Origin of the sequence: Brevibacillus fortis, assembly GCF_046196545.1 — a bacterium.
GTDB classification, from domain to species: domain Bacteria; phylum Bacillota; class Bacilli; order Brevibacillales; family Brevibacillaceae; genus Brevibacillus; species Brevibacillus fortis_A.
In genome coordinates this window covers 2,265,001-2,725,389 of sequence record NZ_CP176370.1, presented here as the reverse complement: position 1 = coordinate 2,725,389, position 460,389 = coordinate 2,265,001, and the positions used below count along the sequence as shown (strand labels likewise).

Here is a 460,389-nt window from a genome sequence, read left to right as displayed (position 1 = left end):
ACTGAACCGATTAGCATCAAAATCGCAAGTAAAATCGTTTTGACTCGATGTTTAATCGCAATCTGCAAGAGACCGCTGAACGCACGGATGATAAAGTGTTCTTTCCCTTCTCCTTCTAGCGAAACGTGCTTATCCTTTTGCAAGAAGCGATTGGAGAATACGGGAACAAAAAAGAATGCGGCGATTGTTGAAGCGATAATGGCAGCAGATACCGTAAACGCGATCGTTGCCAAAATCGGTTTGAGCCAGTCTTCAAAATCTGCAAGGATGAGCGGCAAGAAAACGATAATAATCGTAAGCTGCGATGTAAACACAGGCGTCAATACTTCTCTCGTTCCTTTTATGATCGCCTGTTTGAGCTCCTCGCCCTTTTCTCGATAGTGATAAATACTCTCCAGCACTACAATCGCGGCGTCAACAATCAGCCCGACTGATAAGCTCAAGGACAACAAGCTGATCATGTCAATGTTGTACCCGCCGATTTTCATCGCGATAAATGTCATAAAAGCAGAGAGTGGCAGTGTCGTTGCAATGACCAAAGTAACCCTCCAGTTACGGAGGAAAACGAACAGGATGATGATCGCAAGCGCACCACCGATCATCACATCACGACTGAGGTTGGAAACCGCATGCTTAATGAAGGAAGCTCCTTCAAACATGACTTTGATGGTATATTTGCCATTCGCTTCTGCGTTTATTTCGCGAACGACTTCTTCTACCTTCGCTTGCGTGGTGATCAAATCATAACCATCAGCTCGTGTAACACTCAAATGAACAAAAACGGAGCTATTTGTCAGGGCAACTGAATCTTTCACTTTTCCACGCAAGTCTTCAATGTCTGCGAGCTGATCTAGGGAAACCGCTCCCTTCGGCGTATCGATCGACAGTGCTCTCATTTCCTCCGCATTTTGGTACGAATTGTCGATCATGACTACCGTGTCAAAACCTCTGTTCTCCAGCGTCCCAATCCCTTGTTTCCAGTTCGTATCCTGCAGTTGCGAGATGACTGCCGAAGGATTGGTTTGATACGCATTCAATCGCTCAGGCAACAGGGAAATGGCAATTTTATTTTCGAAGCTTCGGTCAGAAACGGATACTTCCTTGACACCCTCGATTTCCTCAATGCGGTCCTTGATCGATGTTTTAGCCAGACTCAGCATCGTCTTCGGATCAGCGCCTACGAGGGCGTAGTCAATCATCTGTTCGCCACCAAAGCTGCTCTGGTTGACTTCTACGGAATCAATAGCTTTCGGGAATCCGTTGCGAAGGCGGTTGACGGCATTTTGTACATCTTGCTTGACTTGCTCGCCTTTTCCTTCATTCGCAGAAATATTGATGCTAACGTAGCCAGCACTCGTTGAAGAAGAATATTTTTTAATATCATTAATCGTTTTTAGCTCTTGTTCTACTTTTTTCGTTATTTTCTCTTCCATCTCTTCAGGAGGGAGTGACCCACCCGAAATCCGAACGAAAATGTCCGGGAAGTTCGTCTTCGGTACCAATTCAATATTAAAGCTGAACAAGGACCCCAGTCCGGCAATGACGAGCAAAAAAGTAAACAAATAGACAATCAGTTGTCTCTTGAGCAAAAAGAGAATCATCTTGTTCATGCACCTATTCTCCCTTCGCCTCTACTTTTTGCCCTTCGACGTAGAATGTAATTCCACTGCGCAGGAGCTGGTCGCCTTCTTTCACTCCAGAAACGATTTCGATGGAGTCTCCGACCATTTGACCGGTCTTCACTGGTTTTCTTACAGTCAGTCCATTCTCTACTGCCATCACGTAATGGTCGGTTTGACTCACGCCGACACTTTCCAGCGGCACGAGGAAGCCATTCACTTGGCGCGGTACCTCAATCGTCGCGGCCATTCCTCCACGCCAGTAACCATCTGCATTCGGTATCGTGATCTCAACGCGGTACTTCCCTGTATCCTTGTTCACAACTGGAGATATAAATGCAATGGTTCCTTCACTTTTCTTACCATCGTCCGACAAAGCCTGCACCTTCGTTTTCTCACGGAATTGACCGATCAAATCATTGGAAACATCCAACGTTACCTTCATTTCGGACAGGTCAACGAGGCGAATGATTTCCTGACCGGGAGACACCTGCTCACCGATTTGTAAGTTCACACCCACGACTGTTCCTGCAAATGGCGCCTGAATTTTCGCATCATCCAAGCTCTTCTTTGCACGGTCTACACCGCCGGCAGCAGCTTTAATCGATGCGTTGGCGACCATGACATCTTCTGGTTCCGCTCCTTTTTGCAGTTCATTCAGAGACAGCTGAGCGTCACGCAGTGTAATCTCTGCTTGCGTAACGGCCCGTTTGCTCGCATTTATTTCGTTTTGCGAAATGGCTCCGCCAGCAAATAGCTTTTCGCTTGTTGCGAGATCCTGCTTTGCTTTATCCAGACTGTCTTGCGCGCTTTTTACCTGCAGGCGCTTCTGCTCAATTGCTTCTGCTGTCGCGCCCTTTAACGTCTTGATTTTCCGTGCTGCTGCTTCCTCCACCTGCCCCTGTGCCGCTGCAATTTCTTTTTGATGGTAACGGGTATCCAATGTGGCCAATAACTGACCTTGCGCGATTTTTGCACCTTTGGTCGCGGAGATCGCTGAGATCGTTCCGCCTGTACCAAAAGACAACACCGCGTCCCGCTTGGCTTCCACCATCCCTGTGATTGCGAGCATCACTGGCTTTGTTGCTTTTTGAACCTTCACTACCTCTACTACCTTCGCCTTTGCCTCTGTCTGCTGCGGTGCCTCTGGTGCTGGCGCTGAACAACCAGCTGCGACCAACATTACCGAAGCCAGAATAATCGATGCCCGTTTTTTCACAAGAATTCCTCCAAATTTTCACAATCATTCCTCATGGCGTAATTGTGCCAGTTTTTACCTCTGCTGCAAAACAGTCAGCGGGTGGAAATTCATATCCGCCCCGAGACGGAGAACAGCACCTTACAGCGCATAAATAGATACGCAAGAAAACTGGGAAAGTTACCTTTTATTGGACGATCCTGAAGAAAAATTTACAAAAAAAGCAGCCAAGTCATAGACTTGAACTGCCTTTTGGATTTGATCCATGTTATTGTTCGATCAATTGTTCCAGTTCTTCGAGCAATTCCTTGAAGACACTCAATGCTTCTGCTATCGGTGTTGGCGACGTCATGTCTACGCCTGCGCCCTTAAGCAGATTGAGCGGATAATCTGAGCTGCCGCCCTTGAGGAACTGCAAATAACGATCCACGGCTGGCTGGCCTTCCTCCAATATCTGCTTGGAAAGAGACGTAGCGGCCGAGAAGCCTGTCGCGTACTTATACACATAGAAGCCGCGATAGAAATGAGGAATCCGCGCCCATTCCAAATCTACCTCGCTGTCTACGACCATGTCCGGGCCGTGATAGGCAACATTGAGCTCACGGTAAATGGTACTGAGAGATTCGGCTGTCAGCGGCTCTCCCTGCTCTTCTTTTGCGTGCACTATTTTCTCAAACTCAGCAAACATGGTTTGACGGAATACCGTTCCACGGAACTGCTCCAGGTAATGATTAATCAAGTACATGCGCTGTTTCTTGTCAGTCGTCGTCTCGAGCAAATGATTCATCAGAAGTGCTTCGTTCAATGTGGAAGCTACTTCTGCTACGAAAATCTTGTAATCGGCATACGTGTACGGCTGTGCGTGATTGGAATAGTAGCTATGCAAGGCATGCCCCATCTCATGCGCCAATGTAAACATGTTGTTGACATTGTCCTGATAGTTCATGAGTACAAATGGATGTGACGTATAGGCGCCCCACGAATAGGCTCCGCTTGTCTTCCCTTCGTTTTCATGCACATCGATCCACCCGTTGGAAAAGCCTTCTTCCAGGATGCGACCGTACTCCTCACCCAGAGGATGAAGTGCTTCTTTGATCGTTGAAACAGCCTGATCATACGGGATTTTCATATCCGTCTCAGGTACGATCGGCACGTACAAATCGTACATGTGCAGCTCATCTACGCCCAATAATTTTTTGCGCAAGGCAATGTATCGGTGCATGAGCGGAAGATGCTCATGAATCGTTGCAATCAGGTTATCGTAAACAGGGAGCTCCACATTATCGGCAAACAAGGCTGCATACAGGGCAGACGGATATTTTCTCGTCCGTGCGTAGAAAACATCCCCTTTGATGGCAGATGTCAGCGAGGCTGCGATCGTATTGCGGAACTTGCCATACGTACTGTACAACGCCTCGAATGCTTCTTTGCGCACGCGTCGGTCTTTGCTTTCCATGAACTGCGTATAGCGTCCCTTGGTCAGCTCGACTTCTTCGCCGTTTTCATCCGTGATCATCGGAAATTTCATGTCAGCGTTGTTGAGCATCCCAAAAATTTTGGAAGGAGAAGACGCAAGCTCACTCATATTTGCCAGCAATGCTTCTTCCTCCGCGGATAGCGTATGTGGCTTGAAGCGAGTTATCTCTTCCAATAAAATGCGGTAGTGCTCAAGACCTTCTACTTCTTTGATCCACGTTTGCAAGTCTCCCGTGGGAATCGCCAAAATCTCTGGCTGTATGTACGAAATGGAACCGTATACTTGCGTGCTGAGGCTGGTCGCCCTGTCAGTCAGCCCTTGATACTTGCTGTTCGCATTGTCTTCGTCTCGACGCATACGTGCATAGACGTACACTTGATCAAGCGTCTTCAATAATTCGTCTTGCAGAGTCAACACGGCCAGCAACTGTTTACCGGAAGTAGCCAGAGAGCCTTTCATTGCTGCGATTTTTTCTGTGAGCTGTTTTACTTTTTGTACGTCCGCTTCCCAATCATTATCAGTGGGATACATGTCCTCAAGACGCCATTTGTATTCAGCGGGGACGTCACTGCGTTTCGGCAGTGTTTTGCTTTTATTCACCGTGATCACTCCCTCGTTTTTTATGTCAGATGAAATGGTCAAATCATCCATATGTGTATCCTATCGTATTATGCCTACAGGTTCAAATTAATCAGGCGCTTTCCCATTATCCACAGAAAAAAAGCCGAGCTTTCCCGAAATGGAAAAGTCAGCTTCTTCCTACTCCAATATAGTGAAAGCCTGCTTCCTTTACCTCCTGGTTCGGCCAGGCATTTCTTCCGTCTACCAAGAGCGGTTGCGCCATACTTTGATGAACCTGTTTCCAATCCAGTTGGACACACGGTTCCCATTCTGTGACCAATAATGCGGCGTGTGCTCCCTCGCATGCTTCTGCCGCGGATTGCGTGTACGTGATCTGTGGAAACAGCTTGCTGACACCAGGTGCTCCAATCGGATCGAAAGCCTTTACAGAAGCACCTTTTTGCAGGAGTGCTTCTATCAATTTGAGTGATGGCGCTTCGCGGATGTCATCCGTATCCGGTTTAAACGTCAACCCCAATACGGCAATTTGTTTGCCTTTCAGACAAGGGAGCTGCAAGCACAGCTGCTCCAAAAACCAGCCAGGCTGTGTAGCATTCACCTCTCGTACTTTATCCAAAATGCTTAAGTGAACATTGTGCTCTGCTGCGAGCTGCAATAACGCAATCGTATCCTTCGGAAAACAGGAGCCGCCATAGCCTACTCCTGCCCGTAAAAATTGCGGACCGATTCGGCTGTCCAGTCCCATCCCTCGTGCGATCGTCACGATATCCGTCCCGAGTGCGGTACTTAACCGTGCTAGCTCATTCATGAAGGAGATTCGGGTTGCCAAAAATGCATTCGAAGCGTATTTGATCAGCTCGGCGTTTGCTCTGGTGGTGATTACTCTCGGTGCCTTTACACCGTTGTACAGCTCCTCCATGCGAGCCGCTGCCTGAGGATTATCTACGCCAATGACGATTCGCGAAGGCTCCAGTGCGTCCAATAATGCACTCCCTTCCCGTAAAAACTCCGGGTTGGATGCAACAGATACTCCTTGGCAGCCAGCCAGCATCCCGGATACTTTTTCGCCAGTTCCGACTGGAACGGTACTCTTGATTACCACGATGCGTTCTTGCGGCGCGAGCGAATGGACCTTTTCAATATCAGAAACAGCCCCGAGTAAATACGTTAAATCGGCTGTGCCGTCTGCTGCTTCAGGTGTCCCCACACAAAGGAAAAAAATCTCTGCGTCCTTCGCCTCTGTCAGATCCGTAAAAAAAGCAAGCGCGCCATCATCTAATACTTTTTTCAATGCCTCTTCTAAGCCCGGCTCGTAAATCGGAGAGATCCCTTGGCGCAATTTTTCTACTTTGGACGCAACGAGGTCAATACCGATCACCTGATGACCGTTCATGGCAAGGGAGACAGCAGTCGTCAAGCCTACGTAGCCGGTCCCAATAACGGCAACTTTCATTCCTTCACCTCATCATTTTTTCGACACACGCAAATAGAGCTCTTCTAGCCTCATCCGTTGCTTATGAATATCGTGGTTTTTTTCTACTTTCAGTCGAGCCTCCGTCGTGATCTGTCCCCACTCGTGATTATCTGTTAATACACGGTTTATCATTTTCCCGAGCGCAGTCGGTGATTTCTCCGGGACCAGATATCCGGTCACTTTGTTTTCGACCAGCTCTGGAATCCCCGCGTGATAGGTGGAAATGACAGGGCGTCCACTAGCCATCGCTTCCATGATGACATTGGGAATCCCCTCTTGGTTGCCATTTCTCGCAGTCTTGCATGCGATGATGAACAAATGGCATTTGGCCAGTTCACGCTGGACTTCACGATGTGGCAGAGCTCCTTTGAGCACGACTTGTGTGCCTAACCTGTTTTTCTTGATCAGTCGTTTGAGCTTCTTTTTTTCTTCTCCATCGCCGACGATGATTAGCTTCGCCTTGGGATGTTTTTTATGCACGTGGGTAAACGCCTTGATTAACGTATCCATACCCTTTTTTTCAGTCAGTCTCCCTACGCTTAGCAATCGGTACTCCCCGTTTTCCACGGGCTGTGGCGGCAGCATGGGAAATTTGCGCAAATCAATTCCTGAGCGGATAAGGGTAATTTTGGATGGGGGACAGCCCAGACGAATCAATCGCTTTCTCATGTGATTGCTCACGACTGTAAACGCATGGCCCTTTCGAAAGAGACGGGTAAGGGACCGTCTGTACAATGGATTTTCTTTGACGCGCTTGGTCGCATCAAAACCGTGAAAGGAAGTGATTAGGGGGAGCTTGCTTTTTTGTGCATAAGGGAGCAATTCTAATCCAGCAGGACCAAAACGGGCATGCAGGCATTTAATTTTTTTTCGTCGCAGCCAAGTGGAGAGGCCGGCCATATGCTTGCGCACATAGACCGGCGAGTAAGGAAATTGTTTTCGGTTAAAGGCTCGCTGTCGGGTCAACACCACGGGTTTGACCACTTGATGTCCAAGCAATTGCTCGTAAATGAATGTTTCACTCTTGGGAAGAAACTTTCTACGATAAACGAGGACCCGATGCATGCAACTGGCCTCCTTGATGACGGGTGTTACCCCTTCGATTGCGAACGAATCTCTGCTAATTGATGGCGAAGGCCCTCTTCTAGCGTCACTTTTGGTTTGTATCCCAAGCGTTGTTGGGCAAATTGGATATCCGCACAGGTTCGTAAGGAGTCACCTGCCGGCCCATTTTGATACACAATGCGAGGGGTCAGATTCATTAACGTGCCCATGATGGATAGCACATCGATGAGCTTGATTTCCCGATCCCCACCCACATTAAAAATGTCACCGGGAACAGCATGCTGTGCAGCGAGTAGATTTGCCTCTACCGCGTCTGTCACATACGTAAAGTCTCGTGATTGCTGGCCATCACCATAGATGATGACCTGCTCGCCTTTCATCATTTGACGAAAGAACCGATGAAAAGCCATATCGGGACGCTGTCTGGGACCGTATACCGTAAAGTAGCGCAGCATGGTAACCGGGAGTCCATAAGCTTTTACATAAACCGAGCAGATTTGCTCCATCGCTTCCTTGGTCACACCATAAGGGGAAACTGGGCGAAGAGGCGCATTTTCATTGGTAACTGTCCCTTGCATCGTCCCGTAAACCGAGGAAGAGGACGAGACCACGATGACAGGTGGCTTCGGTCTTTGCAAGCAAGCCTCCAGCAATTCTTGTGTAGCCAAAATATTATGGCTAACATAATCAGCAAAGGACTTTCCCCAGCTGTTTCTCACTCCCGGCAAGGCAGCGAGATGGAAAACAACATCGACGTTCTCGAGCCAAATGTCCCAACGCCCAGTCTGAAGCGTTGTAGAGTGGAAGGTGAAGGCAGGATGTTTTCCTATTTCGGCCAGATTACGCAGTTTCGCAGCAACATCGTAGTTATCGATGAACCCGTCTATCCCGATGACTGTCACGCCATCGTTCAACAAGCGCTGCGTCAAATGAGACCCTATAAAACCTGCACAGCCGGTGACAAGAGCTTTCTTCATCGCCTCCGACGCCTCACTTTCTTCAGCCGTCTAATGACCAAATAACCGTTCTTGTAACCATAGATGGCCTTGTACTTCTTGCCCCACCTTTTCAGATAATATTTGAATGTTTTTTTTCGCAAATAATTACGGCGGAACTTCATCTTGCTGTCCGTGAGCTGACCTTTGTGCTTCGTCCGATTGTAAAGGATTTTGTTGATGTATCTCACCCGATACTTTTCAATTAATCGCAAAATGATTCGCCGATCCTCCATGATCCTTCCCTCGTATCGATCCGAGGTATCCCAACCACCCACTTGATGCAGGGCTTCTACGCGATAGCAACGTGGAGAAACCATCCATCGATTGTACTTCAGAAACTGGTACTTGTTATGAAACGTCTTGTGCTTCACCTTAATCGTCTTGGTATACTTTCCGCGCCTAACTTTCCAGATGTTCATGTTGCCATAGAACAGAGCTGTGCTTTTCTTGCTTTTGTGGATGTACTTTTTGAGCACGGCCAGCGTCCGTTTCGGTAACCAGTCATCGGAGTCGAGTTGTATGAGATAGGGGGTATCCACCATGGACAATGCCTGATTCATGACTTTGCCGATTCCAGAATTTTGTTCCATTCGATGATACATAATGTTTGGGTGGTACATATATTTTTCAATTTTACTTCTGGTTCGATCGGTGGATGCATCGTCAATGATCAACAGCTTCCAATCTTTTGAGGTTTGATTCAAGACGCTTTTGATGGCTTTGCGAATAAACTTGGCGCGATTGTATGTCGGAATGACTACAGTAAAGGTCGGATTCATACGTCCTCCCTCTTGACAGCCGGAATGCAAATGGACGATTTGTCGCTAACAATGAAGACTCCCGTACTGTTAGAAGATTGACCCGTCATCATCGATGAGCGGCCGAAAACGCTGTTAGTTATTTTCCAAGCAATGTCTTGCAGCGAGCTGTTTTCCAGCAAGATACTGTTTTCGATATACGAGCAATTTCTCAAGCTTACGCCATTTTGAATCGAGACGTACGGTCCTATTTCGCAATTTTCAATTACACAATCATCACCGATTAGTACAGGACCTGTAATCTTCGCATTTTTTACAATCGTTCCTTTGCCAATTTGATGTTGATTGCCTAGCTCCCTCGTAAGCATCCACTGGTTGGCCTCCAGCCAGCGATCGATGGTTCCCACATCCGAATACTTTCCGTTGGTGACGGAGTGAGACAATTTGAATCCGCGATTAATCATTGATTGAATCGCATCCGTTATTTCTAGTTCGCCTCGGGGAGATGGCTGCAGGGTGGCAATCGACTCAAAAATAGGTGGCGTAAACAGGTATGCGCCAATAACCGCCAGATTGCTCTTTGGCTGACGTGGCTTCTCCTCTACAGAGATCAGTCGTCCTTTTTGTACTTCTGCGATCCCATAATCCTGTGGTCTCTCCACTTTACTTAGCATCACGACACCGTCAGATTTTCTCTTCGTAAACGCTTTTGTAAGCCCGTGAAGCGAATCCATCAATAAATTATCACCTAGTAGCAAGATAAACGGTTCGTCTTGCAAAAACGGTTGCGCTAGCTGGACAGCATGGGCAATTCCCAATGGTACCTCCTGCCTGATAAACGTAATGGTAGCCCCGAATTGACTACCATCGCCCACCATGGGAGGAATCTGTACTTGAGAAGGATGTATCACGATGCCTATTTCCTGAATGCCCACTTCACGCAGTTTGCGAATGCAATAGTGTAAGACCGGGTGATTGGCCACAGGGAGGAGGGTTTTCGGTTGCGAATAGGAAAAGGGGTGCAGTCGCGTCCCACGTCCAGCACACAAGATTAACCCTTTCACAAGTATCACTCCCCAGTTTTGCTCTGCGATACTTATAAGGTATGCGTATCTGGATAAGCTGGACAGGGCAGACGTCCACATTGACGCAAGAAAAGGCAACCACCTACATCCTTTACGTTCGAATTAACCTGTTTTTAAAAGCGGTTGTTTCTCTTCACTTCGCGTTGGAACGACTGTTTCAAACACGTTCAGATAGCCTTGCGCTGTCGCGTACCAAGAAAAAAACTTAGCTCGTTGCAGGGCCTGTTTGCCCATTTCATTCCGGACGGCAGGTGAACTCCACAACAGTTCCCAGACAGCAGGCAATCCTTTTTCCCAATCTTTTGGCGGAATGATAAAGCCACTTTTCTCATGGGCAACCACTTCACGAATACCGCCTCGTGGAGTGGAAATGACAGGCTTTCCGGAAGCCATTGCCTCTAAATTGACACGGCAAAACGCTTCTTTCCAAACAGATGGTGTCGCCACGACATCCCCAATTTGATAGTAAAGCGGCATTTTTGCGGATGGTACGAAATTGACGAAACGCACCTTTTCACCCAAAGGCTTCGCAAGTCGCTTGAGCTCTCGAACATACGAATTCAGGCGATTACTGCCGTATCCCGTACCGCCTACAATGACGAGCTTGGCTTTCGGGTCTTGTTTGCTCACCTGGCGAAAGGCTTTAATCAGCAGATGCACCCCTTTTCCGCGCATGAGTCTGCCGGCATAAAACAAGACGCGATCATCTGGCTTCAATCCGAGTTCTTGACGCATTTTTTTGACTGCTATCTTTGCAACCTGATAAGGAGTGACATCGACTCCGAGGTGAACCGCATGAATTTTATTTGCAGGAATCTTGCACGTCCGAATAAAGTGCTGACGTAAAAATTCACTGTTCGTAATAAAACCTGTTGCCAGTCGAACGGCACGCCGCATATTTTCCTTGGTAATGATCGGCTGTGACCCATACACGTGAGAGTGCATATTCACAAAGACCGGGATCTTGGGAAAATGGCGTTTTAAAGTGAGAACATAGATCGGTCTGTTTTCCACGAGGATGACATCTGGCTTGTTCTTCTTGATATGGTTAATAATCCGGCGCAAATAAGGCTTTGGCCCATGATACGGGACGCGAATGAACTGCCGGTTTTCTTCCACGGATGAGGTCGGATAGGTCGCACATTGACGAGTGTAGATCGTCACGTTATGCATGGGCTCGATCATCTTTGTGACCTCGTCAATATCGTGTTCAACCGAGCTTCCTTTGACAGGTGGTACAGAAAAGGGACCCGGACTAATAATTGCGATGTTCATTTCGCTCGATCTCCCACTCCTTTTTCAGTGAAAGAACTACTTGATACAAGTACTGCAATTGTTTTGTATGGTGCTCTTCAAGCTTCTCCCATCTTTCTTCCCACGAAGCCAGCGCCTCTTTCAGTTCCAACACTTCTTGTTCAAGCTTGTGAACCTGTTCCACGACTGCCACATCGGTCTCTCTCATAATAATTTCGAAGGTAGGCTCCAAGACCAGTTCCTTTGGCTGCTCTACTGTTGTATTTACGACCAACTCCTGGACGTTTTCCGTTACTTCCTCTTCCGGTTTTTCATTGGCTTTTACGATTGAAATACGTTGAACTGCCTCATCTACGACATAATTTCCTGAAAAAACACCTGGTGTTACCCAATGAGACAGATCCCATTTTTTCCGTTTTTCCACAAGTCATCGCCTCCTGAAGCTTGCATCTACGTAATATGTTATGACAGACAAGGAAAATGGGTACGTGTACGGTGACATAGAAAAAACCGCTTGATTTGGATGAAATCAAAGCGGTTGCCCGTGGTCTCTCATATTTGCTTGTCTACGGAAGTTCAAGCTGTAAAGACGCGCTTGTTCTACCGTTGTAATCTGCTGCTTTTGCCATTCGAGCAAGATCCTGTCGATATAGCGGATGTGGAGTTTGCCCACGGTTGCAGCCTCACGCAAAGCGGTCAAAATCAATTCTTCCTGATAGCCGTCCTGTTCGGTCCACATGTGGATGTTCTCCAATTCAAATGGCGCTAACGGGCGACCAAATGCCTGCTCAAAACGAGCGTAAATGGCAACAGGTTCGGCATCCAGAGAAACGGCCACCTCCATAAAGGGCTCCATGCTTCTCGGGTCTGCTTGCTGCTCCCGCCAGGTCTGGTACAGCTTTTTGTACAAGGGGGTCAAATTGTATTGCTCATGACGCATGCCAGTCTGTGGATCGATAAACTCATCTATCGTAATCCAATCTTCTTTTAATAGCTTTTGTAGAGATTGAATTAATCTCCTGCTCGTCATGGACATGCGTTCCTCCAGCTCTGTTAAGGTCGGGAATCGATTCCCTTCCTGCTGAAAGGACAGCAGATGAATCAGTAGCATCATCTCGTCATCAGTCAATGACATACGCTTATACATTTTCAAAAGAAGGTTGGAGACGGATGTTGCTCCTTCTTGCAACAATTGCAATATATGGGAGTCCATAACGCATATTCACCTCTGGGTTGGAATAACAAGGGAGTGCGTAAAACGCGCTGTCAAACAATAGGAACACCCTGCTGCCCTCGCGCAACAGGGTGTAGATCGTTCATTGATAAAGGAACTTTCTATGGGTAGAGACGATTCAGCATGCGTGGGAATGGAATGGTTTCACGCACATGATCCAGACCACAAATCCATGCAATCGTACGCTCCAGACCCAAACCGAAGCCGGAGTGAGGAACTGTACCGTATTTGCGCAGATCCAAATACCAGCGATATGCCTCTTCCGAAAGCTCATGCTCAGCAAAACGTTTCTCCAAGAGTTCTGGATCATCAATCCGCTGGCTACCCCCGATGATTTCACCGTAGCCTTCAGGTGCGATCATGTCCGCGCACAGAACCACTTCCGGACGTTCAGGGTGTGGCTTCATGTAGAAAGCCTTGATTTCAGTAGGATAATGGGTGATGAAAACAGGCTTGTCGAAGTGGTCCGCAATCATCGTCTCATCCGGTGCCCCGAAGTCGTCTCCCCATTTGATCTCGCTACCTTTTTCCTGCAACAGTTTAATCGCATCATCATAAGAGATGCGTGGGAACGACCCCGTTACATTTTGCAGTTTTGTTGTATCGCGCTCCAACGTTTTCAGTTCGCGCTCACAGTTTTTCAATACGGATTGTACCACATGAGAAACAAACGCTTCCTGAATACGCAGATTTTCTTCGTGATCCACGAAAGTCATCTCCGGCTCGATCATCCAGAACTCGATCAAGTGACGACGTGTCTTGGATTTCTCGGCACGGAAAGTTGGACCGAAAGAGTAAACGCGACCTAACGCCATAGCGGCTGCTTCCATATAAAGCTGGCCGGACTGCGAAAGATACGCATCCTCCTCAAAATATTTGGTATGGAACAGATTGGTGGTACCTTCCGCAGAGGTCGGTGTCAAGATCGGTGGATCTACTTTTACGAAACCGTTCTCGTGGAAGAACTCATACATGGCGCGAATCACCTCGGAACGCACAGCCATGACTGCACGCTGACGTGGAGAACGCAGCCACAGGTGGCGATGGTCCATGAGGAAGTCAACACCGTGTTCCTTCAAGGAAATCGGATATTCCTGGGCGATCTGAATAATTTCCACACCTGTTACTGTCAGTTCGTAACCGCTTGGTGCGCGGTCATCCGCACGAACTACACCGGTTATGTAAAGTGAGCTTTCTTGTGTGAGCTGCGATGCATTCTCCCACACTTCTTCCCCTACTTCCGCTTTTACTACTACACCTTGGATGAAGCCGGAGCCGTCGCGAAGCTGCAAAAATTGAATCTTGCCGCTGCTGCGTTTGTTGTATAACCAGCATCCTAGGCGTACTTCTTGTCCAACATGCTGCCCGATTCGGGCAATCGTCGTCAACATTGAATGATTCCCTCCATTTACCATGCCACGCAAATACAGACTAAGTATACCTAACAATTATACTATTGGGGGCCTGCAAATTCAATGAAAGTCTCCCTGCATAATGTTAACCATAAAATAATTATGTAAACAAATGTACATTTGGGAGACCTGATCTCAACATCGGCCTCCCTGCTTCTGAATCATCCACTCGCCCCATTGTTGTTTCCTACCGAATTATTTATCGTTTTCGATATCGCTATCGTATTCTTCACTACTTTCATAATCTTGCTCGAGATAACTGTCATCCGTGTCTTCTTCATCTTCATCCATGTCCTGATCCTCCATGTCATCCTCGTCCGTGTACTCGTCTTCCATGTCTTCATCATCCGCATATTCGTCTTCCATGTCCTCATCTTCCCTGTCTTCATCATCCGTATCTTCGTCTTCCATGTCCTCATCTTCCCCGTCTTCATCATCCGTATCTTCGTCTTCCACGTCCTCATCTTCCACATCTTCATCATCCATGTCTTCCTCTTCAAAGTCGTGATCTTCCTCACTCTGATCTTCCTCGACTTCTTCTGCCTCCAGTTGTTCTACCTCTGTTGACCACTCCAGCAATTCGTGTGGGACATCTACCCCTTTTACTCCAATCCCGATCCAGTGAATCACACCTGTCGCTTCCTGCCCCTCTTGATTGCGAAAGACGGTGATGATCGCTGAAGTTCTTTTCGTGTATTTGAGCGACGTATATATTCCCGCTTGATTGGTCATCGCCACCATACAATAATGTGTATCCGCATAAGGCTGTGGCAATCGAACGGTTACATCTGTAGACTTGCTCGTGGCAGAAAGTCTGAAGGGGACGAAACCGAATTGTTGCAAGGTTACGCCAATGTGATTATGCGTCTCAACTACCGGAAAGCTCAGCTTCTCCGCGCTAATTGACTGATCCGCAATGTGATGCGTAGTGACAGCTCTAGACGTAATTTTAGAACCGGTCACGGAGTCCTCTGCCAGTTTTTCTTGCGTAATGATCCGGTTTTGCAGATGCTGTTCTGTTATGCTCCTGCTAACAAGATGACTTCCTTTAAGCGTCCCTTCCTTAATATGAGTTCCATCCAAGCTGCCTTTTATGACATGAGCGCCATGAACGGAATGGCTATCTAGCTTGCTCGTATCAATGCTCTGATCGGCAATTTTCTCTCGGGTGACACTGCCGTCCTGTATTTTTTCCTTGGAAATGGAGTTACCCTGAAGATGGTCCGCTTGAATGATGTGACTGTTGAGATGCGTAGACGATATTGCTTTTTCCGCAATCTTTTCCGCCGTGACGGCTGATCTGCCCAGATGGCGTGTCTTGATCGCATCTTTGGCTATTTTGGGAGCTGTGATGATGGCATCTCCAAGTTTGCTTGTCGTAATGCTTAGATCTGAAATTTTGTCTGTGGAAACAGATTCCGGCGCCAATTTTGACGTGGTCACCAAGTGGTCATGCAGATGCTGTGTCTGGATGATGTACTCCCGTAGATGATTGCCCCCAATGAGTCTGTCAGCCAAATGTTGTTCTTCTACCGATCTTCTTGCCAGCTTTTCTGCGCGAATCGACCCGTCAATCAGATGTCGTGAACTCACGCTCTCATCGAGCAAGTGTTGCTCTCCTACACTCTTGTTCGCCAATTTGTCGGTAGTGACAGCCTTGTCAGCTATCTTGGCAGTGGTAATCTGCTGATCCCCGATTTTTTTGGACGTCAGCATCCCATCTTGCAAGTGGCTTGATAGGACACTTCCAGCTTGTAAATGTGTGCTGCTGATTGATTCCTTGGCGAGCTTTTCTGTCGTGACACTGTTGTTGTCCAAATGCTCAGTCAAAATCGCATATGGCCCTATTTTATCGCTCGTCACCGCTTCAGGATATAGATGCTGGGTATAAATGGCCTGAAATGCTATGTGATGATCCGTGATGCTGCCAGCGGTAATGTTACTGCCATCTATTATCTCTTCTGTGAGATGATGATGGTGGATGGAGCCTTCACGAATATGCTGAGACTCAACTGCATCCTCGTCTATCTTCGTTGAAGTCACTGCTCCATCACGTATTTTATCCCCTGTGACAGCTCCATCCTCAATCTTTACTGTATTGATCACATAATTGGCGAGGTTACTTGTTTGAATGGACCCCATCTTTATTTTTTCCGAGGTAATCGATTGATCCTGGATCAACTCATTCGTGATTGCTTGGTCCTGAATATGCTTGCTCTGGATCGAGTGATCGGCAAATTTCATCGAGTCGATGGTTTTATCAGCTAACTTCTCCGACGTAATACTATGGTTGATTAATTTTTGTGCAGAAATCGAATAATCCTGCAAATGCTCACCGCTTACGATTCCCTGCCCAAGATGGTCCCTCTGTACTGCATGCGGTGCGAGTTTGGTGGAAGTTACGCTCTTGTCCGCGAGCTTACTGCTGTCCACGGCATAATCCTTCAAAATCGAATTATCCACGGCGCCTTGCTTAATCTTGGACGCGTCAATGGCACGATTCGCAATTTTTTCTGTAGTCACAGATTGATCTGTCAAGTCGTCTGTATAGACAAACGATTGGACACGATCATCATTTCGGTCTTTGAGGACCTTCGAGTAAAAGTTCTGATTGGCGGATGAGCTTTGTTTGGAGGATACGTTCTGTTTGGAAGATGAATCCTGTTTGGAAGACGAGTCCTTTTTGGAAGACAAGTCCTGTTTGAAAGACGAGTCCTGTTTGAAAGACGTGTCCTGCTTGAAAGATGGGTCCTGTTTGAAAGCCGAGTCCTGCTTGGAGGATAGGTCCTGCTTGGGTACTTTGGGAATCGGTTTTTGTTGCTCTTTCGGTGTGGCAGCAGAGATGGGAGGTATTCTCTGACTGCTCTCCAAATTACTTTCAAGCAGATTTAATTCGAGGTCTTCCATCCACTCCCGATCCGGTGATGATGTATAAGAGAGCGGTAACTCGTTCATGGTCTGCCTAAAGGTTTTGCTCAGACTTTTGTTTGCTTTTCGCCGGTTCACATTGGCCATAGGGTCTCCTTGCCTCCTGATTTCATTCCCGTATCACTTTTGTAGGATATTCATCCATTTCCCTATTTGGCACCGTGTCTACAAAATTGTTTCATTCTTATCGGCCTAAGTTGCCAGCAAACGCAAAGAAACCTGCTTCGCCAACTCTTCCATTGGCTAGCAGGTTCTTTTTCTTCATTTATACGGCAACTTCTTCTTTCGTTTGTGACAAAAGCGTCCTGAACTCATCACCTTGCAGAACTTCCGCTTCCATTAATGTGTACAAGCCTGTTTGGAATACGGAGTCATATTGTCTCAAAAGATTGCGAGTTTCTACGAGCAATCCTTCCAGCAGACGCTCAACCTCGTCATGAATACGACTCTTATCCACATATTGCAAATGTACAATCCCCAGCTCTGACATACCGCTTTGTACAATTTCCTGTGCCATTCCCAGCGCTTGCTCGAAGTCATTCTTCGATCCAGTACTGCGGCCACCGTAGTAGATTTCCTCCGCTACGGCTCCTCCAAGGCTAACCATGATTTGCTTTTCCATCGCATCCTTGGTATACAGATAGCGGTCTTCCATTGGATTTTGTCGGACGTATCCAAGTGCTTTGCCCCGTGGACTCAGCGTGACCTGCGAGACAGAGCCTGGTCGCACCATCTCACTGACAATGGCATGTCCCAATTCATGGAGAGCAACACGCTTCTTCTCTTCCTCTGATGCTTGACGGTCTACTTTCTCTCCGAGCATGACCTTGTCCACTGCATAACCAAAATGCTTCGCACTGATCTTTTCCTGACGGTCACGCATGGCGTAAATAGCCGCTTCATTCGCTACACTTTCCAGCTGTGCGCCAGAAAAACCGAATGTCTCCTGTGCCACTTTTTCCAATGTGACGTCCTCGCCTAGCGGTTTATTAGCCGTATGAATGGTCAAAATCTGCTCGCGTGCTGGCTTGTCTGGAAGATCAACGCTAATATGACGGTCAAAACGACCAGGACGCAACAGCGCTGCATCGAGCATGTCTTTCCGGTTCGTAGCTGCCATGACTAAAACCCTCGGCTTGTCAGTCGTAGCTACACCATCCATCTCCGTCAACAGTTGATTCAAGGTTTGGTCGTATTCACGTTGCTGTTGACCGTCCCTTTTTCCACCGACGACATCGATCTCATCGATAAAAATAATCGCGCTGTCTTGCCCATTTTTCTCCGCTAATGCCTTCGCTTCTTGAAACAATTCACGGACGCGTTGTGCACCGACACCGACGTACATCTCTACAAACTGCGAACCTGATGCTGCCACAAAAGCAGAATTTGTATAGTTCGCTGCCGCTTTCGCCATCAGTGTCTTCCCCGTACCAGGAGGACCTGTCAAAAGAACACCTTTGATCGGGCGGATCCCGTACTGCTCAATTTTGTCCTTATACACGAGAAAATCAAGCGATTCCTTCAGTTCTTTTTTAGCGCGTTCCTGTCCACCGATATCGGCAAACTGCACGTCCGATTTCGGCAGCTCATGCTTGTTTACTTTTCTTTTCCCACCGAGGGCGACATTCCCGCCTTGTCCATTTTGCTGACGGATGACCAGAAAATAAATCGCCCCCAGTACGGCTCCGAACACCAGGAATGGCGTAATATTTACCCCTAGAAAAACAAGAAAAATCAACAGTGCAGGTACGACGCCGATCAGTACTTCCTTACGCACGTGCCGTCACCTCTTTTTCAATGGAACGGGGTATGATGGTGTAGAAATCCTCCGTTCCTTTTTTCAAGTACACATAAATGTTCTCGTCATCCATCAATGCAGATGCTTCGTCCAGCTGATTCCCCTTTTTCCATTGTTCCACGAGGGCTGGAATGCGGCTATATTCATGCAGCTCCACTGCTTCTGTAAACACAAATTGACCGCTCTGCCAAATATCGTTCATCGCTGTCGACTGATTGTCTATGTCAATGACCACTTCTTTTTCCCCTGCGATCTTTTGTGTTTCCGTTAGCAGATTGCGATATTCTGCTGGAAATGCGTCTGGTTTTGTAACAGTTACATCTATTTGAATTTTATCTTTGCTGATCTCCAAATGGCCCAATGTTGCGGACTGCATTTGTCCGATTTCTGCACGGATTGGCTCCTCAATCTCCATCTTTTGATACAAGAACCATCCTCCGAACAGGAGTGCCAATGTTGCCACCAAAGATAATCCAATTGCGCTCTTTTTCAACTGCACGGCTACTCCCCCCATAAATATCGTTCTCTTTTTCTCTCTCTGCAACATCCCCAGTATATCATATGAGTATATCAATTCCTTATACAGATGTTGGATGGAATGCCAAACAGGCCTTCTCCCATAAGGAAAAGGCCTGTCATCAAGCAAGCGTATTAGGTTGGCGCGAGGACGTACGAGGTTAACAAAGCACCTGTGAATAGATCATAGTGAATATAGTGAAAACGACCGTCTTTGTCTTTGACAGTAACTTCCCAAAATTTCTTATCGTTTTCGAGACCAGGAACCAAATGGGTGATCTCCGATTGCGGGAATGACTTGTAAACCGCCTCTTCTACATTCTTTTTTGGAACAGCTAGATCCATTCGATCGAAGCTAACTTTCTGTTCTGTGATCCATGCTACGACGTGTGTACCCGCCTTATTTTTTCCAATGACGACAGCGTAGCTCTCCTTGCCTCGATATTCATCGATGGATTCAATCTCAGTGATTGTCGTGCGATCCTGAACCCACTGACGAACGGTTTCCTCAAATTGATTGCGCTCTCCTGCTACAGAAGCCGTCAGGTGATAGGCGAACCCAGCTCCCGTAAGTAATATGACGGCTACGATTGATAGGATAATTCGTACTAACACAGCAAAGTAACTCCTTTACGTGGCTGACATTACAATCGGAATCGAAGCTGGTCTCTCTTCACTCCAACTGCCGTTTGTATTTGCAAATCCAGCTCCAGTTGGCGAAGCTGCCCCGTATTTGACTCGTACCATAGTTGGTAATTTACTTTCATTCCGTTCGTTACGTTTGAAGTCAAATCCTGAATAGGGAAGGATGGACCTAACCACATCGATAATAACGAAGAGACTTTCTCAGGTGGTACCGCTATCCGATATCCACTCCATCCTTGCCCTGCAGTATCTTCAAGGCGTTCAGGACTAACCGATTGCAAAACTCCTTTGAGCAAAACTGCGTGCTCATGTGGGGTGAACATCGCATACGGCAGTGCGGCATGATCCTGTATCTGGCCATCCATTCGCACCGATACTGGTTGCCCATCTTTTCTGGCTATTTCAAGCTGGTGGCCACCGATTTCTCCTGTGAGCTGAAATTGCTCATTTTGATATCGCCCATGCAAGGTCTGATCCTGCATGTATACCAGAAATGAGCGTTCCTCGTCCTTCGTGATCTGCTCCAAAAGCTCCGCTACCGTCGTCGCTGTCTGCTCCGCTCCTGCCGTTTTTCTGACCGCAGACGTAGTATCAGTGCTGTCTGTATTGGCTGATCGACTTACTGTCCCCAATACAATCCCGAGGAGAAATAGACCGAGTAGGATAGGAATAAGCCACCACAGCATTTTGGGCCGGATGTACATGTCGTCCCCCCTGTCCCATTTTTGTCTTTAGCCTATGCTATACGGGAAGGTTTTAGAACGACACGGAAAAGTTGCTAATCATAGCTTAAGGTCGGGCGGTCATACTACATATACACCCCGAGGAGGTGAGCGCGTGACATCTTCGCAACAAACCACATCTCCTGACATACTTGGGTTTCTGTTACAGGAATATCGCGTCTCCTGGGCAGGATTGTCGTCTCCCTTGCGTCAATGGTCGCACACACCCACTCTTCATTTTCGCCATCATCTCCTGACAAAAGCTGTGGCAAAAATGAACAACGGAACGTCGTAGTATCCAATTCCCCTACCTACACCTACACTGCCTTACTCCTGTCCCCCACCTGACAGGAGCCTTTTACCGTTTTAACGTTTGGAATACGCGGTTTGCTTCATAAATCGCGCGCTCCTCATCGATGGTCAACAGCTTATGATTACGCATCAAGAATTTACCCGCTACAATTGTATCTTTCACATCGCGTCCATTTGCTGCGTACACCACGTGTGAAATCGGTTGGTGTGCTGGGTGGAAATGGGCTTGGTGACTATCCAGCACGATCAAGTCAGCTTGCTTGCCTACTTCAATGCTTCCGAGTGTTTCCTCTTGGAATACCCCTTCTGCGCCATAACGAGTAGCCATGCGAAGTGCTTCCTCTGCTGGAACCGCTACTGGATCGTTGTTCACACCTTTGTGCAGGATCGCAGCGAGCTTCAATTCCTCAAACAAATTCAAATTGTTGTTGCTTGCCGAGCTGTCGGTACCCAGTGACACGCTTACACCTTTTGCCAACATTTTCGGAACAGGCGCAACACCACTTGCCAGCTTCAGGTTGCTCACTACGTTATGAGAAACTCTCACATTGTATTTTGCCAAAATGTCGATTTCTTCATCCGTTAGGTGAACAGCGTGCGCGACGAGTGTTGGGCGATTGAACATTCCCAGCTTTTCCAAATGAGCAACTGGACGAAGCCCGTAGTCCTTCTCGTTTTGCCCGACTTCCCAAGCAGTTTCAGACATATGGATATGAAGCGGCAAGGACAACTCATCGGCTTTTTCGATAATTTGGGTAATAAATTCTGGCGAGCAGGTGTACGGCGCATGCGGTGCCATCATGACCGTAATACGCCCGTCTGCCTGATTATGCCATTCTTTTGCAAAAAGAGTCGCGTCTTTCAGCTTTGTTTGACGTTCTTCTTCGGAGCACAGGCCAATCATACCTCGGCAAAGGCGAGCACGCATTCCAGCTGCATCGACTTCCTTCGCCACGACATCCATATGATCATACATATCCACAAACGTGGTGGTTCCGGTACGAATCATCTCGATAAGCGACAATTGGGTACCCCATTTTACTGTGTCTCCCGTGAATTGCGCCTCCAATGGCCACATTTTGTCTTCCAGCCATTGTTGCAGCGGCAAATCATCTGCATAACCGCGTAGGAGAGACATACCAGCATGTCCATGCGTGTTAATTAATCCAGGCAGTATGTAATCACCTTTTTGATCGATGACTTCATCGTAGCCCGCTTCCGACAAGTCCTCAGGAGTTGGGCCCACATACGTAATCTTGTTGCCTTCGAATGCTACGGCACCATCGTAAATGACTTCATTCGTATCGTTAACGGTAATGACTGTTGCGTGAATGAGGATCGTTTTTTTCATAGTATACACTCCATTCTTACGTCAAATAGTAGGCCAAACTTTGCAGGTTGGACGTCACATCCGCATAGTGAACGCGAACATCTTTTCCTGCGCGAATCGTCGTAGGGGCAAAATTCAAGATCCCCCTGATACCCGCTTGAGTCAACTGATCACATACGGATTGCGCTGCAGGTGCCGGTACCGTAATAATCGCCAGCTTGATTTGCTTGTTGACGACCGTTTCCTCCAGCTCTGATAAAGGCTGAATCGGTATACCTGCGACTTTTTTTCCCTGCTTCTCTGGATTATTGTCAAAGATGGCCGCAATCCGCATGTTATCTTTCAAATAAGCGTTGTAGTTACTAATGGCATGGCCCAAATGCCCTGCTCCGACCAAAGCGACACGGATTTCATCCGTGAGCTTCAGAATTTCACGTATTTTTTCCACCAGATAATCGACATCATAGCCGATTCCCTTTTTTCCAAAATCACCAAAAGCTGCAAGATCTTTTCTGATTTGGGCAGGATTCACATCAAGATTCTTGCCCATCTGTTGGGAGGAAACGGTGGTCACCTCAACCTGCTGCAAATAACTGAGGTAACGCAGATAAATCGGCAAACGACGGACGACCGCTTCTGAAATCTTTTCGTGTTTTGCCACGTTCGGTCTTCCCCCTAATCCTTTTGCTTCAAAATCCGATATTCTTTTCCATTCGATAAAATGGTAATGGAACCGTCGTGGCTGGTAACGTATGTCTCGGCCCATGACTCACCCAAGCGCTCCATGACTTCCGTCTGACCGTCTTTCATTTGATCCCGCGATCGACCAGTCTGAATAATAGCGACCTGAGGATCGACTTGTGTCAGAAACGGTTGCGAAGAGCCTTGATTGCTCCCCTGACCCGCTACCTTTAAGACTTCCGCCTTCAGTCTGTCATTTTGCCTCTCCAACAGTCGCTCTTCTGCTTTTTCATTTACGGCGCTCATAAATAAAAATCGCAATTGACCGTGCGTCAATCGAAACACGAGAGAATTGTTCTGGGGAGATAAAAATAACGGTTCATCCGGGAGCAAAACTTCCATGGAAATTTCTTGGTCAAGATTGAGTACTTGTCCTTGCTCTGCTTCCATCTGCTTTTGGTTGGAGCGAAGCAGCACGACATGGCGAAGCGATGATGCGATCAGCTTGGGTAAAATGACGGCATCTACAAGCACCTGCTGGCTTAATGAAGCGTAGCCTCCCATATGCTCAGGCTGGTCGTTCGTCAACACTACATAGTCGAGCCGTGTGATCTTGAGCTCTGCCAAGCGCGCCGAGAGAACGGGCCAATCTTCTGTCGTACCCGTATCAATCAGCATCGTTTTGCCGCCTGGCATTCTCAAAAGTGTACTCTCACCATGTGGAAGTGCCAAGTAGGTGATAATGAGACCCGAAAATTCCTGTTCTGTCTCTGTTTCAAACGGGTCATCTATCTTTACTGCTGCTTCTTGCAAATACAAATGGCTATCAATCGAGCATGCGCAAAGGAAAATCGCACTAAGAACTACAATCCACCAACGCCACTCTTTTTTCCATAACATTTATTTTATCACCTTAATCCCTATGAGACTATTGCTTCATTTTATGAATCTGACAGGGATTGCATACTAAGGAATGGCTCTATGCGCTCTCGCAGCGTTGGCCATGGACCGCTTTCGATCTGAAATGGCGGCAAGGATTGAAGGAATGAACGTCCATATCTCGCTTCAACCACACGCGTGTCAAAAACGATCACGACCCCGCGATCCAAGTGGTGGCGAATTAATCGACCCACCCCTTGTTTAAATTGCAGAACGGCTTGTGGAAGAGACAAAGACATAAAGGCGTTTTTTCCTTCTGCCTTCAAAAGCTCTGCCCTTCCTTGATAGACAGGATGATTCGGCGGAGCAAATGGGAGGCGAACAATCACCAGACTGCTCAGCCATTCCCCCTGGATATCGACACCTTCCCAGAAGCTGCTCGTCCCAAGCAGGACACTTCTCTCCATGCTTCGGAACAGACGCACCAGCTTGCTCCGATTGTTGCTATCAATCCCGTGACCGAATAACGTATACGGTTCTGGGGCCTCCGCAAGGCGTTCTTTCATTGCTTGGTAAACAAGTCGAAGCATCGAGTGGGAGGTGAATAGAATCAGCGTCCTTCCTTTCGAAGCCAGTACGACGTCAACACACCCTTGAATGACAGCCTCCAAATAGGTGTGGTCACTCTCTTTGCCTGGTGTGGGGAAATCAGATGGAATCAACAGTAATCCCTGCTCTTCATAATGAAACGGCGATGGCAGTGACAAGGTCCGCACTCGTTCCTCGGGCAGTTGGTCGAGACCAAACTGGCTTTTGATGTAGGAGAAGCTGTTTTTGACCGTCAGAGTGGCTGATGTCAAGATCAGACTCCGTTTTTGCGCGAAAAGCGGTTCTGCCAATGAGTCGGCAACCTTCAAGAGTGCTGCGGACAAATGAACCTGCTTACGAGCTGTACGGGACTCTACCTCCATCCAATATACATACTCGGCATCCTGTTCAAGCAAAAAGAAGTGAAGCAGCTCCACGACGTTCTGCCAATCTTTGATGAGACCGAATAAATCTGTGAGTAAACTGCGTACGGCAAAAGGAGGCTTTTCGTCTTGCGGAGTCGTTCGCAAAAGCTGCTCGATGCCCGCTGCGTATGCGGTCATTCCTTCAATCAGCTTTTTGGTTACTTTGCGTATCTTCTCGTGTTTGCCTACAAACGATTCGATCCGATAACGTACCGTCTCACGACCAGCGTCCGCCGTCTCCTCCGCACGATCTGATGCCCATGCATACAAGAGCTGTGTCCATTGCTGCGCTTTCTCACGTAAAGCAGCAGACTGTTTTCTCAGCTCCAGAAGCTTTGTGGCGACATCTTCTTGTACCGAAGGCATCCAGCTTTGCAGCTCTTCTGCGAAGCGGCCAATTGCCCCACTCTCTTCAACCGAGGCACGATCTAACAAGAAAAGAAGCTGCGTGGTTGAAAACTGCTTGCCTAAATGCTGTGTCGCGGCATCCTCCAAATGATGGGCCTCATCGACGATGGCAACTTCGTACGAAGGGAGGATTCTGTTCTCCGCTTGCAAGTCGCTGATGAAAAGGGCGTGATTGACGATGAGTACATCGACATCGCGAGCCCGTTCCTTCGCCTGAAAATAGTAGCAGCGACTAAACCACGGACAAGCCCGATTCAAACAAGAGCTCGTATCACTTTTTACCTGTTGCCACAGCAGTTGACCACTTGGAGGCATGCTTAGCTCTTCCACATCACCGGTAACGGTTTGCGTGAGCCATGTCAGCATCTGTCCCTTGACCAAGCGCATTTCTTGGCTGCTTCCTTCTACAGGCTCGTCCACGGCTTGTTCAAATTTACGCAAGCATAAGTAGTTTCCTCTGCCTTTTAGCGTCGAAGCTGTAAAGGAAAACGGCAGAGACTCCTGCAAGGTAGCGATTTCCTTATGGAATAGCTGTTCCTGCAATTGAATGGTATTGGTACTGACCACCAGCTGCTGCTGATTGTGATGAGCCCAAATGATCCCCGGCAAGAGATACGCTAATGATTTTCCCGTACCTGTCCCTGCCTCTACCAATAAATGGGCTCCATCCTCCATTGACTCATAGACAGCATGCATCATCGCTTCCTGAGCATCCCGACGTTGATACCCCGACATTTTCGCCTGCATGTGCCCGTTTTCGCCCAAAACATCCTCAAGCTGGTCGGCAAACGCTTTGGTCATTGTCGCATCGATATGAGGACGCTTCAGAGACACTGTTGCTTTTTCTTCTCGCTTCCGAAGGGCCAGCTGGCGATAAACATCCCACATGTCTGAGGAATCCGTTTCGGTTGGTGTTCCATGCAGCTCTGGCAGCTCTATAAGCTTTTCCATCTCGATCGTGCGTAGAAGAACCTCGATATCAGAGCGAAACGAAGAGACGAGCATCTGCAGGCGCTGGATCGTCACGAGCGGCAGTCTCTTTAAAATATCCAGCAAGTGGAGAAACAGCTGCGCCGTTGCGAGTGCATCGCTGTCTGCTTGATGGGGATTATCATGCTCGATTTCCAGCTCAGACGCCAGTTCTCCGAGTCTATAGCTATTTTGCATCGGTAAAAGAACGCGAGATAGCTCCACAGTATCAAGTACGTAGCCGTCAAACGCATAATAGCCCTGGCTCAGCAGGGCTTCTTGTAAAAATTGGAGATCAAAGCTCGCATTATGTGCAACAAAAGCTCGTCCGTCCAATAAACGCAAGAAATCTGGAAACACTTCTTCCAAGGAAGGAGCATCTGCAACCATCTCATTGGTAATTCCTGTTAATTGGGTAATAAACGGCGGAATATCCTGGCCCGGATGAATCAGGGTGGAAAAACTCTCGGTAATCTGCCCGTCATCGATTGCGACAGCACCAATCTGAATGATGCTGTCACCTTGGCGTGGATGGCTTCCCGTCGTCTCAAAATCTACAACTAGTAATCGATTCAAACGTTGTCACCTCGTAACCTGGGCGGAAACATTCAATCCGCACCCATTCACATTCGGCAACGATGGGAAATATTCCTGCTCTCCTGTACATTTAAGGCTGTACGAGCTCGGTTTGCATTTCTGATTGACCGAGCTTGCTTGCGCATAATTGCAGATAGATGGGGATTTCCCATAACTGTTCTGCGAATGGCAATGCCCGTTGAAAATATTGTTCAGCTAGGCGCCAATTTTCTTCCACAACCGCGATTCTTCCCAGATGAAAATACCCTAACGAACGTACATATGGCTCAGCGTCTTCCAGGAAATACTTTGCCAACCGTTTTGCTTCTTGTGTATCCCCCAGCTTCTCGTATGCGGAAATCATCCCGGATTGTCCGAGGCGATTGTCTCGGTTTTTCTCCAGCATGATCCGAAACGCTTTGATTGCTTCCTCTACCCTTCCGTCAAACAACAGCATCCATCCATAACTAAATAGAAAGTCGTCATTTTCAGGTGCAAGACTGATGGCTTTTTTGACGAGCGTCAATGCCCGCTTCGTACCTGCAATGAGCCACGTATTCCAGGCCAATCCATGCCACGTCCACCCATCTTTTGGGGAACGCTCCGTCAAAAAGTGATAGCAAATTTGTGCCCGGTGATAATTGCCCACTGTTTCGTATAAAGAGGCCATTTCCTGAAGAGTATCGCTGTCCAAATCTCGTGTCGGCAATTGCAAGCCTTTCGGCGGGTTCCATTCCACCGTCTGGTCCATCGTATGCAGTAATTTTGCAGCTCGCAGCCATAGCATCTGCGCTTCCCAATCGTGCTCGTTTTCTTCTAGATACGGTTCCAATTCGTCCAAAGCTTCCTGTGCATCGCCATCTCTTAAATAGCAGAGCGCGAGGTTGTATTTGGCTTCTTCCTGTTCTGGCTTGATCTCGAGAGACGTCTTAAAAGCTTGCGCCGCCTCTAGCCATTGCTCCTCTTCTGCCAGTATGCAACCAATGGCATTAAAGCTGATGGCCACAATGGTAGGTGAGCTTGCTGTCCTGCCTAGAAGACGGAATTCCCGAAAGGCTAATTCTTGCTCCTCACATAAAAGGAGACTGTAGGCGTAGTACAAGCGTCCACTTTCCCAGTCTGGCGATTTTTGGACTAATTCTGCAAAACACTTTTTCGCGTCTTGAAACATGCGCAAATGATAAAAGCCTTCCCCACGACGAAAAATCGGCTCGTATTGGTTCATTTCAACGGCCTTTGGTGATTCTGCATTCACCTTCGACTGATCCGTCTTTTTCTCTTCTGCCGGAAGCTGTCCTTCCATTTCCTTGATGCTACGAATCGCATTCGATAATTTTTCTTCGAATTGCAGCCACAGGTCAACGACTGTATCACTTACTTGGCGCAATTGAAACAATTGTTCCGCGAGCTGAAGACGTTCTTGTTCAGAAGCCCCCTGCCACTTCTCTTCAATCGTCTGCGCTTTGTTCCGAAGCGTATGAAACCAATCCTCGATTTTCACAAGAAAAGCCACCCCCTATGAGGCATGAGTACTTTCATTGTCTCACAAGGCAGGTGGCTCTATGCAGGAGTCGACAGATCGCTTACAGAATCGTCGCGTGTACTTCTTCAGCAATCAATTCTTTGATCTGATTTTTTTCATCCATGATGGCGACACGTGGCTTGTAGGTTCTCGCCTCTTCATCCGTCATCATCGCATAGGCAATAATAATGACGATATCGCCCTCTTGTACGAGACGTGCAGCTGCTCCGTTCAAGCAAATGACGCCACTGCCTGGAGCACCTTCGATGACGTATGTTTCCAGACGCGCTCCGTTGTTGTTATTGACGATTTGTACTTTTTCATTTGGCAAAATATCCAGTGCATCCAACAAATTTTTGTCGATGGTAATACTGCCAACATAGTTCAAGTTTGCTTCAGTTACCGTTGCGCGATGGATTTTTGCTTTCATCATGGTGCGGAACACTAAGAATTCCTCCCTTATCTCTACTTGATGGATGTAATCGTATTGTCGATCAAACGTGTTTTGCCAAAACGAACAGCTAGCGCAATGATGATCGTCTGACCTGCCGTTTCCTGTTCAATAGGTGTAAGCGCTGGATAGCTCAAAATTTCCACATAATCAATACCTGCCAGCGGCTTCTCGGAAATCATTTGCGTTATACGTTCCTTGATTGCAGAAAGAGCCACGCCCTCACCCAGCCATTCCTCTGCTTGCTTCAGACTCTGTGATAGCACGAGTGCTTGTGCTCGCTCATCCGCTGACAAGTAGACATTCCGAGAGCTCATGGCAAGACCATCCGCTTCGCGGACAATCGGGCATGGAACGATTTGTACTGGCATCGACAAGTCTTGAACCATTTGCGTCACAACAGCTACTTGCTGGGCATCCTTTTGTCCAAAAAAGGCGTAATCGGGCTGGACAATTTGAAACAATTTATTGACGACAGTCGATACGCCATCAAAATGACCCGGACGAGAAGCTCCACACAATGGAGTCGTCACATTTGCCACTGAAATGTTGGTCAGCATCGGTTTCGGATACATCTCGCTGACTTCCGGGGTAAACAGGAGGTCAACTCCCGCTTCTTCCGCCATTTTGCTATCCCGTTCGATATCGCGCGGATAACGTTCAAAGTCTTCATTCGGTCCGAATTGCAGCGGGTTAACGAAAATGCTCATCACGACCAAATCGCATACTTCACGGGCAGCTTTTACCAAGCTAAGATGTCCTTCATGCAGAAAACCCATGGTCGGTACCATCCCGATCGTTTTGCCTTGCCGACGTGCTTCTTTTATATGAATGCGCATCTCTGCGATTGTGGAGACTTGCTGCATCATTGTTTGCATCATGACTGCTTCACTCCTTCCCCGTACAACTCCTTGATGGTTTCTTCAGAAGCATGGAAGACATGCTCTGGCCCTGGGAAGCTTCTTGCTTCGACTTCTTTGTTATAGGTCTCAACGGCTTCACGGATCGTTTCACCAATGTTTGCGTAGCGCTTCACGAATTTCGGTGTGATATCCGATGCGTAGCCGACCATATCATGGAACACCAGCACTTGCCCATCGCAAGTCGCACCCGCTCCGATTCCGATCACAGCGATGTCCAGCTTGTCTGCAATCATGCCTGCGACCTCTTCCGGAACACATTCCAGCACAATGGCGAATGCACCCGCTTCTTGAATGGCAAGGGCCTCATCCAACAATTTTTTGGCTGCCTCCAAATCTCTTCCTTGTACTTTGTAACCACCTAATTGATGTACCGATTGCGGAGTAAGCCCAATATGTCCAACGACAGGGATGCCTGCTTGTACACAGCGTGTAATGATTGGGGCAAGTTCACGGCCCCCTTCCATTTTGACCGCCTTGGCCAGCCCTTCTTGCATTAGTCTGCCCGCGTTTTTCACCGCTTCCTCAACTGTTCCGTGATAGCTGAGAAAAGGCAGGTCCGCCACGACAAATGCACGCTTGGCCCCTCTCGTTACTGCTTTCGTATGGTGTAGCATATCCTCCATCGTAACAGGGATGGTGGAGTCATAACCGAGTACGACCATTCCCAATGAATCACCGACCAGAATCATATCAGCGCCAGCTTCGTCCACTAATTTGGCTGACGGATAGTCATAGGCGGTCACCATGGTAATCGGGGTTCGCGTTTCTTTTTTCTTGCGGATACTCGAAGTCGTAACGGTTTTGTCGTTTGTTGCCATTGTTCATTTCTCCTCTTTTGCATCAAGCCCGTGGATCGTGTGAGGAATAAAAAAACCTTCTCGCGTCAATCGGGAGAAGGTTGTCCATGTCAAAAAGACATCTTGCGTCCAACGGATTCCTTCTGTCTCGGTCCACACAGGCTCTGAGCAGATTTTTGTCCTTACACGTATTGCTTTAAGATTACACGATAGATACAAAAATACTCCGGGAGTACCGTTCACGAAGTGATACAGCCTCCAAATTGGAGTATAGCAAATGATTTAATCATTTGCACGATAATTGACATCAGCCGAATATACTTTGTGAATCTGTCCCGCCTGATCCTCGACCTTTAGTACGCCTTCCTCATCGAGGCCGACTGCACGGCCTTCCAGCTGTTGTGAAATCGTCTGGAGGGTCACCCATTTACCAATGGTGTACGAATGATCCTCCCACTCTTGTTTTACACGCTCGAAGCCAGCCTGCAAATAGTGGTCGTATTCTTCTTCAAAATTTCTACAAAGCCGTTGGATAAACGAAACTCGCTTGAGTGGCTCGCCAGATTCAATTCGTAGCGAAGTCGCAATTTGTGCCAGTTCGGATGGAAAATCAGACGCGACACTGTTGGCATTGAGCCCTATTCCGATTACTAAATAATTGACCCGATCAGATTCTGCATTTAACTCAGTCAAAATCCCGCATACTTTTTTGTCACCGATAAAAATATCGTTCGGCCATTTGATTTTGACAAGCAATCCAGTCTCTTCCCGGATCGTTTTCGCTACCGCAACTGCCGTTAGCAACGTCATCTGAGGTGTCTTCGGTAACGGAATCGCAGGTCGGATGATCAAGCTCATCCAGATCCCCGTTCCTTTGGGAGAATGCCATGGTCGGCCTAGTCTGCCTTTCCCACCTGTTTGCAGCTCTGCCAGCACAATCGTACCTTCTACTGCCCCTTTTGCCGCAGCCTCGTGTGCGAGGGGCTGCGTAGATAACACCTCATCGTAAGCGATGACATTTTGACCGATCCGATTCGTTTCCAGTCCTGCCATGATTTCTGCTGCTGACAAGCGATCAGGGGCAACCAGCAGGCGATACCCCGATTTGCGTACCGCCTCTACCTCGTAACCATCCCGGCGCAGTTCTTCGATATGTTTCCAAACCGCCGTCCTAGAGCAACCACATGTTTGGCTTAATTCTTCACCAGAGATGAAACTACCTGGCTGGTCACGGAATGCTTGAAGGATGACTTGCTTAATGTTCATCTTGTGCAACCTCTTTCTTTGCAACTTCGACGAGTGCTTCTGGTGTATTTGGTAAACCGTGCAGAGCCGTTTGTTTAAGCAATGATTCCAAGATGCGGACAATCCACTCGCCTGGCTTTTTCTGAATGGCTACTTGCAGGTCAAGCCCCGTGATTGCCAAATCCTTGATGGTTTTGACAGGCATGTTTTCGTATCGATCGAGGAGTGCTTGCATCGAAAACGATTGCCTCTCCTTCCACCAACACGCTTGCAATAAAAGGAAGAACTCGTTGCACGTGTCCCAACCGACTTCAAGCAGCAGTAGCCCCCATTCAATCGCTTGAGGGACATCCCATTGCGGCTGTAATCGCGTCAGAAGTTCAACCAAGCAACAAATTGCTTCTGTTTCGCGTTTGGACATTTTGAGGAATTGGCATACTTCACGCGATTGCACAGGTGAATAATTCGCCGCAAACAGTAGCAACGACCATTTTTGCGTCACGGTTTGCAAATGATGCAGCCGCCAGACATGCTCATTTGAGAGGACGAACAGTTTTTCTACCTCAGGGGCATAAGCCATGAGCCTCGTTTCATTCAACAACTGACAACCAACCTCTGGGGCTTTACTGTCGAGCGTTTTATTCAGCTCTTCCCTAATGCGCTCCACAGCAATATGAGCTAACAAAGGTGCAGTCTGTTTCATAGCCAGCATGGTCTGGTCTTCTATAGCAAAACCTAACTGGGAAGCAAAGCGCACTCCTCGTAAAAGCCGAAGGGCATCCTCCTGAAATCTCTCTAGCGGAATGCCTACTGCCCGAACCAGCCGATGCTCCATATCCTCACGTCCACCGAACGGGTCGTGCAATACTTGATTACGATCCATCGCCATTGCGTTCATCGTAAAATCTCGTCGCTCCAGGTCGAGCCGAAGTTCTGAAACGAACTGAACTTCAGCGGGTCGACGATAATCCTCATATTTTCCTTCCGTCCGAAACGTGGTTACTTCGAACATCTGCCCCTCGACTTTTACAGACACAGTGCCGTGTTTCAGACCAGTCGGGACATGATCGGGAAACAATCGGATGACGTCGCCGGGATGGGCATTCGTACATATATCTATATCATGAACAGGTCGTTGTAAAAGCCAATCGCGGACGCAACCACCCACATAGTAAGCTTCGAAGCCGTGTTCCTCCAATCTGTCGAGAACACGTTTTGCCAATTCTATCGCCAATCCAATCCCCCCTTTCTGGTTTGCTCCGCCTGATCTACACAAGGAGGCGTTTTTCATGAGAGTTTTGTATGGATTGTTCATTTTAATATCCAAGGTGCATCAGCTAGCTAAAAGCTCGTTCTTACGTTCAAAAGCTTAGGTTTTCTTCGGATTTGCTTGCCAGCAAGTTGGCGTAAAGTGCTTCATACTGAGAGGCAATCGTTTCGTGACAAAACGTTTTGCAGGATCGCTCAATGCTATTCGCGGAGAATTCGCGGTATAGCTCTTCGTTTTGCAAGAGACGTATCGTTTCTTTCGCCATGCCTTCTACGTCCCCAATTGGACGCAAGAAGCCATTCACACCATCCAGGACGACTTCGGGCAATCCTCCTGCCACTGTAGCAACGACAGGCACACCGCAAGCCATTGCTTCCAATGCGACGAGACCAAAGCTTTCCTTTTCTGATGGAAGCAGCATGATGTCTGCCATCGACAATACCTCGGCGACGTCTTCCTGCTTGCCGAGGAAGCAAACATCGTCGTTCAGACCGAGCTCTGCGATCATCTTGCGAACCAGGCCCATTTCGGGACCTTCACCAATGAGGATCAGTCTGGAAGGCATTTCTTCACGTACGCGCGAAAATATTTCAATCACATCCGGCACTCGTTTGACTGGACGGAAATTAGATATGTGCATAAGAATTTTTTCACCATTCGGTGCAAATACTTTTTTCAGCTTTGTAACCTCTTTCGGGTAGTAACGCCGCTTGTCTACGAAGTTGTACACAGGGACAATTTCTTTTTCAGTATGCAGCAGTTCTTTCGTCTGCCTGATCAAATCATTGGACACGGCTGTTACCAAATCACTTCGTTCAATGCCAAAGCGGATCATATCACTCAAATTCGAGTCATAACCGAGAACCGTAATATCCGTCCCGTGCAAGGTGGTCACAATTTTCAAATGATCCCCTACCATTTGCTTGGCGAGGAACGCACACAACGCATGTGGCACAGCATAATGCACATGTAATAAGTCCAAGTTTTCATTTTTCGCCACTTGCGCCATTCGGTTCGCCAAGGTCAAATCATAAGGTGGATATTTAAAAACATCATAGTTGTTCACTTCTACTTCATGATAAAAAATATTCGGGTGAAACGCGCCTAAGCGAAATGGCATTCCACCTGTAATGAAATGGACTTGATGTCCTCGCTCGGCCAATAGCTTGCCCAGCTCTGTGGCTACTACCCCTGATCCGCCCAATGACGGATAGCAAGTAATCCCGATCTTCATAACAGTGTCACTCCTTCTCACAAGCTCTTTAATACATACGGAGCTGCACTGACAAATCCTTCTGCGTAGGCTACACCAGCCTGCTGACCAAACAGTCGCTCTCGATACTCGACAGACTCCAGATAGCCATTGGTAAGCGGTGTTTGAACGCTGCCTTCTTCTAGTTCAAACTGACTGCGGTAACAACGCAGCGCCTCCATTTTTTGCGGATAAACAGCGGTGATATCCACAACAACCTGTGGCGTGACAGTGGAATTAATAAAATAGTAAAGAAATTGCGAAGGTCGATAGGCAGGCAAAGAAGGCTCCGGCAAATACTTGCGGATGCCCGCATTAAACACCGCCTCGCGAACAATTCTACTTACGCTTTCGTGATCTGGATGGCGATCTGCGAAATAAGGCGCAAGCACAATGGCTGGACGAGTTTCGCGAATGAGCTTGACGACACGTTCAATCGCACTTTCCCTGACTGCTTCCAACCCGCGATCAGGCAGGCCAAAATTATAGCGAGCAGCCACTCCCATCACGTGGTCAGCTGCCGCCGCTTCTTGCTGCCTTCTTTCCACCGTTCCATTCGAAGACAATTCGGCAAAGGTCAAGTCGAGAATCCCCACGCGCTTTCCCTCTTTGGCTGCCAAAATCAGACTGCCTGCCGCACCGATCTCGACATCGTCAGGATGAGCGCCGATTGCCAAAATATCGAGTGAACTCATGCATCATTCTCCTCATGCACCACTTCGCGCCAATCCAGCTGTCCCAGCTCCAAAGCCTTCAGCATGATTTCTGCCGAACCAAGATTGGTGGCAAACGGTATTTTGTGCACATCACACAGTCGAAGCAGTGCAATAATATCAGGCTCATGTGGTTGAGAGGTAAGCGGATCACGCAAAAAGATAATTAAATCCATCTCATTGCGGGCGATCATCGCACCGATTTGTTGATCGCCTCCTAATGGTCCTGACAAAAACCGAGTTAGGGACAGCGACGTAGCTTCCATGATTCGCGACCCAGTTGTTCCTGTGGCATACAGGTCATGTTTTGCCAAAATGGATTCATAGGCCATCGCTAGTTGCACAATCTGTTCTTTCATTCGATCATGGGCAATCAATGCAATTTTCAAGAAAACCTCTCCCTTTATGGCTGGGTATCGTGTGTATGTTAATCAAACGTTTAATCAATCAGATGTTCCAATCCGTAAATCAATCCGTTCATATTCATTACGGCTTTAATGGCCATATTCACGCCTGGCATGAATGATTCGCGGTTAATCGAATCGTGACGAATGGACAGTGTTTGTCCTGTTGCGCCAAACAAGACTTCCTGATGAGCAACCATACCTGGCAGACGGACACTGTGAATCCGGAAGCCTTCGTAATCTGCTCCGCGAGCGCCTGGAATCGTTTCTACCTCTTCAGGATGCCCTTGCTTGAGATCTTCCCGAACGGCTGCAATCATCTCCGCGGTCTTCAAAGCGGTTCCGCTTGGCGCATCCAGCTTGCGGTCATGATGCAGTTCGATAATTTCCACATGCGGCATATATTTTGCTGCCATTGCGGAAAACTTCATACATAGAATCGCGCCAATCGCAAAATTCGGGGCAATGATGGCACCCAGTCCCGCTTCTTTGTAGCGCGCAGTCATCTCTTGCAGCTGCTCTGTTGTCAGGCCCGTTGTTCCGACGACTGGTCTCACACCTCGAGCCAAACAGAGCTCCATATGACGGTACACCGTATGCGGTGTCGTAAAGTCTACCAGAACATCCGGCTTCATTTCGTCCAGTTGTTGATTGATTTCCTCTTCACTCACACGCGTATCCAGATTGCCTGTAAAAACGAGCGCGGTATCTTGCGCCAGCATTTTCACTACCTCTTGCCCCATTCGACCATTTGCGCCTGCAACTGCTACACGAATTTGTTTAGTCATGCTGCTCGTTCTCCTCTATTCTCGTCCAGCGATCTTTATCGCGAGTATTAAACTTGTGCATAATACGATCAAACGCTTCCTGCAAATCGATTCCGAGCGAGTTTGCGAAACAAATCACGATGAAGAGTACGTCACCCAGCTCTTCCTCTACTGTTTTTTCGCCTTCGTCCTTTTTCTTCGGTTTTTCACCATAAAAATGGTTAATCTCTCTGGCTAATTCACCTACTTCTTCTGTCATTCTAGCCAGCATGGAAAGCGGAGAAAAATATCCTTCTTTAAATTGCGATATGTATTGATCAACTTCTTGCTGCATCTCTTGCATAGTCTTTTGCCGTTCCATCCGCCCACTCCTTTTTTCACAGTCTTCTCTCTTTCACCTATCGTACTAAAAAAGGCTTCGTTTGCCAAATCACAATACTTCGTCTTTCCAGCATATGGACAATCAAACGAGCGTTCATTTATAATGGCTTTCGGATAGCCCTCAGGTAACACAAGTATTACCTGCACATCATGTCCGGGGGGAAGCCATTCCTGATCCGGCGAACAGGAGGACATATGAAAATTCGTCTTGATAGTATCTTTGCCATTATCATCGGTTCTGCCATTATGGGATTTGGTATTAATGCGTTCAACATTCCCAACCATTTAGCTGAGGGCGGTATCACTGGTATCAGTATTTTGATCAAGCTGTTAGTTCCTGCTGTGGACCAGGGAGTCGTCTTCTTTGTCCTAAACGTACCGTTATTCTTCTTGGGCTGGAAAATTCTTGGACGAACTTCTTTTTTCTACACGATTTTGGGAACGGTTTCACTCTCCGTCTTCTTATCCTTGTTTGATGGAGTTCTTCCGCTTCAAATGAAAGATCGCTTGCTCGCCTCCCTCTATGCTGGGGTAGCTGTCGGAGTCGGTTTAGGGATTATTTTCCGTTACGGCGGGACCACTGGCGGAGTGGACATCATTGCCAGACTGCTTCAGAAATACATGGGTGTCAGCATGGGGAGAACGTTGTTTTTTGGAGATATCTTGGTCATCGGGGCATCCCTCGTCTATTTGAATCTAGAAAGCGCCATGTACACACTTGTCGTCGTCTTTATCGCCGCACGTGTCATCGACTTTTTCCAAGATGGGGCGTATGCCGGCAAAGCACTGACGATCATTTCCAACGAAGCGGACAAGATTGCCAATCAAATCCTTGAATTTGGTCGTGGTGTTACCCTTTTAGCAGGAAAAGGCGCCTACTCTGGCGATGAAAAGAAAGTAATCTACGTGGTTATCAGCCGCAACGAAGTGATGCGTTTTAAAAATATCGTGCAAGAAATTGACCCGCATGCCTTTGTCATCGTCAACGATGTTCATGAGGTACTCGGAGAAGGCTTTACTCTCGACGAAAACAAGAAACCTCTTCACGACTAGCACGACGCATCACAGCAAAAAACCCTTGCCTTTTCGTATAGGCAAGGGTTTTTTGTATCTATTAAGTCGAACGGATTTCTCCATCATATTTCTTCCACGCCACATAAGACAAGGCCATGATCAAAGCAATCGAAATCGATGCGAGAATAACAATAGGTGAATCTGGCCGCATCATTAAACGAGCAAACGTACTCTTCTCTTCTCCCACAAAGGCCACTTGAAAAGAGCTGTTCAATTCTCGCAACGCCTCTCGTACCAGCTGCCAATCTACCTGGCTGTTTCGCATCTCTTTGGATATGATATCGTACGCAACTGTAATCGAGGACATTTGCCCCTCTGGAAGCTGAATACTCATCCCCGGCTTAATGGCCAAAAATAATCGGTAGTTCTCATCGAACTGTTCGCGAAACTGACTGAAATTCCGCTCAACAGCCGATAGTTGCAGGTTTTGGACCTGTGTTACGAGAGAAGGATAGTAGCTACGCCACATCGGCTGGTGATCATGCGTCAGTGCGTCTATGGCGATACGGACCCGCGTGGCATGCCACAGCAATTGCTGTTCACTTGCGTTTGCAGAAGCAAAGCTTTGCTTGGCTGCCAGTATGGACTGTGTCACTGCATTCAAACTCTCAATTCGTATCGGATTGGGTAAATGCTGATTAGGGAATCGTTCTGCCAGCTGTACGATGCGCTGCTCTGCCCCTTCAAGATCTCCCTTTTTTGCATACGTCAGTAACTCATGCGCAATTTGATCCAATGCTGCCAACTGCTTTTCTTCTATCGGTTGATTCAGCTTCGAGTACAAATTATGAATGGGCCACGACAAGAACAACCCGATCATGAGAAAGAATAATAAAAACCGGATGTTTTTCTTCAACGCAAATAACCTCCTTCCCTAGTACAGCCTATGGAAAGGAGGACAAGATTAGACCTTATTTGTCGTATACTTCATATTCACCCACCAGATCACCGAGATCGAGATCAGACTGAGAAGAACCGTAAACAAACCAACGAAGCCCTCATAAGGATCCAATACACTCGGCAGCCACGGATGGATGTCCATGACGTAATCGAGAAAATCATTATTCAGTGTCCACAGCGCAGCGATTCCCACCGGCAGAAGACTTAGCTTGTAAAAACGCGCATACAAAACAGATTCCACAGCCATGCCGGTGTGGGAAATAATCAGCATCACGTCTGTCCAACGCACTTCATTGCCCATCAACCAACCAGCCACGATAATGCAGACGGCCCAGACACCATACTTAAAATTGGTGATGCCAGCCAAAGCTTCCAGTACAGGAATGTGGCGACCCAACAAATAGGTAAGGAGTACAAGCGAAAAAAGTCCGCTACCTGTCGGGCTGTCCGGGACAAAAGGAATCAAATATGCTGGTGTCTCAGCCAATTGGTTACCGTACCAAATAAATCCATATATGGTTCCCAAAAAGTTGACGACGAACAGCGTCCAAAGAAACCACCTTTTGCCCAAAGATTGCCGAAACCACTCCCATATCCAGATCATCTATAATCGTCTCCCGCTGTGTACGCCGCTAACGAAAAAGCTGACCGCATTACCAGCCAGCTTTTCCCCTATTAGCTTATTTCAAGCCAGCCATGTATTCAGCTAGCTTTGCGATTTCTGCATCATCTTTGATCATACCGCCTGGCATTGCGCCTTTACCGTTCTTGATGACATCAGTAATCTTGGCTGCATCCAAAGTTGCACCGATTTTTTGGAGGTTTGGACCCATGCCACCCTCCATGTTTTTACCATGGCATCCCATACAGCTTGTTTGCGCTTTCCAAAGCGCATCTGCTTTAAAGCTGGTGTCCGCTGGAGCCGGTGCAGTTGCACTCGATCCTTCTTTGCCACCAGTACCTTTACCTTTATCTGGGTGAGCCAGATGATATTCATGGTTTGCTGCCCAAGTCAAGTAGAAAATACCTACGAGTGCAGTCAGCATCAAGCCAGTAGCAACTGGACGCTTGCTCGGACGACGCTCTTTGCTGGTATCCAGCCAAGGCGCCAACATCAGTGCACCAAATGCGATACCTGGAACAACGACGGTACCGAGTACGACCCAATCCCCTGCAGCCCAAGGATATTTCAGCATTTGATACAGGAACAAGAAGTACCAGTCTGGCAACGGAATGAATGAAGTATCATTCGGGTTTGCTTTGTCAGTCAACGGCGACGGATGTGAAACCGTCAACACGAGAAAACCAACCAAGCAAACAGCTGCCACCATCCACTCTTTCAACAGGAAGTTTGGCCAAAACGGCTCGTTTTTACCTGGAAAGTCGGAGTAGGATGGAGAAATGTTTGGGATACGCTTCGCCGATACTCGGGAATCTCCGACGAAGGTAGCATCTTTATCTTGTTTTGCCATGCTATTTCCTCCTTTTTTCGAAGACCGATTATAGTGGACCCGAGATACCTTGCGAACGGATCATAACAAAGTGAGCTCCCAACAGACCAAGCAGTGCGCCTGGGAGGAAGAACACGTGAATCGCGAAGAAGCGAGTAAGCGTTTGCGCCCCTAAAATGTCTCCGCCTGTGAGCAATGTTTTCACATATGGACCGATGAAAGGTACAGAGTCAGCGATCTGCACACCTACTTTGGTCGCAAAGTATGCGGTGTTATCCCATGGCAAGAGGTAACCTGTGAAACCGAGACCCAGCATAACGAAGAAAATCAGTACGCCGACTACCCAGTTCAATTCACGAGGCTTTTTGTATGCACCTGTAAAGAATACACGCAGAGTATGTAGGAACATCATCACGATTACCAAGCTGGCACCCCAGTGATGCATACCGCGTACGATTACCCCGAACGCTACTTCGTTCTGCAGGTACTTAACGGATTCGTAAGCATTGATAACGTCTGGTACATAGTACATCGTCAAGAACATACCAGACAAGATTTGAATAACGGTAATAAAGAACGTAAGTCCACCAAAGCAGTAAACAAAAGCTGAAAAATGATGTGCCGGGTTCACGTGCTCAGGTACTTCGTGGTCAGCCAAGTCACGCCACATCGGAGTGATGTTTAAGCGTTCGTCGACCCAATCATACATTTTTTGCATCATTTTAGCCGTTCACCCCCGGACGAGGATTTGCTTTTACTTTACCTAAATACAATTTTCCGTCTTTGACTTCTGTCTCATACTCATCAAGAGAGGCCGTCGGTGGCGTTCCCAAAATGTGCTCGCCATTGATCGAATAACGACCCATGTGGCAAGGACAGAAATACTCATTTGGTTGTCCTGGGCCAGTTCCCCAGTCAACCGTACACCCTAAGTGCTTACAGATCGGGGACAGAGCAAGAATCTCACCCTTGTCGTTCTTGGTAACCCATGCAGTAAGTGTAGATTCTGATTCATACCAACCGTCCTTGGTATGGACCTTGAATTCTACGCGTTTTGGCACGGCACTAAACTCATCCGGACTGCCGACAGCTACTTTATCTCCACCTGCATGTCCTTGCAGAAGGGGGTCTACCGCAAAGCGAATCATTGGGGTGATCATTCCCGCAGCAAGGAATCCGCCAGTTCCCATCAGGGCGTAGTTCAAAAATGTACGCCTGGAAATTTCGCGTTTGTCTCCCATATCTTTTTTCCCTCCTTATCCTGTAAAATAGCGCTACGATGGCATTTTCATACATATACACTAGGTCAATCCCAATCATAGCTAACGCCTATAAAGATGTCAAGAATGTCCAGTGGACATGTCTTTACCCAAACGATGTGTGGCAGGATATTGTTGCCAGATTGTCAAATTTAAGACCTTGCCCCACCTATTTTTCTGTAGTATTACCAGAAAACGCTTTCTCTATTGCGCCTCTTTTTTAAGTCAAAACGATTATCCCCGCCCGGTTTGCCACAACTTGATGACCTCTTTGTACAGCACATCTACGGTCACTTCGAAACGTAAAGAAGATTCTAGGTCTTCATCCCCTACCAACAAAATCAACACGCCTTCTTCTGTTCGTTCCTTTAATGCAATCTGTTCTCCGCGAAAATGTAGCAGTACTTTATAGGGAAATTCCGTCGGTGTTCGTTGTTCCAACTGCTCTTCTCCTATTTGATAGCTTAACGGAAATAGAAGTACGCGTCCCTTCAGTCGCTGCTCAATCCCGGCCGCTACATTCAATAAGTAGTTCATACGTACCACATGCTCTTCTACTTTTCTGTCCGAGTTGTACAAATAAAGAGGGAGCAGCGCGGTATCCACAAAGGACCGCAACTCCTCCCAGTTTTCAAAATCATTCAAGTTCCACTGCATAGAGCCGTCTCCTCATTTCCTTGTTCATTTCTGGAAACAAGCGTACCATGAATGGTTGGAGACTCGCAATAACGCATACGATTATGTATTTAGGCTTGCTCGTAAGCCATGATTTCTTTCAATTCGTCTGTTAAGCGCAAAAACAGCTCTTTGTTTTTCGATACAAGTGCCTCATCAATCTCCTGGATTAGCGTGCGCTTGCGATATTGACGCATTTGCTCGTCTATCACCATTTCAGATAGCAAACCGGAAACCATTTGATTGTTCGTTCCGTACGCGTTGGAATAGAAATTCGGCCACTCCATACCCATCCCTCACTTCAATAAAATAGTCGTTTCGGTAAAACCATTGTATTTTCGAAGCCAAGTCTGGCTCGCATACGTTGCGGTGTATAACCACTGCCCCTGTTCGTCTTGGCCGACGCGCAACAATCCCAGATGCACCATCATCTTGCATACCCGATTCACCAAGATATCTGTAGGCGAATCGTAGTAAAACTCTTTCAGCCAATGGAGCAGCGCGTCCATCAGCGATTGCTGACTTACCCAACCACCCGACGCGATCAGCGGAATGAGTTGAACCAGCATCGGTAAGTTCGGGACAGCCCGCTTGTACAGCCTCATCCAGAAGCGAATGACATCATGGTACAATTGATCGTTATACGGTTGCTCCAGTCGCTCCCTCCCTGCATCCGTTACTGCTACCTTGCCGTCTACTTCTACAATCCATCGGTGATAGTAGCAGAAATCGTAGAGCAAGGAAAAACGGTCAGGGTATAAATCAAAATGTAGCCCGTAGCCAAAACGCCATTTTTGCGGCAATAAAGGCTCTTCTTTTACGTACAAAAATTGAAAAAGCTGCTGCTGATGACGCTTGTACATGCCACCTTCTGCGGTTAGCGGTACTGGCTCCTGCTGGAGAAATTGTAAAAATTGCATGATGTCATCGCATACTGCTGTTCCCTCATCCCTATAAGCTTGCGGACCAGGATCAACTAATGCGTTTGACTCACGCCACTTTGTCAGCCACGCTTGCAAGTACGGCTCACGAATGTCCAGCGGAATTTGATACTGTCCTACAGTTTTACTTTTCGCCGGAAAAATCCATCCTCGCTTCATTGCTGCAGCGACAAACTTCCGTCCTTCCTCCTGCTTTTTTTCCTTTTCACACTCCAGTGCCACCCCGGCTTTCGCCAACAAATCCTCAAGCGACATGACCGTACGCTTGTCCAGGAACAATTGGAGCAAAAAATGGGTTTCTGCACTGCTCAGCTGCTCAACTTCTTGGGAGATTGTCAACCTGTGCCTCAAGCTAGACAACAGTGACGTAATCAATTCGTTTTTGGAATGAGGGTTGCATTCGCATCCGTAATGGTTGGCAATCTGATGGAGCTGCCGGATATCGGTGTACACCAAGATCTCAGCCAAGTTCATCTGTGCATCCCTTCTTTACGATGGCTTACTTGTCACTCATTCTTGCCAAAATGCGGAAAAATAAACAGGAAGCCACCGAAGTGACTTCCTGTTTGTCGATTTTTTATTGCTCCTCTTCGGATTCATGATCCCACAGGTCGTGAAGCTGTTGGTATTCTTTTGCTTCCTCATAGCGCCCGGCTTGCGTCAAAAGAGCGATCAGCCTGCGGATTTGATCCAAATCGAAACCTGACAACGATACATATTGCTTTAGCGCCTCAATAGCTGCTTCTGTTTTCCCCATCGAAAGATTCACATCTGCAGCTAATGGGTAAGCAGCCACATACTCCTCGTCAACCGCTTGCAAGCTGCTTACCAATTCTGCTGCTTCATCCAGTCGTCCTACGTGGAATGCCATCATTGCACATCCGTAGAGTACTTCTGGGGAACGATCCATAACCAGCGCCTGACGGAATACTTGGTAAGCCTGTTCGAATTGACCGCTTTGTGCGTACGACCGCCCCTTCGTCAAAAGCATGGACAGACTTTCATCCCCGGCTTGTTCCAGGAGCTTCATTGCTTTCTCGTCTTCTCCAATGCGGAAATACAGGTTACCCAGCGCTGCCATAATATCTTGGTTGTCTGGCTCCTTCAGTCTTGCTTGCTCCAAATACTTGACCGCTACTTCATCTAAATCTTGGAGTGAATACAGATCCGCTAGCAACAAGTCAAGCTGGATGCTTTCGAAGCCAGATTCTTTACATTCATAGAGTAGATGTTGCGCCGTCTCAAAATCACTGGAATCCAAAGCAATCTCCGCTAGCAGCAGCTGGCATTCTCTACGCAAAGAGGAATCCATTTGCGGATTTTTGGCCATGACATCTGTCAGCAATTGACTCGCCTCTTCCAAATGACCGAATCGATACCAAACCTCTGCCAAATACATCATGACATCCGGCAAATCTTTTCCATGCTCCTGAACCTTTTGCAAAGCGGTCAAACCCAACTCCACTTCATCGTTTTCGATCCGCTTGATCGCTTCGTCTATGACATACAGCCACTTTTTCGGCATTTCTTTCACCTCATATGTATTTTGCGTGGCCTTGTTGCTCTACGCGCTTGTTGAACAACCACTCTAATAAAATAGCCACAAAAGACCGTCCGAAGACGGTCTTTTCTTTTACTCTTGATCATATACCATTATGCTCGCGTTAGCCAGCTCATTGTAAGAACAGTAATAAGGATTCCAAAAATACTAAGTACAATGCTGTAATTCGGCTTGGCTAAATCAGTAGAAGTCGGCTTTCCATCGAGCGGTACGATCGAAGCAGTAGCATGTTCCAGCGAGTCTCCTTGCGACGTATATGGTTGTGCTTCTACCACGTATGTACCGTCGTCTGTTTGCATAGAAGAAGAAATGACTTGCGCCTTTGGTGAGTTAATCTCCATGACTTCTCCGTTAATAACGAACGAATTCGCATGCTCCGTGGTACTTGTATTCACATATAAAGTGAACGAAAAGACCATGAGCAACAAAACAGCTACACTCGCAGCCATGCGTCGCATTCTCGCAGTTACGCTGAAAATTTTTCTGCCAATCGGGATCGCCCACTGCTCTTCCGATAAAATGCGGGCCATCACCGCGTCTACAATGGAACGTGATGGAGTTACAGAATGATATTCTTCTTTATCCATTTCCATCCACTCACCACTGTCCGACCAAATCTCATAGTCGGAACGACAGGCATAGCATGCCGCCATATGGTGATCAACCCGGCGTTGGGTCACCTCAGGCAACAGATTTTCGGCGTATTCAGGCAGAATTTCCTGAACTTCTTCACATCTCATCATCGATTCATCCCTTCAGCTTCATCCAAATGAGGGTCCAGGATGTAGTTTTCCAACTGTCCACGAATACTTTGCCGCGCTCGAAACAGTAGAGACTTCACAGAGCTCACTGTTAAATCCAGAATCGTAGCGATTTCTGTGTAATCCATTTGTTCGTACTCGCGTAATATCAGTGCTGAGCGTTGCTTCTCTGGCAGACTGTTGATTGCCAGTCTTACCATGCTCTCCCGTTCATTCCGGAGCAAAACTTGCTCAGGCAGTGTCTTGGGAGATGCCATAGGCGTTTGCAACGTATCATCCAGATACACGTCAGAATTGCGACTCTTGCGCAATTCACTGAGTACGGAGTTGCGTGCAATCGTATAGAGCCAGGTGGAGAATGTAGCTTCTACATCTCGGAAAGAATGAATGCTCTTATACGCCTTGTAAAACGTCTCCTGACATATATCCTCCGCTATATGCTCTAAATGTGCCTGACGCAAAAGATGAGTGACAAATGAGAGGATCTTTTTTTCATATCGACGAATCAGTTCAGCATAGCATTCCAGATTACCTTCTTTAATCTCTCGGATAAGCTGGGAATCGGTCATGATCAGGATTACCTCCTTGCGATTCCGATCCCTCAGCGGCCTTTTGCATAATTAGACTGCTGGGGATGTAAAAAGTTGCGCGACCTTACGATTCTTTTTCTCGTCTGTCTGCTAAAAACCATTCACGAAAAAACCCCCAAACTGGGGTTATATGACATAAGCGTAGGGCTTTGTGTCGAATAAACACTTACCCATACCAATCAAAGGGATAAATCGCATATCTCGATATATCCATTTACCGTTCGACATAACAGATGTTGGAAGATGCATTTCACTAAAATTGAGAATAGTGGAAAGATCATTCTTTGTCAACCAGTTTTCCTTTTTCAGGAAAACGATATCAGCGTCTGCGCCAGTTGTCAAGCTTCCTTTTCGCGGATACAGTCCAATTGCTTTTGCAACATTTGTCGAAGTGAGCCTGACTAGCAAGCAAAGTAATTCTTCCGGCGTACACCAGCTCTTTCGTGTATCAATACGTACATCGTGAATCGGAGACGCTACTTGCCAGCTCCTAAACCATTGACGATGTAATTGACGAAGACCTTGATCTGTCACTTCAGCGGGCAAACGAAAGATATGCAGGTACGGGTCATTTTCTTCAAAATGAAAGGCCGCTTGAGAATCTGTAATGACAGTACGCAACCGCCAATAACGAGTAGCCTCCATCCAAATCTGTCGAATGAGTTCCCGTTGTTCTTTTTTCAAAAACGGATCATTTTGTACCTGCATGTGCAGGATCGTATGTTTAGACGTATGAAGTTGCAAAAGCGTTTCCCATTTTATTGTGGAAATTTCTTCTGGATTTCGAATCGTGATATGAAACGAAGAATAGCCAAGGTTCATCCACTCCGCTAATCGGTCACCGTGAAGATCAGCGACATCGATTTCCACGTGCCAGACATAGTCTAATAAACTGTTGAAGTGCTGGGTTTGTTGATAGTGAATTTGCGGTCTGCTCATCCAACGCTCTGGCCGGAAGACGTCCACCAGGCTTGTACATCCCAAGCTGATGAGATTTCGCATGGCTTCTATATAAACATCTACATCTTTGATTTTATACAACGAATGTGTCGGGAGTGCGACGAAACCGGGCAAAAGATACATATCGGTAGCATCTATTTCTTCATATAAATCGTTGAAGGGGTTTTTGTTCAAGGTATCTTTAGCCATTCGTACAATTTTCCCATGACGGATCCAAATATCTGCTTCTTTCATTCCTAGTGCTGTGACAACCGTTCCCCCACGTATGACCATCCCTCGCTCCAGCATAGCTCGTCCCCCTCCCGCTTCTCATGCACACACTACCCTTGTACGAGCATATGCACAAAAAGGGGAAAAAGTACCAATAGGGAAACAAATCGCTTTTTAAACAAAAAAAAGACCGCCGTTGATGTAAGCGCATTCAAACGACGGTAGCACACACGTGCTTTCTTATATTGGATAGGAGTGGAGAGAAACCATACTGTAGTTTTATAATAAACGGAATGTAAGCGCTTGTCAAATCATTTTTGCTAAAATTCGGAACGCTTTGTCTTCGCACAAAAAAAGAAGCCTGCTCCCCTATAAAGGCACAGGCTTCTCTTTCATTCTTTATGATTGGCTGATTTTCACAAGCAAGTCATGAAAGCCAGGGAACGATACATCAATCGCATCATCATTTTCGATTGTCGTCTCACCCTCGGCAACAAGACCCGCAATCGCCATCGCCATGCCAATTCGGTGATCTCCCATGCTATCGATGACAGCCCCTGTCAATCCTGTCTTTCCTTCGATGATCATTCCGTCATCTGTAGGTGTCACACTAGCACCGAATTTGGACAGTTGACTAACCACCGTGGCAATACGGTCTGTCTCTTTTACTTTCAGCTCTTCGGCATCACGGATAACCGTTTTACCTTTCGCCTGCGTTGCCATCACCGCAATCACCGGAATTTCGTCAATCAGGCGTGGAATGATATCTCCAGCAATTTCAATACCGTGCAGCTCCGAATGTGTCACGAGAAGGTCTGCAACCGGCTCCTCATTTACGATTCGCTCATTCAAAAGCTCCAGACTTCCCCCCATCGCCTTGACAACATCAATGATGCCCGTACGGCTTGGGTTGATTCCGACATTTTCAATTAGAAGAGAGCTGCCTGGTACGACCATTACAGCTGCAATCAAAAAGGCAGCGGAAGAAATATCACCAGGAACAGAAATGGCACGGCCCTTCAGCTTTTGTCCGCCTTCTACCGAAACGGTCAATCCATCGCGCACGACTTGTACACCAAATGCTTGCAGCATACGCTCCGTATGATCGCGGGATAAATGCGGCTCTGTTACACTGGTCACGCCTTTTGCCTGCAACCCTGCCAGCATAATCGCTGACTTCACTTGTGCACTTGCAACTGGGGATTGATACGCCATCCCTTGAAGCTCCCCACCTCGAATGGATAACGGTGTGTATTCGCCATCTCTTCTTCCATCGATTTTGGCGCCCATTTGACGGAGCGGTCCGATTACACGGCGCATTGGTCTTTTGGCAATGGACTCATCGCCTTCCATCACCACATGGAAAGGCTGTGTCGCCATGATCCCTGCCATCAAGCGAATGGTCGTACCGGAGTTCCCTACATCCAAATGTTGAGATGGTTCCTGCAAGCCATACCAGCCTTTTCCTTGTACGGTTACGGCATCCCCTTGTTGTTCAATCTCAATCCCCATCCGACGAAAGCAGCTAATCGTGCTCAAGCAATCGGCACCCGGCAAAAAGCCTTCAATGGTTGTCGTTCCTTCTGCTAGAGATCCAAACATAACTGCACGATGGGAAATGGACTTATCTCCTGGCACGCGAACGGTACCTTTTATTTGTTTGGCTTGTTGTACGCGAAGCATTTCTTCCACTCCTTTTCTCTCTCACGCTCTCCCAGATCACCAGTCGCACTGTGAAGCGTCTTCGTTGTAAAGTGTGTTTGCATAAAAAAACTTATGTGCGCTTGTATACATTGTAATCGAAAAAGCGAAGAACTTCCTCTCCCTTTTCCAACTCTTGTTGCGAATGGAACGTAACGCGTAGCACCCCATAAATGTCTTCTCGTGTCTCTCTGATTTGGAGATTCGTGATGTTGATATCTCTTGCTCCCAATAGTGTCGTAATTCGTCCGATTTCGCCCGGGTTGTCCGGGATATCGATATACAAATCGTTCAAAGGCGGCAATGCACCCGTTTTGCGCTCAGGCAAGCCATCTCGGAATTCTCGCGCCGCTTTGAAGAAATGCTCGATTCCTTCTGGATCTCCCTGTTCTACAAGGTGAACGACATCTTCCAATGCGTTTGCCCAGTCTTTTGCGATTTTCAGGATCGGATCACGGTTTTGCAGCAAAATGTCACGCCACATCTGAGGGTTGCTCGATGCAATGCGCGTAATATCTCGGAAGCCACCAGCAGCAAGCGTTGCATGCCAAGCATTTTCCTCGTCGTACCCTGCCACTAGATTGACCAGAGCAGAAGCGAGAATATGCGGGAAATGGCTAACTGCACCCACGACCTGATCATGCGAAGCCGCGTCCATTTGCACGATTTTTGCGCGCGTCAGTGTAAGTAGTTCAGACAATTGCTTTACTTTTTCTTCAGATGTTCCCGGCGCTGGTGTCAAAACATAATAGGCGTTCTCCATAAGACGGTCAGAAGCAGCTTCCACTCCGGATTTATGCGAGCCAGCCATTGGATGTCCACCAATAAACGTAACATGATCGGGAATGACATCCACCGCTTGTCTCACAATACCTGCTTTTGTACTGCCAACATCCGTAATGATCACACCAGGCTGCAGCTCCATTTCCACTAACGAGTGAATGGTTGCAACGATTTGCTCTACAGGTGATGCGAGGAAAATGACATTTGCTTCTCGAACTGCTGTCTGCAAATCAGTTGTACCAGCATGGATGACTCCAAGAGTCAGTGCTTTATCCAAACAGTCCTGACGTAAATCGTAGCCGACTACCCGAATATTTGGATCACGTCGCATTGACAGCGCGATAGAGCCGCCGATCAACCCTACGCCAATTACAGTAATGGTGGTTTTTTTCATCTCCACTCTCTATCCTTCCTTCATCTCTCTTAGACAAAGATGCCGAGGCATGCCCGGCATCTTCGTCCTTTATTTCAATGCTCCAGTCACGATTTCTTTTAATACAGAAAGAATCTTTTCATTTTGCTCTTTGGTCCCGATGGTAATACGTTGAAAACCTGGGAAGCCTAGCGCATTACCAGAGCGAACGATGATACCTTGAGAGAGCAGCTTCTTGAATACTTCATCGGAATCCCTTTTCAAATCAACCAAGATAAAGTTGGTCTGAGATTGATAGTAGGAGAGTCCCCACTCGTCAAAAGAATCGGTATACTGCTTCATGCCTTCACGGTTACGATCGCGGCATGTTTTCACAAATTCCTGGTCTTTTAACGCCGCACGTGCTGCGACTTGACCAAGTGTGCCTGTATTGAACGGCTCACGCACATGTTCCAAAGAGGAAATGAGCTCTTCTGTCGCAATACCGTAGCCGATACGAAGTGCAGCCAGACCGTAGATTTTGGAGAACGTACGCAAAATAATCAGGTTCGGATACTCAGCGAGCATCGGTACTGTTTGTGGATATTCTGGATCCACCACATACTCGTAGTAAGCCTCATCCAAAACGACCAGCACATTTTTGGGAACCTTTTTCAGAAAAGCTTCCAACTCGGATGTTGTTACAATCGTGCCAGACGGATTGTTCGGGTTACATACCCATACCACCTTCGTTTGTTCGTTGATGGCAGCCGCCATCGCTTCGAGATCGTGAACGCCATCTTTCAACGGCACCTCAATTAAGTCTGCACCTTCAATAATCCCATTTGAGCGATATTGCGAGAACGTTTGCGTCGCCATGACTGCATTTGTTCCTTCGCCTAGAAAAGCACGAGAGATCATCAACAGAATTTCATCAGACCCGTTGCCGAAAAACAATTGACCTGGTTTGACCCCGAGGAAGTCAGCAAGATCCCAACGTAGATTAAGGCTTGCACCGTCTGGATAAAGGGCCAAATTGTCCAACTGTTCCGCAATAGCGGCTTTGGCCTTCGGTGAGGAACCAAAAGGATTTTCGTTGGACGCCAGCTTGATGACTTCGGTCAAACCATATTCACGTTTAACGTCATCAATTGGCTTGCCAGGTTGATATACCGGGGCATTGAGTATGCGTTGTTTCGGTTGCATCCACGTTCACTCCAGTCACATTTTTCCCACTATTGTAGCGCACTGGCTAACTGATGTACAAAGGTTTTTATTTTTTCTACAGCTTCTGGCATTTGTTTTGGATCTTTCAGCTGCTCAGCATGTTCCTCAATTTGCTGTACAATGGCACTTCCCACAATGACACCATTCGTATGGGGGGCTACTGCTCGCACCTGATCCGGCGTGGATATTCCGAATCCTACCGCAGTAGGAACCGATGTACTCGCCTTTACTCGTTCCAGAAAATCTGCCAAATCCTCTCGCAGGTCCGTGCGAGCACCCGTCACACCGAGCGACGATACACAATAAAGAAATCCGGTTGCTTGCGCGCCAATCGTATTGATTCTGGAACTGGAAGTTGGTGCCACCAGCGAAATGACATGAATGCCATGCTCTCTCGCAGCGGTTACGGCTGGACCGTTTTCCTCAATCGGCAAATCAGGAATGACAACACCGTCAGCCCCATAGGCAGCGAGATCGGCAAAAAAGCGCTCGATACCATATTGTAAAACCGGATTGAAGTAGGTGAACAGGACGATGGAAGCCTCCATACCTGATTCGCGAAGCCTTTTGACCAATTGCAAAGCATCCCCGATCGTCACGCCATTTTTCAGCGCGCGCTCTGAAGCCCGTTGTATCGTTGGACCGTCTGCCAAAGGATCGGAGTAAGGGACGCCGAGCTCGATGAGATCTGCGCCTGCATCTACCATCGCTTTTACGAGATGAAAGGTTGCTTCTATGGAAGGATCGCCTACCGTTAGAAATGGGATGAATCGTTTGCGATCACGATCCGCGAATAATTGATCGATTCTGTTAAGAGCTGTCGTCATGATTACTCTCCCCCTTCTGCTGTCAGCGCTTCTTGAATAGTCAGTACGTCTTTGTCTCCTCGACCAGACAAGCAGATCACGAGTATTTTGTCTGAAGACATTTCTTTCGCACGTTTTATCGCTTCAGCTATCGCATGTGCGCTCTCCAACGCTGGAATGATACCCTCCGTTTGGCAAAGCACTCGTACTGCCTCGAGCGCTTCCGCATCCGTTACCGATGTATAGGTCACTCGTCCGCTGTCTTTTAGATAAGCGTGCTCGGGTCCTACCCCTGGATAATCCAAGCCAGCCGAAATCGAATGCGCTTCTTGTACCTGACCGCTTTCATCTTGCAACAAGTAAGTCAAGGAACCGTGGATGACTCCCGGGCGTCCAAGTGTTAGTGTTGCCGCATGCTTTTCCGTATCGATTCCTTTTCCTGCGGCTTCTACCCCTCTGAGCGCAACAGACTCATCCTGTATGAACGGATAAAACATACCAATCGCATTACTGCCGCCACCAACGCAAGCAACGACCTCGTCTGGAAGCCTTCTGAGCATTTGCAGGACTTGACTGCGCGTCTCTTCACCGATAATTTTTTGGAATTCGCGTACGATGTATGGGTACGGATGTGGGCCAACGACAGATCCGATGACATAAAACGTTTCATCTACGTGAGAAACCCAATGGCGAATCGCTTCGTTTGTCGCATCCTTAAGTGTACGAGAGCCGGATACCGCAGGGATGACTTCGGCACCAAGCAGCTTCATCCGAAAAACATTCAACGACTGGCGACGAATATCTTCTTCCCCCATGAACACCTTGCAAGAGAGTCCGAGCTTTGCCGCAACGGTTGCACTTGCTACTCCGTGCTGACCAGCGCCCGTTTCGGCAATAATTGATTTTTTGCCCATGCGCTTGGCTAGCAATGCTTGGCCCAAAGCATTGTTCAATTTATGTGCACCCGTATGGTTAAGATCTTCTCGTTTCAAATAAATTTGGGCACCGCCGACCGCTTTCGTCAAACGCTCTGCATAGGTGAGCGGGGTTGGGCGTCCAGCATACTCGCTAAGCAGTCCATTCAATTCTTGAACAAATGCCGGGTCACGACGTGCTTCTTCAAAAGCGATCTCGAGCTCTGTCACCGCATTCATCAAGGTTTCCGGAATAAACTTGCCTCCGAAGGAACCAAATCGTCCGTTTTCGTCAGGCACGACTCGCGTAGTTGTTTGAATGTTGTTCATGCGCCTTCACCCTCTCCACCAATGTTTTTATTTTTTCGGCGTCTTTTTCGACATCCGTCTCTACTCCACTGGACACATCGACTATCCCTGCTTGATACTGTCCTAGTAATTCTCCGACATTCTCCGCATGAATCCCTCCAGCAATGATGCAGTCTGCTTCCTCGCATGCTGCTTGCAAAGTAGGGATTTGCTCCCACGAAAACTTTTTCCCTGTGCCACCTGCTTGACTAGGGTCATACGTATCAAATAAAAAGGCACTGACAATGCCTCGATAGGATTGAATTGCTTGAGCAGCATCCGCCTCTCCACCCACTGCCAACGCCTTCCACACCGGAATAGCGAACCGCTCCAGAACTTGCTGGCAAAATTGTGGCGTCTCCTGTCCATGCAACTGGATCACGGATAACGGCGCCTCTCTTAGCACTTCCTCCAGCTCTTCCATCGTCGGATTGACGAACACACCAACAGCAGGAGGGTGGCCTGGAACGGCTGCTAGCAATTTTCTAGCAGTCTGGGCATCTACTTGTCGCTTACTTGGGGCAAAAACAAGGCCTACGTAATCGACTTCCAGCTCTTTTAACAGCGCTAGTGTTTCCGCTCGCTTAATCCCACATATTTTTAAACGAGTCATACACTCACCCCCGGTGCTGCTTCTCCCACGAGATCAATGACTGCGCGCTCTACGTCTTTTTGGCGCATGAAATGCTCTCCAACCAGCACAGCCCGGGCACCTGCACTACGTACATTCTCAATATCCGCTGGGGTCGAAATCCCACTTTCGCTCACAATCGTCAATGACGCAGGCAGTTCTGCGATCAGCTCATGCGTAACGGCTAGGTCAGTTTGAAACGTATTTAAGTTTCGATTGTTGATCCCGAGCAATTTCGGTTCCATTGCTTGAAAAACAAGCTCGCATTCGCGTTTGTCATGGACCTCAACCAGTACATCCATGCCCAGCTCCTCGGCAGTTTGGTTCAGGTGGCGAAGCGTTTCCCGATCGAGAATGGCAGCAATGAGCAACACACAATCAGCTCCTGCAGCTCTTGCTTCCACGACTTGAATTTCATCCAGAAGAAAGTCTTTTCTGAGTAACGGCCGATCAATTGCCTCGTGAATTTGTCGGAGATAGCTCAAGCTCCCTTGGAAAAAGGACTCGTCTGTCAAAACAGACAAACATTCTGCGCGAGCGGCCTGATAAGCCTTCGCGATGGTCACTGCCTGGAAATCAGGTCGGATTAACCCTTTGGACGGGGATGCTTTTTTCACTTCGGCAATCACGCTTACAGGCCGTACACTCGTCTCCAATGCGTGACGAAACCCGCGTGGGTGTTGTACTTCTTTCGTTGCTGCGAGCAATGCTGAAACCGTTGTATCTGTATAAAGACGTGCGATCTCTTCGCGTTTCTTTTCTACGATTTTACGAAGCATGAATCATACCTCCTGCGATGTGACGAACGTGCTCGAGCTTGCGCATTACCAGTCCACCGTCGATCAGTTCCGCTGCACGTATAACCCCTGTTTCAATCGAGCTAACTCGATCTGCGAGGTAGAGGATCGCGCCCGCATTGAGCAAAACGATGTCGCGTGCTGCCCCACGTGCACCGGAAAACACATCGTGAATGATCTTGGCATTCTCATTGGCATCACCACCGCGCAAAGCATCCTTCTCATGTCTGCGCAGACCGAACTGCTCAGGCTCGATTTCATATGTCAAAATACGCCCATCCCGCAACTCGGCAATATGGCTCGTTCCCGTGACGGTTAATTCATCCAGTCCATCCGAGCCTGCGACAACGAGAGCTCTATTCACATCCAGCTCGTGTAAGACTGCGGCTACATTTGGAAGCAGTTTGACATCATAAACGCCCATCAGCTGATGGGTGGCACCTGCTGGATTCGTCAATGGTCCCAGTATATTAAACACCGTGCGAATCGCCAATTCTTTTCGCGGGCCAGCCGCATGCTTCATCGCTTGGTGGTACAGAGGAGCGAACAGGAAGCAGAGATTGGTTGCACGCAGGCAGTCTGCGGTATCCTTTGGAGATAAATTGACGGGCACTCCCAACGCTTCCAACACATCAGCGCTGCCGCTTTTGCTGGAAACCGCACGATTCCCGTGCTTGGCGATACGTACTCCGTCAGCTGCTGCAACAATCGCACTCGCCGTTGAAATGTTAAAGGTATGACTTCCGTCCCCGCCTGTTCCGCAAGTGTCTACCAGACCTGGCAGATCGATCGGAAAACTCATCGCCCGCGCTCTCATGGCTTTGGCAAAACCGATAATCTCCTCCACTTTCTCGCCCTTCAAGCGAAGACTCGCTAAAAATGCCCCAATCTGAGCCGGAGTTGCCTTTCCATCCATAATCTCGCCCATGGCCTCTTCTGCAACCGCCCGTGTTAAGTGCTTCCCAAGCAGAATTTGTTCCAGTGCGTATGTTAGCATGACAACTCCACCTTTCTGACAAACATCTGTTCCGCTTTTTCTAACGCAGAGAGCATCGCTGCTGCTTTGTTCACCGTCTCTTGATATTCACTCGCAGGGACCGAGTCTGCTACGATGCCTGCTCCTGCCTGTACATGTGCGTAACCATCCTGAAAGAACAACGTTCGAATCGTGATACAGCTATCGAGTGAACCATCAAACGAAATGTAGCCGATTGCTCCCGCATACAGATGGCGTGCGTCAGGCTCGAGCTCTGCAATAATTTCCATCGCCCGAAGCTTGGGAGAACCAGATACTGTCCCAGCTGGAAAAGCACTCAGCAATGCATCGAAAGCGTGCAGTCCCTCACGAAGCTTGCCAGTCACATGCGAAACCATATGCATGACATGGGAGTAGTTTTCAATAACCAATGCTTCTTCCACTTTCACGCTTCCATAAGCAGAGACCTTTCCTACATCGTTGCGTCCCAGATCCAGCAGCATGTAGTGCTCGGCTCTCTCCTTTTTATCTGCCAAAAGATCAGCCGCCAACGCCGCATCTTCTTGTGGGGTTGCCCCTCTTTTCCGCGTTCCTGCAATCGGCCGCATCTCTACTTTTTCATCTTCTACACGCACGAGCAGTTCTGGTGATGTCCCGACGACTGTCTCGCCCTCGTATTCGAGATAGTACATATACGGGGAAGGATTCAACGTGCGCAGCAATCGATACACCGCAAAAGGATCGACATCTGTCTTTACGGAAAAACGTTGCGACAACACGACTTGAAAAATGTCGCCGGCTGCGATGTATTCTTTCGCCTGTACGACTAGTTGCTCGTATTGCTCACGCGTCATATTTGGCTGTACTGTTAATGGCGTTGGTGTATCTGCCGCTACTTGAATGCGTTGATCCATTTCAAGCGGAGTCATGACTTTTGCAGCCAGCTCCTCGATTCGTTCGCAGACTTGCTTGTATTTTTCGTCAATAGTGTCTTCGGTGTCGCCTGGCTCCACATGGAGGTTCACAATCAATTGAATTTCCTGCTTCAAATGATCAAAGGCGATCATCTCATCAACGAACAGGAAGCGCATATCCGGCACTCGTACAGCTTCCTTGCGATGTGCTGGCAAATTTTCGAAATAGCGCAGCGTATTGTAGCCGAAAAAGCCTACCGCACCACCACTGAGACGAGGTAGTCCGGGTAGCTTCGGGCTTTTGTAGCGATCGGTTTCTTCACGCAAAAAGGAGACGGGATTTCCTGTCTGGACAAGCCGTTCACCAGTGCGATAGGAAACGGTGATTTCTTCGCCTTTTGCTTCTACGATTTGAAAAGGATTCATGCCAATGAACGAAAAACGAGCCCAACGTGCACCACCTTCTACGCTCTCCAGCAAAAAGGAGTCACTCGTGCGAATCTTCTGATACAAGCGAATTGGTGTCTCCTGATCCGCCAACAGTTTCATGCTTACAGGGATAAGGGAATACGACGCCGAAAGGGTCTTAACCTCGGCAAGGGAAGGGAAATACATGGACTCTCATCTCCTCAATTAGTGGGAGAGAAAAGGGAATGAGACATCCACCTTTTCTACACCCGCTTCCTAGAGCGAGAGGTAGGGGGAGAAATTTTTTGTATACAAAAAAATCCAGACAAAGAGACCTGGATTGGGTGTCAATATGTACCCAGCCTTCTCTTCTCTCCTCGACCTAACTCATCTCAACTCTGCTCAACTCATTCTCTGCTCTCAGCCGGCTTTTGCTTATTACCGGAAAAAACGAGGCGCTCTCGTTTCACTTATGGTAAAAGAGAGCGCCCTAATTGTCAACCGCGATTTGTCAAATCCGGGCGCAGCTTGACTGCTTCACGCAAAAAGACGTGATGAATGTCTTTTGCTGTCTTGTCCGTATTCACATGCATCATGACACGAATACAAAGTGGCAAGCCACCCGGCACCGGGATTTCTCTTGCGCACATGAGCGGTACATATTGCCAAGCCTCTCCTTCAAGCAGGCGGGCCGCTTGAGCAGGGAAGGTCGCACAGAGGTCCTCTGTCGTCGTGATAATAATGCTGCCAATGTCTTCGGGGTTTACTTCATTGCGGCTTACCATTTCCTCCAACAACCATTTTGTAGAGGAGACAATCTCTTCGCGCGTATCGGCTTCCACCGTGACTGCGCCTCTGATTCCTCTCATTCCCATCCTTATCCCTCCACTTCTTCTCTCATGACGGCCAGTATGAGTTCTTCTTCTATATTTTTGACGACTTCAACCTGCCCGATTGCCCGAGGCAACACCAAGGCCAGCTTTCCGCCTACCGTCTTTTTGTCTCGTTTCATGGCTTCCAGCACAGCCTCTGGCGAGAGATTACCCGGCCACGCCGTTGGCAGGTGGAACAATTCCAGCATCCGTTTCGTACGATTGTATACACCTGTCTCGGCAAAACCAATGCGTTCCGCTACCTTGGCTGCCAAACACATCCCAATTGAGATGGCTTCCCCATGATTCAGGCTGGAGTAAGCAGACAGCGCTTCAAATGCATGACCAAACGTATGACCCAAATTAAGCAATGCACGCTGCCCTTGCTCTGTCTCGTCTTGCGAAACAATAGCCGCTTTGACTGCGCAACCTTTTTCAATGGCTTTCCCTAATAATTCTGAATCGAGTTGCCATAGCTTATCCGCGTTGTCTTCCAGCCAATCGACAAAAGCAGCGTCGGCGATAAGTCCATGCTTAACAACCTCTGCAAAACCTGCTGCGACTTCACGCTTCGGTAAACTATGCAATGCTTTCGTGTCGTAAATGACAACTTTTGGCTGATGAAAAGCACCGATGAGATTTTTGCCGAGTGGATGATTGATCGCTACTTTTCCACCAACCGAGCTATCATGTGCGAGCAAGGTAGTCGGCATCTGAACGAAATCAATGCCGCGCATGTACGTAGCAGCCACAAATCCAGCCAAGTCTCCGACGACTCCACCACCGAGAGCCAATACAGCAGATTTCCTGTCCAGCCCTGCTTCAATAGCCTCTGTCATCAATCGCTCGTAGACAGCCAGGCTCTTCGATTGTTCTCCAGCAGCGATGACAGCTGAATGGGCCTGATACCCATGCTGCCGCAGAACATCGAGCAAAGGCTCCAAGTAATGAACGGCTACATTCTCATCTGTGACAATCATCAGCTTGCTAGTAGAAGCAATTCCTGCCTCTACTAGCAACGCTGCTGCATCGTGCAAAAGACCGTCGCCTATCACAATCTCGTAGGAACGCTCACCCAGCTCAACAGTCAGCTTCTCTACACTCATTAGAATTTCTCCGTGTACGCACGGTATTGACGTACATTTTCTGCCATGTCGTCAAGAGAATCGGAAGGGAATTTTTCGCACATTGCACTCGCGATCTCCCATGCTACAACTGCCTCCGCGACCACACTTGCCGCTGGAACAGCACAACTGTCGGAACGCTCAATGCTCGCTGAGAATGGCTCTCTCGAGTCAATATCCACACTCATCAATGGTTTGTACAAAGTAGGGATCGGTTTCATGACACCGCGAACAACTACAGGCATTCCTGTCGTCATTCCGCCTTCGAGTCCACCTGCACGATTTGTTTTACGGCTGTAGCCGGTTTCTTCGTTCCAAATAATCTCGTCATGAACTTGCGAGCCTTTCAGACCGGCTGCCTCGAATCCGATACCGATTTCGACACCTTTGAAAGCCTGAATGCTCATAATCGCTTGTGCAAGACGTCCATCCAGCTTGCGGTCCCATTGCACATGGCTACCCAAACCAATCGGCACGCCTTCAACGATCACTGCTACGGTACCACCGAGGGAATCCCCATCTTCTTTTGCTTTGTCAATCGCTGCCATCATCAGTGGCTCTGCTTCTTTATCCAAGCAGCGTACTGGCGATTCTTCGGTACGTGCAATCAGCTCGTCCAGACTTACTTCTTGTCGCTTCGCCACGATCTCATTGATCTGGAGTACCTGTCCGCCAATACGGATACCAAATTGAGCTAGCAATTGGCGAGCAACTGCACCAACAGCTACGCGGACTGTGGTCTCACGAGCGCTAGAACGTTCCAGAATATTGCGCATATCACGTTGATGATACTTAATAGCCCCGTTTAAATCAGCATGTCCAGGGCGTGGACGGGAAACGCGACGCTTTTCCTCAGTGCCTTCCTCTACAGGTTCAGCACTCATGATTCCTTGCCAATGCGTCCAATCATTATTTTCAACGACCAGTGTGATAGGAGCTCCGGTTGTATACCCATGACGGACACCAGAAAGAATTTTCACCTGATCCTTTTCAATCTGCATTCTTCTGCCGCGACCATGGCCTTTCTGACGACGTGCCAACTGCTCATTAATTTCCTCAATGGAAATCGGCAAGTTGCTCGGTACGCCCTCGATGATAGCTGTTAATTGCGGCCCGTGGGATTCCCCTGCTGTCAAGTAACGCATCTCTATCCTTCCTCCATCCTCCAGGCAGCCTGTATCCCCTAAAGGTACTCTTTTCGGGGTGCTGTCCTTTATCACTTTTAAGCGCTATAATATCATACCTAGTACGCCGTGGAAATACAAAAGTGGCAAACGTGTGCGAAAAACCTTTTCTTCTTACAGGAAAACGCCCCTCCGTATAAGGAGAAGCGCTCTCTTTACGCTATCGCGAATAAATCAGGATTGACATACCTACACATTGAAAAAAGGATTGGGGCTCAGCGGTTTGCGAGTGTGATCTACGCGTATCAAATCATCTAGTTGTGTCCTCTCCGCCCCTAATATCTGACCACATTCCTGCAGCGTGATCAGCCCTCGACGGTATGCTTCGATGACCTTGTGTTTATCCATCTGCTGCCTCCTCTTGCAAAGTAGGTATTCCTAGTCTTGGAAAAAAACAGCAGAGATATACCAAGGCCAACATGAATCAACCCATTTTTCGATAGAAGAACGTATCCTCTGTCTCTAGTTGGTATTGTTGCGGCTGAAAAATTTGTTCCGTGCTGCCTACAAAGAGTACCCCGCCAGGTTTCAGGGCCCGGCTAAACTTATGATACAGCTCATGCTTTGCTTCTTCGGTAAAGTAAATCATCACGTTCCGGCAAATAATCAAATCAAATTGAGAATCAAATGAGTCCGCCAATAAATTATGTTTTTTGAACGTCACTTTTCTCTTCACTTCGTCCGTTATGCGATAGCTGAGTGTATCTTTTTCAAAATACTTCGTTACGAGGTCTTTCGGACAATCTTGCAGAGAGCGGTCCGTGTATACCCCTTGTTTTGCTTTAGCCAGTGCTCCCTCATCAATATCGGAAGCGAGCACGGTCGCATCCATCTTCTTGCGTAACAAAATCAGTGAGAGTGTGTACGGCTCCTCCCCTGTCGAGCATGCCGCACTCCAGCATTTCACCCGCGGCGATTGCTTCGCCAAGCGTGGCAAAATTTTATTCTCGAGAACTTCCCACCGGCCTGGATTACGGAAAAATTCCGATACGTTGATGGTCATCCTATCGAGGAACTCATAGAAAAGCTCCTTGTCTTTAGCGATGGCATCGAAATACTGGGCAAATGTGTTGTACCCCCGCTTTTGTCTCAACGAGGTTAGACGGCGCTTCATCTGTGCTTCCTTGTAGAGGGCAAGATCAATTCCAGTCATTTTCTTCACACTAGCAATAAATTGGAGAAAGTCCTTATCTTCCATGCTGAATCGTACCCCCTTTGAAAACTCACTAATTCCATTCGCTATATTTCGTCATTATCCTATCTGTTTTGACAAAGATTTTGACAAAAAAAAGAAAACCCCAATAAATGGGGTCTTCTCGATCAGTCTTAGATCCAGCGTTGGATTGTTTTCTCGAAGGAGAGAACTTCTTCAGCGGAGAACCACAGGCCGATTTCACGCTCAGCGCTCTCAGGAGAGTCAGAACCGTGGATGATGTTCATGCCAACGGAAGTAGCGAAATCGCCACGGATCGTACCGGAAGCAGCGTCTACTGGGTTAGTTTTGCCCATCATAGCGCGAGCAGTTGTGATTACGTTGTTACCTTGCCATACCATAGCGAATACTGGTCCGGAAGTGATGAAGTCTACCAGTTCACCGAAGAATGGGCGCTCTTTGTGCTCTGCATAGTGTTCTTCAGCCAGTTCGCGGCTTACTGTCATCAGCTTTGCACCTACGAGTTGGTAGCCTTTTTTCTCAAAACGGGATACGATTTCCCCGATCAAGTTGCGTTGTACGCCATCTGGTTTTACCATAAGGAATGTTTTTTCCATTGTAAGTATGCCTCCATTAGAGCTATGTATTGGTGCATAGGACACCAACGAAAATTTTATCAAAACTAGAGTGGTCAAGCAACAGTAAGACCGTCAAAATATCATTAAAATTTGCGATCGATAATATAATTGGCGATACCTGTCAAGGATGTCTTAGCTTGGTTGTTAGGCAAATCTGCGAGAATGGCATGCGCACGGGCGATATAGCGTTCAGCGAGGCGCTGCGAAAAAGCAATGCCCTCATCTTCTCGCACCATGCGAACCGCTTCATCCGTATGATCCCAAAACGTATTTTGCGCGATCCATTCCTGGAATTGCGCACGGGCTTTTCCATGATGAGCAGAATAAAGCGCAGGCAACGTAATGTTTCCATGCACCAAGTCGCTTCCAGCAGGCTTCCCTAACTGCTTTTCAGTCCCTGTAAAGTCCAAAATGTCGTCGGTAATTTGAAAAGCCATCCCCACATTGTAGCCGTACCAATACATTTTGCGAATCATGTCATCTGACGCTCCGCTTGCCACTGCTCCTAATTGACAGCTAATCGCAATTAAAAGCGCAGTTTTTCGTTTGATTCTGCGTAAATACGTACGGAAGTTTTGGTCCCAATTATTCAAATCCTTTACTTGCTCGATCTCTCCCTTACAAACCTCGACGATTGCATTCGAGAGAATTTGGTGCAATTGCGGAATCGGGAGCTGGGAGGCAATGGCCAATGCCCGCGCAAAAATATAGTCGCCGGCGTACATAGCTACTTTGTTATCCCACTTCATCCGAACAGTATCTTTTCCGCGACGCTTATCCGCATCATCAATCACATCATCATGCACCAGGGAAGCCATGTGGATCAGTTCAAGAGGAACGGCCACATGCTTTAGCTTTTTGACATCGTAATTGCCCCACTTACCTCCAAGCAAAACAAAAACGGGACGGATCCGCTTTCCTCCTGCCTTGAGCAAGTGAGTCGAAGATAGATACAGCTCTCGAACCGGCGTATCAATTGCTTTTTCCAGTTCATCTTCTATGTATTGGACATCTTTTTTCATCTTGAAGTAAATATCGACTAGATTCATCCGTTCCACCTATCTCGTCAACGTAGTATTGGTCTGTCGGCCGCCAGCTTGCCACAGATCGACGGTTGCAGGTGCCGATAAAAGTCCCAGCTCCGCTGCGCATCGGTAATAGTACTCCAGTCCAATCCGCTGAACGTCACCGAAATCGTGCTGTAATCCTTGGAAATAGTGGAGCCATCGCTCTTTCTCTCCACCGAAATGTGTGTGAACGTAGTCAATCAATGGGGCTGTATTCGCTCTTGTCTTCCTTTTGCTCTCTAAAAAAGAGGCATGGACGTCCGCGATCAAATCATGATGATCGGCAATTACCGCTCGACGAAGAGCCCAAATGGCAAAGGTCATGGAATAGCCCGTAAATTGATGCCACAGCTCTCCTAAGTCATAGACATGTAGGTCTTTGGCCGTTCGCTCAGCCGAAATGGCGTCGTCTCCGATCAAGAGCGCTGCGTCAGCATCCTCCAGCATTTCATGCAAAATAGGTTCCTGTGTAACGTAGGAAATCTCATAATCGTAAAACTTATGGAGAATGATTTTTAACAGGTTCACTGTGGTAGCCGATGTGTTGGTCAAGGCTATTTTGGCACCGTTTAATTGTTCAATCGGCTTTGTGCTGAACAAGAAAAGGGAGCCTACTCTCCCCTTGGCACTGACAGACAGATCTGCCAATGCCACGTATTCGGAGGCATGCTCTGCATAGCTAAACGAAGAAATCGGTCCCAAGTCAATCTCGCCATTCGCCATTGCAGTGTTTAACTGGGCAGGAACTTGGCGGATGAATTCGACTCGGTCTTCGAATTTCGCCTGATCAAAATAGAAGTAAACCGGCAATACATTGGTATACAAAATTTGTCCAACACGCAAAGACTTTTGCATGCGTTATTCCCCCCAACGCCGGAACAGCGAATGTGGTACATCAATTGCATCCAAAGTTTTCCCTACCACAAAATTGATCAGATCATCCATGGTTTGCGGTTTCTGATAGTAGCCTGGCATAGCAGGCAAAATCTTGACTCCCAGACGGCTTAATTTGAGCATGTTCTCGAGCTGAATCGCATTGAGCGGTGTCTCTCTCGGAACGATGACCAAGCGCCGACCTTCCTTGATCATGACATCAGCAACGCGCTCCAGTAAATTACCTGAAGCACCATGCGCGATGCCAGAAACAGTCCCCATCGAGCACGGTACTACGATCATACCGTCACAGCGATAGGAACCACTGGCTGCGGGACAATTGAAATCTCGCAGTCCCCAATAATGTAGCTCACCCGAAAAGTCTTGTTGCAGCTTCTCCTGCAATAGACCTTCTCTGTCATCCGTGTGCCAATCCAGTTCATCACGAAATACTTGCCAGCCTGCTTCTGTAATCATCAAGTGAACGATATGTCCAGCACGTAAAAGCTCCTGGACGACTCGAACACCATAGATAGCACCACTTGCACCCGTTATCCCGACAGCCCACTTTTGTTTGTTCATGCAATCACCAAGTCAATCATCGTAAAGGTAAACATCACGACACTCAAGATGCCGTTCATATTGAAGAATGCCATATCCAGCTTGGACAGGTCTGTTGGCTTCACCAGCGTGTGTTCATAGATCAAAATCGCACCAGAAATGAGCACACCTACCAGGAACCAAATAGACAAGTCTGCGACTACATACAACGACATCAGACCAACGAAAGTAAGAACGTGGCATACGCGGGCAATCAGAAGTGCATTGGCAATTCCGAAGCGGCTCGGCATGGAATAAAGCCCTTCTTTACGGTCAAAATCGGCGTCCTGACACGCATAAATGATATCAAATCCTGCTGTCCAGAACATAACGGATGCAAACAATAGAAGGCCGATGCCATCTACTTGACCCGTTGTCGCTACCCAGCCACCTAACGGACCAAACCCGATGGCAACCCCTAAAACAAAGTGGCAAAGCCAAGTAAAGCGTTTCGTATAGGAATAAAGCACAAGAACAAACACAGCGAGCGGCAACAATTTCACAGCCAAATCATTTAACTGGTATGCAGCAACGAACAACACCGTAAAGGACACCACGATAAACAAAATGACTTCCACAATCGAAATGAGGCCAGCAGGAATCGCGCGTGTGACCGTACGAGGATTTTTCGCATCGATTACCCGGTCGATGACACGGTTTAAGGACATCGCTGCACTGCGAGCGCCCACCATCGCTACCGTCACCCAGAAAATTTCCGACCAGGTAGGCCAGGCATTCTCTACTACAATGCTACCCAAAACAGCTCCCATAAAAGCAAAAGGCAAGGCAAAAAGGGAGTGCTCGAATTTAATCATTTCCAAGATGATTTTTAATTTACGTAGACCCATCTATGACACTTCCTATCTAGTGAAGAAATACCGGTTTACTCCCCATATTATGGCTTTGTGCCAATATGCAAGGCTGATACGCCGCCCATAAACAATTTGACCTGAACCGGGTCCAAGCCTGCTTTCTGAAACATGCTTGCCAGCTCGCGACTGTCCGGGAAATTGGTGAGGGATTGTGGCAGCCATGCATACTCTTCGTACTTGTTGACTGTCAGCTTCGCAATAAATGGCAAGATTTTGTAGAAATATAAGTAAAATAGCTTCCGGTACGGAATGAACGGGGGCTTGGACACTTCCAGAGAAACGACTTTACCGCCCGGCTTCACAACACGCGCCATTTCATTCAAGACCTGCTGAACATCCGGTACATTGCGCAAGGCAAACCCGATTGTCACGAAGTCGAATGTATGATCCTCGTAAGGCAGATTCATTGCATCTGCGTTCACTAGCTTTACATTGTTGCCAACACCTGCGTTCGCCACTTTATATGCCCCTACATCCAGCATATTTTGGCTGAAATCAAGGCCAACAACACTGCCTTCTTTACCAACTGCCTTGGCCAATGCAATGGTCCAGTCTGCTGTACCACAAGCAACATCCAACGCCGTATGCCCTGGCTGGATATTCATCTGCTTCATCGTGTAATTACGCCAAGCAATATGACTGCCAAAGCTGATTACATTATTCATTTTGTCGTAATCGTTTGCAATGCTCTCGAAAACGGAGTGAACGTACTCTGCTTTCTCATTCATCTGTGTCTGGTTCACTTGGCTACATCTCCTCAATTACCTTCTTCAAGCGACTGATCCGATGGGAGTAACGTGCCGTAATGGATGCAAGCATGTTCCGCGTCTCTGCAGGATGCAGCGTACGCACCATTTGCTCACATAAACCGATCAATTCAATGGCTTTCCCCTCAACGCCAGACAAAACTTGCGCGAGTGTAGCACCGGGTTTTTGCAGCAAAAAACGGGCAAAACCAAAAGGGACTTGTTCTTGCCATTTGAGCTGCTCCCACTCTCCGATCACACTCTCTACCTTGGCTGTTTGCTTCATCAGATCGCTCCAGAAGCGACGGCTATCAGCTGAATCGGCATACTCCTCTACAACAGCCACGTATAAGCCCGTATCAATCGTATTTCGCAGTTCCCAGTACTCTTCATCTGATAAAATCTTGCTATCTCGCCCAGCGATGTAGAGTCTCATTTTCGCTTCGTTCACTCGCTGAATGGCTGCCGACAACACTTGAATGGCTTGGATTTCACCCGCTGAAGCCAGAAGGTGATAATAGCGACTGCTGTAATAATCACCCGCTAGTACGGTCAGCTGTCGGTTTCGCTCCGCGCTCTGTGAGGAGTCGTACTCATTTTTTACGAGCTCATGCGTATCCAGTCCCAATTGGACAAGTCCTGTTGCTGTACATAAAACCGAAGCCTTTTCCTTCGGCATACCTTGTTCCAGCAAAAAAAGGTACAACAGCTCTAGACGATTTTCCGCCATGGAAGGAACGTCAACATAATGTTCTACATAGGAATGGGTGATTCTCTTGTAGATTTGTTCGATAATGGACCGAACCTCTTCTACATTTTGGGAAAGTTCTTTGCTCATGCGTCCTCCTCCACAAGCTGCACAACCTATAGATGTCTGCCTGTTCCGTACTGTTCCTTACTCTTCGGTCTTCCTCTGCCGTCCGGTCAAAAGGCCGTCTCTACTATCATACCATACTTCTTCCATCAGGGACTAATTCGCTCATAAAAATACGGCTCGATTCGAATAGGAAATGTACTGCTTACAAAGGTCTGGATATCCGAAGGATCGGTCAAAGGTTTGTCATGTCCTGCGAGATTTCCAGTTGTCGATTGTATGGCAATCAATAATCTCGATTCTTTTGGTGGATCCGTCTCCTCCAACAAGCGATAGTACACGGGCCCGACATTGTCTGCATAGGTACGCAAGTCGTATGTCAAACGGTAAAAATCTTGATAGACGGTGTTTAACTCTACTTTTTCGGCAGGTTTCACCACAAAATCGACATAGATCGATGGGTTTTCCCATTTTATACGCTTAATATTATAATGTGTCGACATCCTTGTAAACAAATCAAGGGCATTTTGCTCGCTTAAGTGAATGGCACGTGCCGACTGAAATGTCGGTATATCCGCTTGCATCCACTGATTTGTGGGAACGAGCGACAGCATCAGAGCCAAGAAAGTGGAAACAGCAATTGCCATCAACAATTGGCGCGGCATAGACATCCCTCCTCTCCTCCATTGTACAAACAAAAAAAGCAGGCTATGCCTGCTTCTTAGCAAAACGACTTGCTCTTTATTCGGTCGTATCCACGACGCCATGCTGCGAGTAAATCACCGCTTTTCCTCGCACCTTAATCGCAGAGGTGTGCTCAGTAAATTGAAAAATCATGACTTCGCCTTTATCGAGCTTCTCTGTATGATGAAAACGCGTATCAGTGCCTCTTGTTAATCCGATCACATGAACGCCATTTTCCTTCGCTTTAACTACGAAATAATCCTGATTAAATCCTAATGGTTGTGCCAATTTGTTTCCTCCTGACCAATACGGTATGCGCGTACGTCTAGTATGATGCCCCTTCTGACTCCAGTCGGCTCATGATCTTGTCTACATAGCGCTGTGTCTCTTGCGGCAATTGGTCAAACTTCGCTTCTAGCTCGTCATCACTGCTGATTCCCAGACGCCTCATCCGACCTGGACCAGCATTGTAAGCAGCAAGTGCTACTTTCACATCTCCATCATAACGATCCAAAAGCGACTTCAAATATTTTGTTCCACCTTCAAGGTTTTCATCAGGGTCGTATACATTGCGGACTTGCATGGCTTTTGCCGTATTGTCCATCAGCTGCATCAAGCCCTTTGCCCCTGCGTGAGATTCTACATTCGGATTAAAGTTGGATTCGGCTCTGACGACCTCTCTCACCAGATCAGCGTCCACTCCGATCGCTTTCGCTGTCTGATCAATCTTGTCCAAGATTTCCGGGGCAGGAACAGATGGCCCTTTTGCAAAGGACAGGGACTGTTCATTTTGAAGATGGGTAGGAATCTTCCAGTTCCTAGAACCATCTAGCTTGGCCAAAATCTCCTGCGAACTGATAACCCGCTGGCCGGTTGTTGCTAACTGGGACTGCAGGATGTCCGAGAAGAGCCCCTCGTCTCCATACGAAAGCGGAGAGGCGTCATAGGTTTGCGGCAATGTTTGCAAATATGGTTGAAGTGATACAGGCACCTTCATAGCATTGAACAACCCTTCCCTAGCTTGTCTACCTATCATTATAAAAAAGAAAGATCAGGAAGCCAAGAGCAAAATGGCACTACTTGGTAGAGTAGTAATTTTACATAAAAAAGAAGCCTTTGCTCAAGGCTTCTGAACGTTATATGCAGATGGTCGGAATGCAGGGATTCGAACCCTGGACCTCACCCACCCCAAGGGTGCGCGCTACCGGGCTGCGCCACATCCCGACTGTACATCCGTACTATACAATATTTTACCTATAGAGTCAATATAATTTCCTTATTTTTGCATTCTTATTAACGAATCAAGCTCATTACTTCTGCACGGGCAGCAGCATCTTTCTCAAACATTCCGCGAACAGCAGAGGTGATCGTTTTCGAGCCTGGTTTTTTCACACCACGCATCGTCATGCACATATGCTCTGCTTCTACAACCACAACCACGCCATGTGGATCGAGCTTGCGCATAATTGCGTCTGCTACAGTTGCTGTAATTCGTTCCTGTAACTGTGGACGTTTTGCCACGGTATCAACCGCACGCGCCAGCTTGCTCAGTCCTACTACTCGGCCTCCACGCGGCACGTAAGCGACATGCGCTTTTCCGAAGAAGGGAACCAAGTGATGCTCACACATGGAGTAAAACGGAATGTCCTTCACCAATACCATTTCCTCATGATCTTCGCTAAAGACAGTCTCGAAATACTGCTCTTCGTCTATATGCATGCCCTCGAATACTTCGGCGTACATTTTCGCAACTCGCTTAGGGGTATCCAGCACTCCTTCACGATCAGGATCATCCCCCACTGCCTCTAGGATCATGCGAACAGCTTGCTGTATTTTATCTAAGTCGACGTTCATCATTGTACCTCCTACGTAACGGCATACGCCTTGTTTCTCATCACTAAGGTCTGCCTGCTCCAAATCAGTGACAGACTTAGTGCCTGCTCGCGATCAAAGCCAATCTTACCATATCGTTTAAAAAAAGACAAAAAGATATACCAAAATTTTCATAGGCAAACTGTATGTACACAGAAAAAAACCCACATTTTATCAATGTGGATTTTTTTATGTAAGTGCTTCGTTCTCAAAAGAAACAACTACTTGATGGAGTCTTTGAGTTGTTTACCTGGTTTAAACGCAGGTACTTTGCTGGAAGCGATTTCGATCTCTTCACCAGTTTGTGGGTTACGACCTTTACGAGCCGCACGTTCACGAACTTCGAAGTTACCAAAGCCGATCAGTTGGACTTTATCACCAGTTTTCAATGCATCTGCAATTGCGTCAAGAACTGCATCAACTGCTTTTGTTGCATCTTTCTTGGTGAGTTCTGTGGTTTCAGCCACTTTTGCAATCAGTTCTGTTTTGTTCATTTTATTCACCTCCCCTCAAAGAACACCAAGTCCTAGCTATTATTTTTCTTAACCGAAACGAAGCGTTTTATACACGATTGGTTGTTTTTACCGATCTGACAAGCTTATAGTAATACACCGATTTCTTAAATTCAACCCCCTCCTGTCGAAATTGAACGAAATACAAGAAAAAAAGGCATCTCGTCATGTCAGATGCCTTCCCTATATTTGTTGTTTATAGGACTTTAGAACTATTTATTAGAGTATGATCGCAATCAGGCCACCCGATCCCTCGTTGATGATTCGACCTAAAGTCTCCTGTAATTTGTACCTTGCGTTGTCTGGCATCATGGTAATTTTTGCCTGAATACCCTCTCTTACGATAGAGTGGAGCGAGCGTCCAAAAATATCGGAGTTCCAGATGGAAAGCGGGTCTTTGTCAAAATCTTGCATCAGATAGCGGACAAGCTCCTCACTCTGCTTCTCTGTTCCGATAATCGGAGCGAATTCAGACTCGACATCCACCCGAATCATGTGAATAGACGGAGCTGTTGCTTTGAGTCTGACTCCAAAGCGTGGTCCCTGGCGGATTAGTTCAGGTTCGTCCAAGGTCATTTCATGCAACGACGGGGCTGCTATACCGTAGCCCGTACTTCGGACCATGTGCAATGCTTCCGCTACCTGATCAAACTCGCGCTTGGCATGTGCGAATTCCTGCATGATTTTCAGCAAGTGATCCTTGCCATTTATCTCAACCCCGACAATTTCCATTAAGATGCGGTCATACAGTTCATCTGGCGCGTAGAGGTCAATCTCTGCGATCCCTTGCCCCATGTGCATACCAGCAAGGGAGGCTTTCTCTACGAAGTCATAGTCATTGAAGAAGCCGACGACACGGTCCACATCGCGTAACCGGCGGATGTCCTGCACGGTCTCACGTACAGCTTCTTCGTAATTCTGACGCAGCCAGTGCCCGTTTTCCAGCACCATTACCCAGCTCGGTAGATTGACATTTACTTCATGAACTGGGAATTCAAACAGGACTTCTCTCATGAGGAGCAAGATTTCCTGCTCTGTCATATGATCAACCGACAAGGCCACGACTGGTACATCGTATTTTTCCTGGAGCTGTACACGAAGGTTTTGTGCTTCGTCGGAGCGCGGACGCGTCGAGTTTACAACGATCACGAACGGTTTCCCGACTTCTTTCAGCTCGTTTACAACCCGCTCCTCTGCATCGATGTATCCTACACGCGGGATTTCCGCGATGCTGCCATCCGTTGTCACAACAATCCCAATGGTTGAGTGTTCCTGGATAACCTTGCGTGTCCCGACTTCGGCCGCTTCCTCAAATGGTACAGGCTCTTCATACCAAGGTGTATTTACCATTCTTGGGCCATTGTCGTCTTCAAAGCCCTTTGCCCCTTGCACCGTATAGCCAACGCAGTCAACGAGGCGGACATTGATGCTGAGTCCTTCTGTCACATGTACGTTAACGGCCTGATTCGGAACAAATTTGGGTTCGGTTGTCATGATTGTTCGTCCTGAAGCGCTCTGGGGCAACTCGTCTGTCGCTCGTATCCGCTCCGCTTCAGAGTTGATATTCGGGATTACAACTTGCTCCATAAACCGCTTGATAAAGGTCGACTTTCCCGTACGAACAGGGCCTACCACTCCGAGGTAGATGTCTCCGCCCGTCCGTTCGGCAATGTCTTTAAAGATGTCGACTCGTTCCACCATCGATGACCTCCTTCTATTTGTCTATTTTTACACTATGACCGATTTTCCGAATTATCCCTGACCGCCAGTATTTTCGTAGGGAATCTCGTACTAGTTTTGTGGACAGTACAAATATATGTATTTTTGCGTTAACTAGAACAAAAAAAACGACCCTGATCAGAGTCGTTTTTCGTAAAGTTAATTTAGTTTGAGAAGCCTTGGGTCACCATCGACCATTTCATATGGAAATGATTTCGCTGGCACGAACATGGAATTGCGTGCCAGCACGTATCTCGGATCTGTTTTTTCCGGCACGGTTACTTTTGTATCCCGAAGCAATTGCGCGATATCCGAAGCATAATCAATCCCGACTTGACCTTCAGCGTTCATGACCAGTGGCAATAAGTAAGTCCCCATCGTGGACGGCACCTGCCACGCTTTTAACCCGAGCCGCTCATGATCGATGGAATAGTATCCATTCCCCAGGTCAGCGAGTACAGGCAGCTTTTCGAAATGTCCCTTATAACGGTCTACTTCGCTCTGTACATCCGCTACTGTACTGACAGCGGTCAAATGAATGAGCTTCACTGTCGGCTTTGTATCCACATCAATCAGTACGTACTTGTATACGCCACCTTTTTCAAATGCGTTCCCAGGTACATCCGGCATGTATTTAGGGATCATCTTACGGAAATCAATCTCGTATTTTTCAAAAATAGGAGTATCGAGGGATTTCGTTACGATTGGCAACACTGCTGTGTCTTTTTGGAATTGCTCAATCGCTTTTTGTGTTGCTTCTACAAAAAAGGTACTAGGAATTTGATTCTCTGCTCTGCGCTCATCCGGATACAAGCATCCGGATAAAAGGGAAGACAGAATCGTCAAACTGATTACAAGCTTGAACGATTTTCGCCACGATTGCCACATCTTATGTACACACCTCTTACATTCCATCTTCATTTTCTTTGCGTTGTCGCTCGAGTGCAGCTGCTACCACTGATTTCAGCTTGCTTTCTGGAATCCTGACCGTACAATCCTTTTCCGTCGTTTTTGCCTGACAGGCCAAACGAATCCCATTCGCGAGATCCTTTTCAGGCAGCTTGCGCTTTTCCAGCGCGGTTGGGGGGCACAGCAGGCCATTCTCAACGACCACGCGGCACATCAGACAAGATGCGTGTCCACCGCATCTCTGAGGGATTACGACGCGAGCTGACGAAGCTACACCGACCAAGGTTTGCCCTGTCCGTGCCTTCACACTCTTCTTGCTCGGGAGAAAGGTTACTTTCCCCATTTTGTCACTTCCTTTGCTAGTACGGCCGATGAGCTACCTTGACTGTTCCTGCTGAAACAATCTTCGTCTGGCAGCCTAATCTGTAGCCTTCTGCGCGCTCAGCCTTGCGCAAACGCAGTTTTTCTTCTGGTGTCACTTCGTTTAAGTGCTCTGCCCCTTCTAAAACAATTGTACGGCATTGTGCACATACCCCTCTTTGGCAGGCATGGCCCCACACGACGTTGTTCTTTTTCGCAAGAGCAACAATGGATTGATTCAATTCGATCGAGACCTCATGACTGCCTGCACGAGTAAGTAGTGTGATCGTTGACATCGATAATCCTCCCTAGACAAAAATCACAATCAAAATCATGACAAGCACGACGAGTAATAGTAAGAATGCGAAGGTCTTCACAAGGAACCGCAAAAACCCATTGGTTATTTTTCTGGCAAAGATCATAACTAAATTGCAGACGAACATGAGCCCAATGGCGATTAAGGAAATGTTCATCTTTGTCATAGGATCAATATACATCGGGACTGCAGCATCCTTTGCATTTTTTGCTTTATTATACCATACTTCCCCCTCTTCGTCTGACGCTTGCGAACCTAATACTAGACATTCGCATAGACTATCGTGATGAATTCGCCCATTGGAGGGATGAAACGTTGAGTAATAAAGTAAATAATCGAAAATGGCGGAATCCATATGCGCCTATACCCAGCAAAAAATTAAGCGACCAAGTCGAAAATGTCTCCCTTTCCATTTCACCGAAAAGAATCCTGCCCACGGTTGATTTGCGCACCTCTGTTTCGAAAATGCGCCATAACATCAAAGGGATTGGCAGCACGATCCGGCAGGTAGAAGACACGATGGATTCATTGTACGGGGCGATGGAGATGATGGAGAACCTCGGAAAACGCACGCCTGAGCCAGAGGTCGTTGCCGAAAAGCCTGCTGGCAAACGCAAAGCAGCTCCAGAGCCACAAAAGGCAGCAGAAACACCCCCGCAGGAATCAGGCTTAGGCAACCTTTTGGCCAATATAGATATCGGGCAATTACTGGGTCTCCTGCAATCGCCTTTGGTCCAGAACCTGATCACACAGGTAAGCAGCAACTCTAAGGAACGAAAAAAAGAGGGATAAGATCCCTCTTTTTTTCTTGCAATCTGTAGGTCAGCCATGTCCCTGTAGAGCCATGATTGTTCCTAGTCTTACTGTATGACGGTTTTTGTTGCAGGTAACGGGCATAATCGCCCATTTCTCTTATTTGAGCAGCTTGGTCAAGGTGGACATGTCACCCAGATTGATTTCCTGATTGCGAAACATTTCAATGACCTTATCTTCTTTTTCAGGAGTTAATTGCTTGCCGCTAAGGGTAGCGAGTGTGCGAATGATTTGACGCAGCTTGGTCTCGTCTTCAAAATCACTGCGCTTGACCTGACCAGCTAGTGAGCGAAGCTTCTCTTCATCGACATTTTCCGTTGCTTTCCCTTGCAAGCGCTCAAAAAGTCGTTTCGACATATTATTCATGTGAAATCTCCTCCTGCACATGGGCTTTCACCCTATCGTATGTGCAGAAGCCTAAATCGGTGATACTTCATTCATGACTTATTCCGCATCGGGATTGAGGTACGCCATTTCAAAAGTTTTTCCGCGCCCCATCAGTTCTTCCACGCCTTGACGAGCTTCTTTTCCTTCAAACAGCATGCCATACAGAACAGAAGTGATTGGCATTTCCACTTGCTCGCGTTGCGATAAGGAAAAGGCTGCATTTGTTGTGCGAACGCCTTCGACGACCATACCCATCTGCGCCAGTACGTCATCGAGTTTTTTTCCTTGACCGAGCATATAGCCTGCACGCCAGTTTCGGCTGTGTTTACTCGTACATGTGGCAATCAAATCGCCAACACCAGCCAGGCCTGCAAACGTAAGCGGCTTAGCTCCGAGCTTAATGCCAAGGCGACTAATTTCAGCCAAGCCACGGGTCAACAAGGCGGCTTTAGCGTTGTCCCCATACCCTAAACCATCAGACATGCCCGCACCAAGTGCAATGATGTTCTTCAACGCTCCAGCGATCTCAGCGCCAATCAAATCCGGGTTGGTATACACACGAAAATTCGTATTCATCAGCAAATCCTGAGAACGCAGCATGCTTTCTTCCGATTCGGACGCCATCACAATTGTCGTTGGTTGCCGTTTGACTACTTCCTCTGCATGGCTTGGTCCGGACAACACAGCCAATCTGGACGCAATCTCCTGCGGCACCTCTTCCGCAATGACTTCTGACATTCGCTTCAGACTTTCCAGTTCAAAGCCTTTTGTCGCATGAATCAAAAGTACATCCGGTTCTAAGTACGGAGCCACTTGCTGACAGATTTGGCGCATGACATGGGAAGGAACAACGAGAAGAACAATTCGCTTGCCTATTACAGCCTCTTGAATGTTGGTCGTCGCCACAATATTGGCAGAAAGCTTTTCTCCCGGCAGGTACTTTTCATTCACATGCTTGCTGTTAATCTCTTCTGCCAGCTTGGCATCCCGTACCCACAGCGTAACCTGATGCCCGTTGTCCGCCAAGACTGTAGCAAGTGCCGTTCCCCAGCTTCCGGCCCCAATCACCGTAACATTTTGAATCAATACGTCCCCCTCCACTTTTCTCATGTCCGTTCGTACATCATCCCAGCTTCCGGTTGGACTTATCTCCTAATTTCCGTTCGTTTCCTGAAAGAAGATTGCGGATATTATTATAATGACGAATGTAAGCAAAGATTGCGATCGCCAAGCTCGCCCAGACAAAGGAAACAGGTTTGTCCAACAAGTAAAGGGTAAATGGAATAACCGTTACGATAACCAATGATCCTAATGAAACAAAGCGAGTGATCGCAATGACTATGACAGCCAACACGGCAGCGATCAAAAATGCCAAGGGAGAAAGCCCTAACACGACACCTAGCGTGGTCGCAATGCCTTTCCCTCCGCGGAATCCAAAAAAGATCGGCCAATTGTGACCGGCGATAACAAACAAGCCTGCCACTGCATATGCTGCCGGGTCCCCTGTCATCAGGTGAGTCAGTCCCATCGCAGCTATTCCTTTTAGTGCATCAAGAAGGAGAACGGCAATGCCGGGGCCTTTTCCTAACACCCTTAGGGTATTGGTTGCACCGGCATTTCCGCTGCCATGAGAACGTATGTCAATTCCTGCGACTTTTTTGGCGATAAGATAGCTAAAGCTAATAGAACCAATTAAATAGCTTAGCACCCAGGATAGTAACACCATGGCTTTTTTCTCTCCCTACGTTTTTTTCCGTGTCCAGATTCTAACTGGTGTGCCTTCAAATACAAAAGCTTCACGGATCTTGTTCTCTATGTAACGTTCATAGGAGAAGTGCATAAGTTCTGGATCGTTCACAAACAGAATGAACGTCGGTGGTTTCACTGTTGCTTGTGTCGCATAGTTGATCTTCAAGCGTTTGCCGCGATCAGATGGTGGAGGTGTACGGATCGTCGCATCTGTTACCAAATCATTGAGAACGCCGGTAGGAATGCGCATCGTATGTGCTTGTGCTACTTCATTGACCTTCGGCAGAATCGTATGGACACGTTGCTTCGATTTTGCAGACACATACATGATCGGAGCGTAATGCAGATATTTAAATTCTTCGCGGATCAATTCTGTGAAGCGTTGCATCGTTTTGTCGTCTTTTTCGATAGCATCCCATTTGTTCACGATAATAATGACACCACGGCCAGCCTCATGTGCATAACCCGCGATCTTCTTGTCCTGCTCGATAATGCCCTCTTCCCCGTTAATGACAACAAGTACGACATCGGAATCTTCAATGGAACGCATCGCACGCATCACACTGTATTTTTCCGTTGTTTCATACACTTTCCCGCGCTTGCGCATACCTGCCGTATCTACGAGAATGTAGCTTTGGCCATCACGCTCAAATGGCGTATCGATCGCATCACGGGTCGTTCCGGCAACATCACTGACAATGACTCGCTCTTCACCGAGAATCGCATTCGTCAAGGAAGACTTCCCGACGTTCGGACGACCGATGATGGATACACGAATCACATCGTCTCTTTTCTCTTCGTCATCCTCTGCTGGGAAATGCCGAACCACGTCTTCCAGCATATCGCCCAAGCCAAGACCGTGGCTACCTGAGACAGGGAATGGCTCGCCCAAGCCCAAGGAATAAAAGTCGTAAATATCCGCACGCATTTCCGGATTATCGGCTTTGTTCACTGCGAGTACGACCGGTTTGCCTGTCCGATTCAGCATCCGTGACAGTTCAACGTCCGCATCTGTCACACCAGTGCGGCTATCTGCAATCATAATGATGACATCTGCTTCGTCAATCGCAAGCTCTGCCTGGTAACGCATCTGTGTAAGAATCTCGTCGGTCTCGCCAAACTCAATTCCACCAGTATCAATCACATGGAAAGTATGAGTTAACCATTCACCCTTCCCGTACAGGCGGTCACGGGTTACTCCCGGCATATCCTCCACGATCGCGACTCTTTGGCCAATTAATCTGTTAAAAATCGTGGACTTCCCCACGTTGGGTCTCCCCACAATGGCTACCACTGGTAATCCCATAATCAACAACACTCTCTCTCATTTTACGTTTTGACTAGCTAATCATACCATACACTACTTATGCCGAACAATGATAAGGGTATCGTCGCTCACTTCATGCACCATCGCGTCCAGTATCTTTTCCAACGTGAAAGCTGTTTGCTGCATCTTCTCTGTAGTAGACTCGATAAAGATCGGGACACCACCCGCAATCCTGTCTTTGTTTGTCGTAATCACCGCCAAGATTAATCCTGTCATGGCCTACAGCTCCTTTTTCACGATTCTAGTCTTCGTTGGCATTCGGAAGACGCTTTCGAGAATCGGGACTGCACGAATGACGGACGTTGCCCGTTCCAAGTCTTTTTCTTGCGGCAATAAAAAGACACCCAGTCTCCCTGACTGTATATCACGTTTTACCAATGGTGTTAGCGATGGCTCTCCCGTATCTGTATATACCCCGAGCTGCGTCGCGACATCGTGCAAAATCGCTTGCCGCTGTCCTGGGTGGGCAATTGTGACCTTGGCATTGGCATCCCTCGGTGTCAGAATAAACCCCACACCTTGCTCACGTATGGTCTCTTGGGCATCTGCCAACCCGACGTTCATGATGTAAATGTCGTTCACATACAAGTCTTTTCCTTCCATTCTCACTTCCCCCGGCTCGATCTCCGCAATCAGCGACAGTGTTTTTCCAGAGCGCAGCTTGCGAGAGATTATCAAGGCGATGACACCTGCAATGACACCCCCCCACCAATGAAAAAGAATGGTTGCCGTCGTTGTCACCAATGAGGTAAACATGACCATGTAATTGCGTCCTTCAAACACCATTGCGATTCCTTCGATGTAGGGACCACCACGGGGCACCAGTTCCTGCTTATCGATCTCCGTGAGCGTAGTGCGTTCCATGTTCCTGACATCGCGGAATTGTTGAGCTGCCACCGTCAAAAATGTGACTGCTGTGTAATTCTCTTTGAGCAGGGCTGGAATCGCTAACGCTCCGAGCGCGGATGCGATCACCCCAAGTGAAACGTGAATAATTTTTCCGTGGGGATAGGTTGGATATTGTCGATAATCTGTTCGCAAAAGATGAATCCGACACATAATGCCGAATAGGAAACCCAGAACCAAAGGAAAAACGTATTCATAAGCGAGCAATTCCTTCAACACCCTAGCGTCACCTGCCCGTATCGGAATGGGAAGACTCTGTTTCTGTTCTACCAAGGATACGACGAATCGCAGACCAGACGATGCTGACGAGAGCCCATAGTGATAGGCCACTCCACAGCAGATCTTGCGCATACTCCGATCCCCAATGACAGGAACCCGACAATTTCCAAAAATATAGCGAGTGTATCGCGTCTGCGAGCGGCATGGAGAGCGTGAGCTGAAACAGCTGTCCTAGATTTGTTCTGCTCATCAAAAAAATCGTCATGACTCCAACAGCAGGTACGATGATCCTCTCATCCCAAAACAGCAGGATCGGATCGGTAAAAAACAGCCAGCGCAGCCAAAATAGCAAAAGGGCCGTTGCCAGCGCACTCAGCAAGTACAATCTGCGTATTTTGGACATGAGCTTGGTGTAAAGGACAATGCTTGCGATCAGTGGCAATACCGTTCCACTTAGACTAACCTGGATGGGGGCAAAATAGATTTCCCAGTTCACAAACGTACAAATTAAAAACGCGCTGATCACGGCGAGCACTCGTCTGCGTTCCATCTTCATGTTTCGCAGTTGCAAGTTAAAACTTCCCATCCAGACAAGACACAGTAAAGACCACTGGATGAGGATCGCAACGGTTCCCTCGTTCATGTTCATCTCCTCAAAATGATGGTTGTCTCCCCCCAAAAGTATGCCTCAACCAAGGAAATTTCATGAATCGAATGCTTGTCCACTAACTAACGTTGCGCCAGTCTCTCCAACTGCATGTGACGAAGCCTAGCTCTCTCTGCAGTTTTTCCCGTGATCATAATAGGAGTACAAGCCGCATCAGCCAGACCTTTCATTCCTAGTGCCGTCATCGCCACACGAATTTGATGATGCCATCTATCGACGGTAGACAAGCATTCTTCCAGAGAATCGCGTTGAACCAGACGCAACATTGCTCCTGCTATTCCGACAGCGGACGCACCTAAAGAAGCGGCTTTAATTACATCTAGCCCATGACGAACACCGCCTGTTGCTATGTAGGACATTCCTGAATGACCGACAGCATTCGCTTCCAGCAAGCTCTCTACCGTCGTGAATCCCCAATCCTCGAACATGGCGTGAGGATGATCACTACGCATATTTTCGACTTGCGCAAAATTTGTTCCGCCTCTTCCACCCACATCGATTGTTCTGATCCCGATTTCCATTAGCTTCTCAATTGATTCCTTCGCCATGCCAAAACCGACTTCTTTGACTATAACTGGCACATCCAGATTCTCCTTGATTGCTAGAATCCGCTCGAGATAGCCGCGAAAATCCCGATCCCCCTCAGGCATCAACAGTTCTTGCATGACATTCAGATGGATTTGCAGTCCGTTCGCTTCTATCATCTCCACCGCTGCTGTTGCCTGCTCCACTGTAGCTTCTGCCCCAACATTTGCAAACAAGATCCCCTGTGGATGTTCCCTTCTAACAATCCGATAGCTATCCGTAACATCTGGATCACGCAGAGCCGCCATTTGTGAGCCAACCGCCATAGCCAGATTGCGTTCCCTCGCTATGATCGCCAGCTTTTGATTGATTTGCGTAGTCCCACTAGCTCCACCCGTCATCGCATTTATCATAATCGGTGAGGACAGTCGCAAGGATGCGATCTCGGTGTCCAGTGATGTTTCAGCAAACGCTGCATTCGGCAAGCTGTTCGGAACAAAGCTAACATCATCAAAGCTATTCGCACCATCTCCCCCGGTGACAAGAGCATTTCGAATATGGTCCAGTTTTCTAATCGAACGACGATCCATTGTACCCCTCCTAGACTTTCACTCCCAGAAAAAAGGGATACGCCAGAGCGTATCCCCATGAATCCTACTTTTTATCTTACTTGAACTTGTCTTTCAGATCACCGAACAACTCGCCCAATGTCACGCCCATTGGTTGGTTGTTTTCTTGCGTGAATTGTTGCTGCTCACGCTTGCTCGCACGTTCTGCTTGCTCCACACGGTCTTCTTCTACTGCACGGATGCTGAGGCTAATGCGCTGTTCTTGTGGAACAACATCCAAAACTTTCACCTGTACTTCTTGACCCTCTTTCAACACCTCACTCGGTGTATTCACCCGGCGATTTGCAATTTGCGAGATGTGTACGAGGCCTTCAATTCCAGGAGCCAGCTCAATAAATGCACCGAAGGACACCAAACGTTTTACAGTTCCATTTAAAATAGAGCCCGCTTTGAAATCTTCTGCAACGTTCGCCCATGGACCTGCTTGCGTTTCCTTGATGCTAAGGCCAATGCGCTCGTTTTCGCGGTCAATTTTGAGGACCTTCACTTGTACCCTGTCGCCTTCCTTCACGACATCAGACGGCTTATCTACACGGTTCCAAGCAAGTTCAGATACGTGAACCAATCCATCTACACCACCGATATCCACGAATACGCCGAAATCGGTCATGCGCTGAACGGTTCCTTCCAATACTTGACCCACTTGGATCTTATCCATAATGGATTGCTTTTGCACTTTTGCTTCGTCTTCCAAAACCGCTTTGTGGGACAGGATGACTTTATTCTTTTCCTTATCCATTTCTACTACTTTCAAAGCCAACGTTTTGCCTTTGTAATCGGAGAAATCTTCAACGAAATGACGCTCTACCATGGAAGCCGGAATAAAGCCGCGAACGCCTACATCAACAACCAGTCCGCCCTTCACTACTTCTTTCACGGTCGCTTCGATGATTTCACCCGCTTGCATTTTTTGCTCAAGATCAGACCAAGAGGATTCCATCGCTACGGCTTTCTTGGAAACAACGAGCTCTTCTTTCTCGTCGTTTAGCTTGATGACTTTCACTTCGAAAGTATCACCAACCGCTACTACATCAGATACCTTTTCAACATGCAGTGGAGACAGTTCGCTGATAGGAATCAGACCATCGTACTTGTAGCCTAGATCTACAAGCGCTTGTTTGTCCTCAACTTTTGTTACGGTTGCTTTTACGACATCTCCTAAAGAAATGGTTGTTGCATCCGTCAAGCTTACGTTCGTTTCTTCCATCATTCAAAAGACCTCCTTAATACCATCCAGTCCCAAACGTCTATGTACAGGTTGTGTACAACCTCACTACATGAAGCGGGAGCATGTATATTTTTAACTGTCGCCTGATGGCTGGCAGTTAGTACTGATGAAGCCAGTAAGTTCCAGCAGATTTAGTATTCGTCCCTTTAGCAATTCTATACCGTTTGCTAAGAGAGATGCTGGTTCCGTAATTGCTTGATGTGCTCCATAATCAGATCGCTCGTTTCCTTCAACGTATCAGCACTCGATTTGGCCTCGCGCAGTTGAGTCAGATCGATCGGTTTACCGTAAACGATCTTAATGGAACGAAACGGTCGATATGGCCCGATAATCGCTACCGGAATGACCGCAGCTTCTGACTTGAGAGCGAACATCGCCACGCCCGGCATCGCTTCCCCTGGTTCCCCTGTTTTGCTGCGGGTTCCCTCAGGAAAGATTCCAAAGATTTTTCCATCTTCCAGCAATTTGAGAGTCGTGCGAATGGCCGCACGATCTCCTGCACCCCGTTTGACCGGAAATGCACCGAATTTGGTAATGAGAAAGGATAAGACCGGAATTTTGAAAAGCTCTTCTTTGGCCATAAAATGAACCTGACGCTCGATACCACCCCCCAGAAGAGGTGGGTCCCACAAAGAAATATGGTTGGCACAAAGGATCACTGGGCCTTCCTTAGGTATATGTTCACGCCCGATCACTTGCCAACGAAAGACAAGCGAAAAAATTATGCGGAAAAAACCTCTGAATAAACGATAGTAACTCAATGGGTTGACTCTCCCGTTCGCTCGCAGATTTGCAAGATGCGATCGACCACCTGATCAATGGTCATTCCTGTTGTGTCTACCAAAACGGCATCTTCGGCCTGGCGCAACGGTGCGACTTCTCTCTGCATGTCCCGTCGATCTCGCTCTTCGATTTCTTTTTCCAGCTCAGCCAAGTCTGTCTGGGTACCTTTTGCGAGTAGTTCCTTCCAGCGGCGTTCTGCACGCTCTTGGATGGAGGCCGTCAGAAATATTTTCACATCTGCATCAGGCAAAACATGAGTACCGATATCTCTGCCGTCCATGACGACATTGCCTTGAGTCGCCAATCGTCGCTGGAGCACAAGCATTTGTTCACGTACGGAACCGTAGCTCGCAACAATGGAGGCGTACTGGCTCACTTCTGTGGAACGTATCCAGCTTGTGACATCGATTTCATTCCAGTATACATGTTGCTGTCCGTTTTCCCGAACCAGTTGAATCTTGTTTTTTTGCAAAAGTTCGGAAACTGCAGACTCATCGTTGATAGGGAGCTGATGATGGTGGACTGCCCAAGCTAGGGCACGATACATGGCACCCGTGTCAATGTACACGTATTCCAGTTGTCCCGCTACTTTTTGGGCGACAGTGCTTTTGCCTGCTCCCGCTGGTCCATCAATGGCAATGTTCATTACTTCTCACCTGCTATGTACGTTAGTTCGGATGGGAATAAAACAAGAAAAGCTTCTGTCGAAGCCCTTTCCCATTCTTTGTGTGATGAAAAACGATATTGCGTTTTTCGGATTTGGCTGTGACCACTAGCGGTCTACAAAAAACGATCCAAGACCGTTTTCTATGTTATCTATAATAGTACCATAGTATGGAAGCATGCGCAAACCTTTAGGGCTCTCTGGACACGCCTTCCAAGCGCTCTGTTTCGATTAATACTAGTCTTGCGGGTACGTACTGAATGAGGACTTCGCCTATGGTCAGTACAATCGCACATACGACAATTCCAATCATGATGCCTTTTTCTACCCGTTTGGAAAAGCTGCGAAAACGATCGTTGTACTGAGTGGTCAAAAGGGTCACTTCCTCTGATGAAGCGTCAATCCATAACGCCTTTTTTGCGAAGCTCTAGCTGTCTCTCGTAACACGCTCTAACCACTTTTGCCCGATCTTGCTCACTGATTTGGGTGAACTTACCCGAAATCCATTGGTGCAAACCTTTTTCTTCCGCCGGTTTTTGTCTGACGATTTCCATCTCAACAAAAGCATGTTGAACCTGTCCATTTTTGCTTGGAAGAGAAATCCAGACGTGCAAGTTGTCTTTTTCCTTCAAATGATAGCTTTCCTCACAGCTAAAAGACAGCCCACCACCGCTGATATCCAGCGTTCGTGCCAAAAAATGATAGCGTCGAATCGGATCATCCAGTTTGACTGCGATGTCTACCGTGGTGTCAATTCTCAAGTAGTTTCGTCGCTGTGTCCGAACTATCTCCTCTTTGGCCGGCAGTTGCAGAAGCAGTACAGGAATGTGATTGTTTTGCCTGCCGACAATCGCAGAGCGGAATTCATAGCGTGAGCCATCCTCGCCAACATACCAAACCGAGCATTCTGTCCCTGGTTGAAATATCCCAGTCCGTCCAGTGTTTTCGCTGGTTGGCAACTCGATAGAAGCTACATCATCCTTCAAATCAACCACACGGCTTTTGAAAGTTTGCAGTTCCATTTCTTCTGAGGAACTCGTGAAGTTTAGTCTGATTGTTTGTCCTATTCGTGGAAGCATCATAAAGTAAATGTTCCTCCCCTTCCCTATCACCCTTTCCATTATATACCCTTTTGTTTCGAATCAGCAAATAGGGAAAGCCGCTAAAAAACTAGCTTTCCCCATGATTTTTTAAACACTATTGTCCTTCGTTCTGTCCTGATCCCGTTTCCATTTTCACAACTTCTTCTTCTTCTCCATTCATGGCGTTGATGTAGACCATGTACGAATTCCCATCAAAGCTGCCTGACATTTCCCAAGTCAGCACTTCTTTTCCATCGTTTTTTCCTTCGATGAGAGCAAGGCGCTGATCCGTCACTTTTACGCTCGGATTGACTTTTTTCCTTGCTTCTTCTTTCGAGAGACGTGGCTTGGAGAGAATTCTCTTTTTGTGATTAAACAGATACTCTGTCGAGTTATAGGCAGTAACCTCTCCATTATCCAACGCAATCTCGACGACCACCCCGTCTGGATAAATTCTAACGCCATCCTGAACAGGCACAAACGTAAAAAGTGCGTTGCGGTCGTAGCTGTCAATCTCGGAGACCTGCATATTGTCAAATCCATGGTTGCGCAAGAACACTCGACCTTTTTCTTCAGCCTGCTTCATGTCCAGCTTTTCCTCGCCAACCCCACGCTCGTTCATCATCCAAACCACTTTTCCGCCGCGTTTGGTGACATCGAGGTTAATGCCTGTCTTGTGTCCATTTGGCGTGACACGTACGCTATACGCCGAGTATTCCTGCCCCTTGCCGTTCTCATTCACTTCTACTTTCGCATCCCCTGGCTTCAACCCGAGAAACGCCAGTGCACTCTTCTCTGCTTCCTCTTTAGTAGCTGGTTTGCCATCGATCCCTTTGATTCGCTGCTGCTTTTTCTTATCGAGACTCTGTATCCCGACGCCCCAGTCTAAATCAGGGTATTCTTGCACTTTTTTCTCAATGGTTTGGAAGCCATCGATGATGGAATTGTCCTCTTTGTTTTTATTGGAGGCCAATGCCGTCTCGACATCCATCCACCTCAATTGTTTGTCCATCGCGAGGGTTTGTACCTTGCGCAGCTCATCCTGGATATCCTTTGCCTGGGTGTGCAGACTCTTCAATGTCTTGTATTCACTCTGACTCAATGGCTGTTTGTCCAGGTCACGCACAGCGACACGATAGGAAAAATCTGCGACCCTCGACAGCATTTCTTCGGTTTTGCTAAACGCCATCAAGGTCAGCGGGAGTTGTCCGACATCCGCTTGTGCCGCATAGGAAAGCCGCCAAACATTCGTCAAAATTGGCGTCATTTGTCTGCGCGAGTTGACCACCAGCGATTTGCCAAGCTCATCGTGCAGCTTGTCCACATGATAAGTGAGATCGTGAAAAGCTCGTTGGTATGAGTTTTCCGCTTTGATCAGGACCGAATTCTTCTCATTGTGCTCCTGATATCCCCACACGCCAGCTCCTATCAAGGCGACCAGAGCAATGGGAAATAACACGCGTGCTGTTGCTCCATATACCATCCCTTGCCACTCCTCCTTTTGTTACGCATCCATCATCTGCAGAAGATGTGTTTCCCGATCTTTTTGACCTGCGGCCTTGTCCAAATCCAACCGGATGTTGCTGTATCCGGATTAAAATAGTACGTGCAGCCTCCTGACGGATCCCAGCCGTTTAGTGCATTCTTCACTGCTTTCGTCGCACTTTCATTCGGTGTAAGCCATATTTGACCATCAGCAACTGCTGTAAAAGCGCGTGGTTCGAATATCACAGCCGAGGGCGTATCAGGAAACGAAGGGCTCTTGACGCGGTTCAAAATAACGGCTGCGACAGCTACTTGCCCTTCAAACGGCTCTCCTCTTGCCTCCCCGTAAACAGCATTCGCCATGATTTTCAAATCATTGTCAGAAACCCGTGAAGGATGAAAGCTGGCTTTGGTTTTGCCCGTTTGTTTCTTTGCTGCAGGTGCAGCCATCTGCTCTACTTGTACGGCAGCTACATTTTTTTCTTTCCAGACATGCTTGTATCCACTCAAGCCCGCTGCTACCAACATCACCAACACACCTGCGATCCAGATTGTACGCACGGCTGAATCCTCCTTGGCATGTATTGAAATCTTTGCATAGTGTTGGTGGAGGAAGAATGGATTATGCATGTAAATCTGGATATAGAAAAAGACCGATGCTATTTGCATCGGCCCGCATAGTTTTGTCTCGCTTTTTCAGTTGGGAAAGGAAAAGATCAGGACTCGTCAATCCGAAAATGCTTATCGTTGTCACACAGGCATTGCTTGAAGCCTGTTTCTATTTGTCCTCCAGGTTCTCGATGACCACGCAGTGTAAATTTTTCTCCACATACATTGCATTGAATTGTCACTTTTGCTCGTTCGGTTTTTAGCACATACGTCTCCTCCTTACCGTCTATTGTGGACGTGAAGAGAGATTTTTAGAACCGAAATCGTGTGCTCTTTGTACCTTTTTTAAGCCTTGCCACCACAAAACGAGCATGAATGGCACAATCACTACCAACCAGTTTTGCACGGCCAAAAAAATCACGTTGTACAAGGCATGCAAGCCGATCGGCAAGGTAATCGACATCCATAAAAAAAGCCGCTCATGTTTGGCGTCCTTGGAAAATTTGGCCCGTCCGAGATAATAGCCCATCCACACCGCAAACAACGCATGGCTGGATACCGGCAAAAATGCACGCCAGATGGCGATATTCGTTCCATTGATAATGAGGTAGAGCAAATTCTCCAGCGTAGCAAAACCAAGTGACACCGCAACCGCATAAACAATTCCATCGTATGGCTCATCAAATTCCAAATGTTTGTAAACCGTAAAATAGATGACCATCCATTTAAAAAATTCTTCCACGACAGCGGATTGGAAAACTTCCGCGACAATGCCATCCCGCCAGTTCCATTCATTCTGCATGATGTACTGGAGCACCATAATTGGTACAACCAGCAGCATCCCAAAGATAAACGACCGGATCACCATCGAAATCGGTTCCGGTTCGAGACTGTCACGCAGGTAAAAGTAACTTAAGATGGCGATACCGGGGGCAACTGCCGCGCCGATCAAAGCAATCATCTTTTATTACTCCTTTACACAAGACTATTGTTCATCGTACCATGAATACTGGTTGATGAAAACCCGCTACAGGAGAGAGATCATGTCAAAAAAAATTTTAGTAGTGAACACAGGCGGCACGATTGCCATGTCTGTCGATGACTCAGAAGGCGTTAAGCCATTGGATGATCAAGCAGTCAACAAAATCCTTCCTTTTTTAGAAAAACACGCGGATGTCACCATGAAAAATGTACTCAACCTACCTAGCCCTCATGTGACTCCTGCGATCATGAATCAGCTGCGACTCGATATTGAGGAAGCCTTTCAACATGATCACTATGATGGCATTGTCATTACCCATGGGACTGATACGTTGGAAGAGACCGCATACTTCCTGGATCTGACATTGTCAGTCAACGTCCCGATTGTCGTAACTGGAGCCATGCGCAGCAGCAATGAGCTCGGAGCTGACGGTCCTGTTAATCTCATTTCTTCCGTTCGTGCAGCCGCTGACCCCGCCAGCCTGAACAAAGGTGTTATCGTTGTTTTTAATGACGAAATTCACGCGGCACGTCACGTAACCAAAACACACACGAGCAATGTCGCTACATTCCAATCGCCACAATACGGACCGATTGGAACCATTGCGAAAAAAAGTGTTCAATACCACCATTCTCCATTGGATCGAGAGCATTATGCCATTACCCATGCTGATGCAAATGTTCCGCTGATCAAAGCAGTTGCTGGCATGGAGCCCGCTTGGCTACAGTTTTTATTAGAGCAGCATATTGATGGACTGGTCGTAGAGGCTTTCGGATTAGGAAATCTTCCACCCGCCATCATCCCTACCCTGCAGCAATTACTCGACAAAGGCGTACCGATCGTGCTCGTCTCCCGCTGCTACAATGGTCAGGTGCAGGATATTTATGACTATGAAGGTGGAGGCCGCAAGCTAAAAGAGATGGGTATCATCTTCTCCAATGGTTTGAATGGGCAAAAAGCTCGTCTCAAGTTAATTGTAACGCTGCAAAAAACACGGACTTTCAAAGAGCTACAACAGTTGTTCGACCACTAAATAATATGACGAAAACCTCCTGCTCATCAGGAGGTTTTTTCGTCTTGAAAACATGTTGTAAGATGCTGTTGTGGTGGGGAGGAAACAGGAGAAAACGCTCAGCTTCTAGGGCCAACATGCCCTCGCTACGTAGCGGCTACCACTTTTGCGTTTCCCCGCGAATCCCTTCGGAGCGGGCAGTTTTAACCCTCAGCAGGACGGAGCCTGGAGCCTAGACTGGAAATATTCTTCTCTCCACTACAGCCACATAACACGCCGCCAATAAAAAAGGCCCCGCCAAAACGGCGGAGCCATGTTTCTCAATATATGGAGGGTTGTTTGAAAGATTATACCCAACCGCGGAAGCGAGAAGCTTCTGCCATTTTGCGGGCACCAACCATGTAAGCAGACAGACGCATATCAATACGACGAGTTTGCGACATGCTGTATACATTTTCAAACGAACGAACCATTACTTTTTCCAACTTCTCTTCTACTTCTTCTTCAGACCAGTAGTAGCCTTGGTTGTTTTGTACCCACTCGAAGTAGGAAACAGTCACACCACCGGCACTAGCCAGTACGTCTGGAACCAGAAGAATTCCACGCTCAGTCAAAATCTTGGTCGCTTCCAGTGTAGTTGGGCCATTTGCCGCTTCTACTACGATTGACGCCTTGATGTTGTGAGCGTTTGCAGCTGTGATTTGGTTTTCGATCGCTGCCGGAACCAAAATGTCGCATTCCAGTTCAAGAAGCTCTTTGTTGGTGATCGTGTTGTTGAACAGTTTTGTAACTGTACCAAAGGAATCACGACGATCCAACAAGTAGTCGATATCCAAACCGTTTGGATCATGCAGCGCACCGTATGCATCAGAGATACCTACAACTTTAGCGCCTGCATCATGCATGAATTTTGCCAAGTAGCTACCAGCGTTACCAAAGCCTTGTACAACTACGCGAGCACCTTTTACGTCGATGTTGCGACGCTTCGCTGCTTCACGGATGCAAATGGTTACACCTTTTGCAGTAGCTGTTTCGCGGCCATGGGAACCACCCAGCGCAATTGGTTTACCCGTAATGAAACCAGGCGAGTCAAATTCACGGATACGGCTATATTCGTCCATCATCCACGCCATGATCTGTGAGTTCGTAAAGACGTCCGGAGCTGGAATATCTTTAGTAGGGCCCACAAGCTGGCTGATTGCGCGAACGTAACCGCGGCTCAGTCTTTCCAGTTCGCGGAAGGACATTTCACGCGGGTCGCAAATGATACCGCCTTTACCACCGCCATATGGCAGATCGACGATACCTGCTTTGAGGCTCATCCAGATAGAAAGTGCTTTAACTTCATCCTCAGTAACTTCCGGGTGGAAACGAATGCCCCCCTTGGTCGGACCTACTGCATCGTTGTGCTGTGCACGATAGCCCGTAAATACCTTTACTTCGCCGTTATCCATGCGAACCGGAATACGTACAGTCAAAACGCGTAGCGGTTCCTTCAAGAGTTCAAACATCGATTCTTGGTAACCTAGTTTCTCCAGTGCTTCCTTGATCACCGTTTGAGTTGAATGGAGCAAGTTCAATGATTCTTGCTTTTCTTTCCCTTCGGTGCTTTCGGTTACCACGTCTTGATTACCCATTACTTACCACCTCAAAAATGTTTTCGGTCAATGCCGCCTTTAGTATACACGCTTGTATCATTTATGAGAAGCTTAAAAATGTTTTTTTTCCATTTCGAAAACGTTTTCGTGCCTTGTTTTGCATAATCATTCAATTATTTACCATCCATTTTGAAATCGCTTTTACAGACTGCGTTTTGTCCAAACAGCTTCAAATGCACGTCAGTCATGCTTGTATTGTCCCCAAACTTGTTTCTTTCATTACAGGAATAGTGAATTTATGCCATAATGGAAACAGTAATGGTGGAAGTTTATTCATGGAGGTGTTTTTATGAAAAAAAAATCTATCTTGTTTGTTTTTGCCCATCCCGATGACGAAACGTTTGCTTGTGGGATTTCCATTTCCAAATATAGTGAAACCAAAATGGCCAGCACTCATCTATTGTGTGCAACAAAAGGGCAAGCAGGAAAAGCTGGTGAACCACCGTTATGCACACCGGAAGAACTCCCCCGCTTTCGCGAGCAAGAGCTTCGCGACGCTTGTGCCATACTCGGATTCGATCAGGTAGACGTCTGGGAATATCAGGATAAGTTCCTAAACACAGTGCCCGTAGATGAGCTCGTTACTCGTATCCATCAGGCTATTCACCAGATCCAACCGGAAATCGTCGTCACGTTTGCACCGCATGGCATCTCCGGACATCCTGACCATTTGGCGATTAGTCATGCTACCACCCAGGCTGTCCTTTCTTTAGGCCCAGATACGAGTGTGCGAAAGCTATATTATGCGACTCGCTCATCCGACGAAGGATTTGGTACTATTAAGCCTCCTTTTACGGATCCAATCGAGAGCATTACGACGATCATTCACGCCCCTGAATACATGCCAAAAGTAGCAGATGCCTTGCGGGCGCACAGAACACAGCACCTATCAGTAGAGCGAGTTTTCCCAGGTGTAACAAAAGGCGAGCACCATTCTGTCCCGCCAAACAATCATTACATCTTGGCTTGGCACAGCCTTCCGAACTATACCATTCAAGGTAAAGAGGCTGATTTTTTGGACGGCCTAGTATAATCTGTACAGACAGCAACAGCACCTAGTTGGTTGACTAGGTGCTGTTTTATATTCCCAGACATTTCTTTTTCGATTACGTGAAATGCCTGCATATTTCTTTTACAGCATCGTCGGCAACGATCACTTTCCCGTATTCTTCCAACACATAAATCGTTATCGGCGTCGCTTCTCCGTACTCAGAGAGGATCGCAATTAGCTTGTGATAACGCTCCTGATCCAAGTCGACTTCCTCCAGCACCAGATGATATTTCCCCTGGTAGAAGTAGGCAGCTCCGCCATTGGTCAAAAGGGCGTTAATGCGATGGGCGGCTTCAACCATATGCTCAAAGTCCCGGAAGGCATACATGATCAAATCGCTTTCTTCCAATGTAACCTCTAGCTCGTATACATCCTCGTCTTCGAATTCTTCCTCTTTACCGTCCTTTGAGCCCGTCTTGCCACGCGTTACAATTACGACCATTCCCTGAGCTGGCAAGGCGAACACTTCAACTGCAACAGGCCCTGATACCTCAAATCCTAATTCGTGATAAGCCTGTTCCATCATGTCGTTGAACAGTTCATGAACTTTAGGAATGTCACGCCACATGTCTTCTTTTTCTATCCCGCGCTCTGAGAGGTCGTCAAAAGTTAAAAAGATTCGTATTTTATCTTGACCAAGGCGTTCAACACGCATGACTGTCCCTCCTCGCCATCCAGTCGTACTACAAAATATGATGGTAAGCCTGTAAGAGTTCTCCACATTCTCCGGTGAATACCTGTTGGCATTCATCCATTTTTTGATGGACTGGAAAATACGGGGTAGTCCTATCATATCACATTTAGTTACTGGAACAAAGCTACCATGACACCTACGCAGCATTCGCCTATCGATGTCGAATCCACTCACGAAAAAAGAAACTTTGTTGTTGCCTGTCATTTCCTGCGCTTTCCCAGGAAAAGTTCCCCCTCATGGTTCTGCTTATGTATTTATATTTAGCTCTGCTAGTTCGGGTTCCTTCTCATTCATAAAGGTTTGTACATGAAAAAACGCCCAGAATCAGGCGTTTTTCAACGTCTCAAATTCACGAAGCCGCTTTTGAATCCAAATGGCCGCCTGAGTTCCATCCCCCATGGCAATCGACACTTGTTGAGAATGCTCATTGATATCGCCAACCGCCCATATGTTGGGATGATTGGTTTCTTTTGTTCGCGGATTCGTATGAATGTGGCCCTTTTCATGAATTTGCACGGAAAAACCACGCAAAAGCTCTGTCAAAGCATGAGCACCCGGAAAGGCAAGAAATGCTCTTTCTGCGGACAAGCGTTCACCTGAAGATAGCTCGATTTCTTGCAATTGCCCCGCCGTATGATGAAGGGCACATACTTTTTCATCGCGATACATAATCCCTCGCTGGCTAAGTCCAGAGACAGCCTGCGTATCCACCCGCACTTGTGCATGGTTAATGACTGTTAACCTGTTTGTGTAATAAATAAGTTCGTCGGCCATCGAAACGGCGTGTGGGCCTGCACCAATGATTGCCGTGTCTTTCCCAACTGTTTCATAGCCGTCACAGTCGGGACACAAGAAAATCGATATCCCTACACAATCGGAGAAGCCAGGGATCGTTGGAAACGGATCGCGAATGCCCGTTGCCAATACCAGCGTTCGCGAAGTAAGCGTATGTATACTAGTTTTCGTACCTATCGTAAATAAGCCGCTTGAGTCAGCAGCAAGCTTTGTTACCTCATCTGTTATCAAGATTGCGCCGTATTTTTGTGCTTGCTCCCTGCCCGTTTGACGCAAAAAATCGCCACTAACCCCCTCCGAAAATCCCAGAATGTTTCGGTAGGCTTTGGCGACTGTTGATCGACCACCTGGCATGTCAATGACTGCAACGCGTCGAAGGCATCTTGCTAGTTGGATTGCGGTTTGAAGCCCTGCAATCCCGCCGCCGACAATGACCGTATCATACTCCACTTGCATCCACCTGCTTATCCTTTTCCCGATAGCATTGCCAGTGGAGCACGATCTCATTACTGAACGAGGGGAACGAGTACAATTTTTCCTTCAACGAGCCCTGCTTCTGAATGCAGTCCGTTATATCTTGCAATTCGTCCTACGTTCGAATTATTTCCATAGTACTTTCGTGACAGCATAAACAACGTTTCACCCTTCTTCACCACATGCTTGACGACCTTCGATTTTGTTGCAACCGGTGTTGAAGCTTGTTTTCCCGGTGTAGCTACTTTGCTAGGAGAAGTACTCGCGACCTGAGTTGCCTTGTTTACAGGTGTACCAGTCGAAGTTTGGGCTGGGGCTGTGCTCACAGCAGGTGTCTGTACGCTTGTGGTCGCCTTCACTGCAGGGTCAACTGGTTTTGATTCGGTCGTTTTCACTTTGGCAGGTGAGTTGGCTACGCTTGCATTCGGATCAGGCGTATCAACAAGAACGACGGATACAGGCTCCTTTTCTCCTACCTCGCTTCCTTGCGAAGTGGTATTCGCTTTGCTAACATCTTTCACGTCAACACTACCAGAAGCTGCTGACTCGTGTGGGACATTGGCCCTGTATAACTCAAGACCAATCAACCCGAAAAAGACGAATCCAAACAAGTATAATCCCGGTTGAATCCACTTTTTAAACGAGAACGACGCTTTAGGGCGAGTATGACGGGAGCGTCGGGGTGGTAATGGATTATGCTCGAGATTCACTCTTCCTCCCCCTTTTTCTTGATCGTATTTTGTAAATAAAATGCTAACATGACGTCAATAAGGATATGAGCCACAATCGAGGGCCAAAGGGACTGATAGTGGGAAAACAAGAGTCCCAAGATCCAGCTTGTACCAAATACACTTATGATCATGAGCGGTTTTTTCAAATAACGTACGTGGATCAGGGTAAAAATAAGACTGCTCCAAAAATTCCCGGTAAGCGATTGAATGACTCCCCGGAATAGCCATTCCTCTCCCACCCCTACTACCATACAGACGAAAATCGTAGTGGATGGTAACATGGCGCCAAAAACTTTTTCATTGATACTGCCATCATCCTGCCATCGCTTAGGCAAGTACAGATCCATTACAATACTCGCACTGATTATACCTGCAGCTACAAGCACGGCCCACAGTACGGCATTCCAGCCTGGCAAATAAAACAAGGACAGAGTAGCATCCCAGCCCAGCACCAATAAGCTACCGGCAGCAGCCACTCCCAAAACGATACCTTGTGTCAACCATAGATTCAGCCGAAGCGTGGCTTCATCCACTTCTAGCCGATCTTCCCTCACTCGATGTTTCTCTCCTTTATTTGTTCGGCAAAAGAGTGTCTAACGCCTGCCGCAAATTCCATTTGATTTGTTCATTCTTTGCGATTGCATTGTCATTCGTTTGGACATACGCATCCGTAGTTAGGCCGCATTTCTTACAGCAATACAGATCAAATTGATGATCATTTTCTTTGAAATACGTATTGATGCTGGCACGCAAACAGTTTTCTCCTCTTACGTATGACACCATTTCTGCCAGCTTTTTTTGTTTAAAGCTTTTTCTTTTTTCCGTTTCCTGCCAAATGATTTGAGCCTTCGGATACGATTCACCCGCAGCGGCAGCTTCGTTTGAGGCCAGCACTTTTTCTGTATAAAAGCCAAGAAGTGCGCCCATTTCTTCGGATATGTCCATCATCGCCAATGCCTCGTTCGTCAAGGGTACTCCGGTATTGCACAACTGCTCGTATTTTTGAACTTGCGCCTGTGTGGGGTACTCCTTCTCCAGCATGTGTTGATGAATCTGCCAATCGTCCCACGAAAATAAAAGCAGCGCATACCCAGGCTTGCCGTCACGGCCGATCCGCCCGATTTCTTGTGCGTATGCCTCCAAACTCGCTGGCATTTGGTAATGAATGACGTAGCGAATATCTGGCTTGTCGATTCCCATACCAAACGCATTGGTTGCAATAATAACATCCAGCTCACCCGCGAGAAATTGGGATTGGATCAGCATTCTCTCCATGCTGTTCATTCCCCCGTGGTAACCGTGAACGCGTTTTTTTCCATCGAGTTGATAAGAGGCTGCCAACACATCTACCGCTTGTCGCGTGCTGCAGTAAACGATTCCAGGACCCTGCAAACGATCTATCTGATCAAATACAAACGAACGTCTGTCACTTTCCTCCGTAACTTCAACCAAATCATAGGCGATATTCGCCCGATTAAGGGATTGCAACACGACGTCTTCTTTTTCAATGGAAAACAAGCTGCAAATTTCTTCACGAACAGTCGCCGTAGCGGTTGCCGTCACAGCCAGAACAGGAGGTGCTCCCAATTGTTTCACGACTTGTGGCAATCGCAAGTAATCTGTGCGAAAGTCATGTCCCCATTGCGAGATGCAATGCGCTTCATCAATAGCGATCAGAGACACCCTCGCCCGCTTTAACACTTGTTGGACATAGGGCTGCTGAAGCTTTTCTGGAGAAATATACAACAGCTTGTACGCGCCTTCTGAGAGCCCTTTTAAGATTTCGCGGGACTCTGTCGGATCCTGCATGCTGTTCAAATAAGTAGCCGGAATTTTTTTTCGTGCTCGAAGCTGTTGCACCTGATCGACCATCAAGGAGATTAACGGGGAAACCACGACGGTCAGACCCGGCAAAAGCATTGCTGGCAGCTGATACGTCACTGATTTCCCGCCACCTGTTGCTAATAACCCGAGAACACTTCGTCCATGTAATATACGTTCAATAATGGACTCCTGACCAGGGCGGAATGAGTCGTAACCAAAATGCAGCTTTAATCTGTCGTACATGAGCTGTTTATTCATTTTGCCCCCCTTGTCGCTCGTGCCAGTGCCAATCGGATTTGCAAATACGTTACTGTTGCTTCCAATTGATCCTTGATGAGCCGGAGTCTGCTTGTATCGAGGCGCTCACTCGTCTCCACGATCTCTTTTGCCAGCTCATTTGGCAAATACGTTGTCATATCCCATTCCGGACAGCGCAGGGCAATCTCTACCAAATGATCTTCTATCGTACTTTCTTTCATTTGTCGTTTCTTTGCTATTTCTTTTTTGTCACAGCCACTCTGAAGAAGGGCGTACGTTCGAGCAGCACTTTCAGTTAGACGTGGATCAAGCTTGTGCGATTCTGTGACCAGTTTTGATAAAAGAGGATATTGATTGCTCTCTGCAAGTAGCGTCTGAATCGACGCGGCAAGCCCGTATCGAAATTGCAGCGTGAGATAGCTACGATTCGTTTGGCGAATCTCTGCTACTTGCCCCATGGTCTTGCCGACTTGTCCTGCTCCTGACAGTTGACAAAACAAAAGCTCCTGCACACCTTCATCCAAAGGCTCCCACAGTCGATATAGCTCGTCAGACAATTGCTGTTTCCAGGCATTTCGCATTGCCCCATCAGCCAATTGGTTTTTTACCCAACGCTGTGCCGTCTTGTCCGAAACGACCGGAATGAAACCGAGATCACCATGATGCATTTGCGAGATCGTCTGCACCATAAGATGAAGCCTGCTCCAAAATGGTTCGATTCGCTCCGCCAAGTCAGATTGGGTAAAAGGGGCGAACCATCTATCAAAATGATATTTTTGGTACGTATGCTTGGCATGCTCCAATCCTGTATCAGAAAAGGTAAACGTCGGCTTCGAGTTCGTTCCTCCTGCATCAACAGGTAAAATCCAACCCGCCTGAAATAAAGTTGAAACTATTTTGTCCCAATCCTCTCTTGGAAAACGAGAAAACATCCGATAATACGGATAAAGGGTATACAAATGCACATCTTGCAGTGTCTGATTGGCTTTTCTGCCACGCAGTATGTAGTAGGCTGATTGCAGCGTTCGTTCATTGGCCAGAGGTAACATGGCATTCAAGGCGACCGCACATAAAAGGTCCTGCTCCTCTGCCGCACTGTTCCGACTGTTCATTGGTACTCCTTACATCATTCTATATTTTTCAAAGCTCGAAAGTAAGCGAAGTAAACTGCATCATGGATTTGGAGGATAGTATGACAAAACGATTGAAAAGAACTGAATTTATGATGGCGTACATGATCATCATAACACTTGCATGCACAGTTGGTGGATTTTTTTTCGGGGCCCATTATATGAAGACACAATTGGAATCGGAACAAGCCGCCGTACTCGAAGCAGAGAAAAAGGAAGCCGAAAAAGAAAAACTGCTGCGTGAGCAGAAGCTGTACAACGAACAGGACTTTATCCGATTTTACTATGCCGTTTATGCACCGCTGCTTGATCTAAAGCAAGCACATTTTGATACGATGGATAAATGGAATCAAATGAACGAAAGTGAACGGACGGATGGCTTGAAGCAGCTCAGCAATTTAGCTGACCAGACAAGGAAAGAGCTGGAGAAAAACGTTCCCTTGCCTACGTCACCCATGCTGAGACAAGCTCACGCCACTTTTACGAACAGTGTACGGGCGTATTTGGATAGTATGGAGCAGATTCGTTCCGATCAAAATAATGCTACGCCTGCTTCTATAGGAGCTAGCCTAACGCTTTTCCAAAATAATTGGCTAACCGCGCAGGAAATGGTCTATCACTCCATCGCGTCTTGGGAATCGGCTTATGTGGTGAAACAAGCCATGCCGAAGCAAGCACCTGGAGCCGTTAACACCGCGCAGTGGAAGCAGTATCCGTTCCACTACCGCACCTATCTCGCAGCTGTGGCCATGTCAGCAAGCAATCAATGGAGCAGCTATAATCCTGAAGACTTGACTGCAAGACTTGATTTGCTCATCGCATCTAATGAAGTTCAAGCGCTAGGAATCAAGGATTTAGCCGCTGCCGTGAAGATTTTGAACGCGACAGATGCAGTATCTGCGGGAGATTTTAAACGATTGAATACACAGCTCTACTCCGTGCTGAGGGCACCTGAAATCCCTCTTTATAAGTAGTCGTACATTTTTAGACTGATTCAATCTTGAAATCTTGTCACCAAGAGCATACAATGGTCTATGATAGTGGACGTACCACTTCGGTATGGGAGGTGAAACCACGATGACTACATGGGTAGATAAAGATACTTGTATTGCTTGCGGTGCTTGTGGCGCCACGGCTCCTGACGTCTTTGATTACGACGATGAGGGCCTTGCGTTCAACAAGTTGGATGACAATGCTAACACCGTTGAAATCCCGGATATCCTGCATGACGATGTTCGTGATGCTGCTGAAGGATGCCCGACCGACTCTATTAAAGTGGAATAGTATTCGATCTACTAATGGAAGAGACCTCTTACGTACTTCGGTATGTAAGAGGTTTTTCATTATGCCCTCCTCTCCTCTCACCGAACGAATAATCGACAACTTCCTGTTCTTTCTTTTATGATTTTTCGGTAAGATAAAAGCAACAGCAAAAACCGAACATTAAAATGCGTTTTTTCCATTTTTTGTGATGTCAATATCTTAATGTTCGTGTTTTGGTCATTTTCATTGTCTTCCTAGCATAAAATTGACTATTATTCACGAACGATATCCGTTTTAAAATAAATAATGTTCATTTTTTCTCGTTTTTCTTCTTGACGGTGTTATTTTGACGTGATATCGTAAGTACAAATCTTACGAAACACCTTATAAAACAACGGCGTTGACGAAGAAACGCTGTGATCGAGAAATCCCCAGAGAGCCGATGGTTGCTGCGAATCGGCGGTTTCTCCCACGGTTAAGCACTTCTGAGCTGCTGCGTTGAAAAGAGGGTTCACCATCCCAGTAGACGCAAACGGTAGATCCGTTATCTCTTTTAGGTCATGTACCTACCAAGGCTCTTTTTTGAGAAAAAAAGAGCGAATGAGGGTGGCACCGCGAAGCAAAGCCTCTCGTCCCTCACTGTTCTGTAATAGGAGCAGTGTGAGAACGGGAGGTTTTTTTGATATGCACATATTTAGGAGGAGAGAACCATGTTTGCAGACAAAATGATCTTGAGAATCCCTGGCCCTACCCCCATTCCACCACGTGTTCAAACAGCGATGAGCCAACCGATGATTGGACACCGCAGCGGCAAATTTTCCGCTCTTTTCGCCCGTACTGCTGAAAAACTGAAGCCTTACTTTGGTACCAAGCAGGACGTATACATCTTGGCAGGTAGCGGAACGAGCGCGCTGGAGATGGGTGTCGTAAACACTCTCCAACCAGGCGATGAAGCTGCCATCCTCATCAGCGGTGCATTTGGTGAGCGCTTTGCAAAAATTTGCGAGCGTTACGGTATAATCGCCCATCGGTTAGAAGTGCCTTGGGGAAACGCCGTAACACCTGAGCTGGTTGAAACATTCCTACAAAAAAAGCCGCAAGTAAAAGCCGTATTCGCCACCTACTGTGAAACATCCACTGGGGTAGAAAATCCGATTGCTGACTTGGCGAAAGCAATCCGTGCTCATTCGGACGCCCTCTTCATTGTGGATGCGGTAAGCAACCTTGGTGCGGTTCCATGCGAGATGGACGCTTGGGGTGTCGATATCGTGGTAACCGGCTCGCAAAAGGCTTTCATGCTGCCAACAGGCCTTGCCTTCCTCGCTGCGAGTGAACGCGCATGGCAAGTGATTGAGCAAAACAAATCGCTCGCCTTCTATTTGGACCTGAAAGCATACCGCAAGAGCTTGGCAGAGCAAACAACACCGTATACGCCTGCTGTATCCCTCATTTTCGGTCTCGCCGAGGTATTGGATATGATGGAGGAAGAAGGCTTGCCAGCTATCGTAAAGCGTCATGAACTGATGAGAGACATGACTCGCGCAGCGATGAAAGCATTAAACATAAAACTCATGGCGGATGATCAGTACGCATCGACGACCGTAACTTCTTGCGATCCTGAAGGTGTCTTTCATGCAGAAGCTCTCCGCAAAATGTTAACGCAGCAATTCAACATCACGATTGCTGGCGGCCAGCAGCACCTGAAAGGCAAGATCTTCCGCATCGGGCACATGGGCTATTGCGAGCCATTGGATGTCCTGCAAGTCATTTCTGCCATCGAATTGTCGCTTCACCAAATCGGTGCCCCAGTTGAGCTGGGTGCTGGTGTAAAAGCTGCTCAGGAGGTGCTCATTGCACATGTATAAAGTACTCATTACCGACCCACTTAGCGAATTTGGAATTCAACAACTCTTGGACGCTTCTGATGTAGAAGTAGTTCGTCAAACAAACCTCTCCCCTGCCGAACTAATCGATGTGATTGGCGACTACGATGCACTGCTCGTACGCAGCCAAACCCAAGTAACAGCAGAAGTACTCACTGCCGGCAAAAAGCTGAAGGCGGTCGGTCGCGCGGGTGTTGGGGTGGATAACATTGATATCAACGCTGCCACCCAAGCAGGTATTCCAGTCATCAACGCTCCAGACGGCAACACCATCTCTACTGCAGAGCATTCGTTTGCGATGCTGATGGCTGTCGCTCGTAACATCCCTCAAGCTCACAAGAAGCTGGTAGACGGTACATGGGATCGCAAAAGCTTTCAAGGGGTTGAGTTGAACAACAAAGTACTGGGAGTCATCGGCATGGGCCGTATCGGTTCAGAGGTTGCGAAGCGTGCGAAGGCATTTGGCATGACCGTCATGGGCTTCGATCCTTTCATGACCGAGGAACGTGCACAAAAGATGGGTGTAACCAACGCAACTGTCGATGAAATTTGCCGCAAAGCTGATTTCATTACCGTCCATACTCCGCTGACAAAAGAAACCCGCCATATTATCAGCACGCGTGAATTTGCGAAAATGAAAGATGGCGTTCGCTTGATCAACTGCGCTCGCGGGGGAATCATTGACGAGAAGGCTCTCTACGAGGCGATTACCGCAGGAAAAGTCGCGGGGGCAGCTCTGGACGTTTTCGAAGAAGAACCACCTGTAGACAACCCTCTGGTTGGTCTGCCACAAGTAGTAACGACTCCACATCTGGGAGCTTCGACCATTGAAGCACAGGAAAACGTAGCTGTAGACGTATCGGAAGAAATCCTGAAGGTTCTTCGTAACGAGCCATTCAAAAACGCAGTGAATTTGCCTCCGATCCCTGCGCACGTGATGGAAAAAGTCCAACCGTACTTTACGTTGGGTGAAAAGCTGGGCCATTTCCTTGCCCAAGTGACAGTAGGTTCTATTTCGGAGATTTCAATTAAATATAGCGGTGAGTTGACGGATGTAGACACCTCCCCTCTGACTCGCACAGTCCTCAAAGGTGTGCTGTCCTTCCGTTTGGGAGAGGAAGTCAACTATGTGAACGCCCCGATTCTGGCAAAAGTGCGTGACATCACCGTAACGGAGCAAAAGGCAGCACAAAACAAGGGCTTTACAAACTTACTGACCGTTAGCTTAAAAACGACACAAGAGACACGCACAGTGGCTGGAACGCGACTCAATGGTTACGGTGCTCGTATTGTGAAAATTGACGACTTTGCGATTGACGTAGCGCCTGAGGGCTACCTCCTCTACATTCACCATAATGACCGTCCTGGTGTGATTGGTCGTGTCGGCTCCATCTTGGGTGAAAACAGCGTGAACATCGCAACGATGCAGGTAGGACGCCGTGATATTGGTGGAGACGCGATCATGATGCTCTCTGTCGACAAACCATTGACGCCAGAGCTTCTCGATACGATGGGCGAGCTGGCAGAAGTGAAAAGCGTTACACAAATCGAGCTGTAGGTTCTCCTTTCCATACGAAAAAGGCCTGGCCATTTGCCGGGTCTTTTTCTTTACCCTTATTTTGGTTAGAGCTATAATGGGACAAGATAATTCTACACACCTAGGAAGGAGCTTCTTATGACGAACCAGGCATTATTCGCTATCGGTATCTTTTTAGTTACCTATGCATTTATTATTAGCGAAAAGTTAAATCGAACCATCGTCGCCATGTCTGGCGGAATTCTCATGGTCTTGTTCGGGATCGTTACACAGGAACAAGCGATTCACCATATCGACTTTAATACGCTTGGCCTACTCATTGGGATGATGATCTTGGTTGCCGTTACGGCGCAGACCGGCGTATTCAAGTATGTGGCCATCCGTGCGGCAAAGGTCGCAAAGGGCAAACCGATTCGCATCCTCGTCTACCTGAGCTTGATCACGGCCGTTGCTTCCGCCTTTTTGGACAACGTTACCACTGTACTTCTCATCGTACCTGTAACGTTTAGCATCGCCCGCCAGCTCGAGCTTAATCCGATTCCTTTTTTAATCAGTGAAATTATCGCTTCTAATGCCGGAGGAACAGCTACGTTGATCGGTGACCCACCGAATATCATGATTGGCAGTTCTGTACCGGAGCTTGATTTTATGAAGTTTCTCGTGAATTTGAGCCCGATTATTATCGTGATTCTAGCTGTAACCGTTGTTTGCTTGGTCTTGATTTACCGCAAGCAGTTAGTAACGTCACCTGAGTTGAGTGCCAAAATCATGCAGTTAAATGAGCGCGATGAAATTACCGACAGCCGTTTATTGAAAAAGTCTTTGACGGTAATGGGGTTGACCATTATTGGTTTCATGCTCCATGGGGCTCTTCATTTGGAGTCGGCAACTATCGCTTTAACTGGAGCTTTTCTTTTGCTCCTCCTTACTGGAGAGCATTATTTAGAAGACGCGATCAGCAAAGTCGAGTGGAATACGATTTTCTTTTTCATCGGTCTGTTTGTTCTCGTCTCTGGGTTAGTGGAAACAGGCGTGATCAAAAAGCTCGCAACTGAAGCGATGAATCTGACGGGTGGAGATTCAATGAAGACCTCTCTGTTGATCCTTTGGTTGAGCGCAGTCGCCTCTGCCTTTGTTGACAATATCCCGTTCGTTGCCACCATGATTCCGATGATCAAGGAAATGGGAGCCCTCGGGATTACCAACCTGGAGCCTCTTTGGTGGAGCCTTGCACTCGGAGCGTGTTTAGGAGGAAACGGTACCTTGATTGGAGCGAGTGCCAATGTGATTGTTGCTGGATTGGCTGCAAAGGAAGGCTATCATATCGGCTTTTTCAGCTTTATGAAAGTCGCCTTCCCGTTGATGATCCTTTCTATCATGATTGCTCATGTCTACGTTTACCTGCGCTATTTTATTTGGTGAGGAGGAATCGCTCTTGTTCCATTACACCTATAATCAAGAGGAAATTGAGATCAAGGAACATATTACACAGCAAGATGCTACCTACCACATTGTCGTAAGATCTGAATCCATGCGAGCACGTGTCAAAGAGGTTCGTCGTTATTTTGAAGGGAACAAAGACTATACAGATGTCCTGTTTTTTTCACGAGAGGATGGTTCTTTCGAAGTAATCGTCCGTCACAACATGATTGAATCCTTTTTGATTCACGCCTTTCGCTTCAAATGCTTGCAATCGATTTGTTGGGAATAAAAAAACTCCGCCGTTTCTACATACGGCGGAGTTTTTTTATCTACAGAATAGAAAGGATATCGCGAACATCATCGAGAATAAAATCTGCTTTTTCCTCTTCAAACTTGCTGCGCGCGTCTTGACCAGACAGCCCAGTCAATGTCGCTGCAAACTTACAACCGATTGAGCGTGCCGCTAAAAAATCTGCGAGTGAATCGCCGACGATCAGCACCTCTTCTCCATTTTCGATTGGCAATGAAAAATGGACCGCATCGCTAATCGGTGCATCGAGTCCGAGCAGCCCTTTTATATAGGAATAAGGGTGTGGCTTGGACATCGGCGCAAAGCTAGGAAACGCTTCTTCCGCATCGAGTACGTGAGAGGCAGTTACGACACGGTTCGGGTCGAACCATTCCAGTATGTTCATCTCACTAAGGGGAACATGCGTCTCGATGGTAGGGCGCCCTGTTCCAATCCCCAGTGTGTATCCTTTTTCTTTTAACGTGCGGAACAACTCGACCATTTCTTGTGGCGGTACAATCGGAATCTCGTCTGACAAAAAGCCTTTCTTGCCTGGCTGCATGGTTTCACGGCCAATCGATGCCGCCACGCGCTCATCACCGAGATACCATTCTTGAAATGTCTTTTGAATTAACTGCCATAGATCACTATTGCGAGAGAACATTTCTGTTGAAACACCGCAACGCTCTTTTGCAATTTGATTCAAGTAGAGCAGCATTTCTGCTTTTTGTGCGGAACCTTTGGCAAAATCAGCGGTGAACGCTGCATAATCTACTTGGAAATCAGGAGCATAAGTGGCTGCCCACTCTTTCACTTTTGCCAGTTGCGGTCGATCAATTTGTTCGACAAGAAGACTCGTTGCTTCTGGAACTTGCGTTTTAACCGCTTCAATCAAACGAATCAACTGATAGGAAAACGCGAGGAAAACCATGTCCCAGTTGGAGTTGATTCCACGTGACTTGATGAAATTAAGCACTTCATCATGAGCGAAAACATGCTCGCGCACTCGTCTGATTTGCGCTTCTTCTGGAGCTGGTGTGAATTCCTCGCCTGCAAGCCCCACATACTGCGGGCTGTACAAAAATTCCCACACTGTCAATGCAGAAGCATCAAAGTAACGCTCTTCACTCAACATAACCCCGTCAACATCAAATAAGATCGTTTTGATCATTTCTCTCTACACTCCTATTTGTTTTTATGCAGCATCATGGCGATTGTAAAAGTCGTACCCTCACCTAGTTTACTTTGCACACTAATGGTGCCCCCGTGTGCCTCGACAAGGTTTTTCGCGATGGCTAGTCCAAGACCAGTTCCACCTAGTCGTCCACGTGTACGAGCCTTGTCTGCTTTATAGAACCGCTCAAAAACAAACGGCAAATCTTCTTGCGGAATGCCACTGCCTGTATCGCTTATCTCAACCAGCAACGTTTTATCCCCGCGAGCACGAATGGTGACACTTCCCCCACTTGGCGTATGCCGCAGTGCGTTATCGATCAAGTTCGTTAGCACTTGCTCCATGCGATCAGGATCAATGAGCACATGCGTGTGCATCGTCGATATTTCGAGGAAGAGATGGATTTCGCGTTCTCTCGCCAAATTGGTGAATTTACGTTGAATGCGCTCCAAATATGGACGCAGTTCCATCGTCTCCTGGAACAATTCAACATGCCCCGCTTCCATTCGTGCCAAGCTGAGTAATTCATTCACTAGCTTGGTCATACGTGCTGACTCGTCATAGATGATTTGCGCCAATTCTTTATGCTCTTCCGGTGTAGCCACGATATCATCCACAATCGCTTCACTGTACCCTTGCAACATGGATAGAGGTGTTCGCAGCTCATGGGATACGTTAGCTACAAAATCATTACGCATCTTATCCAGCTTACGCTCCTGCGTGATGTCCCGAAGAACCGCAACAGCTCCACGGATTTGGTCCCGATCATTCAAAGGCACCATGACAACGGACCATATCCGCCCTTGAACAGGGATATCCTCTGTCACTTCCTGTCCGGTTTGCAAAACCTGCTGATAGAACGAGAACAGCGGTACAGGCTCATCCGAATGCTCGAAATCCCAATCTCGCAAGAATCGTTCTGCAGGAGGATTCGTTACGGCCAGTTTGCCGCTCACATCTATCATCACAACACCATCTACCATGCTTCTAAGGACGCTCGCCAGCTGCTCCTTCTCTTTGGACAGTGCATCGACTAACTGATTGAGCTTGCTTGCCATCGTGTTAAACGAAGCCGCCAGTTCACCTGTCTCGTCTTGGGTCCTAATCGGGATTTCAGCATGAAAGTCCCCTTCCGCTATGCGATGCGCCGTTTCTTTCATTTGGCGTAATGGAATCGTAATACGCGATGAGAGGAAAAAGGCGAATACAGTGGTAGAGACGAATCCGATGACGCCAACCACAAAGATTAAAAATCTCACTTCACTAACCGTATCATCAAAATCTTCAATCGCCTGATACATGACCACTGCGCCCGTTTTTCCTGCTGCCATTTCTAAAGGCACAGCGACCGCAAGCAGTTCATGCTTGTTGTTCGTGTGATCAGTGGAATTCTCCACATCAATATAAATCGTTTTCGGTGCAGGATGCTTACCTGCCAACGCATCAGGCAAACGCAATGCAGGATTTTGGAGCAATTGCTCTACTGGAATACGAGGGAGCCCAGCCCCCTCGCTCATACCGACTTGCTTGCCTGTTTCATCTAGAATGACCATGCCCGTATGATGGACCAAGCCAAACCTAGAAGCCATCTCCATTGCATCTGTCATATCCGGACTCTGCGCCAAACCGATTGCGATGCCATCTGCCAGATCGTGCAAATTCTTGGACTGCCGATTGCTATAAAAGCTGTCAAAGGATTGAACGAGCAACAAACTGAAGATCGTCAAGACGAGAGCAAATAAAGCAATAATGGTCATCCATAGCTTTCCGACTACACTGCGAAAAATAACGTCCACTTTACTTAGGCACCTCTAGCTTGTATCCGACGCCCCAAACCGTGGCGATCATATTGGCAGCTTGCGGAGAAACACGGTTCAATTTTTCGCGGAGACGCTTGATATGCGTGTCCACCGTGCGCAAATCGCCAAAGAACTCGTAGTGCCACACATCTTTTAACAATTCTTCACGCGTAAACACTTTATCCGGCGACAATGCCAGGTAGTGCAACAGCTCATACTCTTTTGGAGTCAGGCTCACCTCTTGGCCACTTGCGATGACCTTGTGTGCATCGTGATCAATGGTCAATTCCGGGAAAACAAGGACAGAATGACTGTTGAATGTTTCTGTCTTCAAATAAGCTGTCGCGGAAGAGCGACGCAGAATCGCTTTTACCCGGTACATGACCTCACGCGGGCTGAACGGTTTCACGACATAATCGTCTACTCCTGCCTCAAACCCGTGAACGCGGTTCGTTTCTTCCCCTTTTGCCGTCAGCATAATAATTGGGGTTGCCTTGAATTCACGAACACGCTGGCATACCTCGATCCCGTCCATTCCTGGCAGCATCAGGTCGAGCAAAATGATATCATAGTCACTTCCCACAGCCATTTCGACTGCTTGCTCTCCATTATCTGCTTCATCAATCAGAAAGTTTTCTCTTTCCAAGTACATTTTCAGAAGTCTGCGAATGCGCTCTTCATCATCCACTACGAGAATACGTGCCATTTTTTCCATCTGGAACACCTCTTGCTCTCATAATATCGTAAAACCGTTAGAAGATAGTCCAAAAAGCTGGTGATAAAACCAGCTTTTCGAGGAATTTCTACACCCCAGCGTAAGAGTGCAAACCAGCAATGACCAAATTGACCACGACCAGAGTAATCAAAATAATGACAAACCCGATGACGGACATCCATGCTGATTTTGCACCGATCCATCCTCTGGATAGACGCAAGTGCAAGTAGGCACTGTAGAAAAGCCAGACAATTAATGCCCATACTTCTTTCGGGTCCCAGCCCCAGAATCGTCCCCATGCCTCTTCTGCCCAAATCATCGCAAAGATAAGAGCTCCGAGGGTAAAAACCGGATATCCGATACTGATTGCTCGATAACTGATCTCGTCCAGAAGCTCAGGATCGACACTCTCAACGGAAGGCTTGATAGCAGCCCCTAATCGTTTTCGGAAAATCAAGCGCAATCCACCATACAGAATGACCCCTGTTAGGACTGACCACAGCATCGTGTTCAATTTGCGTGCGGCGTCTTTTCCTTCCATCCAAGTAGGTGCCTCAAAGAGTGGCGACATTGGACCTTCCTTGATGATGGTTGAATTAGCAGGTGCAACAAATGCAGGCAGGATGTACTCCACTTTCGGTTTTACCATCTGTCCTGCTGCATTCATTTCTTCTTTCTTCATCTCAAATACCGTCTTTTGGTCCATCCGAGCAAACGTAGAATCCATCAAAATGAATCCAACGAGCATCAGGACCACAGCCAACACGATCTCCAGCCATTTCGTGCTTTTTGTGGAAATATGCTGCGGAACGGTACGGATCAAATACATCAGACCCGCTGCAAAGCCTACCGCCAAAATCCCTTCACCCAGTGCAGCCGTTGTCACGTGAATGTGCAGCCAGTAGCTCTGCAAAGACGGAATCAAAGGAGTGATTTCCTTCGGGAACACGTACGAATACGCGAGCATGATAACCCCAAGCGGAAGGACGAACGCCCCAATCGAGGTCAGCTTGTAGATCCGGTAAATAATTAAGTAGGCCAGGATAATACAGTAATCCAGGAATGCCATAAACTCAAACATGTTACTCGTCGGGCTATGGCCGCCGGCAATCCAGCGAGCAACCACATACCCTGTTTGCGCCACAAAACCGATAACGGCTAACCAATACGCAATCCGTCCATAGCGCTCTTCATGTTGTTTGGGATCACGCCCTGCCCAGTTTTTACCCGTCACGGCTACAGCGAAAACGATAGACGAGATGACGTAGAGCAGAAACGCGATATCCAGTAACCAGTCACTCAGTTGAATGAGCTGCACGTTGTTTGTACCCCCTTTGAAGCTTTAGGCCTTGGCCTTCGTTTTATCTTCTATCGTGACAGGGAGCTCCGCTTGTTTAACCAGCCCATCTACTTCTCTACGAAGACCGAACCAGTTTTTATTCGTGTGAGCTGCTACCAAGATATTTCCCTCTTGCGTCTGTACCCAAACCCGACGATGTTGCCAGAACATACCGATCACAACGCCCGCAAGGAAAATGAATGAACCTAAATAAATCAGTGGCAATGCTTTGTCCACCCGTACATTCAGCCCTGCAATATCGATTAAATCAGGCATTTTGATCTCGAGTCCGTAACGCGGATCATTTTTCTGTGTAAGAATGGTTCCTTCTAGATAAACCAGTTTTTCGTTATAATTGCCATTCTCTCCAATGAGTTCCAATGCCACCATCGGATTTTTAGGCAAATTGGTTTTCGTCGCCGGCTTCCCGTCTTTTCCCATTATAAAATCGGGGAAGTAATCCAAAATCCGTACCGTGAACCCATCCGCAATGGTTTGCTCTGGCTGTGGATTGTACAGATCAATTTTGATAAGACCGATCTCTTTTTTATTGTTTTTCAAATCGACCACTGTAAAATTAAGCGCTCCAAGCTGCATCTCTTGCACGCCACTCTGATAAATGTAGAGGCTATCCTGCTGCATCGGATGATTCACGACGATCGGACCCTTCTGTACTTCTACCAAATCCGGCTTTTTCCCTGGAACGTCAGCGCTTTTATTTTCATACAAAATGGCCTCTGTCTGGTAGCTCTTCACAATGGCTCCGCCCTTAAGCTCCAGTTGCTCCGGCATTTCTTCTTCTAACCAATACTCTGTCGTGTAGTTCTCGTTTTTTATGTAGTAAGGGGTATTCGGAATCGCCATTGTTTGTCCCTCACGCACCCAGACGTACTCGTCCAAGTAAAAGCCAGGCAGGCTTCGCATCAGGGTACCGACCAAAAACAAGATCAGTCCAATGTGATTAATGTAAGGACCCCAACGGCTAAAACGGCCTTTTTCAGCCATAATCGCTCGTTCCGTGCGGAAAATGCGGTATCCTTTTTCTTTCAATGCCACAGCGGAGGCGTCCAGTATCGCTTCCTGATTGGCTTCTGGAGCAAGCTCACCCTCTGCAAACAGCTTTTGCCCTTTCAAAAAGGACTTGTGCTGGTTCAATCTTGGCTTTTTTAACGCTTTATACAGCGGTACTACGCGGTCCAGACTACAGATAACCAAAGACGTACCGAGCATAACCAGAAGCGTCACAAACCACCAGGACGAGTACATATTGTGAAATCCAAGGCCGTAGAAAATCGTTCCCGGCGTTCCATATGTTTCCGTATAAAAACGGGCAACATCTGCTTCAGTAGGTACGGGAACCGGTATGTACATTTGTTGCGGAAAGATGGTTCCGACTGCGGACGCCACCAAAATGACAATAATGATACCGATTGCAATTTTGACCGAAGAAAAAAAGTTCCAGACTCGATCGATTACCTTCGTCTTATTCGTTTGAGAACGTCTTGCCATTCCTTCATAACGCATGTCAGGAAACGATGTCTGCTCGTGGACTTCCACATTCAAAGGCTTCCCGCAAGACTCACAGAGCAGCGTCCCAACCGGGTTGGTATGACCGCATTCGCATTTTCTCTGATCCATCATTGCTCCTCACTTACGGCAAGATTTTTGTTATTTTCGACTCAATCATCGCTTCATCTAACTGCCCGATGAAAATTTCTTGCACTTCTCCATCTGGGTCGATGAAAAAGGTCGTCGGAATCGGACCGATTCGATACAGCTTGGTAATTTGCGATTGGCGATCGAGCAAAATAGGGAAGTCAATCCCGAACTGCTTCACGAATGGTTCTACGGCAACTGGCGATTCTCCGATATTGACGCCGACTACAACCAATCCCTTGTCTTTAAACTTCGTGTATTGCTGTTGCAATGCCGGCATTTCTTCTTTACAGGGTTCACACCACGTGCCCCAGAAATTGAGGATAACGCCCTTTCCTTTCAAACTTTCCAGAGTCAGCTCTGGTCCATTCAGTTGCTCCAAGCTAAAATTCGGAGCATCGCTTCCTACTTTCACAGCACCGGGGTCCTTCACAAAGCTGGAATAGAGTGCAAAGACCAGCGCTACAAGCAAAACACCCAATACCGCGATCCTGACATATGTACGATTGCTTTTGTTCATGACGCCATACTCCCATCTACTGCTAATAAATTGCATCCTTTTCCCATTCTATTATAGCGTTCCTAGTTTTTCCGACAGCGCACAACTTATGAACAGATTTTGAACGAATCAATGTTTTGACCGCGGGCTGCGTTTCTTTTGAACCAATCCCCGCTTCAAGCTCTCCACTTCCTCTTGCGTGAGCTTGCGAAATTCGCCTGGCTTTAACCCATCTAATGTGAGAAACCCTAAACGGATTCGCTCCAATGTCAACACCGGATGACCGATCGCCTCACACATTCTGCGCACTTGGCGGTTTCGTCCTTCATGTATGGTCAGTTCTACCAATGCCTTTTGGCTGCTAGACTCTGTCTTCAACAATTTGGACTGACCGGGAGAAGTCATGCCGTCTTCCAAACGAATGCCAGTTGCTAGCTTGCGCACTTTGTCCTGACTAGGGATTCCCTTTACCCATGCCCGATACACTTTATCAATTTCATAGCTTGGATGTGCCAGTCTGTTTGCGAGCTCCCCGTCGTTCGTCAAGAGCAGCAAGCCGGAAGTATCGTAATCCAAGCGACCTACTGGATAAACCCGTTCTTTAATTCCTTTCAACAGATCGATCACTACCCGTCTGCCGCGCGGGTCTGTGACGCTCGTAATGACACCAGTAGGCTTGTACAGCAAGAGATAGACATGTTGCTCGAGCTTAACCTGCTGTCCATTCACCACAATTTTATCTTTGAGCGGATCGACTTTTATTCCCTGCTCTCGTACGACTTGGCCATTTACCTGCACCTTGCCTTGCGCAATCAATTCTTCACAATGGCGACGAGAGGCGACTCCAGCATGCGCCAATACTTTCTGTAAACGTTCCATCGTTGGTTCACCTCTACAACATCATACCCATTCTTACTAGTGTGGACAAGAAAAAGGGAAAAACTTCCCCACATCCATGAGGAAGTTTTCACTGTCTACCCTATTTGAACTCTTTTAAGCGAAAATGTAGGAGACAATGAGCAGCGAGAATATGACCCCAGCCAGGTCCGACCACAAGCCTACCTTTAGAGCATAAGCAGAATTGCGAATGCCAACTGCGCCAAAATAAACGGTTAGGACATACAGTGTCGTATCTGTGCTCCCTTGCATGGTAGCTGCCAGTCTGCCTAAAAAAGAATCGGGACCGTACTGCGCGATCAGATCTGTTGCAATCGCAAGTGAGCCTGTTCCCGTCAACGGACGAAGCAACGCTAACGGGACCAGTTCTTCTGGAAAATGCAACAGGTCAAGAAGTGGTTTGAGCGCGCGAAGTAGTAGATCCAATGCTCCTGACTCCCGGAACATACTTACCGCGACCATCATGGCAATCAGGTGTGGGAGTATACGAATCGTAGTGGTTAAACCGCCTTTTGCTCCATCTACAAACGTCTCGTAGACGGGGACTTGTTTCCGCCACCCATACAACAAGACAAAGGCAATCGTAACGGGAATGGCCCAAAGAGAGAGCAGGGATACCCATTGGTACATAAGGACTCCCCCTATCTGTGTCTTCGTATATGCCGATAACGATACATCCGATCAATCAACAGGGCGACAATGGTGGCAGCAAACGAAGATAACAGCGTAGTACCTACGATTTCTACGGGATTCACGGAGCCATACTGCATGCGGATCGCGATCATCGTCGTAGGAATAATCGTAATGCTTGCCGTATTGATCGCCAGCAGCGTACACATGGCAGGCGAAGCGTTTTGCTTGTCTGGATTTAGCTTTTGGAGCTCTTCCATGGCTTTCAGCCCCATTGGAGTTGCTGCATTACCAAGCCCGAGCAGGTTTGCGCTCATATTTGAAAGGATGTATCCCATAGCAGGGTGCCCTTTTGGTACATCAGGAAAAAGGACTTGAATGATCGGTGACAATACCCGCGCCAATAGCTCAAGGAGTCCTGACTTTTCTGCAATCTGCATCATTCCCATCCAAAAGGCGAGAACACTGAGAAGTCCGAGACTAACCGTTACTCCTGTCTTGGCTCCCTCAAACGCTGCTGCGTTGATCGCTTCCATCCGCCCCGTCATGGCGGCGACGACAATGCTAATGACAATGAGCCCGAGCCAAATGACATTAAGCACTCCACAGCCCCCCTGACACTATGTCCCAAAATGGCTGCCACATTGAGCGTGAAGCCTGCGGAGCTACTGAAGTCGGCGCATCCACACTAACTAGCAAAGGAACCTGCCCAATCATCTTTTCTTTTAAATAGAGTTGAAGAAACCCCGCCAGTTGACCATTCATTTTCGAAGTAACCGATGATTCTCCCATAACAACACGCTTTTGAATCGCCTCTGCCTCTGCCGTTTGCAGCGGATATTGAAATGCGTTTGTTGTGACAAGATGAGTTCCTGCTTCAAGTGAGACTGGGGTGTCAGGCTTTACCTCCTGCCCTTTTTTGACCAGCTCTAGTAGCGGATAATTCGCAAAGCCCCAATCCATCAGCTTGGCGGAGTCGTTCCAATCATCAGAAGCATTCAGAGTAATCGTAGCCAGCTGTCTTCCATCCCTTGTGGCGGAGGAAGCCAGGCAGCGCTTCGCGAGTTTTGTGTATCCCGTTTTCACACCATCAGCACCGTTGTAAAGGTGAAGCATCTTGTTTTTGTTGAGTAGACGCCGGTCCCACTGTTCGCCTTCCCATGAAATATCCTTAACTTTCGTTGAGACGATTTGACGAAATACGGGATTATGTAAGGCGTAGGCGGACAGCTTTGCCATATCTTCCGCGGTGGAGTAATGCTGGTTACTGTCATCTAAACCATGCGGATTGGTGAAACTCGTATGCTCCATTCCAATCATCGCAGCTTTTTCATTCATCAAGTAAGTGAATCCAGGCACTGACCCTCCGATGTGTGTTGCGATGGTGACGGCTGCGTCATTGCCAGATCGCAGCATCAAACCGTACAGCAGTTCTTCAAGCGTGAGCTTCTCCCCATTTTTTAAGTAGATCGACGAACCTTCAACCCCTACCGCTTGTGGGGGTACTGTTACCTGTGCATCCAGTTTGCCCATTTCAATCGCTACGATTGCTGTCATTGTTTTGGTCAGACTCGCAATTCTCATTTTTTTCGTACCGTTTTTGGAATAAAGAATCCGCCCACTCTCTACATCGATTAGCGCTGCACCTTCAGCTGACAAGCTAGGTGGGGCTGCAGCAGCCTTTACCATCGCTGCCGGCGTAAGAGTCATCTGTATAAAAAGAAAAACGACGAGTACGCCGGACAGATATTTTCGTATGTTCATAAACGTCCTCCCCATTTGAAAACTTGGGCTCACTCATGCCTATTAGACAAGAGAAAAGCCGTCGTTATACCACGATACACAGGTTTGTACCATAGTATATGGGGACGAGTCGTATGATAGTACGAAAAACTGTCCGGGCTGTAACTAGTCGTTTGTCGGTTCTTCTGCTTTTCCGAATAGCGCTGATGCTTCCAGTCGCGCTTCTTCGATATCAAGATTGACAGGCGGTTCTGGCAAATCCCCCAGTTCCCGTAAACCAAAATGCTCCAAAAATTCTTTGGTGGTCGCGTACAAAATGGGGCGTCCGATCCCCTCTGCTCTCCCCGCTTCGCGAATGAGATGTTTGGATAAAAGGGTGTTCAGTGCTTTTTCGCATTTAACGCCACGGATTTCTTCAATCTCCGAACGGGTCAGGGGCTGCTTGTACGCAACAATGGCGAGAGTCTCCAATGCTGCTTGGGATAGCGTTGACTGACCTGGCGATGTTGCTAGCCGTTCAAAATAGGGCACATGCTCGGGCAGAGTGGTCAACTGATACGCTTTTGCCACTTCCACGATTTGAACACCGCGTCCTGCCCGGCGGAAGTCAGCTTTCATGTCTTCGATCAAGTCGATGACCTCTTCTTCCGACACCTCAGTGATTTCACTGATTTCTTTGGCATCGATTCCTTCATCACCCGAGATGAACAGCAAGCCCTCGATTACGCCTTTCAGCTTGTCATAGTCCATCGGTATGGGCTCCTTCCGTTCCGTTTTCACATATGATGATGTCTTGAAACAATTGATTTTGTACACACGTAATGTGCTTCGCCTTCATGAGCTCAAGCAAGGCGAGAAAGGTCGTTACAATCTCTGTACGCGTCGCACCTTGGGAAAACAACTCAGAAAAGCGAACCATCCCACCGCTGCGTACCGCTTGGCGTATCTCCGTCATCCGATCCTTGATGGAGATTTCGTCGCGCGACACCTTGGTCATTGGTTCTTTTTCTTTCGTTTTCTTCACCAGCTTTTCCAGCGCGTTGATCAAATCGTAGAGGGTCACATTCGTTACGGTATGATCCTCTTCACGCGCATAAGGAGACAAATTTTCTGCAGGACGCGTAAAAACTTGATTACGACCGATCTCCATTTCTCGCAAGTTCTCGGCAAGCATTTTATAGCGCTTGTACTCCAACAGACGCGCTACCAGCTCTTCACGCGGGTCTATCTCGTCTACATCCATATCGAGGAACTGCTGAAAGACATGCTCCTCCTTTTTGGGTAACAGCATCTTGCTTTTAATAGAGAGGAGCGTAGCCGCCATGACTACGAACTCACTGGCCACATCCAGTTGGAGCTCTTGCATCTTGTCAATCGTCGCGAGGTATTGCTCCGTAATTTCCGCTATCGGTATGTCGTAGATGTCCACCTCTGCCTTGTCGATCAGATGGAGCAACAGATCGAGTGGTCCCTCAAAAGAATCAAGTTTGATGCTGTAAGCCAAAAGACGTCCCTCGTTTCCGTTAGATGAACACGCTTAAGATACTACTTCCAATTCGTTGAACCAATTCTAGAGCAATTCCATGGGGAATACCAAATACAATTGTGCTGACCCCCGGGATAAAGATTAATAATAGGAGAATCCACGGCCCGTAGACTTCATAATTGTAAAACTTTCCATCCCAACTCCGCGGAGACAAAAATCGCAGTATTTTGTAACCGTCCAACGGAGGAATCGGCAACAGGTTGAAAATGAATAGAGCTGTATTGATCAAAACAGAAAATCGCAGTGTCATATCAATTGCGTAAGCCACTTTTTCATGCATTCCTACTAGTACTCCGGAATTAATTACTACGAAATACACCATGTAAAACAATACCGCGAGTATCAGGTTAATTAATGGACCTGCAAATGAAACGTAAACAATCCCTAATCGTTTGTTCCCACGAAAATGCAGAGGGTTGATCGGTACCGGTCTCGCCCAACCAAATGGACCAAACAGAATGAGAATCAAACCAAACGGATCAATATGCGGGATTGGATTTAATGTTAAGCGGCCCTCCGATTTCGCCGTATTGTCACCCAGCTTCCAGGCGACAAAGGCATGTGCCCATTCATGCAAAGTGAAAGCGATAACGAACGCAATCAAGCGAAACGGTACCGTTTTCCAATCAAAATGAAAAAGATCCATTGCTTCCTCCAATCATGCGAGTTCAAAAAGTCATCTTTTTGAACAACCCCAGATAAAAATCGTCTATCTTCTAGCATACCAGCAGATAGATAGGCTTACAACCCCATTCCAGCTTGATCCAGCATGCATCCTGACGAAAAAACACCGACAAGGATTCCCTCATCGGTGTTCATAAACTTCTATTATCCTACGTTTACTGTACCCATTTTATCGCCTTGTTTGATTGCATCAACGTGTTCCATACCGGAAGTGACGCGACCAAATACTGTATGTACGCCATCGAGGTGAGGGAAAGCATCATACAAGATGAAGAATTGGCTTCCGCCTGTGTCTTTTCCTGCGTGCGCCATGGACAGGTAACCGCGCAGATGCTTGTGTGGGTTTCCTTTTGTTTCACATTTGATTGTGTAACCAGGACCGCCTGTACCTGTTCCGTAAGGGCAACCGCCTTGTGCTACGAAGCCAGGGATAACACGGTGGAAGGACAGACCGTTGTAGAAGCCTTCGCTAGCCAATTTCTCAAAGTTTGCTACTGTGCCCGGAGCTTCTTGATCGAACAGCTCCAGCTCGATTTGGTTACCATTTTCCATGGTGATGAGCGCTTTTTTCATATGTTGAGCCTCCATACCTTGTAAAGTTAACGTACCCATTCTACCATGGAGAACGATTGACGTCCAATTTATCCCTCGATGCGGATCTGCTCTTCGCCAGGCAACTCACAGTCGGTAATAAAAACAGTTCCCGCCTTCGCCTTTGCCACCATTTTCACGTATGCTGCCTTCTCTGCAACTTGTTCCGCACTGCTGTACTTCCCAGCATATAAGACGACACCTGCCATCGACATCGAGAGCTCCTGACCGTCCCCCATTCTGCGCTTTTCATAAATGTCCGAAAAGTACGGCGTAAAAGCATCCATGATAAACAAGACTACATCATTCGCACATTGTGCTGTCGTAATCAGGATAAAATCATCTCCGCCAATATGCCCAATGAAGTCAGATCCGCTTCCGTACCATTTCGAGGCTTCCCGCAACAAGTTCGCGGTTCGAACGATAATCTGGTCCCCCACTTCAAACCCGTAGCGGTCGTTAAACCATTTGAAACGGTCGAGATCACAGTAGATGACCACCTGATGATCATTCCGTTTCAGCCGTTGATTCAATTCCCTTTCAATCTGCACATTCCCCGGCAATCCTGTCAGAGGATTGGCAGAGCTCGCCATCTCTAGTTTGATGGAAGCCATTTTGTCCAACAGCTTCTGCACGGTAACGATACCGATGTACTCGCCATTCTCATCAATAATAATGACCACATCATACAAATGATAAGCATCTCTGGCCATCGCCCGCTTGGCTACCTCATCCAACTTGTCGTCTTTGGTAGCTTTGAGCGGGTTGGTATTCATGATTTGAGAAACGGGCCTTTCATAATACAGCGCGATTCCGTATTGACCACCGAGAATTTGATACAGGGAAAACCGCATGACAAGTCCAACCGGTATGCCGTTCTCCAGCACAACTACGCTTTCAATCCGCTGATTTTGTTCGAAAATCTCATGGATGCGTCTTACTTTCACGTGCTTTTCAACGCTAATTGTCTTCGCCAAGATTTCCGTCATAGCTGGAGTGGGCAGCATTGGTTCTGCTTCTTGCTCAATCCGCTTTTCCATCGTAAACCGCAGAAAGTTCATAGCCGTTCCACATAGCTGCGCCATCCCTTTGTCCGGCTTGCCTAAATAGTAACCCTGTCCATAGATAACACCGACGTCCATAAGCGTTTCCAGCTCACGCTCCGTCTCGATCCCTTCTGCTATGATTTTGCAGTTCACCTTGTCAGCAAAGGATACAAACGTCTCCAACAACGCCTGCTTAATCGGATCGACATCGATATTGCGGATCAATGACATATCGAGCTTAATAAAGTCTGGGTAGATTTCTGTAATCGATTCCAAGCTGGAATACCCTGCACCCGCATCATCTACGGCAATCATATAGCCCTGCTTGCGGTACTCCTCGATGATTTTTCGAAAGGCAGCATAATTCGTAATCGCGTGGCGCTCTGTAATTTCAAAGACAATGTTTTGTGGCGTCAGCTCATACTCTGCCAAAAGCATCTGCACTTTTCCACGCAATAGAAACGGATCGTCAATCGCCCGTGGGTCCAAATTGATGAATAGTTTTTCATGCGGTTTCAGGTAGCGTATATGCTCCAATGCCCGCTTGCGACATATATGCTCCAAACGAAACACGGTATCCGTCTCTTGCGCATAATTGAACAAGGCAGCGGGAGTTGCAAAGAGGCTGTTCACCGGCCCTCGCGCCAGTGCCTCCCAGCCCAAAGCTTCGCCATTTGGCAAATGAATGATCGGCATGAAATGCATCTGAACGTTTTCTTCTGCAAGCAGCTTGTGAAATTGTCTGATGTGCGTATATTTTTCGGAGGTAATCCCATACTTGGCCATATGTACAGCATGTTTGACAGAGGTATACATCTCTTTCACGATATCTTCTCCGATGATTTCCGCATAGCCGATATGGACACGAAGCTCCTCACGATTGACGAAGCTCACTTGTCGATTTAACTGTCGTTCAGCCAACTCCAGAAAATGAATCGAGAGCATTTGACAGTCTTCCTCACTCATCATTTTCGAAAAGGAAGTGTAGATCGCAAAATCATCGCCCCACAGCTTTTGAATCGCGATGATTCTCCCTTTGATTTCAAATGCTTGACGAGCTACAGCTGGCAAAATGCTTTCAAATATATGAAGAACTCTCTTGGCACTCGTATCGCCATAGCGATGCTCTACCTCTGTCAGCTTGACGATATCTATATAAAACATGACGACTTTCTTCTCTCTCTCCACCTCTTGCCGAATCATCGCCTTCATCCATTGGCGTTTATCCAATGAAATATAGGGTATTCGTCGAAACCGCTTCATAAGAGTCGACAACATGATGAATCGCTCCCCCTCACCCTTTCATTATGCCGAGTAAACATTAAGCAATCATGAATGGGAGATGAAGGAAATAAAAAACCTTCCCAAACGATCGGGAAGGTTTGTGCATTTTTTATGAAGTTTAGCGCATAAGCTGGGCGCGTTTTGGCAAAACATCGTGACCGACTACTTCTGCGTACGTTTCGCGTCGTACAACCACTTCTGCTTCCCCGTCCTTGACAAAGACAACAGCAGGACGAGCGATCCGGTTGTAGTTGTTCGCCATCGAATAACCATATGCACCTGTGCTAGGGACTGCGAGAATATCGCCCGCCTGTGCTTCTGGCAGCTTTACATCCCAGATGAGCATATCACCTGACTCACAGCACTTCCCTGCAATGGATACCACCTCTGTGGCAGGTGCATTCATTTTGTTCGCAATCGATGCTTCATATTCTGCATCGTACAAAGCTGGGCGCAGATTGTCTGTCATGCCTCCATCGACCGCAATATACTTCCGGACATTTGGAATGTTCTTTTGCGATCCAATACGGTACAAAGTTGTCCCTGCATCCCCTACAATACTCCGACCTGGCTCAATCCAAATCTCAGGTAGAGGAATCTCCAGCGCTGTGAGCTCTTGGCGAACAATATCTGTAATGGCTTTGATATACGTGTCCGCTGGCTGTGGTGTATCGCCTTCCACATACCGAATACCGAAGCCGCCTCCTACATTCAATACTTCCGGCAGGAATCCAAGCTTTCCTTTTGCTTCGCCCAATAGTTCTGTCAATCGTTTGACTGCGACGAGGAAGCCTTCTGTTTCAAATATTTGTGAACCAATATGGCTATGAACTCCTAATAAATGGAGATGATTGCTTTCGTGAGAGAATTGAATCGCCTCAAGAGCCTGGCCGTTTTGCACGTCAAAGCCAAACTTGGAGTCGATCTGCCCTGTAGAAATGTATTCATGCGTATGAGCTTCTACACCCGGTGTGACACGCAAGAGAACGGAGACTTTTTCGTTCCGCTCTTCGGCCAATTGCGCCAAGATGTGCAACTCATAAAAGTTGTCCACTACGAAACAGCCAATTTTGGCGTCTAGCGCCATGATTAACTCATCATGAGATTTGTTGTTGCCATGAAAATGGATGCGTTCTACGGGGAACTCAGCTTGCAGAGCCGTATACAATTCACCGCCAGATACTACATCGAGTGACAAGCCTTCCTCTTCAATCAACTTGCACATCGCCATCGTGCAAAAAGCTTTGCTCGCGTAAGCAACCTGGAAGGAAAAACCCGTATTGTGAAACGCATTGACAAATTCCCGGCATTTGGTGCGAATTTGTTGTTCGTCATACACATATAAAGGTGTTCCGTAAGTAGTAGCTAGCTGTGTCGTATCACAGCCTCCGATTTCCAAGTTTCCTTGTTCATTCACTCGACTTGTCCCGTGTAAGTACATGTTTCGTTTCCTCCCCAATTGATTCGCACCGATGATGTATATAGTCAACCTTTTATAGAGAAAGGCAACCGACCAGGTGTGTCAGTTGCCATACAGAAACTTTTGTTCGTAAGGCTTCCCTACAATTTACTACAAGGCTGTGCGTTTGACAATGGGTGAAGCCATCCGTTTTCAGAATATTATTGCCGAGAGGAATTTTGCGCGCGAACGATACTCGGCCTGTTGTTTTTGCTTGGCACAGCCAGCCGTACCACAATATCCTTCATCCCTTTGTAGTTGAATGGAATGAACGGCCATAAGTAAGGCGTATTGAGCGAACGGGTGGAAGCCAAGAAAATCAGGATGAGCGTAAGTCCGATCATCAGTCCCGGTGTAGAGAAAAAGCCCACCATGAGAATCAGAAACAAGCGCATAAGCCGATTGGCCAAGCTCAACTCATAACTGGGAGTCGCATACATCCCGATTGCCGCTACTGCCAGATACAAGATAACCTCCGGTGCAAGGAGTCCTACCTTGATCGCCACATCCCCTACCAGAATCGCCGCCAATAAACCTACGGCAATCGAGAGCGGCGCAGGAGTATGGATGGCGGCCATCCGCATCAAATCCAAACCGACCTCAGCCATTACGAATTGTGCCAAAATAGGAATGCTGCCCATCTTTTTGATTCCTAGGAAGTGAAGCGGCTCCGGTATCATGGAAGGGTGCATGACCAACAGTAGCCAAATCGGCAAAACAAAAACGGAAGCAAAGATTCCCAAAAAGCGAACCCAGCGCAGATAAGCACCAATTACCGGGGTTTGTCGATACTCCTCCGCGTGCTGTACATGATGAAAATAAGTGGCGGGTGTGATCATGACACTTGGGGATGTGTCTACATAGATCAATACATGCCCTTCCAACAGATGAACTGCTGCCACGTCAGGACGCTCGGTATAGCGTACGAGCGGGAACGGATTCATCGTCTTCCCAATGATAAATTCTTCGACCGTTTTTTCCGCCATCGGTATTCCGTCTATCTGGATATTTTGCAGACGCTCCTTCAATGTGCAGACCAGCTCTTCATTCGCCACATCCTGCAAATAGGCGACGGCGACATCCGTTTTGGTGCGTTCTCCAATTTGCATGATTTCGAAACGGAGCCGCTCGTCCCTAATCCTTCGTCGCGTAAGAGTCGTATTGGTTATCAGGACTTCCGTAAAGCCGTCATGAGCTCCCCGAACGATTCGCTCCGTATCTGGCTCCTGTGGTGAACGATTTGGCAGGATTTTGGCATCGAGAATGATCGCGTGGCGAGATCGGTCAATGATTAGTCCTACTTGACCGACGAGCAATTTGTCCATGAATTCGTCTGTCGTTTCCACCTTGCTGAGCTGAAAGAAAGGGATGAATTTGTGGAACAGCTGGTCGAAAGCGTCGTCCACCAGCTCCCGGTCACGTACATCATTCAACTCACGCATGATCTGCGAAATGAGCAAGCTTTCCGCGAAGCCGTTTATGTAATACAACAACATTCGTGTATGACCCACATAAAAATCATGGACCCCAATATCAAAGCTCTTACCAACACCAAGCCTGTCGTTCAAATACTCCTGATTCTCTTCAAGATAAGTCGAGATGGGATGCCGTTTTTCCGTGACCTGTGCCATGAGCGCCGCTCCTTTCCATTATCCATTGCACCGCTCTCGTTGTGATGGGACAACCGTTTTGCAAACTATCCCTGCCTTCCATTTTGCCTATATCTCCAATGCCGATGACATTTGGTATATGCAGGGAATTTAAGATGTCTACGGTATCTCCATAAATATGATGCTGAAGTTGCTCGTCTGCGTACCCATCCTTGTCCACCGCTTCGTCTACAATTTGTCCTTGGTTGTTTACGGAATAAGCGACCGTCGCACCCTTGACCCAGTGTGTATTCGAGGCTACTGCAATCGCACCGATTACTTCGATATCAGGATGCTTCACCACGTATTCGAGTGCTCGTTCCCCTCTACCCTTCCCGTAATCTCCGTTGTCATCAAACATGACGATGACAGGATCATATGGTGTCATTTTAATTAGTTCGACGATCTGATTCCCTCGTAGTGGAGTGGGATTCCCGGCAGACAGCGATATACATCGACCACCAAATTGCTTGGCAACATTCTCGATAACTTTTTGGGCAATATGATCTCCGTCTGTCACCAATATGACTTTCCGGCGTACTGCGTCCATGCTGGGTCACCGCCTTTTACTGCCTGGACTTACCCTTTAGGTTTAAAGATGAGTGAGGCAAAAAATCCGAATGCAATCGCAGCCGATATACCCGCACTCGTGACTTCAAAAATCCCCGTTACCACACCGATCAATCCATGTTGTTCAGCCTCGCTCATAGCTCCATGGTACAAAGAATGACCGAAGCTCGTGATCGGTACAGTTGCTCCTGCGCCTGCGAAATCAATAAACTTGTCATACACGCCGATAAAATCGAGAAATACTCCTGCCACGACCAGCGTACTCATGACATGGGCAGGCGTTAGCTTGCCAACATCCAGAAGGAGCTGACCCACTACACAAACCAATCCCCCTACGACAAAAGCAATCAGGTACTCCATCATTCTCCTCCTTCAAGTGCAACTGCATGGGCAATGCACGGTATCGAATTGCCCTGCTGATAGCTTACCGGGCTTAAAAGGGCTCCCGTGGCACAGACCAACACGTTTTTCAGTAACCCACGGTTGAGCTGATCCATTATGTAGCTATAAGTGACCACTGCACTGCTGGCACAACCGCTCCCGCCTGCAAATACATCCTGATCGGGTGAGTAAATCATCAATCCGCAATCATTGTAGACTTGATCCATGTCGTATCCGTCTGTCAACATGAGCTCCTTTAGAATCGGAAACCCGACAGCTGCCAGGTCACCAGTCACGATCAAATCATAGGATTGTGGGGAGCGCCCCGTATCTTGAAAATGCGTCTGGATCGTCGAAGCAGCTGCTGGCGCCATAGCCGTCCCCATGTCAAACGGGTCTTTAATCCCCATGTCCACTACTTTTCCCATCGTCGCATACGTAATGCGCGGACCATTTCCCCCTATCCCGACCAATCCCGCGCCGGCTCCTGTCACTGTCCACTGAGCACTTGGCGGCTTTTGGCCTCCGTATTCCGTGGGATAACGATACTGCCTTTCCGCTGTGGCATTGTGACTACTGCAAGCAGCAATCGCCCTGCTCGCATAACCTGCGTTTACCAAAGCCGCCGCATTTGCCAATGTCAGCATCGAGGTAGAACAAGCTCCGTACATACCCAAAAGCGGAATCGCCACCTTTTCAGCTGCAAAGTTGGTGGTGATATTCTGATTCAACAGGTCACCCGCGAGAATGATATCCACATCCTTGCCCGTGATCCCCGCCTTTTGCAGCAAGCTGTTGACTGCATCCTCCATCAACTGACGTTCGGCGTCTTCCCAAGTCTGTTGGCCAGCATACATATCGTCGTGGATCTTATCAAACAAGTGCGCCAGCGGCCCTTCTCCTTCTTTTGGTCCCACAGCAACTGCTGAGCTTTGCAAGCGAACATTCTGATCGAAGTGCCAGGTTTGCCGACTGACTCGTTTCACTGGTTGATTGTTTGACACCGACAGCCCTCCCTTAGAAAAACATGTTGATCAGGCTCTTTAATATTCCCGCAATGAAAGCAGCAACAACCCCAAATACAATGACCGAACCAGCCAGCTTAAACATATTTCCCCCAACACCGAGTACATACCCTTCGCTCCGATGTTCGATGGCAGCAGAAGCTATCGAGTTGGCAAAGCCTGTAACAGGTACGGCTGATCCAGCTCCGGCATACTGCCCGATATTGTCATACACACCTAAACCTGTCAGTAAAACGGATAGAAAGATAAGCGTCGCAACGGTGGGATTGCTTGCCGTTTTCTCCGTAAATCCGAAGAAGGTAATATACATATTTTGAATGGCCTGACCCAACAAACATATGGTCCCTCCTACCCAGAAAGCACGAAACGAGTTAAGTAGAACATTTCGTTTGGGCTGGAACTTGGAAGCCTGCTGTTGATACAGCTGTTTGGTCATCTGCATCGATTCGGGTTTTTTGGATTTTGTTTTGGTTGCCATGCCCTTTCACTCCCTTTGTAAGCTTTCTTCCTGTATCCTTCCTTTTTCTAAAGATGCCTATGAATAGTGGTATTTACCATTTCACAGATGGAGCAGCCATTGCAATAAGGAACCTGTCACTTTCCCCAGCACCACTGCCATCAACAGAAAAAGAAGACTGCCGTCCATGTGGATTCGCTTTGCTAATATCGGAAAGACGTTCAGTACCTCCGTTAAGCCTGCGGCGAGTGTCCCTACAAATATCCCTGCAAAGATCCCGTAAATCGAAGAAACGATAACGGGCAAATGAGCACCCCAATGAAAAAAATCAATGAACGTAAAAAAAAGCGCTCCTGCCACCAAGGCCCATTCCAGCGAGCGGATATATCGATGAGCATTCGTTAATTGTGTCAACCTTGGAATAATGTCCAGAACGGTAATAAACGCGACCAGCCCGCTCCCTACTGCAAGACCTCCACCCAGCCCGATCAAAATAAGTAACAAGCATTTGATGACGCTCATTTCTTCGTCCGTTGGTTTTCCTTGTTTTCATTTTGTATGTAGTATTGATCCAGGCTTTGCTGATACATAAACAATTCCACTTCTAGCGGACTAGGTTCCTCGTTGATTTTTTTCTGGAAGATATGATTAAAAAACAGAATCATCCCCAAGCCGATCCCAATGGAGTAAGGGATTTGCATCCACAAAGGCTGATGGCTTTTTTCACCTGTAATCAAATAGTAAATTCGTTCGTGAACCTGCATCATGCTGACATCGGTATGGAAATTCATGATCGCCAGTCCTGAGCCAATGAACAACAAAAGCCATACCATCGCCACCAAAATCGGGTTCGATTTCTTACGTGGATTGAGTACTTCCACAATGATTTGGGGAGCACCCTGGACGTCCAGTTCCACTTCGGGATAGACAGAACGCAGCCTTTTAATCACCTGCATAATATCGATTATGATCAAATTGCCATCCGTTGGCTTTGTCTGGTAAATGGGCATCCGCTTTAACGCTTCCTCGCGCTCTCCATCCCAGTAAAGCTGGCAAATGTCCCCAAGCGTAATCATAGCTTGTGGCTTTACGGCCAATCGCTTTCTCAGGCGCAGAAACAACGCGTCTTTCATGGTACCTTCCCCTTCCATCACATACCTGATTATTCGCTAGTATGTGCCGAGCCACAAAACCCATGCAAATAAACGGAAATGATCGTTTATTTGCCGACCGCACACGGTCACATTTTGTTTACTGAAAAACATCGAGAGGTTTTACACAAAACAAAACACCCCAGCCACATAGTGACCGGAGTGTTTGCATCTGTTAATGCTCAATTTGGTCTTTGATCGTTTGCAAAATGCGCTTCTCAAGGCGCGATACCTGTACTTGCGAGATTCCCAGCCTCTCCGCTACTTCCGACTGCGTCTGATCCTTGTAGTAGCGTAGGTAGACAATGAGTTGTTCCCGCTCGGTCAATCGACTGATCGCATCCTTGAGTGCAATTTTTTCAAACCATTTGTTGACCCCTTCATCCGCAATCTGATCGATCAAAGTAATGGGGTCCCCGTCATTTTCAAAAACCGTTTCATGGATGGAAGAAGGTGCCCGATTCGCTTCTTGCGCAAACACGACTTCTTCTGGCGTAATCCCCACCGCGTCCGCAACCTCAGCAATCGTGGGTGCGCGACCGAATTGCTTGTACAGCTCATCCTTTGTTCGTCGTACCTTATTGGCTGTTTCTTTGAGTGATCGACTTACCTTGACTGTACCGTCATCGCGTAAGAAGCGTTGAATTTCTCCAATAATCATCGGTACAGCATAGGTTGAGAATCGAACATCATAGGAGAGATCAAACTTGTCTATGGCTTTCAAAAGGCCAATACAACCGATCTGAAACAAATCATCCGCTTCGTATCCACGGTTGATAAAGCGCTGGACGACGGACCAGACCAGTCGAATATTGCTGTTGACTAAAAGCTCTCGTGCCTCAGTGTCTCCAGCTTGGCTTTTGGCGATTAGCTCTTTCACTTGGTCATTGGTCAGAAATGGTTGACTCGCGTTTTTGATATCGGCACCCATAGGCACTACCCCTAATTTTGCAAGGCTTTGGCAAACGCTAGGCGTTTGGTGAGGCGCACAGTTGTTCCTTTACCCACAACTGTTGCCACTTCCAAAGAATCCATGAAATTCTCCATAATCGTAAAGCCCATTCCAGAGCGCTCAAGCTCCGGTTTCGTCGTATAGAGTGGCTGCATGGCCTGCTCCACATCCTCAATTCCTCGTCCATTGTCTTCCACAATCAAATCAATGCTGTCCTCTTGAATTCGCACAGAGATCTGTACCACACCCTCTGGGTTTTCGTCATAACCATGAATAATGGCATTCGTAACAGCCTCGGATATAACGGTTTTGATTTCTTCCAGCTCGTCCATCGTAATATCGAGTTGGGAAATGAAGGCTGCAACTGCTACACGTGCGAATGCTTCATTTTGGCTCAATGCTGCAAACGACACTGACATAAAGTTACGCTGTACCATCATTACGCCACCCCCAGAACATGCAAAGCATCTGCTTCGTTTTCGCGAAACTTGATCACCTTGAATAACCCGGACATCTCAAATATTCGATAGATCGTAGGATTGATCGAGCAGACGTACATTTCTCCAGATCGGGCAGAAATCTGCTTGTATCTTCCCAGAATAACCCCGATACCAGAGCTGTCCATAAACGTCAAATCAGCCAGACTCAGGACAATATGGCGTATAGTAGAGGTACGCAAAAGATCATCTGCCTTTTTGCGCAGCTCCTCTGCCGTATGATGATCCAGCTCCCCCTGCAAACGGATCACTAGCACGTCCTGCCGTGTCTCCATCGCAACTCGTAAACTCATAGCTGACACACTCCTTCTCCCTTGATAGAAACTCTCTTTCTTCCTCGACGAAACCAATTCCTGCCAGCCGACAAAAGAACAAAAAAATCGAGCAGCCGCGCCATTCCATTCGGGGCAACTCGATTCTTTTCGCGCTCATGCTGTCTGTCAGTAGCTAATCAAAACGCTCTTGGTGGTTCGCTTGAGAATCTCCCACATGTTGGCTTTATCTACCTGATCTTCGGGAAACAGATCGATTCGGTTTACTTCCTTGCCATCTTTCGTGCGGATGAAAATGTGCCCGATTACTTGGTCCTTTGCTATCGGTGCGTGAACCGCCTCATTGATGACAATTTCCTTCTGGAAGGTATCGGCCGTTTCTCCTTTTTTCATCAACAAACTAACTGCATGTGGTGTCACCGCATTGATTTGCGATTTCTGACCTTTATCCACAACGAGTGTGCGAACTGCTTCTCCCTTTTTGTACATCGGCATCACCTGAAAGTGCGTGAATGCGTAATTGAACATGGTCGATACTTCGTTGTTGCGCGTTTTCACATCAGGCTCACCCATGACGACTGCAATGACACGCATGTTGTTGCGTTTGGCAGTCGCTGTTAAACAGTATTTCGCTTCGCCTGTGTACCCTGTTTTCAAACCGTCCACCCCTTCATAAAAACGGACCAGCTTGTTCGTATTCACAAGCCAGAAGGGGCTCTCGGTATCTTTCCGCAAATAGTCTTGGTACGTACCGGTGAACTTCGTGATACCTTCGTGTTTTAAGAGCTCACGTGACATGATCGCAATATCTGCTGCCGAAGAGTAGTGATTCGCGGCAGGAAGTCCATTGGAGTTGACAAAATGCGTATTTTTCATGCCGAGCTGCTGTGCGCGTTCATTCATTCGCTCGACAAAACTCTCTTCTGTCCCAGCCAAGTGCTCAGCCATCGCTACAGAGGCATCATTCCCAGAAGCAATCGCAATCCCTTTCACCATGTCCTCTACTGTCATTTCTTCACCGGGTTGTAGAAAAATTTGCGACCCGCCCATCGATGCTGCTCTTTCACTTGTTCGTACCTTATCGGTAAACTTAAGCTCTCCCCGCTCCACCGCTTCCATGATCAAAAGCATGGTCATTACTTTGGTGATACTGGCGGGTGGCATTTTTTCATTGGCGTTCTTTTCATACAAGACTGTTCCCGTATCCGCTTCAATCATCACTGCGGATGAAGCTTGTGGGGCAAAATGATTGTCACCCTTTTGCTGTCCAGCCTTTTCTTTGGCAATAGCCATCGGAGAAAAGATGGTAAAGCACATAACGAAGCATAGAGCGAGGTATCCATTCCGTTTCATAGCAGTCTCTTCCCTCCATTCATGGTTTTATTCTCACCATCATGAAAGGAAAATATTCACACAAAACGGCAAGATTATCTTCTCGAAAGCACGTCCGGTTTCACGAAAAAATCCCTTCCGCTACTAGCAGAAGGGACCCTTTCTTAAATGACGAATCGGCTCACATTTTGAGTTAGCTCATCCGCCATTTTTTTCAATTGCTCTACGTTTTCATTAATGCGTGCAATCGAATTCAATTGTTCATCCACTGTCTCTACCACACCTGAGATGGATTCACTAATTTCATCCGACATGGTGGCGAGACGCTGCATGGAGTTCGTCACAACCTGATTACCCGCCGCCATCTCTTCCGATGTCGCTGTCATCGATTCGCTCTGCTCTGCTGCCGATTGAATCTCTGCCACGATATTTTGGAAAGCAGTACCCACAGACTCTACAGACTGCAAGCCTCCACTCACCATGGTAACAATCTCGTCCATATGCTCGCTCATATCCATTGCTTCATCATTGATCGAATGGGCAATGGCAGCGATACGTTCAGAGAAGGAGCTGCTTTCCTCTGCGAGCTTACGAACCTCGCTGGCTACAACCGAGAAGCCTCGTCCAGCATCTCCAGCACGGGCAGCCTCAATAGCTGCATTCAGCGCCAACAAATTCGTTTGCGATGCAATACTCGTAATCATTTCGACGATGCTCGTAATTTCACGAGCCCGCTCACGAAGACTGTGCATTTGCCCAGCAGTACGTTCTACCTCGCCAGTGGCACGTCTTACTGTATTGATTACGTTTTCCACTAACTCCATTCCGCCTTGCGCTCTCTCAAACGTACGGGTCGTGGCAACCGATGTAGATTCCGCAGCCACAGCCACCTGTTCAACGCCTTCCGATATTTCCGAGACGGTATTGGCCGTTGCTTGCACTTCATTCGTCTGGGTAGAAACGCGTTGGGCAATCGTTGAAATATTATCCGTAATGACGTTGATGGCTCCTTTGTTTTCTTGCGCAAAGAGAGTCAGCTCATCTGTCGCTACGTTCAATTGTGTAGCTTGTCCCTGTACAAGGGCAATCAGCTTGCGCAGTTCAGCCGCCATGTCATTCATTTTGCTGCCAACCATAGCCAGCTCGTCATTGCCGTTTACTTTAACGTTGATATTAAAATGTCCGGCGCCGATTTGATCCATATCCCTTGCTATCGCGTACAGAGACAGGCGAATCCGCTTCGCAAACCACCAGATCGCCCAAACCGAGAGTCCGATGATTGGCAGGCTGAAGAGCACGAAGTACAGCCACATTCCGTCTACTTCACCATACACCTCGTCGGTTCCAGTGGACAAAACCACATTCCATTTCAACATCGGGATTGGTGCAAAAGCTGCAAATGAATCAATTCCATGATCCGAGTACAATAAGCTGTTGCTTGTCTCATGCTTCATCAGGGCAAGCATCTCTTCGTAATCTTTGTCACCAGCCAGCACGAGCTTGTTGTTGTTATTCGGATTTTGATGAGCCACAACCAAACCATCTTGTCGAACAACAAATGCGTAGCCATTCTCCATGAAAGAGATCTCAGGAATCTTTTGAATCATTTGGTCAATCGTAAAGCCAACAACGAACAACCGGCTCGTATCATCAGCCTTTTCCCCTATGGGTGTCGCAATATAAAGAAAACTCTTGTTGCTGCCTTCAACAATTTCTTCATCAGAAATGACCAAGGATTTCGTAGTTAGTGCTCTTTGGAAGTATTGCTTTTGCTTGAAGTCAATCTCATTTGTCCCGGTCAAGGAATACAGGGATTTCCCAGTAGCCGTGTCGATCAAATAGATTCTGGATACTTCTTTATGTGCCTGGCGCAATAGAGTAAACTGCTCCATGATAAGCGGCTGCAGCTCTGTCATCATCACACGTTTGGTTGCCGCCGATTTTGTGGAGTTTACAATCGCTTTCAAGTCATCTTCCATGCTATTCGCATGCTGGTCAGCCAGCATTTTCGCCTGGTTAGAGGTAATGCTAAACAACGTTGATTTCGAGAAGGAAAGGGCTATGTATTGCAAAGAACCGATAATAATAAGTACAAGAATTAGACCAAACACAATCATCTTTGTAGCAAGAGAGCCTTTTAGCTTGTCCGTTGCTACTTGGCTAGTCAGGTTTACTTTTTTTATGAGATTCGAAATTCCCTCCTTCTTTTTCCATCGTGGCGACAAAAATTTACTCATGCTACTTGCCCCCTTTATCACTGCTACAATTTTCCAGTGCAAGAACCCCGAAAAAATACCCCTGAAAAAAACTTCCTCTGGGTAACAATACCCATTTTTTTCAGAGGTAAAACCTCCCTTATGAAGGGAAACGAGTTCCGGGCTGCACGAGTAGCCTCGGAACTCGTTATTTGTAGTTGATTTAGTTATACAAATGACAGGCTGCGAAATGTCCTGGCTCTACTTCTTTCCATACAGGTACGGATGCAGCACATTCCGGCATCGCTTTCGGGCAACGCGTACGGAAATGACAACCGCTTGGTGGATTCATAGGGCTAGGTACATCGCCTTGCAATACAATGCGCTCACGGTTACGCTCAATTTCTGGGTCTGGAATCGGAATCGCAGACAACAGCGCTTGCGTATAAGGATGGAGCGGCTTTTCATACAAAGCATCACTTTCTGCCAGCTCAACCATTTTACCCAGGTACATAACCGCTACACGGTCGGAAATGTATTTTACCATGGACAAGTCATGAGCAATGAACATGTAGGTCAAGCCCATTTTTTCTTGCAGCTGTTCGAGCAAGTTTACAACCTGTGCTTGTACGGATACGTCCAAAGCAGAGATCGGCTCGTCACACACGATGAATTTTGGCTCTACTGCCAATGCACGGGCAATTCCGATACGTTGGCGCTGACCACCTGAAAACTCGTGTGGGAAGCGGTTCATATGTTCAGGATTCAAGCTCACCAAGGAAAGGAGCTCCTGGATGCGCTCTTTGCGCTTTTGACCAGTCGCCAAGCCATGAATATCCAGCGCCTCGCCAATGATATCCCCGACTGTCATACGAGGATTCAAGGATGCGTAAGGGTCTTGGAAAATCATTTGCATGTTGCGGCGCATCGCCTTCATTTCCTGCTGGTTCAAATTCATGATGCTCTTGCCTTCAAACAGGACGTCCCCTTCAGTCGCATCATACAGTCTCAAGATGGTACGACCGGCAGTGGACTTTCCACAGCCTGACTCTCCTACTACGCCCAATGTTTCTCCACGTTTGATCTCAAACGAGATATCATTCACAGCTTTCAGAGTATTATCGCCAATCGAAAAGAACTTTTTCAGATTACGTACTTCAATCAAATTTTCACGTTTATCCACTGATATCCCTCCTTCTACGCACGGTTCTGAGCAAGCGGATGCTGAAGCCAACAAGCTGCTCGCTGAGTGGTGCTGATGTCGTTCAGCTCAGGATCGATCTCTTGGCACACGCGCATCGCAGATTCGCAACGCGCAGTGAATCCACAGCCAGCTGGCGGACGCAGAAGGTCTGGCGGTGTACCGAAAATCGGTGTCAGTGGCTCGTCACGGTTCAAGTCAAGACGTGGTACCGAGCGAAGCAAGCCTTTGGTATAAGGGTGTTGCGGATTGTAGAAAATATCGTCAACAGTTCCAGTCTCGATCACTTTTCCTGCGTACATAACAATTACGCGTTCACACATCTCAGCAACAACACCAAGGTCATGTGTGATCAAGATAATGGAAGTGCCCGTTTTCTTTTGCAATTCTTTCATCAGGTCCAAAATTTGCGCCTGAATCGTTACGTCCAAAGCTGTCGTCGGTTCATCCGCGATCAACAGCTTCGGTGAACAGGCGAGGGCGATCGCGATCATCGCACGTTGACGCATACCGCCAGAGAACTCGTGTGGATATTGCTCCACACGTTTCTCAGGTTGCGGAATACCAACCATGGTCAACAGCTCAATGGCACGATCACGTGCTGCAGCTTTCGACATGTTTTGGTGTTTGATCAAGCCCTCGGTAATTTGGCTACCGATGGTCATTGTCGGGTTCAAGGAAGTCATTGGATCTTGGAAGATCATCCCGATATCTTTACCGCGGATCGATTCCATTTGTTTTTTCGACTTCTTGACGATATCCTCGCCATTGAAGAGAATTTGCCCTTGTTTAATTTCACCTGGAGGCATTGGAATCAGCTTCATGAGGGTTTGAGCGGTTACGGATTTACCGCAACCGGACTCCCCTACAATCGCTACAGCCTCTCCACGGTTGACGTGAAAATTCACACCGCGGACTGCTTTTACTTCACCTGCATACGTATGGAAGGATACATGCAGGTCTTTTACATCAAGAATGCGTTCCATAACGACGTTCCCTCCTATTTACGCAGGCGTGGGTCTACTGCATCGCGCAGACCGTCACCGAACAAGTTAAATGCCAAGATGGTCACGGAAATAAAGATTGCCGGGAATGTCAACCGCCATGGATAGTACTTCATGGCCGGCAAGCCCTCATTGGACATCGTACCCCACGATGCAATCGGTGCCGAAACACCTAATCCGATAAAGGACAAGAAAGATTCTGCGAAAATCGCGGAAGGTACAGTCAAGCTCAACGTTACGATGATTGGACCCAAAGCATTAGGAATCAAGTGTTTGAAGATCAGACGGTTGGCGTCAGCACCAAGGGAGCGCGCTGCCAGTACAAACTCTTGGTTTTTCAATTGAAGGATCTGACCACGCACAATCCGGGCCATACCGATCCATCCCGTTATCGTCAAGGCAAGAATTATCGTTCCAACACCAGGCTCTAAAACAACCATCAACAAAATTACAACCAGCAGGTAAGGAATCGCAAACAAGATATCTGCGAAACGCATCATCATTTCATCTACTCTTCCACCATAGAAACCGGCGATACCGCCCCAGATCACACCAATGATCAGGTCAATGAACGCTGCGGCAAGACCTACTTGCAGTGAGATACGTGCTCCGTACCAAATACGCTCAAATACGTCACGACCTAGGTCATCTGTTCCAAACCAATGTTCAGCAGACGGCTTTTTGTTCTTGCCAGCCAGATCCGTCGTAAAATAATCTTGGGGAGTTAGCCATGGAACCACAATGGCACATACGATCAACAAAGCAATGAAGATCATAGAAATCATTGCGACTTTATTCATTTTCATACGACGCCAAACGTCAGACCAGAAAGAGAGACTTGGGCGCTTGATTGATTCCGCTTGACGAAGGTCAACGGAAATTGGCTCGAAATGTTCTTTAGTCAAGTTTTGCACGTGTCATTACTCCTTTCCTGCGTCCGAAAGTTTGATCCGTGGGTCTACCAAGGTGTATGCGATGTCAACAATCAGAATCATCACAACTAGGATCATGGAGTAGAACACGGTCGTACCCATGATTACCGTATAGTCGCGGTTGGTAATGGACAAAACGAATTCGCGACCAAGACCAGGAACACCGAAAATACGTTCAATAACGAATGCACCTGTCAAAATACCGGCAATCAGTGGACCCAGGTAAGTAACAACTGGCAAGAGCGCATTACGGATTGCGTGTTTTACAGTAATGGTAAAAGTATGCAACCCTTTTGCTTTTGCTGTCTTGATGTAATCTTGCCCCATAACTTCAATCATATTGGAACGCGTCAAACGCGCGATAAATGCCATCGGTGATGCGGCGAGTGCCAATGATGGAAGGATGGTGTAGTCAAATCCTTCCCATTTCGCGATTGGAAACCAGCCCAAATTAATAGCGAAAATGTATTGGTAAAAGGACGCCAAAATAAAGCTTGGTACCGATAATCCCAAAACGGCGATGACCATCGCTGAATAGTCTTGCCATTTATTATGGTTTAGCGCTGCGATAACCCCTAGCGTAATCCCACCAAAGATAGCGAGCAATAAAGCTTGTGCTCCCAAGTGAGCAGAAACTGGGAAACCACGATTAATCATGTCATTAACAGTTGAAGATTTCTCCGTAAACGACGGACCGAGTTCCCACGTTACAACACCTTTCAAATATTCAAAGTATTGTTCGTGCAACGGCAGGTTCAGCTTGTACTTTGCCTCTAGTGCTGCCTTAATTTCCGGCGGGACCTGCTTCTCGGATGTAAATGGACCACCTGGTACTGCTTTCATGATGAAGAAGGTGGCCGTTACAATTAAGAAGAGCGAGATGAGCATAAAAATGATGCGCTTACCGAGATAACGGATCAACTAACTTACCCCCTTGGTAGATTTTTGATTGCTTTCACGTCCCATGTTTACACTGCGGAACGCTGCCGACACAGTGTAAAAATCGGCTGTGTAAATAACCCTTAGATCTCTTGCAGTAAAGCTTCTCTCTCTATTTTTTCCTTGCTGGCAATCATACCAGCTGGTATTTATGGGAAGGGCTTGCATAGCAGAGGGTATATGCGCAACCATATACCCTCTGCCGCAAATCCCGTTTCCTTCGTTATGAAATTACTCGATGTATGCGCCTTTCCAATCCACGTCACCCAGGCCAGTTTGGTGAACGCCTTTCACTTCTGGCTTCTGTACCCAAGATTGTGTGTAGAAGTAAATTGGCATGATTGGCATTTCATCCATCAGGATTTGTTCTGCATCTGCCAAAATTTTCTTACGTTTCTCGAGGTCAGATTCCTGAGCGGATTGGTTCAACAACTCTTTATATTTTGCATTTTCCCAACGCGTATCGTTGTTGCCACCCATTTTATCCTTGTAGAGCTCCAGGAAGTTGATTGGGTCATTGAAGTCACCCAGCCAGCCCATCCGTCCAATCTGGAAGTTACCCTCATGCATATCTTCCAGGTAAACTTTCCATTCTTTGTTCTCGAGTTTTACATCTACACCGAGATTTTTCTTCCATTGGTCTTGGATGGCCTCAGCAATCTTCTTGTGAGCCTCAGATGTGTTGTAGGACAAGGTAATCGGTGGCAGCTTGCTCATACCAACCTCTTTCAGTCCCTCTTCCAAAAGCTTTTTCGCATTTTCTAAATCTTTGTCTTTGAAATAGCCATTTGGATTCAGCACCATGGATGGAGGAACAGCGCCTGTTGCCGGGATTTGACCCGTTTGGAGAATGTTGTCGATCAAGGCTTGGCGATCGATCGAGTAAGCAAATGCTTTTCTTACTTTAATGTTATTAAATGGCGGCTTTTCGGTATTGAACTTGTACCAGTACGTACCAGCGATTGGATTGGTTTGAATCTTGCCTTGCTCTTTCAATGCTGGAATCGCATCTGTTGGCAAAGCACTCATAGGTGCGCCAGCCCAGTCGATTTCGCCATTTTCGAACATGGAGAGCTCTGTATTTTCGTCTTCTACCATGGAGAATTCGATTTTGTCGAGCTTTACATTGTCTTTATCCCAGTAATTTTCGTTTTTCACGAGCACCATCTTGCTCTTGTGCTCCCAAGATTCGATTTTGAAAGGTCCGTTACCGACGTGCGAACTTGCTTCGGCTGCCCACTTCGGATTTGCATCAAGTACTTTTTTGTTAATTGGGAAGTAGGTACGGAATGCGAGCAATTCCAGGAAGTATGGGGTCGGATTCTCCAGCTTTACTTCCAACGTCTTATCGTCAAGTGCCTTCACGCCTACTTCATCAAGCTTTGCTTCGCCCTTGTTTGCTTTTTCACCATTCTTCACGTAGTACAGCTGATATGCGTAGTTGGAAGCTGTTTTTGGATCGAGAGCACGCTTCCAAGCATATTCAAAGTCATGTGCTGTCACAGGGTCACCGTTGCTCCATTTCGCTTCTCTGATTTTAAATGTGTAAGTGAGCTTATCATCAGAGACTTTATAGCTCTCAGCGGCAGCTTCATGTGGCTTATCGTCGGTACCAATGCGGGTCAAGCCATCAAAGGTTGCCAAGATAATCGCGCCTGAAGTCGTGTCCTCTGCGAGCCCTGGATCAGTTGTCGGTGGCTCGGAGTGCAGGTTCATCTTTAAAACTTGTGGCTTCTTCTCAGCAGCTGGTGTTGCAGGCTGTGAAGGTGCTGGCGTCGCAGGTGTTCCTCCTGCCGGTGGAGCGGCAGCTGGTTGACCTCCTCCGCACCCTGCCAGGGCGGTTCCTAATACAGCAATCGAGCTCACAAGTGCAAACACATTCTTTTTCAACGCAATAACCCCCAGTACGTTTTTCTTTTTTGTCTTTTTTCTGAAAATAAAGGACGAAAAAAAATGAAAACTACACGAAGCTGCTTGACTTCGGCTGGAAGGCATCAACCCCTTTCATTGCAGGGTCACCTCGTCGTCTTGAACGAAAGAGAAGGTGTCTTTGTACTGCTTCAGTTCCAGTGAAACGTCCGCAGCTGCAATTCCTTCAATTTGAGAGAGTCGTTCATTGACAAAGGTGATCAGCTCATCATTACTATGGAAACACGCTTGAATAATCAAGTCGTGCTTACCGCTATAAGCGCCTACAAAGCGTACTGCAGAAAATTTGCTTAATTTTTCTGCCACTTCTTTCTGCAAGCCTAGCTTTGTGGTTAACCCGATGATAGCCTGCACATGTAATCCTAATTTCTCTGGATCGGGTTGTATTACGAATTGGAAGACTCCGTCTTGCAAAAGACGAGTGATGCGCGATCGAATTGTTCCTTCGCTCACGCCTAGTTGATGGGCGATTTCTGTATATGGGATACGCCCATCTTCATGGAGGATTTGCAGAATCTGTCTGTCGACATGGTCCAGCTTTTTCATAAATACGATTTTCTGGGAACCTCCATCATTTTTTTACGAATTTCGCAATAATCTTTTACAAACAGTCTAATACAATAAAAGTAATCGGAAATGATAGCGGTGTCAACGAAATTTGACAAGTAGAATTATAAAACTTTATAAAGTCAATCCGAACAGTAAAATATTTTTTATATAATAAAAAACGACTTATATCTTACTATTGAATATGAAAAACTAGATTTAATCAACAATATTTTTTCGAGAAACTGTATTTTTACTCATAAAACAAGGCGTGCTCATGTGCTGTGCACGCCTTGTTTTATTTGATTGATCAACTAATATCCAGATGTTCTATGCTTCGATAATTTTATAAATCAACGGTTGTTCTCCGTCGATTGCCGTCGAAATTTGGAAGGCACCTTCCATTTCTTTCAACGCATTTTGCAAAAGATGGTCTTCGTTGGCATGGATGGTGACCAAAACTTCTCCAGCCTTCACCTGATCCCCGCGTTTTTTGTGCAGAACAAGACCTACTGCCAAGTCAATTGCCATTTCTTTTGTCAATCTGCCAGCACCCAAGACAACAGAAGCATGACCGATCGCTTCCGCATCAATCGCGCTTACAAAGCCGTCCTGTTCGGCTGTAACGGTATGCATGATCTTTGCTTGCGGCAGACGAGCCAAATCATAGACGTCCTGCTTATTGCCGCCTTGAGCCTCTACCATTTCCGCCAGTTTATCCACTGCTTTTCCTGAAGCCATCAGTTCTTCGAGCTTCTTACGGCCTTCTTCCACATTAGTAACAAGCCCACCCATAACAAGCATGCGGGAACCGATAGCCAATACCAGCTCGGTCAAATCGCGAGGACCTTTACCTGCAAGTGTCTCCACCGCTTCTTTCACTTCCAGTGCATTGCCCACAGCAAAGCCAAGCGGCTGGTTCATATCGCTGATGACCGCCACTGTTTTACGTCCTACTTGGCTGCCGATTGCAACCATCGCATTTGCTAATGTTTCTGCCTCTTCAATGCTTTTCATGAAAGCGCCCTTCCCTACTTTTACGTCAAGCAGGATGGCATCTGCCCCAGCTGCAATCTTCTTGGACATAATGGAGCTAGCAATCAACGGCACAGCCTCTACAGTAGCTGTCACGTCACGCAGAGCATACAGCTTCTTGTCGGCAGGTGTCAGGTTGCCAGACTGCCCGATTACGGACACGCCAATATCACGCACCTGCTGCAAAAATTGCTCGCGTGTGCGTTCTACTTCGAAACCTGCGAAGGACTCCAGCTTGTCAATGGTGCCTCCTGAGTATCCAAGACCTCTTCCAGACATTTTTGCCACAGGAATACCTGCTGCCGCAACCAATGGTGCAACAACAAGAGTAGTCTTGTCACCTACTCCGCCTGTACTGTGCTTGTCTACCTTGATTCCTTGCAGGGAAGACAGGTCAAGCTGTTCGCCTGACCCTGCCATTGCCAAAGTTAGATCCCCTGTCTCTCTCGCAGTCATGCCACGGAAAAAGACTGCCATTGCCCATGCGGACATTTGGTAGTCAGGAATGCTTCCATCTGTATAGCCTGTCACCAGAAATTGAATCTCTTCTGTTGTCAGTTCTCCGCCATCACGTTTTTTGGCGATCATATCGACCATACGCATTGTTAATCCCTCCGAATCCGTTACTTACATTTTGGCTACGATACCGTTTACCAGAGCCAGGAATTGCGATTTTACCTTTTCTGTTGTTTCCATTACTTCATCATGGGACAGAGGTTGTTCCAAAATACCTGCTGCCATGTTGCTAATGCATGAAATACCGAGCACTTTCACACCCATGTGTCGTGCCACGATTACTTCTGGTACAGTGGACATCCCTACAGCATCCCCACCCAACAAACGAAGCATACGGATTTCTGCAGGAGTTTCATAGGTAGGACCTAACAGACCTGCGTATACACCTTCACGGAGCTGGATTCCTTGCTCGGACGCAACTTCGTGAGCCAGCTTGCGGAGCTGTTTGGAATAAGCCTCAGACATATCTGGGAAACGTGCTCCCAATTGTTCATCGTTTGCCCCGATCAATGGATTGCGGAACGTCATGTTGATGTGATCGGAAATCAGCATCAGGTCGCCTGGATTGTAGCCTTCGTTAATTCCTCCGGCCGCATTGGTCACGATAATGGTTTCTACGCCGAGCAGCTTCATGACACGGATTGGGAAAACAACGGCATCCAGACCATGTCCCTCATAAAAGTGGAAACGTCCTTGCATCGCAACGACTTGCTTACCTTGCAGCTTGCCAATCACAAGTTGTCCTTTATGGCCGACAACGGTGGACATAGTGAAGCCAGGGATTTCATGATAAGGAATGATCACCGGATTTTCGATTTCATCTGCCAAAACACCCAGTCCTGATCCGAGTACGAGACCAATGGTCGGTTTTTCTGTTAGTTTCGGTTCGATATATGCTACTGCATCATGGAAATTTGCCATTTTCAACTCTCTCCTTTTTTGTGTTTCTTCTATTATATAAATGTTTATTTTTACTTAACCTTTATAAATGATTAAGGAAGCTCTTCCCAATCACTGGAGCAGTTACCCCAAAATTGTCTGCGATGGTCGCACCCAAGTCTGCAAATGTCTCACGGATGCCCAAATGTGCCCCAGCTTGAATACCCTTGTGATAGACAAGCAACGGAACGTATTCTCTCGTATGGTCGCTGCCATGATGTACAGGATCGTTACCATGGTCTGCTGTGATTACCAGCAAATCATTTTCTTGTAGCGCTTCCAAAAGTTCTGGAATACGAGCATCGAACTCCATCAAAGCCTGACCATACCCTTCTGGATCGCGGCGATGACCGAACTTCGCATCGAAGTCCACGAGATTGACAAAAGAAAGACCCGTAAACGATTGTTTCATCGTGCCCAGAATTTGATCCACACCGTCCATGTTATCTTTAGTACGGATAGATTGGGTAACGCCCTCTTCTGCGTAGATGTCGCCGATTTTGCCAATTGCAATCGAAGCAAGGCCAGCATCTTGCAGACGATTCATGACTGTCGGAGAAAATGGCTTCACGGAATAATCGTGACGATTTGCTGTACGGCTAAAATTGCCTGGCTGTCCAACAAATGGACGCGCAATGACACGAGTAACGGCGAATTCATCACGAAGCGTCAACTCACGAGCTACCTCACAAATATGGTACAGCTCTTCAAGCGGAACAACCTCTTCGTGCGCTGCCACCTGGAATACACTGTCTGCAGATGTGTAGACAATCACTGCCCCCGTATTCATATGCTCTTCGCCAAGCTCGTCGAGAATGTCTGTCCCAGAAGCGACCTTGTTCCCGAGCACCTTGCGGCCAATACGTTGCTCAAATTCCGAGATCAGCTCTTGTGGAAATCCATCTGGATAGGTGTTAAACGGAGTAGATACATGCAGACCCATGATTTCCCAATGACCAGTCGTCGTATCTTTCCCCATGGAGATTTCCTGCATTTTTCCATAATGGGCCATAGGAGTGGCTACTGGCGCAACGTTTTGGAGTGGTGCTATATTTCCCAAACCTAATTTTTGTAAGTTGGGCAATGAAAATCCTGCAACACGTTCCGCAATATGACCTAAGGTGTTCGCTCCTGCATCATTGAACTTAGGCGCATCAGGTTGTTCGCCAATCCCTACGCTGTCCATGACGATCAAAAAAACTCGTGAATACTGCATCTTAACGCCTCCTGTTTACCAGTCATTCGAGTTCCATAATCAAGTCGTCAGACGTCTGACCTGATTCAGAAAATTTTTCTCCGCCCGACAATCAGGCGGAGTCGATCGTTTTTTCATACTCATGCTCGCGGATGCGTCTTGGCATAGATGTCCTTAATCCGCGTTCTGGTCACATGTGTGTAAATCTGGGTGGTTGAAATATCAGCATGCCCAAGCATCTCTTGAACAGAGCGCAAATCGGCTCCATTTTCCAGTAAGTGAGTGGCAAAAGAATGGCGAAGCGTATGGGGTGTAATCTCTGCACGGATGTTTGATTTTTGGGCATATCGTTTAATAATTTTCCAAAAACCTTGCCGTGTAATTTGTTTGCCCAAGTGATTCAGAAATAATGCAGTATCGCCAGTTCCTTTTACCAGCTTGGGGCGCCCTGCCTGCAAATAGTGGCGAACCATTTGAATGGCAACCGAGCCTAACGGTATAATTCGCTCTTTTGATCCTTTTCCCAAGCATTTGACAAAACCCATATCCAGATTCACATCAGCACTATCCAGATTGACTAACTCCGAGACACGAATGCCTGTCGCATATAAAAGCTCAAGCATCGCCTTGTCCCGCAGCCCGGCAGGATGATTGACAGGAGGACTTTCCAAAAGACGTTCCACTTCCTCAACAGAGAGCACTTTCGGCAAGCGTTTCTCGATCTTCGGTGTTTCCAGATGAATGGATGGATCTTTATCTATGTATTTATCCCGAATGAGAAACTGATAAAACGCTCGTATCGATGCCATATTGCGAGAAAGCGTTGCTGTAGCACGTCCTTTTTCCCGTAAAACAAGCAAGTAACCAATGATGTGCGTCCGAGTAGAATCCTCTATTCGAGCAACACCTTGCTCCTGTAAGTACGAGGTAAAGGCCACCATATCCCTTTGATAGGATTCCAGGGTATTTCTCGATAACCCTTTTTCCACAGTCAGGAAATGAATAAACTGATCAATCAGACTGTCCATGAAGCTGTCCCCTTCAGCTGATAAGTATCTTGTATTGCTTTCCACAAAGAAAAAGAAACTCCTGCTTCTCCAGATAAAAAACTAAAACTTGCATTACTCTCCCGTTAAATAAAAGAGCTGAAGTCGTGCGACATAACCGTCAAAATCCTGTGCCTGAGAGGTATTGATGACTTTTACTACCTTCACCGCATTCCCATGAGGTTCATGATATGGGTTTGCCGGGAGAAATTTGTCCGCCAGCAAGGTAATGATGCCGTAGGAGAGCAAGGTGCAGGTAATGAAAAGAAGCAAGAAACGAAGACCCTCCATCAAGCGGCGATAAGAGACCTTCATCCGTGAGCCTCCTTACAGACTTTCTTTCATTTATATGCACTTGTCCCTTGCTCCATTCGAATCGATCCTCTTTTAGGATTCCACAGGAATAGGTCTGCCATTACAAAAGCTCCCAAGGAAAAAAGAAAAACTTCTCCGTTCCCAGAGAAGTCGACTTTATTTGAAGTCCTCCACGTTCACTTTATCTACACAACGATTGCAGATCCCGTAGAAGGTCAATCGGTGGTCGGTAATATAAAAGTTGTAAACATTCTTGACTTTTTCTTCTGCTGTGACAAGCAGATCTTCAAAAATTTCATCCACCGTACCACAATTGAGGCAAATGAGGTGATGATGGTGATAGGCAGCATTATCATCACGAAGATCGTAACGAGCTACGCCATCGCCAAAGTTCATTTTATGAAGGATCTTCAGTTCGCTCAACAGCTCTAATGTCCTGTATACGGTAGCAAGCCCGATTTCCGGTGCTTTATCCTTCACCAACAAGTAAACATCTTCCGCGCTCAAGTGATCTTCTTCATTCTCCAACAACACGCGAACAGTGGCTTCACGCTGTGGTGTCAGCTTGTAGTTTTGTGAATGCAACTGCTGCTTAATTTTCTCTAATTTTTCTTCCAACATTAATGCCCCTCCCCGCTCGCATGAAACCTGTTCCTATTATAGTAGAGGGGCATCGAATAAGTCAAATGCATAAGTTCTTACCTGAGAATTATTCTTAATTAAGTACAAGCTGCATCAGCCTAGGGGAAATGAAGGTTTCAAACAAGGCTGCAATCGTCAATACCGCCAGCATGCTAAGAACAAGAACGGTATAGCCCATAAAATGCGGCATGATGACATCTCTTTTGCTCAGCACTCTCGTCCTTATGAGTCGAAGAGAAAACGAAATTCCGCTGACGCCTACAATAAAAAGGGCAGGGACGACTAATAAATTTTGTGGGAGAACACCCACCATGGCAAATGTTACGCCTTGCCATTGGAGTTGACTCACCAAAAAACCGACGGTGAAACCAACCACGACTCCTTTTAAGAAGAGCATCAACAAAATCATAGGCAACCCAATGATGGATAGCCCTAGCACCCACATGATTGCTATAGTCTTGGCATAATGACCAAACGCCTGCTGAAAATGGGCACTGGTCTCCGGGATTCCATCACTGCCAAGACTGTTGAAAAAATATTGCAGAAAACCGTACAGCTCCTGCTTCTGTGATAATGGCAGTGAATTGACGAGGACGGCTCCGAAAATAATGCCCATCGTAAACAGGACGATCGTGAACCAGTAGAGTGACTGATGTTCTCTCGCATAGGATTGGATAGTTTGTCCGACTCGTGAACGCACGCTTCGTCGCCTCCCGCTTGGCTGATTACTGTACAGCTTATGCGGACGAGTTCTCCTCTATGACAACCTACATCGGGACGATCTTTCCGTAGGTACCGGCGCCGCCCTTTTGGACAGAGAGCTTTCCCTCTCGTGCTTGTACGATAAGCGAAGCGATTTTCTCTCCGACAACATGGGTGAGCTCTTCTTCATTCACACGATGCAAAACATTCATCTGTGTTCCAAACGACCGATACAGCTTGTCCAACAATTTCGGACCGATTCCCGGAATGAATTCCAACGGGATTTGCTCGGTATAAGGAGGACGAAATGCCGGATGCTGGCCGGCCTCTACATCCGCCAGCTGATCAATTCGCGCTGCAACCCCTCGCACAATTCGTTGGAAGCCGCATTCCGGACATTTGCCCGAGGCATCCGCCGCTAATAAAGACTGGCATCCTTGGCAAGCCGTCTGATGATATTTGCCAAGCTCGGGGTGCAGACCGTAGTTCATGTGAACCCCTCTGCCACCGATGCGCTTAATTGCTTTCACCCACTCTGCGAAGGAACGCTCTTGCATATACATCGCTTGATATTCCCGGCCTATCTTTGCGAGAGAATGGGCATCTGAGTTTGTGAGAAAGGTTTTGTCATGAATTTCGGATATGCGGTCTGCCATGAGGGTATTCGCACTCAATCCCAGCTCGACCGCATAGATAAGCGAAGGATCAAGTACTTCGGCCATCGAATCCGTACAGCTCCCATACAACCCTTTATGCGGCGTAAAAATATGTGCTGGAATCAAGAGGCCCTGCAATTGATCGATACAGGCTTGCAATTCCCTCAGTGATGTGTAGATACGCTGAGAGCTTAATTGCACATTTTTGCAGCGTTCAGACAGCCACGCGGTAAATTGCTTCATTTCTTGCAGCTTCGGCAAATAAACGAGAAAATGAGCTGCACCACGCCCTGGCTCCTTGATTTCTACTTCGCACCCCAAGATTAGCAAGGTATCTTTGTAGGAAATTCCTCCATCCTCAAGTTCAGTCGCTAATCCTTTCTCCAAGAGATCTACCAGCTCATCCTGAACCTCTGGCGAATGTGCATCGATGATCCCGATGACATCCATCCCTTTTTTCTCTGAGGCTTCCTCCAAAATTTTGGTGAGAGTCATTTGGCGAGAAGCCGTTATTTTCACAGGTTTACCCGTCCACGTACCGCCGATGTGAATATGCATGTCGCAAAAATAGGAAGAAAGCATGGTGCTAGCCACGCTCACGAAGCATTTTGTTTTCCCACACAAACAATGCCACAACTGTCTTGGCATCACGAATTTCTCCACTTTGATGCAGAGCATGCGCCTCTTCTAGTGTCACTTCCAGCACATCAACGAACTCATCCTCGTCCGGCTTGCTTTCCCCTTTTTTCAAACCAGTGGCCACAAAAACATGTAAAATTTCATCCGCGAAGCCTGGCGATGTGTAAAAAGAGCTGAGCGGTGTGTACTGAGTCGCAACGTAGCCCGTCTCTTCCTCCAGCTCGCGCATTGCACATTCAAGCGGCTCTTCACCTGGCTCCAGCTTTCCTGCCGGGATTTCCACGATCGTACGCTCCAATGGCTTGCGAAACTGTCGAACCAAAACCATTTTGTTATCATCTGTTATCGGCAATACGGCAACCGCTCCTTGATGATTCACGATTTCTCGCTTGGCTGTGTTGCCATTGGGCAAAAGCACCTCATCTACCTTGACCTTAATAATTCTTCCGTCATAAATCGGTTGACTGGAAATGGTTTTTTCATATAAGTGATCATATTTACTCACTGTCGTCATCATCCTTTTTCATGAAGTCGTTCTAAATCGTCGTTTCCCTCCATAAGTTGGGAGCATAGAGCTTGTCCACCTTATTGTATCGGAGGAGATCGTGAATGAAAACATATGTTAGCGAAAAGCAATTTCGTATGGTCGGGAAAGCTTGGGAGATCAAGGCTGCACTTCGTTCCTGGTCAAATAAAGACCTAACGCTTCAAGAGTACCTAATGAAGCGGGCGAATGCTGGGCGCCGTTAACGGTTTGGACGATGTAACCCATACTGTTTTCTACAAAATCGGCAGCCATCCATGCCGTCTGAAAAGGAGCAGGGTCCTCTTCCCAATTTCTCCCCATCGTAGAAAAGGACAAGCCATACCCCTTTTCCAGTGCTGCCAGGTCTGAAGTGTCTGGGACTTTTCCCTTTATGAAAATATGCTTCCTTGCAACTTCTATTATTTTCATTTGCCCTGAAAGGACTTCATCTCTTTCATCCCCGAAAATCGGGATTGTAACTAGGGCAGGACAGAGAGCAAATCTGTTTAATATCGATACAGTATGATGACTGACACCGTAATGTCTGGTACGTGGGTCCCCAAAGCTGATTCGTGGAATAAAAAAGGGTGTTCCTCCGAGAGTGGATACGGCATGAATGACCTCCGCTAATTGAATACCCGAGAAGCCATAAGGTGTACCCGTACCTGCTACCCCAGGTCCCAGCATACAAACAATGATATCGGCATGCTCTACATGGCGTGCTGCCAACAAGCCACTATGAATCGTCAACGACTCGCGATCTCCGCCCCACGCATGACCTGTCGTCACTGTCGCAGCCAAGCTTCCGTTTGCTTTTAATTGATGGACGTGCTGGCTCAAGGCAATCGGCAAAGATGCGCCGTCTGGCATGACATATACGATACGGGCATTTGGATTTTTTTTATGCAAAGAAAGGACCGCAACAGGTAGAAGACTGTGCAGCTCGCCGATCAAAACTGGGGTACCTTCCAATGATAAATCTTCTTGCACAAACAAAGGGTGGTATGGGCTGGTCTGTTCTTCTACCGAATCAACCGCGAGCTGCCATGGCGAATAGCGCATTTTCATGACATGCCCCCACTCATTCGGAAGGACATCGGTTTCCTCTAGATGGGTAACCTTACCTACGACAAAGTGATACCCGCCTGTCCCCAATTCAAGGCGAACAGCAGTTGTATTGATCAAAAGTAAATCGCCACTTTTATAATCCTCCTGCATAAAAGACAGCACTCTCTCCATTTTGTATCCAGCAACCGATTCTATCCGGACTTCGAGTTTTTGCATCCCTGTTTGCTTCTCCAGAACTTTTTGGACCGTACCTACCGCCAAACGGAGCACCCAGCTTCCCCCTTTCCTTTCTGCCTCGTCCCCGAGCTTTCTATTCAGTCTATGATGAACAGGGGTTGTCTCAATCATGCAAACGAGTAAGCGAACGAACAAAAAGGCCGGAACCCCTCGCAAGGAGATTCCGACCTTCTTTTGGTTACTCTTGTACTTCTGCAATAACAGCAAGCACCAGTTCAGCCGCTTTGTTCAGTTCAGCGATTGGCATGCGCTCGTTTTTTGTATGGATTTCTTCATAGCCGATGGCAAAGTTTACGCTTGGTACGTTGTAGCCGTTAAATACGTTACCGTCGCTTCCGCCTCCGCTTGCAACCAGCTCAGGATTGCGCTCAACACGTTTAACCGCTGCAATCGCTTTTTGTACAACAGGCGTTTCTTCATTGAATTTGTAGCCGTGGTACATAAAGATAACGTCATTTTCGCAAGTCGCACCCATCTCGGCTGCCACTTCTTCAAATGCTGTGGTCATTTTCTTCACTTGAGCTTCCAGCTTGTCCATAACCAAGCTGCGAGCCTCGGACCAAATTTCCACATAATCCGTTACGATATTGTACGCTTTTCCGCCTTCAAAACGACCGATGTTTGCAGTTGTGTCTGCATCGATACGGCCCAGTGGCATGCGGGAAATTGCTTTACTAGCAACCGTTATAGCACTGATGCCATCCTCTGGATTCACACCTGCATGCGCTGCTTTGCCGTGGATTTTGGTTACGATGCGATATTGTCCAGCACCAGCTACTGTAATTTTCCCAACCGGACCTTCCGAATCGAGGATGAAGCCCATTTCTGCTTTCAGCAGGCTGGAATCCATTGCGCGGGAGCCTACCAGTCCTGACTCTTCTCCCACAGTCAATACGACTTGGATCGTTGGATGTGGCAAGTTTTGCTCTTTCATGCTGCGAATGCCTTCAAAGATCGCCGCGATTCCAGCTTTGTCATCCGCACCGAGGATTGTCGTTCCATCGGAATAAATATAGCCATCGCGAATTTGTGGCTTGATTCCGTTTCCTGGTACAACCGTATCCATATGACTGCTAAACAGAATGACTGGGCCTTTTCCAGTTCCCTCCAAGGTTGCGATCAGATTGTTGGCACCGTGTCCGGTTTTCGCTGCTGCGTCATCCTCTTCTACGGTAAAGCCCATCGCAATCAGTTTTTCTTTGAGCACCTTGTTGATCTCTGCTTCGTTCTTCGTTTCACTGTCAATTTGGACGAGCTCTAAAAATTCATTTAACAAACGCTCTTGGTTGATCGTACTCACACTCGTTACCTCCTGATCGTACTGCCCGATTTTGGTACATATTCACAAGTTCCAGTATACCGCAAAAAATTTTTTTCTACTACGTACACGCCTATGATTCTTTCGGATATTGGCAGAGCTCATACAAAACGCCATTCGCTGCCTTTGGATGCAAAAATCCAATCAACGCATCGTGCGCACCCGCTTTTGGAACCTCGTGTATTAGAGGTACACCTTGCTCTTTTAATGTGACTAGACGACCCGCAACGTCATCTACATCAAAAGCAATGTGATGAATGCCTTCTCCGCGTTTTTCCATAAATTTTGCTATCGGGCTCTCATCACTCAGCGGTTCGAGTAATTCAATATGACTTTCCCCGATCTTTAAAAATGCCACTTGTACTTGTTCGCTCTCTACGATTTCGGTTCCAACCAACTCCAATCCCAATTGCTCGGTATAAAAGGGAAGCGTTTTTTCCAAGCTTTTTACCGCAATGCCGATATGGGCAATTTTTTTCGGTGCGCTCACGAATCATCATCCTTTTGTAAGTGGTTGTCTCATTGGCTACATTTCGGTACAATTTCAGCATGGGCGAAAAAAGAAAGCCAATGATATCCTTTTCTTCATTCTAGCACAGCCACTTACAGAATCACCTGATAATTTCCTCTACCTTGAAAGGAGGTTTGATTAGAATGAGACACCAATCGCTCTTTGCAAAAATCCTGATCGGCATTCTAATACTCTCACTCATCGTTCCCACGTTTTTTTACTTTCAATAAACGAGTGATGATAAACGATTAAAAACCCCTTTCCGACCAAAAAGCGGAAAGGGGTTTTTCGTTTCGTTTTTATTTGTAAACATATACGCTGGAAGTTTTCGCATCCCAGCCGACTTTGTAACCAAGATTATCCGTAACGGTACGGATTGGAATCATAGGCATGCCGTTTTTGAGGACAACAGGTGTTGGCAATTGGATATCCGTTTTGCCTACTTTTGCTGTTTTCGACCCAACTGTAAATTTCACAACTTTGGTTCCACTGATAACAGCAACACTTGTATTGTTCCATTGCGTAGTCAGTGCCAGTGCTTCTTTAAAGAATTGGGCTGGAACCATGGTCGTATTTCCATCAATGTAAGGAGCTACAGAGAGAGGATACGTTTTGCCATGCAGGGTGAAGTTTGCTGTATTTACTTTAAAGGAAGCCGAGTTCGCTGGAATAGTAGTCGATGGTTGTTGCGGTTGTTGTGGCGTTGGTGTTACAGGCTTTTGTTGAGCCGGGGAAGCCATCCCTACACCAACAGCACGCGCAAACAGCAAACCTCTTTCTTCGGAAGTAAATACGCTGATGCTATATGTGTTTTTCACAGCAGGGTTTACGATGTTCGCCGCTGGATTGATCACGATATTTGCGTTAGTTGCCGCAGGAATATCCTGAGACGGATAAATCAGAACGTTTTGTCCACGAACTGCAACGAAATTCGCACCTACACCATTCACAGAGATGTTAGCTGGCGCGATGTAAGCCGGTACCTTGTAGCCTACCGGGAATACGATCTCGATGAAATCGCGTTGCTTTTGCAGGCCGACACCCAATCCTTTGATTGCGACATTCAAACCCGTCTGCTTGCCAATTGCATTTTGCGTCAATGCGATTGTTGCGGTGCTGTTGTTGATTCCTGTATTTGGTACAGGTACTGAAGTTGTTGGGTTGGTCGGCGTCGGGTTCACCGAAGAGCCACCGATGCTGAAGGATTTGGATTCCAGGGTTCTTCCGGAAACAGTAGCCTTCAACGTGTAACTGCCAGCCGATTTAGGATTCGAAATCCAAGCTCCGTAGGTAACTTCAACCTTCACTTTGCTAGTCGCTTTGAAGCCGGTTGGTGCAACCAAAGCAATTCTGTTCCCAATTGCAGTTGCTTTCTTCGCTGATTTCCCATTGAGCAAGAAGTCTGATGCTGTCACAATGCCCGGTACCATATCAGAGGACGGGAATTCGAGAATCAATTCTCCATCTTCTTTCAACTCTTTGCTGCCGAAGTCAGCATCAAACGTGTAGCTGGTACGTGCTCCTGCACCTGGATCAGACAGATTAACTGTAAAGCTGTCGGAAGCACTGCTTGAGCTAGAGCCGTTTTTCGTAATTTCGAATTCATCAGACTCATATGTCGTACCATCGTATTTCACTTTGAAAACATATTTGTCGCCGGAGCTAGGATTCTCAATGCCAGCAGATTTGTCAAATTCCAGCGTAATGTAATCATCTGAGTCAGCTCCACTCGGAATCTTGATATCTACCGAGCTACCACTAATACTTACGGATTTCGCTGTAGTTCCGTTTACTTTTACATCGTCTTCATCAATGCTCGAAGGCAGCATGCCTTTCTCCGGGAAAGTGACGGTAATGGTGGAGTTCGTCTCCAGCTCATCGCTACCTTTCAGAGAAATTTTGCCGAGTTTGAGGCTTACTTTTTCGCCTGCTGCTTTGCTGCTCAACGTTACGCTGTAATCGTTTTTGGACTTGCTACTGCTGCTGGAGCTGCTTTTTTTGATCTCAACTTCGTCTGTGTCAGAGCTCTCATTTTCGGTTTCTACGCTTACATCATATGTACCCTTATCATCAGGATTTGTGATCCCGCTTTTAATGGTAAATGAGATTTTTTTACCTTCATCAAAATCCTCATCTACCGTGATGATTACTTCATTGTCATCCACTTCAACTTTTTTGACATCTATGCCATCAATATCTTTCTTGCTGATATCGTCTTCGACATCGAAATCAGAGTCGAATTTAACCGTGATGGTATCTCCGCTCGCCAGGTCTTCTTCTAGCGTGAATTTAATATCATAGTCACTTTCTTTCCCGGCACCATCGTTGTCAGCTGATACATCCAACTTTTCAACAGCATATGCTTGCGGTACTGCAACAAAAGGTGTAGCGGCCAGCGCTGATGCCAGCACTATTGGTAGTGCTTTTTTACTTTTCTCCATGTTTTTCCTCCCATAATTACCGTTAATCTGGAAAATCTCTCTAGCAGGACGCTACCAGTCTACCACAAATGCTATCTGGTGGGAATCTCTTCTAGATCATTTATGAGACTTACTGGCTCCATTTGGTAAGACGATGATGTCTCTGAAAAAGTTACATGCCTAATGATCGATTTGGAAAAATTTTTTTTGCGATTTTTTTATCAAAAAAACCAGGTCTTTACTTGACCTGGTTTTTCGATACCCTAATACAGCTTGGTATCCGGTCCTACATTCTCAAGCTTTTGCTTCACGCTCTGCAGGAATCGTCCACAAATCAGACCATCCAGCACGCGATGATCCAAGGACATGCACAGATTGACCATCGAACGCACTGCGATCATGTCATTGATGACGACAGGGCGTTTTACAATGGACTCGACACTCAGGATCGCAGCTTGCGGAGCATTGATAATCGGCTGGGACAAAACAGAGCCAAAGGAGCCTGTGTTGTTAACCGTAAAGGTTCCACCTGTCATGTCATCCATCGTCAATTTCCCTGCGCGAGTGCGTGCTGCGAGATCATCGACTGCCTTAGCAATGCCCAAAATTGATTTTTGGTCAGCATGCTTGATGACAGGAACATAGAGAGCATCTTCCGTGGCTACTGCGATGGAGATGTTGATGTCCTTTTTCACGATGATTTTGTCATGTGCCCATGTGGAATTGATCATCGGGTACTCTTTCAACGCTTCTACAACCGCTTTGATAAAGAACGGAAGGAATGTGAGGTTGAGCCCTTCTTTTTTCGCAAATTCGCCTTTTGCCTGATTGCGGAAGTTCACGAGATTGGTCACGTCTACTTCGACCATCGTCCAAGCATGTGGAGCCTCATGCTTGCTCTGTACCATCCGGTTTGCAATCGTACGACGAATAGACGTTACAGGTACAACTTGATCACCGCTTGCAACCGGAATATCTACGGAAACAGCCGGAGTCGAAGCTGTTGCTGCCGGTGCAGGTGTTGAAACGACAGTAGGTTGCTCGACTGCTGCCACGGGAGCCTGCGCGACTGTTTCTTTCACTGTCTCAGCTGGCTTTTGGCCGCCCGCGTCGATAATCGCTTGGACATCTTTGCGGGTGATACGACCGCCTGCTCCAGTCCCTACAACGCGGGACAAATCAATGCCATGTTGCTGTGAGAGCATGACTACAGCAGGTGAATAACGTTGTTTTGGTCCATCCATGACTGGTGCTTGGTGAATGGATACAGCCGGCGCAGCTGCCTTTGGCTGCTCGGTTGCAGGCGCTTGTGGAGCCGTTGTTTCCGGCGTGCTAGCAGGGGCTGCAGCTCCACCTTCCGCACCACTTTCTTCTATATATAGGATCAAGGTGCCGACAGCGACTGTCTCACCTTCTGGCACGACGATCTCTGTAACGCGTCCTGAAACGGTAGAAGGAACCTCTGCGTTTACTTTATCCGTCGTCACTTCAGCCAGCGAGTCGTATTTCTTGACCGTGTCGCCTACATTGACCAACCATTTGCTGATGGTGCCCTCCGTCACGCTCTCTCCGAGCTGGGGCATAAGTACTTTCGTTGCCATGATCTTTGGTCCTCCTCGCCTTAAAAGTTGGCCAGCTCGCGCATTGCTTCCAATACTTTTTCCGGGTTCAGCATAAAGTATTTTTCCATCGGCGGGCTGTATGGCATAGCCGGTACATCTGGACCACAAAGACGTTTAATCGGCGCATCCAAATCGAACAAGCAATGCTCCGCTACAATGGCAGCTACCTCACCGCCAACGCCGCCTTCTTTGTTGTCCTCGTGTACGATCAATACTTTGCCTGTCTTCGAAGCCGCTTCTACAATCGCTTCTTTGTCCAACGGATACAGTGTGCGCAAATCGAGAACATGCGCGCTGATGCCTTCTTGAGCGAGCTTTTCCGCAGCTTGCAGGCAGAAGTGCAGAGTCAAGCCATAGGAGATGACCGTGATATCTGTCCCCTCTCGCTTCACGTCCGCTTTACCAATCGGCAACACATAGTCGTCCTCAGGCACTTCGCCCTTGATCAAACGATAGCAGCGCTTGTGCTCGAAAAAGAGCACCGGATCTTCATCGCGAATGGCTGCTTTTAGAAGACCTTTTGCATCATAAGGTGTCGAAGGTGCTACTACTTTCAAACCAGGGGTGTTCGTGAACATCGCTTCCACAGATTGTGAATGGTACAGTGCACCGTGAACTCCGCCACCGAATGGGGCACGAATCGTGATCGGGCAATGCCAGTCGTTGTTCGAACGATAGCGCATTTTCGCCGCCTCACTGACAATTTGGTTCACGGCTGGCATGATGAAGTCTGCAAACTGGATTTCCGCGATTGGACGCATACCGTAAGCTGCCGCACCAATTCCTACACCGACAATAGCGGATTCAGCCAGTGGCGTATCAATCACGCGCTCCTCGCCAAACTCATCAATCAACCCGTTTGTCGCACGGAAAACCCCACCGCGTACGCCAACGTCTTCACCGAGGATAAACACATTGGAATCGCGACGCATTTCTTCACGCATCGCCATAGTAATTGCATCAATAAAAGAAATGACTGCCATAAAGGATCCCCCCTTATTCCCCGTATACGTATGTCATTGTCGATTCTGGTGTTGGATATGGCGCGTTTTCTGCATATTCAGTGGCTTCATCCACTTCCAGCTGTACGCGGGCAAGCATATCCGCTTCCTTATGTTCGTCCAAAAGTCCGATCTCTCTCAAATATGCAGCGAAAACAATCAACGGGTCTTTTTTCTTCGCTTCTTCTACTTCTTCTCTCGTACGATACACACGATCGTCATCGTCACTGGAGTGCGGAACAAGGCGATACATAACGGCTTCAATCAGCGTTGGCCCTTGACCACTGCGAGCACGCTCAACCGCTTCTTTCATGACGCGATAGACTTCAATCGGATCGTTTCCGTCCACACTAATTCCAGGGAAGCCGTAGCCGATCGCACGGTCTGCTACACTTTCACAAGCCAACTGCTTATTCAGTGGTACAGAGATCGCGTATTTGTTGTTTTCGCAGAAAAAGATAACCGGAAGCTTGTGGACACCCGCAAAGTTCGCACCTTCGTGGAAGTCCCCCTGGTTGCTGGAGCCTTCTCCGAACGATGCATACACAACAAAATCTTTTTGCTTCATTCTACCTGCCAAAGCCATACCAACTGCGTGTGGCACTTGAGTAGTCACAGGACTTGAGCCCGTCAAAATATTGTACTTCTTGCCACCGAAGTGACCTGGCATCTGTCTTCCACCGCTATTCGGATCTTCTGCCTTCGCAAAAGCGGACAGCATGCAATCACGGGCTGTTTGGCCAAAGACCAGAACCAGACCAAGATCGCGATAGTAAGGGCACAAGAAGTCTCTGTCTTTTTCCATCGCAAAAGCTGCTCCTACCTGAGCGGCTTCTTGACCCTGGCAGGAAATCACGAACGGTACTTTGCCCGCACGATTCAACAGCCATTGGCGCTCGTCAATTTTTCTGGCCAATAGCATGTAATAATACATGTCAAGGACTTGCGCATCGGTCAATCCCACTTGCTCATGTCGCTTGGTTGTCATCGTTACATACCCTCCTTGCTAATTGTGTATCGCTTTTCCGTCGACAGCCTGCGCTGCCTCCATGATTGCTTCTGATAAGGATGGATGCGGGTGAATCGTCTGACCGATCTCCCACGGAGTCGCATCCAGTACACGGGCCAAGCCCGCTTCGGAAATCATATCTGTCACATGTGTACCGATCATGTGAACCCCTAACAAATCATTGGTCTTGGCATCAACGACCAACTTCACAAAGCCGTCATTCTCACCGTGGATCAGTGCTTTGCCCAGCGGCTTAAAGCTGAACTTGCCGATTTTCACATCGTAGCCTTGTTCTTTTGCTTCTTTTTCAGTGAGTCCGACATTTGCGACTTCAGGTCGGCTATACGTACATTTCGGAACCTTGGTGTAATCCATCGGGTGCGGGTTTTGTCCAGCCATGTGCTCTACCGCGAGTATTCCTTCATGCGAAGCAACGTGCGCCAATTGCAGACCGCCAATCACGTCACCAATCGCATAAATATGAGACTCTGCGGTCTGGAAAAATTCATTAACCACAACTACGCCACGCTCAACTTTGATTTCTGTTGCTTCCAAACCGATGTTTTCTACATTCGCTTGGCGTCCTACTGATACGAGTACCTTTTCGGCTTCAAAGGTTTGGACTCCATCCTTGACTTCCGCCTGAATAGAGACTTTGCCTTCCCCTTTTTCCAACGATTCAGGCAGCACCTTTGCTCCCGTCACGATGTTGACTTTCCGCTTTTTCAACAGACGAGCCAATTCCTTGCTCACTTCTTCATCCTCAAACGGCAAGATACGGTCGGCGTACTCCACTACAGTTACTTCTACACCGAAATCATTGAGCATGGAAGCCCACTCAATCCCAATGACACCGCCACCAACGATGACAACAGAAGCAGGCAATTGCTCCCACTGCAACGCTTCATCGCTTGTTACCACATATGAGCCGTCAATGACCAAACCAGGAAGTGTGCGTGGACGAGAACCTGTTGCCAGCAAAAGGTATCGTGGAACGATCATTTCTTGATCCCCGTTCTCCTTTTCAATGCGCACAGCACCTGCCTGCGGAGAAAAAATGGAAGGCCCCATGACTCTGCCAAAGCCTTCAAAGACAGTAATACTGCCTTTTTTCATCAAGTACTGAATCCCTTTGTGAAGTTGGTCGATAATGCCTTGCTTTCGCTCTTGTATTTTTGTGAAGTCATAGCCTACAGTACCTGCCGAGACTCCGTATTTGTCAGCTTCCTTCAGGGTGGAGAATACTTCTGCACTGCGCAATAGCGCTTTGGATGGGATGCAACCACGGTGCAAGCAAGTACCACCGAGCTTTTCTTTTTCCACGATTGCTACCTTCATTCCCAATTGGGAAGCGCGGATTGCCGCTACATAACCGCCGGTACCTCCCCCGAGGACGACTAAATCAAACTCTTGAGACACCACGATCTCTCCTTTCATTCGGAAAGCTAACCTGCGTATTTACGAGAATATGAATATTCAAAGAAAACGGTTTATGTATCCCTGACCGCCCTCCTAGAAGAGCGGACAGGAGTATGAACTATATAGAAGAAACGAGATTAGCGCTTGTAAACAGTCTTGCCGTTTTGCAGGAAAGTATTACGTGATCTAGCAACACTTGCAATGCGCTCTTCCGCCATGCGGTCAGCAGCTTTGTAGGAAGCCATGCCATCACGTTCAGCGATTTCGTAAATTTTCAAGATGCTGTCATAGATTGTTTCTACTTTTTTCAGTGCACGCTCGCGGTTGTAGCCTTGCAGCTCATCTGCCACATTGATTACACCACCAGCATTGATTACGTAGTCAGGTGCGTAGATCAGACCCATTTCGTGAATTTGATCGCCGTGTCTTTCTTCTTTCAGCTGGTTGTTAGCTGCCCCTGCAATCACTTTTGCTTTGAAGAGTGGAATGGTGTCATCGTTGATGATTGCACCCAATGCGCAAGGAGAGAAGATATCGCACTCTACGCCAAAGATCTCGTTAACGCCTACGGCTTTCGCACCGAAATCGTTCACTGCGCGATCTACGTTTTCTTGATTGATATCCGTTACGATCAAATGCGCGCCTTCTTCATGCAGATGGCGGCACAGATTGTACGCTACGTTTCCTACACCTTGTACAGCAATCACTCGTCCGGAGAGAGAGTCGGAACCAAACGCCAATTTAGCAGAAGCTTTCATCCCACGGTAAACACCGTAAGCTGTAACAGGGGAAGGGTTGCCACTGGAACCGAATGCCGGAGAAACACCCGTGACGAAATCTGTTTCCAAGTGGATCATATCCATGTCTGCTACCGTTGTTCCTACATCCTCAGCTGTGATGTAACGGCCATTCAGCCCTTGAATATAGCGACCGAAAGCACGGAACAGTTCTTCGCTCTTATGCTCACGCGGATCGCCGATGATGACTGCTTTACCACCACCGATGTTCAGTCCTGCTGCTGCGTTTTTGTAAGTCATCCCACGACCGAGACGCAGTACGTCCACAATCGCCTCTTCTTCTGTTTTATACGGCCACATGCGCGTACCGCCGAGTGCTGGTCCTAATGTCGTATCATGAATGCAAATGATTGCTTTCAAACCGGAATTTTCGTCTTGGCAAAATACCAATTGCTCGTAATCGTACTTTTGCATGTAGTCAAAGATGTTCACTGAAGAAACCTCCCTAGTATCTTTCGTTTTCCGCTTAGATAAGCTGGCGTAACAGTGGGCTCCATTTGGAGAATTTCCCGTCAAGAGGTATATGCAAAAGTCATGCCAATAAAATCAAACTTATGAAAGCGCTTTATTTACAAGAACGCGGAATGAGTGTCCCGACGTCAAGTCTGCATTTTTTTGCATACACGCGCAAAGATTTGCGTGCAACATTTTGCATGGTTGCTTCATTACTCTTCCTGCACATCCATGATGCCCAATTTTTCCATCTTGTAGTACAAACTGCGAATTGCGATTCCGAGGCGTTTGGCTGCAAGGGTGCGATTGCCTTTGGCTGCTGCCAGTTCCCGCAATATGTGCTGACGTTCTGCCTTTTCCACAGCTTCTTTTAACGTGGTACCAGTGGAACCCTCATACTGGGCCTCTTCCTTTTTGGTCGAAACGATTCGTCTTTCCAGTGGGGGTAAATGCTCCGGCATAATGATTCGCTCGTTGATCCGCATATGAATCATCGCCCTGCCCAGTACATTCTCTAGCTCGCGTACATTGCCTGGCCAGTGATAGGACAGCAGCATCTGCAATGTTTCTTCATGCAGCTCTTCTACATTTCTTCCGTACTCCAGATTGGCTTTTCGTAGCAAGTGCATAGCAACCGGTTTAATATCTTCCAAGCGCTGTCTGAGTGGAGGAATATGAATCGGCACGACGTGGAGACGATAATACAGGTCTTCACGGAAACGTCCCGCTCCAATCGCAGCCTCCAAATTCACATGGGTAGCCGCAATGACGCGAACATCGATGTTGATCGGCTTCGTTCCACCGACTCGCACAACCTCTCGCTCCTGCAGGACGCGCAAAAGCATGACCTGCATGCTCATGGACAACTCGCCGATCTCGTCCAAAAAGATCGTTCCACCGCTCGCTTCCTCAAACAGCCCCCGCTTGCCTCCTCGACGCGCACCTGTAAACGCGCCTTCCTCATAACCAAAAAGCTCGCTCTCCAGCAGGCTCTCTGAGATCGCTGCACAATTCACCCGGATGAATTGGTTGTATTTTCGTTCACTTGCATTATGTATGGCGTGGGCAAACAGTTCTTTCCCCGTTCCCGATTCCCCACGAAGAAGAACAGTTGCTGGTGTTAACGCCGCTTTTTTGGCTTGCTCAATCGCTTGCTGCATAGGCTCGCTATAACCGATGATGTCTGCAAAGCTATATTTTGCCTCCAAATTGCGAATGATACGACGAGCTCTCTCCAGCTCTTCTGTCAGGCGCTTGAATTCGGAGACATCGTGAATGACGCCAACGCTGCCTTTCAGCTCCCCATCGACCACAACAGGTGCAACATTGACCACGACGTCCTTACGCTTTGGTCCCAATTTCATAGGGACGCCTCTCACTGCCTTCTTCGTTTTCAGGACTTGCATGTGCATGCTATCGCCTTCGGAAATGTCTACCGTCGCTGGTTTCCCGATGATGTCCTCTTGCGAAAAGCCCGTAAGCCTTGTGTAGGCCTTGTTGATCAAAAGTCCATTCCCGTATTGGTCAACGACTGATATCGCTTCGTCCGATGATTGAATAATCGCTTGCAGCATACTCTGCAAATCTTTCAGGTCCGTCACTTCTTCTGCCAACGCCATGATTTCTGTGATATCACGGAATATGGCAACGGCTCCGACAACTTCTCCTCGATCATTGCGAACGGGCACGCGGTTTGTAATAATCCGCGTCTGATTCGGCAAGACTTGCTCCTGATTCAATTCGGGAGAGCCTGTCTTTAATACAATATGTAACCGAGTGTTCGGTATACGCTCCGAAACTTTTGTATCCAGCACTTCACTCGCCTCGATGCCCATCAATCGCTCTGCAGCTTTGTTGAACAACGTAATAATTCCTTGGCGATTGACCCCGATAATCGCGTCATGTGTGGAGTTCAGCATCGTTTCGCGCTCCCGCTGATTTTGCATCAAGACGGCAATCAGCTTATCGCGTTCCCGAATCAATTTCATGACGATTCTCGTAAACGTTCCTGGGATAAGCACCGTCTTATCTTTCTTTAATTGCCTGAGATGCTCATACTCCCCCAGGTCCCCTGTAGCTTCTAAAATGACATCCAGATCCTCATCCAAATATGGCCGATAATCTTGATCGACGGGAATCCCCAATGATTGGGCCAGAAGTATGCCTGGAGCGTCCGGCCGTTGATCGACGACAGCAACGACTTGTAATCGGTCCATCTGGTTTAGCATCCGCAGGAGTGCTGTTCCACCACGTCCCGCACCAACGATGAGCAGCTTGTGCATGCGAGAGACCCCTCACTTTTTGAACAACCTCTTTACGATCTTACTCGTTACCATTGTACTCCAACAAACCGTTGATGGACAGGCGTTCTTCCCTAACGTGCGCTCGTTCGTGTGCAACAGGTACGGTGGACAAGGCTGTTCGCATCCGATATGATGAAAAGAGCGTATTGTAGTTGTTGTAATCGTTTACGCATTCGAGAAAGGGGTGAAAACCCTTGGTTTTTCAGAAAATCATTGCACTCTTAATTATGGTAATCCCGGCGGCAATCGCCATGTACGGAATCAAGTTAATCCGTGACGCATTCTTCTTTTCTGCCTCTCCGGATGTTGGATTTTTATGGGGAAAACTCATTCTAGGTATACTGGCTTTCGCCATCCCTGTATGGTTTATTGCTGGATTTATTCTCCATCACGAACGCAAAAAAAATCGCGTACAGCCTCGTTTCATGGTTCCTGAACCTGATGACGAGGACTAGACCAAACCGGACGAGCCAGTCTGGTTTTCTTTATTTTCAGCTTCTGCAACTCTCCCCCATTGATCGAGTCGTCGGAGCCAACCAACCTGTTCAATGACACGGGAAAACGAGCAAAATTCTGCCGCAACCTGAAGACACAAGAAAAGCACGAGCATACTCGCCTGTACATAAATCGGTGTCCCGATGACAAAGGAAAAGCCTGTTGCAAAACCCAAGGCATTCGACCCTGTGTCTCCGAGCATGATTTTGCCGCCAGCGTCATGGGGAAACATGAGCATGCTCGCCACGAAGATAGGCATCAAAAAAATCCAGTTTGCCATCGCCGTACTGGCTCCTATTGTCCAAATGCCAAAAGCCCCTGCTAGTACTGTCAGGCCCCAAAACACTTTGATCGCCCGTGCCGGCCGCAAATCAAACAAGTTAATGATATTGGGAGAGAGCGCAAGTAAACCAAAGGAAACAATACCTGCCCACAACGAGTTCGAAAGAAAGAAGGAAAGACAAAAAGCCGTGCTTGTCCCGCCTATCAGCTTCCACATGCCACTGGTTATTCGCCTCTCTCGCCATAACACGCCGAAATGTCCACGAAAGCCTTTTGCATCCCGATCTGATGCGCGATCGTCACGCCATCCCCAAAAGGCCATTGTGATCATACCAGTTAGAAATAAAAAGCCGTGCAGGAGAAGCTCGCTTTTGGTCCCTCTGAGCAAAAGGATTCCGACCAGCACGATCCCGGTAATAGCGCTCGAACATACGAGGATGAGCCCCCCCGCTGTCAGTACTAGCTCTCTATCGTAATTGAATCGATTCATCCCCAGGGCTTTGAGCTTTTGCGCACCGATTTTATGCAGCGGGCGGTCAAGCACCAGCGGAAAAACGACCGCGATGAGCATCATGATTTTCGTTTCCACTCCTGCCCCTCCCACCATTTCCAGCATAGCGTTCGGCTAATCGCGACAAACTCTTTCCCTCGATGACAGAAGCCTGCCCAATCGTTTTTCGTTTCACGGTGCGAAAAAAAGACAGGGACCTCTGCTACACGATACCCTGCCCGCAAAGCATCGACAGTGAGACCCACCTCTATGCCAAATCCCTTATCCTGGCTCCCCAATCGGTTAAGAAGCTCTCGACGTATTGCGCGTTGTCCCGATAAAGGGGCTTTTGCTTCAAAACCTGTCAACATCCGGATGCCATGATGGGCCAAGCCTTTTGCTAATCCGAGCCCTGCTTTCACTGTCGGAGGTGGAAGAACAGCTACCGCCATATCACAGACATCTTGTAGCACCGGCGTAAGCAAATGTGTGGCTTCTGCTGCGCTGTCTCGCAAATCACCGTCGAGAAGCATGATCACATCCCCACTGGCGCACTTCCAGCCCAATTGAACAGCTGCCCCTTTCCCTTGATTGCGCGGCGCTCGAATCACCCTATCCGCCCACTTGCTTGCGATGTGTGCCGTCTCATCTTTACTGCCATCATCAACGACGATTAGTTCATCACAAAAAAAGCGTTCACGGATGGCACGGAGTGTATCACCGATAGAAGCCTGTTCGTTGAACGCTGGGATGACAACGCTAACTTTTTTCACGCGAGCCCTTCCTCTCAGCCAATCTATTTTGCACTTGCTCCAAAAGTGCCCATTGTTTTGCAGGAGAGTCAGGCACTTCTACGACCTGTATCCAGGAATTCATCTGTTTTTCCCGTAGCCAAAGCGGGGCTTGCCTTGCTACCACCAAAAGCACCCCATCTTCCCAACTGTTTCCCTCGCGATACGAAACCACTTCCATGCCTACTGAATGCATCAGTTGCGTAATCTGTTCGGCAACGTTGCCATCCTCCTGCCAAACATACACCTTGCTTCCTGTAAGTTCATCCACATAACGTATGCTCATGAGTTGGACGACTTCTTGGTTGCTGCGCGCAACTTCCTTGAGCAATCGATTCATTTGCTGCCGTAACTCATGGTTGCTTTTGAGAGCGTGATCGTACTTTGCTTCCATATTGGAAAGAATGCCTTTTGTTCCTTGCGTTATCCATGAATGGCCTGCCGTCCCTCCTAACAAGATACCTACCCCAAGGGCGACAAATATGGCAGCCAGTGAAATCAAATGATAGCGGAAGGGTATCATGTATACCTCCATGAAAGTGCGTTGTTCATAATGTCCAAGTCCGCCACTGTGTCCAAATCATCTGTACAGCATGACGGGCGATCGGGTTAATGACGAGCGCGGCTGAAACAGGGAGAAGCATAGCGACTATACACCACCCCCACAGCTTCCACGACTCGCTCGGCCGATAGAGATGACTGACTCCTTTGGCATCAATTAGCTTTGTCCCGATTTTCGTGCGGACCAATAACGTGCTCGCCATACCTTTGCGGCCTTTTTCCAGAAAATCAATCATATTTGTATGGGCACCGATCGTGACGATCAGTTCAGCCTCCTCTTCGTACGCTAACAGCATCGCCACATCTTCGCTCGTACCAGGCGCTGGCAAGACATGATAAGGCAAACCGAGTGCTTTTACGCGAGTCGTTCCAGGTGCTGTCCCATCCACAAAAGCATGTACGACGATCTCCGCTCCGCTTTGGAGCGCCCTGTCCGAGACGCTGTCCATATCTCCCACAATCAGGTCTGGACGATACCCTGCTTCCATGAGGGCATCTGCACCGCCATCGACTCCGATCAAAACAGGTCGATATTCCCGAATGTAGGAAGATAGCGTCAGTAAATCCTCTCTGTAATGTTTCCCGCGAACGACGACCACGACGTGACGCTGTTCCATTTTTGTATGTAATCGCACATGGCAAAGTGGTTTTAAAAATAGGTCTTTTTCCTTGCTGGCGTATAAAAGTGTATTGTCAATAAACGATGAGAGCGTGTCATCCAACTTATCGTGCGCTTCATGCCATCGGTTCAAAATAGAGGGAACGGTCACCTGCTGCAGCCTACATACATGGACCCACTTCTCTTCCACTAGGATGTACAGATTTTCTTCACGTATCGTTGCATACTTGCCCTCGATCCATTCCATGAACGAATCCCGCCTATCTACATCCATGACCTCATAGAGTGTGACACTGTTTGTTAAAAGTTGGCGAGCCCCTTCAGCCGGGTATTGCCCCGTCATGAATGGCGAAAGGTTGAGGACGACTTTTACCCCTCTTTCCAGCAAGGACTGTGCTGCTATCTCATCAACGTCCGGATGATCAATGATGGCAATATGACGGGAGTGGAGACGTTTGCACAGCTGCTTCGTCTTCAGATCAGCTGCTACGACAGCCGTGTATGAATGTGCTGCAGAACCTTTTCGTTTACCCACGTTTCCACCTCCGCCCTTAGTATGCTAAATATTTCCTTCCTACATGCAAAAAACGGTCAGACCGTTTTTTGCAGACCGCCAGCGGTCCCATCATGTTTAATGAAAAACATCGAGATGTTTTTCACAAAAAAAAGAAGCTGTGCATCAAATGCACAACCTCTTTTAAGCGAAGCGTTTTCAGTTTAATCTACGCACCCTTGACCAGGTAGTAAATGATCAAACCATCTGCGAACAGGAAAACCACCAAAGATACAAAACCAAATAAGATTGCAAATGTGTTTTTCGCTTTGATGGAACTCAAACAGCCCCAAGCAATAAAGAATGTGAAAATAAACATCAGGATGTCAAATAAAACGATTTTCATGAACGACAACTCCTTCACCATGATGACGCAAACCGGAATACAATGGCAATTCCATTATATAGCTTCACGTATTATGAGACAAGCATATCCAAATTTGTGAACAAAAAGTTTCACAATTATTCCCCTTTTATTGTGCCACATGTTGCGCTGCCTATCCATATACTCCAGCAATCTTGCTCCATCCATTTTTCTTGCCCGACTACATGATCATGGATGGTGTGAACGAGGTCCTTTAGTTCCGCATCGGTCAATTCATGCAGAATGGAGCGGCCTTTTCTAGAAAGCAGATCAGCTTCCAATTCAGACCAGCTATGGTATTCACGTCTTGTCTCCCACAGCGTTGTCTTGTTCACCTGTTCAAGCCCCGCGAACTTCATGATGTTCTGCACCGCTGTATCATCCGGTCTTCGTGTTTGTTCTATCGTTAGTAAACGCGGGTATCGAGTAAAGAAATAACCGCGAAAATGAGTCGGCGAGGCTGGCATTTTGACATCGTCCATCGTCCGGTCTTGAATTAAGCAAATTCCCCCCGGTGCCAATAGCCTAATGACTTCGTTAAAAAACATCTGCAAGTCTTGCTCCGGGAAATGATGGATCAAAGCGCGAGCGAATACAATATCCGCACACTGACTCGGCAAGCCTGTTGCACGAGCATCCCCCTGTGCAAACGAAATCTTCGGATCGTCAGCGCATTGCTCTCTCGCCGCTTCTACCATCACCTGGGAAAAGTCAACCCCCGTGACAGTAGCAGCGCCTAGCCCAGACCAAGCCTTGCTGTAAATTCCACCACCACAACCGATGTCCACGACGTTTTTCCCCAAGGGATTGACGAGTGACAGGATCGTCTGACTCCACGAATCGTCAGCGGTTCTCCCAGTATAGCTCAACTGGTTTTTCTCAGCGTGAAAATCAATTGTCATTCTCGTTTCGCCTCCATGAACTCCAGTCGGTTTCCAAATGGATCCTCTGTGAAAAAGCGGATAAGGTGAGGAATTTCTTCGTCAATCCGAAACGATACCCCATTTGCTTGCAGATGCTCCATCAGCGAACCAATGTTTTGCACAAGGAACGCCGGATGTGCTTTTTTCGCGGGAATGAATCCTTCCTCTACGCCAATATGAATCATTTGAGCACCACATTGAAACCATACACCACCTCGAACGAGTAGCTTCGCTGGCTTTGGAACCTCCGGCATTCCCAAAAGCTCACCGAAAAACTTGCGCGCTACGTCCTCCGCTCCTGCTGGTGCTGCTAATTGTACATGATCAAGCCCAATCCATTCATGTTTTGTTGTCATCGTCTTCATTTCCTCCTCTTTTCTTGCACAGAACCATCCATTCGTCAATCTGATGGGTCATTACTCTGCCTTCCTTTGTGATCAACCCTAGATATTCCTTTTGTTCATCTGTAGCGTTCAGCAGTAGTTTTTCGACGTCCGCCTCCTGTTCAGATGATTCGGAAGTGCGCTGAACCCATGGTAGAAATTCAAACCTTTTTTTGCGTTCCTGTTGCTTTTGCGGAGTCAAGCCATTCGCTTCAAACAAAGCCCGCCATTCACTTACGGAAAGACAGCGAACATGACTGGGATCGCGTGTTTTCTCTACTTCATTTATGAATGCTGAGAGTGACGACTCCTCAGGCGAAACGTTGTCGATGAAGAGGAACAACCCACCAGGGGTCAGCACGCGGCTCACCTCACGAACAAAAGCCGCCGGATCAGGAAAATGATGAGCCGCGATTCGGCATGTGACGATCTCAAATGCTTCATCCAGAAACGGGAGAGATTCTGCATCTGCCTGAACATACATCACATTATGGACAAGTGCTGTATCATTGGCCGCAGCAGCCGCCATGAGCATCGGGCGAGTCAAATCCGTGGCGACGACCGAGCTCACATGTGGAGCCAATGTCCTCGCTACGTGCCCACCTCCTGTGGCGATATCCAGTGCCCGCCACTTCTCTGCTGGTTGCATCCACTCCACCATCAGTTCCAGATCGCTGCCTTTTGCATGCGTCTTGCTTTGCACGTATTGCTCTGCATTTTTTCCAAATTGCGCTTGAACAGCTTGTTTGATCTCCTCATTCTTCATCAGGAACACCTCCTGCCTACATCATATTCCAATGTTTGTCATCCTTGTTATAGAATACAGATAACTAGTTATCGAGAATTTGAATAGGAGGCAACTAAAAGTGGATCGAGAAAGTCTTGAGGTTTTTTTGACAATTGCTCGTCATGGATCGATTAATCGCGCTGCACAGGCGTTATTTTTGGCGCAATCAACACTTACACACCGATTGAAGCAGCTAGAGCGCCAGATTGGGAGTGCGCTTTTTGTTCGCACTGCCTCAGGAGTGAGTCTTACAGGCGAAGGGCGTCGGTTACTACCGGTGGCCACAAATATCGTGGAGCAAATGCGCTCCTTTATCCAAGAGAAAGAACAGCGCCAATCGATGAACATCGTCGCAGGAAAAGCTTTTGTTGCCTATGAACTCCCGCGACTGATCGGAGAATATCGTATCGCTCATCCGGGATTTACCTGCTACGTCCGCTCTACGTTGTACGAGGAGTCCCTCAGTGCTCTGCTAACCGGAACGGCCGATATTGCCTTTCTCGGGAGTGAAATGTATCATCCGCACATCCACCAAGAATTCCTTCCCAGCGATCAACTCCTGCTCGTCATGGCGCCCAGTCATCCTTGGGCAAGCGGGTTTCCTGGCTTTCAGGCATGGGGGACAGAGGAAATGATTGTGTTTGGGAATCACACCGCTCCTTATCGCCAACGAATTGACCGTTATCTGGCGCAGCAAGGAGTTTTTCCGAATATTATTATGGAATTGGACAGCTTCAATGCTGTTAAAAAAATGGTCGAACGTCAGCTAGGGATCACGATTCTTCCGGAAAGAACCATACAACAAGAGCTAGCCACCGGAAGATTGGTCGCCTACGATATCGCAAACGGCGAATTAGTTCGCCCCACACTCATCGCCTACCTGCATCCAAAAAAAGAGGACGATGCTTTCCAGCAATTCGTCCAATGGATCAAGGAACAATATTAACAATAGTTCACTGTAGTGTTAGTACCGTAAGCTCCGGGCGGCAAAATAAACGAACAGGCAAGATCGTCGTACCCAACCCTCTGTTGGTGTATACAGCCATGCCACCTACCTGATACAGTCCTTGTACGTATTTGCGCCCGTATTGCGGTGCCAAGAGATGACCAATGAAGGGCAAGCGCACTTGTCCGCCATGGCTGTGGCCGGACAGTTGGAGATGCACGGGATGCTCTGACGCAATATCAGCAAAATCAGGCTCGTGCACCAACAAGATAACGCTACCCTCCCGCGGGATATTGTCTAGCGCCCTTGGAAGATCAGGTACGCCATAGAAAACATCATCGACCCCCGCCATGTATAACTGCTGGCCATCTTTGTGCACGACAACGTGCCGATTATCCAACACTTCGAATCCAGACGCGACTAAGCCATCTCGAACTTTTTGCTGTTCCCCAGCTCGATAATCATGATTGCCCAAAACGGCGAATTTGCCTAAGGGGGCTAGGAGCTGATTGAAAAGGGGAACGGCGGCGAATAGAGGTCGCGTCACTTCATCAACGATATCCCCTGTGAAGCAAATCAAATCCGGTTTTTCGCTCTGGATCACGGCGATAACCGACTCCAACTCTTTCGGTTCAAAATAATGACCGAGATGGACATCACTGAAATGAATGAGCTTTGTCCCCTTAAAGCTTTCTGGCAATCCCGGTATCGTGATGGACAATCGCACGACATCAAGTGCTTTTCGTTCCCATACATGACCGTACACGCCAGTAGCTATACCGAGACCAATCAATCCCCCTACCCATTTCGTGACTTTGTGGAAAAATGTTTTCCTTGAAATGGGGGCAAGGTTAGGATCATTCACTGTCTTTCGTTCGCTCATACCCATTCACGACAACGTCTAATCTTCCCGTCACCGGGTCAATGAGTAAGCCATGCACCTCCACATTCGGTGGGAGGAGTGGGTGATTTTTAATCGTTTCTACGCTATTTTTCACACTTTCTTCTACACGATCGAATCCGTGCAGCCATTTATGTAAGTTAATCCCTGCATGTTGAAGCGTGGAAAACGTTTGAGCCGAGACTCCTCGCTCCTGCATCTTCTCCATCGTGCGTTTGCTGTCGATCGCACTCATCCCGCAGTCATAATGCCCGACGACCATCACTTCTTCGGCATTCAATTCGTAGATCGCAATAAGAATACTGCGCATGATACTCCCAAAAGGATGGGACACGATTGCACCGGCGCTTTTTACGTGCTTGATATCCCCATTGTGTATGTTCATGGCTTTCGGTAACAGTTCAACCAAACGGGTATCCATACAAGATAGCACGACCAATCGTTTATCAGGAAACTTGGTGGTTTGGTACTTTTCATATTCTTGGTTCGCCACAAATTCACGGTTAAATGCGAGAATTTCATCTAAATTGCGCACTTTCACAGCACCTGCCTCGCTCTTAGTAGTATGTATTTGTATTGTATGCTTTTCTATTTTACATAGGAGAATCGAAATCTCGCAAGGGACTGTGGCAGTTTCTTATCAAGTGGTTCATTTTGTCAGGATGTAATGCTGCTCACCTAAACGAAATTTTTTTGGTGAAAAGAGGTCCTCCATCGTCGAGTAAATGGGTTCTCTTTTTGTAAATTTCTCATCCATCAATAGACCATACAGTTCAACCTGCGTCTTGTCGTGATCAAGTAGCTCCTCGCACCAGGCACGTAGATGCATCATTCTGTCCATGCTTTTTTGATAGTCCTCTACGTATTTTTGATAATAACGAGGCCTCTCCTCTTCTGGGTACATCCCAAGTTTTACTTTAGCAGGATGCTTGGAAATGCTAAATCTGCAAGCGCATCCCTCTTCGGTTGTCACCCACCAGGCCTGTTTTTTCGGAAAATGCTTGAAAAAATGAGGACTTTTTTCACGTGATAACTTGCCTGTCAAAACATAAGAAGAGACTATCGGATTAGGCTCAATTCCTGGTGTTTCTTTTATCATGACGAATAATTCTAGGCACATGGATTCAGTTCCTCCGGAAAGAGTACTTTTTTAGTTATAGTAAAAATACCCCAACTTTGGTAAAATGATTAAAAACATATTTAGGAGAGTTGCAGATTGAAATTTAGACTAGCCTTAATACTTGCACTAGCACTAATCCTTCCAGCTTATAGTGAAACTGTAAGCACACCAGAAGTGCCGCTACCTGCATATGTATTAGCCATTGACCGATTTGACGAAAGCACCGGAATGTGGATGGTTGCTTTAGCGACAGAATCAAATGATGAAAAGGAATTGCGCGCTTTAGTGGAAAATACTCGGACTCTAGCGAAAGACAAGAAAGAAGAAGTTAACTCCGTTTCTGTGACCATTATCAAACCAGATGGAAGGATTCCTTCCACTGTTACGGCATTTGGCAGAATTGCCTTGACGAGTAAAGGCATGGAACAAACCGGATTGAGTAGTACTTCCGAAATGGTCTTTGAATATAAAAACGCTCCCGCTGCAAGCACCGAACAACCACCTACTACACCGGCTAAAGAAACATCGAAGTAACCTTGATTCTATTAAGTGAATTGTGTAATGATAATCAAAGCCAGGGTTAAAATACCTTGGCTTACCTCTTGCCCCGAGAGATATCTAGTCAGTCCATCATGTTAATACTTGAAAAAGTTTATCTATTTGTTTCTTACTGGCGAATGACTCATCAATCGATAAAAAGGATAATAGGGTAATTGGTTTTTGGGCTTTATCTGCGGCAAACATTTTGTGATGACCATCCAATAAAAAATGACTATAAACCCATATCTCATCAAAATGATTCAACGGATATTTTATATCTAGGAAAGAAATGCTCAACGCTGTTGGTGTTTCTTCTACATTCACCCTTTCTACATAATCATTTATGGCTACATGATTCAATGATTCACTGGATTGAATTGGTACTATATATTCTTCTATTTTCTTCATACTGCTAATATTCCTTAGCCCAGCCTTATAGTACTCAGACCCAACTACCTCTCTTTTCATCCTAGGATACACCTTCAGCAAAGTTGCAATATAATGACCATTGGGAATGAGACAGGATAAATCAGACATGAAATCTTGGTCTAGTATATTTATCCCTTGATTTAATTTGTTGGATATTTTTGTTGCGTTTTTCATATCCATTCCTGAAACGTCGGCATAAAAAAGACAGGTTTCACAATTATACCTGTATTGGCGATCTCTTTTCCCTCAATGGTTAGATAGCGCTGACGATAACCAGCCTGCTTATACTCAATAGGTGATGTAGAAGAACTAATTCTAATTTCTTTATAGGACAGTAGTTTGCTCATTTATTTTAATCTCCGAAGTATTAACCTTTAAATTTTGATGGGCTTTCAACGTAACTTTCGATCACATAGCCACAATTTGTACAGATTCTATGAATGATCGTAGAACTAAGAGGAACAAACTTGCCGAAGGGAAACACTCCCGCATCCCCAGCTTGCCTCCCTTTTCCAATCTCTTTACACCCACATTTTGGACACTGCACTTTTTGATTTTCCATTCTGCACCTCGCTTTTACTCTGTTTAGAATATTATTATAGATTACACAAACCATTTTTTGTTAATTTATTCTAAAGAAAGGAAGCTATAGGAAATTAGGAGTCAAACTCTACTAAGTCCTACCCATACAAAAAGACACTAGCAAGCAAGTGCTAATGTCCCTTTGTATTGGTTAAGGATCGTTTAAATGAGTGTCTACATCCTAGCTAATCTTCGCCTCAATCCGCAACTTGTCCGCCACCATGGCGATGAATTCACTATTGGTCGGCTTCGCCTTGCGGGCGCATACCGTCTATAATCCGCTTCATATCACGGAGAATTTAGCGTGAACAGAACGGCAGCACTCCGTCATTCCGATGAATTTTCGCGTTGTTTACCGGAACGTATCGCAAAAACTTATCGGAAAGGTACGTGAACAGAAATGAGCGCAAAATTTACGTTTATCCAACGCAAACAGCCCGGCAAAGTGGTCGATCTATCAAAATGTATTGCGGATTATCTCGCGGCAAAACGACTTGAGCGGAGGTCCGATAGGACAATCGAAGCATACGCACACACGCTGAATCAGTTTGCGAAATGGTTCGATCAAAGAGAGGACGATGTAATAACTCTCGATGTGATGCGCGATTATATCCATTACTTAACGTTTGAAAAAGAAAAATGGGACGACCACCCTACAAATAAGACCGGATCGCGGGGATTATCTGCGCGATCGGTCAACAACATTATCCGCAACTTACGGGTTTTCTTTAATCAGTTAGTTAGGGAGCGAGTCATTTCAATTTCGCCAATGGATGGAATCCAGTATCAAACTGATGTAAAAGACACTTTCGAAATATACTCAGATGACGACGTAATAAAGCTTTTAGGCGCACCTAACACCCGAACATTTACGGGCATGAGGGATTACACTATGATGCTGGTTTTAATAGACAGTCTTTGCCGTATAAAAGAATTGACCGAACTTCGCGTCTCTGATATCAACTTGAGGATGAGACAAATAACGATCCGAGCTGAAATTGCGAAAACAAGAACTACTCGCGTCCTGCCTATATCTTCAAAGACCGCTAAAGCAATAGAAGCATTAATAAACTACATGAATGTAGGTGAAGATGATTATTTATGGCTTACGCAGTTCGGCGAACGCTATCTCGCAGACACCTTCTCAAAGATGCTAAAAAACTATGGTAGAAAAGTCGGCGTAAAGGGCGTTCGCGTGTCTCCCCATACTTACAGGCATTATGGAGCCGTTAAATATTTGCGCTCAGGTGGAGACCCCATATCTCTGATGAGGCTGCTTGGGCATACTTCATTGGCTATGACAGAGAAATACGTCCGCTTTACAACCTCTGACCTGAGTGAACAGCATGAAAAAGCCAGTCCCGTAACTAATCTTCTTGACTCTGGAAACAGTAGAAAGAGCGGCCACTTAAAGTTCAAGTAGGCTTAGTAGCTATATAATAGGCAAAACAGAACGACCTTCGGTAATTTCAGAAGGTCGTTTTTACCTATCTCACTTCGTCACTGCCACAAGGTCCTCCACGTTAATCCATTGTGAATCCCAATCGCATACGAGTTTAAATCGTTTGCTCACCGCATCGATCTCGCGGACCACTCCCCATGCCTCTTCCAACTTACCAAGCTCGCCCTTTCTCGGAACGAACCATTTCACGGTAATCGCGTAGACGTACTGCGTGCTGTCGTACACGCGAAAACACATCTCCCCGAAGTCATCGTCATCTATGGCGGGACGTTCAACAAGCGTACGCACCTCGTTATGTTCGATTAGCGCCGCTCGTTGCTCCGGTAGTACAAATCGTGATGATCCGAATAAATTATCGATTTTCTTCGCCATTTCCATACACCCCCATAACCGAACGTTTGTTATCTAGAATTAATCACTAAACTGATTCTAAGATAGCTAAATCAAGAAGGAAATTATAATGTGTCACATGACTTTCTATTGTAGATAATGATAATTACATTTTATTGGATAAGAACGTGAGTTCGCAACTTTTTTATTCAAGGAAAAAAGTATTTCTGTAGTTCTTTACTACAAATCTAAAGAACTATATGTAATCGCATATGTACTTAGAAATCTAATTGGAAAAGTAAAGAGATATTCAGGAACGAAAAAAGACGTTCTTGAATACCTCTTTTTAATAAACTATCAACCTGCTAGCAGAATGACCATGAGCTGTTCAAAGCAACCAGTCTACTTAAAGAGGAGCATATCAGTCATACAGTAGCCTTTTTTTCTTAACTATTCATACATAAGTTTTGTTAAATAATTTATTATTTATAGAACGGCTTCTTTGGATAATAAGGCGTGTACACCGTTAACGCCATTGACTAGTTGAGTAATACGCAAGTCAACAAGAAGGCTTGCCAAATTTAACGCTTCTTTTCGCTCAAAACTATACAACTCCTGCATCCAATCAAGCATTCCCTCTAAGGCAATCATCGCTGCCTCATGTACATCTTCATGGAATCCAAAGGTAATTCTCTTAAGGGGAGTCTCTGCTCTTGGGAAAGATAAGCATTGATCAAGTACTGTGAAAGTTAAATCGACTAACTGCATTGGGCATTCGAGAGCTGGACTGGATACCTCTCCATCACCTTGAACAGCATGACCGTCACCCACTGAAAAAAGGCCACCTTCTACTGCTATGGGTAAGTATAAAATACTGCCAGGTACAAGTTCTTTACAATCAATATTCCCTCCACAGAACCTCGGAGGGTAAGTGGAGTGTATCCCTTCTTCATTTGGAGGCATGCCCATAATACCCATAAAGGGCTTGAGCTGTATTTTATGTCCTTTGTTACTAATCCCTAAATTGTTAGAAGCATCTAACTCCCACATCAAAACATACTCTGGTCCCTCGTGAAGACCCAATCTTTTGTTAATAATATTCGGGAATCCACCTCCGCTACTCCAGCCCCAATTACCGGTCTTAATATCGTTTATACGAATAGCCAAGGTTTTTCCTTCTTTTGCTCCATTAATGTAGATAGGTCCGATCAAGGCATGTCCGCTATCTTGTGGATGATCTCTTTCGCAGAATTTCTCTCTTACACCGTCTAATTGAAATGGACCAGTATTCCACCCGGCGTCAATAGTCTCAAAGCGAACGGTGTCACCCGAATTGATTGATACTATTGGAGTGAACTCCTTTGAAAAAGAACCGTGCAGAGTTGAACGATCTGGGTGAATAAAAAACTCTGCCATATAGACACCTCCTAATTTGTATCTCATATTAATGTACAACAGGAAATGTGTGGAAACCCCTGAAGGTTGTGATTACTTTTCGAATTATTCAGCCAACGGGTTCTATAAATCAAAAAGTGGCAGCCAGGTACGTTTTATTCCTGACTACCACTCCAATTTAAACATATTAATACCAATAAAAAATGCCATACGAATATATCGTATGACACATTATATCATTCCCTAATAATATAGCTATCTATCAACCGAAAGCGTCACTCTAGTTTACAAGTAGTTCTTATATTATGCGGTCATTCTCCGAATTTATCAAGAGGGATTCCGTTCCCTCCGAAAATCTTCCGCACACGAGCGTAAATCCGGAAATATAAACGCGATCCTGCCGTCTGGTAACGAGTGAATCTCATACGGTATATATCAGATGTCGAGGTCGCGGCGGATATCGGATGCATCGCGCCAAGGTACGGTGAAATAGAAGGACGGGTCTAACACGGGGAAACACGCTCCTTTCGTTTGGACGAGCGTACTATTCCGGATTGAGACAAAAAAAAGAGCGCCCCAGCAACGGAATTTTCTCCGCTACCAGGGCGCATAGTATTTGTTCATAATGATTATATGTCTCTCAACACTCGACCGAGATGTAAGTTTAGATTTCAGGCCATATTCAGGCAATATTTGACAAGGAGAAAAGGAATTGTTATAATTTGGTCAAAGTTAGTCAAAGTCAAAGACCGAAGGGGAATATACAAAGATGAACTTCATTCCAGAACTACAGAATGCGTTTGCTGAAATTGCTGCTAAGAACCTGCATAAAGAAAGTTTGGCAGTTGAGAATCAATTATTGCTGAATGATGCGTCTGTCAAAGTTAATCATGTAGTTCATGAAGCAGCTACTGCAGGGTTTACTGTAAGTTCTGTGAGAACCACTCCAGATTTTTGGATGTTTACTATTAATGGACGCTCTATTACTATTGGTCACGATGAACTATTCAAACGCTTGATGCCTGACTATGATCTAAGCGACCTCAATAAAGTAAAGCAACTAAGAGAAACTTCAATGGAGACTGCCATTCAATCCATAATTGTTGAACAAGTTCGCGCAGAGTTAAAAGAAATATTCTAAAACCTTGAATGTCAGTTAAATTCTCTGCATCAAAAAATCGCCCCTCCGTAAAACGGAAGGGCTTTCGTCATTCTAGTTTTGGAGTGCGCGCATTTGCCGTACTAGACCATACGCGATCTTTTCGATTACTTTCGGATCATCAACGTCGCCGCCCGCAGCGTTCACAACGAAGGTATTACCCGAGATAGTGACGCCGCCACCCGAACCACCACCGGAATACTCACGATTTTCCTGCTTCGTCAGTACACGCTCACCTTCGTGTAGACGTGCGGTATAACCGTCGCGTGGGATATACGAAATTCCATTATAATGTGAACCGTCGGGTTCTTCAGTGAAACTCGGCATAAACGTATCGAATGCCCAAGTTCCTGCTTGGTTAGCGTGCATTATTGGTGACGACATTATCGCATTACCGATGACACTGTTTTCCATCTCGCTTTGTATGCCCTTGGAGATGCTTGTTGCAATCCTAGCGCCGATTATGAGGCCAGCTTTTGCAATGTCTGGCGCTTTTTCTTCAAGGAACGCGCCAAAGTCTTTGGCAATCCGTGACGCACCTGACTCGATCATTTGTTTACCGGATGAGCCATACCATTCCTCAAAGCCACCGATAAGGTGCTTCCAAAACGGAGGTGGACCGCCTGCCCTGTCCATTATCTCCGCTTGCTTGAACTTCATTTCGGCTTGCCCCGTGACCTCCCATTTCTGCGGATCGTTCAAGTATGGGTCCATAAAGTCACGGACGCTCTTGCCCACCTGTTCGAACGTCGCCGCGATCTGAGGGCCGTATTGCTGCGCCATATCCGCGAACATGAGCGCCATGTCCTTAATCACTGGAAGCATCGGCTGTAGCGCGGAAATTTGGATCGTCTCAAGTGCCCCGCTCAACTGTTCAATCGCACCCTTTGCGTTGTCCATTTTCTGTTTTGCAACGTCCAAAGCGGACACCTTAGACATTTCCGTTTGGAATTTCCGGACACCGTCTGCTCCCTCGTTATAGAGGACGGTTGCGGCTCGAATCGCGTCGCTGCCGAACATCATCTCAAGCGCGAGCATCCGTTGTTGATCGGTCATTTTTCCAAGCGATTTCTGCAAGATGCTGGAGATTTGATCAAGTGATTTCAACTTGCCTCGTGAGTCGTAGAACAAGTTCGTGTTGTTTTTCGTTAGAATTCCTAATCGTTTAAATAACTCGATTTGATCTTTTGTCGTCGGCTGTAGGTTCGACAGCATCGTTTTAAGCGAGGTTCCCGCATCGCTTCCTTTAATCCCGCTGTTCGCAAAGAGTCCGAGCGCTGTATTCGTGTCTTTAAACGACATGCCGACACCCGCTGCAACTGCCGATACCGCCGAGAGAGAATAGCGGAGCTCCTGGACACTCGTCGCGGATGCGTTAGCGGTTCCCGCGAGAATGTTCGAAGCTTGTTCCGCGGTCAGTGTGTCACGCTTGTAGGCGTTAAGCGCGGTCGACATGATCTCCGCGGCATCCGCTAACTCAAGCCCGCCGGCAGTTGCGAGGTTCAGTGCATGTTGGAGTCCGCCAGCCTGAACAGCCGCGGGAGTTAAGCCTGCCTTGAGTAGTTCTTCAATTCCTTGCGCGGCTTGGAGTGACGAGTATTTTGTACTTGAGCCCATCTCCATCGCGAGATCACTCATACGCTTCATTTCTTCGTTGCTTGCACCCGTGAGCGCTTTAATAGACGACAATTGGGCTTCGTAATCCATCGCCTTATCCAGTGAGCTAAACGCGAGCCCGACCGCCGCTGTTCCCGCAGCCAATCCCCCGAGCAGTCCTGTTACCTTACCTATAGAGCCCGGCATTGAGTGGAAAGACCGTACCATCCGATTGCTGTCCTCTGCCAATTGGCGCGTTGACTGACTCGCCTTACTAGTAGCACGCTGGTACATATCCGTCGAGTTCGCAGCACGTCGGAACATATCGTTCGTACGCGTCATATTTGCGAGAATACGTGTCAGCTTTGAGCTCATTTCGTCTTTGAGGATGAGGCGGGCGGTTAAATCATAAGCCATCGCTATTCACCCGCCCTCTGACCGATTTTAGCGATAAGATGGTCGCGAGCTAGGTCAATCGCGCCAAGCAACACCGCAATCTTCGCCATTTCCTTCCGGATCGGTCGCGAGTTTTCCGGCCACTTTCGCCTCAACTCGTCCAATCGCGCTACGCATCGGTACACTTCGTCCATGTGGCGTGCGAATTGCGCAGTCTCCTCGACTCTATCACGTTTGAGCTCCGCCACTATCTGACGGAACTGGACGTAATCGGACGGAAAGAATCTGCGTGTTCCTTCAATCACCGCGGCGAGTTTCGTGGTTGCCGCGCCTGCTGTTACGGCCATTGCATAATAGTCCACGATTATTCCTCCCCGTTCACCATCTCGGCCAGTTTGTGGATATCCGCCGCGATCTCTGCGTCAGACTTACGTGGCAATTTCGATTCGTTTTCGTGCTCGATTACGTGGACATCCGCGAGTTCCCTCTGCAACTTGTACCATAGCTCGATCGCTTTTATGCGTGGCTCCGGCATGCGGATCAGCTTAATAAGGGCGGCGTCAACTTCGCTCCCGTGAGCGTGCAGCTTATCGCGAGAGATCATACGGTGGTATTCATTGAACTCCGGAATCTTCATCCATTCGTACAGCGTAGACCTGGAAATACCGATCCTCTCCGCAAGCTCATCCTTGGTTAGTTTCTTTCCACTTGATAACTCACAGAATTCATTCGCGACAAGTTCTTGCGCCGCTCGCCTTTGTTGGTCAGTCAAACTTCGGCCAATATCTGATCTTCTTTTTGCCATGCTTATCACTCCTTAAATTAAGTGCTCAATATCGCGGTAATGACGCCAGGCAGCGTCCAATTCCGCTTGATACGCGTCAGGATCGCTCTTTAACCGTTCAACCTCCGCTTTTATTCTGGCTTCTCGAATATGGTGAGGCTCGGCGCTTTTATAATCGTAGGTATCAATCCATGGAGACTTGTTTAAGTGTTCCAAGAAGAAACTAAACATTCGCATCTTGGAGGTTTTGTCGATCTCACTCTCTTTACCTTCGTTAATGGCTGCGTTAATCTCGTCCATCTCTCGCAGACACCACTCTACGCTACTCGCGATAAGGCCGGAGTGAAACCCGATGCACATACGCGCCAGCTTCGCCGTCTCGCGGTATTTCTCCAATTTCGAAGTGTCAACGTGAACCAACGAACCGGCCGCGATAACAGCCGCATACTGAACCGCGATTCTGTAGAACGGCGTCAACTGTTCCGCCAGAATGATGCCGAGCGGGATGGGAACGAAATTCTCCGGTGGCTCGGGCGGCTGACCTTTCGCGATTCGGCTGGCTGCGACTCGTTGCCGGAGCTCCTCCGTCTTTGCTGCGATTTCTTCGTTTGTCTCAAACGCCATCTAATCTCCTCCTGTATAAGAAATAAAAGCGCCACCCGTTAGGGCAGCACTCTGCGTCATTCGTATCTATTTCCGAGTTCATCGCGATTGCGACAATGGTCGAGGTAGCGTTGCTTCATCTTTACGTACCTTGCCGCATCCTCTGGCTTCTTTGTCCTCAATGCTTTATCATGCATTTCAGATAGATTTGCCAACTGCAACCTCTCGTTGGTAACAGTAACAGTCGCAAGATCAAATCCGGCGGCTATATCTACTACGGTCGTATCGTTATCAATCACGGTTTTCTGATCAACTGACCTTACTCTCATTCTTTCTCCTCCTTAATTAACGAAAAGACGCCGGGTTACTCCGACGCCTGCTCGCTTTCTTGTTGGTGTTCGAATGTGCGTTTGACTGTACTGTAAAGGACCATATTATCAATCGAGCTGATTTTCCGCGAAAGAGTGCTGGCTGCTCGAACATCCGCCGCCGTCAACTTATCCCCATTGGTGAGCTTTCCGCGCAGATCGTGGCTGATTAGTCGGTTATCTCGTGTTTCCTGGCCCGACGCCGAGTAATCAACCATATCCCTGCGTTCCTTTATGATTTCGTATCTCATAACGGAATCGGAATCCCCGGACTTCGCCTCTTCCTCAAGACGTTGGACGTAATCAGTAGCAGGGCTCCCTATGTTTGGGTAAGTTTCGCCATCAAACAAACGTTGACACATCTGGTCGTACTCATGTTTTGCTACTTTATACTCTGCGATCTTCTTTGGGTTCCCACGTGCATGCAACTTCATATCTTCAAGTTTCTTCGCGCTGATTGCTAATGACATATAGATTACCTCCGTTTATTGTAGTTCTTCATCCCGTACATTCTGAAAGCTACTTGGTATCTCACCGTGCCGTAGAGCTGTCTCATCGTATCTGGTGACAAAGTATTTCTCCCTCTCGTCTGTTCGTTGAAAGGCGATATCATTCAACTTGTATTGAACAGCATCTCCCGCAATCGAGATCACACGGTATCTTTCAGCCTCAAATTCCTTCATCAACTTCCTGTACGCGATCGAGGCATCAATCACGGCTTTTTTCGCCCGTAACATCTCCTTCAATACCGGTTCAAGAAGCTCCTTACGAATCTCGGGTACAAAGACCTCGTTCCATTCGCGTGCAATATCATCAGCAGTAATTGCGCCAGGCTGCGAGATCAAACTGTATACCTGGCGTTCTTGCTGTCGGCGTTTCAACGCTTTCTCGGCTTCTTCAACCTTGACTCCAAGCGCATCTACTTCGGCAGTGACTCCTTTTCCTGCGCTTACGCTGGCGACCATCGCTTGTTCATATTGAAGTTTCAGCGCGACAATCTCCTCTTGTGCCTTTTGCTCGCGGTCAGCCATCTCCATGACCACTTGGTGCTTACTTTCGCGTTGCTCCAACTGCTTGTCTGCTAGTTCAAATCTCTTCATATAATCCATCCCCTTTTAATTTGTTGAGTATTTTTTGAACCAAGCCAATAAAAAAGAGCCTCCATTTTGGCGTCTTTGGCTTCGGAATCTTCGGTTTGAGCTCGTAAATCTCCGCGAGAATATCCCGGCTACGCTCGATAGCCTGGCGCGTCCCACCCGTATCCAATCGGTGCTTGAACGTTACGGCGATTCCTATCGTACTCAGCGCGGAAACATATAACGCCTGTTCTGACGTCCAGCACTCGACCGTTTCCAAATGATATCTCCGCATAATCTCCGCGATAAGCCCGCAAGCGGCGTCCGGCCCTTCGTACGGCAGCGTAATTTCATCGAGCAAGTATCCCTCCTCGCCATACAGTAGCGCGACCAGGAACGGAGTACCCTCGACGTGTTCGACGTTTGCGATGACTAACGGCTGCATCCGGTCACCAACGCCCTATCTACGTCCATTACTGAATCCGCCCCATCCGGTTCCTCCGCTACACTTACCTGATGGCTGGCTAAAAGGAGCCTAACAGATTCGTCATTGATCTCGTAAGCAAACGTGAACGACGGTTCCTTCGGAAATCCGTACTTTTCTTGGAGCATTTTTCGCAAGATAATCGCGTGCGCTCATTGTCGTAGTTACTGTCATCATTGGCATCGTCCTCCTTTATTTGATCACTCGAACATTGATAGCTTCCGGGCTCTTGCCACCTTCCTTGACGTCAAAGCAAATACGGGAGCCTGACCGGAGCTCGCCACTGATTAAGTTGCGGGCATGAACGAAAATATCACAGGTAGAGAATCCATAACCTTTTCTTTCCGAGAACCACTTCATCTTTCCGCAGCGCTGCCCGTCCGCTGGCTGCGCCTTTGGTTCATGGCGCGGCGAAGTGAATCCGGTTGACGCGATCCACTCGAAATAGTCCGGTTGGTCCCACGTTGATACTCGAACCCATTTTGCGCGATCCTCAAATGACGGCGCTCGTTCGACTACCTGTTGCATCACTCTGACCTCTCCTTTTTATAGGTGTATTTGGTACGCAAAACGGCGAATTTGCCCTATTCTTGCCTGCTTTTCATAGGCATCCGATAGATGGCAAGGGGAATATACCCCCACGTCTGATAAGCGCCAAAACTGCCTAATTGCGTACACGTTTCCGGCTATTCGCGTGCAACGTCAACACCGAGCATCCTCCGCATCGATCGTTTCCTCCGGTTAGGTACGCGATACTGCACGGCAATTCGCTGGCCTGCACGATAGTACCTCGCCATCGGTTCAACGTCAGGATAGTAACGGCGGATTCTCGCCATGATTCCGATATCCTCCGTGTAGGCTGCGAGATAGTCGGCGTCCAAGCGCCAAAGGGCGTTATTCATTACTTGACTTTTTCACCTCGTTTGACATAAAATTAAATTGGGTATTTACGATCAAAAATCTAATGTGTGATCAAAAATAATTAGGCGGGCAATTCACGAAGTTTCTGTGCGCTTTCGGGCGTTAGTCCGAATTCCGCCACGATCCGAATCGCCAACGTCCTACTTACCGATTTCATACCGCGCTCGATATCGCTAATCATCGCCCCACTAACTCCGATCTTTTTGCCGAATGCCTCCTGCGTCAGTCGTTCCAAGGCACGCAGACGAAACACAAGATCACGGTCAACAGTAACCATTCTAACTACCTCCCTTGTTTTAGATATTTGCCAAAACTTTTAACTACAAGGGCAAAATAAATAACCCTTTGTAGTCATCCCTTCCCACTACATAGCACGGTTGTCCAGACTGTGACGATGATTCCGATAGTTCTGCCACTCTCGCGCCCGCATCCATTCTGCCGATACCTCTCGCACGTTGTACGTCACGACATCGCCCGGTTCCTCCGCGTCTCTCCATCTCGCATTACCTTTCGGATTATAGCGTTTACCCTCGTACTCCGATTCCGGAACCCACTTCGGAGCGCGCCTCCCGTTCCGAAACCGCTTGTCCACATCATCCGCGTTGTCTTTTGCATAATCACCGCTGTCTCGCGTCTCATTTCGTCCCATCCGCGAATCCCTTGTCGGAGTCTCTGAATAAAACGGTATCTCGCGCAACTCTACCGGACTGTAAAACGGATACTCTAACGTATGTCGCTCCTGATCCTTCTTTAATCGCTCGTCGCCCGTCCGCCCCACTCGCTGCCGAATCTTATCCTTATACGCGAGACACTCGTCGCCGCATATCTTCGCGCGATTGTTCCGGCTCCGATCGAGAAAAAACCATTCGCAGACTTCGCAGCGCTTGATTCGGTGACGGTTTCGCGATCCAATCCGGAGCCGACCGTAATAGCGGAGCAATACGAAGTCCGCCGCACCTGACCCGATGTACGGCCGATCCTTTACCGCGTACTCGTCTGGCACCCTCGTCTTTTTGAGGCCGCGCGAATGATCCTCCGCGAGTATGTAGTCCGACAAATGATCGAGTAGAGCCGGAACCGAAGGGCGACCGTTGATTAACGTATGGGCAGACATGCCGATCGCGAGTAACGGCTTGTCCTCCACTTTCGTATGGTCCAATTGCGCCCACCCTTCGGAAATGAGCTCGTCGGTAATTTCTCGAGTAAGTTCGTTACGAGAGGCCAGCGGCGTTTCCGCGTGTTTGCGGTAATGTGCGCGCTTGTGATTCGGAAAGCCCCGGCGGGCGATGGCGGTGAGTCCTGCGTGTTGAATCGCTTGTTTCTGCAAACGACGACCCTCCTTTGTGCCCATGTGACGTTGACGACATGCGGCCTTCTTGGTTATTGGTTATCTTCCTTCTACGCGAATAAGATATTGTGTACTATCTATCGCGCTAATCTTTTATTGCGTATACTCTTTTATTTAAACAGTGCGTTCGCGAGTGAAGGCATTTATGCTGTAATGAGCGATATTATTATGGTTCTCGTTATAATGGCTTTTGTTTAAAGATGGTTCTAGTTAATGTGATGAGTAACCACGTGACGAATACCACGTGACGTTTAGCCACTTAACCGTTCCTTATTTCCGAACTGTAGCTGAGTTTCGGGGGCCAGAGTATACACGTTATTTGACCACGTACCAGGTCCGGGCTCTCTATGTCTTCGAGCGGTTACAATCGGACGCCCATTCCATCGGTATTTCAGTAACCGTGATATCCGGCGACTGGCGCTTTCTCGTGCGATCCCCAACCTCATCGCGATTGATTCCATTGACGGATAGCACACGCCATCCTCGTCCATGTACGCGGCCAGAACGCAGAGGGTTTGCCACCTCTCCGCGCCCATGTCCGCTAGGAGCCCGGAGTGTATCGCGTCAACGTACGTCTTATAGAAAATCCGTACTTCCTTCTGTTCGTCCATTTTCCGTTTATCCTCCGTTCATATCGTTTATTTTCCGTTGGCTCGTCCGACATCCGACCGGTTGTTTCCGTTCACATGGCAGTTCACCTTCCTTCTACTCTGTTATTCGTACGTAAACTGATCTCGCACATTATCCGGACAAATTTTATCCTCCAGCACCAACGGTCGAGGTCACCAAATTTACGCCTCTACTTAGATAGACGGGCGCTTCTAAACCTTGCACACTTTCGGACAAAAAAAATAAAGCGACCGTTTGGCGCCGGCGCTTTCGTTCATTATCGATCCCATTCCGTTGGCGCGAAATGAGATCCCTCCGTTATCGGCCCGCCTATCGCCGACAACTTCATCGGCAAGCGGTATTTATGCGTTCATGTCTTTCACGATCACGTTATGTTCCGCAATGCACATTAAAAACTCCGTAAGGCCGAAGTGGTAAAGAGACGATAAATCAAAGTCGTCTCCGACCTCTATCTCGAATAGCTCAGTGTCCGTTGAGTAAACCCCTTTGTGACCATAAACTGGCGATACAGTTGCGAACGCAAGTGACATTTTATCGTAGGTAATTGCGTATCGATCGGAGATTAGTATCCCATCGAAGATATCCGCGACAATTGATTCATTTATATCATCGTAGGACACCAAAATCTTCACATTCTTCATGATTAAACCCCTCCTTGGATTTGGCTGCGGAACTGTTCCGGCAGCATCTCGTGGTATTTGAAGTACGGACCGTATATCGAATAGTTGAGGTACTCGCGCATCATGTCGAGTCCGCTGATGCTGGAGAGTTTATCGACGAGGGCTTGTACCATCTGTGCGGTAATCTCCGGTCCCTCAAACATCGGTCGCTCGCGCAAGTCTGATTCGTAATAATCTCCCGCCTTCTTAACGCGGCACCAGTACAGTGTCTGGTTCGCCAGATAGTCCTCACTGGCTACATAAAGACAATGCTGATTGTCGATAAGCCACCCTGGCGCTGTAAAGTAATCTTCCGCCTCGTCGTCGTAAAATCGCAGCGTGATCGGTGTCATAATCCGGTCCTCCATCCGATCGTAGTGTTGACTGTCTCGGAGTCGTTCCGGATAAATTCAATCAAAGCACGTTCAGTGGCGTTCATGGTCGGCACATCCCTTTTCGTTCCTGCTCCGCGATTACTGCGAGCATCCAGCGCAGTCTTGTCCGAAGTGAGAGGCGTCGGTACGTTCCGGCTTTTATTCTCATTTTATATCACCCTTTTGAATAACGTTATCTTGTATTTTAGTATATGGTATAACGTTATTTTGAATTCGTCAATACTGTTATTGCGTTATTTTTTCGGATAATTTACAATACAGATATAAATAGTTTGCGGAGGGGTACCGGTGGGTTTTGTACTTATCGTTAAGGTAGATGAACAATTACGCGCTAGAGGATGGACACAGGCTGATCTAGCGGAGAAAACAGGGCTCCGCCCCAGTACGATAAGTGAGATCGTGCGCGGCTCACGGACGGTTATCAATAAAGAGCACATCGCAAAGATTGCAGAAGTAATGGGGATAACGGACATTACTGAGTTAATCGAACTTAAATCAACCGATAAAGAATAGAAAAACGCCCACCGACCGGAATTTCTCCGATTAGTGGGCGTTTGTTACTTATATCATTTCCTCGTTACAACCCTCTCTTATTTATCGTTTTCCCGATTTTCTAATTTCACCACCTGATTAAGTGGCGAATGTTTCTCATGCTCGCTTTTTATATAGGTACTCGACAGATGTGTATACCTAAGAACTTGACGCGGATCGACGTGACCTAGTAACAACTGTAATAATCGCGTATTATGGTTCGCTTCCAGAAACATAGTTGCTCCGGTGTGGCGAAGAAGATAAGGATAGATGCGCATATCCAGTCCCGCTGCTTCAGCGTATTTCTTTAGTCGACTTCGAAAATGATTTGTACGCATTTTTTCTCCGTAAACAGTTAGAAAGACGTACTCAGATTTTGTTTTTTTGCTCGTGTAGTCAATCAACTTTCTCAATAATTTCATTGTGTATTCAGATATTGGTAATACTCTTGATCGCCGCGATTTGGTCATCGTTGATCTGAGACGTATTATCCCCCGTTCGAAATCTATATCTTTCTTCTTGAGCGAAACAATTTCACCAACTCTGCAAAAAGTATCAATTTGGAGAATTAGCATGGAGAAATCTCTGTAGCCACTATATGTAGAGCGGTCTGGGGCACGGATAAGTTTCTTAAGTTGATTTACTGACAGTATATTTATATCCCCTTCTGTCTCCTTAACATTTTTTATGTTAGCGAAGGGGTTGGAACCAATTAGTTTTTCTGCATGTAAAAACCGGAACATAGTCCTGAGTCCCTTTAGACGCATATTAACAGTTACAGGTGAAAGCCCCTCCGTCTGATACTTTTCTGGCTTATGCGAATGACCATCCCATTTACGTTTAGATTTCAGCATCCAAGTTATATAATTTCGTATCATAGTCGGTGTCACGTTTATCACGCTCACCTCAAGATCATTGCTAGTTAAGTATCCGCAGAAAAAACGATAGTTTTCACGATATGTTTCTAATGTTCTCTCCGCTATTCCCTCCGCAATTTTAGCGCGATAGAAAATGTCGAATAGGTCATCGAGTGATTCTATCTGGCACTTATTGTTCCTTTCATAATCATTTTCCACCTTTTTAAGTAACTCAAAAACGTCATCAAGCGTATATCTACGCTGATCTTCCTCATGAATAATCAACTAATTTCATCCTCTACGTAATTTTCCAATGCTTAAAAATTACAATAGAAATGAGTGAAATAACAGTCTGATTCTTTCGTTAGTTTTAGCCGATATAAAAATAAGTGCAACTATAGTTAACGCATGCTTACGAAGCTAGCGATGCTTAACGCATGCCCAACGTAAATACACGAAGAGACTACGTAAGTCAAAGTTAATTTTTAATGCGCGGATTATTTTGACCCCTGCTGATTTCTTTGTGCAGACGCAAAATAAGCGCCCACCCATTATCGGGAAGCGCTTTTTCTTTTGCCTATGTTATTTGAACCTACTCTCCGTTACGACCTTTACGTACCCGACATTCTCCGGATTTCCCTCGACGTCCTTTACTACACGAACGTTATAGAACCCGTCCACCTGTCCGTAATCGAGATATAGCGGATTCTCCCTCTCCGGTGTTGCGCCGTCCTCTACCGCCAGCCCAGCCGCACGCATCGCCTTTATCGCGTCATCCGGGTACTTGAACGCCTCAGACGGGCGTACCTCGATCCTGGCCGCGACTCCTTCGATAAACATGACGCTTACCTCGCCTGTATCCGCTTTGTACGTGTGACGAACGAATGGCGTCTTCTCTTCCGTTGAGAGCGACGTCCACTCTCCGTTTTCTGTCGCGGTAGGCTTGCCGAGTAGCGCCGTTACGTCGGCTTCCGGTTTGCTCGCGACCGATGATATGCTCGGTGATGGCGCGGTAGGCTGCGCAAACGAGTGCCCAAAATCCCCCGATAAATGAGTGTTTGGCTCCACCGTCTCTCCTGGCCTCTTTAGTCCTAATTCGTCAGCAATAGCATTCATTTGCTCCTCTTCAGTAAGTACGGGGTTCGGATCGCTACTGCATCCCGTTAGAATCGCGAGAGCTCCGAGTATGTACAATGACCGTCTCATTGCGTTGCTCCTCCGATTTTTACCCAAATTATACCATAATAACACTGATACACGCTGAACCATCGTCTATTTCTGGACTCCGAGGTAAAATTTGATTCGCGCGAGGTGTAACCGTCTGACGGAGGGATTTCGAGGTGGCGTCTTGGGGTCAAACCGTAATCCTTCCGTTATGCAATTGATATCCATTCCCAGTTACCATAAGATTTCTACTCGGACACAGCTCGTTTTCACAAACGCGATAACGGCGCGGGTTCTGCGTGGGTGTGGATAACTATCGTTTATGCACGGTTTATACAAACCGCATAACGGCGCGGGTTTGCGCGATTCGACCGTTTTTATTTCCCATCCGTTTATGCAGCTGTTATGCAGCGTGACCCCTGAGATTTCTTAGGACGTCCGCGCCGGGAGCGTGCAGCGGATGTAATGGCTTATTTTGTACGGAAATGTTCGGTCGTGCGCGCTCGCTTTATCGCGTTAAAATACGATAGCGACGCAGATTATCACGGTCAGATAGGCTGACGTATGCTTACGTACTATGCCGGACTAAAGCGTCTATAAAAAAAAGAAACGTCACCCAATTCAGGCAACGTTTGCTTTTTGAACGTGTATTCGGTTAAACTCGTCTCAACGATACATCCGGTAAATTTCGCACTTTATGGAGGTGACACGGACGCAATTTTTCGGAACGACAGCGGTCAAGTTTACCGGAACGCCCCCGCAAATTGTCGCAGAATTTACGGGAACAGATCGATTAGCCACCGTTCAAAAACGCTGTTCTGACGCGATCCTAGCTAATCTTCGCCTCAATCCGCAACTTGTCCGCCACCATGGCGATGAATTCACTATTGGTCGGCTTCGCCTTGGTGTTGGAAATCGTATAACCAAACAAGCTGGAGATGGAGTCCAGATTACCACGGGACCACGCTACTTCAATCGCATGACGGATGGCACGTTCTACGCGACTTGCGGTTGTATTGAATTTCTTGGCAATGTCCGGGTACAGGACTTTGGTAATCGAACCAAGCAGCTCAACATCGTTGTATACCATGGTAATCGCTTCCCGCAAATACAAATAACCTTTGATATGAGCAGGAACTCCAATCTCATGAATGATGCTGGTGATGCTCGCGTCCAAATTCCGACCGCGGATTTGCAAGGTAGCTTGCGGTTTCACAGAGGAAACAAAAGAAGAGGCAGGTTTGGTTGTAATAATTTGACGGATGCGCTGAGCCAGCACCTCCATATCAAACGGTTTCAAAATGTAGTAAGCTGCTCCCAGCTCCACTGCTTTCTTCGTAATCTCTTCCTGCCCGAAAGCAGTCAACATGATAATTTTAGGTTGAGGACTTAAGCGCATGGCCTGAATTTGTTCCAAAACAGCCAAGCCATCCAGATGTGGCATGATGATATCCAAAATTAATACATCGGGTACACGTTCCTGCAGCAGTCGAACTACCTCATTGCCGTTGTAAGCAACACCCACAACATTCATGTCATACTGGCTACTGATGTACTCTTCTAACAGATTCACAAATTCTCGGTTATCATCTGCCAACAACACTTCAATCTTGCTCAAGGTCGTTCCTCCTAACAATGGACGGTCTTTTGGAAAGAAGGTGGCGTTCTAGAAGTTAACAAATCTAAAAGGATTGTCCATACCATCTTTTTCTCTACAAAAATAATTCGACAAAGCAAATTCCATTCCTGCCAATGACGAAAGATTGAATGATTTAACTGATATTTCGACAAAGAATCCATTCATTCCTAATCGATTCGTCAAAGGAATGCAAATATCGAAAAAGCCGCCTCGCTTCGTTCGCGTGACGGCACTTCATTCAGGCAGCTTTGGTTGTATTGGTTCTGGATTCGGCAGTACCTCGCACATTCACACCAGCATCCTGAAGCATCCATTCAATGTAGCAGCCGTATCCCGAAGTAGGATCATTGACAAACACATGTGTGACAGCACCGACGATCTTGCCTTTTTGAATGATGGGACTGCCGCTCATCCCCTGTACGATGCCACCTGTCTTTTCCAAAAGTCGTTTGTCCGTGACTTTAATAATCATCCCTTTGGTTGCAGGAAAATGCTGCTTGACCACATTTGCGATCTCAATATCGAACTCTTCTACCTTCTGGCCTTCCACGACAGTAAGAATTTTAGCTGGCCCTTCCTCTACCTGTTCAGCAAGAGCGATTGGTAACGGCTCCTGATAATAGCTGCGTTTGGGCTCATCCTTCATTTTGCCGAAAATGCCAAAAGGGGTGTTTTTGGTTATATTTCCGAGAACTTCACTTTCATTGTAGAAACGCGCAAATTTCTCCCCTGGGTTGCCACTTTGTCCTTTTTCAATCGATGTGACACTTGCTTGCACGATCTGGCCATCTCCTACGACAATGGCTTGACCAGTATCTACGTCGGAAATGACGTGCCCTAATGCCCCGTACGCTTTGGAATTCGGATCATAAAAGGTCAGTGTCCCTACTCCTGCCGCTGAATCCCGGATATAGAGACCCATACGGTATTCACTGTCTTTTTTGTCTTTTGCCGGGTGCAAAGTGAGCGAAAGCTTTTCCTTGCCACGAACGACAAGCAATTGAACGGAATGATTCTTTTTCCCCGTTTCGTTAATCAATTTCTTTACGTCGTTCATGTCATTGATGTACATGTCGTTCATTTTGATAATCATGTCACCGACGTGTATACCTGCCTGTTCACCTGGAGAAAACTTGTTTTTACCATCGTCAACTAAATGATGACCGACAACCAAAACACCCGCTGTTTGCAGCTTCACCCCGATTGACTGTCCACCAGGGTACAACCGCAGATCTGGCAATACATTTACTTTTACAGCAGTCAGCGGAATGTTATGCCACTTCACCTGCAATTGGGCTTCCCCAGCCCTACGCGGTTCAACGGACATAGGCCTGCTCAAATCAACGGATACCTCTCGCGCCTCTGTCCCGTTAACGTGCAAAATATCAGGATTGCTGTTGATTAGCGTGCCCATTACCGGCACAGAGACCCGTAGTTGCTCGAGGGACCCTTCCATCAAACGCAATTCACGGGGAAAGGAGGACAGATCGCGGAACGGGGTGGAACTCACGACAAGCGCCGTGATGAGGAGAAGGAGACTTCCCATCCATTTTCTTTTGTTTTGTCGGATCACCAGTAATCACTCCTACCGTTCCCTACCTACACCTACAAAACAAAACGGTCAGGTCCGTTTTGATTGACCGCAAGCGGTCATGAGGGACACCTCCACCTTGTGTACCTTTAATGTTGCCACCAGCCAAGCGTATTATGTCAGGAAAATAACCCACTCCTAACATTAGAAAGCCAGGCTTCACCTAGACCTTGGCGAGGCCATTGCTGCACTCTTATCAACGAAAAAAGACTGCCAACTTAAATTAGCTGACAGTCTTTCGTTCACGGCCGAGAAGGATCATCTCGCGTGCATGTTCTTCTGTTTTCGCTGTTACCTCTGCCCCGCTTAGCATGCGAGCCAGCTCTAATACCCGTTCATCATCAGACAAACGATTCACCCGCGTCTCTGTTTCATTCTCGCTCATTTCCTTTTTGATCAGAAAATGCGCGTCTGCCATGGATGCGACCTGTGGCAAGTGCGTAATACACAGGACTTGGCGCTGCCCAGCGACTCGGGCGAGCTTTTCTGCTATCGCTTGAGCTGCTCTTCCACTTACACCCGTGTCAACTTCATCAAAAATAAGGGTCTCCACTTGATCAGTGCCCGCCAAAATCGTTTTAATGGCCAGCATGACGCGAGACAGCTCCCCGCCGGAAGCAATCTTCGCCAAGGGACGCAATGGTTCACCCGGGTTAGGTGAGATTAAAAACTCAATCTGATCCATTCCGTTCGCATCTACGAAGCGCTTGATTCCATCGATTTCTACCCCGTCATCATCCGGCGTCTGTCTGACGTCGATGGCAAAACGAGCACGCTCCATGTGCAGTTCTTTTAGTTGCTGCTCGATTTCTTGTGCGAGTTTTCCTGCGCATTCGGAACGAATGACCGACAACTCCAACGCCTCCACTGCCAAATCGGCTGCAAACTCCTGCAATTGCTTTTCCACCTGCTGGAGACGGTCTTCGTAGTGATGCATGTCATCCAATTCATCCTGAATCGTGGCAGCGTACTCCAAAATATCGTCTACACTTTTGCCATACTTACGTTTTAACGACTGGATCTGATCAAGACGGCGTTCTACTTCCGCCAGCTGCTCCGGTTCAAATTCCATTTGGTACGACAATTGACGAAGGTTATGTACCACATCTTCTATCTGATAGTATGCCGATTGGACTATCTCCAAAATCGGAACGAGCTGTTCTTCGTAGTTCACACCACGCTCAAGCTCTCCCATCGCATGGCCTAACCAATCCATACCCTTTTGGTCACCATGCAATGCGCGGTATGCATCTTGAATCGTTGAATAAACTTTTTCAATGTTCATCCACTTTTTCCGCTGCTGCAAGAGCTTCTCGTCTTCGCCAGGCGTGAGGGTTGCCGCCTCAATTTCATCGAGCTGATATTGCAATAGATCGATACGCTGTACCAGCTCCCGATCATTACGTGCCATACGCTCGAGATCTTGCTTTGTTTTGCGGTAAGCAGCATACAGGGTTCCATATTCTTGCTTTGCTGATCCCAATGCACTTTCCCCATATGCATCGAGCCAATTGATATGCTTGTCCGACTGCATCAGCATATGCGTATCGTGTTGTCCATGCACCGTAACCAGCCATGGCCCTAACTCACGCAGCATAGCGAGAGTCACGAGTTGTCCATTGATTCGAATGATGCTCTTCCCTTGATTCGATATATCTCGTCGTACCACGAGCATTCCGTCTTGCTCAATCTGGACACCCACATTCTTACAAACGGCAAGTCCAGGATGACCAGGCGGTAATTCAAATAGCCCTTCCACTTCTGCACGAGGCTCCCCGTAACGGACAAAATCAGCCGAAGCCCGGCCTCCTAGCAACAGTCCTAGCGCATCGATAATGATGGATTTACCGGCACCAGTCTCCCCTGTCAGGATGTTTAAGCCTTTTTGGAAAGAGACCGTCACTGATTTGATGATGGCAAAATTTCGGATCGAGAGTTCCACTAGCATCGCAAGCGACCACCTTCTACAACATTTCCATTAAGCGTTTTGTCACTTCACTGGTATTTTCTTTGGAACGGCAAATAATCAGGATGGTGTTGTCGCCACTGATTGTCCCCATGATTTCTTCCCACGGAAGGTTGTCAATCAGTTCCGCTACCGCATTCGCATGTCCCGAAAGTGTCTTCAGTACAATAAAATGATCAGCTTGGTCAATGCTAATAAAGGAATCCACAAGCATGCGTTTCAGCTTTTGCAGTGGATTGAATTTTTGTTCAGCAGGCATTGAATACTTATATCGTCCATCAGGGAGCGGCACTTTTACCAAGTGTAGTTCCTTGATGTCTCGGGATACAGTCGCTTGCGTTACGTTAAAGCCAGCAGTCCGCAAGCGGTCCACCAGATCATCCTGTGTTTCCACCTCTTGATTGCTGATGATATCCCGAATACGAATATGTCGTTGCCCTTTGTTCATATGGATTACTCCCATTCCCCTTGTAATTTCGTTCGTATTGCTTCGAAAAAGCCACCTTTTTTCCACTTAATCAGCGGGGTAACACATGGTGATTTTTGAATGTAAATCTGATCGCCGCCCTCGAGTCGATAACCAAACTGCCCGTCAATGGACAGTCCCATCTCTTGATGTATGGCATCCACTTCGACCCGGATCGTTTGATTGCCAGACAGTACCATTGGTCGGGCCGTCAAGGAATGAGGAGCCACTGGCGTCAGTAATAGCATGTCCACATTGGGCGCCACTATAGGACCGCCTGCAGAGAGTGAGTATGCCGTTGATCCTGTTGGCGTAGAGACAATGACACCGTCTCCGCTGAACGTCGCGACGTACTCATCATCGAGAAAGACCGCACATTGAATGATTCGGCAAAATGACCCTTTAGCAATCCCTATATCATTCATGGCCGTGTATGTTCCCAGTGTGGTTCCTTTTCGCACCAAACAAGCTTCCAGCATCGCTCTCGTTTCAATGTCGTACTTTCCAGAAAGGAGATTGTCTACAGCCTGAGGCAGATGCTCCGGTTCCGCTTCTGATAAAAAGCCCAACGTGCCTAAATTAATTCCAAAGATCGGGATCGAGTGACCGGCAAGCTGGCGAGCAATTCTGAGTAGCGTGCCATCGCCCCCTAATACACAAACCAAATCCGCATGCTTCCCCATCTCTTCTACAGATGCGCCCAGTTCTGGATGCCCTACATCTGATGCGACATGTTCATCCAGGAATACCTGTGCCCCTCTGTCCTCAAGTAAATACAGCAGTTCCCGTGCAACAATACGTGCTTCGGGTTTTCCTTTGTTCGCTATGATTCCAATTTTCTTCACGTGGTCCACCCCAAAACTGGTTGGTTGGAAATCCTTCTTGAACAACCTCATATACAAGTATACAACTTCACATGCATAAATAAAAAGCCTCGATTGTGACAAAACTCCCGAGGCTTTGGTTTTTTATCCTATTTCAAATTCGCATGAGCAGACGCAACTACCTCTGTTACGCATTGCAACCAAGCTTCCGAATCCATGCCGCCCTCATTTTTCTGAACATGCATAACAAATTCAATGTTTCCTTCTCCCCCTGTAATTGGAGAGTAGTCCAAGCCCTTTAGCGCGAAACCCAATCCACTAGCAAATTGACCGATGTCAGTCAGTACGCTCTCGTGTACTTCTGGATCACGAACGATTCCATTCTTTCCGACTCTATCCTTGCCGGCTTCAAATTGAGGCTTGACCAGCGCAACGACGTCACCGCCACCCTTCAGAAAACGGTACAATACGGGTAAGATCAATCGCAGCGAAATAAACGATACGTCAATCGATGCTGCGGTTGGACGTTCATGTTCAAATGCTTCCGGGTCCATATGACGGAAATTCGTCCGTTCCATGACGACCACTCGTTCATCCTGTCGCAAGCTCCACGCGAGCTGTCCATACCCGACGTCAATAGCGTATACAAGGCGCGCACCGTTTTGTAGCGCACAGTCCGTAAATCCGCCAGTCGAAGCTCCGATGTCCATCATGACACGATCCTTCATGTCGATTTCAAAGACACGCAATGCCTTTTCCAGCTTGAGACCACCCCGACTCACATACGGGTGTACCTCGCCCTTCACCGTAATCGCAACATCCTCGGCAAATTTGGTTCCCGGCTTGTCACAGCGCTCGCCAGCTACTTGCACAAGTCCTGCCATTACAGCTGCTTTTGCTTTTTCTCTGGTCTCATAATGGCCTCTTTCGACCAAGAGAACATCAACCCGTTCTTTTCTTACACTCATGCTTCCACTACGCCCTTCGAAATTGGCATCAAGGATCGGACACGAGCAGCGATATTATCAGCTGTAAGCCCTACCTCTTGCCGCTGTTCTTTCACACTTCCATGCTCAACAAAATAATCAGGTACCGCGACAACCTGTACATGCATGCCGTGATAGCCTGCACGATTGTAACATTCAATGACAGCACTGCCGAATCCGCCCATTTCACAGCCCTCTTCGACCGTAATGATATCGTAGCCTTCCTTAGCCAGACGGAACAACAGCTCTTCGTCCAAAGGCTTGCAAAAACGTGCATTAACCAGCATCGGTTTGATTCCTTCTTCTTGAAGCTGATTGACAGCCGCCTCAGCAATTTCGAATACGTGACCGAACGAGAGGATCGCCACGTGTTTGCCTTCGCGTACAATCTCCGCTTTTCCGATTGGCAGGACTTGCAGATCATCATCCATTTTGACGCCACGAATCGGCAATCGCGGATAACGATAAGAGATCGGACCCTCTTTATATTCCACTGCTGTCTTCATCATGTGACGCAGCTCATTTTCATCCTTCGGTGCCATAATGACCATATTTGGAATGATGCGCATGAATGCCACATCGTACATCCCTTGGTGTGTCTCCCCGTCTGCTCCGACGAGCCCAGCACGGTCAACGGCGAAAATCACATTGAGCTTTTGGCGTGCGACATCGTGGATCAACTGATCATAGGCTCTTTGCAAAAAGGTCGAATAAATCGCAAAGACCGGCTTCAAGCCTTGTGTCGCTAATCCTGCCGCAAATGTACATGCGTGCTGCTCTGCAATCCCAACGTCAAACAGTCTGTCAGGGTACTTCTGTCCAAATGGGATCAAGCCCGAACCCGCTGGCATCGCAGGCGTAACAGCGACAATCGACTTGTCTTCATCTGCGAGCTTCATCATCGTATCCGCAAAAACAGACGTATACGTTGGTGCAGATTTCGGTGTATCACCTGACTCGATTTTATACGTACCGATACCATGCCACTTGACTGAGTCAGCTTCAGCTGGCGCATAGCCTAGTCCTTTTTTCGTGATGGCATGAATCAAAACAGGGCCTTTTGTATGCTTGGCTGTCTTTAATGTATCGAGCAATAGCTCCATGTTATGTCCGTCGATCGGGCCAATATACGTAAAGCCGAGCTCTTCGAAGAGAACGCCAGATACGAGCAAGTACTTCATGCTGTCCTTGAAACGTTCAGCCATGTGAGCCAATTTGCCCCCTACAGCCGGAATGGATTTCAACAATCCTTCGACTTCATCCTTCGCCCACTGATAGTTCTCCGTCGAGCGAATTTTCCCCAAGTAGTTATGCAAGGCCCCAACGTTTGGCGCGATGGACATTTCGTTATCATTTAACACAACGATGACATTCTTACGCTCATGACCGATGTGGTTCAAGGCCTCCAAAGCCATACCGCCTGTTAACGCACCGTCACCGATGACTGCAATGACATGATTTTTTTCTTTTTTCAAATCACGCGCAGTCGCCATCCCCATTGCGGCGGACAACGACGTACTGCTATGCCCGGTTTCCCAGACGTCATGCGGGCTTTCCACCATTTTGGGGAACCCACACAGACCTTTGTACTGACGCAAGGTCGGAAACATTTCCCGGCGTCCTGTCAGCAGTTTATGTACGTATGCTTGATGTCCGACATCCCAGATCAGCTTGTCCTTGGGACTGTCAAAAACATAGTGCAGCGCTAGCGTCAGCTCGACTACTCCCAGATTCGGCGCGAGATGTCCACCAGTTTTCGATAGCGTCTCGATTAGAAACTGACGGATCTCGGATGCCAATGTATGTAGCTGCGGTTGCGTGCACTTTTTCAAGTCTTGAGGATCATTTATAGTAGTAAGCAGCATTGGTATTCCTCACTTTCCACTGTTCGTTCTCCGGCGATTGTGCATGCTGCATATCAATCAAGCCACTAGAAAACCCGGCTTTCCTTATTGCTATAGCCGATTCCGCTTATTTTCAGCTTGATTCATTATAACGGTTTCTTAATAAAAACACCACTTTTCATCAACCTATACGAATATGAAAGCGATATCTTGCATTTTCTGGTAAGATGATTTTGAATACATACTCTAAACAAAAGAGGTGGACGTCCGTGAAGTTCTCACAAATTCAGTATGAGCGCATGGATATAGACAAAGTTGAAGGACAATTCACACAATTATTAGAAGCGTTTCAACATGCTGCAAGCTTCTCCGAGCAAGATACGATCATGGCTGAATTGAACAAACTGCGACAAGAAGTGGAATCTGCGCGGAATGTCGCACAAATCCGCCACACAATCAATACAGAAGATCCCTTCTACAAAGCGGAGCAGGACTATTGGGATGAAGCAACTCCTTTGTATACCGGAATCGTTTCCCGCTACTATCAGGCGATTGTCGATTCTCCCTTCCGTGCTGACTTGGAAGAAAAATGGGGAGCACAGCTGTTTCGCATCGCTGAGAGTACACTCCGTACATTTTCGCCAGAAGTTATCACTGATTTACAGGAAGAAAACCGTTTGGCCAGTCAATATGTCGCACTGAAAGCTTCTGCCAAAATCATGTTTGAAGGAGAAGAGCGAAACCTTTCAGAGATGGTTCCTTTTACAATCGCGAAAGATAGAGATATGCGCAAACGCGCTAATGAAGCGAAGTATGAGTATATGCGGAAACATACAGACGAATTTGATCGCATTTACGATACTCTCGTCAAGGTACGCACACGTATCGCAAAAAAACTCGGCTTCAATAGCTTTGTGGAGCTAGCCTATGCACGTATGAACCGTACCGATTACAACGCAGAAATGGTAGCCAGTTTCCGCCAGCAAGTGCTTGAGCACATCGTTCCAGTATCGTCAAAGCTCGTTGAACGTCAGCGCCAACGTATTGGTGTCGATACACTTGAGTATTACGATCTTTCCTTTGATTTCGCTACAGGGAATCCAAGCCCGAAAGGCCCGCCGGAATGGATTGTGGAAAACGGGAAAAAGATGTATGCCGAGCTGTCACCTGAAACGGACGAATTTTACAACTTCATGCTGGACAATGACTGTTTAGATCTATTGAGCAAAAAAGGAAAGGCTACAGGCGGCTACTGTGAATACATCAGCCAGTACAGGCTCCCATTTATTTTCGCCAATTTTAACGGTACCTCTGATGATATCGACGTGCTTACGCACGAGGCAGGACATGCGTTTCAGGTGTATGTAAGCAGAGATTTTGAGGTTCCTGAATATCATTTCCCAACCTATGAGGCATGTGAAATACATTCGATGAGCATGGAGTTTTTGACGTGGCCATGGATGGAGCATTTTTTCAAGGAAGATACCGATAAATACAAATTCTCTCATCTAAGTAGCGGACTCCAGTTCATACCCTACGGCGTGTCTGTTGATGAGTTCCAGCATGTTGTCTACGAGAATCCAGATATGACCCCTGCAGAGCGTAAACTCGCTTGGCGTGAAATTGAGCGCAAGTACCTCCCGCATCGCAATTACGCACAGAATGAGTATCTTGAGGAGGGCGGGTTCTGGCAGCAGCAAACGCATATTTTTCAAAGCCCCTTCTATTACATCGACTACACACTGGCCCAGATTTGCGCGTTCCAATTTTGGAAACGATCTCAATCTGAGCCGAAGCAAGCTTGGGAGGATTATTTGACGCTTTGCCGCGAAGGCGGAAGCAAATCGTTCCTCGAGTTAGTGCAAGTGGCGAAGCTGTATTCTCCATTTGAGGACGACAGCATTCCATCGGTGATTGGCGAGATTGAACAATTTTTAAATAGCATTGACGATAAAAGCTTGTAATTGTAATAGGTAGGTACGCAAAAAAGCTGGCATTTCCCGTATGGGTTGCCAGCTTTTACTTATTTATTGCGATCACGCACGTAGTCCGCCAAAGGGCTGAGTGCTGAATTCTCGATTCCCGCATCTGCAAGCGCTGCTTTTGCCTCCGCAATCAATTCGTCAAGACGTGCCTTCGATTCGGCTAGACCAAGAAGCGATGGGTACGTCGCCTTTTCCCGATCGGCATCGCTGCCAACTGCTTTCCCCAGCTCTTGGGCATCCCCTTCCACATTCAAGATGTCATCCTGAATTTGAAAAGCCAGACCAATGCAAACACCATAGCGTGTCAATGCTTCCATTTGGCCTTCGGATGCTTCTGCGAGGTAGCCTCCCCCGCGCAAGGCTGCGATCAAGAGATCACCCGTTTTGTGACGATGGATAAATTCGAGCTGATCCAGGTTAAGGCGCTTGCTCTCCCCTTCGATATCAGCCATCTGTCCGCCAACCATGCCAGTTGCTCCTGCACGTTTTCCCAGTTCCGCAATCAGTTTCACGGTAGTAGCCGCTGAAACATCAGCGCGATCCAGGTAAGCTTCTGCAATGTATGCGAACGCTCTAGTCAGCAAGGCATCTCCTGCGAGAATAGCTGTTGCTTCACCGAATACTTTGTGATTGGTCGGTTTTCCGCGACGAAGATCATCGTCGTCCATCGCAGGGAGGTCATCGTGAATCAAAGAGTACGTATGTATCATTTCCAAGGCAGCCGCAAATGCCACCCCCCGTTCAATCGGCTTGTCCAGCGCTTCGAGGACCGCCAACACCAACATGGGACGCAACCTCTTTCCGCCTGCCATGAGCGAATACTTCATGGATTCGTACAAGTTTTCCGGAACTCCTTGCTGCTCAAGCGCTGGCAAGAGTCTTTGTTCTATATAGGCGGTCTTCTCTACCAAATAATTCTCGAATGTATGCACGCCGATCATAATTCTCCTTCCACGCGAAAAGCCTTCTGCTTTACTTGTCCATCTTCTTCCACCAACTGGGTTATCTTCGCTTCGATCGCATCCAGCTTTTGGCCACAAATTCTGGAAAGAGTTACTCCTTCTTGATATAGCGTAATCGCTTCTTCGAGAGGAATATCTCCTTCCTCAAGTCGATTGACGACTTCTTCCAGGCGTTTCATCGCGTCCTCAAACTGCATATCCGTCTCTTGTTCAGTTTTCTTGCGAGCCATTCTGCTTCTCCTCCTCCCGGTTCACTTTTTCCACACGCGCAGTCGCACTGCCATCACTTAATCGTACCATGATCTCATCGCCAGGGGCAAACTGTTCCACCGATTTCACGAGTCTGTCATTGGTGTATACGAGTGAGAATCCACGCTGCATGACCTTCAGTGGACTCAGCGCTTCCAATGTAGCTACACGAGCTGCGAATGCCATTCTTTTTTGATTGAGACGACCCAGCATCCGTTCGTCCAAAGTGGCGCGGAGTTTAGACAGATTTTTTCTTTTATCCCCAATTTGATCAGCAAGGCGATAGCGCTTGATCTGTTCGTCTAATCGCGTATAGCGTTCGCGTCTTCTGTCCAGCAAATGCTTCATCGATTGACGCATCCGCAAATGTGCCCGATCCAATCGTTCTGCGGCTTCCTCCAGCCTACGCTCCGGTTGGCGCATCGCATACGAATTGCTCAAGCGTGTCAAACGGTTTCTCTGCTCTGTCATGGTGCCACGCACTGCTCGATGCATCCGTATTTCGAGCTGCCGCACTCTTTCGACCCATTCCAAATAATGCGGTACAGCCAATTCAGCAGCCGCTGTCGGCGTAGCTGCCCGGACATCTGCTACGAAATCGGCGATCGTCACATCCGTCTCATGTCCTACAGCGGAGATAACGGGGATGAGTGATGCAGCAATTGCCCTCGCGACGTTTTCATCATTAAACGCCCACAGCTCCTCGATGGAGCCACCACCTCGCCCTACAATGAGAACATCAATGTCAGGCTGATCGTTCATGATCCGAATTGCGGAGACAATCGATGCGGGTGCATCCGCACCTTGGACAACAGCTGGTGAAAGTACGATTTCAGCCTGCGGATACCGTCTGCGAATTGTTGTGCAAATATCTCGGATGGCAGCTCCTGTCGGAGAAGTGACAACACCGACACGTTTGGGAAAACGCGGGAGCATCCGCTTCCTCTCAGCTGCAAACAACCCTTCTTGGGCCAATTTTTCTTTTAGCTGCTCGAATGCTAAATAAAGCGAGCCGAGACCATCTGGCTGCATCTCTTTGGCGTAGAACTGATACGCCCCGTCCCGTTCGTATGCAGAAATAGACCCTCGTACAATCGCTTTTGCTCCATCTTTGGGCAAGAAACGCAGGAAGCGGTTATGACTCGCAAACATGACGACTTTGATGCGTGACTGCTTGTCCTTTAGCGTGAAATACATATGACCACTGGAGTGGTGGGTAAAATTAGAGATTTCCCCTCTCACCCATATATCTTGCAGGTGGGGTTCCTTTTCCAGCACCAGCTTAATATAACGATTGAGATCACTCACTGATAAGATATCTTGTAATGCCATGCGGCCCCTCCTTTACAAAAAACTTGGCTTTGGCGTGCATGTAACAAGGACAATGCAAAAGAATGGATAAAGCTTATGCCTTATCCATTCTATAATAAGTTGCCGATCTTCTTCTATTGTTTTGCTTGCTTTTTCGCTGCCGCAACGGTATTTTTCAGCAGCATGGTAATCGTCATCGGGCCAACACCGCCTGGAACTGGTGTTAAAAAGCTTGCCACTTCTTTGACCTCGTCGAACTTGACATCCCCAACCAGCTTACCTGTTTCGATGCGGTTCACACCAACGTCAATGACGACAGCCCCCGGTTTGACATGCTCCTTGCCAATCATATGAGCCCTACCGGTTGCAACGACGAGGATGTCCGCCTTTTGGGTGAATTCCTCTAGATTTTGCGTGCGAGAATGACACATGGTTACCGTAGCATTTTCCTGTTGCAGGAGCAATGAGACCGGCTTACCAACGATATTGCTGCGTCCGATCACCACTGCATGTTTGCCTGCCAGTGGGGTGCCTGTGCGCTTGATCAACTCAATAATTCCGTGCGGCGTGCAAGGAAGCAGCGTATCATTTCCCAATACCATGTTTCCTACGCTAATCGGATGGAAACCGTCCACATCTTTTTCAGGTGCAATGGCTTCAATTATCGCATGCTCTGAAATATGAGCAGGAAGAGGAAGCTGAACCAAAATCCCATTAACGTTCGGATTTTCGTTCAACTGTTGAATGATAACCAACAACTCTTCCTCTGTGATGTCAGCGTCCTTCATGATGATCTCGGATGAAATACCGACTTCCTCGCAGCCTTTTGCTTTCCCCCGTACATAGGAGTGGGAAGCCGGGTCGTCTCCCACAATGACAACGGTCAAACCCGGTACGATCCCTTGTGTTTTCAATTCAGCTACTTCGTTCGCCAATTCGGCCCGAATACTCTGTGCTACTTCTTTTCCCTGGAGAATGGTTGCAGCCATGGAGAAAATGCCTCCTTTATCAACGTTGATACGTTAAGTGTACCGATTTCCTCCTCAGCTGTAAAGCCGAATTATAAAAAGTTCGCTTTTATTTAATGTTCGTCTTTTGCTTCATCCACCCCAACATAGCGACTCCATAGGCATTATCACCGGAGTAAACAGGGTCACAGAAGTACAGCTTCGCCTTCACGGCAGGGTGTTCCAGGCGTTTGATCAGCCGCTCACGTATGTAATAATTAGCAGCTACTCCTCCAACAATCAAGATGTCCTTCGGGTAGCTTTGCTCTACTGCATGGCGCAATGACTTCTCTAGTGTATTGGCAATACATTGCTCAGTCGCCCGCGCAATCTCAGCAGGGCTCGTACTTCCCTTCTCCACTTCCCGCAAAAGCGAAGCTTCTGGACCAGAAAAACTAAAGGAAAGCCCGTCAACCGCCGAAGAAATCCGAAACGCACCTGTTGAGTCCTTGGCTAACTGCTCCAGTGCGGGACCTGCAGGAAAGGACAGACCGAGTGCCACACCAATCCGATCGACCAGCTGCCCAGCGTGCAGATCGATCGTCCCACCGATTTTCTCAATCGCATACCCGGCTGCATGACGCTCGCACAACAACAATTCGCTGGTGCCCCCAGACAAATGTACGGCCAAAAAGCGATCCTCTGTCGGACGCACCTCAGCGGTATATTCCCCTGCCGCGATATGTCCCTCTTGATGAGTCGTCAAGTGCAGGGGAACCCGCAAGTAAGTCGCCAACGATTTCGCCAAGCCCTCTCCTACCTTAAATACAGGCATATACGATCCATCTTGCGGACGCGGCTTCTCGCTCACACAAATCGCTGCAATCTCGTAATCCTTCCACTTCATCTCTTCACTTAATTCCGGCAGGTTCATCACATGCTGAAAGACGGCTTCGGATTGTTGCAGTCCGCGCTTGCCCTCCTTTACTTTCAGAAGGCGTTTTGCTTCTGCGACAATTCGGCCGTCTTCCTCAGCCAAGCACAGTGATGTCCGGTAATTGCTCGTGTCGATTCCCAACATTACCTTACTCATGCTTGTATCTCCTACCTATTACGCCTGCTTGGTTTCACGCGATTGCAAGAAGCTCGACAACACACCGTTGATGTATCGGTGGGACTGCTCGTCGCTAAAGAGCTTCGCGATCTCAATCGCTTCGTTCATCACGACTTTGTCAGGGGTGTCTTGCTCAAACATGATCTCGTAAAAAGCCAGACGAAGAATAGCGCGATCTACATTGGCGATGCGTTCCAATTGCCATCCACGCAGATACTTCTTGATTTCCGAATCAATCTCAGTCAAGTTTTTCAATACACCGTCGAGGAGATAACGCAAGTACTGCGCATTTTCCTCAGATTCTTCCATGACGAGGGCAACCGCATCTGTTAGCGGAACCTCTGCCATATCAATTTGGAAAAGACATTGGACTGCTTTTTCTCGTGCTGTTCTTCGTTTCATACCATTCATTCACCTACTAATTAGATTGAGCTCGGACCTTCTTTATGTCACCGAAACTTGCCTGGCAAAATCTTGTCGAGTATTTCACGCAAGTCTTCTTTATGATCGAGCTTGCGACCGATATAATAACCGGTCCCGACAAACACAACAAAAACCAGTGTATCCCAAAATCCCACGAGAAGGTAGATGATGCCGAAAAAAACTCCGGCCAAAATCCCCATTAGCTTCCCCTTGTGTTCCCGCATTAACTCCCACATCTTGGACTTCACCTTCTATTCCACCCGTTTACGAGCCGCGTAGTTTTCCTGCTGAGCTACTTCCGTCACAACAATGACCACCTCGGAAATGACAACACCAGCAATCCCCTCGACTTGCTCCTTCACGTCAGCCTGTAGCTTCTGTGTCAGTTCAGGCAATGGCGTTTCGCCATCTACCGAAACACGCAGGGTGATAATATTGCCGCTCTCGAGTGCTTTGACTGTCGTTTTCATATCGCGCACTCCTTTAACACGGCGGGCTGCACGCTCTGCAATGGTCTGGATCGTCTGAATCGTAATGTTGACCTCACCCAAATCACTGCGCTGACGGATTCCCCGTTCTACTTTAGGCTTGTTAGAGCGGAAAGAACTGAAAAAGAAGCGAAGGCTGACTACGAGGAAAATAATCGCGACAATGAGGTAGGTGATATTCGTACCCGCCAGCACCTGATCCACGTATGGACGGAAAAAATCTGGATGGATCAATCCGCTGGTCGCTGCTATCGCGATGCAGGACAAAATAATGAGCGCAAAGCTATAAATCGTCAAGATAAAGCGGTCAAACAAGTTCACAAGCACCTCTCCTTTCAGCCATGTTTGAAAAAGGAGACAAACACGGCACACTCCGGACAACTCCATGAATTTACGCTGAAAGCCTAAACAAAATCACGTTTTCAAATGAGGAAAATGCCCCCTGTTCGTAGGGGGCATCCATCCGCTGCTAGTTAGCGCACGCGCTGGTGTTCTTCAACCGGTACTGGTGCCGGTGCTTTTTCTTCAGCTTTCAACTCAACATCAACGATATGTACGTTTACTTCAACTACCGAAAGACCTGTCATGCTCTCAATCGCATTGCGTACACTATCTTGAATATTTCGAGCGACTTCCGGGATGCGATGTCCGTATTTGACAATGATCGAAACATCAACCGCTGCTTCGCGGGAGCCAACCTCTACACGCACACCACGTGCTATATTTTTACGGCCTAAACGTTCAGCTATTTCTCCTACGAAACCGCCGCTCATTTGCGCCACACCTTCTACTTCGGACGCAGCCATGCCGGCGATCACTTCTAATACTTCGGGAGCGATCTGGACCTTACCAAGCTCTGTTCTATCTAAATCTGGAGTAAATTCTTCCATGCTTCGCACCTCCCTCTAATTTGTAATTCATTATACCAAGCGCACCGTATTTTTACAAATCAGCCCTACTTACTCGTCATCCAGGTTCAAGTCGTAGGTTTCCAAGAATTTCGTATCGAAATTGCCGCTGACAAATACTTCGTGCTCCAATACCTTCAAATGGAATGGAATCGTTGTCGTAATACCCTCTACGACGAATTCGCTCAAGGCACGCTTCATACGGTCAATCGCTTCGTTACGATCCTTGCCCCACACAATCAGCTTGGCGATCATAGAGTCGTAGTATGGCGGAATGGAATATCCCGCATACGCTGCACTGTCTACACGCACACCAAAACCGCCTGGCGCCAAATATTCCGTGATACGACCTGGCGAAGGCATGAAGTTTTTCGCAGGATTCTCAGCATTAATACGGCATTCAATCGCCCAGCCATCCAATTGGATATCCTCTTGTGTAAAGGACAATGGTTGGCCTGCCGCTACGGTCAGCTGCTCCTTGATCAGGTCAAAGCCAGTCACCAGCTCGGTTACAGGATGCTCTACCTGAATACGTGTATTCATTTCCATGAAGTAGAACTGTCCGTGTTTGTCCAGCAAAAATTCGACAGTTCCCGCACCGTGATAGGAAACGGCTTTTGCCGCAGCAACAGCAGCATCACCCATTTGTCGGCGCAGCTCTTCACTCAATGCTGGAGATGGCGCTTCCTCGATCAGCTTTTGGTGACGACGTTGGATAGAGCAGTCGCGCTCACCCAGGTATACGGCATTGCCATGCTTGTCTGCCATGATTTGAATTTCCACATGGCGTGGGCCTTCCACGAACTTCTCCAAGTAAACCCCTGGATTGCCAAATGCCGTTTTTGCCTCGTTTTGCGCCTGACGGATCGCTTTTTCCAAATCTTCGTCGTCAACGGCTACGCGCATCCCGCGTCCGCCACCACCCGCTGTCGCTTTGACCATGACAGGATATCCAATCTCGTTTGCGGTGACTACAGCGTCCGCCACATCTTCGATCAGCCCTTCCGTACCTGGTACAGTAGGTACACCTGCCGTTTTCATCGTATCCTTAGCTGTGGACTTGTCCCCCATCTTCACAATTGCTTCTGGGTCTGGACCGATAAAGGTAATGTTGCAGGCAGTACAGATTTCGGCAAAGTCGGCGTTTTCCGCCAAGAAGCCATAACCAGGATGGATGGCGTCTGCCCCTACCTTGGTCGCTACACTCATGATGTTGGCTATATTCAAATAGCTTTCCTTGGATGCCTTTGGACCAATACAGTAGGCTTCGTCGGCCAGCTTTACATGAAGCGCTTCACGATCCGCTTCGGAGTAGACGGCGACCGTACGAATGCCCAGCTCGCGGCATGCCCGGATAATACGCACGGCAATCTCCCCGCGATTGGCAATCAATACTTTTTGAAACATTCCGCTCTCCCCCACCTTATTCTGGCTTCACCAAAAACAATGCTTGGCCATACTCAACCAATTGACCGTCTTCTACAAGCACTTTCACGATCTCGCCGCTTACTTCTGCTTCGATTTCGTTAAAGAGTTTCATGGCTTCCACGATGCAAACCACTTTGCTCGCATTCACTTTGTCACCAGCTTGTACGTAAGGCGGCTTGCCTGGTTCTGGTGAGCTATAGAAAGTCCCTACCATCGGAGATACAATCTTGTGGAGATTTGCGTCATCCGATGCTTGTACAGCTGCTACTTTCGGAGCTTCTGCTGTGACTGGCGCTGCCGCAACAACTGGCTGAGCCGGGATATGTGCTACTGGTGCTGCAACAGGAGCTTGAACCGCTGGTTGCGTGACGACAATCGTTTCCGTACCATTGGATTTTTTCAGAGACACCTTGGCACCCTCTGTTTCCAAGTTAAATTCTTGAATGGATGATTGATCAATTAACTTGATAATTTCGCGGATTTCATGCATTTTCATTACGAACAAGCACTCCTTCTTTTCTTTCAATAAGGTTCGTGGAGTCCATTATGTATCCTTTTGGCAAACCATAAATCCATGGTAGCCTGTTGCCTAAACCACGTCAAGAAAGGATTTCCCCGCTTCTTTTCCAACAGAAGCGAGAAAATCCTTACCATCATGCCCGTTTCTCCTATCCCTTATAACGAGAAAGTACCGCAGCTTTTATTAGGAAGACTTGTATTGTACGTTAATGTTTGTCGCCGGTATATTCAAGTGCTGCTTCACGTTTGCAATGATTTCCACGACCTCGTTGGCGCTCAATTTATCTTTTTGTACGATGACTGTCGCCTTGTCATGTTGGACAGTAACAACCGCATCCTGATAGCCACTCGCCTTGAGCATTTCTTCTGCTGTCATCGTAGCACTTTCCATGGTGGACAGTTCTTCAAACTTGGCCATCGCTTCTGCTACTGCCTGCGGAGAGGAATCCGTGCTGTTTACAATTGCGAGCTGTTCGTCTTTTTGTTGCTGCAGCATGGCTTCGCGTTTCATTTTGTAGCCTTGGAAGATTTCACTCGCCGTTTCTGCTACTGGGACGACCGTGTTGGTTGCGGCTGGTTTTGCTTCTGGTGCAGCAGGAGTTTTGGCTTCCTGCGTGCCATTTTTTTCGTCTACCGGAGTTGCCTTTGGAGCTTGATCGACAGGAGTTGCTTGTGGGGCGTGATCTACTTGCTTCGATTCAACAACCACACCGGAAATTTGCTCTTGTTTCTGGACGGCTTGCTCTTGTCCTGATGTTGGGACTTGTTCTTGCGGCCCCTTCACCAAGTAATAACCGGAGAGCACAACCATGACAGCAAGCATTGTCAACAACCATACCGTTTGCTTTCGCAGAATCATTCGCCATTACCTCCTACCCTTTTTTGGGCAAAATGGATATTTTATAAGCGGGAACATCCAAAACCTTTTGAACGGCTTCAGTGATCCACGCTTTAACCTGGATGTTATCGGCCCCTTTAGCTACTACCAGGACCCCGCGGACTTTCGGCTTCAGCGTCTTCACAATAACGGGGGCATCTTGCTTGCCGCCTTGCACGATGACGACCTGCTCATCTCGTGACTGGTCATTTTGATTGCGGGTTGCCTTTTCTTTGTCCATTTCCTGATTAGTTGAGGAACGAATGTTGCGGTTTTTTTCCACAACCAGCTCTGGTGTTGATTCCAGATTGACCATGACCTCTACTTCGCCGACGCCGACAACAGAAGCGAGGATATCGCGAAGCTGTGTCTCGTAAATGTTTTCATATTCTGCAATGACATCGGTAGTCGGTGATCCCCCCAACACCTGGGAAGTCGCATCGCCTCCAGGAGGACCTGGCGCCTCACTCCCTATATCTCCAAATCCGAGTGGCTGGTCTTTTTCCACTCTGAGGAAGTCTGTCAGAATCATGATGGCTACGCCAATTCCCAATATGACGATGAAATAATGCAGCGGCTTCAGTTTTTGGTTTTTCCCCTTGCTCCCTACTACGATTTTCTTTTCTTCCTGCGTCGTCTCGCCTTGTTGCTTCATGAACAGACTTTTCAGCTTTTCCCATAATTGGTTCATTGTTTTCACCTCGCTTCACTGACTGTATCCGCTACTGTTTCTCTCTTTCTCTCGATTCGTCTTTGATGACGACCTGACTCTTCGAAAGCCCCCACTCTTTGGCGACATCGTTTGTGATTTGCGCGTAAAGTGGATTGTCATGATGGGCTGTTGCTGCAATATCTGATTTGGGATCAGGTTGTATCTCAATGGGTTCGCCAATCGTAATCTCAACAGGCTGGACAGGTTTAATCGGTTCAATCGTGCTCTGCCCTTTTTGCTCTTCCTTGTTCGCGTCACCGACTACCAGCTCGATTCGCTCAAGGGTTGGCTTTTCCGGATTTTGCTGATTGACGGTAATCGTGACATCTTCGACTGTTACGCCGTACTGCTCTTTGACACTGGCTTTTACCGAGGACGCTACCTGTGACTGGACGTAAGCGGTCATTTGCTGGTTTTGTTGACCGAGCAGCTTGTCAGTGATACGTTTCCACTCTGCCGAGGCAGGCTTGTTCAGCTCTTGTTGGTAGCGATCCAGACGAAAGGCCAAATCTTCCTGCGAGAGGCTGAACAGACTAAACACGGGAGAAATGATCGTCAGCAAGAGAATCAAGCCCATCACCATTTTTACGTAGCGTTGCAGTGTCGTATTGGGCAGAATCAGATCGAGGAAGGCAGCCAAAAGGACGAGCAGGATAATTTTTTTCAACCACAGTGTTAACCACGTCATCTCATCACCTACCGAACCATCATGGAGATGTTGCCCGCCGCAATAATGATCGTAATCGCCAGAAAGAACATCAATCCAACCGTTGCCAAAGCAGCGAAGACAAACAAAAGACTTTTCCCAATCGTACCTAACGCGCTGATGATTGGGCTGTTTCCAAGCGGTTGGAGTACGGCAGATGACAGATTGTAGATGAGAGCCAGTACCAGTATCTTCAAAGCCGGAAACGCGCATAGCATGATCAGGATCAAAACTCCCGCCAAGCCCACGGCATTTTTGACCAGTAGCGAGGCATTGAGTACGGTATCTGCCGCATCGGAGAACACACGACCTACTATCGGGATGAAATTGCCCGTGATGTATTTCGCTGTTCGGAGCGTGACCCCGTCCGCAACAGCCGAAGTCGCTCCCTGTATGGAAATGATAGCGAGAAAAATTGTCAGAAATGAGCCGAGGACACCCATTGCAATATTGCGAAGCAAGGTGGCTAACTGTGTAACTTTGTACCTCTCTGAAAACAGGCTGACGATCGAGAGCATCGCAGAGAGAAACAGTAGCGGAAACACGACGTAAGAGATGATCATGCCGCTGGTGTTGATCATGAAGATAATCAGCGGGTGAAACATCGTGGCGGATGCCAGATTGCCTACCGAAGCAAGCAACGCGATGACGAGTGGGATCATGGCAAGCATGAAATCGGACATGTTCGCGATTGCGTCTTTGGCATAGGTAATGGCGACATGAAAGCTGTTGATCGCGAGTACCATCAAGACGAGATAAGTAATCGAGTACGCCACCGTCGATACCGCATTGCGTTCAAAGGCGTTCTGCATCGTTTCGAGAATCATCGCAAAGACCGTAATGATAATGATGGAGCTGAGCAGCTTGCCATTCATCAAAATCTCATGAAAGATGAATTTGCCCATTCCTTGCAGAACTCCTGAAATACTGAAATCACCTTGCTGCATGAGGATTTGGATAAAGCCTTCCGATTTCAAATCGGGCAAGTACCCTTTATAGTCGCGCTGCAATTGTTGCCAATACTGTTCGACTCGGTCTAGCTGCAAGTGATCGACCTGTTGTTGCACAATTTGATTGATCGGACCGGCTGCGGGTGTCACAGCAGCAGACACGGCAACTGGAAACAAGGCAAGAAGCAGGAACAAGAACAGGATCAGCTTGCAAGTGTGTGCCATGGACATCCCACCTCCCTTATGCCGGCAACAAGTCGATCACTGTTTCGATAATGATTTGGATGATCGGTACAGCCATAACCAGTATGAGGACTTTTCCAGCGAGCTCGATTTTCGAAGCAATCGCACCTTGTCCAGCATCTCGGGTCATCTGTGCACCGAATTCAGCAATGTAGGCAATTCCAATGATTTTTAGAATCGTTTCCAGGAACACAAGGTTCAAATCTGCTTGAACCGCCAATTTTTCCAAAACCCGAATGACATCTGCTATTTTTCCAACGAGAAAGTAAAAGATGATGACTCCGCTCGCGATCGCCAGCAAAAAGGCGAACATCGGCTTCTGTTCCTTAATGACTAGCGCGAGAATCGTAGCCACCAGTCCTAGTCCGACAATTTGTACAATCTCCATCTGGAGCCCCTCCTCAGTTGAACAGGAAGACGCGTTTTACCTCGGAGAACAAGTCACCGATGTAATGGGACACCATGTACAGGACGATGATGAATCCGACCAGAGTTGCCCAATGCGCAATATCTTCCTTGCCCGCCTGCTTCAGGATTGTATGCAGGATGGCTGTTATGAACCCTACTGCTCCTATCTGGAAAACAGGTGTCAAATCAAAATCCACTGTGAACACCTCGCCTTTAGAACATCAGGATGACGACCAAGAGTCCACCTAAAAAGCCCAAACTCTTGTACATTTTTTCGTACTTTTCCTGTTCTGCACGAGCCTCCTCTTCCAGCCCTCGCAGGTGGGTGACAGCTAGGCGCAAATGCTTTTGCTGGTCTTCCCGATCGGATGATCCGAGTACCTGACCAAGACTCTCAAGCACCTCTCGCTCTTGTCTGCGCAAGGCGGTTTGGGTCCAGAGTCTATTCATAGCCTGTTGCAACGCCTCTTCAGCCGAATGCGCCTTTTCTGTCTGCAGGAATTCAGCGGCCAGAAGAAATACTTTCCCTACCTCTTCGGAGACGCGATGACCAACCTTCACAAACGCCCGCTGTAATGGAGTCATCCCGAACACGATTTCCGTTTCGAGCATTTGCAGAGCAACGAGCAGAGCCCGAAGCTGAACGGGACGATTCGCGTAATACTTGCCGATCTGCCAACCAACCATCGACGCCGAAAACAGGATGAGTACGGCTCCCATCAGCTTGACCATGCAACCTTCTCCCTTTCAACCAGGTTCATGCTTTGATCGTAGATGGCCTGGATTGTTCCGACACCTTTTGAGCGGCTAAGTACGATATAGCGGGAAAAGGCACCATATCGAATCAGCTTGCCTAGCATGGGGCGTTCGGCTACTTGCTTGACGCTCGCTCCATGCGCCGAGCAAATGACGGCTACACCTGCATGAATCGCTTCCCAGACTGCGTCGCCATCCTCCGTTCTTCCCACCTCGTCCACAATCAGAACATCAGGAGACATAGAGCGAATCAGCATCATCATCCCTGCTGCTTTTGGGCAAGCATCCAGCACATCCGTTCGTGGACCGACGTCGCGTTGAGGAACTCCTTGCAAGCATCCCGCCAACTCAGAACGCTCGTCCACAATTCCTACCTTGCGACTGGAAGACCACTCGCTCCCGTAGCTGATGGTTCGCGCCATATCACGCAACAAAGTTGTCTTCCCGCACTGAGGTGGGGAGATGAGCAGCGTGTTTTGCAATTTGCCTTCCTCAAACAAATACGGCATGACCTTCTTGGCCGCGCCTTTTTTCTCGCGGGCAATCCGGATGTTGAAGCTAGTCACATCTCTGATTCCCTTCACTTCACCTTTGTCCAGCACCACTTTCCCCGCAATGCCAATGCGATGACCGCCAACCACCGTGATATAACCCCTTTTCAACTCTTCTTCCAAGGCATAGAGAGAATGCTGGCTGACCTGGTTTAACAGCTTTACAGCCTCTTCTGCTGAAAACAGCCATCCTTGGGCAGGTATCGAGGTGATTTGCCCCGACGATGTCACATAGCTGGATTGTTGACCAAACCGGACTTCTAGCGGCTGGTTTTGCCGAAGCCGAATCTCTTCCAGATTCTCTCTTACCGCGATAGGAAGGGCCGTCAAAATCGTGCGTAACGTTGCTGGCAAAATCGCCAATATCTCATTCATCAGGTACCCTCCTTTTGCAGCATTCTGCCTTTGTCCACTTTGACTTACCTCCATCCTATGCAGAGGTGGACGAGATTTATGCAAAAAAAATAGCTTGCTCTCGTGCTAGAACGCGAGTAGCAAGCTTTTCCTATTAGGATCATCGATTATCCGTTTTCTTGTTATCCACTGGCTCTATTACATAGTGTCTGAAGCCTTCCCCATCTTCGCCCTCATGCAGATAGATTTCTTTCTGGCAGCTCGGGCATGCGAACTCGTAGGTCGTATCGAGATGAGGATCTACTTGTCCTTCATAGAGTTGCGCGTCTTCATCATCATCCAAATCGTAGAAAGTCGCGTACTCGTCGTCATCGTCCTCACAATCGACAATGGTTTCATACAAGTCATCATCATCTTCAAAAAGGTAGAGCTCAATGTCCTCTAAGTCTTCATCCAAGGCCTCCACATAATCCTCTGCCTCTTCCACTCGCGAGTGAAGCTCTCGTAGCTGACCCTGCACCTCGCCTAGAATCTCAATCATCTCTACCATAATTTTTCCTTCGGGGCTCTTGTCCCCCACTTCCAACCCATCTGCCAACCCTTGCAAGTATGCGATACGATTCGCCAATGATTCTGGCATCCACATTCCCTCCCATCCAATCTCTCCCACATATCGTTCCCCATCATGATGGCATTTAACAATGGAAGGAAATGGGCATTACTTGCGGACGCCAATCAAGATGCAGGAGATTCCGACCAGAATCCAAGCAATTTTGGCAAAGCTAACCCGATCCGACATGCCTAATAAACCGATTGTCGTGGTGGTGATCAAGATGATTGGACCGACAATCGCAAGACCTGAGTTAATAAGCAGAGCTTTTTCGACTTGGTTCACTTTCAAAATGAGCAAAGCTGCAATGATCTCGATACTGCCTGAAAAGACCCTAAGTGCCGCCATACCCATAATTGCTTTTTCCAACATACCGTCTCGTCCTCCCCTCCTTTCACTCTATGCCTGTACCACATCATTTCAGCACTTTTTGAATCATCTCTATAGGCTTTTGCCCTCACTCCTCCCCTTCACTGGGCATACACTGAACCATACGCCTAGAGAAATGAGGAACTTGCCGATGATAGAGTGTGATCAGTCGTTTTTGCCTGAAAGCTGGGCAAATCCGTCCGGGCAATTTCGAGAAAAGCCCCGTACGAAGGGCTTAACCATGGTCATTGACAAAGGCCTTGGACTTACCGCTTATTCCGACTTGTTAGCGCTGGCTGCTCCTTATATCGATCTATACAAACTCGGTTTTGGCACCATCGCTCTGTACCCCCTCGAAATACTCAACCAGAAATTAACCCTCGCAAAACAATTTGGCGTACACATCATGCCAGGAGGAACTTTTTTTGAAATCGCCATTCGCCACAATACGATTGCAGATTATATGAAGCTGATTCGCTCTCTCGGTTTTTCTGCGGTAGAAATATCCGATGGAACGTTCCCTTTATCCTTCGCACAGCGTCAGGAAGCCATCAATTACGCCCTAGACAATGATCTGGTGGTCTATACAGAGGTTGGAAAAAAAACGGCCGAGTATCGCGCATGTCGAGATGAATTACTGGAGACGCTTAGCTTCGACCTGCACAATGGTGCCAGTCACGTTATTGTGGAAGCGAGAGAGAGTGGCACTGTCGGCGTTTGTGACGGGGACGGCAAGATAGACGATTCCTTCGTTCGAGACATTGTCTCGGCAGCAAAAGAAAAAGCCTCCCGACTGATCTGGGAAGCCCCACAAAAAGATCAACAGGTCTGCTTTATTAAGGCCATTGGCAGCGACGTTAACCTCGGAAATATTGCCTCTACGGATGTATTCTCTGTAGAGACATTACGGCGAGGATTGCGCGGCGATACAGCCCTGCTCATGGATAGAAGGAGGTGTTATCCGTGCGAATAGAAGTCGTGCCGACCGTGGAAGAGATTCGTTTTGAACAGATCAGCAATCATGTTGTCATCGTCATCGATGTGCTTCGTGCCTCCAGTACGATTGTCACTGCATTAGGTAATGGATTTCGCAGCGTCATCCCGGTCGAAACAATAGGGCAAGCGAACTCCCTCCGCACGGGCGACTGCATTTTGGCCGGTGAACGCCACTGTAAGAAAATCCCCGAATTCGACTGCAATAACTCACCAACCGAAATCGCAGCACTGGGGAAAACGGGGAGCCAGCTTATTCTGACCACGACGAACGGAACTCGCGCGATCCAAAAAGCAGAACGCGCCTCTGCTCTCTTGATTGGCTGCTTTTTAAATGCCACTGCATGCGTGCGGCACGCTCTTTCGTATCAACTCGATATTACGCTGTACTGTGCAGGTACCCGGTCGGAATTCGCTCTGGAAGACGGTCTCGCTGCTGGCTTGATGATTGCCCAGGCACAACAATCGTTACCGAGCATCCAAATTTGTGATTTGGGTGAAGTGCTAAAAGCGAGCTACCTTTACTACGCTGGAAAACTGAGCGAGCTGTTACCCCACACGACAACAGGAAAAAGGCTCATCCAGCACCATCTCGCAAGCGATATACGGTACTGCGCTCAAATCGATCAGTATCAAATCGTTCCCTATATCAAGGAGAAACGCATACTCCCACACCTTGTCTCATAATGTGAAAGGAGAACAGGGACAGGGGTTATGATGCCAATGATGTCTGGAGAAGTGATGCTCGTCATCCTGATCGTTATCGGTCTTATTGGGCGCTCACCGATTATTGCCACTGCCGCGAGTATATTGTTGGTGTTGAAGTTAACGGCGCTGGAGCGTTTTTTCCCAACGGTAGAACGTCGCGGTTTGGAGCTCGGCCTGCTCTTTTTGACCATTTCCGTACTGGTTCCATTCGCCAGCGAAAAAATATCGTGGAAAGACGTCACGCCTCTTTTCACTACGGTCGTCGGCTTAACCGCACTGGCTGGTGGGGCCATTGCCACCTGGATGAATGGAAAAGGACTCGATTTGCTACGCTCTGAGCCACATATGATTGTCGGTCTGGTGATTGGCTCGATTATTGGCATTGTGTTTTTCCGGGGCATTCCCGTCGGGCCTTTGATGGCTGCGGGCATTACTGCCTTTGTGTTGAAGCTGTGGGAGTGGTTTGGAAGCAAATAAAAAACGAAATCCCCCTCTTTTATATGACGGAGGGGGATTTGACTATGTTGTTTTAGTGTTTGGCGTTATTGGACATCTCAAATGGAACTTCCCAGTTGAGGTCTTGATATTGGCGCTGCTGAATAGCGTGGGACAGCTTTAATTCTTTCGGCTGTTTTTCAAGGTCGCGGATGAAGAATGTTCCTTCTACGTGCACGCGCCCATCTTTACCTCGCTTATAGGTTCCGCTACGGGAGACATTGTACTTTTCTTTAGATTCATCCTCTGCTGACCATTCGCTCGTGTCAACAATCCCTTCTGGAAGAATGGCCGAGAACGAGATCAGTGCACCTTTTCCAAAATAAGTCTCATTCCCGATCTTTTCTTCTCCCTCCGTCGTTTTTAAGGTAAAGCCCGTTAAGGTATAGGTACTGTCACTGTTCGTCACGGTTACCTTATCCTTTAACAAGGTATCAACCGGAATGGTTGCCTGAAATTTCGATGGCTCATACAGGTACAGGGAGTGCATTTTTAATTTGTACGTTTGATCCTTTGCCAGTGGGGTTATTCCATTCCATTTCGTAACTCCTTTGCCGTCATCATGCACTTTTCCTCGATACGAGTGCTTTACGTTGTTCTTTCGAATTTGGTTAAGTTCTTCATGCAACGCATCGTCCCATCCTGCTACCACATTCCCTTTTTCATCAAATATTTGGAATGCTACTCCCAAGTCGATGAAATACCTCTCCATCCTCTCGGCTTCTGTGAATGCACCTGTTTTTGGCTCTTTTACAATCCAGCCGTTTTGCTCTTTCCATTTTTGGATTTGTTCTTCTCTTTCTTTTGTCCAGTCTATTTCCAACTCCATCATACTTGTGCTCGGTACCGTCATAATGTTTTGCAACATGATCTCGATTCCATGCGGAGTCATATATTTTTGTCCAATCTCGGTGTAGTTTGCCACTGCCCTTGCCTTTTTCATATCAACTGGAAACTCTACCTTCCAGCTACCTTCTTTCCCACCTAACATGGTTGCTTCGACACCGATGACCATCTCATCCGGTAATGACTTGCTATCTTTCAGGAATCGGAAAATATCATGGCTGACGACAAGATACTCTCCTTCTTCACCGTAGGAATAACCCCCTCCACCAGGATTCAGGTCTTCACCTGACTTGGTTTTGTAAGTAAGGGACAATGCGTTTTTTTCCATATCAAACGGGATACGCTTACCGTTTTGATCCACGATATTTGCAATGATCGCCATCCGCGCCGGATCCGCAACCACTTCTTTTACAACCAGTGTAATTCCTTGATCCGTCACCTTTTTATTGATCTCCTGGACATAACCCTTCTCCGCTGCCTGCTTCATTCCTTGGTCGATGCCTTGTATGGATTGGATGACACTGTTTACGTAGCTCGCAAAAGTCGGAGACACCATGGACCCAAACGTAATGATTGCCGTGACACTCGCTACTGCTAACGCGGTTTTCTTCAAAATGTTTACACTCCTTTTTTTCCAATCTGGTTTTGGCTTTGGCAATTTCACTTGCTCTAACGCCGTCATCACCTGGGCAGTAAAATCTGTGGGCAACGCGCTTGGAACGTGCAGGCTCGGGAACTCCTCGCCGCTATCCTCTTCCTCCATCATCTGTTGCTGACAGAGCAGGCACTCTTCGACATGTCCTTCCAGCAGTCTAGCTTCACCTGCAGATAGCTCACCAGTCAAATACTTGCGCAACTCTTCAGTTTTGGAGCAATTCATAGATAGCAGCACCTCCTGACATTTCTTGCGCGATACTAGCCCGGAGCTTTTTCTTGGCGTGATGGATACGCATTTGTACAGTTGTGACCGGAACATGCAAAATCTCGCTAATCTCTTTGTAGCTCATCTGTTCCAAGTATTTCAGCAAAAACACAACGCGGTATTCTTCGCCCAACGCCATGATTTGCTGCTGCAAGGTATCTTGCTTTTCTTTTTCCAAATAAGCTTTTTCGGGTGTATCGGATTCAATCAGCCTTGTCTCTTCCAAAGGTGTTTTGGCGTAGTGCTTGTTCTTGCGCCACGCGTCTATACACAAGTTGGACGCAATCCGATACAACCAGGCCAAAAAAGCATCTGTCGGCTTATACTTATCCAGTTGACAGTACGCTTTGATGAAAGCCTCTTGTGTCAGGTCTTGGGCATCCTGTTGCTGCCCCGTCATTCGATAAAGATAGCTGTATAATCGATCTTTGTACTTGTCGACCAGGTGCGCGTAGGCATCCCGATTGCCTGTTTGTACCTGTTGTATGAGCAACCAATCATCCTGCAAAGGAAATCCTCCCATTTCAAAAAAGTTCGCTGCGCAGCGTTCGTTTTGGCAGGCTCATATGGATTAACGGATCATTTTGTATTTTCTTTCCATAAATTGATTACTTTTTTAAAAAAGTTTGAGTCAACATAGTGGAGGAGAAGAAAAAGCACAGTTCTCTTCGACTCTGACACGCCAGCAGGGGGGATTGACTGTCCGTCTCCACTTCAAAAAGGGGACCGTCGAGCCAAAGCCACCCTACGGGCGGATGTTTCTCCACGAAGAAGTGTTCGACAAGCGTGGTCCCCTTTTTGAAGTTCCGACTGGGTAGGCGTTGTCAAGGTCTGCGAGCCCTGTGCTTTTTCTTCTCGCCAGCTTTGGTGGTCGATTGATACCATCCAAAAAGAAAACCGCCCTTGATAAAGGCGGTCGAGTTCCATCCATTACTTCCAAGAATGGTAGATATTTTCCGCATACTTGGTAATAGCTTCATCGTAAGCTGGGTACGGATATCCGAGACTTTCTGCCACCGCTTTAGAGTACTTTCGAAATAGCTCATAGCAAGTGAATAGCGATTCCCACATGTCTACGTAGCTATTTTCGCGATAACTGGATAGTAAGGATTCCCAATCTTCTTTTGGAAGATGGTGATCGATAAATTTGTAGTTTTTCCCGACACTAAGGGTAAACCCTTTCTCACACCCGATTTGCCAAGCCATCATTCGTAGCAAATTCGGTCGGGCAATTTCGTTGAGATGGTCAATCGCAAACAGGATTTCTTTTCTCGCCAGACCTTTGACAACGTAAGTAGAGACCATCCAAAATTCATTGCAGCAGTCATCAAACTCTCTAGCAGTTGGCTTCCGGGTCCAATATTGACGATCGGAAGCGAGCACCTCGTGTTTGATAAGCTCGTCCTTATCCAGCAAAACCTCAACTAGGCCGTCGCTATCTGCAAAATACTGCTCTATCTCGTCTATCGGAATCAGCGTCAGATCTACTTTATTTCCATCCTCAAATAGCATAAGATACGAAAACCAATTCCCTAACTCGGATGGAAAAAGCTCCATATCTTCCGGTTTTTGCATCATGATTCGATTCCCAAAAACATCGAGCCATTGATCACTTTCCTTGAAAGAATCCATTTCTGTTACAAAATACGAAATATCATAATCTTGGAATGGATCAGCGGGTATATTTTTGTTCGTGCGTGACCCTTCCAAGGTTACCAAACGGATTCGATCATCCTTCCTGGCGAAATCGATCAGCATGCTCATCATTTCTTGTTCCGTTCTCAAAGCCACACCCCTCCACCTTACTATTTCCGTATCACTTAATTTAGTGCAATTACATAATTTTTACAATACTACATCGATATATGAAATCAAATAAAAAAAGCTGCACCCAAATGGGCACAGCTTTTTCTTGCAATCCGTACTTTTACGCGCGGGAAACGTATGCTTCCGTACGAGTATCGATGATCAGACGCTCTCCTTCTTCTACGAAGAGAGGAACGTTTACTACGAAACCAGTTTCTAAGGTTGCTTTCTTTGTTACGTTAGAAGCAGTGTCACCTTTTACACCTGGCTCACATTCTGTTACAACGAGTTCAACAGTATTCGGCAATTGAATACCGATTGTTTCTCCGTTGTACTGCATGATTTGCACGTTCATGTTTTCCTTGAGGAAACGCAGTTCACGCTCAATTTGCTTTTGAGTGAACGTCATTTGCTCATAGGATTCTGTGTTCATGAAAGTGTACTCGTCTCCGCTCGCATACAGATATTGCATCGTGCTGGATTCGATGCGGGCAGGGTTAACTTTTTCACCGCCACGGAAAGTCATTTCCGTCGTGTTACCGCTGCGCAGGTTGCGCAGTTTGGAGCGAACGAAAGCCGCACCTTTACCTGGTTTTACGTGTTGGAATTCAAGCACGGTATAAATATTGCCATCCACTTCGATTGTCAAACCGGTACGAAAATCGTTTACAGAGATCATGGTAGTCCTCCCAAATCAATCAATAACAGAATAAGTATAAATTACACAGGCAAAATGAGCAACTCTTTCGTAGACTTGTTCAGGTTCTCATGACCATCCGCTGTAATCCACACATCGTCTTCGATCCGTACGCCGCCAAGACCTGTTACGTAAATGCCTGGTTCCATTGTTACGAGCATACCTGGCTCCAATACGAAGGTACTTACAGTCGACAGCCCTGGCAGCTCGTGAACTTCCAGTCCGAGACCATGACCTGCGCTATGTCCATAGGCATCGCCATAGCCTGCTGCTGTGATAATATCTCTCGTTGCTGCGTCCGCGTCTTTTGCGGATACGCCTGGCTTCAGTGCTTCTAAACCTGCGAGCTGTGCAAGCAGAACGATTTCGTAGATTTTACGCATTTTCGGGTCTGGCTCTCCCACAGACAACGTACGTGTGATATCTGAATTGTAGCCCTGATAAGCAGCACCAAAGTCGAGTGTAACCATTTCCCCTGCCTGAATCACTTTCTCGGAAGCTCTTCCATGTGGCAGAGCACCGCGCACACCCGACGCTACGATCATATCAAATGCAGAGCCTGTCGCTCCTTGTTTGCGCATGAAGTATTCCAATTCCAAAGCAACATCGGATTCACGCACCCCTGGCTTGATGTAGCCTTGAATATGCGTAAATGCTGCTTCCGCGATACGAACCGCTTCACGAATAATAACCATCTCGGATTCGTCTTTAAACATGCGGATTTTTTCAAGCAGACCGCTTGTTGGCACCAGCTCTACTCCGTCAAACCCTTTGTTCCATTCCTGATAGGTGCTAAAGGACACGCTGCTCTCGAATGCCAAGCGCTTAATCCCTTTTTCTTGCAGGAGCTTTGCCATCGCTTCAACAGCTTTTCTCTCGTTATTTACCACCGTAAAATCAGGTGCTTGTTCTTGCGCTTGTTCCACATAGCGGAAGTCAGTGACGAGAAACGCCTCTGTTTGGGTGACAATTACCCACCCCGTTGATCCGGTGAAACCACTCAAGTAGAAGCGATTCTCTGTTTTTTCGGTAATAAACGCCTCTGCTCCAACTTGTGTAAGTGCCTCGCGCAATTTATGCAGACGTTGTTTCATGGCAGCCTTTTCCCCTTTTTTGAAAGCTTTTATTTTTTTTCGATTTTACGGACGAGCGCTCTTAGTGCCCATTCATATCCATCGATCCCCAATCCCACAACTTGTCCAATCGCGATAGGAGCGATGACTGAATGATGGCGAAATGGTTCCCGTGCATGAATATTGGAAATATGTACTTCAATTGTTGGTAGAGCCACACTGGCCAAAGCGTCTCTGATCGCATAGCTGTAATGTGTAAATGCCCCTGGATTGATCAAGATGCCGTCATGGACACCTCTCGCCTGATGAATCGCGTCGATGAGGACACCTTCGTGATTCGATTGGAGATGCTCAAGCTTTCCGCCCAACTCATCCATGACACCCGTCAGGATTGTCACCACATCCTCCAGCGTTTCCCTTCCGTAAACATCCGGCTCCCTTGTCCCCAATAAATTCAGGTTGGGTCCGTTTAGTACCAAGACGGAAGTCATCGACCATCCCTCTCCCTATAAAAGTTTTTTTATTAATGAAACATTTTACCACAAGCTGGTCTGATTCCATAGTAGGCAATCATCCGGCTAACATTTCGAACATTGTTACATCCATTTTGACAAGGAACGGAGAAATCCTCCTACCTTGTGGACTCATTCCATGCATGATTCTCGTCTGATTGCTCGAGTATGATTGTCATCCCAATGAACAAGCCAAACGTCAAATACCAAGCGCCTTCCGTACTTAAAGTGGCAATCTCCCAATTTCCGATATGAAAGAAGAAACCCGCTATCCCTAACATGACTGCCCCGTAGACGAGTCCCAGCCACCATGCACGAATCCGACTAAAAAGCAAGCTGAACACAAATGAAGCAACGGCTGTTTCAACGAACAGCACGATCCCACCAAGGCACACGCTCGCAAACGTATTTTCATCCTCGATGTTGATAAAGGGACGTGCAAAGGCTCCAACTCCGTACGGGGTCATGTTTAAAAAGTGCACCATCAAACGAACGAGTCCCCAAATGATCGTTCCCCAGAATGCGACCTCCAAAATCTTTGTAGTGGAGATTCTTTTACTCCTTTGCCTGCCTTCTTCTGTATGGGATACGCGCGCTTGCTTGTGCTTTCGTCCTGTTTTGCTTATTTCCAATTCCATCACCTCTGTTCTCTAGTATGCTCTTCCTCAAAGCTTTTCACTTTTGCTTTACATTTGTTGGAAAAGTGCGAACTCCTTGTAGCTTCAAGTCGCCATTTCCGTTAATATAGTGGTAAGGATGGTGATTGTATTGGCGCAACAAAACGTACCTAGCTACGGCGGTCAGGCCGTCATCGAAGGAGTTATGTTCGGTGGCAAAACCATGACTGTTACGGCTGTTCGCAAAAAAAATCATGAAATTGAGTATTTTGAATCCCCACGATCGGAATATAAATGGATTACTACGCTGAAAAAGATTCCGTTTGTGCGTGGGATTGTTGGTTTGGTCGAAGCCAGCGCCAATGGGGCCAAACATCTCAACTTCGCCTCTGAACAATACAGTATGGAGTCTGGAGAAGAAGTATCTGAAAGTCCATCGAAGCTCACCATGATTTTAGGTGTTGCTGTCGTCGGGGTACTTTCCTTCCTGTTCGGGAAATTCGTATTTACACTCGTTCCCGTTTTCCTGGCTGACTTTTTACTCGGAAAATGGGTACCGGATGGCGTTCCTCAAACGTTGGCTGAAGGCGGATTTAAAATCTTACTCCTCCTCGGCTACATTACTGCGATTGCACAAGCTCCGTTGATTAAAAGGCTTTTTCAATACCACGGAGCCGAGCATAAGGTGATTAACGCATTCGAATCCGGGGTAGAATTAACAGTAGCCAATGTACAAAAATTTTCCGCTCTGCATTATCGTTGCGGGAGCAGTTTTCTCATTTTCTCCGTGTTCGTCGGTGTCGTGATTTACTCACTGTTCAGTTATGACTCCCTGACGGAGAGGGTCGTACAACGCATTGTTCTTTTGCCACTGGTAATCGGGGTCTCTTATGAGGTTTTGCAGTGGACAAACAAGCTCCGTGATGTGCCAGTCCTACGTTACCTTGGTTATCCAGGATTGTGGTTGCAAAAGATCACGACACGTGAACCAGATGACAGCCAAGTCGAGGTAGCCATCGCTTCCTTCCAAAAGATGCGGGAGCTTGATCAGAAGCACGTGCAGGAAAGAATGGTTACGACCGGATAACGTGAGGCATTTTTATTCCCATAGAGGTGAAGCCCTATGTTACGCCGCATTCCACCAGTGATACTGATAGTGATCGTATTGGCGATTTACGGATTTTTGATAACACTCATCAATGATCCTGTCAGTACGATTATCATCTTGGGATTATCCGTTGTACTTTTCTTGGTCGTGCGCAACTATTTACAAACTGGCTCCTTCTTTTCACAAGGCGCAGGCTCTGGCAAACCTAGACAGCCAAAGGTCAAGGTGAAACCAAAGCCCTCCATTGCTCGGCAAGCAGTGAAAAAGCAGTCGACTACCCCGAGAAAAGATCATCCGTTTCGTGTGATCGAAGGCAGCAAAGGGAAGCAAAAAGAGAAACAAGACGAAAAATCGCAAAATAATATCTCTCACTAATAAAAAAACAGGTTGCCTGAATCGGCGACCTGTTTTTTTATTAGACCAGCATTTTCGGAGAGCTATTGCGAAACACTTTGACGTAATCTTCAAAATCCCATTGTGCCAAAAATTTGTGAGCGGCTGCCTCCCCTGACTCAAACAATTGTTGCCGCATTTCTTTTGACAGCTGAAATTGGGTTGTCCTCACCCCTAATGTATGAATAAAAATCGTCCGAACGGCTTTTGCCTTTTCCACATGCAAACGGTCATGGGCATCGAGCATGGTCGCCAGCAATCCCCGAGAGAAGGAAAAAAGACCGTTGATGCTAGTCGCTTCTCTCTTGTCTTGATCATCACTCAGGCGAAATCCAATCGTTGGCCACCGCGGAGTCCCCGGTACATCAAATAACCACACGGGGTAGTTGCTCAATAATGCGCCATCGACGATGTAGTGCACATGTCCAGCACTTGTCAGCTTTCCGGGCTGAAAAAAGAACGGAATCGAGGAAGACATACGAACGGCTCGTGCCACAGGAAAATGATCTGGCTCCACACCATACCGTGCCAAATCGTCGGGAAATATAAGCATTTTTCCGTCAGTGACATCAGAAGCGACAACTTTCAGCTTACCAGGAGGAAGATCTCCGAATGTTCGCACTCCTTTTCGCTGTAACAACTCCTCTATGAACAACTCAACTCGGTCTGCTCGATAAACCCCTTCCCGTACGACTAGTTCATAGATTGGTCCGATGAGAGGGAGCCTGCCCAGCCCTGTGCGCTTGAGAAAGTGAAGGTAATCCAGCTCTTCAAAGATCGGTTTCAACTCATGGCTGGAATAGCCTGCTCCAAGCAAAGCTGCAACAATGGAACCAGCCGAGGTACCAGCGAGCCTTTCCCATGTGTATCCATTCTCCTCCATGACTCGCAAGGCACCGATAAAAGCGATTCCTTTTACGCCGCCACCTTCAAAGACTGCATCCGCTTTCACCTTGCTTCCCCTCCCTAAAATTCCTCCCCATTTTCCATGTATAAGACGACAGCTTTTCCATTACCACAAAGAAAAACGCAAGCCTGGTCGGCTTGCGCTATAATACGATAACGATATGGACTATTCCTCTTTTTGCTCATCTAACAAACGAATGTTACGAAGCTCTTCTATACGCTTTGGATCTGCCTCGAAGTACTGAACCAGATACTCCAGGCATGTAATCGATTCCCAGCTCAGGTGGTGCTCGATTCCTTCCACATCCTGATAAATATGCTCTTCATCCAAGCCAATGATCCGCATAAATTCTTCTAGAAGACTGTGACGGTCCACTAGGCGTTTTCCGATTTTCTTCCCTTTTGGCGTCAAAACAAGCCCACGGTATTTTTCATAAACGAGATACTTGTCTTTGTCTAGTTTCTGAACCATTTTCGTGACCGAAGAGGGATGTACTTCCAACGCTTCAGCAATATCGGAGACACGAGCATAGCCCTTTTCTTCAATTAAGTTGTAAATGCGTTCCAAATAGTCTTCCATACTCGGCGTCGGCGGCATTGTGAACCCCTCATTTCCAAACCGTTATTTCATCTAGCCAAAAAAGGCACGTAGAAATATCATACCGTGTAATGAGAACCATTTGCAAGAGAAAAGTACCTATCGTAACTGTTTTTCTGGTGTTGGGTTCATCATTTGGACATATTGTACGAGTTGCTGACCCAATTGCTCCATGCGCGCCTGCAAACGCTCATCCTTCAGTTTGCCTTCTGGAGTAAAGGCATTGTAAGCACTTGGGATGGAAGGGCTAGATGGCAACGGCCATGCATGCAGGTTGCGCATGATTAACTGCAAGGTGTTGACCGTATTCGTAGCACCCATGCTTCCCCCAGCAACGCCAATGATGGCAACCTGCTTGTCACGCAAAATGCGCCCTTCTAGGAAGTCAATGGCGTTTTTCAAAGCACCTGTCATTGTGCCGTGGTATTCAGGCGAACCGATCACAAGTCCATCCGCTTCAGAAACTGCTTTGACAAATTGATGGACAATTTCAGGGTACGTACTGGTATCATCGCGATCATCATACAGCGGCAGCTTCCAGTCCGCGAGATGAATCATTTCAACATCGGCACCTGCAGCCTTCGCTGCTTCGAGTACAATATGAATCGCTTGTTTTGTCGTAGAATTGGCATTCATGCTTCCGGCTATTCCTACAATTTTCATGGTTTCACCCCATCGATAATCTAAATACTGGTATGATCATCATTATATTCCATTAAGTATAATTTGTAAACATTTATGTTTATTTAATATCATCTGTTCTGAACAGACCTGTTTGTCTCATACACTTGTACCAAGTTGCAAGTGAGGATGATGCCTATGGACAAAGTCGCTTGGCATATCGCCGTGCTTTTTGCAGGGTCTGCGTTAGGTGGATTCTACTTGGGTGGATATGAGTGGTTACGTTTTTTTACTTATTTCGGTTCCTGGGGGACAATAGGCATTGCACTTGCGGCTCTTGGCCTCGGATGGTTCGGCGTCCAGCTGCTGACCTTTTGCCATCGCAAGCAAATTCGCTCCCTGTACGAGCTGTACTACGTATTGTGTGGCGAAGCGTTCGCTTCTAGCCTATCTGTCATCACCCACATTCTGCTATTGGGCTATACAGGAGTCATGCTTGGCCAACAGGCAGATTTCCTCTTGGAGGAGTTCTCTCCTCTATGGTTCATCCTTCTGACCATTGCAGCCATCTTCTTTATCATAAATCGTTGGAGATGGATTGTCACTGCAACAGCCATATCTCTATCCATCGGTTTATTATTATTCGGATTGATTTTCAGCGCACAATCCCATGTCCCAATACCGAGCTTGGGTTATCAATTGAATGTGAACTGGCTGGTTCACTCCGTGCTTTTCCTTGCCTTGCATTTTCTCATCAGCTTGGCCACGACTCTACCTCTGGCAGTACGTGCAACCCATGAGCGAAGCGTTCGGATGGGGGCAATCATCGGAGCTGGAATCTTCCTTTTATTCACGATGTTAGGTCAAGCTATCCTTCTTGCCCATTGGCATGATGCCCACGCCTCTGTATTGCCTATCAAACAAATTTTGGTTCAACTGATAACGGGTGGCGATTGGCTTCTCGCTATCCTCTCGCTTGTGCATGGCGGAGTGATTGTCGCAGCCCTGCTCTACTCGTTGACACATCCAATTGCGACACGTCAGCATCTACAAATGCTGCCACTGATTGTCGTCATGCTGCTTACCGTCTTTGTATTCTCTCTCCTCACACTCGTTGTTCCGTGGAGTATGTCTGCAATCGCCAGTGCAGCGACCTATTGCGGTATGTTCTTAATGGGCTGGTACGTTTGGAAGCATCAGATTTGACCTGATTGTTTACTCGTAGCTCCTGTGGTCAAGACAGAGTCTTGGCCACTTTTTTTCGCATGATAGGATCCAATTCAAAATTCCGATCAGTGCCAAGAGTACAAGGATATATACACCAAAATATTCAACGCACTCATTGTCACGTAGGCCTCCTTTATACATCGTTACTCTCCCTCATTTTACCACAAAAGAAAAACGTCCCCCGAAGGAGACGTTTACTGCAAAGCCTCACTTTCCGCTCTCAGCTGTCCCCCATTTGGAGAGCCCATCGGATAAGCTGGCGTTGTTTGTTCCGTAATTTTGTGAATCGCTGAAAGGACCGCCTTTGTCGCCGTTCCGATTTGTTCCCAATCCATTTGCGCCAAGGAGTCATCTGTTGCTTGGCCCGTCCCTTCACTCGTCACAAGTGCCGTAGGAATACCTGTGGCGGCCAACCAGCTCGCTGCACCGTTTCGTTCCCGTGTACCATTCTTGTCGGAAGGTGACACCCCCGCTGCTCTCAGGAGTTGGATTGGCAGATTTTCGTTGCCCAGCGAATTGGTTGCAACGAGCTCTGCCTTTTGACTGCCCACCCCCTCGACATAGAAGGCTGCAATCATAGCTTGTCGGTCTTTGGCTGATAAGGCATTCGCATAAGCAATCGGGCCTCTACTTCCCGAAGTAACCGCACCGAAGCTTACGAACCTCACTTCCGTATCGATCGGCTTGTCAGCCATATTACGCGCTATCTCAAGCAAGGCCGCTACACCGGAGCCATTGTGATTTGCCCCAACCGATAACCCAGCGGAATCATGGTGAGCGGATACCATGACGACTTGACCTGTGTCGTGTTGATTGGGCTTCCGGCTTGCTACGATATTATACGAGGTTTGCTTGGTGGTTACGGCTCCTTCTACCTTGACGGTTCCCTTTACGGGCTGCTTGTCCATGATGCGTTTTTGGAGTTTCGTGCCATCCGCCTTAGACAAAGCTATTACAGGAACAGCGATATCCAAGGGCTCGCCCAGTGAAGCATTCCATCCTTCCTCTCGATCATTCCAGATGATAAGGGCAACGGCTCCTGCAGCCGCTGCCTGGCGTACTTTTTCTCCGAATGGAATCTCGCCTCGCTTGACCAAGGCAATCTTTCCTCGGGATGCCTCATTCGCAAAATCAACCGCTCTTCCCAAGCCGGCATCCACCACTTCTGCTGTCGCGGTTCCATTGATCCCAAAAGAAAATCCATTTACTGTCCATTTTTGACCCGGCCATTCTTCCATCGTCAGTGATAGAGTAGTAGGCTTTCGGTACGTATAATAAGAAAAGGGATCGAGCTTGGTCTTGTACCCGTAAGATCGAAGTGTATTTTCTACATAGACAGCTGCCGCAAATTCCGTTTCAGTAGCAGGTGGACGGGCTGTTCTCGCCAGTTGCTCGACATGGCTGTACAAGCGTTCACTATCGATCCAGTCTTGTGTTTCCTCTGCATAAGCACGATATGAAAGGAAAGGTATTGGCAATATCGTTCCATAGACAAGCAAGGCACATAGCGCATAATAACGGACAGATCGCATGGCATTCTCCCCTTCCTTCGCTCTTTGCATTTATTATGGGCGGTTACAACAAATCGAGTCTAGTCAGAATAGTTAGTCAAATAACTTCATCCTGCGCCATCCCTGGACAGCTTTCGCTTTCTTCTGCCCAAAACGTCGATTTTTCGAGTGACTTCCCTCCATATGAATTCTTAATAGAAAGGTGCTTTTCTCCGTAAAATTATTGATAAAGAAAAGGCGACTTTCAAATTGACCTATGTCCTTCCCTTTTGCTAAGGTGGAATCAACAAAAAACCGTTTGAAAGAAACGGATTGGAATCTATTGAGGGGGAAGTATCATGCTGTATGTAGATGGCAAATGGGTAGAAGAAGGGCAAGTCGCGGTTCATCCAGAAGACCGCGGTTATAACTTTGGGGATGGCATCTATGAGGTAGTACGTATTTATAAGGGGCGCATGTATCAATGGGATGGACATCTTACCCGTTTGTTTCGAAGTGCCAAAGAAATAAAAATGGAGCTTCCATGGAGTGCAGAAGAGCTGACAGACTTAGCGAATCAGCTGATCGCTAAAAACAACATCACGGAGAATGACGACGCCAGCCTTTACCTACAAGTATCTCGTGGCACCTCTCCGCGTGTTCACGATATTCCGTCTGGTATCAAACCTGTGATCATGGGCTTTGTCCGTCGCAAGGATCGCCCTGTCGCCGATATGAAAAAAGGCTGGACAGCACAGCTCGTCGAAGACATCCGCTGGCTGCGTTGCGATATCAAAACGCTCAATCTGCTAGGAGCTGTTCTTGTCAAACAATACGCTAAGGACGCAGGTGCCCAAGAATCAATTTTGCACCGCAACGGCGTCATCACAGAGTGTAGCTCTTCCAATTTGTTCGTCGTAAAAAATGGCGAGCTGTATACGCATCAGGCTGACAATCTGATCCTGCACGGAATTACCCGCCAAGTGGTCATTGATTTGGCTCGGGACAATGGCATCACTGTACATGAGGAAGCATTCGACATGGCTTTCTTGAAGCAAGCCGATGAAGTATTCCTTACCAGCACGACGGCGGAAATCATGCCGCTCATCTCGGTAGATGGCGTCGCTGTCGGCAACGGACAGCCAGGACCTGTCGTGCTTACGCTACAAGATTTGTTTGAACAGCATATCAACACAAGTGTACTCGTGTAATGAAAAAAAGCTCTCCCGGTATGCACATGCATCCGAGAGAGCTACTCTTTTTTTAACGACGCAGATTCCATTCGTCTGTGGCGTAGCGCGTTTTAACGAGTTCTTCTGCCAATGCGAGTTCTTCGTCCGTAAGCGTTGAAGGGATCAGCTCCACTTCCAATCCGGACGCAAAGCCTTTCGAGAACGCCTCGATGGATTCTTGGAGACTGATTGGCCGAGGGCTTACTTCGTTGATCGTCACTGCTTTTTGTCGGAAGCTATCGATCATCCGTTGTTTTACCCGCTCCGATGGGAAATGCAAGAGCGAGAATAGCAAATCTACGTCCATATCAAGCAGAATAGAGCCGTGCTGAAGAATAACGCCCTTTTGTCGGGTCTGAGCGCTTCCCGCTACTTTTTTCCCCTCTACCACGAGCTCATACCAAGAGGGCGAATCGAAGCAGGCGGATGACCCTGGAGACGTATACTTTTCCTTCTCTTCTTCATTCGCCAAAGAGACCATTTCCGCCGAGAGTCCAAGGTTTTGGAATCCGTGCAGAAGTCCCAAGCTGATGATTTTGTAGGCTTCCGTCACACTCGAAGGCATTTTCGGATGGTCTTCGGATACGATAACACTGTATGTCAGCTCCTGATCGTGGAGAACAGCACGCCCGCCCGTCGCTCTGCGAACAAAGCCAAGTCCTCTCTTTTGCACTTCCTCCAGGTTGATTTCCTTGATGGCCTTCTGGAAATAACCAATTGACAGTGTCGCCGGGTCCCACGTGTAAAAACGAACGGTCGGGGGAACCTTGCCCTCACTATGTAACTGCAAAATTGCTTCATCTACTGCCATATTCATCGCGGGTGACATTGCTTCCGTCACGATATAGCGCCACTGTTCCATCTATGTACCTCCTCATTCACACCGCCTTCATTGTACGCTTCTGGCATGAAGGACGGCAAGCTTCTGATGGGCTAATTGGAGCGAGCTGTTTCCTGCAAAATGGCCAAGACCTGCGCCAATGCATCTGTTTTCTTCTCATTCTCTTCGCGCATTCGTCGCAAGATGGACTCCCTGTTCTTTTGCAAGTTATTCACCGCTTGAAAAAAGCGATCATCCGTTAGCTCTTCTTCCAGCATAACATGACACAAGCCCTGCCTTTCAAAGGACTGTGCATTTAAAATCTGATCACCCCGACTTGCTTCACGGGGCAACGGTATCAAGAGCATCGGCTTTTGCAGGGCTAAAAACTCATAAATCGCATTGGAGCCTGCTCGTGACACGACAAGCTCAGCCATCGCCAGCAAATCGGGCAATTCCTCCTGTACATACTCGAATTGCTTGTAGCCTGCCACCTGAATCGTTTCATCCACTTGATTTTTGCCGCAAATATGTACAATTGAAAAATGTTCGAGCAAAGCAGGAAGCGAATGGCGTACCGCCTCATTTATTCTCCGTGCTCCCAAGCTTCCACCCATGACAAGCAGGACAGGTTTCTTTGTAGTAAAGGAGCAGGATAACAGACCCGCTTCTCTTCTACCCCGCTTCAGCTCATCTCGCACAACTGCGCCTACGTGAATCCCTTTGTTTTTCGGCACTTTCGAAAGCGTATCTGGAAATGTTACGCATACCTTGCTGGAAAAAGGGACAGCCAGCTTGTTTGCAAGACCGGGTGTCAGATCTGATTCATGGATGACAACGGGAAGACGGTTTAGCCATCCCCCAAATACGACTGGCACGGAGACGAAGCCCCCTTTGGTAAAAATCACATCCGGCTTCCACTTGCCGAGAAAGCGAGAAGCTTGCCAAATGCCTTTGAGGACTCGCAGCGGGTCACTCACGTTTTTCCAATCAAAGTAACGTCGAAGTTTTCCAGAAGAAATGCCAATATAGCGAACATCCGGATGGTTGGCGACTAGCTCTCGTTCAATTCCTGTCGCAGAACCAATGTAGGCGACTTCCCAGCCCAGCTTGATAAAGTGGGGGATGAGCGCAAGGTTCACAGTGACATGTCCTGCCGAACCGCCTCCAGTAAAAACAATCCTTCTCTTCATTCGGCTCGAACCCTCCCCTGCCTCTTCTTCCCCCATGATAGCACCAATCGGAAAGAAAAGCCGCCCGTAAAAACAGGCGACTTTTTCTGGAATCTAGAATTATGCTTGCGGTTGGTAACGCAGAATTGGCTTTCTTGCCGCTGTTGCTTCATCCAAACGTTTGACCACAGTGGTATGAGGAGCTTCCTGAACGATTTCTGGCGTTTCCTCGCACTCGCGGGCAATTTGCAGCATAACGTCGATGAACTCATCGAGCGTTTCTTTTGTCTCGGTTTCGGTCGGTTCGATCATGAGGCACTCGTCCACGATCAATGGGAAGTAGATCGTTGGCGGGTGATAGCCGAAGTCGAGCAAGCGTTTTGCGATATCGAGCGTGCGTACGCCCAGCTTCTTCTGGATTACACCAGACAGGACGAACTCATGCTTGCAGACGCGATCAAATGGCAGATGATAAGCCGTTGCCAGACGACGCATCATGTAGTTGGCGGAGAGCACCGCATTTTGGGAAACTTGCAGCAAGCCTTCTGGACCCATGGTACGGATGTAGCTGTACGCACGAACAAGAATGCCAAAGTTTCCGTTGTAGCCTTTTACGCGACCGATGGAAGCCGGACGATTGCTGTCCCAGTAGAAGCTGCCGTCTTCCTTCTTCGCTACGATTGGTGTAGGCAGGAATGGCTCGAGAATTTTTTTCACGCCAACTGGACCTGCACCTGGACCGCCACCGCCGTGAGGACCTGTAAACGTTTTGTGCAAGTTCAGATGCACCACGTCGAAGCCCATGTCTCCCGGACGGGCAATTCCTAAAATCGCGTTCGCATTCGCACCATCGTAGTACAAGAGGCCGCCTGCTTCATGGACGATTTTCGCCATTTCCACGATATCTTCTTCAAACAATCCGAGTGTGTTCGGGTTCGTCAGCATCAAAGCAGCCGTGTCAGGTCCTACTGCATCACGCAGCGCTTGAATGTCAACCAATCCACGCTCGTCAGATGCAATGGTTACAGTATCCAAGCCAGCTACTGCAGCAGATGCCGGGTTCGTACCGTGCGCGGAGTTCGGTACGATTACTTTAGTACGATGTCCTTCCCCACGGCTCTCGTGGTAAGCACGGATCATCATCAGACCTGTCCACTCACCCGCAGCACCAGCAGCTGGTTGCAGGGTAACTGCGTCCATGCCTGTAATTTCGCCCAGTTCTTCTTGCAGGTTGTACAACAGCTCCAAAGCGCCTTGTACGGTTTCTTCCGGTTGGTACGGATGTGTCTGCGCGAAGCCTGCGTAACGGGCAACATCTTCGTTGATTTTTGGATTGTATTTCATCGTGCAAGAACCGAGCGGATAGAAGCCATTGTCTACCCCGTGGTTGCGACGAGACAGTTCGGTATAGTGACGAACCAATTGCAGCTCAGATACTTCTGGCAGCTCAGCCGGCGTTTCGCGAATGAGGTGCTTTGGCAAAAGGCTTGCTACTTCTACTTCTGGAACATCCAATGCCGGCAAATTGTAGCCCACACGGCCTGGTTTGCTCATTTCAAAGATCAGTGCTTTCTCCTGGTCGTTACGCACGTGTGATCGCCTCCAATTCAGCCGCCAATGTATCGATTTCTTCTTTGGTACGTAGCTCAGTTACTGCAAACAAGGTATGATTCGCAAACTCTGGATAGTCGAGACCGAGATCATAGCCCCCGATGATTCCAGCAGCCAGCAGGCCTTTATTCACTTCAGCAACTGGTTTGTTCAGCTTCACCACAAACTCGTTGAAGAATGGTGAATTGAAACCGATCTCCAAGCCTTTTGCTTCCAGGGCATTCTTGGCGTAATGTGCTTTTTGCAGGTTCATCATCGCCATCTCTTGGACACCCTGCTTGCCGAGTGCTGTCATGGCAATGGAAGCAGCCAATGCGAGCAGAGCTTGGTTCGAGCAGATATTAGAAGTCGCTTTTTCACGACGAATATGTTGTTCACGCGCTTGCAGCGTCAATACGAAGCCGCGTTTGCCATTTTCGTCCTTCGTTTGGCCGACGATACGACCTGGCATTTTGCGCATCAGTTTGGAGGTTGTAGCAAAATATCCGCAATGTGGTCCACCAAAGGATGCTGGGATACCGAATGGTTGCATGTCGCCCACTACGATATCTGCGCCCAATTTGCCCGGCGCCTCCAGTACACCCAGAGCAAGCGGATTGGAGGATGTGATCAACAGTGCGCCTTTTCCGTGCGCAATTGGTTCAATCGCTCCCAAGTCTTCTACATTTCCGAAGAAGTTCGGATATTGCACGATGACCGCTGCTGTGTTTTCATCGACAAGCGCTTCCAGAGCAGCTGTATCCGTAACACCATCGCTGTTGATACCTACTTCAACGAGCTCAACGTTTTGTCCATAAGCATATGTTTTCAAAACACCACGCGCTTCCGGATGTACAGCGCGGGAAACGATTACGCGTTTTTTGCCAGTGTGACCTGCAGCCATCATCGCTGCCTCTGCCAAAGAAGTCGCGCCGTCATACATCGAGGAGTTAGCTACCTCCATGCCAGTCAGCTCACTTACCATCGTTTGGAACTCAAAAATAGCTTGCAGCTCACCTTGGCTGATTTCTGGCTGATAAGGTGTATAAGCGGTAAAGAATTCACCGCGGAGCAACATGTGATTGACTGTGCTCGGCGTGTAATGTTGATAAACACCCGCACCTAGAAAGTTAACATGCGTGCTGAAGTTTACGTTTTTATTTGCTAGGTTTGTAAAATACTTCACCAAATCTGGCTCGGAAAGTGCTTCTGGAATATTCAAAGCACCTTTGAAGCGTACTTCTTCCGGAATATCAGCAAACAGTTCTTCTACACTCGAAATGCCGAGCGTTTCCAGCATTTCGCGCTTGTCCTGATCAGTTTGGGGCAGGTAGCGGTATTTCACGGACGTTGTCCTCCTCTAAAAGGATGTATGTGGTGTATCGCTTAGTTTTTCGGGCGTTTATAAAATGGAGCGGCAACGACTTCTGCTTTTAGACGTTTTCCGCGAATTTCTACTTCTATTTGTGTACCTAACACAGCATGCTCGGTTTTTACGAGAGCGAGACCGACGTTCTTCTTCAAGGTTGGAGATTGTGTTCCCGTCGTCACTTCGCCAATGAGCTCTTCCCCCACATAGACAGGGTAATGCGTGCGCGGAATCCCACGGTCGATCATTTCGATCCCTACCAGCTTGCGTGGAGCACCGTTTTCTTTTTGTGCCTTCAACACTTCTTGACCGATGAACGGCACTTCTTTGTCTACCTTGACAGCGAAGCCAATGCCCGCTTCGATCGGAGTGATGTCTTTGCTAAGCTCTTGACCGTACAGTGGCAGCTTGGATTCAAAACGAAGCGTATCGCGCGCACCGAGACCGCACGGCAAAAGACCTTCTTCTTTTCCGGCATCCAGCAAGATGTCCCACAGCTCTGCGGCACGATCAGCATCCAAATAAATCTCGAAGCCATCCTCACCAGTATAGCCAGTGCGGGAGACCAATGCCGGAATACCGCTCACTTGCACATCACGCTCAAAACGGAAAAAGCCGATTTGAGACAAGTCTGTAGTCGTCAGCTTTTGCAGAATGGATTCTGCCAAAGGACCTTGAATCGCGATTTGTGCTGTTTGTGGCGAAATATTCTCAATCGTTACGCCTGGAATCAGATGTTCTTCTAGCCACGCATAGTCTTTGTCGATATTCCCCGCGTTGATGACGAGCAGGTAATGATCATCTGCATATTTGTAAACAAGCAGATCGTCTACCGTTCCCCCATCTGGGTAGCAAAGCACACTGTACTGCGCCTGCCCAACTGCCAGCTTGGACACGTCATTCGTAGTCACACGCTGGAGATAAGAAAGAGCGTTTTCCCCTTTTACGTCCACTTCTCCCATATGGGAAACATCAAATAGACCAGCTTTTGTCCGAACAGCTTCATGCTCTTGACCAATGCTTGTAAACTGCACCGGCAGATCCCAACCACCGAAGTCGATAGTTTTCGCGCCATACTTTGCATAAGAATCAAATAGTGGCGTACGTTTCAAATTGGACATGTGGCACCTCCTGTGAACAATAAGAAATCCAAAACAAAACAGAGGCGGAAAAACGGGTACACCAAAATAATGGTGCCCTTTTCTCCTCCTCTGTCCTTGGTACCTGAGAGTTACCTTGCGAATCACATGAGGATTACTGCTTTCCCCACTTGCAAGTTTCCCCTTTGGTGGCTCATGTGAGCTCTCTCCAGAGTTGCGTCCGGTAGAGGTACTTTTGCCTGAGAGATTCACCGTTACCGGCTTGCTCCTTCGGCGCTGCCAAACGTTCAAGCAGTCTCTCCCTACTACCATCATTCGCGGTTGTTTCATGGTCATACATAAGTTTTTGCTAACATTTCCATACTAATGGATGTACTACCTCTTTATCCTACCATGAGAGTCCAAAGTTGAAAATATACAAATTAACAGTCAGATTCAGAAAAACTTAACAAAACACATTGACAATAGATAAATGTTCAGTTTTTATACATTGACTATGTAAGTTATGGCAGAGCTATGTAAAGGAGTATCTTATATGCCGAATGTTCCTCTTTCATTTGATACGAGTTGGATCAATCCGCTTACAGAACGCATGCAAGAAGATGGCCCCTGGGATAAGTGGGAGCTATTCAAGCTCTCATTGGAAGCCGAGGAAGCGATGGCTGTTCGCGAATTTGATCAGCTGCAATGTCTGAAATACCTTCCACTCTTGTCACCATTTCCTCACCAGTTGGAAACGGCGAAACGTGTCCTGTTAGAGATGCGCGGCCGAGCCATTCTCGCTGACGAGGTCGGTCTGGGAAAGACGATCGAAGCAGGTTTGATCATGAAGGAGTATATGGTTCGCGGCTTGGCTAAAAAAATTCTCGTTCTGGTTCCAGCCTCTCTCGTCATTCAATGGACAAAAGAGCTTCATCAAAAATTCGGCATTGCAGCAGTCGCGCAAAAAAAAGAATATATGTGGCGGCAGCACGAGGTCGTTGTCGCATCGATAGACACAGCAAAACGAGATCCTCACAGGCGTCACGTACTCGACATCGATTACGACATGCTCATCATCGACGAAGCCCATAAACTCAAAAATAAACGGACACGCAACTATCAGTTCGTCAAAGAAATCCGCAAAAAATATTGCCTGCTCCTTACCGCAACTCCTATTCAAAACGAGATGGACGAGCTGTACAACCTCATCAATTTGTTAAAGCCTGGTCACCTCGGTCATACTTCCACCTTCTCTACCAATTACGTAGAGGGCAAACGCCAATCCAAAAACAGCGAGAAATTGCGGGAAGAAATTGAAAAGGTCATGATTCGCAACAAACGAAGTGATGGTGGTATTCAATTCACCAGTCGCCGCGTTCAGTCGATTCCGATTGACCTTTCTCCTGAGGAAATGACCTTGTACGAAGGTGTGACCCGCTTTGTCCGCGAGCAATACCAAACAGGATATGGGGTTGGCGGCTTCAACTCTCTGGCTCTGATTACTTTGCAGCGTGAGGTCTGCTCAAGTAAGGAAGCCGCATTTATGACGCTGTATAACATGCACCAGCGCACTGGCGAGGACTCTCCCCTGCGTACACAAATTCTTGAGCTAGTCGAGATGATCAAACAAATTGAGACGCATTCCAAGGCTGCCAAAACAGTTGAGCTCATTCAACAAATCAACGACAAAGTGATCATTTTTACAGAGTATCGGGCAACACAAAACTATCTGCAAAAGTATTTGCACGACCACGGCATTACTTCTGTCCCCTTCCGCGGCGGCTTTAAACGCAGCAAAAAGGACTGGATGACTGATCTTTTCCAAAATCGTGCACAAGTCCTGATCGCGACGGAAGCAGGCGGGGAAGGCATCAACTTGCAGTTCTGCAATCAGGTGATCAATTACGACATGCCTTGGAATCCCATGCGAGTGGAGCAACGAATCGGTCGCGTCCATCGTCTGGGACAAAAAAGGGATGTGCACATTTACAATTTATCGACAACAGGAACAATCGAGGAGCATATTCTCAAGCTGCTCTATGAAAAAATCGACCTGTTTGAAATGGTCATCGGTGAACTCGATGATATTGTGGAACGCCTAAATCTAAGTCACTCCTTGGAAGATAATCTGGTTCAAATCATTATGGATTCCCACTCCTCCAAAGAAATGGCGCTGAAGCTCGATAACATTGGACACGCGATTCGGGCAAGCAAAATAACAAAAGAAGCCGTCCCGCTTTCTGAGGTGGCTGACCAATAACTCTTGTTGGAAACGAAAAAGAAATGAGGTCTCCTGATGCAGCAACAACAGGTCAGACAATTTGTCGAGCGCTATTTGGCAACTTTTTCTGCCCATATCGTCGAGTCTCACCCAGATTATTTCACAGTCAAACTCCCTGTCGAGGTGGACAAAGATATCGGCAATCGCCCTTTTTACTGGAGCTGGGTGGATAAGATGAATTTGGCTTATCAGCCATTGGTGCTCACCTTTACTTTTCATCCGGATTGCACGCCTGAAGGTTTGCGATCCGAGCATCTGCATCTAGGTGCTGCCCGTATGCAACAAATTTTCGCTTCAGCCAAAAAGCATGGCAGCTTTGTCTGTATGTACGAGCAACAAGGGGGCCTTTTAGGCAATGCTGGCAAGCGTCGGTCAACTCCTCTCGTGCCTTGGCTCGGGATGAACTTGAAGGTTTCTCTGCTCTGTGACAAGCGTCGTGACATTTTATTGTACCTGGGGATTAATTTGCATCAGCCACGGATGGTGACGGATTTCACTTCGTTTTTATTTTCACTTTCCTTGACCCCTGCGATCCCTGATTACTATTACACGTTGGATCGAAAGGTAACGATACAGGAAGCCCTCCAAATGGCACAACAGGAAGTCGAACATACATTGGAACAAGAAGATCAGCAATGGGCAGAGGAAGCGCGTACACGTTTGAGCGAAGAAATAGCCATCTTGGAAGCTTACTATGAAGAATTGGCACGGCGCGAACCAGAAAATGAGCAGACAAAAGCAGACGAAACCGAAGAAGAAGCAGAGCAGCTGGAAGCTGAGCCGTCACTCCAGCAAGAAGCCCTGCACTCCGAATCTGATCTAACTGGACCAACTTCTGTCGAACAGCCAATACCTTTTGACGAATACCGGGCTTCTGGCGGACGAATCCTCGACTTTTTACGTGCAAATGGAATCCAAACCACTTCACGCGAAGAGATTAATCAAGCAGAATGGAAAAAGAGCACGCCAGATGAGGAAAGACAACGCCGAAAAGACGAGCTGGCATGGCAATACGAGCCGCGGATCGAGGTTTCCTTCATCAACGGTGGCTTGTTCTATTTATCTTCCGTTCCTCCGCTCACGCGGTCATCGAAAGCAAAAAGCATGCGACATCTCCCCGCATCAGGGCGAATCATGTAAAAGATCAACGAGAAAATGTGAAACAGAAAAGACACGTTGCAACAAATCTTTTTGTCATAGCTGGTTACAATAGGAATAGGTTAAAGCCTTTACAAAAGGTGGTGCATAGTTGTGACCAGACGATTTCTTCCTTTTATCGCTGCTCTTTTGTCTCTAATGCTGCTTTCCTTACCAGCTTTTGCGCAAGACGAAGCAAGCTGGGATAAGCAATTCCAAGCACAAATTCGAGAATGGATGGATGCAATCGCAAGCCGAGACCCTCAATTCAAGCAATGGCAGGACGCAAAGACGGACGTGCAAACACTTGGTGCAGGGCAGCATCAATGGCTGGTAAGTATAAAAAAAGCGGACAAGCAAGTAGGGTATTTGGTGATAGGAGAAGCACCTGATTCCACTTCCCATGAAAAATTTGTTCTGCTGGAATACGGTGTCGGGGAGTACATCTTGTTCGATGACGCTTTTGCTCCGAAAGAAATCGCGGCAGAGCCAGTTTATGATGGGTTCGCTTCCTACTGGCTGATCACCCAGAAGTCAGATACACAAATGGTTAATGCAAAAACGGGAGAAATGTACCCCACTTCTTTTCAAATTAGTGAGCCCGCTGTCGATGCTTTTGTAGGCGAGCAGCTCATACAAAATGGACAACGCCTGACCCAAATGAGAATTTTAAGTGCAGCTGAGGCTGATCCTTTTGATCATATCGGGTGGGTCAGCCAAATGAGTACAACAGACACAGACGTGTCCTGGAACCAATTGTGGCAGCAAGATTATGCATCACCAGTAACATTGGCCGTCCCGATTCATCAGTCACAGGTTTTGGCACCCTTTGTCGTGGGGTCCCTGCATTTATGGAATGACCAAAATGCTTATGTCGGCGTATGGGATGAGGGCCTGCGCTTTGTCCCGTATTCGTATGCACATCGCGTCGGACGATTTTTCGTAAACGAAACAAGCTCTCCTGCCGAATAACCGGTTGGAGAGCTTGTTTTTACGTTTTCTATTTACCGATGTTCTGTAGGAGAGAGACGTTCATGAACGGCATGAAAAATTTCATTGACCGTCATTCCCTCTGCATTAATGACGGGAGCTCCTGTAATCGTTTTGTTTTGATTACCCAGCACGTTGATATCCTGGCCTGTAATGACAATCGCATCTACCACCTGCTGCCAGTTGCCCAAATCAACAACTTCGTAACCATTTTGACGCAGCATCTTGCACACTTCAGACAGGGAATTTTCTACCGCTACTCTCGCCATATGCACCCTCCGTCTTCGTTCATAGGTTTACGAATTTTATTTGCGCCACAACAGTCGAATGGACATAGGAATGGCACCAAACCAGCGTGACGACCAGGACTCGCGTGGAGTCTTACGCAAACGGCGTTCATCTTTTGGGGTATCCATGTACTGAACAAACAGTTTCGTCAGGTACTTTAAATATTCCTGAAAGGACATCGCACTTGACCTCCTTCTTACTCGCGGATTCAAACCACGGCGCAAGCGCTGTCCCCTCTATTGTTCCCCGTCCTGCGTTCTTTCAACCACTTGGCTCGTAATTTCCATCACAATATCGGAAAGGCTCTTTCCTGTCGTATCCACCTGAATCGGCGCGAAATCGTATACACCTGCGCGCTCCGCCATTAAGGTTTTTACCCTTGTCGCTACTCCTCCTGCCAGCAAGGGCCTGTCTGTATCATTTTCCAAACGCTTGATGAGCTCTTCTTCCGTGGCATGCAGCGCGATTACGATGCCATGCTCCATCATCATCTCTACGTTTTGCTTCCGTAATACAGCTCCTCCTCCAGTTGTTAGTACCTGAGAGCCTACTGCCAGTAATTGCGCAAGACGTTTCGTCTCGACGTCTCGGAAATACGCTTCTCCTTGATCGGTGAAGATTTCTGGAATGCTGCGACCTTCACTTTCCACAATCGCATCATCCAAGTCTGTATGCTTCATCCCCAAAGAGGCAGCGAGTGCGGCGCCAACCGTGGTTTTTCCTGTTCCCATGAATCCGACTAACACCAGGTTCATCATTTCGTTTCTGCCGCCTTTCCAATCGTTCGGTATGTATTGATCTTCACCGTTTTTTGTTGTTGATTGTACGCTGTCTCATATCCCAATGCTTTTTCAAAAAAGGACAGTGGAACCATCGTACGCTCTTTGATTTCGATTAACGGGCTGCCTAAATCCATTCGCTTCCCATCTACGTCAGCAAAGCGCTCCCGTTCCTTAATAAACACTTCGCGTCCATTTCCTTTTACGCGGATCATTTGTTTCTTGTCATCCCAGCTAATCGCTAATCCCATTTTCTCACCGAGCTCACGCAACGGAATATACACCGTATTTTGGGTGACCCGAGCAGGTATCGATGGATAAAAGCTCATGTTATTGACGATCGTGGTAATATAGGGCTCCAATTGCACTGCACCAAAGCCATTCTTATTTGCACTATTGGTATACAGGGTGAAATATTTCGCTTCCCCTTGCAAGGTTTGCCCAAGCGCTTGATCGAGATGCTCTGCACCAATGACACTGCCATGATAATTTTGTTGGACGCGCTGCATGAATCGCTTATAGGCATCATCACCGATTTTTCGGCGCAGGTTGTCGAACAAGAGTGCTCCCCGGGAATACCAGGTTAACTTAAACTCTTCTTCAGTGGCAAACTTCTGCAACGGCTTGTCCAGCTTTCCATTTGGATAACGCTCTTGCAAACGTTTGGCATCCCGATTGTATTCATCTAAAAGTGTCGTAGCTGATTGGGCACCATAACGCTTTTGCAAGTAATGAGACACGCCGAGCTCCACCAGCCCCTCATCAAGCCACCCATGCGAGGACTCCAATGTAGCCACACTGTTGTACCACCATAGATGCCCCACCTCATGCGGCAGCCAATGATCGATCAGATTGTTGTGATGCATGTCTCTTTTGAATACGGCGAGATTCGCGTATTCCATGGCGTACGTCGTTCCTGTACTTGTTTCCGCAATCGCCACATGCGGATACGGCAACGGACCGTACATATCGATGAAAGTAGGAAATACCGATTGGGCAATGTTCTTGATTCTTTCTATGTTACCTTTATCAACGGAAGCAATGTCAACCGTTAAATTCGGAGCAAATTGAATCGTTTCAATGTGATAAAGCGGACTTCCCACCAGTCCAAAGTTCAACAGATTTTTTGCTTGATAATGGACTTGTTGCTTACTGCCACCGATTGACTTCGATTGTCCTCTGCCCCATGAACTGACCCATTTGTAGCCCTGTGGAGAGGTAAATGACACATCGTAATCTCCATAGTGGTAAACGAATGGATCACCAAAATCAACTCGTTGCGGCGGGTCATACCAAACACCTTTTTGATTTTGGGCCCCGAGCATCGGGTACCATGTCGTGAGCGTCCATATATCGTCTTTGACCCCAAAACGTGTGCCCCTACGTGGAACCGGGTTCTCGAATTCAATGGATAAGGCGCCACGAAGCTCCTTTCCAAGCGGATTTGTCAGCTTCACCAGTGATTGACCACGTTCAAAAGAAAGCGGCTTGTCCTTGTAGCGAATCGACTTCACCGTCATTTTGTTCCAAAGGTAGTCGTAAATATACAGGCGTACATCTGGCGTTTTCGGATTGTCGAACTCCAAGGTCATGTTTCCGGTTATTTTTGCTTCGGACGTATGTAATTCAGCTTGAATCTTATAGACAGGGTTCAAATCCTTTACATAAGACGGCAGAGGCGGATCATAAGAAAATGGATCGACGAACTTTTGCTCCTCCTCAGGTGATTGATTCATGGCAATGATTTGAGAAATGGCTGGCCAATACGCGACGACCCCAACTGAGCCAAAAAAAATGAGGATCGTCACACATACTAGCAAGCTCGTTTTATGTAGTGATTTCATGACAGCCCCCATATAATAAACCGCCCGGCGGCAGGCGCTAAATGTTTTTGTTTCATTGTAGCAAATATATGTCAAACTGAGTAGAAATTCAGGCGATTCTGTAGAGAAAACGCCTTATTTGACGATGGTCTTTCCTGGGTGAACTAAAAAAGCCGCCACTCATTGTATCGTAATGATTGGCAGCTTTCTTTAGCTTTTACCAGGTTTCGTACATAATTTTTCCGGTCTGGCTAAGATCATAGCCCCCGACTGCTTCCAATTCCTTTTGAAAAGGACGCGACTCGAGAACATCAAGAACGGCCTGAATGAGCGGTTCATTGTCTTTATTTTTCAACAAGACGAGATCATATCGCTCACGCACAGTTGGGACAAACTCCACTCCGACGAGTGAAGCTGCCTTTTCAATCCCCACCCCTACGTCTGCCTCGCGCCGTGCTACTACCCCTGCGACTGCCAGGTGATTGGACTCTTCCCGTTCATACCCAATCACGTCACTCCCCGCTATTTTTGCCAGTCGAAACTGCTCTTCAATCAACGTGCGTGCACCGGACCCTTTTTCCCGATTGACCATTCGAATGCCCGGCTTCGTAAAATCGCTCCATGCTTTGATCTGCTTCGGATTGCCTGCCTGAACGTAGAAGCCGGCCCAACGTGACAACATATTGATGACAACAAAACGATGCCCACACAAAATGCGACGAATATACGGGACATTGTATTCATTGGTATCCCCATCGTACAAGTGCGTGCTGACGATATCTGCCTTACCTGTATACATTGCCACGAGGCTGTTCAAAGAGCCCACGTACGAGCGAAGCGGTCGGTATGCCTCATCCTTTTTCTCCAAATGCCCCGCCAGCAGGTCCAAGCTCACATCCTGCCCGCTAATAATAATATTGCGGCCTGTACCAGTCTGCTCATATCGCAAAGATTGCTGAGCTTGTCCTGTCTCGCGGATGCTAACGGCTGAGGCTTGTCTGTACTCTCCCTTTGCCTTCGCCTTGTACGCTTCCAAATCGCTTTCGTCTACGCGCATTTGCCGACCGACGCGATAAGCGGGCAGTTCTCCCTTTTTAATGAGATCGTAGACCGTCAGCTTGGAAATACGTAAAATTTTTGCTATTTCTTCGGTGGTATAAGAATTTTGTTGACTCATGTCCCGCCTCCGTAATCTCCTTTGTTCTATTGTCAAACAAGTGTCGTAAAATCGCAATTGATTATTCATTACGAATCAATATAATCTAGTTATGTCCAGTTATAATTAATTATAACTAAATATAACTATGGAGGTCTTTTTTTATGAAGAAGCACTGGTTTGCCTTATTGACGGCATTTTGCTTGATGCTTACTGCCTGCTCAACAACACAAACAGCACCACAAGCAAGTGAGCCAGCCAAAACCGAAACAGCAAAGGTAGAATTGATGATTTCAGCTGCGGCTAGCTTGACGGATGCCTTGAATGAGTTGAAAACCCAATATGAAACGGAACACCCAGGAACGACCCTCACCTTTAACTTCGGAGGCTCGGGCAAACTCGCTACGCAAATTACGCAAGGCGCTCCGTCTGACGTATTTTTGTCGGCTAGTAAAAAAGACATGGACGGTCTAGAGGAACAGCAACTGATCGCCAAAGACACACGCCAAGACTTCACGAAAAACTCGCTTGTTCTCATTGCAGGTAACACAAGTGCTGTCGCTATCACTTCTTTTGAAGAGCTGAGCAACGCAGCGATCAAGCATATTGCCGTCGGTGAGCCTGAGACAGTTCCTGCTGGACGATATGCGAAAGAAACATTGGATACGCTGAAAATGTGGGATTCTCTTTCGGCACAAATGGTATTTGGCAGCGATGTTCGTCAAGTTTTGACCTTCGTAGAATCCGGTAATGCAGAAGTCGGTATTGTCTATTCCAGTGATGCCGCAGCTTCGAAAAATGTAAAGGTATTGGCGACAGCCAAGCCTGAATGGCACAAGCCCATCGTTTATCCAGGTGCGGTCGTCAGCGCATCGAAGAACCCAGATGCAGCAAAAGCTTTTCTTGCCTACTTGACAAGCGACAAAGGAAAAGCGATCTTACAGAAGTACGGGTTTCAATAAACCAATCTAATCGAATGGGAGGTGGCAAGCGTGATAGAAACAAATCTTACTCCTTTGATGCTTTCCCTTAAAGTAGCTGCGCTCTCCACCTCCTTTGTATTTGTTTTTGGGATGGTTTCTGCAAGGTGGATGACACAAAAGGATTTTTGGGGGAAGAATGTGCTGGAGTCCTTCTTTTTGCTTCCGCTCGTTCTCCCTCCCACTGTTGTTGGCTTCGGCCTGTTGCTGCTTTTCGGAAAAAACGGCTTTCTCGGCCAGCTTCTGCATGAATGGTTCAATATTACCGTCGTCTTTACGCTGACAGGAGCCGTAATTGCCTCGATTGTGGTTTCCTTTCCGTTGATGTATCAGAGTGCAGTCGCTGCCTTCACAGGAGTGGATCGTCGTCTGGAGAATGCAGCACGCACGATGGGCGCTTCCGAATGGCGATTATTCTGGACCGTTACCTTTCCGTTGGCTTGGCCTGGCCTGTTGGCTGGGTTTGTTCTTTCTTTTGCCCGTGGTTTAGGGGAGTTTGGCGCTACGCTGATGCTCGCAGGCTACATCCCTGGGAAAACCGATACAATTCCCGTCGCCATATATTTTGCTGTTGAGGCTGGTCAAATGGATAAGGCATTGTTTTGGGTCACTATTATTGTTTCCTTGGGGATGGGTACGACTCTTTGGCTAAATTGGTGGAGTCGTCGCAACGTGCGCAGGTACGCCAATCAAAAGTAAGGCAGGTGAATGGTAAATGCTCTTTGTCCATATACAGAAGCGTTTGCCTGATTTTATTCTGGATGTGTCCTTTTCGGTGCAGAAGGAAATTGTCGTGCTGTTCGGACCATCCGGTTCTGGCAAAACAACGATATTGAACAGTATTGCAGGTCTGGTTCATCCTGATACCGGCGTGATCCAATTAAACGAGAACGTCTTTTATCGCGAAGGGCAGAAGCCGCTTCCTGTACAAAAACGTAACATCGGGTATTTATTTCAAGATTATGCGCTGTTCCCTCACATGACCGTCGAGCAAAATGTTCGATACGGCTTGAAAAAAGAGCATGAGCTAAATTTGGCTCCATTGTTGTCCACAGTAGGAATCGATCATCTGCTGCAAAAATATCCTCACCAATTATCCGGGGGACAAAAACAACGGGTGGCACTCGTACGTGCGCTTGCTACAGAACCAGACATCCTGCTCCTTGATGAGCCTTTATCGGCGCTGGACGCAGATACGCGTAAACAATGCCAGGATGAGTTGCTTCGCCTTCACGCCATGTGGAACATCCCGTTTCTCTTGGTCACCCATGATCGTGAAGAGGCCGAGAAGCTCGCAGATGTCATTTTCCTGATTGATAACGGAACAATCAAAGAACGGAAAAGTGAAAAAAGCCATTCAGCAACGTCCATTTCCCGATAATTGGGATGGCATTGCTGGATGGCTTTTTACTATCGAGCTGTGATTGGTTCAATTTTCACATCGTTTTGCTTTGCCCATTTATGTACTTCGCCAAGGAATTGCAGTACGTCATGGCTCTCGTGATGGACACAAAGGGTATCGGCCGCCAAGTCAATGTGCTCGCCATTGACCGTCATTACTCTTTGTTTTAAAACGAGCTGACGTGTCTGCTCCATGCGTTCTTCCTTGCTGATCAGCACGCTTCCTTCCAACTCACGCGGGGCCAATCGACCATTCGGCAAATAAGCCCGCTCTGCAAATACTTCCTCTGCCACTTGAAGGCCGTGTTCCAAGCCTGCCTCTACTAGCTTACTGCCAGACAACGCATAGAGGATCAGTTCCTCATCAATATCCGAAATGGCTTGGACAACCGCTTCGGCAAGCTCTGGGCGTTCAGCCGCTTCGTTATACAGCGCGCCATGCAATTTCACATGGTGAAGCTCCCCGCCGAGTGCTTTTGTAGTCCCAGACAAGGCTGCAATTTGATACAGCACCAGCTCATACACTTCATTGACAGACAAGTTCATTGAACGACGTCCGAAGCCTTGAATATCTGCATAACCGGGATGTGCCCCGATTTTCACATCATGCTTGAGTGCAGCTTCGATTGTTCTGCAAATAATATGGGGATCCCCTGCATGCAATCCGCAAGCAATATTAACGGAGGTGATCCATTTCATAATCCCCAAATCCTCTGATTGTCGGCCTCTGCTGAAGCCCTCTGCCATATCGCAGTTAATATCCAGATGAATCATGTATGCTCACCTTTCTTTCGCTAATCTATCTCTTGAAAACGCATTCATACGCGTGGCTTCTCGTTTTCTTCCACTTTAGCATACCATGTACGCCAGTTTAACAAAAGCAAAAAAGCTGCCGAAAAATGGCAGCTTATGAACAACTTATGTCGAACCAACGGTTGCTTGGCTGCTTTCTTCTGTCTGTAAGGTCTCTGCTAGTGCCATTACCTGGTTCTTTTCTTGTTTATAATCGTATTCCTTTGCCTTATCCGGTCTGGCATTGTTGTACTCTACCGGGATCTCATGGCGATGGGAACGTTCAATTTTTGTTACGAAGTGCAGCTTTTCCATAATGCGAATCGTTTCGTCCAACAAATTGGCATCCACATACATCGAAACGTAATTTAAGCGTTTGGAGATGTAATGAATGGTGCCAAATTTGCGTAAATTTTTGGCGGCACGCGTGTTTTTCACCCACACGGCGACCCCCAGGCGTCGCTCTCTCATGTTTAGCCGTCGGTCTCCTTCCCAATCGTGGTATACTTACTGGTGAAAGCTTATTACAGAAAGGAATGAATCGTGGTCTATGCTGGCTACGTTTTATCATCAATTCGAGGAAGCGCTTCACCGCGAAAAAATCGTGACCCATAGCAGTTGGCGTACATATGCAGGCCAGCTCTTTTTCTATGTAAGCAGTACGCTCCCTGCTCCTATGCTGACAAAACAGCTCATGGAAACAGGAGAGCGCCTGACCACTGATACCAAATTAAAGCCAGAATGCATTTACGTACGCTCTGATGACGTGCAGCACGTGTATCGCTTCCGCTTTCGCGTACCTGACGAAAAGCAATTTTGCTGTGGCAATCTTTGTGAAGACTGTTTTCTGCTGCGCCAAAATGAATCGGGAACAGCGTAAATTACGATGGCTTTTTCACGCTGCAGCCGCAGCTTCCACCTGTCCCGCAACCGCTGCCCTGGGCCTCTAAAAATGGATTGTTGCTCGGTACCTTGATCGTTTCCGATACGGAATGAGCAATGGTTCTACTCACCTGATACAAGAGCTCATCCAGAGCATCCTCTGCTCGCTTGAATGCCTGTACGGAATCCCTCAGTTCAATGTTGCGCTTCAGTTCCCGTACTTCTTTGGATATATGATTGTAATCCGGGTGATACTTCCCGAACCGTTGCACATCTTCGTACTGTTCCTTCTTAGCCTCGAACACGACGAGCAGACGTTGCACTTCCTCATCTGCTTCCATTTGGCGTTTGGCCTCCAGATAATCCGAGACCTCGCGCGATTGGTTAATCATCGTGGACAGCTCATGAGACTCCATGATCAACTGTGTCATATCCACAGCTTCCAATGTTTCCATTAAGCGAGACCTCCTTTCGCCGCAAAGCTTGAAAACTTTACGTCATTCCTGATTGTATCATGATGCACACCCTTAGTACAGATATTCGGGCACTACAATGCGCACTCGCTCAATGTTGTCGAGACGGTAGCACTGTTTGCCGCCCTGTCCGGCAATCGAAACCATCCAGTACCCCATTTCCAGGCGTACTTCTGTCGGTAGCCCTCGCAGCTTTTCTTTTCCGCTTTGCTGGATCTCGACTTCCAGCTTCAGTTCTATTGCGCGCTTAAACAAATCCCGCATGGACTGTGGATGATACGATTGGAAATGCTTCGTCCACATTTTGGGTAGTGCTGCGATTTGCTCATTTTGCTCAGGGAACGTGTTTTCTATAGCATAACCGTCCCAAGGCCGTTCGATGAGAAGCAAGCCTTTATTCCCTGCTTGACTGTTTTGGTGCGGCTGGAGCTCTCTGCTTGCGCTAGCAACATTTGACAGCACTTGCGGCTCATAACCAAAGTGCCGAAGGAGACGGATCAGTTCTTTTTCCTGCGAGTGCTGAATCAAAAACGCAGTCGGCGATATCACTTGGGTAAGATATGGGCGAAAGTCAGGAATTTCGCGCCATTCCTCCAGAAATCCAGCATGTGCTGTCCGAACGAGGTAGTACGGCTCCATTTGAATCTGCCTTGCTGTTCTCGCCCATTGGCTCACAACCTCAATCAAGCTCTCGGGCAACGGATGAACACAGGAGGCACGGAGCTTTTCTATGACTTGCTCCTCCGTCCCTCCTTGAGCCAAATACGATTGCAACAGCCTTGCCTGCAATTCACCCCGAATCAATTGCCCATCAAATTGGAGATGGCAAAATCGGCTGATCTCCCATACATCCAGCAACGGAACAAGCGGAGGGATTGTTATGACACCTGTGGGGTCCACAAACCAGCCTTCCTCCGACGATAATCGCGGCAAGCTGCTCCAACGCCAAAAAATTCCTCGCTCCTCGTCCATCCCGAGCTGAATCCATCCCAAGCCTAACAGCAAATGCATCCATTGCTCCACAATGAGCTCTACTGCATTGTCGGGTAAAGGGAATCCTGCGTCTTTTAGCATTCGCAATTGCTCATGGATGGAACACCACTGCTCGACAGGAACCTGTCTCATTAATTGAATGAAAAATTCCCACCAGTCACCATGCGGCAAAAATTGTTCCATGACGAGTTGGTACATTTCTTCCCAACGTACGAGCGGCGGTTGATGCAGCCATTGCTTCGTTCGATTGAAATCGAGTACGAGTTCTCGCTCTTCCCTATGCACCAAGCCCAATCTGAGCGCAATATCAAGGACAACGGTCAAGGATAAGCCCTCTCTTTGTTCCTTTTCGAGCGGCGGAATCACGATTCCTTTTACATGCTCATCTGTAAACGAGAGCAGCGGCAGCATTTTTTGCGACATCCTACGATGAATGCTTCCTTTTTGCGTAATGGGAATCTGGTTGTCCCGAATAAACAACAGAAGCCCAAAAAGATCCAGCTGTATCCCTCTGCCTGCTGATATATAATAAGGGAGCGTTTTTGAAAGAGAAACAAAAGCCTGAGAGGCTTCCGGAAGCATTTGATTCGTCAACTGCTCTCGAACCTCTTGTGGCATCAAATAGCCGATCTCACTCCACATTTTCCGTACAGTCAAGATCAGTCCAAGCCGTCGCAATTTCGTCAAGCCGACTGACAGATGTCTGTGCTCTTTTGCCATTTCCCGTTCCCAGGTTCGTTTGCTAAAAAATCCTCTCGTCGCTTTGGTTACGAAAAGCCGGATAACGGCTCGTTCGAGCTCATCTGCCTGTTCCCATACTTGACTAATAAAAACGGGGTCCAATAATCTCGCTGTTAAATCTTGCTCTTCGGCAATCTGATATCGTTTGGTTTGTTCATGTAGAATCGCTTGTCGCGTTGATTCGGACAGGTATTCCAGCGAATCCTTCACACGCACGCCTGTCACCTCAGTCTATATGATGTTCGATTCATTACTTTTACCAAATTGGAGGGATCTTGATGTTGCATGTATTTCCTAGCTTACTCTTAACAGCAACCTTGGCAGTAACGGGTACACAAGTCTTGTCACCTCAACATCCTACCGTATCTGAGCCTGTGGCGAAAGAGGCTGTACAAGCAGATGCTGCTTACGAGGCCGTTGCTGCCCCATATCCGCCGGCTGTGCAAGAAGCTTTGAAGAAAGTTCGAAAAAATGGCGGACACACCATTGTTCGTGCAAATGGAAAATCCTATGTAGTCGTAGGTGCAGGACAGCGCCCTACAGGAGGATATCGTTTAGTAGCGGACCAAGTCAAGCGGACTGGCCCTCATGCCTTTGCCGTACACGTTCAGGTACAAGCACCAGCTAAAGGTTCGATGAAAACCCAAGTCATCAGCTATCCGACGTTGGTGATTGCCCTGCCAGACCAGCAAGCAAAAGTCAGTGTGCATATGCGCTAGTCTATCCATGAAAAAAGCCGACAGTTCGAAAGCCACAAGGCGTATCGAAGTCGGCTTTTTTCCTTTTCCCAACAGTTACCCTTGCTTATCAGGGCTTTACCTCAATGGAAAAGCTCTCTGCAACACCATACGACTCGTGGTTATTATGGGCCAATTCTACCTTGACCTCATGCTTCCCAGCAGGGATATCCTTCAAGACATAGCTAGACTCAAATACCTTGGCGATCTTTTTGCCGTCGAGGTACAGATGAACATGACCTTCCCCGTGCTTGTTTTCTTTCCCCATGTTTTCCAGGGAAAAAGAGAAGTTCGTAACGGCCAATTTGAGTTGCAAATCATCTTTCTCAAGGGTATGCGTCACAGCGAGTGTCGGTGCTGCATGATGAGCGTGCGACTCGTCTGCTACCACTTCGGTCTGCGCTTGTTGGTTCGCATACACAAACCATTCCACACCAGCCGCAATGGCAATCAATAGAAACAAGCGGAAAAGAAATCGTTTGGTTTTCACCGGAGCTGCTCCCTTCCAAAATGAGTCTTACCCCAGTGTGCCCGACTCCTGATTGGTTCATTCATCCATTTTTGCATCAGATCTCCCCTACTATCCATACATACTCAGCATTCCAATAGGCAAAAGTAACCACAAGATCCTTTGAGGAGGTCATTGACTGCGTATGAATGCATGGAATGAAACTCTTTCTATTTTTGCTTTAGGAGGAGTATACGAAATCGGTAAAAACATGTACGGGATTCAATGCGGGGATGAAATTGTCCTCATCGATTGTGGCTCGAAGTTCCCGGATGAGAGTTATTTAGGAATTGATTTGATCATACCGGACATTAGTTATCTGCTGGAAAATCAAGAAAAAGTCCGTGCCTTGATTGTCACGCATGGGCATGAGGATCACATCGGTGGCATTCCTTATTTTTTAAAACAATTAAACGTCCCTGTTTACGGTACCCGCTTAACGTTAGGTCTTATCGAATTAAAGCTGAAGGAGCATAATTTGCTTCATCAGTCCACCCTCATTTCCATCGATCGTCACTCTACCATTTCATTAGGCTCGCTCACGATCAGCTTTTTTCAGACGAACCATAGCATTCCTGATTGCTTGGGTGTCGTGTTTGAGACAAAAGCAGGCTCCATTGTGCATACGGGTGATTTTAAATTTGATTTAACGCCGGTGCATAAGCAATCCCCCGATTTGCACAGAATGGCTGAAATTGGGCAGAAAGGTGTATTGGCCCTGTTGTCGGAGAGTACCAATGCGGAGCGTCCAGGCTTTACTCCATCAGAAAAACACGTAGGCGATCGTCTGTTAGAGGCATTCAGTAAGGCACAGCAGAAAATATTTGTCTCGACGTTCGCTTCCAATGTATACCGCCTGCAACAAGTCATTGATGCGGTAGAAGCGACGAATCGAAAGCTAGCTTTGCTGGGCCGAAGTATGGTCAATGTGGTCAAAATCGCATCGGAACAAGGCTATTTACGTATACCAGAAGACATGTTAGTGGAAGTCGAGGAAGTGAGCGAGCTCGATCCCGCCCGTGTCGCCGTCCTATGCACGGGAAGCCAAGGCGAACCCATGGCCGCTTTATCTCGATTGTCGACCTCCGGGTATCGACACATTAAAGTAGAACGCGGTGATACCGTCATCCTCTCTTCTTCCCCTATTCCAGGGAACGAACGGAATGTAGCGCGTATCGTCGATAACTTGTTTATTATGGGTGCCAAAGTTATTTACGGCTCTGGGACAGGCATGCATGTGTCCGGTCATGGCTTCCAAGAAGAGTTGAAGCTCATGCTCACTCTCATGAAGCCCACATACTTTATCCCCATTCACGGTGAGTATCGGATGCTCCATCAACATCGTCTGTTGGCTGAATCCGTCGGCGTTGACTTCGAGTCCATTTTCATTGTAAATAACGGAGATGTCGTGGATATTCAGGATGGTGTGGCTGTGCAGGAAAGAAAAATCCCTGCCGGAAATACCTTGGTGGATGGTTTAGGAATCGGTGATGTAGGGAATGGAATATTACGGGATCGCAAACATCTTTCGGAAGATGGCATTCTCGTGATCGTTGTAACGCGCAGTAAAACCGACGGCAAAATTTTGTCGGGTCCTGACCTTATTTCTCGCGGTTTCATTCATGCCCCGGAATCAGAGGGCCTGTTGGAAGAAGCGACTCGCATTGCATCCGAGGTGATCACCAATTTACAGGAAGCGAATGTGAGTCAGTGGAACCGCTTGAAGCAAGGAATGCGGGAATCGATTGGGAAATTCGTCTATGCCAAAACAAAGCGCAGACCCATGATCCTGCCGATTATTATGGATGTGTGAGGGAAAAGCCTTCTTTCTGGAGGGCTTTTCTAGCATGATATTTTCAATATTGGGGTGATTTGAAATGGTGAAAATGGTTAGATTTTTTACGTGCCTTCTTGCAATCTTTTTTATTTTCTTTGCTTCGGTTCCAGTGTCTGAAGGGGCTTATCTAAAACCAACCTATACTTTTACATTAGGGAAAGAGGGAGAACTCAAAGCAAATCTCATTTTAGATTCAATGATTTATGGTGAATCAGAGGACAACACGTTTTTCGTTTATACCCTATTACTTAATCAAGGTGAAGCAACCGCTACAAATTTTAAATACGCAGGCCTCTCATTTACGGACATAAACGGAATGGATCACTTTTACCCCGAAACTAGCCACAATGTTATCAATTCATCGTTGAAACTAGAGCCGGGACATTTTGTAGAAGCAAAATTTGAAATACCCTTAGATTTTATTGATTCTAGGTTTAAAAACTTAAATGACATCAGAAAAATTAGTATATTGAATATCCACGATAACTCTGCTCCTTATAAAGACGACTCAGCAGTGACTGTGACCGTAAATAATAAAAAGCTTGTGCAACAAACCTTTGTTGAAAATGGTGTCACTTATGTTTCCCTTCGCGAGTTAGCAGACGTTCTTGGTGCTACTATCCAGTGGAATGATCCTACCCAAACGGCAACGCTCATCCTAAGAGACATTATGGAATACGATAGAAAAATAGTCATACCAGTTGGAAGTGATCGCTTTATTAATGATGGTCTCGAAACTACTGTATCGGGAAAAGCGAAGCTGTACAATAACACCACTCTGGTTGTACCTTTACGAGAAATTGTAGAAATGCTGGATTACTATGTTGTTTTTGATCATAACGGGGGGCAGAAAAACATCATCGTCGTTCCGAATGATCTTTATAGATGAGTAGGGAAAAGCCTTCTTTTCTGAAGGCTTTTCTAACATGATATTTTCAATCTTGGGGTGATTTGAAATGGGGAAGATGGTTAGACTTTTTACGTGCCTTCTTTCGATTTTTTTTATTTTCTTTGCATCCGTTCCAGTGTCCTATGCATCATTTGAGAAGAATCCTTTGCAGTTTGAATTGACGGAATTAAAGTTCGCAACAAGCCAAGATGGAAGTCACTACGCAACAGGTTACATGCGTTGGGGAAATGTCAGTCCCTATGAACTATTGGACCTTTCCGGAAAACTTGATCTATATAATAACAAAGGGGAAAAAATAAATATTGACTCCGATGTTGATTACTTTTCCAGCCCAGTCATGCACCCAGGAGACAACGAGTTAGGTATTACAGAGCTCTTAACCTTTGATCTTGTTCCTTCTGTTACAAAGGCATCAGATTTAACCGGTGCTTACTTAAAGCCAACGTATACGTATACACTTGGCAAAAAAGCAGAACCCCGTCCATACATATACACAAAAATGACTGCTTATGAATTTACAGACACCCATTATATCGCGCATATGATCCTGGTAAATCGGGGAGAGGCAACAGCCGAGAAATTTATCTACTCCGGAGTCGAAGCAATAGACTATAGACAAGATGGATTATTCTATCCGGAGAATAGCCACCCTGTTATCAATGAGTCATTCAGGTTAGAGCCAGGACAATTCGCAAGAACATCGTTTAAGATACCTATCAACTATTTAAAAACTAAGTATACTGACTTGTATCAAGTTAGAGCTGATATTCGATTTAAATATAAGGCCACTGCTCCTTATCAAGAATCTGCCTTGAACGTGACCGCAAATAATCAAAAACTGGTGAATCAAACCTTTACTGAAAACGATATCACCTATGTATCCCTTCGTGAACTAGTAGAAGCTCTCGATGGCACTATTCAATGGGACGATCCAACTCAGACTGCAACAATAATACGAGGCCCCTCCACCGTAACCATTCCCGTTGGTAGCAATAAATTTTTGCGTGATGGTATCGAATTCACTGCATCTGCAAATGCAAAACTTTACAATAATACGATTCTGGTTGTACCGTTGCGGGATGTCGCGGAATTGCTGAATTGCGATATTTACTTCGATCATAAATGGGGACAGAAGTCCATTATCGTCATACCAGTACCATTACATACTTGAACCCCACAGCTGAATTAGAAAAAAGAGAGCCCACCAGCTCTCTTTTCCCCCCTCAAAATATCTTCTTCGCATCCCGCTCTTCCTTCAAAATCTCAACAGCCTCACGAAAACGCATAGAGTGAACGACTTCCCGCTCCCGCAAAAACTTCAGGCTGTCCTGCAAATCAACATCATCGGTCATGTCGATCAGCCATTGATACGTCGCGCGGGCTTTTTCTTCGGCCGCGATATCCTCATACAAATCCGCGATGGGATCGCCCTTGGCAGCGATATAGGCAGCCGTCCACGGCACACCACTGGCGTTGTTGTAAAAGAGCGCCCGATCATGGTTGGCGTAATGGTCACCCAGTCCCGCTTCCTTTAACTCTTCGACAGTCGCGTCTTTGGTCAGCTTATACACCATCGTGGCAATCATTTCGAGATGCGCAAACTCTTCGGTAGCGATATCCGTTAATAACCCTACGACTTTATTCGGGATCGTATACCGCTGGTTCATATAGCGCAGAGCGGCTGCCAGCTCTCCATCCGCCCCTCCGTATTGCTCAATCAAATACTTCGCCATTCTCACATCGCACTTACTGACACGAACCGGATACTGTAGTTTTTTTTCATAGATCCACATCGGTTTCGTTATCCCTCTCTTCTAAACTTGCCAAGGCCATGGATCATCATTCCACTGCCACGGATAGCCTGAATAGCTGCGGCCAAGATTTTGCAGAGGCCCGTACAATTTCTCATATTCGTTTGCCAAAACCCAGCGTTGCTCCGTTAAATCATTAAACTGCTGAAGCGCATTCTGATCGGTGGGATGCGTATCTAAATAAAGATTGAGCTCTACCAGTACAAAATCGATCGCTTGCAGCTGTTCAAGTAATGCGTAATATTGCTCATCGCCAAATCTATTTTCAGCTGTCATGAGTGCCCCCTCCCCAAATGACTCAGTCTGGGATCATAGGGGCTAAAAAGTGCCGGCCATAGCGTACCTAATTTCAACGCTTCCATCGGGCTGTATTGTGGTAAGTTCTCCGGCTGAAACGTCATGAACAGCTGAGGGGGCACCTGGTACGTCTTTACCCGAATCGGCGGACAAGGATCGTAGGGACCAACGTACGGATAATAGTCGCGTGTTTGCGAATGCAATGCCAATATCCTCCTCCAACTTGCAATGTCTGTTCCTTCATGACTACATTATGCAGCCCACCCAGTAGGCGTGATTAATCCCCCAAAACGAAGAAACCGCTCTCCTCCGTAAAAGGAAAGCGGTTAGCATCTACGATTCTACCTGTCCAGTCCATTTCGCCATGCCACCGTCCAAATTCGAGACATCTTTATAGCCATTTTCAAGCAAGAGATTTCCACTCTCCACTCCCATCCTTCCGGTATGACAGACGAAGACGACTTTTTTGTCTGTGGGGATGCTCCTGTATTTCTCATTGATCTCTGCAAAAGGAATATTGATGGCATTGGGGACTCTTCCCTCTTCAAACAATTCAGGCTCGCGCAAATCCACAATCACCATGTCTGTTTCATCCGTCATCCATTGCGACAACTGTTGTGAATCAATGATTTGCAATGATTGTTTGGCATTCCAAAATACCAGCGCTACCAAAGCAAGTACAACCACCAGAGCGCTCGTTATCCATATCTTTTTCATCCGATCCACCTTTTCTTATTTTATCTTGTCGCAGCCTTACCAAAATGCCATAAAGTCCGAAATACCGAGCAAGACAAACACGATTCCAGCCAATTTTTGCGTAACCGCCCCCCATTTCCTCGTTTTCTTCATGAGAGAAGAGCTATCACTTGCGACGGCAAGCAGCAGTAAAACGATGAGCAGTGGCAGCGCCGTGCCTAGTGCAAATACTGTGGGAATGATCGGGCCAAACGAGCTCGTGAGCATCAAAGGCATCGCCAGTCCAAAATAGAGCCAAAACATCGTCGGACAAAACCCGAGGGAAAAAGCAACACCAAGCCAAAAGGATCAATCAAAATAAACATCGGTGCTAGTAATTTTCTCGCCCACTGAAACAAAGGAATCGCTTGTGTAGAGAGGTGTTCGCCGAACGCAAATACGATTGCTCCCAAAGCGGAGTACACGACTGCTTTGCCAAGGATGAACATCCATACATGACTACGAAAGCCACCTTTGACGACGACGTTCTTCCCGAACACAGTAAAGGCAGCCACATTCCCTGATAACTGGCACGGTGCAAACGCCCCAACGATCCCGAGCAACAACGCTCCAATCAGCGGTGCTTGTTCACCCATTCCATAATACAAATCAGAAAAGGGCTTGCTGATCCATGCTCCATATTGATACAAGTACGAATACCAATCCATGCTTCTCCTCCGAGTAGGTCTTCCTTTTCGTTTATTTTACAGAAAGGTTGTGAGGAAACGATGAAGAAAAAAAGAAAGGCATGATTTGCCTCTCCTTTGCTTCATCCCGTCACTTGCAAGCGTCCTATCATGCCGCTTTCCTTGTGCCCAGGGATCGTACAATAAAATTCATAGGTTCCTTCCTCCAATACCTTCCACACGGTTTCAGCAGACTCTCCTGGTTTGGCGTGCAAATGAACTACGCCCTCAGCCATTGCTCCATGATGATGTTCCGTGCTTGATTCTGAAATCGTTACGATTTTTCCATGGGATACAACCTCGATATCGTGCTCTACATTGCCATCATTCTGAAAGACCACTTTGATCTCTGTATCTTTTTTCACGGTAAATTGGTTCGGTTTATAGGAAAAGTCGACGGCTGTGAGGGTGATTTCTGTCGCGCGATCATCTGCATAAAGCGCCGGGGATGGAAACGGTAATGACTGAAACCAGAAGAAGACAGCAAGTAGCAACACAGCTGGAGTAGCTGGATAATGAAAAAAGGAGGACCACTTCGTTTCTTTTTTATTGAAATCAATCAGCTTGGCTACGAGCAGCATACATACGGTATAGAGCATGACGAAAACAAACAGGAGAGGCTCTACTTTTTCACTGGGAACCATCTCTCCCAGCATGGCGCCCATCATCCCGCCCATGACACCCGATAAGATTCCTTCTACAATACTCAGGAGCGACAATGGAACTCCTAGCAGAAAACCAGACAGTCCACCTGCCAGCATTCCCCACATGGTGGATACATAAAGGTCTCCCCTGTAAACATCGCCGAGGATCAACCCTCCGATCAGGCCAATCATCATACTGACAGACATCGTGCTCATCATGCCTTGCATATGATCGATTCCATGCTTTCGCCGCCATATAAACCATGTGAAGCAAACATAAGCGAAACCGACGTAGATCAGGACCTGATACACTGCGCTCAAGATACCACCCCCGAGTATGTTCCCTTCATTGTAAAGTATGTCCTACGCCAACTAAATAGGACAAAACGAACTAGAAAAGGACAACCTCGTTGGATTCCTTCCTTCTGCACTTTCCCATCTAAAATCGGGCCACGGCTACAAGTGCGCGTGTGTAAGGGTGAGAGGGATGATACAAATCCCCCTTTTTTGTTACACCCCCTGCTTCTTTTCAAAACTTGACCAGATTTTGCACTGCTTCACTCGACAATAGCACTATAGCTATATTTGCCATTATAAAAAAGCTTCATTTCTGAAGCTTTTTATTTCATAAGCTTATTCATTGTGGTTAACAGCTCGTCAATGACTGCGCTGTCCCCTTCTTGGATACGTTCAATCACACAGGATTTCATATGTCCTTCCAAAAGGATACGTCCCACTGAATTTAAGGCAGATTGCACCGCAGCAATTTGATTCAAGACATCATCACAATAAGCATCCTTCTCCACCATGCCTTTAATCCCGCGAATCTGTCCCTCAATCCGATTGAGACGCGCCTGCAAGTTTTGCTTGGTTTTTTCTGAATGATGACTGTTTCGATTAGATGTATGACAAGACTGTACAACGTTCAATTCTGCACTTGACAATGAGATTCCTCCTCTAATCATCCTAGCAAACATACGCTTCGATTATAATCCAAATTTTCAAAACGTAGCAAGTTCCATATTCACATATGGATCAAGAAGACAGCCCCAATTCTTTTCGGACATTTTCCAATCCATATCGTTCGACAAACTTGAAAAACTTCTCTCTCTTTTTCCCTTGCGTCTGATACAACGTAATGATGCTTTGGACGATGGAGGATAATTGTTCTTCCTTCACCTGCTCGACCAGAAGCTCGGCTGTTTTAGCCTCCATTGTTTTCGATTGGCCTCCGACGTAGATTTCAAAGGTTTCTTTTCGCTTGACGATTCCAATATCTTTTACCAACGGCTCTCCACAGGCATTCGGGCAGCCCGTATAACCGACTCTCAGCGTAAAAGGAACGGCCATCCCTGCAATCGTATCATTCAAATTTCTCGCTGCCTCTAGCCCTTCAATCTCTGCTCCTTTGCAAAAAGAACAGACAGACAAATTCTTCACAACAGAGCCCGTTTCGTACACGCATAAGCCTTTTTCACGCAGCGCTTTTTTCGCATCCTCAGCCTTCTCTTCATTCATCTCGACAATAAGCTGCTGAAAGGTCGAAAGTTCAATTTGTGCATCCTCGCCAACGATTTGACCGATCGCCACCATATCTGTTGGTGTAAACACTGAACCGCCGACACGAATTTCTGGACTTACGGCAAACTGTACACGCTTCAAAAGGCATTCCTCCTACACTATTTGAATTCGTACTATTCGGTCAACTGCAAGCTATAAGAAAGGCTGCAATTCTACAATCACAGCCTTACCCGCACCCTTCACTTAAACGACATCGTATCCTTGATCTTCAATGGTCTCTTTCACATTGTCCAGAGAAACAACGGATTCATCAAAAGTCACACTTACCTGATTGTCAGCAAGGCTTACTGTTGCTTTGCTAACCCCGTCAAGTTTTTGAAGAGCACCTTCTATGGAGATGACGCAGTGATTGCAGGACATTCCTTGTACGTTCAAAGTGACATTCATTTTACATCCTCCTTTGTTTTTGGGAAGCTTTACTTGATTATATTTTACAATACACCCGTAGGGTATACAATACCCAATTTTACATTTTCCTGCTGTGTACATACAAAAAAGCTCCCCATCTATAAAAGAAAGGGAGTTTTTCCTTACGCTTCTTGGCTGAGAGGATTTCTGGTGGGAACAAAAAACACTTGCTCCACCTCATTCGCGGATAATGGACGACTATAATAGTATCCTTGAATTTCCTTGCAATGATTTTCTGTCAAAATATCTAACTGATCCTTCGTTTCAATACCTTCTGCAATCACATCCAATTTCAGATGCTTCGCCATCGAAATAATGGTGGCCACTATGGCTTTATCGTTATCATTGCGAGACAGGTCTGTTATGAAGGAGCGGTCAATCTTTAGCTTGTGGATCGGGAACTTTTTCAAATAGCTCAAAGAGCTGTAACCGGTTCCAAAATCATCCAGACTAATTCTCGTTCCGATTTTGTTTAACTCATGCAGGATACTAATCGATACTGCCGGGTCCATCATCATGCTTTCCGTGATTTCCAGTTCCAAAAAGTGCGGGGAAAGCTTGGTTTCCTCGAGGATATTTTTGATGTACTGGACGAGGTTCCGTTGGTGGAATTGATGGGAGGACAAGTTAACGGAGACGGGTATCAACGGTCCCCCTTCATCATGCCAATGCTTCATTTGCCTGCACGCTTCGCGAAGCACCCATGTACCGATCTCATAAATCAACCCTGTCTCTTCAGCAATTGGGATAAACACTCCTGGTGAAAGCATTCCTTTGGTCGGATGATTCCACCTGACGAGCGCCTCCACTCCGATCATGCGATTATTTTCCGCATGAAATTGAGGTTGGTAATACACTACCAGCTCATTACGTTCAATTGCTTTTCTGAGATCACGTTCTATTTCAATATTTTCCAGCAATTGGACATCAAAATCGGGCGTGTAGAACAGGTGACCATTTTTCCCCTGTTTTTTCACCTCGTACATGGCCGTATCCGCTTTTTTGAGCAGCGCGACAGCATCCGTTCCATGGTCTGGGAATATCGCCGTTCCAATACTTGCTGATATGTAAAATTCACTGTCTTTTAGCGAGAATGGTTGTTTCAATGCTTCAATGATCTTGTCCGCTAAACTCGCCGCTTCCCTGCGTTCCGCTCCTGTTTCGCAGAGGATGGTAAATTCATCTCCGCCCATCCGGGCAATTGTTGCGTGGAACCCTTCCGCACTTTTTACGATTCTGTCGCTGACCCCCTGCAAAAAGATATCGCCGTAGGAGTGACCCAAGGAATCATTGATCATTTTGAAGCGATCGATGTCGATAACCATGACGGCAAAGCTCGATGAATCTTGGCTGCTTTTTTCAATCGATTGATGAAGAACTTGATTAAACTTTCTTCGGTTCGGTAAGTCGGTCAGCTCATCGTGATAAGCCAAATGCCTGATTTTTTCTTTCACGCGATTCTCTTCGGTAATATCCTTCACGATGATGTGATTCCCCACCACTTCTCCCTCAATCTCAACTGGGACATTGAGTACACTCAGCTCTACGCGATTTCCGTTCGGATGAAGAATCGTCGTCTCAAAATTATTACGAATGGGCTGAAAAGACTCGGCAAAAGAATCTTTGGTGATGTCCCTTTTCTCCTCAACAATATGCATGCGAATTTTCGATACGTGTTGATTGATGAATTCTTCCTCCCGCAGTCCACCAATCTTCGTGACAGCAGGGTTCATTTTGATAATACATCCACCAGTATCTAAGGAAATAATGCCGTACTCATTATTTTTGTAAAGGGAACGATACCAACTTTCATTTTCCTGAATGACCGTATCTTTTTGCGAGAGTCGTTTGTTAATAAACAAGCCGAACAATGTAATGCCGATCAGTAAAAAGGTGGCCAAGACAATGATATAGGCCAGGGTCTCCGGTTCGATCTGCGTTTCTATCTCGGTTGTCGGCAGTTCCGTTACGTAGAAATGCGCTGCAACCATCCCGGTGTAATGCATACCCGCGATGGCAGCTCCCATAATGAGTGAGCTGCCCAATTTATATAAATACGCGTATCTCGACTGATCACGGCGAAAGTAAAACAAAAGCCAAAGTGCCGCTGCCGAAGCAGTCGCTGCAATGATAATGGATAAAATAACGATCCACATATCGTATGTAATTTCGATAATCATCGCGGCCATTCCAACGTAGTGCATCCCAGATATTCCAGCAGCCATCAGTATTCCCGCGATACCTAGCTGTCTTGCATGAAGGTTGCTTTTCGTGACGGTAAATAAGGCTATGCTTGAGACAAAAATGGCAAGTATGACGGATAGGATGACATACTCCATGCTATAAAGAACCTTAATGGGGAGGGTAAGTGCCAGCATTCCGACAAAATGCATGGACCATATTCCGAGCCCCATCGTTGTGGCACCAAAAATCAACCAGAGTAGCTGATGCTTCCCCTTACTTGTACTCACTCTGGCTGCCAGGTTGAGAGCAGAAAAAGAAGCTGCAACCGCGATTAAATAAGATAGTATCACAAGGAAACTGTCGTACGTCCCATGTATCTGGTGATCCAAGCTCCTTCACCGCTTTCCTTTAGTTAATCTGGATGGTCACACTTAAACCAGGCTGCCTGATTCACCATAACGATTTACCTGCAAGTAGGAATCGATTTCTTTCGTGGGCAGCGGTTTACTGTAGAAGTACCCTTGGACTTCATTACACATTTGTTCCTTTAGAAAATCAACATGTTCTTGTGTTTCTACACCCTCTGCAATAACAGCGATTTTCATATTGTGTGCCATATGGATGATCGTTTTAATAATCGCTTGATTCCGCGGATTCAAATTCCGGACAAAAGATTGGTCGATTTTTAGCCGATCGATCGGAAATTGACTTAGATAGCTCAGAGAGCTATAGCCCGTCCCGAAATCATCGATACTGATGCTAATCCCAAGACCTTTCAAGCGATTCAAAATCCGAATCGTATAGTCTACATTTAGCGCCATGCTTTCCGTGATTTCCAGCTCCAAGTATTGCGGAGATAACCCCGTTTCTTCAAGGATCGAGGTAATCATCTCAATGAGGTTGTTTTGCATAAATTGGCGTAAGGATATATTCACCGCAACCGCCAGCTGGGTAAAGCCTGCTTCTTGCCACTCTTTTGTCTGTTGGCATGCCGTTCGCATTACCCATTCTCCAAGCGGGACGATTAAGCCTGTTTCTTCTGCGATCGGGATAAATTGAATAGGTGAGATGAGACCAAGGTCTGGATGTTCCCAACGAATCAACGCTTCCATGCCGATAATCTGGCCCGTCTGCAAATGAATCTTCGGTTGGTAGTGCAGCGTAAATTGTTTCTCATCCAAAGCTTTTCGCAGCTCTCTTTCAAGCTGTAGCTTTTTGGCTAAAATCTGATGTAGCTCCTCCGAGAAAAATTGATAATTGTTTTTCCCTTGCTCTTTTGCCAAATACATGGCAGCGTCCGCATGCTTCAACAACGCTTCAATATCGTCTCCATCTTCCGGAAACATGCTGATGCCGATACTTGGCGTGATGAAGATTTCGATATGGTCTAACGTAATCGATTCGGACATGCTGGTGATGATTCGCTGCGCGATTTCACCAACCTCTTTGTGTGTGACACCTGTGAGAAAGATAGCGAACTCATCTCCACCCAGTCGAGAAACGGAATCCCCTTTTCGCAAAGACCCGATGAGACGATTTGCTACTGCTTGTAAAAGGACATCCCCTATAGAATGACCGAGCGTATCATTGATGTTTTTAAATCGATCCAAATCGATGACCATGACGCCGATTTCCTCATCTTTTTGTTTTGCTTTGAGCATCGCCTTTTTCAGTTGTTCATGAAAAAGCGTTCGATTAGGCAAGTTGGTTAAGGAATCGTAATGGGCCATGTATCGAATCGTTTCTTCCGCCTTTTTTCTCTCGCTGATGTCAATCATGGAGCCTACCATTTCCACGATCTCCCCATTTTCCTCGATAGGTGACAACGTAATGTAATAATCATTTCCGGATAGTTTCAGTTCGAAGGTAATGGGCTCGCCAGCAAATGCTCTGCGAAAATAGCTTTCCATTTGCTCCGCTACCTCATAAGGAAAGATTTCATACGACGTCTTTCTCAGCATTCTTTCAGACGTTAGCCCAAGCTCTTCTGCAATTTTCCCTTCACACAAGGTATAGGTGATGTTCCCTTTCGGATCTGTCACGATCTTGAATACACAGTTTTGCAAGTTTTGAACCGTCCTGCGAAAATCGTTCTGCAACGCTTCTGCCAAAGCTGCCTCTGCTTCAATGCGGTCGGTAATATCCGTACGGATTGAAACATATTGATACGGTACTCCCCGGTCGTCTAGAAATGGCACGATGGTCGTATTCATCCAGTATTCATTGCCGTTTTTGGCGCGATTCTTCACTTCGCCCTTCCAGACACGTCCTTGCTTGATCGTTTCCCACATCAATTTAAAAAACGACTTGGAATGATAGCGAGAGTTAATGACCCGATGTGTATTTCCAACCAATTCATCCACTTCGTATCTGGAGATTTCACAAAACTTGTCATTTACATAGGTAATGACGCCTTTGTCGTCTGTAATCGCTACAATCGAAGATTCATCCAGTGCATTTTTGATATCGTGCAAGTCCTTCATCGTCTTTGAAAGAGACTCTTCAATCTGCTTTCGTTTCGTGATGTCCGTCCCCATTGCCACGTACTGATAAAGGAATCCACTGTCGTTCATGAACGGCACTAATGTCATGCTAAGCCAATATTCCGTACCGTCCTTTGCCCGATTTTTCATCTCGCCTTTCCATACTTTTCCTTGGCTGATGGTATCCCATAGCGATTTAAAATAGTTTCGCGGATGGAAACCGGAATCGACGATGTTATGGTTCTTTCCGATTAATTCCTCTCTACTAAACTTGGATATTTGACAGAAGTTGTGATTGACGTAGGTGATGATCCCTTTTTCATCTGTGATCGAAATAACAGATGACTCTTCCAATGCAGATAATGCATACTTTACATCTCTGATTTGATTAAACACATGGCACCCCCGCCTGTTCTCGCATTACAATTGAAACTTACGAATGGAATGCTGCAGCTCTTCTGCCATTTCGGCGAGTGTACTTAGAAGCGGTTGTAATCTGTTTCATAGAAGCTGTTTGTTCTTGTACAGAAGCAACTACGCTTTGCGTGTTTTCCGCCGCCATTCTTGAAACATGCGCAATTCCCTCTAAAAATTCCACTACGGAAACCGTTCCGTTATTGGGTTCATTGATTTGTCCTGACATTTCTTGTGTTCTTTTCGAGACTTCGTCTGCTACGTCTCCTTGACTCATGACGTGAATCGCTTTTTCCGTATCTCTTTGAATATCCCCGATGATGGAAGCGATCAATAAATTCGTTTGGCTAGCAATTTCCGTAATAATCGAAACGATTGAGCCAACTTCTTTGGATTTTTCCCCGAGCATATTGACCACTTCGGTAGAAGAACTCACTCTTTGATTAATCGATTACTTGCTGCAATACCTTGGATTGATTGGGATACGTTCTCTGCTGTTTGACGTGTTAAGTCGGAGCTGGCTGTTAATTCCTCGGAGGAAGCGGCTACTTGTTGTGAATGGAAGGAGACTCGTTCTAATAAATCTTGCAGATTGTGCTTCATTTTAGGAAAATGGTGGGCAAGCTTTTTCCTTACCGTCAACTTCATAATAGTTGTTTCTTCCATCGTAATTCTACGAATTATTCCTTCATTCTGTGAAATATGTAAGTTATTTAATAATCCCTTTCTCTTATGTAACGGCATTTTCTATAGGTCTTTTGACCTTTTTTATCATACAACATCGTTCTGTAACATTTTTGTTAATTCTTTTCGACAATGAAAAAGCCCCGACTGCCAAGGCGGACGAGGCTTACATATTATACGGTTACTTTTTCTTACATGGCTTATCGTTTTGGCGCCCGAAAGCCTGCTTGCTGCGCTTCTTCTTCCGTCGAAAACCACATCTCCGCTTTTGTTTGTTCGTAGCTAGCAGAGCCTGGAACGTGATAGATTTTCTCGCCTTTGCTGTTGATGTTGCCCTTGATGGTCTTGTCTTCTGGTGGCGTGGTGTCTGCGGCGGTATTGTTATTGGACTGTTTTTTTGGCTTCGCTTTTTCCTTGGGTGCCTCTGCCTGCTGCCCTTCTAATGCCCACAGCCCGCGATTCTGCTCTCGGGCTTCCCGCTCCGCTGCCAGGAACAGCTCTGCTTGAGCTACATTCGGTGGGATCGTCATGATCCGGGCGTAGCCGTCACGAACGAGCTTTTCATTGACAAAGGTGCCGTCTTCCAAATATACGTAAGCAAGCAAACGCTTGTATTTGTCATAGGGCTCGACATCGAACTTCAGCTTCACCTTTTTACCAGTTAAAAGCTCCTTGGAGTAATTGCTCGCTTCTTTCCCATACGGTTCGACTGGATGGTTGGGTTTTACTGTCTCTGGGGTATCCACGCCAATCATACGGACTTTTTCCCCGCTGTCCAACTCGAATGTATCGCCATCAACCACTCGTGTGATCACAGCATCCATCTCGCCGTTAGCTTCTGGCTGGCCGGACGCTCCACATGCCGATAGCAAAAGAACCAGTGCGAGCAGAAATATGGTTACTCGTTTCATGGACTTCCTTCTCCTCTTCTATGTTGCATTGTTTTCCAGCGTAGTGGATTTGCCAACATAGGTCAATAGGAGAGAAAAGAAGTCCGTTTCTTCCTAACGAAAAAAACGACCTTCGCGCAAGGTCGTTTTGTCTATACGTCCAGATTTTAGTCACGATCGGCACTAAACAAGAACAACAGGACGACCACGACAATAATAATCCATATAAATTCCTCGTTTTCTCGATCAAAAAAACCGTCGAACAGACCCATGGTGGAGTCCTCCTTTCCTTCTCGCTACAGCCTATGCAAAAGGCTAGACGTGTGCCAGTAGTTGGAAGAGCCCAAAAGTGAAATGCGTGTTCAAAAGACGACTTTTTTGAAAAAACTCCAGGAAGGTGCTACTTACAAGTAGACAAGATCAAATGCGTATAGGTTCCTAGCTGTCTTACTTCATTCGTAAAACCAAGATTGGCAAGCTCCTGTAGCAATCTAGAGCGATCTGCATAACAGCGGTCCTGAATATCTGCTATCACTCTCGTATGACCTGCCTCCTGTAGAGTATCAAGATGAGCTTGTCTATACGTCTGATCCACGAACATCAAATCGGCAATGACTAACCGTCCCCCTGGTTTTAACACACGGCGACATTCCGCCAAGGCAAGCTGCTTCTGATCATCCGTCAAATGGTGCAAGGCGTAACTCGTCGCCACAAAGTCAAACCGATTTTCTAAAAACGGAAATGCGAAAAAGGTTCCCAGCTTCGTCTCGACCTCTGGGTGTTTCGCTCTGCATTGCTTCAGCATTTGCGGAGATTGGTCGAACCCGCTCATTCTGGCTCCTTTTTTCACGAGACGTCCTGCGAGGTTTCCAGTACCCGTTCCGGCATCCAAGCCGCTCTCTCCCGGTTTGACTACAACTGTTGCCACCACCTCATCCAGTACGTTTTCGTACGATTCATGACCATTCCCGCCATGTACCCATTCGTCGTAGCGGTCCGCCCATTCATTAAAATTCCATCGATCCACCCAGTTATCCCGTGTCTGCTTCAATCGCTTGTTCGCTTCTGCCAGTGTAAACAGCTCGCTTGGATCAATCGATTCTCTACCCTTTATCCGCTCAATCATCGCTTCTGTCGTTTGGATGACCTTGCTCATTTCTACCCACCTTGTATACATAAACGAACGCTGCAGCTCTAAATAATGGAGAAGACTTCCTTCCTGATCTTTCATTTGAATCAGGAGCTCTCGAATGTCTTCTACCGCCATCCCGACCTCGCGCAGTGTCATGATGGTTTGCAGCCTCCAGACATCTTCCTCTGTAAACCGGCGATAACCGGACGCATCTGCTTTCGATGGCTTGATCAGCCCTTTTTCTTCATAATATCGTATCGCACGCGGGGTTATTTGCAAGCGATGGGCCATGTCTTTGATTTGCATGGAACTCTCTCCCTGTATCATTCTTTCCTTATCATAAACCTTGACGCAGCGTGAATGTACAGACCGAATGAAAAAAAGCTGCCGGATTCTTTCCGACAGCTCGTTTCTAGCTTATTAATGTGGCGCCGGCTCAGAAATTTGTTGGAGAGCGTCACTCGCCTCATCGTGGTGGAATTGACGAACAGCCATATCTGCCAACGCCACAATTCCGACCAGCTTGCCATGTTCGACAACGGGCAGGCGACGAATTTGATGCTGGGCCATGATCTTGGCCGCTTCATCGACAGTCGTTCCTGGTTGTCCAAGAATAATGTCTCGTGTCATGACGACCTCTGTGGCGCTCGAGCCCTCATGCTTTTCAGCCAAGCCACGAATTACAATATCGCGGTCCGTAATGATCCCGATCACATCATTTTTTTCATCCACAACCGGAATGACCCCTACATTCCAATCGCGCATTTTGCAAGCCACTTCATACACATTATCCTTAAGAGTCACAGTAGCGACATCTTTTGTCATAATTTCGCGCAGTGTGCGATTTTCCAGCTTCGCCATTTCATTCTCCTCCTTTTGCTAATCAACGATTGTAGTTTGTCCTCTCACCTATCGTTTCATGCGCAAGAAAGAGTATGATATATTGCGCTTCTTCCAAAAACAGACTATGATTAATAAGTGAATATCTCACCCATTTTTAGGAGGAAAAAGAATGGTCATTAAGGACACGGGGATTGGCACGAAAGAAGTCTTTTTCGCCGATCTGGAGCATTACATGAGCGAACTCGGCTTTGATCGCGGCGCCTGGGATTACAAGCATGCTACATACGATTATAAAATCCACGATAAAGGCAATGTCTTCTACCTGCGTATCGAAGCGAACGTGACAGAAGGCAAACTTGAGGATACGCACGCCGTCCTGAAGCTCGAAGATCCTTATATGGGCAAACATCTTTTCCCACACGGTCTGGATTACGATTACCCAATGCCAGACTCCGTTGTAAAAACAGCGAAATTGAAGCTGCAAATGCTGGGCGAAAAGCTGTCCTCACACTAAAAAATGAAATGGCACGGTGTACAGAGAGGAATCCCCTCTCTGTTTCACGTAGAGGGGGGGTATTTTTATGAAGACGAGGGGCGTTCCTGACTTCTTGCTCCTGTTTTTGACCGCCCTACTTGTTGGGTTTGGCATAACCATGGTGCTCAGCTCTAGCTCTATTTTCGCGTTGACCAGTTTTACAAGCGGGGGCTGTAAATATTGTGGCGGCGATGAGCTCTATTTCGTAAAGCGACAATCCATTTTTTTACTGGTGGGTGTCTTTGGAATGCTGGTCGCCATGAACATTCCCTTCTCCTTTTATAAAAGGAATTTCTTATTAATTGCGCTGGTCAGCTTCTTTTCCTTGCTCCTGGTGCTCATACCGGGGATCGGCCATGAAAATAACGGAGCTCAATCTTGGTTTAAGTTCGGTTCAGTTACCATTCAGCCTGCGGAGTTTGCCAAGCTTGGACTCATCCTGTACTTGGCAGCAATCATCTCCAAAAAAGGGAACGGGATACTGAAGCTCAAATCTGGTTTAATGCCACCACTGATGGTAACGGGAATGTTTTTTATGCTGATCGTCGTCCAACCCGACCTCGGTTCTGCCGCCATCTTGCTCGGTTGCGCTTTGATCGTCATGATCTGTGGCGGTGCCAAAATCCGTCACCTCTTCGGACTTGGTGCCCCTGTTGTGACTGTTGCATTATTGGCATACATCACAGCGAAGCCACATGCCTTGAACCGGATCTACTCCTTTCTCAACCCGTGGAGTGATACAGATGGCACTGGCTACCACATTATTCAATCCTGGATTGCAATTGCACATGGCGGTCTGACTGGGACAGGCTTTGGAAAAAGCATTCAAAAGTATTTGTATTTGCCAGAGATGCATACTGATTTTATTTTCGCGATCCTGACAGAAGAGCTTGGTTTTATCGGCGCCTCTCTGTTCCTTTTGATCTACTTGCTTTTCTTGCTGCGCGGCATCCATATTTGTCTGCGCGTAAAAGACACCTTTGCCAGTCTGGCAGGAATCGGTGTTGTCAGCATGTTCGCCATTCAAGCGATCTTAAACATTGGCGGAGTAACGGGTTTGATTCCATTGACAGGTGTACCATTGCCGTTTATCAGTTACGGTGGTTCCTCCTTACTCGTATGTCTGCTCGCCACTGGCTTTTTGCTCAGTATTTCGCGGGAAGTCAGTCGCCAGAAGGTAGAAGAGCAATTACAAAAACAGCCATATGCCATGTAAGAAACAAACATAAGGGATACCGGATGCGTCCAGTATCCCTTTTTTCTTATTCATTTCGAAGGAGTTCGATTGTTTCCACCCGTACATTCACGGCTTCCACATAAAGACCTGTCAATGTTTCCACCGCTTCTTTTACTTTTTCCTGTAGAACGTGACAGACGTGATGGATCTGCGCCCCATAACGGACGGACACACGCATGTCAATGGTGACTCTGTCGTCTATTACGGATACGGTAATGCCTTTCGCGCCGCCATTCAGCTTTTTCGCCAAATCTTGATAGATTCCGCCTGAACGAATGGTGACTTCCAACACTTCTTCTACAGCAACGCCAGCAATGATCGCGATCACCTGATCTGCTACTCTGATTTCTCCAAGTCTGTCAGCCATCAGGACGCCCTCCTCTTCGCCCGTTTCGTACTTCCCCCACTGGTTTCATTTGCCTTTTCTTTCATTATAAACAAATCATGCTTGGGCTTGGAAGGAAATTTGTTTTTTTCTCTCCGTTAGTGTCGGAGACGTGCAATGAATGTCAACGAGTGTCAACTGATCTGCAGCAAGTGCCTCCCGCAATACCGGCTCCAGAGCCTGTACCTCTTTGACGACCTTCCCACTAATTCCGCAAGCATTCGCCAATTGTTGAAAATCTGGATTGCGTAATTTCACTCCAAAAGGGATCAAGCCCGCCTGACTCATTTTGACCTCTTCCAATCCTAATGTCCCATTGTTCACCACGAGAATCACAATCGGGAGTTGGAGCTGGGCCACTGTCATAAGCTCTGCCAGATTCATTTGCAATCCCCCATCCCCAGCGACGCAGACGACCTGCTTCTCTGGATAGGTTAGCTTTGCAGCCACAGCCGCAGGCAACCCAAATCCCATCGTTCGCCACTTCCCGGAAAAGAGTGGGGCCTGTTTTTTCCCACGGAACGCACGATTAAACCAGATCGTGTGCTCACCCGTATCTAGAACGATAATCGCATCTTCATCGACCACGCCCCCAAGCGTATGCATCAAGGTTTGTGGTTTTACTTGTTCACTCGCTTGTTGAATGACTGCTTGCTCTGTCTCCTCGCCAAACTCTCCATGCCACCGCTTGATCTGTTCCTGCCACGCAGCGTCCTGTCTGCGCGATTGCAAGCGTCTCATCCAGATCGGCAGGACATCGTCCAATTCAGCTGTGACAGACTGGAGGTAGGGATGTGCATGGATCGATCCAGGCTGATGATCTACTTGAATGACGGAGAGTTTCTTTGGCAAAAAAGCGCGAGGGAACCAGCTCGCTCCCAAAATCAGCAACAAATCTGCTTCCGCTAAAGCATGTAAAGTTGTTTCGCTGCCCCCCTCTCCCCATCCGCCGATCACAAGTGGATGAGATTCATCTACCGCCCCTTTTGCTCCGAGCGACAGCAACACCCCTGCCCCTAGCTGTTCCGCTAGCTTTACACACGAATCCGCAGACTTGCGGGCACCGATACCAAGCAGTATGAGGGGCTTTTGCGCCTTCGCAACCTGCTCGCAAGCGAGCTCGATCTCCATCCGATCTGGATAAATGGCATGTGGAATGCGTGGAAGTCCTGCAAGGACAGCATCTGAAGTCGTTTGGGTAAAGACATCCTTGCAAATGGCGAGATGTGTTACTCCTTTTTGCTGCATAGCTGTGACAAATGCTTTGTGTAAAACACTTTGGATGGCATCTGGATGCGTAATCGTCGACGCATAAAAACTGATGGGGCGTATCATGTCTTCTTGTGAAATAAACTGCTTGTACGCGCCACCCAGCTTGTATGTCTCCACTTGACCTGTAATCGCAATGACAGGGGCGCGATCTGTATGCGCATCTGCAAGTCCATTCAGCAAATTGACGAAACCCGGCCCCATCGTCGCGGTACAAACAGCCGGAATTCCCGTCAGCTTTGCTTCCGCACTTGCCATCATAGCCGCAGCAGATTCATGCTTGCAGGCAATGTATTGAATGTCGGCTTGCTTCGCGATCTGATCCAGCCATGCAAAGATACCGTCACCTGCCACCCCGTAAATTCGTTTTACTCCCCATCTAATCAATTGTTCCGTCAAATATTGCGCGACCTGCATCCAAATCTTCCCCTTCCAGAACTATAGTGCAAATACATTACTCGTAGTCTACGCATTCTCCAATATTTTACTAAAGCCAAAATGACGGAAGTTGGAGAACCTAACAATAAACAACTGATATTCAAATCCATACCCGAAGGAGGGTAAAAAATGAAACAGCCTGTCAAATGGCTGCTAGCTGTAGTAGTATTCGCACTTTTGGTTACGACTGCGGTTATGGTATCTCCGTTGCGCTCAGATGCATTCAGTAAGCAGATCGTCAAAGTAGGGGCAGAAGGCTCAGACGTGCGTGAAATGCAGTATCGTTTGAAGCACCTTGGATTTTATACGGGAAAAGTAGACGGCGTATTCGGGTGGCGTTCGTATTGGGCGCTGCGTAACTTTCAGTATGAGTTTGGTATTACCGTAGATGGTGTCCTCGGCGCTAAGACGAAAGTAAAGCTGTACAACGCAACGAAAAATTACAAGCCCACCGCTTCTGATCTCGGGGTTCCACAAACCGCAACCCCTGCACCATCGAAGCCTTCTAAACCTACGTATCACGCAACTGGATTATCAGAGAACGACCTGCGCTTGATGGCGAATGCCGTGTACGGAGAATCGCGTGGAGAGCCTTACATTGGCCAAGTGGCAGTGGCGGCTGTTATTCTAAATCGGACGAAGAACGCATCCTTTCCCAATACACCTGCTGGCGTTATCTTTGAACCTCGTGCCTTTACAGCTGTGGCGGATGGTCAGATTTGGCTGACACCGAACGAGCAGGCAAAAAAAGCAGTGAATGATGCGCTCAAAGGTTGGGATCCATCTGACGGAGCCATTTATTATTTCAACCCGGATACAGCTACATCCGGTTGGATTTGGAGCCGCCCTCAAATCAAAAAGATCGGCAGACACATTTTTTGCCGCTAGCATTCCTTAAAAAACAGGCACGACAGTCGTAAACTGCGTGCCTGTTTTCCTTTTCGAGTATCATTTCGAACGCTGTGATTGCATATGCTGGGCCATTTTGACGAATCGCTCTTCCGGTTCTGTGGTCCCGCAAATTCCACATTGTATCATGTAGTTCTCACCTTTGTACGGCTGGTGAAACATATCGAGCTGTTCTTGATGGAGTTCTGCTACGACTTCGCCTGACTGTGGGTCCAGTCTTATATAGCGAGGGGTCTGCTCGATGACAGTGAACCTCATCCGATTCGATTTACATGTCGGGCATAACAAAGGCTGGGTCATAAAAAACACCTCACTTTTCTTGTTCATGGTTAGTTTTGTCCAGAACAGGAACTCTATACCTATGAGCTTTTAGGGATGAGTAAAAACTGCTGAGGTGATGATATGAACTTGAAACTCTTTTTCTCATTAGTAGGCGGGAGCATGCTGTTAGCTCTTTACGCCCACTATTTTTCTGGAAATGAAATGCTTCAATTCGCCACGTCTTCACTGGCCATCATTTTTTTGGCGGCTTGGCTTGGAAAATCGACAGAGAGCGTCGCCCATTATGCTGGTGACCGAATCGGCGGCTTTCTTAACGCTACCTTTGGAAATGCCGCAGAGCTCATTATTGCTTTTTTTCTTGTGAAAGAAGGCTTGTTCGATATGGTTAAAGCCTCTATTACGGGTGCGATCATCGGAAATATGCTGTTGGTTCTTGGCTTGAGCACGTTACTGGGCGGTCTCAAGTACAAGGAACAAACCTTCAATAGCAGGCTGGCAAGTCACAATGCTTCCCTGATGACACTCGCGATCGTCGCTTTGTTCATACCGGCAGTCTTCATGTTCGATCTGCCAATGATCAAGGTGGAGATCATCAGCATTGTCATTGCCAGCCTGCTCATCATTGCCTACATTTTGTGGCTCATCTTTTCCATGATTACCCACAGCGAGTTTTTATCAGACATCGAACCGCAAGAAAGTGATGCGGTATGGTCAAAGGGTGTCTCCCTCCTGATGCTTGCTGTCTCCACCTTTTTCGTGGCCGTTGTCTCTGAATGGCTGGTAGAAGGCGTACATCATGTCTCTGAATCGTTAGGGTGGTCGGAGTTATTCGTAGGTGCTTTTGTCATTGCGATCATCGGGAATGCCGCAGAGCACAGCGCTGCCTTGCTTTTGGCACTAAAAGGGCGCATTGGTGCAGCAGTCGAGATCGCGATCGGCTCCAGTCTGCAAATTGCCTTGTTCGTGGCCCCTACTCTCGTCATCATTAGTCTCTTGCTCGGCAATCCCATGGATATTGTGTTCACTACCTTTGAATTGGCTGCGATCGGAGTTGCTACCTTTATTACCATTTCCATCACACGGGATGGCGCTACGAACTGGTTTGAAGGCGTACTTCTGTTGACGGTGTATGTTATTTTGGGTACGGTCTTTTTCTTCGCGTAGGACGCGCAGGAACAAAACAAAGGCTTCGCCATCCTCTGTGGCGAAGCCTTTCGTTGTCTTACCAGATACCCAGCATTTTCAGGAAAACTGCGAGAATCGCAATAGGTGCTACATATTTAATCAGGAGAAGCCAAAGGATAAACAGGCGTTTGCCCAGAGAAGTATGCGCCTCCAGCTCGTTTATCAAGGTCTCCCGCTTCATTTTCAAAGGAACGAAGATTGAAATGAGCAGCGCTCCCATCGGCATCAAGATATTGCTGACCAAAAAGTCCATTGCATCAAAGATAGACTTGCCGAACAGCGTAACCTCGCTCCATACGCCGAATGACAAAGCCGACGGAACACCGACGATAAAAATCAACAGACCAATCACCCAGGCGAGACGCTTGCGCTTGGCTTCGTCCCCTTTTGCCAGAGAAGCAACGATAATTTCCAGCATCGAAAAAGCCGAAGTCAATGTAGCGAAAAGGAAAAGAGCCAAAAAGATTAACAGAAAAATGCTACCGAAGGCAATTTGTTCAAACACAGAAGGCAGTACGATAAACAGTAATCCCGGCCCTGCTGTTGGCTCTACTCCAAGGGAGAAAACGGCAGGGAAAATCGCCAAACCGGCAAACAGCGATACGAGCAGATTCAAACTGACAATCGATCCGGCAGAACGAACCAGACTTTCGTTTTTGGCAAGGTACGAGCTGTACGTAACCATGACGGACACCCCGACGCTCAGCGCGAAAAAGGATTGACCCAATGCGTACAGGATTGATTCAGCAGTCAGCTTGGAAAAATCGGGACGCAGAAAGAAGGAAACGCCCTCCATCGCCCCATCCAACGTCAAGGAACGAACCATCAATACCATGAATAAAAGGAACAAGCCAGGCATCATGTACTTGTTAGCGGACTCAATTCCACTCTGTACGCCTCTCGCGACTACCCATGCGGTAATGAGCATGAAAACCAACTGGGCAACTACTGCACTAACAGGATCACCGATAACGTCACCAAACACTTTGTCATAAGCCGGCCCTTGCAATTGACCAGTAAACCCGCGAAGCAGATAACTAAGAATCCAGCCTCCCACCACACTGTAAAAGGACAAGAGCAAGAAGCAAGTGATCACCCCAAGGCGACCGATCCAATGCCAGAGTGACCCTGGTGCAATTGTTTTATATGCACTGATCGCCTCTTTTTGTGTACTGCGTCCGATTGTGAATTCTCCTAGCAACAGCGGTAGACCAATTGCTAGCGTAAAGATGATGAATAGCAGAAAGAACGCTCCACCACCGCTCGTTCCGACCATATAAGGAAATTTCCAAATGGCCCCCAGTCCGATCGCCGAGCCTGCTGCTGCCAAGATGAAGCCGAGCCTGCTCGTCCATTGTTCGGCTTGTTTCATAGTTTTCACCCTCCAAAGATATTCTTTTTATGCTCAAAAATGGGTACAAAAAAACCCGCCCCAAAAAGGGACGAGTTATTCATTTCTCGCGGTACCACCCTACTTAGACATCCCCTATAGGCGATGCCTCGCTTCGTCATTGATAACGGGTATGACCCGGACTCTCCTACTGGCGGCGCCTGCGTTCAGAGGTCAGCTCAAGAGTGAATTCAACGGGGCTTACATCAGGCTGCTCTCAATCTATGGCAGCCTTCCCTGTCATGCAGCAGGTCCGTTTACTAGTCTCTGTCCTTGCTTGTTTCTATGATTCGGTTGTTGGGCGTCTTGCGAAAATAAGAAAACCTCTACCGAGGCCTCTTCAGGGGGAGCTACCGCGCTTTAACGGAAAGTTTTCATGCGCTCCGGAATTCATAAGCATACGTTTATAAATTCCTATACGTAAAAAAAACCCGTCCAAAAAAGGGACGAGTTATTCGCGGTACCACCCTGATTAAGTGCACGGGATACAAATTCCCTACGCACTTCTCTCCATCATTGATAACGGGAATGACCCGATTCCTCCTACTAGGCAAAAAGCCATTAAGAGGGCTGCTCAGGAGGGAATTCTACGGGGCGCGCTTCAAAGCTGCTTTCAGTCTAAGGCAGCTTCTCCCTGACAAGCGGTGATTCCGCGTACTAGTCTCCGTCATTGCATTTCAAAATTTATAAAAAATTATAGAGTTTAATTTAATATAAATATACGAAATAGGCAAGTGTTTTTTCTTTCAACAAAATGAAAAGCGAGGATAATCGCCGCTCTCCTCGCCTTACTTTTGATTAAACAGTTCATGAAGATGGGCCAATTTACGTTCCAATGAACCCATAATTTCTCGACCAATGTCTTCGCTAATCAGTCCTAAGCGGACCGCGTACTCTACTTCACGAGAAAGCCCGAACATTTGGGTATCCAGTACTTCTTCATACAGTGGGCACTGCGGCATGGTCAGGTTTTCCATCTGTACGTCGATCAGCTTGTAAATTTTGTCGGCGTCTGCTTGAAGCAACGCTAGCGCTTTTTGTTCCAGATCGGGAACCTTAATTTCTGTCAAAACCTATCCCTCCGTTTGCCTCCATCCTTATCATACATAGTACGCGATTCTGGGCCATTTGAAAAGGGGAGAAGACAGATCAACTGCAAGAAGCTAAAAGATACCAAGCTTCCACTCTTTTGAGAGCAGCTCCAGCAGCTTGACACCCGCTACCGAATTTCCTTTATCATCCAAAGATGGACCGAACACACCAATCCCCATGCGATTAGGCACGGTTGCCATAATACCGCCGGCAACCCCACTTTTTGCGGGGATTCCTACGTCAATCGCAAACTCACCGGAGGCATTGTACATCCCACAAGTCACCATGAAGGTCTTGCAGATTCGCGCTACCTCTTCTGGAATCACCCGCTCACCCGTATTCACAAGAATTCCATCTGCTGCAAGCACCATCCCTAGTGTCGCTACTTCCTTCGCTGTCACTTCTATCGAGCAATGGCGAAAATACAAATCAAGCGTCTCTTCTACATCCGTTTCCAGTATGCCACTGTCCTTTAGAAACCAAGCGAGGGCACGATTGCGATCAGCCGTTCTCTTTTCAGAACAATAAACAGCATGATTAATAGAAAGATGAGGATTCCCCGTCATTTTCCGCATCAAAGCCAGCACAGCATCTAGCCGTTCATCCACGTTGGCACCCCGAATCATGCCCGCAACCGCAATGGCTCCTGCATTGATCATCGGGTTCAGTGGTTTATGGGATTCGGTCGTCTCCAGCTTAATAATCGAATTAAACGGGTCTCCAGTTGGTTCTTTCCCCACATGCCGAAATACGTGTTCCTTCCCGTTCTGGCATAAGGCGACGATCAGAGAGAATATCTTGGAGATACTTTGCATCGAGAAAGGCACATCTGTATCCCCAGCAGAAAGGATCGTCCCATCGGGCAAGCATACAGCCACTCCCAATTGATGTGGATTGACTTTTGCCAATTCAGGGATGTAGGAAGCTACACTCCCCTTGTTTGTATACGCAAGTGATTGGTTGCGTACTTGCTCCAATTGTTCGGACGCTTGTTTCAAATCCATCGAAAAACCCCTCAGTCTATTACGTCGATGTATATAGATTCGATTGTAGATTTCTACATGAGACATGTCAAATTATCCCTACTTCTGCACGGCGTGCTCCAATCGTTGCATCGCTTCAACTAGAATCGATCTCGGGCAAGCAAAATTGATTCGCATGAACCCTGCACCATCCGGCCCAAACGTCGTGCCATCGTGCAAACCGAGCTTTGCATCCTCGCGAATGAGCTTGTTCAACTCCTGCTGACTACGCCCTAGCTGTCTAAAATCCATCCACCCCAAGTATGTCGCTTCCGGAAGTGCCATGGATACCCCAGGAATACGAGTCGATAAAAACTCATGCACATAGGCTGCATTCTTACGTAAGTAGATCAACAGTTCTTCCAGCCATGCTTCTCCATATTGGTAGGCAGCAATCGTTGCTTCCATCCCAAACAGATTCAGATTCTCATAGCCCATTTTGGATGCTGTGATGGAAAAGTTCCGCAATAACTGCTGATTTTCTGTCATCAAATAGGAAGTATACAAACCAGCCAAATTAAACGTTTTGGCGGCTGATAGGAAGGTCACACTCTGGTTGGCTAATTCCGGTGCTAGCGAATAGTAAGGCGTATGAACATTTGGCTCATAGACCAAATCCGAATGAATCTCATCCGCAACCACAATCACGCCCTTTTCTACACACAATCCTCCCAAGCGCTCCAGCTCTTCTCTGGTCCATACTCGCCCGATCGGATTGTGCGGTGTGCAGAGCAGCATGAGCTTCACCCGCGGGTCGCTCAGCTTTTGTGCGAGATCATCCCAATTCATTTCATAACGGCCGTCTCGCTCCAAGAGTGGGCTGGTAACGACGTGACGTCCGCGATTTTCGACAGCATGATAAAAAGGATGGTACACAGGCGTCTGGATCAAAACACCATCTCCCGGGGCTGTAAAAGCCTCTACTGCTACGTGAATGCCGGGAACGACCCCAGGTATACCTGTCATCCAGCTCTCTTCTACCTCTACACCAAATCGCTTGTGTATCCACTCTTTCAAGCTCTGATAAAGGGCATTTGACTTCAACGTGTATCCATATATCGGGTGACTTGCGCGTTTGATCAGTGCCTCTGTGATTTCAGGAGCGCAAGCAAAATCCATATCCGCTACCCAGAGCGGAAGCATTCCTTCACCGTTCACTTTTGGATTCTGAATCTCCCATTTGACACTATCTGTCCCTCTGCGTTCGATGCGCTGATCAAAATCGTACACTTTCATTCCCTCCCTTATTCCCTTCACATACACACAGCATAAACCGTCTTTTTCCAATTGTCCAAGCTTCTAGTGTACAAAAAAAGAGCCGCCCGGATGAGCGACTCTTTCCTTACTATGAATAGATTAGCGAGTGTATACGCCAGGACCAAATGGGAGGTCGAGGAAGTACCATGCTGTCAATTGCAAGATCCAAACGACCAGGAAAACGATTGCAAATGGAGTCATGGTTGAGAAAATCGTTCCCATTCCTGCATTCTTGTTGTACTTCTGATAGAAGGCCAGGAAGAGCGGGATGTACGGATTCACAGGAGAGATCGTATTGGTTGCAGAGTCCGCAATCCGATATGCGACTTGGATAAACGCTGGATTGTAATCCAACAGCATCAGCATTGGCATGAATACAGGTGCGAGGATCGCCCACAGCGCTGAACCACTCGTGATAAACAAGCTACAGATAGCTGTAAAGAGTGTAAAGGCAATAATGATCGGCAAGCCTGTCAAGCCCATGTTTGTCATGAATTCCGCGCCATTGACAGCCATCAAAATACCAATGTTGCTCCAGTTAAAGAACGCGATGAACTGTGCTGCTGTAAACGCTAACACAATAAAGCCGGACATATCCTTGATTGCTTCGGACATGTAATGCGGAATGTCCTTCGATGTTTTAATCAATCCCATTGCTCTACCGTACACAAACGATACGGTCACGAAGAACAACAGGATGATGGGAATGATTCCTTTCAAAAACGGCGATGTCAAGAAGTCACCTGTCTTTGGATCACGCAACAGTGAACCTTCCGGAACGACCAGCAATCCTACAATGACTACGAAAATCAACGCGGCGATACCCGCTTTGCGCAGTGCTTTGTTTTCTTGAGGTGTTACTTCTTCGAATTGTACATTTCGATCGCCGTGATACGTGCCAAGACGTGGTTCGATAATTTTATCGGTAATCCATCCTCCAAAGAAAGCGAGGATGACAACGGAGGCTGACATGAAGAACCAGTTATCTACTGGTGTAACCATTGCATTCGGATCAATCGTTTTCGCTACTTCAGTACTGATCCCTGCCAAGAGAGCATCTGTACCGGCAATGAAAAAGTTCGCTGTAAAACCGGAGGATACACCAGCCATACCAGCTGCAAAACCTGCAATCGGGTGGCGCCCCATTGCCAAGAACACAAGACCGCCAAGCGGAGGAATAATAACCATGGCTGCATCAGAAGCAAGATTTCCTAATATACCGACAAAGACAATTGCATAACTGACAACCGATGCCGGAATGCCTGCCATCATTTTGCGTAGAACTGTCGTCAAAAGACCGATTTTTTCTGCCAGTCCAATTCCAAGCGTCATCGCCAGAACGAGACCAAGTGCTGGAAATTCAATAAAGTTTTTCAGCATACTCGTTAAAATCCAGTGAATCCCTTCGACGCTAAGCAAACTCTTAACGGCAACCTCTTCGCCTTTTGCAGGATGCATAACCGAAAAGTCCATGGCTGCGAGGATTGCAGAGACTACCATCAATACACCACACAAAATAATGAACAATACAAATGGATGCGGGAGCTTATTCCCTACCGTTTCAATCCACTTTAGGATACCTTTTTGCTTCATCAGATCTGCTTGCACATTCGTGCCTTTCGCCATAGTTTCGCCCCCTAAGTCGTTTGAATTCCCTGAATGTTCCTGCGGCTTTGCAACCATCCTCGGGATGAATGATGTGGTCTTCCTTCTCTAGCGCTCATCGCCGTTGATGGTTCAGCGGGAGAAAGACAAAGTGAGCTTCCTTTTTTCGTGAAAGCCTTTCCAAGAATCGATAGGCTTGTACACAATGCCTTTTATCTGACCCTAACTTTTCAGTCGGAGTTCAAATATAGCAGGCAAAGTTCACTCTCACATAATAACTTTCTAATATGATTATATAATCTATAAAATGCATGTCAATAATTTTTAGACTATTTTATGAAATTTTCGCTTTTTAGATAATTGCTGTCATTTGCGTGTCTATAGTAATATAGAGATTGATTATGAATGATCACGGAGGAATGACGTATGTCTGATGTTATCGTGTTCAAAGGGGCTATTGCTTTCCCTATTACATTGGATCCAACCGTTTGGGTTTTTGATGAACGCAAATTCGATCTGAAAACATACTCGGGCGAAGATGATAGCTCGCTGGCTACACAAGCAAAGTATTTGGCTGGAACGGGGACGCAGTGGGATAAGGAATTGCGCGAAGGGGCTACGCTTCCTTCCGAACGAAAAAGCTTAGCCGAAGAACGTAAAGTGCTCGAAGGCGAGTACGGAATCCGTCTTGATCCCTTCATTACAAATGCTGAGCCCCTGCCAGAGGTGACTCATGTCCGTCTTCACCGCGAGGATCAGGAAGCGATCGTTCTTCCACTTGCAGAGGCAAGAAGAGCCATCCTCCAATTCTCCAAAGACGGCAAACCTATTAAAGAGAATGGTCCTGTGTACTTTTATTTGCCGGAAGTGTTGCTGGCAAATGAAGCACCGATCAAAGGAATTACCGCTTTGGAGTTTATCACAGAGCAAGGTTAAGATAACAAAAGCCATCCTCCTTCTAAAAAAGAGGATGGCTTTTGCCATATGTTACGTATGTGTGATGATTTTGCTCTTAGGCGCTGAACTGCGTGATACGGATATTCCGATGCTGTAGTTCTTCGCGAAGCAATTCGATAAAAGCTGCATCTAGTTGAAGGTCGACAGCTCGATGATATACTTCTATCAACATTTGGTCACTTAAGTATTTCACCTTTGCTCACCTCCATCTCTAATATGAGCCCATTGTAACAGAAGCGTTTGTATCGAACAATCGTTCGGATATCCACAAGCATTGTGGACATCTTGTTGGTAACATGTGGGCAAATTGTGTGTAACTTATAAGTATCCAAGCATTTCCTTTGTGGATGTTTTTTTCCTTTTATCCACAGTCAGTCGGAATTTGTCGAACGAATGATATGACTATTCTGTCATAATGAGCCCACATAAAAAAGCCACCCTGTACTGTACAGGATGGCTTTTGTCGTTGCTATTATGCGTTTGCAGCTTCTGTCACGTGCAGAACTTGCTTGATGCGATCAATTGCCCAATCCAGATCTTCTTTGCTGATGACGAGTGGCGGTGCAAAACGAATGGTTGTCTCATGTGTTTCTTTGCACAGGAGTCCCAGTTCTTTTAGTTTTTCGCAATATGGACGAGCTGCTGTTGTCAGCTCCAAACCAATGAACAGACCACGACCGCGAATGTCCTTGATGATCGGGTTGTTGATTTCTTTCAATTTCTCCATGAAGTATGCGCCCATTTCCAGGGAGCGTTGTACAAGACCTTCATCAGCCAATACATCCATAGCTGCGATGGCAACAGCACATCCGAGTGGATTTCCGCCAAAGGTAGAACCGTGGGAGCCTGGCTCAAATACGCTTAAGATTTCTTTATCTGCTGCTACTGCGGAGATCGGGAACACGCCACCACCAAGAGCTTTCCCCATGATGTACATGTCTGGCACTACATCTTCCCAATCGCTGGCAAACATTTTACCTGTGCGACCGAAGCCTGTTTGGATCTCGTCGCTGACCAAGAGTACATTGTTTGCTTTACATACCTCTTGTGCCTGCTTCAAGAAGCCCTCTTGCGGAATGATGATCCCTGCTTCGCCTTGGATCGGCTCCAGCATGAATGCTGCTGAATTTGGAGTAATCGCTTGCTTAAGCGCTTCGATATCGCCATAAGGAATGATTTTGAACCCAGGTGTGAATGGTCCGAAGCCACGTCTGTACTCTTCTGCAGAAGAGAAGGATGTTACTGTGACAGTACGACCATGGAAGTTGCCTTCACATACGATGATTTCTGCTTGGTTCTCTGGTACTTTTTTCACGTCATAAGCCCAGCGACGAACCGCTTTGAGTGCTGTTTCTACTGCTTCTGCACCGGTGTTCATTGGTAGGATCATTTCTTTTCCTGTCACTGCAGAGAGCTTTTCGTAGAATTCACCCAGTTGGTCATTGTAAAAAGCACGGGAAGTGAGCGTTACTTTATCTGCTTGATCTTTCAGAGCTTGGATGATACGTGGATGACGATGCCCTTGGTTCAGCGCAGAATATGCACTCAGCATATCCAGATATTTATTGCCTTCCGGATCGTGTACCCATACGCCTTCTGCTTTGGAAATAACGATCGGTAGCGGATGATAGTTGTGCGCACCGAATTTTTCTGTTTGTTCAATAACCACGTTTGTTTTACTCATGTCGTTAGCCTCCTTCAAGATCACTTGCTAAAATTATCTAGCAAGAACGATGCCAAATAGGAAAACCCCATAAAGTCGATCCAATCCGATCAGATGAGCAAAAAAATTTTGCATCTCGCATTCATATTCTTTTGCAGTGCATAATGTTTTTGCACTCATTCCCTTTATGCTATGATACCCTCATAAGGAAAGGCTGGTGACCACGGTGTCGTCTTCTAGGCAAAATTCTTCAGCTGACACTCTCTTGCGCATTTATGAACATATTTTGGACAGAATGAATGAAGGTGTACATGTCATCGATTCGGACGGGACAACGATTGTCTACAATTCCAAAATGACCGACCTGGAATCTATGACCAGACAAGACGTTTTGCACAAACCTTTGGCAGAGGTTTTTCAGTTCCCGTCTGGACAGGAAAGTACCTTGCTCACATGCTTGCGTACTGGAAATAGCATTCGCAATACACGCCAAACGTATTTCAATGACAAGCAAAAAGAAATTTCAACCATCAACAATACGTACCCCATCATTGAAAATGGCAAAATCATTGGCGCAATGGAAATCGCAAATGATGTTACCAAAATGGAACGATTGATCAGAGAAAACCTGCTGCAAAAAAACGGGTCACGCTACACATTCGAGCACATTATCGGGAGAAGCGGTCCTATTCTCGATGTCATAGAGAATGCCAAACGCGCAGCACGCACCTCCTCCTCCGTATTGGTCGTCGGTGAAACTGGTGCCGGGAAAGAGCTGTTCGTGCAAAGCATTCACAATGCCAGTCTGCGTGCTTCTGGTCCTCTTATTTCACAAAACTGCGCTGCGCTTCCGGATAGCCTGATCGAAGGACTTTTGTTTGGAACTGCTCGCGGAGCATTTACCGGCGCAGTAGAGCGACCTGGATTGTTTGAGCAAGCGGAAGGCGGAACACTTTTTCTCGACGAAATCAACTCGCTTAGTATGCCACTACAGGCAAAATTGTTGCGTGCTCTGCAAGAGAAGTCGATTCGACGTATTGGTGACACAAAGGATCGGTCGATCAATGTACGAATCGTTGCCGCTATTAATGAAGATCCTGTTGAGGCAATCGCCAATTCGCATTTACGAAAAGACTTGTACTATCGCCTCGGAGTTGTCACGTTATTTCTCCCCCCGCTTCGGGAACGCAAGGAAGATATTCCGATGCTGGTCAGCCATTTTATCGAGAAATACAATGAGCTGTTCCAAATGGAAGTAAGAGGTATCAGTGACGAGGTTCTGCAATTTTTTATCCAGCATGACTGGCCTGGCAATGTGCGAGAACTACAGCACTTGATTGAGGGGGCCATGAATCTGATGATTGACGAATCAACCATCCGCTATGAACACTTGCCCTTACACTTTTTGCGTCGTACGCCAGCCGCTTCCGTAACGATCGAGCAACCCTCCCCTCATACGTTGCCTTTTGTGGATGAAGGAAAGCCGTTGAAGGAAACCATGCAAGAATTTGAAACAGCATATATTCATCATGTTGTGGAACGCTATAACGGAAATATTTCAAGAGCAGCCAAGGAATTGCAAATCAGTCGTCAGAGCTTGCAATATCGTTTGCGTAAGCTGGGGATTAAAGGATAAAGACCTTTTGGTTTGAGTCAACATAGTGGAGGAGAAGAAAAAGCACAGTTCTCTTCGACTCTGACACGCCAGCAAGGGTGATTCACTGTCCGTCTCCATTTCAAAAAGGGGACCGTCGAGCCAAAGCCACCCTACGGGCGGACGTTTCTCAAGGAAGAAGTGTTCGACAAGCGTGGTCCCCTTTTTGAAGTTCCGACTGGGTAGGCGTTGTCAAGGTCTACGAGCTCTGTGCTTTTTCTTCTCACCAGCTTTTTTGGTTCATCGTTACCTTGCTAGAAGCTTGCAAGTTCATCTCTTAAGATGTTTTCTATCAGTCCAGTTATTACCTTATCATTTTTAATAAACGCCAAGAGATTTGGCGTTTTTTTAATTATTTTGCATCAACCTGCCGAATCATTTTGCACTTTTTGGTAGGATATACCTCAAAAATAATATTTTCATAAAGTATTTCATTTGGTATCATTCTTGCAGAGCATATATGGCTATCGCGCTGAAAACGCATACATCCATTTAACATACTCGCGTGAAGGAGAGGGTTATATGTCCCAAAGCAACATGGAACAGCACAATCAATTGAAACGCACGATGAACAGCAGACACCTCTTTATGATTTCTCTTGGCGGCGTAATCGGAACCGGGTTATTTCTCGGATCAGGTTATACAATTAGTCAGGCAGGACCAGTTGGTGCCATTCTCTCCTATTTAGTCGGCGGCTTTATCATGTACCTGACTATGCTATGTTTGGGCGAGCTGACAGTTGCCATGCCAGTGGCCGGTTCGTTCCAAACATATATGACCCGCTTTGTTAGCCCAGCACTTGGGTTTGGTGTAGGCTGGTTGTATTGGCTTGGTTGGGCCGTGACCGTTGCTCTAGAGTTGTTGTCATCAGGATTGCTGATGCAACGATGGTTCCCTGACTCACCTGTTTGGATGTGGTGCGCGATCTTCGGTGTAGTGCTCTTCTTATTAAATGCTTTATCTGCTCGAGCGTTCGGTGAATCTGAGTTCTGGTTTTCCAGCATTAAAGTAAGCGCTATCATCTTGTTCATCATCTTGGGTGGAGCGGCGATATTCGGCCTCATTGACCTGAAAAACGGTCAGCCTTCGCCAATGCTCTCCAACTTTACAGAAAGCCCGCTTCTCCCCTTTGGAATCACAGGCTTGCTGATGACGATGATCACCGTGAACTTCTCCTTCCAAGGTACCGAGCTGATCGGGATTGCGGCTGGAGAAAGTGAGAACCCAGAGGAGACGATTCCGAAAGCCATTCGTACGACGGTTTGGCGAACACTCGTTTTCTTCATTCTGGCGATTGCTATCGTGGCAGGGATGATTCCACACCAACAGGCGGGTGTGATTGAAAGTCCGTTTGTCGTCGTATTTGACAGTATTGGGATTCCTTATGCGGCTGACATTATGAACTTCGTTGTCCTGACAGCCCTTCTGTCTGTGGCCAACTCTGGTTTGTACGCAGCAACTCGAATGCTTTACTCCCTGTCCAAAGAAGGAATGGCATCGAAAAAGCTAGGGGCCGTAAATGGAAAAGGGATTCCGATGAACGCTTTGTTGATTACGTTTGCAATTGCTCTCTTGTCTCTTCTGTCCGGTATTTTTGCAGAAGATACGGTGTTCATGGTACTGCTGTCCATCGCTGGTCTCGGCGCACAGGTGGGGTGGATCTCCATCTCCGCTTCGCAGCTCGCTTTCCGTCGCCATTACCTGAAAAATGGAGGCAAGCTGGAGGATCTGAAGTTCCGTACACCTTTGTACCCGATACTGCCTTTGATTTCCTTGATCTTGAACTTGCTCGTTCTCGTGAGTTTGGCATTCGATCCAGAACAGCGTATCGCGTTGTACTGCGGAGTTCCGTTCATGATTATTGCGATATGCGTGTATCAATTCCATTTTAAAAAGAAACTCGAAGCATAAATCAAAAAGAAAAGCTTGCAGCCCCCTCTTTCAAGAAGGGACTGCAAGCTTTTCATGTTTTATATGCGATGCGATAGGCTTGGCAATGCTACAATGAGATTCGGACAATTTCCGTAACGACTACCATGGCAAAGACTGCAAATCCAAGGGAACTCGTTACCAGCAACATGCGCTTCAGCTTTTTCATATCTTCCATAAAATTCCCTCACTTTCTTGCGCCAATCATCTCTATCGTTATATACGTGTGAACGATGGAAAATGTTTCATTTCGCCCAAAAATATTTATGAGCGAGCTATTTTCTTCAGATCATTCCCGATTTGTCCGGTTTGTTGTTCCATACGATGCAGCATCCAGGCCACGCAAAACCCAATGACCAAACAAATGGACCACGGCAGCCACGGCGTTTGCAAGCGCAACCCTACATCGTACACCCATCCTCCTGCTATTTGACCGAACGAGCCCCCGATGGCAATCGAATACCCGTTGAAGCCATAATAGGCGCCAACCAAGTCCTTGGGAGCAAAACGCGGAACGACATCCACCAGATTCGGAACAGCAATCATGGTACCCAGAGCAAAAAGGAACACATCCAGGAGAATGAGCCACAAGGAATCGGCAAATGTGAACAAAAATAGTCCCACACTCATAAACAACGTCCCGATGCCAATCAAGGTAAGCCTTTGCTGATAACTCTCCAGCAATTGTGTCACTTTCATTTGAAATAAGATCACAAACAGCGAGAGCGCAGAAAGCACGATCCCTACATTCACCTTGCTATGCGTAACATTTTCAACAAACAGCGGAATCGTTAAAAACACCTGCATATTCAAGTAATAATACCCCATCAAAATAAAGGTATATCGTACAAACAGCTTGTCCTTCACTACCGTGGACATACTTTCCCATATACTATGCCGTGTATTAGTGGCGCGAATTGGTGGGAATAAAAAGAAGATCACGATTGCATTCACTCCGAAAACGGCCCCTGCAAACAACGAAATGTACGTAAAATCAATAGCCGAGAGTGCTGTCCCCACGATTTGGGAACCGACAACCGCAATATTGCCAAGCACATTGCGAAGGGAGAATACTTCTTTTCGAATGGCCTCAGGTGTAATAATCGCATAGGCAGCAGAGCAAGCAGGCTCAAACAACGCCCCACCCAATCCAGAAAGAATCGCGGCAACAAAAAAGTGCCACGCCTCGGTACAAAAAGCGAACATCGCAAAACCAACGGCACGTACGCCCAATCCAAGGAACATCGCTCCTTTGTAACCGAAGGCATCCGCGATCACACCGCCTAAAAAGGCAAGACCTTGCTGGGAGAACTGTCTGACACTCAGGACAATCCCCGCCATCGCCAGTGTCCAGCCGATGCTGCCCGTCAAATACAAAGTGAGATACGGGATTAATGCATAAAAACCCATATTCATCATAAAAGATGTGCTTAACAAGAGCTTCACTGAAAAGGGCGTTTCTCGCCACCATTCCCACTTCATCCCAATACCCCTCGCTCTCCCGATACCCACATGAAATAAGGATATCCCCAGCTTAGCGAACAGGGTATAATTTGGGAAACGAACATTTTTGTATATGGTAATCAAATATTTAGATAAGAGGGATTCCAACTGTATGGACTTCGAACAATTACGCGCTTTCTACACATTGGCCCAAACGAAAAATTTCACCAAGGCTGCGGAAATGCTCCACTTAGTCCAGTCTACGGTGACAATGCGAATCAAGCAACTGGAAGAAAAAGTTGGCAAACCTCTTTTCATTCGTGACAAAAGAAGTGTTGAGATTACCCAGGCCGGCTTAACCCTTTTACCGTATGCAGAGAGAATCCTCAAACTGTCCCATGAAGCCCTAAATGAAGTCGCTTCACTCCAGCCTTATGAAGACTATTTATCGATCGGCAGCTTAAACGCGATCTGGACTTCCACCCTCGAGCCGATCTTGAAAGAGTACCACTATCGGTATCCACAAATTGCGATCAGCACAAAGACAGGGCACTCGTCCGATGTCATCCAGTATTTGCTGGACAACGTAATTCAAATCGGAATTGTGTACGTTCCCCCATCCTTGCCCAACTTTGACGTTATTCCAACGTGGGATGATGAAATTGTCTTGGTTTGCTGTCCAGAGAGTCCCGTTGCCACATCTACACACGTCGATTCGCGCGAGCTACGCAATTTGCCACTACTTTACATGAATTGGGGTCCTCCTTTTAACGAGTGGATTAGACAGACACTACCGCGTAATTACGTACCCAAGCTGACAGTAGACAAAGCGGAGCTCGCCATCGATCTGATCAAAGAAGGTCTCGGCGTGAGCTTGTTGACGCGCTCTACTGTCAAAGCCGAGCTTGCGGCAGGTACCTTGAAGGAACTAATCATAACAGGCAATAAACCTCCCAAACGATCGGCGTACATCGTCTTGCCAAAGGACAAAAAAAATAAACCCAGCGTAGAAAAATGGCTGAGTTTAATGAGTGAATTAGGGTATTCCACCTAGCTTGCTGATTACCTGGACTGCGGTATGGGGTCGACGACCGTGCTTCGTCTCCCCATCCATTCTTCATAGCCAAGACGAAGGAGAAAGTACCAGCTCATCGACAGGAAAAAACCGGTAAGCACATCACTTAAATAATGAACGCCCAAGTACACACGGCTGAACGCCAGCAATACTACGAACATGAAAACCGCAGGCTGCACGAGCGATGACCATCTTTTCTCCGCAAACCATTGGGCAATCCAAAACGCGACCATGCAATAAAAGGCTGGTCCAATCATTGCATGACCACTCGGAAACGAAAAGGACTCCGGCAGCTCAATCAGATTGACGCCACTCGGTCTGGGTCTCTCAAAGAACCGCTTTAAAAGCTCATTCGCTACTTCGCTGACACCAAGGGAAATGAGAACAAACATTGCCTCCACACGATATCTCTTTATGTATAGGACAACGAACATGATCACCGCTACAGGTACAAGGAACATGCCCCCGCCAAGATTGGTTACTAATCGGAAAAAAGCAGTCCCAACATCCGAGCGAATCGACTCCGCAAATGCGATGGCAGCTTGATCCATACCTGCCACTTCCCCTGCCACGTAGAGGGCAAACATGATGGTGGCAAGTACTGCAAACGTAAGTGCTCCGCCTACATATCCATTTTTTCTAGTTGTCTGATTCATTGTTGATCTCCTCTTTCCATCAAAAAGCGCAAGGAATCAGCAAATCGCTGATCGTCTTCACGCGTGCGAGCAGCAGGCCCCTTCGTACGACCTCCCCCGCGCCGATATCTCGCTTTTTCATTTCGTTCTTCCAAATGAAATGCAATCCGTTCTGGGTCAAAAACCATCCCGTGTGGTGTCAGGGCGTGGGCTCTCTTCCCGAGAATGAGCGCTGCCAGACCAATATCCTGCGTCACCACGACATCCCCTGAACTCGTTTCGTTCGCCAGCTTCATATCTACCGCTTGTGGGCCGGCATCTACCGTTACATGATTTGCGTTACCGATTTGATGATTATAACTGGCAAAGGTCAAACAAATCCAGTCGAGCTCCTTGCACAATGCTTGGGCAGTTAAGAGTGCCTGGCGCGGACAAGCATCCGCATCGATAAGAACACGTCCTTTTGACATGGTTGCTCCTTTCATGTGTATTTCTCTCCCCGTACCGATTCATTTTTGGTATGATGGAGGTGGAGAGGAGTGAGTTCACCTTTGCGCTATCAATTTATCCATGATGAACGGCTAGGTATACGACTTCCCGTGCTGCATCTGGAATGGGAAGATTATTCGAATGTAGAGAGAGCTGACATGTTGCTGGAATGGGAAGAAATCCGTGCGACTATTCCGGATCAAATACACCGGGTAGAGAAGGTCATCATCGAGAAAACCAAACAAATGTCCGAAGAAGAAAATTTCGTAAGATCTTGCGAATTGAACAGCGAGATCCACGAATTGGCCAGTGTTATTAACGATCTTAATATATGGTTCCGTGTCCAGCAAGACCATGACACCAAAATCCATCAATAATTCGTTTATAAAAAACAACAGCTCCTTGGCTTATTTTTAGCCTCGGGGCTGTTTTTTCGTAGGAACGCTATGCTTTTTTTCGCTTGCGACCAATTTCTAACGCCTTCAGCCCTGCTACATGCGGGGCAGCCATCGAAGTGCCATTCAGCTTTTTAAACTGATTTCCCGGCCACGTAGACAAAATATCAACCCCGGGTGCCTTCATATTTACGCCCTTGCCTCTCGCACTGAACGATGCCAATTTTCCCGTTTGATCAATCGCACTAACCCCTAAGACACCATCGTACCGCGCTGGATACTCCGCTTCTCCCCCTCCGTTGCCTGCAGAAGCTACCAGTACGATTCCTTGCTGATGGGCCCGACCAACTGCTCTCGCCATTGCTTCGCTATATTGGGGCATGCCAAAGCTCATGTTGATTACATCCATCTTATTGGCAATTGACCATTGCAGGGCCTGCAAAATGGTCGACAAAGATGATTTACCCTCATGATCAAAAGCCCGGACGTCATACAAATGGGCCTCTGGAGAAACTCCGACAATTCCTCTTTGGTTCATCTCAGCTACGATGATCCCTGCGACATGCGTCCCGTGTCCATTTTGTTTACCGCGCACTAGCTGGATGCCACCCTTTATTTGATCCCTCAAATCAAAATGATCGCGGGAGATTCCCGTATCGATGACAGCGACCTTGACGCCTGCTCCACGCCCCTTTCGCCACAATCTCTGAGCCCCCACATATCGCACGCCCCACGGGATTTCATCCTCCCCTTCCGCATGGACGCTTACGGTAATGTTCTCTTCCACCATCGCTTTATACCTTCGAAAAAGCTCCTCATGCTGCTCAAAAATCTTTTGTTTGACACACAAGCAAGAAAGGTCATCATAGCATCGCCATGGAAGTCTCTCGGTTTTGGTCAGAACCTTGGTTTTCAAATCTGACAGTATCTCGGTAAATGGCGTATCCCGATGAAAGCTGACAATTTTCAACCCACTAGCCTCCTGTCATGCATCGTTCTGACTCATCCTATGTCACGGCTCCCTCTATGGGTTTGGGCCATTGCACAACGTTGAGCAAAATAGGCGAATAGCCGCGTGAATCTGTCCAAGCGAACTCCCTTGCTTTTCCATATAACTGCATAGGGCAGGCGTATTCCTTTGAAAGGAGCGAAGCATCATGGCAAAAGCAAAAGGAAAAGCAAGTGCAAAGGTTAAGCTCAAAGCGAAGGGCAATCCACGCGACTTACTGAAATCCATCAACAAGAAAAGCAAGAAAAAATGGACGATGGGCGATGTACGATCGCTGGCAAAAGACTTCTCCATGAAGGACTTGAAGGATGACAAGAAATTAAGCGAGTTGATTAAAAAAGTCAGCAAGGCGGTCGGAGTCAAATTATCCGACCAGCAAATGTCCAGTGTAAAAAAACAAGTGCATGATCGCCTCGGATAAGAAATGTCTCCCCTTGGCTTCGCCGCTCTTTGGCGAGGCCTTTTTTTTGCAAAACAAAAGAGAGAGCGAAAAATCGCTCTCCCTCCTGGCGAACCCTAATGCCCAGTGTTTTCGTTAGTCGCAAGCGCAAGCAACAATAACGAGCAATACGAACAACACCAGTATTAAAGCAAAGTCGTCAAATCCTCCGTTGAACAGACTCATTCGCTTTCCCTCCTTTACCAGCAACTAGTCATACTGTATGTGCGAATGCTCAAGGATGATTGGACCATCGCCTATACAAAACCGTTTTTCCCGGTTTTTTACACAGTTACTGGCAAATTGAATGGAGATTAGCTCGCTTGTCTTTCAACTGGCTCTGGCAGACCATACTGCTTTTTCATAACTTGACGCCAAAACGGAATCGTCCGTTGAATCATCGGTCCCGTTAACAGCGCTATCAGTATCGTGCCGATTGACACAGGTCCACCCAAAGCAGCCCCTGCAAGTAGGACGGTTACTTCTATGATGAGGCGGACTCGCTGGATACTCCAGCCAAGACGCTCGTTCATAGCCAGCATGAAGCTGTCGCGCGGTCCTGCCCCAAGAGAAGGAGATAAATACATCCCGATCCCGACAGCCAATACAACAACACCTGCAAGAAACATCAAGAGCCTCGCCCAGATAGATTGCAGCTCAGGAATAAAATCTAACCATAAGATAAGATCGAGAAATACGCCAAAGCAAATCATATTTAAGAACATTCCAAAATTAGGCTTCATTTTTGCCACAAAATAAGTGGCGAAAATGACAACGACTCCTACGATCTGAGACCATAGGCCGATCGTTAATCCAAATGTTTTTTGCAGGCCGATATGAAAGGTTTCCCACGGTGCTACGCCGAGGTTTGCTTTGATGGCCAGTACCGTACCGAATGCACCGAAGAATAAGCCCAGTACAAACATCATGTAGCGAACTATGATCGACCTGTTGAACCCTCTGCCAGACACGTCTGCTCATCTCCTGACGATGTGGTTTACTTCCAGCCTGCAATGACTTCGTAAAAAAGCCCGTCCTTCCGGTAGTACGCTTCGGATTTGGAGAAGTTCAGGTAGGTCTGTGCCTCTGCAAGTTGCTCTCCCGTCAAAATGACCTGGCGTTGCTTATTCACATCGTCTCGATATTCGACGACGAGGCTGACTTCTTCCGACTGACAATGTTGAATAAGTTCTTCTGGTGTAGCAAAAGTAATCCGTTTCATGCTTCCCCCACCTCCTCCATCGTGATCATTCATTATAGCAGGGATTATGGCTTTCTCCCATCGTTTCTCTCTCTCTTTACAGAAATGCTGCCAAGATCATCAGCCAATTGGGTCGCCGGAAAAATTTGTTGTGCTTCTGCCAACAGATCCTCCATCGAAAAATCCCCGTCTTCATCTTCATAACGTGGACTAAAGTGGGTCAGACACAGTTCTTTCACGCCCGCTTCTCTGGCAATTTGAGCCGCCTCACGTGCTGTGGAATGCCCGCTTCTGGTCGCGAGCTCCTTGTCATGATGGGCGTAGGTCGCTTCGTGGACGAGCAAATCCGCCCCTTTTGCCAGCTCCACAACCGCTTGGCTCGGCTCCGTATCTCCACTGAAGACGATTTTGCGTCCTGGCTGCGGCTCTCCAACGAAGTCCTTTCCGTCCAGAACACGACCATCCTCGAGTGTGACCTGTTCTCCTCTTTTCAAGGCTCCAAATAGCGGCCCTGACGGCACCCCGGCCTGCTTTGCCAGTTCTACTTGAAATGCTCCTGTCTTTTCCTTTTCCATCACAGCATAAGCAAACGAAGGCACGCGGTGTTTTGCCATCCGACAGCTCACCATGAGCTCTTCGTCCTCGTAGATTACGCCCTCACTGACGATTTTTATTTCCAAGGGATATTGCAAATGAACCGGACTTGCCTCCATGATCGCTCGAAAATATCGGTCGAGCCCTGGTGGTCCGTACAGCTCTAACGGAGTCGGTTCGGTATTGCGCAAAGACCGGCTCGCAAGCAGTCCAATCAGTCCGTACAGATGATCCCCATGCAGATGGGTGATAAAGATTTTATCCAATTGACTAATTTTCATCGGTGCTCGCAGTAGCTGGTGCTGAGTCCCCTCCCCGCAATCAAACAACCACCACTTGCCTGCCTGTAAAAATCGCAAACCGATCCCACTCACGTTTCTTCGCGTAGTGGGTGCACCTGAACCGGTGCCTAAAAATGTAACGATCACGCTATGCCCATCTCCTTTGTGGCCTTCCCTCATCATGTGCCTGTCTCTATCTCTAGGCATTCACCCTTTTTTGTCTGGGCGCATAGCCTACAACATACAAAGCCTAGCAAGGAGGGACTCCTAATCATGAAACGATTTTTGGCGCTGGGGCTGGCCGCTTTTCTCGTTATGACGGCCGTCTTGACTGGCTGCTCCAGCACTCCCGAAAAAATAAGAATTGGTGAAGTGACTCGTTCTTTGTTTTACGCCCCGCAATATGTCGCTCTTGAAAAAGGATTTTTCAAGGAAGAAGGTTTGGAAGTGGAGCTCTCAACCATACCTGGCGGAGATAAAGTGATGGCAGCTCTGTTATCTGGCGGCATCGAGGTCGCGCTCGTCGGCTCCGAGACCAGCATCTACGTCTCTCAGCAAGGAGCTGCCGATCCAGTTGTCAATTTTGCACAGCTCACACAGACGGACGGTACTTTCCTCGTCTCCCGCAACAAAATGGATGACTTTACTTTCGAAAAGCTAAAGGGCAGTGTCTTCTTGGGTCAACGTAAAGGCGGCATGCCGCAAATGGTCGGAGAGTATGTACTCAAAAAGCACAATATCAATCCGCAAGGCGACCTGGAACTAATTCAGAATATCGAATTCAAAAATATTGCGTCTTCCTTCGCATCTGGTACCGGAGACTATGTACAGCTGTTTGAACCGGAAGCCTCCCGCTTTGAACAGGAAGGAATCGGCCATGTCGTCGCCTCTTTTGGCAAAGAAAGCGGAACCGTTCCTTACACAGCCTTTATGACAAAACAAAGCTATATCGACAGCAACGCAGCAACTATCCAAAAGTTTACCAATGCAGTCTACAAAGGGCAACAGTGGGTTGCCAGCCACAGTGCAAAAGAAACAGCTGATGTGATTGGTAAGTACTTCGAGCAAATCGATCCAAAGATTCTGGAAATCGCTGTACAGCGTTACTTGGAGCAGGGCTCCTATGCTACCGATCCCATTCTGGACGAAAAGGAATGGAACCAGCTACAAGATATTATGGATTCCGCTGGTGAGTTAAAGCAACGTGCTGATTACACCAAGCTGGTAAACACCACTTTTGCTATCCAATCCAAGGAAGGGAAATAGGCCGTCATGAAGATTTCTTCTACGCCGGCAAAAATAGAACTCGGCCACGTGACCCATCTTTATTTATCCACGACCAGGGCGTTCATGGCGGTCCAAGACATTAACCTGCGCGTGGAGGAAGGCGAATTCATTTGTCTGGTTGGTCCCAGCGGTTGTGGAAAGACGACGCTGCTCTCACTTATTGCAGGGCTTGAGAAACCGACAGCAGGCAAGGTGTGGATCGACGGAAGAGAAGTCAACGGAACGTCTAGGCAAGTTGGCTACATGCTTCAGCAAGATTATTTGTTCAACTGGCGCTCCATCGAAGATAACGTGTTTCTCGGACTCGATATCCAAGGCATCCGTACCAAAGAAACAGAAGAGTACGCCCTGCATCTGCTGGATGAAATGGAACTGTCTGATGTGCGCAAATCCTCTCCCCTGCAGCTGTCGGGCGGCATGCGGCAACGGGTTGCACTCGTCCGAACACTCGCCTGTCAACCTGATGTGCTGTTGCTTGACGAACCATTTTCTGCATTGGACTACCAAACCAAACTCAAGCTCGAAGACTTGATCTTTTCAACACTGCGTCGGCATAAAAAAACGGCAGTCCTTGTGACACATGATCTCTCCGAATCGATCGCGATGGGCGATCGCGTTTATATCTTTTCACGCAACCCGGGACGCATCAACAGCGAGATTGTCGTACCCAGTCCGATCCGGGATGCTCTGCCATTTGACGCCAGAAATCATGATGGATTCCAAGACTTGTTCCATCGTGTGTGGAAAGAGATGGAGGTAGTATCTGATGCAGCCAAAGGAAATTGAATCCGTCCACCGTCGCTACTTGCAGCTAGAAAAGCGTATGAGCTTTTCCGTCTTTTCCACTCAACTGTTCCTCTTTCTCGTTTTTCTCGGCTTGTGGGAGCTCTTGGCTCGAACAAACACCATTAATGCACTCATCTTCAGCTATCCCTCCAAGATTTGGGCTCAATTTTGGTTGCAGCTGCAAGATGGCAGTCTTCTCCCGCATGTCGGCTTGACCGTATGGGAAACGATCATCGGCTTTCTCTTAGGAACGATTCTGGGAACCGTCATGGCTACGATCATATGGTGGTCCCCTTTTCTCTCCCGCGTACTAGAGCCTTATCTGGTTATTGCCAACAGTATGCCAAAGGTAGCCCTCGGTCCGGTTTTCATTGTCGGCTTTGGTCCAGGTTTGCTCTCCGTCATAGCCATGGGGTGCGCGATCTCGGTCATCATCACCACGATCAACGTCTATACCAGCTTCAGGGAAGTCAATCAAAATTACGTCAAAGTCGTGCAAACACTCGGAGGGAGCAAACGGCAAATCTTCACGCTCGTCATTTTGCCAGCTACCATTCCAACCCTTCTCGCAACGCTGAAGGTGAATGTCGGACTTTCGTGGGTGGGCGTTATCGTCGGAGAGTTTCTCGTATCCCAGCAAGGCTTGGGTTATTTGATCATATACGGCTTCCAAGTGTTTAATTTCACCCTGGTCATGATGAGCCTCGCTATTATCGCGGTCATCGCTACCCTAATGTATCAAGGAGTAGCCTATATAGAGCGGCGGCTCACCAGCCAGTTCAAATAGATGGCTTCTAAAAAACGGTGCCAACCATCTACCGGGGATGATTGCACCGTTTTTCATGGAACAAAATGTCCTGAGGAGGTTAGGGGGCGACGATCTCGACCTTTATTCTATCGGGGTCCTCGAAAAACAAGGCATAATGCCCCTCGCCTCCAGCATGCGGATGCCGATCCTGATAGAGCAAGGTGATGCCGCGACGAGCAGCTTCCTCCCGCAGCTTTTCCACATGTTCTCGATCCCGTGCGTAAAATGCCAGATGATTCAAACCGACACGACACCGATGATACGGAATGTCGAGGAATCGCTCTTCTGCCTGGACAAAAACCAGATAGGTACCGTTCTGTTTCCAGCTTACCCCACTGGCCCATTCTTGATATCGCGTATAGCCCAGCTCCCCTTCCAGCAACCAGCCCCAAAAATCTTTGGAGCGCGCCAGATTGGAGACATACACTTCCACATGATGCAGCATCGCACACTCCCCCTTCTTATAGAAAAACGCCCAACAGTGAATTGCCGGGCGCTCTAGCTATCGATTTACTTCCAAAACTTCCACTTGCTCTTCTTCGTCGTCGGATCGTCCAGCTGGTTCTCGACGACCTTCTGTTGCGCGGCTGCTTCTACTTCGAGCGCTCCAGGTACTCGATTCAGGAAGTGATCGACCATAGGCTTGTAGTTATCTGGCAAATGCTCTTGCATGCTACGCAAGATGACGATTGCCTTTTCCATTTGATCGGTTGCCAACAGAGCGTTGGCATAGTTGAAGCCTGCATACGGATACGGGAAATGTGGCGTCCAGAACTTTTCACAAATCTGAATCAATTGATAGACATAACCTGCTTGTCCCAATTCACCAGTCACAGTCATGACGACCTCAAAGCGGTCCTTCGCTCCTTCAATCGCAACCGTGTACCATTTCATCGCATTCAGGAGGTCCTCCTCCGTCAAAGCAAGACGAGCCAGCTGAAGCTGTGGTCTCCAAGCGCCGTCTTTACTTGCCAGCGCCTCCAGCTGCCCTTTCAGCTCATCCTTTTTCCCTCTTTGCAAGAAGCTCTCGACAAACATGTTCAAGCCATTTTCTTGATTCGGGTCTTTGTGCAAACCTGTATGTAGGGTGTCGAACGCTTTTGGCTCATCTCCCTCAAACGCGAAGATTTTTGCCAAATTGGTGCAAGCCGTACCCGAGGACGGGAATCGTTCCAGACAATCTGTCAGGATTTTTTTAGCGCTTTCAAACTCTCTCGCCTGCATATGAACGACTGCACGGAAAATGAGAGCAGACTCAATTGGCCCGTATAATTCGAGAAGCCTGTCGGCAGCGATCTGGGCTTGCTCATGAAATTGACCCTTCACCAACTCCATCGCAAAATCGCGAAGCTTATCTTTTTCATCCCAGTACTTATCCAGATTTTGCGGAATTATTTTTTTCTGGTAATCCTCTCGGGACATATCGATGGTTTGACCAAACTCATTGGTAAACGTCACAAATTCAGACATGAAACAGCCTCGCTTTCATTTCCTCACAAAAGTTTCAAAAGAACGATTCTCCACACAAGGAAAACCGCCAATTAGATCCATGCTTTGATATTTACTTTACGGATAAATTCCTCCATTGATTCCTTCGCGGGTTCGTCATTTGCCTCTTCTGCATCTTCCATGCCCATCAGTTGTCGAAACAGTGCTTCGTTCCTTGTCGCCAATGCAAAATCAAGTAAAGCCTCTTGCGAGATGCGATTTGCTTCTTCCGCAAGCAATTGCTCCTCCAAGGCGATATCTTCTTCTACAACGGCGATATGCTTATCAATTTTCGGAATGCGTAAAACCCAGGAAAATGCGCTGTCCGGATTGCGGTCACGAGCAATCAGGTAACCGTATTCACCCATAGGCAAACCTTGCTCGAAGGAGTCAGCAACAATGACGACGCGTTGTCCAAGCTTGAACATGAGCGTCAACTCCCAATAAAGATTAATTCTAATCATACTAAATTGTATGTGTTCTTGGGAAGAGCAAACCCCAAGGATAGGTAAACGCACAAAAAGTTTGTTGCTCGAACCAAAATAAGGTACAATTTTTACTAGTGAATGGATATTGGTAATGAGGTGTACAAGGTATGGGTGAAATGTCTACAGGGTTTTCCCTGTTTATCGTTGGCTGGACCATTGTTCTCGTAAGTCTTATGGCGATTGGCGGGTATTTCATGTTCCGCAAATTTCTCAAGTCCATGCCCAAGCAAGACGGAAAATCTGACTTGGATTGGCAAGATCATTACATTGATCAGACACGTTCGCTCTGGACAGATGAGGGTCTGACCTTGCTCAATGAATTGGTTGATCCTGTGCCACAGTTGTTTCGTGATGTTGCGAGACGTTCCATCGCAGCGAAAATCGGCCAGATCGCGCTGGAAGAAAAAGCAACCACCATTACAACAGATTTGATTGTAAAGGGCTATATCGTAGCAACCCCCAAGCGTGACCACAAATGGCTCATTGCCCACCTGAAATCCAAAGAAATCGACTACACACCCTATGAGAAATATTTGAACGCCGAGGGATAATTGAAACTTCCTGTGGAGTCATCCGTAAGAAAGGGTAAGACCTTTTGGCAAGGAGACGATGTGGATGTCAGTCCTACTCACGATTTTGGGGATCGGTTTCGTTATATTGTTCGTTGCGATTGTCATTGTGGCGGTCCTCTTTAAGAAAGGCGCTCGGTTCTTGTGGAAAATGACCGGACGTGGCTATCACAAGTACAGCAGCAGCGATTACCGATATCGGCCTTTATGGAAGATGGGGCATCGAACATACGGTCATCGTCACTATCGTCGCAAATATTCCAGCCATAGTGGATTTTTTAGCAGCTAACATTATTGAAATGAGAAGGCACTCAAACTCGTTTGAGTGTCTTTTTTTTGTGTAAAATGTTGGAACAAAGGTGTGGTTCAAAGTTTATGGGAATACCACCTCTGACAACGATCGCTATAAATTGAGAAAACACTAAAGAAGCTCCCAAAAATCAAACAACAAACCTCCAAAACCACAAGACTCGTGGCGCTGGAGGTTTGTTTTTTTAAGCATCGCTGCTTTTTTTGTTTACGTTTTGCGGCCCTCCGGATACTCCACCCGATACCAGGAATGCCATGACTTCTGAGCTTTCCGTATCAAGCAGCTGTACCTGATCGCTCGGAAACAACAGGAGATTTCCTGCAAAATTGTACGACTGTGGCAAATAGACCGCTACGTGGTCTGCGAGTCCGAACGAATCGAGGCTTTCCTTTGTGATAAACCCAATTGCCTTCGCATTTCCATCCTTTGATAGCGTCACGAGCACCGGCTTGTCGAAGCTCTTCTTCTCCCCTACAAACGCTCCGATCAAATCCTTGATGGATGTATAAATGAGTTTGATAAACGGCACTTTCTCGAAAACAGTGGACACGAGCGAAAGCACTCCGCGTGTCAGCACATTGGATGCAAGGAAGCCTACAATCGTGATGCCGAGTATGGTCAAGAGGAAGCCAAGTCCTGGAATTTGGAGGTTAAACCACTTATGGACCAGCAGATAGAACCAGTTATCCACTGTCGTGAAAATCCAGTACAAAATATAAATCGTCACTGCCAAAGGAATGACAAACAATAACCCCTCAAAAAAATAGCGAATGAAACGCTTCATCTCTCTTCTCCTCTCCCCTAACCACTTACCGTAATTATTGTACCTGATTGGATTGCCATCTGCTATGATGAAGAAAAAAAGCGAAAGTAGGGAGATTCATGCAAGCACTTGTCACACCTCAATGGCTCAAGGATCATCTACACGATGAAAATTTGCTGATCGTCGATTGTCGTTTTGCTTTAAGTGCTTCTGAAGCAGGTGCAGAGGAATACACGAAGGACCATATCCCGGGAGCCCTCTACTTTCATCTGAACCGTGACCTTTCTGGCTCCAAAAGCGAGCATGGTGGACGCCATCCTCTACCAGATACGGATCTGCTGACTGCCCACTTTTCAAATGCGGGAATCGATGCCAACACGACCGTCATCGCCTACGATGATCAGGAAATGGCGATGGCAGGACGTCTATGGTGGCTGCTGCGATACCTTGGTCACGATCGGGTAGCTGTACTCGACGGCGGATACGCTGCTTGGAAAAAGGCTGGCTATGAGGTAACAGCAGAAGTACCTACTGTACAAGCTCGTCAGTTCATCCCCCATGTCCGTCACGACATGCTGGTTGACATGGAAGGTGTCAAAAAACGCAGCGAGCATACTGTCTTGCTCGATTCTCGTGCGCCAGAACGCTACCGCGGTGAGAATGAACCGATCGACGCAAAAGCAGGTCACATACCTGGGGCGCACAATTTCTTTTATAAGGACAACCTCACTGCTGATCAGACGATGCTTCCGTCAGACGAGTTGCAAAAGCGCCTCGCTCCTTACGCTGACAAAGAATTGATCGTCTATTGCGGCTCAGGCGTGACGGCTTGCTCCAATTTGCTTGCTTTCCATGCTGCTGGTCGAACAGATGTGAAATTGTATTTGGGCAGCTGGAGTGACTGGAGCTCGTACGAGGAAAATCCGGTAGCTACCGGAGAAGAGTAATTCCAAAAATGGATTGGCGGCGATCGCTTCCCTACGTTACTGGGGGAGCGACCGCCTTATTTTTCTTCCTCTATCATTTTCGCTATCATTCATAGATAATAATTATCATTATCACAAACTTCTGCACTTGCCTGAAAAGGTGGATAGATTCATGAAGCATAACGAAGAATACGAGCCCAGAGGTCAAATGTCACTTCACGAGGTTCGCGCATATATGATCTGTAACTTCGATCGTCCATTAAACGTAACTACGTTGGCAGCGATGGCGAACTTGAGTCCGAGCTATTTTGGTGATTCGTTCAAGAAGGCTTACGGACAAAGTGTCATGGACTATGTAACGAGTCTGCGTATCAATCACGCCAAGCGATTGTTGCGCGAGACGGATATGAAGCTGCGGGATATTGCGAAAACAATCGGGTATAGCGATGAGTTTTATTTTAGTCGGAAGTTCAAAAAGGAAGTGGGTGTATCCCCCTCCTCGTATGAAAGAGCTTCCGAGCGCAAAGTTGCCGTCTACTCCCCTTCCCTACTGGGACATTTAGTCGTATTGGGGATTATACCAGTCGCTGCTCCTTTGGATGCGAAATGGACTCCTTATTACTATCAGCAGTATCAACAACGAATTGTGGTTCATCTAAAAGCGGTCGAAACACCATGGAACGATGACGATCAGGAAATGATGCTTCTGGCTGCCAAGCCGGATGTTGTCATTAGCCACAGAGAACTTCCCGAGACTACCAGACAACGCTTGTCCGCACATGGCATAGACGTCTTGACCCTCCAATCTTCTGGCTGGAGAGAACAATTACGTGAAGTTGCCAGTTACACGGGCAAAGAAGCAGCTTGTGACTCTTGGATCACTTTTTATGAAGCGAAGGCTGCTGCCGTTCGCGCAGACCTGCGGTCCGTGCTCAAACAAGATAAATTTGCGATCATTCGACTTTATCGGGATAGCATCCATCTCTACAACAACAAGGGGATGAGGGAGCTTCTGTGCGATGACTTGCAGCTTACTCTTGTGGAAGAGGAAACGGAACCTTGTAATACTCCAATCACGCTTGAGCAGCTTGCGAGCTTAGACCCGGAGCGAATCCTGTTGTTCGTTTGTCTGGATGAATCGACACGCCTAAGCTGGCTGACGCTACAGCATCATTCGCTTTGGAGAGGACTTCGCGCTGTTCAATATGGGTATCTGTATCCCTTGCCTTCTAATCCGTGGTACGAGTATTCACCGGTTGCCATGAACCGAATGCTGGATGAGATGGTGCTGATGGTAACGGGGAAAAGTCCAAATGCAATTCAAGGTGTTGTCCATGGAGCCCCTTTCTTGCGTGAATTATAATGTTTTCCAGTGAGAAACATTATCATCGAGAGGGGATTCCACTTGTATGACAAAGAAAACTAGCCTTGCGCTGATGCTGACTACGACGATGCTCGTTGCTGGACTTGCAGCAGGCTGCGGGAACAATGCAAGCAGTGAGGCAGTGACGCAGAAGGTCGATTCGTCCGCGACCGGGAGTACCGAAGGATCGGCAAAGAGCTCTTCTGACCAGCCTGCCTACCCGCGGGTACTAAAGGATGAAATGGGCAACGAGGTGACATTGCCATCCACACCTACCAAAATATTCGCTCCCAATCTGGAAGATACATTGGTCGCACTAGGTGTTGCTCCGGTCGTACAATGGTCAACTGGTTCAAGACCGAAAATGTATTTGCAAGATAAGCTAAAAGATGTTCCGTCCATTACCTTCGCAGGTGGATTACCTCCAGAGCCGGAAGCGGTCATGGCCCATGAGCCAGATCTCATCCTCTTGCACAATGCTAATCATATGGAAAGCGGTGTGTACGATAAATATAAGATGATTGCTCCGACATATGTGTTCAAGCATGCCGATGCTAATCTTGAATCTTCTGTCCGCGTGGTTGGCGATATGCTGGGCAAGTCGGCGGAAGCTGAAGAGGCTTTGCAGAAGTATAAGGAGCATGTTGAGTCAGCCAAAAAGGAGCTGGCCCCCCATATCCAAGGAAAAAAAGCAGCGATCATTCGCTTCAATGGCAGAGGGATGTTCTTCATCAAGTACGACTTCTTTAGCGGATACGTACTTACCAAAGAACTAGGCTTTTTGCCGAGCCAGGTTGTATCCGGCGGTGGAATTAATCTATCCCTAGAGAGCTTGCCTGATTTGGATGCGGACTATATTTTCCTCATCAATGACGTTGGTACGGGGGATGCGTTTGAGAAAGATTTGACAGACAGTCCTGTTTGGAAAAGCATGGAGGCTGTGAAGAACGGTCGTACGTTTAAAGTTGAGGGAGATCACTGGTTAAGTGGCGGTCTGATCGCACATATGAAAGTCATTGACGATGTGAAAGGATTGATTGCAAAATGAGAATCATAGAGAAAAACGGCTACTCCCCTAGTAATTGTGTAGAGTGGACACTGCAATCAGGCCAAGGTCGAGACTATCGGATTATGATTGCGATTCCGGAAGCTGAGGCCCCTCCTGAAGGGTATGCGGTTATTTATGCCGTGGATGGCGACGCGATGTTCGGAACGATTGCCGAGACAGTGAAGTTGCAGACCCGTAAGCCCAAGGGCTTCAACCCAGCCATTGTTGTAGGAATCGGCTATCCATCACGTCTGCCATTTGACATGGACCGTCGTTGTTACGATCTGACCATGCCTGTGGACGCATCGACACTTCCTGACCGACCAAATGGGCAACCTTGGCCAGAGTATGGCGGAGTTGATTTGTTCCTCGATTTCCTGGAACAGCAGCTGATGCCAGCTATTTCTTCCGAATGGCAAATAAATCCGAACAAACAGGCGATTTTCGGCCACTCCTTGGGCGGTCATTTCACACTGTATACAATGTTCTCGCGTCCGAAGCTATTCTCTCACGTCGTATCAGGCAGCCCTTCCGTCTGGTGGGGCAATGACGAGGTATTGAGGGAGCAAGAGCGCTTCATCGCCCAATGGAGAGGGGAGCATGAACGAAAGCTTCTTGTCATGGTTGGCGGTGATGAGCTCTCCTTCATGGTCGAGGGTGCACAACGGGTCGTTGAGCGCATGGAACCACTCGCTACCAAAGGTGTTCAAGTGAGCTACATCAAATTCGAAGATGAGGGCCACGTAAGCGTGCTGCCTTCCGCGATTAATAGACTTGTGCGGTTTGTGCTTACGGATTAGCCCTCTGAAACTACTTTCAGAACGTAAAGGACAGACAAATGATACGATATATTCGTTTATTGCTTCATTTCGGCTATCAAGAAGCCATGTCATGCTTGTTTCCAGTCTTTATTTTTGCTTCGCTGGCCTTATCCAAATTTGTCACCATTCCTGGTTTGCCTAGGTATGACCTCCTGCTTTTGCTCTGCCTACTCTTCCAGATCTTCATGGTGAAAAGTGGCTTGGAATCTCGGGACGAATTGAAGGTCATCACGGTCTTTCACGTGATCGGGCTGTGCTTGGAAATATTCAAGGTGCATATGGGATCTTGGAGCTATCCGGAGGATGCGTACAGCAAGGTGTTTGGCGTTCCTCTTTACAGTGGGTTCATGTACGCCAGCGTCGCGAGCTACTTATGTCAAGCGTGGCGCCGACTAGAGGTCTCTCTTTCTGGCTGGCCGAGTCAGATAATCGCTACCATTTTGGGCGCAATGATCTATCTGAACTTTTTCACCCACCATTATATTTGGGATTTGCGTTGGGTGCTCTTGGCAGCTATTTTCATTGTCTTCTGGAAAACCCGTGTTTATTTTAGCGTCGCGAACGAGCGATTTTTCATGCCCATCCCTCTTGGTTACTTTTTGATCGGTTTTTTCATTTGGATTGCGGAAAATATAGCGACGTTTCTCGGTGCTTGGAATTATCCGAATCAAAGAGCAGGCTGGGAGCTCGTGCATCTCAGTAAAATCAGCTCGTGGTTTTTACTTGTCATCGTGAGCTTTATTATCGTGGCAGAATTGAAGCACGTAAAATCCAGAAGATCCCAGCCCCATAAATAGCAAGAAACACATGTAAAAAGCCTATCCACTCTTTCGCACGAAACGTCAAAGGGTGGATAGGCTTTCTCTTCTTATTTGCTTACGCTGCTCAATACATTCTCAATCATCTGGCGGTTAGCAATGACACCTGTGTACAGCCAGCTGGAATCTTTCGCAAACGTGTAGGCATTTCCGTTCTTCACAGCAGGGATATTCGCCCACACTGGGTCCTTTTGCAGTTGTTCCACAGCCGTCGGATTACTGTTTACGATAAACAAGTACTCGGCATCGAGTTCAGCCAATTTCTCCATGGAAATAGCGTTCCAGTTTGCATCTCCTGACTGGGAGATTTCCTGAACGATGGCAGGAACCTTAAACCCGAGGTCCTTGTAAAGCACATCACCGCTAGACAAGTCCTGACGTGCTACGTACACATTTTTCCCCGTCATCCACAGTGCCGCCGCCGATTTTTCCCCGATTGCTTGCTGCAACTTTTGTTTGGACTCATCTGCAAATGTCTCATAATCTGCCAGCACTTTCTTCGCTTCTTCTCCCTTGTTGAGGACTTCTCCTACTGTCAGGAGCTCTGTTCGCCAATCGTTGTTCTTTTCTTTTCCAATGGTATAAGTAGGAGCGATTTTGGAGTACTGGCTATACTTGTCCCCTTGGATCAGGGTCGCGCTGTCCAAAATAATTAGGTCAGGACTGTGGCTCATGACTACTTCTGGTGGCAGATCATAAGGAATCGCTGGAATACCCGCCAGCTCCTTTTGCAGGTAGCCTTGTACCTGGCTGTTCCCTACTGACCATTGGGCCACTGGCTTTACTCCCAACGCTACTAAATGATCCTCCAGGTAAGAAGCGATTACGCGCTGCGGTTGGGCTGGGACTGTTACTTCATTTCCCATCGCATCCTTCAATACACGTGGAGCTTCAGCCGCTGGTGTCGCGGTCTGACTGTCACCCGCTTGTGTCTCTGGATTCGCAGCGTTCGGCTGGCCAGAACACGCGCTCACGATTGTAACTAGGCTTGCCAATACGACACTGGCTATCGAAAGTTTGGCTGTTTTTTTCATTGGTATATTCCTCCATCTGCGTCATGCCATCAAGCAGCGAAATTGCCAACTCGACCACATTTTCATTGAGAATAATTATCAAAATCACAATGGGTATTATATCCGATTATGGCACGTTGCTCAACTTTTTGTTTATGGAAACGAAAAAAGACCCCCTGCTTACTAAGCAGAAAGTCCTTCTTCTCTCTATTTTTTTATCCGCTTAGCGTGGAACCCCACTTAACAAGAATCGATGCAGTCCCCCGATCAGACACACGCCAGCTGTTACAAAAAACGCAATGAAGTAGGAATGGTGCCAATTCCCCAGCAAGCCTGCCAAGACTGGGCTAAATACCGCTCCGATCGACAATACCGCTGAGTAAATACTAAACACACTCCCGTATAGCTCTCGGGGTGTATGTACCGTCAAAATGGTCGCAAAGGCTGGGAACAGCATCCCAAAGCACGCACCGAAGAAAAACATCATGACGTGAATCGGAATCGCCAAACCGATTGCCAAGGCGTACAGAAGAAGGCTGAGCACACCCAATCCAGCAAATGTTCTCGTCTCTACGGGGACACGATGCAGCCAAAACTGGCACAGAATCGCAAGTGCCCCCAAGCCTTTCAAGCTGAACAATATGCCAGTAACTGCTGGGGACAGCCCTTGTCTTTGGATGAGTAAAGGCACTTCGTAAATGATCGTTCCTTGGGCGTAAATGATCGCAAATCCCCCAAGAAACGCAGGGTACAGCATCCGATTTTCCAGGATAGCGGTAAGGCTCTGCTTGCCTCCATCTTTCTTCCGTGGCGTGGACGGCGTGCTTCCCTCTACTCTAGCCGGCAGCATCATCCATGCGAAAACGCCAGCAATGATCATCATGTAGCCGAGAATCACGAATGATTGACCATAGCCGAACTGCACCGCCAAAAAGCTACCGACTGCCGGGGATACGATACCTGCTGAGGTAAGGACTAATCCCTTTTTACCCATGATCTCGCCCTGCTCAAGAGCCGTCTTCCCTGTTTCTCCGAGCAAGGCAGAACAAGCAGGAGATACAAACGCCATCAAAAACCCGAGCATCAGACGAAAGGTAAAAAAGCCCGCGGTATTTTGCACGATGCCTTGACCAATCAGCATCACGCCAGCCAAAATCAATCCACCTGCGATAAACCATTTTTTCGGATAGCGATCGAGAAAAGGGCCCGCGATCAGGTTGCCTGTCAAATTACTGATCGCATAACCGCCGAGTACGAAGCCGATCATCGCAGCGGATACACCCAATACGTTTAAATACGGCGCAAGAAGTGGCGTCTGCGCGTGCATGTCAAAGGAAACAAGAAACAAAACCACCAACAGGAGAGCCCTCAAAGCATTCCCTTCCTCTCTAACGGCCTGTCTTTGTCCCATTATATGACGGGAATTGTACAAGTAGGATATCAAAAGAAGAAGGAAGATTCAGAATAAATGTAGCATTTATTTTTGTATTACCGTAATATTTACTGTAATACCGTAATTGTTTTTGTGGAGGAGGTGACTTTTTGGAGCACGTTTACAAAAAAATACGAGCGCTTCGTATACAGCAGGAGCTTACTTTAAAGGACTTAAGTGAGAAATCAGGATTCTCCGTCAGTTTTTTATCACAAGTAGAGCGCGGTAACAGTTCGCTCGCGATTACTTCTCTGCAAAAAATTGCAGAATGCCTTGGTGTCCCCATTACGTACTTCTTTGAAGTAGAAAAAGAGATCACGTACCACACCCCCATTGAAAAGCGTCAAACGTTGCAGATTGAAGGTTCACCTGTGAAGTACGTTCGAATCGGTGGGAATTTCCCAGACAGGGCGCTGGAACCCCTCCTCAACGTGTTGCCAGCCGGACAGATGAAGCATGTCGCCTTTCAGCATCCCGGTGAAGAGTTTTACTACGTCGTAAAAGGATGTGTCACCATCGTCGTCGACGGAACAGAATACCATCTCGAACAAGGAGACACGATCCACTTCCCTTCCTCTCTCCTTCATACTTGGTACAATCCTTCCACCGTTGAAGAAGCCGAGATCCTGTCCGTTTTGACGCCTGTCATTTTTAGAACCTAACATTGTCTACCAATAAAAAAGGGTGATCTGGATGCAAGAAAGATTAGAAAAGCTGCACGCGTATATGGAAAGCAGGAAACTGGACGCATTGATTATTACGCATCCCAAAAATGTGTACTACTTTACCGGATTTTTAACAGAGCCACATGAACGTTTTATGGGCCTCGTTTTGGTGAGAGGCGAGTCCCCCTTCCTCTTCGTTCCACTGCTGGACGGTGAAAAAGCACGGGAGGCTTGTCCTTCCATTATGATTTACACGCATGACGATTCACAGGATGCACTAACCGTGCTTCAGCATCTGCTGCCGACTCCCCTCTCTCACATTGGTGTGGAGAAGAACCATTTGACAGCGAAAACATATGAGGCACTCGTATCGATCGTGCAAGCTACAGAAGCAGCGGATGTCGGAGAATTGCTGGGCAACATACGCGTGGCTAAGGATGCATCTGAAATCGCTACGATCAAGCGAGCTATTTGGGTCATGGAGGAATCTCTACGCCGCACGCTCCCTCTGATATCCATAGGGATGACGGAACTGGACGTCGTCGCAGAGCTGGAATACCAGATGAAAAAGCTAAAAGCCCAAGGCCCTTCCTTTTCAACGATTGTACTGGCTGGAGAAAAAGCAGCACTGCCCCATGGCGACCCGGGGAATCGAGTAATTCAGGCGGGAGAAGTTTTGTTGATTGACGCAGGGGTGTATGTCGATGGGTATGTGTCAGACACGACTCGTACGTTTGCAGTCGGTCAACTGGGTGCAGAAGTGCTAGACATGTACGATACGGTCTTGCAAGCGAATCTGGCCGGGATACAAGCCGTTCGACCAGGGGCTCTGATCGCAGATGTTGACCTAGCTGCACGAGCTGTCATTGCGGACCGGGGCTATGGAGAATTTTTCATCAATCGTGTAGGGCACGGAATCGGATTGGAGCTTCATGAGGCTCCGTACGTTCACAGCCAGGCAGTAGGAGAACTCATCCCAGGCATGGTTTTCACGATTGAACCGGGCATTTATAACACGCAGATCGGTGGCATCCGCATTGAAGACAATGTGCTCGTCACGAAGGATGGCGTAGAAGTATTGACGTCTTTCCCCAAAGAACTCCAAATCATCGGATAACGAATAAAAGAAAAGGCAGGTGTCGTTCCTGTGAAAGTGCTGGAAACAGATCATCTCATCCTCCGCTGGCAAACTGCGGAAGACGCTGATTTTGTCTTGAAACTGATGAATGAGCCTTCTTGGATTCGATTTATTGGCGATCGTGGTCTTCGTACGACGGAAGACGCCCGCAACTATATTTTGAATGGTGCTGTCGCGATGTACGAGAGTCATGGCTTTGGTCTGTATTTGGCAGAACTGAAGGAAGGAAATGTTCCGATCGGCTTATGTGGACTGATCAAGAGAGATTCGTTGGAGGATGTCGATATCGGCTTTGCCTTACTACCCGCATACTGGGGCAAAGGCTACGCGTATGAGGCAGCCTCTGCCGTTCTTGCCCACGGAAAAGAAGTTGTCGGCTTAAAGCGCATCGTAGCAATCACCAACCCCGATAATGCTTCTTCTGCCAATCTTCTAAAGAAAATCGGCCTGCAAGAAAAAGGGATGATTACCCTACCAAATGATACGAAGGAGGTCAGGTTTTTTGCCATCGAGTTCTAGTCCATGCTGTCCAAATGAGTCGTGGAATTGGTGAAATGGATCAGACGTCCGTATTCGTTGTACTCCAACAAGTGGATACCTGTATCGCCCGTGCCAAAGTAAATGTCGTGCAAGACAGGCAGCTGCAAGAAACTTTCGATGATTCTGGAGATCATGCCGCCGTGGGAAACAATCGCAATTCTTTTATAGGAAGTGCTGAGATGTCTGATTGCGGAATAGATTTGCTCCCCGCGTGCGCGGAATTCGATCTTGCTCTCGCCATCTCCACCCAGCTTTTCATGCGGCAAGATTCCCCAAGGAAACGGGACTTCTTCTAAGGGCTTGCCTGCCAGATCTCCATTATTGTGCTCTTGCAGCTCGGGTATGTACTGAACGGGACAACCTACTGTTTCAGCCAGAATAGAAGCGGTCTCACTCGCTCGCTTGAGTGTGCTCGCCCAAATAAAGTCTGGAGGAAACTGCTCCAAAACGCGCGCTGCCATTCGCCGAGCCTGTTCACGGCCTTCTTCTGTCAAAGGAAAATCTGCCTTGCCTTCATGTACATTCAAAATGTCTGCATCGGATTGTCCATGTCGAATCAACAAAATTTGCATTGTATTGCCTCCTCGTGAGGGATAAAGAGGGCCTCACCGTGATCGGGAGGCCCTGCCATTTCCTTTTTCAATTAAGAATGAACGGTTTTCAAACCAAGAGAACTCTCGTGGAACTTGATATTCGAGTATTTATCCATCGCGACACGTAACTGGTATTCGCTCTCAAACAGCATAACCGGACGGCCATGACGGTCGGAAACGGTTCGGTTCTTCACAGCATCGAGGTCTGCTTTTTCCCCTTCGAGCCAGCGAGCGATTTGATACGGCATACGAGTTAGCATGATGTCTACCCCGTACTCGGCTTTCAAACGGTATTCCAGTACCTCGAACTGCAGCACACCTACCACGCCAAGAATCAACTCTTCCATCGGATGGGTACGGAATAACTGCACCGTTCCTTCCTCGGTCAACTGCATGATCCCTTTTTGGAATTGCTTGTGCTTCATCGCGTCCTTCACCATCACCTTGGAGAAAAACTCCGGCGAGAAGTGCGGCATTTCTTCGTACTCAAACGATTTTCCGACACAGAGTGTATCGCCGATCTGGAAAATACCTGGGTCAAAAAGACCGATGACATCTCCAGCGAACGATTCTTCGACTATTTCGCGGTCCTGTGCCATAAACTGTACCGGCTGCGCCAATTTAATGTCTTTGCCAAGACGGACGTGCTTGACGGCCATCCCCCGCTCAAACTTACCGGAGCAAATACGCAAGAAAGCGATGCGATCTCGGTGAGCTGGATTCATATTGGCTTGGATTTTGAAGATAAAGCCGGAGAACGCATTCGTATACGGATCGATCAAGCCTTCTGTACTCTTCTTCGCAGAAGGTGCTGGCGCCATTTGCAGGAAGTTGTCCAGGAATGTTTGTACACCGAAGTTATTGATGGCACTACCGAAGAAAACAGGCGTCAGTTGCCCTTTGTTGATCAGTTCAGGATCGTATTCATCTCCCGCAACATCCAACAGGGAGACTTCGTCCTGCAATTGCTGCCACAACTCTTGACCGACACGATCACCGATTAGTGGATCTTCTGCTCCCTCTACAGGGAAAAAGGAAATTTCCTCGTGCTGTGTATTGTTTTGGTACAGCTCAACACGAGACTTCATGCGGTCAAATACACCGCTGAAATAGCTGCCCATCCCAATCGGCCAGTTCATCGGATAAGAACGAATACCCAGTACGCGCTCAATTTCTTCCAAGAGCTCGAATGGATCTTTACCGTGACGGTCCAGCTTGTTCACGAACGTAAAGATCGGAATACCCCGCATCCGACAGACCTTGAACAGCTTGATCGTCTGTGCCTCTACCCCTTTTGCTACGTCGATAATCATCACAGCAGCGTCAGCAGCCGTCAGCGTACGGTACGTATCTTCACTGAAGTCCTGGTGACCAGGTGTATCCAAAATGTTGATGTGGTGACCGTTGTATTCGAAATCCATCGCACTGGACGTAACGGAGATTCCACGCTTTTTCTCGATCTCCATCCAGTCGGAGGTGGCGTGCTTGGAATTTTTTCGCCCTTTGACCATCCCTGCTTCACGGATGGCTCCGCCGTAGTAGAGCAGCTTTTCCGTCATTGTCGTTTTACCCGCATCCGGGTGGGAGATGATGGCGAAGGTACGGCGTTTTGCTATCTCATTTTCCCATTGGGGATTGGATTGACTCATCTTCATTCTCCTGTCATCGCAAATAAGTAACACATTCTTTTCCTCTACGATTATACCGACAAATGCTTGCCGCATCCACCTAGTAATTTTTCATTAAACCGTTATAATATTCAGTAGTAAAAATTTTTTGACTGCATGACTTACATATTGATTACCAAAATATGACAAATCGATGGGAGGAACCCTATGTCAACGACTGTGGAAACACGTGCGGCCGAATTCCGTGACTATGTGAAGAAAATAACCAGCTACACGCAAGCACTGAACGTTCTTTATTGGGACAAGGCTACACAAGCGCCTCGCAATGGAATGGATGCCCGTTCTGAAATCATCGGGACTTTGGCTGGCGAACAATTCAAGCTGGCGACGTCTAAAGAAATGGAAGCGTTTTTGTCGGAGCTGAGTGAACCATCTGTCCTCGAAACATTGGATGAAATTACCCGTCACAGTGTGCTGGAATGCAAAAAGGAATTTGACCGCAACAAGAAAATTCCTGCTGACAGACATCAGGAGTACGTCGTGCTGACCGCCAAGGCAGAAACGGTGTGGGAAGAAGCTCGTGCCAATAACGACTTTTCCATGTTCCAACCGTACCTCGAGAAAATCGTGAACTTCCAGCTCGAGTTCATCGAGTATTGGGGTCATGACGGTAAAAACAAGTACAACACCCTCTTGGACATGTATGAGCCTGGCATGACTGTCGATCAGCTCGATCCGATCTTTGCCACCTTGCGCGAGAAAACCGTCAAGCTGGTAAAAGCAATCGCCGACTCCCCGAACAAGCCAGACACATCCTTCTTGACGAAAAACTTCCCAGTGGCAGACCAAGAAGCATTCAGCCGTTATATCCTCGAGAAAATCGGGTACGACTTCAAGTCTGGCCGCATGGATCGCAGTGCGCATCCGTTCTGCACCACCTTCAACCCTGGTGATGTCCGCATTACAACGCGCTACGCTGAAAATGATTTCAATTCTGCGCTCTTCAGTTGTATTCACGAGGCTGGCCACGCGATGTACGAGCAGAACATCAATCCTGACCTGCTGTTCACTCCTCTGTGCGATGGTACCTCCATGGGGATTCACGAATCTCAATCCCGCTACTGGGAAAACATGGTCGGACGCAGTCTGCCGTTCTGGAATCACTTTTTCGCGGACTTGCAAAAAGCGTTCCCTACCCAATTCGAAGGGGTGTCTGTAGAAGATTTGCATCGTGCGGTTAACGCTGTTACTCCTTCCTTTATCCGGACGGAAGCAGATGAGTTGACGTACAACCTGCATGTCATGATCCGCTACGAAATCGAGAAAGGCTTGATCAATCAAACCATTCAAGTGGCTGATCTGCCAAAAATCTGGAACGAAAAAATGAAAGAGTACCTGGGCGTTGAGCCACCGACAGATGCACTGGGTGTGCTTCAGGATGTACACTGGTCAGGTGGAATGATCGGTTACTTCCCTACTTACTCGCTGGGTAATGTGTATGCGGCACAATTCGTCCACGTTATGGAGAGTGAGATCAACGGCTACGAAGAGCTGATCGCAAAAGGCGATTTCGCTCCGATCCGTGAGTGGCTCAAGGAAAAAATCCATCAGTACGGTAAAATGAAGAGCCCTCGTGAACTCGTTCAAGCGATTACAGGCGAAGGTACAAATGCGACTTACTTGATGAATTACCTTGAGAAAAAATACACAGACGTATACAAACTGTAAGCACTGTGCAGCACGCTAGCAAATGTTCTCCCAGCTCTGGGAGGACATTTGCATTTCATGCAGTTACCTTTCGTAACCTACGTACATAAAAGTGCATCCTTCCCTCCGCGGATAAATGCTAGTACACTGCACAATATACATGAGATTCCTATTGTCTTGAAAAAGGAGTGTTATCGATTGGCTATCGATCTAAAAGGAAAAACCGCAATCATTACAGGAGCAGGTAAAGGCATTGGTCGCGCTACTGCAATTGCTTTGGCAAAAGAAGGCGTGAATCTCGGCCTCTTGGCTCGCTCTGAGGAAAATTTGAAGCAAGTAGCCAAGGAAGTCGACGCATACGGCGTGAAGGTCGCGATTGCGACAGCAGACGTTTCCAACTATGATGATGTCACGACAGCCGTTACCTCTATCAAAAATGAACTGGGTCAAATTGATATCCTGCTCAACAATGCAGGCGTCGCTAAATTCGGTAAATTCCTGGAGCTTGAAACGAACGAATGGGAACAAATCATTCAAGTCAATCTGATGGGTGTGTACTACGTAACTCGCGCTGTACTCCCAGGCATGATTGACCAAAACTCCGGTGACATTATCAACATCTCCTCCACCGCTGGACAAAAAGGAGCTCCTGTCACCAGCGCGTATAGTGCGTCCAAATTCGGTGTTCTTGGTCTGACTGAATCGTTGGCTCTCGAAGTGCGCAAACATAATATTCGCGTAACGGCGCTTACGCCTAGCACAGTAGCAACCGATATGGCAATTGACTTGGGTCTGACCGACGGAAATCCTGAAAAGACCATGCAGCCTGAGGATATTGCTGAGTTTGTGGTTAGCCAGCTGAAGCTGAACAAACGCATCTTTGTGAAATCCGCTGGACTGTGGTCGACCAATCCATAGAATTGACATGGCAAAAAAGCGAAAAGAGTCCGTTCGTACAGGCGGATTTCTTTTCGCTTTTTTTCGAAGCCCTGTGAAATCGCTTTAATTTTGTTCACGTTCTATCCACGATTTCTTCACGCCTTATTCACACCTGCCCAACCTAAAATGCCCTCAACTGGAGTATGATGAACATGTAAAACATTTCCACAAAGTGGAGGGTATCCTTATGATACAAATGCTGTCGAATTGGTTGTGGGGTAATGAAGAACAAGAAGTCGTTCCATTCGAGACGAAAAGATACGTTCGGAATGAAATGGAGCAATTCACGTTCAATGAGCCACAGCAAGTGCTGCCGTATCCGCATCCCCAGTTATAAGACCTATTACTTGATCCAATATAACCTGAAGCTGCCGAATCTGGCAGCTTTTTTTGATCCTTTCTGAAAGCGCTCACTGATGTGCTACAATGTGGTAAACAGGAGGGGTTCGCTTTGGTCGAGTTCACAGAAAAATGGTTGCCCACATACATTCGCCGCGATTTGGCGGTCTTATTTTGCGGTATCAATCCAGGACGTATATCGGCTACAACGGGTTTCCACTACGCCAATCCAGCCAACCTGTTTTGGCGCGGCTTATACGAAGGCGGCCTGACACCTCACAAGCTCTTGCCCGAGGAAACCGCTACCCTCTTAGACTACAACTACGGTATTACCGATCTGGTCTCACGCCCTACCCGCTCCGCAACAGACCTGCGCAACGAGGATTATGCCGCAGGTGCAGAGCTATTCGTCCAAATGATTCAGACTTACCGGCCTCGTGTCATTTGTTTTAACGGAATTACTGCTTTTCGTCACGCGACTGGACAAAAAAAAGAAGCCATTTCACTGGGGCTGCAGCCAATCAGGTACTTTGGGACAGAAGAGTGGTCTGGCAGCTATGTGTTTGTCGTCCCGTCTACCAGTGGGGCTAACGCATCTTTTACACGTGAGGAACGAATCGCCAAGTTTACTGAGCTGAGTCATTTTTTACGCGAGATGAATTGGCACCCTCTTCCCTCGCTTGCTAAGTAGATCCATTAGTGTCAACCACTCCTCTTCTTCCGTACAATACTTGTAGCTCTGTACGCAAGGAGGGGCATCAGCAATGGACGACCTCATCAAAAAAATCCAGAACAAATACGACATGACTGTTTTACATCACAAAACCATTCGGGATACATCCAAATCACTCGTCATTTATTTGGAAACCACCAATGGCAAATTCATCGGAAAAGCTTTCCCTCTGCAAAAGGAGCGTTTACATTTCATTCTGAATGCAGAAGCGCATTTGCGCAAAAACGGTGTACTCATCCCCGATATTCAACGAACCAAAAATAATAAGCGTTACATAACTCATAAAGAAAATCTTTTCGTTCTGCACCAAAGGCTATCTTGGTCAAATATTGCGTATAATTCTCCTATTCGAATGGAAAGGATTGGCACGGTATTAGGCAAATTTCATACGAGGTCGCTCGGTTTTTCCTCCAAGCATGGCAACCTTTACAATGGCGCAGAAAAATGGTCCATGGAGTACAAGACAGATTTAGCTGCCCTTGAGAAGTGGGAGCTTCGACACGCCGGGAAGAATAATCAAAAATACGCTACTATCGCGGAATACCTTCCTTTTTTTAAACAAGCAGGGCTGACAGCCAAGGAACATTTGATATCCTCTCCATACTTCTCGAAATGGAAAAGGGAACCACTGACCAATCACTTTCTCTGTCACGGAGATTTTAACAATGGGAATTTGCTCGTCAGTAATCAAAGAATTGCGATTATTGACTGGGACGACGTTCGTTACGATTTTCCGTCCAAAGACATTGCCCGTGTTCTATCCCTTGCTATGCGAAAAAATGAACAGTGGAACGAGGAATTGTTCTCTCATATATTGCGTGGCTATCTCCAAGAAAATCCCCTATCGATTGAGCAACTGCATTTGCTCTTTGTCGATCTCGCTTTCCCGCATATCATTGAACGCTTTTTACGCAAGAAGCTGTATGCCCAGATGAGCCTTGCTGAGATTCAACAGTTTTGCAATCGGGAAGCTCTCAAGACCGCCTTTATGTTAGACGAAATGAAGGCCCATGTATATTAGACGCAAGGCTATAGCCTGTCTATACACATAGGCCTTCCTTATTTAACTGGCGTATACCGTTAAGTCTGGGCCAGCTTCACTAATGAGCTTTGCTGGCGCGTATATTGAATGAGCTCTGCCGCCATTTCGTAATAATTGAAAGGTGTAATCAGATAGATGCCATTGAAGTAACGAACGGCCGTGTCGACCAATTCTTTCGCGATTGCGATCCCTTCCTGCCGGGCGGCCTCTCCCTGTACCTTTTTCATCCGTTCCAGAGCTTCTGTCGACAGCTTGATTCCCGGCACTTCATTATGCAGGAATTCCGCATTGCGCGAGCTGGTCAGCGGCATGATCCCGATAAAGACAGGAATGCCGATATGCTTCGTCGCCTCGTATACATTCCGAATGGACTCGGCATCGTACACAGGTTGTGTCATAATGTAATCCGCGCCTGCCTCGACCTTCTTTTCCAAGCGGGCAACGGCAGCATCCATATTTCGGACATTCGGATTAAAGGCTGCACCCACGATGAACTGGGCTTTTTGCTTTAATGGACGTCCTGAGAACGATACACCTTCGTTCAACTGCTTCACCATGCGAATCAAATCAAACGAGGTCACATCAAATACCGAGCTGGCACCTGGCAAATCACCAAACCGCGATGGATCGCCAGTAATCACCAATATTTGGTCGATCCCCAAAGCGTGCAGCCCCATTAAGTGCGATTGCTGCCCAATGAGATTGCGGTCCCGGCAAGCAATGTGCAAGAGCGGATCGATTCCATGTCTGCTCTTCATGAGGGCCCCGAGAGCCATGTTGCTCATGCGCACTGTCGCCAACGAGTTATCCGCCAACGTAATGGCGTCTGCTCCTGCTTTGTGCAGCTCGCAGCATCCGTGCAGAAACTGGTCTGCATCCAGATCACGCGGAGGATCAAACTCGACAATGATCGTCGTTGCTGTTTTTACACGCTCGACAATGCTTGGTTTCTCCCTCTCCCTCGTGTTCTGCACAGAAATCGAAGAACGATCTCCAGCTACAATGGTCGGGTTCACACGCGCTTGCGGCTCAAGTGACTCAAGTGCATCCGCAATCGCCTTCACATGTGCAGGTGTAGTTCCGCAGCATCCGCCAATCAACCGTACCCCCTGCTCACGCAAGCGAAGCGCACTCTGTCCAAAATATTCAGGTGATGATTTAAAAGCGTATTCTCCGTCAGTCATCCCCAGACGCCCCGCATTCGGGAATACGGATAAGAGTGCACCTTCTGGAATCACTGTATTTTCAAACGAACGTAGCAATTCAGCGGGACCAAGGCGACAGTTTAGTCCGATCACATCAGCGCCTGCGGCTTTCAGCTCGGAAAAAGCATCTGTCAAAGCGTAGCCATCGCGTGTGCGCCCTACTTCCAAAGTGGCTAACTGCGCGATAACAGGTACATCTGTGAGCGGACGGATTACCTCGATCGCCAGAAGCAGCTCCTCCAAGTCCACGAACGTCTCCAGAATCAGTCCATCTACGCCAGCATGCAACAGAGCAATCGCCTGTTCCTCATACTGGTCACGGTACTCGTCCAAAACCTTTTTCTTCACCCGTCCAGCCAAAATCGATCCGATGCTCCCAGCCACATAGGCATCGTCTTGTGCGGCTTCCCGTGCAATGGCGACTGCTAGCCGGTTAATCCGCGCTACTTTATGCTCCAGACCGTAACGGCTCAATGCATCTCGGTTGGCAGAATACGTATTTGTCTCTAGGAAACGTGCGCCGGCCTGATAGTAAGACGTATGAACTTCATGCACCAAACGAGGGTTGGATAAACACAGCTCCTCAAAGCTGACGCCAACCGGGACGCCCAGCCCGTGCAGCTGGGTCGCCATCGCACCATCTCCGACTAGCAGGTGGTCTTTCAAATAGGCTCGTAGATCTTTCTTTCTCGTCGTCAACTCAATCCCTTCTCTCCCATTTTCATTTATCTTTACAACTTTCCTTACACTTCAAATATGGATGGACCTGCATTGAAATAGCGCGCTTCAGGGTGAGCAAATACCATCGCCGATACGGAAGCTTCTGGCTCCATCATGAAGCCCTCTGTCAGCTGAACGCCGATATCCTCTGGACGCAACAGACGGAACAACTGCGCCTGATCTTCTAGATTCGGGCAAGCAGGGTAACCGAAGGAGACACGAATACCCTGATATCTGGCACCGAAGCGCTCGAGCATCGTCATCTCAACCGGGTCCGGGATGCCCCACACGTCGCGCATGACGTGGTGAATTCGCTCAGCAAATGCCTCTGCCAGCTCCAATGCCAAGGCTTGGAGGACATGAGAGCGCAGGTAGTCACCACGATCTTTTAGCTCTGTAGATTTTTCGCGAATCCCTCCCCCAGCCGTTACGGTCAGGAATCCGACATAATCCATTTCCTTGCTCTCCACTGGTCGCAAGAAGTCCGACAGGCAAAGATGTGGTTCTTCCAGCTGACGCGGGAACGAAAAGCGCTCCAGCAGCTTGCTGTGGTCTTTTGGATCATAAACCAAAATATCGTTGCCATCTGACTGAGCCGGGAAGAACTGATACACACCGTGTGTCGTAATCGTTCCTTTTTGCTTCGCTTCATTTAATAGCTCTTCCACAATGCCGTACAGTTCCAGTACCTTCTCGTCGCCTGCCTCTATCAATCTATCTACATTTCCGCGAACACCGAGGTGTTTTCCGAGGAGCATCCGCAGGTTCAAATACGGTTGCAGATGGCTGAGCGGGTATTGTCGCAGAACATGTCGTTCACAATCTGGCGGCAGATGGATCGGAACGGTTTTGCTGATGGCTGAGCGAGCTGGCATTGGTGCTTTTTTCTCCTCGACAACAGGCTGAGCCGTTGCAACTGCTTCCAGCAAATGCTGCTGTTCCTCTACCAGGCGATCACGTTCTTCCGGATTTTGCAGACGATTTACGAGGTCCAGACCATCCATGGCATCTTTTGCGTATAAAACAATTCCGCGGTATTCCGGTGCGATCCGGTTCGATGTGAACTTGCGCGTCAACGCCGCTCCGCCAACCATCATTGGAATATCAATGCCTGCTTCACGCAGGTCTTGTGCAGTAATGACCATTTGCTGCGCGGATTTTACCAAGAGTCCAGATAGACCGATGGCATCCGGCTTTTCTTCTCTGCATGCGGCAATCAGTTGCTCTGGCGGTACCTTGATCCCAAGATTCACGACATTGTAGCCGTTGTTTGACAAAATAATTTCCACGAGGTTTTTTCCGATGTCGTGCACATCGCCTTTGACGGTCGCCAGCAAGATTTTCCCCTTGGCAGCCGCATCGCTTTTTTCCATGAACGGCTCCAGAAAAGATACGGATGCCTTCATGACTTCCGCGCTCTGCAATACTTCTGCCACGATTAACTGGTTGCCGTTGAACAGGCGACCGACCTCTTCCATCCCAGCCATCAACGGACCGTTGATGATCTCGAGCGGTGTGTATTTATCCAGCGCCAGCTTCAAGTCTTCCACCAGACCATCCTTGGAGCCTTCGACTACATAACGGGCCAAGCGTTCTTCGAGCGTTAACGAGGAGACTTCCACACTGACTTCCTTTTTCTTTTGGCGATAAAATTCGGTGAAGGCCGCCAATGTCTCATCATTTGTCTCGAATAAAAGGGCTTCTGCCAGCCTTCTCTCGTTTTCTGGAATCGAAGCGTAGCGCTCCAGCTTTTCCGTGTTGACGATGGCGTAATCAAGCCCTGCGAGAGTGGTGTGGTACAAGAAGACCGCATTCAGCACTTCCCGACCCGCAGGAGGCAAACCGAAGGAAACGTTACTGACACCCAGGATCGTCTTGCAAGCAGGCATTGCCTGTTTGATCAAACGAATTCCTTCTACGGTTTCCTTTGCAGAGCCGATGTATTGTTCATCCCCTGTCCCTACCGGAAAGACGAGTGGATCGAAAATAATATCCTGTGGCTTTATGCCATACTGGTTGACAAGAATGTCGTACGAGCGTTGCGCGACCTCCAGCTTCTTTTCGCGAGTGATAGCCATACCTGCTTCCTCAATCGTTCCAACGACAACGGAGGCACCGAACTTGTGAATAAGCGGAACGACTTCCTCAAATCGCTCCAAGCCGTCTTCCAGGTTGATCGAGTTAAGAATGGCCTTCCCTTGCGAATAGCGAAGTCCCAGCTCCATGACCTTGGCATCTGTCGAGTCGATCATGAGGGGCGCTTTTACTTTTTTCACGATGAACTGTAGGAATTTTTCCATATCTTCGTATTCATCACGGTCGGGGTCAGCCAAGCATATATCGATGACATGTGCGCCGCGCTTCACTTGTGCCCGGGCAATATCGGATGCTTCTTCATAGTGACCAGCTGCAATCATTTCTCGGAATTTTTTGGAGCCGATAACATTGGTCCTCTCTCCTACTAGCAAGGGACGATTATCATCTTCGACGTAAACGACCTCGATCCCGGAGACCGCGCTCAGCGGTTCTACAGCTGCACTGCGTGGCTTGCACTCTTTCAATGCTTCTGCCATCGCTTGAATATGGTCAGGCGTTGTTCCGCAGCAACCGCCAGCGACATTTATCCAGCCCTGATCAGCGAACGCCCGCATTTTCGAAGCAAGTCCCTGTGGCGTTTCATGGTAATGGCCGTTCTCGTCTGGCAAACCTGCGTTCGGATAACAGCTGACTGCACATTGGGCAATTCCTGACAGTGTCCGCAGATGATCACGCATGAACTCTGGTCCTGTCGCACAGTTCAGACCAATAGAGACTGGCTTTATATGCTCCAAGGAGATGTAAAACGCCTCGATGTTTTGGCCCGCCAGCGTTGTGCCCATCGGCTCAATCGTACCTGACAGCATTACCGGGAGCTCCTGTCCAAGCTCTTCAAAAGCTTTGCGAATCCCGATTCCGCCAGCCTTGACGTTCAACGTATCTTGCGAGGTTTCCAAAAGAAGAACATCGGAGCCGCCGAGAATCAGGCCTTTTGCCTGACGATAATAGGCCTCGACCAGTTCTTCGAAAGTGACACCGCCTGTCAACGAAAGGGTTTTGGTCGTAGGTCCCATTGCACCTGCTACATAACGCGGCCACTCCTCCGTGGAATAGGCATCCACCGCTTCTCTGGCCAAGCGAGCTGCCGCTATATTGATCTCAAGGTCTTTCTCTGGCACATCGTACTCGGCCAAAACAATGGAAGCAGCACCAAACGTATTGGTCTCGACAATGTCTGCGCCCGCCTCTAAGTATTTCTCGTGAATGGAACGGATCACATCTGGTCTGGTCAGGTTCAGGAGTTCATTACAGCCATCATAGGCTTCACCGCCGAAATCGTCAGCAGTCAGGTTCGCCTGTTGAAGCATGGTGCCCATTGCACCGTCCAGAATCAGAATTTTCCGGGAAAGTTGTTCGCGAAAAGTTGGTTTCATTGACGTGCCCCTTTTCTCCCTTGCATCGGCTTATTCTTCTATAGTTGGGTAAAAAAAAATCCTCTTCTTTGAAAGAAGAGGATTTGTCAGCAGATACGAAAACGCCTGAGACATCCTCTTATCTTTCAAAGCACGTAGCTTTGCTGGAATTGGCACCGGATTTTTACCGGTTGCCGAGGCTTCATCAGGCCAGTCCCTCTGCCTCTCTGGATAAGAGTCGTACACTTGTCATTTAGTTGGTTTGTGAAATATCTTGAATGTTTGCAAGTATCTTAACACCCCCTTTGTCTCCTCGTCAATTGTGAATTGTCTATTTTTTACTGAACCTCTCCTCTTACGTGCCCATTTTTGCCTAAGCTGGGCATCCGCCCAGTCCAATAACGGCATTCGTGTATAGACTGGAGTATAACGGAAAGGAGGGGAAACAAAGATGAGTACATCTTACTGCGGAAACGGATTCTTCGGTGACTGCTTCGCAATCGTGCTCGTGCTGTTTATCCTGTTGGTAATTATCGGGTGTTCGTGTGACGACTGTTAGATAAGTGTGTAAAAAAGGCTATCCCAAAAGCCATCAGGAATGGCTGCGGGATAGCCTTTTTTTCTTGTTATTTGGTGATGATCTTGCCTGTCACGGCATCCAGAGTAATATATTTGAACGCCAGCTTTTCGTCACTCCACGGCACATACGCCAGCTTTGGTTGCGCTAATTTTTGCCCATCCACATCTCTCATCAAATAGACCAGCTTTAAAGGCATGATGCGTAAATACGCCTCAACAGCCTTGTCTTTCGAGACGATCTCGTCGGATGCTGGAAGCTCCACCAACTCGTGCGTCTCTCTGTAGTTTTCGAACTTTGTCACTTTGCCAGAAGACGGATCGACTGTTACTGAATAAGCCACTTTTGGCCAGCGATCCTGTACTGGAATGCCACCCTTGCTCATGAGATATCTGAATTCCCATTCGCCCGATGACACAGGATTCGCTTCGTCTGGCTGTATGACTTTCGCCAATTGCACTTCTTTTATGCCTGGATCAACGTATTTAGGCAGAAAGGCAAGTGCAGCCTCTTCCGCTTGCTCGCGTTTGACTGTCACTGCTGTATCGGATCGCGGTGTTCCCAGTCCGACGACACTGCCTGTTTCTGCGAGAACTTCTACGCCGATATACTTGTCATTTTTATCATTCCAGACGTATTCCTTGCGTCCGTCACGGTTACTCTCTCTATAGGTCGAGTCATCCACTTGTATGCCGAATTCCGCTTGCAGCAACGCTTTTGCCTCATCCTTGGAGCGAACCTTGACGTATTCCTTTGGAGATTCGATCGGATGTGCTTCCTTCGTATTCAACTGATCATAAGCAAGCCCGTTATCTCCCGTTCCATACACCATCTTGCCATTGGTCGCGTCGATATACCACTCCGTACCATCTTCACGTCCTCTTTGCATGAAGGAAACAGCTGGTGTGTACTCCAGAATGGGCTGCCACATATCCCCTTGTTTTGATTGTGGCTGTATTCTCGGATTCTGCACGTATCGAAGCTTCATATGCTCGCTCAGCTCTTTGATGGCTACCTCTTCTGACACAGCAGTCGATACATCCGGGTACTGCGACGGCTCAAATGATTCGAGCCCCTTATTGAAATATTCGAGGTGGCCAGAGTCGGTTGTTTCGATGCTTATTTCATCAGACAACACCGGCATCCCGTTATAGTATCTCAGGTACAATCCCGGATGGTTGGCGTCCAACAACCGATAGTTCTCGCTATCAGCCCCGAGCAGCTTGTTCAGGAACTGTCGCTCTTGCTCCAATGCTTTTGCTCCTTCTGCTCTTTTCTGGCTCTTTGCTTCCTTTTCATCCTTAAACAGAAGCCTATAATGTTCCAATGCTTGACCATTGCCAGTGATCACAAGAGAAACTTCATGACCCTCTTTGTTCGTTTTCCCCAAAATGAATGACATGCCATCGTGGTTCTTTTCTTTATCCAAAAGAAGAAGGGATGGGCTCAAATCGGGCATGGCATCTGTCAGCTTAGTGAAAAAGGCTTGTTCGCTCTTGTTCAATCGCCCGAAAAACGCGACTTGCTCACGTTCGTCAATTCCAACCGACAATACGTCGAACGGAACGGGCTGGCCGTTTTCGATCCGTTGATAATTCACGCTCATCCATGGGTCTTTTACCATATGCTCGTCGGTATAGATCTGAGTCTCGACGAGCTGATAGGTCTTACTTTCCTCCCCTAAAAAAGCTTGAAGAAATGCGCTTGCTGCTTTCTCCGCAGTCTTGGCTGATGGCAATTTCTCTTCCTTCTGTTCTCCTCGATCACCATCAATTGTAAAGCTCTCAATTTGTCCTGTCTGTATATCATAAGCAACCTTGGCACGAGCATTATCGCCTTCCAATAACGTTAGATCACTGATTCCATGGCTTGTACGATCCACTCTTATTGTCATCTTGCTCAAGGCTGGAATCACTTTTTTCAATGGTAAGACGGCCTCTTCCGCCGACACCATTACACTGTTCTGATTTGCCTCTTTATTATTTGTTTTCGTAGCGGTCGTTGCAATCGCATTCGTTACATTCTTGCCACTTGGCAACTGTGGAAACCAGCCTTGCTGGTGCATTCCCACAGCAGTAACCGCCAAGCAAGCTGCCAGCGAACCCGCCACGAAAATTCTGTTTCGATTCTTGTGTTTATTCTTTGCAATTGCACCTCTGATCCGTAATTCCATCTCTTTTGTAAACCTCACTTCCTCCACTGATTCCTCACTTGCGCTCCGTACTGCTTCACGCATTTGCTTATCTACGTCCATTCCAATCCCTCCTTTTCACACAATGCCTTAAAATGTTTTCGGGCCCGTGACAATTGGGTTCGTACGGCATCTTCTGAAATATCCAGCACTTGCGCCATCTCTCTTATCGACAAATCCTCATAGTAATGAAGTACCATGACTTTTCGGTACAGCGGCGAGAGCTTCATCACCTGCTCCGCTACTTGTACCTTGCTCATTTGTCCGATGACTGCCGATTCAACGTTTGCGGTGTCGACCTCTTCCGGGGGTGCTTCCTCTTTAGAGAGGTAGGTAGAAAAAATCTGGCGAAAGGACCACGAACGCAAATATTTGCGGGACTCGTTGATCGCGATTCGGTAAAGCCACGTTTTCACGCTACTCTCATGGCGGAACTGATCCAGACCCCGATACGCCTTCAGGAACACCTCCTGGGTAATGTCCTCCGCGATTCCACGATCCTTGACGATCAAGTAGGCGAGCTGCACGATGTTGTCTCCGTACTCGCTCATGAGTCTCGTCAGCTTCTCCTCGTTGGTCAATTGCAGCGTCCAGTCCGCTTCGCTACTTTTGGCACTTGCATTCACGCGCTGTTCACCTCCTTGTTTCGTGTTGATATGTATTTGATCCAGCTGGCTTATTTTTGTGACAAGATTATCCAACTATTTTATCTATAAGCCTTTTCCCTTCTTCCACTGCTGCACTCCGTTGCGTTGCTTTCATTGTCAGCGCACATTGCTTTTGCTATCATGAGGCTTATTGTAGAGCGAAAGGAACGAGATGACATGGATGACATGCAAGCACGAGAAAAAGACAAATTTCTGTCCTGTTTGGAGACGATAAAAGAACTATCCAAATCCGAATTTGAAACCTATTCCATCGTTAAGAATACCGAAACTGGGGAACATTATCTCCACTATTTTTTGTCCCACATTAACTTGTCCGAGGGAGGCAGAAGAGACGATTACGATCACTTCCTGCCGATTGAATCCGACGATATTTTAGCGATTATGTTTGGCGAACAGCCTTACCAGTTTCCCGAGAACTGGCGCTCCGCTTATTTGCGCAGTGGGAATGACAATCGATTGATCCCGTTTGATCCATCGGAAAATTACGATCTGGACGAGGCCGCTGCTGCCGAGCTGGCTATGCTCGAAAAGCTGGAACAGTACAAAGAGCAAATGATGAACGCGGATAACCTCAGTGCGGAAGAAAAGGAAGAGCTGACCAAGCAGTATTTCGCGGAATTAGATAAGATATTAAAAAAACCTTGATCGAGGCACTCTTGCATCATGACGGTATAAACGGCTATAATTCTAGAGAAACAAACGAATCGTTGATGAGGAAAGTACTCCTTGTGTGAGGACGAAAGCGAGTCGGGGACGGTGTGAGCCCGATGCCAAACCATGTGAGGAAGCGCCCCTCGGAGATGCGGCCTGAACATCCTGCGCCAGCCATTATGGGCAACGGATCGTGTAGGGCGATGCCGGGACTGCCCGTTACAGCAGATCAAGCGGTTTTTGCCTTCCAAATTTCATGGAAGGGAAAAACAACAAGAGTGGCACCGCGGGAGTATAACCTCTCGTCTCTTTTTCACAGGAGACGTAGAGGTTTTTATTTTTTGAAAGGGGAATTTTCAAATGAGCTACAAACACCAAGTCGCTGAAAAGATTGCCGCTACGCTCTCCTCGATGGGCGTAGACACACTGACAAAAGAAGCCGTATACGGCATGCTGGAAACACCACCAAACCCTGCAATGGGCGATGTGGCCTTCCCTTGCTTCCAATTGGCAAAAGCATTGCGCAAAGCTCCTCCGATGATCGCAGCAGAGCTGGCTGGACAGCTCTCCGGTGCACCATTGCGCGAATCACAAGCAGTTGGACCGTATGTGAACCTGTTCCTGGATCAAGAAAATGTGGCAGAGCAAGTAATCGAAACAATCATTACGCAAGGCAGCACATACGGAAACAGCAATGTCGGTCAAGGACGCAAAGTACCGATCGATCTCTCCTCACCGAATATCGCCAAGCCGTTTTCCATGGGTCACCTGCGCTCTACTGTAATCGGGAACGCGATTGCCAACATCATGGAAAAGCAAGGCTACGAGCCAGTCCGCATCAATCACTTGGGTGACTGGGGTACGCAGTTCGGTAAACTGATCGTTGCGTATCGCCTCTGGGGTGACGAAGCAAAGGTAAAAGCAGAACCGATCAAGGAGCTCCTCAGCCTCTACGTTCGCTTCCACGAAGAAGTCGAAAACGATTCTACACTGGAAGACCAAGGCCGTGAATGGTTCAAAAAGCTCGAGGATGGCGACGAGGAAGCACAGCATCTGTGGAAATGGTTCCGTGATGAGTCCCTCAAGGAATTCATGAAGATTTACGACCTGATGAACGTAGCCTTCGACTCCACGCACGGGGAAGCATTCTACAACGACAAAATGGACCGCGTTGTCACGTTGCTTGAGGAAAAAGGGCTCTTGACTGAATCCGACGGTGCGATGGTCGTGAACCTCGATGAATACAACATGCCGCCATGCCTGATCAAAAAATCAGACGGCGCTACCCTGTACGCAACGCGTGATTTGGCTGCTGCCCTCTTCCGTCACGAATCGTACGATTTTGCAAAAGCACTCTATGTCGTAGGAAACGAGCAACGCCTCCACTTCCAGCAGCTCTATAAAGTGTTGGAAAAAATGGGCTATGCGTGGTCCGCGAATATGCACCACATCCCATTCGGCATGATGCTCAAGGACGGCAAGAAAATGTCCACGCGTAAAGGGAAAGTTGTTCTTTTGGAAGAAGTGTTGGCACAAGCCATTTCTGATGTCCAAAAAGTCATCGAAGAGAAAAACCCTACGCTGTCTAATAAAGAAGAAGTGGCTCGTCAAGTCGGGGTAGGCGCAGTTATTTTCCATGACTTGAAAAACTTCCGCCTGAATGATGTCAACTTCTCCTGGGAAGAGATGCTGACCTTCGAAGGGGAAACAGGACCCTACGTGCAATACGCACACGCACGTGCATGCTCGCTGCTACGCAGAGGTGGCTACCAGCCAGCAACGACAGTGAATCTGGCTTCCGGTGCACTCGACAGCAAAGAGGCATGGGCAGTGATTACCCTCTTGAACGCGTTCCCAGAGGTAATCGAACGTGCTGCCGATAACTTCGATCCGTCGCAAATCGGCAAGTATGTAATCGACCTGGCGCAAACATTCAACAAGTTCTATGCGAATGTACGCATCCTGGCTGAGGAAGAAGATGTGAAAGCATCCCGTCTCCAGCTCGTAGCAGCAGTCGTTGCTGTGCTGAAGGAAGGTCTGCGTCTGCTCGGTCTAGCTGCTCCAGAAGAAATGTAAGAAAGAATACGAAAAGCCGGTTGCCTTCCTCTTGTGGGGAAGCGCCGGCTTTTTTGAGTGTCCCGTGTCATCATCATTCATCTGTGAGATAATGGAACGATGGCAGATGAAAGAGGTGAGCAACGATGGGAAGAAGTGTACATTTCGGCAAAACGGATTTTACCTTGCGTCTCACTGGCTTGCATACGCTCTTAGCCTTGAAGAGCACGATCACGTTACCTTATCAATCGATCAAGCATGTCGAGGTCGGTTCTTTTGTTCCGCCAAAATGGATGTTGCGCTTGCCAGGGACATCTATTGGACCTTTGAACATTTATGAAGGAAGCTTTCAGCATAGAAATGAATGGTACTTCCTTTCTTTTACCCAGACTGATTCGTTGTTGATCCTAGAAGTCGAGGGTCATGTCAAATATCAGCATGTCATTGTACAGCTGGAAAACCCGACAGAAGTAGCGGCCACCTTGCGAAAATACTTACGCGAACAAAACACCCCCTAATAAGCGATCAAGCTTTCATGGCGAAAAGCCCCGACCTATCAACGTTCGGGGCTTTTTCATTTGCACACAAGTGAAGTTTACATCGTCAAATTTTCATAGATCACTGACATTCCCATTCCACCTGCCATGCACAGCGTCACCATTCCATACTTCTCGCGTCTGCGCATCATTTCGTTCATCAACGTCACAGTCAGTTTGGCTCCAGTTGCTCCCACAGGGTGACCCAAGGCAATCGCGCCTCCATTGACATTCACCTTACTCGTGTCCAGCTCCAGGCATTTGATCACAGACAAAGCCTGGGCGGCAAATGCCTCATTCAATTCGATGAGCCCAATGTCATCAAGTGACAATCCCGCTTTCTCCAGTACCTTTTGTGTGGCGGGAACTGGTCCGATCCCCATCACACCAGGTTCGACTCCTGCGCTGGCAAAAGCCTTTATTTTCACGAGCGGAGTCAAACCCGCTTCCTCCGCCTTTTCACGAGACATCATCAATACAGCGGCTGCGCCGTCATTCATCGGACACGCATTTCCGGCAGTAATGGTTCCCTCTTTTTGAAAAACACTTTTCAGCTTAGCCAGCTCTTCTTGCTTGATATCATGGCGCACGGATTCATCCTGCGCAAAAACACGGGTGCCTTTGCGATCCTTGATTTCAATCGGTACGATCTCACTCGCGAACGTGCCTGCTTCGATTGCTGCTGCTGCTTTTACATGGCTCTCATAGGCAAAACGATCCTGCTCCTCACGGGAAATACCGTACTGTACAGCCAGCCGTTCTGCGGTCATCCCCATATGCTCACCAGTCAGTGAGCATATCAAGCCATCGGACAAGAGCGCGTCCTCCATGGACAAATTGCCGAATTTGCTGCCCCAGCGGTTCTTCACGAGGTAGGGAACGCTGCTCATGGACTCCACTCCCCCCGCAATCACCACATCCTCTTGACCTGCTGCTATGGCTAGCGCACCGTTGCCAATCGCCTTCAATCCTGAACCACAAGCTTTGATGACAATGTGCCCATAGACATTGCGTGGAAATCCCGCCAGCTGCGAGCTGATACGTGCAGCATTGAGTCCTCCCCCATGTACGTACCCATTGCCAAAAATCACTTCATTGACTTGTTCCTTCGGCAAATCAACCTTATTCATCAAGCCTTCTAACACTTGCCGTCCCAGCTCTGTTGCCGGTACGTCACGCAGGCTTTTCCCGAATGCACCCACAGCACTGCGTGCACCCGCGACAATGACCACGTCTCTCATGCCACAGCTCCCTTTCGTTTTTACGTCATTACAGTACACGGTTCAAAAATTCTCTCGTGCGCTCTTCTTTCGGGTTGTTGAAAATTTCTTGGGGTCTAGCCATCTCGATGATCTTGCCTTGATTCATAAACGCCACCCAATCCGCCACTTCCTTAGCAAAACCCATTTCGTGCGTCACGATAATCATCGTCATTCCTTCTTGCGCGAGCTGCTTCATTGTCTCCAGCACTTCCCCTACCAGCTCTGGGTCAAGCGCTGAGGTTGGCTCGTCGAAAAGCATGATCTCCGGTTTCATCGCCAGCGAACGAGCAATTGCCACGCGCTGCTTTTGTCCACCGGAGAGGCTGGACGGGTAGGCGTCCGCTTTTTCAGAAAGACCTACCTTTTGCAGCAGCCGGAGCGCTTCCTGCTTCGTTTCTTCCTTGTCCGCTTTCTTAGCAATCAGCGGTGCCTCCATGATGTTTTCCAGAACCGTTTTATGCGGAAACAGATTGAAGTGCTGAAACACCATGCCTACCTTTTGCCGAACTTTGGTCAAGTCATCCTTTTTCGGGTCGATGCTTTTCCCTTCGATATAGACCTCTCCGCCGTCCTTGATCTCCAGAAAATTAATGCAGCGAATCAATGTGCTTTTCCCCGATCCACTAGCACCGATCAAGACGACAACCTCGCCCTTTCCGACTTGCAAGGTAACATCCTTGAGAACTTCCACTTTTCCGAAGCTTTTCTTCAAATTTTGCACGCGTATCATTTCACTTTGTTTTTCCATCGTCTTTCCCCTCCGCTTTACGCCTCTCCTTTGGCCAGACGCTTCTCCATGATGTGGACCACATACGTAAACGCCATGACAATAACCAAGTAATAGAGCGCCACAATCAAAAAGTACGTCATTTCATCAAATGTTTCCGCAGACAAGCGGCGGGCCAGTGAGAACAACTCATCCATGGCAATGAAAGCGGCCAGAGACGATTCCTTCAAAGACAAAATAAACTGGTTGCCAAGCGGCGGGATCGATCGTTTCATCGCTTGCGGCAAAATGATCCGACGCATGGTCTGTCGAGCGGACATGCCCAAAGACAGACCTGCCTCCATTTGTCCTTTATCAATCGACTGAATGGAGCCCCGGAAAATCTCTGCGATATAGGCTCCGCTGTGAATCGCCAGAGCGAGCGCTGCGGACCAAAATTGACCGAGGTCAATGATTTTGTAAAAGCCGAAATACAAGACGAAAATTTGCACGACCAGTGGCGTACCGCGAATGATCATAATGTACGCATTGGCTACGAAACGTGCAACTGGAAGCTTGGATACCTTTAACAAGGCCACAAACAATCCGATAATCGAGCCTACGATAACAGAAGCGATCGTCAGCTGAAATGTCAGCAGCAACGGCTTCCAAAAAAACGGCAATGTCCGGAAAAACTCTTCTGTCAGATGGGCAAAACTGGGCACTTGATGCCACCCCTCACTCGTAATGGAATTTATCTGTCATACCAATTCACTATTCGGCTTTGCTGATGTCGCGATTAAAATACTTTTCGCTCAATTTGACGTAGGTACCATCTTCCATCATTTGCTTGAGCACTTCGTTGATCTTGTTCAGCAATTCCGTATTTCCTTTGCGCACTGCGATTCCATGCTTGACTTCCGAGAGTGGCGACCCGCTTTTCTTAAGCTTCAAGCCTTGCCCAATGGCAATCTCCCCTACGACGCTATCTGTAATCACGACATCATGTTTTCCCTGTTCCAAGGCACGCAGAGCCGTTACATCGCTGTCATACGTTTTGATGTTATCCGTATACTCCCGCGCCATCTTTTCGTGTGTAGTGCCGAGTGCAACTGCCACTTCCTTGCCTTTCAATCCTTCCAGCGTGCTAATGGTCCCATCCGGGCGAACGAACAGTTGACCACCGGACAAGTAGTACGGGTCTGCGAAATCAACCTGCTGCTTCCGCTCTTCTGTAATCGCATGGCTGGCAATCGCTACATCGTATCGTCCTTCCTTTACCCCTGCGATAATACCGGAAAAAGGCGACGTGACTGGCTTTGGCTCAAGCCCCAAGCGCTTGGCGATCTCATTGCCGATCTCAACATCAAATCCGGTTAATTGACCATCCTTGAAGTAGCTGAATGGCTGATATTCACCAGAAGCCGCGTAAACGAATACGCCTGCCTCTTTTGTCATGGACGATGCATTTCCAGCAGCTTGACCTCCTGCACTGTTCGTGGAAGCTCCTTGGCTACATCCGCTTACAAGTAGTGACAACGAGAATACGACTCCTGCGATTGTTTTCCATGTTTTTTTCATCTGTTCCATCCCCCAATTCTATATGTTCACGCTTACATTTTTCATTACTCTACCATTTGTAAATTTTCTGAAATCATTAGAGGTGCACCGGTATGCGTGATGACATTTTCCAAGGTGTACGGATACATTACCTCTGTCAAAAGCAAGCCTCTTTGCGTGACCTCGATAACGGCCCTCTCGGTGATAATGAGATCGACGCAGCCCTTCGCCGTCAGCGGCAATGTGCACTCCCTGCGAATTTTGGGCTCGCCTGCCTGATTGACATGGCTCATGAGCACGATTACTTTCTTGGCGTAATACGCTAGCTCCGCTCCTCCACCAATTCCATGAACGCGTGAGCCAGGAACAATCCAGTTTGCCAGATCTCCTCGGCGATTCACCTGCAAAGCCCCGATAAACGCTGCATCCAGCTTTCTTCTCCGGATTATGCCATACGCTATCGTGCTGTCGAAATACGATGCCCCCGGTACAACGGTAACAGGTGCTCCACCTGCGTTGGAAATATGCTGGTCCTCTTCTCCCTTTAACGGCGTAGGTCCGACTCCCAAGATTCCATTCACCGAGTGAAACATGACTTGCCATTCATGCGGGATAAAATCAGCGACGAGCTCAGGTATCCCGATCCCCAAGTTCACTGCCATTCCGGGAGCGACCTCTTTGGCTGCACGCCAAGCAACCATATTTCGCTGATCCATTTCCAACCCCATCAGCTGTTCCCTCCGCCACGAACCACGATATAATCCACAAAAATGCCAGGCGTCACGATTTTATCCGGGTCCAGCTCTCCTGCAGGGACGATCTCCTCCACCTCAGCGATCGTGATATCTGCGGCCATCGCTACTAGCGGATTCAGATTTCTTGCCGCCTTGTCATAAATGAGATTTCCGTAAGTATCCGCCTGTTTCGCATAGATGATCCCTATCTCCGCTGTAAGGGCGGCTTCAATCTGACAAGTTCTTCCGGCAAAAGCAAACGGCTCTGCTTCTTCCATTCGCTCTCCTCTCACATGCGCATCTACAACGATTCCCGGAATGCCAACACCTCCTGCCCGAATCTTTTCTGCGAAAATTCCTTGTGGACAAAATGTCACTTCCAGCATTCCGTCCATCATTTGTTGACCTGCTTCGGGATTGGAGCCAATATGTGTGGTTATCAGCCGCCTCACCCGTCCATGACTGATCAGCTTTCCGATTCCGACTTCCGGATACCCCGCATCAATTCCGATGAGTGTCAAGCTTTGCACGCCTTTGTGCAAGATCGCATCAATCAAGTGTGCCGGGGAGCCAATCGTGCCGAATCCGCCATACATCAGCCGGGTGCCATCCAGAACATGCTCCACTGCTTGTTCGTGCGTCACCAGTTTTGATAACATCGCATGCATTTCCTTATCTCTTATTCTTGGGTAAATCGCTTACGTCCAACTATGTATTAGCAACTCTTATGCCAAGCCTCAAAACGGCAAGAAAACGCAATCAAGCTAAAAGCATTCCTTTCTTGGCGAGTCGAAATAGACTCACTTTTGAATCGAAAAGTAGGAAAAGTCTAACTTTTTGCTTGAATCTATTTCGACTCACGTATTTTTAATTTCGACTCACTATACAAAAATCAATTTGATCTTGTACAATCAGTTGAAAAACTGGGGAGCTACTCAACATGGAAAAAGCTGCGGAGATACTAGCACTGTCTTCTGTTGATCGTTTTATTGACATCCTGAACACACTGGCAGATGGCATATTCATTGCTGATGCGCAGGGAACTACTTTATGGTTAAACAATGCGAGTGAAAACCTGTGTGGCCTACCAAAAGCCGAACTCATCGGGCAAAACGTATCTGACCTCGAAGAAATGGGGATTTTCAGTCCTTCCGTCACCCGCTTAGTTTTGGAAACGGGAAAACCGACCACAACCATTCAGCTCGTCAATAATAAAGGGAAATTCCTGGTGACTGGACACATCATTCCGGATGAGGATGGAAGACCGGAGCTGATCGTTTCCCACTCACGCGATATCACTGAGGCAGCCCGTGCCAGTTCACAGCTGGAAGAGACGGTCGCTTTGCTAAAGCGGTACAGCGAAGAGATTCAGCTCATGAAATGGGAGGCAAGCCAGAGCTCCTCCCAAACCATGATTGGCAACAGTCGTTCCTATCTTGCCCTGCTAGAATTAATGAAAAAAGCAGCCCCTGTCGACACGACCGTGTTTATTACAGGAGAAACAGGTGTAGGAAAAAGCTATCTTGCGGAGCAAATCCACCAGTTGAGCGAACGAAGGAGCGGGCCGTTCGTCCACGTCAACTGTAGCGCCATTCCCGAAACCTTGATCGAGTCAGAGTTGTTCGGCTACCACAAAGGGGCATTTACAGGGGCGAGTCATTCGGGGAAAATCGGATTAGTGAAAATGGCGGACAAAGGTACGCTTTTCTTGGATGAAATCAGCGAGCTTCCCTACCACTTGCAATCGAAGTTATTGCTGCTCTTGCAAAACAAAACATTTATGCCGATCGGCGGCACCAAAACATACACAGCTGACATCCGCATCATAACAGCAACCAATGCCAACCTTCAGGAGCTCGTGCGGTTGGGCAAATTCAGACACGACCTGTACTATCGCCTTAATATTTTGCCAATCAATGTTCCGCCATTACGGGAGAGAAAGGATGATATTTTCCCGTTACTCCATCACAACTTACAACGATTCAATAGCAAGCATAATCAAAAAAGGCGTTTTTCCCCGGAAGCGCTGGATGTTTTGCATCAATACGAATGGCCTGGAAATGTGCGGGAGCTGGAAAATTTGGTAGAACGGATCGTTATTACGTCCAAGCTGGATGAAATCCAAGTCAGTGATTTGCCAGAAGAACTGCGGAGTATTCGTGAGCTGGAGGAAGGAATTCTTTCACTCGGCTCTCTTTCTCTTACAGAGCGGATGGAGAAAATTGAGATGGAATTTATTCTGCAAGCATTGCGCACGCATAAAACGACTCGCAAAACAGCAGCGGCCCTCGGTATTACCCAGTCTCTTCTCATGCGTCGGATTAAAAAGTATGGGATTCAGCTGGAATCTGAGGACGAGTGATTGGAAAGTTTGGGAAAGATTGGGAAAACTCTGAGTCAACATAGTGGAGGAGAAGAAAAAGCGCAGTTCTCTTCGACTCTGACACGCCAGCAGGGGGGATTCACTGGCCGTCTCCACTGCAAAAAGGGGACCGTCGAGCCAAAGCCACCCTACGGGCGGATGTTTCTCAAGGAAGAAGTGTTCGACAAGCGTGGTCCCCTTTTTGCAGTTCCGACTGGGTAGGCGTTGTCAAGGTCTCCGAGTCCTGCGCTTTTTCTTCTCACCAGCTTTGTTTGTTCATCGGTACCTTTTACACCTTAGATCCTCATCAGTATAAACTGAGGGTTAATCTTCACAATGTTCAATGCTACAGCTGATTGTCCGTTCAAGATGTAAATGCTACTTATTAGATAACTTAACTACGACAAGCCTTCGTTGCGCTTATACATTTTTATTGGCATAAAAAAGGAGCGCTACCTCGCAGCGCTCCTTTTCTTTCTTGGATTACTCCTGAATCTTCTTCGCTTTTTTGCCAAACCACGTATTGGCAACCAGCTCGACTACTTGCTTCGGCAATGATTGTGGTGCTTGTATTTCCGTCCCAGCCTTGTCCACAGTGCGGTACAGCAAAGCCCTGTCATCCGCTGGGTCAGACATGGTTTGCAGTGTCCACTCGCCGATTTGTCCGGCGTTTGTCCACTCCTCGATCATCAGCTGATACTCCCCTGGAGCCAGCTCGATGTAATCCTCGTCTGTCACATCCACAATCGCATATCCATCATGCTCGATTTCAGCATCGTATGTATTTCCGTTCGCCGCTTCGTACAGAGCGAGCTCTTCCGGGTTATTCAAGTTTTCTGTAAGATGAGTAAAATCCGCAATTGTCACCTTAATACGCTTTTTCATAGGTACCCCTCCCGTGTTGAACACATCATTTCACACTCTACCACAACATGGTCAGCCCTGCCAATTGTCTCTGAGCAGACGAACATGTTTGATTTCTTCGCTATGCCCCCCTTCTGAGCCTCTCGCCGTTTCCAGAACGATGGGAAGTCCTTGCAATTCGGGTGTTTGCAAAAAAGCGGCAATGGCCGCATCACCGATCATCCCTTTTCCGATGGAGGCATGTCGGTCTCGAAAAGAACCACTCGGATAAACGGAATCGTTCAGATGAACGGCACGCAAGCTCGTAAAATAATCGAGCTCTCGCATCCGATCGGCTACTTCCCCCCAATCATTCCCTTTCCACAATCCGCTGGCAAATGCATGACACGTATCCAGGCAAAACCCTACCTTCTGTGGCTCAGCAAATAATTGTCGAACCTGCGTGAGCTCTTCGAGTGTCGTACCCATGCGATTGCCTTGTCCGGCATTGTTTTCGATTAACAGCTGGGCTTTTCCATTCCAGCCATCCAGTATTTGATTGACCATCTGGATCATGATTTTGTAACCGGTAAGTACATCAGTGCCTTTATACTGGCCAAAATGAACGACCACGCCCAATGCTCCACAAGCTTCGGCAATTTCAAGGTCATTTCGTACGGAGCCTACTGTGACTACGAATAGCTCCTGCTCCTCGACGCAAAGATTCACCGGGTATGGCGTATGAGCAATCGACAGCATACCGTTTTGCTGACAAAAAGCGCGACACCGCTCTGCATCCCGGGCATCGAATTGCTTGACACCTAAGCTTCGCGGGTTTTTCGGGAAAAATTGAAAGGATAAGGCTCCTTCTTTGTATGCAGTTCTCGCCGCCTCCTCGTACCCATGACGAATACTGACATGACAACCAATTTGCAAAATAATCCCGCCCTTCTCTAGCTTCTTATCATTTTTCCCTCTGTCCCTTTTTCTCAATCGAGCACTTGCGCTTCCCTGTCAAATCGAATAAACTAAAACTAAACCGAACGTTCAGTCTAGAAGAAGGAGCTTTTAAAAAATGTCAAAGCGTCGTCTCGATGGGGAGAAAACCAAACAACATATCGTAGAGAAAGCCACCGAGTTATTTTCTCAGAAAGGCTATTCAGCCACTTCCATTGAGGACATTTGCCAAGCAACTGGAGCGAGTAAGGGCAGCCTCTATTACCACTTCAAAAACAAGGAGCAGTTGTTCCTGTATTTGCTTGAAAAGCAGTACAACGAATGGGTAGATCTGTGGCAGGAAAAAGAGAAAGAATTCGAGACATCCATCGATAAACTGTACGGCTTAGCTGCTTTTTTCTTGGAGGATTTTTTGTCCCACCCTCTAAAAAAAGCAGGCGAAGAGTTCTCCGGTAGCCAGCTCGCCGATCCAGTCATTTTGGAACAAGTGCTGGAAATGCTTGGCTCCACATATACCCTCTATACTTCACTCTTCCAAGAAGGAATGGACCGAGGCGAGTTCGCTCCATGCGATCCCGAAGAAATGGCGATGATACTGGAAGGGCTCATGAACGGAATCATCAATGTAGGTTATCAAATGGAAGACGAGCGTCTTCATGCTCTGCTAAAAAGGAGCATTGACGTTTTGCTGCATGGCATTATTGCCAAGTAGCATTTTTTTCAGCTTTTATTAGACCGGACGTTCGGTATATTTTTTCGGGAGTGATATGACTCATGAAAGGTCTTTGGGGAAACAAAGTTTTTCTCACCGTCTTTATCTCGGATACATTAGAAAATATCGGTATATGGATTCGCAACATGGCCTTGCTCTACTATGTCATGGAGACGAGCGGCAACAATCCCACCGCTGTATCGCTCTTGACCGCCATCGAGCTTGCACCGATCTTGGTTTTTTCGATTATTGGCGGGGCATTGGCTGATCGCTGGAATCCGAAGCGAACGATGATGGCCGGGAACCTGTTAAGTGCACTCTCTGTTTTAGTCATCGTGTATTTACTCTGGCAAGGGATGTGGATCGCTGTATTCTTTGCGACCTTTATCTCGGCTATCGCGTCTCAGTTCTCCCAGCCTTCTTCTGCCAAGATGATGAAGCGCCATATTCCTGATGAACACGTTGCAGCAGCCGTGTCTATTTCTCAAAGTACGGGTTCGATTTTTCTGCTGGTTGGCCCGATTGTTGGTACCTTTTTCTTTGAGCAGTGGGGCATCTACCCTTCCCTGTTAACGATGGCCGGCCTGTTCTTCGTCTCGGCACTGATCTTGCTGCTACTTCCCCCCTCAACTGCCAGTGCAACAGAGGAAGGCGGAACTCTCCTTTCTGAGATTAAAGCAGGCTTTACCTATGTAAAAAAGCGACCAGCCTTGCGCGGGCTCGCCGTTACCTTTGCGTGTCTGGGGTTATCCTCGGGTCTTATCAATTCGTTGGAGGTATTTGTCGTCACAGATCGTCTTTTACTTTCCAAGGAAGCCATTCAGTGGTTTAACGCGTTAGACGGATTAGGTATGTTGTTGGGCGGCATTTTGGCTTCCGTTTATCTGGAGCGCTTGAATGGTCGCTGGGTCATTACAGGTGGATTGATATTCTTCGCTCTCTCTGTCGCCGTAGAAGTTCTCTCTGTTTGGGTATACGTAACCGCAGCGATGCGCTTTTTCACCGGAATTGGGATGGCATTTTTACAGATCGTGATCGGTATGTTCATGATCAAGCTCGTGGATGAAGCGTATATCGGACGGGTGAATGGAACGATCTCACCGCTCATGGTCGGACTCATGATGGTCGGTTCCTTTGTGGCAGGTCCGCTCATGCAGATGACTTCGTTGATTACGGTATTTCTAATCGCATCTGTCATCCTTCTGCTCACTGCATGGGGATGTACACGAATCAAGTGGGATTCGGCAGTGGTTTCACAAGATGGAGCTAACCATCTTCTCGAACACAAACAAGCGCAAACGCTATCGTAAGGGAATGCGCCCAAGCAAAAAAGCTGTCCACCAAGCGGACAGCTTTTTCTAGTAAAATGCTATGTTTTCACAATGAGGAGTGGTGTTTTCGTACGATGAATTGTTTTAAATGTGACACTGCCAAGCAGCGTACCTGCCACTGCACCTTGGCCATGATGACCGAGCACAACCAGTCCAGCGTCGATTTCTTCAGCCGTCTGGCGGATCACAGTAGCTGGATCTCCAACCACGACCTTGCTTTCAAAAGGAAGCGATGCAGCTTCCAGCATCTCCTCGCAAGGTTTTAGTGTTTCACGTCCCCAACCTTCAAGTGTATTCATATTATCCCAGCCTACGCCATATACACCTGCGTATGTGACTGGCGGGATGACAACGGACAGGAGCGTATACGATACATCCGGGAGGTGCTGCCCCATCTCGATGGCTTTTTTCGCAGCTTCCATCGAATGATCGGAACCATCTACTGCAATGAGTACTTTATTCCAAGGGAAGCGGTTCTCATCTGTCTCCTCTGAAATGAGGAAGACTGGAACTTTGACATCGTGGAGTGTCGGATAGCTGACGCTTTGCAACAGGAAGCCTGTAATACGACCGTAGCCATGTGTTCCCATTACGATGGCAGCATAGTCATTCGCAGCGTGCTTCGCAATGACTTCATGCGGCTCTCCGAACTCAATCTCCAATTCATACGTGATACCGGCTTCTTCAACGATCGACAGGAATTTCTTCAGATCTTCTCTTGCTTCATCCAATTGATAATCCTCTACGACATCTCGTCCCAACCTTCTGACAACATTGCGTGAAGGGAACGGCGAGATGGCATGAAGCAATGTGATATCATGCTTATTTTTGGCGTAGGCCAGCGCGAAGCGGACCGCCTGAATGGACTGCGCTGAGAAATCGACAGGGACTAGAATACGGGACATAATGACACGTCCTTCCTCTTTTTCATCTGGCAAATGTGGTGTAGCTCTATGTATCCATCTGCCTTGAGTCCATTGTAGCCCTGTGAGCCCTACGTGTATGTAGGGGTTTTCCCTGATCTTGGTAGGGATATTCCCTGATAGGGAGTCCTATTCTTCCAAAGTCCTAGTCCATGACAGCTGTGATAAATATAGTAGGCTTTTCACTCAAATCAATATCCGTGATCTCATGATCATCCACCATCCGTCGATTCGCCTGCTGGTCTCTTCGAATGACCCGAACGACTGGGCGCGAAGGCAAGCCTCTATTTTGGTCAATGATCACACCGATCTCTCCTGTCGACAGCTTCAGCGAGGTCCCTGTCGGGTACATGGCAATCGAGCGCAAAAAGTGAATGACCATTTTGTGATCAAAGCGTTTCTCCGCGAGCCCCATGACTTTTTCGCAAGCCTCATACGCAGGCAACGTCTCTTCTTCCTCTGAAAAGGGTGAGATGAGATTATCATAGTAGTTACAAATCGCAACAATCTTGGCGAAATCATGGATCTCATCGCCAGTCAGGCCTCGTGGCTGCCCACTACCATCCACCCATTCATGATGCTGCAAAGGAACGTGTGCGGAAACAATGCTCATTTCATGTTTTTTTCGCAACAGATCAAAGCCCAGCCACGTATGATGATTCGTCTTGCTGTTCTTTTTGTAGGCTGGTGCTTCCTTGTCGACTGACAGCTTTCCAATGTCATGCAAGAGAGCTCCGATGGCGAGCTCTTTTAATTGAGCCGTATTATAGCCTAAACCTACGCCCATTACCGTCGCCATCATGCACACATTCAAGGAATGAATGTACATAGCGTTGTCGGTCGTGCGAATCTCTCCCAGATTCAAGAGCACGCGACGATTTTTCAAGGTTTCGTCGATGATACTTCCCACTGATTTTTGAATGCCGCGGACATCAAAATTTTTTCCAGACTGCACACACGAAATCGCTTGCGACAGATTGCGGATGGCGTCCTTCCGAGTGGTCTCTGTGACGACCTCCTGCTCTTTTACTTCATCGAGCAGTGGGTCTTTGATACTTAACATCGTGACGCCGAACCGCCGCAATTTATTAATCATTCCGACAGTCAGCTGGACACCTGAATGCAAGAGCGTCAAACCCTCGCTTGTATAAATGCTTCGAGCCAAAACGTCTCCTGGCTCTACTAGGTCTACATTCACATATTTCATGGGGTCTTTCCTCCTGATTCCATCCTCCCCTGATGCTTCTTCCCTATCTTCGCTTTGGAAAAACCTGTTTCGTATGATTTTGCCGAAAAAACATCCACGGGACAGACGTTTCCCCATTTTTCACCTGTTCCTGCCAAGACCAAGCCATGTACAAAGCCCAGAAAATTGGGTATGAGCATCCTGGTAGCCTTGTCTGTAATAATGCTGAAGCTTCTCCTCTTGACGTTCAAAACCTCGTAGAAAGGTACCCGCTGGAGGTGCGATGACAAACGCTTTGCCTTGATTCTGCATCTCTTTGACCTGTTCAATCGCCTCGTAGTAGATACGAAAATGACGAATGAATGCTTGGCACAAGCGCGTACTTCTGGAAAAAAGACGCTCGACACGCGAAAGCTGGCGCATCCACTCACCTGGCTGACAAGAAGAAGTAAGCACAATAATATGCTTCTGATTGCCATCAAGCATGGACTTCATGAAAGGTACCGGATGTACGATGCCACCATCCCATAGCTTACGTCCGTCGATCGTAACCTTGGGTGATAGAAACGGAAGACTGCACGAAGCCCGAATCACACGGAAAATATCCTCACAGTCGTCTTTCGTAAAGTAAACGGCTTCTCCTGTCGCACAATCCGTTGTGACGACGACAAACTGTTCCTTCGCTTCGCGAAACCGTTCAAAAGCGAACGGCTCCAGATTGTAAGGCATCTCATTGAAAATAAAATCCATGCCAAACAGCGAGCGCTTCGTGATCAAATTTTTATAGTGAAAGTATCGGGGATCGTGAATGTATTTCGTATGATAAATCTTTCCCAATCCGCGCTGCCTCGCCAAGTATGCCGCCCCATTGCACGCACCTGCTGACACGGCTATCACATAAGGGATGTATAGCTCCTGCTCCATGAAGTAATCCAGAACGCCAGCGGTATAAATCCCACGGCTTCCCCCTCCTTGCAAAACGAGCCCGACCTTTTCCATACCAATCACCCATTTTGATGTCGTTTACCCGTAGTATGAATGGTTGCCCAATGAAACATGCAGGGCGGGACCGTGCCAATCAAAAAACGACCCTCAAACAGGGTCGCCACTCAATCGTCTTTTTTCATCATGCTGTACTCATCACGGACCATTGCTACGTTTTCCCCTTGCTGCGTCAACTCCAGCTTATAGAGGATATCGGCAAGCACCACTGCATAGATCAAGGTTAATTCCCCGGTATTGACAGGCTCTCGAAAGTAACTCCCGATCATTTCATAGCCTTTTCGCTTATAGGATTCAGTATCTTCCTCATCCAGTGCTTCACATAGCTCTTCAATCAGATCATCCAGTGCCAGCCTTGCGCGTTCATAGACATCTGGCTGCTCATGCGATAAAGCGTCTGACTCTTTGGTCGTACCCACTTACCCCTCCTCCTTCTACTCCTAGAGTGGGGCACGTAAAGAGGCTTTATGCAGATTCTTGTTCCGTTTTCTTCGCGGGTGGAACTCGGATTCCCGTCAACGCCTGAAACAGTACGCGCTGGTACTTCATCTCAGCATCCGGATCAGGCCGATCCAGTAGTGTTCCGAGCACAGCCCCTAAAAAGCCAAGCGGTATAGAGACCAATCCAGGATTCGTTAGTGGAAAAAGTGGCTCCGCACGGATAAGTCCGGTGAGGGGATGCATAACAGTCGGTCCTAAAATGACCAGTACCACTGATGCCGTTAACCCAGTCAGGACGCCACAAATTGCTCCTCGCACGGTAAACCGCTTCCAATACAACGTAAACAACAGCAGTGGTAAATTGGATGATGCTGCTACCGCAAATGTCAGCGCAACAAGAATCGCCACGTTCATTTTTTCTGCACCGATAGCCAACCAAATGGAGATCACGCCCACTGCAACTGACGAAAGCTTTGCCATGGTGACCTGTTCTTTTTCCGAAGCTACCCCTCGTCTGATCAGATGACTGTAAACATCATGCGCGAACGCAGAAGAGGCGGAGAGCACGAGTCCTGTCACGACTGCCAATATCGTCGCGAAGGCAACGGCAGCAATGTACGCCATCAAAAACTCTCCACCGAGAGCATCCGCCAAGAGCGTGACGGTCAGATTCCCTCCGAAGCCCACATTTTTCAATGCCTCGTAGCCTACAAACGTACTCGCCCCGAATCCGAGAAAAATCGTCATCAAATAAAAAGCGCCGATGACCCAAGTAGCGGTGTAAATCGAATTACGGGTCGTCTTGGCGTCCTTGACTGTGAATAACCGGGAGATAATATGGGGGAGTCCGGCGGTACCGAGAATCAAAGCCAAATGTAGGGAGATCGTTTCCAGCGGATCATGAAGTTGATTACCCGGCTGTAAGAACTGTTCCTGAAGAGGTGTAATCGTACTCACATGTGAAAACATTTCGGAGAAGCTCCAATCAAAACGGGCTAACACGATCAGACTTAGGATCAATGTCCCTGTCAGGAGCAAAATCGCTTTAATAATCTGAACCCAGGAGGTCGCCACCATCCCGCCGAACACGACGTAAAATGTCATCAGGCTCCCGACAATCAGGACAGCCGTATCATAACGGACTCCCAATAAATAATGAATGAGGGCACCTGCCCCAACTAATTGCGCCAGCATGTAAAAAATCGTAATTAATAGAGTCGTACAAGCAACAACGCCACGCAGCCAAAGACTGTCAAACCTGACGGCAATCGCGTCTGCCAACGTATAGCGCCCCAAATTATGCAACGGCTCCGCAACTAAAAACAAAATAATCAGATAAGAGACAAAAAAGCCTATCGCATACACGAACCCGTCAAAGCCGTACATCGCAATCGTTCCCGCAATCCCCAAAAACGAGGCAGCACTCATATAATCGCCTGCAATGGCAATCCCATTTTGTAACCCGTTCAAGCGATTTCCTGCTGCATAGAAGTCTTTCGTCGTCCCCGTCTGTTTGGCAGCCGAATAAGTGATAGCCATCGTTCCGATAATGACGGCAAGGAAAAAGATGATCGTCGTCACGGACAATACCTCTCCCTTCTTGCAAAAATGAAAAAAAGACCGGGGTTAACCCCAGCCTTCTTTTCGTGGCATGAGCTTCCTACGTTTACTGTTTCTACGCTGAATCTTTCATTCCTGTATTCGCTTTCACCAAAATTTCATCGTACTTCTTATCATCACGGGAGCTGGATAACAAGGTTCCGACCCATGCTGCCAAAAACCCTAACGGGATCGAGACAATGCCCGGATTCGGCAACGGGAACAGTGCTTCGCCAACCAAAATGGCTTTTCCAGCTACAGGATTCCAAACGTTCGGACTCAACGCAACCAGAATGAGAGAGCTGAACAGACCGACGAGCATCCCGCTTATTGCTCCTGCCGTATTGAACCTTTTCCAGAAGATCGTGAACAAAATCACTGGTAGATTTGCACTCGCCGCTACTGCAAAAGCCAGAGCAACAAGGAAAGCCACGTTCAGATTTTGCGCAAACAAGGCGAGCAAGATAGAGACAATCGAGACACCGACTGACGCCCATTTGGCCATCTTCATTTGCTCCTTTTCTGTTGCTTTTCCTTGTCGTAATACGTGTCCGTAAAAGTCATGTGCAAACGCAGAAGCCGCAGTCAGCACCAACCCCGCCACTACCGCGAGAATGGTAGCGAAGGCAACCGCCGATACGAAGGCGAACAAGAAGTTACCACCTAGTGCTTTCGCAAGCAGTGGAGCTCCCATGTTACCTGCGGGGTCCATATTCCCTGCTCCGACAAACGCTGCCGCCCCGAAGCCGAGAAAGATCGTCATGACATAGAAGGCACCAATGATCCACGTCGCGTACACAACTGATTTGCGAGCTGTCGTAGCATCTTTTACGGTGAAGAAACGAATCAAAATATGTGGCAATCCTGCTGTTCCAAGCACAAGCGCGAGATTCAGTGAAATGGTATCGAGCCCCACCTTAAACTTGTTGCCAGGATTAAGGAATTGCTCTCCCAACGGTGTCGCCGCCTTCATTTGCTCGAACATTTTCAAGAGATTAAAATCGAATTTGGCGAAAACCATCATAGAGATAATGAATGTCCCGACCATCAACAAAACCGCTTTGACGATCTGCACCCATGAGGTCGCCGTCATCCCGCCGAAGACGACGTAGATCGTCATCAATGCCCCTACGATCAATACAGAGGTCGTGTAATCCAGCCCCAAGAGTAGCTTGATCAAGGCCCCTGCTCCGACCAATTGCGCGATCATGTAAAAAATCGAGATCGCAATCGAATTGAGAGCGGCGACACCCCGAACCTTTTTATTGTCAAAACGCGCGGCTATCATATCAGCCATCGTGTATTTTCCTAAATTACGCAAAGGCTCTGCTACCAAGTAGAGCACAACGAGATACGCGACAAGAAAGCCGATACTGTAGAAGAAGCCATCAAACCCGCTCAGCGCTATCATCCCGGCAATCCCCAGGAAGGAAGCGGCGGACATGTAATCTCCCGCAATCGCGAGGCCGTTTTGCCAACCCGTCAAGCCTCCTCCAGCAGTATAAAACTCACTAGTCGTGTTCGTCTTTTTCGAAGCGTAAAAGGTGATGACGAGCGTCAAAAGAACAATGACGAGAAAGAGTAAAAATGCAGTTACGTTCATTAGCCTCTTCCACCTGCCTCTTGTTTGATTTTCTCAACGAGTTGATCAAACTGCTCTGCCCGCCTTGTGTACAGGATACAGAGACCCCATGTCATGACGAACTGAGCAAAGGCAAATACCCACGCCCACGAAATGGCTCCAAACGCTGGTTGGTTCAGTACGGTGAAGTAGGAGGTTAAAATCGGAAGGGTAAAGTAAAACACGAAGAAAAAAATAGAAGATGGCAAAATAAATGCTTTTTTTCTTCTCAAGAGCTCTTTGAAAGTGGCTGACTGAATCACTTTTGCATAATCAACAGTATCCTTCTTCTGATCCTCGGCTTTTTTTGCCGAAGCGGATTTGCCCATGGGAACCTCCCCCTCATCTACAAAAATGTAAGCGCTTCCTACATTGTAGAGAATCCTTTCCTAACCGTGTATTTTTCTGCGTAAGATGTCGGGGAGAGTGTGTCAGTGGCAGATTTTTAGCCACGATCTGCAAACGATTGATCACCAGGCTTACTCCTCAAGACGTTTGAGCAAATCCTTGGCGGAGGTCCGAGATACGGGAATACGCGGTCTTCCTTCTCCCTTCAAAATCAGGTTGTAGGCACCGTTGAACCATGGTTCAAGCTCGCTCACGAATTGAAGATTGACCAGATAGCTTTTGTGGGTACGGAAAAAGTCGTATGCGAAAAGCCTATCCGCCAGTTGTGTCAGGGTCATCCGCGTCGAGTAGGTTGCCGTTTGGGTGACGATTTGCACATATCGCTCCTCCCGCACTGCATATACAATCGTCGCTGGATCAATGACCACTAATCTGCTATTGTCTTCTACCAACAGCTTGGTTCGTTTTGTCTGGACAGGCTCTGCTTTTGGCTTGACCAGACGCTCGCGTATCCGTTGCATCGTTTCTACCAGACGCTTGGGCTCCGTAGGCTTCAACAAATAATCGACGGCGTACAGCTTAAACGCATCGATGGCAAATTCCTCGTACGCGGTGCAAAAAACGATGAGGGGGTGCTGCTTGCGTGAAGCCAGCATTCTTGCTGCCTGCGCTCCTTCCAGCTCAGGCATTTTCATATCGAGGAAGACGACATCCGGTTCGTGCACATCGACCATTTCCAACAGCTCTCGCCCGTTGGTGGCATAGGGCAGCAGTTCTACATCTCCTTCTTGTAGCAATAAATAGCTCAGTTCTTCGCGTGCTAGTCGTTCGTCTTCTGCAATCATGACGCGTATTGGCATCAGGCACTCACCTCTTTTGTAATCGGAATGGTAAAGGTAATCGTACTGCCGCCTTCTTGTTTATTGGCAAAATGAAGTTGGGCATTTTGTCCGCACAAGCTGATCAGACGTTGGTTGACATTATGGATGCCAATTCCGTTGCCCTCCTTACTCTCCATTGGCACCTTTCCCAGAACTGGCAGCAAGTTGTCGGGAAAGCCTTCGCCATTATCTTCGATTTGAAAAACAACGTGCACATCCTGCCGTTTCACATGGAGGATGATCTCACCGCCGTTCGTGATGTCGCGAACACCATGCTGAATGCAATTCTCAAATAACGGCTGCAACGTGCCAGGAGGAATAAGAGCTTCCTCTACCCCCGCATCAACGACCGTGCGAACGGCGAATTGCTCGGAAAATCTGATTTTGATAATTTCCAAATAAGCATGCAGGTGATCCAACTCCTGTCTCACGGTGACAAGCGGACTCGCTGTGAGCTTCAGGTTGAATCGCATGAACACGCCAAGCTGAATGGTCATATGCCGGGCTAGCTGCGGATCAATTCGTATCAAGGTCACAATTGAATTCAATGTGTTGAACAAAAAGTGAGGATGAATCTGTGCCTGTAGCATCCGTAACTCTGCATCCTTCATTAACCCTTTCATTTGCTCCGTGAGAGATAGGGTCAATTGATTGGAAATCAAGTTGCCAAGCCCTTTTGCTAGTGCTTCCTGGACTTTTCCTATTTGCTGCGGTCTCCGATAATAGAGTTTGATCAGGCCGACGACGCTGTCCCCCTCTTTAATCGGCACGAGAATCGCTGCATGCAGGTTACAATTTTTGCGCTTGCATCCGACACTCTCTCGCGTCAATCCCTTGTCGATTCCACCTCTATACAGAGCCCGCTTATCGAGCTCACTATTGAGCGCTTCTCCCGGATGATGATGATCTGCCCCTACTCCAACGTGCGCAAGAAGCTGTTCTCGGTCGGTTACCGCAACGGCTGCTGCTTTCGTTTCTTTTTGTAAGACGAGGGCTGCTGACTGAGCCGTTTGCGGTGTAAGCCCCCTTTTCAGGTGTGGCAAAATTCTTTCCGCTATCGTAAAGGAACGCTCTGCCTCAATGGCAGCCGAACGTTCTGCCTCTTGCAAGGCAACCCGTATCATCGTCGTAAAAATCGCAATCGAAACACTGTTCGTCAGCACCATTGGAATCCCAATCACGTTGACCATGGTTCGCGCCAACTCGGGCGGAGCTGCCATGATCAATAAAAGCGACATCTGAATAATGGGCGCGAACATGCCGATGAACATGGCTTTGGACGGAGAAATAACCCGCTCCTGTGAGAAAAAACGCGCGACGTATCCTGCCAGCAACCCCGTGATCGGTATCGACAAGCCCATCGGTGCTGCGGCGAACCCTCCCAATTGGAAGACATGAAGACCAGCAATGACACCTGCCCCCAGGCCAACGAGAGGCCCTCCGAGCAAACCTCCAATGACGACCCCTACCAAAGTAGAATTGGCAATAATTTCGTCATACGACAAACGAAAAATCCAAAACGCAGGAAGATAGCTTTCCCCTTGCACGACCACTCCTGCATATGTACCTGCAATCCCAAACAATCCGAACATGACGGAAAATGCGATTGACGTCCCTACGTGCAATTCTCGGTCTAAAAGCTGGCGAAACAACGGTGTCCTTGTCAAAATAAATGCTAGCGTCAAAAGAATGCCCATTCTTTCAATGAGCAATAACGTGAGATTGTCCACCGTAGCCTCCCTTAGTTTAAATCTTCTATAAATTCCGCATATTACCCTCATTTCCCTGCTGGACAGACAACCTCGCTAGGCTGATTGCATACGCTGTGTGTGCAATGCTTCAGGAGAAGGGTGATCATACCATGTGTGGAATTGTAGGATGGATTGATTGGGAAAAGGACTTATCTGGTGAACGTAATGTGCTGCAAAAAATGACCCAATGCCTCAAGGATCGAGGCCCTGATGCAGAAGGCTTTTGGCTGACTCCTCGTGCGGCCCTCGGTCATCGTCGCCTTGTGGTCGTAGACCCTGCTGGCGGACAGCAGCCTATGTCGGCTCTCAAAAACGAACATGCCTGCACCATGATTTACAATGGTGAATTGTATAATACCGAGGATTTGCGAGCAGAACTGCTTGCTTGCGGACATACTTTTCAATCTCATTCAGATACGGAGGTGCTTTTGCACACGTATTTGGAGTGGGGTCCAGAGTGTCTGCCAAAGCTAAACGGCATCTTTGCTTTTGCGATCTGGGACGAACGGGAACAAAGATTGTTTGTCGGCCGTGACCGTATGGGGGTTAAGCCGCTGTTTTATGCGCAAAGAGGCAGTTCATTTCTGCTTGCCTCCGAGCTAAAAGCCTTGCTCGCTCACCCCGAAGTCAAACCAGAGCTCTCTTGTGAAGGCTTGGCGGAGGTTTTCGGTATCAGTCCCGCTCGTACGCCTGGACATGGAGTTTTTCACAACGTACATGAGGTTCGACCTGGCTCCTATCTATTGGTGACACGTGATAGCGTCAAGCAAAAACGCTACTGGCACCTCGAAAGCCATCCACATACGGACGACCTGGAGACAACTGCTGAACGTGTCAGAGAGTTAGTCACGGATTCGATTGAACGTCAATTAGTTGCGGATGTGCCCGTTTCGACGCTCTTGTCAGGCGGGTTAGACTCGAGCATTATAACAGCTGTTGCGGCAGATCATTTTCAAAAAACAGGCCGCGGAACCCTGCACAGCTACTCCATCGATTACGTAGACAACCGAAAACATTTCAAGGCGAGTGCTTTTCAACCGAATGAAGATGAACCTTATGTGCAACTCGTTACAAAGTTTCTCGGAACCCAGCATCACACGATCGAGTTCGACACAGACGATTTGATTGAATCCCTGAAAACAGCGACACTCGCCCGCGACTTGCCGGGGATGGCTGACGTGGATGCGTCCCTTTACCTGTTTTGCCGCGAAATTAAAAAAGAGACGACCGTCGTCCTCTCTGGAGAATGCGCAGATGAAGTATTTGGCGGGTATCCGTGGTTTCATCGCGAGGAACTGCTGAATGCCGGAACGTTCCCTTGGTCAAGAGCGACGAAAGAACGTGCCTCCTGGCTATCACCTGATCTTCGTGATTGGGTCAAACCCGAGGAATACGTTGCCATGCGATATGAGGAATCTCTCGATGAAGTCCCACATCTCCCAGGCGAAGATCCAATTGAAGCTCGCCGACGGGAAATGTTTTATTTGAATATAACGTGGTTCATGAACACGCTGTTGGATCGCAAAGACCGAATGAGTATGGCGGCCAGTCTGGAAGCGCGCGTCCCGTTCTGTGACCACCGCATCGTGGAATACGTCTGGAACATCCCATGGGAAATGAAGACGCACGGGAATCGGGAAAAAGGAATATTGCGAAAAGCCATGGAAGGAATTTTGCCGGACGAGGTGCTGTATCGCAAGAAAAGCCCGTACCCGAAAACACATAATCCCGCCTATACGGAAGCCGTTCGCTCTTGGCTGTTGGATATAATCAACGACTCTTCCTCTCCCCTGCTTCAGCTGGTAGATGTTCCAACGATTCGAAAAATTGCCGAGTCAGATGCACAGGCTTCGAGCATTCCATTTTTCGGTCAGCTCATGAGTACACCCCAGTTGTTCGCCTATCTCGGCCAGCTGGACTATTGGCTGCGGGAGTACCGTGTTTCCATTCGAGCCTAAATACCAAAAGCTCCTCGCCCCTTATGATTCGGGGGAATTGAGGAGCTTTTCGTTACTTTTTAGTTCTTCCCCGTTGCTTGGTTCTACGTACGGGTTGGGCCTTCGGGTTGAGGGGAATGGTAGGAAGAGATTGATATCTCAGATCAAACTGCTCGCCTGAGCGTTTCATAATCGTGAACGTTTTGGTTGCGCCGACTCGGATCAATCGGTAGTCCACTCTTGTTTTTTTCCCTCCCCCGCTCAGTATCGCAGCCACGGTCCGATGATCCGGCAGATTCACTTTTATCTGCAACGACAGCACGGTTGCAGGAAAAGGTGGGATGTCACGATAAGGAACACAGAGCTTACCTTTTAGCATCCGCAAATGGAGATTCCGAATCATCACTTCCGTCAATTGCTTTCCCCAATACCGGCGGAAAATACGGGAGATTTTGCGTTTGGTGTTGTATTTTTCGGGCAATGGCGTGTAATCCACACCGTTTACGGTATAAACAGGCTTTCCTCTCGGCGAATTCGCGATCTGAGTCCAGACATGCTCTGCTGACGTGATAAACTGCTTGAGCCTCTGCAACTCATCCAAGGATTTCACCTCCTCCATAAACCGTATGGTGGTGGGCTTATGCTAGTACGCCCGATTTCAGCGTTCCAAACGTAACGGACAATAATTCTGAACATACATATAAATTGCAATCATATTATTGAGGTGATAGAATATAAACCGCTTTCACTTCTCTTGTCGGGAAGTGCGTTTTTTTGCCTTTTAAGTTTAGTACTATTTAATTTCTTGGAGGTTGTAATGAATTTCATCATTCCCATCGCTGGCTTACTCATCGTGATCGGGTTAGCATTGTTAGCGAGCAATGGACGTAAACAGGTCAAATACAAGCCGATCATCGTCATGATTGCTTTGCAATTTTTGCTTGCCTTTCTTCTTCTGCATACCAAGTTTGGGTTTATATTTGTTTCAGCCATTTCCAAATCGTTTGAAAAGCTTCTTGCTTTTGCGGCGGAAGGGATCAATTTCGTATTTGGCAATTTGGTAAACGACGGTCAAATGTCCTTTTTCCTTAGTGTATTGCTCCCAATCGTCTTTATTTCCGTCCTCATCGGTATTTTGCGGCACTTCAAGATTTTGCCGATTATCATGAAGGCAATTGGCTTTGTTTTGAGCAAAATTAACGGCATGGGTAGGCTGGAGTCTTACAACGCTGTCGCTTCCGCTATTGTCGGTCAAAATGAAGTATTCATCACTGTAAAAAAACAGCTCGGTTCCTTGCCGGAGCACCGTCTCTATACGCTGTGCGCATCAGCCATGTCCACTGTTTCGATGTCGATTGTCGGTGCGTACATGACGATGATTGAGCCGAAGTACGTCGTCACGGCCCTGTTCTTGAATCTGTTTGGCGGCTTTATAATCGCTTCGATCATCAACCCTTACACAGTGAACGAAGAAGAAGATTTACTGGAGATTCAAAGCAATGAAAAGCAGTCCTTTTTCGAAATGCTCGTCGAGTACATCATGGACGGCTTCAAGGTAGCAGTAGTCGTGGGCGCTATGCTGCTCGGTTTTGTTGCCTTGATCGCGGCTGTGAATAGCTTGTTCGGCATGATTTTCGGCTGGACGTTCCAAGAAATGCTCGGCTTCGTCTTCGCTCCTTTTGCCATCCTGATGGGCATTCCTTTTGCGGAAGCGATGACGGCTGGTAGTATCATGGCGACGAAGCTCGTAACGAACGAGTTTGTGGCGATGATCGAGCTGGGCAAAGTCGTATCTGAACTGAGCCCACGTACAGTAGGAATTCTCTCTGTCTTCCTCGTTTCGTTCGCGAACTTCTCCTCCATCGGTATTATCGCTGGTGCGGTGAAAGGGCTGAATGAGAAGCAATCCAATGTAGTCGCTCGCTTTGGGTTGAAGCTGTTGTTTGGTGCCACGCTGGTTAGTCTTTTGTCTGGTGTCGTCGTCAGCTTTGTCCTGTAAGTGACATGAGAAAGTGTCCCTCTGCCATGTGCAGTAGGGACACTTTTTTTATGGTTAATTGGAAGCTCTATTATCAGCGAATGATCTTTTCCACATCAACACGTCCAGAGAAAAACGTCGCTCCTCCGCCCATATCCGCGATTCGGTCTGGTGTGAGGGCATTTACATAATGCTTCGGACCTTCGTTGTCTGCCCATAAGCCTTGGCTCACGACGACACCCGAGAGAACATTTTCACCGACAGCTGCCACGAGCTCGCACTCTCCCCGCTCATTCCATATGCGGACCGTATCTCCATCACAAATGTCTAGAGCACTAGCATCCGTCACATTCATGTGTAAACGAGGTATTTTTTCCATCTTCTGATGTTTTTCATTATTCGAGAACGTGGAGTTCAAATAATTGTGATTGGGCCCTGGGACAAATAAATACGGGAAATCCCCATCATTTACCAATGGCGTATACGTCGGTAATGGGGGCAGCCCTCGTTTTGCCATTGCTTGCGAGTAAAGCTCAATTTTTCCACTTGGGGTGGGAAGGTGTTCCAAAAAGAAAGGTTCCCTATTGGCTTTGGCATATTGTTTTTCGACCAACGTTTCATACGTGATTCCTTCCAGATGAGGATTGCCGTGCCCCTCCAACGCCTGTCTGACCATCTCTGCATCACTGTCTTGAAAAACAGAATCGTCATATCCCATGGCAGCAGCCAGCAAGCGGAAAACATCCGTGTTGGACTTGCTCTCCCCAAATGGGGCGATCACCGGTTGCTGAAGTTGAATGTAATGATGCCAATACGACGTGTAAAAATCAGTATTTTCATAAGAAGAAGTCGCTGGCAAAACGATATCAGCATAGAGTGCCGTCTCCGTCAAAAATAAATCATGCACAACCGTGAACAAGTCCTCTCTCGCCAAGCCATGCCGCACTTTGTTTCCTTCCGGTGCGACAATGGCTGGATTGCTCGTATAGACGAAGAGCGATTTCACCGGCGGATCTGTATCGAGCAACGCTTTTCCAAGTTCATTCATGTTGATGACTCTCGTCTGTTTATTTGCCAGCAAATCTGGTCGCTGCACGGCAAGCTTGTTGTGCTCCAGGAAACCTTTATTCCCTTTATTGGCCCCACCGCCTTTGACAAGCCACTGCCCTGTCAGGGCCGGAAGACAAGCTATCGTCCTTACACACATTCCACCATTATCGTGATGCTGAATGCCATTTCCAATGCGAATAAAGGAGGGGGATGTGGTGCCATACATTCTGGCCAATTTGTAAATATCTTCGACAGGGACACCCGTTATGGCTGAAACGGTAGCAGGATCGTACGTCCGTACATGCTCCCTGAGCTCTTCATGTCCTACCGTATACTTCTCCATAAAGGCTGAATCTACCAAGTTTTCAGCAAAAAGCACATGCATGATACCCAAAGCCAAAGCCGTGTCTGTTCCAGGCAAAATCGGGATAAACCAATCAGCCCATCGACCCGTCTGATTTTTATGGACATCAATCACGACGATTTTCGCCCCATTTTTTCGAGCCTGTTCCGCAAACACCACTTGATGCATGTTGGTGCTAACCGTATTGATCCCCCACATGATAAACAGCTGGGTATGAACGGTGTCTTCCGGATCTGTTCCAAAGGCTCCGCCCATCGTGTAGCTGTACCCTACAGCCCCTGCACTGTTGCATATCGTACGGTCAAGTTGACTAGCCCCCATACGATGGAAAAAACGGCGATCCATTCCTTCCACACTAATCCGCCCCATGTTCCCGTAAAAGCTGTAAGGCAAAATGCTCTCGGGACCGTCTGAGTCGATCAAGGCACGCCAGCGTTCGGTTATGGTAGTGATGGCTTCCTCCCAACTGATTCGAACAAACTCCCCGCTCCCTTTTTTGCCAATACGCTTCAACGGATGCGTGAGTCGCTTGGGATCGTAAATGCGCGCTGTCATGTTGCGGACTTTGTTGCAAATATTCCCCTTCGTCACCGGATGGTTCGGATCCCCTTCGATTTTGACGATTTTCCCCTCTTTTTTATGAAGGAGCAATCCACATTGGTCCGGGCAATCAAGTGAACAGACTGCTGGAAAAACACCGTTTTCCTGGGTCGTATAAGTCATGGGGCTTCCCTCTTTCTCATAACAGTAATCGCTTCTATACGCTATTATAATCGATAGAAAAAAGAAGGCACTACCCCTGTGCGAATGATAGATCTTTACGGTGTTGATAGGTGCGGTTGTAGGTTTTTAGTAGGTAGCTATCACAAAATCAACTATACCAACCCGATGAATCGGATCATTGGTAGGCTACCCCTACCACCGCACACCTCTACTTTTCCGAGGTCAACTCCATCGACTTCATCCCAGACTATGACCTGCTTAAAATGTTATATCTCGTAACGATAGATGTCCTACGAAAATGGACGGGGCGAGACCTATCGGTTTTCTTTTTAGGATCGCGTACATCCACACATCCGTTAACAAACAAAGAAAGGTTTCACCCCCGAAGGGATTGTCTTTCTCTGCACCAACGTGTCAAGGGTTCGCTTCGCCTTACGCCCTTCACCTTGTTGGTTCCATGAAAGGTGTCCCAATTAGGGGATGAAACCTTTTTAATATCGGTTGATTGAGTTTACAAAAAAACCCCTACAGACTCGAGAACCTTGTTAGAATTTATCCAACAAGGTCCTCCTACTCTATTCAACTAAGTTTACATGAAATCGGTTCTTTAATTCTGACCATGTGGCATTAAGAAATTCAACCTTGTTCGTAAACCCAATATAATGCTCAAAATTTTCTTCGTCAAAAGTTGCATAATATTCTTGTTGGAATATCACATTCGAGTATTTCGAAAAGTCGTCGCCCTCTTTCACAACAACACATCGAAATAAACTGTCGATATCTATCGCTTTTATAATCTCGTCCTTTGTCTTTACTGAGAACCAAATAATATTTGGTGGTGTATTATTAGGTTTGTCCCAGTGAGGAATTGTCTCTTCCCACGGCAATACCCATTCTGAATTAGTAAATAGACGTCTTTCATTGATGAATTCTTGAATCTCCCACTCAAATAAATGAAGATTTCTCTCATAGAAAGAGAATAACAGCAAGGAATCGTTTTCTATTAGAAAACTAAGAATTTGAGCAACTTCCTCAGTTGACACATTATGTTTTAGCATTCCAATTGATTTTATTAAGTTAAGTTCCATGCTATCCTCCTAATCGTTGAAATAGAAATGTTGGTCTGATCTAGTTCTCCCTGTGTTTGGATCAATATATTGAAAGTGAGGTCGGTCATATTAGTTAAGATCGATTACATCTTTTTTGGAAAGAATGAATAGCTTTCTTTAAGATTACATTGGAAGAGCTGTTCTAGTGCTTTCTATATACTTAAAATCACTCAAACCAGTTTTCATTTTACTATCACTTTAAATCCTCTTTCGTTTTTCTCTGCATCAGTAAATACTTGGAGTAATTTTTCTGCGTAATCGCCTAGATATTCAACACTTTTTTCATAATTCAACCATTCAATCGTTAGAGGTAATTCAATCCACGCAGTTAAACATTCCCATAGCGAATCGTGATTATTTCCCCAATACGTATGGTCATAATATTCAGGTTCTACTAGTTTGCTTCTCAGAATGCTGTGTAAATTATCCCTAGAAGTAAATTCCTCACCGTTAATTTTTATGATCTTCATTTTGGCATTCTACCTCCAAAACTCATTTAATGGCAGTTGGCTGTTATGCCATCAGCGTCAAATATGGCTACCAAATCACTAATTTTTGTTCTTTGCCATACAGCCTGGAATGCTACACAATCAAATCATATTCTTCCGTCACAATATCCACTCGATCAATCGAGATCTTTGCCTGCCAAATATAATTCGGAAAGCACGGTTTCTTTCAAAATTTTAGATTTCGCCAAACGTCCATCGTCTTTGAATTCGCGTCCATTCTTTTTGTAGCGATGATGCACCGTTTTTTTGAAATGATATTCAGCCGAATCTTCGCCATTGTCAAAGCTACATTTGTTCGAACCTGTAATATGTAACGCTAATGGGTTAAAATTCAAACATTTATGTGCGTACAGGCATATTAAAGGAACATCATACAGGGATGATTAGGGTTAAGTTCATTCAGTACGTTCCGCCCAATTTATTCGGCACTGGGTAGTATTCATTTTACTCAAAAAGAACCACCCTACGCCGGTTAAGGCGCAGAGTGGCGCTAAGTTAATAGATCCTAATGACAGTAGAAGGAGTTTTGAATTTGTTATTTCCGAAATAAACCAAAGAAAAGATTAGTTACCTGCAATGTTAAATTAATGATTCATATGAAACTTTATTATCTTTCATAATCTTTTCTATTTTTGGGAACACTTCAGATAAAAAGCTACCTCTCGCCTTTTCAGAGATGTATAAGCATATACCTTCATCGGTCTCTTCTAGCGTCATAGCAAAACTATAATTGTTAATATTTTTATTTCCAGATTCAGTGACAATACATGCACAAAAAACCTTTATCTCGTTCAAGATTTCCAAATTATTTTTTGGCTTAAACCAAAGAATTTCCCTAGTTAACTTTGGCCACCAAAACCATGTATCAATTGAACCAATTAATACCTTGCGCTCTTCTATAAATTTCATATACTCTCTATCTGTTGTTTTTACTGGCCCAGCAAATAAGAAAAATTCATCTTTATCTAGAAAGCAATTAAATATTTCGAAATATAATTCTGCTCGAAAAGGTAAAATAGAATCTTCAATTAGAAAATACGGTCTAGATTCCTTAAAGTATATCATTTGTCACCCCTCCATTAGTAGTAATGGTTATTATGTATAATCTTCTGGAGAACAATTAAAAAGGACCCTGAATGATGAACTGACCCCTCTTTTATTGATTAAGTTACAAATTCATTAGCTTCTTCATCATAGAAGTACCAAAATGGATTCTTTCCTAAAAAATACTTCTTCGAAAATTGCTCTATAAATATGGGCAACATCACTCGGGCACATACCACGTGATGGATCTTCGACAGAAAGATAGCTATCCCCGCTTATATTTTCAATAAAGTAACAATTAGTTCTTTGACGTGGATATATTCTCTTTTAAACCGCCTTCCAATCAAAGGCTACTCATTTAATCCCGTATTCTCCTATCATCTTGGATACGACTGCGGTGCGAGTCGTTGTTGATCCTTTTTTACTGGAGGTACATACGGTTCAACAGTCACTGGAATACCAAGTCTCTGTTTGTGTTCGTCCAACGTCGGAGTATCAGGATATATGTTGTCTAGAGTAATTTTGAATGGTTCTTCGACTGTTCCCCTATACGGATTATATTGGAGCGGCATATTGAACGACCCACCGCCGTAACTGCTCGTCGTTGTATAGGTCGTCTCTTCATAATGTATCCTAGTTGGCTCAACTGTAAAGGACATCTGAACGTCTGGACCATCCGATTGTCTCGATGATTTGGAAGGCTTTTTGAGCGTTTTCTTTGGTTGCTTATTTGATGCCGTCTGTAGGGACTTTTTCGATGACTGCTTTTTCGCTTCTGTGCCAGGCTTACTTGCTACCAACTTTGATGGGGTTGACTGAACTACTGGTTGTTCAACCGGATACGCCGATACATTGGTTGGCCTCGTCCCTTGATTGGCTAAATCCATAACCGGAGTCGTAACTGACAAAAGCGAAGCCGAAGTCGTTTGCGTTGCTTTTTGGACGCTTTTCGTGTTTTTCTGATCGGCTTTTACTTCCTTATTCAATGTTGGCCACAGGTATGCATTGAAACCTAGCAACGCAACCATAAGCGTGATTCCTGCAACTTTTTTCATTATCACATTCTCCGTTGCTGTTAAATTTGAAGTGTAAAAAGCATGAGGACTATAGAACTACAATAAGGAAATTATACGTTATCAGGCTAATAATTTCCAGAATAATGGCCTGAACCCTATTTCTACGCTTTAACAAAACGCTATTCTAATCCTGGATGTATGCTTCTAGTAATGCAATCATTTCACGATTCCCCAACATTCTTGCCTCTGCGATTGGGGTCCCTAACTTGGTTGGGTGTTCAGGAGCATACTGTGTTGCAAGTATCGGATCGGCTCCGTAATTCAATATTTCAGCCTCTGTTTTTACGGTATATTTATTAACGACAATCGTTTTCTGATGATGATGATTATTTTTTTAGATGACTTTGATACCACTTTAGATTCTGTCATACTTTGTAGCACTATAGTCCAAGTGCCCAAGCAAATAAATAACCACACTAAACAGTAAACTCCGTTTCAACTTAATTGACATGTCTTTATGACCACATGATTAGGTAAATTATGCCACATCAGCATTTCAGTTAGGCTTAAAGTGGTCCGAATCTTTAAAATGAGAATCATTTAAACCTCTTTGTAGGCGCACTCTTTACGTTTGCCATATAGCACGATGAGGGATACTAACAAGTAGTTGATAGAAAGCCTAGGTGTTCACTGAAAATAATGTATTAGACTCGAAAAATAAAGGGTACCGGCAATATGAAAAAACTCGTGTTCCTTAGCGTACAGGAATACGAGTTTTTTATTACATCCAAGTCACATTTGGTTGGCGGTACCACCCAAAAAATACCATGTAGGCTGTGGCCACGTTTACCACAAGAGGTACAATTCGTAACAAGCGATTTGCTACTTCTGATTATCTTCAGGAAGTAGCGAATATTCTAAACCCATAAAACTAGCTACGGAGAGCTTTTCTTCGTTGCTGACCTGAAATCGGTAATTAGCAGGAGACAATAGCGCCTGTTCATCATCTTCCGTCAAATTTTCTTTTAGCTTTAGCTGTTGCGAAATCGTATACCGATTCTCTTTACTGTTGAACTCAATTTGAACGTGTGAAGGAGTCTCAGCAAGCAAATTTTTAATGGTCTCGTTGCCTGGCATATCTGCAAACGTAAAGTAAATGGGTTTTTCCGTATGCATCATTTTTTCTCTTAAATCGTCCGAAATTAAGATTCGTAACGTGAGTTCTGCCGAATTACCGTTTTTTGTTATTTGAAGCACGGATGTTTTTAGATTCTCCCCTGTAATTTCTTCGAAATAATCGTAGACAGTTACATATGACTTCTCTTTAGGGACTGTTACTGCCTCGCTACAGCCACTAAGAAGAACTATGAACAGAAGGAGAAGTATATGGAGAGGTCGGATCATAGATCTTTTGATTTTTTACTAGAATACTCTTTGTACGAGTATTTGACGTTAACGTAGTTAGAATCTACTACTCTGCCTTGAAAATATTCGTTTAAGCTTCCAGTTGTTTTTACGGCTTTTGATCCGTATTCAACGGTTGTAATCGTACGCTTTGGTATGACCCAACTGTGGGTTGTTTCTACAATGTCTTCATCTCCAAAGGAAACTTCTGCATTAATCCCCACTTTTCCCTCTATTATCCTCCAGTTGACTTTCGTCTCGGCTTCCACGCCTATTTTTCCGGTTAGAAATGTTTTTCTTGTAACCTTCCTTGAAAAGGTATCGTTTTCGCTACTATCGTTCTCAATATCAGCTTCATAAGATTTTGCTTTGTATAGGTCCTTCTTAGACATTTCATATACTTTGCCAGTCATATCATTGCCTAAGGGACCAATCTTAGATGAATCACTCTTTGTAAGGTCATCTGTAAAATCATACTCTACTGGGTTCTCATATACACGTTCAACGATTTTTAAGTTACCTATTTTAATAGTCTCACCTTGAGATACTGCGAAAGCAGAGCCAGCTCCAGATACAACTAAACTGCTAAGTAAGAGAGTTGCGAAAGAAATTTTCTTAATATTCATTTTACCCTCCTGCATATTGTTAGAAATTTTAAATCCAAGGCAATTATAACATATATTTCCAAATTAGGTTTCTATAACCTTAATTCAAATAAAACCTTATCTACTTTTTTTCTTTTTTTTGCATCATTCTTGATTGAATTACCAGAATGTACTGATCCAATTGCTGACTTAATTCCACGACTTCATCATCCAACAAATCATTTTTCTCCAAAAACAATTGCACCAGTTGTTCCCGTAATTGTTCCACAATGTTTTTCAAATGATCTACATCGTGATAAGTTCCTCCTTCCTGATCTAACGCTAGCGTGTTACATTTACTTATAGGAGCTGTATCTGCTCCTCCTGCGGGCGTTCCTTTAACCTGGCAAAGGGGTGGAACGCCCTTTTTATATGCAATAGCTCCTATGGTTATCGCCTCCCTTATTTTAACAATAGATACATTTATAACTATACTGCAATTTCCCAAATTCACTGTTCTTAGAAAAATGGGAAAATAACAAAAGCATCCCTTTTTTGTTTGGGATGCTTTTTCGAACCCTTTATCAAACTCTATTTAGCCTCCTACGCCGTGATGATATTGCATAACTTGAGGAGGAGAAACAGCAGAAATAGATGGCGTTTCGCTTCCTATAGAAGCCTGGCCAACACTGGAAAATAGCCCAAAACTCAAAGCCATGGATAACAAAACAAAAAATTTCTTCATATTCACACTCTCCCTTCTAAAATGGCTTCATAGCGATCTTTTTGCTCATTTGTTGCGTGTGGCAAGTGTTTCCAAAACTTTGTGACACAACGTTTAAATCCTTGGTGATAGGTCATTTTGTCAGATAAATCCAGGCACATCAGTAACTGATCTATCGCTTGTGACGTGTTTCCTTTTCTAAATTCATATTCAGTCTTTTGATCCCAAAAGTGAAAATTCTGACTCAAATTAATAGGATTCTGATGGTCATGAAAGCTGGATAGATTGGCAGAATAACGATGTAGTAGCTCATCTATACAAAAATTATGTTTATTGGCTGCTTCGATGATAGTCAACATCCCAGGGAGAATTTCATTTGGATGTTCCTTTAAGAAAGCAACATACTCTGATAGGATACTCACGTTTCCCTTCTTCAAGTTAAGCCCATATAAGTTAGCCCTGCCCCATATATTGAATTTCTTTACTTCTTTATGCCCTATCTCATCTAACAGTTCAAACCAAGTAAGATCAGTATATTCGATCACGTGTTTTTCCGCTTCTTCATATTGTTCTTGCATTGTCAGAGCAACTCCTTTTAACAAGGAGCTTTGGCCATAGTACACAACTAGATGACGTTCCGTATGTAACATTTCATCCATTTTACCGCTCTCTTTCTTGCTTAGTTGATCCTGATAGACTGCAATAGCTAAGGTCCGTAATTCGTCAGCATATTTTTCAACATCTTTCCACTTCTGCAACATGTAGCACGCATTGGCTAGATGTAGCAACGCGCCCAATTGGTGATGTTCGGATAATCTGTTCCGATAGGGTTCAAACCGTGTGACCGCTTTCCAGTTGTCTTCAGGGCTTGTACCTTGTAACGCACGAAATAACCGATATTGACTTATCAGAAAGTGATCCGAATGACTATCTTTTTCCGTTTCAATCACTAGCTGATAAAAAGGGACTGACATAGCCTTTCCACCAGTTTGAAATAATTGCTCTGCAACAGTGAAGAGAATGGAAACGTTTTTAGGGTTCTCTAGCAATCTTGAGACAACCACATCAATACAATCCTGACGCCCGATCTCGGCACATCGAACCAAGTAAGGGATCAAACGTGGACGCGAAATTTTTTCCTCGGCTATGCACTCTTCCGGGTATAACTCGTACAACCAACCAGGAGCCTTTTTAAAGACCTTAGCCAACGTGTCAAGCTGACCAATTGTAATGGCACGTGGTGGATTGCTATTAAGGATCTCACTCAAATGTCCGGGATTAACACCACTCAATTCACTGAGTTTACTAAGTGTATATCCGTTCTCTTTTATATTTCTATCTATTTCAGAGCGTATCGATTTTTGTGTTGTTTTTCTTGTTTCCATACTAAAAGAAATCCCCCTTAGTAGTGTACATAAGAAACACTTAACTTCCCACATTTTATAATCGTCGCAAGCATTTGTGAATATTTACCATAAATTCCCCTTGAACTTACTTACGATCCGTCAATTATATTACTCATGCATGGAGTTCACATCCTTCTATGAATTTTCATTCCACTTTCATCTTAGTTTTTAGAGGTTATCAAAATGTAAATGCTTGGCAATAATAGTAAGTATAATACGTGTATTTTAATTCGCCAAGTATCGTGGGTCATCAAAAATTCGCTAACAGGTTAACATATGAGTAAACGATTCAAGGAGAGCTTCCAAGAATTGAAACTAAAAGATGCCCGAATAGAAAAGAAATTATCCCAGGAAAAAATAAGCAGAATCATAAACGTTTCCTTGAAACACTATCAGAACATTGAATACGGGATTACCAATCCCACTGTTACGATTGCGCTACATATTTGCGAAGTTCTCGACATCGATCCAAGAGAAGTTGACGAGTGGAAAGACAGACGTATACCTAACTAAGAGCGGTTTCCTATGGGAAATGCAAAATTCAACCATAAGGTTAAATAAGCAAAAAAGCCGGATTACCGTGGGGTAATTCGGCTTTTTACTTATCGAGAGTTCTGTTCACAGACATATTTTTCACGCGAAGTCGACTGATATAATTATTCTTGGTCATAATTATCTTTTTTTTGAACCTATGTTACTAGATCAACGAGAGAAACCATTTCAGTTGTCAAGAGGCCCCCGAGGCAATAAAAAGGACACCATCAGTCGATGGCGCCCCTTTGTCTACGATTTCAGAAATCCCAATCCAGCAAGTCCTCCAGCAGTTCGCGGGAAAATGCTAATTGCTCCGGTGTGTATTTATCCAAAAAGCTCATAAATCGCTGCTCAATGTCCTGATGCATCCGATGATGAATCTTATACAGCTTTTGTCCTTTTGCAGTTAGCCGATAGTACACTTCTTTCTTATTATCAACCAGCTGTTGCCTTTTAATTAAATCAAGCTTCCATAACTTTTTGCTGATCCGCGTTATGGACCCTTTCGTTAAATTGACTTTTTCCGAAATCGTGGTGACATTGATGGGACCATGATCCCCGATGCAGGCGATGAAATGAATTTCGGATAGCGTTAGGTTTAGCTTCATCCCCATCTCGGATTCCAGCATCTGCATCTCTTCTGCCATTCGCGCAGTCAATTTGCTTTCTCGCAGCTCTTGCTGCGTGACTAGCTGAATGTAAAGCTGTATGATCCTTTGCTTGGAAAGTTCTGTGCTTTGCATATCATGTCTCCTAGTTAACCATCTCCTCTCCATTATATACTGATTGTTTCGAGAAAAACAATTTCATTTTGTTTTGCGCAAAACAATCGTGTTGTAATCAATTATGTCCGCACCAGTGGATGATTCCTTTCCGAATCGCTTCCATCGGATTAGACTCCTCCTGGGAAACCGCCCATGCGACATATCCATCCGGTCGAATCAACGCGGTATGTACATCATGCCAATCAGCAGCTTCCTTCGCAAGCGAAGCGCGAACGACATGAACATGCTTGTATTTCGACCAATCTACAGCATCGTCCAATCGTTCATCCGAGCCGAAATGGAGCAAGAGGAATGAACCGGAATGAAAAAGCTCGTATGCATTCTGGCACTCATCGTTCTCCAGACGCAGATTCAACTCTGTAAAACGCCGACCATTCAATACATGCGGCTGCATCTCCCCATCCGATTCATACTGGACATTGAACGCAGAGATTTGGGTAGCCAGCCGATAATTTGCCTCGGGTATTTGCAGTAGGTTGGACACCATATTCCTCAATGCGTTGATGGTTGGTGAGAATTCTGAACCACCGAATAGCAGCGACTGCACCTGTGTATTCGTTAGCAATGCGGTATTGATAGGGAAACGCTCTGCATGATAGCTGTCCAACAGCCAATCCGGTGCCCAGCCTTTTAAATGGGCTGCCAGCTTCCACCCTAGGTTGATTGCCTCTTGCAGGCCTACGTTCATCCCCTGTCCTCCGGCTGGAAAATGAATATGCGCCGCATCTCCCACCAGGAAAATCCGTCCTTCCCGATAACGCTGAGCTTGCAAGGTTGCATTGCCAAAACGAGTCATCCAAAACGGATCGGAAATTCCTAAATCGTCTCCAAGAATACGCAGTAAACTAGCGCGCAATTCTTCCAATGTAACGGGTTCTTCCTTTGGCACTGCCATTCGCTCCGGATCGATCAGCACCACCCGATGCATCCCTTTTGGCAAGGGTACAATCATGACCAAACCTTGCTCATTAAAGTAGGAAGGAACTCCCGATTCCGGCGGATTTTTCAAAACAACATCTCCTTGCATAGCCGTAAAAGTCGCATTCTTACCGATAAACGGAATGCCTGCCTGCTTGCGGACAATGCTGGCAGCGCCATCTGCACCGACCACATAGAGTGCCGTCAGTACAGCCTTTCCATTCGGCCCGACAGCCTCAACCTCAGCCCCCTGCTGATCTTGGTGTACTGCCAATACCTCCACTTCCCTGCGTATTTCCACCCCTAGACTTTTTGCCCACTCCTCTAGTACCTTCTCCGTGTCATGTTGGGGAATAATCAGTGTGTAGTTGGAGGAAGAATCCAAAACGGAAAAATCCAAGCGGGTATCAAGTGCTGCAAAATGCCCTGTCGCAATCGGCTTTCCTCTATCAAGTAATTTCGCTTTCAACCCGCGCATATCCAGGATTTCCAGTGTGCGCGGATGTACAGTGAGTGCGCGAGAATAAGGGGTTGTTTCCCTTAAGCGCTCAAGCACGCACACCTTCACTTTGGCCAACGCCAGCTCTGCAGCCAGCATCATTCCAACTGGTCCACCGCCAACAATAATTACCTCATAATCGAATTGCATGGAAACCACTCCTCTATTTTTGTTTTGCACGAAACAATATGAATATATCACATCCTCTTTTAATTGAAAATGTTTTTCAATTAAATACTTACTAAAGACTATGCCGACAAATGAAAAGGCGACCCCTTCTCGAAACGAGCTAGAGATCGCCTTTTCTATTTTTTTATCGTTTGGCTACTACGATAACATAAACATGACCTTGATCATTTGTCCACAAATCCACTTTGTCCTTGGAGGAAAGCTCGCTTTCTTTCAAGTCATTACCGTTGTAGTATTTGATCTTCGCGTCTTCCGTCATCTTCAGGCTCGTCGATACGTTATCGAAGAATACGTATTTGTCTTTGTTCACACGGGATTCAATTCCGACGAAGCTCACGTTTTCCTTCGCCAGCTTTCCACTGACGGAAGCGTCTATGACATCGCCGTCACGATCAAGGGTCAATGTCACGTACTCAAATTGATCGACGTCTTCAATCGCATCCTCATCCGTTACATCGTACGTCTTGCCGTTAACCTCTACTTTCGCGGAAGTCACCTTGCCGTCATCGTTACGAACCTCAACAGAGTCAACCACGCCGCTTACTTTCTTAGGCGCACCTGTAACGGCCTTTACTTTGCCAGCGTTGTTGAGTGTCAGCGTGTATTCTTTGTCGTTGGATGCTGCATCGCTGTCAATGGTGACGCCGGACAAGAGCTCATACACTTTACCGTTTACAGTAATTTTGGAACCGGACTTTTTCGTCACGTATCCTTTTACGGTTTGCTTTTCCAAAGTCAGCTCCACAATGTCATTCGTGCCGACGTTGTATTTCCATGTAAGGATACGGTGGTCATTAAATTGATCGGTTTTAATCGTCGTTGGTGATACGGAGTCGCCATCGACAGTCAGCTTCGCGTTGGTCAAGATATCGTAGGTTTTCCCATCGATTTTCACAGTTGCCAGCTTTCCTGCTGCATACGCGGTTGTGTCAGAGACCAGCTTGTTCGTAGCTGCCCCTACACCTTGCTCTACTTTCACCAGATTTCCATTCTTGTCAAATGTAAGAACTGCAATTTGGCCGCTCGTCAACTCATCCAGTTCATCTACTTCGTCTTCGTCTACGAACAACTCGGTATCTTCATGCACCTCGTAATTGAAGCTGCCAACGCGAATCAGGTTTTTGTCTGTATCAACGGTAATTGTATCTGTGAAGCTCAGCTTCGTGTAAACTAGCTCAGATACTTTGCCGTCCACGTTGAGTGTCAGCTCGACTAAGTCATCTTTTTCGATGTCAGAGAACGAAGCACTTGTTGCTTTCGCCTCTGGATGCGCCTTGCCTTTGATCGTTGCTTTGGAATCTAGAGCATAGGTCGTGCCGTCTACTTTCAGCTCTTTCTTCGAGTTGGAACCGCTCACGGAAGATACTTTTTCCACAATTCCTTTTGTCGAGTTGTCACTAATCGTGATGGACTTGATCTTGCCATTGTCGCCAACGACTGCCACGAACTTTTGGCCGATGTGAGAACGGCTTACATTTACGCCATCTTCTACTTCCAAAACGACTTCTCTTCCATTGACGATTGCCTTGAATTTCTTCTCATCGCCTACAGCCGTTGTAAAATTAAGGCCAGTCTTCACGATTCCTTCGACGATTTCGGAGTCAGAAGTAGCAACGGTGAGGAAAGCCACTCGGCCGTTTTTCGTGATGTATTCGACTTGGGCGCCTACGACCAGATTGCCGTATACTTGCGCGGAATCAGCAATTTCGATTTCTTTGTTTTGTCCGACTAGTTTCAGCTTTTTACCAGACTTGTCATACGAAGCAACTGCACCCTTCACTACTGGCAGCTTCTGAATGGTTCCTTTTGCATTGCCATCTTTGTCGTAGTATGCGCCGTTTGCGTATACAGGCGTTTCCATAAAGCGATCGGTATACTTCGCAACGGTATCACGCGGAGCTGCTGCTGTCGGTGTTTCTTTTGCATCGTAAATACCTGCTCTGTCCGCTTCCAGCAAGTACGGGATGTACCACTCGCTTGATGCTGATGGACTAACGTCGATCTTCAAGCCTTGAACGTAAACAGTCAACGCTTCCGCAATTTTTACGTTGTGATTCGGTTTGAAGGTGCCATCCGGATAGCCCTTGATAATGCCTTGCGATACGGCGAGATTGATATAGCCTGTCGCCCAGTGATCTGCAGGCAGGTCTTTAAAGACTGTTTTTCCTTGCAAAAGCTTTGCTTGGGCATCTGTGTACCCGAGTGCCAGTACCGCAACTTTGGCGAACTCTGCTCTCGTCACTTCTTTATTCGGCTTAAACGTGCCATCGGTATAACCTTTTAACACACCGGCATAATTCAATTTCAGAATCGCGTCTTTATTTACGTTTCCTCCGATGTCGGAGAATGGCAGTGCCGTAGCAGCCCATCCGGTACCCGGCAACGCAAGCGAACCTGCCAGAATTGCTGTCGCTAATAATTTTTTAAAATCTTTGCTTGCTCGATTCTTTGCTTTTTGCAAAATAAACCCCTCCATCGATGTAACCGTTTTATCAGTTCATTCTCTCCAGCAGACACTCCCATTTGAAGAAATGATGGAATAGTCCTCAGTAGAACTGTTTTCTTCGGCCGAATGCTCTTTTTAGACGACAACATTTCCAAAAAAGTTTCAAAGCTTGTTCACGGTAATTCATTCCACTGTCTTCAAACATTGATAGGTAGCGGGTTCACGATATTTCGCAGAACGTAAAAAAACCACCTGAGATCTCAGGTGGTTTTACGTTTCATTCCAGCAGGAAATGCTATAAGCCAGGTTCTGTCTCTCCCGTGCTTCAAGCGGGGCAATCCCTCGCACCAAGAGCGGTAGCCATCTATCTATGGCATCCGAAGATACCATCCGTCCTTTCCGTTTGATTCCTTCAGGACGGTTCCCCTACCTAATTTGGGTTTCTCGCTCGCAGGGTTTACCGCGTTCCATCTTTTCTGTCGCCAGAAAAGCTACGTTTCTGTGGCACTTTCAGCGTACTCGGGCCTCAGAGAGAGCCCTTTCCACGCCGTCAGCAAAGCTTGGCGCCTCACTGCCCTGGCTTGCACCAGGTACGAACACTCCAGGCATCTCAGCCTGGGCGAGCCTGGACTTTCCTCTACCGCCAATCGTCGAAACGATTGCGGCAGCGACTACCCACATTTCCTGCACATCAGAATCAGTAATATTTACTCTATCACATGCTTCATACATGGTCAACAAGCAGGATTTGGAAGGTCCATTTGTAGTACAATAGAAATGGCTACGAGGAGGTATGACGATGATAACCATTACTCCAACTGCGGCAGTACGTCTTGCACAAATGATCGCGGAAGAATCGGATGCGGAACAGCTCGGAATCCGACTCGTCCCGACTACGACAGGTTGTGGTAGCTATACATATAGCATCGCCATTACGGAAGCGGACAAACACGATATTGCCCAAAACATAAGTGGGATTCATTTCTTTTATCAAACGCATGAGATAGACAAGCTCTCCGGGACAGTCATCGACTGCGATCCTGCAACTGGCCGATTCTCCATTTTCCATCCGCGCCCGATGCAAACTGATTGCTCGCTTACTCATTGATTAGGAGGTTACTATGCTGCTCTTATCATTTGAAAACATCAAACCAAAGATTCACCCTACTGTTTTCCTGGCAAAAGGCTCCGTCGTTTCTGGTGATGTCGAAATCGGCGAGGATTCTTCTATTTGGTACAACACCGTGATCCGCGGGGACATCGCTCCAACCGTCATTGGAAAACGCGTCAGTGTGCAAGACAACAGCACCCTGCATCAAAGCCCGAACAACCCGTTGATCCTCGAAGACGAGGTGACCGTTGGACATAATGCTGTTTTACATAGCTGCGTGGTACGACGCGGCGCATTGATCGGAATGGGTGCGATTGTTTTGGATCGTGCGGAAATCGGGGAAGAAGCGATGGTTGCTGCGGGTGCCCTCGTTCCTCCAGGTATGAAGGTGCCGCCTCGCTCGCTTGTTGTCGGCAACCCAGCGAAAGTAAAACGCGAACTTAACGAGGCAGACTTGAAAGAATTCGTACGCATTCGACAATCGTATGTAGATAAAGGAAAGACGTATCGCCAACTGGAAGAAAGCCCGCTAGAACGCGAATAGGAAAAGGATCGAGTTAACAAATATCACCAAAATACTTTTCAGGATTCAATGCCACGACTAACCTGTGCATGGAACCAAAAAAGCGGCGTATCCATAGTGGAAACACCGCTTTTCCCTTACGAAGCATTCTGCAATCGATCCACTTCGCGAATGTGCTCAAAAAGCATATACGAGCGGATCGCTGTCTCTAAATGAAGCCGATCCGGTTCTTTGGTCGTGCTGTATTTTTGAAAGAAAGCCGACAGCTTGTAAAGAAATCCGAAATATTTACGCACGTAGCGATCCCCGAGCATGCCAACAAGCAGTCCTGCTACTCCGCATGCGACGCTCCATTCTAGGGGTAAAAAGAAAACGGACAAAATGAACCCCGTAAAAAACCACACGACCAGATTCGTCGAGCAACCGTCATTCACGATATTTGCCCGTTGAATCTCTTTCAGTGCTGCTAGCGACTTCTTCCCCCCATAGCTAAACACTTTATGCTCCGCACCGTGAAATTTTTTCATCATTTTCGGAAAAACGAAGTGAAAGCCTGCGATGTATACAGCGACCCACATCGGATCGATGATGGCCCAGTCAGGCTTCACGATCACTGCCAGTGCATAACCAGCAAGCAGGAGGTGAAACAATTGATAGTACCACGGGAAGGAGAAAAAAATTCGATACCAGAGCTTCCCAATCGTTTTTAATGTGATTTTTTCCGCCCACATATGAATCACGCCGTCTTTTACTTCCGCGCAAGCCAGCACATTTCGATCATGAAAAAGCACACCGCGTCCAAAAGACATCCCCATAATCATCTCGTTAGCTATTCTCCTTCCGCCCTAATGTCGTTATAATAGGTTGAGTTGTACGCAGAATGAAGGAGGTTTCCACAATTGATCCGCATGGTTCCAACTACACCATTAACGCCTTTACACGATCCATGGGAGCCGTTGTTCAATGCGACACCCCCCGCCTATAAACTTACCAGTGTCGAGTTTACTGTAACGAATCTGTGCAATCTCCGCTGTGAGCATTGCGCGGTTGGTGATACATTGCGATACAAAGACGATCCCGCTCTCCCTGTCGATCTCATACTCCGTCGTCTCGATGAAGCAAAAGATCTGCTTACTATCAGTATAACAGGCGGAGAACCGATGTACAGCGAGCGCACCGTGAAAACTGTGATCGGGCCTATTCTACAATATGCAGCAGATCGTGGGCTGCGGACGCAAATCAACTCCAACATGTCCATGCCGTTTTCTCGGTATGAGTTGATCCTGCCTTACATCGACGTCATGCATATTTCTTGGAACTGGTCTACTCCCGAAGAATTCCATGATATTGTTTACGCAAAAGCACGGCAGCCGGTTTCAATTAAAAGAGCGGAAGCACAGTTTCAAGAGATGATGGAAAATGCTCGCAAACTCTCGGAAGCAGGTGTATTTGTCTCAGCCGAAACGATGCTGAATCATCGCACATGGACAAAACTCGATACTCTTCACCGTCAGATTCAGGAGATGGGCAGCAAGCGACATGAGGTACACCCGATGTATGCAAGTGATTTTGCACGTGATCTGGATGTCCTTTCACTCGATGAGCTCCGTCAAGCCATTCATCGGATGCTCGATGTACGCAATGAAGATTTGTGGATGCTTTTTGGGACGCTTCCGTTTTTCGCTTGTAGTCCTGAAGCAGCGGACAGGGAATTGATCAGCAGACTGCGCTCTGCGAAAAATGTGACGACTCGCAATGATCCAGATGGTCGCAATCGTCTTAACATCAACATTTTCACCGGCGATGTCATCGTAACCGATTTCGGGGATGTAGAGCCATTGGGCAATATTCAAACCAATCAGCTCCAGTCGATGTTTGAAAAATGGCAAGAACACACACTGAATAAGAAGATCAATTGCTTCTGCCCTGCTGCTGGATGTGCAGGACCTAACCTGCTCGTTGCTAATACTTACTATCAGGAGACTGATTTCACTCTGCGCAAAGCACTCGTCTAATTGGGTACACTAGGGCGTGAGGTGATCTACCATGAGCAGACGCAAACGCCCTCTCGTCCCCGAGGCGAGAAAAGGACTGGACGCCCTAAAAGCGCAGGTTGCACACGTTGCTGATCCCGCGCAGGCCAAATTCGAGGTCGCAGAAGAAATTCATGTTCCATTGCAGCCCGGCTATAATGGACAGTTAACCTCTCACGATGCTGGTCGAATCGGAGGACGCTTGGGCGGCAGTATGGTCAAAGAAATGGTTCGGATGGCAATGGAAGGCATGAATAAAAAACCGTGATCCTATTGTTTGGGAACCCCGCTATTTGATGTATGCGAATGGCGGGGTTCTTTGTCGAGCAATCGAGTATTGCCGAGTAGGATACTTGCTATCAAACTGACTCCAATCAGAATCAATCCAGTGACAAAGACACCGTGCAAAGCTTCACTAAACACCATTCCTGCCTGCGTGCGCCATTCAACAATGGTCCCAAACACACTAATACCAATCGTCCCCCCAATGGAACGAAATAATTGCGATGTCGACATGGCCACGCCCCGATCTTGCGGTTTAACAGCGCTGTGTGCTGCTGTACCGAGTGCCGGATAGATTGCCCCCATGCCTAGACCCGTGACAAACATGTAGCTGACGAGCTGTGTGTTGGTTGTCTCTCCATCCATCGTACTCAGAAGGAAAAAGCCTGTCGCCATGATGAGTAAGCTGGGAATCAGAATCGCCCGAAAGGAGGCTTTTTCCATCCATCTTCCCCCAACCGTCGAAGAAATCGCTGCCGACAGCATGAGTGGCACTAAAAGGAATCCAGCCTCCGACGGACTCGCACCGCGTACCCCTTGGACGAACAGAGGGGTATATGCGATTGCACCGAACAAAGCGGCACTCACGAAGAATCCTACAAGATTGCCATATCCGATGGCCGGAATGCGAAATAAGGAAAGCGGAAGCAGGGGTTCCTTTGCTTTGGTTTCAATCCAGATGAACAAGCCGAGTAGGAAGATACCCGCTCCCCCTAACCCAAACTTGTATTCCCTCCCCTCCATAACAAGGGACAGCAGGATGAGAATGATGGCTGCACTCAAGCTAGTCGCCCCATACCAATCAATCACAGGCTTCTTATCGTAGTGCCGCTGATCACGAAAGGCTAGAGCAATGATCAAAAAGGCAGCGATACCGATAGGAAGGTTGATAAAGAAGATCCATCCCCATGGCAGATACTCCACGAGAATTCCTCCCAACGAGGGACCGAGTATACTCGTCATGGCAAAGACAGCTCCGAAAAGGCCTTGAAATTTGCCTCTCCTTTCGGGTGGATACAATTCACCCACAATGATAAATGCAACCGGCATTAATGCCCCAGCGCCCAAACCTTGGACTCCTCTCGCGGCAATAAGACCCGCCATGGAATTAGCCATGCCGCAAAGGAGAGAGCCCACAAGAAACAGAAACAAACCGATCAAATACATTTTCCTCGGTCCAAACAAGTCCGCCATTTTCCCATAAATGGGCATGCTCGTGGTCGATGTGAGCATATAAATGGCGAACACCCAGCTATAAAGAGATAAACCTCCCAGCTCTTTGGTAATTGTCGGCATGGCTGTTGATACAATCGTCTGATCCAACGATGACAAGACTAGCCCCATCAGCACTCCACCCGTAACAAATCCTACGCGACGCTTTTCCATTTCCATCACTCCCTTTTTTGAAGTCAGTTGATAACAGCTCCAAAAATATAAGGGAATTTTTAAAAAAAGAGTAGACTTTTTCTTTCTGATGAGTTATTCTGATGATAGAGTCTGCCCCTAAGAACTACGAATGAATCATAAATAAAAACCGCCTCCATTATGGACGCGGTTTTTTTGTTTTGCCATTCATCTCAGCTTGTCGAGCTTTTTGGCACTTGCCTTACGAGGTCCAAGCATCGCCTTTCCTATGTCGCCCACTTTGTTTACAGAGTCAAAAACTTGGTCGATTACATCCACAAGTTCCCGAATCTGCACCACTTTTCCATAGACGCCCATGAAATGGTGTCGAATGTTTTTTCCATTTAACCCTAGCATGGCCGCACCTCCTCTTAATCCTCTCGTATCACTTTATGCAGGATCGGGCGAAGAGGAAATTGCGAAGTGTGGAAAATTATTCGGCTCTCTATCCAGCAGCTTAGCGTGGACGAGGTGTGCCGGTCGGACGTGGGCGCGGAGGTGGTGTTGGCGTAATGGCCCGCTCCAGACGAGTGACACGGTTCTCTAATCGATCAACACGGTTATCCAGTCTGCGGAAGTCTTCCCGAAGCGCATCCACTCGCCTTTCCAGACGATCCAAGCGACGTTCGACATCCCCACCTGGAGCTGGTGTCGGGGTAATCGGAATGTACAAATTTTGACCAACGTAAATGTAGTAGGGATATGCGATATTATTCACGCGGATCAATTCCTGAACGGATACACCAAAACGAGCGGCAATGCTGTTCAGCGTATCTCCGGCACGGACTACATAGTTCACGAATCTCACTCCTTTTATCTGTGATCATTCGTTATTAACCTATGCCCGCCTTGGTACCCGCGCGATAAACCAATACCCATTTTGGCAAAGAATAGTCAAACACCCAGTACAAACGCCGTTACAAACCTGAAAGAACAAGGCTTAGTCCCATCAACAATTGGAATAGACAGTTACACCCTCAAGAAACACTTCTTCTACCTGCTTCAAAACCTCTATCTCTTGTAATGGATCCCCTTTTACCACAAGCAAATCTGCAAAGTAACCTGGCGCTAACGTACCGATCTTACTTCCTTGGTCCAACACCTCAGCAGCGTTCTGGGTAGCCGCCTGAATCGCCCGAATTGGCTCCATCCCCAACTCCACCATCAGCTTGATCTCTTCTGCCACAGGTGTAATCGGATAGCCTTCCAATACGATATCCGTACCCGTAGCGATCTTTACGCCTGTATTTATCAATCGTGCGAAGTTCTCGCGGTACGCCTTTTCCGACTCGACGAAAAAGGCCCCCTGCTCGATAATCCCTTCGCTCAATATGCCTTGATTCGTCTGTTGCTGCTCATTCCAAATATGTTTGTAATAATCAGCAATCTGAAAAAAGGTGATCATGGTCGGTACCCATACCAGTCCTTTTTCTTTCATCTGCTCTGCCTGTTCGACGGTCATAAACGTCGCATGCTCGATCGTATCAAATCCCGCATCAATCGCCATTTGGATCGCAGGTTGGAGCGAGGCATGCACACAGCATTTCCGTCCCAAGCGATGAGATTCATCAACCGCCGCATCCAGCTCCTCTTGTGTGAACTCCGGCGTTGGTGTACGATGGCTCGTCATGAGCTTGATCCAGTCTGCTCCTGCTCTCACTTGTTCACGCACGGCTGTCCGTACTTCCCACGGACCATTTGCTTCTCGCAAGGCACCCTCTAATTGCCAGCCGTGCCCCCCGGTCATAATAATCCCTTGATTTACCTGAAAAAGACGAGGGGAAACAATGAACTTGTTCTTAGCTGCCAGCTTCAACGTACTGCACAATCCATCCGGTGCTGCTACATCGCGGATCGTCGTGACCCCCAAGGAAAGTGCCTCTTTCAAGTTCGCTGTTGCAAGTAAAGCCACGAGTCCATCGTTGTTGCGGTACTCAGCCGAGTCTGGTTTGCTCCACCAATACCCGATATGAACATGTAAATCGATCAAGCCTGGCAAAATGGAGCATCCGCTGTACCGCTTTACCTCTCCTTCCGAAATGGAATCCGTAAGCTCCGATTCTGTCCCTACTGCTACAATTTTTCCTCGCTCATCAATCCCAACAGCGCCTTGTTCGATTACATGCTCTCCATCTCCGATAATAACGCGATCAGCAATCAACCATTTCATTTCTGTCCCCCCTGTCAAAAATGAAAATCATCTGTCCTCAATCTTGGTTAGTCCCTCGAAAGTTCATCATCTATCCAACTATTTCCTTCTACTCTCCCGCTTAGTTTGAAAAAAAGCCTCCGGCAGCACGTGAAGTGCGCCAGAGGCTTTCGTGTTACATTCCTTATTTAAATACAGGTGCTGCAAACTGAGCCAATTTCTCTGCGGAAGACTTTTCCACATCCGCGTGCAAGCTATTGCCATGAGAATCCATGGTGACGATTGCTGCGAAGCCTTTTACGCGCAGGTGCCACATCGCTTCTGGAATACCGAATTCCATGAAGTCGACACCTTCTACTTTTTCCAAGCATTCTGCATAATACTGGGCCGCTCCACCAATCGCATTCAAGTACACAGCGCCATGCTCGTTCAAAGCTTTCAGGGTTTTCGCACCCATTCCGCCTTTTCCGATAACGGCACGGATTCCGAATTTCTTGATGATTTCGCCTTGGTACGGCTCCTCGCGAATGGAGGTAGTCGGGCCAGCCGCTTTTACATGCCACTCGCCTGCTTCGTCCTTCAGCATAACTGGACCGCAATGGTAAATGACCCCTCCATTGAGGTCCACTGGACAGTCATGATCCATCAGGTAGCTGTGCAGGGCGTCGCGTCCTGTGTGCATTTCGCCATTGATAATGACCACATCGCCCACTCGCAGGTTGCGGATTTGTTCTTCAGAGATTGGCGCTTCCAGAACAACCTCTCGGCGCTTTTCGCCCGCATCGTCCGTAGCTGCTACCGGGGACAAGTCCATCGCCACTTCTTCGTCTTTATAAAGGTAACGGAGGATTTCGCCAGTCTCCGGATTCAGGCGAACACCTTGACGGCGGAATGCCCAGCAGTTGTACGCAACGGATACGAAAAAGCTTGCTGGCAGGCGGTTTTCCACGCCGATTTTACAGCCGAGCAGAGTCGAGTTACCACCGAAGCCCATGGTTCCGATTCCGAGCTGGTTCGCTGTTTCCATGATGTAGTCTTCCAATGCAGCCAAATCAGCAATTGGATTGACATCATCTACTTTGCGGAACAATTGATGCTTCGCCAGTGAATAACCAGAGGTGCGATCGCCACCGATTCCTACGCCGATGAAGCCGGCACTACAGCCTTGTCCTTGCGCTTGGTATACGGCGTGCAAAATGCACTTGCGAATACCATCCAGGTTGCGGCCCACTTTGCCCAGGCCTTCAAGCTCACAGGGCAGGGAGTATTGGATGTTCTTGTTCTCACAGCCGCCGCCTTTAAGAATCAGCTTGATTTCGATTTCATCCTCTTCCCATTGCTCGAAGTGAATGACAGGAGTACCTGGTCCGAGGTTGTCCCCTGTATTTTCACCCGTCAAGGAATCTACGGAGTTAGAACGCAGCTTGCCTGTTTTGGTTGCTTCTGCAATCATTTCTTTGATTGCTTGTTTAATGATCAACTGGTTGACACCAACCGGAGTTTTCACTTCGAAAGTTGGCATCCCCGTATCTTGGCAGATCGGAGAAACATTTTCTTCTGCCATGACGACGTTTTGCGCAATCGTAGACAAAGACAGCGCTGCACGAGTGCCAAGATCCTCTTTCACTTTAGCTGCATTGACGGCACGACGCACGTCTGGTGGTAGATTCGTAGAAGTATCCGTGATGAGTTCCAGAATGCTTTGCTTCAAGTTTTCCATCTATGACGCCCCTTTTGACGTAGTGGTGTAAATGGTAGCATAAACCGCCTATTATTATAGCACACGCTCCCCCACCTGTCCGTAGATTGCTACCCAAAGAGTGTGTGAAACATTCCGTAAACGTGCGTCGTCTTATTACCGACAACAAATTTTGGCAAGAAGCAGATATGAGGGGGATTAAAATGAAAAGAACATTTGCCGGGCTTCTCGCCTCCGTACTGGTGGTGACCGCTATACCCTTCCTGTTCTCGACGGGTACAGTCGCGGAGCCAGCGGTTCAAGCCGCATCTACAGAGGATTTGCCAGTAGTCGGTTCCTATGCGGAGCTAAAAAAGCTCATCCAATCATCAAGCCTGGACAGCTACCATTATGCCACCATGGAAATGGGTACCGCTATGCCAGCAGCTGCACCTAGCACAGCCAACAAAGTAGCAGACACCTCCGGCGGCGCTATTCGCGGTGATTTTTCCACAACGAACACACAAGTGCAGGGCGTCGATGAAGCAGATATCGTAAAATCAGACGGAACTTATCTTTATCAATCCACGCAAAATGAAGTGCGGATCATCAAAGCGTATCCATCCACCGAGATGAAGGTCGCAAGCCGTATCAGCTATGACAATGGAAAATTCGTACCGCAAGAAATGTTCGTAGACGATCGCAGACTCATCGTAATCGGGCAAGCGGATGAGACCATCTCATATCCTCCTGGTCCTGCTTCCAAAAGAGGCATCCCCCGTTTCCAAGGCATGCAGTCAGTGAAAACCATGATCTACGATATCACGGACAAAAAACAGCCTCGGCTCATTCGTCAACTGGAGCTGGAAGGCCAGTACATGTCGTCCCGCAAAATCGGCGCGAGCTTGTACGTGACAGCCAACCATTACCTGGATACGTATCGTATTATGCAAGAGAAAGCAGAATTGCCAGGCCCAACGTATAAAGACAGCGCCCATCATAACCAATACCAAACCATTCCCTACAGCGAGATTCGTTACTTCCCGGATCACTTTCGTCCCGAGTATTTGATTGTCGCTGGCGCGAATCTGGATGATTCCAAGCAAAAGATGTCTCTGAATACGTATCTTGGTGCTGGGGAGAACATCTATGCATCCACCAAAAACCTGTTTGTAGCAGTCACCCAGAACAATGCCCAACCAGTAGCCGTTAAACAAAAAGGAGCCACAACTCCTTTGATTGCACCTCCCATTGAGTCAGATACAACCATTTATCGTTTTGCCATGAACAAGGGAGACATTCAGTATACAGGAAAAGGGTCGGTGCCCGGACGCATTCTGAACCAGTTTTCCATGGATGAAAACGACGGCTATTTCCGGATCGCCACCACGAGCGGGAACATGTGGCGAGACGATGAGCATACATCAAAAAACAACTTGTACGTACTGGACAACAAGCTCGAGGTATTCGGCAAGCTGGAAGGCATCGCTCCAAGAGAACGCATTTACTCTGTCCGTTTTATGGGAGATCGTGCCTACATGGTCACCTTCAAAAAAGTCGACCCGCTGTTCGTTCTCGATCTGAAGAAGCCTTCTGCTCCAAGCGTACTAGGGGCCCTCAAAATTCCAGGTTACAGCGACTACTTGCACCCGTATGATGAAAACCATATCATCGGTTTTGGCAAAGAGGCAGAATCAGATAAAGACTGGGCGTATTACCAAGGGATGAAAATTGCCCTCTTTGACGTCAGTGATGTAACGAAACCGAAGGAAAAGTTCAAGACTGTTATCGGGGACAGAGGAACAGACTCCGAGCTGTTGCGCAATCACAAGGCTCTGCTGTTCTCCAAAGAAAAAAATCTGCTAGCCTTCCCTGTATCCGTCCACGAACGAACAGCTGAACAAAAAGCCAAAAACGATATGCGCGAGTACGGCCATTTTACTTTCCAAGGTGCCTATGTATATCAGCTCGATCTGCAAAAAGGTTTTCAACTGACAGATCAGATCACCCATCTGTCGAAGGAAGACGTCGCGAAAGCAGGCGAAGGCTGGTACGACAGCTCCAGTAACATTAAACGGATACTCACCATTGGCGACACGCTCTATACCGTTTCCGACGATTACGTCAAGACGCAGCAGCTCTCTACCCCCAAAAAAGAGAATATCTTGCCATTGACGAAATAGCGGTAATGCTCTGTCATGCGGACGGGTTCTGTGCTAAGATGGGGTAATAGATGCAGCGTAAATAGAGAGGGTGTCACTACGTGGAGTATTTGAGTTTTAATTTGACATCAACGCTGGCAGGGATTGCGGCTGTGCTGTTGGTTATGTTTATTCGCCTGCACTGGCCCTTCCGCTTTCAGTACATGGCCAATCTTTTCAAACGCCGTTTGAATATTCGATTGCGCTGGCTGGAGGCTTCCTATCGGAAGAACCGTTCCCGTGCTGTCGCTATGCTGGATAAATCAACACATGAGATCATGCTTGGCAATTATGAAATGGCCGAAAAATATATCGTTCAAGGAATCAACGTCTGCAAAGAACGACCAACGTTATTCAATCAAGCGATGATTCACTACTTGTTTTACAACCTGGCGATCGTATACTATTCATCCGAACGATACAACGAATCCTTGGAAGTGGCGTTTCGTATTTACCAGCGTGATCAAGGAATGACTGATTCCTTAGCTCTTATTGCCTGCTCGCACGCCCGCTTGGGTGAAGTAGAGAGTGCGATAGAAGCTTACCAGCTGATCGCAAGCAAACGATCGGCAAAAGACTGGAAGCTATTCTGCTTGGCAGAGATTGAAGCTGCCAAAGGAAATTACGAGCGAGCCCTTTCCCATCTCAAGCAATTGATGGACAAATCAGCCAGTCTTTTGCATCTGAATCACACCGTACTGGAAAAACGCTTGGAAGAGTGGAAAAAAGCCTCTACACAAGCCAGCTAATCGATTGACGGCCGCACATTGCTTTATGTGTGCGGTTTTTATTTTCCTGTCCCCGTAACGCTGCTCTATGCACAGTCGTATTACTATCAAGAAAGTGAGGTATTTTTAATGAAAAAATTCAATGTTTCTATACTTGCTGCCTCAGCACTTGTACTCGGTCTCGCTGTAGCCGGCTGTACACCTGGAAAAGATTCTGCTTTCTCTGCGGATAACCCTGTTGCCAAAATTGGCGATGTGACGATCACCCAAGAGCAAATGTACGACAAATTGAAAAAAGATGCCGGTAAGCGTGTCATGGCTGATGTCATCACCTTGGAGCTGTACAAGCAGGAAGGCGCGGCACAAGGAGTTACTGTAACCGATCAGGAACTCGATGCCCGTGTGAACCCAGTCAAAGAAAAAATGGGATCACCAGAGAGATTCCAACAATATTTGGATGAAAAGCAAATGACTGAGCAAGAACTCCGTGAAGGCGTGCGCGCAGTCATGCTACGGGACAAGCTGTTCGAGAAGGCTAACCCGATCACCGAAGAACAAATCAAGGAATACTATGAGAAAAACAAAGATAAGTTCGAGGGAACATTTGAAGAAGCTCGCCCGAAAGTGATCGAAAAAGTAAAATCCAGAAACAAACGAAATAATATGGATAAATGGATCGATGAATTGCATAAAAAGCATAACGTCCAAATCATGGATAAAGATTTGGAAAGAGAAAAAGAAGTGGAAGAACAAGAAATAACAACTTCCAGCAAGTAATGCAAAAAGACTTGTGCAAGCCGGCAGTACGCGGCACACAAGTCTTTTTTACGTTACGGACGGGCAATCGCAATCAATTCTTGCAAAAACCCCTTGATTTCGCCATGAAGAATGGGGCCATGACCAGTGGCTAAATACTCAATGGGCCAATCCTGCAAAATCTCCAAGCCCTCCGTAAACTCTACGGCTCGCTCTGGTTCACGTGCTACCCATTGCTTCAAGTGTTCTTGATAAGCTGTCCGACAGTTCACTTCTCCGCCAACGATTTGGCCGAGTTCTGTGTTTTCAAAGTACAAATGATCGCCAACAAAGCATATTTTCGTCTGGGGATCAAAGAAGGCAACAGAGCCTTCTGTATGAAAAGAAAGCTGTCGGAAACGCAGGAAAGGCAGATCTCCCCCACTACCTGTAAACGTATGGCCGAATAGCGTCTGTGAAAAATCGTCCAGTTCGTAATAATCGTCGAGGTGAATCCAATTGTTTCGAGAAGGGAACATATCGGCATTTCCAATATGATCAGCATGTCGATGAGTGAAGTAGACATATTCCGTTCGCTCTGGCTTGACCCCGATCTCTCCCAACGCCTGTTGAAAATAAGAGCGTTGCTTGCGCTGGTGAGAATCAATCAATACAAAGGCATTCCCTTGTTTGATCACATAGCTGTTCACGTAGCTATTCCACGCTTCCTCATAGGTGATGATCGCCCAGGTGGAGTCTGTGATTGGTGCAATCACATTGTTCATGCCTCCATCTCTCCTCTCCTCCCAGATACAATTTCTTATTGCTATTATACACAATCATGCACAACCGTGCTGACTCGTGCCCAAACTTATCCTACACGATCATACAGTCGCCTCTTCCCCTAAGCTTACCCAAGATCTTCCTTGCGAGCGTTGAATGTGAACAGGTACACCGAAAAAGCTTGTCAGACGCTCTGCCGTTAGGACCTCATCTGTTTTACCAGCCTGGTCTATTTCTCCCGCTTTTAGCAGCAAGGTATGCGTGAAACAAGGCAAAATTTCTTCAATGTGATGGGTGACATAAATGAGAGTGGGCCCGTTCGGCTGCTTGGCGATTTGTTCAATCATGGCCAACAGCTGTTCTCTTGAAAGCAAGTCCAGTCCGGTGCAAGGCTCGTCTAGGATGAGTAATCGAGGGGAAGCCATCAATGCACGAGCAATCAGTATTTTTTGTCTCTCCCCTTGCGATAAAGCGGCAAAACGTCTGTTTTTCAATGCACGGCATCCAAATGTATCGAGTAAATCCGACGCTTTCTCTACGTCCGCCTCCTCTGGAACGGAATACAAGCCGATGGTTGCCTCTCGTCCACTCAATACGACACGGAGTGCGGTTTCATGCTCGTGAAGCTGTGCCATCAGCGCTGTGCTTACCCAGCCGATTGATTTACGTACCTCACGCAAGTCGACTGTTCCGTAAAGATTGCCTAATACACTGACCTCCCCCTTTGTCGGCCACACATAGCCACAAATAATATTCAACAGACTGGTTTTACCAGAGCCGTTTAAACCGACTAAACACCAATGCTCCTTGTCTTGCACTTGCCAGGCAATGTCTCGCAGAATGGTTGTTTCATCTCTTTGCCAGGTAACCTTTCTCACATCAATGATCATGCTCTCTCCACTCCTGACTCTCACAGTTGTATGTGAAAAGAACCTCCATGGCATATGGAAGCACACGGAGGCCCTAACACAAAAACAGTTTCGTTAAAATATGCCTTGAATCTTAAATACAATCTCTGCAAACAACGTAGCGAATAGGAACGTGCCGGTAAAGACGACGAGAGACACGACTACGATACGCCAGCTAAGCTGTTTGAATAGATGAACGTCTTTTCCGAGTGACAGACCTGCATACGCGAGAATCGGCGTGGCCAATGCGAGCAGATTGATCTTGGCAATCGCAGCAGCTGTATATTCGTTCCCTGGAAAAAACGGGGATGTCGCAAGCATCGCAAACAAAGAAATCCATACAATGACGGGAGATTTGAACGGAAGAATGCGAGTGAAGCCCATTCCGATCAACGTAATGACCGCCAAGAGCAAAATACCTGGCAAAGATTCCATGATTGGTACTTTATAACCGATCCAGTTACCGATGAGAGCAATGAAGCCAATGATAAAAATCGTCAAGATTTGATTCATGCGCTTTTTCTCCCTCCTTCTGCTGCAGAAGAAGCGCCTTTGCGTCCAATGATAGGCTCAAGCCATGCATACAGCTTTTGTGTGACCGGCAAGGAGAAGAAGATACATACGTACGTTCCGACGATACTCATCATCAAGTTTGCCGCTCCGGAATAAAAGGCAATGTCTTTTTGGGCTTCCGGGAAAATAACAGCCAATGAGCCTGTTGCTGCTGCCATCATACTACCGGAACCAACTGCAGCTCCCATCGCCAGAGAAATCGGGTGAAACAACCCGCTGCTTCCTAAAATACTTGCAAGAATCGACATATAAATGGCACCAAACAAGGTTCCGCAAATATATACACCCAGCGCGCCGCGAGCTTCAGCAGAGTTTGCTCCAAACTTATCTACAATGATCGCCAAGTTTGGCTCACGATCGAGAGAATAAGTAGCCCCAATTGCTTCTCGCTTCAGACCTAGCCATAATGCGATTGGCAGGCCAAGTGCAATTGTCCCTACAATGTGTCCCATCTCTTGAACAATCAAGGATACACCTGAGCCGAGCAGCTTAGGCAGCTCAGGACCGATATTCGCTCCCAGCTTCGCAATAAAGATCAAAAACGAAACACCCAAAATATTGGCTGCGACGTTCATTTCTTTTTCGCTCAAAAATTTAAACTTAGGCCAGCTGATTGCCCCGCCTAAAACGAGTGCGTAGAGCATCGGAAACAGAGCGATAACCCCGATGCCAATACTGATTTTTTTTGTCCCGATAAATTCTGTCAATGCGACGAGAATAAGTACGAGAAAATGCAGCTTGTACTCATTGACGCGTGCCTCTGCCATACAACATCCCCCTCATTCTATCTCGCTCTACTCCATGACAACTTTTTGAGCTGCCCGAATAAACAATTCCACACCGCGTACCATTGCATCCTCATCAAAATCAAAGCGTGGATGATGGTGCGGATACGTAAAGCCTTTATCTGGATTGCCAGCACCCAATTGAATAAAACAGCCTGGAGCTTTTTTCAAATACTCAGAGAAATCTTCACCCGGCATCAAAGGATCAATGTAAATAATCTCTTTTTCTCCCCAACGCTCCCGGATCGTATCCTCCATCAGCTTCGTCACCTGCTTGTCGTTGACAACCGATGTGTAGCCATGTGAGAACGTCAATTCATAACTTGCGCCATGCGCTTCCGTAATTCCTTTGACAATTCGTTCAATCCACATCGGAATGTTTTGGCGAATCTCCGCATCGAAGCAGCGTGTGGAGCCCGTCAGTGTCATCGAATCCGGAATGATGTTATAAGCTGTCCCTGCATTCAGCATCGTCACCGAAATAACGACCTTGTCCAACGCACTCACATTACGGGATACAATTTGTTGTAGGCCAGTAATAACCTGTGCCCCAATGACGATCGGGTCAACAGATGCTTCCGGTTGCGAAGAGTGCCCGCCTTTTCCTTGAATCTTGATATCGAAGCGATCTGTCGATGAAGTAAGTGCCCCGTATAGTACACCGAATTTCCCGACAGGCATGTACGATGCCAAATGAATGCCGATAATCGAATCCAGTCCGTCTGCTGCACCAGCTCTTACGATTTCAACAGCGCCACCCGGCGGCAGCTCCTCGGCATGCTGGAAGAAGAAACGAACCTCGCCTTTGATTTGATCCTTGTACTGGGACAAAATTTTTGCGGCTCCCAACAGCATCGCTGTATGACCGTCATGTCCGCACGCGTGCATCACGCCAGCTTTTCCTGATGCATATGGCACATCATTTTCTTCATGGATAGGGAGAGCATCCATGTCAGCGCGAATACCAAGAACTTTTCCTGGCTGCGATCCGATCAATCGAGCGACCACACTCGTTTTGGTTGGCCGCGAAAGCTCTAAATTCCCGAAAGATTCCAACGTTTCGTAAATAAATTGAGACGTCTTCTCCTCTTCAAACGACAATTCTGGATGCTGATGGAGATATCGTCGCCATGAGACTACCTGCTCAGCTACTTCATCCGCCCATTTCTTTGTATCCAAACTCACACAATCACTCCCTTTTTTTCTTTCTTCCTCAAAATTTTCCGAATCAGTTAAGTTTAACTAAAAAAAATATCGTTTTGTGAATTCTATCACGGAACGATGAAAATAACAAACGTCCATTCCACAGGGACAAAGCTGTCGAATCAATAGCTGTAGCTGTCTATTTATTTGTTATTTTAGAATTTTCTCTCGATAATGTCCATGTAAAATATACTATTTGGAACAATAAAAACATTAACTCTGCTATAGTCGGAGCTTTTCTAGAGAAAAGCCCTGGTCCTATTCTACATTTACTGCAAAAACGACAAAGCGATTCGAAAATTGCCCCAGCCACATTTCTCCATTCCCTACCATCACACCTTGATCATTGACAAACGTATCCGTTACCTTTTGCTGTAAAAACGCTTCCTTTAACTTCTCCGTCATGATTCGATCATACTCTTCCAAAAATTGCTGTTCATCTCGGATAAAATGACTTTTTCCGTCTTTGTTCACACGCAGTGGATACCTGATATGTTTGGCTACTTCTGTCTTGTCATTTTTTTTGACCGCTTCTTGAAGTTTTCCAAAAAAGGCTTCGAATGCGCCTGCATTTGTAATACCCGCGACTTCATACCGATTCGAGGAATTACCTTCACGCACATATCCGTCATACGCGCTTACCTGTGGAACCAAACTCGTCGTTGCTTGAGCCATCAGCGCGATTCCCATCACAAACAATACCCATCTCATCTTTTTCATCGCGTTCCTCCCAAATAATTTCTATTTCCTTCCTACTGATAGCTTTTCGTCCTCTGCCATTCGTTATGCAAAACCGCTTTCAACGAAAAAAATCCCTTATGCCAATACTGACATAAGGGAGGCTCTGCCAACTTCTTTTCCATTAGGAGTCCCGAAATTTTGCTTCCTGACGTTTAATGTCTTCCTCCGAATTGCCCAGCGCAGCTTGCGGGCCCTTGAAATGCTTCCGGTAATAAGCCAAATCCATGATCAGAAGCACCAAAAACATGGCTATCAAGGCATACCCAGCTGTCTGATTGGGTGGAATCACCATCATAATCGAAATGAAGATGATCCAAATCAAGCTCAACACATTAATGGGTTGACTCCAGTTCCCCAAATGCCAGGGACCGTAATGCTTCCGCTGAAATAGCCCTTGCGACTCCGCCCGGAGCTTGAGGTACAACGGGATCCCGTAGGCGACATATAACCCAACGACACTTACCGCCGTAAGAAATGCCAAGGTGGTATACGACGTATTCGGATTGATGCTTTTCACGATGTAATCGAACAAAGCAAGCGCAAAGGAAAGAATGATAACCAGCCAAATTGCTTTTGCTGGCGTTCTGTACTTGGTCGATATTTCCGCCCACTGATGACTCCACGGCATTCCTTTGTCACGTGAAAACGCATACAACATTCGAGAAAAGGAAGTAATGGACGCCAAGCCACAGAACCACATCGCAAAGGTAACCAGCCACAGCACCACCGAACCAAATGTGCCGCCTAATGCCTCGCTAATCACATAAATAAATGCATTTTCCGCTTCACTCGCAGCCGCTGCGTTTTTGATGGACAAGGTAACAAACGCAAGCATGATGAATCCAAAAATAAAGGAAAAGGCCACAGACGTATAAATCCCCCAAGCAGCACGAACCCGCGGGTTAATGGTTTCTTCAATTGTATGTGCTGATGCATCATAGCCAGTAAACGTCCACTGCGCTTGTAACAACCCAATTAAAAAAGCAATCGCGTACGGTTTGTCTGAAAAGGTTTGACCGACTTGAAAGAGGTAATCAATCGGTTGCAAATCATGACGGGAGAAAAAGACGAGGCTTCCGACGAGTATGACGACGACGCCAATATGGTACCAAGCGGAGAAGTCATTTAGCCGGGCAACGAGCCGAATTCCAATGTGGTTAAACGTACCGTGCAAAAGGAGTGTGATCCCGAACAGGATTAACGTGGTCGTTTCTGTTGAGGTATAACCAAACGCACTCGCGAGCAGCGGATCTGCAAACAAAGAGAACGAATAGTCAATACCTGCGACAATCCCGATTTGGCCGATGAGATTGATCCAAGCTGTGTACCAGCCCCACCGTTTGCTTCCTAAAATAGCTGCCCAGTGATACAGCGCTCCAGCTGTAGGGATCGCTGATGCAAGTTCGGACATGGATGCCGCAATCAGAATGACGAATAACGCTACCAAGGTCCATCCGAAGCCCATCATGCCAGAACCGCCATACAGTAATCCGTGCCCGTACAAGGATACTGCACCTGTCAAAATAGAGATAATCGAAAATGAGATCGCAAAGTTCGAAAAGCCACCCATATCTCTCAGTAATTCCTGCGCATAACCAAACTTGTTCAGGTCTCTCTTATCCTCGAGTAATTGCTGTTCTTTTTCCTGCCGCATTTCGTTATCCCTCCCTTCCCTTCTCTGCTTGGGAACCGATAAAACTCTCATGCGCGCTTTCATCAAATTGCCGGACGCTTTCGTTTGCCCGATACCCAATGGCAATCGCAACTCCAATGGTAAACAGCAATAAGACGACACCTAGAGCCAGCATTCTCTCCCTCCTTTCGTCCTAGATGCAATTCCTTGACAAGTTCGCAGGAATAGTACATTTTACGTGCCAAATTGACAGCTATACCACCTCATTTGGCTGGCGGATGCAAAACAAAAGAGCAACTCATGTGAGCTGCTCCTCTTGTTTAACTAGCGCCTGTTTGGGCTTGCAAATAAAACGCTACGTCTTCACTTGGTAATGGTCTGCTGAATAAATACCCTTGCACTTCTTCACACAGATGCTCCTGCAAAAACGCAAGCTCCTCCTTTGTCTCTACCCCTTCCGCGATCACATGCAGTTGTAAATGATGCGCCATGGAAATAATCGTGGACACGATGGCCTGATTGGAAGGCTGTTCAATCATGTCGCGTACAAACGAGCGATCTATTTTCAAACGATTCAACGGAAATTCTTTCAGATAGTAGAGAGAACTGTAGCCCGTTCCAAAATCGTCAATCGCAACGTGCACCCCTAATTGCTTCAGTTCCTTCAATGCCTGTGTGGCGCGTTGCACGTCGATCATGCTGCTTTCTGTGATTTCCAGCTCCAAGTATTCCGGTGCCAACCCTGTCTGGTGCAGAATCTCAGCGACCATCTGGGTAAAGTCTTGTTTGAGGAATTGACGCGCAGATAGATTAACAGCTACCCGAAGCGGCATGAGTCCTTGCTCTTGCCATTGCTTGTTCTGTTTGCAAGCCGTCCGCAGCACCCATTCTCCAATCGGTACGATCAACCCGGTTTCTTCTGCTACAGAGATGAACTGGTCTGGCAAAAGCAAGCCTCGTTCAGGATGATCCCAACGAATCAACGCTTCTACGCCAACGATTGCGCCTGATTTGGCACATACCTGTGGCTGGTAATGCAATAAAAATTCTTGCCTGGCCAAAGCGCGATTCAATTCATTTTGAATATTCATTTTGTCATTCACTGTTTGCTCCAGATTCGGTACGTACAGGTGGAAACTGTTCTTCCCTTTGTCTTTGGCTGCATACATCGCCGCATCTGCGTTACGCATCAAGACACTTCTGTCTTGCCCATCCTCTGGATATCTAGAAATTCCGATACTCGTCGTTATGTACAGTTCGTGCCCATGGATAAAAAATGCTTGTTCAATCCTTTGGTTGATTTCATTTGCCATGGATGAAACTTCTTTTTCCGTGACATCTGTAAGAATCACCATGAATTCGTCTCCGGCAAGCCTGCTCACCGTTCCTTTTTCACCCACACAATCCTGCAAACGCAAGGAGGCTTCTTGAAGTAACAGGTCACCAAAATCATGCCCCAAGGAATCGTTTACCAGCTTGAAATGGTCGAGATCCAGAAACAGCACGTATACTTGCTGATCCGTTTTTTGTGCCTCCATGATCACCTGATCCAGTTGCTGTTCGACAAAACGGCGATTCGGTAAACCAGTCAACGAATCGTGAAAAGCGAGATAATTGATTTTTGCCTCGTATTCTTTCTTATTGGTAATGTCTCTCACAATCATAAAGACACCCGTAATCTGCTGATCGACAAATACGGGGGTATGGGTCATGTTAAGATGAAGCTGACGACCCTCGCTCGTGGTCAAGGTGATCTCGTAGTTGCGCGCCTCACCTTGCACTGCATTTGTAAAATGTGTCGATATGAGCTCGGCATCTCTAGAAGTACACATCGCCATTAATTTTTCGAGAGGCAAGCTCTGTTCCCTTGTCAATCGCATCGCCGCAGGATTCATGACGCTTTGGCTACCATCGATCGAGTAAAAGATCACCCCATCGTAATTGTGCTCAAATAGCGATTTATAGCGTTGGTCACTTTCTAGTACGCGCAAGCTCTTCCCTGCGAACTGCTTGTCCATCCCTGTATAATGCATTCCGGCGATACCAGATCCAATGGCAACCGATCCTGTTACTACCCTCGTTTTGGACATGGACTGCTCGCTCACGATCCATAATGTAAGCGCTGATGATAAAACGGCCAAAACAATCGAGAAAAATACAATCAGATTATCATACTGGACGGCGATCGGCAGATGCAAGGCAAGCATGGCAACAAAATGCATAGCCCAAATACCAAGCCCCATGGAGACGGCTCCAGCACATAACCAAAACACACGTCCCCTGCCTTTTGCATAATGGAGACGTGCGCCTAGATCTAATGCTGTGTATGACGCCATTGCTGAAATAAAATAGGAGAGAAAAACCAGAGTCATACTATAGGATTGGTCAAGACTATTCATTACATTCTCCTTCAAAAACCTCTACCCAAGTCTACTCACGAAGAACGTCCGCGCTTTCAGGGAAAGTTTATCGGCGTGCCTGTGACATTCTCCCATCTTATCCGTTTTATAATTCTCTGGCAAGAAGCCGACGACGTTCCCGTTTTGGAGATACTACAAAGGAATGCTGCTGCAAAGGAGGGAGATTTCCTTGATCCGTATGGGCTATGCCTGCATCAGTGTAAAGACGAAAAACAATCCAAACAAAAAAACGACGGTTGCCCAAGTAAATAAATTAGATCCCCAAGCTCGGTTAAAAAAGCTGCGGCAAGTTATGCAGGCAAACTTTTTCAATTTAATGGATTTGCTTGCTTACAATGTAGAAAATCATATCTTTTTGTATCGACTTCCTTCTGAATTTGTTCCACTCGCTACTCATTCAGTAGCAGCTGAATGGGATTGGGCAAAGGAATTCGCATGGGACTTCCAAAAGGCAGGGAAATATATCCGCAATCATGGCATTCGTTTGACAGCTCATCCTGGACATTACAGCATATTGAACAGCGACAAGCCTTCTGTGCTGGAATCGACGATTGCCGATTTTTCCTACCATGCAAAAGTGTTTGATTTACTGGGGCTCGACGATAATTCCGTCTTGGTGACGCATGTGGGAGGAGTATACGAAGACAAGGCCGCTTCTCTCGATCGATTTGCATCCAACTTCGAGCTGCTTCCTGAAAACGTCAAACGTCGATTAGTCGTTGAAAACGATGACATGTCTTTTACCATGCGCGAGGTACTGGAGCTGTGCGAACGGATCGGTGTGCCGATGGTGCTCGATATTCACCACCACAACTGCCATTCTGATGGCGAAGATTGGACGGAATACCTTCCACGCATTATTCAAACCTGGGGAGAGCGCACACCGAAGATGCACATGTCCTCGCCTAAGTCAGCAAAAGATTTTCGCGCTCATGCAGACGATATTGATCCAGAGGCGTTCCTTACATTCGTCAGTGCGCTTGCCGATTACAATGTGGACATCATATTGGAATGCAAAAACAAAGATGATGCCCTCCTTACTTTAAGGCGCGAGTTAAAGAAAAAAGGAGTCGCTGTGGAAGCATTTACGAATTGAGTATGGAAAAGGACGCCGCTTAATTAGCTGGCGTCCTTCCTCGTGCGCTTTAAAATGAACATCCGCAGTCACACCCACGCCCTCGTCTATGACCCCGTCTATGTCGGTAATTGTATCCGGAGGAGGAGGAGCCACTGCCACCCGAAGATGATGAGCCCCGACCAAAGGAACTGCTACCGTCATTCCATAATTGGCAACGGTCATGATAATGATGCATTCTCCGTTCATGATGCTTGTAATGTCTGCGGTATTCCATGTATTTGCGGCGATTTTCACGATGCTCATCGCATTTGTGGCGGAAATACTGCATCCGGTCCATATGGAACTGGAATTTGAACAGGTACAGCTCCAGATCCCTTCCTATATTCTCATTTGGTCGCGCATTGGGCCTAACATTCGGTCTGATATTTGGTCTGATATTCGGTCTTAGATTTGGCATCATGTTTGGACTTTCATTCGGCCGCACATTTGGTCTGACATTCGGCCTTACATTTGGTCCGACATTTGGCCTCATGTTTGGACTTTCGTTTGGCCGGACATTTGGTCTGACATTCGGTCTCATGTTTGGACTCTCATTCGGTCGCACGTTTGGTCTCACATTGGGTCTTACATTGGGTCTTACATTTGGCCTCATGTTTGGGCTCTCATTTGGCCTTACATTCGGTGAAGCGTTAGGCATAGGGTTTGCTGGCATCCGGTTCGGTGGCATTGGCATTGGATTTAGTGGCATTGGATTCGCTGGCATCCGATTTGGCGGCATGACGTTTGGCACGTTCGGGTTAGCCAGATTGGGAGCAGGCATGATCGGTTTTTGCGGCATTGGGCGCGCAGGAATAGAATGATTCGGATTGATTGGACTTTCCGACTTGGGCTTTTCAGGAGAAGGCATCATAGGTGACGGCATCGATGGAGATGGCAATGGCATCGCTGAAGAAGGCGGCTTCGGCATTTCTTTAGGACGCCTTGGGAGTGCGGTAGGCATAGGCGGCATCTTACGTCGCTTTTCCACGGAATTCTACACGTCCTTTCGGATGAAATAACACAGTACATGGTATGACATTTAACCAGCTCGAGAGACGACTCTCGCCCAGTTTGAAAAAATGGACTAAGCCCGTTTTTTGCTCTCTAGCGAAGCCGCCGTGACAAGATCATCTTGACTGCACGTAGGCATTTGATACAATGATAGCAATAGCTAAAATAATCAGACAGTTGCATATGAACGAAAGTGAGGAAGAACGTATGCCGCGACGAATGCAGGCTTCCACGTTTTCATCCAATCACATACATGCTCTCGAGCGAGGGGTTAGGATATGATGTCCTAACCCCTCGCTCTTTTCGTTCTCTGCTCTGCTAAAGGAGGAAATTACAGATGAATCACCAAGCAAACGTTGTAAAAGTAGATGGGGATCAATTACGTATCGAAGATGTTGTTTCCATTGCAAGAAGCGCCACCCAAATCCAATTGACCGAAGAAGCATTGAATCGTGTTCGTGCTTCACGTGCCATGGTGGAGAGAATGGTATCGCAGCAGGAAGTCGTATACGGAATCACCACTGGCTTCGGAAAATTCTCCGATGTCATGATCCACGATGAGGACGTAAGCAAGCTGCAAGAAAATTTGATTATGAGTCATGCCTGCGGGATGGGCGACCCTTATGCCGTTGAAGTTGTCCGTGCGATGATGGCTTTGCGCATCAATGCGTTGGCAAAGGGTTATTCGGGTATTCGGGAAGAAACATTGCTTCAGCTTGTAGAACTATGCAATCGAGGAGTTCATCCGATTATTCCTCAACAAGGCTCCCTTGGTGCCAGCGGTGACCTAGCCCCTCTCGCTCATATGGTACTGGTCATGCTCGGTAAAGGTGAAGCGCTCGTCAATGGCAAGCGGCTATCCGGAAAAGAAGCACTGACTGAAGTGGGTCTTTCCCCTATTCGACTGGAGGCAAAAGAAGGTCTCGCTCTGATTAACGGTACACAGGCGATGACTGCACAGCTTTGCCTCGCCCTGCATGATTCGCGAGTTCTGCTTGAAAGCGCTGAATTGATTGCGGCGATGACGATGGAAGCGCTGCGTGGAATTCCAAAAGCTTTTGATCCCCAACTCCATCTCGTCCGCCCGCATCCTGGACAGCAGGAGTCGGCGAAGCGATTGCTCCAGCACTTGTCCGGAAGCAAACGAACTACTGGACAGGGTGAGCTACGTGTCCAAGATCCTTACAGCCTTCGTTGCCTCCCGCAAGTACATGGTGCAACTCGTGATACGTTGGAGTATGTATGGACCACAGTTACTCGTGAATGCAATAGCGTCACCGATAACCCTATCCTTTTTACAGAAACAGGCGACGTCATCTCCGGTGGGAATTTCCATGGCCAGCCAATGGCATTCGCAGCTGATTTTCTTGCCATTGCCATAGCTGAGCTTGCAAATATTTCCGAAAGACGCACAGAACGTCTCGTCAATCCACAGCTAAGTGGTCTTCCCGGATTCTTAACCGAAAATGGCGGACTCCATTCTGGATTTATGATTACGCAATATGTAGCCGCTTCCATTGTTTCTGAAAATAAAGTGCTCTGCCATCCCGCATCAGTCGATTCGATTCCGTCATCTGCCAATCAGGAGGACCATGTCAGCATGGGAACGACTTCTGCTCGCAAGCTTCGCACGATCGTATCGAATGTCACCAAGGTGCTTGCCATTGAATATTTGGCAGCAGCTCAAGCTATCGAGTTTGGCTCGGGAGATCTTGGAACAGGTACAGCGAAAGCGTATGAGCAGTTGCGCCGGGTGATTCCCCGCCTGCATGAAGACCGCGAAATGCATCCTGATCTCGTAAAAGCAGAAGAGCTGATCCAGCAAGGGACACTCGCATTTGTGACGGAATAATCGTTCGTGTATAGGAACCATTGTCTTTCTCTGCTATGATGGAGCTAAGGATAAGCATTTAGATCATACCACTTGAAGTATGGAGGGCTGTCTCATGAACGCAGGCAGAGAACTGGACCATCCTGAGTACCTGTTACTGTTTGATGGGGTTTGTCATCTGTGCCACGGTGCTGTGCAGTTTATTTTGAAGCGTGATCCGCATGGACACATTCACTTTGCTTCCTTGCAGTCACAGAGAGCGCAGGAAATTTTGTCTCATTACAACTATCAGGAAAAAGACATGTCATCCGTGGTCTTTATCGCCAACGGACAGCTATATACAAAATCGGATGCGATCTTGCACGTTGGCCGCAAGCTTCAAGGTGGATGGCCTCTGTTGTCAAACGTAGCTCGGGTCATCCCTAGACCTGTCCGTAATCCGATTTATGATTGGGTCGCGAGAAATCGCTATCGGTGGATGGGCAAAGCTGAACAATGCATGCTTCCTACCCCGCAGATCAGATCCCGCTTTTTGGATTAAATGAAAAAGGAGAAGTCGCTGTCCTATCGCGGCTCCTCCTTTTTTATTTGCTGTGCCCAATTATTCGTTCTTGAATGACAATCCCTTTTCGTTCAATGCTGTCCGAAGTTTCGGCATAGACGCTGGCCCCATCCCATGAAATTTCAGGATCTCTTTTTCGCTGTAACTAGCGAGCTGTTCCAAAGAAGTGATTCCATGGTGTTCCAATGCCCTTCTGGCTGGTGCCGAGAGCAGAGAACGAAATCCTGTGTCCGGTTTTCGTTCTTGCTCACAGATTGGACAAGTCGGACAATCACTACTTTTCATGTATGAATGACCATTCGCGCAAGTTCTTACCGTTTTTTTTGGAAGTTGTCATGGCACGTATCCTTTTTATTTCGACGTTGCTTGTGGATGCTCATCGCTCACATAGTCAGCCGCTTTGGCATTTGCCTCTACCTGCGATGGACTCTTGCTGCCTGGGATCACGGTCGTGACAGCCGGATGCTTGAGGCACCACGCCAATGCCCACTGCGCCATATCCATTCCTTCTGGAACTTCATTTTTCTTGATTTCTTCTACTTGAAGCAACAGCTTATTGACATGCTCCTGATCGTGTCGGTGTCGCACATCGTTTCCACCGAATACAGAACCCGGCTTATACTTTCCGCTCAAATAACCACTCGCCAACGGAACGCGAGCCAACACACCCAGGTCTTGCTGCTGGCAAGAAGCAAACACACCTTCTTCCGGCTTTTGATCCAAACGATTGTACACCACTTGGATTGCTTTTGCATTCACCGAAGTAGCCGCAGATGTTTGATGCATGTTGTCATTTTTCGCAATCGAGAGGCCGAGATGACGGATCGTTCCTGCCTGCACCTGTTTGTCGAGGTAGGTCCACAAGTCATCATTGTCAAAAGCCTCGTCAGGTCCCGAGTGGAATTGGTACAAGTCAATATAGTCGGTCTGCAAGGCTTGTAATGATTTTTCCAATTGCTGCTGAACTTCACTTGCTCCGTAATGATTGGTTCGAGAAAATTTGTCATGAAAATGATGTCCGAATTTCGTCGCCACAATCCAGTCTTCCCGGCGGCTTTTTTTCAAATACCCTCCGATAAGCTGTTCGGACAGATGATCTCCGTAGCATTCTGCTGTATCAATCAAGTTAATGCCGAGATCTTTTGCTTTGTCGAGAATCTGGTCAACAGCATCTTGGGAGAAATCCATTCCCCACTCCCCGCCAAATTGCCAGGTACCTACACCAATTACGGATACGTTCAGATCGGTTTTTCCTAATCTACGGTACTTCATTGCCCGATTCCTCCTCCACATGGATAAACGAGAATCCCCTGAACGAATGTTCGCTCAGGGTAAAGACTAAAAAAAATTATATGATTTTCTCGATGTTCAATTGGCTCACAAAATCTTGCAGATTCCCTTTTCGTTCTTTGCGCATTTTCTTGCGCTCATCCGCAGTTGCCATCAATCTCTCTTCTTCCTCTGTTTCAGGGGCAATGGCTGGCACCTCAGTCGGATTCCCTTCCTCATCTAGGGCAACAAAGGTGAGAAAAGATGTCGCGGTCAAAATACGCTTGCCGGTCTGGAGATTTTCCGAGATGACTTTTACGAAAATCTCCATAGACGTTCTGCCTGTTGACGAAACAAACGCTTCCAGGCAGATGGAATGCCCCATTTTGACGGGAGCAAGAAAGTCAATCGAGTCAATCGATGCTGTCACAACAGGGCGACGCGAATGTCGCATCGCAGCGATTGCAGCTACCTCATCTATATAAGCCATCATCGTACCACCAAAAATAGTCCCATGGTAATTCGTATCAGATGGCTGAACCAGTGATGCCTGAATTGTACGAGATTCTTGAGTTGTCTTGACGTTCATCGCTGTTGCTCCTTTATCAATCTACTTGATGCATACATCATCATATCACAAGGCATTCAACGTTCCAATTGATAGCTGCTCACAAGCATGCCTTCTATTCTCTCTGCATTTTCTTGCAAAATGTAACGTAACAAAGGAAGATTCCACTCATAAGCTGGGCGATAGCCGTCTAAAGCAAACAGCTTGTCATCTATATGTGTGGCAAGCTTTCGGCGGGCCGGACTGGCACAGTAAAACTGCTCCAAATAATCCGTACCCCATCTGGAAAAGGAGGACGTTTCGTTGGTAACCGCCGTTAGCAGGATCCCTTCCCCTGTATCAATCAAATCGATTGGATACAGTTGACAGCTAAATGGCTTGAGAGGCTCTACTTCACGACCAGCCTGCTCAGCATAAGCATGGATCGCACAGCCGTAACGCCCATTGTTCTCTTGATAAAAAAGACAATTACCATGCCGCATGCGAATGGTTCCTGGAGACTCATTGCGATCCCAAACCCCATGAAGAAGCCAATGATTGCGTTCAGACTCATCCTGGAGTCCAGCAGAGATAGAGGGGATTTCTCCCTCCATGATTGGAATCTGCCATTCTTCTACCGCGTAAGGTTGTCCACCCTCGCAGCAGGTCTCGCGATGAACCGTCCTGCAATTCCAACAGTCCAAGTGAAACAAGGCCTGAAGGGCTGTTACATCAACCAAATATTGTCCCGCTCTCACCAAGGAATGCTTGTTTTTCTTTATATATTTTTCGCAGTGGTACGCCTCTTTATCAGACATGGGATCGGGCGTGCCTACATAACGAAAAGCTCGCTTCGTTTTCATTTTTGCAAAACAATCTCCGATTCTGTTCCAAAAATGCGCAAATGGCCTTCCTCATAGCTAGCCAAGTCTACTTCATCACCCGGAATTTCCATCAGGATTTCCATTTCTTCGCCCTCTGCTGTCGTAAACACGAGCAGGAGATCTTTTTCTTCAAATTCATTATCAGTCAGCTTGGTTTCGAGGAGCTGAGCTTGAAATTGTGTTACCTCTTCCTCTTCTTCACTATCGGTATCCCATTGGGTAAAAGTCACGGAAACCTTTTGATTTTTATACTCCGCCAACAGTTGAATCAATTGCTCGTGTTGTTGAATGTCCATCTTGTAATCCCTCCGAAATGGTTCATACTGCCCATCATAACAAAGTAACTCTTAAAAAGCCAAAAAGAAATACCGCTTCGCTGTGGGAAGCGGCTATTTCTCTTCTGCCTGTTAGCTCACTTTGCTTATGGTCTGGGCTAACGCAAAATCTTTGCCGGTTAAACCTTTTGCCTCGCGGGTGGCTAACGTAAACGTGACTGTTCCACCTGCCAGATGAATTTCCACATGCTGATTGTCATGCTCAAGCATCTCTGACACACGGTTGACGAAACTGATCGCAGTGGAAAAGTCACGACAGTGGTACGTGCGTGATAGTGCCATTCGGTCTTCTACCAGCTTCCAGCCAGGTACCTTGCTCAGATACAATTTGACCTGTTCCAAAGACAGCTTGCTCATTGTAGCAATGCCCCCTTTACCCGATAAATGGTTGTTACACCATCATATTCACGAGACGTACAGGTTATCCGCGACCTATTGCTTCACAGCATAAAAAATCATACGAGGTGATTCATTCGCCACATACTCGTCAAACTGATAATTCCCAAATACTCGAATTTGTTCGAATCCCGCATCTGTAAGCATCGCAATCATTTGCTCGACAGAAAACAAGCGAACCTGCTCCATATACTCACGCGGTTCATTCGACGACTCGTCGGAAATCAGTATCCGCTTTTTCACAAATCCATCCTGAATCCAGCGTTCTTCTTTAATCAACATTCCACTGACTTCCTTCGAAGAGTGCGGCACGAGATTATCCATGACGTACGCTGCATTTAAGAAATCGATGACCACTTCGCCTTTTGTTTTGAGTGCTTGTGCCATGTTACGAATAACGTTAGCATTTTCTTCATCTGTGGAGAAATACCCAAAGCTGGTAAACAAATTCACCACGATATCAAATTCTTCGTGAAACGGAATGTCGCGCATGTCACAGCGGGCAAAACTTAGCTGTGGATAGGTGTTTTGTTCCTCGGCCAACTGTAAGAGAACAGGCGACAAATCCACACCAACTACTTCATACCCCCGGCGAGCCAGCGCACGCGAATGACGCCCGCTCCCGCAGCAAAGATCAAGTACGCGTCCTGTGTCCTTTACCGGCAATCTTTCCAACAGATTAGCGATCTCTCCATCTGCTGCCGAATCGTCCCTATGACGATACACAAGCACGTAATCTTCGCGAAAGCTGCGTTCAAACCATTCTTCAGCCATGTCTGAGCCCCTTTAATTCCAAGATGTTCTTATTATACCACAGCGGGGTTTATCCGTAGCCGATTTGCGTGCGGCAAAGTGTACGAAAGCTTTGTTGAAAAATATAGAAATTAGTTTACATACATACTGTATGTATGTTAAATTGACCTCATCCAATCGTGAAGGAGAGATCCATAATGAAAGTGAACAGCTTTTACCCTGTCATCTTGACAGAACAAGTTGAGGCTACCTCGAAGTTTTATCGTGAACACTTTGGATTTGAAATGGTTTTCGAAGCAGACTGGTATGTGAGCCTGCAGAATCAGAGCAGTACTCCGGCATTTGAGCTAGCCATCTTAGATCCTTCACACAACACGATTCCACAGGGATTTCGACAGCCAGTAGATGGTGGTCTTATCCTTAATTTCGAAGTCGATGATGTTGACGCTGAGTACGAGAGACTTATTGTGATAGCAGGTCTTCCTCTCCATCTCGACATTAGAGACGAGGAGTTTGGTCAGCGGCATTTTATTACATCCGATCCGAACGGCATATTGCTTGATATCATAAAAGTGATCCCGCCTTCTGAAGCATTTGCGGAAAGTTATGTTGACCCTGTATAATCTGGCATGAAATAAGTAAGGAGATCGTACAGTATGAAGATGTCCAAAGCAGAGCAAAAACAGCAGACGATGCAAAAACTGATCGAAGTGGCAAGAGAGATGTTCTCCAGGCAAGGCTACGCGGATGCCGCCATGGAAGACATCGTGAAACAAGCCGGGGTGACCCGTGGCGCACTGTACCATCATTTTGGGAGCAAAGAAGGTTTATTTGAGGCAGTACTGGCTTCTGTCCAACAAGAAATCGGAGAGCGCGTAGAAGTTGAAGCTGCGAAAAGTGAGGATCCTTGGCAACAATTGATCTTGGGTTGCTTGGCCTTTGTCTCCTCGGCCGTCGAACATCGAAACAAGCGGATTTTGCTTATCGATGGCCCTTCTGTCATCGGGTGGGAAACGTGGCGCCGAATGGACGAGGAAAACTCCATGCGGCATCTCAGGGAGCAGCTTCAAACGATGCAGGAGCAAGGGTACCTACGTCCCGTTTCCATCGATGCTCTGACACATTTGCTGTCTGGTGCGATGAACGAAGCCGTGCTCTGGATTTCGGAGACGTCTGATCATGAGAAATCCCTTGAAGAAATTTCAGCAGCGATGACCCTTCTCTTGGAAGGATATCGCACCAAATAAAAGCAAAGCACCCCTGCTTCCGCCTCTTACCGGCAAAATGCAGGGGTGCTCTGTTATTGTAAAGGGTTATTATGATGAAAATCGGGTAGCTCGTCCAATCCGAATTTTTTCAGCAGCCCGAGCAATAATGCTCTCTACCGAAGATGGGTCCTCCACAACATCGTATTCGTTGATATTGACCCGCAAAATCGGACAGGAAGTAAAGGAGGCAATCCAGCTATCATAGCGACCAAACAAATCCTGCCAGTAATCTACCGGCGTTTGTTGCTCCATCGGACGCCCACGCTCTTTTACGCGGCCAATAATATCATCGAAGCTTCCCTCTAAATAGATCAAAATATCCGGATGCGGGAAGTAAGGCGTCATGACCATCGCTTCAAAAAGTTCTGTATAAGTGCGGTAATCTTCTTCTGTCATGTTGCCTTGCTCGTACAGCATGCGGGCAAAAATCCCGGTATCCTCATAAATGGAGCGATCTTGGACAAAGCCGCCGCCATAATCAAACATCCGTTTTTGTTCCTTAAAGCGTTCTGCCAAAAAGAAAATTTGCAAATGGAAACCCCATCGCGATAAATCGTTATAGTAACGGCCCAAATACGGGTTATTGTCGACCTTTTCTACGGACACACGAAATCCGAGCTGATCTGCCAAGGCATGTGTAAAGGTTGATTTTCCTACCCCTACTGTCCCCCCGATCGTAATCACTGCGTTGCTCGGTATCCCGTATTTTTCACGAAGCGTGCTGTTTTGAAACCTCGACATGTACGCAACTCCTTATCCCCATGCTTACTTTTCCTTCGTTCCCTATCCTTCTTGTCCCATCAACTCTTGTATCCGTGGTGCAATTCGATCTAGTACAACCTTCAAATCTTCTGGTCTATGTACGAAATCCAAATCGTCACAATCGAATTTGATGACAGGCGTATCCGGATGATGCTTTTCAAACGCTTCCATAAACTCGTTGTAATCAGCAATCAGGTTCTCCATATAGGTAACATCCATGCTGCGCTCCATTTCGCGATCGCGCATCGCAATCCGCTTCATCACGGTTTCAATCGAAGCCGTCATGTAGATCACCAAATGGGCCTGAGGCAAATCCTCTGTCAGGATATCATAAATTTTGAGGTACTTTGGCAGGTTATCTCCTTGTAACGTCCGTTTGGCAAAAATCGTATTTTTGAAAATATTGTAATCAGAAACAACGGAAATACCTTGATTCAGGAACTTTGAATGAATATCCTGCAACTGCTTGTATCGGTTACAGAGGAAGAACATCTCAAGCTGAAAACTCCATTCGGCAATATTTTCATAAAATTTACCTAGGAACGGATTTTCGTATACAATTTCTTCCAGTAGCTGCAAGTTGCATGCACGGCTTAGTTCCCGCGATAAAGAGGTTTTCCCAATACCAATAGGTCCCTCAACGGTAATCAATATGGACTTCATGTGTGCTTCGATTCCTTTCAAGAAAATGAGAGCACTCCATATTGTAGCATGTATGTAAGTGTTTGTCGAAAACATTCGCATCTTGTCGTTTGGTATCATTTGGTACTCTTTTTGTAAAAAGAAAAACTGCTCTTCATCAGAGCAGTCTGGTACTTACGTAAAATATTCAACTCGAGCCTGCGGAAACAATCGGGCAATTTCACTTTCCAAATGGGCTTGCAAAGCCTTTGCTTGGATGTCGGGATAGACATACTTCCCTTTCCCGTATTTCCCCCATTTGTACTTGCGCTCTTCTTCCTTCATTTCCAGCTTCGTTTTCGGATAACGCTGGAGGATCAAGCTTTTAGCGATCTTGGTAAAACGGTGCTGGATCAGCTCGAACGTCAAATCCTCCATCGCTTCGGGAACCAACTGTGAACGCAGTCTTTCCAGCAAATCGGTATACCCCGCTTCCCATCCGTCAAACCAATACAAAGGCGCTAAAATAAAACCGAGTGGATAACCGGCCTTGGCTACCTTCCCTGCTGCCTCTAGTCGCTGATGAAAGCTGGAGGTGCCTGGCTCGAAATTTTTGATGACATAGTCAGCATTCATGCTGAAGCGAAATCGGGTATGCTTGTTGTGCTTAGCATCCAGCAAGGAATCCACGTGGTGAAACTTGGTCACGAAGCGCAACCGCCCAAACTCCTGCCGGCCCATAAATTCAATCGCTCGTTTCAGATTGCCCGTAAGATGCTCAATGCTAACCGGATCAGATGTACAGGCTGCCTCAAAACGAGTGATTTCACCCGGGCGTTCTTGGATATACTTCTCGGCTTGCGCAAGAATCTCATCTGTGTTGACGTACACCCGAACATACGGCTTTGTTCCGATATTTGTGTTCAAATAGCAATAGTGACAATGGGCAGCACATCCCGTAGCCAGTGGAATGGCATATTCTGCGGAAGGCTTGGAGGTCTCGAACTTCAATGTTTTGCGTACACCAATGACCAACGTTCGCTTCGCATTGCGATATTTCTCCACTTCTGTATCCCCAGGGATGCCACGGACCTGATTATGGCTGGTTGTCATCTGCATCGGAATCCCTTCCTTTTGAAAACGGCGATACAGCTCTTGACCAAGTGGATAATTCAATGCATGTGGCTCGACGAAAATATAATCCGGAGCAAACAGCTTGCTGCCTTTCTGCTCCGTCTTTTCAGGTCTTTCCAAAAGGGTCGTTCCCATAGTCATCATTCCCCCCTTCACGTAGTATGCCCGTGCCATTCGACTGGACGTAAGGGGAAGTATGGCTGTGCCCGTTATTTCAGGGTGTTCTTAAAATCGCGTAGCAGCGCCTTTGCTTGCTCCTGTTGAGCTAGCGGTACTTGCAGTGTATAGACATGTCCTGCTTTTTTGGTCTGTCTGGACAAAAGCCTGACTCGAATTCCTTTCATTTCTAGATAACGCCGACATTCCTGAGCAATCCGCGGGAGACCATACGATTTATGAATCGTAACCCATTTGATCCACATGTACCTACACCCCATCCTTACACACTTCTTTCTTTTACAGTAAGCAGTGGACAGGCGAATGGTTCAAAAAAAACAGCTTGGCTGACAATTTATGAAAACCGTTTTGGCACCTGCGCCGTCTAATGCTAGAGGAGGGGAAAAAGTGAATCTGGAACAGCTCGTTTCGCGCGCAAAAGATGGGGATGATGATGCCTTTTTTCAACTCGTCAGCCTTCATAAAGAACAACTGTATAAAATCGCCTACGCCTTTCTCCGTAATGAGACAGATGCATTGGAAGCCATTCAGGAAGCGACGTGCCGTTCCTATCTCAAGCTGGCACGCTTGAAACAGCCTGCGTATTTTCGTACTTGGCAGACACGCATTCTTATTCATATTTGTCTCGATGAGCAAAAGCGCCGAAAACGGATCATCTTGGATCCCATGGAGGATGACGTCGCAAATTGTGAAATCTTTCCTATGGACGACCAAAATGTCGAACGTATGCAAATCGAAGAGGCTCTAGCACGTCTCAGTCCAAATTATCGCCACATCATTATTTTGAAATATTTTGAAGATCGGACGATACGCGATATTGCAGAGGTACTCGGTCATCCAGAAGGGACCATCAAAACATGGTTGCACAAGGCTTTGGGTGCACTCCGCAAAGATCTCGGGAAAGGCTGGTGAGCTTTATGCTTGATAATGAAAAAAAGAATGCGAGTCCATTCATGGTTCCTGCTGAGGTTGACCAATACATTCGAAGAGGGATGGAACAAGCAAAAGAGCTGCGTAAAAATCGGAACCGCAATCGGTGGATACGCGTTGGTTCTAGTCTGGTTGCTTGTTTGTTTATTTTCGTGTTTATTTTTTCCGTTCGCCTTTCACCTGCTGTTGCCGCTTATGTCAGCTCGATTCCTGGAATGGAAAGGATCGTTGAGTTTATTCGGGATGATAAAGGCTTGCAGAAGGCAGCAGAACACAATCTTGTCCAAAATATTGGCTCCAGTGATTCAGTAGAAGATGTGACGTTTACCATCGATCAAGTTTTGGCCGACGAAAAACGGATGGTCCTCTTTTATTCACTGAAGAATGATCTCCCCGATAAAAATGTAGCTCTACACAAGATCGAGTTGTTTGACCAATTAGGAAAAGAATGGGAGCATGGTGTTTCCTGGTCAGGTATGGACAGCGAAGAGCCTGTGATTCGAAACCGCATTGATATTATCATCAACGAAGCTACCGAAATACCTGATACAATGACAGCGAAAGTCACACTGGAAATCGATCACATCAAACAAGAGACTCCTTTATCGATTGACTTTGCGGTCGACAAAAGCAAGTACAAGTCTCTTGAGAAAAAAGTGTATCCGGTGATGAAGGAAGTCACCGTTGACGGACAGCGGTTAACGATTGAACAAATTGCAGTCTTTCCTACACAGACAGAAGTGAGTATCCGATTTGATCCCGCTAATAAAAAGCATGTCTTTGACTTTGATAAGCTAAGACTTGAGGATGAAAAAGGACAGACGTTTGCTTTTTGGGGAAATGGTGTTCCTGTTCGTGACAACGGCGAAAACGGAAGGATATACCATCTGGAGAGCATCTATTTTGTGGAGCCCCAAAAACTCTACCTGAAAACAGATGGCATTCGTGCCTTGGACAAAGATCAATTGCAAATCGTGATTGATGCGAAGACAGGTACACTCACAAAAGTCCCGAATGATCGCTTGAAACTAACAGCGCTTCGTCAGGTCGATGATGTCGTGGGCATGGACTTCTCTTTAAAGGTGCCGCCCCAAGATAATCACTCTCATATCTCTCTTGGGAATGCCATAACGGACGACCTAGGAAATGAATATGATTACGTGCAAGGGAGCTCCTCATCTGCTACAAAAGATGAATCCATACAAAACTATTACATGCTGTTCAAACGAAAAACAAACAAAGGCACGCCAACTTCTTATTCTTTTCCTTTGTTCAACTATCCTGAACGACTTCACGGTACGTTCTCAGTAGAAATCAAATAAAAAATGCCCCATCAGCGATTGCTTGTACGGCATCGCTGTGGGGCATTCATTTTTTGGTTCGGCGAATTAATCTGCAACCGCCCAGTGATTGGTCGGCCCATGCCCGCCACCCAATTGCGGTGCTGTCTTAATTGCTTCAAAAATAAAGCGATTTGCTTTTTCAACCGCAGTGATGAGCGGTGTATTTTTTGCTAACTCTGCTGTAAGAGCCGCTGAGAACGTACAACCTGTACCGTGCGTATGACGTGTATGGATACGCTCATGGGACATTTCATGGAATGTGGTACCATCGAACAAAATGTCCACGACAACGTCCCCTTGCAGATGTCCACCCTTCATCAGGACATTGCGGGCGCCTAACGCATGTATCGCTTTCGCCCCTTCGCGCATCTCGTCTGTCGTCTCGATTCTCATGCCAGTCAAGCATTCTGCTTCCGGCAAGTTCGGTGTGACGACTTCTGCGAGAGGCAACAACTCTTTTTTCAATGCAACGATCGCCTCATCCAGCAGTAGTTTTGACCCTCCCTTGGCAATCATCACCGGGTCAACCACTAGCTTTTTCAGGCCAAATGCTTTGACCTCTTCCGCTACAGCACGAATGATATCAGCGTTAAACAACATGCCCGTTTTCGCCGCATCAGCGCCTAGATCACGCAGTACCTCATGCATTTGCTGGGCAACCGCCTCTGTTGGCAACGGATAAACGCCTGCTACGCCCAATGTATTTTGTGCAGTGATTGCTGTGATCGCACTCATTCCGTACACACCGAGTTGATGAAAGGTTTTCAGATCTGCCTGAATCCCAGCTCCCCCACCGCTATCTGAACCCGCTATCGTCAATGCTTTCGCAATCGTGCTCATGATATTCCCTCCTGCTTTCCACCTTTTCTCACCTGAGTATACCATCCGCTCGTCCCATTCGGTATACTAAAGGAATGTTTGCCAACTGTATTAAAAGGGGACAGTTCCATGTCATATCGTATCTTTTATTGGTTGACCTTTCTCATTCCAACCATTATCATCGGGGGCTTCGAGTTCATCCGTCATGACTTTTTACTCCCCTACATGTCTATGGAAGCGGGAAATGTATACATTACCCTCTTGACGCTCTTGCTCTCTTTTTTATTTGCCACTTGGATGTTTCACACCCTTAAACAAATGAATGCACGAATTGTCGAGGAACAAGCTCGTCGCGCTGTTTATGAAGAACGGGAACGCCTTGCCCGCGAATTACACGACGGGATTGCGCAATCTTTGTTCTTCCTCAACGTAAAACTGAAACAGGGACAATTGGACGATGCACGGGTCGCTGTTTCTGCCATCGACAATCATGTGCGCCAAGCCATCTTTAACCTGCGCTCATTGCCAGAAGAAGGCAGTCTGGATCAACGCCTTGAGAAATGGCTGGCGCAATGGAGCGCTTTATCTGGAATCGACGTTGTCAGCGAATTGCATGTCAAAGACGGCTTTTTTACTCCCACCGCAGAAGTACAACTGTTCGGGATCATCCAGGAAGCTTTTGCCAACATTCGCAAGCATTCTCAGGCGAAGCATTCATGGATTCACCTCACGACAGATGAGACAACTGGCTGGGTTCTCTCCGTTGAGGACGATGGCATAGGAATTTCCAACCCTTCTCCCGATACGAAAAAATACGGTTTGTCCATGATGCGCGAGCGTGCACGCCAGTTGAACGCATCCATCGACATTCAGTTACGACCGGCAGGCGGTACGATCATCCGCTTATCTTCTCATTCAGGAGGAAAATTACAATGAACGCTTACCGTGTATTGATCGCCGACGACCACCCGATGGCTCGTATGGCCATTCGCAGCCTGCTTGATCCCGATCCCTCTTTTGAAGTCATCGGAGAAGCGCAAAATGGCGAGGAAGCTTTTCTCTTATGCGGACAAATACAACCGGACCTTGTGCTCATGGACATCAACATGCCGAAATGGAGCGGACTCGAAGCGACCCGCGAGGTCAAGAAAGCATACCCGCACATCAAGGTCGTCATTCTCAGCGTCTCCGATGACGTTGCTGACCTGATCACGGCCATTCAGTTCGGCGCCCAAGGTTACTTGCTGAAAAATTTAGAGCCTGACGACTGGATTAACTACTTGCATGCCTTGCTCGGCGAGGACAGTGAGTTGACTCGCGAAATGGCAACCCGGCTCATGTACCGCTTCCGTCAAGAAGAGGCGACGGATGAAATGGTACCTGATGTACTGACCCCGCGAGAGCGAGAGATTGTCATGTATGTGGGAGCCGGAAAAACGAATCGGGAAATTAGTGAAGCGCTGATCATCGCAGAAAACACTGTAAAAAACCACCTGAAAAACATTCTCGAAAAGCTGCAATTGGCTAATCGCGTCCAGCTCGCTGCTTATGCGGTTCGCCATCATTTGGTCATCAAATAAAAAACATTGCTTTCTGCTCGATCAACTGTCATCCTTAGAAAGATACGTTTTCCACAGACCTAAGAAATGCAGGTGATCCGCATGATCGAAATCAAGACCTCCAAACTAAGCAATGGAGAATTAAATAGAGGCGTATTTGCAACGCAAGATATCCGAAAAGGCGACCTGATTCATGAAGCGCCCGTGCTGCCTTATTTGAACGAAGAGCATGAGCATATTGAGAAAACCTTGCTCGCAGATTATGCATTTGAGTACGGTGCCAATCATACAGCCTTCTTGTTAGGCTATGGAATGCTATTTAACCACTCCTACACGCCAAATGCCACGTATGAGATTAACTTCGATAACCACACGTTTGATTTTTATGCGTATACGGACATTCAAGCCGGTGAAGAAATCTTAATCAACTACAATGGTGATGAGGATTGCGATGATCCTCTCTGGTTTTATGAAGACCAACAGAAAGAAACAGATGATACCAAATAAGAATATGCTTTTATAAGAATGAAAACCCGGAAGCAGACACTTGAAAAAGTGCCCGTTCTCCGGGTTGTTTTGTGTAACTCTATCCCTCCCAAGTTATCTTGGGCGGGCTTTCGCCTTATCATGGACGAAGCGTTTTCTCGAAAAAAGACAGCCGCAGACCGGGCTTCACTTCTTTTTGATCCGTCAAGGTAAATCCATGTCTTTCATACAAACGAACGGCCGGTTCATTCAAGGAACCAGTCGCGACGACTATCTTCCTGCAACCATGCTCGTGGACAGAGGCAAGCAATTGACTCGCGATTCCCTTGCGAAAATGAACAGGGTCTACAATCATTCGATGAATATCCAACGTTTCTCCCTCGATCAAAAAAGAAACCGCCCCTGCCAGCTCGCCTTCTTCTATGTAGCCATAAAATGTTTCTTCACATGTCCTCAGTTGTTCTACTGATTCACGCAGGGGAGGAATATCTTCCGTACCAATTAACTCCGCCTCTACACGATACGCTTTTTGCTGCATGTTCCAAAGTTTTTGTACCGTTTGTTCATCCTGTAAATCTAGTCGCACGATCATTTCGGTTTCCCCCGCATGTTAGCTGTCTGGTGCTGCTTCAAAGCTATAGTACACATAAGGATCTTTCGGTGCAGAAACGGCTTCAACCTGAGAGGCTTTGAGAACGAGCATGTCGTATCCGTCTACCTGACGCAGCTCGAGCTTTCCGCGAACTTTTACCCAGCTATCTTTTGTCCATTTGTTCGCGTCCTCCTTTTCCACCAAAACGCCATAAACACTGGAATCTGCTGTACAGCAAGTGACGGAAAAACGAGCTACGACAAACTGCTGTTTGGTAAAATCAGGCTGCCGATATACAAATCCCATCGTCTCAAGCTCTTTTCCAGCAAATTCTTTTGCATACAGCTCCATCGTGGTGAGTCCGTCCAGGAACACTTTGTCATTCAGTTCAATAACTGGTTGTTTATGTAAAAAGACGGCGATATCCGTGTAAAAGTCACCAAATCCCCCGTTTGAGAATCGCTGACGCAATTGTTCGTCGTCTATTGCTTGCACCGGGGGTGTTGCTACTTGATTGTTAGCCTCGGGCTGCTGTGGTTCTACGCTTGACTCGGTATCTTCTTTTTCCACTGCTGTCTGCTTCGTATTTTCTTTTGCATTCGCATTCGCCGTAACATCCGCTAGCTTTCGTACATCATTGCTGAGTAGCGTTATCCCCCGCTTCTCCGCTACATCGCTGCCAAGAATTTTATCCGGCATGACAAATCCCATCACAATGGGGAGCACAAACAAGCCATAAACCAAAAGGGAGCCCATCGGTGTACGCGGAACTTTGTGCTGCTCCTCACAATCGCAATCGTAAACGCTACTGCCTACAAAAATTTGCCGTATGCTGACAATTGTCAACAGGGCCAGGATGACGAACGTGACATAGCTGAACATGTGCAAACGCGGTGCGAGATAGTGACTGAGCGTTTCCGACAGGATCAAATAGGCCAACAACGCTGTAATGCCCGCCAATATCAGACTGCGCATGACATGATGACGTTTCATTTTGTTCTGATCCATATTTTCCTCCTTACATCGGTATGAGCATGGTGACGCAAATGACCAAAAGTGTAATAGCCACGACCAGTTTGACAACAAAACCAAAGCGAAACGTTCCAAATAGCATCAACGTCGTTTTCAAATCGAGCATGGGACCGAACACAAGAAATGCAAGCAACGCGCTGCTTGAAAACGTATTGGCAAAGGAAGCAGCGATAAACGCATCCGCCTCTGAACATAGCGAAAACAAATACGCCATCCCCATCATGACCAAATTGGAGGTGAGTGGGGTCTGACCAATGTCCATGAGCGTATCCCGGCTGATATATACCTGTAGAAGCGCGCTGATAAACGCACCAAACAACAAATATTTTCCCATGTCAAAAAATTCGTCCACCGCGTGGGCAAATGTCGAGGACAGCTTGCCACCCGTCGCTTTTACATGCTCGGCTTCATGACTGATTTGCGATTCCATGCCGAGCCGTATCGGATTTTTTTTGACAAACAAGAAGACAAGCATGCCTACAATGAGGGCAACAACGAATCCCGCAATGCCCCGGTAGAGAGCCATTTCCGGCTGACGGGCGAAAGCGACATAGGTCGATGACAAAACAACCGGATTCACAATCGGTCCCGCCAATAAGAAAACAATCCCGACTGATAGCGGCATCCCTTTTTGGATCAAGCGACGAACCACAGGGATAATGGCACATTCACATACAGGGAACAAAAACCCGAGCAAACCTGCAAACGGCAGGGCCACGAGTGGATGCTTCGGTGTCCAGCGCCTCACCTGCTCTTCTGTCACAAACGTCTGGATAAATGCAGAAAAGAATACACCCAAGAGAACAAACGGGATTGCTTCCAGCCAAATACTAAGGAAAAAGGTTTTCACATCAAGCCACAAAGGGGACCACTCTATGCTCCAACCGGAAAACAAGCCGCTATCTCTGCCCATTGTTAGCCAAACGACACTTAGTCCAAGCAGGAGCGCCCCGATTATTTCAACCAGGAATTGGCGAATCTTCAGAATCAAGTGAGAGTTCTCTCCTTCCATTTGCAAATAGGTATCATTCCTATTTATATATGGTCATCGATATTTCCTGCTTGTCCTTTTATTTTTTTGCAAAATGAACAGGTTGTACAGCCTTCCCTTCCCCCTACATCCGTCTTATAATGGTGAAAAATGGAACGGTTCGGGGTGAATGAAGTGAGCGAAGATATTCAGCGCATTCCCACTGATCTAGAGGTTTGTGAAGTACAGACGATCGATGAAGAAAAAGTAAACAGGCTTCGGCCCAGAATGATGGAAACGGAAGGTGTGGCCTCTCTCTTTAAGGCTCTCGCAGACGATACGCGGGCAAAAATCATTTACGCGCTGGCTCTTGAAGGAGAGCTATGCGTTTGTGATGTCGCAGCAACCATCAATAGTTCGATCCCCAATACCTCTCACCATCTGCGCTTGTTAAAAAACATGGGTCTTGCCCGGTACCGTAAAAACGGCAAGCTCGTCTATTACTCGCTAGATGATGATCATGTCCGTCATTTAATCATGTGTGGAATTGAGCATGCTGCTGAATTGAAGCAATCGAAACCGTAAATCTATTGGCGTCCGTCACGATAAGTGGCGGCCTTTTTTTGCTGATGCTCAAAAAACATTCAAATAATTACTTGAATATGATAATGAATATGGTATGATTTAGTTAATCCTTACCGAAAGAAGGCCCGAATCATGAACGACTATGACGTCATCGTAATTGGCGGAGGGCAGGCGGGGCTTGCTCTCGGATATGCACTCAAGTGTAAAAATCGCCGTTTTGTCATTTTGGAGCAAAACAAACGGATCGGTGATAGTTGGCGGCAGCGCTACGATTCACTCGTGCTTTTTACGCCACGTAAGCATAATCAACTACCTGGTCTTGCGTTTCCCGGAGAGCCGAATACACTCCCGAATAAGGATGAAGCGGCAGACTACTTGGAATTGTACGCCAAACATTTCGAATTGCCTGTCATGCTGGGTACAACTGTTATGGAGCTCAGCAAGGTTGGTTTCAGCTTTCAGATAAGGACACAAGACAGTCTGCTCTACGCGAAGCAAGTCGTTATTGCGACTGGAGCATTTCATACACCGTTTATCCCAGCTATCGCGAACAGCTTGGACACTGTTAATCAACTGCACACTTCGCAGTACAAGAATGAGAGCCAGCTCATCGACGGCACGGTCCTCGTCGTTGGCAGTGGCAACTCTGGAGCACAGATTGCGGTAGAGCTCGCCGCCCATCGACCCGTTATTTTTTCACAGGGAGAATCACGCTCTTACTTGCCAATCTTCATTTTTGGAAAACCTATATTTGATTACATGAAGATACTGGGGTTACTCGATGCTCCCCACTCCACCTGGCTCGGCAAGAAAATGCGCAGCTCACCCGATCCGATTTTCGGCTACAAAAAGCAGGTCCGCGAACTATCCAGAACCGGAGCATTGCGATTGGTTCCCCGAGCCGTACAGGTGAACGGAAATACCACTACTTTTGCAGATGGAACACAAGCAACGGTCAACAACATATTGTGGGCTACCGGTTTTCGACCGAACTACGATTGGCTACACGTTCCCAATGTCCTCGATTCCCATGGCCGACCGATTCATCATCGAGGGATAACAAACGTTCCTGGTCTATCTTTTCTCGGTCTGCCCTGGCAGCATACGCGAGGATCAGCGCTTATGGGTGGTGTCGGAAATGACGCACTTTATTTAGCAGAGCATCTATAAATCATTCGTTTTATAAGGAGGACACAATCATGGGCTTTCATCATCACGATCATGGAGATGGTCATGATCACCATCACCATGGAAAAGGAGCTAGTAAACGAGCTCTTCTCATTTCTTTCTTCATCATTGCTGTATTTTTGGTTGTAGAAACCATCGGGGGCTTCCTCACCAATAGTTTGGCATTGCTCTCTGATGCTGGGCATATGTTAAGTGATGCATTGGCGCTTCTGTTGAGCTTGATCGCTGTTCATTTCGCTGCACGACCACCCTCTGCCAAGAGAACCTTCGGGCTGAAACGCTTTGAAATTTTGGCAGCACTGACCAATGGTGTGACACTTGTACTGATTTCCTTGTTCATTTTCTGGGAAGGGTTCCAACGCATGTGGAATCCGCCCGAGGTTGCCAGCGGCTCCATGATCATCATCGCCAGCGTAGGTCTTTTGGCAAATATTGCGGCTGCCATTGTACTCATGCGTGGCGATACCAAGAACAACGTCAATGTACGCAGTGCCTATCTCCATGTTCTCGGCGATCTTCTCGGTTCTGTCGGTGCAATCGTTGGTGGTATCCTGATGTGGGCTTTTGGCTGGTATATTGCTGACCCGATCATCAGTATCGTCGTGGCTGTCCTGATCATGCTGAGCGCATGGCGCGTAACGAAAGAATCCGTCAATATTTTGCTGGAAGGCGCTCCTTCACGGCTGGATACGACAAAAGTGGAAGAACGATTCAGTCAGCTACCTGGAGTTATCAAAGTGCATGACCTCCACATTTGGACAGTTACTTCCGGATTTGATTCCCTGACATGCCATTTGGTTGTCGAGGACGATTTGCCTAGCTACCCTGTGTTAAATGAAGCGCTGGCCCTTTTGGAAAAAGAATTCGGTATTACACACGCGACAATCCAGATTGAGAACTCGTCTACTACACACGGTGACTTACATTGTCAGGCAACAGCCGATTCACACGATCACGATCACAACCATGACCATGCGCATGATCATAAGCAACATAGCCATTCCTAAAAAAAGAAAACCATCTCCCGACATTTTCGAGAGATGGTTTTTCTTGTGATTAATCTTCCATGGTAGACAGGTCACCAGTCGGTAGACCTAATTCCCACGCTTTCAAGACACGACGCATGATTTTTCCGGAACGCGTTTTTGGCAACTTGTCGCGGAATTCGATTTCACGAGGGGCAGCATGTGCAGCGAGTCCTTCTTTCACAAACCTGCGAATTTCATCCATCAACGCTTCACTAGGCTCATAGCCAGCCCGCAGCGAGATGAACGCTTTGATAATTTCACCACGAACCGGATCTGGTTTGCCGATGACGCCCGCTTCGGCTACTGCTGGATGCTCCACGAGCTTGCTCTCTACTTCAAACGGACCGACTCGCTCACCGGAAGTATTGATCACATCATCAATACGGCCTTGGAACCAGAAGTAGCCTTCTTCATCCTTGTATGCAGAATCTCCGGACACGTACCAGCCTGGGATGCTGAAGTATTCTTCATACTTCGCTGGGTTGTTCCAGATTTGTCTCATCATGGCCGGCCAGCCCGCACGGATTGCCAGGTTCCCCATACGATTCGGCGGCAGCTCGTTGCCACGGTCATCGATAATTGCTGCATAAATACCTGGGAACGGCTTCCCCATCGATCCAGGCTTGATCGCCATACAGCGATAGTTAGAAATCAGCTGAGCACCTGTTTCCGTCATCCACCAGTTGTCGTGAATACGCTGATTGAATACACGCATACCCCAGTGAACGACTTCAGGATTGAGTGGTTCACCAACACTCAGGACGTGACGCAGACTGGATAAGTCAAATTGCTTGACGAGTTCATCCCCTGCCCCCATGAACATGCGGAACGTAGTCGGAGCACTGAACCATATCGATACTTTGTTTTTCTCAATGACTTTATACCAGTCTTCAGGAGTGAAACGTCCACCACGTACGACAATCGTTGCTCCATTCAACCAAGGTGAAAAAATGCCGTAAGAAGTACCCGTTACCCAGCCTGGGTCTGCTGTGCACCAATAAATATCATCCTCTTTTAAGTCGAGAATCCATTTCCCAGTCTGGTAATGCTGGATCATGGCATTATGAACATGCAGAACACCCTTTGGCTTGCCCGTTGAGCCTGAAGTGTAATGGAGGATCATTCCATCCTCACGATCCATCCATTCGATTTCCAGCTCGGAGGAGGCTTCTTCCATCGCCTTTTCAAAGCTGATATGGCCTTCTTTAAGCTCCTCTTCTGCACCCACAACAATCACGTGTTTTAGTGCAGGCAGGTCGCTTACGGGAATGCGTGGCAAGAGTGCAGGTGTCGTAACGATCGCAACTGCTTCGCTATTTTCCAAGCGATCACGCACAGCCGCTTCCATGAACGCTTCGAACAGCGGTCCTACGATTGCGCCAACCTTGATCGTGCCTAAAACGCTTACATAAAGCTCCGGCGAACGCGGCATAAAGACGAAAACGCGGTCCCCTTTCACAATGCCCAAATTCCGCAAAACGTTTCCGAATTTATTGGATAATTTGCTTAATTGCGCGAAAGTATAAGTCTCGTCTCTCGTCGCATTGCTGTACATCAAAGCGATTTTGTCTTTCCGATCAGTAGCGAGATGTCGATCAATGGCTTCGTACACCATGTTCACTTTCCCGGTCTCATACCAAGAGAATTGCTTCTCCACATCCGCCCAATCAAAATTCGCATATGCTTCGTCATAATTTTTCAGATTATAAGGGCCTTCCGTTGCTGGAATTTTCTCCACGTTCATGTCTTCACTCTCCCACTCAACATCGTTTTTCTCACTACGCAACATTCATAATATTTCTACATTTTTTGCGTAATTCCTCCTGCCAGAACCTACTTATTCGATCGTGAACTTTTTCTTGTATAATGACAGTACTCTTACTGCGAAGGAGATGGCTGACCATGACGATCTGGCTTCTTTTACTTGGCGCTATCGCCTTGTTGCTTTTTCGAGCCTATCGCAATACATTTGATGTTCAAACAAAAGATGTAAGCATAACTTTACAAAAGTCTTTGCGCATTCAAAATCCTCATGATTTTGAGCCGATTTCGATACTGCATTTGTCTGATTTGCACATGGAAAATTTGTCGGTACGACCCGAACAAATTGTCGCTGATTTCTCGGATCGTCAGGTGGATCTGATTGCGATTACTGGGGACTTGTTGGATCGAGAAAAAAACATTCCGAAGGCTGTTTCTTTTGTGCAAACCGTTCAGCAATTAAATCCAGCACTAGGAACTTTTGTTGTTTTTGGCAACCATGATTATGTCCTCTCGCCTCATAAGCTCGCGCAGCTAAAATCTGAGCTTGAGCGAATTGGCTGTCGTGTTTTGATCAACCAAAATGAAACGGTCTATCACAAGGGACAACCGTTGCACATCATTGGTGTAGATGATTTCAGTACCCGTCACAGCCACTTGGCCAAGTCGTTTTCAGGTGTACCCGAAACGGGAGCAAGGCTCGTCTTGACTCATGATCCTAATATAGTTTTGCACATGAAGGAGTATGCTTATGATTATTTGTTGTCAGGGCATTTTCACGGAGGACAGATTCATTGGCCTCGCCCCTTTCATCTCGCAACGATGGGGAAACTGCCTAAGCTGAATATCGTGAAAGGTCTTCACGAGATGGATGGTCGACCCTTTTACATCAGTGAGGGCCTGGGGCAAACAGGGGTTAACATCCGTCTGCGTTCCCGTCCCGAGATAACCTTGCATGTGCTGGGCAGCGATGCTCCATTCAACGAGATGGCTGCTCCAGCTCCGGCTCTACAAGAAACAGCTGCCACGCTCGCCCTCGACTAAGGTATAATAGCCTTACTTTCGTGTCGAGATGGGGGTCACCTTGTGGAAAAATGGAAGAGAGATGTCGAGCACATCCGACAAGCGATAAATTTACCTATTGAATATGTACAAGTCTCACAAACAGAGGTAGCACAAGCCCAGCAGGATTGGGTACAAAAAGGCTGGGAGCAAGTTGCCCTCCATTCAAGTAACGGTGTAATGACATTGATCCTTATCGAAACGGCTTCTTGGCATTCTTCAGCCCGAGCGTTGTTGGATCTGATTTTTCCTCATGTAGATGATCCAGCAACGCTCCCCCTACCAAAACAGATATCCAATTGGCTTTCAGGCATTGCCTCCGGCTCCCCTGTAGTAATCCCTGCTCAGTTGGAAGCAAAATGGCCGTGGAAAGAAGCGCGTGTTTCTTTTTTATTGGAGCGATGCAGACCGGATCGCAAGGGAGAATGGGATTTTTTGCAGCCCTTGTTGCATGATTTTTTTGAAGGAGTACCCGATTTCATTCCGTTGACGCAAACACATGCACTTCTCATCGTCCCTGTCTCCATGCTCGATCATCAAAAAACAGCTTCAGAGCTTTTGGAGTGGGCATCTGGCTTGCATGATCTGATTTCGATGGAATGGATGGAACCCGTTCGCCTTGTTGTCGGATCGCCAATCACGAGTCCACTTGTATTGGGCGACACTCTTTTACGGCAATTATCACTCGCCCGTGCCCTTCAATCCTATCGACCACAAATGATGGTCGCTGGAGATTGGTCTTATCCGTTAGAACGATGGGCAGCTTCTCTCCCCAAAGAAATAGCAGCCGCAATCGCCAACGAGCTGGCCGCTATCATAACCGTTCCGCATATGACAGAAGAACAATTGGAAACATTAGATACGTTGTTCGCCAGACAATTGAATGTAAGCGATACAGCAAGGCAGCTTTTCCTTCATCGGAATACGCTGTTGTATCGATTGGACAAGCTGACGGAACAAACCGGTTTAGACCCGCGATTGTTTCCTGATGCGGTCATGCTGCAGCTCTACCTTCTTTTTCGTCAAAATTAACAAAACATTTCGTATATACTGTCCGTATCCATCTTCCAAGTGAATTGGTACCCTACCATTACAGTCATCCCAGAATTTGCTCTCTTCACAAACCCGAGGAGGTGCCTTTTTCATGGCAAAGGTAAGTCTTTCCCACATTTATAAACGATATGGAAACAACATTACGGCAGTTGACGATTTTCACTTAGAAATTCAAGATCGCGAATTCCTCGTTCTAGTCGGACCATCTGGTTGTGGAAAATCTACCACACTGCGCATGATTGCAGGTCTGGAAGAGATTTCAGAAGGTGATTTATACATAGGCGATCGCCGTGTCAACGATGTGGCTCCCAAAGATCGCGACATCGCCATGGTTTTTCAAAGCTATGCACTCTATCCGCATATGAATGTATACGAAAACATGGCTTTCGGCCTGAAATTGCGCAAATTCTCCAAATCCGATATTGATAAGCGAATTCAAGATGCAGCTCGAATCCTCGATATTTCGCATTTGCTAGACCGCAAGCCAAAAGCTCTGTCCGGAGGCCAAAGACAGCGCGTTGCATTAGGTCGTGCGATCGTTCGTGAGCCGCAAGTATTTTTGATGGATGAACCGTTGTCTAACCTCGATGCAAAGCTGCGTGTACAAATGCGCACGGAAATTTTGAAACTGCATCAACGCTTGAATACCACGATCATTTATGTGACGCACGATCAAACAGAAGCCATGACCATGGGAGACCGGATCGTCGTCATGAAGGACGGTCTTATTCAACAGGTGGCAACCCCTACTGAAATCTACAATCATCCAGTCAATCTGTTTGTAGCGAGCTTCATCGGCTCGCCTGCGATGAACTTTGTGAAAGGGAATCTTTCCGATAAAGACGGAGCACTCTATTTTGATGCGCAAAATATTCATGTACGCTTCCCAGAAGATAAAGCCAAGACTTTACGGGAAAAAGGTTATGTAAATAAGCAGGTTATTTTTGGGATTCGCCCTGAGGACATATACAGCGACGCCTCTTTTATGGAAGCAAATCCATTTGAGAGCTCACTGGAAGCAGAAGTTGAAGTCGTAGAAAACATGGGCTCCGAATTGTACGTCTATTTCCACAATATCGGAGATACCCAGATGGTAGCACGCGTGGATTCTCGTGAAGCGCTAAAACCAAAGATGAAGGTAAAACTAGCGATGGATCTTGCCAAATGTCATGTATTTGACAGCGAGACAGAAGTAGCTGTATTCTAATAGCGAAGTGAGAAGGAGTGTCCCATCCGGCATTCCTTTTCCTATTTTTTTGTGCAAAACCTATACAGAGAGAACAACTAGAGATAGCGTGGAGAAGGAGCGGATAAGAAGTGGCTTATCAAATCGTCTTTTTTGACATTGACGGAACCTTACTGAACACCGATCACATCATTCCACAAACAACGGTGGACGCCGTACAAACATTAAAACAAAACGGTGTCCATGTCGCGATCGCAACCGGCCGAGCTCCTTATCATTTAATGCCAATCGCTGAGCAATTGGGCATTGAGACATTCGTGGGCTTTAACGGGTCGTATGTGAAGAGCGAAGGGAAGATCATCCATCACACGCCAATTGCTACTGATACATTGGCAAAGCTCGAACAAATGGCGGAGGGTCATTCCCATCCCATGGTATTTTTGAGCGCAGATCACTGCTATGCCAATGCCATGGACCACCCACATATCATTGAGTCTTTTGATTGGTTGCGACTGGAATCCCCAGCGTATCGCAATCGCTACTGGGAGCAAACGCCGATTTATCAAGCATTTCTTTACTGTGGCGCTGATGAATCGAAATACACGAGTGGATTCCATGACGTCTCTTACATTCGTTGGCATGAACACTGCATGGATATTTTACCCCCAAACGGCTCCAAAGCAAAAGGAATTGAAGCCGTCTTAAAACATTTTGGACTAACTCCTGCGGATGCTGTTGCCTTTGGAGACGGATTGAACGACAAAGAGATGCTCTCCTATGTTGGCATGGGGGTAGCGATGGGGAATGCTCATGAAGAATTGAAGCCGTTCGCCAATATGATTACGCGCCACGTAAACGACAGTGGCATCCAACATGGCCTAGCAAAGCTTGGTTTAATCTAGTCATTCTAACTGTAAGCTATTTCCTTCATAATCACTCCCTTCATGTGCACGCTATAGACAACAGCACTGGAGGGAGTGAGTTTTTTTGCGCGTCTGGCCTATTGTTGCCGCTGTTGCCTTGGTCGGTCTCGTAGTTGTCCCGTATCGGATGAATCAGAATGCAGAACAAGAAATGCGCGAACCTCATCCCCACGTGACATCGGTTCAGGCGAGAATTCCCCGGATTAACTACATTGAACAGGTGAAAGACATTCGTCGTGACCTGGAGAAAAAAAGCCATATTCAAACGCTTCATCATAACCAGCGTGATCGCAGTCATTATGTAGAAAATGAAGTCGTCGTGCGCTTTTCACCACGCCCCAAGCAAGAAAAAATTGATCAGCTCGTTTCTTCGTTGGACGCCAAGATCAAACGTGATTTTGACAAATTTCTCATTATCAAATCAAAGAGCATGACTACCAAGCAGCTCATGAAAAAACTGGCTGAACATCCTGACTCCGTATTTGCCGAGCCAAATTACCTCTTACTCCCGAACGTGAAACCAAACGATACGTATTACAAGGAATACCAGTGGAATCTCCCTCTGATCGGCATGGAGCAAAGCTGGGACGTCAGCGAAGGCAGCAGTGATGTCATCGTTGCAGTCGTCGATACAGGTGTGGATATGAAGCATCCGGAATTTGCTGGTAAGCTGGTCAAAGGCTACAACGTTTTGGACGGCAGTAACAAACCTGAGGATGATAATGGTCATGGTACCCACGTATCAGGTGTCATAGCAGCGAAAACGAATAACGCAGATGGCATTGCCGGGATGTCCTGGAATAGCAAGCTCATGCCGATCAAAGCCATCGGCGCAGACGGTTCGGGATCAGCCGTGGACATCGCACAAGGCATTTATTGGGCGACAGACAACGGAGCGGATGTCATCAACTTGAGTGTAGGCAACTACACCTCCTCTGCTGCTCTGCGGGAAGCTTGTCGCTATGCCTTTGATAAAAATGTCGTGTTAGTCGCGGCTTCCGGAAACGATGCGAGTGATCAGCCTAGCTATCCTGCTGCCTATGATGAAGTTATTGCCGTTGCCGCTGTCGATCACCGTAAAGAACGCGCTGAGTTTTCCAACTTTGGTACTTATGTAGATGTATCTGCTCCCGGGGTCGATATTCCGAGCACGTACATTTATAGCGACTATGCCTCGCTATCAGGTACATCGATGGCATGCCCTCATGTCGCTGCCCTCGCTTCGCTCATCCGTTCCATTCATCCCAATATGAGTACCCAAGACGTGATGAATCTCATTAGACAATCCTCGACTGACCTCGGTGCTCCTGGGCACGATCGGTTATACGGGTACGGCATGATCAATGTCAACCAGGCCCTTCGCCAAGCCAAGCCAGCCGAGCAACTCAAAACGGAACAACCGCCACAAACAATCGGCGGCTTGCTCAATAAATTCTTTCAACGGCTACGCTTCGGTGGGCAATAAGTTCAGTAATAGACTTCAATGAACAAAAAGGCGTACGAACCGATCCAAAGTTTGTACGCCTTTTTTATATACCTTTCGTTGCGGTTCCAATAGAAAAAAGGTGGCTGTTGACCACCTTTTTTGTTACTCAGGCTTTGGCGTACCATATGCTTCATAAGCCTTGCGCAAAATCTCAAAGCTCTTCTTTTTTCGTTCATGGTACGTTGGCAGATCCCATTTGTCCCATTGGTACAAGAATGTTTTGGAAGCTTCTTGCGAGAATGGCTTCTGATTGGAATGTGCAAATACTTCCACTCCGACACCTTTACTTTCGGTGGGTACGATTCCTTTCGCCTCATACGGATATTTCCAAACCTGTTTGCTGCTCGGGTCAGTATACCCCAAAAGCATCCAAGGAATGCGTATTTCCAAAACATTGCCCTTTGCATACCAATCTGCCAATGAGTTGTAAGCCGGATCTTCCGGATTGGAAATCCCTGGCTTCATGATGCCCACTTCCAGCTCTTCGAAAGGTACTGTTTTCTTGGTTTCCGGTAAATACAATGCTTTGTTGAGCGCCAGCTTCCATGGCAAGAATATGCCCCTATCTGCTTGATCATATCGCTCGTCCCAAGGCAGCATTCCCTTGATGTACCCATATAGCCAACTATGCTGATCATAGGCGCTATTGACAAAAATGCGAGAATGGCTGTCCCCTTGCATTCGCAGCAAAAATTCGATCTCTTGGGAAAATGTAATACCTGGTGCTTTATCAGCGGTTCGACTCCCACCACTCAGCGTATCGAAGCCAATATCCAGCCTGTCCGTAGAGAAATCCCAAACTCCTTCACTCTTCTTTAGCATGAGATACAAGTACGCTTCATCGTGTGAAACAGATAGATCAAATCCCGGATAAGCACGTTTGACTCGCTGAAGTCTTTTTTCCCAATCTGCTGTTTTCCCATCAAGGATGATCTGGTCAGAGGCGTAATTACCGGGTTCCACCGCGATGACGCCGAATTTTTCCTCGTTCGTCAACGGATTGTTCCACATCGCCCTCCGCTCCCAAGGTAGCTCCAGGTCAATCGTATTCCAGGTAAATTTAAACCATTCATCGTGCCATGCGAATAAAAGTGCGCCATCATAGCCTTCTTCATAAATATTACGCAGCATATCGGCGTTCATCTCGCCTTGCTCTTGTTCCGTATGCATTCCTTGGTTCCGTCCAGCAGGCCCATAATGAGTCATTCCCCGTGAGCTAGGTACGCCATATTCGGCAACCAACAACGGGATTCCTTTATGGTGGGCACGCAGATCACGCAAGTATCCGGCATACGGGTCTATCTTGCCGCTGGAATCCCGGTACGCTTGGTACTTTTCCTCATATCGTAAAAAGTCCGGGTAATACGGATAGACATGATAAGCAGCAAAGTAACCAGCTGTCCATTCCGTCGATGCTTTCAGATTCATCGGGTCGATCGAGACCATATCCTCTTGCGGCAGCGGCTCATTGGGATGTGACAGAGGATCAGTCGTCAGCCAGTTTGTGAACGATACTGGATGCTGCCAGCCGTATTTCATCTCTTCCTCAGCCAAATAATCAAGCATGATGGCAAGCCAGCTCTCAAAAGGAGAAGCTTTTTCCGTTGCCATGATATATTTTCCCTGGTAAGGAGGCATGTCCGGATGAGATGCATTCGTCACTTGCACCGTATACGGATGCCACTCGGTACCGAGTATCCATCCTACCAAGTATTCCGACACATCTGTTCGGTATTCACCGCTTGCACGACCGTACCGCTCTGGGAGAGTCACGTCTCCATGGACTGCATGTACAGCGTCTTTAATCTCTTGGCGAAAATCTCTGGTGATCTCGGGAGTAAATGCATCCCGTCCTTTTCGATCTTCACCTGCCAGTGCTTCATCCGGCGACCAGATTCCTTGCAGCAAGAGCAGCGGCTCTTCCTGCTTTTGGTTGAACTCGTGTAAAGACTCATAAAAAATCGGAGGTAGAATCGTATAAATGCGGACGACTTTGTTATTCATTTCCTTCATTTGCGAAAACCAGCGCAAGTAATCCTCGCGGGTCGGGGAAAGCTCTCCAGGATAGTGTCCTGGTGTCGTTGCCCCTAGATTAATTCCCGCCCAAAACACAGGTTCCCAGCCTTGCCCGTTATAGAGAGCAATATCCCCACCGTCTACTTTGGCAACCAGCTTCCTGCCTTCACCTTCGAATACAGGCATCGGTTTTGATGCTTTGCTTGCTTCCATATGGGCTTCACTTTTTTTGACCAGTTCCTTCCACTTCTCGTAATCATGGATGGCGTATCCGGCGTAGCCTGCAAATTCTTCGAGGTTATCTTCGAGAACCGCCAGTTGCTCCTCCAATCCGCCATGCCCTTCCTCATAAAAGGTTGTGTTTTCTCCCTCTGCGCTTTGCAGCAGGTTAAGACCTACGACCACTTTGTTTTTTTGATCGTCAGCTTCGTTCATGATCGGGTTCACAATTTCCAATACCCCGTTCGGTCCCTCTACCCTGTCGCGATAGGCCATTAACGTTACATGATCTAGCGTATTGACCAGCCATTTACTGACACTTTCCGATTTGCCTTCCAGCGACAGCTCGTACATCCAAAATGGAATATCGACACTTAGCTCCAAAGCCGGGTCCTTTTTGAGTTCCGCGGACAAGTACTCGATATTGGCAACCCATTCGTTTTTGATTACTTCCTTGTTCTCATTCCATTCGGGTAAAACGTGAGGCTCAATATCGAGATGGAGACCGCTAAATCTTTCACCTTCTCCTGCTGATTTATTATAGGTCTGAACCCAGTTTACAAAGGTGGTAATACTTTTTCGATTGGAAGCGAGAGACCATACCGGATCTCCTGCAAGAGCATCCACGCGAATACCGGATGCATTTGCTTCCTTAATAAAGGAGCGATAATCTTGATGGGCAACATTTTCTTGGTCAATATGCAAATAAATGAGATTGACGTCATGTTGCTTGGCAAATGCGATGATTTCTTCTCTTTCTGTAACAATGAGCTGCGTATTCCAAATCCAGGTCGCAATCATCGGCGGAGTCCTATACAAATAAGCGATGATTGCGATGACTGGTATGATGAAGAGCAAAAAACCGAGCAGCAGCTTTTTTCTGCTTGATCGATTTTGTTCTGGTTCTGTGCTAGCTGTAAAAATAAGACATCCTCCTACTGACTGCGATTATGTGCGGGTTCCATCAAGCGTTTGGCATACTTCTCTTTGATGCTCTGGCGTTCTCTGGCGATGGCCAAAGCGTCGTTCGGAACATCATCTGTGATCGTAGAGCCTGCGGCTACATAGGCACCCTCTCCGATGGTAACTGGAGCTATCAAATTGGCATTGCAACCAATAAAGGCGTGATCACCAACGATCGTTTTATGCTTGCGGACGCCATCGTAGTTGACAGTGATTGTACCGCACCCTACGTTTACATGTTCACCGATATCAGAATCACCAATATACGAGAGGTGAGCAACCTTTGCACCTTTCCCAAGACGTGAATTTTTCAGTTCGACAAAATCCCCGACCTTCGCCTCCTCACCTACATCTGAACCTGGACGAATATAGGCATAAGGGCCAACGACTGCCCCGTCACGAATCATGCTGTTACATGCATTTGCGTAACGAATTTCTACGTTACACCCTACTTCGCAATCACTTACGTCTGCATTCGGTCCTATGACACAATCGGGACCTATTGTTGTTTTCCCGCGGAGGTACGTTCCCGGATGAATAACCGTATCAGGTCCGATACACACATCGGCATCAATATAGGTGGAGGTTGGATCAATGATCGTGACTCCGTTTTGCATATGCTGTTCATTGATTCGCATACGGAGCAATCTCTCGGCGCAAGCCAGCTGGATTCTGTCATTCACGCCACCCCCCTCTTCCGCATCATCGGTTATGAAAGCCGCAATGCGCTCGTTTTGCTCGTTTAAAATAGTCAAAACGTCAGGCAAATAATACTCTTTCTGGGCATTATCATTTTTTACTCGGGATAGGGCTTGAAACAGCTTTTGGTTGTCGAAACAATACATTCCTGTATTGATCTCGCATATTATCCGTTCTTCGGCTGTTGCATCTTTGTGCTCCACGACCCGTTCCACAAGGCCGTTTTCGTCGCGAATCAATCGGCCGTACCCTGAAGGATCATCTACTCGTGCCGTTAATACAGTTGCAGCTGCATCTTGAGTTTCATGCTGCTCAAGCAGTTGCCCTATCGTTTTCTCCCTCACCAATGGTGTATCCCCGCTCAACACGATCGTTGTCCCCTGTTTGTCATGCAGGAGGTCAGCCGCCATCATCACTGCATGGGCAGTTCCCAATTGCTCGGGCTGGTAAGCATAGCGGACAGAAGCACCGAACTGCTTTTTCACTTGCTCGGCCCCATGCCCTACAATCAAAATAATCTCATCGATACCAAGGCCATGTAATCGGTCGACAATATGCTGAATCATTGGTTTTCCACAAACCTCATGGAGCACTTTGCAACGCGTAGACCTCATCCGTGTCCCTTTTCCCGCTGCCAATACAATTGCATAACGACTACTCATGTGATCCTCCCATCAGATCGACTTATTTGGCTTCTCTGAAGTACGGCCTTACTTTGTTGACAATATCCTCAACAATATCTCTCGTTCCCATTGTCGTTGTCTGTTGACCTTTCTCGTAAACCTGAAGCATGATTTCTATCAACGTTTTTTGATCAAGAGTTTGGTCAGTGGAATCCATCATGGACAATTCAGCCCCTTACGGAATTAATGTAAATCCGACAAGTCAAAATGGGGAAAGAATCCCATTCTCTCCAAAAAGCTGGCTGTTCCGGGATTCCTCCAAATTTTATTTTTTTATTCAACAGTTACACTTTTGGCAAGATTCCGTGGCTTGTCTACATCATTGCCCAATGCCAGAGAAGTGTAATACGAGATCAACTGCAACGGAATAACGGACAAGATGGGGGTAAACACAGGCAATGTCGCAGGAACAAAGCACACTTCGTCTACATTTCTGTGCAGTTCAACATTCCCTTCCAATGTGATCGCTAACACATTCCCACCTCGTGCCTTCACTTCTGTAATATTGCTAACCATTTTTTCTTCCAGCTCTTTTTGTGTCACCAAGGCAATGACAGGGGTACCCTCTTCAATCAAAGCTAGCGTTCCATGCTTCAATTCCCCAGCTGCGTATGCCTCTGAGTGAAGGTAGGAAATTTCCTTCAGCTTTAAGGACCCTTCCAGTGCCACAGCATAATCAATGCCTCGACCGATAAAGAACAGGCTGCTGTGATTTTTGATGGATTCGGCATAAACACGAATATCATCCGCATGCAGGAGTGCCTTTTCAGCCTGTTCCGGCAACTGTCTCAGATGGGCAATCATGAATTCTCTCTCGTTTTCCGCAAGAGTCTCCTTCACTTGAGCCAGGTACAATCCGAGCAGATAGAAAACGATTACCTGTGAGGTGTACGCCTTCGTTGAAGCGACAGCAATTTCCGGTCCAGCAAAGGTAGCAAGCACATGATTAGCTTCACGGGCAATAGAGCTGCCCTGAACATTAGTGATAGCCAAAACCTTAGCTCCCAGTCGCTGACCTTCCCGCAAGGCTGCGAGTGTGTCAGCCGTTTCGCCCGACTGACTCACGACGATGACCAGCGTTTTTTCAGATAATATAGGGCGGCGATATCTGAATTCTGAAGCGACATCGACCTCTACCGGTATCCTTGCCAATTCTTCAATCACATGCTTGCCAATCAGCCCTGCGTGATAGGCGGTTCCGCACGCTACGATGAATATTTTCTCAAAGCCTTTGATTTGTTCTGGCTGCAACTGCAAATCTTTCAAAATAATACGCTTTCCGTCCTCGTCAATCCGGTTCAGCAGTGTATTTCGGAATGCATTTGGCTGCTCGTAAATTTCTTTTAGCATGAAGTGCTCAAAACCGTCTTTCTCCGTCTGTTCCACATCCCAATCTACGCGGAACATCTCTCGCTGAAGCGGTTCGCATGTTTCCACTTTCATGAGAGAAACGCTGTCTTTCTTGAGAACCGCCATTTCCCCGTCTTCCAGGATGACAATGTCGCGTGTGTGCTCAAGAACCGCAGAGATGTCGGAACCAATGAAGTTTTCTCCTTTACCTACCCCGATAATGAGTGGACTTGCCAGTCGGACTGCCACCATTTTATCTGGCTCGTACTCGCAAACAACACCAAGAGCATATGCCCCGCGCATACGCAGTACTGCATTTCGAACCGCGGCGACGAGATCGCCTTCGTATAGTACAGCAATGAGATGAGCAATGACTTCTGTATCGGTCTCGGATGTAAACGTGACCCCATGGTCCAAAAGCTCCTGTTTGATTTCCAGATAGTTTTCGATAATGCCGTTGTGGACAACAGAAAACTTTCCCGATTCATCCGTATGTGGATGTGAGTTCTCATCGGATGGACGGCCGTGAGTGGCCCAACGCGTATGTCCGATTCCCAAACAACCTTGAATAGGAGATTGGACGAGCCGTTCTTCCAAAACGGCCAGCCTTCCTTTCGATTTGCAAATCTCCATTTTTTCACCGTTAAATATTGCGACACCAGCCGAGTCATAGCCGCGATACTCCAGCTTCTGCAAACCATTTGTCAGGATTTTTTGGGCTTGCCCCTCACCAATATATCCAACGATACCGCACATGTGATTGCCTCCCCTATTCCGTAATCATCAGCCAGTTTTCAAGCTAAGCCAGAAGTACGACTCGTTCTTCCTCGACGTGCATCTTTGCCGGATTCCCCAGCTTGTAAATGTGTTGACCCGTTATGCTGTCAAAAGCATTTCGTGTATCAATGATGGCTATACCCAGGTCAGCAAACTTCTGGTAGTCAAAGCTCTTATGATTCGTAACGAGTACCATGCAATCGTAATTTTTCATTTGTTCCAAGTCATGCGGAATGGAGCGAACTGTGTTCCCGCGTTTGTCTATAAAGCTTTGTGCATAAGGATCGTAGTAATCGACACGTGCACCGTTTTCCTGGAACAGCTCGTATATATGCAAGCCAGGGGATTCACGCAGATCATCAATGTCAGGCTTGTAGGCCATCCCCAAAATAAGAATCCGCGAGTTTTTGATTGATTTGGCATAAAGATTCAGTACTTGTGCGGTTTTATTGATCACATAGTCTGGCATATTGTCGTTAATCGATTGTGCCAGTTCGATGAATTTGCTATGAAAACGGAAGCCCTTTGCCTTCCAGGAGAGATACATCGGATCAAGCGGAATGCAATGCCCCCCAATTCCAGGACCTGGATAAAACGGCATATAGCCAAACGGTTTCGTTGACGCAGCTTTGATAACCTCCCACACATCAATGCCCATTTTGTCGCACATCATAGCCATTTCATTGATAAAAGCAATGTTTACACTCCGGAATGTATTTTCCAACAATTTAGACATCTCAGCTACTTTCGGGGAAGAAACCGTTACTACATTGGTAACCAGATTGCCATACAGCAGGGCCCCCAACTCCAAGCACTTCGGCGTGGTTCCCCCTATTACTTTTGGCGTATTATGTGTGTTGAAGGAATAGTTGCCTGGATCTACACGCTCAGGTGAGAAGCAAAGGAAGAAATCCTTTCCGACGGTCAGACCCAACTTTTCGAACTCCCACTGGATCAATTCTTCTGTCGTCCCAGGATATGTTGTGCTTTCAAGCGTAATCAGAAGGTTTTTCTTTTTGTATTTGATAATTTCACGGACAACTCCCTTAATAAAGGACGTATCCGGATCTTGATTTTCACTGAGCGGCGTCGGAACACATATGCTGACCGCATCCAGCTCCTTGAGCACCCGATAATCAGTGGTCGGGAAGAATCGCTGAGCAGAAAGGCTTGATTGGATCACATCGCAAGGAACGTCCTGGATATAAGACCTGCCTGCGAGCAAGGTTTCTACCTTCCGCTGGTCCAAATCGATCCCATAAACAGAGAAACCGCTTTTTGCCATTTCCATAGCGAGAGGCAGACCAACGTACCCAAGTCCAATTACCCCAACTTTTACGGTTTTTGATTCCATTTTTTGCTTCAATTTTGTGAAGTAGCTCATTTTTCTTCCTCCCTTTTATCTGTGTTTAAGACAATAGACTTCTCACTCGTGCTTCCAGGTCTACGGGTGAAAATGGCTTCGCTATATAATCTGAGACTCCCAGCTCGAATGATCTTTTCTTGTCGTCTTCCAACCGTTTGTGGGTTAATACCACGATTTGGGTGCCATGCTCAACTGCATTGATCTTGCTGATGAGCTGGTAACCGTCTTCAATGGCTAAATTTACATCGGTGATAACTGCGTCCGGTAAAAATCGCTTGTATTTTTCCCACGCTTCTCTCCCGTTTTCCGCCAAATAAACGGAGTAACCTTTTCTTTGTAAATAGATGCGTAAAAACTCATTCACAGTTTCATCTTGCGAAACAAGCAAAAGACTTTTCTTTGTTTCCGATGATCGTTTACCGCTGTATATGCGAATATCCCCAGCGTCTCCCTTTCCAGCAGTAATCTCCTGTACCATACCACTGAGAACTTGTGCTGCTGATTCCCCCTGTTCAGGGAAGCTGGCGATGAATACTGGCCCAGCCAAAATATGTTGGGTCTGTAGCTGTTCCTTGATAAAGAGAGAATGGAAATGAGTATTGCCTAGCATTTGGTCGCCAAGGAGAATACCGAGAATGCTGCTTTGTTTGTCGTAAAAGCAATGGATATCGGTAAACCCCTCTGCTTTCGCCAAAGACATTTTCAAATCTTGGATCTTTTCTTCACTGCTTCCATTCGTAACAGCCAGAATAATCCCGCATGGCAACTGACTCGATTCATAGAAAGTAAGCACATGTTCAAAGGCTTGAAATAAAGGAAACGAATACGCTTTTGCAATCTGACTCATGGTATCTCCCTCCTGTGCCCTGTTTCTCTATGTTTTCCAGCTTGTTCTCGTCATGGTTCCCCATGTGTTATTGTTGCGCATAAACTCGATATGACCCAAAAATCTCCAAATGACTCCCAACTGCTGATATCCAAGAAACATGAAGAAGAGGAATGCCAACATCTTGAGATTGTCGCGAACTCTTGTGTAACGCTTGAAGGCAAGTTCTTCAATAAACAGGGAGCCGATCCCGAGCAGAACGCCAAACAAGAGATTCAGCAGTGCATAGATAGCCAGTATTTTCCATTGAGTCATGTCCATCAATGTATATCCCAGCAGAGCCAAAAAACCGGTAAACCTGAAATAAGGATTCAGCGTTTCGAAAATGATGTTATAGGGAAAGGTTATCAGCCCCATAACTTTGTACTTGGGACGGCCTACTATATAAATGCCGTACTCCAGCATGTTTTTGAGGTTACCTCGTCCCCATCTTCGTCGCTGGCTACCAAGTATTTTCAGCGTATCAGGAGCCTGGGTCCAGCAAACGGCATCGGGGCAAAAAGCCACTCGATACGGAAGTTTATTTTCAAGCATATATTTATGAAGCTTGATGATGATGTTCATGTCCTCGCCGGGATATCCCCCTCGATAACCGCCGGCTTTGACAACGAAATCTTTTCGAAAAACCCCAAAGGCACCCGACACAATGATCAGGCCGTTGATTGAACTCCACCCAATCCTTCCCCCTAGGAATGCCTTTAAGTATTCGACACACTGGAACATAGGCAAAATTTTGGTAGGAAGATTGACTTTCTTCACCATTCCGTCCTCGATTTCACAGCCGTTTGCGATTCGGACGATACCGCCGATCGCGACCGTTTCCTCAGGGTTTTCCATGTACACCTTGGCGATGCGAATCAATGCGTCCTTTTCTAATAACGAATCAGCATCGATGGAAGCAATCAATGGATAGTGAGAAAGATTAATCCCGGCGTTTAGCGAGTCGGCTTTTCCTCCGTTTTCCTTATCAATGAAATATAAATTGGGATATTGCGGATTGTAATAAACGCCTCGTACGTTGGAGGTTTCCAATACTCTGGAGCCCCCTGTATACTCTGTGCGGGTTAACTGGAACTCATGTAACAAAACTTGCAACGTTTCGTCTTTTGAACCGTCATTAATAACAATGACTTCATACTTAGGATAATCTAGCGCGAGAAGCGAACGAACGTTTTCAATGATGGTCAATTCCTCATTGTAAGCAGGAACGAGAATGGATATTTGTGGTACATACTCTGATCCTGAGAGTGACTGAAAGCGAGAATACATGGAACTTTTGATGATAGAAAAAATATTTTTGACGGACAGGGTTAGAATCGTTAAATAGAGCGTCTCAATCACGATTACGTAATAAACAGCAAAGATCCCGTATGCTTGCAAAAAGTCCCTCATGTCAATCTCCTTTCAGGTATAGTTACACGGCATAAACATAACGATTTTTCTTGTCCACCTGCTCATCCTCATTGATTTGCTTTCTGCAACTGGCATACATCTCAATCATTTCAGTATCCTGACAGACTTCCGTATCGTTCGTCTTCATCAAGGACTCGAACAATGCCATTGCCAAAACAGCATCATATTGGAACAGCAACCTCACTGATTGGATGCGGACTTCCTTGTCTTCCGAATCGATCTGCCGATATACCAAATCGGCAATCTCCGCGGTTAAAGGAGCAGACCATCCAATCAAAGCGATTTTAATCAAATCCTTGTCCGTACTTCGCAAGCATTCAAGCAATAATGGTGTACAATCCAGCTCTGACTCTTTCATGATGTCAACGGCAAGGTAATGATTGCTTTTTCGATGCTTTACAAGGAGCATCAGCATGTTCCTTATATCCTCCAGATTTCTCGCACACTTGGCGATAGATCTCGCGATGATAAAATGAGTGGGATCGAGTTTTTTTGTCTGCAGCAATTGCAGAAGTCTTGGTACAGCTTCCTCGGATCGCATTGCTCCTACATGGTAGGCCGCATCGATCCTTATCCAATGAAAGCGACTATACAGTCTGTGGAGGTTTTGCTTGACGAGCCCAGTATCCTCACATAGTGTGATCATTTTCTTTCGGTGGCTTCCTGTAAGAGATTCGATCCATTCAATGAGTTTTTGTTGCAGAACTCGCATTTCCAAGCGATTTAATTGCCAGTAAGGCGGTTTCAATCTCTCAGGCGAGTCCATATGAGACTGGATATACGTGAAGTAGTCTTGAAACTGTCCCAGGTAAACGCGTGTTCTCCTTTCTATCAACAAGTTCCTTGATTTAATCACCAAGATACCCATAAAAAATAGTATAATTATTACAATTAACAGGCAGATTACCGTCACTGCTTCTGACAAATTGGCATGCAGAATGGATCTCTCCTCTCCAGTTTTTTTGTAAGGTTTTCTGTGCACTCCTATCCATTTCAAGTCGACAGCGTTAAGCGCCATTCAAGCTCGAGTTTTTCTTTATAGAGAACATTTCGTTCGTTTTGTTCTTTATAAAGAACGATTTAAAATTAGTATCCTGTACAGGCAATGGAATGTAAAATATCAATTTTCTCTAAAAATAGACCAAAAACGGCGAAAATCGACTATTTTGTAGAATATCGTCTGAATATCTCGTTTTTACTCGTCCTTAATAACGAACACATTGTTTCTTATAAAGAACAACCGCAGTTATAGATACTTAGCCATAATGATCTATCGTTTTATCTAGTAGAAAGGTAATTTTTTGGCAATGTCAGTAGGATCAAATTGAATAAATGAGCCAAACGACACAGGACTAGTCCCACAAAAAGTTGTGTTTCAGCTATATTGACGTTATAATAAACGAAGAGATTTAAAGGGGTGGCTATTACATGATCGGCTCGCGTATACAGCAGCTTAGAATAGACAAAGGCCTTTCTCTTTCTGATTTAGCTGAACGCGCTGGTGTCGCCAAGTCTTATCTGAGCTCAATCGAGCGCGGCATTCAGCGAAATCCTTCTATTCAATTTCTTGAGAAAATCGCACTAGTATTAAATGTGACGGTAGACACATTGCTTCAGGAAAAAGATAATCCTTCAAGCGAGAATGTTGATGAAGAATGGTACAAGCTGATCGAAGAGGCTATGAAATCCGGGGTAAGTAAAGAACAGTTTCGGGAGTTTTTGGAGTACAATAAATGGCGGTTAAATCGACATAAATAACATTGTTGCCAGCACTGATATAGTGGTGGCTTATTATTTTTGCATTAATTTAAAACAAAAGTCACAAATACTAGATTTACATATGAAACTGAATTAAGTATCATTTCTGATATAAGCTTTTTACCTATCTTTTTCCAACCATTTTTTGGGTATTTTATTTGTTTTTACAAAAGGAGGGTAAAAGGGGAACTAACATGAAAACCACTCCGTCTCCTAAAGATCTCCTGGATAAGGAATGGATCGATTTAATCCTTACAGCACGAAAAATGGGATTAAGCATTGAGGAAATTCGTTTTTTTCTCGTGAACTCTCCTCTCTCTTTTGATGAGGAGAAAAGTGATTACTTCGAAGCATAGTGTAAACAGCCATTATCCATTACGCTACACTTTCATAAATGATAGGACTTCCATCAGGGGTCGTCCCGATCGAGAAACAAAGAAAAGCACAGGCTTATTAGGCCTGTGCTTTTTCTATTTGCATACTTTTTTTCGCGATATAGTCTGTCTCATAATATTGTAGATCATTACGCATCGGTTCGAACACTCTCGATAAGGACAAGGTCAACTGCTGCAACTCAGGGACTACCTGCTTACGAAAAATGATACAGTCCTGACCCGTATAGGCCAACCGCCCATCTTCTTCGTAAACCTCACCTTTTGGATAGTAGAAGTTATTTATACAGGTATGGTATACCTGATACAATACTTCCTCGGCAAACTCCTCATGAAATCGTGCGCGCCGGAGGGATACTCCCAGCCTTTCGTATGCATTTTCGCAGTAAACCAAAAGGTGGCGCAAGTCGGAAAGATAGTAACGGTAATACGTTTCAAATTCTTCAGGATCGCCTGACGCGGATACAAGACCTGCTAGGGTAACCTGATTCAAAAAACGTTCCACTTCCATGCTGACCTTTTTCAACTTGGTGTACGTCTCCTCGCACAATTGCTTTAGATGAGTCGCTGACATAAAGTCCCCCTAATGTTGAAGAATCTGCCTTTTTTATAATAAGTATAAAGGAAAGATTATTTATTACACAAGGGTTATTTTTATACAGCCAAATTGCATAGCAAGATGATAGGGAGCATCGTATAAGCATAAATAAGGCTACGCCAAAGCTTCAACGTAGCCAATTCATTCTATTTATTACAATTTATACCGCCGTTCGCTCACTAACTTTTCCCTTAATTTTCCTTATCTGCAACAAATAAATGACATAGGCTGCGAACAACCCGATGAGTGTCATGAAGCCGAGAACAACAAAGTCGTTCATGACAGCCGACAGACCATGTCCCTTCGTCAAGATTTCTCTGACACCATTCAAGAAATACGTCAGCGGCAAAGATTTTGCAATCGCGACAATTCCAGTCGGCATCGACATGAGTGGCCAAGTATAGCCAGATAACATGAACGAAGGTACTGCAATCATCATCCCGATCTGAGTAGCTTGGAGCTGGCTGCTGGACACAAAGGAGATGGCATAACCAATAGCCAACACCGCCAAGTTAAACATAGTAGCCAGTAGCATCAGGTCGAACGTGCTTCCGTAATAAGGGATATCAAAACCTTTTAACATCAGTGTAAACGCCAGGAACATATTGAGAGTCCCTGCCAGAAAGTACGGCAACAATTTGCTCGCCGTGATCGCGAAGAAGCTATGGCGAGAGAGTGTATCCTTCCAGGTACCTTCTTCTTTTTGTTGGGCAACCGACAATACGATTCCGAGGAACAGCACTTGCTGAAGCACTGTACCTGCAAGTCCGAATACCATGAAGGACAGATAGCTGAAGGTCGGATTATACAACACTCTGTATCGATAGTCGATACCCGTAAACATGTTTTTCCCTTCTTCTCCCCAGCCGCCAAGTGCTTCCATCTTCTTCAGCGTGGTTCCTGCTGAAACTGACTTAATCGCTGTACTCGCTGCTCGAACTGCCGTATTCGAAATCATGATGTTACTGCCATCGATAACAGTCAGTACCTCTGCCTCTCTCCCAGCCTTCACATCCTTTTCTAATCCAGCTGGAATGATCAGGGCGATATTTGCTTCGCCCTTGTCAACCAATTTCATTGCTTCTTCTTCTGTTCCTACAATGGACGTGATCCGAAATGTATGATCGACCTCAAAGGCACGATAGAGCTCACGACTTAATTCGGTTTGATCGGCATCCACCATCACCGTAGGGATCTCCATCACTTTTTTCTCACTGTACAGAAAGCCGAACATTGTCAGATAAATCAAAGGAACGAGGAAGAGAATATTACGAATGGTTTTGTTTGCAAAAAGATTTTTCCATTCGCTCCAGAACAGGTGAGAGAAACTATTCACCATTACCAGCTCCTTCAAGTTGCCACTCAACCGTCAGGCCTGGACGCAATTCCGGATCGGACACCAGCAGCTTCACCTGGAAGGAACGAATGTCTCGATCACCGAGTTCTTGTGTCGCTTTTTTTACGGCAAAGTCAGCAGCAGGAGCTACAGTAACCACTTTGGCGTCTACTTCTCTGTTCAGGGCTGGGACAAACAATTTCACTTGATCGCCTGTTTTCACATTCGCGAGCATGTATTCATTCACATAAAATTTGACATAGTTGTCTGATTTTGTTTGGATCGTCAAAACGGTGAAGCCTTGCGAAACCAGCTCTCCCTTTTGAACAGCAACTGATTTTACAATACCGTCTACTGGAGCTGTCAGTTTGGTGTTGTTCACATAGGCTTCCATTTCTGCCAGGGCACCTTTTGCCTGCATGACGTTCGCTTCTGCGGATTTAACGTCCAACTCCTTCAAGCCTACTTGACCTCTCCCTGCTACTGCTTGGTTGTATGCAGCTTTTGCTTGATCCAGTTGTGCTTGTGCAGCATCGACCTGCTCTTTGCGCGATCCAGTTTGAGCCATTTTCAACTGCTCTTCTGCTGCTTTAAACTCCGCTTGCGCCTTATCTGCTTGCATCTGCGCCTCTTCCACTTTCACTAGTGGAACGGCACCTTCCGCCATTAATTTTTTCATTCGTTCCAAATTCGTTCCAGCAATTTGATTCGAAGTTTGTGCTGCTTGTAATTTCGCTTTGAGCTGCGTAATTTCTTCTGAACGCGCTCCATTTTTATTCGCGTCAAGCTGTGCTTGCGCCGAGTTGACTGCTGCTTTCGCTTGGTCGACTTGGGCATTGCTGGAGTTATCCGTCACGGATACTCCTTTTTTCGCCTGATCAAGTTTGACGAGGGAGAGCTTATAAGCAGCTTCCGCCTGTTCTTTCTTCGCAAGGATTTCCGCGCTGCTTAGCGTGGCAACTACTTGCCCTGCTTTTACTTCGTCTCCTTCTTTTAGTGAGAGCTGTTCGATGGAACCACCCATTTTAAAAGAGAGGTCTACCTCAGTTCCCTCGATTACACCTGCTAATTTCGTTGTATTCTTGCCAGCCATGCTACTCACATTTGAACCAAACAATACGGTTCCAAGTACTGCAATACTGACTACAAAGCTACCTACACCGATCCATGCACGTTTGTTCATCTGTCTTCTCCTCTTGTTTTACGTTTCTCTAGACGTTATTTGGTTTGAAACATTCCTGAAAGCATGTAACGAAGCGTCTGTTTATCTGCGGCACTGTTCACTGGCTCTTTGCGAAATTGTTTGCGAAGCACGGTAAAGCCAACCATGCCAAACAACGAAGAAGCGAGTGTGCGAATATCGATATCTGCCCGGATATACCCTTGCTTCTGCAGTTCCAGCAGGTGTGATTCCATCGTACTGAAATAGCCACCTAACAGATTGCCAACCATCCTGTCGCGCTGTCCATCTCCTGAGAACGCACTCAGCAACAGGAAGCACAAGTCTTGATTCTCGGAAAAGAAGCGAAGATGCTCATCCAGCACATTCAGAATGCGATCCTCCAAGGAAAGCTCTTCATTTTGCATCACATTATCTACATGGTAAATCAGCATCTTCACGCCTTTTTCTATCACGTACAAAAACAGTTCTTCCTTTGTGGAAAAGTGATAATAGAGTGTTCCTTTTGCCACCTGCGCCATTTCCGCGATTGCATCCATGGTCGTTTCGCTATATCCCAATTGGGCAAATGCGGTTAAAGCTCCATTCGCAATTTGATCTTTTTTGGATGGTGCCATCACTCCTGTCCCCTTTCGATTTTTTGAACTGACTGGTCAGTACAAAGATTATATTACGAATACTTCCTAGTTTTGTCAAGCGGCCATTACTTCTATGTACAAAAAAAGATCGCTTTGTGGGCGATCTTTTACTTCTCTATAATTTGTAGGTATGTCTCCATGGTTGCAGGCATCGGCGCGACACCGAGGTTCTCCCTCAGTTTTGCTACACATTTTTCATACCAGCGGATTGCTTGTGTCCGATTATTTTGCTGATCATACGCAGTCATAAGTAAGCGGTACGACTCCTCCCAGCAATCGTCCACCCGCAGAATCGCCTCACACCAGCGGATTGTTTTTTCCAATTGCCCATCCTCTAGCATGTTTTTGGCTAACCTCTCTGCTCCGCGTAAAAACAGCGCCTGCACTCTCTCACGCTCTTCTACACACCAATCCTCATAACGACATTCCGGCATGTAATCGCCCAAGTAATACGCAAGCCCTTTTTCCAAAAGGATGGCGCCCTGACGCCGATCTGATTCTGCCAAGCCCAGGGTAACAAGCTTCTCGAACTCTTCAGCGTCCATATGGTAGCCCGATGCCAGATTGAAACCGTAAGAGCTTCCATGCCGTTGAATGAAAAATGTGTCTGTTCTGGCGGCACGATCTGGCTCGAGGGCTTTATTCAATGCATTCAGCGACACTTTAAAATCGCGAATTGCCGCTTCCTCGATACTGTCTGGCCAAAGTCGGTTCATGATTTCTTCACGGGCTAACAAATGATGTCTCTTCGTCAATAAAAGCTGAAACAACAGCTTGGCTGTCCCACGCTGCCATGCCTTTTCGCTCAGTTCCCGCTCTCCCAGCCATACACGGAATGCGCCCAGCGTCTGAATACGAAGAGTATAGCCGGGGTGGAATGTCACATTTTGCAAGCCCAAATCATTTAACAGCTGAGAGACGTAATCCGGCGATACCTTTCGGCGCTCTGCCTCAATCAGAATCGGCATAAGCTGCTGTACATCATGTGGTGTAAGCAGGGTAGGTCGCTGCAAAAGGAATTGATATTCACCGGACTTCATCAAGGACAGGGCTTGCGTCACCGCAGGTATAAACAAATCCCATTGTTTTTTACGATAAGCCAAGAAGCTCAGCCACAATTGACAAATGACGACACTGTAGCTATCCCCGCAATGACTAAGTCGGTCGGCACAATCGATAAAGGTAGCCCATGCTTCCTCTTCTTTACCATACTTGGCATATGCAATTCCAATCGCCATCCGTACCAGGCTGCCTAACCAGTCGTCGCGCATTGCCTCTGTCTCTTGTATTCCCCTGTTGCCATACAAAAGGGCTTGGTCGAGTGCCTTTTCTCTTGCGTGAAGCAAGGTTAGTCCCAGTAGCGTTTCTGACTTTCCGCGTGTTGACTGGAGCTCCTCCATGATTTGCAAACCTTTTTCATAAAGCTGGCGAATCTCATCCGTAGGCAATGTTTGACTGAGGAGGGCCGCATGGGCTTTTCGAACATAGCCATTTGCCTCCACAAAAGGTGAATGCGCTGCACGTCCGAGTTGTATGGCAGTTTCTGCAGATTCCCACCCCCGCTCCCATTCGCCATTCAATGCATACACAAAAGATAACAACAAAGAGGTTTCCCGATACGATCTAGTCAGCGGAGGATGCTTCCCTTGTTCTACCTGCCACTTACTCTCCAAGAGTTGAATGGAGGACTGCAACCGGCCAGTACGGAACAACAGGCGCGATTCCAACTCAACCTCCGTCTGCTGCTCTAACTCCTGACTCCGTTCATACCAAGCTGCCGCCTGTTTGGCATCCCCGCGATTCGTATAAATTTCTGCCAGCAAGCGGTATAGCCTCGGTGCCATTTCATTCTCTTGTTCAAATGGGGGCAAAAGTTGAATCGCCCTCTTAAGTAGTTCTTCTGCCCGGACGCCTTGTACGCTGTCGAGATGAACGCGTGCTTGCCCTTCCAGCCCGCGGCACAAACCGATTTGATCTTGTTTTTGTTCACATTGATTCAAAAATTGCTCATAAGAAGAAAATGCCTTGGCATATAGACATCGATAACGCTCTACTTCGCCCTGATAAAACAACAACCAATGCTGTTCGCTCTTGATGTGCTCAGGTAGCAGTGTTATCCACTCATATAAGAAGTCCAGCTTTCCTGCTTGCAGCAATCTTTCCGATGCTTGGCACAGCCATTCACCCAGCACCCCCCACTGCTCGACGAGTCGCAACCGCCCAAAAGCTTTTGCCTCGTCTCCTCTACGTCTGTACCATCCTGCGGCCTTTTGATTGACATGCATGTACGTCTCTTGATTCGCAGCTAGCTTGCTAGACAGGAGACGCTGGAAAAGCGGATGAAAGGAATAATGAGATCCTGCTTGGACATGAAGAAAAAGATTGCAACGCTGTGCTTCCAACAGGTGCTCCATGCATCCTTCCCCGAGTATTTGCTTGCAGTCCTCCAGGTCGAATTGTTCGAGAACCGCTGCCTCCATCAAGAAGCGCTGCATACGTGCATCTAGCTGTGTCCAGACTTCCATTTCCAGCAAATGCAGCAATCGAGATAACTCACGCAGACTGTCAGAAACCGTCTGCCCCCTCGTTACCATTTCACCAAAAGTTCGCAGTGCCATCACCCAGCCTTGCGCCACCTCTTCCACGCGGCCCCAATCGTCTTCGGACAGCGTGATATCGTATTGATCTGAATAAAAGGCCTCACTCTCCTCCAACGTAAAAGAAAGGTCATTTGTTGTAAGTTCCAGACACTCTCCTCTTGCGGATAACAAGTCGAGATTGGACCACTTCGGTCTAGAGCGCGTTAAGATAACTAGCTTGACCTTTTGTGGGAGAGCCTCGGCTAACCGTTGAATAAATCGATCGACGTCATTACCATCACCAATTCGTTGGTAATGGTCCAAAACAAGTATGTGGTCCGCCTGGAGCTGTACACATTCCCCGACGAACCAGTCCACCAGTACTTTGCTGTCTATGGAGGGCACCGGACTTTGCTCTGTGATACGTATGAGGTGCTCTCGCAATACCTGTCCAAAATCAGGATGAATCTGACGAACGCTTTCGACGAGACAGGTGACAAACCCAAGAAGGGTATCGTCCCCATCCTGGATGGTATACCAGGACGCAGCCAGTGCTTCATCATGAAGAAATGTAGCCAAAGAAGTCGTTTTACCATAACCTGTCCCTGCATGAATGAGACAAAGCTGCGTATATTTCAACAGGCGTAATTTTTTCGCCAATGCAGGTCGCCGTAAGACATATGGCTTCTGTCCTGGAGGAGTTATTTTGGATATAGGGATGTGGATTGGAATCATAAAATGTGCACTCCTTGCCGTTCTCCTGCTCTTCTTTGACTATTTCCCCATTTCTCACTATTCTCCTGCCGCGAAACCCTTAATCGACAAAAAGCCCACCCGGGAGTCCAGGTGGCGCTCTTTCAATCCACTAAATTATATCCAATGACTGTATATCCAATATCATTTAACAGGACTTGAAATTCTTCGTCACTGATGTGCTCTCCGTTCGTAATTCGTGAATGCAAATCTGCGATTCGGTCATAAACAGCGCGATTGGTAGTCACGTACAAAATGTTGAAGCGTGTTTCTGCCTGCAAGCGTGACCTCATCCGATCGACAACACGTCTATGCAGCGAATCTGGATGTCCATTATCGACTCGCACAATTTTTCCAGGCGTATAAGGGATCGACGGCCGCGGATTGACTTCATCAGGCTTTGGTGTATCCACTGGAAGCACACCTACCATCAAGTTATCCTTGTACGCTAGCACCTTGATATCCGCTACACCGGGCAGCTTTTCCGCATGCCCTTCCAAGTGCGTCACGAGCTGCGGCTCTCGCTGATGAACCATCTTTTGGCTAATCATGGCTGCCGGGCCTTTATCCCTAGCGACATTATCGTTCTGGAAGTTAATCCCGAGAGGTTCAAATTTGGCCTTATTTCCGTTCTGATCTTCGGTGCCCTGTTCTTTGTTCGGCGAACACCCTGTCAGCAAGCCGGCAAACAGGAGCACAGCAATGATACTCCCACTCATTCGTCTCACAACAAAAACACCTCCTTGCACTTAGTGTGATGTGCAGGAGGTGTTCTTACTCAGAAATCAGATGGCTTAATCAATGGAAATAAATTCGCCTTCAAATGTATCTTGTTTACCGTCTTTTTCAGCTTTTAAAGTAAAGGAGCGAATGCCATCATCAGTGTCAACTCTGAATTTAAAGGTCCCATCCGCATTTACTTCCACTTCATGGGTTTCATCTTCCATCACTACTATTACACTGGATTTAGGGCCTACCTTTCCAGTAATTCGATATAAGCCAATTGAGGCGATATTGGTTCTCTTGGCCTCAATACTGTCTTCATCAATCAAGGCTACTTGTTCATCAGTTTTTTTCTCATCCGTTGCTGGCTTCGCCGGATCTTTTGGCTTCTCCTGTTGTCCAACTTGGTTGCCGTTCACATTATCCGCAATCAATACGGTTTGTGTTTTCGGATCCCACTCCACCTTGTAGCTCAGAGCTTCCGCGATGAAACGAACAGGTACTACAGTACGCTTGTTCACAATCTGTGCAGGTACATCGAGGTTGATGGTTTGTCCATTTTTGTTGGCAATTTTTTGAGTAACGACCAATCTGATATTATCTTTCCCTTTGTTGATGGTAACCGTACGGGTTTGTTCATTCCATTTCACTTCAAATCCAAGACTCTCTGCAATCGGACGAATCGGAACCAGTGTACGCCCCTGGCTGATAATAGGTGCTTGGTCAGGAAACGCAATTTGTTTTTTATTGTACTCCACTTTAACAGCATTCTGTACTGCTTTAGGTGCTACAGGTGCAGCCCCTGCAGAAAACGCTGCCATTGGTACTAAGGCGATAGCTAGCAGTAATGAGGTTACTTTTTTTAGCAAAACATTCACTCCATTTCCCAAAAAGGTTCACACGATTCTTAATCTACTATAGGATAGAGGCTGTTTCAAGAACTTCCTACAATCTCCCTTTCAAAAGATCATTCTTTCCTAGTAGCGCCCCTCCAACCCGTTACTTTTTCCTCCTCCTTTTGACCTAATTTCAAATTGTTACAAAAATGCAACCATCTTGCTTTCCAAAAACGTTACAATAGACAAGAAGCGACAGTATTTTATCTTGAAAGAGGCAATGAATGATGAACAAATTTCTCCCTTTCCTCATCCTGGCACTAATCTTAACTTTAATTCCTCCAGTAGGAAGCTCCGCCAATACGACTGCCATCCAATTGGGAAGTGATGTACTGTTCAATCAGTTCCACCATCTTATTGAAGGCAAAAAAGTCGGGTTGATTACGAATCAAACAGGTCTGAACAGTCAAATGGTTAGCACGATCGACATATTACGACGTGATCGCTCTGTCCATTTAACCGCTCTCTATGCACCTGAACATGGCCTCGACGGAAAAACGGTCGCAGGAAAACAAGTAACGAGCTTTGTTCATCCCGTCTACGCTATACCGGTCTACGGCTTGTCTGGATCAACTCGCAAGCCGACACCAGAAATGCTGAAAGACATTGATATCCTTCTCGTCGATTTGCAAGACATCGGATCGAGAACCTACACATACATATCTACCTTGCAATACACCATGATAGCTGCAAAAGAACAAGGAAAAGAAGTGATGGTACTGGATCGACCGAATCCTCTCGGCGGAACAATTGTCGAGGGTCCTGTAGTTGAACTGCCTTACCGCTCCTTTATCGGAGTGGATACCATCCCGCTTGCACATGGTATGACCATCGGAGAGCTGGCCTTGTTTTTCAACCGTACCATCGGTGTAGATCTTACCGTTATTCCGATGCAAGGATACACACGCAACATGATTTATCAACAGACAGGTCTGGCCTGGATTCCGAGTTCTCCGCACATCCCTAACTTGACCTCGGTTTTCGGGTATATGGCAACTGGTTTGGGTGAGGGTACTCCCATTCGTCAAGGCGACCATTTCACCTGGATCGGGGCAGAAGGTCTAGATTCGCATAAGTACGCCGATTTGTTAAATGGAAGTCTTTTGCCTGGCGTCATCTTTATTCCTGAGAATAAAGGAACTGCTGGAGGCGTACGCCTTCAGATCAACGATCTACATCAGTTTAACCCGGCAAAAACAGGGATTTACGCGCTGGCTTTTGCCAAGCAATTGCAGCCATTCCCTATGCCAAAAAGTACGAGTATGCAAATCTCCATGTTCGACAAGGTAATGGGTACCAACAAAATCGGTCTGCTTCTCGAACAAGGCAAATCCCCGCAGGAGATTGTTTCTTCCTACGAAGCGGATCTTAAGAAATTTGTAGAGCTGCGGAAAAAATATTTGATCTATGGCGATGAACCGATTATCCCGATGCAGCCGTTTCAACAAAAGCAACCCAAAAAACCAGAACAACCAAAGCAACCAGAACAACCGAAACCATCCAAGCCAGAGACACCGACTCCTGCGCAGCCTGGCAATAATAATGGAACGACCAATCAAACCAAGAAGCCTGAACCAGCTACAAAACCGATCCCTCAGACACCGAAGTCTTCCGAGAAGATCGCTTATTTAACCTTTGACGATGGACCCTCTACTGTAACTCCACGCATTTTGGATACGCTGAAAACGCATCAGGTCAAAGCCACCTTTTTTATTGTAGGCCGTGAGGTAGCTGGTCATGAGGCCATTCTCAAAAGGATTGTAGCCGAAGGACATGCGTTGGGAGGACATTCGTATTCCCATAATTATCAGCTTGTTTACAAAAACATGGAGAGCTTTTTTGCAGACGTGGAAAAAGGCAGTCAAATGATTGAAAAAGCAACCGGCGTAAAACCAGCCGTTTTCCGCTATCCAGGTGGCAGCACGAATACCGTCAGCTTAAAATATCAGGATCCCAAACGTTATAACAAGCAGCATACAGTCATGCATGCGATCAAAGCAGAGGCGAAAGAACGTGGGTACACGTTTATCGACTGGAATGTAACAAACGGCGATGCAAGAAGCAACAAATACACAGCCGCTCAAACACTAGCCAATATAAAGCAGCAAGTAAAGTCACAAAAAGAAATCGTCGTCTTGATGCATGATTCCAGCACCAAGTCGCCAACGGCTGAAGCTCTCCCCGAAATCATTTCGTACTTGAAAGAAAAAGGCTATCGTTTTGAAGTTATTCAAGCCGATCGTCCGACTGTTTCCAACGTAAAATAATCACAGCAGCAAAAAACCCGCTCCGTCACAGAGCGGGTTTTTCTGCGCTTTGGATCTTGCGAGTGGTTAAGTCGTCAGCGTTTCGTATCGGAGGCGCAGCTCCCTTTTCAAAATTTTGCCGCTAGGGTTTCTGGGAAGATTGTCAGCAATCACTACATATTTGGGTGCTTTGAAGGAGGAAAGACGATCTTTGCAAAAAGCAAGCATTTCGTCAGCAGTCAGTAACTCACCTGCTTTTGGTACAACGACAGCCGTCACTGCTTCGATCCAGTAGGGATGGGGAACTCCGATCACTGCGACCTCAGACACTTTCGGATGTTGATAAATAAGCTCCTCAACCTCCCTGCTTGCTACGTTCTCTCCCCCCGATTTAATCATATCCTTTTTCCGATCAACGACCGTGATATAGCCTTCGTCATCCATGATGCCCAAATCCCCACTGTGAAACCACCCTCCCTGGAAGGCAGCCTGTGTCTTTTCCTCATCTCGGAAATACCCCAGCATCGCATGACTGGTCCTGTGAACAATTTCACCAACACTTCCACGAGGGACTTCTTTTCCATCATCATCGACGATTTTCGTTTCCACATTTAACGCTGGCTTGCCTGCAGAGCCTGCTTTTCTCATCTGATCCTTCGGTGGCAAAACAGTTGCTAATGGCGCCACTTCCGTCTGTCCGTAAAAATTGTAAAACTGTGCGTTCGGGAGGCGTTGACCCAGCTCTTTTAACACTTCTACGGGCATGATGGCTGCACCATAGTAGCATTTTTGCAAAGAACTCAAATTACGCGCGGCAAAATCGGGAGAACGCAGTAAAGCAATCCACACGGTTGGCGGGCAAAACAACTGAGTAGCCTTGTACGCCTCTACCGTCTGCAGCATCAACGAAGGGGTTGCCTGTTCCAAAATAATTCCGCTCCCCCCTAGGTACACGTACGGTCCCAAAAAGCAATGAAGCTGCGCACTATGGAACAAGGGAAGTGCGTGAACAGCCACATCATCCTGCGTCATCCCGCCTTCGATAATCGTGCTGACATATTCGGAGATAATGCTTTTATGAGTGAGCATAACGCCCTTTGGCTTTGATTCCGTTCCGCTGGTATACAAAATCTGTGCAACATCTTCGTCCGCTATATCAACTTCAGGCTCATGGTCGTCTGCCGCTTCAATCAACGTGCGAAAAGGCAACCATTCCCCTGTTTGTGCTGTAGGTTTGGACATGAGGGAAAGCAGCTTGGGGGAAATTCCAGCTAATTGGAGTCCGTCTTGAGCAAGCTGCAGGAATTCTGGTGCTACAAAGCACGCACTCACTTCCGCATGACCCAAAATATAGGCGACATCTTCCTTATTCAACATGAAGTTGATCGGCACCATGATGACGCCTGCTTTCGCTAACCCAAAGTTCAAAATCGCAAAATCCATTGAGTTGCGTGACAGTACTGCTACCCGCTCCCCTTTTTGCAAGCCTTTGGAAAGCAGTGTATGAGCCGTCTTGTTTGCAAGCTGATCAAGCTGCGTGTAGGTCAATACTTCTTCCTCAAAGTACAGGGCAGGCTTATCAGGGTTTCGTCCACGACTTCTTCGCAAAATATCGCCAAGTGCATTTCTACGAACCCTTTGCGCTTCGAGCATGCAAATTCCCCCATCACTTATAGTCTCATCTCCATTATATAATAGTTTTCTTTATTTTCTGATATTTTTGCAAAAAAGAAACGACAACTAACTCTCAAAGCTCTCGACCATAAAAAAGACCCCAGCTTCTCAACTGGAGTCGGTTCATTTGTATTTATGGCGGAGGGAGCAGGATTCGAACCCGCGTGAGCTTGCACTCTAACGGTTTTCAAGACCGCCCCGTTATGACCACTTCGGTATCCCTCCGTATTTCAACAATACTTACTATATCACAGCTCTACTATTTTTTGCAAGAGCCATTTACCCATTTCCTTTATCGCTTGATGGCAACGAATTTCAATTCCGTCATTTCTTCTATCGCGTATTTGACCCCTTCCCTACCAAGTCCGCTTTCCTTTACGCCACCGTATGGCATATGATCCACGCGAAAAGTCGGAATATCATTCACTATCACACCGCCCACACGCAGCTCTTCTGCCGCTTCCAGAGCCAACGACAGATTGTTGGTATAGACACCAGCCTGTAATCCATAGCGTGAATCGTTGACAAACGTAATGCCTTGCCGGACGGACTCCACTGGATTGATCAGAACAACAGGTCCGAACACTTCCTGACAAGATACTTTTGCATCTGCCGGAACACCCGTCAACACCGTAGGTTGGAGCATCCGATCCACGATCTGCCCCCCACACTCCAGACGTGCTCCCTGCTGGAGCGCCTCATGAATCCACTCCATCGCACGTTCTGTTTCGCGCGGATTGATCATGGCGGAATAGTCCGCGTCCTCAGAGAGCGAATCACCACCGCGAAGTGCGCGTGTTTGTTCAACAAAATGGTGGACGAATTCTTGATAGATTTCTTTAACCACATAAATTCTTTGCACAGAGATACATACCTGCCCAGAATAGGCGAAGGCGCCAAAAACGCATCGAGGTATCACTTCATTCAGCTGCACATCACGATCAACGATCACTGCCGAATTCGATCCCAGCTCGAGCGTGACTCTTTTCATACCCGCTCGATTGCGTATATCCAGCCCAACACTTGGGCTCCCTGTAAACGACACAGCCCTAACTCTCGGGTCAGACACAATTTTATCACCAATACTCGCACCACTGCCTGTGATCACATTGAGGGCCCCTGCAGGCACACCAGCTTGCTCTGCGAGCTCTGCCAGAAACAATGCGCTAAGCGGTGTCTGCGATGCTGGCTTGAGAACAACGGTATTGCCAGCAGCGAGAGCAGGTCCGACCTTATGGGCGACGAGATTCATGGGAAAGTTAAAGGGTGTAATGGCCCCGATGACTCCCAGTGGTTCACGCACAGTATAAGCCAAACGTCCCTCTCCCCCGATAGCTGCATCGAGTGGTACGATTTCTCCGTGGAGACGTTTGGCTTCCTCTGCCGCAAACTTATACGTCTGAATGGTTCGAATCACTTCACCGCGGGCTGTTTTGATTGGTTTTCCCGCTTCTATTGCGATGATCCGCGCCGCTTCCTCCAAACGTTCATTCATTAAAATCGAGATTTTTTCAAGCAGGAAAGCGCGTTGATAGGCAGGAAGGCGCCGCATGACGGCTGTCGCTTCGTGGGCCGCAGCAATTGCTTTTTCAACCAATGATGAGTCTGCTTGCGAAATTTGTGCAATCTCTTGACCCGTACATGGAGCGAGTAGCGGTGCATGAACAGTGGCTGCCACCCACTCTCCCCCGATAAAGCACGCTTTTTTCATTGGTATCCCCACTCTCATTGATTGGAGTTCACCTTCCAAACATTCTCTCTCATACGCATGCCTTCCTGTCTTGATTTTGAAATATTTGGATATCCTTTTACTCTTTCACACTTTCAGCTACACCGCACCATTCCAGTAACGTAAGCGCAAAGATCTCAGCACAACGGAATACCTCATCCAAAACAATATATTCATTCGGGTAGTGTGCAACCTGTGTGACACCAGGTCCGACAACAATCGCTGGCGTATTGGCCAAAGCAGTCAACAAACCGCCATCTGTTCCCCAAGGCGATGCTTCCACAATGGCACGATCTCCTGTCACAGCTTCAAACTGCGCTTGCAGAATATCCATCAATGGATGATCTAGCTCCACTGCTCCCGGGACCCAGCGAGCACCAAACCACTCCAGCTCGACGGGCTGTTCTGCAAACCACGGGTCGACCTCTGCCAGCTTTTTGAGTGCTGCTGCCATTTCTGCTTTGGCATCGTCCATCTGCTCTCCTGGGGCAACCCCCATCCTTCCTTCCAGCTTGACGAGATCAGCTACAGACGAAGGCCACTTGCCACCCTCAATCACCCCAAGATTAATCGGGATGGGAATAGGCAGCTTGGCGTAGAGAGGATCGTCGAGTCGATCATTACGCTCTTTTTCCAATTGTCCAATTGCTTGAACGACGTGCATGCTCTTTTCGATGGCGCTGACTCCCTCGTAGCGGGTCCCTCCGTGAGCAGAACGTCCTTTGACGGTCAATCTGAACCACATGGAGCCTTGCTGCTTCGGGAAAATTTTCATATTGGTCGGCTCTGGAATCAGGGCAGCATCCGCTTTGTACCCGCGAATGATTGTCGCTAATGTGCCTGCCCCACCACTTTCTTCTTCTACGACGCTCTGAAAAATGACGTCTCCTTTCAGTTGCACACCCAACTTCTGTAGAACCTGGATCGCCAACAGTGAAGATAAATTTCCACCCTTCATGTCTGTTGCTCCGCGTCCGTAAAGCTTTCCGTCCTCAACCTTCCCGCTAAACGGATCATCGCTCCACTGTGCCAGATCGCCCGCGGGTACTACATCCACGTGTCCGTTTAGAATGATGGAACGACCATTTCCTTGCCCCTTCCACACACCGACGACATTCGGGCTGCCTTCAAACATTGTGCGCGGGGAGACAAAATACGGGTGTGACACCAGCTCTTCGCCTTCCATAACCCATAAGTCAACGTCCAGCCCCATCTGCCCCAAAAGCTCTGCAATGCTTTGCTGGATGGATTGCTCTTCTCCTTGTACACTCGGGCTTTTTACCCATTGCTGTAGCAGTTGAACAGCAGCCTCGCGATCTTTTTCCAATTGCTCCCGTATAAGCACCTGCCAGTTTGCCATGTTTTTCCCCCGTTCCATGGTTTTTGTCTTTGCTTAGCGGAAAACGCCAACCTCTCCGTCCATTTTGAGCTCGGCTTCCGTTGCTCCAATCACGTCAGCGACACTGTATGGATACATGACTTCTCGCAGATACAACCCATCTGGCATGACCTCCATGACTGCCATGTCTGTGATGATCAAATCCGCTGCTTTTGTCGCGGTTAACGGCAGTGAGCATTCGCGAACGATTTTTGAACGTCCGTTTTTATCCAGATGCGTGGTTACAACCATGACTTTCTTGGCCTTTTGTGCCAGTTCCATAGCTCCTCCCATGCCTGGGACACGTTTGCCTGGAACAATCCAGTTGGCAATGTCACCATTTTGGCTTACTTCCAGGACTCCTAAAATCGTCATGTCCAATAGCCCACGGCGGATGATGGCAAAAGCAGTCGCACTGTCAAAAAAGGATGCCCCTGTGGCCAGCGTGACAGGAAAACCGCCCGCATTGCAAAGCATGGCGTTCTCCTCGCCTTTCTCAGGGCTTGGTCCTGTACCGAGAATGCCGTTCTCCGCGTGAAACATGACCCGTTTGTCAGCTGGGATAAAATCCGCAACCAATGTTGGGATGCCGATTCCCAGATTAATAATCATGCCGTCTTCTACTTCCAATGCTGCGCGGCGGGCAATTCGTTCACGATAGCTCTCGGTTTCTTTTACTTCTCCCATGCCCATTGCCAGTTCACCCCTTCACTTTGGACGATAAAGTTCACGAAAACGCCCGGGGTGACGATTTCTTCCGGGTCGATCATGCCTACCTCTACAATCTCATCCGCTTCCACGATAGTAATGTCGCCCGCCATCGCCACTAACGGATTGAAATTACGTGCACTTGTATCAAACACCAAATTGCCAAAGCGATCCGCTTTTTTTGCATGTACGATAGCCACTTCGGCAGTGAGCGGTGTCTCCAATAGATATTCCTTTCCATCCAGAACGACCTTCTGCTTCCCTTTTTCCGCGATCGTCCCGATACCGACATCTGATAGAATGCCTCCCAGACCGACTCCACCTGCCCGTACACGCTCTGCAAGTATCCCCTGCGGGCAGAACTCTACTTCCAGCTCTCCAGCCGTCATTTGGGCCCCTGCGTTCGGATTTGAGCCAATGTGTGAAGCAATGACTTTTTTAACGCGCTTTTCGGTCACCAGTTTGCCAATTCCGATATGCGGGAATGCAGTATCGTTACTGATCAGCGTCAGATCACGCACGCCCCTATCCAAAATCCCCTGAATCAACGTAGGCGGGTTGCCTACCCCACCGAATCCCCCTGCCAGCAGCGTCATCCCATCGCGAAAATGGGTGAGCGCTTCGGACAGGGAGACGACCTTTTCAAATCGGTTTGTCATCCTTGTTCCTCCTTCTCTATCCGATCAGTGCCTTGTCTTGGAGCTCTTGCTGAACAGCTACCACCGCTTCTTTCAGCAGAGATATCAGCTCATCAATTTGCTCCGTAGTAATGGTCAGTGGAGGTGAGATGATGACAGCGTCTCCTGCTACCCCTTCGATTCCGCCCATTGCCGGATAAATAAGCAAGCCTTTTTCAAATGCTTTTTCAATGACCTTCCCGCCAACACCTTGAGAAAGTGCAAACGGCTCTTTTGTCTGCTTGTTTTTCACAAATTCCAGCGCACACAGCATGCCAAGACCACGTGCATCTCCGATCAACGGGAGCTCGTTAGCCAGTTCTTTTAGGCGGGCAAGCAAATAGGCACCTTGTTCTGCTGCTTTGTCGACTAGTTGATGCTTCTCCACATAGTCGAGGACAGCCAGAGAAACAGCAGCAGATTGTGGATTCGCGCTATACGTATGTCCTGCCATAATCGAGCCGCTGCCTTTCGTAATAGTCTCAATAATTTCGTCTGATACAATCGTAGCCGCCATAGGCGTGTAACCGGCACTCATGCCTTTGCCCAATGCCATCAGGTCAGGTATGACGCCCCAATGGTCGATCCCGAACGCTTTCCCCGTGCGACCTACCCCTGTCATCACTTCGTCTGCGATAAACAGAACCTCATACTTGTCGCAAATCTCGCGAATGCGTTGGAAGTAACCATCTGGTGGCACGACCGCTCCACCAGAAGCCCCGATGACAGGCTCTGCGATGAAAGCGGCTACCTGCTCAGGTCCGACGCGCAAAATTGCGGTCTCCAGTTCGTTTGCACACGCAAGCGCATACGATTCGAGGGACATGTCTTCTGGCTTGCGATACGGGTATGGTCCTGTGATCGCCGGATAGTCAGCCAGCAATGAGGTGAACCGCTTTCTGCGCAAGACGTGTCCAGACATCGAAAGTGCACCCATTGTAATCCCGTGATAGCTCATCCAGCGGGAGATAATCCGATTTTTCGTTGGTCTTCCTTTTTCCTGCCAGTACTGAATCGCGATTTTTTGTGCCGTCTCTGTTGCTTCCGAACCGCTGCTGACAAAAAACGTCCAGTTCAGTGAGCCTGGTGCCCACTCAGCCAGCTTTGCAGCCAGTTTCTCTACGGCATCGCTGCTAAAATGCGAGCGGTATACGAAGGAAACCTCCTTGGCTTGCGAATACATCGCCTCAGCCACTTCTTCTACGCCGTGTCCAATGCTTGCCGTCACCGCTCCACTTGAACCGTCGATGTAACGATTCCCCTCTTTATCGTAAAGATAGATGCCTTTTCCGTGAGAAATAACCGGATACTCTTTGCCCAATTCAGGCTTGATTACATAGCTTTTCGTCATTTTCGTCGCCACCTCGCTTATTCTCTACCTCTATCCTAGCTGACCAGCGCGCAAGAGCCATCCTACGTGCTGGCAAAAAAACATGGAAAAGAGACAAAATCTTTTGTACATTTTGTATAAGAAAACCTTACCGAGGCTTTGGAGGAGATACCTGATGACCATCACGATAAGAGAAGCGCTGCAACTGCCGGACATGGTTCACACCAGGCTGATCGCAGGAGCAGGCGGACTGGACAATCCGATTCGTTGGGTGACCATTGTCGAGGTGCTGGAGGATACGAGTCGCTTGCAGGAAGGCGAATTTTTGATTACAACCGGCTTTGGGCTGGCTGAACATACAGAAAAGCTCGCTTCTTTTATTCCTTCGTTGGCGAAGCAAAAGCTGAGTGGCGTTGCGATTCATACGGGCTTTTATTTACGGGAAATTCCCGAGACGTTTTTGACTTTGGCGGATCACTATCAGCTTCCATTGATTGAAATTCCCACGGAGATTAACTTTTCTACCATAACCAAAGCTATCTTGCAGCCGATCATGAATCGGCAATTTGAGACGCTGGCCTATTCCTCAGCGATTCATAACCGAATGATTGACGCTGCCCTGTCCAAGGGAGGCCTTCCCGCCATCGCTGGCGAGCTCGCTGCACTTACGGGAGGAGTCGTGTCGCTCGTTGATGCATTAGGCTTTGAAGTCACACAGCATGGCAGTTCGGAAGCACTGCCGCAGGATCAGTCCCAGGAAATCGCGCATCGTGTACCGATTCGCGCCAATCGCGAGCATTTTGGCACATTGACCTTAACGAAGCCCGAGCATTCCTGGAAAGAGCTCGATGACGTCGCTCTACAGCATGCCTCTACCTTATGTGCACTCGAATATGTAAAGGAAAGGGCGGTAGCCGCAACGGAATGGCGGTTAAAAGGGGATTTTGTGGAGGAGCTGCTGAACGGGCAGCAGATGACCCATACGGAGCTAGAGAGCCGTTGTCGCATGCTGGGGTATCCGCTTGCTGGACATCATCTCTGTGTCGCTGTTCGCGTAGAGGTGGCCGATCAGGAGATGCTCGGCGACATGCATCAAAGTGTCATTACGTTGATGCGGAGGCTTAGCGACCGTCATCAGCGCTCTTATTTGCTTCGCGAACGACCACATTGCCTCTTGTTTATTTTGCCGGATGATCAGACGAGCCTGCGCTTGTTGGAACAACTCACTTCCCGCTGGAGAGGACTGCACCCTTCACTTGACCTACAGATCGCCTTGAGCAATCCCTGTGAGCAATTGCCAAACGTCGTCAGTGCCTCCGAAGAAGCGATGTTTGCTCTGCAAGCGTACCCGTTGTTGGCCCAATCCCCGCAAATTTTGCGATACCGGGATATGCACGGCTATCAGTTTTTGTTTCCGTACCATCGTGAAAAAGAAAGCTTGCTCCGCCTGTGGAACCCATTGCTGGAACCATTGATTCGCTATGATACGAAATACAATCAACAGCTTCTCGAAACACTTGAAGTGTATTTGGCCCAGAATGGAAACGGTCTACAGACCTCGCAAGCCTTGTATATCCATCGACATACGCTCAAGTACCGGTTGACCCAGATTGAAGAAAAAACAGGCTACCGCCTGGAGGATGCTCATCAACGCTGGCAGCTTCAGTTGGCCCTGATGGCCCGTCGTCTGCAACAGCAGTTGTATCCTACAAACAGGTAGCCTGTTATTCCCTCGTCGGGCGAAGTGGCTTTACCCATATATTCATGTCTTCATAACCTGAAAAGATCGTACAATTGTTAATCAGCCGTCCGCGGTATGCATAGCCCATTTTGGCAGCCGTCACATTCATTCCTGCAGATTGTGCCCGGGTCAAGGTGTACAAAAAGTAAATCCCCGCCTCCTCCATCCTTTGCTCTAGGGCGATAAACAGCGGTTGGAGGAGACCTTTCCCCGCGTGATCTGGATGGGTCGCGCAATCCGTCATTTCCGCTGAACCAAATCGTTCGGATACTTCAGCTGACGCGGCACATGCAATCTTGCCTTCAAATTCAACGACATAGTAGATGGTGCCTTCTTGCATGGTTTTGCGAATGTAGGACGGATCGTTCATCGGTGTAGGATACGTCGCGAATACCAATCCGTACAAACACGCCAATTCCTTCGTGTCTGCCTCCGTTGCTTCACGCAGGTGGTATCCCTCGGGTAATGTTTTCTCTATCGTACCCCCCGCTCGTGACAGGCTCAGTGTAAGAATTTCCTCAGCAAGTTTTGCTGCATCAGAGGTAGCCCGCTCTTTTGTCAGATAGCAGGTGAGCATCTGTGCGTTTTCCCCTTGAAAAAAACCATCAATGGTTCCCTCTAGCTCGTAACCCAGGGATTTCCATTGCGGAACATCTTGTTTCTTCCCGTACACAATGACTTTTGTTGCCTCTGACTCTTCGGCCAGCTCCTTCAAGACCCGATCCCACTGCTCAATTTGTGATGGTTCATACACATGCAGCTTTACCCGGCGATTTTGTCGATCAATGATCAGGTCGCCAGCGTCCTGTGCGCCTACAACATTTATCACGGTCTTCATCCTCCCCTACAGTACTACTCCTCTCATTGTAGCAAAACAAGCAAGGCCGTCATCTGCCAATCTGTATAAAAAAGCGTTCCTCATGCACAAAAAAACATAAGGTGGGCATTCTGTTGGGTCATATTTACTCGTTCTTCATACCATGAAAGTAGGTGCTTCATGTGCGAGAAGGAGGGTGTTTTTTGTGAGCTGCAATAACAATTTTGCCCTGATCCTTGTCCTCTTTGTCCTTTTGGTCATCGTACTCGTCGTAATCGGATAGACTTCTGGAGATGCCTCTCATGTCGGGTCGTATCGAGGGGCCTTTCACATATCATGGTAATAGGGCATCACACGCTTGAGAAGGGAGGAAGCCCTCGTGCCCCCACTTATCTATGCACATCGTGGCGCTTCCGGCCTATTTCCGGAAAATACGATGGAATCGTTTCAAGCAGCCGTCCGACGAAAAGCCAATGGGATCGAATTGGACGTCCAGCTCAGCAGTGATAATAAGCTGGTTGTCCTTCATGACCATAGCCTGGAACGCACGACCAATGGTTCTGGATTGGTGCGAAATCACACATTGCGTGAACTGCGTCAGTTACGTGCGGATAAAGACTCGTCTATGCGAATGCCAAAAGCTCAAATCCCAACCTTGCAGGAGGTATTCCAGACGCTTGTCGACACGCCGCTGCGCTTCATCATCGAGATGAAAAACTTCTTCCTGGATCAACCCCTTTTAGAAGATCTCGTCATCGAACAAATCAGGCGTTATCAGTTAACGGAGAGAACCATCATTTCAACGTTTAACTTCGACAGCCTTTTACGAATCAAGCAATTGGACGCCACTCAAACGACGGGACTTTTATACGTTGGACCACTCGTCAAGCCTTGGGAAGTAGCCAGCAGTTATCGAGCTGATCAATTGCACGTCCCTTTTGATCAATTGACGGAAGACTTGGTCAAACAAGCAAAGGAGCACCATTTTGAAGTATTGAGCTGGACGGTCAACAGTGCTCGGCAAATCCAACGAGCCATTGACTGTGGTGTAGATGGTCTGATCACCAACTACCCGAAGCGTGCGAGAAATCTGATTCGCAATCTATAAAAAAGAAAGGGAGCCGAAAAGGCTCCCTTTTTGTTGCTGCGACATTATGAGCGTGGCACGAAAAACTTTCCTTGCCAGCTATTCCGCGCTTTCAGTTCTGCATCAATGCCATTCAGAACTTCCCACTTTTTGCGACTCCACATCGGTCCAATCAAGAGATCAGGTGGTCCGTCCCCTGTGATTCGATGGACGATCATCTCTGGAGGTAACATTTCCAATGTATCCACAACGAGCTTTGTGTACTCTTCCTGTGACAGAAATTCCAAGAGTCCTGCTTCATATTGCTTCACCATCGGCGTTTTGCGCAGCAGGTGCAACAGATGAATCTTGATCCCCTGCACATCCAGATGTGCCACAGCATCTGCCGTCTGCATCATTTCTTCATGGCTCTCTCCTGGCAATCCGTAGATGATATGAGAGCATACACGGATGTTGTGCTTGCGCAATTTCTCTACAGCATCTACGTAGCATTGATAATCGTGCGCTCGATTAATTAACTGAGCTGTGTGCTCATGGACTGTCTGTAGACCGAGCTCCACCCACAAATATGTGCGCTCATTCAATTCAGCCAAATACTCCACGACGTCGTCTGGCAGGCAGTCAGGACGTGTGGCAATGGACAGTCCGACTACCCCTTCTTGTTGGAGGATGACTTCATACATCTCCCGCAGCTCCTCCACAGGCGCATACGTATTCGTGTACGCTTGGAAGAAGCCCAAATACTTGGCTTGCGGCCATTTCTCGTGCATGCGGTTTTTCACATCATGAAACTGTCTTTCCAGGTCCATTCTGCGGTCACCTGCAAAATCTCCAGATCCTCTCGCGCTGCAGAACGTGCAGCCGCCTGTCGCTACTTTCCCATCCCGATTCGGACAGCTAAAACCGCCATCCAATGGAACCTTGAAAATCTTTTCGTGAAAAGTCCCTCTTAAATGATAATTCCATGTATGGTATCGTTTATCGCCCCACAACAATGGGAAGTCGTTGTTGTGAATATCTGTCGCGAGCTTCATTGCTGTTTTCCTCCTATGGGCACCGCTACGTTTTGCGCTGGTGCCTTAATCCCGTTGGCGAACGCTACTTGCTTGATCACGTCATTATACCAAATTAGGCAACGGTCTCGCTACTTTAAGATAATAGGAAAACCACAGGTGAATATTCCCCCTGTGGTTTTTGCTTGTTTACGTCACTATTGCTGGATCTCCTCGATACGAATCGCGCGTGTGTGAGAGGTGTGACTCCACTCTTGGTTTTTCTTCGTAAAGAACGCGTAAAACATAATCGGAAGCCAGGTCAGGAAAAAGAACGGTAGCAAGAGGAGCCCGAAATACCCCTTCCACGGAACTTTATCCAAATAGAGAGCCAAGATCGGCAACAGGTAGAACACGGCCGTAGAACCGTATACCAGCCACGTTGGCAAGATCGTGGATACCGTTGACAGCGTACCAATATCAAAAAATCTGGCCAGGAACAATACCGACATCATTGTCACCATTAGCACGTACATCGGCTGGAAGAGGTAGAAGGCTGCATCAAGCATTCCCAGCTTTCTCGACTTCAAACCATTAAACAAGACAGCGCGGATGTAGCGTCCTGCCACATCGTAGTGCCCTTGCATCCAGCGCAAACGCTGGCGCATCGACGATTTTAAATCAATCGGTTTTTCATCCCAGACCTTGGTGTCATGTGCCCAAGTCGGGTAAATACCGCGTTCAATACAACGTGTTGCAAATTCCAGGTCTTCCGTAAGACTGGTTGCTCCCCAGCCCATTTCTTTGAGCAGGTTGCTCTCAATGCACAAGCCAGTTCCGCCCAAAGTGTTCGGCAGTCCCAAATTGTGACGAGCCAACTGCCACATACGGTTTGTAAACCAATAGGTAACCGCATAGGACAGCGTAATCCAGGAATCAAACGGGTTCTTGGAGTCGAGGTAGCCTTGAATCACACGCGCCCCTTTGCTGAGACGGTCATTCATTACTTTCAGGAAGTTTTTCTCAACCAAGTTGTCAGCATCAAACATGACGACAGCGTCATACTGCTTAGGTCTTGCCCAGAGGTTCTCCAGCATCCATTCGATGCCGTAGCCTTTCCCACGCTTGGATGTGTCAAAACGCTCACATGCAATTGCACCATGTGCCCGACTAATTTCTGCCGTGTTATCTGTACAGTTGTCGCAAATGACGAAGATGTCGTACATTTCACGTGGATAGTCGAGTTTCTTCAGGTTTTCAATAAGCGGAGCAATTACGGCGCTCTCATTGTGAGCTGCCACAAGCACAGCAAACGTCTTTTGCGGCTCCGTTGTTACTTGCTCTTTTTTGCGGAACAGGCCTGCACAAGAAACCAGTGTTTGGTATGTGCCGATTACGCCCACCGCAGAAGTAAATCCGATGAATAATCCCTCAATGATCTCTCTAATTACACTCATGGGTTCTTCTCCTCGACCTAAACCAGATTGGGTCTGATCTGAATTTAGGTAGTGTTGTTTTTCCAACATTTCTCTATTGTTTTTCTCTCAATTGGCAGTTTACATCAAATGCGATTCATAAGCAATGACCCAAAAGTGGGAAAAAATAAGGCACTGCTATCACCTTTCCCACCTTTTTCTCTTTCTATTCGACAGTGCTTGGCAGTTGGCAGAAAAAAAAGCCCTTGTCGAAAAAGGCTCCGTTTATTTAGAAAAACACAAACACTCGTTTCCATTTCTTCCTGATTGTTTCCGGGATTGGTGCGGTCGGCGAGACTCGAACTCGCACGGGTCGCCCCGCCACCCCCTCAAGATGGTGTGTCTGCCAATTCCACCACGACCGCCTATAAACACTGATTTTACTCGTGTTTTTCTGTTGACACGACGTACGTTTTTGAGTATACACAATCAATTTTCCCAAGTCAATATCGTTTTCGACTGGATGCAGTCCATATTTTTCCTGTCAAACTATCGTTTTTTTGTTTAGTCTTCTATATAGATACGTTTGTCGAAAAAGAAAGTTACATGTCGCAAAAATTTTGAAAGAATGCAAACGCCCCTCTACAAAAATATCATTGTTTCGTCACAATTTCCGAATAGAAAAGGAGCCATATTCTGTGATTTTTTTACATAATTTATGACAAATTAGACAAAATATTTCCAATTGTGGACGAAAGTTTTTAATTATTTTTTTGAAATAGGCCATTTGGCTTATCACTTGTTTCTGTTTGCATCATGAAAGACTCGTTATCTTCTACGAAAAAAACCTCCTGTGGACGCCACAACGTCCTAAGGAGGATAGCTTTTGAAAAGGCGTGGCGTCCCAGGAGAGATTCGAACTCCCGACCGACGGCTTAGAAGGCCGTTGCTCTATCCTGCTGAGCTACTGGGACTAAAATGGAGGGAGTACCCGGATTTGAACCGGGGATAAGGGTTTTGCAGACCCGTGCCTTACCCCTTGGCTATACTCCCATGTTGTAATGGGGC

479 protein-coding genes, 6 tRNA genes, 1 other RNA gene, 2 pseudogenes, 2 riboswitches and 3 other annotated features (2 of these 493 cut by a window edge) are annotated in these 460,389 nt (G+C 47.2%); of the genes and pseudogenes, 108 read left to right on the top strand and 380 right to left on the bottom strand.

The features are described 5' to 3' along the window. The 17 genes from ACKKE8_RS14150 to ACKKE8_RS14070 form a co-directional block, all read right to left on the bottom strand. Window positions 1–1,610 carry the 5' portion of an efflux RND transporter permease subunit gene (locus ACKKE8_RS14150; RefSeq protein ID WP_409178681.1) on the bottom strand. 1,486 nt of this gene lie to the left of the window's left edge, so 1,610 of the gene's 3,096 nt are visible here — the first part of the coding sequence; it begins with the start codon at window positions 1,608–1,610; its stop codon lies off the left edge, out of view. A gap of 4 nt (window positions 1,611–1,614) precedes the next feature. Further along, window positions 1,615–2,838: an efflux RND transporter periplasmic adaptor subunit gene (locus ACKKE8_RS14145; RefSeq protein WP_409178680.1), complete on the bottom strand. Its 1,224-nt coding sequence runs from the start codon at window positions 2,836–2,838 to the stop codon at window positions 1,615–1,617. A gap of 247 nt (window positions 2,839–3,085) precedes the next feature. Further along, entirely contained in the window at window positions 3,086–4,945 is a 1,860-nt protein-coding gene (gene pepF / locus ACKKE8_RS14140) for an oligoendopeptidase F (RefSeq protein WP_409178679.1), read from the bottom strand. Window positions 4,946–5,042: 97 nt separating this feature from the next. Next, the gene (locus ACKKE8_RS14135) at window positions 5,043–6,329 is read right to left on the bottom strand and encodes a UDP-glucose dehydrogenase family protein (RefSeq protein WP_409178678.1); all 1,287 of its coding nucleotides are present in this window, start codon (window positions 6,327–6,329) and stop codon (window positions 5,043–5,045) included. 12 nt (window positions 6,330–6,341) lie between these two features. Beyond that, entirely contained in the window at window positions 6,342–7,415 is a 1,074-nt protein-coding gene (locus ACKKE8_RS14130; protein ID WP_409178677.1) for a glycosyltransferase, read from the bottom strand. 26 nt (window positions 7,416–7,441) lie between these two features. Continuing rightward, window positions 7,442–8,392: an NAD-dependent epimerase/dehydratase family protein gene (locus tag ACKKE8_RS14125; RefSeq protein ID WP_409178676.1), complete on the bottom strand. Its 951-nt coding sequence runs from the start codon at window positions 8,390–8,392 to the stop codon at window positions 7,442–7,444. Then, window positions 8,389–9,192: a glycosyltransferase family 2 protein gene (locus ACKKE8_RS14120; protein ID WP_409178675.1), complete on the bottom strand. Its 804-nt coding sequence runs from the start codon at window positions 9,190–9,192 to the stop codon at window positions 8,389–8,391. The genes ACKKE8_RS14125 and ACKKE8_RS14120 overlap by 4 nt, the downstream gene beginning before the upstream one ends. Then, window positions 9,189–10,235, bottom strand: coding sequence for a glucose-1-phosphate thymidylyltransferase (locus ACKKE8_RS14115; RefSeq protein ID WP_409178674.1), 1,047 nt, complete (start codon window positions 10,233–10,235; stop codon window positions 9,189–9,191). The genes ACKKE8_RS14120 and ACKKE8_RS14115 overlap by 4 nt, the downstream gene beginning before the upstream one ends. Before the next feature lie 123 nt (window positions 10,236–10,358). After that, the gene (locus ACKKE8_RS14110; RefSeq protein WP_409178673.1) at window positions 10,359–11,531 is read right to left on the bottom strand and encodes a glycosyltransferase family 4 protein; all 1,173 of its coding nucleotides are present in this window, start codon (window positions 11,529–11,531) and stop codon (window positions 10,359–10,361) included. Then, complete coding sequence (locus ACKKE8_RS14105) at window positions 11,512–11,934, bottom strand: hypothetical protein (RefSeq protein WP_409178672.1); 423 nt, start codon at window positions 11,932–11,934, stop codon at window positions 11,512–11,514. Before ACKKE8_RS14105 ends, ACKKE8_RS14110 begins: the two co-directional genes overlap by 20 nt. A 105-nt stretch (window positions 11,935–12,039) precedes the next feature. Next, window positions 12,040–12,723: a DnaD domain-containing protein gene (locus ACKKE8_RS14100; RefSeq protein WP_007723121.1), complete on the bottom strand. Its 684-nt coding sequence runs from the start codon at window positions 12,721–12,723 to the stop codon at window positions 12,040–12,042. 122 nt (window positions 12,724–12,845) lie between these two features. Further along, a complete protein-coding gene (gene asnS, locus ACKKE8_RS14095; protein ID WP_409178671.1) occupies window positions 12,846–14,135 on the bottom strand; it encodes an asparagine--tRNA ligase in 1,290 nt (429 codons plus the stop codon). Between the two features lie 216 nt (window positions 14,136–14,351). Then, window positions 14,352–17,171 (bottom strand): WIAG-tail domain, encoded by a 2,820-nt coding sequence (locus ACKKE8_RS14090; RefSeq protein WP_409178670.1) that lies wholly within the window; start codon window positions 17,169–17,171, stop codon window positions 14,352–14,354. 178 nt (window positions 17,172–17,349) lie between these two features. Beyond that, a complete protein-coding gene (locus ACKKE8_RS14085) occupies window positions 17,350–18,861 on the bottom strand; it encodes an AAA family ATPase (RefSeq protein WP_409178669.1) in 1,512 nt (503 codons plus the stop codon). Further along, window positions 18,854–19,381 (bottom strand): hypothetical protein, encoded by a 528-nt coding sequence (locus ACKKE8_RS14080; protein ID WP_409178668.1) that lies wholly within the window; start codon window positions 19,379–19,381, stop codon window positions 18,854–18,856. Before ACKKE8_RS14080 ends, ACKKE8_RS14085 begins: the two co-directional genes overlap by 8 nt. A gap of 152 nt (window positions 19,382–19,533) precedes the next feature. Continuing rightward, window positions 19,534–20,013 carry a DUF5590 domain-containing protein gene (locus ACKKE8_RS14075; RefSeq protein ID WP_409178667.1) on the bottom strand — a complete coding sequence of 160 codons (480 nt, stop codon included), beginning with the start codon at window positions 20,011–20,013 and terminating at the stop codon, window positions 19,534–19,536. Between the two features lie 29 nt (window positions 20,014–20,042). Beyond that, window positions 20,043–20,747, bottom strand: a complete 705-nt coding sequence (locus ACKKE8_RS14070) for a hypothetical protein (protein ID WP_409178666.1) — start codon at window positions 20,745–20,747, stop codon at window positions 20,043–20,045. 133 nt (window positions 20,748–20,880) lie between these two features. Here ACKKE8_RS14070 and ACKKE8_RS14065 point away from each other — a divergent pair, with 133 nt between their 5' ends. After that, complete coding sequence (locus ACKKE8_RS14065; protein WP_133257456.1) at window positions 20,881–21,060, top strand: hypothetical protein; 180 nt, start codon at window positions 20,881–20,883, stop codon at window positions 21,058–21,060. A gap of 63 nt (window positions 21,061–21,123) precedes the next feature. Here ACKKE8_RS14065 and ACKKE8_RS14060 read toward each other — a convergent pair whose 3' ends face one another. The 15 genes from ACKKE8_RS14060 to ACKKE8_RS13990 all read right to left on the bottom strand — a co-directional run bounded on the left by ACKKE8_RS14060 (window position 21,124) and on the right by ACKKE8_RS13990 (window position 36,638). Next, complete coding sequence (locus tag ACKKE8_RS14060; RefSeq protein ID WP_007723137.1) at window positions 21,124–22,428, bottom strand: amidohydrolase; 1,305 nt, start codon at window positions 22,426–22,428, stop codon at window positions 21,124–21,126. 16 nt (window positions 22,429–22,444) lie between these two features. Further along, entirely contained in the window at window positions 22,445–23,068 is a 624-nt protein-coding gene (locus ACKKE8_RS14055) for a redox-sensing transcriptional repressor Rex (RefSeq protein WP_409178665.1), read from the bottom strand. Window positions 23,069–23,082: 14 nt separating this feature from the next. Next, the gene (locus ACKKE8_RS14050; RefSeq protein ID WP_409178664.1) at window positions 23,083–23,988 is read right to left on the bottom strand and encodes a ComEC/Rec2 family competence protein; all 906 of its coding nucleotides are present in this window, start codon (window positions 23,986–23,988) and stop codon (window positions 23,083–23,085) included. A 41-nt stretch (window positions 23,989–24,029) separates the two neighbouring features. Then, the gene (gene dinG / locus ACKKE8_RS14045) at window positions 24,030–26,933 is read right to left on the bottom strand and encodes an ATP-dependent DNA helicase DinG (RefSeq protein WP_409178663.1); all 2,904 of its coding nucleotides are present in this window, start codon (window positions 26,931–26,933) and stop codon (window positions 24,030–24,032) included. Between the two features lie 91 nt (window positions 26,934–27,024). Continuing rightward, entirely contained in the window at window positions 27,025–28,434 is a 1,410-nt protein-coding gene (locus ACKKE8_RS14040) for a tetratricopeptide repeat protein (protein ID WP_409178662.1), read from the bottom strand. An 82-nt stretch (window positions 28,435–28,516) separates the two neighbouring features. Then, complete coding sequence (gene panD, locus ACKKE8_RS14035) at window positions 28,517–28,900, bottom strand: aspartate 1-decarboxylase (protein WP_007723146.1); 384 nt, start codon at window positions 28,898–28,900, stop codon at window positions 28,517–28,519. A gap of 20 nt (window positions 28,901–28,920) precedes the next feature. Continuing rightward, window positions 28,921–29,787 (bottom strand): pantoate--beta-alanine ligase, encoded by an 867-nt coding sequence (gene panC, locus ACKKE8_RS14030; protein WP_409178661.1) that lies wholly within the window; start codon window positions 29,785–29,787, stop codon window positions 28,921–28,923. Beyond that, window positions 29,784–30,647, bottom strand: coding sequence for a 3-methyl-2-oxobutanoate hydroxymethyltransferase (gene panB, locus ACKKE8_RS14025; RefSeq protein ID WP_409178660.1), 864 nt, complete (start codon window positions 30,645–30,647; stop codon window positions 29,784–29,786). Before panB ends, panC begins: the two co-directional genes overlap by 4 nt. Window positions 30,648–30,908: 261 nt before the next feature. Continuing rightward, a complete protein-coding gene (locus tag ACKKE8_RS14020) occupies window positions 30,909–31,892 on the bottom strand; it encodes a biotin--[acetyl-CoA-carboxylase] ligase (RefSeq protein WP_409178659.1) in 984 nt (327 codons plus the stop codon). Then, window positions 31,882–33,105, bottom strand: a complete 1,224-nt coding sequence (locus ACKKE8_RS14015; RefSeq protein WP_409178658.1) for a CCA tRNA nucleotidyltransferase — start codon at window positions 33,103–33,105, stop codon at window positions 31,882–31,884. The genes ACKKE8_RS14020 and ACKKE8_RS14015 overlap by 11 nt, the downstream gene beginning before the upstream one ends. Before the next feature lie 127 nt (window positions 33,106–33,232). Further along, window positions 33,233–34,375: an N-acetyl-alpha-D-glucosaminyl L-malate synthase BshA gene (bshA, locus tag ACKKE8_RS14010; RefSeq protein ID WP_409178657.1), complete on the bottom strand. Its 1,143-nt coding sequence runs from the start codon at window positions 34,373–34,375 to the stop codon at window positions 33,233–33,235. Window positions 34,376–34,392: 17 nt separating this feature from the next. Then, window positions 34,393–35,088, bottom strand: coding sequence for a bacillithiol biosynthesis deacetylase BshB1 (gene bshB1, locus ACKKE8_RS14005; protein WP_409178656.1), 696 nt, complete (start codon window positions 35,086–35,088; stop codon window positions 34,393–34,395). Beyond that, window positions 35,085–35,495: a methylglyoxal synthase gene (locus ACKKE8_RS14000; RefSeq protein WP_409178655.1), complete on the bottom strand. Its 411-nt coding sequence runs from the start codon at window positions 35,493–35,495 to the stop codon at window positions 35,085–35,087. Before ACKKE8_RS14000 ends, bshB1 begins: the two co-directional genes overlap by 4 nt. 50 nt (window positions 35,496–35,545) lie before the next feature. Then, window positions 35,546–36,298: a 4-hydroxy-tetrahydrodipicolinate reductase gene (gene dapB, locus ACKKE8_RS13995; RefSeq protein WP_409178654.1), complete on the bottom strand. Its 753-nt coding sequence runs from the start codon at window positions 36,296–36,298 to the stop codon at window positions 35,546–35,548. Next, window positions 36,291–36,638, bottom strand: coding sequence for a nucleotide pyrophosphohydrolase (locus ACKKE8_RS13990; protein ID WP_016740047.1), 348 nt, complete (start codon window positions 36,636–36,638; stop codon window positions 36,291–36,293). Before ACKKE8_RS13990 ends, dapB begins: the two co-directional genes overlap by 8 nt. Before the next feature lie 215 nt (window positions 36,639–36,853). Between ACKKE8_RS13990 and ACKKE8_RS13985 the strand changes: the two genes are divergently transcribed. Beyond that, window positions 36,854–37,711: a YitT family protein gene (locus tag ACKKE8_RS13985; protein ID WP_409178653.1), complete on the top strand. Its 858-nt coding sequence runs from the start codon at window positions 36,854–36,856 to the stop codon at window positions 37,709–37,711. Window positions 37,712–37,772: 61 nt separating this feature from the next. Here ACKKE8_RS13985 and ACKKE8_RS13980 read toward each other — a convergent pair whose 3' ends face one another. From ACKKE8_RS13980 to ACKKE8_RS13765, 44 genes are all read right to left on the bottom strand, one after another. Beyond that, the gene (locus ACKKE8_RS13980; protein WP_069845318.1) at window positions 37,773–38,588 is read right to left on the bottom strand and encodes a sporulation protein YpjB; all 816 of its coding nucleotides are present in this window, start codon (window positions 38,586–38,588) and stop codon (window positions 37,773–37,775) included. A 48-nt stretch (window positions 38,589–38,636) separates the two neighbouring features. After that, on the bottom strand, window positions 38,637–39,236 hold the full coding sequence (locus ACKKE8_RS13975; protein WP_409178652.1) for a DUF1405 domain-containing protein: 600 nt from the start codon (window positions 39,234–39,236) through the stop codon (window positions 38,637–38,639). A 76-nt stretch (window positions 39,237–39,312) separates the two neighbouring features. Next, window positions 39,313–40,104 carry a c-type cytochrome gene (locus ACKKE8_RS13970; RefSeq protein WP_409178651.1) on the bottom strand — a complete coding sequence of 264 codons (792 nt, stop codon included), beginning with the start codon at window positions 40,102–40,104 and terminating at the stop codon, window positions 39,313–39,315. A 28-nt stretch (window positions 40,105–40,132) separates the two neighbouring features. Beyond that, window positions 40,133–40,804: a menaquinol-cytochrome c reductase cytochrome b subunit gene (gene qcrB / locus ACKKE8_RS13965; protein WP_012686173.1), complete on the bottom strand. Its 672-nt coding sequence runs from the start codon at window positions 40,802–40,804 to the stop codon at window positions 40,133–40,135. Window position 40,805: 1 nt separating this feature from the next. After that, window positions 40,806–41,324, bottom strand: coding sequence for a ubiquinol-cytochrome c reductase iron-sulfur subunit (locus ACKKE8_RS13960; protein ID WP_007716590.1), 519 nt, complete (start codon window positions 41,322–41,324; stop codon window positions 40,806–40,808). 252 nt (window positions 41,325–41,576) lie between these two features. Further along, the gene (locus ACKKE8_RS13955; protein WP_409178650.1) at window positions 41,577–41,999 is read right to left on the bottom strand and encodes a DUF2487 family protein; all 423 of its coding nucleotides are present in this window, start codon (window positions 41,997–41,999) and stop codon (window positions 41,577–41,579) included. Window positions 42,000–42,088: 89 nt separating this feature from the next. Then, window positions 42,089–42,304, bottom strand: coding sequence for an IDEAL domain-containing protein (locus ACKKE8_RS13950; RefSeq protein WP_409178649.1), 216 nt, complete (start codon window positions 42,302–42,304; stop codon window positions 42,089–42,091). 9 nt (window positions 42,305–42,313) lie between these two features. Then, window positions 42,314–43,432, bottom strand: a complete 1,119-nt coding sequence (locus ACKKE8_RS13945; RefSeq protein ID WP_409178648.1) for a hypothetical protein — start codon at window positions 43,430–43,432, stop codon at window positions 42,314–42,316. Window positions 43,433–43,535: 103 nt separating this feature from the next. Then, entirely contained in the window at window positions 43,536–44,483 is a 948-nt protein-coding gene (locus ACKKE8_RS13940) for a tetratricopeptide repeat protein (RefSeq protein ID WP_409178647.1), read from the bottom strand. A gap of 128 nt (window positions 44,484–44,611) precedes the next feature. Beyond that, on the bottom strand, window positions 44,612–45,262 hold the full coding sequence (locus ACKKE8_RS13935; RefSeq protein WP_409178646.1) for a zf-HC2 domain-containing protein: 651 nt from the start codon (window positions 45,260–45,262) through the stop codon (window positions 44,612–44,614). Beyond that, complete coding sequence (locus ACKKE8_RS13930; protein ID WP_409178645.1) at window positions 45,259–45,849, bottom strand: RNA polymerase sigma factor; 591 nt, start codon at window positions 45,847–45,849, stop codon at window positions 45,259–45,261. Before ACKKE8_RS13930 ends, ACKKE8_RS13935 begins: the two co-directional genes overlap by 4 nt. A 147-nt stretch (window positions 45,850–45,996) precedes the next feature. Continuing rightward, window positions 45,997–47,118, bottom strand: coding sequence for an amidohydrolase family protein (locus ACKKE8_RS13925; RefSeq protein WP_409178644.1), 1,122 nt, complete (start codon window positions 47,116–47,118; stop codon window positions 45,997–45,999). 321 nt (window positions 47,119–47,439) lie between these two features. Continuing rightward, window positions 47,440–48,723, bottom strand: a complete 1,284-nt coding sequence (aroA, locus tag ACKKE8_RS13920; protein ID WP_409178643.1) for a 3-phosphoshikimate 1-carboxyvinyltransferase — start codon at window positions 48,721–48,723, stop codon at window positions 47,440–47,442. Between the two features lie 91 nt (window positions 48,724–48,814). Further along, window positions 48,815–49,918, bottom strand: a complete 1,104-nt coding sequence (locus ACKKE8_RS13915) for a prephenate dehydrogenase (protein ID WP_409179117.1) — start codon at window positions 49,916–49,918, stop codon at window positions 48,815–48,817. Between the two features lie 69 nt (window positions 49,919–49,987). After that, complete coding sequence (gene hisC / locus ACKKE8_RS13910; protein WP_409178642.1) at window positions 49,988–51,082, bottom strand: histidinol-phosphate transaminase; 1,095 nt, start codon at window positions 51,080–51,082, stop codon at window positions 49,988–49,990. Between the two features lie 29 nt (window positions 51,083–51,111). Next, window positions 51,112–51,930 (bottom strand): tryptophan synthase subunit alpha, encoded by an 819-nt coding sequence (trpA, locus tag ACKKE8_RS13905; RefSeq protein ID WP_409178641.1) that lies wholly within the window; start codon window positions 51,928–51,930, stop codon window positions 51,112–51,114. A 2-nt stretch (window positions 51,931–51,932) separates the two neighbouring features. Further along, a complete protein-coding gene (gene trpB / locus ACKKE8_RS13900; protein WP_409178640.1) occupies window positions 51,933–53,153 on the bottom strand; it encodes a tryptophan synthase subunit beta in 1,221 nt (406 codons plus the stop codon). Further along, entirely contained in the window at window positions 53,116–53,784 is a 669-nt protein-coding gene (locus ACKKE8_RS13895) for a phosphoribosylanthranilate isomerase (RefSeq protein ID WP_409178639.1), read from the bottom strand. Before ACKKE8_RS13895 ends, trpB begins: the two co-directional genes overlap by 38 nt. Continuing rightward, window positions 53,781–54,581, bottom strand: a complete 801-nt coding sequence (trpC, locus tag ACKKE8_RS13890) for an indole-3-glycerol phosphate synthase TrpC (RefSeq protein ID WP_409178638.1) — start codon at window positions 54,579–54,581, stop codon at window positions 53,781–53,783. The genes ACKKE8_RS13895 and trpC overlap by 4 nt, the downstream gene beginning before the upstream one ends. Then, window positions 54,571–55,596, bottom strand: coding sequence for an anthranilate phosphoribosyltransferase (trpD, locus tag ACKKE8_RS13885; protein ID WP_409178637.1), 1,026 nt, complete (start codon window positions 55,594–55,596; stop codon window positions 54,571–54,573). Before trpD ends, trpC begins: the two co-directional genes overlap by 11 nt. After that, window positions 55,590–57,104 (bottom strand): anthranilate synthase component I, encoded by a 1,515-nt coding sequence (trpE, locus tag ACKKE8_RS13880; protein ID WP_409178636.1) that lies wholly within the window; start codon window positions 57,102–57,104, stop codon window positions 55,590–55,592. The genes trpD and trpE overlap by 7 nt, the downstream gene beginning before the upstream one ends. 290 nt (window positions 57,105–57,394) lie before the next feature. Further along, window positions 57,395–57,772 (bottom strand): chorismate mutase, encoded by a 378-nt coding sequence (gene aroH, locus ACKKE8_RS13875; RefSeq protein ID WP_047068990.1) that lies wholly within the window; start codon window positions 57,770–57,772, stop codon window positions 57,395–57,397. 2 nt (window positions 57,773–57,774) lie between these two features. Beyond that, the gene (aroB, locus tag ACKKE8_RS13870; RefSeq protein ID WP_409178635.1) at window positions 57,775–58,875 is read right to left on the bottom strand and encodes a 3-dehydroquinate synthase; all 1,101 of its coding nucleotides are present in this window, start codon (window positions 58,873–58,875) and stop codon (window positions 57,775–57,777) included. Next, window positions 58,875–60,038 carry a chorismate synthase gene (gene aroC / locus ACKKE8_RS13865; RefSeq protein ID WP_409178634.1) on the bottom strand — a complete coding sequence of 388 codons (1,164 nt, stop codon included), beginning with the start codon at window positions 60,036–60,038 and terminating at the stop codon, window positions 58,875–58,877. The genes aroB and aroC overlap by 1 nt, the downstream gene beginning before the upstream one ends. A 228-nt stretch (window positions 60,039–60,266) precedes the next feature. Next, window positions 60,267–60,425 (bottom strand): hypothetical protein, encoded by a 159-nt coding sequence (locus ACKKE8_RS13860; protein ID WP_007716564.1) that lies wholly within the window; start codon window positions 60,423–60,425, stop codon window positions 60,267–60,269. 76 nt (window positions 60,426–60,501) lie between these two features. Next, window positions 60,502–61,275 (bottom strand): protein-glutamate O-methyltransferase CheR, encoded by a 774-nt coding sequence (locus ACKKE8_RS13855; protein WP_106837523.1) that lies wholly within the window; start codon window positions 61,273–61,275, stop codon window positions 60,502–60,504. 128 nt (window positions 61,276–61,403) lie between these two features. Beyond that, window positions 61,404–61,847, bottom strand: coding sequence for a nucleoside-diphosphate kinase (gene ndk, locus ACKKE8_RS13850; RefSeq protein WP_007716560.1), 444 nt, complete (start codon window positions 61,845–61,847; stop codon window positions 61,404–61,406). Window positions 61,848–61,951: 104 nt separating this feature from the next. Further along, on the bottom strand, window positions 61,952–62,917 hold the full coding sequence (locus tag ACKKE8_RS13845) for a polyprenyl synthetase family protein (RefSeq protein WP_392428985.1): 966 nt from the start codon (window positions 62,915–62,917) through the stop codon (window positions 61,952–61,954). Window positions 62,918–62,926: 9 nt separating this feature from the next. Then, window positions 62,927–63,790, bottom strand: a complete 864-nt coding sequence (locus ACKKE8_RS13840) for a menaquinone biosynthesis protein (RefSeq protein WP_409178633.1) — start codon at window positions 63,788–63,790, stop codon at window positions 62,927–62,929. 3 nt (window positions 63,791–63,793) lie between these two features. Further along, window positions 63,794–64,390 carry a UbiX family flavin prenyltransferase gene (locus tag ACKKE8_RS13835; RefSeq protein ID WP_409178632.1) on the bottom strand — a complete coding sequence of 199 codons (597 nt, stop codon included), beginning with the start codon at window positions 64,388–64,390 and terminating at the stop codon, window positions 63,794–63,796. Then, window positions 64,387–65,256, bottom strand: coding sequence for a UbiA-like polyprenyltransferase (locus tag ACKKE8_RS13830; RefSeq protein ID WP_409178631.1), 870 nt, complete (start codon window positions 65,254–65,256; stop codon window positions 64,387–64,389). Before ACKKE8_RS13830 ends, ACKKE8_RS13835 begins: the two co-directional genes overlap by 4 nt. 47 nt (window positions 65,257–65,303) lie before the next feature. Beyond that, entirely contained in the window at window positions 65,304–66,023 is a 720-nt protein-coding gene (locus tag ACKKE8_RS13825) for a demethylmenaquinone methyltransferase (protein ID WP_017248113.1), read from the bottom strand. A 4-nt stretch (window positions 66,024–66,027) separates the two neighbouring features. After that, window positions 66,028–66,864, bottom strand: a complete 837-nt coding sequence (locus tag ACKKE8_RS13820; RefSeq protein WP_409178630.1) for a heptaprenyl diphosphate synthase component 1 — start codon at window positions 66,862–66,864, stop codon at window positions 66,028–66,030. A gap of 125 nt (window positions 66,865–66,989) precedes the next feature. Continuing rightward, window positions 66,990–67,505: a hypothetical protein gene (locus tag ACKKE8_RS13815; protein ID WP_088907225.1), complete on the bottom strand. Its 516-nt coding sequence runs from the start codon at window positions 67,503–67,505 to the stop codon at window positions 66,990–66,992. A gap of 76 nt (window positions 67,506–67,581) precedes the next feature. Next, window positions 67,582–67,812 carry a trp RNA-binding attenuation protein MtrB gene (gene mtrB / locus ACKKE8_RS13810; RefSeq protein WP_409178629.1) on the bottom strand — a complete coding sequence of 77 codons (231 nt, stop codon included), beginning with the start codon at window positions 67,810–67,812 and terminating at the stop codon, window positions 67,582–67,584. Between the two features lie 37 nt (window positions 67,813–67,849). Next, a complete protein-coding gene (locus ACKKE8_RS13805; protein WP_409178628.1) occupies window positions 67,850–68,560 on the bottom strand; it encodes a lytic transglycosylase domain-containing protein in 711 nt (236 codons plus the stop codon). 111 nt (window positions 68,561–68,671) lie between these two features. Further along, window positions 68,672–68,748 (bottom strand) — tRNA-Pro (locus ACKKE8_RS13800). A gap of 69 nt (window positions 68,749–68,817) precedes the next feature. Continuing rightward, window positions 68,818–69,381, bottom strand: coding sequence for a GTP cyclohydrolase I FolE (gene folE / locus ACKKE8_RS13795; RefSeq protein WP_409178627.1), 564 nt, complete (start codon window positions 69,379–69,381; stop codon window positions 68,818–68,820). A 236-nt stretch (window positions 69,382–69,617) separates the two neighbouring features. Then, entirely contained in the window at window positions 69,618–69,890 is a 273-nt protein-coding gene (locus tag ACKKE8_RS13790) for an HU family DNA-binding protein (protein ID WP_005831316.1), read from the bottom strand. Between the two features lie 237 nt (window positions 69,891–70,127). Then, on the bottom strand, window positions 70,128–71,606 hold the full coding sequence (spoIVA, locus tag ACKKE8_RS13785) for a stage IV sporulation protein A (RefSeq protein ID WP_039960052.1): 1,479 nt from the start codon (window positions 71,604–71,606) through the stop codon (window positions 70,128–70,130). 180 nt (window positions 71,607–71,786) lie between these two features. Continuing rightward, complete coding sequence (locus ACKKE8_RS13780; protein ID WP_409178626.1) at window positions 71,787–72,515, bottom strand: hypothetical protein; 729 nt, start codon at window positions 72,513–72,515, stop codon at window positions 71,787–71,789. Window positions 72,516–72,531: 16 nt separating this feature from the next. Then, window positions 72,532–72,879, bottom strand: coding sequence for a 2Fe-2S iron-sulfur cluster-binding protein (locus ACKKE8_RS13775; RefSeq protein WP_012686141.1), 348 nt, complete (start codon window positions 72,877–72,879; stop codon window positions 72,532–72,534). Between the two features lie 16 nt (window positions 72,880–72,895). Next, window positions 72,896–73,192 (bottom strand): 2Fe-2S iron-sulfur cluster-binding protein, encoded by a 297-nt coding sequence (locus tag ACKKE8_RS13770; protein WP_409178625.1) that lies wholly within the window; start codon window positions 73,190–73,192, stop codon window positions 72,896–72,898. Between the two features lie 12 nt (window positions 73,193–73,204). Further along, complete coding sequence (locus ACKKE8_RS13765; RefSeq protein ID WP_255344482.1) at window positions 73,205–73,369, bottom strand: DUF2768 family protein; 165 nt, start codon at window positions 73,367–73,369, stop codon at window positions 73,205–73,207. Window positions 73,370–73,527: 158 nt separating this feature from the next. Between ACKKE8_RS13765 and ACKKE8_RS13760 the strand changes: the two genes are divergently transcribed. Further along, window positions 73,528–74,004 (top strand): hypothetical protein, encoded by a 477-nt coding sequence (locus tag ACKKE8_RS13760; RefSeq protein WP_409178624.1) that lies wholly within the window; start codon window positions 73,528–73,530, stop codon window positions 74,002–74,004. A gap of 120 nt (window positions 74,005–74,124) precedes the next feature. On the opposite strand, the gene ACKKE8_RS13755 is transcribed toward ACKKE8_RS13760, so the two are convergent. The 17 genes from ACKKE8_RS13755 to prsW form a co-directional block, all read right to left on the bottom strand. Continuing rightward, entirely contained in the window at window positions 74,125–74,391 is a 267-nt protein-coding gene (locus tag ACKKE8_RS13755) for a stage VI sporulation protein F (protein WP_007716506.1), read from the bottom strand. A 78-nt stretch (window positions 74,392–74,469) separates the two neighbouring features. Beyond that, entirely contained in the window at window positions 74,470–75,522 is a 1,053-nt protein-coding gene (locus tag ACKKE8_RS13750) for an NAD(P)H-dependent glycerol-3-phosphate dehydrogenase (protein WP_409178623.1), read from the bottom strand. Between the two features lie 13 nt (window positions 75,523–75,535). After that, a complete protein-coding gene (plsY, locus tag ACKKE8_RS13745; protein WP_409178622.1) occupies window positions 75,536–76,138 on the bottom strand; it encodes a glycerol-3-phosphate 1-O-acyltransferase PlsY in 603 nt (200 codons plus the stop codon). Window positions 76,139–76,153: 15 nt separating this feature from the next. Then, window positions 76,154–77,467, bottom strand: a complete 1,314-nt coding sequence (gene der, locus ACKKE8_RS13740) for a ribosome biogenesis GTPase Der (protein WP_409179116.1) — start codon at window positions 77,465–77,467, stop codon at window positions 76,154–76,156. 54 nt (window positions 77,468–77,521) lie between these two features. Further along, window positions 77,522–77,704, bottom strand: coding sequence for a capping complex subunit for YIEGIA (locus ACKKE8_RS13735; RefSeq protein ID WP_144616063.1), 183 nt, complete (start codon window positions 77,702–77,704; stop codon window positions 77,522–77,524). Between the two features lie 3 nt (window positions 77,705–77,707). Beyond that, window positions 77,708–78,613, bottom strand: coding sequence for a YIEGIA family protein (locus ACKKE8_RS13730; RefSeq protein ID WP_409178621.1), 906 nt, complete (start codon window positions 78,611–78,613; stop codon window positions 77,708–77,710). 7 nt (window positions 78,614–78,620) lie between these two features. Then, window positions 78,621–79,256, bottom strand: a complete 636-nt coding sequence (locus tag ACKKE8_RS13725) for a hypothetical protein (protein WP_409178620.1) — start codon at window positions 79,254–79,256, stop codon at window positions 78,621–78,623. Window positions 79,257–79,342: 86 nt separating this feature from the next. Beyond that, window positions 79,343–80,395, bottom strand: coding sequence for a type 2 isopentenyl-diphosphate Delta-isomerase (gene fni / locus ACKKE8_RS13720; RefSeq protein ID WP_409178619.1), 1,053 nt, complete (start codon window positions 80,393–80,395; stop codon window positions 79,343–79,345). A gap of 76 nt (window positions 80,396–80,471) precedes the next feature. After that, entirely contained in the window at window positions 80,472–81,644 is a 1,173-nt protein-coding gene (rpsA, locus tag ACKKE8_RS13715) for a 30S ribosomal protein S1 (protein ID WP_409178618.1), read from the bottom strand. A gap of 185 nt (window positions 81,645–81,829) precedes the next feature. Then, window positions 81,830–82,423 (bottom strand): lysophospholipid acyltransferase family protein, encoded by a 594-nt coding sequence (locus ACKKE8_RS13710; RefSeq protein ID WP_409178617.1) that lies wholly within the window; start codon window positions 82,421–82,423, stop codon window positions 81,830–81,832. Next, window positions 82,420–83,091, bottom strand: a complete 672-nt coding sequence (gene cmk, locus ACKKE8_RS13705; RefSeq protein WP_007716486.1) for a (d)CMP kinase — start codon at window positions 83,089–83,091, stop codon at window positions 82,420–82,422. Before cmk ends, ACKKE8_RS13710 begins: the two co-directional genes overlap by 4 nt. 208 nt (window positions 83,092–83,299) lie before the next feature. Next, on the bottom strand, window positions 83,300–83,491 hold the full coding sequence (locus ACKKE8_RS13700) for a hypothetical protein (protein WP_409178616.1): 192 nt from the start codon (window positions 83,489–83,491) through the stop codon (window positions 83,300–83,302). A gap of 16 nt (window positions 83,492–83,507) precedes the next feature. Then, window positions 83,508–84,191 (bottom strand): flagellar brake protein, encoded by a 684-nt coding sequence (locus tag ACKKE8_RS13695; RefSeq protein WP_409178615.1) that lies wholly within the window; start codon window positions 84,189–84,191, stop codon window positions 83,508–83,510. 115 nt (window positions 84,192–84,306) lie between these two features. Continuing rightward, window positions 84,307–85,674: a germination protein YpeB gene (ypeB, locus tag ACKKE8_RS13690; RefSeq protein WP_409178614.1), complete on the bottom strand. Its 1,368-nt coding sequence runs from the start codon at window positions 85,672–85,674 to the stop codon at window positions 84,307–84,309. Between the two features lie 32 nt (window positions 85,675–85,706). Continuing rightward, window positions 85,707–86,345 carry a cell wall hydrolase gene (locus ACKKE8_RS13685; protein ID WP_409178613.1) on the bottom strand — a complete coding sequence of 213 codons (639 nt, stop codon included), beginning with the start codon at window positions 86,343–86,345 and terminating at the stop codon, window positions 85,707–85,709. Window positions 86,346–86,392: 47 nt separating this feature from the next. After that, on the bottom strand, window positions 86,393–86,551 hold the full coding sequence (locus ACKKE8_RS13680; protein ID WP_007716480.1) for a hypothetical protein: 159 nt from the start codon (window positions 86,549–86,551) through the stop codon (window positions 86,393–86,395). Window positions 86,552–86,571: 20 nt separating this feature from the next. Beyond that, window positions 86,572–87,246, bottom strand: coding sequence for a glutamic-type intramembrane protease PrsW (gene prsW, locus ACKKE8_RS13675; protein ID WP_173617955.1), 675 nt, complete (start codon window positions 87,244–87,246; stop codon window positions 86,572–86,574). A gap of 82 nt (window positions 87,247–87,328) precedes the next feature. On the opposite strand from prsW, the gene ACKKE8_RS13670 reads away from it, so the two are divergent. Continuing rightward, on the top strand, window positions 87,329–88,300 hold the full coding sequence (locus tag ACKKE8_RS13670; protein ID WP_409178612.1) for an asparaginase: 972 nt from the start codon (window positions 87,329–87,331) through the stop codon (window positions 88,298–88,300). Between the two features lie 326 nt (window positions 88,301–88,626). Here ACKKE8_RS13670 and ACKKE8_RS13665 read toward each other — a convergent pair whose 3' ends face one another. After that, the gene (locus ACKKE8_RS13665) at window positions 88,627–89,916 is read right to left on the bottom strand and encodes a Glu/Leu/Phe/Val dehydrogenase (protein ID WP_007723992.1); all 1,290 of its coding nucleotides are present in this window, start codon (window positions 89,914–89,916) and stop codon (window positions 88,627–88,629) included. 310 nt (window positions 89,917–90,226) lie between these two features. Here ACKKE8_RS13665 and ACKKE8_RS13660 point away from each other — a divergent pair, with 310 nt between their 5' ends. Further along, the gene (locus tag ACKKE8_RS13660) at window positions 90,227–90,970 is read left to right on the top strand and encodes a PIG-L deacetylase family protein (RefSeq protein ID WP_409178611.1); all 744 of its coding nucleotides are present in this window, start codon (window positions 90,227–90,229) and stop codon (window positions 90,968–90,970) included. A gap of 73 nt (window positions 90,971–91,043) precedes the next feature. On the opposite strand, the gene ACKKE8_RS13655 is transcribed toward ACKKE8_RS13660, so the two are convergent. The 6 genes from ACKKE8_RS13655 to ACKKE8_RS13630 all read right to left on the bottom strand — a co-directional run bounded on the left by ACKKE8_RS13655 (window position 91,044) and on the right by ACKKE8_RS13630 (window position 96,876). Further along, window positions 91,044–91,643, bottom strand: a complete 600-nt coding sequence (locus tag ACKKE8_RS13655; protein WP_007723994.1) for a genetic competence negative regulator — start codon at window positions 91,641–91,643, stop codon at window positions 91,044–91,046. Between the two features lie 363 nt (window positions 91,644–92,006). Then, on the bottom strand, window positions 92,007–92,933 hold the full coding sequence (locus ACKKE8_RS13650; protein ID WP_409178610.1) for an NAD(P)/FAD-dependent oxidoreductase: 927 nt from the start codon (window positions 92,931–92,933) through the stop codon (window positions 92,007–92,009). 50 nt (window positions 92,934–92,983) lie between these two features. Next, on the bottom strand, window positions 92,984–93,661 hold the full coding sequence (locus ACKKE8_RS13645; RefSeq protein WP_409178609.1) for a LysM peptidoglycan-binding domain-containing protein: 678 nt from the start codon (window positions 93,659–93,661) through the stop codon (window positions 92,984–92,986). Further along, window positions 93,658–94,236, bottom strand: a complete 579-nt coding sequence (locus ACKKE8_RS13640) for a lysostaphin resistance A-like protein (protein ID WP_409178608.1) — start codon at window positions 94,234–94,236, stop codon at window positions 93,658–93,660. The genes ACKKE8_RS13645 and ACKKE8_RS13640 overlap by 4 nt, the downstream gene beginning before the upstream one ends. 16 nt (window positions 94,237–94,252) lie before the next feature. Then, entirely contained in the window at window positions 94,253–95,764 is a 1,512-nt protein-coding gene (locus tag ACKKE8_RS13635; RefSeq protein ID WP_409178607.1) for a RecQ family ATP-dependent DNA helicase, read from the bottom strand. Next, window positions 95,761–96,876 (bottom strand): helix-turn-helix domain-containing protein, encoded by a 1,116-nt coding sequence (locus ACKKE8_RS13630; protein ID WP_409178606.1) that lies wholly within the window; start codon window positions 96,874–96,876, stop codon window positions 95,761–95,763. Before ACKKE8_RS13630 ends, ACKKE8_RS13635 begins: the two co-directional genes overlap by 4 nt. Before the next feature lie 80 nt (window positions 96,877–96,956). Here ACKKE8_RS13630 and ACKKE8_RS13625 point away from each other — a divergent pair, with 80 nt between their 5' ends. From ACKKE8_RS13625 to ACKKE8_RS13600, 6 genes are all read left to right on the top strand, one after another. Continuing rightward, window positions 96,957–97,868, top strand: a complete 912-nt coding sequence (locus tag ACKKE8_RS13625; RefSeq protein ID WP_409178605.1) for a hypothetical protein — start codon at window positions 96,957–96,959, stop codon at window positions 97,866–97,868. A gap of 103 nt (window positions 97,869–97,971) precedes the next feature. Further along, window positions 97,972–98,178, top strand: coding sequence for a ferredoxin (locus tag ACKKE8_RS13620; RefSeq protein WP_409178604.1), 207 nt, complete (start codon window positions 97,972–97,974; stop codon window positions 98,176–98,178). Between the two features lie 370 nt (window positions 98,179–98,548). Then, window positions 98,549–98,797: a binding site (T-box leader), on the top strand. 70 nt (window positions 98,798–98,867) lie between these two features. Then, the gene (locus tag ACKKE8_RS13615; protein WP_409178603.1) at window positions 98,868–100,022 is read left to right on the top strand and encodes a pyridoxal-phosphate-dependent aminotransferase family protein; all 1,155 of its coding nucleotides are present in this window, start codon (window positions 98,868–98,870) and stop codon (window positions 100,020–100,022) included. Beyond that, window positions 100,015–101,598: a phosphoglycerate dehydrogenase gene (serA, locus tag ACKKE8_RS13610; protein ID WP_409178602.1), complete on the top strand. Its 1,584-nt coding sequence runs from the start codon at window positions 100,015–100,017 to the stop codon at window positions 101,596–101,598. The genes ACKKE8_RS13615 and serA overlap by 8 nt, the downstream gene beginning before the upstream one ends. Before the next feature lie 117 nt (window positions 101,599–101,715). Continuing rightward, the gene (locus ACKKE8_RS13605) at window positions 101,716–102,999 is read left to right on the top strand and encodes an SLC13 family permease (RefSeq protein WP_409178601.1); all 1,284 of its coding nucleotides are present in this window, start codon (window positions 101,716–101,718) and stop codon (window positions 102,997–102,999) included. Between the two features lie 13 nt (window positions 103,000–103,012). Then, a complete protein-coding gene (locus tag ACKKE8_RS13600; protein ID WP_409178600.1) occupies window positions 103,013–103,288 on the top strand; it encodes a hypothetical protein in 276 nt (91 codons plus the stop codon). A 40-nt stretch (window positions 103,289–103,328) separates the two neighbouring features. On the opposite strand, the gene ACKKE8_RS13595 is transcribed toward ACKKE8_RS13600, so the two are convergent. The 43 genes from ACKKE8_RS13595 to ACKKE8_RS13385 all read right to left on the bottom strand — a co-directional run bounded on the left by ACKKE8_RS13595 (window position 103,329) and on the right by ACKKE8_RS13385 (window position 145,572). Next, complete coding sequence (locus tag ACKKE8_RS13595; RefSeq protein ID WP_409178599.1) at window positions 103,329–104,459, bottom strand: HAD family hydrolase; 1,131 nt, start codon at window positions 104,457–104,459, stop codon at window positions 103,329–103,331. Between the two features lie 14 nt (window positions 104,460–104,473). Further along, window positions 104,474–106,258, bottom strand: a complete 1,785-nt coding sequence (locus tag ACKKE8_RS13590) for an ATP-binding protein (protein ID WP_409178598.1) — start codon at window positions 106,256–106,258, stop codon at window positions 104,474–104,476. 1 nt (window position 106,259) lies between these two features. Then, window positions 106,260–106,976 carry a response regulator transcription factor gene (locus ACKKE8_RS13585; protein WP_012686105.1) on the bottom strand — a complete coding sequence of 239 codons (717 nt, stop codon included), beginning with the start codon at window positions 106,974–106,976 and terminating at the stop codon, window positions 106,260–106,262. A gap of 88 nt (window positions 106,977–107,064) precedes the next feature. Next, window positions 107,065–108,294 carry a c-type cytochrome biogenesis protein CcsB gene (gene ccsB, locus ACKKE8_RS13580; RefSeq protein ID WP_409178597.1) on the bottom strand — a complete coding sequence of 410 codons (1,230 nt, stop codon included), beginning with the start codon at window positions 108,292–108,294 and terminating at the stop codon, window positions 107,065–107,067. Between the two features lie 24 nt (window positions 108,295–108,318). After that, the gene (locus ACKKE8_RS13575) at window positions 108,319–109,953 is read right to left on the bottom strand and encodes a cytochrome c biogenesis protein ResB (RefSeq protein ID WP_409178596.1); all 1,635 of its coding nucleotides are present in this window, start codon (window positions 109,951–109,953) and stop codon (window positions 108,319–108,321) included. A gap of 13 nt (window positions 109,954–109,966) precedes the next feature. Continuing rightward, window positions 109,967–110,491: a thiol-disulfide oxidoreductase ResA gene (gene resA / locus ACKKE8_RS13570; RefSeq protein ID WP_376898559.1), complete on the bottom strand. Its 525-nt coding sequence runs from the start codon at window positions 110,489–110,491 to the stop codon at window positions 109,967–109,969. A gap of 108 nt (window positions 110,492–110,599) precedes the next feature. Then, window positions 110,600–111,349: a pseudouridine synthase gene (locus tag ACKKE8_RS13565; RefSeq protein WP_409178595.1), complete on the bottom strand. Its 750-nt coding sequence runs from the start codon at window positions 111,347–111,349 to the stop codon at window positions 110,600–110,602. Window positions 111,350–111,463: 114 nt separating this feature from the next. Then, window positions 111,464–111,997, bottom strand: coding sequence for a spore maturation protein (locus tag ACKKE8_RS13560; protein WP_007724050.1), 534 nt, complete (start codon window positions 111,995–111,997; stop codon window positions 111,464–111,466). 11 nt (window positions 111,998–112,008) lie between these two features. Further along, the gene (locus ACKKE8_RS13555; RefSeq protein WP_409178594.1) at window positions 112,009–112,599 is read right to left on the bottom strand and encodes a nucleoside recognition domain-containing protein; all 591 of its coding nucleotides are present in this window, start codon (window positions 112,597–112,599) and stop codon (window positions 112,009–112,011) included. Then, window positions 112,592–113,761 (bottom strand): D-alanyl-D-alanine carboxypeptidase family protein, encoded by a 1,170-nt coding sequence (locus ACKKE8_RS13550; protein WP_409178593.1) that lies wholly within the window; start codon window positions 113,759–113,761, stop codon window positions 112,592–112,594. The genes ACKKE8_RS13555 and ACKKE8_RS13550 overlap by 8 nt, the downstream gene beginning before the upstream one ends. Window positions 113,762–113,905: 144 nt before the next feature. Further along, entirely contained in the window at window positions 113,906–114,490 is a 585-nt protein-coding gene (gene scpB / locus ACKKE8_RS13545; RefSeq protein ID WP_409178592.1) for an SMC-Scp complex subunit ScpB, read from the bottom strand. Then, on the bottom strand, window positions 114,480–115,244 hold the full coding sequence (locus ACKKE8_RS13540; protein WP_409178591.1) for a segregation/condensation protein A: 765 nt from the start codon (window positions 115,242–115,244) through the stop codon (window positions 114,480–114,482). The genes scpB and ACKKE8_RS13540 overlap by 11 nt, the downstream gene beginning before the upstream one ends. Before the next feature lie 19 nt (window positions 115,245–115,263). After that, window positions 115,264–115,932 (bottom strand): site-2 protease family protein, encoded by a 669-nt coding sequence (locus ACKKE8_RS13535; RefSeq protein ID WP_409178590.1) that lies wholly within the window; start codon window positions 115,930–115,932, stop codon window positions 115,264–115,266. Window positions 115,933–116,114: 182 nt separating this feature from the next. Next, on the bottom strand, window positions 116,115–116,543 hold the full coding sequence (locus ACKKE8_RS13530) for a peptidylprolyl isomerase (protein WP_048032590.1): 429 nt from the start codon (window positions 116,541–116,543) through the stop codon (window positions 116,115–116,117). Window positions 116,544–116,611: 68 nt separating this feature from the next. After that, window positions 116,612–118,885, bottom strand: a complete 2,274-nt coding sequence (locus ACKKE8_RS13525; RefSeq protein WP_409178589.1) for a GGDEF domain-containing protein — start codon at window positions 118,883–118,885, stop codon at window positions 116,612–116,614. Window positions 118,886–119,009: 124 nt separating this feature from the next. Further along, window positions 119,010–120,332 carry a diaminopimelate decarboxylase gene (lysA, locus tag ACKKE8_RS13520; RefSeq protein ID WP_409178588.1) on the bottom strand — a complete coding sequence of 441 codons (1,323 nt, stop codon included), beginning with the start codon at window positions 120,330–120,332 and terminating at the stop codon, window positions 119,010–119,012. 179 nt (window positions 120,333–120,511) lie between these two features. Further along, on the bottom strand, window positions 120,512–121,981 hold the full coding sequence (locus tag ACKKE8_RS13515) for a spore germination protein (protein ID WP_409178587.1): 1,470 nt from the start codon (window positions 121,979–121,981) through the stop codon (window positions 120,512–120,514). After that, entirely contained in the window at window positions 121,935–122,549 is a 615-nt protein-coding gene (locus tag ACKKE8_RS13510; RefSeq protein WP_409178586.1) for a stage V sporulation protein AE, read from the bottom strand. The genes ACKKE8_RS13515 and ACKKE8_RS13510 overlap by 47 nt, the downstream gene beginning before the upstream one ends. A 29-nt stretch (window positions 122,550–122,578) precedes the next feature. Continuing rightward, window positions 122,579–122,929 (bottom strand): stage V sporulation protein AE, encoded by a 351-nt coding sequence (spoVAE, locus tag ACKKE8_RS13505; RefSeq protein ID WP_409178585.1) that lies wholly within the window; start codon window positions 122,927–122,929, stop codon window positions 122,579–122,581. Then, window positions 122,929–123,954 (bottom strand): stage V sporulation protein AD, encoded by a 1,026-nt coding sequence (spoVAD, locus tag ACKKE8_RS13500; RefSeq protein WP_409178584.1) that lies wholly within the window; start codon window positions 123,952–123,954, stop codon window positions 122,929–122,931. The genes spoVAE and spoVAD overlap by 1 nt, the downstream gene beginning before the upstream one ends. Window positions 123,955–123,967: 13 nt before the next feature. Beyond that, window positions 123,968–124,453, bottom strand: coding sequence for a stage V sporulation protein AC (spoVAC, locus tag ACKKE8_RS13495; RefSeq protein ID WP_409178583.1), 486 nt, complete (start codon window positions 124,451–124,453; stop codon window positions 123,968–123,970). A gap of 81 nt (window positions 124,454–124,534) precedes the next feature. Further along, window positions 124,535–124,954 (bottom strand): stage V sporulation protein AB, encoded by a 420-nt coding sequence (locus tag ACKKE8_RS13490; protein ID WP_056492665.1) that lies wholly within the window; start codon window positions 124,952–124,954, stop codon window positions 124,535–124,537. Continuing rightward, complete coding sequence (locus ACKKE8_RS13485; RefSeq protein ID WP_409178582.1) at window positions 124,951–125,565, bottom strand: stage V sporulation protein AA; 615 nt, start codon at window positions 125,563–125,565, stop codon at window positions 124,951–124,953. Before ACKKE8_RS13485 ends, ACKKE8_RS13490 begins: the two co-directional genes overlap by 4 nt. Window positions 125,566–125,758: 193 nt before the next feature. Continuing rightward, window positions 125,759–126,514 carry an RNA polymerase sporulation sigma factor SigF gene (gene sigF / locus ACKKE8_RS13480; protein ID WP_409178581.1) on the bottom strand — a complete coding sequence of 252 codons (756 nt, stop codon included), beginning with the start codon at window positions 126,512–126,514 and terminating at the stop codon, window positions 125,759–125,761. Window positions 126,515–126,525: 11 nt separating this feature from the next. Continuing rightward, complete coding sequence (gene spoIIAB / locus ACKKE8_RS13475; protein WP_007724107.1) at window positions 126,526–126,975, bottom strand: anti-sigma F factor; 450 nt, start codon at window positions 126,973–126,975, stop codon at window positions 126,526–126,528. After that, window positions 126,975–127,325: an anti-sigma F factor antagonist gene (gene spoIIAA / locus ACKKE8_RS13470; RefSeq protein WP_007724108.1), complete on the bottom strand. Its 351-nt coding sequence runs from the start codon at window positions 127,323–127,325 to the stop codon at window positions 126,975–126,977. The genes spoIIAB and spoIIAA overlap by 1 nt, the downstream gene beginning before the upstream one ends. A 147-nt stretch (window positions 127,326–127,472) precedes the next feature. Then, window positions 127,473–128,657: a D-alanyl-D-alanine carboxypeptidase family protein gene (locus tag ACKKE8_RS13465; protein WP_409178580.1), complete on the bottom strand. Its 1,185-nt coding sequence runs from the start codon at window positions 128,655–128,657 to the stop codon at window positions 127,473–127,475. Window positions 128,658–128,800: 143 nt separating this feature from the next. Beyond that, complete coding sequence (locus ACKKE8_RS13460; protein WP_409178579.1) at window positions 128,801–130,873, bottom strand: methyl-accepting chemotaxis protein; 2,073 nt, start codon at window positions 130,871–130,873, stop codon at window positions 128,801–128,803. Between the two features lie 181 nt (window positions 130,874–131,054). Continuing rightward, window positions 131,055–132,014, bottom strand: coding sequence for an ABC transporter ATP-binding protein (locus ACKKE8_RS13455; RefSeq protein WP_007720691.1), 960 nt, complete (start codon window positions 132,012–132,014; stop codon window positions 131,055–131,057). A 14-nt stretch (window positions 132,015–132,028) separates the two neighbouring features. Beyond that, window positions 132,029–133,018: an ABC transporter ATP-binding protein gene (locus ACKKE8_RS13450; RefSeq protein ID WP_409178578.1), complete on the bottom strand. Its 990-nt coding sequence runs from the start codon at window positions 133,016–133,018 to the stop codon at window positions 132,029–132,031. Between the two features lie 14 nt (window positions 133,019–133,032). After that, a complete protein-coding gene (locus ACKKE8_RS13445) occupies window positions 133,033–133,950 on the bottom strand; it encodes an ABC transporter permease (protein WP_409178577.1) in 918 nt (305 codons plus the stop codon). Between the two features lie 6 nt (window positions 133,951–133,956). Then, window positions 133,957–134,889 carry an ABC transporter permease gene (locus ACKKE8_RS13440; RefSeq protein ID WP_409178576.1) on the bottom strand — a complete coding sequence of 311 codons (933 nt, stop codon included), beginning with the start codon at window positions 134,887–134,889 and terminating at the stop codon, window positions 133,957–133,959. Window positions 134,890–135,138: 249 nt separating this feature from the next. Further along, on the bottom strand, window positions 135,139–136,797 hold the full coding sequence (locus ACKKE8_RS13435; RefSeq protein WP_409178575.1) for an ABC transporter substrate-binding protein: 1,659 nt from the start codon (window positions 136,795–136,797) through the stop codon (window positions 135,139–135,141). Between the two features lie 114 nt (window positions 136,798–136,911). Continuing rightward, window positions 136,912–137,382, bottom strand: coding sequence for an Lrp/AsnC family transcriptional regulator (locus tag ACKKE8_RS13430; protein ID WP_012686077.1), 471 nt, complete (start codon window positions 137,380–137,382; stop codon window positions 136,912–136,914). A 330-nt stretch (window positions 137,383–137,712) separates the two neighbouring features. Next, the gene (locus ACKKE8_RS13425; RefSeq protein WP_409178574.1) at window positions 137,713–139,020 is read right to left on the bottom strand and encodes a pyrimidine-nucleoside phosphorylase; all 1,308 of its coding nucleotides are present in this window, start codon (window positions 139,018–139,020) and stop codon (window positions 137,713–137,715) included. A gap of 24 nt (window positions 139,021–139,044) precedes the next feature. Next, window positions 139,045–139,854 carry a purine-nucleoside phosphorylase gene (locus tag ACKKE8_RS13420; protein WP_409178573.1) on the bottom strand — a complete coding sequence of 270 codons (810 nt, stop codon included), beginning with the start codon at window positions 139,852–139,854 and terminating at the stop codon, window positions 139,045–139,047. Between the two features lie 61 nt (window positions 139,855–139,915). Further along, a complete protein-coding gene (gene deoB, locus ACKKE8_RS13415) occupies window positions 139,916–141,088 on the bottom strand; it encodes a phosphopentomutase (protein WP_409178572.1) in 1,173 nt (390 codons plus the stop codon). A gap of 119 nt (window positions 141,089–141,207) precedes the next feature. Next, entirely contained in the window at window positions 141,208–142,095 is an 888-nt protein-coding gene (xerD, locus tag ACKKE8_RS13410) for a site-specific tyrosine recombinase XerD (protein WP_047068893.1), read from the bottom strand. Window positions 142,096–142,188: 93 nt separating this feature from the next. After that, entirely contained in the window at window positions 142,189–142,428 is a 240-nt protein-coding gene (locus ACKKE8_RS13405) for a YqzK family protein (protein ID WP_047068892.1), read from the bottom strand. Between the two features lie 156 nt (window positions 142,429–142,584). Then, on the bottom strand, window positions 142,585–143,049 hold the full coding sequence (locus tag ACKKE8_RS13400; RefSeq protein ID WP_007720739.1) for a Fur family transcriptional regulator: 465 nt from the start codon (window positions 143,047–143,049) through the stop codon (window positions 142,585–142,587). A 94-nt stretch (window positions 143,050–143,143) separates the two neighbouring features. Beyond that, complete coding sequence (spoIIM, locus tag ACKKE8_RS13395) at window positions 143,144–143,770, bottom strand: stage II sporulation protein M (protein ID WP_016739960.1); 627 nt, start codon at window positions 143,768–143,770, stop codon at window positions 143,144–143,146. Between the two features lie 67 nt (window positions 143,771–143,837). Further along, complete coding sequence (locus ACKKE8_RS13390) at window positions 143,838–145,010, bottom strand: endonuclease Q family protein (RefSeq protein ID WP_409179115.1); 1,173 nt, start codon at window positions 145,008–145,010, stop codon at window positions 143,838–143,840. Window positions 145,011–145,014: 4 nt separating this feature from the next. After that, window positions 145,015–145,572 carry an NUDIX domain-containing protein gene (locus tag ACKKE8_RS13385; RefSeq protein ID WP_409178571.1) on the bottom strand — a complete coding sequence of 186 codons (558 nt, stop codon included), beginning with the start codon at window positions 145,570–145,572 and terminating at the stop codon, window positions 145,015–145,017. Between the two features lie 104 nt (window positions 145,573–145,676). Here ACKKE8_RS13385 and mciZ point away from each other — a divergent pair. Continuing rightward, window positions 145,677–145,733: pseudogene (gene mciZ, locus ACKKE8_RS13380) on the top strand (Z-ring formation inhibitor MciZ); the annotation flags it as partial. Here the strand turns inward: mciZ and ACKKE8_RS13375 are convergent. The 10 genes from ACKKE8_RS13375 to ACKKE8_RS13330 all read right to left on the bottom strand — a co-directional run bounded on the left by ACKKE8_RS13375 (window position 145,732) and on the right by ACKKE8_RS13330 (window position 159,730). Continuing rightward, on the bottom strand, window positions 145,732–146,931 hold the full coding sequence (locus ACKKE8_RS13375; RefSeq protein ID WP_409179114.1) for a DUF3866 family protein: 1,200 nt from the start codon (window positions 146,929–146,931) through the stop codon (window positions 145,732–145,734). The pseudogene mciZ and the gene ACKKE8_RS13375 sit on opposite strands and share 2 nt — an antisense overlap. 145 nt (window positions 146,932–147,076) lie before the next feature. Beyond that, window positions 147,077–148,198 carry a M20/M25/M40 family metallo-hydrolase gene (locus ACKKE8_RS13370; RefSeq protein ID WP_409178570.1) on the bottom strand — a complete coding sequence of 374 codons (1,122 nt, stop codon included), beginning with the start codon at window positions 148,196–148,198 and terminating at the stop codon, window positions 147,077–147,079. 91 nt (window positions 148,199–148,289) lie between these two features. Further along, the gene (mce, locus tag ACKKE8_RS13365) at window positions 148,290–148,706 is read right to left on the bottom strand and encodes a methylmalonyl-CoA epimerase (protein WP_142065105.1); all 417 of its coding nucleotides are present in this window, start codon (window positions 148,704–148,706) and stop codon (window positions 148,290–148,292) included. 320 nt (window positions 148,707–149,026) lie between these two features. Further along, on the bottom strand, window positions 149,027–151,168 hold the full coding sequence (locus tag ACKKE8_RS13360; protein WP_409178569.1) for a copper amine oxidase N-terminal domain-containing protein: 2,142 nt from the start codon (window positions 151,166–151,168) through the stop codon (window positions 149,027–149,029). Between the two features lie 242 nt (window positions 151,169–151,410). Continuing rightward, window positions 151,411–152,748, bottom strand: coding sequence for a dihydrolipoamide acetyltransferase family protein (locus ACKKE8_RS13355; protein WP_409178568.1), 1,338 nt, complete (start codon window positions 152,746–152,748; stop codon window positions 151,411–151,413). Window positions 152,749–152,768: 20 nt separating this feature from the next. Then, complete coding sequence (locus ACKKE8_RS13350; RefSeq protein WP_017248037.1) at window positions 152,769–153,752, bottom strand: alpha-ketoacid dehydrogenase subunit beta; 984 nt, start codon at window positions 153,750–153,752, stop codon at window positions 152,769–152,771. A gap of 13 nt (window positions 153,753–153,765) precedes the next feature. After that, a complete protein-coding gene (locus ACKKE8_RS13345) occupies window positions 153,766–154,758 on the bottom strand; it encodes a thiamine pyrophosphate-dependent dehydrogenase E1 component subunit alpha (protein ID WP_137029415.1) in 993 nt (330 codons plus the stop codon). An 18-nt stretch (window positions 154,759–154,776) separates the two neighbouring features. Then, complete coding sequence (gene lpdA / locus ACKKE8_RS13340) at window positions 154,777–156,198, bottom strand: dihydrolipoyl dehydrogenase (protein WP_409178567.1); 1,422 nt, start codon at window positions 156,196–156,198, stop codon at window positions 154,777–154,779. 137 nt (window positions 156,199–156,335) lie between these two features. After that, entirely contained in the window at window positions 156,336–157,427 is a 1,092-nt protein-coding gene (locus ACKKE8_RS13335) for a Glu/Leu/Phe/Val dehydrogenase dimerization domain-containing protein (RefSeq protein WP_409178566.1), read from the bottom strand. Window positions 157,428–157,660: 233 nt separating this feature from the next. Next, on the bottom strand, window positions 157,661–159,730 hold the full coding sequence (locus ACKKE8_RS13330; RefSeq protein WP_409178565.1) for a sigma 54-interacting transcriptional regulator: 2,070 nt from the start codon (window positions 159,728–159,730) through the stop codon (window positions 157,661–157,663). Between the two features lie 215 nt (window positions 159,731–159,945). Here ACKKE8_RS13330 and ACKKE8_RS13325 point away from each other — a divergent pair, with 215 nt between their 5' ends. Next, a complete protein-coding gene (locus tag ACKKE8_RS13325) occupies window positions 159,946–160,206 on the top strand; it encodes a DUF2627 domain-containing protein (protein WP_409178564.1) in 261 nt (86 codons plus the stop codon). Here ACKKE8_RS13325 and ACKKE8_RS13320 read toward each other — a convergent pair. The 8 genes from ACKKE8_RS13320 to ACKKE8_RS13285 form a co-directional block, all read right to left on the bottom strand. Next, the gene (locus ACKKE8_RS13320; protein ID WP_409178563.1) at window positions 160,203–161,117 is read right to left on the bottom strand and encodes a UDP-N-acetylmuramyl pentapeptide phosphotransferase; all 915 of its coding nucleotides are present in this window, start codon (window positions 161,115–161,117) and stop codon (window positions 160,203–160,205) included. The two genes, ACKKE8_RS13325 and ACKKE8_RS13320, sit on opposite strands and share 4 nt — an antisense overlap. Then, window positions 161,099–161,791, bottom strand: a complete 693-nt coding sequence (locus tag ACKKE8_RS13315; protein ID WP_409178562.1) for a glycosyltransferase family 2 protein — start codon at window positions 161,789–161,791, stop codon at window positions 161,099–161,101. Before ACKKE8_RS13315 ends, ACKKE8_RS13320 begins: the two co-directional genes overlap by 19 nt. Further along, the gene (locus ACKKE8_RS13310) at window positions 161,778–162,332 is read right to left on the bottom strand and encodes a copper transporter (RefSeq protein WP_409178561.1); all 555 of its coding nucleotides are present in this window, start codon (window positions 162,330–162,332) and stop codon (window positions 161,778–161,780) included. Before ACKKE8_RS13310 ends, ACKKE8_RS13315 begins: the two co-directional genes overlap by 14 nt. Window positions 162,333–162,357: 25 nt before the next feature. Further along, a complete protein-coding gene (steA, locus tag ACKKE8_RS13305; RefSeq protein ID WP_409178560.1) occupies window positions 162,358–163,524 on the bottom strand; it encodes a putative cytokinetic ring protein SteA in 1,167 nt (388 codons plus the stop codon). Between the two features lie 187 nt (window positions 163,525–163,711). Further along, window positions 163,712–163,888 carry a DUF2759 family protein gene (locus ACKKE8_RS13300; RefSeq protein WP_007720823.1) on the bottom strand — a complete coding sequence of 59 codons (177 nt, stop codon included), beginning with the start codon at window positions 163,886–163,888 and terminating at the stop codon, window positions 163,712–163,714. A 116-nt stretch (window positions 163,889–164,004) separates the two neighbouring features. Next, complete coding sequence (locus ACKKE8_RS13295; RefSeq protein ID WP_409178559.1) at window positions 164,005–164,808, bottom strand: class I SAM-dependent methyltransferase; 804 nt, start codon at window positions 164,806–164,808, stop codon at window positions 164,005–164,007. Then, the gene (locus ACKKE8_RS13290) at window positions 164,805–165,185 is read right to left on the bottom strand and encodes a VOC family protein (RefSeq protein WP_409178558.1); all 381 of its coding nucleotides are present in this window, start codon (window positions 165,183–165,185) and stop codon (window positions 164,805–164,807) included. Before ACKKE8_RS13290 ends, ACKKE8_RS13295 begins: the two co-directional genes overlap by 4 nt. Further along, window positions 165,169–165,978, bottom strand: a complete 810-nt coding sequence (locus tag ACKKE8_RS13285) for a class I SAM-dependent methyltransferase (protein ID WP_409178557.1) — start codon at window positions 165,976–165,978, stop codon at window positions 165,169–165,171. Before ACKKE8_RS13285 ends, ACKKE8_RS13290 begins: the two co-directional genes overlap by 17 nt. 100 nt (window positions 165,979–166,078) lie before the next feature. Here ACKKE8_RS13285 and ACKKE8_RS13280 point away from each other — a divergent pair, with 100 nt between their 5' ends. After that, entirely contained in the window at window positions 166,079–166,945 is an 867-nt protein-coding gene (locus ACKKE8_RS13280) for a LysR family transcriptional regulator (RefSeq protein WP_409178556.1), read from the top strand. A 7-nt stretch (window positions 166,946–166,952) separates the two neighbouring features. Here ACKKE8_RS13280 and ACKKE8_RS13275 read toward each other — a convergent pair whose 3' ends face one another. The 3 genes from ACKKE8_RS13275 to ACKKE8_RS13265 all read right to left on the bottom strand — a co-directional run bounded on the left by ACKKE8_RS13275 (window position 166,953) and on the right by ACKKE8_RS13265 (window position 168,966). After that, window positions 166,953–167,828 carry a metallophosphoesterase gene (locus tag ACKKE8_RS13275; RefSeq protein WP_409178555.1) on the bottom strand — a complete coding sequence of 292 codons (876 nt, stop codon included), beginning with the start codon at window positions 167,826–167,828 and terminating at the stop codon, window positions 166,953–166,955. Next, window positions 167,803–168,381, bottom strand: a complete 579-nt coding sequence (locus tag ACKKE8_RS13270) for a beta-class carbonic anhydrase (protein ID WP_409179113.1) — start codon at window positions 168,379–168,381, stop codon at window positions 167,803–167,805. The genes ACKKE8_RS13275 and ACKKE8_RS13270 overlap by 26 nt, the downstream gene beginning before the upstream one ends. 114 nt (window positions 168,382–168,495) lie before the next feature. Beyond that, window positions 168,496–168,966 carry a hypothetical protein gene (locus ACKKE8_RS13265; protein WP_409178554.1) on the bottom strand — a complete coding sequence of 157 codons (471 nt, stop codon included), beginning with the start codon at window positions 168,964–168,966 and terminating at the stop codon, window positions 168,496–168,498. Window positions 168,967–169,062: 96 nt separating this feature from the next. Between ACKKE8_RS13265 and ACKKE8_RS13260 the strand changes: the two genes are divergently transcribed. Next, window positions 169,063–169,500: a hypothetical protein gene (locus tag ACKKE8_RS13260; RefSeq protein ID WP_409178553.1), complete on the top strand. Its 438-nt coding sequence runs from the start codon at window positions 169,063–169,065 to the stop codon at window positions 169,498–169,500. Between the two features lie 96 nt (window positions 169,501–169,596). Here ACKKE8_RS13260 and ACKKE8_RS13255 read toward each other — a convergent pair whose 3' ends face one another. The 3 genes and pseudogenes from ACKKE8_RS13255 to ACKKE8_RS13245 all read right to left on the bottom strand — a co-directional run. Then, a complete protein-coding gene (locus ACKKE8_RS13255) occupies window positions 169,597–169,974 on the bottom strand; it encodes a hypothetical protein (protein ID WP_409178552.1) in 378 nt (125 codons plus the stop codon). Window positions 169,975–170,105: 131 nt separating this feature from the next. Continuing rightward, window positions 170,106–170,282 (bottom strand): hypothetical protein, encoded by a 177-nt coding sequence (locus ACKKE8_RS13250; RefSeq protein WP_409178551.1) that lies wholly within the window; start codon window positions 170,280–170,282, stop codon window positions 170,106–170,108. Window positions 170,283–170,698: 416 nt separating this feature from the next. Then, window positions 170,699–170,788, bottom strand: a pseudogene (locus ACKKE8_RS13245) (sporulation transcription factor Spo0A); the annotation flags it as partial. A 129-nt stretch (window positions 170,789–170,917) separates the two neighbouring features. Between ACKKE8_RS13245 and ACKKE8_RS13240 the strand changes: the two are divergent. Next, window positions 170,918–171,940 (top strand): tyrosine-type recombinase/integrase, encoded by a 1,023-nt coding sequence (locus tag ACKKE8_RS13240; RefSeq protein WP_409178550.1) that lies wholly within the window; start codon window positions 170,918–170,920, stop codon window positions 171,938–171,940. Between the two features lie 69 nt (window positions 171,941–172,009). Here ACKKE8_RS13240 and ACKKE8_RS13235 read toward each other — a convergent pair whose 3' ends face one another. Then, window positions 172,010–172,351 carry a YolD-like family protein gene (locus ACKKE8_RS13235; protein ID WP_409178549.1) on the bottom strand — a complete coding sequence of 114 codons (342 nt, stop codon included), beginning with the start codon at window positions 172,349–172,351 and terminating at the stop codon, window positions 172,010–172,012. A 444-nt stretch (window positions 172,352–172,795) separates the two neighbouring features. Beyond that, window positions 172,796–173,725, bottom strand: a complete 930-nt coding sequence (locus tag ACKKE8_RS13230) for an acetamidase/formamidase family protein (protein ID WP_049739275.1) — start codon at window positions 173,723–173,725, stop codon at window positions 172,796–172,798. 748 nt (window positions 173,726–174,473) lie between these two features. On the opposite strand from ACKKE8_RS13230, the gene ACKKE8_RS13225 reads away from it, so the two are divergent. Then, window positions 174,474–174,845, top strand: coding sequence for a hypothetical protein (locus tag ACKKE8_RS13225; protein WP_409178548.1), 372 nt, complete (start codon window positions 174,474–174,476; stop codon window positions 174,843–174,845). Between the two features lie 72 nt (window positions 174,846–174,917). Here the strand turns inward: ACKKE8_RS13225 and ACKKE8_RS13220 are convergent, their stop codons facing one another. From ACKKE8_RS13220 to ACKKE8_RS13150, 15 genes are all read right to left on the bottom strand, one after another. Beyond that, window positions 174,918–176,876 (bottom strand): phage tail tape measure protein, encoded by a 1,959-nt coding sequence (locus ACKKE8_RS13220; protein WP_409178547.1) that lies wholly within the window; start codon window positions 176,874–176,876, stop codon window positions 174,918–174,920. 2 nt (window positions 176,877–176,878) lie between these two features. Further along, entirely contained in the window at window positions 176,879–177,217 is a 339-nt protein-coding gene (locus tag ACKKE8_RS13215; RefSeq protein ID WP_409178546.1) for a hypothetical protein, read from the bottom strand. A 2-nt stretch (window positions 177,218–177,219) separates the two neighbouring features. Further along, complete coding sequence (locus ACKKE8_RS13210; RefSeq protein ID WP_409178545.1) at window positions 177,220–177,660, bottom strand: phBC6A51 family helix-turn-helix protein; 441 nt, start codon at window positions 177,658–177,660, stop codon at window positions 177,220–177,222. A gap of 12 nt (window positions 177,661–177,672) precedes the next feature. Then, window positions 177,673–178,263: a hypothetical protein gene (locus ACKKE8_RS13205; RefSeq protein ID WP_409178544.1), complete on the bottom strand. Its 591-nt coding sequence runs from the start codon at window positions 178,261–178,263 to the stop codon at window positions 177,673–177,675. A 56-nt stretch (window positions 178,264–178,319) separates the two neighbouring features. Further along, the gene (locus ACKKE8_RS13200; protein ID WP_409178543.1) at window positions 178,320–178,571 is read right to left on the bottom strand and encodes a hypothetical protein; all 252 of its coding nucleotides are present in this window, start codon (window positions 178,569–178,571) and stop codon (window positions 178,320–178,322) included. 35 nt (window positions 178,572–178,606) lie between these two features. Continuing rightward, window positions 178,607–179,080 carry a hypothetical protein gene (locus ACKKE8_RS13195; RefSeq protein ID WP_409178542.1) on the bottom strand — a complete coding sequence of 158 codons (474 nt, stop codon included), beginning with the start codon at window positions 179,078–179,080 and terminating at the stop codon, window positions 178,607–178,609. A 15-nt stretch (window positions 179,081–179,095) separates the two neighbouring features. Beyond that, window positions 179,096–179,710, bottom strand: a complete 615-nt coding sequence (locus ACKKE8_RS13190) for a hypothetical protein (RefSeq protein WP_409178541.1) — start codon at window positions 179,708–179,710, stop codon at window positions 179,096–179,098. Then, window positions 179,697–180,131: a hypothetical protein gene (locus ACKKE8_RS13185; RefSeq protein WP_409178540.1), complete on the bottom strand. Its 435-nt coding sequence runs from the start codon at window positions 180,129–180,131 to the stop codon at window positions 179,697–179,699. The genes ACKKE8_RS13190 and ACKKE8_RS13185 overlap by 14 nt, the downstream gene beginning before the upstream one ends. 231 nt (window positions 180,132–180,362) lie before the next feature. After that, window positions 180,363–180,698, bottom strand: a complete 336-nt coding sequence (locus ACKKE8_RS13180) for a cold shock domain-containing protein (RefSeq protein WP_409179112.1) — start codon at window positions 180,696–180,698, stop codon at window positions 180,363–180,365. Window positions 180,699–180,856: 158 nt separating this feature from the next. Further along, entirely contained in the window at window positions 180,857–181,072 is a 216-nt protein-coding gene (locus tag ACKKE8_RS13175) for a hypothetical protein (protein WP_409178539.1), read from the bottom strand. Window positions 181,073–181,152: 80 nt separating this feature from the next. After that, window positions 181,153–181,368, bottom strand: coding sequence for a helix-turn-helix transcriptional regulator (locus ACKKE8_RS13170; RefSeq protein WP_409178538.1), 216 nt, complete (start codon window positions 181,366–181,368; stop codon window positions 181,153–181,155). An 87-nt stretch (window positions 181,369–181,455) separates the two neighbouring features. Beyond that, window positions 181,456–182,418 (bottom strand): hypothetical protein, encoded by a 963-nt coding sequence (locus ACKKE8_RS13165; RefSeq protein ID WP_409178537.1) that lies wholly within the window; start codon window positions 182,416–182,418, stop codon window positions 181,456–181,458. A 272-nt stretch (window positions 182,419–182,690) separates the two neighbouring features. Next, on the bottom strand, window positions 182,691–182,900 hold the full coding sequence (locus tag ACKKE8_RS13160) for a hypothetical protein (protein ID WP_409179111.1): 210 nt from the start codon (window positions 182,898–182,900) through the stop codon (window positions 182,691–182,693). 510 nt (window positions 182,901–183,410) lie between these two features. After that, a complete protein-coding gene (locus tag ACKKE8_RS13155; RefSeq protein ID WP_219659514.1) occupies window positions 183,411–183,710 on the bottom strand; it encodes a hypothetical protein in 300 nt (99 codons plus the stop codon). Between the two features lie 2 nt (window positions 183,711–183,712). After that, the gene (locus tag ACKKE8_RS13150; protein WP_409178536.1) at window positions 183,713–184,081 is read right to left on the bottom strand and encodes a hypothetical protein; all 369 of its coding nucleotides are present in this window, start codon (window positions 184,079–184,081) and stop codon (window positions 183,713–183,715) included. 330 nt (window positions 184,082–184,411) lie between these two features. On the opposite strand from ACKKE8_RS13150, the gene ACKKE8_RS13145 reads away from it, so the two are divergent. Next, complete coding sequence (locus ACKKE8_RS13145) at window positions 184,412–184,636, top strand: helix-turn-helix domain-containing protein (RefSeq protein ID WP_409178535.1); 225 nt, start codon at window positions 184,412–184,414, stop codon at window positions 184,634–184,636. Window positions 184,637–184,713: 77 nt separating this feature from the next. On the opposite strand, the gene ACKKE8_RS13140 is transcribed toward ACKKE8_RS13145, so the two are convergent. From ACKKE8_RS13140 to dxs, 9 genes are all read right to left on the bottom strand, one after another. After that, entirely contained in the window at window positions 184,714–185,796 is a 1,083-nt protein-coding gene (locus tag ACKKE8_RS13140; RefSeq protein WP_409178534.1) for a tyrosine-type recombinase/integrase, read from the bottom strand. Between the two features lie 297 nt (window positions 185,797–186,093). Next, window positions 186,094–186,717, bottom strand: a complete 624-nt coding sequence (locus tag ACKKE8_RS13135; protein WP_409178533.1) for a membrane lipoprotein lipid attachment site-containing protein — start codon at window positions 186,715–186,717, stop codon at window positions 186,094–186,096. A gap of 787 nt (window positions 186,718–187,504) precedes the next feature. Next, window positions 187,505–188,293, bottom strand: coding sequence for a sporulation transcription factor Spo0A (spo0A, locus tag ACKKE8_RS13130; protein ID WP_007720793.1), 789 nt, complete (start codon window positions 188,291–188,293; stop codon window positions 187,505–187,507). Between the two features lie 259 nt (window positions 188,294–188,552). After that, on the bottom strand, window positions 188,553–189,887 hold the full coding sequence (gene spoIVB / locus ACKKE8_RS13125; RefSeq protein WP_409178532.1) for a SpoIVB peptidase: 1,335 nt from the start codon (window positions 189,885–189,887) through the stop codon (window positions 188,553–188,555). 241 nt (window positions 189,888–190,128) lie between these two features. Next, complete coding sequence (recN, locus tag ACKKE8_RS13120; RefSeq protein ID WP_409178531.1) at window positions 190,129–191,853, bottom strand: DNA repair protein RecN; 1,725 nt, start codon at window positions 191,851–191,853, stop codon at window positions 190,129–190,131. Between the two features lie 16 nt (window positions 191,854–191,869). After that, complete coding sequence (gene ahrC / locus ACKKE8_RS13115; protein ID WP_409178530.1) at window positions 191,870–192,319, bottom strand: transcriptional regulator AhrC/ArgR; 450 nt, start codon at window positions 192,317–192,319, stop codon at window positions 191,870–191,872. Window positions 192,320–192,324: 5 nt separating this feature from the next. Continuing rightward, entirely contained in the window at window positions 192,325–193,182 is an 858-nt protein-coding gene (locus ACKKE8_RS13110; protein WP_409178529.1) for an NAD(+)/NADH kinase, read from the bottom strand. A 128-nt stretch (window positions 193,183–193,310) separates the two neighbouring features. After that, a complete protein-coding gene (locus ACKKE8_RS13105) occupies window positions 193,311–194,129 on the bottom strand; it encodes a TlyA family RNA methyltransferase (RefSeq protein ID WP_409178528.1) in 819 nt (272 codons plus the stop codon). Then, entirely contained in the window at window positions 194,126–196,012 is a 1,887-nt protein-coding gene (dxs, locus tag ACKKE8_RS13100) for a 1-deoxy-D-xylulose-5-phosphate synthase (protein ID WP_409178527.1), read from the bottom strand. The genes ACKKE8_RS13105 and dxs overlap by 4 nt, the downstream gene beginning before the upstream one ends. A 248-nt stretch (window positions 196,013–196,260) precedes the next feature. Here dxs and ACKKE8_RS13095 point away from each other — a divergent pair, with 248 nt between their 5' ends. After that, on the top strand, window positions 196,261–197,955 hold the full coding sequence (locus ACKKE8_RS13095) for a M3 family oligoendopeptidase (RefSeq protein ID WP_409178526.1): 1,695 nt from the start codon (window positions 196,261–196,263) through the stop codon (window positions 197,953–197,955). Between the two features lie 59 nt (window positions 197,956–198,014). Here the strand turns inward: ACKKE8_RS13095 and ACKKE8_RS13090 are convergent, their stop codons facing one another. The 21 genes from ACKKE8_RS13090 to ACKKE8_RS12990 all read right to left on the bottom strand — a co-directional run bounded on the left by ACKKE8_RS13090 (window position 198,015) and on the right by ACKKE8_RS12990 (window position 212,864). After that, the gene (locus ACKKE8_RS13090; protein ID WP_409178525.1) at window positions 198,015–198,917 is read right to left on the bottom strand and encodes a polyprenyl synthetase family protein; all 903 of its coding nucleotides are present in this window, start codon (window positions 198,915–198,917) and stop codon (window positions 198,015–198,017) included. Next, on the bottom strand, window positions 198,914–199,168 hold the full coding sequence (gene xseB / locus ACKKE8_RS13085) for an exodeoxyribonuclease VII small subunit (RefSeq protein ID WP_047068855.1): 255 nt from the start codon (window positions 199,166–199,168) through the stop codon (window positions 198,914–198,916). The genes ACKKE8_RS13090 and xseB overlap by 4 nt, the downstream gene beginning before the upstream one ends. Beyond that, entirely contained in the window at window positions 199,149–200,519 is a 1,371-nt protein-coding gene (gene xseA, locus ACKKE8_RS13080) for an exodeoxyribonuclease VII large subunit (protein ID WP_409178524.1), read from the bottom strand. Before xseA ends, xseB begins: the two co-directional genes overlap by 20 nt. 113 nt (window positions 200,520–200,632) lie before the next feature. Then, window positions 200,633–201,487 (bottom strand): bifunctional methylenetetrahydrofolate dehydrogenase/methenyltetrahydrofolate cyclohydrolase FolD, encoded by an 855-nt coding sequence (gene folD, locus ACKKE8_RS13075; protein WP_409178523.1) that lies wholly within the window; start codon window positions 201,485–201,487, stop codon window positions 200,633–200,635. A gap of 88 nt (window positions 201,488–201,575) precedes the next feature. Next, window positions 201,576–202,538, bottom strand: coding sequence for an O-sialoglycoprotein endopeptidase (locus ACKKE8_RS13070; protein ID WP_409178522.1), 963 nt, complete (start codon window positions 202,536–202,538; stop codon window positions 201,576–201,578). 18 nt (window positions 202,539–202,556) lie between these two features. Then, window positions 202,557–202,961: a transcription antitermination factor NusB gene (gene nusB, locus ACKKE8_RS13065; protein WP_069844622.1), complete on the bottom strand. Its 405-nt coding sequence runs from the start codon at window positions 202,959–202,961 to the stop codon at window positions 202,557–202,559. A gap of 47 nt (window positions 202,962–203,008) precedes the next feature. Further along, entirely contained in the window at window positions 203,009–203,218 is a 210-nt protein-coding gene (locus ACKKE8_RS13060; protein ID WP_409179110.1) for a DUF2273 domain-containing protein, read from the bottom strand. Between the two features lie 15 nt (window positions 203,219–203,233). After that, window positions 203,234–203,791 carry an alkaline shock response membrane anchor protein AmaP gene (gene amaP / locus ACKKE8_RS13055; protein ID WP_409178521.1) on the bottom strand — a complete coding sequence of 186 codons (558 nt, stop codon included), beginning with the start codon at window positions 203,789–203,791 and terminating at the stop codon, window positions 203,234–203,236. Between the two features lie 152 nt (window positions 203,792–203,943). Continuing rightward, window positions 203,944–204,360 carry an Asp23/Gls24 family envelope stress response protein gene (locus ACKKE8_RS13050; RefSeq protein WP_106652920.1) on the bottom strand — a complete coding sequence of 139 codons (417 nt, stop codon included), beginning with the start codon at window positions 204,358–204,360 and terminating at the stop codon, window positions 203,944–203,946. 69 nt (window positions 204,361–204,429) lie between these two features. After that, a complete protein-coding gene (accC, locus tag ACKKE8_RS13045) occupies window positions 204,430–205,785 on the bottom strand; it encodes an acetyl-CoA carboxylase biotin carboxylase subunit (protein WP_409178520.1) in 1,356 nt (451 codons plus the stop codon). 16 nt (window positions 205,786–205,801) lie between these two features. Then, on the bottom strand, window positions 205,802–206,302 hold the full coding sequence (accB, locus tag ACKKE8_RS13040; protein WP_409178519.1) for an acetyl-CoA carboxylase biotin carboxyl carrier protein: 501 nt from the start codon (window positions 206,300–206,302) through the stop codon (window positions 205,802–205,804). A 207-nt stretch (window positions 206,303–206,509) separates the two neighbouring features. Further along, window positions 206,510–207,184, bottom strand: a complete 675-nt coding sequence (locus ACKKE8_RS13035) for a SpoIIIAH-like family protein (protein WP_409178518.1) — start codon at window positions 207,182–207,184, stop codon at window positions 206,510–206,512. A 13-nt stretch (window positions 207,185–207,197) separates the two neighbouring features. Continuing rightward, entirely contained in the window at window positions 207,198–207,893 is a 696-nt protein-coding gene (spoIIIAG, locus tag ACKKE8_RS13030; RefSeq protein ID WP_409178517.1) for a stage III sporulation protein AG, read from the bottom strand. 31 nt (window positions 207,894–207,924) lie between these two features. Then, window positions 207,925–208,602: a stage III sporulation protein AF gene (gene spoIIIAF / locus ACKKE8_RS13025; RefSeq protein WP_409178516.1), complete on the bottom strand. Its 678-nt coding sequence runs from the start codon at window positions 208,600–208,602 to the stop codon at window positions 207,925–207,927. Window positions 208,603–208,610: 8 nt separating this feature from the next. After that, window positions 208,611–209,795: a stage III sporulation protein AE gene (gene spoIIIAE / locus ACKKE8_RS13020; RefSeq protein WP_409178515.1), complete on the bottom strand. Its 1,185-nt coding sequence runs from the start codon at window positions 209,793–209,795 to the stop codon at window positions 208,611–208,613. Between the two features lie 16 nt (window positions 209,796–209,811). Then, complete coding sequence (gene spoIIIAD, locus ACKKE8_RS13015; protein WP_017247996.1) at window positions 209,812–210,201, bottom strand: stage III sporulation protein AD; 390 nt, start codon at window positions 210,199–210,201, stop codon at window positions 209,812–209,814. A gap of 13 nt (window positions 210,202–210,214) precedes the next feature. Continuing rightward, a complete protein-coding gene (spoIIIAC, locus tag ACKKE8_RS13010) occupies window positions 210,215–210,418 on the bottom strand; it encodes a stage III sporulation protein AC (protein ID WP_390296704.1) in 204 nt (67 codons plus the stop codon). Between the two features lie 16 nt (window positions 210,419–210,434). Beyond that, window positions 210,435–210,953 (bottom strand): stage III sporulation protein SpoIIIAB, encoded by a 519-nt coding sequence (spoIIIAB, locus tag ACKKE8_RS13005; protein ID WP_012686020.1) that lies wholly within the window; start codon window positions 210,951–210,953, stop codon window positions 210,435–210,437. Continuing rightward, complete coding sequence (gene spoIIIAA / locus ACKKE8_RS13000) at window positions 210,941–211,903, bottom strand: stage III sporulation protein AA (RefSeq protein WP_409178514.1); 963 nt, start codon at window positions 211,901–211,903, stop codon at window positions 210,941–210,943. The genes spoIIIAB and spoIIIAA overlap by 13 nt, the downstream gene beginning before the upstream one ends. Window positions 211,904–212,042: 139 nt before the next feature. Further along, window positions 212,043–212,522, bottom strand: a complete 480-nt coding sequence (locus tag ACKKE8_RS12995; protein WP_409178513.1) for a CD1247 N-terminal domain-containing protein — start codon at window positions 212,520–212,522, stop codon at window positions 212,043–212,045. 78 nt (window positions 212,523–212,600) lie between these two features. After that, window positions 212,601–212,864, bottom strand: coding sequence for a YqhV family protein (locus ACKKE8_RS12990; RefSeq protein WP_007725730.1), 264 nt, complete (start codon window positions 212,862–212,864; stop codon window positions 212,601–212,603). Window positions 212,865–213,012: 148 nt separating this feature from the next. Between ACKKE8_RS12990 and ACKKE8_RS12985 the strand changes: the two genes are divergently transcribed. From ACKKE8_RS12985 to ACKKE8_RS12975, 3 genes are read left to right on the top strand one after another with little or no spacing between them, the layout of a single operon-like run. Beyond that, entirely contained in the window at window positions 213,013–213,834 is an 822-nt protein-coding gene (locus ACKKE8_RS12985) for a phosphosulfolactate synthase (protein WP_409178512.1), read from the top strand. Further along, complete coding sequence (locus tag ACKKE8_RS12980; protein ID WP_409178511.1) at window positions 213,825–214,541, top strand: 2-phosphosulfolactate phosphatase; 717 nt, start codon at window positions 213,825–213,827, stop codon at window positions 214,539–214,541. The genes ACKKE8_RS12985 and ACKKE8_RS12980 overlap by 10 nt, the downstream gene beginning before the upstream one ends. 36 nt (window positions 214,542–214,577) lie before the next feature. Then, window positions 214,578–215,039: a DUF441 domain-containing protein gene (locus tag ACKKE8_RS12975; RefSeq protein WP_047068835.1), complete on the top strand. Its 462-nt coding sequence runs from the start codon at window positions 214,578–214,580 to the stop codon at window positions 215,037–215,039. Window positions 215,040–215,091: 52 nt separating this feature from the next. Here ACKKE8_RS12975 and ACKKE8_RS12970 read toward each other — a convergent pair whose 3' ends face one another. From ACKKE8_RS12970 to ACKKE8_RS12940, 7 genes are all read right to left on the bottom strand, one after another. Next, window positions 215,092–216,783 carry a DUF4179 domain-containing protein gene (locus ACKKE8_RS12970; RefSeq protein WP_409178510.1) on the bottom strand — a complete coding sequence of 564 codons (1,692 nt, stop codon included), beginning with the start codon at window positions 216,781–216,783 and terminating at the stop codon, window positions 215,092–215,094. After that, window positions 216,764–217,333 carry an RNA polymerase sigma factor gene (locus ACKKE8_RS12965; RefSeq protein WP_106837653.1) on the bottom strand — a complete coding sequence of 190 codons (570 nt, stop codon included), beginning with the start codon at window positions 217,331–217,333 and terminating at the stop codon, window positions 216,764–216,766. Before ACKKE8_RS12965 ends, ACKKE8_RS12970 begins: the two co-directional genes overlap by 20 nt. A 422-nt stretch (window positions 217,334–217,755) precedes the next feature. Next, window positions 217,756–218,610 carry an aminoglycoside 6-adenylyltransferase gene (gene ant(6), locus ACKKE8_RS12960; RefSeq protein WP_409179109.1) on the bottom strand — a complete coding sequence of 285 codons (855 nt, stop codon included), beginning with the start codon at window positions 218,608–218,610 and terminating at the stop codon, window positions 217,756–217,758. Window positions 218,611–218,752: 142 nt separating this feature from the next. Continuing rightward, window positions 218,753–219,310, bottom strand: coding sequence for an elongation factor P (gene efp / locus ACKKE8_RS12955; RefSeq protein ID WP_188067987.1), 558 nt, complete (start codon window positions 219,308–219,310; stop codon window positions 218,753–218,755). 41 nt (window positions 219,311–219,351) lie between these two features. Next, window positions 219,352–220,422, bottom strand: a complete 1,071-nt coding sequence (locus ACKKE8_RS12950; RefSeq protein WP_409178509.1) for a M24 family metallopeptidase — start codon at window positions 220,420–220,422, stop codon at window positions 219,352–219,354. 29 nt (window positions 220,423–220,451) lie between these two features. Then, window positions 220,452–220,892: a type II 3-dehydroquinate dehydratase gene (gene aroQ, locus ACKKE8_RS12945; RefSeq protein WP_047068826.1), complete on the bottom strand. Its 441-nt coding sequence runs from the start codon at window positions 220,890–220,892 to the stop codon at window positions 220,452–220,454. Window positions 220,893–221,032: 140 nt separating this feature from the next. After that, entirely contained in the window at window positions 221,033–221,551 is a 519-nt protein-coding gene (locus ACKKE8_RS12940; RefSeq protein ID WP_409178508.1) for a YqhR family membrane protein, read from the bottom strand. A 118-nt stretch (window positions 221,552–221,669) separates the two neighbouring features. On the opposite strand from ACKKE8_RS12940, the gene ACKKE8_RS12935 reads away from it, so the two are divergent. Beyond that, on the top strand, window positions 221,670–222,617 hold the full coding sequence (locus tag ACKKE8_RS12935; RefSeq protein WP_017247982.1) for a DUF1385 domain-containing protein: 948 nt from the start codon (window positions 221,670–221,672) through the stop codon (window positions 222,615–222,617). A gap of 36 nt (window positions 222,618–222,653) precedes the next feature. Further along, the gene (locus tag ACKKE8_RS12930; protein WP_409178507.1) at window positions 222,654–223,013 is read left to right on the top strand and encodes a hypothetical protein; all 360 of its coding nucleotides are present in this window, start codon (window positions 222,654–222,656) and stop codon (window positions 223,011–223,013) included. 40 nt (window positions 223,014–223,053) lie between these two features. Here ACKKE8_RS12930 and ACKKE8_RS12925 read toward each other — a convergent pair whose 3' ends face one another. The 3 genes from ACKKE8_RS12925 to ACKKE8_RS12915 all read right to left on the bottom strand — a co-directional run bounded on the left by ACKKE8_RS12925 (window position 223,054) and on the right by ACKKE8_RS12915 (window position 225,198). Then, window positions 223,054–223,983, bottom strand: coding sequence for a patatin-like phospholipase family protein (locus tag ACKKE8_RS12925; RefSeq protein WP_409178506.1), 930 nt, complete (start codon window positions 223,981–223,983; stop codon window positions 223,054–223,056). A 120-nt stretch (window positions 223,984–224,103) separates the two neighbouring features. Further along, the gene (gene mntR, locus ACKKE8_RS12920) at window positions 224,104–224,535 is read right to left on the bottom strand and encodes a transcriptional regulator MntR (protein ID WP_017247979.1); all 432 of its coding nucleotides are present in this window, start codon (window positions 224,533–224,535) and stop codon (window positions 224,104–224,106) included. Between the two features lie 99 nt (window positions 224,536–224,634). After that, entirely contained in the window at window positions 224,635–225,198 is a 564-nt protein-coding gene (locus ACKKE8_RS12915) for an NADPH-dependent FMN reductase (RefSeq protein WP_017247978.1), read from the bottom strand. A 156-nt stretch (window positions 225,199–225,354) separates the two neighbouring features. Between ACKKE8_RS12915 and ACKKE8_RS12910 the strand changes: the two genes are divergently transcribed. Beyond that, window positions 225,355–226,362, top strand: coding sequence for a hypothetical protein (locus ACKKE8_RS12910; RefSeq protein WP_409178505.1), 1,008 nt, complete (start codon window positions 225,355–225,357; stop codon window positions 226,360–226,362). A 215-nt stretch (window positions 226,363–226,577) separates the two neighbouring features. On the opposite strand, the gene ACKKE8_RS12905 is transcribed toward ACKKE8_RS12910, so the two are convergent. Then, window positions 226,578–227,915: a M28 family peptidase gene (locus tag ACKKE8_RS12905; protein WP_409178504.1), complete on the bottom strand. Its 1,338-nt coding sequence runs from the start codon at window positions 227,913–227,915 to the stop codon at window positions 226,578–226,580. A gap of 317 nt (window positions 227,916–228,232) precedes the next feature. On the opposite strand from ACKKE8_RS12905, the gene dat reads away from it, so the two are divergent. Beyond that, window positions 228,233–229,084 (top strand): D-amino-acid transaminase, encoded by an 852-nt coding sequence (gene dat / locus ACKKE8_RS12900; protein WP_409178503.1) that lies wholly within the window; start codon window positions 228,233–228,235, stop codon window positions 229,082–229,084. Between the two features lie 52 nt (window positions 229,085–229,136). Here dat and ACKKE8_RS12895 read toward each other — a convergent pair whose 3' ends face one another. The 5 genes from ACKKE8_RS12895 to gcvT all read right to left on the bottom strand — a co-directional run bounded on the left by ACKKE8_RS12895 (window position 229,137) and on the right by gcvT (window position 235,177). Next, complete coding sequence (locus ACKKE8_RS12895) at window positions 229,137–229,967, bottom strand: biotin/lipoate A/B protein ligase family protein (protein WP_409178502.1); 831 nt, start codon at window positions 229,965–229,967, stop codon at window positions 229,137–229,139. A 71-nt stretch (window positions 229,968–230,038) separates the two neighbouring features. Then, window positions 230,039–231,118, bottom strand: a complete 1,080-nt coding sequence (locus tag ACKKE8_RS12890) for an undecaprenyldiphospho-muramoylpentapeptide beta-N-acetylglucosaminyltransferase (RefSeq protein WP_409178501.1) — start codon at window positions 231,116–231,118, stop codon at window positions 230,039–230,041. A gap of 99 nt (window positions 231,119–231,217) precedes the next feature. Next, on the bottom strand, window positions 231,218–232,687 hold the full coding sequence (gene gcvPB / locus ACKKE8_RS12885; RefSeq protein ID WP_048032510.1) for an aminomethyl-transferring glycine dehydrogenase subunit GcvPB: 1,470 nt from the start codon (window positions 232,685–232,687) through the stop codon (window positions 231,218–231,220). Further along, a complete protein-coding gene (gene gcvPA, locus ACKKE8_RS12880; RefSeq protein WP_409178500.1) occupies window positions 232,680–234,032 on the bottom strand; it encodes an aminomethyl-transferring glycine dehydrogenase subunit GcvPA in 1,353 nt (450 codons plus the stop codon). Before gcvPA ends, gcvPB begins: the two co-directional genes overlap by 8 nt. 41 nt (window positions 234,033–234,073) lie before the next feature. Then, window positions 234,074–235,177 (bottom strand): glycine cleavage system aminomethyltransferase GcvT, encoded by a 1,104-nt coding sequence (gene gcvT / locus ACKKE8_RS12875; protein ID WP_409178499.1) that lies wholly within the window; start codon window positions 235,175–235,177, stop codon window positions 234,074–234,076. 196 nt (window positions 235,178–235,373) lie between these two features. After that, window positions 235,374–235,470, bottom strand: a riboswitch (glycine riboswitch). Between the two features lie 221 nt (window positions 235,471–235,691). Between gcvT and ACKKE8_RS12870 the strand changes: the two genes are divergently transcribed. The 3 genes from ACKKE8_RS12870 (at window position 235,692) to ACKKE8_RS12860 (ending at window position 239,528) form a co-directional block, all read left to right on the top strand. Then, window positions 235,692–237,398: a DEAD/DEAH box helicase gene (locus ACKKE8_RS12870; protein ID WP_409178498.1), complete on the top strand. Its 1,707-nt coding sequence runs from the start codon at window positions 235,692–235,694 to the stop codon at window positions 237,396–237,398. Between the two features lie 36 nt (window positions 237,399–237,434). Continuing rightward, window positions 237,435–238,559, top strand: a complete 1,125-nt coding sequence (locus ACKKE8_RS12865; RefSeq protein ID WP_409178497.1) for a YqhG family protein — start codon at window positions 237,435–237,437, stop codon at window positions 238,557–238,559. 111 nt (window positions 238,560–238,670) lie between these two features. Next, the gene (locus tag ACKKE8_RS12860) at window positions 238,671–239,528 is read left to right on the top strand and encodes a hypothetical protein (RefSeq protein WP_409178496.1); all 858 of its coding nucleotides are present in this window, start codon (window positions 238,671–238,673) and stop codon (window positions 239,526–239,528) included. A gap of 32 nt (window positions 239,529–239,560) precedes the next feature. On the opposite strand, the gene ACKKE8_RS12855 is transcribed toward ACKKE8_RS12860, so the two are convergent. The 5 genes from ACKKE8_RS12855 to ACKKE8_RS12835 form a co-directional block, all read right to left on the bottom strand. Then, window positions 239,561–239,815 (bottom strand): YkuS family protein, encoded by a 255-nt coding sequence (locus tag ACKKE8_RS12855; RefSeq protein WP_048032503.1) that lies wholly within the window; start codon window positions 239,813–239,815, stop codon window positions 239,561–239,563. 36 nt (window positions 239,816–239,851) lie between these two features. Then, window positions 239,852–240,013: a YqzE family protein gene (locus ACKKE8_RS12850; protein ID WP_007725773.1), complete on the bottom strand. Its 162-nt coding sequence runs from the start codon at window positions 240,011–240,013 to the stop codon at window positions 239,852–239,854. A 57-nt stretch (window positions 240,014–240,070) separates the two neighbouring features. Further along, the gene (locus ACKKE8_RS12845; protein ID WP_409178495.1) at window positions 240,071–240,592 is read right to left on the bottom strand and encodes a shikimate kinase; all 522 of its coding nucleotides are present in this window, start codon (window positions 240,590–240,592) and stop codon (window positions 240,071–240,073) included. Then, window positions 240,589–242,457, bottom strand: a complete 1,869-nt coding sequence (locus ACKKE8_RS12840) for a stalk domain-containing protein (RefSeq protein ID WP_409178494.1) — start codon at window positions 242,455–242,457, stop codon at window positions 240,589–240,591. Before ACKKE8_RS12840 ends, ACKKE8_RS12845 begins: the two co-directional genes overlap by 4 nt. 196 nt (window positions 242,458–242,653) lie before the next feature. Then, window positions 242,654–243,613 carry a substrate-binding domain-containing protein gene (locus tag ACKKE8_RS12835; protein WP_409178493.1) on the bottom strand — a complete coding sequence of 320 codons (960 nt, stop codon included), beginning with the start codon at window positions 243,611–243,613 and terminating at the stop codon, window positions 242,654–242,656. 143 nt (window positions 243,614–243,756) lie between these two features. Between ACKKE8_RS12835 and modA the strand changes: the two genes are divergently transcribed. From modA to ACKKE8_RS12820, 3 genes are read left to right on the top strand one after another with little or no spacing between them, the layout of a single operon-like run. After that, a complete protein-coding gene (gene modA, locus ACKKE8_RS12830) occupies window positions 243,757–244,554 on the top strand; it encodes a molybdate ABC transporter substrate-binding protein (protein WP_409178492.1) in 798 nt (265 codons plus the stop codon). 30 nt (window positions 244,555–244,584) lie between these two features. After that, on the top strand, window positions 244,585–245,271 hold the full coding sequence (gene modB, locus ACKKE8_RS12825) for a molybdate ABC transporter permease subunit (protein ID WP_409178491.1): 687 nt from the start codon (window positions 244,585–244,587) through the stop codon (window positions 245,269–245,271). 16 nt (window positions 245,272–245,287) lie between these two features. After that, complete coding sequence (locus tag ACKKE8_RS12820; RefSeq protein WP_409178490.1) at window positions 245,288–245,953, top strand: ABC transporter ATP-binding protein; 666 nt, start codon at window positions 245,288–245,290, stop codon at window positions 245,951–245,953. Between the two features lie 29 nt (window positions 245,954–245,982). On the opposite strand, the gene ACKKE8_RS12815 is transcribed toward ACKKE8_RS12820, so the two are convergent. Next, a complete protein-coding gene (locus ACKKE8_RS12815; protein WP_409178489.1) occupies window positions 245,983–246,747 on the bottom strand; it encodes a LamB/YcsF family protein in 765 nt (254 codons plus the stop codon). A gap of 144 nt (window positions 246,748–246,891) precedes the next feature. Further along, window positions 246,892–247,236 (bottom strand): YlbG family protein, encoded by a 345-nt coding sequence (locus ACKKE8_RS12810; protein ID WP_007725782.1) that lies wholly within the window; start codon window positions 247,234–247,236, stop codon window positions 246,892–246,894. A gap of 79 nt (window positions 247,237–247,315) precedes the next feature. On the opposite strand from ACKKE8_RS12810, the gene ACKKE8_RS12805 reads away from it, so the two are divergent. Further along, a complete protein-coding gene (locus ACKKE8_RS12805; RefSeq protein ID WP_409178488.1) occupies window positions 247,316–247,645 on the top strand; it encodes a hypothetical protein in 330 nt (109 codons plus the stop codon). 1 nt (window position 247,646) lies between these two features. Here ACKKE8_RS12805 and ACKKE8_RS12800 read toward each other — a convergent pair whose 3' ends face one another. Together ACKKE8_RS12800 and ACKKE8_RS12795 are read right to left on the bottom strand one after the other, a co-directional pair. Beyond that, entirely contained in the window at window positions 247,647–248,102 is a 456-nt protein-coding gene (locus ACKKE8_RS12800) for a YlbF family regulator (protein ID WP_409178487.1), read from the bottom strand. 72 nt (window positions 248,103–248,174) lie between these two features. After that, window positions 248,175–250,070, bottom strand: a complete 1,896-nt coding sequence (locus ACKKE8_RS12795; protein WP_409178486.1) for a hypothetical protein — start codon at window positions 250,068–250,070, stop codon at window positions 248,175–248,177. Window positions 250,071–250,132: 62 nt separating this feature from the next. On the opposite strand from ACKKE8_RS12795, the gene ACKKE8_RS12790 reads away from it, so the two are divergent. Then, entirely contained in the window at window positions 250,133–250,573 is a 441-nt protein-coding gene (locus ACKKE8_RS12790) for a protease complex subunit PrcB family protein (protein WP_409178485.1), read from the top strand. A gap of 88 nt (window positions 250,574–250,661) precedes the next feature. Here ACKKE8_RS12790 and ACKKE8_RS12785 read toward each other — a convergent pair whose 3' ends face one another. Then, window positions 250,662–251,081, bottom strand: a complete 420-nt coding sequence (locus ACKKE8_RS12785; protein WP_409178484.1) for a hypothetical protein — start codon at window positions 251,079–251,081, stop codon at window positions 250,662–250,664. A 163-nt stretch (window positions 251,082–251,244) separates the two neighbouring features. Here ACKKE8_RS12785 and ACKKE8_RS12780 point away from each other — a divergent pair, with 163 nt between their 5' ends. From ACKKE8_RS12780 to ACKKE8_RS12770, 3 genes are all read left to right on the top strand, one after another. Then, a complete protein-coding gene (locus ACKKE8_RS12780) occupies window positions 251,245–252,912 on the top strand; it encodes a ribonuclease J (RefSeq protein WP_409178483.1) in 1,668 nt (555 codons plus the stop codon). Between the two features lie 64 nt (window positions 252,913–252,976). Beyond that, the gene (locus ACKKE8_RS12775) at window positions 252,977–253,825 is read left to right on the top strand and encodes a copper amine oxidase N-terminal domain-containing protein (protein ID WP_409178482.1); all 849 of its coding nucleotides are present in this window, start codon (window positions 252,977–252,979) and stop codon (window positions 253,823–253,825) included. A 67-nt stretch (window positions 253,826–253,892) separates the two neighbouring features. After that, on the top strand, window positions 253,893–255,017 hold the full coding sequence (locus ACKKE8_RS12770) for a copper amine oxidase N-terminal domain-containing protein (protein ID WP_409178481.1): 1,125 nt from the start codon (window positions 253,893–253,895) through the stop codon (window positions 255,015–255,017). A gap of 52 nt (window positions 255,018–255,069) precedes the next feature. Here the strand turns inward: ACKKE8_RS12770 and ACKKE8_RS12765 are convergent, their stop codons facing one another. From ACKKE8_RS12765 to ACKKE8_RS12685, 17 genes are all read right to left on the bottom strand, one after another. Next, window positions 255,070–255,639, bottom strand: a complete 570-nt coding sequence (locus ACKKE8_RS12765; protein ID WP_007725798.1) for a manganese catalase family protein — start codon at window positions 255,637–255,639, stop codon at window positions 255,070–255,072. 21 nt (window positions 255,640–255,660) lie between these two features. Then, window positions 255,661–255,933, bottom strand: a complete 273-nt coding sequence (locus tag ACKKE8_RS12760; RefSeq protein WP_064199847.1) for a spore coat protein CotJB — start codon at window positions 255,931–255,933, stop codon at window positions 255,661–255,663. Beyond that, window positions 255,930–256,157, bottom strand: a complete 228-nt coding sequence (locus ACKKE8_RS12755; protein WP_082517280.1) for a spore coat associated protein CotJA — start codon at window positions 256,155–256,157, stop codon at window positions 255,930–255,932. Before ACKKE8_RS12755 ends, ACKKE8_RS12760 begins: the two co-directional genes overlap by 4 nt. Window positions 256,158–256,287: 130 nt before the next feature. Beyond that, window positions 256,288–256,671, bottom strand: coding sequence for a rhodanese-like domain-containing protein (locus ACKKE8_RS12750; protein WP_409178480.1), 384 nt, complete (start codon window positions 256,669–256,671; stop codon window positions 256,288–256,290). 36 nt (window positions 256,672–256,707) lie between these two features. Then, entirely contained in the window at window positions 256,708–256,953 is a 246-nt protein-coding gene (locus tag ACKKE8_RS12745; RefSeq protein WP_409178479.1) for a hypothetical protein, read from the bottom strand. Next, window positions 256,917–257,357, bottom strand: a complete 441-nt coding sequence (locus ACKKE8_RS12740; protein WP_409178478.1) for a sulfite exporter TauE/SafE family protein — start codon at window positions 257,355–257,357, stop codon at window positions 256,917–256,919. The genes ACKKE8_RS12745 and ACKKE8_RS12740 overlap by 37 nt, the downstream gene beginning before the upstream one ends. Before the next feature lie 101 nt (window positions 257,358–257,458). Beyond that, window positions 257,459–258,331, bottom strand: a complete 873-nt coding sequence (locus tag ACKKE8_RS12735; protein WP_409179108.1) for a cupredoxin domain-containing protein — start codon at window positions 258,329–258,331, stop codon at window positions 257,459–257,461. A gap of 308 nt (window positions 258,332–258,639) precedes the next feature. Then, a complete protein-coding gene (locus ACKKE8_RS12730; RefSeq protein ID WP_409178477.1) occupies window positions 258,640–258,963 on the bottom strand; it encodes a metal-sensitive transcriptional regulator in 324 nt (107 codons plus the stop codon). 91 nt (window positions 258,964–259,054) lie between these two features. Further along, on the bottom strand, window positions 259,055–259,681 hold the full coding sequence (locus ACKKE8_RS12725; protein ID WP_409178476.1) for a nitrite reductase: 627 nt from the start codon (window positions 259,679–259,681) through the stop codon (window positions 259,055–259,057). 102 nt (window positions 259,682–259,783) lie between these two features. Beyond that, entirely contained in the window at window positions 259,784–259,987 is a 204-nt protein-coding gene (gene copZ / locus ACKKE8_RS12720; protein WP_007725825.1) for a copper chaperone CopZ, read from the bottom strand. Between the two features lie 143 nt (window positions 259,988–260,130). Continuing rightward, window positions 260,131–262,581, bottom strand: coding sequence for an EAL domain-containing protein (locus tag ACKKE8_RS12715; protein ID WP_409178475.1), 2,451 nt, complete (start codon window positions 262,579–262,581; stop codon window positions 260,131–260,133). 42 nt (window positions 262,582–262,623) lie between these two features. After that, window positions 262,624–265,071 carry an EAL domain-containing protein gene (locus ACKKE8_RS12710; RefSeq protein WP_409178474.1) on the bottom strand — a complete coding sequence of 816 codons (2,448 nt, stop codon included), beginning with the start codon at window positions 265,069–265,071 and terminating at the stop codon, window positions 262,624–262,626. A 37-nt stretch (window positions 265,072–265,108) separates the two neighbouring features. Then, window positions 265,109–265,498 carry a hypothetical protein gene (locus ACKKE8_RS12705; protein WP_409178473.1) on the bottom strand — a complete coding sequence of 130 codons (390 nt, stop codon included), beginning with the start codon at window positions 265,496–265,498 and terminating at the stop codon, window positions 265,109–265,111. Between the two features lie 23 nt (window positions 265,499–265,521). Beyond that, a complete protein-coding gene (locus ACKKE8_RS12700) occupies window positions 265,522–265,737 on the bottom strand; it encodes a hypothetical protein (RefSeq protein ID WP_409178472.1) in 216 nt (71 codons plus the stop codon). Between the two features lie 236 nt (window positions 265,738–265,973). Then, a complete protein-coding gene (locus tag ACKKE8_RS12695) occupies window positions 265,974–266,684 on the bottom strand; it encodes a thermonuclease family protein (RefSeq protein ID WP_409178471.1) in 711 nt (236 codons plus the stop codon). Between the two features lie 379 nt (window positions 266,685–267,063). Next, window positions 267,064–268,101, bottom strand: a complete 1,038-nt coding sequence (locus tag ACKKE8_RS12690; RefSeq protein ID WP_409178470.1) for a MerR family transcriptional regulator — start codon at window positions 268,099–268,101, stop codon at window positions 267,064–267,066. Window positions 268,102–268,215: 114 nt separating this feature from the next. Beyond that, complete coding sequence (locus tag ACKKE8_RS12685) at window positions 268,216–268,656, bottom strand: CBS domain-containing protein (RefSeq protein WP_409178469.1); 441 nt, start codon at window positions 268,654–268,656, stop codon at window positions 268,216–268,218. A 151-nt stretch (window positions 268,657–268,807) separates the two neighbouring features. Between ACKKE8_RS12685 and ACKKE8_RS12680 the strand changes: the two genes are divergently transcribed. Both ACKKE8_RS12680 and ftsW read left to right on the top strand, forming a co-directional pair. Then, window positions 268,808–269,152: a YugN family protein gene (locus ACKKE8_RS12680; protein WP_409178468.1), complete on the top strand. Its 345-nt coding sequence runs from the start codon at window positions 268,808–268,810 to the stop codon at window positions 269,150–269,152. A gap of 67 nt (window positions 269,153–269,219) precedes the next feature. Further along, window positions 269,220–270,389, top strand: a complete 1,170-nt coding sequence (ftsW, locus tag ACKKE8_RS12675; RefSeq protein WP_409178467.1) for a putative lipid II flippase FtsW — start codon at window positions 269,220–269,222, stop codon at window positions 270,387–270,389. Window positions 270,390–270,435: 46 nt separating this feature from the next. Here the strand turns inward: ftsW and ACKKE8_RS12670 are convergent, their stop codons facing one another. Continuing rightward, window positions 270,436–270,777: an Asp23/Gls24 family envelope stress response protein gene (locus tag ACKKE8_RS12670; RefSeq protein ID WP_409178466.1), complete on the bottom strand. Its 342-nt coding sequence runs from the start codon at window positions 270,775–270,777 to the stop codon at window positions 270,436–270,438. Window positions 270,778–270,852: 75 nt separating this feature from the next. After that, entirely contained in the window at window positions 270,853–272,481 is a 1,629-nt protein-coding gene (locus tag ACKKE8_RS12665; protein WP_409178465.1) for a thiamine pyrophosphate-binding protein, read from the bottom strand. A gap of 150 nt (window positions 272,482–272,631) precedes the next feature. Between ACKKE8_RS12665 and sleB the strand changes: the two genes are divergently transcribed. Then, window positions 272,632–273,390, top strand: coding sequence for a spore cortex-lytic enzyme (sleB, locus tag ACKKE8_RS12660; RefSeq protein WP_409178464.1), 759 nt, complete (start codon window positions 272,632–272,634; stop codon window positions 273,388–273,390). 60 nt (window positions 273,391–273,450) lie between these two features. Here sleB and ACKKE8_RS12655 read toward each other — a convergent pair whose 3' ends face one another. Then, a complete protein-coding gene (locus tag ACKKE8_RS12655) occupies window positions 273,451–273,711 on the bottom strand; it encodes a hypothetical protein (protein WP_409178463.1) in 261 nt (86 codons plus the stop codon). A 102-nt stretch (window positions 273,712–273,813) separates the two neighbouring features. On the opposite strand from ACKKE8_RS12655, the gene cax reads away from it, so the two are divergent. Next, window positions 273,814–274,857 (top strand): calcium/proton exchanger, encoded by a 1,044-nt coding sequence (gene cax / locus ACKKE8_RS12650; protein WP_409178462.1) that lies wholly within the window; start codon window positions 273,814–273,816, stop codon window positions 274,855–274,857. Between the two features lie 58 nt (window positions 274,858–274,915). Here cax and ACKKE8_RS12645 read toward each other — a convergent pair whose 3' ends face one another. The 5 genes from ACKKE8_RS12645 to ACKKE8_RS12625 form a co-directional block, all read right to left on the bottom strand. Next, a complete protein-coding gene (locus ACKKE8_RS12645; RefSeq protein WP_409178461.1) occupies window positions 274,916–276,250 on the bottom strand; it encodes a sodium-dependent transporter in 1,335 nt (444 codons plus the stop codon). A 63-nt stretch (window positions 276,251–276,313) separates the two neighbouring features. Next, window positions 276,314–276,551: a binding site (T-box leader), on the bottom strand. Between the two features lie 156 nt (window positions 276,552–276,707). Beyond that, window positions 276,708–276,948 (bottom strand) — a binding site (T-box leader). A gap of 108 nt (window positions 276,949–277,056) precedes the next feature. Next, complete coding sequence (locus ACKKE8_RS12640; RefSeq protein WP_007725848.1) at window positions 277,057–277,338, bottom strand: YlaN family protein; 282 nt, start codon at window positions 277,336–277,338, stop codon at window positions 277,057–277,059. Window positions 277,339–277,431: 93 nt separating this feature from the next. After that, complete coding sequence (gene glsA / locus ACKKE8_RS12635; RefSeq protein ID WP_409178460.1) at window positions 277,432–278,364, bottom strand: glutaminase A; 933 nt, start codon at window positions 278,362–278,364, stop codon at window positions 277,432–277,434. Between the two features lie 78 nt (window positions 278,365–278,442). Then, window positions 278,443–279,618 carry a MalY/PatB family protein gene (locus tag ACKKE8_RS12630; protein WP_409178459.1) on the bottom strand — a complete coding sequence of 392 codons (1,176 nt, stop codon included), beginning with the start codon at window positions 279,616–279,618 and terminating at the stop codon, window positions 278,443–278,445. A 120-nt stretch (window positions 279,619–279,738) separates the two neighbouring features. Further along, window positions 279,739–281,265: an AbgT family transporter gene (locus ACKKE8_RS12625; RefSeq protein WP_409178458.1), complete on the bottom strand. Its 1,527-nt coding sequence runs from the start codon at window positions 281,263–281,265 to the stop codon at window positions 279,739–279,741. Window positions 281,266–281,670: 405 nt separating this feature from the next. On the opposite strand from ACKKE8_RS12625, the gene ACKKE8_RS12620 reads away from it, so the two are divergent. Continuing rightward, window positions 281,671–282,180: a hypothetical protein gene (locus ACKKE8_RS12620; RefSeq protein WP_409178457.1), complete on the top strand. Its 510-nt coding sequence runs from the start codon at window positions 281,671–281,673 to the stop codon at window positions 282,178–282,180. Window positions 282,181–282,256: 76 nt separating this feature from the next. Here ACKKE8_RS12620 and ACKKE8_RS12615 read toward each other — a convergent pair whose 3' ends face one another. Together ACKKE8_RS12615 and ACKKE8_RS12610 are read right to left on the bottom strand one after the other, a co-directional pair. After that, window positions 282,257–282,394 (bottom strand): sporulation histidine kinase inhibitor Sda, encoded by a 138-nt coding sequence (locus tag ACKKE8_RS12615; protein WP_007725857.1) that lies wholly within the window; start codon window positions 282,392–282,394, stop codon window positions 282,257–282,259. 279 nt (window positions 282,395–282,673) lie between these two features. Next, window positions 282,674–283,885 carry an ornithine--oxo-acid transaminase gene (locus ACKKE8_RS12610; protein WP_409178456.1) on the bottom strand — a complete coding sequence of 404 codons (1,212 nt, stop codon included), beginning with the start codon at window positions 283,883–283,885 and terminating at the stop codon, window positions 282,674–282,676. A 196-nt stretch (window positions 283,886–284,081) separates the two neighbouring features. On the opposite strand from ACKKE8_RS12610, the gene ACKKE8_RS12605 reads away from it, so the two are divergent. Together ACKKE8_RS12605 and ACKKE8_RS12600 are read left to right on the top strand one after the other, a co-directional pair. Further along, window positions 284,082–285,500: a sigma-54 interaction domain-containing protein gene (locus ACKKE8_RS12605; RefSeq protein WP_409178455.1), complete on the top strand. Its 1,419-nt coding sequence runs from the start codon at window positions 284,082–284,084 to the stop codon at window positions 285,498–285,500. A 540-nt stretch (window positions 285,501–286,040) separates the two neighbouring features. Then, on the top strand, window positions 286,041–287,429 hold the full coding sequence (locus ACKKE8_RS12600; RefSeq protein WP_409178454.1) for an amino acid permease: 1,389 nt from the start codon (window positions 286,041–286,043) through the stop codon (window positions 287,427–287,429). Window positions 287,430–287,711: 282 nt separating this feature from the next. Here the strand turns inward: ACKKE8_RS12600 and ACKKE8_RS12595 are convergent, their stop codons facing one another. Further along, window positions 287,712–288,929 carry an MDR family MFS transporter gene (locus tag ACKKE8_RS12595; RefSeq protein ID WP_409178453.1) on the bottom strand — a complete coding sequence of 406 codons (1,218 nt, stop codon included), beginning with the start codon at window positions 288,927–288,929 and terminating at the stop codon, window positions 287,712–287,714. Window positions 288,930–289,062: 133 nt separating this feature from the next. Between ACKKE8_RS12595 and ACKKE8_RS12590 the strand changes: the two genes are divergently transcribed. Next, window positions 289,063–289,944 (top strand): LysR family transcriptional regulator, encoded by an 882-nt coding sequence (locus ACKKE8_RS12590; protein WP_409178452.1) that lies wholly within the window; start codon window positions 289,063–289,065, stop codon window positions 289,942–289,944. 8 nt (window positions 289,945–289,952) lie between these two features. Here ACKKE8_RS12590 and ACKKE8_RS12585 read toward each other — a convergent pair whose 3' ends face one another. Continuing rightward, a complete protein-coding gene (locus ACKKE8_RS12585) occupies window positions 289,953–290,621 on the bottom strand; it encodes a phosphatase PAP2 family protein (protein WP_409178451.1) in 669 nt (222 codons plus the stop codon). Continuing rightward, window positions 290,618–291,070: a DUF188 domain-containing protein gene (locus tag ACKKE8_RS12580; RefSeq protein ID WP_409179107.1), complete on the bottom strand. Its 453-nt coding sequence runs from the start codon at window positions 291,068–291,070 to the stop codon at window positions 290,618–290,620. Before ACKKE8_RS12580 ends, ACKKE8_RS12585 begins: the two co-directional genes overlap by 4 nt. A gap of 69 nt (window positions 291,071–291,139) precedes the next feature. Here ACKKE8_RS12580 and ACKKE8_RS12575 point away from each other — a divergent pair, with 69 nt between their 5' ends. After that, complete coding sequence (locus ACKKE8_RS12575; protein ID WP_409178450.1) at window positions 291,140–291,466, top strand: hypothetical protein; 327 nt, start codon at window positions 291,140–291,142, stop codon at window positions 291,464–291,466. 67 nt (window positions 291,467–291,533) lie between these two features. Here ACKKE8_RS12575 and ACKKE8_RS12570 read toward each other — a convergent pair whose 3' ends face one another. Further along, the gene (locus ACKKE8_RS12570; RefSeq protein WP_409178449.1) at window positions 291,534–292,454 is read right to left on the bottom strand and encodes a S8 family peptidase; all 921 of its coding nucleotides are present in this window, start codon (window positions 292,452–292,454) and stop codon (window positions 291,534–291,536) included. A gap of 187 nt (window positions 292,455–292,641) precedes the next feature. On the opposite strand from ACKKE8_RS12570, the gene ACKKE8_RS12565 reads away from it, so the two are divergent. Further along, window positions 292,642–292,914, top strand: a complete 273-nt coding sequence (locus ACKKE8_RS12565) for a stage VI sporulation protein F (RefSeq protein WP_409178448.1) — start codon at window positions 292,642–292,644, stop codon at window positions 292,912–292,914. 114 nt (window positions 292,915–293,028) lie between these two features. Here ACKKE8_RS12565 and ACKKE8_RS12560 read toward each other — a convergent pair whose 3' ends face one another. The 4 genes from ACKKE8_RS12560 to rnz all read right to left on the bottom strand — a co-directional run bounded on the left by ACKKE8_RS12560 (window position 293,029) and on the right by rnz (window position 295,155). Next, window positions 293,029–293,118 carry a YjcZ family sporulation protein gene (locus tag ACKKE8_RS12560; protein ID WP_106652846.1) on the bottom strand — a complete coding sequence of 30 codons (90 nt, stop codon included), beginning with the start codon at window positions 293,116–293,118 and terminating at the stop codon, window positions 293,029–293,031. A 128-nt stretch (window positions 293,119–293,246) separates the two neighbouring features. Beyond that, window positions 293,247–293,903 carry a YczE/YyaS/YitT family protein gene (locus ACKKE8_RS12555; RefSeq protein ID WP_409178447.1) on the bottom strand — a complete coding sequence of 219 codons (657 nt, stop codon included), beginning with the start codon at window positions 293,901–293,903 and terminating at the stop codon, window positions 293,247–293,249. A gap of 26 nt (window positions 293,904–293,929) precedes the next feature. Beyond that, the gene (locus ACKKE8_RS12550; RefSeq protein WP_017247910.1) at window positions 293,930–294,154 is read right to left on the bottom strand and encodes a hypothetical protein; all 225 of its coding nucleotides are present in this window, start codon (window positions 294,152–294,154) and stop codon (window positions 293,930–293,932) included. A gap of 44 nt (window positions 294,155–294,198) precedes the next feature. Continuing rightward, window positions 294,199–295,155 (bottom strand): ribonuclease Z, encoded by a 957-nt coding sequence (gene rnz, locus ACKKE8_RS12545; protein ID WP_409178446.1) that lies wholly within the window; start codon window positions 295,153–295,155, stop codon window positions 294,199–294,201. 126 nt (window positions 295,156–295,281) lie between these two features. Here rnz and ACKKE8_RS12540 point away from each other — a divergent pair, with 126 nt between their 5' ends. Genes ACKKE8_RS12540 through ACKKE8_RS12530 form a run of 3 tightly spaced genes read left to right on the top strand, consistent with a single transcriptional unit; the run spans window position 295,282 to window position 297,868 of the window. Continuing rightward, window positions 295,282–296,274, top strand: coding sequence for an ABC transporter substrate-binding protein (locus tag ACKKE8_RS12540; protein WP_409178445.1), 993 nt, complete (start codon window positions 295,282–295,284; stop codon window positions 296,272–296,274). A gap of 6 nt (window positions 296,275–296,280) precedes the next feature. After that, complete coding sequence (locus tag ACKKE8_RS12535; protein ID WP_409178444.1) at window positions 296,281–297,081, top strand: ABC transporter ATP-binding protein; 801 nt, start codon at window positions 296,281–296,283, stop codon at window positions 297,079–297,081. After that, the gene (locus ACKKE8_RS12530; protein WP_409178443.1) at window positions 297,062–297,868 is read left to right on the top strand and encodes an ABC transporter permease; all 807 of its coding nucleotides are present in this window, start codon (window positions 297,062–297,064) and stop codon (window positions 297,866–297,868) included. Before ACKKE8_RS12535 ends, ACKKE8_RS12530 begins: the two co-directional genes overlap by 20 nt. A gap of 79 nt (window positions 297,869–297,947) precedes the next feature. On the opposite strand, the gene ACKKE8_RS12525 is transcribed toward ACKKE8_RS12530, so the two are convergent. From ACKKE8_RS12525 to ACKKE8_RS12515, 3 genes are all read right to left on the bottom strand, one after another. Continuing rightward, entirely contained in the window at window positions 297,948–298,334 is a 387-nt protein-coding gene (locus tag ACKKE8_RS12525) for a VOC family protein (RefSeq protein ID WP_409178442.1), read from the bottom strand. 65 nt (window positions 298,335–298,399) lie between these two features. After that, window positions 298,400–299,359 carry a tetratricopeptide repeat protein gene (locus tag ACKKE8_RS12520; RefSeq protein ID WP_409178441.1) on the bottom strand — a complete coding sequence of 320 codons (960 nt, stop codon included), beginning with the start codon at window positions 299,357–299,359 and terminating at the stop codon, window positions 298,400–298,402. Window positions 299,360–299,430: 71 nt separating this feature from the next. Continuing rightward, on the bottom strand, window positions 299,431–299,805 hold the full coding sequence (locus tag ACKKE8_RS12515; RefSeq protein ID WP_409178440.1) for an ATPase: 375 nt from the start codon (window positions 299,803–299,805) through the stop codon (window positions 299,431–299,433). 167 nt (window positions 299,806–299,972) lie between these two features. Between ACKKE8_RS12515 and ACKKE8_RS12510 the strand changes: the two genes are divergently transcribed. Further along, entirely contained in the window at window positions 299,973–300,416 is a 444-nt protein-coding gene (locus ACKKE8_RS12510) for a DUF2621 domain-containing protein (protein ID WP_088907049.1), read from the top strand. Between the two features lie 64 nt (window positions 300,417–300,480). Then, on the top strand, window positions 300,481–300,723 hold the full coding sequence (locus tag ACKKE8_RS12505) for a hypothetical protein (protein ID WP_409178439.1): 243 nt from the start codon (window positions 300,481–300,483) through the stop codon (window positions 300,721–300,723). Window positions 300,724–300,928: 205 nt separating this feature from the next. Here ACKKE8_RS12505 and ACKKE8_RS12500 read toward each other — a convergent pair whose 3' ends face one another. After that, window positions 300,929–301,528, bottom strand: a complete 600-nt coding sequence (locus ACKKE8_RS12500) for a DUF502 domain-containing protein (RefSeq protein ID WP_409178438.1) — start codon at window positions 301,526–301,528, stop codon at window positions 300,929–300,931. Between the two features lie 98 nt (window positions 301,529–301,626). Between ACKKE8_RS12500 and ACKKE8_RS12495 the strand changes: the two genes are divergently transcribed. The 5 genes from ACKKE8_RS12495 to ACKKE8_RS12475 all read left to right on the top strand — a co-directional run bounded on the left by ACKKE8_RS12495 (window position 301,627) and on the right by ACKKE8_RS12475 (window position 306,462). Next, on the top strand, window positions 301,627–302,454 hold the full coding sequence (locus tag ACKKE8_RS12495) for a sulfurtransferase (RefSeq protein ID WP_409178437.1): 828 nt from the start codon (window positions 301,627–301,629) through the stop codon (window positions 302,452–302,454). A gap of 151 nt (window positions 302,455–302,605) precedes the next feature. Next, window positions 302,606–303,796: a helix-turn-helix domain-containing protein gene (locus ACKKE8_RS12490; protein WP_409178436.1), complete on the top strand. Its 1,191-nt coding sequence runs from the start codon at window positions 302,606–302,608 to the stop codon at window positions 303,794–303,796. A gap of 46 nt (window positions 303,797–303,842) precedes the next feature. Next, entirely contained in the window at window positions 303,843–304,844 is a 1,002-nt protein-coding gene (locus ACKKE8_RS12485) for an ABC transporter substrate-binding protein (RefSeq protein ID WP_409178435.1), read from the top strand. Further along, window positions 304,841–305,644, top strand: coding sequence for an alpha/beta hydrolase (locus ACKKE8_RS12480; protein WP_409178434.1), 804 nt, complete (start codon window positions 304,841–304,843; stop codon window positions 305,642–305,644). The genes ACKKE8_RS12485 and ACKKE8_RS12480 overlap by 4 nt, the downstream gene beginning before the upstream one ends. Window positions 305,645–305,682: 38 nt before the next feature. Further along, on the top strand, window positions 305,683–306,462 hold the full coding sequence (locus ACKKE8_RS12475; RefSeq protein ID WP_409178433.1) for a DUF817 domain-containing protein: 780 nt from the start codon (window positions 305,683–305,685) through the stop codon (window positions 306,460–306,462). Between the two features lie 71 nt (window positions 306,463–306,533). On the opposite strand, the gene ACKKE8_RS12470 is transcribed toward ACKKE8_RS12475, so the two are convergent. Beyond that, entirely contained in the window at window positions 306,534–307,517 is a 984-nt protein-coding gene (locus tag ACKKE8_RS12470) for an ABC transporter substrate-binding protein (protein ID WP_409178432.1), read from the bottom strand. Window positions 307,518–307,719: 202 nt separating this feature from the next. Next, window positions 307,720–308,868, bottom strand: coding sequence for an MFS transporter (locus ACKKE8_RS12465; RefSeq protein WP_409178431.1), 1,149 nt, complete (start codon window positions 308,866–308,868; stop codon window positions 307,720–307,722). Between the two features lie 170 nt (window positions 308,869–309,038). Here ACKKE8_RS12465 and ACKKE8_RS12460 point away from each other — a divergent pair, with 170 nt between their 5' ends. The 3 genes from ACKKE8_RS12460 to ACKKE8_RS12450 are packed head-to-tail and all read left to right on the top strand — an operon-like array spanning window position 309,039 to window position 311,250. Further along, window positions 309,039–309,590 carry a helix-turn-helix domain-containing protein gene (locus ACKKE8_RS12460; protein ID WP_409178430.1) on the top strand — a complete coding sequence of 184 codons (552 nt, stop codon included), beginning with the start codon at window positions 309,039–309,041 and terminating at the stop codon, window positions 309,588–309,590. A gap of 31 nt (window positions 309,591–309,621) precedes the next feature. Next, window positions 309,622–310,710: a M24 family metallopeptidase gene (locus ACKKE8_RS12455; RefSeq protein ID WP_409178429.1), complete on the top strand. Its 1,089-nt coding sequence runs from the start codon at window positions 309,622–309,624 to the stop codon at window positions 310,708–310,710. 30 nt (window positions 310,711–310,740) lie between these two features. Next, the gene (locus ACKKE8_RS12450) at window positions 310,741–311,250 is read left to right on the top strand and encodes a GNAT family N-acetyltransferase (RefSeq protein ID WP_409178428.1); all 510 of its coding nucleotides are present in this window, start codon (window positions 310,741–310,743) and stop codon (window positions 311,248–311,250) included. On the opposite strand, the gene ACKKE8_RS12445 is transcribed toward ACKKE8_RS12450, so the two are convergent. Both ACKKE8_RS12445 and ACKKE8_RS12440 read right to left on the bottom strand, forming a co-directional pair. Next, a complete protein-coding gene (locus tag ACKKE8_RS12445; protein ID WP_409178427.1) occupies window positions 311,247–311,843 on the bottom strand; it encodes a histidine phosphatase family protein in 597 nt (198 codons plus the stop codon). The genes ACKKE8_RS12450 and ACKKE8_RS12445 overlap by 4 nt on opposite strands. Window positions 311,844–311,914: 71 nt before the next feature. Continuing rightward, a complete protein-coding gene (locus ACKKE8_RS12440; RefSeq protein WP_409178426.1) occupies window positions 311,915–313,513 on the bottom strand; it encodes a peptide chain release factor 3 in 1,599 nt (532 codons plus the stop codon). A 186-nt stretch (window positions 313,514–313,699) separates the two neighbouring features. On the opposite strand from ACKKE8_RS12440, the gene ACKKE8_RS12435 reads away from it, so the two are divergent. From ACKKE8_RS12435 to ACKKE8_RS12415, 5 genes are all read left to right on the top strand, one after another. Beyond that, on the top strand, window positions 313,700–315,220 hold the full coding sequence (locus ACKKE8_RS12435; protein ID WP_409178425.1) for a carboxypeptidase M32: 1,521 nt from the start codon (window positions 313,700–313,702) through the stop codon (window positions 315,218–315,220). A 177-nt stretch (window positions 315,221–315,397) separates the two neighbouring features. Beyond that, window positions 315,398–316,117, top strand: coding sequence for a 3-ketoacyl-ACP reductase (locus ACKKE8_RS12430; RefSeq protein ID WP_409178424.1), 720 nt, complete (start codon window positions 315,398–315,400; stop codon window positions 316,115–316,117). Between the two features lie 208 nt (window positions 316,118–316,325). After that, entirely contained in the window at window positions 316,326–316,475 is a 150-nt protein-coding gene (locus ACKKE8_RS12425) for a hypothetical protein (RefSeq protein ID WP_162837744.1), read from the top strand. A 114-nt stretch (window positions 316,476–316,589) separates the two neighbouring features. Further along, the gene (locus tag ACKKE8_RS12420; RefSeq protein WP_409178423.1) at window positions 316,590–317,168 is read left to right on the top strand and encodes a mismatch-specific DNA-glycosylase; all 579 of its coding nucleotides are present in this window, start codon (window positions 316,590–316,592) and stop codon (window positions 317,166–317,168) included. A 73-nt stretch (window positions 317,169–317,241) separates the two neighbouring features. Continuing rightward, entirely contained in the window at window positions 317,242–318,231 is a 990-nt protein-coding gene (locus ACKKE8_RS12415; RefSeq protein ID WP_409178422.1) for a phosphotransferase, read from the top strand. A 59-nt stretch (window positions 318,232–318,290) separates the two neighbouring features. Here the strand turns inward: ACKKE8_RS12415 and ACKKE8_RS12410 are convergent, their stop codons facing one another. Next, window positions 318,291–320,156: a bifunctional homocysteine S-methyltransferase/methylenetetrahydrofolate reductase gene (locus ACKKE8_RS12410; protein WP_409178421.1), complete on the bottom strand. Its 1,866-nt coding sequence runs from the start codon at window positions 320,154–320,156 to the stop codon at window positions 318,291–318,293. A 44-nt stretch (window positions 320,157–320,200) separates the two neighbouring features. Beyond that, window positions 320,201–323,647 (bottom strand): methionine synthase, encoded by a 3,447-nt coding sequence (gene metH, locus ACKKE8_RS12405; RefSeq protein WP_409178420.1) that lies wholly within the window; start codon window positions 323,645–323,647, stop codon window positions 320,201–320,203. A gap of 115 nt (window positions 323,648–323,762) precedes the next feature. Continuing rightward, window positions 323,763–323,864, bottom strand: a riboswitch (SAM riboswitch). A 213-nt stretch (window positions 323,865–324,077) separates the two neighbouring features. Between metH and ACKKE8_RS12400 the strand changes: the two genes are divergently transcribed. Next, a complete protein-coding gene (locus ACKKE8_RS12400; protein ID WP_083995026.1) occupies window positions 324,078–324,185 on the top strand; it encodes a YjcZ family sporulation protein in 108 nt (35 codons plus the stop codon). Window positions 324,186–324,252: 67 nt separating this feature from the next. Here ACKKE8_RS12400 and ACKKE8_RS12395 read toward each other — a convergent pair whose 3' ends face one another. Continuing rightward, complete coding sequence (locus ACKKE8_RS12395) at window positions 324,253–326,457, bottom strand: YcdB/YcdC domain-containing protein (RefSeq protein ID WP_409178419.1); 2,205 nt, start codon at window positions 326,455–326,457, stop codon at window positions 324,253–324,255. After that, a complete protein-coding gene (locus tag ACKKE8_RS12390) occupies window positions 326,448–327,020 on the bottom strand; it encodes a sigma-70 family RNA polymerase sigma factor (protein WP_409178418.1) in 573 nt (190 codons plus the stop codon). Before ACKKE8_RS12390 ends, ACKKE8_RS12395 begins: the two co-directional genes overlap by 10 nt. 198 nt (window positions 327,021–327,218) lie before the next feature. Between ACKKE8_RS12390 and ACKKE8_RS12385 the strand changes: the two genes are divergently transcribed. From ACKKE8_RS12385 to ACKKE8_RS12375, 3 genes are all read left to right on the top strand, one after another. Further along, window positions 327,219–327,707 carry a hypothetical protein gene (locus ACKKE8_RS12385; protein WP_409178417.1) on the top strand — a complete coding sequence of 163 codons (489 nt, stop codon included), beginning with the start codon at window positions 327,219–327,221 and terminating at the stop codon, window positions 327,705–327,707. A 366-nt stretch (window positions 327,708–328,073) separates the two neighbouring features. Continuing rightward, window positions 328,074–329,789, top strand: a complete 1,716-nt coding sequence (gene argS, locus ACKKE8_RS12380) for an arginine--tRNA ligase (protein WP_409178416.1) — start codon at window positions 328,074–328,076, stop codon at window positions 329,787–329,789. A gap of 125 nt (window positions 329,790–329,914) precedes the next feature. Continuing rightward, entirely contained in the window at window positions 329,915–330,286 is a 372-nt protein-coding gene (locus tag ACKKE8_RS12375) for a hypothetical protein (RefSeq protein ID WP_409178415.1), read from the top strand. A 77-nt stretch (window positions 330,287–330,363) separates the two neighbouring features. On the opposite strand, the gene ACKKE8_RS12370 is transcribed toward ACKKE8_RS12375, so the two are convergent. Genes ACKKE8_RS12370 through ACKKE8_RS12345 form a run of 6 tightly spaced genes read right to left on the bottom strand, consistent with a single transcriptional unit; the run spans window position 330,364 to window position 335,225 of the window. After that, entirely contained in the window at window positions 330,364–331,545 is a 1,182-nt protein-coding gene (locus tag ACKKE8_RS12370; protein ID WP_409178414.1) for a thiolase family protein, read from the bottom strand. Between the two features lie 28 nt (window positions 331,546–331,573). Next, window positions 331,574–332,314: an amino acid ABC transporter ATP-binding protein gene (locus tag ACKKE8_RS12365; protein ID WP_409178413.1), complete on the bottom strand. Its 741-nt coding sequence runs from the start codon at window positions 332,312–332,314 to the stop codon at window positions 331,574–331,576. A gap of 17 nt (window positions 332,315–332,331) precedes the next feature. Then, a complete protein-coding gene (locus ACKKE8_RS12360; RefSeq protein ID WP_409178412.1) occupies window positions 332,332–332,997 on the bottom strand; it encodes an amino acid ABC transporter permease in 666 nt (221 codons plus the stop codon). Window positions 332,998–333,046: 49 nt separating this feature from the next. Continuing rightward, window positions 333,047–333,853, bottom strand: coding sequence for an ABC transporter substrate-binding protein (locus ACKKE8_RS12355; protein ID WP_409178411.1), 807 nt, complete (start codon window positions 333,851–333,853; stop codon window positions 333,047–333,049). Between the two features lie 44 nt (window positions 333,854–333,897). Then, a complete protein-coding gene (locus ACKKE8_RS12350; protein WP_409178410.1) occupies window positions 333,898–334,560 on the bottom strand; it encodes a 3-oxoacid CoA-transferase subunit B in 663 nt (220 codons plus the stop codon). Further along, window positions 334,560–335,225, bottom strand: a complete 666-nt coding sequence (locus ACKKE8_RS12345) for a CoA transferase subunit A (RefSeq protein WP_409178409.1) — start codon at window positions 335,223–335,225, stop codon at window positions 334,560–334,562. The genes ACKKE8_RS12350 and ACKKE8_RS12345 overlap by 1 nt, the downstream gene beginning before the upstream one ends. A gap of 281 nt (window positions 335,226–335,506) precedes the next feature. Here ACKKE8_RS12345 and ACKKE8_RS12340 point away from each other — a divergent pair, with 281 nt between their 5' ends. Beyond that, entirely contained in the window at window positions 335,507–336,928 is a 1,422-nt protein-coding gene (locus ACKKE8_RS12340) for a sigma-54 interaction domain-containing protein (protein WP_409178408.1), read from the top strand. A 483-nt stretch (window positions 336,929–337,411) separates the two neighbouring features. Here ACKKE8_RS12340 and ACKKE8_RS12335 read toward each other — a convergent pair whose 3' ends face one another. Beyond that, window positions 337,412–337,813 carry a hypothetical protein gene (locus ACKKE8_RS12335; protein ID WP_409178407.1) on the bottom strand — a complete coding sequence of 134 codons (402 nt, stop codon included), beginning with the start codon at window positions 337,811–337,813 and terminating at the stop codon, window positions 337,412–337,414. A gap of 51 nt (window positions 337,814–337,864) precedes the next feature. Then, the gene (locus ACKKE8_RS12330) at window positions 337,865–338,707 is read right to left on the bottom strand and encodes a deoxyribonuclease IV (RefSeq protein ID WP_409179106.1); all 843 of its coding nucleotides are present in this window, start codon (window positions 338,705–338,707) and stop codon (window positions 337,865–337,867) included. A gap of 139 nt (window positions 338,708–338,846) precedes the next feature. Between ACKKE8_RS12330 and ACKKE8_RS12325 the strand changes: the two genes are divergently transcribed. Further along, window positions 338,847–339,440, top strand: a complete 594-nt coding sequence (locus tag ACKKE8_RS12325) for a TetR/AcrR family transcriptional regulator (RefSeq protein ID WP_409178406.1) — start codon at window positions 338,847–338,849, stop codon at window positions 339,438–339,440. 62 nt (window positions 339,441–339,502) lie between these two features. Beyond that, window positions 339,503–340,750: an MFS transporter gene (locus ACKKE8_RS12320; RefSeq protein ID WP_409178405.1), complete on the top strand. Its 1,248-nt coding sequence runs from the start codon at window positions 339,503–339,505 to the stop codon at window positions 340,748–340,750. Between the two features lie 59 nt (window positions 340,751–340,809). Here the strand turns inward: ACKKE8_RS12320 and ACKKE8_RS12315 are convergent, their stop codons facing one another. From ACKKE8_RS12315 to ACKKE8_RS12275, 9 genes are all read right to left on the bottom strand, one after another. Beyond that, window positions 340,810–341,676, bottom strand: a complete 867-nt coding sequence (locus tag ACKKE8_RS12315; RefSeq protein ID WP_409178404.1) for a universal stress protein — start codon at window positions 341,674–341,676, stop codon at window positions 340,810–340,812. Window positions 341,677–341,839: 163 nt separating this feature from the next. Then, window positions 341,840–342,901: an HD-GYP domain-containing protein gene (locus tag ACKKE8_RS12310; protein WP_409178403.1), complete on the bottom strand. Its 1,062-nt coding sequence runs from the start codon at window positions 342,899–342,901 to the stop codon at window positions 341,840–341,842. 120 nt (window positions 342,902–343,021) lie between these two features. After that, the gene (locus tag ACKKE8_RS12305) at window positions 343,022–343,879 is read right to left on the bottom strand and encodes a patatin family protein (protein ID WP_409178402.1); all 858 of its coding nucleotides are present in this window, start codon (window positions 343,877–343,879) and stop codon (window positions 343,022–343,024) included. Window positions 343,880–343,989: 110 nt separating this feature from the next. After that, window positions 343,990–344,301: a hypothetical protein gene (locus ACKKE8_RS12300; RefSeq protein WP_409178401.1), complete on the bottom strand. Its 312-nt coding sequence runs from the start codon at window positions 344,299–344,301 to the stop codon at window positions 343,990–343,992. A 46-nt stretch (window positions 344,302–344,347) separates the two neighbouring features. Further along, window positions 344,348–345,910, bottom strand: coding sequence for a cation acetate symporter (locus ACKKE8_RS12295; protein ID WP_409178400.1), 1,563 nt, complete (start codon window positions 345,908–345,910; stop codon window positions 344,348–344,350). A gap of 88 nt (window positions 345,911–345,998) precedes the next feature. Beyond that, a complete protein-coding gene (locus tag ACKKE8_RS12290; RefSeq protein WP_409178399.1) occupies window positions 345,999–347,525 on the bottom strand; it encodes a cation acetate symporter in 1,527 nt (508 codons plus the stop codon). Further along, entirely contained in the window at window positions 347,525–347,872 is a 348-nt protein-coding gene (locus ACKKE8_RS12285; protein WP_409178398.1) for a DUF485 domain-containing protein, read from the bottom strand. The genes ACKKE8_RS12290 and ACKKE8_RS12285 overlap by 1 nt, the downstream gene beginning before the upstream one ends. A 150-nt stretch (window positions 347,873–348,022) precedes the next feature. Next, on the bottom strand, window positions 348,023–348,751 hold the full coding sequence (locus tag ACKKE8_RS12280; protein ID WP_409178397.1) for a LytR/AlgR family response regulator transcription factor: 729 nt from the start codon (window positions 348,749–348,751) through the stop codon (window positions 348,023–348,025). Then, window positions 348,751–350,502 carry a LytS/YhcK type 5TM receptor domain-containing protein gene (locus tag ACKKE8_RS12275; RefSeq protein ID WP_409178396.1) on the bottom strand — a complete coding sequence of 584 codons (1,752 nt, stop codon included), beginning with the start codon at window positions 350,500–350,502 and terminating at the stop codon, window positions 348,751–348,753. Before ACKKE8_RS12275 ends, ACKKE8_RS12280 begins: the two co-directional genes overlap by 1 nt. A gap of 131 nt (window positions 350,503–350,633) precedes the next feature. On the opposite strand from ACKKE8_RS12275, the gene asnB reads away from it, so the two are divergent. Further along, window positions 350,634–352,481 (top strand): asparagine synthase (glutamine-hydrolyzing), encoded by a 1,848-nt coding sequence (gene asnB / locus ACKKE8_RS12270; RefSeq protein ID WP_409178395.1) that lies wholly within the window; start codon window positions 350,634–350,636, stop codon window positions 352,479–352,481. Between the two features lie 52 nt (window positions 352,482–352,533). Here the strand turns inward: asnB and ACKKE8_RS12265 are convergent, their stop codons facing one another. Further along, the gene (locus ACKKE8_RS12265) at window positions 352,534–353,070 is read right to left on the bottom strand and encodes a DL-endopeptidase inhibitor IseA family protein (RefSeq protein WP_409178394.1); all 537 of its coding nucleotides are present in this window, start codon (window positions 353,068–353,070) and stop codon (window positions 352,534–352,536) included. 207 nt (window positions 353,071–353,277) lie between these two features. Here ACKKE8_RS12265 and ACKKE8_RS12260 point away from each other — a divergent pair, with 207 nt between their 5' ends. Further along, the gene (locus ACKKE8_RS12260; protein ID WP_409178393.1) at window positions 353,278–354,459 is read left to right on the top strand and encodes a NupC/NupG family nucleoside CNT transporter; all 1,182 of its coding nucleotides are present in this window, start codon (window positions 353,278–353,280) and stop codon (window positions 354,457–354,459) included. 73 nt (window positions 354,460–354,532) lie between these two features. On the opposite strand, the gene ACKKE8_RS12255 is transcribed toward ACKKE8_RS12260, so the two are convergent. From ACKKE8_RS12255 to ACKKE8_RS12210, 10 genes are all read right to left on the bottom strand, one after another. Continuing rightward, window positions 354,533–356,575 carry a molybdopterin-dependent oxidoreductase gene (locus tag ACKKE8_RS12255; protein ID WP_409178392.1) on the bottom strand — a complete coding sequence of 681 codons (2,043 nt, stop codon included), beginning with the start codon at window positions 356,573–356,575 and terminating at the stop codon, window positions 354,533–354,535. Between the two features lie 575 nt (window positions 356,576–357,150). Then, window positions 357,151–357,663 carry a hypothetical protein gene (locus ACKKE8_RS12250; RefSeq protein ID WP_409178391.1) on the bottom strand — a complete coding sequence of 171 codons (513 nt, stop codon included), beginning with the start codon at window positions 357,661–357,663 and terminating at the stop codon, window positions 357,151–357,153. A gap of 203 nt (window positions 357,664–357,866) precedes the next feature. Then, window positions 357,867–358,154, bottom strand: a complete 288-nt coding sequence (locus tag ACKKE8_RS12245; protein ID WP_409178390.1) for a barstar family protein — start codon at window positions 358,152–358,154, stop codon at window positions 357,867–357,869. Window positions 358,155–358,772: 618 nt separating this feature from the next. Then, window positions 358,773–359,258 carry a hypothetical protein gene (locus ACKKE8_RS12240; protein WP_409178389.1) on the bottom strand — a complete coding sequence of 162 codons (486 nt, stop codon included), beginning with the start codon at window positions 359,256–359,258 and terminating at the stop codon, window positions 358,773–358,775. A 356-nt stretch (window positions 359,259–359,614) separates the two neighbouring features. Then, the gene (locus tag ACKKE8_RS12235) at window positions 359,615–360,292 is read right to left on the bottom strand and encodes a hypothetical protein (protein WP_409178388.1); all 678 of its coding nucleotides are present in this window, start codon (window positions 360,290–360,292) and stop codon (window positions 359,615–359,617) included. 843 nt (window positions 360,293–361,135) lie between these two features. After that, the gene (locus ACKKE8_RS12230) at window positions 361,136–361,510 is read right to left on the bottom strand and encodes a hypothetical protein (protein ID WP_238543318.1); all 375 of its coding nucleotides are present in this window, start codon (window positions 361,508–361,510) and stop codon (window positions 361,136–361,138) included. 143 nt (window positions 361,511–361,653) lie between these two features. Then, the gene (locus tag ACKKE8_RS12225) at window positions 361,654–362,283 is read right to left on the bottom strand and encodes a hypothetical protein (RefSeq protein WP_376897387.1); all 630 of its coding nucleotides are present in this window, start codon (window positions 362,281–362,283) and stop codon (window positions 361,654–361,656) included. A gap of 100 nt (window positions 362,284–362,383) precedes the next feature. Next, window positions 362,384–362,542: an aspartyl-phosphate phosphatase Spo0E family protein gene (locus ACKKE8_RS12220; RefSeq protein WP_409178387.1), complete on the bottom strand. Its 159-nt coding sequence runs from the start codon at window positions 362,540–362,542 to the stop codon at window positions 362,384–362,386. A gap of 294 nt (window positions 362,543–362,836) precedes the next feature. Then, window positions 362,837–362,986, bottom strand: coding sequence for a hypothetical protein (locus ACKKE8_RS12215; RefSeq protein ID WP_409178386.1), 150 nt, complete (start codon window positions 362,984–362,986; stop codon window positions 362,837–362,839). Window positions 362,987–362,988: 2 nt separating this feature from the next. Beyond that, entirely contained in the window at window positions 362,989–364,350 is a 1,362-nt protein-coding gene (locus ACKKE8_RS12210; protein WP_409178385.1) for a helix-turn-helix domain-containing protein, read from the bottom strand. Between the two features lie 330 nt (window positions 364,351–364,680). Between ACKKE8_RS12210 and ACKKE8_RS12205 the strand changes: the two genes are divergently transcribed. Next, complete coding sequence (locus tag ACKKE8_RS12205) at window positions 364,681–364,884, top strand: helix-turn-helix domain-containing protein (RefSeq protein ID WP_409178384.1); 204 nt, start codon at window positions 364,681–364,683, stop codon at window positions 364,882–364,884. Window positions 364,885–365,162: 278 nt separating this feature from the next. On the opposite strand, the gene ACKKE8_RS12200 is transcribed toward ACKKE8_RS12205, so the two are convergent. The 4 genes from ACKKE8_RS12200 to rnpB form a co-directional block, all read right to left on the bottom strand. Continuing rightward, on the bottom strand, window positions 365,163–365,648 hold the full coding sequence (locus ACKKE8_RS12200; RefSeq protein WP_409178383.1) for a MarR family transcriptional regulator: 486 nt from the start codon (window positions 365,646–365,648) through the stop codon (window positions 365,163–365,165). Window positions 365,649–365,745: 97 nt separating this feature from the next. Then, window positions 365,746–367,257: a monooxygenase gene (locus ACKKE8_RS12195; protein ID WP_409178382.1), complete on the bottom strand. Its 1,512-nt coding sequence runs from the start codon at window positions 367,255–367,257 to the stop codon at window positions 365,746–365,748. 163 nt (window positions 367,258–367,420) lie between these two features. After that, window positions 367,421–369,757: an S-layer homology domain-containing protein gene (locus tag ACKKE8_RS12190; RefSeq protein ID WP_409178381.1), complete on the bottom strand. Its 2,337-nt coding sequence runs from the start codon at window positions 369,755–369,757 to the stop codon at window positions 367,421–367,423. Window positions 369,758–370,035: 278 nt separating this feature from the next. Beyond that, an RNA gene (rnpB, locus tag ACKKE8_RS12185) (RNase P RNA component class B) lies at window positions 370,036–370,425 on the bottom strand. Between the two features lie 116 nt (window positions 370,426–370,541). Here rnpB and ACKKE8_RS12180 point away from each other — a divergent pair. Together ACKKE8_RS12180 and ACKKE8_RS12175 are read left to right on the top strand one after the other, a co-directional pair. After that, on the top strand, window positions 370,542–370,850 hold the full coding sequence (locus ACKKE8_RS12180; RefSeq protein ID WP_409178380.1) for an iron-sulfur cluster biosynthesis family protein: 309 nt from the start codon (window positions 370,542–370,544) through the stop codon (window positions 370,848–370,850). A 13-nt stretch (window positions 370,851–370,863) separates the two neighbouring features. Next, window positions 370,864–371,397: a gamma carbonic anhydrase family protein gene (locus ACKKE8_RS12175; RefSeq protein ID WP_409178379.1), complete on the top strand. Its 534-nt coding sequence runs from the start codon at window positions 370,864–370,866 to the stop codon at window positions 371,395–371,397. 116 nt (window positions 371,398–371,513) lie between these two features. Here ACKKE8_RS12175 and ACKKE8_RS12170 read toward each other — a convergent pair whose 3' ends face one another. Beyond that, complete coding sequence (locus tag ACKKE8_RS12170) at window positions 371,514–372,197, bottom strand: DUF1385 domain-containing protein (RefSeq protein WP_409178378.1); 684 nt, start codon at window positions 372,195–372,197, stop codon at window positions 371,514–371,516. Between the two features lie 78 nt (window positions 372,198–372,275). Here ACKKE8_RS12170 and yfkAB point away from each other — a divergent pair, with 78 nt between their 5' ends. Then, window positions 372,276–373,391 carry a radical SAM/CxCxxxxC motif protein YfkAB gene (gene yfkAB / locus ACKKE8_RS12165; RefSeq protein WP_409178377.1) on the top strand — a complete coding sequence of 372 codons (1,116 nt, stop codon included), beginning with the start codon at window positions 372,276–372,278 and terminating at the stop codon, window positions 373,389–373,391. 31 nt (window positions 373,392–373,422) lie between these two features. Continuing rightward, window positions 373,423–373,677 (top strand): alpha/beta-type small acid-soluble spore protein, encoded by a 255-nt coding sequence (locus ACKKE8_RS12160; RefSeq protein ID WP_012685866.1) that lies wholly within the window; start codon window positions 373,423–373,425, stop codon window positions 373,675–373,677. Between the two features lie 2 nt (window positions 373,678–373,679). Here ACKKE8_RS12160 and ACKKE8_RS12155 read toward each other — a convergent pair whose 3' ends face one another. The 5 genes from ACKKE8_RS12155 to ACKKE8_RS12135 form a co-directional block, all read right to left on the bottom strand. Further along, window positions 373,680–375,083, bottom strand: a complete 1,404-nt coding sequence (locus ACKKE8_RS12155) for an MDR family MFS transporter (RefSeq protein WP_409178376.1) — start codon at window positions 375,081–375,083, stop codon at window positions 373,680–373,682. Between the two features lie 180 nt (window positions 375,084–375,263). Continuing rightward, on the bottom strand, window positions 375,264–375,452 hold the full coding sequence (locus tag ACKKE8_RS12150; RefSeq protein WP_047068706.1) for a hypothetical protein: 189 nt from the start codon (window positions 375,450–375,452) through the stop codon (window positions 375,264–375,266). A gap of 100 nt (window positions 375,453–375,552) precedes the next feature. Next, window positions 375,553–375,894, bottom strand: coding sequence for a LysM peptidoglycan-binding domain-containing protein (locus tag ACKKE8_RS12145; protein WP_409178375.1), 342 nt, complete (start codon window positions 375,892–375,894; stop codon window positions 375,553–375,555). 150 nt (window positions 375,895–376,044) lie between these two features. Beyond that, window positions 376,045–377,265 (bottom strand): amidohydrolase family protein, encoded by a 1,221-nt coding sequence (locus ACKKE8_RS12140; RefSeq protein ID WP_409178374.1) that lies wholly within the window; start codon window positions 377,263–377,265, stop codon window positions 376,045–376,047. A gap of 163 nt (window positions 377,266–377,428) precedes the next feature. Beyond that, window positions 377,429–378,964, bottom strand: coding sequence for a fumarate hydratase (locus ACKKE8_RS12135; protein WP_409178373.1), 1,536 nt, complete (start codon window positions 378,962–378,964; stop codon window positions 377,429–377,431). Between the two features lie 182 nt (window positions 378,965–379,146). On the opposite strand from ACKKE8_RS12135, the gene ACKKE8_RS12130 reads away from it, so the two are divergent. The 3 genes from ACKKE8_RS12130 to ACKKE8_RS12120 all read left to right on the top strand — a co-directional run bounded on the left by ACKKE8_RS12130 (window position 379,147) and on the right by ACKKE8_RS12120 (window position 382,628). Beyond that, a complete protein-coding gene (locus ACKKE8_RS12130; RefSeq protein ID WP_409178372.1) occupies window positions 379,147–381,105 on the top strand; it encodes a beta-propeller domain-containing protein in 1,959 nt (652 codons plus the stop codon). Window positions 381,106–381,185: 80 nt separating this feature from the next. Further along, entirely contained in the window at window positions 381,186–381,872 is a 687-nt protein-coding gene (locus ACKKE8_RS12125) for a lipopolysaccharide assembly protein LapB (RefSeq protein ID WP_048032371.1), read from the top strand. A gap of 108 nt (window positions 381,873–381,980) precedes the next feature. Next, window positions 381,981–382,628: a SurA N-terminal domain-containing protein gene (locus ACKKE8_RS12120; RefSeq protein WP_409178371.1), complete on the top strand. Its 648-nt coding sequence runs from the start codon at window positions 381,981–381,983 to the stop codon at window positions 382,626–382,628. 53 nt (window positions 382,629–382,681) lie between these two features. On the opposite strand, the gene ACKKE8_RS12115 is transcribed toward ACKKE8_RS12120, so the two are convergent. The 9 genes from ACKKE8_RS12115 to ACKKE8_RS12075 form a co-directional block, all read right to left on the bottom strand. Further along, the gene (locus ACKKE8_RS12115; RefSeq protein WP_409178370.1) at window positions 382,682–383,371 is read right to left on the bottom strand and encodes an MBL fold metallo-hydrolase; all 690 of its coding nucleotides are present in this window, start codon (window positions 383,369–383,371) and stop codon (window positions 382,682–382,684) included. Between the two features lie 99 nt (window positions 383,372–383,470). Further along, window positions 383,471–384,259 (bottom strand): ABC transporter ATP-binding protein, encoded by a 789-nt coding sequence (locus ACKKE8_RS12110; RefSeq protein ID WP_409178369.1) that lies wholly within the window; start codon window positions 384,257–384,259, stop codon window positions 383,471–383,473. Between the two features lie 93 nt (window positions 384,260–384,352). After that, a complete protein-coding gene (locus ACKKE8_RS12105; RefSeq protein ID WP_409178368.1) occupies window positions 384,353–384,790 on the bottom strand; it encodes a hypothetical protein in 438 nt (145 codons plus the stop codon). Further along, on the bottom strand, window positions 384,787–385,617 hold the full coding sequence (locus ACKKE8_RS12100) for a DUF3100 domain-containing protein (protein ID WP_251251716.1): 831 nt from the start codon (window positions 385,615–385,617) through the stop codon (window positions 384,787–384,789). The genes ACKKE8_RS12105 and ACKKE8_RS12100 overlap by 4 nt, the downstream gene beginning before the upstream one ends. Before the next feature lie 27 nt (window positions 385,618–385,644). Next, a complete protein-coding gene (locus ACKKE8_RS12095) occupies window positions 385,645–386,820 on the bottom strand; it encodes an amidohydrolase (RefSeq protein ID WP_409178367.1) in 1,176 nt (391 codons plus the stop codon). A gap of 276 nt (window positions 386,821–387,096) precedes the next feature. Beyond that, window positions 387,097–387,558, bottom strand: a complete 462-nt coding sequence (locus ACKKE8_RS12090; RefSeq protein ID WP_409178366.1) for a hypothetical protein — start codon at window positions 387,556–387,558, stop codon at window positions 387,097–387,099. Between the two features lie 142 nt (window positions 387,559–387,700). Continuing rightward, window positions 387,701–389,233 carry an amino acid permease gene (locus ACKKE8_RS12085; protein WP_409178365.1) on the bottom strand — a complete coding sequence of 511 codons (1,533 nt, stop codon included), beginning with the start codon at window positions 389,231–389,233 and terminating at the stop codon, window positions 387,701–387,703. Between the two features lie 4 nt (window positions 389,234–389,237). Continuing rightward, window positions 389,238–389,387 (bottom strand): hypothetical protein, encoded by a 150-nt coding sequence (locus tag ACKKE8_RS12080; RefSeq protein ID WP_017247826.1) that lies wholly within the window; start codon window positions 389,385–389,387, stop codon window positions 389,238–389,240. Window positions 389,388–389,532: 145 nt separating this feature from the next. Next, window positions 389,533–391,611: a putative bifunctional diguanylate cyclase/phosphodiesterase gene (locus ACKKE8_RS12075; RefSeq protein ID WP_409178364.1), complete on the bottom strand. Its 2,079-nt coding sequence runs from the start codon at window positions 391,609–391,611 to the stop codon at window positions 389,533–389,535. Between the two features lie 190 nt (window positions 391,612–391,801). Between ACKKE8_RS12075 and uvsE the strand changes: the two genes are divergently transcribed. After that, complete coding sequence (gene uvsE / locus ACKKE8_RS12070) at window positions 391,802–392,728, top strand: UV DNA damage repair endonuclease UvsE (protein ID WP_409178363.1); 927 nt, start codon at window positions 391,802–391,804, stop codon at window positions 392,726–392,728. Here the strand turns inward: uvsE and ACKKE8_RS12065 are convergent. After that, window positions 392,687–393,013 (bottom strand): hypothetical protein, encoded by a 327-nt coding sequence (locus ACKKE8_RS12065; protein ID WP_409178362.1) that lies wholly within the window; start codon window positions 393,011–393,013, stop codon window positions 392,687–392,689. The two genes, uvsE and ACKKE8_RS12065, sit on opposite strands and share 42 nt — an antisense overlap. A 155-nt stretch (window positions 393,014–393,168) precedes the next feature. On the opposite strand from ACKKE8_RS12065, the gene ACKKE8_RS12060 reads away from it, so the two are divergent. The 4 genes from ACKKE8_RS12060 (at window position 393,169) to ACKKE8_RS12045 (ending at window position 396,132) form a co-directional block, all read left to right on the top strand. Next, on the top strand, window positions 393,169–393,570 hold the full coding sequence (locus ACKKE8_RS12060; RefSeq protein WP_409178361.1) for a hypothetical protein: 402 nt from the start codon (window positions 393,169–393,171) through the stop codon (window positions 393,568–393,570). A 6-nt stretch (window positions 393,571–393,576) separates the two neighbouring features. Continuing rightward, entirely contained in the window at window positions 393,577–393,768 is a 192-nt protein-coding gene (locus ACKKE8_RS12055) for a hypothetical protein (RefSeq protein ID WP_409178360.1), read from the top strand. A gap of 329 nt (window positions 393,769–394,097) precedes the next feature. Beyond that, window positions 394,098–395,612 (top strand): histidine ammonia-lyase, encoded by a 1,515-nt coding sequence (gene hutH, locus ACKKE8_RS12050; RefSeq protein WP_409178359.1) that lies wholly within the window; start codon window positions 394,098–394,100, stop codon window positions 395,610–395,612. 79 nt (window positions 395,613–395,691) lie between these two features. Continuing rightward, window positions 395,692–396,132, top strand: coding sequence for a thiol-disulfide oxidoreductase DCC family protein (locus tag ACKKE8_RS12045; RefSeq protein ID WP_409178358.1), 441 nt, complete (start codon window positions 395,692–395,694; stop codon window positions 396,130–396,132). Window positions 396,133–396,192: 60 nt separating this feature from the next. On the opposite strand, the gene ACKKE8_RS12040 is transcribed toward ACKKE8_RS12045, so the two are convergent. The 7 genes from ACKKE8_RS12040 to ACKKE8_RS12010 all read right to left on the bottom strand — a co-directional run bounded on the left by ACKKE8_RS12040 (window position 396,193) and on the right by ACKKE8_RS12010 (window position 400,358). Further along, window positions 396,193–396,438, bottom strand: coding sequence for an RNA polymerase alpha subunit C-terminal domain-containing protein (locus tag ACKKE8_RS12040; protein WP_409178357.1), 246 nt, complete (start codon window positions 396,436–396,438; stop codon window positions 396,193–396,195). Window positions 396,439–396,504: 66 nt separating this feature from the next. Continuing rightward, window positions 396,505–397,425, bottom strand: a complete 921-nt coding sequence (locus ACKKE8_RS12035; RefSeq protein ID WP_409178356.1) for an aldo/keto reductase — start codon at window positions 397,423–397,425, stop codon at window positions 396,505–396,507. A gap of 76 nt (window positions 397,426–397,501) precedes the next feature. Beyond that, window positions 397,502–398,011 carry an acyl-CoA thioesterase gene (locus ACKKE8_RS12030; protein ID WP_409178355.1) on the bottom strand — a complete coding sequence of 170 codons (510 nt, stop codon included), beginning with the start codon at window positions 398,009–398,011 and terminating at the stop codon, window positions 397,502–397,504. Window positions 398,012–398,067: 56 nt separating this feature from the next. Next, entirely contained in the window at window positions 398,068–398,832 is a 765-nt protein-coding gene (locus tag ACKKE8_RS12025) for a DUF3109 family protein (RefSeq protein ID WP_409178354.1), read from the bottom strand. Then, window positions 398,829–399,149: a hypothetical protein gene (locus ACKKE8_RS12020; protein ID WP_409178353.1), complete on the bottom strand. Its 321-nt coding sequence runs from the start codon at window positions 399,147–399,149 to the stop codon at window positions 398,829–398,831. The genes ACKKE8_RS12025 and ACKKE8_RS12020 overlap by 4 nt, the downstream gene beginning before the upstream one ends. A gap of 111 nt (window positions 399,150–399,260) precedes the next feature. Beyond that, window positions 399,261–399,545 (bottom strand): 4a-hydroxytetrahydrobiopterin dehydratase, encoded by a 285-nt coding sequence (locus ACKKE8_RS12015; protein ID WP_409178352.1) that lies wholly within the window; start codon window positions 399,543–399,545, stop codon window positions 399,261–399,263. A 75-nt stretch (window positions 399,546–399,620) separates the two neighbouring features. Beyond that, window positions 399,621–400,358 (bottom strand): class I SAM-dependent methyltransferase, encoded by a 738-nt coding sequence (locus tag ACKKE8_RS12010; protein ID WP_409178351.1) that lies wholly within the window; start codon window positions 400,356–400,358, stop codon window positions 399,621–399,623. 176 nt (window positions 400,359–400,534) lie between these two features. On the opposite strand from ACKKE8_RS12010, the gene ACKKE8_RS12005 reads away from it, so the two are divergent. Both ACKKE8_RS12005 and ACKKE8_RS12000 read left to right on the top strand, forming a co-directional pair. Further along, complete coding sequence (locus ACKKE8_RS12005; protein ID WP_409178350.1) at window positions 400,535–400,960, top strand: VOC family protein; 426 nt, start codon at window positions 400,535–400,537, stop codon at window positions 400,958–400,960. Window positions 400,961–400,993: 33 nt separating this feature from the next. After that, the gene (locus ACKKE8_RS12000) at window positions 400,994–401,584 is read left to right on the top strand and encodes a TetR/AcrR family transcriptional regulator (RefSeq protein WP_409178349.1); all 591 of its coding nucleotides are present in this window, start codon (window positions 400,994–400,996) and stop codon (window positions 401,582–401,584) included. A gap of 69 nt (window positions 401,585–401,653) precedes the next feature. On the opposite strand, the gene ACKKE8_RS11995 is transcribed toward ACKKE8_RS12000, so the two are convergent. The 4 genes from ACKKE8_RS11995 to ACKKE8_RS11980 all read right to left on the bottom strand — a co-directional run bounded on the left by ACKKE8_RS11995 (window position 401,654) and on the right by ACKKE8_RS11980 (window position 404,559). Continuing rightward, complete coding sequence (locus ACKKE8_RS11995; protein WP_144616516.1) at window positions 401,654–402,346, bottom strand: deoxynucleoside kinase; 693 nt, start codon at window positions 402,344–402,346, stop codon at window positions 401,654–401,656. A gap of 42 nt (window positions 402,347–402,388) precedes the next feature. Next, entirely contained in the window at window positions 402,389–403,030 is a 642-nt protein-coding gene (locus ACKKE8_RS11990) for a deoxynucleoside kinase (protein WP_048035769.1), read from the bottom strand. A gap of 153 nt (window positions 403,031–403,183) precedes the next feature. After that, window positions 403,184–404,257, bottom strand: coding sequence for a spore photoproduct lyase (splB, locus tag ACKKE8_RS11985; RefSeq protein ID WP_409178348.1), 1,074 nt, complete (start codon window positions 404,255–404,257; stop codon window positions 403,184–403,186). A gap of 74 nt (window positions 404,258–404,331) precedes the next feature. Continuing rightward, on the bottom strand, window positions 404,332–404,559 hold the full coding sequence (locus ACKKE8_RS11980; RefSeq protein WP_409178347.1) for a hypothetical protein: 228 nt from the start codon (window positions 404,557–404,559) through the stop codon (window positions 404,332–404,334). 127 nt (window positions 404,560–404,686) lie between these two features. Here ACKKE8_RS11980 and ACKKE8_RS11975 point away from each other — a divergent pair, with 127 nt between their 5' ends. Together ACKKE8_RS11975 and ACKKE8_RS11970 are read left to right on the top strand one after the other, a co-directional pair. After that, window positions 404,687–405,211, top strand: coding sequence for a sigma-70 family RNA polymerase sigma factor (locus tag ACKKE8_RS11975; RefSeq protein WP_409178346.1), 525 nt, complete (start codon window positions 404,687–404,689; stop codon window positions 405,209–405,211). A gap of 5 nt (window positions 405,212–405,216) precedes the next feature. Beyond that, window positions 405,217–406,551 (top strand): DUF4179 domain-containing protein, encoded by a 1,335-nt coding sequence (locus ACKKE8_RS11970; RefSeq protein WP_409178345.1) that lies wholly within the window; start codon window positions 405,217–405,219, stop codon window positions 406,549–406,551. A 66-nt stretch (window positions 406,552–406,617) separates the two neighbouring features. Here the strand turns inward: ACKKE8_RS11970 and thiD are convergent, their stop codons facing one another. Further along, a complete protein-coding gene (gene thiD, locus ACKKE8_RS11965; protein WP_409178344.1) occupies window positions 406,618–407,412 on the bottom strand; it encodes a bifunctional hydroxymethylpyrimidine kinase/phosphomethylpyrimidine kinase in 795 nt (264 codons plus the stop codon). A 108-nt stretch (window positions 407,413–407,520) separates the two neighbouring features. Here thiD and ACKKE8_RS11960 point away from each other — a divergent pair, with 108 nt between their 5' ends. From ACKKE8_RS11960 to ACKKE8_RS11950, 3 genes are all read left to right on the top strand, one after another. After that, window positions 407,521–408,327, top strand: coding sequence for a sensor histidine kinase (locus ACKKE8_RS11960; RefSeq protein ID WP_409178343.1), 807 nt, complete (start codon window positions 407,521–407,523; stop codon window positions 408,325–408,327). Beyond that, window positions 408,324–408,971, top strand: coding sequence for a response regulator transcription factor (locus ACKKE8_RS11955; protein ID WP_007724217.1), 648 nt, complete (start codon window positions 408,324–408,326; stop codon window positions 408,969–408,971). The genes ACKKE8_RS11960 and ACKKE8_RS11955 overlap by 4 nt, the downstream gene beginning before the upstream one ends. A gap of 81 nt (window positions 408,972–409,052) precedes the next feature. Beyond that, window positions 409,053–409,457, top strand: coding sequence for an SET domain-containing protein (locus ACKKE8_RS11950; protein WP_144616524.1), 405 nt, complete (start codon window positions 409,053–409,055; stop codon window positions 409,455–409,457). A gap of 118 nt (window positions 409,458–409,575) precedes the next feature. Here ACKKE8_RS11950 and ACKKE8_RS11945 read toward each other — a convergent pair whose 3' ends face one another. The 3 genes from ACKKE8_RS11945 to ACKKE8_RS11935 are packed head-to-tail and all read right to left on the bottom strand — an operon-like array spanning window position 409,576 to window position 412,051. Beyond that, complete coding sequence (locus ACKKE8_RS11945) at window positions 409,576–410,028, bottom strand: GNAT family N-acetyltransferase (protein WP_409178342.1); 453 nt, start codon at window positions 410,026–410,028, stop codon at window positions 409,576–409,578. 18 nt (window positions 410,029–410,046) lie between these two features. Next, window positions 410,047–411,036 (bottom strand): TIGR03943 family putative permease subunit, encoded by a 990-nt coding sequence (locus ACKKE8_RS11940; protein ID WP_409178341.1) that lies wholly within the window; start codon window positions 411,034–411,036, stop codon window positions 410,047–410,049. 10 nt (window positions 411,037–411,046) lie between these two features. After that, entirely contained in the window at window positions 411,047–412,051 is a 1,005-nt protein-coding gene (locus tag ACKKE8_RS11935; protein ID WP_409178340.1) for a permease, read from the bottom strand. A 174-nt stretch (window positions 412,052–412,225) separates the two neighbouring features. Here ACKKE8_RS11935 and ACKKE8_RS11930 point away from each other — a divergent pair, with 174 nt between their 5' ends. The 3 genes from ACKKE8_RS11930 (at window position 412,226) to ACKKE8_RS11920 (ending at window position 414,810) form a co-directional block, all read left to right on the top strand. Beyond that, entirely contained in the window at window positions 412,226–412,615 is a 390-nt protein-coding gene (locus ACKKE8_RS11930) for an ArsR/SmtB family transcription factor (protein ID WP_409178339.1), read from the top strand. Between the two features lie 132 nt (window positions 412,616–412,747). Next, window positions 412,748–413,785 (top strand): flavin-containing monooxygenase, encoded by a 1,038-nt coding sequence (locus ACKKE8_RS11925; protein WP_409178338.1) that lies wholly within the window; start codon window positions 412,748–412,750, stop codon window positions 413,783–413,785. Window positions 413,786–413,814: 29 nt separating this feature from the next. After that, window positions 413,815–414,810 carry a cation diffusion facilitator family transporter gene (locus ACKKE8_RS11920; protein ID WP_409178337.1) on the top strand — a complete coding sequence of 332 codons (996 nt, stop codon included), beginning with the start codon at window positions 413,815–413,817 and terminating at the stop codon, window positions 414,808–414,810. 49 nt (window positions 414,811–414,859) lie between these two features. Here ACKKE8_RS11920 and acsA read toward each other — a convergent pair whose 3' ends face one another. Further along, on the bottom strand, window positions 414,860–416,575 hold the full coding sequence (acsA, locus tag ACKKE8_RS11915; RefSeq protein ID WP_409178336.1) for an acetate--CoA ligase: 1,716 nt from the start codon (window positions 416,573–416,575) through the stop codon (window positions 414,860–414,862). A 158-nt stretch (window positions 416,576–416,733) separates the two neighbouring features. Between acsA and ACKKE8_RS11910 the strand changes: the two genes are divergently transcribed. From ACKKE8_RS11910 to ACKKE8_RS11890, 5 genes are all read left to right on the top strand, one after another. After that, window positions 416,734–417,636 carry a metallophosphoesterase gene (locus tag ACKKE8_RS11910; protein ID WP_409178335.1) on the top strand — a complete coding sequence of 301 codons (903 nt, stop codon included), beginning with the start codon at window positions 416,734–416,736 and terminating at the stop codon, window positions 417,634–417,636. A 42-nt stretch (window positions 417,637–417,678) separates the two neighbouring features. After that, the gene (locus ACKKE8_RS11905; RefSeq protein WP_409178334.1) at window positions 417,679–418,686 is read left to right on the top strand and encodes a PucR family transcriptional regulator; all 1,008 of its coding nucleotides are present in this window, start codon (window positions 417,679–417,681) and stop codon (window positions 418,684–418,686) included. A gap of 112 nt (window positions 418,687–418,798) precedes the next feature. Then, window positions 418,799–419,914, top strand: a complete 1,116-nt coding sequence (locus ACKKE8_RS11900) for an ABC transporter ATP-binding protein (RefSeq protein ID WP_409178333.1) — start codon at window positions 418,799–418,801, stop codon at window positions 419,912–419,914. Window positions 419,915–420,024: 110 nt separating this feature from the next. Next, entirely contained in the window at window positions 420,025–420,795 is a 771-nt protein-coding gene (locus ACKKE8_RS11895; protein WP_409178332.1) for a Cof-type HAD-IIB family hydrolase, read from the top strand. Between the two features lie 85 nt (window positions 420,796–420,880). After that, entirely contained in the window at window positions 420,881–422,281 is a 1,401-nt protein-coding gene (locus ACKKE8_RS11890) for a S8 family peptidase (protein WP_409178331.1), read from the top strand. Between the two features lie 123 nt (window positions 422,282–422,404). Here the strand turns inward: ACKKE8_RS11890 and ACKKE8_RS11885 are convergent, their stop codons facing one another. From ACKKE8_RS11885 to ACKKE8_RS11850, 8 genes are all read right to left on the bottom strand, one after another. Continuing rightward, window positions 422,405–425,338 (bottom strand): hypothetical protein, encoded by a 2,934-nt coding sequence (locus ACKKE8_RS11885; protein WP_409178330.1) that lies wholly within the window; start codon window positions 425,336–425,338, stop codon window positions 422,405–422,407. Between the two features lie 134 nt (window positions 425,339–425,472). Beyond that, complete coding sequence (glmU, locus tag ACKKE8_RS11880; RefSeq protein ID WP_409178329.1) at window positions 425,473–426,861, bottom strand: bifunctional UDP-N-acetylglucosamine diphosphorylase/glucosamine-1-phosphate N-acetyltransferase GlmU; 1,389 nt, start codon at window positions 426,859–426,861, stop codon at window positions 425,473–425,475. Between the two features lie 22 nt (window positions 426,862–426,883). Beyond that, window positions 426,884–427,042: a hypothetical protein gene (locus ACKKE8_RS11875; protein ID WP_409178328.1), complete on the bottom strand. Its 159-nt coding sequence runs from the start codon at window positions 427,040–427,042 to the stop codon at window positions 426,884–426,886. Between the two features lie 113 nt (window positions 427,043–427,155). After that, the gene (gene glmS, locus ACKKE8_RS11870) at window positions 427,156–428,988 is read right to left on the bottom strand and encodes a glutamine--fructose-6-phosphate transaminase (isomerizing) (protein ID WP_409178327.1); all 1,833 of its coding nucleotides are present in this window, start codon (window positions 428,986–428,988) and stop codon (window positions 427,156–427,158) included. Between the two features lie 43 nt (window positions 428,989–429,031). Next, the gene (locus ACKKE8_RS11865) at window positions 429,032–430,393 is read right to left on the bottom strand and encodes a nucleotide sugar dehydrogenase (protein ID WP_409178326.1); all 1,362 of its coding nucleotides are present in this window, start codon (window positions 430,391–430,393) and stop codon (window positions 429,032–429,034) included. Window positions 430,394–430,418: 25 nt separating this feature from the next. After that, window positions 430,419–431,222: a response regulator transcription factor gene (locus ACKKE8_RS11860; protein WP_409178325.1), complete on the bottom strand. Its 804-nt coding sequence runs from the start codon at window positions 431,220–431,222 to the stop codon at window positions 430,419–430,421. Between the two features lie 27 nt (window positions 431,223–431,249). After that, the gene (locus tag ACKKE8_RS11855; RefSeq protein ID WP_409178324.1) at window positions 431,250–432,653 is read right to left on the bottom strand and encodes a glycosyltransferase family 2 protein; all 1,404 of its coding nucleotides are present in this window, start codon (window positions 432,651–432,653) and stop codon (window positions 431,250–431,252) included. Window positions 432,654–432,675: 22 nt separating this feature from the next. Then, a complete protein-coding gene (locus tag ACKKE8_RS11850) occupies window positions 432,676–433,089 on the bottom strand; it encodes a hypothetical protein (RefSeq protein WP_409178323.1) in 414 nt (137 codons plus the stop codon). A 1,013-nt stretch (window positions 433,090–434,102) separates the two neighbouring features. On the opposite strand from ACKKE8_RS11850, the gene ACKKE8_RS11845 reads away from it, so the two are divergent. Next, window positions 434,103–434,432: a helix-turn-helix domain-containing protein gene (locus ACKKE8_RS11845; RefSeq protein WP_409178322.1), complete on the top strand. Its 330-nt coding sequence runs from the start codon at window positions 434,103–434,105 to the stop codon at window positions 434,430–434,432. 194 nt (window positions 434,433–434,626) lie between these two features. Continuing rightward, window positions 434,627–434,788, top strand: coding sequence for an anti-repressor SinI family protein (locus tag ACKKE8_RS11840; protein WP_088906930.1), 162 nt, complete (start codon window positions 434,627–434,629; stop codon window positions 434,786–434,788). A gap of 97 nt (window positions 434,789–434,885) precedes the next feature. Here the strand turns inward: ACKKE8_RS11840 and ACKKE8_RS11835 are convergent, their stop codons facing one another. The 7 genes from ACKKE8_RS11835 to ACKKE8_RS11805 all read right to left on the bottom strand — a co-directional run bounded on the left by ACKKE8_RS11835 (window position 434,886) and on the right by ACKKE8_RS11805 (window position 443,500). Further along, window positions 434,886–435,398 (bottom strand): DUF3907 family protein, encoded by a 513-nt coding sequence (locus ACKKE8_RS11835; RefSeq protein WP_409178321.1) that lies wholly within the window; start codon window positions 435,396–435,398, stop codon window positions 434,886–434,888. Window positions 435,399–435,582: 184 nt separating this feature from the next. Beyond that, window positions 435,583–436,761 carry an ABC transporter permease gene (locus ACKKE8_RS11830; protein ID WP_409178320.1) on the bottom strand — a complete coding sequence of 393 codons (1,179 nt, stop codon included), beginning with the start codon at window positions 436,759–436,761 and terminating at the stop codon, window positions 435,583–435,585. Continuing rightward, entirely contained in the window at window positions 436,751–437,941 is a 1,191-nt protein-coding gene (locus ACKKE8_RS11825) for an HlyD family secretion protein (protein WP_409178319.1), read from the bottom strand. The genes ACKKE8_RS11830 and ACKKE8_RS11825 overlap by 11 nt, the downstream gene beginning before the upstream one ends. 35 nt (window positions 437,942–437,976) lie before the next feature. Continuing rightward, complete coding sequence (locus ACKKE8_RS11820; RefSeq protein ID WP_409178318.1) at window positions 437,977–438,555, bottom strand: TetR/AcrR family transcriptional regulator; 579 nt, start codon at window positions 438,553–438,555, stop codon at window positions 437,977–437,979. A 128-nt stretch (window positions 438,556–438,683) separates the two neighbouring features. Continuing rightward, window positions 438,684–441,890 (bottom strand): BTAD domain-containing putative transcriptional regulator, encoded by a 3,207-nt coding sequence (locus tag ACKKE8_RS11815; protein ID WP_409178317.1) that lies wholly within the window; start codon window positions 441,888–441,890, stop codon window positions 438,684–438,686. A gap of 122 nt (window positions 441,891–442,012) precedes the next feature. Beyond that, a complete protein-coding gene (locus ACKKE8_RS11810) occupies window positions 442,013–442,627 on the bottom strand; it encodes a sporulation protein (RefSeq protein WP_409179105.1) in 615 nt (204 codons plus the stop codon). 75 nt (window positions 442,628–442,702) lie between these two features. Then, window positions 442,703–443,500: a copper amine oxidase N-terminal domain-containing protein gene (locus ACKKE8_RS11805; protein WP_409178316.1), complete on the bottom strand. Its 798-nt coding sequence runs from the start codon at window positions 443,498–443,500 to the stop codon at window positions 442,703–442,705. A 254-nt stretch (window positions 443,501–443,754) separates the two neighbouring features. Between ACKKE8_RS11805 and ACKKE8_RS11800 the strand changes: the two genes are divergently transcribed. Further along, window positions 443,755–445,794 carry an exo-beta-N-acetylmuramidase NamZ domain-containing protein gene (locus ACKKE8_RS11800; protein ID WP_409179104.1) on the top strand — a complete coding sequence of 680 codons (2,040 nt, stop codon included), beginning with the start codon at window positions 443,755–443,757 and terminating at the stop codon, window positions 445,792–445,794. Between the two features lie 66 nt (window positions 445,795–445,860). On the opposite strand, the gene ACKKE8_RS11795 is transcribed toward ACKKE8_RS11800, so the two are convergent. From ACKKE8_RS11795 to ACKKE8_RS11765, 7 genes are all read right to left on the bottom strand, one after another. Next, window positions 445,861–447,426 (bottom strand): acyl-CoA synthetase, encoded by a 1,566-nt coding sequence (locus tag ACKKE8_RS11795; protein WP_409178315.1) that lies wholly within the window; start codon window positions 447,424–447,426, stop codon window positions 445,861–445,863. A 157-nt stretch (window positions 447,427–447,583) separates the two neighbouring features. Further along, window positions 447,584–447,672, bottom strand: a tRNA-Ser gene (locus tag ACKKE8_RS11790). Between the two features lie 67 nt (window positions 447,673–447,739). Further along, window positions 447,740–449,158, bottom strand: coding sequence for an aldehyde dehydrogenase family protein (locus ACKKE8_RS11785; protein WP_409178314.1), 1,419 nt, complete (start codon window positions 449,156–449,158; stop codon window positions 447,740–447,742). A gap of 97 nt (window positions 449,159–449,255) precedes the next feature. Further along, window positions 449,256–450,536, bottom strand: a complete 1,281-nt coding sequence (locus ACKKE8_RS11780; RefSeq protein WP_409178313.1) for a peptidase — start codon at window positions 450,534–450,536, stop codon at window positions 449,256–449,258. A gap of 33 nt (window positions 450,537–450,569) precedes the next feature. Further along, a complete protein-coding gene (locus ACKKE8_RS11775) occupies window positions 450,570–451,247 on the bottom strand; it encodes a 3-oxoacid CoA-transferase subunit B (protein ID WP_409178312.1) in 678 nt (225 codons plus the stop codon). Further along, the gene (locus ACKKE8_RS11770) at window positions 451,229–451,921 is read right to left on the bottom strand and encodes a 3-oxoacid CoA-transferase subunit A (RefSeq protein WP_048032315.1); all 693 of its coding nucleotides are present in this window, start codon (window positions 451,919–451,921) and stop codon (window positions 451,229–451,231) included. The genes ACKKE8_RS11775 and ACKKE8_RS11770 overlap by 19 nt, the downstream gene beginning before the upstream one ends. Before the next feature lie 16 nt (window positions 451,922–451,937). Then, on the bottom strand, window positions 451,938–453,290 hold the full coding sequence (locus tag ACKKE8_RS11765; protein WP_409178311.1) for an aspartate aminotransferase family protein: 1,353 nt from the start codon (window positions 453,288–453,290) through the stop codon (window positions 451,938–451,940). 154 nt (window positions 453,291–453,444) lie between these two features. Between ACKKE8_RS11765 and ACKKE8_RS11760 the strand changes: the two genes are divergently transcribed. Next, window positions 453,445–454,989 carry a PucR family transcriptional regulator gene (locus ACKKE8_RS11760; protein ID WP_409178310.1) on the top strand — a complete coding sequence of 515 codons (1,545 nt, stop codon included), beginning with the start codon at window positions 453,445–453,447 and terminating at the stop codon, window positions 454,987–454,989. A gap of 4 nt (window positions 454,990–454,993) precedes the next feature. On the opposite strand, the gene ablB is transcribed toward ACKKE8_RS11760, so the two are convergent. Then, window positions 454,994–455,848 (bottom strand): putative beta-lysine N-acetyltransferase, encoded by an 855-nt coding sequence (gene ablB, locus ACKKE8_RS11755; protein WP_409178309.1) that lies wholly within the window; start codon window positions 455,846–455,848, stop codon window positions 454,994–454,996. Window positions 455,849–455,990: 142 nt separating this feature from the next. On the opposite strand from ablB, the gene ACKKE8_RS11750 reads away from it, so the two are divergent. Next, window positions 455,991–456,110, top strand: coding sequence for a YjcZ family sporulation protein (locus ACKKE8_RS11750; RefSeq protein WP_409178308.1), 120 nt, complete (start codon window positions 455,991–455,993; stop codon window positions 456,108–456,110). Window positions 456,111–456,206: 96 nt separating this feature from the next. Next, window positions 456,207–456,935 (top strand): glycerophosphodiester phosphodiesterase, encoded by a 729-nt coding sequence (locus ACKKE8_RS11745; RefSeq protein WP_409178307.1) that lies wholly within the window; start codon window positions 456,207–456,209, stop codon window positions 456,933–456,935. A gap of 44 nt (window positions 456,936–456,979) precedes the next feature. Here the strand turns inward: ACKKE8_RS11745 and ACKKE8_RS11740 are convergent, their stop codons facing one another. From ACKKE8_RS11740 to ACKKE8_RS11715, 6 genes are all read right to left on the bottom strand, one after another. After that, the gene (locus tag ACKKE8_RS11740) at window positions 456,980–457,948 is read right to left on the bottom strand and encodes a TIGR01212 family radical SAM protein (RefSeq protein ID WP_409178306.1); all 969 of its coding nucleotides are present in this window, start codon (window positions 457,946–457,948) and stop codon (window positions 456,980–456,982) included. A gap of 176 nt (window positions 457,949–458,124) precedes the next feature. Continuing rightward, window positions 458,125–459,363 (bottom strand): glycosyltransferase family 2 protein, encoded by a 1,239-nt coding sequence (locus tag ACKKE8_RS11735; protein WP_409178305.1) that lies wholly within the window; start codon window positions 459,361–459,363, stop codon window positions 458,125–458,127. 298 nt (window positions 459,364–459,661) lie between these two features. After that, a tRNA-Leu gene (locus ACKKE8_RS11730) sits at window positions 459,662–459,746 on the bottom strand. 472 nt (window positions 459,747–460,218) lie between these two features. Then, window positions 460,219–460,295: transfer RNA gene (locus tag ACKKE8_RS11725), tRNA-Arg, on the bottom strand. A gap of 5 nt (window positions 460,296–460,300) precedes the next feature. Further along, window positions 460,301–460,374, bottom strand: a tRNA-Cys gene (locus tag ACKKE8_RS11720). A 9-nt stretch (window positions 460,375–460,383) separates the two neighbouring features. Further along, window positions 460,384–460,389, bottom strand: a tRNA-His gene (locus ACKKE8_RS11715) (it continues 70 nt past the right edge of the window).

What these genes read in the sequence shown, in the direction of transcription:
- ACKKE8_RS12820 (WP_409178490.1), top strand. Translation starts at nt 245,288, where the DNA reads ATGCTCTTTGTCCATATACAGAAGCGTTTGCCTGATTTTATTCTGGAT.
- ACKKE8_RS13925 (WP_409178644.1), bottom strand. Translation starts at nt 47,118, where the DNA reads ATGCTGGAGCGAGGGATGGTCATACGTGGGGGAACGGTTGTCACAGCA.
- ACKKE8_RS13405 (WP_047068892.1), bottom strand. Translation starts at nt 142,428, where the DNA reads ATGAAGGTCTCTTATCGCCGCTTGATGGAGGGTCTTCGTTTCTTGCTT.
- ACKKE8_RS11990 (WP_048035769.1), bottom strand. Translation starts at nt 403,030, where the DNA reads ATGAAGTCCATATTGATTACCGTTGAGGGACCTATTGGTATTGGGAAA.
- ACKKE8_RS13360 (WP_409178569.1), bottom strand. Translation starts at nt 151,168, where the DNA reads ATGGAGAAAAGTAAAAAAGCACTACCAATAGTGCTGGCATCAGCGCTG.
- ACKKE8_RS12305 (WP_409178402.1), bottom strand. Translation starts at nt 343,879, where the DNA reads ATGGAAAAGGTCGGGCTCGTTTTGCAAGGAGGGGGAAGCCGTGGGATT.
- ACKKE8_RS14100 (WP_007723121.1), bottom strand. Translation starts at nt 12,723, where the DNA reads ATGGACTCCCATATATTGCAATTGTTGCAAGAAGGAGCAACATCCGTC.
- ACKKE8_RS13195 (WP_409178542.1), bottom strand. Translation starts at nt 179,080, where the DNA reads ATGTCATTAGCAATCAGCGCGAAGAAACTTGAAGATATGAAGTTGCAT.
- ACKKE8_RS11770 (WP_048032315.1), bottom strand. Translation starts at nt 451,921, where the DNA reads ATGACAAACCGATTTGAAAAGGTCGTCTCCCTGTCCGAAGCGCTCACC.
- ACKKE8_RS12175 (WP_409178379.1), top strand. Translation starts at nt 370,864, where the DNA reads ATGCTGCTCTTATCATTTGAAAACATCAAACCAAAGATTCACCCTACT.
- aroB (WP_409178635.1), bottom strand. Translation starts at nt 58,875, where the DNA reads ATGAGTGTAGAGAAGCTGACTGTTGAGCTGGGTGAGCGTTCCTACGAG.
- ACKKE8_RS13420 (WP_409178573.1), bottom strand. Translation starts at nt 139,854, where the DNA reads ATGGCAAATTTCCATGATGCAGTAGCATATATCGAACCGAAACTAACA.
- ACKKE8_RS12310 (WP_409178403.1), bottom strand. Translation starts at nt 342,901, where the DNA reads ATGAAATATGTGAATGTAGACCTAGTAGAGCCAGGAGACGTTTTGGCT.
- accB (WP_409178519.1), bottom strand. Translation starts at nt 206,302, where the DNA reads ATGAAAATGCATGAAATCCGCGAAATTATCAAGTTAATTGATCAATCA.
- ACKKE8_RS12470 (WP_409178432.1), bottom strand. Translation starts at nt 307,517, where the DNA reads ATGAAAAAAACAGCCAAACTTTCGATAGCCAGTGTCGTATTGGCAAGC.
- ACKKE8_RS12645 (WP_409178461.1), bottom strand. Translation starts at nt 276,250, where the DNA reads ATGAAACAAGCCGAACAATGGACGAGCAGGCTCGGCTTCATCTTGGCA.
- splB (WP_409178348.1), bottom strand. Translation starts at nt 404,257, where the DNA reads ATGGGAACGACCCTTTTGGAAAGACCTGAAAAGACGGAGCAGAAAGGC.
- prsW (WP_173617955.1), bottom strand. Translation starts at nt 87,246, where the DNA reads ATGATTGCTTTGATCGGCGCGGCAGTTGCCCCCGGTATCGCCATCTTA.
- ACKKE8_RS12525 (WP_409178442.1), bottom strand. Translation starts at nt 298,334, where the DNA reads ATGCTGCATCATGTGGAAGTGTATGTCTCCAATCTGGCGCGCTCCAAA.
- ACKKE8_RS13560 (WP_007724050.1), bottom strand. Translation starts at nt 111,997, where the DNA reads ATGTACCAATGGGTATCCCTGCTCTCTCTTTGGGCCATTCCCGTTACG.
- ACKKE8_RS13895 (WP_409178639.1), bottom strand. Translation starts at nt 53,784, where the DNA reads ATGACTCGTTTAAAAATATGTGGGATTAAGCGAGCGGAAACACTAGCG.
- ACKKE8_RS11945 (WP_409178342.1), bottom strand. Translation starts at nt 410,028, where the DNA reads ATGATCGTGCGACTAGATTTACAGGATGAACAAACGGTACAAAAACTT.
- ACKKE8_RS13820 (WP_409178630.1), bottom strand. Translation starts at nt 66,864, where the DNA reads ATGAGCAAAGAACTTTCCCAAAATGTAGAAGAGGTTCGGTCCATTATC.
- ACKKE8_RS12010 (WP_409178351.1), bottom strand. Translation starts at nt 400,358, where the DNA reads ATGGCTGAAGAATGGTTTGAACGCAGCTTTCGCGAAGATTACGTGCTT.
- ACKKE8_RS12510 (WP_088907049.1), top strand. Translation starts at nt 299,973, where the DNA reads ATGGGTGAAATGTCTACAGGGTTTTCCCTGTTTATCGTTGGCTGGACC.
- ypeB (WP_409178614.1), bottom strand. Translation starts at nt 85,674, where the DNA reads ATGGTATATGGAGCAACAGCACGCGTGTTATTTCCCATTGCTCTGGTC.
- ACKKE8_RS13960 (WP_007716590.1), bottom strand. Translation starts at nt 41,324, where the DNA reads ATGGGAGACAAACGCGAAATTTCCAGGCGTACATTTTTGAACTACGCC.
- ACKKE8_RS13855 (WP_106837523.1), bottom strand. Translation starts at nt 61,275, where the DNA reads ATGGAAGATAAGGACTTTCTCCAATTTATTGCTAGTGTGAAGAAAATG.
- ACKKE8_RS13135 (WP_409178533.1), bottom strand. Translation starts at nt 186,717, where the DNA reads ATGAGACGGTCATTGTACATACTCGGAGCTCTCGCGATTCTAACGGGA.
- ACKKE8_RS12505 (WP_409178439.1), top strand. Translation starts at nt 300,481, where the DNA reads ATGTCAGTCCTACTCACGATTTTGGGGATCGGTTTCGTTATATTGTTC.
- ACKKE8_RS11920 (WP_409178337.1), top strand. Translation starts at nt 413,815, where the DNA reads ATGGGCTTTCATCATCACGATCATGGAGATGGTCATGATCACCATCAC.
- ACKKE8_RS12385 (WP_409178417.1), top strand. Translation starts at nt 327,219, where the DNA reads ATGGATGACATGCAAGCACGAGAAAAAGACAAATTTCTGTCCTGTTTG.
- trpC (WP_409178638.1), bottom strand. Translation starts at nt 54,581, where the DNA reads ATGCTTCGTAAAATCGTAGAAAAGAAACGCGAAGAGATCGCACGTCTT.
- ACKKE8_RS11900 (WP_409178333.1), top strand. Translation starts at nt 418,799, where the DNA reads ATGGCAAAGGTAAGTCTTTCCCACATTTATAAACGATATGGAAACAAC.
- serA (WP_409178602.1), top strand. Translation starts at nt 100,015, where the DNA reads ATGTATAAAGTACTCATTACCGACCCACTTAGCGAATTTGGAATTCAA.
- ACKKE8_RS12850 (WP_007725773.1), bottom strand. Translation starts at nt 240,013, where the DNA reads ATGTCCTTTCAGGAATATTTAAAGTACCTGACGAAACTGTTTGTTCAG.
- ACKKE8_RS12120 (WP_409178371.1), top strand. Translation starts at nt 381,981, where the DNA reads ATGAAAAAATTCAATGTTTCTATACTTGCTGCCTCAGCACTTGTACTC.
- qcrB (WP_012686173.1), bottom strand. Translation starts at nt 40,804, where the DNA reads ATGATGCAAAAAATGTATGATTGGGTCGACGAACGCTTAAACATCACT.
- glmS (WP_409178327.1), bottom strand. Translation starts at nt 428,988, where the DNA reads ATGTGCGGTATCGTTGGATATATTGGTGAGGGGCAAGCCCAAAAAATC.
- ACKKE8_RS12665 (WP_409178465.1), bottom strand. Translation starts at nt 272,481, where the DNA reads ATGCAGGTCGCGCAATATTTGACGGAACAATTGATTAGATGGGGAGTA.
- ACKKE8_RS12475 (WP_409178433.1), top strand. Translation starts at nt 305,683, where the DNA reads ATGATACGATATATTCGTTTATTGCTTCATTTCGGCTATCAAGAAGCC.
- ACKKE8_RS12000 (WP_409178349.1), top strand. Translation starts at nt 400,994, where the DNA reads ATGAAGATGTCCAAAGCAGAGCAAAAACAGCAGACGATGCAAAAACTG.
- modA (WP_409178492.1), top strand. Translation starts at nt 243,757, where the DNA reads ATGAAGAAGCACTGGTTTGCCTTATTGACGGCATTTTGCTTGATGCTT.
- trpD (WP_409178637.1), bottom strand. Translation starts at nt 55,596, where the DNA reads ATGCTAACATACGCACTGGAACAAATTCTGCTTGGGAAGCACTTAACA.
- ACKKE8_RS13240 (WP_409178550.1), top strand. Translation starts at nt 170,918, where the DNA reads ATGAGCGCAAAATTTACGTTTATCCAACGCAAACAGCCCGGCAAAGTG.
- ACKKE8_RS13550 (WP_409178593.1), bottom strand. Translation starts at nt 113,761, where the DNA reads ATGAACATACGAAAATATCTGTCCGGCGTACTCGTCGTTTTTCTTTTT.
- xerD (WP_047068893.1), bottom strand. Translation starts at nt 142,095, where the DNA reads ATGGACAGTCTGATTGATCAGTTTATTCATTTCCTGACTGTGGAAAAA.
- ACKKE8_RS12425 (WP_162837744.1), top strand. Translation starts at nt 316,326, where the DNA reads ATGATACAAATGCTGTCGAATTGGTTGTGGGGTAATGAAGAACAAGAA.
- ACKKE8_RS11825 (WP_409178319.1), bottom strand. Translation starts at nt 437,941, where the DNA reads ATGAACAAACGTGCATGGATCGGTGTAGGTAGCTTTGTAGTCAGTATT.
- ACKKE8_RS11885 (WP_409178330.1), bottom strand. Translation starts at nt 425,338, where the DNA reads ATGATTGCGACCTGGATTTGGAATACGCAGCTCATTGTTACAGAAAGA.
- ACKKE8_RS12620 (WP_409178457.1), top strand. Translation starts at nt 281,671, where the DNA reads ATGTCTGATGTTATCGTGTTCAAAGGGGCTATTGCTTTCCCTATTACA.
- ACKKE8_RS12705 (WP_409178473.1), bottom strand. Translation starts at nt 265,498, where the DNA reads ATGCTCGGGGAAAAATCCAAAGAAGTTGGCTCAATCGTTTCGATTATT.
- ACKKE8_RS11840 (WP_088906930.1), top strand. Translation starts at nt 434,627, where the DNA reads ATGAAAACCACTCCGTCTCCTAAAGATCTCCTGGATAAGGAATGGATC.
- trpB (WP_409178640.1), bottom strand. Translation starts at nt 53,153, where the DNA reads ATGAACAACATTCAAACAACTACGCGAGTCGTGCCTGACGAAAACGGA.
- ACKKE8_RS11750 (WP_409178308.1), top strand. Translation starts at nt 455,991, where the DNA reads ATGAAAGTAGGTGCTTCATGTGCGAGAAGGAGGGTGTTTTTTGTGAGC.
- ACKKE8_RS13685 (WP_409178613.1), bottom strand. Translation starts at nt 86,345, where the DNA reads ATGCAAATAGCATCGGTCTTTTTCTATATCCAGATTTACATGCATAAT.
- ACKKE8_RS13595 (WP_409178599.1), bottom strand. Translation starts at nt 104,459, where the DNA reads ATGATCAAAACGATCTTATTTGATGTTGACGGGGTTATGTTGAGTGAA.
- ACKKE8_RS13660 (WP_409178611.1), top strand. Translation starts at nt 90,227, where the DNA reads ATGAAAAAAAAATCTATCTTGTTTGTTTTTGCCCATCCCGATGACGAA.
- ACKKE8_RS12995 (WP_409178513.1), bottom strand. Translation starts at nt 212,522, where the DNA reads ATGCCAGAATCATTGGCGAATCGTATCGCATACTTGCAAGGGTTGGCA.
- ACKKE8_RS12075 (WP_409178364.1), bottom strand. Translation starts at nt 391,611, where the DNA reads ATGAATAGTCTTGACCAATCCTATAGTATGACTCTGGTTTTTCTCTCC.
- ACKKE8_RS13510 (WP_409178586.1), bottom strand. Translation starts at nt 122,549, where the DNA reads ATGGACGCAGTACGCCGGAAAGTCATATTGGTGACAGACGGAGATCAT.
- panB (WP_409178660.1), bottom strand. Translation starts at nt 30,647, where the DNA reads ATGGCAACAAACGACAAAACCGTTACGACTTCGAGTATCCGCAAGAAA.
- ACKKE8_RS12325 (WP_409178406.1), top strand. Translation starts at nt 338,847, where the DNA reads ATGTCAAAGCGTCGTCTCGATGGGGAGAAAACCAAACAACATATCGTA.
- ACKKE8_RS12060 (WP_409178361.1), top strand. Translation starts at nt 393,169, where the DNA reads ATGTTTGGACTTTCATTCGGCCGCACATTTGGTCTGACATTCGGCCTT.
- ACKKE8_RS12350 (WP_409178410.1), bottom strand. Translation starts at nt 334,560, where the DNA reads ATGGGGTTGGAAATGGATCAGCGAAATATGGTTGCTTGGCGTGCAGCC.
- accC (WP_409178520.1), bottom strand. Translation starts at nt 205,785, where the DNA reads ATGTTTCAAAAAGTATTGATTGCCAATCGCGGGGAGATTGCCGTGCGT.
- ACKKE8_RS12680 (WP_409178468.1), top strand. Translation starts at nt 268,808, where the DNA reads ATGGTCATTAAGGACACGGGGATTGGCACGAAAGAAGTCTTTTTCGCC.
- ACKKE8_RS12970 (WP_409178510.1), bottom strand. Translation starts at nt 216,783, where the DNA reads ATGAATTGCTCCAAAACTGAAGAGTTGCGCAAGTATTTGACTGGTGAG.
- ACKKE8_RS12040 (WP_409178357.1), bottom strand. Translation starts at nt 396,438, where the DNA reads ATGAAAAGTAGTGATTGTCCGACTTGTCCAATCTGTGAGCAAGAACGA.
- ACKKE8_RS12940 (WP_409178508.1), bottom strand. Translation starts at nt 221,551, where the DNA reads ATGGAATTGGAAATAAGCAAAACAGGACGAAAGCACAAGCAAGCGCGC.
- ACKKE8_RS13290 (WP_409178558.1), bottom strand. Translation starts at nt 165,185, where the DNA reads ATGACAACAAAACATGAATGGATTGGGCTTGATCATGTACAATTAGCA.
- deoB (WP_409178572.1), bottom strand. Translation starts at nt 141,088, where the DNA reads ATGCAGTATTCACGAGTTTTTTTGATCGTCATGGACAGCGTAGGGATT.
- ACKKE8_RS13775 (WP_012686141.1), bottom strand. Translation starts at nt 72,879, where the DNA reads ATGGGGAAAGTAACCTTTCTCCCGAGCAAGAAGAGTGTGAAGGCACGG.
- ACKKE8_RS12495 (WP_409178437.1), top strand. Translation starts at nt 301,627, where the DNA reads ATGCAAGCACTTGTCACACCTCAATGGCTCAAGGATCATCTACACGAT.
- ACKKE8_RS12910 (WP_409178505.1), top strand. Translation starts at nt 225,355, where the DNA reads ATGGACAAAGTCGCTTGGCATATCGCCGTGCTTTTTGCAGGGTCTGCG.
- ACKKE8_RS13575 (WP_409178596.1), bottom strand. Translation starts at nt 109,953, where the DNA reads ATGGATCAGAGAAAATGCGAATGCGGTCATACCAACCCGGTTGGGACG.
- ACKKE8_RS12905 (WP_409178504.1), bottom strand. Translation starts at nt 227,915, where the DNA reads ATGCGATCTGTCCGTTATTATGCGCTATGTGCCTTGCTTGTCTATGGA.
- ACKKE8_RS13265 (WP_409178554.1), bottom strand. Translation starts at nt 168,966, where the DNA reads ATGTGCCTAGAATTATTCGTCATGATAAAAGAAACACCAGGAATTGAG.
- glsA (WP_409178460.1), bottom strand. Translation starts at nt 278,364, where the DNA reads ATGGATTTGAAACAAGCGTCCGAACAATTGGAGCAAGTACGCAACCAA.
- ACKKE8_RS12625 (WP_409178458.1), bottom strand. Translation starts at nt 281,265, where the DNA reads ATGGCGAAAGGCACGAATGTGCAAGCAGATCTGATGAAGCAAAAAGGT.
- folD (WP_409178523.1), bottom strand. Translation starts at nt 201,487, where the DNA reads ATGGCTGCAACCATTCTCCAGGGAAAAGAAGTAGCACAGAGTATTCGG.
- ACKKE8_RS13790 (WP_005831316.1), bottom strand. Translation starts at nt 69,890, where the DNA reads ATGAACAAAACAGAACTGATTGCAAAAGTGGCTGAAACCACAGAACTC.
- ACKKE8_RS12485 (WP_409178435.1), top strand. Translation starts at nt 303,843, where the DNA reads ATGACAAAGAAAACTAGCCTTGCGCTGATGCTGACTACGACGATGCTC.
- ACKKE8_RS12235 (WP_409178388.1), bottom strand. Translation starts at nt 360,292, where the DNA reads ATGAAAAAAGTTGCAGGAATCACGCTTATGGTTGCGTTGCTAGGTTTC.
- ACKKE8_RS13830 (WP_409178631.1), bottom strand. Translation starts at nt 65,256, where the DNA reads ATGGGTCTACGTAAATTAAAAATCATCTTGGAAATGATTAAATTCGAG.
- ACKKE8_RS12855 (WP_048032503.1), bottom strand. Translation starts at nt 239,815, where the DNA reads ATGGCGAGAGTAGCGGTAGAAAATTCCCTGTCTGAAGTGTGCAAGATG.
- ACKKE8_RS13180 (WP_409179112.1), bottom strand. Translation starts at nt 180,698, where the DNA reads ATGCAACAGGTAGTCGAACGAGCGCCGTCATTTGAGGATCGCGCAAAA.
- efp (WP_188067987.1), bottom strand. Translation starts at nt 219,310, where the DNA reads ATGATCTCTGTAAACGATTTTCGTACCGGTTTGACAATCGAAGTGGAT.
- aroA (WP_409178643.1), bottom strand. Translation starts at nt 48,723, where the DNA reads ATGCTTCGCGTACAACAAGCCAAACAAATAAAAGGTACCGTTCGCGTG.
- ACKKE8_RS12930 (WP_409178507.1), top strand. Translation starts at nt 222,654, where the DNA reads ATGTTACGCCGCATTCCACCAGTGATACTGATAGTGATCGTATTGGCG.
- ACKKE8_RS13615 (WP_409178603.1), top strand. Translation starts at nt 98,868, where the DNA reads ATGTTTGCAGACAAAATGATCTTGAGAATCCCTGGCCCTACCCCCATT.
- ACKKE8_RS11955 (WP_007724217.1), top strand. Translation starts at nt 408,324, where the DNA reads ATGAACGCTTACCGTGTATTGATCGCCGACGACCACCCGATGGCTCGT.
- ACKKE8_RS13940 (WP_409178647.1), bottom strand. Translation starts at nt 44,483, where the DNA reads ATGCCGAAAAAGTGGCTGTATGTCATAGACGAAGCGATCAAGCGGATC.
- cmk (WP_007716486.1), bottom strand. Translation starts at nt 83,091, where the DNA reads ATGAACATTGCCATTGATGGACCAGCGGGAGCAGGCAAAAGCACTGTC.
- nusB (WP_069844622.1), bottom strand. Translation starts at nt 202,961, where the DNA reads ATGAAACGAAGAACAGCACGAGAAAAAGCAGTCCAATGTCTTTTCCAA.
- ACKKE8_RS12215 (WP_409178386.1), bottom strand. Translation starts at nt 362,986, where the DNA reads ATGAAGAAATTTTTTGTTTTGTTATCCATGGCTTTGAGTTTTGGGCTA.
- dxs (WP_409178527.1), bottom strand. Translation starts at nt 196,012, where the DNA reads ATGCTGCTTACTACTATAAATGATCCTCAAGACTTGAAAAAGTGCACG.
- ACKKE8_RS12870 (WP_409178498.1), top strand. Translation starts at nt 235,692, where the DNA reads ATGCCGAATGTTCCTCTTTCATTTGATACGAGTTGGATCAATCCGCTT.
- ACKKE8_RS12535 (WP_409178444.1), top strand. Translation starts at nt 296,281, where the DNA reads ATGAAGATTTCTTCTACGCCGGCAAAAATAGAACTCGGCCACGTGACC.
- ACKKE8_RS13770 (WP_409178625.1), bottom strand. Translation starts at nt 73,192, where the DNA reads ATGTCAACGATCACACTACTTACTCGTGCAGGCAGTCATGAGGTCTCG.
- ACKKE8_RS12440 (WP_409178426.1), bottom strand. Translation starts at nt 313,513, where the DNA reads ATGAGTCAATCCAATCCCCAATGGGAAAATGAGATAGCAAAACGCCGT.
- lysA (WP_409178588.1), bottom strand. Translation starts at nt 120,332, where the DNA reads ATGTACTTACACGGGACAAGTCGAGTGAATGAACAAGGAAACTTGGAA.
- ACKKE8_RS12065 (WP_409178362.1), bottom strand. Translation starts at nt 393,013, where the DNA reads ATGAGCATCGTGAAAATCGCCGCAAATACATGGAATACCGCAGACATT.
- ACKKE8_RS12340 (WP_409178408.1), top strand. Translation starts at nt 335,507, where the DNA reads ATGGAAAAAGCTGCGGAGATACTAGCACTGTCTTCTGTTGATCGTTTT.
- hisC (WP_409178642.1), bottom strand. Translation starts at nt 51,082, where the DNA reads ATGCAACCGAAACAACGCATACTCAATGCCCCGGTATATCAACCTGGC.
- argS (WP_409178416.1), top strand. Translation starts at nt 328,074, where the DNA reads ATGAGCTACAAACACCAAGTCGCTGAAAAGATTGCCGCTACGCTCTCC.
- ACKKE8_RS11950 (WP_144616524.1), top strand. Translation starts at nt 409,053, where the DNA reads ATGATCGAAATCAAGACCTCCAAACTAAGCAATGGAGAATTAAATAGA.
- ACKKE8_RS12695 (WP_409178471.1), bottom strand. Translation starts at nt 266,684, where the DNA reads ATGAAACGAGTAACCATATTTCTGCTCGCACTGGTTCTTTTGCTATCG.
- ACKKE8_RS12045 (WP_409178358.1), top strand. Translation starts at nt 395,692, where the DNA reads ATGGAGGGCTGTCTCATGAACGCAGGCAGAGAACTGGACCATCCTGAG.
- ACKKE8_RS13425 (WP_409178574.1), bottom strand. Translation starts at nt 139,020, where the DNA reads ATGCGTATGGTCGATATGATCGCCAAAAAACGTGATGGCGGAGAACTG.
- ACKKE8_RS12670 (WP_409178466.1), bottom strand. Translation starts at nt 270,777, where the DNA reads ATGGCTGACAGACTTGGAGAAATCAGAGTAGCAGATCAGGTGATCGCG.
- ablB (WP_409178309.1), bottom strand. Translation starts at nt 455,848, where the DNA reads ATGAAGACCGTGATAAATGTTGTAGGCGCACAGGACGCTGGCGACCTG.
- ACKKE8_RS13150 (WP_409178536.1), bottom strand. Translation starts at nt 184,081, where the DNA reads ATGACACCGATCACGCTGCGATTTTACGACGACGAGGCGGAAGATTAC.
- spoVAE (WP_409178585.1), bottom strand. Translation starts at nt 122,929, where the DNA reads ATGGAGTACCTGATTGCTTTTGTCGTAGGGGGATTGGTTTGTGTAGTG.
- dapB (WP_409178654.1), bottom strand. Translation starts at nt 36,298, where the DNA reads ATGACTAAACAAATTCGTGTAGCAGTTGCAGGCGCAAATGGTCGAATG.
- trpA (WP_409178641.1), bottom strand. Translation starts at nt 51,930, where the DNA reads ATGACGACAGCTCTTAACAGAATCGATCAATTATTCGCGGATCGTGAT.
- ACKKE8_RS12365 (WP_409178413.1), bottom strand. Translation starts at nt 332,314, where the DNA reads ATGGAAAAACAAAGTGAAATGATACGCGTGCAAAATTTGAAGAAAAGC.
- ACKKE8_RS12655 (WP_409178463.1), bottom strand. Translation starts at nt 273,711, where the DNA reads ATGACCCAGCCTTTGTTATGCCCGACATGTAAATCGAATCGGATGAGG.
- ACKKE8_RS13200 (WP_409178543.1), bottom strand. Translation starts at nt 178,571, where the DNA reads ATGAGAGTAAGGTCAGTTGATCAGAAAACCGTGATTGATAACGATACG.
- ndk (WP_007716560.1), bottom strand. Translation starts at nt 61,847, where the DNA reads ATGGAAAAAACATTCCTTATGGTAAAACCAGATGGCGTACAACGCAAC.
- ACKKE8_RS11980 (WP_409178347.1), bottom strand. Translation starts at nt 404,559, where the DNA reads ATGGGGTGTAGGTACATGTGGATCAAATGGGTTACGATTCATAAATCG.
- ACKKE8_RS14110 (WP_409178673.1), bottom strand. Translation starts at nt 11,531, where the DNA reads ATGAACATCGCAATTATTAGTCCGGGTCCCTTTTCTGTACCACCTGTC.
- ACKKE8_RS12130 (WP_409178372.1), top strand. Translation starts at nt 379,147, where the DNA reads ATGAAAAGAACATTTGCCGGGCTTCTCGCCTCCGTACTGGTGGTGACC.
- ACKKE8_RS12550 (WP_017247910.1), bottom strand. Translation starts at nt 294,154, where the DNA reads ATGAAACGGATTACTTTTGCTACACCAGAAGAACTTATTCAACATTGT.
- ACKKE8_RS12435 (WP_409178425.1), top strand. Translation starts at nt 313,700, where the DNA reads ATGTCAACGACTGTGGAAACACGTGCGGCCGAATTCCGTGACTATGTG.
- ACKKE8_RS12865 (WP_409178497.1), top strand. Translation starts at nt 237,435, where the DNA reads ATGCAGCAACAACAGGTCAGACAATTTGTCGAGCGCTATTTGGCAACT.
- spoVAC (WP_409178583.1), bottom strand. Translation starts at nt 124,453, where the DNA reads ATGGCAACCAAAACAAAATCCAAAAAACCCGAATCGATGCAGATGACC.
- glmU (WP_409178329.1), bottom strand. Translation starts at nt 426,861, where the DNA reads ATGAGTAGTCGTTATGCAATTGTATTGGCAGCGGGAAAAGGGACACGG.
- ACKKE8_RS12780 (WP_409178483.1), top strand. Translation starts at nt 251,245, where the DNA reads ATGAATGCATGGAATGAAACTCTTTCTATTTTTGCTTTAGGAGGAGTA.
- ACKKE8_RS12600 (WP_409178454.1), top strand. Translation starts at nt 286,041, where the DNA reads ATGTCCCAAAGCAACATGGAACAGCACAATCAATTGAAACGCACGATG.
- ACKKE8_RS13295 (WP_409178559.1), bottom strand. Translation starts at nt 164,808, where the DNA reads ATGACAATTGATTTTCACGCTGAGAAAAACCAGTTGAGCTATACTGGG.
- ACKKE8_RS13175 (WP_409178539.1), bottom strand. Translation starts at nt 181,072, where the DNA reads ATGAATAACGCCCTTTGGCGCTTGGACGCCGACTATCTCGCAGCCTAC.
- ACKKE8_RS13070 (WP_409178522.1), bottom strand. Translation starts at nt 202,538, where the DNA reads ATGAGTAAGGTAATGTTGGGAATCGACACGAGCAATTACCGGACATCA.
- ACKKE8_RS11815 (WP_409178317.1), bottom strand. Translation starts at nt 441,890, where the DNA reads ATGATTCCAATCCACATCCCTATATCCAAAATAACTCCTCCAGGACAG.
- ACKKE8_RS12225 (WP_376897387.1), bottom strand. Translation starts at nt 362,283, where the DNA reads ATGAATATTAAGAAAATTTCTTTCGCAACTCTCTTACTTAGCAGTTTA.
- ACKKE8_RS12025 (WP_409178354.1), bottom strand. Translation starts at nt 398,832, where the DNA reads ATGAAAACGAAGCGAGCTTTTCGTTATGTAGGCACGCCCGATCCCATG.
- ACKKE8_RS12030 (WP_409178355.1), bottom strand. Translation starts at nt 398,011, where the DNA reads ATGAACGTCAAGACAACTCAAGAATCTCGTACAATTCAGGCATCACTG.
- ACKKE8_RS12090 (WP_409178366.1), bottom strand. Translation starts at nt 387,558, where the DNA reads ATGAAAAAGATGAGATGGGTATTGTTTGTGATGGGAATCGCGCTGATG.
- ACKKE8_RS12355 (WP_409178411.1), bottom strand. Translation starts at nt 333,853, where the DNA reads ATGAAAAAAACATGGAAAACAATCGCAGGAGTCGTATTCTCGTTGTCA.
- ACKKE8_RS13625 (WP_409178605.1), top strand. Translation starts at nt 96,957, where the DNA reads ATGACAAAACGATTGAAAAGAACTGAATTTATGATGGCGTACATGATC.
- ACKKE8_RS14090 (WP_409178670.1), bottom strand. Translation starts at nt 17,171, where the DNA reads ATGGCCAATGTGAACCGGCGAAAAGCAAACAAAAGTCTGAGCAAAACC.
- ACKKE8_RS12685 (WP_409178469.1), bottom strand. Translation starts at nt 268,656, where the DNA reads ATGGCGAAGCTGGAAAATCGCACACTGCGCGAAATTATGACAAAAGAT.
- ACKKE8_RS13815 (WP_088907225.1), bottom strand. Translation starts at nt 67,505, where the DNA reads ATGCCGCGCCAATTGTTGATGGCAATTGCTGTTTCCACTTTCTTGGCT.
- xseA (WP_409178524.1), bottom strand. Translation starts at nt 200,519, where the DNA reads ATGGCATTACAAGATATCTTATCAGTGAGTGATCTCAATCGTTATATT.
- spoIIIAE (WP_409178515.1), bottom strand. Translation starts at nt 209,795, where the DNA reads ATGGCACACACTTGCAAGCTGATCCTGTTCTTGTTCCTGCTTCTTGCC.
- ACKKE8_RS13050 (WP_106652920.1), bottom strand. Translation starts at nt 204,360, where the DNA reads ATGGAAGAATTTACTCCAGATTTAGATAGAACAGAGCTTGGTAAGGTC.
- ACKKE8_RS13985 (WP_409178653.1), top strand. Translation starts at nt 36,854, where the DNA reads ATGAAAATTCGTCTTGATAGTATCTTTGCCATTATCATCGGTTCTGCC.
- ACKKE8_RS12160 (WP_012685866.1), top strand. Translation starts at nt 373,423, where the DNA reads ATGAGCAGACGCAAACGCCCTCTCGTCCCCGAGGCGAGAAAAGGACTG.
- gcvT (WP_409178499.1), bottom strand. Translation starts at nt 235,177, where the DNA reads ATGTCCAATTTGAAACGTACGCCACTATTTGATTCTTATGCAAAGTAT.
- ACKKE8_RS14020 (WP_409178659.1), bottom strand. Translation starts at nt 31,892, where the DNA reads ATGAACATTAAGCAAGTCATCCTTCAAGCATTCCGTGACCAGCCAGGT.
- ACKKE8_RS13670 (WP_409178612.1), top strand. Translation starts at nt 87,329, where the DNA reads ATGTCAAAAAAAATTTTAGTAGTGAACACAGGCGGCACGATTGCCATG.
- ACKKE8_RS12400 (WP_083995026.1), top strand. Translation starts at nt 324,078, where the DNA reads ATGAGTACATCTTACTGCGGAAACGGATTCTTCGGTGACTGCTTCGCA.
- ACKKE8_RS12085 (WP_409178365.1), bottom strand. Translation starts at nt 389,233, where the DNA reads ATGCGGCAGGAAAAAGAACAGCAATTACTCGAGGATAAGAGAGACCTG.
- ACKKE8_RS13035 (WP_409178518.1), bottom strand. Translation starts at nt 207,184, where the DNA reads ATGATTCTGCGAAAGCAAACGGTATGGTTGTTGACAATGCTTGCTGTC.
- ACKKE8_RS13605 (WP_409178601.1), top strand. Translation starts at nt 101,716, where the DNA reads ATGACGAACCAGGCATTATTCGCTATCGGTATCTTTTTAGTTACCTAT.
- ACKKE8_RS12135 (WP_409178373.1), bottom strand. Translation starts at nt 378,964, where the DNA reads ATGGAAAACTTGAAGCAAAGCATTCTGGAACTCATCACGGATACTTCT.
- aroC (WP_409178634.1), bottom strand. Translation starts at nt 60,038, where the DNA reads ATGCGTTACTTGACAGCAGGGGAATCCCACGGGCCGCAATTAACAGCT.
- ACKKE8_RS12840 (WP_409178494.1), bottom strand. Translation starts at nt 242,457, where the DNA reads ATGAAATCACTACATAAAACGAGCTTGCTAGTATGTGTGACGATCCTC.
- ACKKE8_RS13635 (WP_409178607.1), bottom strand. Translation starts at nt 95,764, where the DNA reads ATGAATAAACAGCTCATGTACGACAGATTAAAGCTGCATTTTGGTTAC.
- ACKKE8_RS13750 (WP_409178623.1), bottom strand. Translation starts at nt 75,522, where the DNA reads ATGAGAAAAGTGGAGGGGGACGTATTGATTCAAAATGTTACGGTGATT.
- ACKKE8_RS12200 (WP_409178383.1), bottom strand. Translation starts at nt 365,648, where the DNA reads ATGCAAAGCACAGAACTTTCCAAGCAAAGGATCATACAGCTTTACATT.
- ACKKE8_RS13515 (WP_409178587.1), bottom strand. Translation starts at nt 121,981, where the DNA reads ATGGCACAGGTCACGGAAAAACGGCATCCCATCTCGACTTATCTTGAA.
- ACKKE8_RS13250 (WP_409178551.1), bottom strand. Translation starts at nt 170,282, where the DNA reads ATGAGCAAACTACTGTCCTATAAAGAAATTAGAATTAGTTCTTCTACA.
- ACKKE8_RS14060 (WP_007723137.1), bottom strand. Translation starts at nt 22,428, where the DNA reads ATGAAAAAAACGATCCTCATTCACGCAACAGTCATTACCGTTAACGAT.
- ACKKE8_RS13780 (WP_409178626.1), bottom strand. Translation starts at nt 72,515, where the DNA reads ATGTGGCAATCGTGGCGAAAATCGTTCAAGCTTGTAATCAGTTTGACG.
- ACKKE8_RS12115 (WP_409178370.1), bottom strand. Translation starts at nt 383,371, where the DNA reads ATGAACAATGTGATTGCACCAATCACAGACTCCACCTGGGCGATCATC.
- ACKKE8_RS11760 (WP_409178310.1), top strand. Translation starts at nt 453,445, where the DNA reads ATGACCATCACGATAAGAGAAGCGCTGCAACTGCCGGACATGGTTCAC.
- ACKKE8_RS13835 (WP_409178632.1), bottom strand. Translation starts at nt 64,390, where the DNA reads ATGAACAAACAAAAGTGGGCTGTCGGGATAACGGGTGCAAGTGGTGCT.
- ACKKE8_RS12750 (WP_409178480.1), bottom strand. Translation starts at nt 256,671, where the DNA reads ATGAAAAAGATATGGATAACGAGCGCTCTGGTGGTTGTACTTGCTTTG.
- ACKKE8_RS12110 (WP_409178369.1), bottom strand. Translation starts at nt 384,259, where the DNA reads ATGATCATTGATGTGAGAAAGGTTACCTGGCAAAGAGATGAAACAACC.
- ACKKE8_RS13155 (WP_219659514.1), bottom strand. Translation starts at nt 183,710, where the DNA reads ATGAAGAATGTGAAGATTTTGGTGTCCTACGATGATATAAATGAATCA.
- bshB1 (WP_409178656.1), bottom strand. Translation starts at nt 35,088, where the DNA reads ATGAGTTCACTCGATATTTTGGCAATCGGCGCTCATCCTGACGATGTC.
- ACKKE8_RS12240 (WP_409178389.1), bottom strand. Translation starts at nt 359,258, where the DNA reads ATGATATACTTTAAGGAATCTAGACCGTATTTTCTAATTGAAGATTCT.
- ACKKE8_RS12580 (WP_409179107.1), bottom strand. Translation starts at nt 291,070, where the DNA reads ATGTCAAAAGGACGTGTTCTTATCGATGCGGATGCTTGTCCGCGCCAG.
- ACKKE8_RS12890 (WP_409178501.1), bottom strand. Translation starts at nt 231,118, where the DNA reads ATGAAGAGAAGGATTGTTTTTACTGGAGGCGGTTCGGCAGGACATGTC.
- ACKKE8_RS13235 (WP_409178549.1), bottom strand. Translation starts at nt 172,351, where the DNA reads ATGGCGAAGAAAATCGATAATTTATTCGGATCATCACGATTTGTACTA.
- ACKKE8_RS13350 (WP_017248037.1), bottom strand. Translation starts at nt 153,752, where the DNA reads ATGGCAGTCATTTCTTTTATTGATGCAATTACTATGGCGATGCGTGAA.
- ACKKE8_RS12370 (WP_409178414.1), bottom strand. Translation starts at nt 331,545, where the DNA reads ATGAGAGACGTGGTCATTGTCGCGGGTGCACGCAGTGCTGTGGGTGCA.
- ACKKE8_RS12020 (WP_409178353.1), bottom strand. Translation starts at nt 399,149, where the DNA reads ATGGACATTCAACAACACGAGCAATTGATTCAACTGTTGGCGGAGTAT.
- ACKKE8_RS12610 (WP_409178456.1), bottom strand. Translation starts at nt 283,885, where the DNA reads ATGAGTAAAACAAACGTGGTTATTGAACAAACAGAAAAATTCGGTGCG.
- ACKKE8_RS12595 (WP_409178453.1), bottom strand. Translation starts at nt 288,929, where the DNA reads ATGAAGTGGGAATGGTGGCGAGAAACGCCCTTTTCAGTGAAGCTCTTG.
- ACKKE8_RS13230 (WP_049739275.1), bottom strand. Translation starts at nt 173,725, where the DNA reads ATGGCAGAGTTTTTTATTCACCCAGATCGTTCAACTCTGCACGGTTCT.
- ACKKE8_RS12015 (WP_409178352.1), bottom strand. Translation starts at nt 399,545, where the DNA reads ATGAGCAAGCTGTCTTTGGAACAGGTCAAATTGTATCTGAGCAAGGTA.
- ACKKE8_RS12155 (WP_409178376.1), bottom strand. Translation starts at nt 375,083, where the DNA reads ATGGAAATGGAAAAGCGTCGCGTAGGATTTGTTACGGGTGGAGTGCTG.
- ACKKE8_RS12565 (WP_409178448.1), top strand. Translation starts at nt 292,642, where the DNA reads ATGGCAAAAGCAAAAGGAAAAGCAAGTGCAAAGGTTAAGCTCAAAGCG.
- ACKKE8_RS11820 (WP_409178318.1), bottom strand. Translation starts at nt 438,555, where the DNA reads ATGGCACCATCCAAAAAAGATCAAATTGCGAATGGAGCTTTAACCGCA.
- ACKKE8_RS13255 (WP_409178552.1), bottom strand. Translation starts at nt 169,974, where the DNA reads ATGAAAAGAGAGGTAGTTGGGTCTGAGTACTATAAGGCTGGGCTAAGG.
- ACKKE8_RS13535 (WP_409178590.1), bottom strand. Translation starts at nt 115,932, where the DNA reads ATGGATCTTTTTCATTTTGATTGGAAAACGGTACCGTTTCGCTTGATT.
- ACKKE8_RS12285 (WP_409178398.1), bottom strand. Translation starts at nt 347,872, where the DNA reads ATGGGCAAATCCGCTTCGGCAAAAAAAGCCGAGGATCAGAAGAAGGAT.
- ACKKE8_RS11775 (WP_409178312.1), bottom strand. Translation starts at nt 451,247, where the DNA reads ATGGGCATGGGAGAAGTAAAAGAAACCGAGAGCTATCGTGAACGAATT.
- ACKKE8_RS12845 (WP_409178495.1), bottom strand. Translation starts at nt 240,592, where the DNA reads ATGATGAACCTGGTGTTAGTCGGATTCATGGGAACAGGAAAAACCACG.
- ACKKE8_RS13955 (WP_409178650.1), bottom strand. Translation starts at nt 41,999, where the DNA reads ATGCAGTGGAACTTGAATGATTTTGAAAACTGGGAGGAGTTGCGGTCC.
- aroH (WP_047068990.1), bottom strand. Translation starts at nt 57,772, where the DNA reads ATGGGAATGAGAGGAATCAGAGGCGCAGTCACGGTGGAAGCCGATACG.
- ACKKE8_RS12480 (WP_409178434.1), top strand. Translation starts at nt 304,841, where the DNA reads ATGAGAATCATAGAGAAAAACGGCTACTCCCCTAGTAATTGTGTAGAG.
- ACKKE8_RS13160 (WP_409179111.1), bottom strand. Translation starts at nt 182,900, where the DNA reads ATGGAATCAATCGCGATGAGGTTGGGGATCGCACGAGAAAGCGCCAGT.
- ACKKE8_RS11785 (WP_409178314.1), bottom strand. Translation starts at nt 449,158, where the DNA reads ATGAAAAAAGCGTGCTTTATCGGGGGAGAGTGGGTGGCAGCCACTGTT.
- ACKKE8_RS11925 (WP_409178338.1), top strand. Translation starts at nt 412,748, where the DNA reads ATGAACGACTATGACGTCATCGTAATTGGCGGAGGGCAGGCGGGGCTT.
- ACKKE8_RS13655 (WP_007723994.1), bottom strand. Translation starts at nt 91,643, where the DNA reads ATGCGTGTTGAACGCCTTGGTCAAGATAAAATACGAATCTTTTTAACT.
- ACKKE8_RS12445 (WP_409178427.1), bottom strand. Translation starts at nt 311,843, where the DNA reads ATGCAAATTTTGTTGATTCGACATGGACAATCCGATGCAGACATTTTG.
- ACKKE8_RS13930 (WP_409178645.1), bottom strand. Translation starts at nt 45,849, where the DNA reads ATGACCGATTCCCAGCTTATCCGAGAGATTAAAGAAGGTAATCTGGAA.
- ACKKE8_RS12105 (WP_409178368.1), bottom strand. Translation starts at nt 384,790, where the DNA reads ATGAATCAAATCTTGACGATTTTTATCATTGGCTTCATTGCTCTCATC.
- ACKKE8_RS13300 (WP_007720823.1), bottom strand. Translation starts at nt 163,888, where the DNA reads ATGAAAATCGTTTTATTTGACATCCTGATGTTTATTTTCACATTCTTT.
- ACKKE8_RS13530 (WP_048032590.1), bottom strand. Translation starts at nt 116,543, where the DNA reads ATGAAAAAAGCGCTCATCACCATGGAAAATGGTAACCAAATCGAGCTG.
- ACKKE8_RS12790 (WP_409178485.1), top strand. Translation starts at nt 250,133, where the DNA reads ATGTTGCATGTATTTCCTAGCTTACTCTTAACAGCAACCTTGGCAGTA.
- ACKKE8_RS13665 (WP_007723992.1), bottom strand. Translation starts at nt 89,916, where the DNA reads ATGGGTAATCAAGACGTGGTAACCGAAAGCACCGAAGGGAAAGAAAAG.
- ACKKE8_RS12250 (WP_409178391.1), bottom strand. Translation starts at nt 357,663, where the DNA reads ATGGAACTTAACTTAATAAAATCAATTGGAATGCTAAAACATAATGTG.
- ACKKE8_RS11875 (WP_409178328.1), bottom strand. Translation starts at nt 427,042, where the DNA reads ATGATGGATTCCACTGACCAAACTCTTGATCAAAAAACGTTGATAGAA.
- ACKKE8_RS11860 (WP_409178325.1), bottom strand. Translation starts at nt 431,222, where the DNA reads ATGAGTCAGATTGCAAAAGCGTATTCGTTTCCTTTATTTCAAGCCTTT.
- ACKKE8_RS13275 (WP_409178555.1), bottom strand. Translation starts at nt 167,828, where the DNA reads ATGAGCGAACGAAAGACAGTGAATGATCCTAACCTTGCCCCCATTTCA.
- ACKKE8_RS13970 (WP_409178651.1), bottom strand. Translation starts at nt 40,104, where the DNA reads ATGGCAAAACAAGATAAAGATGCTACCTTCGTCGGAGATTCCCGAGTA.
- ACKKE8_RS12540 (WP_409178445.1), top strand. Translation starts at nt 295,282, where the DNA reads ATGAAACGATTTTTGGCGCTGGGGCTGGCCGCTTTTCTCGTTATGACG.
- ACKKE8_RS14130 (WP_409178677.1), bottom strand. Translation starts at nt 7,415, where the DNA reads ATGCATCGGGTCCTCGTTTATCGTAGAAAGTTTCTTCCCAAGAGTGAA.
- ACKKE8_RS14070 (WP_409178666.1), bottom strand. Translation starts at nt 20,747, where the DNA reads ATGTACATCCGGCCCAAAATGCTGTGGTGGCTTATTCCTATCCTACTC.
- rpsA (WP_409178618.1), bottom strand. Translation starts at nt 81,644, where the DNA reads ATGATGGAAGAAACGAACGTAAGCTTGACGGATGCAACAACCATTTCT.
- ACKKE8_RS11850 (WP_409178323.1), bottom strand. Translation starts at nt 433,089, where the DNA reads ATGCTGATGCTCCTTGTAAAGCATCGAAAAAGCAATCATTACCTTGCC.
- ACKKE8_RS12950 (WP_409178509.1), bottom strand. Translation starts at nt 220,422, where the DNA reads ATGAAACAACGTCTGCATAAATTGCGCGAGGCACTTACACAAGTTGGA.
- ACKKE8_RS14135 (WP_409178678.1), bottom strand. Translation starts at nt 6,329, where the DNA reads ATGAAAGTTGCCGTTATTGGGACCGGCTACGTAGGCTTGACGACTGCT.
- ACKKE8_RS13990 (WP_016740047.1), bottom strand. Translation starts at nt 36,638, where the DNA reads ATGGAACGGCAAAAGACTATGCAAGAGATGCAGCAAGAAGTTGATCAA.
- ACKKE8_RS12320 (WP_409178405.1), top strand. Translation starts at nt 339,503, where the DNA reads ATGAAAGGTCTTTGGGGAAACAAAGTTTTTCTCACCGTCTTTATCTCG.
- trpE (WP_409178636.1), bottom strand. Translation starts at nt 57,104, where the DNA reads ATGTATTTCCCTTCCCTTGCCGAGGTTAAGACCCTTTCGGCGTCGTAT.
- ACKKE8_RS12170 (WP_409178378.1), bottom strand. Translation starts at nt 372,197, where the DNA reads ATGATTATGGGGATGTCTTTTGGACGCGGTGTGCTTTTTCATGATCGA.
- ACKKE8_RS12345 (WP_409178409.1), bottom strand. Translation starts at nt 335,225, where the DNA reads ATGTTATCAAAACTGGTGACGCACGAACAAGCAGTGGAGCATGTTCTG.
- ACKKE8_RS12990 (WP_007725730.1), bottom strand. Translation starts at nt 212,864, where the DNA reads ATGTTGGAAAAAGCAATTATGGGTATGGCGGCACTTAGGGTCTTTTCA.
- ACKKE8_RS12895 (WP_409178502.1), bottom strand. Translation starts at nt 229,967, where the DNA reads ATGGAACAGTGGCGCTATATCGTGACGGAAGCAATGTCACCCGCGATG.
- ACKKE8_RS11800 (WP_409179104.1), top strand. Translation starts at nt 443,755, where the DNA reads ATGAACAAATTTCTCCCTTTCCTCATCCTGGCACTAATCTTAACTTTA.
- ACKKE8_RS13190 (WP_409178541.1), bottom strand. Translation starts at nt 179,710, where the DNA reads ATGAAGAGATTTGAACTAGCAGACAAGCAGTTGGAGCAACGCGAAAGT.
- ACKKE8_RS12985 (WP_409178512.1), top strand. Translation starts at nt 213,013, where the DNA reads ATGATAGAGTGTGATCAGTCGTTTTTGCCTGAAAGCTGGGCAAATCCG.
- pepF (WP_409178679.1), bottom strand. Translation starts at nt 4,945, where the DNA reads ATGGATGATTTGACCATTTCATCTGACATAAAAAACGAGGGAGTGATC.
- ACKKE8_RS13355 (WP_409178568.1), bottom strand. Translation starts at nt 152,748, where the DNA reads ATGGCAACGAAAGTACTTATGCCCCAGCTCGGAGAGAGCGTGACGGAG.
- ACKKE8_RS12810 (WP_007725782.1), bottom strand. Translation starts at nt 247,236, where the DNA reads ATGAGAGAGCGACGCCTGGGGGTCGCCGTGTGGGTGAAAAACACGCGT.
- hutH (WP_409178359.1), top strand. Translation starts at nt 394,098, where the DNA reads ATGAATCACCAAGCAAACGTTGTAAAAGTAGATGGGGATCAATTACGT.
- ACKKE8_RS13210 (WP_409178545.1), bottom strand. Translation starts at nt 177,660, where the DNA reads ATGGCAAAAAGAAGATCAGATATTGGCCGAAGTTTGACTGACCAACAA.
- ACKKE8_RS11855 (WP_409178324.1), bottom strand. Translation starts at nt 432,653, where the DNA reads ATGAGGGACTTTTTGCAAGCATACGGGATCTTTGCTGTTTATTACGTA.
- ACKKE8_RS13585 (WP_012686105.1), bottom strand. Translation starts at nt 106,976, where the DNA reads ATGGAAAAAATGGCACGTATTCTCGTAGTGGATGATGAAGAGCGCATT.
- ACKKE8_RS12260 (WP_409178393.1), top strand. Translation starts at nt 353,278, where the DNA reads ATGAATTTCATCATTCCCATCGCTGGCTTACTCATCGTGATCGGGTTA.
- ahrC (WP_409178530.1), bottom strand. Translation starts at nt 192,319, where the DNA reads ATGAACAAAGGGCAACGACATATTCGTATTCGGGATATCATCAGCAAT.
- ACKKE8_RS13975 (WP_409178652.1), bottom strand. Translation starts at nt 39,236, where the DNA reads ATGATCTGGATATGGGAGTGGTTTCGGCAATCTTTGGGCAAAAGGTGG.
- sleB (WP_409178464.1), top strand. Translation starts at nt 272,632, where the DNA reads ATGAAACAGCCTGTCAAATGGCTGCTAGCTGTAGTAGTATTCGCACTT.
- ACKKE8_RS12975 (WP_047068835.1), top strand. Translation starts at nt 214,578, where the DNA reads ATGATGTCTGGAGAAGTGATGCTCGTCATCCTGATCGTTATCGGTCTT.
- resA (WP_376898559.1), bottom strand. Translation starts at nt 110,491, where the DNA reads ATGAACAAAAGCAATCGTACATATGTCAGGATCGCGGTATTGGGTGTT.
- spoIIIAD (WP_017247996.1), bottom strand. Translation starts at nt 210,201, where the DNA reads ATGGAGATTGTACAAATTGTCGGACTAGGACTGGTGGCTACGATTCTC.
- ACKKE8_RS12415 (WP_409178422.1), top strand. Translation starts at nt 317,242, where the DNA reads ATGGACGACCTCATCAAAAAAATCCAGAACAAATACGACATGACTGTT.
- ACKKE8_RS12455 (WP_409178429.1), top strand. Translation starts at nt 309,622, where the DNA reads ATGCAAGAAAGATTAGAAAAGCTGCACGCGTATATGGAAAGCAGGAAA.
- asnB (WP_409178395.1), top strand. Translation starts at nt 350,634, where the DNA reads ATGTGTGGAATTGTAGGATGGATTGATTGGGAAAAGGACTTATCTGGT.
- ACKKE8_RS13915 (WP_409179117.1), bottom strand. Translation starts at nt 49,918, where the DNA reads ATGAAAAAAACCACCATTACTGTAATTGGCGTAGGGTTGATCGGCGGC.
- ACKKE8_RS12005 (WP_409178350.1), top strand. Translation starts at nt 400,535, where the DNA reads ATGAAAGTGAACAGCTTTTACCCTGTCATCTTGACAGAACAAGTTGAG.
- ACKKE8_RS11765 (WP_409178311.1), bottom strand. Translation starts at nt 453,290, where the DNA reads ATGACGAAAAGCTATGTAATCAAGCCTGAATTGGGCAAAGAGTATCCG.
- ACKKE8_RS12515 (WP_409178440.1), bottom strand. Translation starts at nt 299,805, where the DNA reads ATGTTCAAGCTTGGACAACGCGTCGTCATTGTTGCTGACTCCTTCGAG.
- ACKKE8_RS12195 (WP_409178382.1), bottom strand. Translation starts at nt 367,257, where the DNA reads ATGCAATTCGATTATGAGGTAATTATTGTTGGCGGTGGACCAGTTGGA.
- ACKKE8_RS13310 (WP_409178561.1), bottom strand. Translation starts at nt 162,332, where the DNA reads ATGATACCCTTCCGCTATCATTTGATTTCACTGGCTGCCATATTTGTC.
- cax (WP_409178462.1), top strand. Translation starts at nt 273,814, where the DNA reads ATGAACTTGAAACTCTTTTTCTCATTAGTAGGCGGGAGCATGCTGTTA.
- ACKKE8_RS12520 (WP_409178441.1), bottom strand. Translation starts at nt 299,359, where the DNA reads ATGTCTGAATTTGTGACGTTTACCAATGAGTTTGGTCAAACCATCGAT.
- ACKKE8_RS13170 (WP_409178538.1), bottom strand. Translation starts at nt 181,368, where the DNA reads ATGGTTACTGTTGACCGTGATCTTGTGTTTCGTCTGCGTGCCTTGGAA.
- ACKKE8_RS12210 (WP_409178385.1), bottom strand. Translation starts at nt 364,350, where the DNA reads ATGGAAACAAGAAAAACAACACAAAAATCGATACGCTCTGAAATAGAT.
- dat (WP_409178503.1), top strand. Translation starts at nt 228,233, where the DNA reads ATGCTGTATGTAGATGGCAAATGGGTAGAAGAAGGGCAAGTCGCGGTT.
- ACKKE8_RS12835 (WP_409178493.1), bottom strand. Translation starts at nt 243,613, where the DNA reads ATGAGTCAACAAAATTCTTATACCACCGAAGAAATAGCAAAAATTTTA.
- ACKKE8_RS12745 (WP_409178479.1), bottom strand. Translation starts at nt 256,953, where the DNA reads ATGTTTTGGCTCTATTTTGGACTGGCGATGCCTTTGATGCTCACGAGC.
- ACKKE8_RS12035 (WP_409178356.1), bottom strand. Translation starts at nt 397,425, where the DNA reads ATGAAGTACCGTAGATTAGGAAAAACCGATCTGAACGTATCCGTAATT.
- ACKKE8_RS13565 (WP_409178595.1), bottom strand. Translation starts at nt 111,349, where the DNA reads ATGGAACGTTTACAGAAAGTATTGGCGCATGCTGGAGTCGCCTCTCGT.
- bshA (WP_409178657.1), bottom strand. Translation starts at nt 34,375, where the DNA reads ATGAAGATCGGGATTACTTGCTATCCGTCATTGGGCGGATCAGGGGTA.
- recN (WP_409178531.1), bottom strand. Translation starts at nt 191,853, where the DNA reads ATGCTAGTGGAACTCTCGATCCGAAATTTTGCCATCATCAAATCAGTG.
- ACKKE8_RS12590 (WP_409178452.1), top strand. Translation starts at nt 289,063, where the DNA reads ATGGACTTCGAACAATTACGCGCTTTCTACACATTGGCCCAAACGAAA.
- ACKKE8_RS13650 (WP_409178610.1), bottom strand. Translation starts at nt 92,933, where the DNA reads ATGCAAGTGGAGTATGATACGGTCATTGTCGGCGGCGGGATTGCAGGG.
- ACKKE8_RS13860 (WP_007716564.1), bottom strand. Translation starts at nt 60,425, where the DNA reads ATGGATAAACACAAGGTCATCGAAGCATACCGTCGAGGGCTGATCACG.
- xseB (WP_047068855.1), bottom strand. Translation starts at nt 199,168, where the DNA reads ATGGCTCGCAAGAAAACTGAACAAGAGACGGATATGCAGTTTGAGGAC.
- panC (WP_409178661.1), bottom strand. Translation starts at nt 29,787, where the DNA reads ATGATGCAAACAATGATGCAGCAAGTCTCCACAATCGCAGAGATGCGC.
- ACKKE8_RS11830 (WP_409178320.1), bottom strand. Translation starts at nt 436,761, where the DNA reads ATGGTGAATAGTTTCTCTCACCTGTTCTGGAGCGAATGGAAAAATCTT.
- ACKKE8_RS12140 (WP_409178374.1), bottom strand. Translation starts at nt 377,265, where the DNA reads ATGAAATGGTTGATTGCTGATCGCGTTATTATCGGAGATGGAGAGCAT.
- ACKKE8_RS12290 (WP_409178399.1), bottom strand. Translation starts at nt 347,525, where the DNA reads ATGAACGTAACTGCATTTTTACTCTTTCTCGTCATTGTTCTTTTGACG.
- spoIIIAG (WP_409178517.1), bottom strand. Translation starts at nt 207,893, where the DNA reads ATGAACCAATTATGGGAAAAGCTGAAAAGTCTGTTCATGAAGCAACAA.
- ACKKE8_RS13330 (WP_409178565.1), bottom strand. Translation starts at nt 159,730, where the DNA reads ATGCACAAGCTGCTCATCGTTGGTGCGGGACGTGGTGGAACAGCACTC.
- ACKKE8_RS13935 (WP_409178646.1), bottom strand. Translation starts at nt 45,262, where the DNA reads ATGATGAGATGTGAAGAAGTTCAGGAAATTCTGCCTGAATACGCCGAA.
- ACKKE8_RS13725 (WP_409178620.1), bottom strand. Translation starts at nt 79,256, where the DNA reads ATGAACGAGGGAACCGTTGCGATCCTCATCCAGTGGTCTTTACTGTGT.
- asnS (WP_409178671.1), bottom strand. Translation starts at nt 14,135, where the DNA reads ATGTTGACGACGATTGCCCGAATCGGGCAGCATGTTGGACAAGAAGTA.
- ACKKE8_RS12490 (WP_409178436.1), top strand. Translation starts at nt 302,606, where the DNA reads ATGAAGCATAACGAAGAATACGAGCCCAGAGGTCAAATGTCACTTCAC.
- ACKKE8_RS12805 (WP_409178488.1), top strand. Translation starts at nt 247,316, where the DNA reads ATGCTGGCTACGTTTTATCATCAATTCGAGGAAGCGCTTCACCGCGAA.
- ACKKE8_RS13285 (WP_409178557.1), bottom strand. Translation starts at nt 165,978, where the DNA reads ATGAAGAATGAGGAGATCAAACAAGCTGTTCAAGCGCAATTTGGAAAA.
- ACKKE8_RS11910 (WP_409178335.1), top strand. Translation starts at nt 416,734, where the DNA reads ATGACGATCTGGCTTCTTTTACTTGGCGCTATCGCCTTGTTGCTTTTT.
- ACKKE8_RS12760 (WP_064199847.1), bottom strand. Translation starts at nt 255,933, where the DNA reads ATGACAGCTGAAAATAGATTTGGCGATGAGCAATATTACGCATTACTT.
- ACKKE8_RS12280 (WP_409178397.1), bottom strand. Translation starts at nt 348,751, where the DNA reads ATGCCAATACGCGTCATGATTGCAGAAGACGAACGACTAGCACGCGAA.
- ACKKE8_RS12150 (WP_047068706.1), bottom strand. Translation starts at nt 375,452, where the DNA reads ATGCTAGGGTTAAATGGAAAAAACATTCGACACCATTTCATGGGCGTC.
- plsY (WP_409178622.1), bottom strand. Translation starts at nt 76,138, where the DNA reads ATGGTGTTACTATCCTGGGTGCTAAGCTATTTAATTGGTTCTATTAGC.
- ACKKE8_RS13430 (WP_012686077.1), bottom strand. Translation starts at nt 137,382, where the DNA reads ATGAAAAAGCTGGACCATGTCGACAGACAGATTCTGCAAATCCTCCAT.
- thiD (WP_409178344.1), bottom strand. Translation starts at nt 407,412, where the DNA reads ATGAGCACGATTGCGAAAGCATTGACGATAGCGGGTTCAGATAGCGGT.
- ACKKE8_RS11845 (WP_409178322.1), top strand. Translation starts at nt 434,103, where the DNA reads ATGATCGGCTCGCGTATACAGCAGCTTAGAATAGACAAAGGCCTTTCT.
- ACKKE8_RS12560 (WP_106652846.1), bottom strand. Translation starts at nt 293,118, where the DNA reads ATGAGTCTGTTCAACGGAGGATTTGACGACTTTGCTTTAATACTGGTG.
- metH (WP_409178420.1), bottom strand. Translation starts at nt 323,647, where the DNA reads ATGAAACCAACTTTTCGCGAACAACTTTCCCGGAAAATTCTGATTCTG.
- ACKKE8_RS12315 (WP_409178404.1), bottom strand. Translation starts at nt 341,676, where the DNA reads ATGTCCCGTATTCTAGTCCCTGTCGATTTCTCAGCGCAGTCCATTCAG.
- ACKKE8_RS13765 (WP_255344482.1), bottom strand. Translation starts at nt 73,369, where the DNA reads ATGAACATTTCCTTAATCGCCATTGGGCTCATGTTCGTCTGCAATTTA.
- ACKKE8_RS12775 (WP_409178482.1), top strand. Translation starts at nt 252,977, where the DNA reads ATGGTGAAAATGGTTAGATTTTTTACGTGCCTTCTTGCAATCTTTTTT.
- ACKKE8_RS11995 (WP_144616516.1), bottom strand. Translation starts at nt 402,346, where the DNA reads ATGTCGAGGTTTCAAAACAGCACGCTTCGTGAAAAATACGGGATACCG.
- spoIIIAA (WP_409178514.1), bottom strand. Translation starts at nt 211,903, where the DNA reads ATGAATGAGATATTGGCGATTTTGCCAGCAACGTTACGCACGATTTTG.
- ACKKE8_RS13845 (WP_392428985.1), bottom strand. Translation starts at nt 62,917, where the DNA reads ATGAATCTAGTCGATATTTACTTCAAGATGAAAAAAGATGTCCAATAC.
- ACKKE8_RS12100 (WP_251251716.1), bottom strand. Translation starts at nt 385,617, where the DNA reads ATGGCAGAGGCACGCGTCAATGAGTACAAGCTGCATTTTCTCGTACTT.
- ACKKE8_RS12180 (WP_409178380.1), top strand. Translation starts at nt 370,542, where the DNA reads ATGATAACCATTACTCCAACTGCGGCAGTACGTCTTGCACAAATGATC.
- ACKKE8_RS11810 (WP_409179105.1), bottom strand. Translation starts at nt 442,627, where the DNA reads ATGAGTGGGAGTATCATTGCTGTGCTCCTGTTTGCCGGCTTGCTGACA.
- ACKKE8_RS12630 (WP_409178459.1), bottom strand. Translation starts at nt 279,618, where the DNA reads ATGAAAGTGTACGATTTTGATCAGCGCATCGAACGCAGAGGGACAGAT.
- ACKKE8_RS11795 (WP_409178315.1), bottom strand. Translation starts at nt 447,426, where the DNA reads ATGCTCGAAGCGCAAAGGGTTCGTAGAAATGCACTTGGCGATATTTTG.
- ACKKE8_RS11960 (WP_409178343.1), top strand. Translation starts at nt 407,521, where the DNA reads ATGTCATATCGTATCTTTTATTGGTTGACCTTTCTCATTCCAACCATT.
- ACKKE8_RS11740 (WP_409178306.1), bottom strand. Translation starts at nt 457,948, where the DNA reads ATGAAGCTCGCGACAGATATTCACAACAACGACTTCCCATTGTTGTGG.
- ACKKE8_RS12690 (WP_409178470.1), bottom strand. Translation starts at nt 268,101, where the DNA reads ATGCAAATCAAAGACATGGCCCATCGCTTGCAAATAACCCCGCGTGCG.
- ACKKE8_RS13225 (WP_409178548.1), top strand. Translation starts at nt 174,474, where the DNA reads ATGAACTTCATTCCAGAACTACAGAATGCGTTTGCTGAAATTGCTGCT.
- ACKKE8_RS13105 (WP_409178528.1), bottom strand. Translation starts at nt 194,129, where the DNA reads ATGAGTGTAAGAAAAGAACGGGTTGATGTTCTCTTGGTCGAAAGAGGC.
- ACKKE8_RS13630 (WP_409178606.1), bottom strand. Translation starts at nt 96,876, where the DNA reads ATGAACAGTCGGAACAGTGCGGCAGAGGAGCAGGACCTTTTATGTGCG.
- ACKKE8_RS13945 (WP_409178648.1), bottom strand. Translation starts at nt 43,432, where the DNA reads ATGAACTTGGCTGAGATCTTGGTGTACACCGATATCCGGCAGCTCCAT.
- ACKKE8_RS13220 (WP_409178547.1), bottom strand. Translation starts at nt 176,876, where the DNA reads ATGGCTTATGATTTAACCGCCCGCCTCATCCTCAAAGACGAAATGAGC.
- ACKKE8_RS12815 (WP_409178489.1), bottom strand. Translation starts at nt 246,747, where the DNA reads ATGATTCATCTGGATATTAACTGCGATATGGCAGAGGGCTTCAGCAGA.
- ACKKE8_RS12935 (WP_017247982.1), top strand. Translation starts at nt 221,670, where the DNA reads ATGGTGATTGTATTGGCGCAACAAAACGTACCTAGCTACGGCGGTCAG.
- ACKKE8_RS12800 (WP_409178487.1), bottom strand. Translation starts at nt 248,102, where the DNA reads ATGGAAACATTGGAAGCTGTGGATATGACACAGTTGATCATGGAGTCT.
- ACKKE8_RS13485 (WP_409178582.1), bottom strand. Translation starts at nt 125,565, where the DNA reads ATGAAAGACGCGTTGTTTCTGCGCCTGAGAAAGCGATTGGCCGTAAAG.
- ACKKE8_RS12335 (WP_409178407.1), bottom strand. Translation starts at nt 337,813, where the DNA reads ATGAAAAAGCGTATTAAGGTGACAATTGCGGATTTTACTCATCTTACA.
- spoIIAA (WP_007724108.1), bottom strand. Translation starts at nt 127,325, where the DNA reads ATGAGTTTACGAGTTGCGATGGAGACACGGCAGGACGTGCTAGTGATC.
- ACKKE8_RS11970 (WP_409178345.1), top strand. Translation starts at nt 405,217, where the DNA reads ATGCTTGATAATGAAAAAAAGAATGCGAGTCCATTCATGGTTCCTGCT.
- ACKKE8_RS13755 (WP_007716506.1), bottom strand. Translation starts at nt 74,391, where the DNA reads ATGAATAATATGTCGAAACGACTTTTTGAGCGCTTGCAAGGGAAAGCA.
- ACKKE8_RS13460 (WP_409178579.1), bottom strand. Translation starts at nt 130,873, where the DNA reads ATGAGTAAATTTTTGTCGCCACGATGGAAAAAGAAGGAGGGAATTTCG.
- ACKKE8_RS12245 (WP_409178390.1), bottom strand. Translation starts at nt 358,154, where the DNA reads ATGAAGATCATAAAAATTAACGGTGAGGAATTTACTTCTAGGGATAAT.
- mntR (WP_017247979.1), bottom strand. Translation starts at nt 224,535, where the DNA reads ATGCCGCCGACGCCGAGTATGGAAGACTATTTGGAACGCATTTACAAC.
- ACKKE8_RS13490 (WP_056492665.1), bottom strand. Translation starts at nt 124,954, where the DNA reads ATGAGCGTCATCAAATGCTTGTTACTTATTTTGATCGGGCTGGGTGGA.
- acsA (WP_409178336.1), bottom strand. Translation starts at nt 416,575, where the DNA reads ATGAACGTGGAGAAAATTCCAGCAACGGAAGGCCCTTATAATCTGAAA.
- ftsW (WP_409178467.1), top strand. Translation starts at nt 269,220, where the DNA reads ATGAAGACGAGGGGCGTTCCTGACTTCTTGCTCCTGTTTTTGACCGCC.
- ACKKE8_RS13465 (WP_409178580.1), bottom strand. Translation starts at nt 128,657, where the DNA reads ATGAAACGGAATGGATACCTCGCTCTATGCTTCGTTATGTGCTTTACC.
- ACKKE8_RS13205 (WP_409178544.1), bottom strand. Translation starts at nt 178,263, where the DNA reads ATGGCGTTTGAGACAAACGAAGAAATCGCAGCAAAGACGGAGGAGCTC.
- ACKKE8_RS11835 (WP_409178321.1), bottom strand. Translation starts at nt 435,398, where the DNA reads ATGTCAGCGACTCATCTAAAGCAATTGTGCGAGGAGACGTACACCAAG.
- ACKKE8_RS12395 (WP_409178419.1), bottom strand. Translation starts at nt 326,457, where the DNA reads ATGGACGTAGATAAGCAAATGCGTGAAGCAGTACGGAGCGCAAGTGAG.
- ACKKE8_RS12740 (WP_409178478.1), bottom strand. Translation starts at nt 257,357, where the DNA reads ATGGATTGGTATTCGTACTTGTATCAATATGGAGCATGGATCAGCAAG.
- ACKKE8_RS12500 (WP_409178438.1), bottom strand. Translation starts at nt 301,528, where the DNA reads ATGAAGCGTTTCATTCGCTATTTTTTTGAGGGGTTATTGTTTGTCATT.
- ACKKE8_RS13950 (WP_409178649.1), bottom strand. Translation starts at nt 42,304, where the DNA reads ATGGAGTGGCCGAATTTCTATTCCAACGCGTACGGAACGAACAATCAA.
- folE (WP_409178627.1), bottom strand. Translation starts at nt 69,381, where the DNA reads ATGATGAACGTCGACTTAGATAAAATACAGCAAGCTGTTCGCATGATC.
- ACKKE8_RS13840 (WP_409178633.1), bottom strand. Translation starts at nt 63,790, where the DNA reads ATGCAAAAGTCTTTGCGTGTTGGACAAATTTTGTATACCAATGTATTG.
- fni (WP_409178619.1), bottom strand. Translation starts at nt 80,395, where the DNA reads ATGGATCGTCGTTCGATTAGAAAACTGGACCATATTCGAAATGCTCTT.
- copZ (WP_007725825.1), bottom strand. Translation starts at nt 259,987, where the DNA reads ATGAATGTCACTTTGAACGTACAAGGAATGTCCTGCAATCACTGCGTC.
- ACKKE8_RS13390 (WP_409179115.1), bottom strand. Translation starts at nt 145,010, where the DNA reads ATGCTTTCTTCCTATTTTTGCGACATGCATATTCACATCGGCGGTACG.
- ACKKE8_RS12585 (WP_409178451.1), bottom strand. Translation starts at nt 290,621, where the DNA reads ATGAATCAGACAACTAGAAAAAATGGATATGTAGGCGGAGCACTTACG.
- ACKKE8_RS13060 (WP_409179110.1), bottom strand. Translation starts at nt 203,218, where the DNA reads ATGTGGGAGTTAATGCGGGAACACAAGGGGAAGCTAATGGGGATTTTG.
- ACKKE8_RS11940 (WP_409178341.1), bottom strand. Translation starts at nt 411,036, where the DNA reads ATGGATCAGAACAAAATGAAACGTCATCATGTCATGCGCAGTCTGATA.
- ACKKE8_RS12765 (WP_007725798.1), bottom strand. Translation starts at nt 255,639, where the DNA reads ATGTGGATCTATGAAAAAAAACTACAGTATCCGGTTCGTGTCAGTAAG.
- ACKKE8_RS11735 (WP_409178305.1), bottom strand. Translation starts at nt 459,363, where the DNA reads ATGAGTGTAATTAGAGAGATCATTGAGGGATTATTCATCGGATTTACT.
- spoIIIAB (WP_012686020.1), bottom strand. Translation starts at nt 210,953, where the DNA reads ATGGTCAAGCTGATGGGAGCCGTACTCATCCTGTTTTCGGCGTCGATG.
- ACKKE8_RS12080 (WP_017247826.1), bottom strand. Translation starts at nt 389,387, where the DNA reads ATGCTGGCTCTAGGTGTCGTCTTATTGCTGTTTACCATTGGAGTTGCG.
- aroQ (WP_047068826.1), bottom strand. Translation starts at nt 220,892, where the DNA reads ATGACTTCCGTCTTGGTACTAAACGGACCCAACCTGAATTTATTGGGG.
- ACKKE8_RS12700 (WP_409178472.1), bottom strand. Translation starts at nt 265,737, where the DNA reads ATGAAGTTGACGGTAAGGAAAAAGCTTGCCCACCATTTTCCTAAAATG.
- ACKKE8_RS13805 (WP_409178628.1), bottom strand. Translation starts at nt 68,560, where the DNA reads ATGATAGGTAGACAAGCTAGGGAAGGGTTGTTCAATGCTATGAAGGTG.
- ACKKE8_RS13735 (WP_144616063.1), bottom strand. Translation starts at nt 77,704, where the DNA reads ATGACAGGATTAATCTTGGCGGTGATTACGACAAACAAAGACAGGATT.
- ACKKE8_RS14125 (WP_409178676.1), bottom strand. Translation starts at nt 8,392, where the DNA reads ATGAAGAAAGCTCTTGTCACCGGCTGTGCAGGTTTTATAGGGTCTCAT.
- ACKKE8_RS12915 (WP_017247978.1), bottom strand. Translation starts at nt 225,198, where the DNA reads ATGAAAATTGTAGGAATAGCCGGAAGCATGAATGCCAATTCTACGACA.
- der (WP_409179116.1), bottom strand. Translation starts at nt 77,467, where the DNA reads ATGGGATTACCAGTGGTAGCCATTGTGGGGAGACCCAACGTGGGGAAG.
- ACKKE8_RS12530 (WP_409178443.1), top strand. Translation starts at nt 297,062, where the DNA reads ATGCAGCCAAAGGAAATTGAATCCGTCCACCGTCGCTACTTGCAGCTA.
- ACKKE8_RS12255 (WP_409178392.1), bottom strand. Translation starts at nt 356,575, where the DNA reads ATGACTTATACGACCCAGGAAAACGGTGTTTTTCCAGCAGTCTGTTCA.
- ACKKE8_RS13090 (WP_409178525.1), bottom strand. Translation starts at nt 198,917, where the DNA reads ATGATCGGCGTGCATACATTCGAGAATTATTTGGTAGAGAAGACCGCC.
- ACKKE8_RS13400 (WP_007720739.1), bottom strand. Translation starts at nt 143,049, where the DNA reads ATGTTGGAAGAAAAATTAGAGAAAATTAAGCAGCAGTTGCATTCACAA.
- ACKKE8_RS12375 (WP_409178415.1), top strand. Translation starts at nt 329,915, where the DNA reads ATGGGAAGAAGTGTACATTTCGGCAAAACGGATTTTACCTTGCGTCTC.
- sigF (WP_409178581.1), bottom strand. Translation starts at nt 126,514, where the DNA reads ATGGGTGCCGATATCAAAAACGCGAGTCAACCATTTCTGACCAATGAC.
- ACKKE8_RS13345 (WP_137029415.1), bottom strand. Translation starts at nt 154,758, where the DNA reads ATGACAACCAAGCGACATGAGCAAGTGGGATTGACCGATGCGCAAGTC.
- scpB (WP_409178592.1), bottom strand. Translation starts at nt 114,490, where the DNA reads ATGGACTATGACAAGCTGAAAGGCGTAATCGAGGGCTTGCTGTTCATC.
- ACKKE8_RS13525 (WP_409178589.1), bottom strand. Translation starts at nt 118,885, where the DNA reads ATGTTGTCGACTCTTATGAAGCGGTTTCGACGAATACCCTATATTTCA.
- spoIIAB (WP_007724107.1), bottom strand. Translation starts at nt 126,975, where the DNA reads ATGATGGTACAGCGTAACTTTATGTCAGTGTCGTTTGCAGCATTGAGC.
- ACKKE8_RS11780 (WP_409178313.1), bottom strand. Translation starts at nt 450,536, where the DNA reads ATGGCAAACTGGCAGGTGCTTATACGGGAGCAATTGGAAAAAGATCGC.
- ACKKE8_RS14120 (WP_409178675.1), bottom strand. Translation starts at nt 9,192, where the DNA reads ATGAATCCGACCTTTACTGTAGTCATTCCGACATACAATCGCGCCAAG.
- ACKKE8_RS11865 (WP_409178326.1), bottom strand. Translation starts at nt 430,393, where the DNA reads ATGAGCTACTTCACAAAATTGAAGCAAAAAATGGAATCAAAAACCGTA.
- ACKKE8_RS13620 (WP_409178604.1), top strand. Translation starts at nt 97,972, where the DNA reads ATGACTACATGGGTAGATAAAGATACTTGTATTGCTTGCGGTGCTTGT.
- ACKKE8_RS12770 (WP_409178481.1), top strand. Translation starts at nt 253,893, where the DNA reads ATGGGGAAGATGGTTAGACTTTTTACGTGCCTTCTTTCGATTTTTTTT.
- ACKKE8_RS13185 (WP_409178540.1), bottom strand. Translation starts at nt 180,131, where the DNA reads ATGCAGCCGTTAGTCATCGCAAACGTCGAACACGTCGAGGGTACTCCG.
- spoIIIAF (WP_409178516.1), bottom strand. Translation starts at nt 208,602, where the DNA reads ATGACGTGGTTAACACTGTGGTTGAAAAAAATTATCCTGCTCGTCCTT.
- ACKKE8_RS13450 (WP_409178578.1), bottom strand. Translation starts at nt 133,018, where the DNA reads ATGGAACGCATTCTTGATGTAAAAGACCTGCATGTATCCTTCCATACG.
- ACKKE8_RS13695 (WP_409178615.1), bottom strand. Translation starts at nt 84,191, where the DNA reads ATGATGCTTCCACGAATAGGACAAACAATCAGACTAAACTTCACGAGT.
- ACKKE8_RS14050 (WP_409178664.1), bottom strand. Translation starts at nt 23,988, where the DNA reads ATGTTATGGAAAAAAGAGTGGCGTTGGTGGATTGTAGTTCTTAGTGCG.